The organism is Flavitalea plasmicola (assembly GCF_030546645.1).
Lineage (GTDB): Bacteria > Bacteroidota > Bacteroidia > Chitinophagales > Chitinophagaceae > Puia.
The window spans coordinates 987672-1345006 of the sequence record NZ_JAUOTO010000001.1; the positions used below are offsets into that span (position 1 = coordinate 987672).

Annotated in this window: 302 protein-coding genes, 2 tRNA genes and 1 riboswitch (1 of these 305 only partly in view); of the genes, 190 read left to right on the top strand and 114 right to left on the bottom strand. The window is 50.9% G+C overall.

Annotated elements, in window-relative coordinates:
* The 3 genes from Q4E93_RS03945 to Q4E93_RS03955 form a co-directional block, all read left to right on the top strand.
* Positions 1–267, top strand: partial view of a SusC/RagA family TonB-linked outer membrane protein gene (locus Q4E93_RS03945; RefSeq protein ID WP_303582783.1) — the final stretch only. Its footprint begins 2865 nt before the window's first position; only the last 267 of its 3132 coding nucleotides appear in the window; its start codon lies off the left edge, out of view; it ends in the stop codon at positions 265–267.
* 39 nt (positions 268–306) lie between these two features.
* Positions 307–1758, top strand: coding sequence for a RagB/SusD family nutrient uptake outer membrane protein (locus tag Q4E93_RS03950; RefSeq protein WP_303582784.1), 1452 nt, complete (start codon positions 307–309; stop codon positions 1756–1758).
* Between the two features lie 101 nt (positions 1759–1859).
* A complete protein-coding gene (locus tag Q4E93_RS03955) occupies positions 1860–2174 on the top strand; it encodes a DUF3467 domain-containing protein (RefSeq protein ID WP_303582785.1) in 315 nt (104 codons plus the stop codon).
* Between the two features lie 17 nt (positions 2175–2191).
* Here Q4E93_RS03955 and radC read toward each other — a convergent pair whose 3' ends face one another.
* Positions 2192–2893 (bottom strand): RadC family protein, encoded by a 702-nt coding sequence (gene radC, locus Q4E93_RS03960; RefSeq protein ID WP_303582786.1) that lies wholly within the window; start codon positions 2891–2893, stop codon positions 2192–2194.
* A gap of 130 nt (positions 2894–3023) precedes the next feature.
* Here radC and Q4E93_RS03965 point away from each other — a divergent pair, with 130 nt between their 5' ends.
* The 7 genes from Q4E93_RS03965 (at position 3024) to Q4E93_RS03995 (ending at position 9025) form a co-directional block, all read left to right on the top strand.
* Positions 3024–3227 carry a hypothetical protein gene (locus Q4E93_RS03965; protein ID WP_303582787.1) on the top strand — a complete coding sequence of 68 codons (204 nt, stop codon included), beginning with the start codon at positions 3024–3026 and terminating at the stop codon, positions 3225–3227.
* 155 nt (positions 3228–3382) lie between these two features.
* Positions 3383–4333, top strand: a complete 951-nt coding sequence (locus Q4E93_RS03970) for a ribose-phosphate diphosphokinase (protein ID WP_303582788.1) — start codon at positions 3383–3385, stop codon at positions 4331–4333.
* Positions 4334–4358: 25 nt separating this feature from the next.
* Positions 4359–5000: a 50S ribosomal protein L25 gene (locus Q4E93_RS03975; RefSeq protein ID WP_303582789.1), complete on the top strand. Its 642-nt coding sequence runs from the start codon at positions 4359–4361 to the stop codon at positions 4998–5000.
* 80 nt (positions 5001–5080) lie between these two features.
* Positions 5081–5659, top strand: coding sequence for an aminoacyl-tRNA hydrolase (gene pth, locus Q4E93_RS03980; protein ID WP_303582790.1), 579 nt, complete (start codon positions 5081–5083; stop codon positions 5657–5659).
* Between the two features lie 155 nt (positions 5660–5814).
* Positions 5815–6426: a fumarylacetoacetate hydrolase family protein gene (locus Q4E93_RS03985; RefSeq protein WP_303582791.1), complete on the top strand. Its 612-nt coding sequence runs from the start codon at positions 5815–5817 to the stop codon at positions 6424–6426.
* 66 nt (positions 6427–6492) lie between these two features.
* Complete coding sequence (locus tag Q4E93_RS03990) at positions 6493–8559, top strand: alpha-ketoacid dehydrogenase subunit alpha/beta (RefSeq protein WP_303582792.1); 2067 nt, start codon at positions 6493–6495, stop codon at positions 8557–8559.
* A 295-nt stretch (positions 8560–8854) separates the two neighbouring features.
* Complete coding sequence (locus tag Q4E93_RS03995) at positions 8855–9025, top strand: hypothetical protein (protein WP_303582793.1); 171 nt, start codon at positions 8855–8857, stop codon at positions 9023–9025.
* A 12-nt stretch (positions 9026–9037) separates the two neighbouring features.
* Here Q4E93_RS03995 and moeB read toward each other — a convergent pair whose 3' ends face one another.
* From moeB to Q4E93_RS04010, 3 genes are read right to left on the bottom strand one after another with little or no spacing between them, the layout of a single operon-like run.
* A complete protein-coding gene (gene moeB / locus Q4E93_RS04000) occupies positions 9038–10465 on the bottom strand; it encodes a molybdopterin-synthase adenylyltransferase MoeB (RefSeq protein WP_303582794.1) in 1428 nt (475 codons plus the stop codon).
* A gap of 15 nt (positions 10466–10480) precedes the next feature.
* Entirely contained in the window at positions 10481–10909 is a 429-nt protein-coding gene (locus tag Q4E93_RS04005) for a M67 family metallopeptidase (RefSeq protein WP_303582795.1), read from the bottom strand.
* Position 10910: 1 nt separating this feature from the next.
* On the bottom strand, positions 10911–11849 hold the full coding sequence (locus Q4E93_RS04010; protein WP_303582796.1) for a PLP-dependent cysteine synthase family protein: 939 nt from the start codon (positions 11847–11849) through the stop codon (positions 10911–10913).
* Positions 11850–12093: 244 nt separating this feature from the next.
* Here Q4E93_RS04010 and rpiA point away from each other — a divergent pair, with 244 nt between their 5' ends.
* Positions 12094–12789: a ribose-5-phosphate isomerase RpiA gene (gene rpiA / locus Q4E93_RS04015; RefSeq protein ID WP_303582797.1), complete on the top strand. Its 696-nt coding sequence runs from the start codon at positions 12094–12096 to the stop codon at positions 12787–12789.
* Between the two features lie 149 nt (positions 12790–12938).
* Here rpiA and Q4E93_RS04020 read toward each other — a convergent pair whose 3' ends face one another.
* The gene (locus Q4E93_RS04020) at positions 12939–13493 is read right to left on the bottom strand and encodes a hypothetical protein (protein ID WP_303582798.1); all 555 of its coding nucleotides are present in this window, start codon (positions 13491–13493) and stop codon (positions 12939–12941) included.
* 86 nt (positions 13494–13579) lie between these two features.
* On the opposite strand from Q4E93_RS04020, the gene Q4E93_RS04025 reads away from it, so the two are divergent.
* Genes Q4E93_RS04025 through Q4E93_RS04040 form a run of 4 tightly spaced genes read left to right on the top strand, consistent with a single transcriptional unit; the run spans position 13580 to position 18403 of the window.
* A complete protein-coding gene (locus Q4E93_RS04025; protein WP_303582799.1) occupies positions 13580–14779 on the top strand; it encodes an exo-alpha-sialidase in 1200 nt (399 codons plus the stop codon).
* Positions 14776–16593 carry a glycoside hydrolase family 35 protein gene (locus tag Q4E93_RS04030; RefSeq protein ID WP_303582800.1) on the top strand — a complete coding sequence of 606 codons (1818 nt, stop codon included), beginning with the start codon at positions 14776–14778 and terminating at the stop codon, positions 16591–16593. Before Q4E93_RS04025 ends, Q4E93_RS04030 begins: the two co-directional genes overlap by 4 nt.
* Positions 16586–17383 carry a DUF3050 domain-containing protein gene (locus Q4E93_RS04035; RefSeq protein WP_303582801.1) on the top strand — a complete coding sequence of 266 codons (798 nt, stop codon included), beginning with the start codon at positions 16586–16588 and terminating at the stop codon, positions 17381–17383. The genes Q4E93_RS04030 and Q4E93_RS04035 overlap by 8 nt, the downstream gene beginning before the upstream one ends.
* A 9-nt stretch (positions 17384–17392) precedes the next feature.
* A complete protein-coding gene (locus Q4E93_RS04040; protein WP_303582802.1) occupies positions 17393–18403 on the top strand; it encodes a metal-dependent hydrolase in 1011 nt (336 codons plus the stop codon).
* 42 nt (positions 18404–18445) lie between these two features.
* Here Q4E93_RS04040 and Q4E93_RS04045 read toward each other — a convergent pair whose 3' ends face one another.
* Together Q4E93_RS04045 and Q4E93_RS04050 are read right to left on the bottom strand one after the other, a co-directional pair.
* Complete coding sequence (locus Q4E93_RS04045) at positions 18446–19642, bottom strand: phospholipase D-like domain-containing protein (protein WP_303582803.1); 1197 nt, start codon at positions 19640–19642, stop codon at positions 18446–18448.
* A gap of 31 nt (positions 19643–19673) precedes the next feature.
* A complete protein-coding gene (locus Q4E93_RS04050) occupies positions 19674–20258 on the bottom strand; it encodes a hypothetical protein (protein ID WP_303582804.1) in 585 nt (194 codons plus the stop codon).
* A 141-nt stretch (positions 20259–20399) separates the two neighbouring features.
* Here Q4E93_RS04050 and Q4E93_RS04055 point away from each other — a divergent pair, with 141 nt between their 5' ends.
* On the top strand, positions 20400–22769 hold the full coding sequence (locus tag Q4E93_RS04055; protein WP_303582805.1) for an ABC transporter permease: 2370 nt from the start codon (positions 20400–20402) through the stop codon (positions 22767–22769).
* A gap of 24 nt (positions 22770–22793) precedes the next feature.
* Here Q4E93_RS04055 and Q4E93_RS04060 read toward each other — a convergent pair whose 3' ends face one another.
* Entirely contained in the window at positions 22794–25094 is a 2301-nt protein-coding gene (locus tag Q4E93_RS04060; protein ID WP_303582806.1) for a helix-turn-helix domain-containing protein, read from the bottom strand.
* Between the two features lie 75 nt (positions 25095–25169).
* Positions 25170–25835 carry a ferredoxin reductase domain-containing protein gene (locus tag Q4E93_RS04065; RefSeq protein WP_303582807.1) on the bottom strand — a complete coding sequence of 222 codons (666 nt, stop codon included), beginning with the start codon at positions 25833–25835 and terminating at the stop codon, positions 25170–25172.
* Positions 25836–25910: 75 nt separating this feature from the next.
* Here Q4E93_RS04065 and nudK point away from each other — a divergent pair, with 75 nt between their 5' ends.
* Positions 25911–26489, top strand: coding sequence for a GDP-mannose pyrophosphatase NudK (nudK, locus tag Q4E93_RS04070; RefSeq protein ID WP_303582808.1), 579 nt, complete (start codon positions 25911–25913; stop codon positions 26487–26489).
* Between the two features lie 23 nt (positions 26490–26512).
* On the opposite strand, the gene Q4E93_RS04075 is transcribed toward nudK, so the two are convergent.
* The gene (locus tag Q4E93_RS04075) at positions 26513–26647 is read right to left on the bottom strand and encodes a hypothetical protein (RefSeq protein WP_303582809.1); all 135 of its coding nucleotides are present in this window, start codon (positions 26645–26647) and stop codon (positions 26513–26515) included.
* A gap of 8 nt (positions 26648–26655) precedes the next feature.
* Positions 26656–28056: a C45 family autoproteolytic acyltransferase/hydrolase gene (locus Q4E93_RS04080; protein ID WP_303582810.1), complete on the bottom strand. Its 1401-nt coding sequence runs from the start codon at positions 28054–28056 to the stop codon at positions 26656–26658.
* A 65-nt stretch (positions 28057–28121) separates the two neighbouring features.
* Between Q4E93_RS04080 and Q4E93_RS04085 the strand changes: the two genes are divergently transcribed.
* Positions 28122–30245, top strand: a complete 2124-nt coding sequence (locus Q4E93_RS04085; RefSeq protein WP_303582811.1) for a discoidin domain-containing protein — start codon at positions 28122–28124, stop codon at positions 30243–30245.
* Positions 30246–30273: 28 nt separating this feature from the next.
* On the top strand, positions 30274–30939 hold the full coding sequence (locus Q4E93_RS04090) for a DNA alkylation repair protein (RefSeq protein ID WP_303582812.1): 666 nt from the start codon (positions 30274–30276) through the stop codon (positions 30937–30939).
* A gap of 2 nt (positions 30940–30941) precedes the next feature.
* On the opposite strand, the gene Q4E93_RS04095 is transcribed toward Q4E93_RS04090, so the two are convergent.
* The 3 genes from Q4E93_RS04095 to Q4E93_RS04105 all read right to left on the bottom strand — a co-directional run bounded on the left by Q4E93_RS04095 (position 30942) and on the right by Q4E93_RS04105 (position 33104).
* Positions 30942–31364 (bottom strand): cupin domain-containing protein, encoded by a 423-nt coding sequence (locus Q4E93_RS04095; protein ID WP_303582813.1) that lies wholly within the window; start codon positions 31362–31364, stop codon positions 30942–30944.
* Positions 31365–31401: 37 nt separating this feature from the next.
* Positions 31402–32475: a 3-oxoacyl-ACP synthase III family protein gene (locus Q4E93_RS04100; protein WP_303582814.1), complete on the bottom strand. Its 1074-nt coding sequence runs from the start codon at positions 32473–32475 to the stop codon at positions 31402–31404.
* A gap of 71 nt (positions 32476–32546) precedes the next feature.
* Positions 32547–33104, bottom strand: a complete 558-nt coding sequence (locus Q4E93_RS04105; protein ID WP_303582815.1) for a helix-turn-helix domain-containing protein — start codon at positions 33102–33104, stop codon at positions 32547–32549.
* A gap of 195 nt (positions 33105–33299) precedes the next feature.
* On the opposite strand from Q4E93_RS04105, the gene Q4E93_RS04110 reads away from it, so the two are divergent.
* Together Q4E93_RS04110 and Q4E93_RS04115 are read left to right on the top strand one after the other, a co-directional pair.
* Complete coding sequence (locus tag Q4E93_RS04110) at positions 33300–36662, top strand: CheR family methyltransferase (protein WP_303582816.1); 3363 nt, start codon at positions 33300–33302, stop codon at positions 36660–36662.
* Positions 36663–36694: 32 nt separating this feature from the next.
* A complete protein-coding gene (locus Q4E93_RS04115) occupies positions 36695–37081 on the top strand; it encodes a response regulator (RefSeq protein ID WP_303582817.1) in 387 nt (128 codons plus the stop codon).
* 282 nt (positions 37082–37363) lie between these two features.
* Here Q4E93_RS04115 and Q4E93_RS04120 read toward each other — a convergent pair whose 3' ends face one another.
* Positions 37364–39973, bottom strand: a complete 2610-nt coding sequence (locus Q4E93_RS04120) for a non-ribosomal peptide synthetase (RefSeq protein ID WP_303582818.1) — start codon at positions 39971–39973, stop codon at positions 37364–37366.
* 147 nt (positions 39974–40120) lie between these two features.
* Between Q4E93_RS04120 and Q4E93_RS04125 the strand changes: the two genes are divergently transcribed.
* Complete coding sequence (locus tag Q4E93_RS04125; protein WP_303582819.1) at positions 40121–41245, top strand: YncE family protein; 1125 nt, start codon at positions 40121–40123, stop codon at positions 41243–41245.
* 14 nt (positions 41246–41259) lie between these two features.
* On the opposite strand, the gene Q4E93_RS04130 is transcribed toward Q4E93_RS04125, so the two are convergent.
* Positions 41260–42039 carry a hypothetical protein gene (locus Q4E93_RS04130; RefSeq protein WP_303582820.1) on the bottom strand — a complete coding sequence of 260 codons (780 nt, stop codon included), beginning with the start codon at positions 42037–42039 and terminating at the stop codon, positions 41260–41262.
* Between the two features lie 97 nt (positions 42040–42136).
* Between Q4E93_RS04130 and Q4E93_RS04135 the strand changes: the two genes are divergently transcribed.
* The gene (locus tag Q4E93_RS04135; RefSeq protein WP_303582821.1) at positions 42137–42373 is read left to right on the top strand and encodes a VF530 family protein; all 237 of its coding nucleotides are present in this window, start codon (positions 42137–42139) and stop codon (positions 42371–42373) included.
* Between the two features lie 3 nt (positions 42374–42376).
* On the opposite strand, the gene Q4E93_RS04140 is transcribed toward Q4E93_RS04135, so the two are convergent.
* A complete protein-coding gene (locus Q4E93_RS04140) occupies positions 42377–43708 on the bottom strand; it encodes a DEAD/DEAH box helicase (RefSeq protein WP_303582822.1) in 1332 nt (443 codons plus the stop codon).
* A gap of 36 nt (positions 43709–43744) precedes the next feature.
* On the bottom strand, positions 43745–44110 hold the full coding sequence (locus tag Q4E93_RS04145) for a VOC family protein (RefSeq protein WP_303582823.1): 366 nt from the start codon (positions 44108–44110) through the stop codon (positions 43745–43747).
* A gap of 87 nt (positions 44111–44197) precedes the next feature.
* Here Q4E93_RS04145 and Q4E93_RS04150 point away from each other — a divergent pair, with 87 nt between their 5' ends.
* From Q4E93_RS04150 to Q4E93_RS04220, 15 genes are all read left to right on the top strand, one after another.
* Positions 44198–44548 (top strand): NADH-quinone oxidoreductase subunit A, encoded by a 351-nt coding sequence (locus tag Q4E93_RS04150; RefSeq protein ID WP_303582824.1) that lies wholly within the window; start codon positions 44198–44200, stop codon positions 44546–44548.
* An 11-nt stretch (positions 44549–44559) separates the two neighbouring features.
* Positions 44560–45054 carry an NADH-quinone oxidoreductase subunit B gene (locus tag Q4E93_RS04155; protein WP_303582825.1) on the top strand — a complete coding sequence of 165 codons (495 nt, stop codon included), beginning with the start codon at positions 44560–44562 and terminating at the stop codon, positions 45052–45054.
* Positions 45051–45506, top strand: a complete 456-nt coding sequence (locus Q4E93_RS04160; RefSeq protein WP_303582826.1) for an NADH-quinone oxidoreductase subunit C — start codon at positions 45051–45053, stop codon at positions 45504–45506. The genes Q4E93_RS04155 and Q4E93_RS04160 overlap by 4 nt, the downstream gene beginning before the upstream one ends.
* A gap of 1 nt (position 45507) precedes the next feature.
* The gene (locus Q4E93_RS04165; RefSeq protein ID WP_303582827.1) at positions 45508–46623 is read left to right on the top strand and encodes an NADH-quinone oxidoreductase subunit D; all 1116 of its coding nucleotides are present in this window, start codon (positions 45508–45510) and stop codon (positions 46621–46623) included.
* Between the two features lie 68 nt (positions 46624–46691).
* Entirely contained in the window at positions 46692–47768 is a 1077-nt protein-coding gene (nuoH, locus tag Q4E93_RS04170) for an NADH-quinone oxidoreductase subunit NuoH (RefSeq protein ID WP_303582828.1), read from the top strand.
* A gap of 4 nt (positions 47769–47772) precedes the next feature.
* Positions 47773–48249, top strand: a complete 477-nt coding sequence (locus Q4E93_RS04175; RefSeq protein ID WP_303582829.1) for a 4Fe-4S binding protein — start codon at positions 47773–47775, stop codon at positions 48247–48249.
* Positions 48249–48767 carry an NADH-quinone oxidoreductase subunit J family protein gene (locus Q4E93_RS04180; RefSeq protein ID WP_303582830.1) on the top strand — a complete coding sequence of 173 codons (519 nt, stop codon included), beginning with the start codon at positions 48249–48251 and terminating at the stop codon, positions 48765–48767. Before Q4E93_RS04175 ends, Q4E93_RS04180 begins: the two co-directional genes overlap by 1 nt.
* Positions 48764–49078 (top strand): NADH-quinone oxidoreductase subunit NuoK, encoded by a 315-nt coding sequence (nuoK, locus tag Q4E93_RS04185; protein WP_303582831.1) that lies wholly within the window; start codon positions 48764–48766, stop codon positions 49076–49078. Before Q4E93_RS04180 ends, nuoK begins: the two co-directional genes overlap by 4 nt.
* 11 nt (positions 49079–49089) lie before the next feature.
* Positions 49090–51021, top strand: a complete 1932-nt coding sequence (gene nuoL, locus Q4E93_RS04190) for an NADH-quinone oxidoreductase subunit L (RefSeq protein ID WP_303582832.1) — start codon at positions 49090–49092, stop codon at positions 51019–51021.
* Positions 51018–52523, top strand: coding sequence for a complex I subunit 4 family protein (locus Q4E93_RS04195; RefSeq protein ID WP_303582833.1), 1506 nt, complete (start codon positions 51018–51020; stop codon positions 52521–52523). The genes nuoL and Q4E93_RS04195 overlap by 4 nt, the downstream gene beginning before the upstream one ends.
* A gap of 8 nt (positions 52524–52531) precedes the next feature.
* Positions 52532–53944, top strand: coding sequence for an NADH-quinone oxidoreductase subunit N (locus tag Q4E93_RS04200; RefSeq protein ID WP_303582834.1), 1413 nt, complete (start codon positions 52532–52534; stop codon positions 53942–53944).
* A gap of 3 nt (positions 53945–53947) precedes the next feature.
* Positions 53948–54343: a hypothetical protein gene (locus Q4E93_RS04205; protein ID WP_303582835.1), complete on the top strand. Its 396-nt coding sequence runs from the start codon at positions 53948–53950 to the stop codon at positions 54341–54343.
* A gap of 32 nt (positions 54344–54375) precedes the next feature.
* A complete protein-coding gene (locus tag Q4E93_RS04210; protein WP_303582836.1) occupies positions 54376–57465 on the top strand; it encodes a DUF5107 domain-containing protein in 3090 nt (1029 codons plus the stop codon).
* Positions 57466–57473: 8 nt separating this feature from the next.
* Positions 57474–57830, top strand: coding sequence for an MGMT family protein (locus Q4E93_RS04215; protein ID WP_303582837.1), 357 nt, complete (start codon positions 57474–57476; stop codon positions 57828–57830).
* Entirely contained in the window at positions 57830–58219 is a 390-nt protein-coding gene (locus tag Q4E93_RS04220) for an MGMT family protein (protein ID WP_303582838.1), read from the top strand. Before Q4E93_RS04215 ends, Q4E93_RS04220 begins: the two co-directional genes overlap by 1 nt.
* Here Q4E93_RS04220 and Q4E93_RS04225 read toward each other — a convergent pair.
* Entirely contained in the window at positions 58190–60472 is a 2283-nt protein-coding gene (locus Q4E93_RS04225) for a histidine kinase dimerization/phosphoacceptor domain -containing protein (protein WP_303582839.1), read from the bottom strand. The two genes, Q4E93_RS04220 and Q4E93_RS04225, sit on opposite strands and share 30 nt — an antisense overlap.
* A 172-nt stretch (positions 60473–60644) precedes the next feature.
* A complete protein-coding gene (locus tag Q4E93_RS04230) occupies positions 60645–61154 on the bottom strand; it encodes a hypothetical protein (protein WP_303582840.1) in 510 nt (169 codons plus the stop codon).
* A gap of 196 nt (positions 61155–61350) precedes the next feature.
* On the opposite strand from Q4E93_RS04230, the gene Q4E93_RS04235 reads away from it, so the two are divergent.
* The 3 genes from Q4E93_RS04235 to Q4E93_RS04245 are packed head-to-tail and all read left to right on the top strand — an operon-like array spanning position 61351 to position 63517.
* The gene (locus Q4E93_RS04235; RefSeq protein ID WP_303582841.1) at positions 61351–62061 is read left to right on the top strand and encodes a twin-arginine translocation signal domain-containing protein; all 711 of its coding nucleotides are present in this window, start codon (positions 61351–61353) and stop codon (positions 62059–62061) included.
* Between the two features lie 14 nt (positions 62062–62075).
* A complete protein-coding gene (locus Q4E93_RS04240) occupies positions 62076–63071 on the top strand; it encodes a c-type cytochrome (protein ID WP_303582842.1) in 996 nt (331 codons plus the stop codon).
* Between the two features lie 32 nt (positions 63072–63103).
* Complete coding sequence (locus tag Q4E93_RS04245; protein ID WP_303582843.1) at positions 63104–63517, top strand: DsrE family protein; 414 nt, start codon at positions 63104–63106, stop codon at positions 63515–63517.
* Between the two features lie 40 nt (positions 63518–63557).
* Here Q4E93_RS04245 and Q4E93_RS04250 read toward each other — a convergent pair whose 3' ends face one another.
* The 3 genes from Q4E93_RS04250 to Q4E93_RS04260 form a co-directional block, all read right to left on the bottom strand.
* Complete coding sequence (locus tag Q4E93_RS04250) at positions 63558–64445, bottom strand: SDR family oxidoreductase (RefSeq protein WP_303582844.1); 888 nt, start codon at positions 64443–64445, stop codon at positions 63558–63560.
* 75 nt (positions 64446–64520) lie between these two features.
* Complete coding sequence (locus tag Q4E93_RS04255; protein WP_303582845.1) at positions 64521–65099, bottom strand: Crp/Fnr family transcriptional regulator; 579 nt, start codon at positions 65097–65099, stop codon at positions 64521–64523.
* 37 nt (positions 65100–65136) lie between these two features.
* On the bottom strand, positions 65137–67602 hold the full coding sequence (locus Q4E93_RS04260) for an ABC transporter permease (RefSeq protein ID WP_303582846.1): 2466 nt from the start codon (positions 67600–67602) through the stop codon (positions 65137–65139).
* Between the two features lie 178 nt (positions 67603–67780).
* Between Q4E93_RS04260 and Q4E93_RS04265 the strand changes: the two genes are divergently transcribed.
* Together Q4E93_RS04265 and Q4E93_RS04270 are read left to right on the top strand one after the other, a co-directional pair.
* Entirely contained in the window at positions 67781–68356 is a 576-nt protein-coding gene (locus Q4E93_RS04265; protein ID WP_303582847.1) for a hypothetical protein, read from the top strand.
* 11 nt (positions 68357–68367) lie between these two features.
* A complete protein-coding gene (locus Q4E93_RS04270) occupies positions 68368–69489 on the top strand; it encodes a TlpA family protein disulfide reductase (RefSeq protein WP_303582848.1) in 1122 nt (373 codons plus the stop codon).
* Here the strand turns inward: Q4E93_RS04270 and Q4E93_RS04275 are convergent.
* The 7 genes from Q4E93_RS04275 to Q4E93_RS04305 form a co-directional block, all read right to left on the bottom strand.
* Positions 69486–69971 (bottom strand): hypothetical protein, encoded by a 486-nt coding sequence (locus Q4E93_RS04275; RefSeq protein ID WP_303582849.1) that lies wholly within the window; start codon positions 69969–69971, stop codon positions 69486–69488. The genes Q4E93_RS04270 and Q4E93_RS04275 overlap by 4 nt on opposite strands.
* Before the next feature lie 18 nt (positions 69972–69989).
* Entirely contained in the window at positions 69990–70499 is a 510-nt protein-coding gene (locus Q4E93_RS04280; protein WP_303582850.1) for a hypothetical protein, read from the bottom strand.
* A gap of 3 nt (positions 70500–70502) precedes the next feature.
* Positions 70503–71075 carry a DUF4265 domain-containing protein gene (locus Q4E93_RS04285; protein ID WP_303582851.1) on the bottom strand — a complete coding sequence of 191 codons (573 nt, stop codon included), beginning with the start codon at positions 71073–71075 and terminating at the stop codon, positions 70503–70505.
* Between the two features lie 16 nt (positions 71076–71091).
* Positions 71092–71165 (bottom strand) — tRNA-Met (locus tag Q4E93_RS04290).
* 626 nt (positions 71166–71791) lie between these two features.
* Entirely contained in the window at positions 71792–72985 is a 1194-nt protein-coding gene (locus Q4E93_RS04295; RefSeq protein ID WP_303582852.1) for a pyridoxal phosphate-dependent aminotransferase, read from the bottom strand.
* Positions 72986–73057: 72 nt separating this feature from the next.
* Positions 73058–73486 (bottom strand): DUF1573 domain-containing protein, encoded by a 429-nt coding sequence (locus Q4E93_RS04300; RefSeq protein WP_303582853.1) that lies wholly within the window; start codon positions 73484–73486, stop codon positions 73058–73060.
* Positions 73487–73491: 5 nt separating this feature from the next.
* Positions 73492–73950 (bottom strand): DUF1573 domain-containing protein, encoded by a 459-nt coding sequence (locus Q4E93_RS04305; protein WP_303582854.1) that lies wholly within the window; start codon positions 73948–73950, stop codon positions 73492–73494.
* A gap of 162 nt (positions 73951–74112) precedes the next feature.
* Here Q4E93_RS04305 and Q4E93_RS04310 point away from each other — a divergent pair, with 162 nt between their 5' ends.
* Positions 74113–76506 carry an alpha-ketoacid dehydrogenase subunit alpha/beta gene (locus Q4E93_RS04310; protein WP_303582855.1) on the top strand — a complete coding sequence of 798 codons (2394 nt, stop codon included), beginning with the start codon at positions 74113–74115 and terminating at the stop codon, positions 76504–76506.
* 86 nt (positions 76507–76592) lie between these two features.
* Here Q4E93_RS04310 and Q4E93_RS04315 read toward each other — a convergent pair whose 3' ends face one another.
* The 3 genes from Q4E93_RS04315 to Q4E93_RS04325 form a co-directional block, all read right to left on the bottom strand.
* A complete protein-coding gene (locus Q4E93_RS04315; protein WP_368501857.1) occupies positions 76593–77006 on the bottom strand; it encodes a thiol-disulfide oxidoreductase DCC family protein in 414 nt (137 codons plus the stop codon).
* On the bottom strand, positions 77003–77725 hold the full coding sequence (locus tag Q4E93_RS04320) for a YebC/PmpR family DNA-binding transcriptional regulator (protein ID WP_303582856.1): 723 nt from the start codon (positions 77723–77725) through the stop codon (positions 77003–77005). The genes Q4E93_RS04315 and Q4E93_RS04320 overlap by 4 nt, the downstream gene beginning before the upstream one ends.
* Positions 77726–77914: 189 nt before the next feature.
* Positions 77915–79399 carry an amino acid permease gene (locus tag Q4E93_RS04325; RefSeq protein ID WP_303582858.1) on the bottom strand — a complete coding sequence of 495 codons (1485 nt, stop codon included), beginning with the start codon at positions 79397–79399 and terminating at the stop codon, positions 77915–77917.
* Between the two features lie 209 nt (positions 79400–79608).
* Here Q4E93_RS04325 and Q4E93_RS04330 point away from each other — a divergent pair, with 209 nt between their 5' ends.
* From Q4E93_RS04330 to Q4E93_RS04345, 4 genes are read left to right on the top strand one after another with little or no spacing between them, the layout of a single operon-like run.
* The gene (locus Q4E93_RS04330; RefSeq protein ID WP_303582860.1) at positions 79609–80856 is read left to right on the top strand and encodes a dicarboxylate/amino acid:cation symporter; all 1248 of its coding nucleotides are present in this window, start codon (positions 79609–79611) and stop codon (positions 80854–80856) included.
* Between the two features lie 23 nt (positions 80857–80879).
* Complete coding sequence (locus Q4E93_RS04335; protein ID WP_303582862.1) at positions 80880–81566, top strand: DedA family protein; 687 nt, start codon at positions 80880–80882, stop codon at positions 81564–81566.
* Between the two features lie 27 nt (positions 81567–81593).
* Positions 81594–82838 carry an MFS transporter gene (locus Q4E93_RS04340; protein ID WP_303582863.1) on the top strand — a complete coding sequence of 415 codons (1245 nt, stop codon included), beginning with the start codon at positions 81594–81596 and terminating at the stop codon, positions 82836–82838.
* A 9-nt stretch (positions 82839–82847) separates the two neighbouring features.
* Positions 82848–83834 carry a glycosyltransferase family 9 protein gene (locus Q4E93_RS04345; RefSeq protein ID WP_303582864.1) on the top strand — a complete coding sequence of 329 codons (987 nt, stop codon included), beginning with the start codon at positions 82848–82850 and terminating at the stop codon, positions 83832–83834.
* 57 nt (positions 83835–83891) lie between these two features.
* On the opposite strand, the gene mdh is transcribed toward Q4E93_RS04345, so the two are convergent.
* On the bottom strand, positions 83892–84824 hold the full coding sequence (gene mdh, locus Q4E93_RS04350; protein ID WP_303582865.1) for a malate dehydrogenase: 933 nt from the start codon (positions 84822–84824) through the stop codon (positions 83892–83894).
* 65 nt (positions 84825–84889) lie between these two features.
* Complete coding sequence (locus Q4E93_RS04355; RefSeq protein WP_303582867.1) at positions 84890–85438, bottom strand: TlpA family protein disulfide reductase; 549 nt, start codon at positions 85436–85438, stop codon at positions 84890–84892.
* Between the two features lie 155 nt (positions 85439–85593).
* Here Q4E93_RS04355 and Q4E93_RS04360 point away from each other — a divergent pair, with 155 nt between their 5' ends.
* From Q4E93_RS04360 to accC, 5 genes are all read left to right on the top strand, one after another.
* Positions 85594–85989: a BlaI/MecI/CopY family transcriptional regulator gene (locus tag Q4E93_RS04360; protein ID WP_303582869.1), complete on the top strand. Its 396-nt coding sequence runs from the start codon at positions 85594–85596 to the stop codon at positions 85987–85989.
* A 37-nt stretch (positions 85990–86026) separates the two neighbouring features.
* The gene (locus Q4E93_RS04365) at positions 86027–87562 is read left to right on the top strand and encodes a M56 family metallopeptidase (protein WP_303582871.1); all 1536 of its coding nucleotides are present in this window, start codon (positions 86027–86029) and stop codon (positions 87560–87562) included.
* Positions 87563–87716: 154 nt separating this feature from the next.
* Positions 87717–88280 carry an elongation factor P gene (efp, locus tag Q4E93_RS04370; protein ID WP_303582873.1) on the top strand — a complete coding sequence of 188 codons (564 nt, stop codon included), beginning with the start codon at positions 87717–87719 and terminating at the stop codon, positions 88278–88280.
* A gap of 102 nt (positions 88281–88382) precedes the next feature.
* On the top strand, positions 88383–88877 hold the full coding sequence (gene accB / locus Q4E93_RS04375) for an acetyl-CoA carboxylase biotin carboxyl carrier protein (RefSeq protein WP_303582875.1): 495 nt from the start codon (positions 88383–88385) through the stop codon (positions 88875–88877).
* Between the two features lie 19 nt (positions 88878–88896).
* Positions 88897–90234, top strand: coding sequence for an acetyl-CoA carboxylase biotin carboxylase subunit (accC, locus tag Q4E93_RS04380; protein WP_303582877.1), 1338 nt, complete (start codon positions 88897–88899; stop codon positions 90232–90234).
* A gap of 77 nt (positions 90235–90311) precedes the next feature.
* Here the strand turns inward: accC and Q4E93_RS04385 are convergent, their stop codons facing one another.
* Positions 90312–91526, bottom strand: a complete 1215-nt coding sequence (locus tag Q4E93_RS04385) for a 4-hydroxy-3-methylbut-2-enyl diphosphate reductase (RefSeq protein WP_303582879.1) — start codon at positions 91524–91526, stop codon at positions 90312–90314.
* A gap of 87 nt (positions 91527–91613) precedes the next feature.
* Between Q4E93_RS04385 and Q4E93_RS04390 the strand changes: the two genes are divergently transcribed.
* Positions 91614–92894 (top strand): alpha-amylase family glycosyl hydrolase, encoded by a 1281-nt coding sequence (locus Q4E93_RS04390; protein WP_303582881.1) that lies wholly within the window; start codon positions 91614–91616, stop codon positions 92892–92894.
* A gap of 61 nt (positions 92895–92955) precedes the next feature.
* On the opposite strand, the gene Q4E93_RS04395 is transcribed toward Q4E93_RS04390, so the two are convergent.
* A complete protein-coding gene (locus tag Q4E93_RS04395; RefSeq protein WP_303582883.1) occupies positions 92956–94461 on the bottom strand; it encodes a trypsin-like peptidase domain-containing protein in 1506 nt (501 codons plus the stop codon).
* A gap of 443 nt (positions 94462–94904) precedes the next feature.
* Positions 94905–95903, bottom strand: a complete 999-nt coding sequence (locus Q4E93_RS04400; RefSeq protein ID WP_303582885.1) for an acyl-CoA reductase — start codon at positions 95901–95903, stop codon at positions 94905–94907.
* Between the two features lie 66 nt (positions 95904–95969).
* Here Q4E93_RS04400 and Q4E93_RS04405 point away from each other — a divergent pair, with 66 nt between their 5' ends.
* The 4 genes from Q4E93_RS04405 to Q4E93_RS04420 all read left to right on the top strand — a co-directional run bounded on the left by Q4E93_RS04405 (position 95970) and on the right by Q4E93_RS04420 (position 98833).
* Positions 95970–96317, top strand: a complete 348-nt coding sequence (locus Q4E93_RS04405; RefSeq protein ID WP_303582886.1) for a 4Fe-4S dicluster domain-containing protein — start codon at positions 95970–95972, stop codon at positions 96315–96317.
* Between the two features lie 259 nt (positions 96318–96576).
* On the top strand, positions 96577–97575 hold the full coding sequence (locus Q4E93_RS04410) for a D-alanine--D-alanine ligase (protein WP_303582887.1): 999 nt from the start codon (positions 96577–96579) through the stop codon (positions 97573–97575).
* 43 nt (positions 97576–97618) lie between these two features.
* Positions 97619–98428, top strand: coding sequence for a PASTA domain-containing protein (locus tag Q4E93_RS04415; RefSeq protein ID WP_303582889.1), 810 nt, complete (start codon positions 97619–97621; stop codon positions 98426–98428).
* Between the two features lie 96 nt (positions 98429–98524).
* Entirely contained in the window at positions 98525–98833 is a 309-nt protein-coding gene (locus Q4E93_RS04420; RefSeq protein WP_303582890.1) for a rhodanese-like domain-containing protein, read from the top strand.
* 21 nt (positions 98834–98854) lie between these two features.
* Here Q4E93_RS04420 and Q4E93_RS04425 read toward each other — a convergent pair whose 3' ends face one another.
* Both Q4E93_RS04425 and Q4E93_RS04430 read right to left on the bottom strand, forming a co-directional pair.
* Positions 98855–100870, bottom strand: a complete 2016-nt coding sequence (locus Q4E93_RS04425) for a S9 family peptidase (RefSeq protein WP_303582891.1) — start codon at positions 100868–100870, stop codon at positions 98855–98857.
* 45 nt (positions 100871–100915) lie between these two features.
* Positions 100916–103378, bottom strand: coding sequence for a TonB-dependent receptor (locus Q4E93_RS04430; RefSeq protein ID WP_303582892.1), 2463 nt, complete (start codon positions 103376–103378; stop codon positions 100916–100918).
* Positions 103379–103434: 56 nt separating this feature from the next.
* Positions 103435–103539, bottom strand: a riboswitch (TPP riboswitch).
* Positions 103540–103665: 126 nt separating this feature from the next.
* Here Q4E93_RS04430 and Q4E93_RS04435 point away from each other — a divergent pair.
* From Q4E93_RS04435 to der, 6 genes are all read left to right on the top strand, one after another.
* Positions 103666–104376: a head GIN domain-containing protein gene (locus tag Q4E93_RS04435; RefSeq protein WP_303582893.1), complete on the top strand. Its 711-nt coding sequence runs from the start codon at positions 103666–103668 to the stop codon at positions 104374–104376.
* Between the two features lie 30 nt (positions 104377–104406).
* Positions 104407–105123 (top strand): head GIN domain-containing protein, encoded by a 717-nt coding sequence (locus tag Q4E93_RS04440; RefSeq protein WP_303582894.1) that lies wholly within the window; start codon positions 104407–104409, stop codon positions 105121–105123.
* Between the two features lie 9 nt (positions 105124–105132).
* A complete protein-coding gene (locus Q4E93_RS04445; RefSeq protein WP_303582895.1) occupies positions 105133–105855 on the top strand; it encodes a head GIN domain-containing protein in 723 nt (240 codons plus the stop codon).
* Positions 105856–106010: 155 nt separating this feature from the next.
* Positions 106011–106082, top strand: a tRNA-Met gene (locus tag Q4E93_RS04450).
* Positions 106083–106280: 198 nt separating this feature from the next.
* The gene (gene era / locus Q4E93_RS04455) at positions 106281–107147 is read left to right on the top strand and encodes a GTPase Era (protein ID WP_303582896.1); all 867 of its coding nucleotides are present in this window, start codon (positions 106281–106283) and stop codon (positions 107145–107147) included.
* A gap of 26 nt (positions 107148–107173) precedes the next feature.
* Positions 107174–108481, top strand: coding sequence for a ribosome biogenesis GTPase Der (gene der / locus Q4E93_RS04460; RefSeq protein WP_303582898.1), 1308 nt, complete (start codon positions 107174–107176; stop codon positions 108479–108481).
* A gap of 11 nt (positions 108482–108492) precedes the next feature.
* On the opposite strand, the gene Q4E93_RS04465 is transcribed toward der, so the two are convergent.
* From Q4E93_RS04465 to mgtE, 5 genes are all read right to left on the bottom strand, one after another.
* A complete protein-coding gene (locus Q4E93_RS04465; RefSeq protein ID WP_303582900.1) occupies positions 108493–110706 on the bottom strand; it encodes a DUF4954 family protein in 2214 nt (737 codons plus the stop codon).
* Between the two features lie 11 nt (positions 110707–110717).
* Complete coding sequence (glmS, locus tag Q4E93_RS04470; protein ID WP_303582902.1) at positions 110718–112553, bottom strand: glutamine--fructose-6-phosphate transaminase (isomerizing); 1836 nt, start codon at positions 112551–112553, stop codon at positions 110718–110720.
* 90 nt (positions 112554–112643) lie between these two features.
* Positions 112644–113339, bottom strand: coding sequence for a hypothetical protein (locus Q4E93_RS04475; protein WP_303582904.1), 696 nt, complete (start codon positions 113337–113339; stop codon positions 112644–112646).
* A gap of 96 nt (positions 113340–113435) precedes the next feature.
* Positions 113436–115979, bottom strand: coding sequence for a S9 family peptidase (locus Q4E93_RS04480; protein ID WP_303582906.1), 2544 nt, complete (start codon positions 115977–115979; stop codon positions 113436–113438).
* 18 nt (positions 115980–115997) lie between these two features.
* On the bottom strand, positions 115998–117374 hold the full coding sequence (gene mgtE / locus Q4E93_RS04485; protein WP_303582908.1) for a magnesium transporter: 1377 nt from the start codon (positions 117372–117374) through the stop codon (positions 115998–116000).
* A 194-nt stretch (positions 117375–117568) separates the two neighbouring features.
* Here mgtE and Q4E93_RS04490 point away from each other — a divergent pair, with 194 nt between their 5' ends.
* Positions 117569–117955, top strand: a complete 387-nt coding sequence (locus tag Q4E93_RS04490) for an SET domain-containing protein (protein WP_303582910.1) — start codon at positions 117569–117571, stop codon at positions 117953–117955.
* Between the two features lie 26 nt (positions 117956–117981).
* Here Q4E93_RS04490 and Q4E93_RS04495 read toward each other — a convergent pair whose 3' ends face one another.
* The 4 genes from Q4E93_RS04495 to Q4E93_RS04510 form a co-directional block, all read right to left on the bottom strand.
* Positions 117982–119661: a porin family protein gene (locus Q4E93_RS04495; protein ID WP_303582912.1), complete on the bottom strand. Its 1680-nt coding sequence runs from the start codon at positions 119659–119661 to the stop codon at positions 117982–117984.
* On the bottom strand, positions 119642–120205 hold the full coding sequence (locus Q4E93_RS04500) for an RNA polymerase sigma factor (RefSeq protein WP_303582913.1): 564 nt from the start codon (positions 120203–120205) through the stop codon (positions 119642–119644). Before Q4E93_RS04500 ends, Q4E93_RS04495 begins: the two co-directional genes overlap by 20 nt.
* Positions 120206–120431: 226 nt before the next feature.
* Positions 120432–121853 (bottom strand): DUF4403 family protein, encoded by a 1422-nt coding sequence (locus Q4E93_RS04505; RefSeq protein WP_303582914.1) that lies wholly within the window; start codon positions 121851–121853, stop codon positions 120432–120434.
* Positions 121823–122998: a glycoside hydrolase family 18 protein gene (locus tag Q4E93_RS04510; protein ID WP_303582915.1), complete on the bottom strand. Its 1176-nt coding sequence runs from the start codon at positions 122996–122998 to the stop codon at positions 121823–121825. The genes Q4E93_RS04505 and Q4E93_RS04510 overlap by 31 nt, the downstream gene beginning before the upstream one ends.
* A gap of 162 nt (positions 122999–123160) precedes the next feature.
* Here Q4E93_RS04510 and Q4E93_RS04515 point away from each other — a divergent pair, with 162 nt between their 5' ends.
* Positions 123161–123748, top strand: coding sequence for a DUF6252 domain-containing protein (locus Q4E93_RS04515; RefSeq protein ID WP_303582916.1), 588 nt, complete (start codon positions 123161–123163; stop codon positions 123746–123748).
* Here the strand turns inward: Q4E93_RS04515 and Q4E93_RS04520 are convergent.
* A complete protein-coding gene (locus tag Q4E93_RS04520) occupies positions 123745–124404 on the bottom strand; it encodes an ATP-binding cassette domain-containing protein (RefSeq protein WP_303582918.1) in 660 nt (219 codons plus the stop codon). The two genes, Q4E93_RS04515 and Q4E93_RS04520, sit on opposite strands and share 4 nt — an antisense overlap.
* A gap of 378 nt (positions 124405–124782) precedes the next feature.
* Here Q4E93_RS04520 and Q4E93_RS04525 point away from each other — a divergent pair, with 378 nt between their 5' ends.
* Positions 124783–125745, top strand: a complete 963-nt coding sequence (locus Q4E93_RS04525) for a Nif3-like dinuclear metal center hexameric protein (RefSeq protein WP_303582920.1) — start codon at positions 124783–124785, stop codon at positions 125743–125745.
* A 42-nt stretch (positions 125746–125787) separates the two neighbouring features.
* Here the strand turns inward: Q4E93_RS04525 and Q4E93_RS04530 are convergent, their stop codons facing one another.
* On the bottom strand, positions 125788–128052 hold the full coding sequence (locus Q4E93_RS04530; protein ID WP_303582921.1) for an aconitate hydratase: 2265 nt from the start codon (positions 128050–128052) through the stop codon (positions 125788–125790).
* A gap of 184 nt (positions 128053–128236) precedes the next feature.
* On the opposite strand from Q4E93_RS04530, the gene Q4E93_RS04535 reads away from it, so the two are divergent.
* Both Q4E93_RS04535 and Q4E93_RS04540 read left to right on the top strand, forming a co-directional pair.
* Positions 128237–128458, top strand: coding sequence for a PspC domain-containing protein (locus tag Q4E93_RS04535; protein ID WP_303582922.1), 222 nt, complete (start codon positions 128237–128239; stop codon positions 128456–128458).
* 135 nt (positions 128459–128593) lie between these two features.
* The gene (locus Q4E93_RS04540) at positions 128594–129586 is read left to right on the top strand and encodes a helix-turn-helix domain-containing protein (RefSeq protein WP_303582924.1); all 993 of its coding nucleotides are present in this window, start codon (positions 128594–128596) and stop codon (positions 129584–129586) included.
* Between the two features lie 244 nt (positions 129587–129830).
* On the opposite strand, the gene kdsA is transcribed toward Q4E93_RS04540, so the two are convergent.
* The gene (kdsA, locus tag Q4E93_RS04545) at positions 129831–130655 is read right to left on the bottom strand and encodes a 3-deoxy-8-phosphooctulonate synthase (RefSeq protein ID WP_303582925.1); all 825 of its coding nucleotides are present in this window, start codon (positions 130653–130655) and stop codon (positions 129831–129833) included.
* 120 nt (positions 130656–130775) lie between these two features.
* Here kdsA and Q4E93_RS04550 point away from each other — a divergent pair, with 120 nt between their 5' ends.
* The 16 genes from Q4E93_RS04550 (at position 130776) to Q4E93_RS04625 (ending at position 151340) form a co-directional block, all read left to right on the top strand.
* Positions 130776–133199 (top strand): alpha-amylase domain-containing protein, encoded by a 2424-nt coding sequence (locus Q4E93_RS04550; protein WP_303582926.1) that lies wholly within the window; start codon positions 130776–130778, stop codon positions 133197–133199.
* A gap of 94 nt (positions 133200–133293) precedes the next feature.
* A complete protein-coding gene (locus Q4E93_RS04555) occupies positions 133294–134235 on the top strand; it encodes an NAD-dependent epimerase/dehydratase family protein (RefSeq protein WP_303582927.1) in 942 nt (313 codons plus the stop codon).
* Positions 134236–134353: 118 nt separating this feature from the next.
* Positions 134354–135598, top strand: a complete 1245-nt coding sequence (locus Q4E93_RS04560) for a peroxiredoxin family protein (RefSeq protein WP_303582928.1) — start codon at positions 134354–134356, stop codon at positions 135596–135598.
* A 149-nt stretch (positions 135599–135747) separates the two neighbouring features.
* Positions 135748–136542, top strand: coding sequence for a thymidylate synthase (locus Q4E93_RS04565; RefSeq protein WP_303582929.1), 795 nt, complete (start codon positions 135748–135750; stop codon positions 136540–136542).
* A gap of 10 nt (positions 136543–136552) precedes the next feature.
* A complete protein-coding gene (locus Q4E93_RS04570) occupies positions 136553–137062 on the top strand; it encodes a dihydrofolate reductase (RefSeq protein ID WP_303582930.1) in 510 nt (169 codons plus the stop codon).
* Entirely contained in the window at positions 137062–137925 is an 864-nt protein-coding gene (locus tag Q4E93_RS04575; RefSeq protein WP_303582931.1) for an O-methyltransferase, read from the top strand. Before Q4E93_RS04570 ends, Q4E93_RS04575 begins: the two co-directional genes overlap by 1 nt.
* 50 nt (positions 137926–137975) lie before the next feature.
* A complete protein-coding gene (locus tag Q4E93_RS04580) occupies positions 137976–139097 on the top strand; it encodes an NAD(P) transhydrogenase subunit alpha (RefSeq protein ID WP_303582932.1) in 1122 nt (373 codons plus the stop codon).
* A gap of 60 nt (positions 139098–139157) precedes the next feature.
* Complete coding sequence (locus Q4E93_RS04585; RefSeq protein WP_303582933.1) at positions 139158–139466, top strand: NAD(P) transhydrogenase subunit alpha part 2; 309 nt, start codon at positions 139158–139160, stop codon at positions 139464–139466.
* A 10-nt stretch (positions 139467–139476) separates the two neighbouring features.
* Positions 139477–141015 (top strand): NAD(P)(+) transhydrogenase (Re/Si-specific) subunit beta, encoded by a 1539-nt coding sequence (locus Q4E93_RS04590; RefSeq protein WP_303582934.1) that lies wholly within the window; start codon positions 139477–139479, stop codon positions 141013–141015.
* A gap of 15 nt (positions 141016–141030) precedes the next feature.
* Positions 141031–141525, top strand: coding sequence for a hypothetical protein (locus tag Q4E93_RS04595; RefSeq protein ID WP_303582935.1), 495 nt, complete (start codon positions 141031–141033; stop codon positions 141523–141525).
* 60 nt (positions 141526–141585) lie between these two features.
* A complete protein-coding gene (locus tag Q4E93_RS04600; protein WP_303582936.1) occupies positions 141586–142995 on the top strand; it encodes a methyltransferase RsmF C-terminal domain-like protein in 1410 nt (469 codons plus the stop codon).
* A 94-nt stretch (positions 142996–143089) separates the two neighbouring features.
* Positions 143090–144196: a LysM peptidoglycan-binding domain-containing protein gene (locus Q4E93_RS04605; RefSeq protein ID WP_303582937.1), complete on the top strand. Its 1107-nt coding sequence runs from the start codon at positions 143090–143092 to the stop codon at positions 144194–144196.
* 88 nt (positions 144197–144284) lie between these two features.
* Positions 144285–144884 (top strand): RNA polymerase sigma factor, encoded by a 600-nt coding sequence (locus tag Q4E93_RS04610; RefSeq protein ID WP_303582938.1) that lies wholly within the window; start codon positions 144285–144287, stop codon positions 144882–144884.
* A gap of 70 nt (positions 144885–144954) precedes the next feature.
* Positions 144955–146184, top strand: a complete 1230-nt coding sequence (locus Q4E93_RS04615) for a FecR family protein (protein WP_303582939.1) — start codon at positions 144955–144957, stop codon at positions 146182–146184.
* Positions 146185–146409: 225 nt separating this feature from the next.
* Positions 146410–149697, top strand: a complete 3288-nt coding sequence (locus Q4E93_RS04620; protein ID WP_303582940.1) for a SusC/RagA family TonB-linked outer membrane protein — start codon at positions 146410–146412, stop codon at positions 149695–149697.
* A gap of 11 nt (positions 149698–149708) precedes the next feature.
* On the top strand, positions 149709–151340 hold the full coding sequence (locus tag Q4E93_RS04625) for a SusD/RagB family nutrient-binding outer membrane lipoprotein (protein WP_303582941.1): 1632 nt from the start codon (positions 149709–149711) through the stop codon (positions 151338–151340).
* 32 nt (positions 151341–151372) lie between these two features.
* Here Q4E93_RS04625 and fmt read toward each other — a convergent pair whose 3' ends face one another.
* Positions 151373–152287, bottom strand: coding sequence for a methionyl-tRNA formyltransferase (gene fmt / locus Q4E93_RS04630; RefSeq protein WP_303582942.1), 915 nt, complete (start codon positions 152285–152287; stop codon positions 151373–151375).
* A 73-nt stretch (positions 152288–152360) separates the two neighbouring features.
* Between fmt and Q4E93_RS04635 the strand changes: the two genes are divergently transcribed.
* Positions 152361–152819: an FKBP-type peptidyl-prolyl cis-trans isomerase gene (locus tag Q4E93_RS04635; RefSeq protein ID WP_303582944.1), complete on the top strand. Its 459-nt coding sequence runs from the start codon at positions 152361–152363 to the stop codon at positions 152817–152819.
* On the opposite strand, the gene Q4E93_RS04640 is transcribed toward Q4E93_RS04635, so the two are convergent.
* Entirely contained in the window at positions 152809–153711 is a 903-nt protein-coding gene (locus Q4E93_RS04640; protein WP_303582946.1) for a CPBP family intramembrane glutamic endopeptidase, read from the bottom strand. The genes Q4E93_RS04635 and Q4E93_RS04640 overlap by 11 nt on opposite strands.
* A 31-nt stretch (positions 153712–153742) precedes the next feature.
* On the opposite strand from Q4E93_RS04640, the gene pepT reads away from it, so the two are divergent.
* A complete protein-coding gene (gene pepT / locus Q4E93_RS04645) occupies positions 153743–154990 on the top strand; it encodes a peptidase T (protein ID WP_303582947.1) in 1248 nt (415 codons plus the stop codon).
* 276 nt (positions 154991–155266) lie between these two features.
* Here the strand turns inward: pepT and Q4E93_RS04650 are convergent, their stop codons facing one another.
* Positions 155267–156238 carry a YpdA family putative bacillithiol disulfide reductase gene (locus Q4E93_RS04650; protein ID WP_303582948.1) on the bottom strand — a complete coding sequence of 324 codons (972 nt, stop codon included), beginning with the start codon at positions 156236–156238 and terminating at the stop codon, positions 155267–155269.
* A gap of 78 nt (positions 156239–156316) precedes the next feature.
* Between Q4E93_RS04650 and Q4E93_RS04655 the strand changes: the two genes are divergently transcribed.
* The 8 genes from Q4E93_RS04655 (at position 156317) to Q4E93_RS04690 (ending at position 166266) form a co-directional block, all read left to right on the top strand.
* A complete protein-coding gene (locus Q4E93_RS04655; protein ID WP_303582950.1) occupies positions 156317–157240 on the top strand; it encodes an SPFH domain-containing protein in 924 nt (307 codons plus the stop codon).
* Positions 157241–157433: 193 nt separating this feature from the next.
* On the top strand, positions 157434–158138 hold the full coding sequence (locus Q4E93_RS04660) for a MotA/TolQ/ExbB proton channel family protein (RefSeq protein WP_303582952.1): 705 nt from the start codon (positions 157434–157436) through the stop codon (positions 158136–158138).
* Between the two features lie 4 nt (positions 158139–158142).
* Complete coding sequence (locus Q4E93_RS04665; RefSeq protein ID WP_303582954.1) at positions 158143–158547, top strand: ExbD/TolR family protein; 405 nt, start codon at positions 158143–158145, stop codon at positions 158545–158547.
* On the top strand, positions 158544–159131 hold the full coding sequence (locus Q4E93_RS04670) for an RNA polymerase sigma-70 factor (protein WP_303582956.1): 588 nt from the start codon (positions 158544–158546) through the stop codon (positions 159129–159131). The genes Q4E93_RS04665 and Q4E93_RS04670 overlap by 4 nt, the downstream gene beginning before the upstream one ends.
* A gap of 37 nt (positions 159132–159168) precedes the next feature.
* The gene (locus tag Q4E93_RS04675) at positions 159169–160209 is read left to right on the top strand and encodes a FecR family protein (protein WP_303582958.1); all 1041 of its coding nucleotides are present in this window, start codon (positions 159169–159171) and stop codon (positions 160207–160209) included.
* Positions 160210–160285: 76 nt separating this feature from the next.
* A complete protein-coding gene (locus tag Q4E93_RS04680) occupies positions 160286–162979 on the top strand; it encodes a carboxypeptidase-like regulatory domain-containing protein (protein ID WP_303582959.1) in 2694 nt (897 codons plus the stop codon).
* A 118-nt stretch (positions 162980–163097) separates the two neighbouring features.
* Positions 163098–163901 (top strand): DUF4382 domain-containing protein, encoded by an 804-nt coding sequence (locus Q4E93_RS04685; RefSeq protein ID WP_303582961.1) that lies wholly within the window; start codon positions 163098–163100, stop codon positions 163899–163901.
* A 109-nt stretch (positions 163902–164010) separates the two neighbouring features.
* Complete coding sequence (locus Q4E93_RS04690; protein ID WP_303582963.1) at positions 164011–166266, top strand: hypothetical protein; 2256 nt, start codon at positions 164011–164013, stop codon at positions 166264–166266.
* 88 nt (positions 166267–166354) lie between these two features.
* On the opposite strand, the gene Q4E93_RS04695 is transcribed toward Q4E93_RS04690, so the two are convergent.
* Positions 166355–167701: a carbohydrate porin gene (locus tag Q4E93_RS04695; RefSeq protein WP_303582965.1), complete on the bottom strand. Its 1347-nt coding sequence runs from the start codon at positions 167699–167701 to the stop codon at positions 166355–166357.
* A 64-nt stretch (positions 167702–167765) separates the two neighbouring features.
* Positions 167766–168626, bottom strand: a complete 861-nt coding sequence (gene prmC / locus Q4E93_RS04700; protein ID WP_303582967.1) for a peptide chain release factor N(5)-glutamine methyltransferase — start codon at positions 168624–168626, stop codon at positions 167766–167768.
* Positions 168627–168651: 25 nt separating this feature from the next.
* Between prmC and ribD the strand changes: the two genes are divergently transcribed.
* From ribD to Q4E93_RS04720, 4 genes are all read left to right on the top strand, one after another.
* Positions 168652–169692, top strand: a complete 1041-nt coding sequence (gene ribD, locus Q4E93_RS04705; protein ID WP_303582969.1) for a bifunctional diaminohydroxyphosphoribosylaminopyrimidine deaminase/5-amino-6-(5-phosphoribosylamino)uracil reductase RibD — start codon at positions 168652–168654, stop codon at positions 169690–169692.
* Entirely contained in the window at positions 169689–170306 is a 618-nt protein-coding gene (locus tag Q4E93_RS04710; protein ID WP_303582971.1) for an IMPACT family protein, read from the top strand. The genes ribD and Q4E93_RS04710 overlap by 4 nt, the downstream gene beginning before the upstream one ends.
* 129 nt (positions 170307–170435) lie before the next feature.
* Positions 170436–172217 (top strand): carboxypeptidase-like regulatory domain-containing protein, encoded by a 1782-nt coding sequence (locus Q4E93_RS04715; protein WP_303582973.1) that lies wholly within the window; start codon positions 170436–170438, stop codon positions 172215–172217.
* Between the two features lie 136 nt (positions 172218–172353).
* Positions 172354–174105, top strand: coding sequence for a carboxypeptidase-like regulatory domain-containing protein (locus tag Q4E93_RS04720; protein ID WP_303582975.1), 1752 nt, complete (start codon positions 172354–172356; stop codon positions 174103–174105).
* Positions 174106–174110: 5 nt separating this feature from the next.
* On the opposite strand, the gene Q4E93_RS04725 is transcribed toward Q4E93_RS04720, so the two are convergent.
* Complete coding sequence (locus tag Q4E93_RS04725; protein WP_303582976.1) at positions 174111–175004, bottom strand: 3-hydroxyacyl-CoA dehydrogenase family protein; 894 nt, start codon at positions 175002–175004, stop codon at positions 174111–174113.
* Positions 175005–175050: 46 nt separating this feature from the next.
* On the bottom strand, positions 175051–175686 hold the full coding sequence (locus Q4E93_RS04730) for a carboxypeptidase-like regulatory domain-containing protein (RefSeq protein ID WP_303582977.1): 636 nt from the start codon (positions 175684–175686) through the stop codon (positions 175051–175053).
* Positions 175687–175845: 159 nt separating this feature from the next.
* On the opposite strand from Q4E93_RS04730, the gene Q4E93_RS04735 reads away from it, so the two are divergent.
* From Q4E93_RS04735 to Q4E93_RS04750, 4 genes are all read left to right on the top strand, one after another.
* Complete coding sequence (locus Q4E93_RS04735) at positions 175846–176952, top strand: Mrp/NBP35 family ATP-binding protein (RefSeq protein ID WP_303582979.1); 1107 nt, start codon at positions 175846–175848, stop codon at positions 176950–176952.
* A gap of 29 nt (positions 176953–176981) precedes the next feature.
* Positions 176982–177602, top strand: coding sequence for an FMN-binding negative transcriptional regulator (locus Q4E93_RS04740; protein ID WP_303582980.1), 621 nt, complete (start codon positions 176982–176984; stop codon positions 177600–177602).
* Complete coding sequence (pyrF, locus tag Q4E93_RS04745) at positions 177602–178402, top strand: orotidine-5'-phosphate decarboxylase (protein WP_303582981.1); 801 nt, start codon at positions 177602–177604, stop codon at positions 178400–178402. Before Q4E93_RS04740 ends, pyrF begins: the two co-directional genes overlap by 1 nt.
* A gap of 82 nt (positions 178403–178484) precedes the next feature.
* Positions 178485–178805, top strand: coding sequence for a hypothetical protein (locus tag Q4E93_RS04750; RefSeq protein WP_303582983.1), 321 nt, complete (start codon positions 178485–178487; stop codon positions 178803–178805).
* On the opposite strand, the gene Q4E93_RS04755 is transcribed toward Q4E93_RS04750, so the two are convergent.
* The 5 genes from Q4E93_RS04755 to Q4E93_RS04775 form a co-directional block, all read right to left on the bottom strand.
* Positions 178788–180011 (bottom strand): cation:dicarboxylate symporter family transporter, encoded by a 1224-nt coding sequence (locus Q4E93_RS04755; RefSeq protein WP_303582985.1) that lies wholly within the window; start codon positions 180009–180011, stop codon positions 178788–178790. The genes Q4E93_RS04750 and Q4E93_RS04755 overlap by 18 nt on opposite strands.
* Positions 180008–181354 carry a kynureninase gene (gene kynU, locus Q4E93_RS04760; RefSeq protein ID WP_303582987.1) on the bottom strand — a complete coding sequence of 449 codons (1347 nt, stop codon included), beginning with the start codon at positions 181352–181354 and terminating at the stop codon, positions 180008–180010. Before kynU ends, Q4E93_RS04755 begins: the two co-directional genes overlap by 4 nt.
* A gap of 65 nt (positions 181355–181419) precedes the next feature.
* Positions 181420–182460, bottom strand: coding sequence for a DUF4097 family beta strand repeat-containing protein (locus Q4E93_RS04765; protein WP_303582989.1), 1041 nt, complete (start codon positions 182458–182460; stop codon positions 181420–181422).
* The gene (locus Q4E93_RS04770) at positions 182435–183145 is read right to left on the bottom strand and encodes a hypothetical protein (RefSeq protein ID WP_303582991.1); all 711 of its coding nucleotides are present in this window, start codon (positions 183143–183145) and stop codon (positions 182435–182437) included. Before Q4E93_RS04770 ends, Q4E93_RS04765 begins: the two co-directional genes overlap by 26 nt.
* On the bottom strand, positions 183142–183720 hold the full coding sequence (locus tag Q4E93_RS04775) for an RNA polymerase sigma factor (RefSeq protein ID WP_303582992.1): 579 nt from the start codon (positions 183718–183720) through the stop codon (positions 183142–183144). The genes Q4E93_RS04770 and Q4E93_RS04775 overlap by 4 nt, the downstream gene beginning before the upstream one ends.
* Positions 183721–183853: 133 nt before the next feature.
* On the opposite strand from Q4E93_RS04775, the gene Q4E93_RS04780 reads away from it, so the two are divergent.
* The 3 genes from Q4E93_RS04780 to Q4E93_RS04790 are packed head-to-tail and all read left to right on the top strand — an operon-like array spanning position 183854 to position 185932.
* Positions 183854–185038 (top strand): acyl-CoA dehydrogenase family protein, encoded by a 1185-nt coding sequence (locus Q4E93_RS04780; protein WP_303582994.1) that lies wholly within the window; start codon positions 183854–183856, stop codon positions 185036–185038.
* The gene (locus tag Q4E93_RS04785; RefSeq protein ID WP_303582996.1) at positions 185038–185547 is read left to right on the top strand and encodes a shikimate kinase; all 510 of its coding nucleotides are present in this window, start codon (positions 185038–185040) and stop codon (positions 185545–185547) included. Before Q4E93_RS04780 ends, Q4E93_RS04785 begins: the two co-directional genes overlap by 1 nt.
* Positions 185540–185932, top strand: a complete 393-nt coding sequence (locus Q4E93_RS04790; RefSeq protein WP_303582998.1) for a DUF423 domain-containing protein — start codon at positions 185540–185542, stop codon at positions 185930–185932. The genes Q4E93_RS04785 and Q4E93_RS04790 overlap by 8 nt, the downstream gene beginning before the upstream one ends.
* Before the next feature lie 14 nt (positions 185933–185946).
* Here Q4E93_RS04790 and Q4E93_RS04795 read toward each other — a convergent pair whose 3' ends face one another.
* Entirely contained in the window at positions 185947–187848 is a 1902-nt protein-coding gene (locus Q4E93_RS04795; RefSeq protein ID WP_303582999.1) for a sensor histidine kinase, read from the bottom strand.
* Positions 187849–187972: 124 nt separating this feature from the next.
* Between Q4E93_RS04795 and Q4E93_RS04800 the strand changes: the two genes are divergently transcribed.
* Positions 187973–190558, top strand: a complete 2586-nt coding sequence (locus tag Q4E93_RS04800; RefSeq protein WP_303583001.1) for an FtsK/SpoIIIE family DNA translocase — start codon at positions 187973–187975, stop codon at positions 190556–190558.
* A gap of 92 nt (positions 190559–190650) precedes the next feature.
* Positions 190651–191328, top strand: a complete 678-nt coding sequence (gene lolA1 / locus Q4E93_RS04805; protein ID WP_303583003.1) for an outer membrane lipoprotein periplasmic chaperone LolA1 — start codon at positions 190651–190653, stop codon at positions 191326–191328.
* Between the two features lie 73 nt (positions 191329–191401).
* On the opposite strand, the gene Q4E93_RS04810 is transcribed toward lolA1, so the two are convergent.
* The gene (locus Q4E93_RS04810) at positions 191402–191959 is read right to left on the bottom strand and encodes a UbiX family flavin prenyltransferase (protein ID WP_303583004.1); all 558 of its coding nucleotides are present in this window, start codon (positions 191957–191959) and stop codon (positions 191402–191404) included.
* Positions 191960–192015: 56 nt separating this feature from the next.
* On the opposite strand from Q4E93_RS04810, the gene Q4E93_RS04815 reads away from it, so the two are divergent.
* Positions 192016–192627 carry a thioredoxin family protein gene (locus Q4E93_RS04815; RefSeq protein WP_303583006.1) on the top strand — a complete coding sequence of 204 codons (612 nt, stop codon included), beginning with the start codon at positions 192016–192018 and terminating at the stop codon, positions 192625–192627.
* Between the two features lie 385 nt (positions 192628–193012).
* On the opposite strand, the gene Q4E93_RS04820 is transcribed toward Q4E93_RS04815, so the two are convergent.
* Positions 193013–194269 (bottom strand): aminotransferase class I/II-fold pyridoxal phosphate-dependent enzyme, encoded by a 1257-nt coding sequence (locus Q4E93_RS04820; RefSeq protein ID WP_303583007.1) that lies wholly within the window; start codon positions 194267–194269, stop codon positions 193013–193015.
* 168 nt (positions 194270–194437) lie between these two features.
* On the opposite strand from Q4E93_RS04820, the gene pafA reads away from it, so the two are divergent.
* From pafA to Q4E93_RS04915, 19 genes are all read left to right on the top strand, one after another.
* Entirely contained in the window at positions 194438–196078 is a 1641-nt protein-coding gene (pafA, locus tag Q4E93_RS04825) for an alkaline phosphatase PafA (protein WP_303583008.1), read from the top strand.
* Between the two features lie 141 nt (positions 196079–196219).
* Positions 196220–196546 (top strand): HesB/IscA family protein, encoded by a 327-nt coding sequence (locus Q4E93_RS04830; RefSeq protein WP_303583010.1) that lies wholly within the window; start codon positions 196220–196222, stop codon positions 196544–196546.
* Between the two features lie 100 nt (positions 196547–196646).
* Positions 196647–198092, top strand: a complete 1446-nt coding sequence (sufB, locus tag Q4E93_RS04835; protein WP_303583012.1) for a Fe-S cluster assembly protein SufB — start codon at positions 196647–196649, stop codon at positions 198090–198092.
* A 109-nt stretch (positions 198093–198201) separates the two neighbouring features.
* A complete protein-coding gene (gene sufC, locus Q4E93_RS04840) occupies positions 198202–198969 on the top strand; it encodes a Fe-S cluster assembly ATPase SufC (RefSeq protein ID WP_303583013.1) in 768 nt (255 codons plus the stop codon).
* A gap of 12 nt (positions 198970–198981) precedes the next feature.
* On the top strand, positions 198982–200322 hold the full coding sequence (sufD, locus tag Q4E93_RS04845) for a Fe-S cluster assembly protein SufD (RefSeq protein WP_303583014.1): 1341 nt from the start codon (positions 198982–198984) through the stop codon (positions 200320–200322).
* Positions 200315–201562: an aminotransferase class V-fold PLP-dependent enzyme gene (locus Q4E93_RS04850; RefSeq protein WP_303583016.1), complete on the top strand. Its 1248-nt coding sequence runs from the start codon at positions 200315–200317 to the stop codon at positions 201560–201562. The genes sufD and Q4E93_RS04850 overlap by 8 nt, the downstream gene beginning before the upstream one ends.
* An 81-nt stretch (positions 201563–201643) precedes the next feature.
* Positions 201644–202072, top strand: coding sequence for a SufE family protein (locus Q4E93_RS04855; RefSeq protein WP_303583018.1), 429 nt, complete (start codon positions 201644–201646; stop codon positions 202070–202072).
* A complete protein-coding gene (locus Q4E93_RS04860; RefSeq protein ID WP_303583020.1) occupies positions 202069–202386 on the top strand; it encodes a DUF59 domain-containing protein in 318 nt (105 codons plus the stop codon). Before Q4E93_RS04855 ends, Q4E93_RS04860 begins: the two co-directional genes overlap by 4 nt.
* A gap of 401 nt (positions 202387–202787) precedes the next feature.
* The gene (gene fucP, locus Q4E93_RS04865; RefSeq protein ID WP_303583022.1) at positions 202788–204104 is read left to right on the top strand and encodes an L-fucose:H+ symporter permease; all 1317 of its coding nucleotides are present in this window, start codon (positions 202788–202790) and stop codon (positions 204102–204104) included.
* Positions 204101–204439 carry an L-rhamnose mutarotase gene (locus tag Q4E93_RS04870; protein WP_303583024.1) on the top strand — a complete coding sequence of 113 codons (339 nt, stop codon included), beginning with the start codon at positions 204101–204103 and terminating at the stop codon, positions 204437–204439. Before fucP ends, Q4E93_RS04870 begins: the two co-directional genes overlap by 4 nt.
* 6 nt (positions 204440–204445) lie before the next feature.
* Positions 204446–205210 (top strand): SDR family NAD(P)-dependent oxidoreductase, encoded by a 765-nt coding sequence (locus tag Q4E93_RS04875; protein WP_303583026.1) that lies wholly within the window; start codon positions 204446–204448, stop codon positions 205208–205210.
* 9 nt (positions 205211–205219) lie between these two features.
* Positions 205220–206083 (top strand): fumarylacetoacetate hydrolase family protein, encoded by an 864-nt coding sequence (locus tag Q4E93_RS04880; RefSeq protein ID WP_303583028.1) that lies wholly within the window; start codon positions 205220–205222, stop codon positions 206081–206083.
* Positions 206064–206912, top strand: a complete 849-nt coding sequence (locus tag Q4E93_RS04885) for an amidohydrolase family protein (RefSeq protein ID WP_303583030.1) — start codon at positions 206064–206066, stop codon at positions 206910–206912. The genes Q4E93_RS04880 and Q4E93_RS04885 overlap by 20 nt, the downstream gene beginning before the upstream one ends.
* Positions 206913–206923: 11 nt before the next feature.
* Entirely contained in the window at positions 206924–207712 is a 789-nt protein-coding gene (locus Q4E93_RS04890; protein ID WP_303583032.1) for an SDR family oxidoreductase, read from the top strand.
* A gap of 111 nt (positions 207713–207823) precedes the next feature.
* Positions 207824–208837: a zinc-binding alcohol dehydrogenase family protein gene (locus Q4E93_RS04895; protein ID WP_303583033.1), complete on the top strand. Its 1014-nt coding sequence runs from the start codon at positions 207824–207826 to the stop codon at positions 208835–208837.
* A gap of 85 nt (positions 208838–208922) precedes the next feature.
* Positions 208923–209939 carry a sugar kinase gene (locus tag Q4E93_RS04900; protein WP_303583034.1) on the top strand — a complete coding sequence of 339 codons (1017 nt, stop codon included), beginning with the start codon at positions 208923–208925 and terminating at the stop codon, positions 209937–209939.
* Positions 209929–210600: a bifunctional 4-hydroxy-2-oxoglutarate aldolase/2-dehydro-3-deoxy-phosphogluconate aldolase gene (locus tag Q4E93_RS04905; protein WP_303583035.1), complete on the top strand. Its 672-nt coding sequence runs from the start codon at positions 209929–209931 to the stop codon at positions 210598–210600. Before Q4E93_RS04900 ends, Q4E93_RS04905 begins: the two co-directional genes overlap by 11 nt.
* Before the next feature lie 2 nt (positions 210601–210602).
* Positions 210603–212078, top strand: coding sequence for a tagaturonate reductase (locus tag Q4E93_RS04910; RefSeq protein ID WP_303583036.1), 1476 nt, complete (start codon positions 210603–210605; stop codon positions 212076–212078).
* Positions 212075–213733: a UxaA family hydrolase gene (locus Q4E93_RS04915; RefSeq protein ID WP_303583038.1), complete on the top strand. Its 1659-nt coding sequence runs from the start codon at positions 212075–212077 to the stop codon at positions 213731–213733. Before Q4E93_RS04910 ends, Q4E93_RS04915 begins: the two co-directional genes overlap by 4 nt.
* Here the strand turns inward: Q4E93_RS04915 and Q4E93_RS04920 are convergent, their stop codons facing one another.
* The 16 genes from Q4E93_RS04920 to Q4E93_RS04995 all read right to left on the bottom strand — a co-directional run bounded on the left by Q4E93_RS04920 (position 213734) and on the right by Q4E93_RS04995 (position 235077).
* Complete coding sequence (locus tag Q4E93_RS04920) at positions 213734–214840, bottom strand: DUF4998 domain-containing protein (RefSeq protein WP_303583040.1); 1107 nt, start codon at positions 214838–214840, stop codon at positions 213734–213736.
* A 5-nt stretch (positions 214841–214845) separates the two neighbouring features.
* A complete protein-coding gene (locus tag Q4E93_RS04925; protein ID WP_303583042.1) occupies positions 214846–216051 on the bottom strand; it encodes a DUF5000 domain-containing lipoprotein in 1206 nt (401 codons plus the stop codon).
* 18 nt (positions 216052–216069) lie between these two features.
* The gene (locus Q4E93_RS04930) at positions 216070–217956 is read right to left on the bottom strand and encodes a RagB/SusD family nutrient uptake outer membrane protein (RefSeq protein WP_303583044.1); all 1887 of its coding nucleotides are present in this window, start codon (positions 217954–217956) and stop codon (positions 216070–216072) included.
* 19 nt (positions 217957–217975) lie between these two features.
* Complete coding sequence (locus Q4E93_RS04935; protein ID WP_303583045.1) at positions 217976–221371, bottom strand: TonB-dependent receptor; 3396 nt, start codon at positions 221369–221371, stop codon at positions 217976–217978.
* Positions 221372–221542: 171 nt separating this feature from the next.
* A complete protein-coding gene (locus tag Q4E93_RS04940) occupies positions 221543–222763 on the bottom strand; it encodes a FecR family protein (protein WP_303583047.1) in 1221 nt (406 codons plus the stop codon).
* Positions 222764–222774: 11 nt separating this feature from the next.
* A complete protein-coding gene (locus tag Q4E93_RS04945) occupies positions 222775–223404 on the bottom strand; it encodes an RNA polymerase sigma factor (RefSeq protein WP_303583049.1) in 630 nt (209 codons plus the stop codon).
* A 205-nt stretch (positions 223405–223609) separates the two neighbouring features.
* Positions 223610–223963: a hypothetical protein gene (locus tag Q4E93_RS04950; protein WP_303583051.1), complete on the bottom strand. Its 354-nt coding sequence runs from the start codon at positions 223961–223963 to the stop codon at positions 223610–223612.
* Positions 223964–224028: 65 nt separating this feature from the next.
* The gene (locus Q4E93_RS04955) at positions 224029–225153 is read right to left on the bottom strand and encodes an ABC transporter permease (RefSeq protein WP_303583052.1); all 1125 of its coding nucleotides are present in this window, start codon (positions 225151–225153) and stop codon (positions 224029–224031) included.
* The gene (locus Q4E93_RS04960; RefSeq protein ID WP_303583053.1) at positions 225153–226256 is read right to left on the bottom strand and encodes an ABC transporter permease; all 1104 of its coding nucleotides are present in this window, start codon (positions 226254–226256) and stop codon (positions 225153–225155) included. Before Q4E93_RS04960 ends, Q4E93_RS04955 begins: the two co-directional genes overlap by 1 nt.
* Position 226257: 1 nt before the next feature.
* A complete protein-coding gene (locus Q4E93_RS04965; RefSeq protein ID WP_303583054.1) occupies positions 226258–227013 on the bottom strand; it encodes an ABC transporter ATP-binding protein in 756 nt (251 codons plus the stop codon).
* A gap of 7 nt (positions 227014–227020) precedes the next feature.
* Positions 227021–227920 (bottom strand): ABC transporter ATP-binding protein, encoded by a 900-nt coding sequence (locus Q4E93_RS04970; RefSeq protein WP_303583055.1) that lies wholly within the window; start codon positions 227918–227920, stop codon positions 227021–227023.
* A 3-nt stretch (positions 227921–227923) separates the two neighbouring features.
* A complete protein-coding gene (locus Q4E93_RS04975; RefSeq protein ID WP_303583056.1) occupies positions 227924–228859 on the bottom strand; it encodes an HlyD family secretion protein in 936 nt (311 codons plus the stop codon).
* A gap of 32 nt (positions 228860–228891) precedes the next feature.
* Positions 228892–230172 (bottom strand): TolC family protein, encoded by a 1281-nt coding sequence (locus Q4E93_RS04980; protein ID WP_303583057.1) that lies wholly within the window; start codon positions 230170–230172, stop codon positions 228892–228894.
* Positions 230173–230278: 106 nt separating this feature from the next.
* Entirely contained in the window at positions 230279–231010 is a 732-nt protein-coding gene (locus Q4E93_RS04985) for a TetR/AcrR family transcriptional regulator (RefSeq protein WP_303583058.1), read from the bottom strand.
* A gap of 187 nt (positions 231011–231197) precedes the next feature.
* Complete coding sequence (locus tag Q4E93_RS04990; RefSeq protein WP_303583060.1) at positions 231198–232877, bottom strand: ATP-binding protein; 1680 nt, start codon at positions 232875–232877, stop codon at positions 231198–231200.
* 67 nt (positions 232878–232944) lie between these two features.
* The gene (locus Q4E93_RS04995; RefSeq protein ID WP_303583062.1) at positions 232945–235077 is read right to left on the bottom strand and encodes a S9 family peptidase; all 2133 of its coding nucleotides are present in this window, start codon (positions 235075–235077) and stop codon (positions 232945–232947) included.
* Positions 235078–235193: 116 nt separating this feature from the next.
* On the opposite strand from Q4E93_RS04995, the gene Q4E93_RS05000 reads away from it, so the two are divergent.
* Together Q4E93_RS05000 and Q4E93_RS05005 are read left to right on the top strand one after the other, a co-directional pair.
* Positions 235194–237935, top strand: a complete 2742-nt coding sequence (locus Q4E93_RS05000) for an outer membrane beta-barrel protein (protein WP_303583064.1) — start codon at positions 235194–235196, stop codon at positions 237933–237935.
* 125 nt (positions 237936–238060) lie between these two features.
* Positions 238061–241240 carry a glycosyl hydrolase gene (locus tag Q4E93_RS05005; RefSeq protein WP_303583066.1) on the top strand — a complete coding sequence of 1060 codons (3180 nt, stop codon included), beginning with the start codon at positions 238061–238063 and terminating at the stop codon, positions 241238–241240.
* Here Q4E93_RS05005 and Q4E93_RS05010 read toward each other — a convergent pair.
* Positions 241227–242615, bottom strand: coding sequence for a S41 family peptidase (locus Q4E93_RS05010; protein ID WP_303583068.1), 1389 nt, complete (start codon positions 242613–242615; stop codon positions 241227–241229). The genes Q4E93_RS05005 and Q4E93_RS05010 overlap by 14 nt on opposite strands.
* Before the next feature lie 71 nt (positions 242616–242686).
* On the opposite strand from Q4E93_RS05010, the gene Q4E93_RS05015 reads away from it, so the two are divergent.
* The 6 genes from Q4E93_RS05015 (at position 242687) to Q4E93_RS05040 (ending at position 251903) form a co-directional block, all read left to right on the top strand.
* Entirely contained in the window at positions 242687–243565 is an 879-nt protein-coding gene (locus Q4E93_RS05015) for a hypothetical protein (protein ID WP_303583069.1), read from the top strand.
* A 62-nt stretch (positions 243566–243627) separates the two neighbouring features.
* Positions 243628–244227: an RNA polymerase sigma factor gene (locus tag Q4E93_RS05020; protein ID WP_303583070.1), complete on the top strand. Its 600-nt coding sequence runs from the start codon at positions 243628–243630 to the stop codon at positions 244225–244227.
* 54 nt (positions 244228–244281) lie between these two features.
* Positions 244282–245406, top strand: coding sequence for a FecR family protein (locus Q4E93_RS05025; protein ID WP_303583072.1), 1125 nt, complete (start codon positions 244282–244284; stop codon positions 245404–245406).
* Between the two features lie 151 nt (positions 245407–245557).
* A complete protein-coding gene (locus Q4E93_RS05030; RefSeq protein ID WP_303583074.1) occupies positions 245558–248884 on the top strand; it encodes a TonB-dependent receptor in 3327 nt (1108 codons plus the stop codon).
* A 19-nt stretch (positions 248885–248903) separates the two neighbouring features.
* Positions 248904–250700, top strand: a complete 1797-nt coding sequence (locus Q4E93_RS05035; RefSeq protein ID WP_303583076.1) for a RagB/SusD family nutrient uptake outer membrane protein — start codon at positions 248904–248906, stop codon at positions 250698–250700.
* A 12-nt stretch (positions 250701–250712) separates the two neighbouring features.
* The gene (locus Q4E93_RS05040; RefSeq protein ID WP_303583078.1) at positions 250713–251903 is read left to right on the top strand and encodes a glycosyltransferase WbsX family protein; all 1191 of its coding nucleotides are present in this window, start codon (positions 250713–250715) and stop codon (positions 251901–251903) included.
* A 31-nt stretch (positions 251904–251934) separates the two neighbouring features.
* Here the strand turns inward: Q4E93_RS05040 and Q4E93_RS05045 are convergent, their stop codons facing one another.
* From Q4E93_RS05045 to Q4E93_RS05055, 3 genes are all read right to left on the bottom strand, one after another.
* A complete protein-coding gene (locus Q4E93_RS05045) occupies positions 251935–253878 on the bottom strand; it encodes a DUF5005 domain-containing protein (RefSeq protein WP_303583080.1) in 1944 nt (647 codons plus the stop codon).
* Entirely contained in the window at positions 253875–255341 is a 1467-nt protein-coding gene (gene lnt / locus Q4E93_RS05050) for an apolipoprotein N-acyltransferase (protein WP_303583082.1), read from the bottom strand. The genes Q4E93_RS05045 and lnt overlap by 4 nt, the downstream gene beginning before the upstream one ends.
* A gap of 99 nt (positions 255342–255440) precedes the next feature.
* On the bottom strand, positions 255441–256196 hold the full coding sequence (locus tag Q4E93_RS05055; protein WP_303583084.1) for a prolipoprotein diacylglyceryl transferase: 756 nt from the start codon (positions 256194–256196) through the stop codon (positions 255441–255443).
* 316 nt (positions 256197–256512) lie between these two features.
* Between Q4E93_RS05055 and Q4E93_RS05060 the strand changes: the two genes are divergently transcribed.
* The 10 genes from Q4E93_RS05060 (at position 256513) to Q4E93_RS05105 (ending at position 277642) form a co-directional block, all read left to right on the top strand.
* Positions 256513–258258 carry a RagB/SusD family nutrient uptake outer membrane protein gene (locus Q4E93_RS05060; RefSeq protein ID WP_303583086.1) on the top strand — a complete coding sequence of 582 codons (1746 nt, stop codon included), beginning with the start codon at positions 256513–256515 and terminating at the stop codon, positions 258256–258258.
* A gap of 13 nt (positions 258259–258271) precedes the next feature.
* On the top strand, positions 258272–258694 hold the full coding sequence (locus Q4E93_RS05065) for a DUF5004 domain-containing protein (protein WP_303583089.1): 423 nt from the start codon (positions 258272–258274) through the stop codon (positions 258692–258694).
* Positions 258694–259698 (top strand): DUF4961 domain-containing protein, encoded by a 1005-nt coding sequence (locus Q4E93_RS05070; RefSeq protein ID WP_303583091.1) that lies wholly within the window; start codon positions 258694–258696, stop codon positions 259696–259698. The genes Q4E93_RS05065 and Q4E93_RS05070 overlap by 1 nt, the downstream gene beginning before the upstream one ends.
* Positions 259699–260063: 365 nt before the next feature.
* Entirely contained in the window at positions 260064–262856 is a 2793-nt protein-coding gene (locus tag Q4E93_RS05075; RefSeq protein ID WP_489670937.1) for a SusC/RagA family TonB-linked outer membrane protein, read from the top strand.
* A 5-nt stretch (positions 262857–262861) separates the two neighbouring features.
* On the top strand, positions 262862–264607 hold the full coding sequence (locus Q4E93_RS05080; RefSeq protein ID WP_303583094.1) for a RagB/SusD family nutrient uptake outer membrane protein: 1746 nt from the start codon (positions 262862–262864) through the stop codon (positions 264605–264607).
* 27 nt (positions 264608–264634) lie between these two features.
* The gene (locus Q4E93_RS05085; RefSeq protein ID WP_303583095.1) at positions 264635–267715 is read left to right on the top strand and encodes a SusC/RagA family TonB-linked outer membrane protein; all 3081 of its coding nucleotides are present in this window, start codon (positions 264635–264637) and stop codon (positions 267713–267715) included.
* Positions 267716–267728: 13 nt separating this feature from the next.
* Positions 267729–272309: a GH92 family glycosyl hydrolase gene (locus tag Q4E93_RS05090; RefSeq protein ID WP_303583096.1), complete on the top strand. Its 4581-nt coding sequence runs from the start codon at positions 267729–267731 to the stop codon at positions 272307–272309.
* Between the two features lie 24 nt (positions 272310–272333).
* Entirely contained in the window at positions 272334–273818 is a 1485-nt protein-coding gene (locus Q4E93_RS05095) for a sialate O-acetylesterase (protein ID WP_303583097.1), read from the top strand.
* A 1-nt stretch (position 273819) separates the two neighbouring features.
* Positions 273820–276237: a glycoside hydrolase family 38 N-terminal domain-containing protein gene (locus Q4E93_RS05100; RefSeq protein WP_303583099.1), complete on the top strand. Its 2418-nt coding sequence runs from the start codon at positions 273820–273822 to the stop codon at positions 276235–276237.
* On the top strand, positions 276230–277642 hold the full coding sequence (locus tag Q4E93_RS05105; RefSeq protein WP_303583101.1) for an SGNH/GDSL hydrolase family protein: 1413 nt from the start codon (positions 276230–276232) through the stop codon (positions 277640–277642). Before Q4E93_RS05100 ends, Q4E93_RS05105 begins: the two co-directional genes overlap by 8 nt.
* Here the strand turns inward: Q4E93_RS05105 and Q4E93_RS05110 are convergent.
* Positions 277639–278520 (bottom strand): helix-turn-helix domain-containing protein, encoded by an 882-nt coding sequence (locus tag Q4E93_RS05110; protein WP_303583103.1) that lies wholly within the window; start codon positions 278518–278520, stop codon positions 277639–277641. The two genes, Q4E93_RS05105 and Q4E93_RS05110, sit on opposite strands and share 4 nt — an antisense overlap.
* Before the next feature lie 23 nt (positions 278521–278543).
* Here Q4E93_RS05110 and Q4E93_RS05115 point away from each other — a divergent pair, with 23 nt between their 5' ends.
* Entirely contained in the window at positions 278544–280874 is a 2331-nt protein-coding gene (locus Q4E93_RS05115) for an alpha-L-rhamnosidase-related protein (protein ID WP_303583105.1), read from the top strand.
* A 100-nt stretch (positions 280875–280974) separates the two neighbouring features.
* Entirely contained in the window at positions 280975–284049 is a 3075-nt protein-coding gene (locus Q4E93_RS05120; protein WP_303583107.1) for a sensor histidine kinase, read from the top strand.
* On the opposite strand, the gene Q4E93_RS05125 is transcribed toward Q4E93_RS05120, so the two are convergent.
* The gene (locus tag Q4E93_RS05125; RefSeq protein ID WP_303583109.1) at positions 284039–284689 is read right to left on the bottom strand and encodes a response regulator; all 651 of its coding nucleotides are present in this window, start codon (positions 284687–284689) and stop codon (positions 284039–284041) included. The two genes, Q4E93_RS05120 and Q4E93_RS05125, sit on opposite strands and share 11 nt — an antisense overlap.
* Positions 284690–284998: 309 nt before the next feature.
* On the opposite strand from Q4E93_RS05125, the gene Q4E93_RS05130 reads away from it, so the two are divergent.
* Both Q4E93_RS05130 and Q4E93_RS05135 read left to right on the top strand, forming a co-directional pair.
* The gene (locus tag Q4E93_RS05130; protein ID WP_303583111.1) at positions 284999–285433 is read left to right on the top strand and encodes a histidine kinase; all 435 of its coding nucleotides are present in this window, start codon (positions 284999–285001) and stop codon (positions 285431–285433) included.
* A 142-nt stretch (positions 285434–285575) separates the two neighbouring features.
* Positions 285576–288032 (top strand): ABC transporter permease, encoded by a 2457-nt coding sequence (locus Q4E93_RS05135; protein ID WP_303583113.1) that lies wholly within the window; start codon positions 285576–285578, stop codon positions 288030–288032.
* A 29-nt stretch (positions 288033–288061) separates the two neighbouring features.
* On the opposite strand, the gene Q4E93_RS05140 is transcribed toward Q4E93_RS05135, so the two are convergent.
* The 8 genes from Q4E93_RS05140 to Q4E93_RS05175 all read right to left on the bottom strand — a co-directional run bounded on the left by Q4E93_RS05140 (position 288062) and on the right by Q4E93_RS05175 (position 297702).
* On the bottom strand, positions 288062–291181 hold the full coding sequence (locus Q4E93_RS05140) for an efflux RND transporter permease subunit (protein ID WP_303583115.1): 3120 nt from the start codon (positions 291179–291181) through the stop codon (positions 288062–288064).
* Between the two features lie 28 nt (positions 291182–291209).
* Positions 291210–292304 (bottom strand): efflux RND transporter periplasmic adaptor subunit, encoded by a 1095-nt coding sequence (locus Q4E93_RS05145; protein WP_303583117.1) that lies wholly within the window; start codon positions 292302–292304, stop codon positions 291210–291212.
* Positions 292305–292361: 57 nt separating this feature from the next.
* Complete coding sequence (locus Q4E93_RS05150; protein ID WP_303583119.1) at positions 292362–293645, bottom strand: TolC family protein; 1284 nt, start codon at positions 293643–293645, stop codon at positions 292362–292364.
* A 47-nt stretch (positions 293646–293692) separates the two neighbouring features.
* Positions 293693–294064 (bottom strand): hypothetical protein, encoded by a 372-nt coding sequence (locus Q4E93_RS05155; RefSeq protein WP_303583121.1) that lies wholly within the window; start codon positions 294062–294064, stop codon positions 293693–293695.
* Between the two features lie 69 nt (positions 294065–294133).
* Entirely contained in the window at positions 294134–295156 is a 1023-nt protein-coding gene (locus Q4E93_RS05160) for an Atu2307/SP_0267 family LLM class monooxygenase (RefSeq protein WP_303583123.1), read from the bottom strand.
* A gap of 89 nt (positions 295157–295245) precedes the next feature.
* A complete protein-coding gene (locus Q4E93_RS05165) occupies positions 295246–296100 on the bottom strand; it encodes a pirin family protein (RefSeq protein ID WP_303583125.1) in 855 nt (284 codons plus the stop codon).
* Positions 296101–296104: 4 nt separating this feature from the next.
* The gene (locus Q4E93_RS05170) at positions 296105–296983 is read right to left on the bottom strand and encodes an NmrA/HSCARG family protein (protein WP_303583126.1); all 879 of its coding nucleotides are present in this window, start codon (positions 296981–296983) and stop codon (positions 296105–296107) included.
* A gap of 134 nt (positions 296984–297117) precedes the next feature.
* The gene (locus Q4E93_RS05175) at positions 297118–297702 is read right to left on the bottom strand and encodes a Crp/Fnr family transcriptional regulator (RefSeq protein ID WP_303583127.1); all 585 of its coding nucleotides are present in this window, start codon (positions 297700–297702) and stop codon (positions 297118–297120) included.
* 165 nt (positions 297703–297867) lie between these two features.
* Here Q4E93_RS05175 and Q4E93_RS05180 point away from each other — a divergent pair, with 165 nt between their 5' ends.
* The 17 genes from Q4E93_RS05180 (at position 297868) to Q4E93_RS05260 (ending at position 316013) form a co-directional block, all read left to right on the top strand.
* Positions 297868–298284 carry an HYC_CC_PP family protein gene (locus tag Q4E93_RS05180; RefSeq protein ID WP_303583129.1) on the top strand — a complete coding sequence of 139 codons (417 nt, stop codon included), beginning with the start codon at positions 297868–297870 and terminating at the stop codon, positions 298282–298284.
* Between the two features lie 107 nt (positions 298285–298391).
* Positions 298392–298733 carry a heavy metal-binding domain-containing protein gene (locus Q4E93_RS05185; RefSeq protein WP_303583131.1) on the top strand — a complete coding sequence of 114 codons (342 nt, stop codon included), beginning with the start codon at positions 298392–298394 and terminating at the stop codon, positions 298731–298733.
* Between the two features lie 4 nt (positions 298734–298737).
* On the top strand, positions 298738–300018 hold the full coding sequence (locus tag Q4E93_RS05190) for an efflux RND transporter permease subunit (RefSeq protein ID WP_303583133.1): 1281 nt from the start codon (positions 298738–298740) through the stop codon (positions 300016–300018).
* Between the two features lie 7 nt (positions 300019–300025).
* Positions 300026–301963 (top strand): efflux RND transporter permease subunit, encoded by a 1938-nt coding sequence (locus tag Q4E93_RS05195; RefSeq protein WP_303583135.1) that lies wholly within the window; start codon positions 300026–300028, stop codon positions 301961–301963.
* Between the two features lie 4 nt (positions 301964–301967).
* Positions 301968–303215 (top strand): TolC family protein, encoded by a 1248-nt coding sequence (locus tag Q4E93_RS05200; protein ID WP_303583137.1) that lies wholly within the window; start codon positions 301968–301970, stop codon positions 303213–303215.
* A gap of 7 nt (positions 303216–303222) precedes the next feature.
* A complete protein-coding gene (locus Q4E93_RS05205; protein WP_303583139.1) occupies positions 303223–304479 on the top strand; it encodes a heavy metal-binding domain-containing protein in 1257 nt (418 codons plus the stop codon).
* The gene (locus Q4E93_RS05210; RefSeq protein WP_303583142.1) at positions 304479–305702 is read left to right on the top strand and encodes an efflux RND transporter periplasmic adaptor subunit; all 1224 of its coding nucleotides are present in this window, start codon (positions 304479–304481) and stop codon (positions 305700–305702) included. Before Q4E93_RS05205 ends, Q4E93_RS05210 begins: the two co-directional genes overlap by 1 nt.
* A gap of 147 nt (positions 305703–305849) precedes the next feature.
* On the top strand, positions 305850–307430 hold the full coding sequence (locus Q4E93_RS05215; RefSeq protein WP_303583143.1) for a hypothetical protein: 1581 nt from the start codon (positions 305850–305852) through the stop codon (positions 307428–307430).
* A gap of 201 nt (positions 307431–307631) precedes the next feature.
* Complete coding sequence (gene flxY / locus Q4E93_RS05220) at positions 307632–308927, top strand: flexirubin biosynthesis putative acyl-CoA ligase FlxY (RefSeq protein WP_303583144.1); 1296 nt, start codon at positions 307632–307634, stop codon at positions 308925–308927.
* An 18-nt stretch (positions 308928–308945) separates the two neighbouring features.
* Positions 308946–310514 carry a flexirubin biosynthesis tyrosine ammonia-lyase FlxA gene (flxA, locus tag Q4E93_RS05225; protein ID WP_303583146.1) on the top strand — a complete coding sequence of 523 codons (1569 nt, stop codon included), beginning with the start codon at positions 308946–308948 and terminating at the stop codon, positions 310512–310514.
* Entirely contained in the window at positions 310507–311235 is a 729-nt protein-coding gene (gene flxB / locus Q4E93_RS05230; protein ID WP_303583148.1) for a flexirubin biosynthesis SDR family reductase FlxB, read from the top strand. The genes flxA and flxB overlap by 8 nt, the downstream gene beginning before the upstream one ends.
* 28 nt (positions 311236–311263) lie before the next feature.
* Positions 311264–311680: a hotdog family protein gene (locus Q4E93_RS05235; protein WP_303583150.1), complete on the top strand. Its 417-nt coding sequence runs from the start codon at positions 311264–311266 to the stop codon at positions 311678–311680.
* Between the two features lie 4 nt (positions 311681–311684).
* Positions 311685–312848 carry a beta-ketoacyl-[acyl-carrier-protein] synthase family protein gene (locus Q4E93_RS05240; RefSeq protein ID WP_303583151.1) on the top strand — a complete coding sequence of 388 codons (1164 nt, stop codon included), beginning with the start codon at positions 311685–311687 and terminating at the stop codon, positions 312846–312848.
* Complete coding sequence (locus Q4E93_RS05245) at positions 312845–313516, top strand: hypothetical protein (protein ID WP_303583152.1); 672 nt, start codon at positions 312845–312847, stop codon at positions 313514–313516. The genes Q4E93_RS05240 and Q4E93_RS05245 overlap by 4 nt, the downstream gene beginning before the upstream one ends.
* Positions 313497–314777: a beta-ketoacyl-[acyl-carrier-protein] synthase family protein gene (locus Q4E93_RS05250; RefSeq protein WP_303583153.1), complete on the top strand. Its 1281-nt coding sequence runs from the start codon at positions 313497–313499 to the stop codon at positions 314775–314777. Before Q4E93_RS05245 ends, Q4E93_RS05250 begins: the two co-directional genes overlap by 20 nt.
* 1 nt (position 314778) lies before the next feature.
* Positions 314779–315648 (top strand): beta-ketoacyl synthase chain length factor, encoded by an 870-nt coding sequence (locus tag Q4E93_RS05255; protein ID WP_303583154.1) that lies wholly within the window; start codon positions 314779–314781, stop codon positions 315646–315648.
* On the top strand, positions 315642–316013 hold the full coding sequence (locus tag Q4E93_RS05260) for an ApeI family dehydratase (protein WP_303583155.1): 372 nt from the start codon (positions 315642–315644) through the stop codon (positions 316011–316013). Before Q4E93_RS05255 ends, Q4E93_RS05260 begins: the two co-directional genes overlap by 7 nt.
* On the opposite strand, the gene Q4E93_RS05265 is transcribed toward Q4E93_RS05260, so the two are convergent.
* Genes Q4E93_RS05265 through Q4E93_RS05310 form a run of 10 tightly spaced genes read right to left on the bottom strand, consistent with a single transcriptional unit; the run spans position 315985 to position 324411 of the window.
* Positions 315985–316962, bottom strand: a complete 978-nt coding sequence (locus Q4E93_RS05265; protein WP_303583157.1) for a beta-ketoacyl-[acyl-carrier-protein] synthase family protein — start codon at positions 316960–316962, stop codon at positions 315985–315987. The two genes, Q4E93_RS05260 and Q4E93_RS05265, sit on opposite strands and share 29 nt — an antisense overlap.
* 2 nt (positions 316963–316964) lie before the next feature.
* The gene (locus Q4E93_RS05270) at positions 316965–318152 is read right to left on the bottom strand and encodes a beta-ketoacyl-[acyl-carrier-protein] synthase family protein (RefSeq protein ID WP_303583159.1); all 1188 of its coding nucleotides are present in this window, start codon (positions 318150–318152) and stop codon (positions 316965–316967) included.
* 11 nt (positions 318153–318163) lie between these two features.
* Positions 318164–318427: a phosphopantetheine-binding protein gene (locus Q4E93_RS05275; protein ID WP_303583161.1), complete on the bottom strand. Its 264-nt coding sequence runs from the start codon at positions 318425–318427 to the stop codon at positions 318164–318166.
* Positions 318428–318442: 15 nt separating this feature from the next.
* Positions 318443–319711 carry an ABC transporter permease gene (locus tag Q4E93_RS05280; protein ID WP_303583162.1) on the bottom strand — a complete coding sequence of 423 codons (1269 nt, stop codon included), beginning with the start codon at positions 319709–319711 and terminating at the stop codon, positions 318443–318445.
* Between the two features lie 5 nt (positions 319712–319716).
* Positions 319717–320469, bottom strand: coding sequence for an ABC transporter ATP-binding protein (locus Q4E93_RS05285; protein ID WP_303583164.1), 753 nt, complete (start codon positions 320467–320469; stop codon positions 319717–319719).
* Positions 320470–321492, bottom strand: coding sequence for a BtrH-related acyltransferase DarH (gene darH / locus Q4E93_RS05290; RefSeq protein WP_303583165.1), 1023 nt, complete (start codon positions 321490–321492; stop codon positions 320470–320472). It abuts the gene before it with no gap.
* Positions 321479–321883, bottom strand: a complete 405-nt coding sequence (gene DarG, locus Q4E93_RS05295; RefSeq protein WP_303583167.1) for a flexirubin biosynthesis protein DarG — start codon at positions 321881–321883, stop codon at positions 321479–321481. The genes darH and DarG overlap by 14 nt, the downstream gene beginning before the upstream one ends.
* A gap of 11 nt (positions 321884–321894) precedes the next feature.
* A complete protein-coding gene (gene darB / locus Q4E93_RS05300; protein ID WP_303583169.1) occupies positions 321895–323043 on the bottom strand; it encodes a dialkylresorcinol biosynthesis protein DarB in 1149 nt (382 codons plus the stop codon).
* A 15-nt stretch (positions 323044–323058) separates the two neighbouring features.
* A complete protein-coding gene (locus Q4E93_RS05305) occupies positions 323059–323958 on the bottom strand; it encodes a hypothetical protein (protein WP_303583170.1) in 900 nt (299 codons plus the stop codon).
* Between the two features lie 12 nt (positions 323959–323970).
* A complete protein-coding gene (locus Q4E93_RS05310) occupies positions 323971–324411 on the bottom strand; it encodes a hypothetical protein (RefSeq protein WP_303583171.1) in 441 nt (146 codons plus the stop codon).
* Between the two features lie 143 nt (positions 324412–324554).
* Between Q4E93_RS05310 and Q4E93_RS05315 the strand changes: the two genes are divergently transcribed.
* Genes Q4E93_RS05315 through Q4E93_RS05335 form a run of 5 tightly spaced genes read left to right on the top strand, consistent with a single transcriptional unit; the run spans position 324555 to position 328017 of the window.
* A complete protein-coding gene (locus Q4E93_RS05315; RefSeq protein ID WP_303583172.1) occupies positions 324555–325343 on the top strand; it encodes an SDR family oxidoreductase in 789 nt (262 codons plus the stop codon).
* A gap of 40 nt (positions 325344–325383) precedes the next feature.
* Positions 325384–325848, top strand: a complete 465-nt coding sequence (locus Q4E93_RS05320) for a 3-hydroxyacyl-ACP dehydratase FabZ family protein (RefSeq protein WP_303583174.1) — start codon at positions 325384–325386, stop codon at positions 325846–325848.
* 2 nt (positions 325849–325850) lie between these two features.
* A complete protein-coding gene (locus Q4E93_RS05325) occupies positions 325851–327119 on the top strand; it encodes a beta-ketoacyl-[acyl-carrier-protein] synthase family protein (protein WP_303583176.1) in 1269 nt (422 codons plus the stop codon).
* A 2-nt stretch (positions 327120–327121) separates the two neighbouring features.
* Positions 327122–327379 carry an acyl carrier protein gene (locus Q4E93_RS05330; RefSeq protein WP_303583178.1) on the top strand — a complete coding sequence of 86 codons (258 nt, stop codon included), beginning with the start codon at positions 327122–327124 and terminating at the stop codon, positions 327377–327379.
* Positions 327376–328017, top strand: a complete 642-nt coding sequence (locus Q4E93_RS05335; protein ID WP_303583180.1) for a 4'-phosphopantetheinyl transferase family protein — start codon at positions 327376–327378, stop codon at positions 328015–328017. Before Q4E93_RS05330 ends, Q4E93_RS05335 begins: the two co-directional genes overlap by 4 nt.
* A 436-nt stretch (positions 328018–328453) precedes the next feature.
* On the opposite strand, the gene Q4E93_RS05340 is transcribed toward Q4E93_RS05335, so the two are convergent.
* A complete protein-coding gene (locus Q4E93_RS05340) occupies positions 328454–328651 on the bottom strand; it encodes a hypothetical protein (RefSeq protein ID WP_303583182.1) in 198 nt (65 codons plus the stop codon).
* Positions 328652–328665: 14 nt separating this feature from the next.
* Here Q4E93_RS05340 and Q4E93_RS05345 point away from each other — a divergent pair, with 14 nt between their 5' ends.
* From Q4E93_RS05345 to Q4E93_RS05405, 12 genes are all read left to right on the top strand, one after another.
* Entirely contained in the window at positions 328666–329172 is a 507-nt protein-coding gene (locus Q4E93_RS05345) for a cupin domain-containing protein (RefSeq protein WP_303583184.1), read from the top strand.
* 6 nt (positions 329173–329178) lie between these two features.
* Positions 329179–330021, top strand: a complete 843-nt coding sequence (locus tag Q4E93_RS05350) for an SDR family oxidoreductase (RefSeq protein ID WP_303583186.1) — start codon at positions 329179–329181, stop codon at positions 330019–330021.
* Between the two features lie 172 nt (positions 330022–330193).
* Positions 330194–331168 (top strand): helix-turn-helix transcriptional regulator, encoded by a 975-nt coding sequence (locus Q4E93_RS05355; RefSeq protein ID WP_303583188.1) that lies wholly within the window; start codon positions 330194–330196, stop codon positions 331166–331168.
* Positions 331169–331191: 23 nt separating this feature from the next.
* The gene (locus Q4E93_RS05360; RefSeq protein WP_303583239.1) at positions 331192–331389 is read left to right on the top strand and encodes a hypothetical protein; all 198 of its coding nucleotides are present in this window, start codon (positions 331192–331194) and stop codon (positions 331387–331389) included.
* A 522-nt stretch (positions 331390–331911) separates the two neighbouring features.
* Positions 331912–332478: an RNA polymerase sigma factor gene (locus Q4E93_RS05370; RefSeq protein WP_303583191.1), complete on the top strand. Its 567-nt coding sequence runs from the start codon at positions 331912–331914 to the stop codon at positions 332476–332478.
* Positions 332479–332568: 90 nt separating this feature from the next.
* Positions 332569–333786, top strand: coding sequence for a FecR family protein (locus Q4E93_RS05375; protein WP_303583192.1), 1218 nt, complete (start codon positions 332569–332571; stop codon positions 333784–333786).
* A 204-nt stretch (positions 333787–333990) separates the two neighbouring features.
* Positions 333991–337542 (top strand): SusC/RagA family TonB-linked outer membrane protein, encoded by a 3552-nt coding sequence (locus Q4E93_RS05380; protein ID WP_303583194.1) that lies wholly within the window; start codon positions 333991–333993, stop codon positions 337540–337542.
* A gap of 19 nt (positions 337543–337561) precedes the next feature.
* Positions 337562–339022 carry a RagB/SusD family nutrient uptake outer membrane protein gene (locus Q4E93_RS05385; RefSeq protein ID WP_303583196.1) on the top strand — a complete coding sequence of 487 codons (1461 nt, stop codon included), beginning with the start codon at positions 337562–337564 and terminating at the stop codon, positions 339020–339022.
* 34 nt (positions 339023–339056) lie between these two features.
* Positions 339057–340343 (top strand): TlpA family protein disulfide reductase, encoded by a 1287-nt coding sequence (locus Q4E93_RS05390; protein ID WP_303583197.1) that lies wholly within the window; start codon positions 339057–339059, stop codon positions 340341–340343.
* 6 nt (positions 340344–340349) lie between these two features.
* Complete coding sequence (locus Q4E93_RS05395; protein ID WP_303583200.1) at positions 340350–341276, top strand: TlpA family protein disulfide reductase; 927 nt, start codon at positions 340350–340352, stop codon at positions 341274–341276.
* Between the two features lie 6 nt (positions 341277–341282).
* Positions 341283–342431, top strand: a complete 1149-nt coding sequence (locus tag Q4E93_RS05400; protein WP_303583202.1) for a TlpA disulfide reductase family protein — start codon at positions 341283–341285, stop codon at positions 342429–342431.
* A 71-nt stretch (positions 342432–342502) separates the two neighbouring features.
* Entirely contained in the window at positions 342503–342877 is a 375-nt protein-coding gene (locus tag Q4E93_RS05405) for a LytR/AlgR family response regulator transcription factor (RefSeq protein ID WP_303583204.1), read from the top strand.
* Between the two features lie 470 nt (positions 342878–343347).
* Here Q4E93_RS05405 and Q4E93_RS05410 read toward each other — a convergent pair whose 3' ends face one another.
* Together Q4E93_RS05410 and Q4E93_RS05415 are read right to left on the bottom strand one after the other, a co-directional pair.
* On the bottom strand, positions 343348–344250 hold the full coding sequence (locus Q4E93_RS05410; RefSeq protein ID WP_303583206.1) for a nucleotidyl transferase AbiEii/AbiGii toxin family protein: 903 nt from the start codon (positions 344248–344250) through the stop codon (positions 343348–343350).
* The gene (locus Q4E93_RS05415; protein ID WP_303583207.1) at positions 344234–345013 is read right to left on the bottom strand and encodes a type IV toxin-antitoxin system AbiEi family antitoxin; all 780 of its coding nucleotides are present in this window, start codon (positions 345011–345013) and stop codon (positions 344234–344236) included. Before Q4E93_RS05415 ends, Q4E93_RS05410 begins: the two co-directional genes overlap by 17 nt.
* A gap of 326 nt (positions 345014–345339) precedes the next feature.
* On the opposite strand from Q4E93_RS05415, the gene Q4E93_RS05420 reads away from it, so the two are divergent.
* From Q4E93_RS05420 to Q4E93_RS05440, 5 genes are all read left to right on the top strand, one after another.
* Positions 345340–346011 carry an SgcJ/EcaC family oxidoreductase gene (locus Q4E93_RS05420; RefSeq protein WP_303583209.1) on the top strand — a complete coding sequence of 224 codons (672 nt, stop codon included), beginning with the start codon at positions 345340–345342 and terminating at the stop codon, positions 346009–346011.
* Between the two features lie 419 nt (positions 346012–346430).
* Positions 346431–347570 (top strand): ATP-binding protein, encoded by a 1140-nt coding sequence (locus Q4E93_RS05425; RefSeq protein ID WP_303583211.1) that lies wholly within the window; start codon positions 346431–346433, stop codon positions 347568–347570.
* A 186-nt stretch (positions 347571–347756) separates the two neighbouring features.
* A complete protein-coding gene (locus Q4E93_RS05430) occupies positions 347757–348461 on the top strand; it encodes an alpha/beta fold hydrolase (protein WP_303583213.1) in 705 nt (234 codons plus the stop codon).
* Positions 348462–348607: 146 nt separating this feature from the next.
* The gene (locus Q4E93_RS05435; RefSeq protein ID WP_303583215.1) at positions 348608–349990 is read left to right on the top strand and encodes a sigma-54-dependent transcriptional regulator; all 1383 of its coding nucleotides are present in this window, start codon (positions 348608–348610) and stop codon (positions 349988–349990) included.
* A 2-nt stretch (positions 349991–349992) separates the two neighbouring features.
* Positions 349993–350928 (top strand): alpha/beta hydrolase, encoded by a 936-nt coding sequence (locus Q4E93_RS05440; protein WP_303583216.1) that lies wholly within the window; start codon positions 349993–349995, stop codon positions 350926–350928.
* Here Q4E93_RS05440 and Q4E93_RS05445 read toward each other — a convergent pair.
* Positions 350920–353493 carry a tetratricopeptide repeat-containing sensor histidine kinase gene (locus tag Q4E93_RS05445; protein WP_303583217.1) on the bottom strand — a complete coding sequence of 858 codons (2574 nt, stop codon included), beginning with the start codon at positions 353491–353493 and terminating at the stop codon, positions 350920–350922. The genes Q4E93_RS05440 and Q4E93_RS05445 overlap by 9 nt on opposite strands.
* A gap of 173 nt (positions 353494–353666) precedes the next feature.
* On the opposite strand from Q4E93_RS05445, the gene Q4E93_RS05450 reads away from it, so the two are divergent.
* A complete protein-coding gene (locus tag Q4E93_RS05450; RefSeq protein WP_303583218.1) occupies positions 353667–354608 on the top strand; it encodes a LysR family transcriptional regulator in 942 nt (313 codons plus the stop codon).
* Here the strand turns inward: Q4E93_RS05450 and Q4E93_RS05455 are convergent.
* From Q4E93_RS05455 to Q4E93_RS05465, 3 genes are all read right to left on the bottom strand, one after another.
* Positions 354594–355532 (bottom strand): sigma-54 interaction domain-containing protein, encoded by a 939-nt coding sequence (locus tag Q4E93_RS05455; protein WP_303583220.1) that lies wholly within the window; start codon positions 355530–355532, stop codon positions 354594–354596. The two genes, Q4E93_RS05450 and Q4E93_RS05455, sit on opposite strands and share 15 nt — an antisense overlap.
* Positions 355533–355699: 167 nt before the next feature.
* Complete coding sequence (locus tag Q4E93_RS05460) at positions 355700–356455, bottom strand: alpha/beta fold hydrolase (protein ID WP_303583222.1); 756 nt, start codon at positions 356453–356455, stop codon at positions 355700–355702.
* A gap of 6 nt (positions 356456–356461) precedes the next feature.
* Positions 356462–356818: a type 1 glutamine amidotransferase family protein gene (locus Q4E93_RS05465; protein ID WP_303583224.1), complete on the bottom strand. Its 357-nt coding sequence runs from the start codon at positions 356816–356818 to the stop codon at positions 356462–356464.
* Between the last annotated feature and the right edge of the window lie 517 nt (positions 356819–357335).

Consider the following 357335-nt stretch of genomic DNA (forward strand, 5'->3'; position numbering starts at 1 on the left):
ATTTCCGAGAATGCACAGAAGGGTGATTTCATAAAACTGCGGAATGTCAGCCTTGGTTATGCCTTGCCTGCTAAAATGCTGGGGCGCATAGGTATCAACAACGCCAGGGTATATGTCAGTGGTCAGAACCTGTTGGTGATCACCAAGTATAAAGGACCCGATCCCGAAACATCCACGAATGGCAACGATACGCAAGGTCAGGGTGTAGACAGGAACTCTGTCGCCAATGGCCGGGTATTTACGGTGGGATTGAATGTAGGATTCTAATGCCTGTGGTTAACCATGTTTAATTTTAAAAAGCACACAATGAAAAAATACATATATCAACTTGTAATTTTATCCGGTCTGGCTTTGGCGGCAGGTTCCTGCAGTAAAGCCAAGCTAAATCCCTCATCGTCCACCGGCTTGTCGGACGCTAGTGTATTTCAGACAAAAGGGCGTATTGCCAATCAGGTAAATGGTCTGTATGCGGCCGTCAGGTCCGGGCAATTCATGGGTGGAAGGGTGCCGATCTATAATGACATCCGGGGAGAGAATTTCATCAATGAAACGGGTAACGGGGTCACCGGGCTGTTGATCTGGAACTTTACCGTGGGTGGCGGAGACACGTATATCAACAATACCTGGAATGCCGCCTACCTCTGTATCAACCAGTGCAATCTTTTCCTGGATGGAATGGAGGCCACAGGCAATAAGGTAGTAGGTGATGACCTGGCGAAGAAATATAATGCGGAAGCCAAATTCGTCAGGGCCCTTGCTTATTATAATCTCCTTCAACTGTATGCTACGCCCTATACCAAGGACAATGGCGCGTCTCCGGGCCTCCCCCTGCGACTGAAGGGTATTAAGGGCTCCGGCTTTAGCAACCTGGCCAGAAGCACTGTGGCGGAAGTATATAACCAGATCATCTCTGACCTGAATGACGCTGAATCCGGGTTGCCTGCCGATTATGGTGACGATGCGACAAATGTTGTGCATGCGCATGTCAACACGGCGATCGCCTTGAAGACAAGGGTTTATCTCAGCATGGGTAATTATGACAATGTGATCACGGAAGCCAGTAAGATCGTACCCGCTGCCGCCCCGTTCAAGGCGCCTTCCGGTGTAGCCAATGCCCTTGTAAGCGACCTCGGCACGGTGTTCACTTCCTATATGACGGCCGAGTCCATCTTCTCCCTGCCATACACGGGAGCCGCGGAAGCGCCTGCAGGCCAGAGTCAACTGGGAAGCTATTATCTTCCCCCGAAGGATTATTCTTCTCAGGGCTCGGGCGAGTATTCGCTGAATGCTGCTACAGGGGTCATCACGGACGCCAACTGGAAAGCTACGGACGTGCGCAGAAATTATATTTTCACTGACACCAAGGGAAAGAAATGGTGGACCAAATTCTCGTCCCCTTCACCTTATCTTGATTGGGTACCCATCCTTCGTTATTCGGAAGTAATGTTGAGTCTGGCTGAAGCCCGTACCAGGAAAGCGAATGCGGTAGATGCGCAGGCCGTAGCATTGTTGAATGCGGTACGTCAACGCAGCGACGCAACCACGACTTTTGCGCCAGCTTCTGCTACAGAGTTGATCAATGACATATTGCAGGAAAGAAATATCGAATTCCTGGGAGAAGGGCTACGGAGTATAGATATCATCCGTCTTCAACAGACCTTCCCGGCAAAAGGCGCCGCGGTGGCAGTTGCGCCTACCAGCCAAAACTATATGTTCCCTGCTCCTAGCAGCGAAACAGCAGTCAATACACTGTGGTAACACGGGTAGAGGTTTAAAACTGAGAGAGGCCGCTCCTTCCAGGGCGGCTTCTCTATTATAAGATGAAATGTGGTATCTTGTGGTGCACAATAACATCAATTATGTCCGAGAATCAGCAGCCCAATAGCCAGCTTAATATAGAGATCAGCGAGGAAATGGCAGAAGGTCAATATGCCAATCTTGCCATCATTACGCATTCTCATGCCGAGTTTGTCATCGACTTTGTAAATGTGATGCCGGGTACACCCAAAAGCAAGGTGAAGAGCCGTATCATACTTACTCCGCAACATGCCAAGCGTTTTATGAAGGCGCTCACGGAGAACCTGGCCCGTTTTGAAACAGCCAACGGGAAGATACAGGACCTGGAGGAGGTGCAGCTGCCTTTGAATTTCGGAGGACCGACGGCGCAGGCGTAGGGGAGCCTGTGACGCAACTATAACATTCCGCTGTCTGCAAAACTAAAATACCCCTGCTCACTCACGATGATGTGATCCAGCAATTTGATGTCGAGGTATCTGGCGCCCTCCTTTATTTTATGGGTGAGCTCTTCATCGGCTTTGCTGGGACGGAGATTCCCTGATGGATGGTTGTGACCCAGGATAATGTTGACGGCATTTTCTTCCAACGCTTTCTTCAGGATGATGCGGGGATCGGCCACCGTGCCGGTGAGGCCACCCTGGCTCAGGGGCTCCCACTTCAGGACCTTACATGCGTTGTTGAGATAGATGGCTACAAATACTTCGTGTTTGAAGTGTTGCAGCTCGCCCTGCAGGTAGGCAGCTGCTTCCCGGCCATGTTTCAGAATGATCTTTTCATTCAGGAGGCTGGCGTCCCTCCTTCTTCCCAGTTCCATAGCAGCGGAGATAATAGCGGCCTTAGCCCGTCCCATCCCTTTGACCTGCCTGATCTGAGTCGCGGACAGCTGGCCAAGGGTAATGAGGTTGTTGTCGCCTAATTTGAGCACCTCTCTTGCTGTGTCGATGGCGTTGCGGTCCGGAGTGCCCGTCCCAATGAGGACGGCCAGCAGCTCGGTATTACTAAGGGCCCTGGGACCTTTACTTAGTAATTTTTCGCGGGGCTGCTCGTCTTTTGCCCAGTTTTTTATGCGGTATTTCCTGGTCTTTTCAGCTTGCATAAATCAATTTAATGTATTATTTTGTACTTTATAAAGAAGAGTTAAAATAAGGATCCGACTCTTTCGTTATTAGCACAGACAGACAGTTTCATAGTATCCGTAATCTTTTGAAAACTTAATCTAAAATCCAATGAAACGCACAACTTTCAACGCAATCGGCGGCTGGCAACCATTTCTCTTCTGTATCGGCATGTATGTTGTCGCCCTTTTCTTCTCCATCTTTGTTTGTTCCTCTATTTTTTATGTGCTGAACTCAAAATCGACCAGAGACACTGAAAAAACAGCAGTTGTCACACCTGCTGCTAAGACGCAATTGGCTTCTGTAAATCATTAAATCGAATACACCTTTTTGAAAGAGGCTGCCTTCAAGGTCCCGTGCCCTGGAGGTTACCTCTTTTTTTGTATTTCCCCCTGCCGTAATATATTTTTTTAAAGTGTCTTGGACCTAACCTCTTTTCGGTTATATCTTCGCCCCACATTTACCTACTTATGCAGCATCTAGCCAAGATTTTTTCCGGCACGGGGTCACAATACCTGGCTGAGAAAATTGCTCAGCAATTCGGTACCCCTACAGGGAAGGTTAATATTCAACGTTTTAGCGATGGGGAAATACAAACGACCTTTAATGAGAGCATCCGGGGAGACATGGTTTTCCTCGTACAAAGCACGTTTGCTCCTGCGGAGAACCTGCTGGAGCTGTTGCTTATGATCGATGCGGCCCGCCGGGCATCCGCCTATAAGGTGGTGGCTGTAATACCTTATTATGGGTATGCACGCCAGGATCGGAAGGACAAACCCCGCGTGGCGATAGGTAGTAAATTGATTGCCAATATGTTAGTGGCGGCTGGTGCGGACCGGGTCATTACAATGGACTTACATGCCCCCCAGATCCAGGGATATTTTGACATTCCGGTGGATCACCTGGACAGCTCGGCCATTTTTATCCCTTACATTGAGCAACTTAAGGTTGAAAACCTTACCTTTGCGGCCCCTGACGTGGGTAGCGCCAATCGTATCCGGGAGATCGCCAGTTATTTCAATGCGGAAATGGTGATCTGTGACAAGCATAGAAAACGTGCGAATGAGATAGCCAGTATGGTGGTGATCGGAGATGTAACGAATAAGGACATTGTGCTGATAGATGACATCTGTGATACGGGAGGAACGCTGGCAAAATCCGCCGGTCTCTTAAAGGAGAAGGGCGCCAGGAGCGTGAGAGCGTTGTGTACGCACCCGGTATTGAGCGGCAAGGCGTTTGAGAACATCGAGAACAGTGTGCTGGAAGAGCTGGTGGTATGTGATACTATACCGCTGAAGCATCCCAGCCCGAAGATCAAGGTGTTGAGCGTAGCAGAGCTGTTTGCAGTGGCAATACGCAATGCGCATGAGAACAGGAGCATTACGGGGCTGTTCATTCACTCGCAGCTGAGGAATAAGTAGGGTAATTATTAAATAAACATAAACAATGAGAACGATTACAATCGAAGGACAACTCAGGACCGAAATGGGCAAACAAGCCACCCGCCAACTTCGCTCTGAGGAAAAAGTGCCCGGTGTAATTTACGGGGGTGCAAAGGAGGTGAACTTCTCAGCTCTTGCGACATCTTTTAAATCACTGGTCTACACACCTGATTTCCAGTTAGCCGAGATCAAGGTGGATGGTGCGTCTTACAGGTGCATTTTGAAGGACCTGCAATTTGACAAGGTAACGGATCAGCTGATCCATGCTGACTTCCTGGAGCTGGTGGAAGACAAAAAAGTGGTAGCCACCATCCCTATTAAATTCACCGGCGCTGCAAAAGGCGTGAAAGATGGCGGTAAGCTGATCACCAAGATGAAGGCTTTAAAAGTGAAGACCCTTCCCAAATTTCTGAAAGAGAATATTGAAGTGGATCTGACCGAGCTGGAATTGAACGGCAATGTGCGGGTGGAGGATGTAAAAGCGGAAAACTATGAGATCCTGAACTCTCCGCGTATTCCTATCGCTTCTATCGTGCTGACGCGTCAATTGAAACAGGAAGAAGCTGCTGCTGCTCCGGCTGCCGGCGCTGCTCCTGCAGCTGGCGCTCCTGCTGCGGCTAAGCCAGCGGCGGGCGGTAAGAAATAAAGTAATTTATTAGTTGGAACCCGGTTATAATTTTAACCGGGTTTTTGTTATTTTTAATCCCCCTTGTCTGACCTTCGTTTATGGCAAAGTTTCTCATCGTGGGATTGGGTAATATTGGGTCCGAATATACGGGTACCCGGCACAATATTGGTTTTGATGTAGCAGATGAACTGGTAAAGAAGCATGGGGGCGTTTTCGGACTGGATCGCTTAGCCGAAGTCGCAGAGATCAGGTGGAAAGGGAAGATATTGGTTTGTATTAAGCCCACTACCTTTATGAATCTAAGCGGCAAGGCGGTGAAATACTGGATGGACAAGGAAAAGATCAGCCTGGAAAATGTACTTGTCGTCCTTGATGAACTGGCCCTGCCTCTGTCAAAGTTCAGGCTTCGTCCCGGGGGAAGCGCAGCTGGGCACAATGGGCTGCGGAGCATCGAGGAGGTGCTAGGAACCAATGGTTACCCCAGATTACGATTTGGCATAGGTAATAATTTCCCTAAGGGAAAACAGGTCGATTATGTATTGGGAAAGTGGAAAGAAAATGAATTACCACTGGTAAGGTTGAAAGTAGAGAAGTCTGTGGAATTGATCGAAAGCTTTGCCACCAGCGGAATAGAAAGGACTATGAACCAATACAATAATTTGGATTTTACGCTATGATTTATAAAGGGGAATCTTTATTTTCGCATAAATATTGTATTCATCCCTAAGAGTAGATATTTTAATATTCAATATTCCTGTGTTGTGCCCAGGGTCTTTTCAGGCCAAATGAAAACTGGTTTAAAGAATTTTCTATTTAAAAACCCTGATTGAATATGAAAATATTCTGTGTTGGCCGTAACTATGTTGCTCATGCCAAGGAATTGAATAATGAGATCCCGGATGAGCCTATCATTTTTATGAAGCCTAAGAGCGCATTGCTGCAAGCACATACGCCATTTTATTACCCGGAGTTTACCAATGAGTTGCACTATGAATGCGAGTTGGTGCTGCGCATATCCAAGAACGGTAAATATATCCAGGACCGCTTTGCCAGCAAATACTATGATGCGGTGACGGTAGGCATTGATTTCACCGCCAGGGACATCCAGAATGAGCTAAAGGAGAAAGGGCTTCCATGGGAAAAAGCGAAGGCCTGGGACAATTCTGCAGCCATCGGCAAATGGATACCTCTTCAGAACGTAAAGAACAAGAAGGATCTTAACTTCTGCCTTTACAAGAACAAGGAGCTGGTGCAGCAAGGCAATTCAAGCCTGATGATCAATAGCTTTGATAAGGTCGTTGCTTATATTTCCAATTATTTCTCCGTCAACATCGGCGATCTTGTATTCACGGGCACACCGGCGGGTGTAGGTGAATGTGTGGTAGGAGATGAGCTGGAGGCATTTATTGAAGACGATAGCTTACTGACCATAGAAATAAAATAATTCAATCGTCGTTAGATCAATGCCATTCTGTATTTCGCAGGATGGCATTTTTTTTATAAAACCTACATGATAACTGTTGAAATATTGTTGCGCGCCTATCGCCTTATGTGCATCGCCCGCGAGATGGCCGCCACCTATGAAAATAACCGCTCTATCTGCAAATATGTCCACTCCACTTCAAGGGGGCATGAGGCCATTCAGCTGGCTGCCGCCTTTCATCTTCAACCCTATGATTGGGTGAGCCCTTACTATCGGGACGAGAGCATCCTGCTGGGACTGGGGTTCGAGCCTTACGAGCTCATGCTGCAATTGCTGGCAAAGGGAAATGATCCGTTCACGGGCGGACGCGAATATTATGGTCATCCCAATCATCGGGAAAAAGATAAACCAGGGATCATTCATCAGAGCAGCGCTACGGGTATGCAGGTTATTCCTACAACGGGGATAGCGCAGGGGCTTCGTTACCTGGAGCGTATTGACTCCCCTTTATTCAAAAAGGGGGCGGAGGGCGAGGCGCCCGTGGTTATTTGCAGCCTGGGAGATGCCAGTGTGACGGAGGGAGAGGTCAGCGAGGCTTTCCAGTTTGCCGTATTAAAGGAGCTGCCGATCATCTACCTGGTGCAGGACAACGATTGGGGCATCAGTGTCCGCAGCGAAGAGTCCCGGGCGATGGACGCTTATGAATATGCTGCCGGTTTTAAAGGAATGGGGCGCATACGTATCGATGGCAGCGACTTCCAGGAGAGCTTTGAGGCAATGGACCGGGTGATCCGGGATGTTCGGCAGGGCAGGCGCCCCTATCTGGTGCAGGCGAAAGTACCCTTGCTGGGCCATCATACCAGCGGCGTACGCAAAGAGTTTTACCGGAGTGCGGAAGACCTGGAAGAGCATGCCAGGCAGGATCCCTTTTACAAACTCAGGGCACGCATGCTGGGTTTAGGAATGGAAGAAACTCAGCTATCCGACATGGAAAAAGCTGCCGCCGACTTTGTTGCCAGGCAATTCCAGTCCGCAGTGGCCGCCCCCGATCCGGACCCGGCCACGGTGGAAAACTTTGTTTTTGTTCCTTCGCCTGTGACGGAAGAGAAGGGGCAGCGCAGCCCGGCTGATGGAGAAAAGGTGATTATGGTGGACGCTGCCTTATTTGCCATCCGCGAGATCATGGAGGATCATCCGGAGGCATTGCTATATGGACAGGATGTGGGCAGGCGCCTGGGGGGAGTCTTCAGGGAAGCAGCGACCCTGGCCGAGCAATTCGGGGATCACCGGGTTTTCAATACGGCCATCCAGGAAGCTTATATCATCGGGTCCACGGTGGGAATGAGCGCAGTGGGTGCCAAGCCTATCGTGGAAGTACAATTTGCCGACTATATTTACCCGGGATTCAATCAGCTGGTGACTGAGATCTCCAAGTCCTGTTATCTGAGCGCAGGAAAATTCCCCATACAAACGCTGATCCGTGTGCCTGTAGGCGCCTATGGAGGAGGCGGGCCTTACCACAGCGGCAGCATTGAATCCACACTTTTATCCATCAAGGGTATCAAGGTTGTCTATCCCTCCAATGCGGCCGATATGAAAGGATTGATGAAGGCTGCTTTTATGGACCCCAACCCCGTGGTGATGCTGGAGCACAAGGGCCTGTACTGGAGCAAGGTGCCGGGTACGGAGGACGCGAAATGCGTCGAGCCTTCCAGGGACTATATCCTTCCATTGGGAAAGGCGGGCATCGTGCTGAACGCGGATGAAAGCGCTACCCGCAAGGGAGAGACCTGCTGTGTCATTACGTATGGCATGGGAGTGTACTGGGCAAAGGCCGCCGCCAAATATTTTCCCGGCTGCGTGGAGATACTGGACCTGCGTACCCTTTATCCCCTGGACGAAGAGCAGATATTTGCCACCGTACGCCGGCACGGCAAATGCCTGGTACTGACGGAAGAACAACAAAACAATTCTTTTGCCGAAGCATTGGCCTGGAGGATCTCCGGTAATTGCTACGCTTACCTGGACGCCCCGGTGGAAGTAAAAGGCGCTCTCAACCTGCCTGCTGTACCCATGAACATGGCGCTGGAGAATGCCATGCTCCCCAATGCTTTCAAAGTCAGTGAAATAATCGAAAAGTTACTGGATTATTAGGCGTTGCTTTTCGCCCGCCTGCGACGCTGTAGATCAGCAGGAACGGAGAGGTGGAAATTTATTTTTAAAGTCTACAAAATTAGTGGACTATTTATTTGGAGTTCCGGAGGGGTGGTGCTATCTTTATTTGGTGAAAATGAGGATAGAGAAAATTTCCTGATACCCTGGTTAGCAGGCTTGATTAGACGAGACGGCAGGTGGTTGCTTAGTCCTGTACGGTCAGCGGTTGCCAGGGCATCAGGAACTGAGTGGTCAAGCTGTTGGAGAATTTTTCGCTTATTATAAAATCAAGTATATGCAACGGTTAGCAATTCTTTCATTTGTCGGGGTGCTGCTCCTGCTTTTCGCCTTTACGGCGCGGGAAACAAAAAAGCCGGCTCCCGTGTGTAAGGTTGCCGGCCAATCGATTGCATTCACCATGCCTGCCGGACATTGTGCCGGGGCATCGGGCGCTCCGCAGCGATAACAATTCGCCGTTCTAGTATTTTGTCAGTTCGGGTTGTACCTCGTCAATATAGGAGAGGATGCCCCCTTTAAGATTATAAAGGTTAGTGAATCCGAATTTTTCTTCCAGCTCACGAATGGCTTTTGCGCTTCTGCCGCCCATTTTGCAATGAATGACAACATGCTGCTGTGTATCGATCCTGCCTGCGTTGTCGGCTACCGTAGCCAGGGGGATCAGCTCGCCTCCGATGTTGACGATATCGAATTCATGGGGTTCCCGCACGTCGATAAGCTGGAATTTTTCTCCTCTCACCTGCCAGTCGTATAGTTCCTTCGCCGTGATCTCTTTCAGGGGTTTTTCTTCGACGGCTCGCATGCCGCAGAACTGCTCATAATCGATGAGAGCTGTGATCGTCGGATTTTTTCCGTTGATGGGATTGTCTTCCCTTCTTTTGATATTAAAGGTCCTGCTTTCAAAATTCAGGGCATCGAAGATATAGAAGCGACCGGAAAGGGTTTCACCCACGCCTGTAATGACCTTGATTACTTCCAGTGCCTGGAGGCTGCCGATGATGCCTGGCAATACGCCCAGGACGCCGCCTTCCGCACAGCTGGGGACCAGTCCGGGAGGAGGGGGGGTGGGATAGAGGTCACGGTAGTTGGGCCCGGTGTTGCCGCTGGCATCCGTATAATTGAACACGGACACCTGTCCTTCGAACTGGAAGATCGACGCGTAAATGTTGGGCTTGCCCAGCAGCACCGCTGCGTCATTGACCAGGTAACGGGTGGGGAAATTATCCGTCCCGTCCGCAATGACATCATAGTCTTTTACGATGTCCAGCGCGTTCTGGGAGTTGATATGGGTGTTGTAAATATTCAACTTTATATGGGGGTTCAGGGCCGCCAGTCTTCTCCTTGCAGCTTCTACCTTGGGTTTGCCGATCTCATCGATGCCGAAGAGCACCTGCCTTTGCAGGTTGCTGTCGTCCACCACGTCGAAGTCGACGATGCCGAGCGTGCCCACGCCGGCAGCCGCCAGGTATAACAACACAGGGCTGCCCAGCCCGCCGGAGCCGATGACCAGGACCTTTGCTTTCTTCAGCTTCTCCTGGGCTTCCATTCCGAATCCGGGGATGATGATATGCCTGTTGTAGCGCGCCAGCTCTTCTTTTGTGAAAAGCTGGTCCGGGGCGCCGCCGGCGATGGCGGGAACGATGCTGATGACAGTGTCTTCTTTAACTGCGGTATGCTCCTGCTGGAGGTCGCGAATATCGTTGTTGCCGACGAAAATGTTGACATAAGAACGGATGCTTCCGCCTTCGTCCAGGAGATGCTTTTTCAGGTCCGGAAAGTTCTGGGTCAGCTCGTTGACCGTGTCCTGTATCGTGCCAGCCCTGACTTCCAGCCGGGCCGTGTTATTGGTGAATTTCCTCAGGGGAGTGGGAATGATCACTGTTGCCATTTTATTTATATTTTATTATGTGAATTGATAATCGATGATCTTTTCTTCTTCAAATTGCTGGTCATCATTCAGCAGCCAGGAACGCAGGGTGATGATCTCGTTGTTTAGTACGGAAATGATCAGGTAGGAGAAAAAGGGCTGCGCGGCCACCCGGTCATGCTCTGAAGGAATGGCCGGATGATTGGGATGGGAGTGGTATACTCCCAGCAAGGTCCAATCGTGATCCAGCGCATGCTGCTCAGCCGTCATGTAATCCTGCGGAGAGATAGCAAAGCGTCTGCGTTTGTCCCCTTCCTTTGAGTTGTCCACTACCAATACGTCGAGGATAAGGCGTGTGCCGTCTGTTTCTTCCCGGCCGAACATGAAGCCGCAACATTCATCGGGGAATGTGCTGACTGCATCTTCTATCATTAATTGCCGGACACGGGGTTCGATGATGATCATGTTATAGAATTTTTTTTATGACTTCACTGTATTTATCCGCGTTATCGGGTAGCACGGTGACAACCGTCCCTTCTTCAAGGCCTTCGGCGATGCGGATCGCACCGGCCAGGTTGGCTGCCGAGGACGGGCTCAGCAGGAGCCCTTCATGTTTGTAGGCCGCCCTGATCAGCTCATGGGCTTCTTCGGTGCTGACCTCGTAGTTGGCATCGGCTACTGTAGGGTCATAGATTCCCGGGACGACGGCTGTTTCCATGTGCTTCCAGCCTTCCAATCCGTGCAAAGCGAAATCAGGCTGCAAAGAGATCAGGCGGATGGATGGCTTCAACTCCCGCAGACGACGGCCTGTGCCGATAAACGTGCCGGTGGTGCCCAGCCCTGCTACAAAGTGTGTGATGCCGGGGAGCTCTCCATAGATCTCAAGCGCAGTGGAATGATAATGTGCTTTCCAGTTATATTGATTCTTGTATTGATCGGCATAGTAGTAGCCGGCGGGAGCGGATGCGGCAAGCTCTTTTGCTACCTGCTGGGCGCCGTCCGTGCCTTCAAAGCGGGAGGTGAGGATCAACCTTACGCCCAGCGATTCCAGGATATCCTTTCGCTCCTTAGATGCATTTTCCGGCAGGCATAGCGCAACAGGAATGCCCAGTTCACTGGCAATATGCGCATAGGCTATACCGGTATTACCGCTGGTGGCGTCCAGCAAGGTTCTTTCCCTGGTGAGGGCGCCGCTTTCAATGGCTTTTCGGATGATGTTGTATGCGGCACGGGCTTTCACGCTGCCTGACAGCTGCATCCATTCTTTTTTTGCATAGATCCGCACATTGTTTTTATTGAACAGGCGGGTAATAGGCTGCAGAGGGGTATTCCCGATCTTTTTCTCCAGCCCCCGGACGGAGGTGAGCAGGTTGCTGTCGATGGTGAGGTCCGTTGTTGTTGACATAATCATCATAAATAAAAAAAGCTCCACTGGTGGTGGAGCTTTTATATGTTGTTTATAACAGTTTTTACTAAGCTTATGAGAGGTCATCCTCCACCCAAATAACCGATATTTGCTTACAACAGCAACAACAACAAGTTATATTTGCAAACGTTTGATTCATGTGGGAGAATGATGACCTAAAAGTAGGGAAATTTACTTTCCCCACCAAAAAAGTAGAGTAAACATATATAAACTATTGATAATCATGGAGAATCCTGCCATCAAAGGAAAAAAGCTAGCAGCCGGGAAAGCAATTGAATACATTCGCGCGGGCATGACCCTGGGTCTGGGGACGGGATCCACCGCCTATTGGGCCATCCAGGGCATCGGGGATATGGTGAAAGAGGGCTTGTCTATAAAGGCCGTGGCTACCTCTTTGCAATCCGAGGCATTAGCCAGGGAGCTCAATATTCCCATTATCCCTTTTTCGGCCGTGGATCATCTGGATATTACCATTGACGGAGCGGATGAGGTGGATAAGGAGCTCAACCTGATCAAGGGTGGGGGCGGGGCGCTGCTAAGGGAGAAGATCGTAGCCGCCGTGACAAAATTTTATATCATCATTGTGGACGAAAGCAAGCTGGTGGATAAACTGGGTAAGTTCCCTCTGCCTGTGGAGGTAGCGCCTTTCGCCTGGGAGCTGACGGAGCGTAAGCTGGCGGCACTGGGGTGCACGCCCAAAATGAGGATGGCCGGAGACCAGCCTTACCTGACGGATAATAATCACTATATACTGGATTGTTCTTTTGGAACGATCCATGACCCGGCGCTCTTACACCGGCAGGTGAGCGACATTACGGGGGTGATGGAGGACGGTTTTTTTATTGGGATGGCCGATGTGATCATTTCCGGGGCTCCAGGGGGAGAGGTCAAGGTGATTTCGAAAAATGGAAAGGTTTAATGTATTGATAATTAGTAAATTGTGTTAAAATGGGGGGGCTTGGAAGGACAAGGGAAAAGTTGTAATTTTGGGAAAATTAGTTGAGTTATGGCAAAACCACGTGTAAGCCCAAAGCCTAATACTCCCCAGATCAGCATCCGGACTGGCAGTTAATTATAGATAGCCCTTACTATTATAAATATAGCCATGGCTACCAGCAGGAGGGAGATCTTCAAGGTTGTTCTGTATTGAGCGAACCTTTTTCTATTCGACTTTATCATTCTCTCGATCTTGTCCTGGATCCTTTCTATTTCGTTGTATAGTACATTTTTCAACCCTTCCTGTTCCGATAAACCGTCAAACACCTCTTTGTAGAAGATCTCTTTTGGAGGGCTGCCTTTGTAGAAGACATCTTTAGGATATATCAATTGGAATAAAAGCGTGAATGCGTATATAGATAAGATTGCAATGAAGATGGAAAAGCAGATGAGCCAGCCATTCCCATGGATAATTTTTGATTTCTCGGAAAAGGCATAGCCCAGTATGCCAGACAGCGCTGCTATATAGGAGAGGAGGATGGACATGCCTCTTTTGGTGATTATCTGGGATTCCTCAATGACCTCGTTCAGCTGTTCTTTGGCCTGCTCGATAACGAACTTGTAGGCGTCGACTGAGACCTTCTCCCAGTCTGTGACATCGGATTCCCATAGCAGTGTTTGCCCCATAAATAAGGTTAAGAGCGCTGAAATTACTAAAAAAATTGAGGAGTACGGGAGAACTTTGCCTCGGTGATCCTGCGTATATTAGCGCCATGAATTCCCGAAGCCGGATCGTTCAAGGCTGTCTTTCGCTGATGCTCCTTTTCGGGAGGCTGGCGGTTATCGGGCAGGGGGGCGGAACAGAGATCGTTGTAAGGCAGCCGGGCATTTTGCCGGGGCTGCGGATCGAGCGGGCTATGATCTACACGCCGCAATCATCGTGGCTGTACAATCATCATCCTTCCATCACAAAATTCAGGAAAAAATATATTGCCGTCTGGTCCGACGGGATGAAGGACGAGGACGCTCCCGGTCAGCGGGTGGTGTATGCCGTATCGGATGATTTCTTTCATTGGAGTGTTGCCCGGGTGCTGGCAAGCCCTTCCCTTTATCGTGGGGATACGGCGAATGTGCTTACTGCGGCAGGTTTCCACCTGTTTGGCGATTCTTTAGTGGCTTATTACGGCGAATACTCACCTCATCGGCAGCATACGCATCTATGGGCAAAAGTAAGCGGTGACGGACTGCATTGGAGCGCTCCGCGGGATATGGGCGTACCCGTGAATCCCAATCATGGCCCTCAGCGGGCAGGGGGCGGAAGGCTGATCATCAGCGGTAACTTTACTTTTCCATATACGGATGACCCGCGTGGGCTTTCGGGCTGGAAGATGAGCAGCTTCTACCCTGATTCTTTATACGAGGAAGATAATCCGGCGACCTTTTATGCACCTGCTGCAAAGATGGGGTTGCCGCCTTTGTGTGAGGGTTCATTCTTTATGACAGGAGGGAATGCCCGGCAGGGCGACAGCGTCTTGCATATGTTGCTGCGTGTGACGGGAAAGGGCTGGAAGGGGCGTTTATGGGTGACCGAAAGCCGGGACAATGGCGGGCTTTGGTCTTTCCCGAAAGAGACTGCGTTCACGGATAATGACAGCAAATTCCATTTTGGGCAACTGCCGGACGGCCGCTGGTATTATGTGGGGATCCCGGACTCTGTGCATCACTATGCCCGTACCCCATTGGTGCTGGCCGTTTCGGAAGACGGGCATACTTTCGATGAGTGCAGGCTCATCGCCGACGAGCCTTATACCCTGAAGGCGGAGGGGTTGTGGAAGGGGGGACAATACGGATATCCCCATTCCATGATCGATGGAGGGTATATGTATGTCATCATTTCACGTCAGAAAGAGTCTATCGAAGTACTTAGGTTTTCGCTTGCCCAGCTGAATAAAATAAAAAAAGACAAGCTATGAAGGTTATTGGGATCGTTTTAATGGCATTGCTTTTGAGGCAGGAAATGTCAGCCCAGGAGAAGCATGTATTCTCTTTTGACAATAGTGCGTTCCTGCTGGATGGGAAGCCTTTCCGGATCATCAGCGGAGAAATGCACCCTGCCCGTATCCCAAGGGAGTACTGGAGACACCGGATCCGTATGGCCAGGGCCATGGGTTGCAATACCATTGCGGTATACCTGTTCTGGAACTATCATGAGTCTGCGCCGGGTGTGTGGGATTTTAAGACTGGCAATCATGACATAGCGGCTTTTATCCGCATCTGCCGGGAGGAGAAGATGTGGGTGCTGCTGCGGCCTGGACCATATGTATGTGCAGAGTGGGATTGGGGCGGGCTTCCTTTCTACCTGTTGAAGATCCCCGACATAAAGATCCGCTGCATGGACCCCCGGTATATGAATGCGGTGAAGCGGTATATTGCGCGCGTGGCTGTAGAGATGCTCCCGCTGCAGTGTGATCATGGAGGCCCCATTTTAATGACACAGATAGAAAATGAATATGGCAGCTATGGCAATGACCGGACATACCTGGAGAACCTGAGGCAACTGTGGAGGGCTGCGGGGATCACGGTACCTTTCTATACGGCGGATGGACCGACGGATTTCATGCTGGAGGCCGGCTCCTTACCGGGCTGTGCTATTGGTCTTGACAGCGGCGGCAGCGATGAGGATTTTGGGCAGGCACAAAAAAAGGACCCTCATGTGCCGGCCTTCAGCAGCGAGACTTATCCGGGTTGGCTGACACATTGGAAAGAGAAATGGCAGCGTCCGGACACGGCGGGTATCCTAAGGGAAGTGCGCTACCTGCTATCGCGTCAACGTTCGTTCAATTTATACGTAGTTCATGGCGGGACCAATTTCGGATACACTGCCGGCGCGAATGCATTTACGCCTGTTCAGTTCCAGCCGGATGTTACCAGCTATGATTATGATGCGCCTATTGACGAGCAGGGAAACGCCACTCCCAAATACTATGCATTACGGAAGTTGATCGGAGAATATTCCAGAGCTGCGTTGCCGGAGGTGCCGGCGGCAGTCCCATCAATGGAGGTGGCTCCTTTTACGTTGGCGCCTTTTACGTCGGTATGGGATCATTTGCCTGCGGCGATCCATTCGCCACAACCCCGACCCATGGAGGATTATGATCAGCATGGCGGTCTTATTCTCTATAGGACAAAGCTCGTAGGGCATAAAAGCGGGACGCTGACCATTACGGAGCCGCATGACTATGCGCTGGTGTTCCTGGATGGTAAGCTCATCGATACGGTATTCAGGGATGGCGGTAACTGGTCGGTGAAATTGCCGAAAACGGACGTAAAGGACCCTGTACTGGAGATCCTCGTGGAGGGGATGGGGCATATCAATTTTGCACAGTATATGATCGACAGGAAAGGGATAACAGACCGTGTGTCGCTGAATGGCATGACGTTGATGAACTGGGAGATCTTCCCGCTGCCATTGAATGAGGGGACGGTGGAAAAGCTGCGGGCTGCGGGGGACGAGCTTCGGGAAGGGAAGAAAGAAGGGGTCTTTTTTAAGGGAAATTTTGAGTTGACGGCAACAGCTGATACCTATTTCGATATGAGCGGGTATAAGAAGGGGATGGTGTGGGTAAACGGCCATAACCTGGGCAGATACTGGTATGTAGGACCTCAGCAGCGACTGTACTGTCCTGCTTCCTGGCTGAAGAAAGGACAAAATATCATGATCGTGCTGGACCTGCATCAACAGGAAGCTGCAAGTGTAAAAGGAAGAAGAACATTAGATAATGAGTAAACAAATCGCTGCGCTGAAAGAGGCGCTTGCCCCCACGCGCGATCGCCTGATCGCTCATCCCGTATACCAGCGCATACAAAGCCCGGAAGCGCTTCGGCTGTTCATGCAGCACCATGTGTTTGCCGTATGGGACTTCATGTCTTTGCTGAAAGCGCTGCAAGGGGCGTTGACGGGGGTATCTGTTCCCTGGGTACCGGTGGGCAGTGCGAATACCCGGTATCTCATTAATGAGATCGTTGTGGGAGAGGAGTCCGATGTGGATGAGGAGGGAAGATGTACCAGTCATTTCGAACTTTACCTGCGGGCCATGCGGGAGGCGGGCGCTGCCACCGATGGGATAGAACGGATGGTGCGGGAGGTGCATGGCGGTATGCCCATCGGGGACGCCATCCAGGGCGTGAAAGAGGATGCAATAAAGGAGTTCCTGGAATTTACTTTTGACACGATCACAAACGGAGAGGTGCATAGCATAGCGGCTGTTTTCACGTTTGGCCGGGAGGATCTCATTCCTGACATGTTCCTTCGGATCATTGCCGACCTTTCTAATGAAATGCCGGGGGCACTGCATATTTTCAAATATTACCTGGAGCGTCATATCGAGGTGGATGGGGATCATCATAGTAACCTTGCCATGGCCATGGTGAAGGAGCTATGCGGTGAGGATGAAGATAAGTGGGCTTCGGCTACACGATATGCTATCTCTGCCATCAAGGCGCGTATCCGCCTATGGGACGCGGTGGCAGCAGCTATCGATAAAACGCTGGCAAAGGATGGTCTGAGGATTGCGTAAACAGACAATATGGATTCAATCACACACATAGCATTAGGCGCCGTTATCGGAGATGCAATGTTCGGACGAAGGCTGGGGAAGAAGGCCATGGTGCTGGGTGCAGTGGCTCAGAGCCTGCCGGATGTCGACTTCCTGGCCAGCTTCTGGCTGGATACGGCCCATGACGTGACGGCGCACAGGGGTATTACTCATTCTCTTTTATTTGTGGCGGCAGTAGGCCTGTTGCTGGCCTTTGTGGGGCGGCGGCTATGGCGAGGGGCAGGGATGTCCTTGTCCAGGTGGCTGCTGTTTGCTTTCCTGGAGCTTTTTATCCATATTTTCCTGGATGCTTTCAACGCATATGGGACGGGGTGGTTCGAGCCTTTCAGTCATTACCGGGTGTCGTTCAACGTGTTGTTCGTGGCAGATCCGTTCTTTTCCATATGGCTTGGTATTTCTTTCCTGGCCCTGCTGATCCTCAGGAGCGGGAGCCGTCGGCGTGGTTTCTGGATAAGATTTGGATTGATTTTAAGCTGCTGCTATCTATATTATTGTCTGCTGGATAAATACCGCATAGACAAGTGGGCAAAGGAGGCTTTGCAGCGGCAGCAGATCCACTATACACGATATTTCACAACACCAACGCCCTTGAATAACTGGCTATGGTATATCGTGGCCGAGGATTCGGCGGGCTATCATACTGGTTATTTATCTTTATTAGGGCGGAGCAGGCAGGTGTCATTCAATTATTTTCCCCGTAATGACTCTCTTTTAGGTGTTTTGCGGGCACGGGAGGACGTCCGGGCGCTCATGCGGTTTTGCCAGGGGTATTATACGGCCGAACAATGGGGGGACACGCTGGTGTTCAATGATCTGAGGTTTGGACAAATAAGGGGATGGGAGAACGGACAGGCGCGATTCGTGTTTCATTATTACTTACAGCGGCCGGGCGATAATGCCGTGATCCTGCAAAGGGGGCGTTTTGCGGGATGGAATAAAGAGACCTTTCGGACTTTTATCAGGAAAATAAAGGGGGATTAGTCAGCTCTGAGCTGCGAGCTACAAGCTGCAAGCCAGGAAAGATCAAGGAACGGACGAAGTGCCTTTTTCCTGGCGAAAATAAAATGTGAACAGGAAGAAGAGGAACCGTATGATCTGAAAAGCCGACCATTGCAGGAACTGCCTGTAGACCGAGTGATTGAAGTTCTCCTCGGTGATCCGGATGCAATGTTCCCTGATGATCTCATCCAGCTCCTGTTCCACTTTTGTCGCAAACGCGGCATTGCGGACGTCCATGTTCAATTCCACACTGGCATAGGCGCTGATCTTATTTACATTATAGGAACCATTGGTCATCCACTGTCCGTCATAGACGGCCATCTTGCCGTGGAGGACGGTGTCCTGGTACTCGTATACTTCGATATGGTTGCGAAAGAGCCAACGGTACATGTATTGTTCTGCGAGCCGGGAGATTTTCACGTCGGAGATACCGCCAACGATTATCCTGATCTTTACACCACGGCGGGAGGCCAGGGCCATGTGCCGGCGGAAGAAGGTGCCGGGCAGGAAATAGCTGGACAAGATGGTAACACGGGAATGGGCATTCCGGAGCATTTCCAGGTAGCTTTTCGAGATCTGGCTTTTTCCCTGCACCCAATCGTTGCGCCGCACTCTCACCTGGCATTCTTCCGCGGGGGTGGTGCCGGGCAGCCATGGAAAATTTTCTTTACGGCCTTCATCCTTTTTCCAGTACGCTTTAGTCCACATGTCACGGCAGATGATATGGAGCTTCAAGGCAGCCTCTCCTTCGACGAAGAGCGCCCGGTCCAGCCAGGCTTTCTGGCCTCCGATGTCGTTGTACCTGTCACTGATGTTGACCCCGCCTGCCAGTCCGCGGGCTCCGTCTGCGACCGCTACTTTATGGTGCATGCGCCGCCCCAGGTAGAAATTCCGGCTTTTGAGCAGAGGCCAGAACCAGCGGAAACGGATGCCGGCCTCTTTCCACTCTTTGATGAATTGTTTGGGGAGGTCCTGGGAGGCATACCCGTCCAGTAAAATAAAGACCTGTACGTTACGGCGGGCGGCGCGTATCAGGGCATCGCTTACCATGCGTCCTGTCTCATCGCCCTCGTAAATATAGGTTTGCAGATGGATCAGGGATTGCGCCTGATCGATCATCTGAACTAGGGTCGTGAAATAGTCCTTTCCGCCATGGACCAGCCTGACCCTATTGTGTTGCGTATAGCCTGCCAGTAACTTAGGAGTTCTTTTCTTAGACATGGATGCTTTCGATCAGCCTGGCAAAGATCGGCTATTTTCCCACTGTACGTCCTTTCAGGGTGCGTGATTTGCGCTCGACCTTGTCCAGGATACTTTTGCGGACCAGCAGGGTGACGGAGGCTACGTCCTGGCAGGTACCGCAGCGGGCCCTGAACTTATTGGAATCGTAGGTCACCGCGGTGGTGCCGTTCCGCCATTCTGTCCCATATAATGAATATTCATTAAATGTATAGCCGCTGCCCGGCCCAAAAGGAAGGTTGTTATTACCTTTTTCAAAGCTGATCATCAGCTTGTCGCCTTCAGCGCTCTCACAAACGCCGGGGGTAAAGGCGGGGACGATGACCTGGTTGATATATTTCCCGTTCTCCAGCTTAACGATGCCGGATGTCACCTGTATTTTCTGGTCTCCTAGGTTGCGGTCCAGGATAAGCTTCTGGTCAACATAGAATTGCACCTGCTTCAGGTCGATGTTCTCTTTTTCCAGTTTTTGCCTCAGGTCTTTTGTAAAAGGTACAAGGTTGGCCCTGGATACCTTCGAGCTGCTGCAGCCCGTCATGGTCATACTTAAACAAAACATGCAACCGAGCGTAACCATTACACCATAGATTCGTCTCATAATATAGTTGTTATGGGGGATTAGACTATTTTTCAGGGAGATGGTTTAGTTGCCGGAAGATTTTTTTTAAGCTGATATGCAACAAATATAGGATCCGGGCGCCTTTATCCGGCAGGAAAATAGATATTAAAAAAGGGGCATATGATAAAGAATTTCTTCAAGATCGCAGTGCGCAATCTCCGGAAGCACAAGGGGTATAGTTTTCTGAACATTTTCGGACTGGCAATGGGCATGACTTGCAGCCTGCTGATCCTGCTGTGGATCAGGGACGAACAAAGCGTGGACGGCTTTCATGCGATGGGCGACAGGATCTATCGGGTGTATGAGCGGCAGTATTATGACGGGAAGGTCGAGGCGGGCTATTACACGCCGGGAGTCCTGGCTGCGGAGATGAAGAAGGTGCTGCCGGAGGTGGAAATGGCTTCGGGGTTTACCTGGGAGGACAATAGTACTTTCCAGGTGGGGGATAAGATCCTGAAAGAAAAAGGCAGCGCTGCCGGAGGAGATTATTTTCAGATGTTCAGCTATCCTTTGTTGCAGGGCAGCCCGGCCTCGGCCCTGGCCGGCCCGTCCAGCATTGCCATTTCCCGGAAGATGGCTGTCGACTTTTTCGGCAGCCCCCGGGAGGCCATCGGCAAGCCCATCCGTTACCAGAACAACAAGAATTTCACAGTGGCGGCAGTATTTGAGGACCTGCCGGAGAATGTTTCGACTAAATTTGACTACCTCCTGAACTGGGATGCTTTCCTGGAGGATAACAGCTGGGCAAAAGAGTGGGGGAACAACGGACCTTCGACCTTCTTGCTCTTGCGCAAGGACGCCAATCCCGCCCTGGTGACGAAAAAGATCGCCCGGTTCCTGGATAATTACAATAAAGAGCAGGGCAAAGGGTTCCACATCGAGCTGGGCATGCAGCGTGCTGCGGATGTTTATTTGCATGCCAGCTTCAAGGATGGTGCGATAGCAGGCGGCCGCATCGAATACGTCAGACTATTCAGCATCGTAGCCATTTTTATCCTGCTGATCGCCTGTATCAATTTTATGAACCTAACGACGGCGCGTTCGGTGAACAGGGCCAAGGAGATCGGCATCCGTAAAGTAGTTGGCGCGGTACGTCCGGCCCTGATCCGGCAGTTCATCAGCGAGGCCGTGCTTTTATCTTTTTTTTCGATGATCTTTGCGCTGGCGATGGTGATCCTGCTGTTGCCGGCCTTTAACCAATTGACCGGCAAGCATATCCATTTTCCTTATGGCTCCACTTCCTTCTGGTTGTGGATGGCGGCGCTGACGCTGATGACGGGCGCCATTGCGGGTTCTTACCCTGCCTTGGTCCTTTCTTCCTTCCAACCTATCAGGGTATTGAAAGGATCCCTGAAATTTACCGCGGGAGCTGCCTTATTCAGAAAAGGTCTGGTGGTCTTTCAGTTTGTCTTATCCATCGTGCTGATCATCGGAACGATCGTGGTAGCGGGCCAGATCAACTATGTCCGGACGATCAACCTGGGATTTGACCGGGAAGACCTTTTATATATACCGTTGGAAGGAGATCTAACGGCCAAGTATAAACTTTTCAAGGAGCAGGCCGCTCGACTGCCGGGTGTCAGTGACGTCACACGGATCAGCCAGGTCCCTACCAGTATCGAGAACTCCACGTTTGGCGTGGATTGGGATGGCAAGGACCCGAACACCAAGCCCATGTTCACGCAGGTGTCCGTAGGTTATGACCTGGCCAGGACGCTGCACCTTCAGCTTGCAGCCGGCAGGGACTTCTCAAAGGATTTTCCCACGGACTCTGTGGGATACATCCTCAACGAAGCAGCCTTGAAGAAAGTCGGATATAAGGACCCCATCGGGCGGCGGCTGACCTTTTGGGATAAGAAGGGGCAGATCGTGGGTGTGCTCAGGGATTTTCATTTTAATTCGCTGCATTCCCCCATTTTGCCCCTGATCATCCGGCTGAGAGAGGAGGAGGGGTGGGGCGAAGCGATGGTCCGGACAAAGGCGGGCCAGGCTAAACAGGCCCTGGCGGGGCTTGAGCGGCTATGTAAACAACTGAACCCTAAATTCCCCTTCAGCTACCGTTTTGCAGACGAGGAATACCAGAAATTGTATAAGAGCGAATCGATCGTCCAGCGTCTTTCGAATTGTTTTGCGAGCCTGGCGATCTGTATCTCCTGCCTGGGTTTGCTGGGGCTGGCCATGTTCACGGCTGAGCAGCGGACGAAGGAATTCGGCATCCGGAAAGTGCTGGGCGCCAAGGTCGGTACTTTATTCGGGCTTTTGTCGCGGGAGTTCCTGCTGCTGGTGCTGGTCGCCTTTCTCCTGGCGTCTCCCCTGGCCTGGTGGGCTATGCACACCTGGCTGCAGAACTTTGCATATCACATTGCCGTGCAATGGTGGGTATTCTTACTGGCGGGCGGGGCGGCCCTGCTGATAGCGCTGCTGACGGTGAGCTTCCAGGCGATGAAGGTGGCGGTGGCTAACCCTGTGAAGAGCCTTAGGGCCGAATGATTGCTGCCCGCATTGCTGGCGCTTCTAATATTGGCCGCTATCGCGTCCTCCGGGCCGAATGGCCTGCGGGGGGGAGGGCTGTGCATGTTGGTCATTGTGACGAATATACTGCAGGACGGCCCGTATTTCCCCGAAGCTGTAGTCCGTACCCAGTTTGGCTTTAAGAGCATTCAGGGTGGTGTTGCCCAACTCCTTGAAAGTACTATGGATGGTTTCTATTTTGTTTTCGGGGACCAGCTCCTTTATGTCGATCTCTCCGGTGGGGATGAAGGAAGCCAGGTGCCCTTCTACGGTAGTGGTTGCCATGTTACGCCGGGCGGCGATCTCTGCAATGGAGATGCCGGCCTTATAGAGATGAAGGCTGATGCGATGGGTCTCGCCCTTGGGCGTTTTGCTTTTCGCTGTAGCAGTGGGCGGTTCCGGGGCGGTGTCCTCTACGGAAGGAGTTTCCCGGCTTTTTCTGGCGTCCTGCAGGCCAGTGAGGAGCTGGGTCGTATCGACACCTTTTTGCAGACCTTCCACCATTTGCAGGGCATCTTCCAACTGCTGTTTTTTGCGGAAGAGGATGGACTTCAATTCTTTTAATTCCGTGAGATACTTCTTGATCTTCTTCTGAATTTTTACTTCTTCCATGTGCCGCTGCAAAGGTTGCAGCTGCTCTTCTTCCAGGGAGCGTATGAAGTAGGTTGCTGCTGCATATATGCGCTGGTGCAACTGTGCGTAGCCGTCGTTTTGTGCGGAGGAGAGCAGGTGGTCCAGCTGCCGGGAGAATTTGATAGCTGTCTCGTGCTGATGCACGGCTTTCTCCAGCCAGGATACCGACAGGCTAATGGCCTTTATTTTGTTCGGCACTTGCCGGTGATCATACCCTGCGTGGTGATCGCGCAAGGCCTCGGTGATACGGGACCATTCGAAGGTTTTTTGCAACGAGCCATGAATATAGGCGTGCTGTTCCTGCTGCAGATGGGCCCTGGCCTCGTGGTCCGACATCCTGCTGTCCGTGTAGTCAATGACCCTGGGGTCCGTGCTGATGGAAGAAGGGAGGATGCGGGACTGCAGCACCAATCCGTCGATGGACCGGAGCCGGCTGAGCGCAACGTATACCTGTCCCGGTGCAAAGGACGCGCCTGCATCTATAACGGCTTTGTCGAACGTGAGCCCCTGACTTTTGTGGATGGTGATGGCCCACGCAAGCCGGATAGGGTATTGAGAGAAGGTGCCTAATTCTTCTTCTTCTATCTTGTCCTTTTCCCTGTCATATTGATAGCGGATGTTTCTCCAGATCTCCTTTTCCAGGACCAGGTCCTCCGGCTCATTGGGAAATTGGATGGTGATCTTTTCTCCTATCTTTTTGATGACGCCGATCTTGCCATTGAAATAGCGCCGGGTCTCCCCTTTGTCATTTTTGATCAGCATGATCTGGGCGCCTTCCTTGAGCTGCAAGGTTTTTTCGGCCGGGAAGGCCTTGTCGTTGAACTCGCCGGTAACGGTGGCTTCGAATGCGTGCAGCTTGCCTTGCAGCCGGCCCAGCTCGGCCTGGTTAATGTGCTCGGCGCGGGCATTATGGGAAGTAAGAGTGATGTAGTTGCTGTTTTTCGGTGGGGTAAAGTCGGGTTCATAGTGATCGTGCAGCTTTTCAAGGTCATAGGGCGTTGCGCGATTGTTACGGATGTTGTTGAGGATGTCGATGAAAGCCGTCTCCTGCTGACGATAGATCTTTTTTAATTCGAGGTAGACGGGCGGCTGTTCCCGGATGACCTTTGCGTCAAAGAAGAAGGGGCTGTTGTAATATTCCTTCAGCAGGCGCCATTCTTCCTGGGATACGACGGGAGGCAATTGGAACAGGTCTCCGATATAGAGGACCTGTACGCCTCCGAAAGGGACCAGGGATTGCTGGCGGAAATGGCGGAGGATGGTGTCTACGGCATCCAGCATGTCTGCCCGGACCATACTGATCTCATCGATGATCAGTAGCTCCAGCTCCTGCAGCAGCTCACGCTTATTGGCAGTCAGACGGATGTTGGAAAAGAGGCTGTTGGGGTCAGAGACATTAGACCGGTCGAGATTCCATCCATATTGAGGTGTGGGAATGAAGGGCCCGAAAGGCAGCTGGAAGAATGAGTGCATGGTGGTGCCGCCTGCATTGATGGCTGCTACGCCGGTGGGCGCCACGACGGCCAGCTTTTTGAAAGCATTATCCCTGATGAATTGCAGGAAGGTCGTTTTGCCTGTGCCGGCCTTGCCGGTGAGGAATACAGACCTGCCGGTCTGGTTGACAAACCGGGCCGCCAGCTGAAAATCGGGATTGTTATGATCGGGCTGCATAAGGGGATGCAAGTTAAAAAAAAGCCGGATGGTATTTTTTTAAAGTATTGCACAGCGGGTGTGGGCAAGGTGGGGCTATTTTTCGAAGACGATGCTTTCGGGGTTGGCGCCCAGCTCCGTGAGGACCTGACCAATATCAGCCACCATTTTGTCGGGTCCGCAGATATAGAAAGGTTTGCTGAAGTCTTTTATTTCGCGCAGGAGAAATTCCTTATTGATGGGGCCTTTCGCGTAGGCGGGATTATCTTCCCGTGTCACGATGTAATGGGCATTGGGTCCCAGGATGGTGTCGAATTCCTCTTTGAGGATGATGTCCATGCTGGTCTTATTGGAGAAATAGAGCTGATTGTCTTTTATATTGCCTTCTTTGTGCAATTGCCGGAGAATGGCAATAAAGGGGGTGATGCCTGCTCCCCCGGCGATGAAGCAGCCCTGGCCTTTATAGGAAATGGCCCCCCAAACGTCACGGAGGATCAGCTCGTCTCCTGCCTTTAGTTTGCTCAGCTCATTAGTGACGCCTTCGTGGTCGTGGTAGGATTTGATGGTGAATTCCAGGAAAGGCCATTCGTTGAGGCTGGTGAAAGTGAACGGGCGTCGCTCGTCCTTCCATTTGTCTTTGTTGATGGAGACCTCCGTTGCCTGGCCCGGCTCAAACTTATAGTCATCGGGCTTTTCGATCTGGTAAGACCTTACGTCATGTGTCACATCCCGGATGGACAGTATTTTAACGATTTTTTCCATGATACAATTTACGAAGATTGGTGTGGAACTTTCACCGGGAGGGGAAGTGGCGGCGGAAAAACTTACATTTGAAGCATGAAAAATGCAAATGTGCGCATTATTAAGACAGAAGTTCTTTCCGACAATTGGTACACGTTGCGCAAGGTGACGTATCAAATGGAGAAGAAGGACGGCTCCTGGCAGACGCAGAGCAGGGAAGCATATGACAGGGGCAATGGGGCGGCGATCCTGCTGTATCATGTAAAGGAAAGAAAGGTGATCCTCACACGTCAGTTTCGTCTGCCGACCTTTGTAAATGGAAATGCTTCAGGGATGTTGATCGAAGCTTGTGCAGGGTTGTTGGACAAGGACAACCCCGAGGATGCCATCCGGCGCGAAACGGAAGAGGAGACGGGATATAAAGTAGCTCATGTGCGTAAAGTCTTTGAAGCTTATATGTCGCCGGGCTCCGTGACGGAAATATTGTATTTTTTTGTGGCGGAGTATGAGCGCAGCATGAAGGTGCATGAAGGAGGTGGTGTCGATGAAGGGGAAGACATTGAGGTGCTGGAGCTGGATGCAGACAAGGCGATCGGGATGATGGAGAGCGGGGAGATCCGGGACGGTAAGACGATCCTGCTCCTGCAGTATGCGAAGCTGCAGGGATTAATATAGGAAACGACCCCGGCAAGCGCTTTTTATTCCGAACGAAGGCTGTCCACGGGATTGACCACGGCGGCCTTCAGGGATTGCATCAATGTGGTGGCCAGTGCGACAAGGAGCACGTTCCGCCTCAGTTGACGAAATGCAAGTTTAGCGTGGGTGCTGAGCATGGTCCGTATTATTTTTGAGCTTCGAATAAAGTCCAGGGATAGGCTTTCAGCGTGGCGAGGTATTTCGCCTGCCAGCCGTATTCGGGATGCAGTTTGTAAAATGGTGCGGCCACGAAGTCCTGCCCGCAGGGGTGTCCCATATGTGCCCATATTTTGAGGTCTTTTGCCAGATCGGCCGTCGTCAACTTGCTTTGTACGGTACCTCCGGGATAGAAGGGGGCCCAATCCCATTCCATGCAGCCTGATCTATCTTCATCGACGTGTCCGCAGACCACACATTTGTTATTGGCTTTCGTACGATGGATGGCGTCGTAATGGTCCGATTCAATCAACTTGCCCTGGTCTAAGTCAATTTTACCTTTGAGGTCGGTGACCAGTTGCTCCATTCTCCTTTTGCGGGCATTGGGTGAGGTAGTTGTATCGGATATCGAAAAGGTGGTCTCTTCCGCGATCAGCTTCGGGTCGCTGGCAAAATTGGATCCGATGATCGCCGTGTCCTTTGACCGCCATACTTTGTGGTCTTTCAAGCCTAATTCCAGCTTGGCCACTTCATTTGTCTTTATATCGCCGATGAGCCAGTCGTTGGCATAGCCGCCATTGTTCCCTGTAACGAAGAGCCTGATGACATCGTCGATGCTATTCGAATATTGGGCTGATTTTCTTGCCCTGACGAATTCCGGAATTTGGGTGGAGTCGAAGCCTTTGAACTGGGTAATGGTCGTTTCGGTGATCAATATCCCATTGCCGGTGATGACAAAGTCGTCGCCGCTGTGGATGAAGCCCGGCATACAATCCATCAGCATCCGGCTTCCTTTTTCCGGGACGATGTCGGCAATTACATTCCAGTGCTGGCCTACGAGGTAGGAGGTCCAGTTGTTATGGCCGATCACTATTTTACCGTCCTTTGTATAGCTGCCTGTGGCGATGAATGCGCTGCAATTGCCCGGGGTTTTGTTGTCACCGCTGCCGGGCTTTTGCTTATCCATCAGTTGGGGAATGTAATAATATGCCAGCTCTTCCATCGCATTGAGCGCGGTGATGTCGAGACTGTCGTAATCCTTATGCCGCGCTTTCAGCCCTGCCACGATGCCGTTGATCTCGTCTTTATATTCACGATCGACCTTATCCCATAGGAAATTGGCGGCGCATTGCCGGTAAAACTGCCAATCCTTTTTTGTCTCGTGCTCCAGAAAGTAAGCCATAGACCGGATATTGGTGTCGATCTCCGGAGCGAGCAGGTATCCGTGCTGATAGCCGATGGAAGCAGGCGTACCTTCCAGGTGGACATAGATCCACCCGTTATTGTCGTGCCTGGATGCTTCGGAGAGGAGATCTTCCTTCTTAGCCGTCTGGCAGGCGAAGGCAAACAGGGAGATGAATAGCAGGCATTTTGGCGTGTAGTAGTGCATGTTTAAAGTTAATGAAAATGTCTCTGTATATATGTACTTTAGGGCCCTGAAAAATAAAGCATTTCATGAAGCGATTTTTTTTGCTGTCCGTGTTGGTCAGCGGGATGGGTTATGCCCAGGAGCCTCCCAAACCTTACGGTGTATTGCCTTCGAAGGCCCAGCTCAACTGGAATGAGACGGAAATGTACTGCATCGTTCATTTCGGCGTAGATACGTATACGGATAAGGAATGGGGGTTCGGAGACGAGGACCCCGCGTTGGTGAACCCGGCGCATTTTGATGCCTTGCAGATCGTCGGCGCCGCCAGGGCGGGGGGATTCAAGGGAGTGGTGATCGTTGCCAAGCATCACGATGGCCTTTGTCTCTGGCCGACAAAGACGACGGAGCACAATATCAGCAAAAGTCCCTGGAAGGAGGGGAAGGGGGATATGATAAAGGAATACCAGCTGGCCTGCAACAAGCTGGGTATGCGGCTGGGGCTGTATTGCTCACCCTGGGACCGGAACAATCCGCAGTATGGTTCGTCTGCTTATGTACAGACTTACCGGGCGCAGCTGAAGGAGCTATGCACGCAGTATGGTCCGCTGTTCATGTCCTGGCATGATGGGGCTAATGGAGGCGATGGTTACTATGGGGGCGCCAGGGAAATAAGAAAAATTGACCGCACGGTCTATTATGGATGGGATACGACCTGGGGCATTGTGCGGACGCTGCAGCCCATGGCGGCGATCTTTGGAGACGTAGGTCCTGATGTGCGATGGGTGGGCAATGAAGAGGGGCATGCCGGCCTTACCTGCTGGGCCACCTATACACCACTGGCTCCTGACACGGGCAACAAGCCTTCCAATGGTTATAGTAAATACTGGGAGGCTACGGAGGGTACAAGAAATGGCGAATATTGGATGCCCGCGGAGTGCGATGTGCCTTTGCGTCCGGGTTGGTTCTATCATGCTTCGCAGGACGATCAGGTGAAAACGCCCTATCAATTGCTGGATCTCTATTACCAGAGCGTGGGTAGGGGAGGCAGCCTCGATCTGGGTATTTCGCCGGACAGGGAAGGCAGGCTGCATCCGCAAGATGTGACCTCGCTGGAGGCGTTTGGTTCGTTGCTGCAACAGATCTTTGCCGTCAACCTGGCGAAGGGGGCAAGATTCACTGCCAGTAATACCAGGGGCAATAATCCGAAAAAATACGGTCCTGGGTTTTTGACAGACAATGACCGTTATAGCTACTGGGCTTCCGATGACGCCGTCATTACGCCGCAGCTGGTGGTAGATCTGGGTAAGCCGAAGACCTTCAATGTCATCCGGCTGCGGGAGAATATCAAGCTGGGCCAGCGTATCAGCTCTTTTACGATAGAGGTATTGAAGGGTGGAACCTGGCGGCAGATAGGAGCTGGCACCAGTATTGGCGCCAATCGTTTGATCCGCCTGCAGCAGAACGTGACGGCCAGCCAGGTACGGCTGCGGATCACGGGTTCCGGTGCTTGTATTGCGTTGAGCGACTTTGGCTTGTATAAGGAGCCCCCGCACTTGGTGCAGCCTTCCATCGGCAGGGACAAGACAGGCATCGTAAGCATTCGTACGGCAGCGCCCGTGGCCAGCATTCACTATACGCTGGATGGCAGGGAGCCGGGGCTTGCATCGCCTGTCTATACGGGACCTTTCCCATTCGTGGATGGAGGTGTGGTCAAGGCGCGCAGCTTTGAAGAGGGCCAAAAGGCCAGTGAGGTTGTCACACGGGAACTGGGGCTGTCAAAGTCGGGATGGCGGGTGATGGGGGAGGTTGCCACCGGTGACGGCCAGGGAAGGCGGGAGAGCGCTATCGATGAAGACGAAGGGGCGGTGTGGAGTACCCTGTCAAAGGATACTGCGGCCGGGGTGAAATTTCCGCAGGACATCAGCATAGATATGGGCAAGGTGCAGAGCATCAGGGCTTTTACTTATTTACCCCGGCAGGATAAACAGACGGAAGGCATTGCCGACCGTTATATTTTTTATACAAGCGAGGATGGTGCGAGCTGGCAAAAGGCAGCTGAAGGAGAATTTGCCAATATCAGGTCCAACCCGCTGGAGCAGGTAGTGCGGCCGGATCACCCGGTGTCCGCCCGCTATTTCAAATTCTCCATCCTGCACGTCGTTGCGGGCAACGGGGTGACGGTGGCGGAAGTGGGTGTACGCATACATTAGGGTGGGGGGAACCATTTATTATTACAAAATGCCTACAGTCGAAGATATTCTCTCTCAACTTCGGGAACACGGCACGCCGGCAGGCAGGAGCGGGATGCAACGCTTTGGCATCGACATTACCCATGCCTTAGGTGTGTCCATTCCTGTGTTGCGGGGAATAGCGAAAAAAATGAAAAAGGACCATGCGCTTGCGCTGACGTTGTGGGCCACCGGGATCCATGAGGCCCGGATACTGGCGTCCATGATCGACGATCCTGCGCAGGTGACGGCGGGGCAGATCAATTCCTGGGTAAAGGATTTCAATTCATGGGACCTTTGCGACCAGGTCTGCGGGAATCTTTTTGACAGAACGCCGTTTGCGGTGACGAAGGCGAAAGAGTTCAGTAAGCATAAACAGGAATTTATCAAGCGGGCGGGGTTTGTGCTGATGGCGGAGTACGCTGTACATGATAAAATAGCGGAAGATAAGGTGTTCCTTTCTTTTCTGCCCCTGATCGAGAAAGAAGCTGATGACGGGCGCAACTTTGTAAAGAAAGCGGTGAACTGGGCCTTGCGCCAGATCGGAAAAAGGAATCCGCGTTTATGCGATGAAGCGATTCGCACGGCAGATCGCATATTGAAGCAGGATAATAAGGCTGCCCGCTGGATAGCGCAAAATGCATTGCAGGAGCTGAAGGCCCGGAAGTGGAAGTAACGTTATTTTACCGGACGTTCTTTGTCGTCCAGCAGGATGATGAATTCTTTCTCTTTGTCCATCAGATAGTTCAGAATAAATTTTGCAGGCATGTCGCCGGATGCATTGTCAAAATGGGAGATGACTGCGCCTTCCGGCTCATAGAAGGGATCGCCGGCTTTCAGGATGATGGCCGAATCGCCTTTGACCTGGAAAAGTATTGAGCCTGAAACAATGTAACCTACGACGGGACAAGGGTGTTTGTGCAGCGGGCCTTTCTGTCCGGGCGCCAGGTTGATCTCGCGTATATCTACTTTGGACACCGGCCGGCTATTAAATTCTGCCAGCTTCAGCTGCTTTCTGACGATCGGGCCTTGTGCATGGCCATGAGTTGATTGGATCAGCAGAAGCACGGCTAAAAATGGAATGAGGTGTTGGCGAATCATCACATGTAAGTTTTGGGTAAAAGTACTGATCTTCAAACTAATTTGGGAGCTTGTAAATGACGGCATTGATATTCATGCCGGCGCCTACGGAGGCAAAGAGGACGATATCACCGGGACATAAAGTATGGCCGGGCAAGCGGCCTTTTCTCACCATATCGAACAAGGTGGGGATGGTGGCTACGGAACTATTGCCCAGCTCCCGGATGTTCATGGGTAAAATGTCATCGGGTATCTGCTGTTTGCCATATAGCTGGTAGAAAGCTTTTATAATAGCGACATCCATTTTTTCGTTGGCCTGGTGGAGGAAGATCTTTCTTATCTCGTTTATTTCAATCCCATTTTTGTCCAGGCAGGCTTTCATGGCGGCGGGAACGGTCCTAAGGGCAAATTCATAGACTTTACGTCCCTGCATTTTGAGATATTGCCTATTGGAAGCAGAGGGTCTATAGGAGGGCCCCATGGAGATATATTGGCTTTCTCCGTACGTATGGGATTGACTGACAGCGCCAAGGATGCCGTTGGTGGCGGCAGGGGCCGTTTGGGCTTCGAGGACCACCGCGCCGGCGCCATCGCTGTAGATCATGCTGTCGCGGTCATAGGGGTCGATGACGCGGCTGAGGGTCTCCGTGCCAATGACAAGACATTTCCTGGCCAGTCCCACCCGGATATAGGCGTCCGCCTGGATCAATCCCTGGAGCCAGCCGGGACATCCGAACAGCAGATCATAGGCTACGCAGTCGGGGTTCCTGATACGCAGGGCGCCTTTCACCCGCGATGCGAGGCTGGGGACTGCCTCGGACTGGCATGCATGCTGGTGGGTGTCGCCAAAGTTATGGGCGACAATCATCTGGTCGATGGTTTCGGGATCAACAGCCGCATCCCGGATGGCTGCGATGGCCGCCTGAGTGGCCATATCGGACGCGTTCAGATCATCCGTTGCATACCGCCTTGCGGCAATGCCTGTGATCTGCTGAAATTTTTCTATGATCTCGGCAGTGTGGACCTTGATACGCTCCTTTTGTTCATTGTAAAATTCAGTGGTGGCAAAATCCTGGTTTGACCTGATCCCGGCCGGAATAAAGCTACCTGTTCCAGATATAAAGGCTCGCATGAGAGATGCTACTTTGGAAAGATCCTAAAGATACCGAAAGCCTCGCTTTGAAGTTTTACATGATTTACAGGTCAGAAGCTCCACATGGCATATTTTTTCTCCTGCAGCTGTTTGAAGCGGGAGGGCGTCAGGCTGGTGACTTTTTTGAATTGATTGGAGAGGTGGGCTACGCTGCTATAGTGCATCTTGTAGGCGATGGCGGTAAGTGTAAGCCCGTCCTCGATGAGCAGCTCTTTTACTCTTTCGATCTTGCGGACAATATAGAATTTTTCAATGGTGGTACCCAGTTTTTCCGAGAAAAGATTGGACATGTAAGTATAATCGTGGCCGAGCAGGGAACTCAGGTGTACGCTTAGGTTGTACACCAGGGGCTCGTCGGAGCAGCGGACGACATCGCGGATGGTATTGATTATTTTTTGGACGAGGATGCTTTTTTTGTCATCCAGCAGCTCAAGGCCTGTCTTACGCAGGGCCGATCGGACCAGCTGTTGCTGTGCGACCGAAAGCGTCTCCTCAATATCAGCTACACCCAGGTCCACATATCTCAGGTGAAAGCCAAGTCTAACCAGCTCAGACTCCACCACCCTCTGGCAGCAGGGGCAGACCATATTTTTTATATAGAGTTCCAATCAGTGCATTTTATGGGAACGATCAACCCATTTTGTTGGTAAAAGCTGTAACCGCCTGATGGTAATTTACTGAAATTTTCCGAAAATAACTTCAATTTGAGGGCAGGGGATCTTTAATGAAGGTACTGCAGGAAATAGACCGTATATGTGTACCTTAGTCGGCGACATTTTGTCCATCAAATCGAGCATTGAATAATGGCTAATTCTAAAAAAGAAGATGTTAGCCTGCCGTTTTTGCCGGGTCTTTTCCCTGTGGTGGGGGTAGGAGCATCCGCGGGCGGGCTGGATGCCTTCAGGAGAATGCTAAGGGCTATCCCTGAGCACCCGGCGATGGCTTTTATCCTGGTACAGCACCTGGAGCCGACACATGAAAGCCTGTTGCCCGACATTCTCCAAAGAGTAACTTCCACACCGATACTGGAGATCACGGACAATGTGCTGATGGAGCCCGGTCGTATTTATATCATTCCATCCAACAAATTGTTGACGGTCAGCGAAGGCAGGCTGCAGTTAAGCCCGCGGTTATCTGACAATGCCAGGAACAGGCCTATAGATCTCTTTTTTACTTCCCTGGCAGAGGTATACCAGGGGCAGGCCATCGGCATCGTGTTGTCGGGCACGGGGACGGATGGCACGCTTGGATTGAAGGCGATCAAGGAGCATGGCGGCTTCACTTTTGCGCAACAGCCATTATCCACTGCTTCACCGGGGATGCCTCAGAGCGCGATCGATGCCGAGGTGGTGGATTTTGTGCTTGCACCTGAAGAGATCCCTTTGCAGCTGGTACGGCTGGCGGAAACCTCTAGGAATGGCCTTGCAGAAGGCATCCAGGAGGTGCCGCACACCAGGGAGAATGCCTTTCGCGAGCTGTTGTATATTTTGCGTGCCAGAAAAGGGACGGATTTTGCTTACTATAAGCAAACTACGGTCCGCAGACGGATCATCCGGAGGATGGGCCTGAATAAGATACAGGATGTGGAGGCTTACCTTGCCTTTTTCAAAGAGAATACGTCGGAGCAGGAACTTTTATACCAGGACCTGCTGATCCCGGTGACGAGCTTTTTCCGGGATCCGAAGGTCTATAGCTTCTTGTGTGAATCGATTTTTCCGCAATTGTTGAAAGAGAAGGATATGGCCAATCCTTTGCGGATCTGGATTGCAGGTTGTTCAACGGGAGAGGAACCCTATTCCATGGCGATCTGCCTGTGTGAGTATTTGGGCGCCCGGACGGCAGACGTCAAGATACAGATTTTTGCTACGGACATTTCCGAGCGGTCTATAGCAAAAGCCAGGAGCGGGCTATATTCCCGCCGGGACGTCGAAGGGCTCTCTCCAGCCAGGCTACAGCAATATTTTACCAAGGTGAACGGAAGTTTTCAGATCAACAAATCCATCCGGGACATGTGCGTGTTCGCGTGTCACAATTTTTTGAAGGATCCGCCATTTGCCAGAATGGATCTCATCAGCTGCCGGAATGTGCTGATCTATATGGATCCTATTTTGCAGAAGAGGGCGTTGAAGACGTTTCATTACGCTTTGAAAGCGAACGGGTATCTTCTGCTGGGAAATTCTGAGACCATAGCTCCTACCGCCGATCTGTTCACAGTGATAGGGAAGCACGAGAAATTATATATTCGCAAGGCGGTGGCGGGGCGAACGATGCCTTTGACTGCCGAACGCGCCACAAATGCGCCTGGTAATATGGCCAATATGATAAGAAAAGAACCGTCCCGTGACGATTTTCAGAAAAGCGCCGATGAGGCGATACTTACGAAGTACGCCCCTCCGGGTGTCGTTGTGAATGAGCACTTTGATATCGTTCAGTTCCGGGGGTCTACGGGCACCTGGCTGGAGCCGTCTCCGGGCAAACCCAGCCATAATGTCCTGAAAATGGCAAGGGAGGGGCTCGCTTTTGAGCTGAGGAATGCCCTGCACAAAGCAAAAACTAATAATAAGGCAGAGGTTAAGGGGCATATACCTTTCCTGTTCATGGGGAAAAAGCAATCGGTGACGATAGAGATAGCTCCCCTGTCAAATACAGTGGAACCTTATTACCTGATCCTTTTCCGGGAGGAGATGGTTTTACAGGGCAGCAGCGGCCATCCGCAGACAGGGGTGGAAGCAGACCCTGCGATGCAGCAGCACAGTGTGGAGGGGCTGCGTATCGAACAGCTGGAAAGGGAGCTGGCCCAGCTTCGGGAAGATATGAGGAGCATAACGGAAGACCAGGAGGCGGTGAATGAGGAATTGCAAAGCGCTAATGAAGAGCTGCTGTCCGGAAGCGAGGAGCTCCAAAGCCTGAACGAAGAGCTGGAAACTTCGAAAGAGGAGATACAGAGCACTAACGAAGAGCTCACGACCCTGAACCAGGAGCTGGTGGACAGGAACGAACAGTTGATCTTAGCCCGTCAGTATGCAGAGTCCATTGTGGCTACTATTCGCGAGCCGTTGGTCGTACTGGATAAGCAGATGAGGGTAAAGACGGCGAACCGGGCCTACTATGATAAATTCAACACTTCGGAAGAGGATACAGAGGGGAAATCTTTTTTTTCGCTGGGTAAGGGACAATGGGACCTGCCAGGTCTGCATGCAATGCTGGACGGGATACTCACGGTCAAGGGAAGGATCACGGACTTCGAGGTCAGACATCGCTTCGACGGAGCCGGAGATAGCATCCTGTATCTGAATGCCAGCCGTATCTTTCAGAATGATACGGCCGAGCCGATGATCTTACTGGCGCTGGAGGATGTTACACAGGTCAGGCGGAGGGAGGACGAATTGGAAAGAAAAGTAAAGGAACGTACGAGCTCCCTTATGGATGCCAATATCTCCCTTACGCATTCCAATAACAGCCTTGAGCAATATGCGACCATTGCTTCCCATGACCTGCAGGAACCATTGAGGAAAATAAGGACTTTTGCGGCTATTTTGAATAAGCAGCATAGCCGGGAGGTAGGGGATGAAGCCAGGCTGTTGCTGCAAAAGATTAACGCGTCGGCCGAACGGATGTCGGCGCTGATCCAGGACGTGCTCAATTTTGCAAAGGTCCTGGATTCGAGCATATTTGAAAACGTCGACCTGAACCTGGTCCTTGAAAATGTTATTAATGATTTTGACTTGCTGATCGAACAGAAAGAGGCGTTGGTTCATCACGATCCCCTGCCCGTCATCCAGGCGGTGCCCCTTCAGATGAATCAGTTGTTCTATAACCTCCTGAGCAATGCACTTAAATTCGCGAAAGCGGAAGTACCGCCGCTGATCAATATTTCTTCAAGGATTCTGACGGAAGAAGAGACCGGGAAGCATGCCGGGTTAAAAGGAAAGAAACCTTACCTTGAGATCGTTTTCCGGGATAATGGCATTGGATTTGAGCCACATTTCAGGAAGCAGATATTTGAGATATTTCAGCGATTGAATGCAATTTCACATTTTGAAGGAACTGGTATTGGTCTGGCCTTGTGTCAGCGGATTGTGTCCAATCATCGCGGTGAGATCACCGCGGAATCCAGACCGGGAGAAGGTGCAAGCTTCCAGATCATCCTGCCTATGGAACAATGAATGCACTTTTCATTGTACGAAAAGAATAAGCTATGATCATTATGCTGGTGGATGACGATGAGGATGACAGGAAATTATTCCTGGAAGCCACAAAGGAGGTGGATGATACGATCTCCTGTATTACCACCGGCAATGCCCCGGAAGCCTTGCTATATTTAAGGAATACCGACAATCCATTGCCGGATTATATCTTTCTGGACCTCCGGATGCCAGGCCTGAGCGGAAAGGATTGCCTTGTTGAGTTAAAGAAGGACGCACGGCTTATGCCTATTCCTGTTATCGTCTATACGACCTCCCGGGATGTAAAGGAATCAATAGAATTAAAAAGATTGGGCGCTACGCATTTTATGACCAAGCCGGTCTTCCCGGATGACGTGTATTATATGGTATCTTTTGTGCTGGGGGAGAAATGGGAGTAATCAGTCAGAGAATGAGCGGCCAGGAATGACCGCTCGTGATGGTCTTCGAAAAATTAAACCGACTTTCCCGGCTTGACGGGATTGCTAATCAGCGCTAACACTAAAACAGTTAAAGGCAAAATTAGAAGGGAAGAAATCTACAATTGTTATATGTTTCCAGGCAAATCTTACATAATTCACATATTTCGACGGCATGAGTGACCGGCTGCCGCGCAGAGATCACGGAATTCAGTAAATTGTTGAGGAATGGTTATTTAAGTCGTCAGTAACACCGGGAGTAGGTCATTTGGCGATGTGCTCATCCATAGTGCGCTGCAGGATGGCGGCGAATGCCTGATCGTTTGGCGATAGAAGAAAGGTGCTGTGATCACCCGGTACTTCATGAATAGTGATCTCCTTGCTAACAAAAGGTCTCCATCCCATATATTCCAGGTCATCGAGGAAATAGAGGCGGATCTTTACCCTGAAGAGATCGATGCTGCCATCATAGAGGCGCATGCGATAATTTTCATACGCTTTGACATACTGGTCATCTATCCTTTCTTCAGGCGTACTCGGGCCGCGGGAGGAGCGAAAAAGGTCGAGGAAGGCCCTGATCTTGCGGGTAAAGAAATCACGCTGGTATGCGATGGTTGGCTTTGGGTATTTGCGCAGATTCTTCAGCACAAACCTGAATTTGGGAAACTGCCGGAAGACCTTTCGTAGTAAGGCGGCTGCCCATCCCCGTTCGTTTTTCATGTTATTGGTATAGGTATCGATGATTGCAAGCATGCCGATCTGTTTGCCCCTGGCCACCAATTGCTGCGCCATCTCAAATGCCACCACCCCTCCATAGGAGTATCCCGCGAGGTAATAAGGGCCGTCGGGGTTTACCCGGAGGATCGCCTCTACATATTCCATGGCAATGGCTTCAATGGTGCCATGGGGCTCATCGATGCCATTGAGGCCTTTTGGCTGAAAGCCATAGACTGGCTGATCAGGATGCATGTACCGCGCAATATTATTAAACCCAATGACATTCATGCCATATCCCTGCAGGATGTAGAGAGGAGGTCTCTCCACTCCAGGTCGTATAAGCACCAGCGGTTCCCATGATATGGAAGGCTTATCGGCATCCAGCAAGGCAGAGAGTTTTTCTACGGTGGGGGCCCGGAAGAGCGTGGACAGCGGTAGTCTTTTACCGGTGTTTTTTTCCAGGAAGGTCATGATCTGCAGGCCGGAAACCGAGCTGCCGCCCAGATCGAAATAATCGTCGTGGAGGCCTATCTGGTCCTGGGAAAGATAGGTGGACCAGGCATGGGCCACTAATTTTTCGGTCGCCGTCCGGGGAGGGGCATAAGTCGTATCCCTGGCCACCTCGGGCGAAGGGTCCGGTAAGGCATTTCTGTCGATCTTGCCATTGGACGTCAGGGGAAATTTGTCCAGGATGATCACATACTGCGGTATCATATGCTCCGGCAACAGCTCTTTCAGCATTTGTCGAAGGTCACGCGACAGCGATGAAGCGATCATCGGGATTTCGGATGCAGGCTGTTGCAAAATGACGTAAGCGATCAACTGATCGTCTTTGCCTTTTATCACGGCCTCTTTGACAGCCGGATAGGAGACCAGCGCGGCTTCAATTTCTCCCGGCTCTATCCGAAACCCTCTTATTTTGATCTGGGCATCGACCCTTCCGTGGAGCAGGATCTGCCCATTGGGAAGCCAGGTACCCAGGTCGCCCGTGCGATACATTTTAGAGCTGTTGTCTTTTGAAAAGGGATTGATGACAAATCTTTCGGTATTTAGTTCGGGCCGGCGGAGGTATCCTCGCGCCACTCCTTCACCTGCTATATAAATCTCTCCGGCCATTCCTTCGGCCACCGGAAGGAGGTTTTCATCAAGGATATAGATCTGTGTATTGGCAATGGGCCATCCAATGGAGATGACCTTGTCCGAAGGCTTTATTTCTTTGATGGCCGACCAAATAGTGGTTTCGGTGGGGCCATACAGGTTCCATACCTTTTGTCCCAGGGTAGTCAGTCTTTCGGCCAGGGGTTTTGTCATGGCCTCGCCGCCGCACAATATCTTCAGCGGAAGCGGTGTATCCCAGCCTGCGTCCAGCATCAATTTCCAGGTGGAAGGGGTGGCCTGCATGATACTGATTTTTTCAGCCCGGATCATATCCAGCAGGAGCCGGGCGTCTTTTGCCGTCGTCCTGTCCGCCAGGACCAGCGCTGCGCCGGCAACCAGGGGCAGGTAAAGCTCGAGGCCCGAGATATCAAAGCAGACGGTGGTGACGGCGAGGAGGCGGTCGCCGGGCCTGATCCCCAGTAGCTGCTGCATGCTGACCAGGAAATTAAGCAGGCTATGATGCTCTATCTGAACACCCTTGGGGCGGCCCGTAGAGCCGGAGGTATAAAGAGTATAGGCCAGGCTATGGCCTTCAATGACAGTATTAGGATCTTCATCGGAATAGTCCTGCAGCTTGTTCCTGCAGTCCTCCATATATAGCTCTTTTGTGCTGCTATGGAAGCGGTTAGCGTATTTGCGGGAAGTAAACACGAGACTGGCGGAGGAATCTTCCAGCATGAATCTTATGAAGCTTTCAGGGTATTCAGGATCGATGGGCAGATAGGATGCGCCAGTGCGCATGATGGCCAGCATGGCTATCAGCATATCGGGCGACCGGTCCATGATCAGCGCTACGATGTCCTCCGGCTGGAGGTTCCGGGCAAGCAATAATCCGGCTAATTGATTGGCCTGGCCGATCAGCTGTCGATAGGTAAAGGCCTGGCCATTGAATTCGAGGGCGGTTTTATTGGGATATTGCCGGGCTGTGCGGCTGATGAGTCCCTGACAGGAATACGGCCACGTATTGGAGGATATGGCGATGTCGTTTGTTAAAGTCATTAGACTAGATAAGGCAGGTATGTAAAAGGGTAGATCAGTTCAGCCTTCTATTAAAATTAGGAAAAATCGTAATAGAAATAGGGAGAAATGAAGCCTTTTTTTGGGTATATTTAGAACCATCCTTTCACCTGATCCAGAACGAAGACTATGAAATTGACTATACCAGGATCTATATTCTATCGCAGGCTGACCATATTCTTTCTTCTCATTGGCGCCTGTCGGCTGGTGAAGGCACAAAGCCCGGCTGCAGCAGAGAAACAGTATCTGTATGTGGCAACACCCGGTATTCGTGATTACCTGGGATACGGCGGGCATGGCGTTCTTGTTTTTGACATGCGCGATCACCATCGCTTTATAAAAAGGATCAGGACCGGGGGGCTTCATCCGGACGGCAAGCCTTCCAATGTGAAGGGGATCGCTGTGAGCATCCCCCTCAACAGCATCTATATAAGCACGCTCGAAGGGCTTCAGCGCATTGATCTGACGACTGATGAGATCTTATGGGAGAGAAAATTCGAAGGGGGCTGCGATCGGATGGCTATCTCACCGGATGGACTTACCATGTACCTGCCATCCCTGGAGAATACTTTCTGGAATGTGGTGGATTGCCGGACGGGCGACGTCCTTAAAAAGATCACTGTGTATAAAAGGGCGCACAATACCATTTACGGACGGATGGGGAACGTGTACCTGGATGATATTGGCAGTCGCTGGCTATACATTGCGGACGCAAATAAACATGTATTGACTGGAAAGGTGGGGCCTTTTGAAAACAATGTCCGGCCCTTCACCATCAATGGCAAAGAAACCCTGGTCTATGCCACGGTGGATAGTCTGCTGGGTTTTGAGGTCGGTGATCTGAAAAGTGGTACAAAGGTCGCCCATGTGGTGGTGGAGGGATGGGAGCCGGGGCCGGTGAGGAGACACGGCAATCCCAGCCATGGCATCGGTCTTACGCCGGATGAAAAGGAATTATGGGTCTGCGATGGGCATAATATGCGATTGCACGTATTTAGTGCCATACCGCCTTATCAGCAGCTGACCACGATCCCTCTACAGGATATGCCCGGATGGATCACCTTTAGTATAGATGGCAGGTATGCATACCCATCCAGCGGCGAGGTAATAGATGTAAAAACGCGTAAAATCCTTTTGACGTTGAAGGATGAGTTCAACAATAATGTGGCCAGCGAAAAAATGGTGGAAGTCCGGTTCAATAAAAATAAGGCGGTGCGTGCGGGGAACCAGTTTGGCGTTGGAGATGTACGTTAGCCCGATTGCCTTCATCAAGTCCAACTGTAACCATATCCATCAGAGATCTTAATAACTTTCCACACAGACGCGTCTTCGTTGGCCAAATAGAAATGATAGCCGGGTGCGATTCTGTTGACGGTGAAATGCTGATCCTGGTGCGGAGTCTTATCCATTTTGATAGTACCCCTCTTCAAGCCATTCACAATGTCAATAATTTTCCTGTTGAGGTGACTATCGGGTATGTAAGGATACTGGGCTGCCCTCGCCTTGGCATTAAAATCGGTCCCCGGTTGAAAGGCCGGCATCGATGGATTTCCGCCGGGCGGCATGATCGGTCCAAAGAATCTCTTCGGTGCAGTATCTACAGGTCTTACAGCAGGAGACGACTCCACCGGGAATTCCTGAACAGGGCCGAATATCCCTTCGTCGTCGACCTCTTTTCCTCCTACTTCCTTCTCCCTGTCCTCAGTTTTCGCCTTTTTGGGCGTGTCGGCTTCCTCGTCCGACCGGTCCCGCTTTTTTTTGGCAGGTAAGTCCTTCTTGAAATAGAGCTCGCTTTTATTTACTTTTTTTTCATTCTTGCCCTTCCTCTTCACATAGTAATAATCCGGGTCCGACTTGGACTGCCTCTTAATCTTATACTTATGCCTGTTCAGCATATACACGGTCGTCCCTTTTTCCACCCCTCGAGGGATCATCATCTGTATGACGGGAGCAGCCCGCCGTTGCATGAGCGCCCGTGATCCTGTATTTTCCGCATTGGAAATGCTACGGCCTGGGCTTGTAAAGCGTTCCAAGGATTTTTCGCGCATATGACGAGGATAAGGTAACTAAAAATGTAATAGATTCAATGTTTTTCCGATGCTCTCTAAATTTACAATTTTATATTTGTAATTCAAACAGATGAATATGCAGCAACAAAAGCCCTCGAATGATCCTTTACATGGATTGACCCTGGAAAAGATCATCAACCACCTGGTGGAAAGCTATGGCTGGGAGGCATTGGGCATGCAGATCCGGATCAGGTGTTTTACGGATAATCCATCGGTGCAATCCAGCTTGAAATTCCTGCGCAAGACGCCCTGGGCCAGGACAAAGGTGGAGGATTTTTATAAATATTCGCTCCGGAAGAATAAACTGAAGTAGGGGCTATTTCTTTTTCGCGCCTCTTGTCTTAGGCTTGCCATATTTCTTTTGCATGCGGTCGGCATGGCGCACGACGACATTGACCTTTTTATTCTTTTCCAGCTTTTCATGGAATGCTCCGCCTGCAAATTCAGGTTTGGGGATATTTAAGGGGATGGCCTTGGTATACTGCTTTGGCTTTTCGTCTTCGGTCAGGATGTCGGAGATCTCCAGTGCATCCGGCAAGGGAATGACAGGAATTTTAAAGTTCATCAGGTGCTCTATCCCGGCGCGGATCTCTTTATCTCTTTCCGTAATAAGGCTGATGGCGATTCCTTTCCGATCGGCTCTTCCCGTCCTTCCGATCCGATGAATATAGTCTTCGGGAACATCAGGCATATCGAAGTTAATGACATGGGACACCTCGGTTACGTCGAGGCCTCTTGCTATAATGTCGGTGGCGATCACCGTATTAAATTCTCCGGTCTTGAATTTATTGACCGTATTAAACCGGTGATTCTGATCTTTATTGGAGTGGATAACGCCTGTTTTGCCGGGAAATTTTCCAGACAGTTGTTCATAGAGCTGATCCGCCAATTGTTTCGTCGAGACGAAGACCAGGACCTTGTTCATGGCAGGATCCTTGTTAAGGAGGAGTTCCAGGAGGTTGATCTTGGTGTTGAAGTTGGGGACTTCATATGCTTTTTGATCGATATTTTCCACCGGGGTGCCGGTGGGCGCCGCTTCGATCCGCTGCGGGTTGTTGAAATAATCATCCATCAGCCTGTCCACTTCATCTGTAATGGTGGCAGAGAACAGCAGGTTTTGCCTTTTGGCTGGCAGCAGATCCAGGATATTGCGTAATTGGGTACGGAATCCCAGATTAAGCATTTCGTCCACTTCGTCGATCACCAGCTTTTTTACCGTATTCAGTCGTAAAGAGCCGCTGAGGACCAGATCGTATAATCTGCCAGGGGTAGCCACCAGTATATCAAGTCCCTTTTCTACTTCCGTTCTTTGTGTATTGGTATTCACTCCTCCATAGATCCCCACCGTCTGAAGGGTCATATAGGAGGTCAGCGCCTTTATTGTTGTTACGACCTGTAAGACCAGTTCGCGGGTGGGGACAATGATCAGGAACTGCGGGGTCCTGCTCTTTGAAAAAGTCAATTGCCGGAGGCAGGGCAGTAAATAGGCGATCGTCTTGCCCGTCCCTGTTTGGGCTATGCCGCATACATCCCGTCCGGACATGATCACGGAGAAGGTCTTTTGCTGAATAGAGGTAGGGTACTGATAACCCTGCTCTTCTAATGCTTTCAGTAAAGGTTTGGTCAGATTAAGATCGCTAAAGGTCATTACCATTGATATTGAGAGACAAAGGTAGGGTATACTTTAGTCAAAAAACTCGCCAAAGTGCCAGAGGATCCCCGATGGGTCGTGCATAAAACATTCTCTGCCCCAATCATATTCCCGGATGGGGGTTAGTTTTACGCCTTTGTATTTAGCTGTCAGATCCAAAGCCAATAGTTCTTTCCAGTAACGGCCTACATCTTCCACTTCCAAAAAGATCATTGAATTATCTATCCAATCCCGGACGTAAGCATCCTGTAAGTAGAATCCTATACCCTCTGTGGTGAATAAGGACATATTATGGCCCAAAATACTTTCCTGGAAGCCCAGGTCCCTGTAAAAGCTGCGGGACAGTTCGAAATCTTTGGCTCCGATGAATGGTCGGATCGATCTGGCTTTATGTTCCATTGGTTGCTATTTCGAAGTTATTTGATTTTTTTCGATTTAACCAGGTAAATATCGGTATATTAGTACAGGGCAAATAAACCTTTACCCATGGGAAGCGCTTCATTAATTGTCCTTTTTTTCGCGGGGGTTGCCTTTGCAGCCGGGGGAATTGCTGTTGCCCGGTTTTTCGTAAAAGGGACAAAAAATCTGCAGAAAGGCCAGGCCTATGAGTGTGGCATCCCAACCACGGGCACTCCCTGGAACCAGTTCAATATCGGATATTATCTGTATGCGCTCATCTTCCTCATTTTCGATGTGGAGCTTGTCTTTATGTATCCCTGGGCGGTGGCGGTGAAAAAAGTAGGAATGGCGGCGCTGGGAGAGATCGTGATATTCCTGTTCATCCTGTTTATGGGATTCTTGTATGCGCATAAAAAGGGAGCGTTGAAATGGATGTAGTTCCTCAAAATATGGCGGATAAACCTTTTCCCGGAGAAGTGCACCCGACGGCGGGGGGAGGCATCCTCGTAACCAAATTGGATGAAGTGATCAACTGGGCGCGATCGAATTCGCTCTGGCCGCTTGTATTTGGCACCTCTTGCTGTGCAATTGAAATGATGTCTACGGCTGCGGCGAAATACGACTGGTCGCGCTTTGGATTTGAAGTGGCGAGAGCTACACCCAGGCAGGCGGACGTGATCATCATCGCCGGGACGATTGTAAACAAAATGGCGCCTGTTCTGAAAAGACTCTACGACCAGATGGCCGATCCGAAATATGTGATAGCCATGGGCGCCTGTGCCACGAGCGGAGGGCCATTCTTCTACAACACTTATTCCGTAGTAAAGGGCGCGGATCATGTGATACCGGTAGACGTCTATGTCGCGGGATGTCCGCCCCGTCCGGAAGCTTTGCTGCATGCATTGATCGCTTTACAGAAAAAAATAAGGGAAGGCGTTTCATGAACAAGGAAGAACTAAAAGTCAGATTGGAAGCGCTGCTGCTTCCCCCAACCTTCGAAGAAGGCGCGGAATGGACGACGGCAGTCGTCGACCCGGCCGGGTGGGAAGGGTTCGCACGACATCTCCGGTCGGACGCGGGGTTGGAATTTGACTTTTTGTTTTGTGTGACGGCGGTTGATTGGCGGACACATTTCACGATGGTCTACCATCTGACATCGACTCTCCATCGTCATACGATGGTGGTGAAGGTGAAGCTCGACCACGATCATCCATCGCTTCCGACGGTATCCGACATCTGGCGTACTGCTGAATTTCATGAACGGGAGGCATTCGACCTTTTCGGTGTGGTGTTCACGGGCCATCCCGACCTCCGGAGGTTGTTCATGACGGATGAATGGAATGGATGGCCGTTGCGGAAGGACTACGAGGACCCGGTCAATATGATTAAACTATAAAATGATCCAGGAAGTAGGCACGACCGAGCAAGGGGAACTGGTGATCAACCTGGGCCCGCAACATCCATCTACACATGGCGTGCTGCATCTTGTCATTACGCTCAGCGGAGAGACGATCAAAAAGGTCGAACCTCACCTCGGGTATATTCATCGCAGTATCGAGAAGATGTGTGAAAGCCTGTCTTACCGGCAATTTATTTATGTCACCAGCCGTATGGATTACCTTTCTTCACATATCAACAATCACGGCTGTGCCTTGTGTGTGGAAAAAGGAATGCAGATCGAAGTGCCTCCCCGGGCTAAAGTGATCCGCGTTCTGATGGATGAATTGACCCGGCTGGCTTCCCATCAGCTATGGTGGGGGGCAATGGCCATGGATGTAGGCGCCCTCACACCTTTTTTTCATGCTTTCCGGGAGCGGGAGGCCATCAACGATATCATGGAGGAGACCTGCGGGGCCAGGTTGACCATGAATTATATGGTACCCGGCGGGGTAATGGCCGATCTGCACCCTGATTTTCAGAAAAAAGTGAAGGAATTCATCCGCTTTTTCCGTACCAAGATAGACGAGTATGATGAGCTGGTGACGGGAAATGTTATCTTTAAGAGCAGAATGGAGGGCATCGGCTACCTGTCTGCAGAGAGTGCTGTCTCCTACGGCTGCACGGGGCCTACCGCCAGGGGCAGTGGCGTGAGCTGTGATATACGGAAATTATATCCCTATGAAGTGTATGGGCAGTTGCAATTTGAAGAGGTGACTGCGACGGGGGGAGATTGTTTCGCCCGTTATATGGTCCGCATGCAGGAAATGCGCCAGTCGCTGTCCATAATAGAACAGCTGATCGATAATATCCCCGAAGGGGAATTCCAGGCAAAGACGAAAGCAGTGCTGAAATTGCCCAAGGGAGAATTTTATTCAAGGGTGGAGACGGCAAGGGGTGAATTCGGCGTATACATCATCAGCGAAGGTGGAACGACGCCTTACCGGATCAAATTCCGAAGTCCCGGGTTTTCCAATCTCTCCGCACTGGACCACATGGCGAGGGGATATAAGATAGGGGACCTGGTAGCGATCATGGGGACGTTGGATCTGGTGATACCGGACATAGACAGATAGTTTTGAGCTGCAAGCTGCAAGCCTCAAGCTGCAAGCCTCAAGCTGCAAGGAGAGAGAATATTAACGATATGCTTAGCATAGAAAATATAACCCATTCCATTGATGCCTGGCTAAACAGCATGTTCCATCCGACAGTTGTCCTGCTGGTGGAGTCCCTGATCGTGGGGATTTGTGCGATCAGCCTGTTTGCGGTGCTGGGCCTGGTCCTGGTGCTGATGGAGAGAAAGGTCTCTGCCTATATGCAGATCCGGCTCGGACCCAACCGGGTTGGACCGGGCGGAACCCTGCAAACGGTGGCGGATACGCTGAAGCTGGCGATGAAGGAAGGACTGACTCCCGACGGGGCGGACAAGTTCCTGTTCAACCTGGCGCCCTTCGTGGTCATTATCGTAGCGATGTTGATACTGGCCCCGGTGGCCTTTGCCAAGGGAACGCAGATCTGGGACCTCAATATCGGGGTGTTATATATTTCCGCCGTTTCCTCTCTTTCCGTGATCGGCATACTCATGGCCGGCTGGGCCAGCAATAATAAATATTCGCTGTTGGGCGCCATGCGCAGCGGCGCCCAGATCGTCAGCTATGAATTGTCCGCGGGGATCTCGGTGATCTCTATCGTGGTGCTGACAGGAAGCCTGCGTATCCAGGATATCATCGCGTCCCAGCAGGATGGCTGGTGGCTGTTCAAAGGTCATATCCCTGCCCTTCTATCGTTTGTGATTTTCATCATCGCTGTCACGGCGGAGACTAACCGTGCGCCTTTCGACCTGGCCGAGGCGGAATCGGAGCTCACCGCCGGGTTTCATACGGAATATTCCGGGATGAAATTCGCGCTGTTCTTCCTGGCCGAGTATGTGAACATCTTTATCGTGTGCGCGATAGCCGCCACTTTGTACCTGGGGGGCTGGATGCCCCTGCACATTGGTCATTGGACGGGGTTCAACCAGGTGATGGATTATATCCCATCCTCCCTATGGTTTATGGGCAAGACCTTTTTCCTGATCTTCGTGATCATGTGGTTTCGCTGGACTTTTCCCCGGCTGCGGATCGACCAGCTGCTGAACCTGGAGTGGAAGTATCTGTTGCCGATCAGCATGGTCAACCTGCTGTTGATGACTTTGATCGCCATCGAAGGATGGCATTTTTAATAAAATGTTCTTAAAGAAATATATATCGGATGTGTTTGGCGCGGTGCGTTCCCTATTAAAAGGGATGCGGCTGACAGGCTACTATTTCACCCATCGCAAGGAGATCATTACGCAGCAGTACCCGGATAACAAGGAGGAAATGAAGCTGCCGGAGCGGTTTCGCGGGGAAGTGGTCATGCTGCATGACGAGAAGAATGAGCATGCCTGCACGGGCTGTACGGCTTGTGAGCTGGCCTGCCCCAACGGGACCATCAAGATCATCACTAAATTCGATATGACGCCGGAAGGGAAAAAGAAAAAGGCGCTCGATACTTTTATTTACCACCTGGAGCTTTGCACGATGTGTAACCTATGTATCGAGGCTTGTCCCACCGACGCCATCAAGATGGCGCAGAATTTTGAGCATAGTGTGTATGACCGCAGCGAGCTGACTAAAAAATTAAATAAACCGGGTTCTAAAATCAGAGAGGGCGTTGAATAATGAGTGCGTCTGCTGTCGTTTTTTATATACTTTCCTTTTTTATCCTGGCAGCAGGCCTGTTGGCCGTGGCCTCCAGGAAAATATTCCGTTCGGCTATCTGGCTGTTGTTCTCCCTTACGGGCATTGCCGGATTGTATTTCTGGCTGCAGATGGAATTTATTGCGGCCGTCCAGATCGTGGTCTACGTCGGCGGAATCGTCGTGCTGATCATCTTTTCCATCTTTCTCACACAACAATCGGGGAAGGACTTGCCGGCGCCGGTGCGTAGCAGGGCTATATTCTCCGTCCTGGCAGCCGGCGCGGGTTTTATGCTGACCTGGCTTATGATACGGCGATATGGTTTTCACCCTGTCGGGCAAGGGACCATCGATGCAAGTGTGGGGAATATCGGGGCGCAAATGCTCAGCACTTCTGAGCATGGCTACGTATTGCCATTCGAGGTGATCAGCATCCTGTTGCTGGCAGCCATGATCGGCTGCATCGTCATTGCAATTAAAACAAAACCGGAAGACAAATGAACCAGGTGCCATTGAGCCATATCCTGTTTGTAAGCACTGCGCTCTTCTTCATCGGCATGTACGGCCTGTTTACGAGACGAAATATGATCACGATGCTGATGTCAGTGGAATTGATCCTGAACAGCGTGAATATCAACTTTATCGCTTTTAATAAATACCTGTACCCGGAGAAACTGGAAGGTGTTTTTTTTTCCTTGTTTATCATCGCCATTGCCGCTGCTGAAGCGGCGGTGGCTATTGCGATCATTATCAATCTATACAGGAACCTTCGGTCCATCGATGTGGAGGATGCCAATGAAATGAAATTCTGAATGTTGCGAATATGCCAAACGATGCTTATATAGCCTTGATCCCTTTGTTGCCGCTGGCCGCCTTTGTTGTTCTGGGGCTGTTCGGTAGGAAGTCTCTCCTGCGCCTTTCCGGCATAATCGGAACAGGCGCGGTGCTGATCTCCACCGGCTTGTCGCTGTGGACGGCTTACCGGTACTTCGCTGCATGCCTGTCAGATGGGGCCTGCCGGCTCATCACTCCGCTGAAGGTGACCTGGCTGACTTTTTCCCCGGGGCTTTCTATCGACCTGAGCGTTATCCTCGACCCTATTTCGGTGATGATGATCGTGGTGGTCAGCTTCGTTTCGCTGATGGTGCATGTATTTAGCCTGGGGTATATGAAAGGGGAGACGAGATTCGGCACTTACTATGCTTTTCTCGGTCTCTTCACTTTTTCCATGCTGGGGCTGGTGCTGTCAGGGAATATCTTCGAGATCTATATTTTCTGGGAACTGGTGGGTTGCTCATCCTTCCTGCTGATTGGGTATTATTTCGACCGGCCATCGGCTGTCGCCGCGGCTAAAAAGGCCTTTATCGTCACCCGTTTTGCCGACCTGGGTTTTCTTGTCGGGATATTGATCCTGTCTTTCCACGCGGAGACGCTGGATTTTCATACGTTGATCCAGCGGCTCACCGGTCCTTCCCCGCAGCTGGCAAGTATTACCAGGGCGTCTTTCCTGGGCATTTCCCTGCTGTCCTGGGGGCTGGTGCTTGTATTTATCGGAGGGGCGGGCAAGTCGGCGCTCTTCCCCCTGCATATCTGGCTGCCGGATGCGATGGAAGGACCTACGCCTGTTTCAGCCCTGATCCATGCCGCAACGATGGTAGTGGCCGGCGTATATCTTGTGGCGCGGCTGTACCCGGTGTATATGTTCGCTGATCCCGCAGTGTTACGGGTCGTCCTTTATGTGGGAGCCTTCTCTGCGTTGTTTGCGGCCATCGTCGCCTGCGTGCAGACGGACATCAAGCGGGTGCTTGCTTATTCGACGATGTCGCAGATAGGGTATATGATGTTTGCATTGGGTACTTTTCAGGCTGCCGGAGAAGAGAACACATTGGGATATACGGCTTCCATGTTCCATCTTTTTACCCATGCTTTTTTCAAAGCCTTGCTTTTCCTCTGCGCGGGTGTGATCATCCATAGGGTCCATAGCAATGAAATGAAGGATATGGGAGGATTGAGGAAGCTTCTCCCGCTGACGCATGGCTGCTTTTTGATCGCCTGCCTGGCGATTGCCGGCATTCCGCCTTTCTCGGGGTTCTTTAGTAAGGAAGAGATCCTGCTGGCGGCCTTTCATGCCAATAAATTCGTGTTTGCCGTCGGATTGTTTACTTCGGGGCTGACGGCTTTTTACATGTTCAGGCTTTACTTTTCCGTTTTTTGGCGCCGGCAGTCACAAGATGTTGGCAGTCATCATGGGGAAGCGCCTCTTACGATGAAGATCCCGCTGGTGATACTTGCTGCGGGTGCGATATTCGCCGGATTCGTCCCATTCTCCCGATGGGTGACCTATGATGGCGCGCCGGGGAAAGGCCAGGGAATTGGTGGTTTTGCGATCGCCCCGGTAATGCTTGCATTACTGGGTATGCTGCTGGCCGGCTTTTTCTACCAGAAAGAGAGCGCCCGGCCTGCAAAGGCGGCAGCCGCGCTTGGCGGTCTGTATAAATTTGCTTACCATAAATTTTATATCGACGAAGTATATTCCTTTATTACGAAAAAAATTATTTTCAATTTCATCGGCAGGCCTGCGGCGTGGATCGACAGGAATATCGTGGACGGGTTTATGAATCTCCTTGCAGGGGTGACTGCAAGGATCTCTGCCCGGATAAAGGGATTTCAATCGGGGAGGGTACAGGACTATGCCTTGTACTTTTTTGCCGGAGTAGCGGCATTAGCGGTTTTATTTATTTATATATACACATGAACTTATCATTGCTGGTCCTGGCGCCATTGATCACGGCGGTAGCCGTACTGTTTTGCAGGGGTCTCAACCGGGTGCGTTGGGTATCCCTTGCCGGAGCTTCGGTGCAATTGGTGCTGTCCTTCGGGTTATTGGCCTTATACTGGAAAGAACGCGCTGCCGGCAACGATGCTGCTATGCTGTTCGAGTATCGGCATGCCTGGTACCTGCCGTTGAATATCTGGTATCACATCGGCGTGGATGGGATCTCCGTTGCTATGATCCTGCTGACGGCCATAGTCATGGAGGCGGCGATATTAGTATCCTGGAGCATTAAAACGATGAGCAAGGAATTTTTTACTTTACTGCTCTTTCTAAGTGCAGGCGCTTATGGCTTTTTTCTTTCGCTCGACCTTTTTACGCTTTTCTTTTTCCTGGAGGTTTCGGTGATCCCGAAATTTTTGCTGATAGGCGTGTGGGGCAGCGGCAAAAAGGAGTATAGCGCCATGAAGCTGGCGTTGATGCTGACGAGTGGATCGGCACTGGTGTTCATCGGGTTGCTGGGGTTGTACTATCACACAGGTGGCGCAGGCGGGCCGCATACTTTTGATTGGGTAACCATCTCGCAAATGCAGTTTCCGGCGGAAGTGCAACGGGTCTTCTTTCCCTTCTTATTTGCCGGCTTCGGCATTTTTACGGCTTTGTTCCCCTTTCATACCTGGGTGCCTGACGGTCACTCGTCCGCGCCGACGGCCGCGTCGATGTTCCTGGCGGGTATTTCGATGAAGCTGGGAGGTTACGGTTGTCTGCGGGTGGCGGTGTTCCTTATGCCAGACGCTGCGCGGGAATATTCACCCCTCATCATCCTGCTGGCGACGATAGCAATCGTGTATGGCGCCTTTGCGACCATGATGCAGAAAGACCTGAAATATATCAACGCGTATTCGTCCATCAGCCATTGCGGCTTTATCCTGCTGGGGATTGGCATGCTGACGAGGACGGCAATCGCAGGCGCTGTTATGCAGATGATCTCTCACGGGCTGATGACGGCGCTTTTCTTTGCCGCCATTGGGATGATCTATGACCGGACGCATACGAGGCTGGTCGGTCGGTTGGGCGGCCTGCTGAAAATAATGCCCTTCATTTCCACCATATTCGTGATCGCAGGTCTATGTTCACTGGGATTGCCCGGCCTCAGCGGTTTTGTGGCCGAGATCACTGTTTTCATGGGATCCTGGCAGCATGCCGGCGAAATGTATCGCCTGGCGACGATATTGGCCTGCGCTTCCATAGTGATCACGGCGGTGTATATCCTTCGGGCGACAGGGCAAGTGATCATGGGGCCCGTGAGAGAACCGCAATATAACGGACTTGCCGACGCGACATGGAATGAGAAACTGGCGGGCATCTTGTTGGGTGCGGGCATTATTGCCATCGGCGTTGCGCCTTTCTGGCTGAACGACCTGCTGGCATCCGGCGTTGGATCGATCATGGATCATGCCGAAAAAACATCCATCATTAAATGAACTAATCTATGTGGGCTGGCTTTATTTTCTCGTTGCGGCAGGAATTGATCGTCACCGGCATCATCTTCCTTCTGTTATTCATAAAAGTAGGGGCGACGGAGTATAAGACCGCCGTCATTCTCAACCTCGTTAACGGGCTGCTGTTGGCGAATTTTATCCTGGGGTTCATTGGCTGTCAGGACTCCATTTTGTTCAGTGGCATGTTCCATACAAATAAGCTGCTGGTCCTGGAAAAGAATATACTCAACCTGGGAACGCTTATCATCTCGCTTCAGGCATATGACTGGCTGAAGGGCCACCGGCAGGTGCTGGAATTCTATCTGTTATTGCTGGCTACCCTGGTAGGGTTTTTCTTCATGATCTCGGCGGGCAACCTGCTGATGTTCTATCTTGGACTTGAGCTATCCACCATCCCCCTGGCTGCCCTCTCCAGCTTCGATCTGGAAAAAAGGCAATCTTCGGAAGCCGCAATGAAATTTATTATGTCCTCTGCCTTTTCCTCCGCCCTGCTTTTATTTGGCATTTCCCTGCTTTATGGCGCCACAGGGACCCTGGACTTTGATACCATCGGCCAACGCCTCGATGGCAGCGCCTTCCAGCTCTTTGCCTTTATTCTTCTCTTATCAGGCTTTGCTTTTAAGATCTCCGTCGTCCCCTTCCATTTATGGACGGCCGATGTCTATGAAGGTTCTCCCGTTACGGTCTCCGCCTACTTATCCGTCATCTCCAAGGGCGCGGTGTTCTTCGTATTTATCCAGGTGCTGTATACCGTCTTTAAGCCATTGGCCGCCAACTGGTACAGGATATTGGTCCTTTTATCGATACTGACCATGGTGACAGGCAACCTGTTCGCCCTGCGCCAAGACAAGCTCAAGCGGCTGCTGGCCTTTTCTTCCATTGCACAGTCAGGGTTTATACTTGCCGGCATCACCGGCAGTTCCCGGACAGGAGATGCGTCCGTGATCTATTTTATCCTTGTCTATATTTTTTCCAACCTGGGCGCTTTTGGCGTCGTATCGCTCATCAGCGCGCAGACGGGGAAGGAAGGCATCGACGACTACAAAGGACTATACGCCACCAACCCTTTGCTATCCTGGGTAATGGCGATCTCATTGTTCTCCCTGGCGGGCATTCCCCCTACGGCGGGTTTTTTTGGTAAATTCTTTTTGTTGATGGCAGGGGTGGGGAAAGGCAATTATGTGTTTATCGGCATTGCCGCGCTGAATATGGTCATTTCACTGTATTACTATTTGCGGGTGATAAAAGCTATCTTCATGGAAAGCCAGCCGGAGCCGATCGGAAAACTAACAATCCCTTTTTTGCCCAATCTAGCCTTCCTGATTTGTGTGGCGGGGATCATCATGACAGGACTGATGGGATGGGTCTACGACTACATTTATTCATTGAGCATAGGATTATAGGATATGGCTATCAATCAAAATCATTTATTCGAGGAGCTGAACGGGGTCAAATGCGCCATCGTGGAGAAGAATGTTCCCCCGGAGAGGGTGGATTTCCTGCGGCGCATCCTGGAGTACAACAGGTATACGGTGATCGTGGTAGTGAGCCCTCCCCCCAAGGGAGCTGTGGCGGCAGCTGTGCCAGGAGAGGTGGCTGCTCCGGTGGAGGGGGCTGCTCCGGCGGCTGCGTCCCCGCCAGCGACTTTTACTGTCGGTGTGACGGACGTGATGTTCAACCCGGTGAATGCCATCTTCGGAAGATTGTTGAAGACGCCGGAAGGGCATACTGTGACGCTGGCCTACTGGCAGCAGAAGGAAAAGGAGGCGGATGATGAGAAGCCATATTTCGAGGGGAGGTAAGCGCCGGTCGGTCGGCGAAAAATATTAAAAAAATGAAAAGACTGACTGCTCTGATAATTTTGTTATTCCGTGCGGGTTTGGCTTTTTCCCAGCAGGAGGCAAGCGTGAGGGAGTATATGAAAATGTTCACCACATATCCCTACTCGGATCCCAATCCGGTGGCATTGCTTTCTCCAGTTTACCCTTATTTTAGATTTGACGGGTTTACGAATAAGCCTGTTCAGAAGCAATGGAAGGTGGTGGAGCTGCGTAATGATCTAATTACGGTGTTGATATTGCCGGAAGTAGGCGGAAAGATCTGGGCGGCCATCGAAAATAAGACTGGCAGGTCATTTATCTATTATAATGGTGCAGTGAAATTCAGGGATGTGGCAATGCGCGGTCCCTGGACGAGCGGGGGGCTGGAGGCGAATTATGGCATCATCGGACACGCGCCCAGCTGCGCGGCGCCGGTGGATTATGCCACGTATAAGAACAATGATGGCAGCGTCAGCTGCGTCATAGGTACGCTGGATCTGCTGACGCGCAGCGAGTGGAGAATTGAAATAAACCTGCCTAAGGATAAGGCATTTTTTACCACCCGGTCATTTTGGTACAACCATACTCCTTTGTCGCAGCCTTACTACCATTGGATGAACCTTGGCATGAAGTCAAAAGGGGGGCTTGAATTCATTTTTCCCGGAACGCATTACATCGGTCATGAGGGCGAATATGCGGACTGGCCCATAAACAAAGACAATGGTAAAAAAATTAATTTTTATGAGCAGAATGATTTCGGCGGCTATAAGTCCTATCACGTGTTGGGGAAGCTTACGCACTTTTTCGGGGCCTACTATCATGACGAGGATGATGGGATGGTGAGATATGGTACTTATGATGACAAGGCGGGGAAAAAAATATGGATATGGGGATTGTCGCAGCAGGGAATGATCTGGGAGAAAATGCTTACGGATACAAATGGGCAATATGTGGAAATGCAGTCCGGGCGGCTGTTTAACCAGAATGCGCCTGGAAGCAGTTTTACACCGTTCAAGCATATCGGCTTTGCCCCTTTTGCGACAGATACCTGGACGGAGTATTGGTATCCTGTATCCGGCATTAAAGGGATGGTAGAAGCGAATGCTTATGGGGCTTTGAATATAAAAAATGAAAATGGCTGGCTGAAGGTCTATCTTTCTGCAGCGCAAAAGATTGACGATTCCCTGCAGGTGAGCGTGGGGGACAAGCTGGTTTATAGCAGCAAGGTCCGGTTAGAGCCGTTGCAGACATTTGGAGATTCCGTCAGGTTTGAGGGCGGTGTTTTCCGTGCGACGTTGGGTGGTAACAGGATGGTCTATGACGCAGATCCTTCGGCGGGGGTATTACGCCGTCCCTTGGAGACACCTAAGGATTTTAATTGGAACGATGCGTACGGGGAATATATACGGGGAAGGGAACTGATGGATCAGAAGTTGTATGCGGAGGCAGGACAGCATTTGCAGAAAGCGCTGGAAAAGGATGGGAATTTCTTGCCCGCTTTGGTGGAAATGGCGGTGCTCCGGTACAGGAAAATGCAATACGAGGATGCATTGGCGACAATAAGGCGGGCGTTGCAGGTAGATGGAGTTTCCGGGGAAGCTAATTATTATTATGGGGTGATCAACGATCAGCTGAACCATACAGCTGATGCAAAAGACGGGTACAGCATCGCCGCACTGACGCAGGAATACAGGAGCGCGGCATATACGGGCCTGGCCAAATTGACCGGGAAGGAAAAACTGTACGAACAATCGATCCGGTATGCTCAAAAAGCAACCGATTTTAACCGTTTTAATATGGATGCGTTGATGCTGGAAGCGGTGGCTTACAGGTATCTGGGGGATACTTTAAATGCATCGGAGCGCTTGCGTATTATCCTTGGGTGCGATCCACTGAATCATTTTGCGAGGTTTGAAGGGTACCTGGGAGGGCGAACGGAAGCCGGCAAAGCGCAGTTCAGGTCTTTAATTAGAAGTGAGCTTCCCCACGAAACTTACACGGAACTGGCCGTATGGTACTATAATGCGGGCTATATACGGGAGGCGGAAGAATTATTTGCTATGGACACAGGCTCGACTGAAGCTGCGTACTGGTTGGGCTTTTTACGGGGGCAGAAGGTGGATTGCTCCCGGATCGATCCTGCGCTTGCATTCCCTTTCCGGAGCGAGACGGGGGCTGTATTGGAAGCCCTCCTGAAAAGCCAGGACGACTGGTGGTTGAAATATCAATTGGCGTTGATTTACAAAGACAGGAACAGGGTGGATGAATGCAGGCATCTGTTGATGGCTTGTGGGAGCTCGCCGGACTACGCTCCTTTCTATGCTGTACGGGCTGCGATCTTTAAACAGGATAGTGCCCAGTGCCTCCAGGATCTTCAGCGTGCGTTGTCATTGGACAAGGAACAATGGAGGTATCATAAATTGCTGGCTGAATATCATATGGACCACGGCCAGCCTGCGGAGGCGTTGGCAATTACCAGGGCATTCTATAGGGGGCACCGGGATCAATATATAATGGGTATGGTATATGCCAAAACCCTTTTACTGAATAAAAGGTACAGGGATGCGGATGGGGTACTTTCAAAGTTGGAGATCATTCCTTTCGAGGGCGCAACGGAAGGCCGGACATTATACCGTGAAACCAAACTGATGCAGGCGGTAGAGGCGCTTGGCAGTAATGATCATAAAAAAGCGGCGGAGTACATAAAAGCGGCGAGGTTGTGGCCTGAAAATTTGGGTGTGGGGAAGCCATATGACGATGAGATTGACAGTCGCCTGGAAGACTGGATGGAATATATTTCCGGCGGAAGGAAGTCCGGGGAACTATTGCGCAGGATCCTCGTCTTCGTGCCGCGGGTGGATAATACCGTCAGAAATTTTATCCCTTCGAATGCATTGGTAACTGCCTGGGCGATGGAGAGGATACAAGGCAGGGATAAAGCGATCGCCTGGCTGGACGAACAGATTGCTGCATATCCTGCTTTTGGAAAAGTGCTGCAATGGTGTAAAGATAGATTTGTGGGCAGGCATGAGGTCCAACTTGCCGGCGGGGAAAAAGATGCGAATGTAGAGGTGCTGGAAGCTTTGACTGAGAAACCTGCTTAAATTTGGATATGCTGAAGCGTGTAAAACCCTCCGGTAAGGAGGATGACTCTTTCTTCGACCTCGTCCATGATCTTGTACGACAGATACCTAAGGGCAGAGTATCGACCTATGGCGCTATTGCTGCAGCCTTGGGCACAAGGCTGTCTGCCCGGATGGTGGGGTGGGCTATGTTGTCAGGCGCCAATGCCCCGGATCCGGTGCCTACTTACCGGGTGGTGAACAGGCAGGGGCTGTTGTCCGGCCGGCATCATTATAACCCTCCGGAGAAAATGCAGCAGATGCTGGAAAAGGAAGGAGTAGTGGTAAAGGACAACCAAGTGGTGGATTTTAAACAATTGTTTTGGGATCCGTTAAAGGAATTGTAATGAAAAAAATAGCAAAGGACAAGCCGGTGTCTAAAAAGGCAAGGTTGGTTGCTGTAAAACCATCCGGGGAAAAAGAAGCAGCCGGATCCATGATCGATCTCATTCATGATCTCGTAAGGCAGATACCAAAAGGAAGGGTTACTTCATATGGGGCGATCTCCAAGGCACTGAACCTTCCGAATCCCAGGATGGTGGGAAGGGCCATGGGGCTCCCGGTCAAAGGAGGGAAAACGATACCCTATCAACGGGTGGTTAACAGTACCGGACATTTATCTGGCGGGCATCAAAGTTTCCGCCGGCAGCTGCTGATAAAGGAGGGTGTCGAGGTGGTTGGAGACAAGGTTGTCGGGTTTAGAGATCTATTCTGGGATCCGGTGCGGGAGCTGTGAAGGGGACGTCGCGGCTACACTGGAATATTCGGTCATTGACATGGTATCAAATGGATCTGCCGGGAATTTGAACGTTATCCTGGTGCCCTGGTCGGTCTCAAAACGGACATGACCTTTCAGGTCCCTGGCCAATCCCATTATCAGCTTGATCCCCAGTGATTCGGTATTGGTATGGACAGGATCATGGCTGAGGCCGATGCCATTGTCTGCCACCATCAATTGTACCAGGGGCCCCGTTTGTGAAAGTTCGATCGTGATGGTTCCGTGCATGTCGAAAGGGAAAGCGTATTTAAAGGCGTTGGTCACCGTTTCGTTGATGATAAGACCGATCGGGACGGCCTGCGCGACATCCAGTGTCAACGGTTGTATATGCGTCCGGATTCGAACATTGGCGGGAGGTCCGAAGCTATCGGATAAATATTGTATCAGGTCAGAGAGATAGTGGGAGATCTCAATGGTTTTGATGTCATCGGATTGATATAGTCTTTGATGGATCATTGACATGGCATAGATGCGATGCTGGCTGTTCTCGATGGCTTTTAGTGCGTCGTTCTTCAGATAGGCCGCCTGGGACCTCAAAAGGCTGATGACGGTGTGGAGATTGTTCTTGACCCGGTGGTGCACTTCTTTCAGAAGCCATTCCTTTTCCGTCACCAGGTGTTCAAGCAATTCGTTCTTATGGAGTATGATCCGGTTGTTCTTTTGCTTCAGCCTGTTTTGCCGGAACAGCAGACCTGCAATGACCAGCGTCAGCAGGATCCCGCATAAGGTAAAATCTTTCACGAGGTTGGCCTGCTTTACATGGGCTTTCTCAAGCATCGCTTCTTTATTGAGCAGGGCGATCTGGTCTTCTTTTTTCTTCGTATCGAACTCGACCTGTAATTCTTTGATTGCGCGATCTTTAGCCTGCGTATATATGGTTCCATACAACGCGTCGTACTGCAGCATATGGTCTACGGCGGACTTATAGTCACGTCGTGATGTGTCGTAGGAAAACCAAAGTTTATGAAGCCTGGCCAGATTTCTGGGATTTCCGTAAGCTTTTGCCACGACCTCATCCTTTTCTAAATAGGGCAGCATACGGATGTATTGTCCTGAAGCCAAAAGATAATCCAGGATGTCTACATAGAAATCGCTGAGGTTGTTTTTGGGAAATTGATCTTCATTCTTTATGCCGGCCAGTTGACGATAGTAAGGTTCGGCGCGCTGGAATTGTTTCGATAAAGTGTATACTTTTAGAGCGTCGCTGACAAACTGGTAGTAGGTGATGACGGATCCTTTATCCGGTGGGCCGTATCTTTCCTGAATATGCTGGAGGAGGTCCCTGGCAGGAAGGGGCTGCTGCAGGTTGAAATAGATACTGGCTATATTATGCGTCAGCAGGTAGATGGTTTGCTTGTCGTCGAACCTTTCTGCTATTCGAAGGGCCTCCGTAAAATATTTGATGGCATTGACTGAATCGCGGTGAAGCTCATAAATGATGGCGATGTGATTGTTGATCGTGCACAATTGCATCGAGGAGTCCCCAACTGTTTCGGCCGTTTTCAAAGCTTTCAATCCCCATTTCAAGGCTTCCGGAAAATTACCATTGAATATATAGAGTGAGGCAAACAGGTCATATACCCCCTGCAGCTGGGTGTAATGGATGGAATTATAAAGCGACAGCGACTGGTTGAGCGCCTGCTCTGTCCCCTCAACAGACGAATCTGTCTCAGCCAGCATCTTATATGCGTAGGCTTCCTCCATGATGTAGCCTCCATCTTTGAAAGCTGCGATAGCCTGCTTGAATGCACGCATTCTGTCGGGGACCTCCAGTGAGTTGTTGATGTCAAAATAGCCGGCCAGGGCAGAATAGGCTTTTCCCCGCAGAAAATGGTTATTCCCTTTATCCAATATCCGGATAGCCTCTTCCAGCAGCTGCCTTCCTTTTGCCCGGTCTTTATATTCATTTGCCAGATAAGATTGTTCCAGGATAATATATCCGTCGTCTTCCGGGGACTTTACAACGGCATTCAGCGCCCTGGCCTGGCGGATAAACCCGTCAGCGCTGTCCAGGTCAGCCTTGCGCTCACCGGGCTTGAACATTTCGAATTCTGCCAGCCGTAATAACAGGCGGATATGGGCAGTGTCCTCACCCGCCGTTCTCAGTGCATGCAACATCGAGTCGGCGTCGCGCCGGCTCAGGTCCTGGGCGGTGGCTGAAAAGACGATCAGGTTAAATAAGAAGATGTAAAAAAAAAGTTTGTTCCTCATTGACTCGGATTGATAGATGGCAGGGTGCTGATTAATGAGATAGTTTCCTTAGCAGTAGTGGATTGAAGGATCGATGGGAGGTATAACAAAGATAGGCGGAAATGAAGGCATCAAAAGCGATTTCACCGTTTTCACATTTCGTCCATAGCATTATGTCATTAGGAGGGTGACTTTAGTTTAGGGGCATGGCAGCCTGCCCGTCTACCTTTTGTTGATCTACGGTCTTTTTAAGATGAATAAGAGCGCGAACTGCCACCTTGTTCAGTTGCCTCAATTCCTTTATCATTTGGGATTGCTGTTCCACCAGTGAATCCATCCGTACTGCCTCGGCTTGCATGTCCATTTGCTTTTGTGCCAGCGCCTGGTAACTGGTGAAGGCAACACTGGCTGCGTGTGAAGCTTCCTCGTTCCGGTCGAGGGACACCCGTAGGCTGTGTGAAAACTGGAAGGAATGCCAAACCAGGAGAACGATCATGATGGTTCCCAGGCCGGCAATGAAAAGGGTAGCAGTCAATAACCTAAGTGATGTTCTGGAACGCTTTCGGGATAATATGCTGGAATTGATGGTTTCCAGCTGTTCACTCATCTTTCCTGCCCATTCTTCGGCATGCAGAAGCGTATTCTTAGAATTTTGCGTATTACGATTTATCTCTTCGAGGTGGTTGTATAATTTTTGGAACATGGTTGCGTTTAGCGAACATATGAAAAAATCATACCATGGGACAGAGGGCGTAGCAGGGGCATATAATTCTTTTTTATTATTAATATTTTTCGTAATTTAATAATTCTTCAGGTGCTTTTCTCTTAGACCTCAATTCCCCGGCTTGTCGCTGGAATCCGCCCCACTAATCTATTTCAAACCTCAAAAATGCACTCTTATGAGCACAATCCATCAAAACAGGTTGGCAAACAGGCGTGATTTCCTGGGAAAGCTGGCCGGCACTGCTGCGCTTATTGGGATAAGTAATCTACCGCTAGCGGCAGCCCCTGGGGTTCTTAACGAAAACGACTCTCCGGGTATGGGTTTATCGGACCCGGATGAGTGGTTCAAGAACAACATCAAGGGGAAGCATAGGATCGTCTTCGATGCTACGGAGCCGAAAGAGATGTTGACCTTTGCATGGCCGAAAGTATATCTGCTGACGAATAAAGGCACCGGGACGGACGAAAAGGACTGCAGCGTCGTCGTTGTATTACGTCACGACACCGTACCCTACGCCCTTGGAGATAGCTTATGGTCAAAGTACAAACTGGGGGAGATGTTCAAGATCAATGATCCGCGCACTTCTGCGCCCGCCACCCGAAACCCCTTTTGGGAGACAAAGCCGGACGATTTCAAAGTGCCGGGTCTAGGTGCTGTACAGATCGGTATTCGGGATCTGCAAGCCAGCGGGGTATTATTTTGTGTCTGTGACGTAGCCCTCACGGTCTATAGCGCTGTTGCCGGAACGAAATTCAACCAGGATGGCGCTGCTGTCAAGAGTGAATGGGTTGCCGGCATACTTCCGTCCATTCAACCTATGCCTTCGGGCGTCTGGGCAGTAGGTAGGGCGCAGGAGCATGGCTGTACGTACTGCTTTGCTGGCTGATGAAAAACAGTACAATGGCTGCCGCAGTCTCCATTATGCTGGCAACATTGGTAGGCGGGGAGCTGGTGGTCAGGAGAAATGATGCCCAAATCAGGAAAATGCAGGAGACGACACCGGTGAACGTTCCTGCAAATGCCGATGCTCCTAAGCTCTGGCGGGGGCCGGATAGTGCTATGATGCCGGCAGGACCCAGTGGTGAATTGATTCGCTATGGGATGGCCCTCATCACCCGGACGTCGTGGTATTTCGGACCTGTCGGCAGCATCAGCCGGAAACAGAACGGGATGAATTGCCAGAACTGCCATTTGAAAGCCGGCAGGGAACCTTGGGCCAATAATTTTGGGGGTGTTGCGTCCTCTTATCCCAAATTCAAGGAGCGGCGTGGCGCCGTGGAAAGCATCTCGCAACGCATCTCGGATTGTTTTCAACGCAGCCTTAACGGGGAAGCTCCCGACAGCGGGTCGAAAGAAGTACGTGCCATGATCGCCTACATACAATGGTTGGGAGCAGGTGTACCCAAAGGGCAAAAGCCGGCAGGCAGCGGCATTGCCGCCCTTCCCTACCTGGAACGTGCCGCCGAGCCGGCCAGGGGCAAACTAATATACGCCGTGAAATGTCAGCGCTGTCATGGTCCGGAAGGGCAGGGCCTGAAGGATAAGGACGGGAGAAACTATATTTATCCGCCACTCTGGGGTAACCATAGCTACAATACAGGTGCAAGTTTTTTTCGGCTGTCCCGCCTTGCAGGATTTATACGCAATACCATGCCGTGGGGGGTGGATTACCGGAGGACGGAACTACAGGATGATGAGGCCTGGGACCTGTCGGCTTTCATCAATTCGCAGCCCAGGCCTGTCGGGCATTTCAGGCAGGATTGGCCGGACATTTCCCTGAAACCGGTGGATCATCCCTTTGGTCCCTTCGCAGATGGCTTTCCTTCCCGGCAACATAAATTTGGCCCCTTCCTCCCGATGGTGCAGGCACGGACTGCCCGTTTGCAGCATCATTGAGGGATAGGGTTTAACCATAAAAATTGCTTTATATGCAAAAGTATCGTTTAATGCTGTTTTTGTTGCTGGGCTCACTTTCACTGGCGGCCCAGCGTTCCGATTACAAGGTGGTCTTTGACCTCACCAGCCGGGATACCGTCGATCAGAAAAACCTGGTCCGATGGCTGACGGAGATCAGTAACGCCAATCCCAATGCGAAATTGGAAGTGGTCATGTATTCCAAAGGGCTGGAATTGGTGGTGAAGGATAAGTCCTATGTGGCCGAAGAGATCGGACGGCTAAGCGCCAATAAAAATATTGCCTTTAAGGTTTGCGCAATTGCCATGACAAACAATAAGATCAGCCAGGACCAACTCCTTACAGGCGTCGAGATCGTCCCGGACGGGATCTACGAGATCATAAGCCGACAAAAAGAGGGGTGGGGGTATATTAAGGCGGCGAGGTGATGTCGCATTCATCAACCCCCGGGGAGCCTGGTTTCGAGGATTAGAAATAAATTCCTGACGCCAGGTCTTCCAGCAAAGCGGCCTGTCCCGGCTGCCAGTCCAACGTCTTCTGGCTTTTTGCGCCAGACGCCGGGCAGTCAAGGGAAGCAAAATGTGTAAACCATTTGAAATGAGCTTCCGCATCTTTGCCGGCCTTACCCACTACAGGTAAATGCAACCCCTGGCCAATAGCACCTGCAATATCCCGGAACGCGATGCCTTCCTCAGCAACGGCATTGTACACCTTTTGCGAAGGCCTCCGCTCTGCGATCAGGCGATACATTACCGCTGCGTCCAGCCGGTGAACAGCCGGCCAACGGTTGCTCCCCTCTCCGATATATGCAGATTCACCATTCTGCTTCGCCATGTTGATGATCATCGGCACAAACCCGTGGTCACCCTCGCCGTGTACAGTCGGCGGCAGCCGCACTATATATACTTTGGCGCCATTGGCGGCTGCGGCTGTTGCTGCTTCTTCCGAAGCGGCACGGGGGATAACGTCAGAACCTGCAGGAACATCATCTTCTGTAACAACACGCCCGTAGTTCAGCAGGCCAATGCCGGAGGTGATGATCAGCGGGCGGTCTGAACCTGCCAAAGCCGTCCCCAGCGCTTCAATCACCCGGCGGTCAGCTTCGCAGTTTACTTTAAATTGAGAAAAATCATGGTTGAAAGCCGTATGGATGACAGCTTCGCATTGGGCTGCGCCTTGCTGAAGACTTGCCAGGTCGTCAAGGTCCCCACGATGCGCCTGGCCACCAGCCTTCATTATCCGTTCGGCAGAACTGTCCGAGCGGGCCAGCCCGAGCACCTGGTGACCAGCCCCAATTAATTCATTGACAACGGCGGAGCCTACGAACCCCGAGGCACCTGTAACAAATACACGCATAGACGATTGATTTTGTATCAAACAAAATTGGGTGGAAATCTCCCCGGAAAAAAGGTCATTTGACCATATTTTCGGTCAACGCCGCAATTGTGCCTGCCGGATGCGCGTCAGCGTTTTTATGGAAATGCCGAGATAGGAGGCGATCATGTGCAGCGGCAGCCGGGCCAGCAAACCAGGGAAAGATTGGACAAACTCGTGGTATTTCTCTTCCGGTGTCGCGCTCAGCGCGGTCAATAAACGCCGCCGGCCGCTGTAAATATTACGCGAGATGAGTTGTTCGGCTAAAGATTTTAGCTCCGGGATGTCCGCCAGCAAGCCGTCAAAATCCGCTTTCGACCAAAGCAGGACCTCACTGTTCTCTATTGCTGCAATGTTATAACTGGAAGGCTGCTGGTGGTCGTAGCTCTCTGCATCCAAAGTCCAGCTGTGTTCGGGCGAAAACTGCAGGATATGCTCGTTGCCGTCAGCTGTTTTACCAAAAGTCCGCAGCAGCCCATTCATCACGAAAGTCTTGTGACGGCATATGTCGCCCTCGCGCAGCAAAAATTCATTGCGGCGCACGGCTTTCGGTACCGCCAGCGCCCAGATACGATCCAAGTCTCCGCCGTTGAGATTGATATAAGCACGAAGATATATTTCAAATTCATGCATCATGGTAATTCAAAGATAAATAATGAATGGCTTATTCTGATCACTCCGTTCTCAAGCTCTTGGCCGGACTTGCTATTGCCGCTCTTATCGACTGATAACTTACTGTCAGTAATGCTATCGTTACGGATAAAAAGCCTGTCAGTGCAAACACCCACCATTCAATACCAACCCGGTAAGTATAACTTTCCAGCCATTTATGCATGCCCCACCATGCCAATGGTGCTGCTATTATAAAGGAAATAATAACCAGTTTTATAAAGTCTTTTGACAATAATGTAGTAATACTGGTGACAGATGCACCTAATATTTTTCGTACACCAATTTCTTTAATCCTGTTTTCCGCCATATAGGTGGCGAGGCCAAATAAGCCAAGACAGGAAATAAAGATGGTGAGGCCGGCAAATAGGCTGGCGAATATGCCCTGGCGATCTTCGTCCTCAAATTTCCTGGCATATTCTTCATCCACAAACCTTGCATCAAACGGATATTCAGGGTTGTATTTTTTGAAAATAGCTTCTGCCTTTTTCAGATTGCCTGCAGTAGAATTATCCCCATTTAATTTTATCTGCACGACGTTGAAACTCATGAAGCGACTCTTCGCGCCGCAGATCAAGATCGGCCTTGTGGGTTCATATGGACTTGTGAGGATAAAATCTTTGATGACTCCTACAATATGCCAGTCAATGCCAAGATCACTTACTTTCTTTCCAATCGGGTCCTTGAACTTCATTACTTTCAGCGACGATTCATTTATGATCAGCCCTGTTGAATCGGTGGGGAATTCCTTCAGGTCGAAATCACGACCTTGTGTGAATTGTAATCCTGCAGTAGCACCCAGCCCTTCGTCAGATAAATACCGATCGAATGTTGTTTTATCATTCGGATCCTTTCCTTCCCAATCCTGCCCCCATCCGTCGCTCCATCTTTGAGTGAGGGGGGAATTTGTCCTGGTAACTGATCTCGCAACGCCGGATGCCAACAATTCGTTCTTTATCAATGCGTAGTTCCTGGAGATATCACCCGTCATGAAATGGTAAACGAGATTGTCTTTGTTATACCCTGCTGATCGGTGACGGGCAAAGTCTATCTGCTGTTTTACGATAATAGTGCAGATGATAAGCACGGTGGCAAATGTGAACTGCAGGACAACCAGGACTTTTCTGGGCGTTACCAATGCATTTGCTTTTTTAAAAGTGCCCTTTAGTACTTTCACAGGCTGGAAAGATGAAAGAAAGAATGCGGGATAACTGCCGGCTAACAAGCCCGTCAACAGGATGAACCCGGTGAATGCCATCCATGTATAGATATTGCCAAAGTCTATGAATAAGTTTTTCTCAGTAAGCTGGTTGAAGCCGGGCAGGCTTATCTGAACAATAAGGAGGGCCAAAATACCCGCCAGAAGGGCGAGACAAACGGATTCCCCGATGAACTGGGTGATAAGGGAGCTTTTCTGAGCACCCGCAACTTTTCGTATTCCCACTTCCTTCGCCCTTTTTTCACTTCGTGCGGTACTCAGGTTCATAAAATTGATGCATGCGATCAATAATATAAACCCTGCGATGATGGCCAGGAGGCTTACGAATGTGCTACGGCCTCCGCCGTCTTCTACACCATTGGTGAAGCTTGAATATAAGCGCCAGCGGTTGAGCGGGTAAAGAAAGAGCTCCCATTTCATTTTTTTTGCTTCATCAGCGTATTTCTGTTTTAATCCTTTTATTTTAGGAGCTATGGCAGCGTAGCTTGCATTTGGTTTCAGCAATACATAGGTAGGGGTGCTGTTGTCGTTCCACCCCAGATCCTGTCCCTCCCCGTATTTTACATTTGACCAGGGCAACAGGTACTCAAAATTGAATCTTGTATTGTTAGGCAGATCTTTTAGCACACCCGTGACGGTAAAATTCTCTTTATTCTCAATCTTTATGATTTTTCCCATCGCCTCTTCATCGCCGAATAAACTCTTAGCAGTTTTTTCGGTAAGTACCACCGAATGCATATCGTTCAGCGCCGTGGAAGGGTTGCCTTTCAGCATCGGGAAGCTGAACATTTGCAGAAAACCAGTATCAACCATACATCCCGACCTCATCATTTTCTTATCACCCACTGAAAAGAGAAAAGTACTATTCCAATTTACTCTTACTGCACGCTCTACTTCAGACAAATCTTTTTCCAGTGTGCGGGCCAGTGGTGCGGATACAGTATTCCAGCACGAGACCTGGCCATCTTTTGGAACGCGATTCCATACCTGGTAGATCCTGTCCTTGTTCTTATGGAACTCGTCGAAGCTGCGTTCGTTCTGGATCCAGAGAAAAATAAGCATCGCAGCGGCCATGCCGATGGCCAGTCCTGTAATATTGATAGCTGAATAGGTTTTGCCTCTCATAAGGGTGCGCCAGGCGATGGTGAAATAGTTCTTAAGCATGGACATTTCCTTTAAAATATGTTGAATGTAAAGTGTTTTCTTTATCCATATCGTGGGGGACGATACTTTGAACCAAGAAGGTGCCATTCCTGTATTGGTTTAATATTCAATTAATTGTAGTGTGGTCGGGGTGCCAACTGTTCGTTATTGATACACGAGGTGTTTGTTTTTGTCGCCTTTTGGCGAAATTGCTGGTGGCAAGGCAGTAAATAGTATATTGTTAAGCGGATCCCGTTGGGAAAACCTAAACCCAAAGATCAGGAACATGAAAGGCATATACATATGTTTATTATTCCCAATTGTATGGGCTGCTTGCGATTTCAGAAGCAAATATCATAAGGCTGCTGATGAAATGGCGGCCAAATTGCCCGAATCCACCAATATGAATGTCGGTAAGCAAAATTATAGCCTTTACATTCCAAAAGGTTGGACAACTGAACATCGAAGTGCCTATGGGATCGACTATTATTATTTATTGGCGCCCAAAACTGAGGAAGACCGTAATACAAGCATCAACGTGATTACTGAATTCATGCAAAACCTAAGTTTGGAAGTCTTCAAAACAAAAGCAATTGAATCTGTGAAAAGGGGCATCCCAAGTGCGTCAAATTTTGAAGAGGGGGGATTGACCGCAAATGGTTTACAGGGCGCCTGGTACAGTTATACAATGGAACCACAAGGAATAAAGGCCGCGTTGGTTAGTTATATTTTCCCAAAGGATGGCATTGCTTATACAATCACTGCGGGAACGGAAGTCAAAGATCCATCACGGTACAGGAGTCTCTTCGATTCAATAGCCAGGTCTTTAAAATTTACCGAGTTGGTGCCAGTTAAAAAATAAAATGCGTTTTCATGCCAATATATATTCGATTATTACTACTGTTAGGCAGTATAACAATTCACGCCCGGGCGCAAAATGCGGGATCTATTTTGCTGAACATCGGAGATCCCGCCCCGCCGCTGCGGTTGCGTGGCTGGGTTAAAGGCGAGCCTTTTGAAAAATTCGAAAGAGGGAGAGTGTATGTCTTGGAGTTTTGGGCCACCTGGTGCAGGGCTTGTAATGCGGCAATGCCCCATCTATCCGAATTAGCCAGGGAATACGAGGATAAGGTAAGCGTTTTAGTTATTGATGTCTATGAAGAGAAGTCTTCCCTGGAGAAAATAAAGACTTTTGTAGACAGCATGGGGCATCGGATGGATCTACAGGTGGCGGCGGAAGATAGCAATTTTATGGCAACTGGGTGGCTCGGGGCTTCCGGTGAGCAGGATGATCATATTCCCAGGTCTTTTGTAGTTAATGCAGACGGAAGGCTTGCCTGGATGGGATATCCTACACAGCTTGATGAAGTATTACCCAAGATCCTGAATAATACATGGGATATGAAGGAGGCGCTGGCAAAAAGAAATGAGAACAGGAGGCTGGCGGCGCTGGATGATTCATTAAGTTTTGAATTGATGGTATACAGAGGGAATTCTTCTAAGCCAGGTGATCGCGGAAAGCCGGAATCGGCTCTTTTGCTGATCGATGAAATCATAAAGAAGGAACCGAAGTTGAAATATGCCCCCAAGATTTCTTCTCATACATTTGCTGCGTTGCTCAAAACAAACCCACATAAGGCTTATGAGTATGGTAAGATGGCGATAGTGACACCGACTTATGAGGAACCGAACTTTCATCTTATTTATGGTGCTATCGAGTTTGATTCAGGCAGATCAGATCTTCCGGCAAAAATTTACCAGTTAGGCGCTGAAGCCTATCAGGCGGAAATTGATCATAGGCCCTATCCGGATATGGCTGACATTGCAGCGCTTTATCACAAAATGGCGGCGTTTTATTGGCGGGCAAACGATAGGCCCAAAGCCATTGATGCCGAACAAAAAGCAATAGACACATTGAAAAGCGGGTCGGGTTTTTCCAAAAAGGACCTGGCAGTATTTGAATCCCAGCTTTTGAAATACAAGAATTGTGACTAAAAAGTTGTTCCACTAAAACTAGTTTCTCCTCGGTCAGGGAATTCCTGTGACGTAGTCAAAGCTGGTGGTTTCCGAATAATTTGTTCATATCCGCTCGCTTTGAAATAAATGTTACCATTGCCCAATTCGATCTGCCATTTCCAGTAGGTACCCCCATTGGGGTAGGTTAATTCCTCCAGACGATAAATGTCCCGTATTTCAAAATCAAAAGTGTAGGGTGGTTCATGATTGATCTCCAGGTTCAGATCGGCTACGTGCTTGAATATGAGCGTAGCCGGAGCGATCCAGAAGGAAAAATGGTTGTCAGGTGGGATTGGAGTGATCCATTGGAAAATATAGTCCAGGTCGAATAGTAACTGATTAGACAATGCAGACGCATCGCTTAGGAAAGTCATTCCGTATACCGGTGCATCATGCCAGCCCATTATAGGGAAGTCCGATTCTGTCCATATTTTTTTCTCTAAATGGTAGGGCTGGGACATAATCGAATATAATTAGATTTACTGTTCGGCTTTAGTGTCGGTTTCTATTTTTAAACTCCAGGCGTTTCCTAAATAATAGGTGTTGATCCCCATATATTTGATTTTTCCTGTAGCATTTTTTATGATCCATTTTGTTACAGATAGATAAAACTTTTCGAAATCTTCGACATTATAAAGGAGGGTATCCGATAAAAAAAATTTACTCCAATATATACGCCCATTCACTACGTGATTAGGAATGGTCTTAGAAAATTCGATCAATGGTGCATTACGGGTGTTACTGAGGTAATAATACTGTCGATCGACAGTATTTATTAGTTCAAATGCAGGTGTCCAAGGAAATGCCTTATTCCAAATGAAGATCTGGGAGCTGAAGGGATGGCTTGTTTCTGTAAATGATTCAATAATTAACTTTTCCGCAGTGGGAGCGGAGGGTTGGAAGAAAACGCAATCGAAATTTTGTTTCAGGAAACCTTCAAATACGAGGTTATCGTCGTCAGTAGTACATATTTGGATCTGTCTGCCCATAAGTCAAAGATTTGATGCATGAACTTTGCTTCGACAATCTCTGAAATCAATATTTTCAATTGAATGTTCAGTAAGTAAAAAGGACAGAATCGGTTGATACAATAGTTGTGATGGAACACTTATAACGAGATAGTTGTCTGCCACGTTGGTATTAACGCCGCACCCCAGGTCGTCTAGTGTAGATATAATTCGATACTTAGATTCCTGTTTCCATATGACAATTTGAACGACGCTGAATCCTGATTCTTCTATTAATTCATCAAAGTGAAACTCTCCGTCGTCAACTTCTACCTTCACAATATCTCCATAGGCAATATTGGGAGCGAAAGCAGGGACTTGGACCAATTTATAGTATTCACCGACCCTTTCGGCTTTCACTTTTTCTGTGAAAATATCTGTGTCATCAGGATCGTGCTTATACGTTAATACTAACTCTATTTTGTCGGGATAATTCATTTGGGGCAAATGTCTTATAAAAATAAGGCTGTATTGAACTCCAACAGCATTAGGCAGGGTGCCGACAAGATTTATTTGACGAAATTGAAATAAAAAGCCCCATAATAAATTGAAGATCAAAATATTATGGGGTTTGTAGCGCGATCGGGATTTGAACCCGAGACCTCAGGGTTATGAATCCTGTGCTCTAACCAACTGAGCTATCGCGCCTGATTCGTCTGGTAGTCTTTGAGGAGGCTTCCAAACGGGTTGCAAATGTATAGAAAAGCCGGGAAAAATTCGAGGAAAATCTGGGAGAAAAGGGAGAAGGGTGGAAGTGCGTGTCACGAGCCGAAGGCAGGGGCGGAGATTGCCAGGCATGGAGCGGAAGAGAACGGCCAGGCACGGACGGGGTAAAAGCAGAAACCGGGGCAAAAGGCAGGACAAAAAAAGGCCCTCTGTGGAAACAGAAGGCCGTCTAACGATTGCTTGCCATATGAAAAGAGATAATGATCTTGTTGTGTGCCCCGCAAAGCTACTGGGTAAATCTTCCGGAACAAAGAGCTTAACATTATCAAATAGTTAAAATAAATATCTAAGCTGCTAAATCCTTTTTCTATCCTCGCTTTTTGCTTCTAACTGCTTGTTCAATCGAATCTGTATGCAATTTAGGGAGAATTTCAGGAACACGCAAATTAGTTTGCCAATTTTTTCAAAAAAAATGGAAAAAAGTTGGTTAGCATACACATGTAGTTATTTAGTATATGTTTTTTTGCCTTAAAAAGGGGTAAAAAGCCCTTTTTTGAGCGAAAATTCAAAAATGAACTATATATGTTATTTATTTTAATATAAATTAATTAAATCTTTCCGGGATATTCCTCCAGCGCCTTTTGCAAACAGTCCATTGCCTTATGTAAGGCAGCGGTATTGAGAACATACGCCAAACGTATCTCTTTTTTCCCCAATCCAGGCGTGCCGTAAAAGCCGCCGGCGGGAGCCAGCATCACCGTTTGGTTCTCGTATGAAAAGGATTCTAATATCCATTGGCAGAATTTATCCGTGTCATCCACGGGTAGGCTGGCCATGGCATAGAACGCGCCTCCGGGATTAGGACAATAAACGCCTGGGATGGCATTCAGGCGGCTGACGAGGACGTCCCTTCTCTTCAAATATTCTGCCCTGGTAGCGTCAAAATAATCGGCAGGAAGGTCACAGGCGGCTTCGCCGAGGATCTGGGCGAAGGACGGGGGGCTAAGCCGGGCCTGGGCGAACTTCAGCACAGTGTCCAGGATGTCCTGGTTACGGGTGATGAGGGCGCCGATCCTTCCTCCACAGGCGCTGTATCGTTTGGAGATGGTATCGATCATGATAACACGGTCTTCCACGCCTTGCAGGTTCAGGGAATGGATATGCTGGCCGGTGTAGCAAAAATCGCGGTAGGCTTCATCGGCGAAAAGGTACAGGTCGTGCTTTAGGATCAGCTGCCGGAGCGTTTCCATCTCCTCAGAGCTGTATAAATAACCAGTAGGGTTATTCGGATTGCAGATCATGATGCCCCGGGTGCGCGGGCCGATGAGCTTTTCGAATTCCGCCACGGGAGGCAGGGCGAATCCAGACCCTATATAAGAGGTAAGGGGTTTGACCAGGATGTCCGCGGCTACGGCGAAGCCATTGTAATTGGCGTAAAACGGCTCGGGTATGATGACCTCGTCACCTGCGTCCAGGCAGCTCATGAAGGCAAAAAGGATGGCTTCCGAGCCTCCGGTGGTGACGATGATCTGCTGGTAATCAATGTCCATCCCCGAACGCTTGTAATAGGCGGAGAGCTTTCTCCTGTAGCTTTCGTTGCCCGCGCTGTGGCTATATTCCAGCACTTTAAAGTCGAAATGCCTTACTGCGTCCAGCGCCATTTGGGGCGTTTCGATATCCGGCTGCCCGATGTTGAGATGGTATACTTTTACGCCTCTTTTTTTGGCAGCCTCGGCATAGGGCACGAGTTTCCGGATCGGCGAAGCCGGCATTTGCTGTCCGCGGTGACTGATTGTTAACATCCGGCAAAAATACAAAGAGGCCCCAAGCTTTTGCCTGGGGCCTCTTTAATTTATTTAATTGTGCAGGAGTGACTATCTTCCGCCGACCTTACTGGTGGTCTTGCTGGCGTCGGCTGCCAGGACTTCACCGGTGATCTTCAGCTGCAGCGGCAGATCGATACCTGCTACTTTCACAGTGATGCTTTTATTAAAAGGGCCCACTGCGGCGGCATTGAACCCCGCAGTGATCTTGTTGTCTTTCCCTTTAGGAATGGCTCCTTCGGGCTTAACCGGCGTTGTGCAGCCGCAGGAAGGCGTGGCTGATTCGATGATCACGGGCGCGTCGCTGATGTTGGTAAATGCAAAATCATGCGTAACGGGAACACCCTGCTTGATCTTACCGAAGTCGTAAGACAATTCTTTGAACTTGACGACGTCTTCTGCCTTTTTCTGGGCTGCCTGCTGAGCAAACATGGTCGTCGAGAGCACTATGGCACTTGCAAAAAGGAACAATTTTTTCATTGTTATCAGTTTATTTGTTTTAATAATTGTATTGACGGATTTTCTGGTGCGGAGGTCGTCGGAGTCTTATAAACTTCCCCGGAGATCGTGATGGTCTTTGTCATGCTCGTATTGTATACGACGGTCACCGTCTTGGTAAAGGGCCCTTCGGCATAAGCGTTGTAACCTACCTTGATTTTGGCCGTACCGCCGCCTTCGATGGCGTCCCTGCTCCATTCAGGGGTGGTGCACCCGCAGGAGGCCTGGACATTGTCCAGCTTGACGGGCGTATTACCCAGGTTGGTGATCTCAAAGACGTATACGGCGGGCCGTCCCTGGGGGATCTTCCCGAAATTATGGCTATTCTCCTTCAGCTCCAGCATGTTGGCGGGCCTTGGCAAGGCCTCCCCCTTAACGGCAGTCACCTGCGCATAGCTGGAAAGAATGGTGAAAAATAGGCCGGCGACAATTGCTATTTTTTTCATAGTTTGCCCGATATAAAAACGTCTATAAAATTAAGTTTTTAACGCCAGCTTTGCCAATAAATTATAGGATCATCCTATTTTTTTAATAATCAAGTGGATACCCTGGCGCATGGTGTGTTAGAGAATGTTAATTTTGCCTTTTGGCCCTTCAAATTTACTCTAATGGAGAACCTTTCTACTAACGAACTCATTGACCAGGAAAAACTATCTTTCGATAAATTCCGGGAGGAAGTATTGAAGGATTACCGGGTGGCCTGTGAAAGCCGTGAAGCCAGCCTGCTGGGGAGAAAAGAGGTGCTGACCGGCAAGGCTAAATTCGGCATATTCGGGGACGGAAAGGAAGTTCCACAGGTGGCCATGGCGAAATTCTTCAGACCGGGGGACTTTTATGCCGGCTATTACCGGGACCAGACCTTTGCTTTTGCCACGGGCGCGGCCACCATTGAAGAATTTTTCTCCCAGCTGTACGCCGATCCTGATGTACACAATGATCCTCATAGTGCCGGCCGGCAAATGAACTCCCATTTCGCCACACCATTTGTTGGTCCGGACGGTGAAACGCTGGACCTGATCAATCGTAAGAACCTGACGGCTGGGCTGGCTCCTACGGCTGCCCAGATGCCGAGAGCCCTGGGACTAGCCTATGCTTCCAAGGTTTTTCGGGAAGTAGAGCAGCTCAAGTCTTTTACGGATCTGTCCAGCAATGGTAACGAAGTTTGCTTCTGCACGATCGGAGATGCTTCCACCAGCGAGGGGCATTTTTTTGAGACCGTGAATGCTGCGGGGGTCCTGCAGGTGCCCCTGGCCATATTTGTCTGGGACGACGGCTATGGCATTTCGGTGCCCCGGAAATACCAGACCACCAAAGGTTCCATTTCAGAAGCCCTGAAAGGATTCCAGAAGGAGGAGGGCACCAATGGCGTAGAGATATTCCGGGTAAAAGCCTGGGATTATGCTGGTATGTGCGAGGCCTTCGAAGCAGGTATCCGTGCCATACGGCTCACCCACACCCCCGTGATCTTCCATGTGGAAGAAGTGACTCAGCCGCAGGGGCATTCTACTTCGGGCAGCCATGAGCGATATAAATCCCCGGAGCGCCTGGAATGGGAGCGGGAATGGGACGGGATCAAAAAAATGAAGGAATGGATCATCGATAACGAGCTGGCCGGCGAAGAGGAGCTGGACGATATCGAAACTGCCTGCAAGGAGCTGATCCGGCATCACCGGAATGCTGCCTGGGAAAAATACCAGGAGCCGCTGAAACGCCAGGTATCGCGTTCTGTGGAGCTCATCCGCAACCTGGTGGACTATTTCCCCTATCGTGGCGAGATGCTGGAAAAGACCGCCGCAGACCTGGCGGCCAATCGGGAGCCGGGCCGCAAAGAAGTGCTCAGGGCCCTGCATCAGGCATTGGACCTTGCGGGCGATGACCCGGTGGGAAACTCCCTTAAGGAGTATTACCTGGACCTGAAAAAAGAAAATGCGGCATTGTATAACACGCACCTTTATCATGAAGGCGCCCGGAATATTTTACATATAGCTGAAGTGCCGGCGGAATATGAGGACGATGCGCCCCTGATCAACGGGTATGAGATCCTCAATCATTATTTCGACGAGCTATTCTCCCATAATCCGAAAGTACTGGCTTTTGGAGAAGACCTGGGTAAGATCGGGGATGTCAACCAGGGATTTGCTGGCTTACAGGCCAGGCATGGCGCCAGCAGGATCTTCGACACCGGGATACGCGAACTGACCATCATGGGCCAGGGTATCGGATTGGCTTTCCGTGGCCTGCGCCCCATCGCCGAAATTCAATACCTGGATTATCTTTTATACGGTCTTCAGCCATTGAGCGATGACCTGGCTTCCCTGCAATACCGGACCGCGGGTCAGCAAACAGCGCCCCTGATCGTGCGCACCAGGGGCCATCGCCTGGAAGGCATCTGGCACAGCGGATCTCCCATGGGGATGGCCATCCATGCGTTGAGGGGCATGCATATCTGCGTTCCCCGTAATATGACGCAGGCCGCCGGTATGTACAATACCTTGCTGGAAGGCGCAGACCCCGCCCTCGTGATCGAGTGCCTGAACGGCTACCGGCTGAAAGAGAAGCTTCCTTCCAACCTCCTGGCGTTTCGGGTACCGCTGGGGGTTCCCGAGGTCGTCAGGGAAGGCGAGGACATCACGCTCGTGTCCTACGGCGCCACGCTGCGCATCGTCCAGGAAGCTGCCGCCACACTGCAGGAGCTGGGCATCAGCTGCGAGGTGGTCGACGTGCAAACTTTGCTGCCTTTCGATATTCATCATAAGATCCTGGACTCCCTGAAGAAGACCAGTCGCATCGTTATCATAGACGAGGATGTACCGGGCGGCGCCGCAGGTTATATCTTTAATAAGGTAATGGAGGAACAGGGGGGCTACCGGTGGCTGGACACGGCTCCGAGGACGATCACGGCCCAGGCGCACCGGCCGGCCTATGCCAGCGACGGCGACTATTTCAGCAAACCGAATGCAGAGCAGATCATCGATGTCGTCAAGGAAATGATGGCGGAATAAGCTAATAGCTACAAGCTACTAGCTGCAAGCTGCAAGTGATAAGATTTAATAAGACTTGCTTGTAGCTTGAAGCTTGCCGCTCACAGCTATTCGAGGAACCTCGACTTCCACTCAGGCGAAGGCAGCCAGCAGCTGTCGTTCTTGCCGAACCAACGGTAGCGCCGTCGCGCTATCCAATTATAGACAGCATCTCTTAGTGGCCGGGGAATGATCCGGAAGAAAGACAAAAGGGGCCATGCGCCATCCAGTTTCCGGCAAACGCGCAGCGCGCCCGCAGAACGGGTGTATACCTTATTGTTTTCCACCAGCACGAAAGAATCCAGCTGATCTGCCGGCAATCCGGAATGTCTCAGCAGGGATTGTCCTACTTCGCTTTGCAGGGACGCAAAGCGGAAAATGCCCCTCCGGTCTCTTTTTAAAATGAATTGAACGCTGCTGCTACAAAGATGGCAGACACCGTCGAATAAAATGATAGGAGAGGCGCCTGGCGTATGGGTTATTTTAGATTGTAAAAGACTTTCTGGACGTCCTCATCCTGTTCCAGCTTGTCTACCAGCTTCAGCACGTCCTGTGCCTGGTCGTCCGGCAGCTCGACGGTAGTGCCGGGGATCCATTCGATCTCGGCGCTGATGGGAGTGATGCCTTTTTCTTCAAGGGCCTTCTGCATGCTGCCGAATTCACTGAAAGGAGCGCGGAGCACCAGCACCGGCACGTCATTTTCGCCCACGCCTTCGCCCATTTCCTCCAGGCCGTGGTCGATCAGCTCCAGTTCCAGGTCGTCTGCGTTCAGGCCTTCGGGCTTTAGTTTAAAAACACCCATTTTCTTGAACTGGAAGCTTACACTACCGCTGTTGCCCAGGGTGCCGCCGCCTTTGTTGAAATGAGATTTTACGTTGGCCACTGTCCGGACATGGTTGTCGGTAGCGGTTTCCACCAGTATGGCGACGCCATGGGGACCGTAGCCTTCATAGAGGATCTCTTCATAGTTCTCCATCTCTTTACCCTGCGCCCGTTTGATAGCGGCCTCCACCCTGTCTTTGGGCATGTTGACGCTCTTGGCGTTCTGAAAGCAACGACGGAGGGCGGGGTTGGTGGCGGGATCGGGGCCCCCGGCCTTTACGGCTATGGCTATTTCTTTACCGATGCGGGTGAATTGCTTGGCCATCCGGTCCCAGCGGGCGAACATGGCATGCTTACGTACTTCGAATATGCGACCCATAAGAACTATTTATGCTTGATTGGGGTGCAAATTTATGACAATGTCCGGAAAATGGGCCTTTTAAAAATATAGCCCATTTTCCGGAAAAATCTAATATCTGTCCTTCGGAGAACGAACCTTTGGTTCGTTATTGAAAAGAGGGCAGCCCGGAAGAAAAAATGGGCTGCCCTCACATAAATTAAGCTTTTATCAGGCTTTCAGCTTGCTATTGTTCTTGCTGTAGCTAAAATATACCACCAGCCCTATGATCATCCAGAAAAAGGCGGTCAGCAGGGTGGTGGAATCCAGGGAAACGATCATGGCAGTACAGACCAGCATCCCTAATATGGGTACCAATGGCACCAGGGGAGTCTTAAAAGGACGGGCCCGGCCCGGGTCATTTTTCCGCAGGATCATTACACCCACACAAACCAGCACAAAAGCAAAGAGGGTCCCGATGCTTGTCAGATCCCCGGCAACACTACCCGGGACGAATGCCGCAAACAGGCCTACAAATACGAACAGGATGAGATTAGACTTGTACGGTGTGCGGAACTTCGGGTGAAGCGCACAGAATACCTTCGGCAGCAGGCCATCAGTAGCCATGGTATAAAATACACGGCTTTGGCCCAGGAGCATTACCAGGATGACCGAGGAAAAACCTGCCAGGATACCGATGGTTACCAGGGAGGCCAACCAGCCATAGCCATGCATGTAGGTATCGATGGCATAAGCCACAGACGCTTCCTTACCTGCTTTTACGAAATCCGTATAAGGCGCTACGCCGGTAAGCACGTAGGAAAAGAGGATATACAGGACGGTGCAGATGACCAGCGACCCCAGGATGCCGATGGGCATGTCCTTACTGGGGTTCTTGGCTTCCTGGGCTGCCGTGGAGACCGCATCAAAACCGATGAAAGCAAAAAATACGATAGCCGCCCCGGTCAATACGCCTCCCCAGCCATGTCGGAAGAAGCCCGTATAACTATAGAAGGTGCCATCCCGGAGCTGCGCGGGCGGGGCATCTGCGGGTATCAGGTAGGGATGGTGATTGGAGGGGTTGATGAACTGCCAGCCTACAGCGATGAATACCAGAACAATAGCTACTTTAACGAACACGATGATCGCGTTGACGGTGGCAGATTCCTGGGTACCTTTTATCAATAGAAGGGACAGGAGCAAAAGGATGAGAAGAGCGGGCGCATTGATGATCCCATGATGCATGACACCGCTGGCGTCCAGGGCCCGTTCGAAAGGCGAATGAGACCACTCAAAAGGGATGGCTCCTCCTACCAGCTTGTTCAGGAACTCGCTCCAGGCAATGGAAACAGTGGCAGCTCCCAGGGCATATTCGAGGATCAGGGCCCAGCCTATGATCCAGGCTATCAGCTCTCCCATCGTAGCATAAGCATAAGTATAGGCGCTGCCTGCAATGGGGATCATGGAAGCAAACTCTGCATAGCAAAGTCCGGCAAAAGCGCAACCGATGGCGGCGACGATGAAGGAAATGGTGACGGCAGAGCCCGCATGTTCGCCCGCCGCCGCCGCGGTCCTTACAAACAGACCGGCGCCGATAATGGCGCCGATTCCCAGGGCGATCAGGCTTCCCGCCCCCAAGGTTCGTTTAAGTCCCTTTTCGGAGTCTCCCGCCTGGGACATGAGGACATCTAAAGACTTCTTTCGAAATAAACTCATATTAAAGCTGTTTTGATCAGTTAAGCGGACCTGCGGCCCGCATGGGGTGAACAATAAGGTGAATCATGTATGTGTGACAATTCAGGGTCGTAAAATAAACAAATATTTAATAATGAGGCTCCAATTCTTACCAGCGGGTCGTTTTTATGGATTAAAGTTTTGCCAAGTCAGGATTTTTCGATTTTTTGCACCTTAAAGAAAGGCCAACTATGCGGAAGATCAGTCTTACGAGCTGGATTATGATTGCGATGGTGCTGGGGGTGGTCGTGGGACTCTGGGTACATTACACCGGATCTGCACAAACGATCGATAGTTTTTCCGGAGGTATTTCGGTTTTAACTGATATATTCCTTCGCCTGATCAAAATGATCATTGCGCCGCTTGTATTTAGCACCTTGGTGGTGGGGATCGCTAAGCTGGGGGATGTGAAGTCGGTGGGACGCATCGGGGGAAAGACATTGCTGTGGTTCATGGGCGCATCGCTGATGTCCCTGTTGCTGGGTATGGTGATCATGAATAGCCTGGAATTAGGGAATGAGCTGGCGCTGCCTTTGCCGGCCGCCAATGCCGCAACGGGTATTGAGCAAACCTCCCTTTCCTTCAAAACTTTTATCACGCATGTTTTCCCCCGCAGCATCTTCGAGGCGATGGCGGGTAATGAGATATTGCAAATCGTTGTATTTGCCGTGTTCTTTGGGATCGCCACGGCAAGCATTGGCGAACAGGGCAAGATCGTCATCAAAGGACTGGATGCCGTGGCGCATGTGATCCTCCGGGTGACGGGATATGTCATGTACTTTGCACCCGTCGCTGCCATGGCGGCCATCGCTTCTGTCCTGGCGGTGAAGGGACCGGAACTGCTGGTGACCTATGGGAAATTTATCATCAGCTTCTACCTGAGCATTCTCGGGCTTTGGCTGATCCTCCTGCTGATAGCTTCCATCTTCGTTGGAAAGCGGGTGATCTACCTGGCCATTGCCGTAAAAGATATGATCCTGCTGGCTTTCAGCACGGCCAGCTCGGAGGCTGCTTTTCCCCGGCTGATCCAGGAACTGGAGGCATTCGGGTGTCCTCCAAAGATCGTCAGCTTTGTCCTGCCCCTGGGATATTCCTTCAATCTGGACGGGAGCATGCTGTATATGACGTTTGCTTCTCTTTTCATTGCACAGGCCTATGGCATTCCTTTGACCATCGGGCAGGAGATCTCGATGCTGCTGGTGCTAATGCTCACCAGTAAGGGGATCGCGGGTGTTCCGAGGGCGTCCCTGGTGGTGATCGCGGGAACCTTGTCATTATATAATATTCCGCAGCAGGGATTGTTGTTACTTTTGGGGATCGACCAGATCTTGGACATGGCGCGGAGCGCAACAAATGTTTTGGGAAACAGCATTGCAGCAGTGGTGGTGAGCAAGTGGGAAGGTGAACTGGGAGAAACCGCTGTGAATACCTATAAATAGCACCTTTAAATGGCACCTTTTTTATGATCGAACTTTTGGTTTTTACCTGGAAAGATCTCCTTAATCCTGACTTTTATATCAATAATGGCGGCTTATGGGTTCTGTTATTCATCGTCTTCGCTGAGACCGGTCTGATGGTCGGCTTTTTTCTCCCGGGCGACAGTCTTCTTTTCGTGGCAGGTATTTACAGCGGCAAGCTGATCGCCAGTCTTTTGCCGGGAGGGACGGGGAGTGATTTTCTCGACCTGGCGATCCTGCTGATATTGGTGTCGGCGGCGGGCATCATTGGGAATGCACTCGGGTATTGGTTTGGCCGGAAAAGCGGTCCTTTCCTTTTCCACCGGAAGGACAGCTTTTTTTTCAAGCAACGGTATTTATTCCAGGCAAAGGAGTTCTATGACAAGCATGGAGGACAGGCGATCGTCTTCGCCCGCTTTCTACCGATCGTCCGGACCTTTGCGCCCATCATCGCCGGCATCGTATCGATGGACAGGAGAAAGTTCATGCTTTATAATATCATCGGTTGTATCGCCTGGGTTTTTGCCATGCTTTTCGCGGGACACTATCTTCAAAAGTTTGTCATGACCAGGTATGGATTTGACCTGACGAAACACCTGGAGGTCATCGTCATCGGCATCGTGGTGATCACCACCTTTCCTGTTCTGTACAAGCTGTTCTTCGGGAACAAAAAATCGGCTGCAGGGAAATAAATATCCTTTTAAAAACGTATTGCTTACATGGAACAAAAAAAACTTCCTCTTTTTAACCTGGCTGTCATCGTCGGGGCATTGGGCTATTTTGTAGATATCTATGATCTCCTGCTTTTCAGTATTATCCGGGTACCCTCTTTAAGGTCTTTGGGGCTGAATGCGGACAGTATCGCAAAAGACGGTCTGCGGATCATCAATATCCAGATGCTGGGACTTCTCGTAGGAGGCATTATCTGGGGTGTATTGGGAGACAAAAAAGGCCGGCTGAAAGTATTATACGCATCCATTATTCTCTACTCCCTGGGAAATATTGCCAATGGTTTTGTGCAGAATGTGACGCAATATGAGATCGTTCGTTTTATTACGGGACTTGGGCTGGCGGGCGAGCTCGGTGCGGGTATTACTTTGGTGAGCGAGCTGATGCCAAAGGAGCGGCGCGGTCTGGCTACTTCCCTAGTAGCGGGGATCGGGCTCAGCGGAGCGGTATTTGCCTATTTTATACGGGTATGGTTGGTTGGACCCAACGGCGAGGGTTGGCGCACCTGTTATTTCATCGGGGGTGGGCTGGGCTTCCTCCTGCTATTCCTTCGGGTGGGGGTGCTGGAATCCGGGATGTTCAAGAGCATCGAAACGAGCGAAAAGGTACGAAAGGGGGATTTCCTGATGCTGTTCACCAATGGCAAGCGGCTGAAAAAATATCTCACGGCCATCCTGATAGCCCTGCCGAACTGGTTTGTCATTGGTATCCTGATCTCTTTCTCCGATAAGTTTGCCGCCAAACTGAATATCAAGGGCGCGGTGGACCCCGGAAAAGCGGTGATGGTGGCCTATGCAGCTATTTCCATTGGAGACGTTCTCATCGGTTTTGTGAGCCAGTGGCTGAGAAGCCGTAAGAAGTCATTGTATATCTTTAATATTATTACAGTGCTGTCCATTTTCTGGTTCTTCAGTCTCGACGGACAGTCATCCACGACGATGTATGTGGTTTGCGCCTGCCTGGGTTTTGGCACAGGTTTCTGGGCGATGTTCGTCACCATGGCTGCCGAGCAATTCGGTACAAATATCCGGGCTACCGTGGCGACCACAGCGCCTAATATGGCCAGGGGGTCGCTGAACCTGGTGTCCCTGCTGTTCGTCAGCCTGCAAGGAAACTTTGACTACCTGAAAAGCGCCTGGATCACGGGCATCATCGTATTCACCATCTCTTTCATTTCTTTGATCCTTACGGAAGAAACTTTTGGAAAAGACCTGGACTATATCGAGCCGGCATAAATTTGTGAAATGAAGTTTCTCATCATTCGCTTTAGCTCCATCGGGGATATCGTGCTCACCACACCCGTGGTGAGGTGTCTGAAGCGTCAGGTAGTCACAGCTGAAGTGCATTTTCTGACGAAGGCTGCTTTCCGGCCTGTGCTGGAGGCCAATCCTTATATCGACAAGCTTCATTTACTGGGGGATGACTGGGAGGGGATGATGAAGGACCTGCGGGCGGAGGATTTCGATTATATCATCGACCTCCATCATAATGTCCGGACGCTGAAAGTGAAGAAAGCGCTGGGCAAAAAAGCTTTCTCCTTCAACAAGCTGAACATAGAGAAATGGCTGTACACGAATTTTAAATGGAACCGGATGCCGGACGAACATATCGTGGACCGGTATCTGGATACGCTACGTTCCTTTGGAGTGCGCAATGACGGGGCGGGACTGGACTATTTTATACCGAAGGCCGATGAGCTGAAGCCGGAAGATATTCCCACTGCCCACCAGGCGGGGTATATTGGGGTGGTCATCGGCGCGGCATTGGCAACCAAGCAGCTGCCACTGCATAAACTAAAAGAAGTTTGTGCCGCTATGGCGCATCCGTTGATCCTGCTGGGCGGCCCTGAGGACGCGGCGCTGGGAGATCAGCTGGCGGCCATGGACCCTATCCGGATCTACAATGCCTGTGGGAAGTTCAACCTGAATGAATCGGCGGGACTGGTGCGGCTGGCAAAGTCGGTGGTGACACACGATACGGGCCTTATGCATATTGCGGCTGCCTTCGGGCGTCCCATTGTTTCTGTCTGGGGCAATACAGTACCTGAGTTTGGTATGTCTCCTTATTACGGGACCAAGGGCCAGCCCCATGAGGTGATGGAGGTCAGGCCGCTGTCCTGTCGTCCCTGTTCAAAGATCGGGTATAAGAAGTGTCCGAAGGGACACTTCAAATGCATGGAGCAGCAGTCTGCCGATAAGATCGCAAAGGCCGCGATGAAGCTGCGCCACTAAAAAACCCCCGGCGATCAGGTGATGCCAGGGGTTGGTATTATATCTTCAGCCTGAAGGTTACAGTGTCTTCAGTACATCATTCATGCTGCGAACTGCCTCGGCGCTCTTATTAAAGAGGGCCTGCTCTTCTGCGTTCAGGCCGAAATCGAGGATCTTTTCCCATCCATTGCGCCCTATGACGACGGGAACGCCCAGACAGATGTCCTTTTGCCCGTATTCCCCATTGAGAGAAACACAGCAGGTGAATAATTTCTTTTCATCCCGCAGGATGCTTTCCACCAGCGCTGCTCCTGCCGCTCCGGGCGCATACCATGCAGAGGTTCCGATGAGCTTGGTGAGGGTGGCGCCGCCTACCATGGTATCGGCGACGATCTGCTTCTGCTGCTCTTCGGAAAGGAATTTGGTCACTGGAGCGCTGTTCCAGGTAGCCAGGCGGATGAGGGGGATCATCGTAGTGTCTCCGTGACCGCCGACGACCACCGCATTCAGGTCTGCAGGGCTACATCCCAGATGTTGACTCAGCTGATATTTGAAACGGGCGCTATCGAGGGTGCCGCCCATACCGATGATACGTTGTTTTGGAAGACCTGTGGCGGTGAGAGCCAGGTAGGTCATCGTATCCATGGGGTTGCTGATGATGATAATGATCGCGTCGGGCGAATGTTTGAGGATGTTTTCCGCCACGCCTTTTACGATGCCGGCGTTGGTGCCGATCAGCTCTTCACGGGTCATTCCGGGCTTGCGGGGCAGGCCTGAGGTGATGACCACCACGTCGCTGCCGGCAGTTTTGGAATAATCATTGGTGCTGCCGGTGATGCGGGTGTCGAAACCCAGCAGAGCGGCGGTTTGCATCATATCCTGGGCCTTTCCTTCGGCTAATCCTTCCTTGATGTCCAACAGCACCAGTTCCTGGGCTAATGCTGCACGGGCGATATTATCAGCGCAGGTTGCGCCTACGGCACCTGCACCTACAACCGTAACTTTCATCATTCTATATTTTATAAGTGACAAAATTATTTGCGGAGCAAAGGTAGGGGTATTGAGCTAGTCAATGACTAATCTTCACTTGCTTTTTGCTGAAAGGCTTTCACGATGGTGTCGACTTTCTGCGTGCCTTCGAAAGTGGTGATCAGGTTGCCCTTTTTGTCGTAAAGCGCCAGGTAGGGCAGGTTGCGTATTTTATAGAAGGGAGCTAAGAAGAATTTTTCGTCCCGGCCTATTTTGATGTTGGGGTGCTCGAAGAGACGGTAATGGGTATTGAACTCTTTCATCTCCGAAAAGGGCTGATAGGTGGCCATAATGATCTCTATGTCCTTAAAATCGGCAAAGTCGGCCAGGATGGATTCCGTCTGGTGTTTGCAATGGTCGCAATCCGGGCTGAAGAACATGACCAGTGTCCGGTGATGTTTTTTCAGGTCGTCTTTTGTCAGATAGGTGGTGCTGTCCAATTTCAGCAGGTGAAAGGGGGGGACAGTGGGATATTTGAGATAGGGTGCCTGGTCCTGGGCGACGGTGGCCGTGGTCTGGGCAGGCTGTTGCGGTTGCTGGGCAAAAAGGAAATGAGAACCGGCGAATGCGAGTACGATCAGGAATGCTTTTTTCATCTTGCTATTTTCTGTTTAATTGAATGCACCCAGGGTGCGGTCCAGCCAATTTCGAACTTTAGATCGAAGTGTAAAATTAAAAGTTTAACGAAAACCGGAACTTTTTATTTGTTTATTACGAAAAACTCGTAGCTTTACGAAAACTTCGTAATTATATGGAAAAACTTACCATGCAGGAAGAAGAGGCTATGCAGGCCGTATGGAAGGTGGGAGAGGGAAATGTAAAGGCATTTCTGGAAAATATGGAGGCGCCGAAGCCCCCTTATACGACCCTGGCTTCCACGATCAAGAACCTTGAAAAGAAGGGTTTTCTGACGAGCCGTCTTATCGGGAATGCGTACCTGTACAAGGCGGCTATCACCGAAGACGAGTATAAGAAGAAATTCATGAATGGGTTTGTAAAGGATTATTTCGCCGACAGCTATAAAGAACTGGTGAACTTTTTTGTAGAGGAAAAGAAGCTGAGTGCGCGGGAGCTGAAGGAGATCATTGACCTGATAGAGCGGTCGGGCACCGGGGCAGGCCAGCATCCGGGGGGCAAAGGGGAATAGGAGCGGGATTATCTTTTTATACAGTTAACTGATACATATGCCTTCGATTGTTTTATACCTGCTGAAATGTTCGATCTCACTGGCCATTATCTGGTGTCTCTACCAGCTGCTGCTGCGCAGGCTGACCTTTTATACGATGAACAGATGGTATCTGCTGGGGTATGCGATCCTGTCCTTTTTACTTCCGCTGATCCATATTGTACTGCCTGCTGAGGAGGCGATCTCGGGTAAGGTCAGGGTGATCAGCTATATCCCTGCTATTACGGCGGTGCAGACCGCGACGGCGGCACCCGTCTTCACTGGTTGGAATTTACTGCTGTATTTGGTGGCGCTGGGATCATTGGTACTGACCGGTCGGCTGCTCATGAGATGGATGTCGCTCCGCAGCATTCGGAAAGAGGCTACCCTGGTACGGGACGCGGCGGTAGCGGTTTACCAGGTGGATAAGCCCATCATTCCCTTTTCTTTCGGGAATGCGATTTATGTAAATGCGCGACTGCATACGGAAAAAGAGTGGGATGAGATCATCCTGCATGAGTATGTGCATGTCCGGCAAAAGCATACGGTGGACATCATACTGGCGGAATTGTTGTGCATTGCATGCTGGTTCAATCCTTTCAGCTGGCTTATCCGTCATGCCATCCGGCAGAACCTGGAGTTCATTGCGGATCAGCAGGTCCTGGCCAGCGGCCTGGACAGGAAAAGCTATCAGTACCATTTGCTGAAAGTCATCGGCGCACCCTGCTATCGCCTGGCCAATAATTTTAATTTTTCTTCTCTTAAAAAACGCATTATTATGATGAACAGATCTAAAAGCACCCATCTTCATCTGCTGAAGTTCCTTTTTATAGTGCCCATGCTGGGCGTATTGCTCCTGGCATTCCGGGACAAAGTAGCTATGCATGTGCATCGGCAGGCTACTGTTAGTAAGCTGGATACGACCCCGGTGAAAAATTATCTGAGCAAGATTACCCTCCAGCAGAAAGACACCAAGCCTATGATCGTCATTGACGAGGTGGAGGCGGAAGAAGGTTTGTCGAAAGTGAACCAGGCTGATATTGCTTCCGTCAATGTCCTGAAAGCTGCTGGGGCGTTTGGGCCAAGGGGAAAGAATGGCGTTGTGCTGGTGTATACAAAGAACTATGTGAAGAAAGGTGAGGTCCGGCTGAAAGACGGCAAGCGGGTGCCTGTCCAGATGGAAGCTGGCGCAGACGGCGGTCGTGCAAAGACCAGGGATACTTTGCAGCTCGTCACGGTGGAAAGCAGATCCGTGGACAGTATATTCGCACAATGCCTGATCTTTGTCGATGGAGTGGAGACTTCCTATGAAGAGATGAGGAAGCTGGACCAGAACAGCATCGCATCGATCGAGGTGCTGAAGGGGGAGTCGGGAAGGGCATTACATGGGGAAAAGGGGCGAAATGGGGTGGTGAACATCAAGACCAAATCCGAAGGCTACAAGGGGGCAGTTTCTATGGTCATCGTTGGAATGAAAGATACGATGATCTTTACTGCGGATAGTGTCCATTACAAGTTTCCTGCCGCCGGAAAACCTGAGGATCATCGTCATTGAGATCGACGTATCTTTATATCAGGAACCCCCGTAAGGGGGTTTTTCTGTCGGCGCCGGGGGGAATCGTTCCTTTCGGTCTTGGCCGGGTGTTGTTTTTGCCGTAGATTTGCCCCCCGCCTCGTGGAAACCGGGGAGGTAAAATATTACTGGATATATGGCAAATACAGCAGACATCAGTCGTGGTATGATCATCAAATTGGACGGCAGTCTATACACCGTCGTTGAGTTCGGCGAGAACAAGACAGCCCGGGCCGCAGCAAAAGTTTGGGCCAAGCTGAAGGGGGTGGATAATTCCCGCTCTATCGAGAAGACCTGGAACAGCGGCGATACCATATACCCGGTGCGCGTGGAAAGAAAGGCCTTTCAATACCTGTATAAGGATGACACGGGCTATAACTTCATGGATAATGAAACGTTCGAGCAGATTGCCCTGCAAGAACATCTGATCGATGCTCCCCAATTCTTAAAAGAAGCACAGGAAGTTTCCGTATTGATCAATACCGAGACGGAACAACCCATGAGCGTTGAATTACCTGATAAGATCGTTGTTTTAGTGACCTATTCCGAGCCGGGCATGAAAGGGGATACGGCTACCCGTACGTTGAAACCTGCGACTATTGAGACGGGCGCCACGGTGAATGTACCGTTGTTTGTGAATGAAGGCGAGCTCATCCGTGTCAACACCAAGACGGGTGAGTATGTGGAAAGGGTGAAATAGTACTGATTGTCAGACCGTTGAATTTTTAAATTTCACCGGTGTTTTTGGGTATTTTTAGCTTTAATCCCTAATTTGCCGCCCAAACACTGTAAATTCATCCATATGGATTTTAAACAGATTCAGGAACTGATCAAGATGATCAATAAGTCAAATATTGGAGAAGTTAGCATAGAGGAGAAAGGATTTAAATTGACGATCAAGCAAAAAGAAGAACCCGTTCAGCAACTGATCGCTGCCCCCATGCAGGCGCAGCCCATGGCAGCCATGGCTGCTGGTTCGGCCCCAGTCGCTCAGCAGCCTGCGGCAGTCTCTGCATCTGAAAAACCTGCCAAAGCCGCTGAAGCGCCCGCCGGTAATACCGTCACTATAAAGAGCCCGATGATCGGAACTTTCTACCGCAGTCCATCCCCGGACAAGCCTTCGTTTGTGAACGTGGGTGACGAGATCGAGCCGGGAAAAGTAGTTTGCATCATAGAGGCCATGAAGCTTTTCAATGAGATAGAAAGCGAAGTAAAAGGCAGGATCGTAAAAGTGCTTGCAGAGGATGCCTCGCCAGTGGAATATGACCAACCTTTGTTCCTGGTAGAACCTGCTTAGTTACCACAAAATAGTCAGAATGTTTAAAAAGATACTGATTGCCAACAGAGGAGAGATCGCCCTCCGGGTCATCCGTACCTGTCGTGAGATGGGTATCAAGACCGTTGCGGTCTACTCTACTGCAGATAAAGACAGCCTGCATGTCAGGTTTGCCGATGAAGCGGTATGTATAGGCAAGCCGGCCAGCTTTGATTCTTACCTGAATATCCCTCATATTATGGCTGCCGCCGAGATCACCAATGCCGATGCGATCCATCCGGGATATGGATTCCTGGCTGAGAATGCGCGTTTTGCGGAGATCTGTGGCGAGCACGGCATTAAGTTTATCGGTCCCACTCCTGCCATGATCAATTCCATGGGGGATAAGATCACGGCCAAGGAGACCATGATCGCGGCCGGCGTGCCGGTGGTTCCCGGTGGCGAAGGGCTGCTGGAAAGCCTGGACCAGGCGAAAGGGCTGGCCAGGGAAGTAGGGTATCCCATCATCCTCAAGGCTACGGCCGGCGGTGGTGGCAAGGGGATGCGCGTCGTTTGGGCGGAGGAAGAGATGGAGCGGGCTTATAATACCGCCAAGGCCGAAGCGGGCGCCTCATTCAAGAATGACGGCATTTACATGGAGAAATTCGTGGAAGAGCCGCGTCATATCGAGATCCAGGTCGCAGGTGACCAATATGGGAAGGTCTGCCATCTCAGCGAAAGGGACTGTTCTATCCAACGGCGTCATCAGAAGCTGGTGGAGGAATCTCCTTCGCCTTTTATGACCCCGGAATTGCGCAAGCGCATGGGGGATGCAGCTATCAAGGCGGCTTCAGCCATCAATTATGAGAGCGTGGGCACCATCGAGTTCCTCGTGGACAAACATCGCAACTTCTATTTCATGGAGATGAACACGCGTATCCAGGTGGAACATTGCGTGACGGAAGAGGTGGTGAATTTCGACCTGATCAAAGAACAGATCAAAATAGCGGCGGGCGAACCCATCAGCGGCCTCAATTACGAGCCGCAGGGACACGCCATCGAATGCCGTATCAATGCTGAAGACCCGTATAATGATTTCAGGCCTTCCCCGGGCCGGATCACTGTACTTCACCAGCCCGGCGGACATGGGATCCGGGTGGATTCGCATGCTTATGCGGGGTATACCATTCCTCCTTATTACGACAGCATGATCGCCAAGATCATTGCGGTAGCCCGTACCCGGGAGGAAGCGATCAATACCATGCATCGCGCCCTGAGCGAATATGTGATCGAGGGTATCAAGACCACGATCCCTTTCCATCTGCAGCTGATGAAGGACGAACGTTTCCGCAGCGGCGACTTCAATACTAAATTCCTGGAAGGTTTTAAAATGCAGTAGCTATGAGCGAGAAGCCGCGAGCTGCGAGTCAGGGACTAATAAGACCTGCTCATAGCTCGAAGCTGGTAGCTCGCAGCTTATTTAAGAGTTTGGAGTTTGTCGGAGGCATTGTAGTACCCGGCCAGTTTGCTGATGACGGATTCTACCAGTGCGTCAGGGCAGGAAGCTCCGCTGCTGATGAGGATACGTGCGGGCTTTTGCTCAGGCAGCCAATCTTTCGTTGTTATTTCCTGCTTATTATGAAAGTTGTAGTGTAAGATCTCGGTAGGGGACAGGATCTTTTCTTCCGAGCTGATGAAGTAGGTCGGCAGTTTCTCTTCACATAGCTCCACCAGGTGTGAAGTATTGGAGGAATTATATCCGCCCACGACGATGGCGAGGTCGGCAGGGGTATCCAACAGGCCAATGACGGCGGACTGGTTGTCCAGGGTGGCATAACAAAGGGTGTCGCGGGTGTCGGCGAAACGTTCCCCGATGGTGCTTTCGTCCAGCCCGTGGGTGTCCATCATCGTCGCCTTCAGATAATCCGCAATGGCCTGCGTATCGCTGGCCAGCATGGTGGTCTGATTGACCACGCCAATGCGGCGGAGGTCTTTCTCCACGGCAAACCCTTCGCTGTATTGTCCTTTGAAAGCGTGATAGAACTCACTGGCTGGCCTTGACCCCCTGATATATTCCGCCAGTACTTTTGTTTCCTCCATGTCTTTCACCACCACGGTAGGCGTGTCTGCCGCAGCGTGGGAAAAGGTGGCTCTTGTCTCTTCATGTCCCGGTTTGCCATGGACGATGATCGTATAGTCTTTTTTCGCAATCTGAGAAGACCTGTTCCAGACTTTTTCCACGAAAGGGCAGGTAGTGTTGTATTGTTCCGTATGAATGCCGATGGAATGCAGCTTGTTTTCGATCTCCAGGGTAGTGCCGAAGGCGGGGATAATTACAATATCATCTGCATTCAGCTCCTCGAATGGAATGAGCTGTTTTCCGTAGGTGTCCTGCAGGAAGCGTACCCCACGGGATTGAAGGTCTGCATTTACCTGTGGGTTGTGGATCATTTCGCTGAGCAGGAAGATGCGACGGCCGGGGTTCTCTTCAATGGTCCGGAAAGATATTTCGATGGCGTTCTCTACCCCGTAGCAAAAGCCGAAATGGCGGGCCAGGTAAATATGCAAGTTGCCCAGCTCCAGCAGGGTGGGTGCAAAATCCTTCTTCATTTTATCCTGCTGTTTACGCCGCTGTTTTATGGCGCTGATCAGCGGGCTACGGTAGATGATGGGAACGTTGAAGGTTTTCATTACTTGTGATTGTCAAAGGTACAAACTTGTGTGTTGCGAAAGAGAATATATATTAACTTCCCGCCCGAAGCAAAAGATCGAAGCAACATGACTGTCCCTTTTCAACGTGCCGGATGGACCTACGGTTCCAATATTTATGAAGTTAATCTGCGACAATATACTCCCGAGGGGTCTTTTAATGCTTTTGCCCGCGAGCTGCCCCGGCTCAAAGACATGGGGATCGACATTCTTTGGTTTATGCCTGTTACTCCCATTAGCCTGGAAAAGCGCAAGGGAACCCTGGGCAGTTATTATGCCTGCAGCGACTATGTGTCTGTGAATCCGGAGTACGGCGTTTTGGACGATTTTAAAAGTCTGGTAAAGGCCGCTCATGAACTGGGCATGCGGGTCATCATCGACTGGGTGGCCAATCATACTGGCTGGGACCACAGGTGGACCAGGGAGCACCCCGAGTATTACCGTAAGAACCAGGACGGTCAGTTCTATGAAGCGCATGGCTGGGACGATGTGATCGACCTGAACTATGACAATAAGGATCTGTGGCGGGAGATGATCGAGGCAATGTCATTCTGGCTGCGGGAATGCGATCTCGACGGGTTTCGCTGCGATATGGCGATGCTGGTGCCGCTGGAATTCTGGAAAGCGGCCAGGACGGAGCTGGACAAGGTAAAGAAAGACCTGTTCTGGTTGGCAGAATGCGAGGAGATCGCTTACCATGAGGTCTTCGACGCCACCTATACCTGGAAGTTCCTTCATAAGATGGAGTCCGTATGGAGAAAGGAGTCGGGCCTGGACGGGCTGGATGAGGTACTGATGTATTACACCTCTATGTTCCCGCCCGGTGCAATACGCGTTTACTTTACTTCCAACCACGATGAGAATTCCCACAGCGGCAGTGAATACGAAAGAATGGGGAATGCTGCCAGGCCTTTTGCCGTATTGTGCGCTACCTGGGACGGCATGCCCATGATCTACAGCGGCCAGGAACTGCCAAACCACAAGCGGCTGCAATTTTTTGAAAAAGATCCCATTGCCTGGACGGGTCAGTGTGAGCTGCATGCTTTTTACAAGACGCTGCTGGAATGCAGGCGGCGGAACCCGGCCTTAAGAGGGGGCGATCCTGCCGTCATTACCCGTCGCATATCCACCGGCGAGAGCTGGCGTTGCTTTGGCTTCGTGCGCACCCTGGGCGATCATGAAGTGGTGGTGGCATTGAATATTTCGGGGGAATCGCTGACCATACCTACCGTCGATTGGCAGGTGACGGGCGTTTTCAGAGAGATATTTACGGGCACCGTGGTCGACATAGCCGGAACAGCGCAGGTAATGGTGGAACCATGGGGGTATGTCGTATTTGAAAAGCACTGATCTATAAAAGAAAAAGGGCTGACCTCCGGGTCAACCCTTCTTATGGGGAAGATCTTTTTATTTATTCTCCGCTGTTGAGTCGTAAAGGATAGGTATACACGCCTTCATAGCCTGCAAAAACGCCTTCCAGCTTAACCGTGCCGGATGCTTTCTGCAGTATGGCCTGGAGCTCTTCCACATTCTTTACTTCCTGTCCATTGGCTTTCAGGATGATGAATCCTTCCTGGATCCTGGATTTATCCATCAGTCCGTTTTCGGTGATGGATTTTACTACAACACCGCCTTTCACGTCCAGGGTAGCAGCATCTTTTTTGGAGAGGGTTTCCAGTGCGGCGCCCAACTTGTCCAACACAGAGGTCTTGACGACCGAAGTAGTGCCTGAGTTGTTGCGCAATACTACGGGAACCGTATACTCCTTGCCATCTCTCTTATAGGTGAGCTGGACCTTTTCGCCTGGGCTATAGGTGGCGATGAGTCCTACCATTTCCGCACCGGTGGCGATCTGGTTGCCATTCAGCTTCGTGATGAGGTCGCCTTTTTTTAAGCCTGCATGGAAGGCTGCACCATCGGGAGTAACGTCCATTACATAAACGCCTTCACCGTCCTTGATACCCTGTTCCTTTTTCTGGTCTTCGCTCATGTTGTCCCTTGGGTATTGGATGCCCAGGAATGCCCGCTGGGGGGTACCGAACTTCATGATGTCGCTGACGATCTTTTTCACGATGTTGACAGGGATCGTGAAGGAATAGCCCGCATAGGAACCCGTGGGGGAGGCGATGGCCGAGTTGATGCCGATCAGCTGTCCCTGGGTATTGATGAGGGGGCCTCCGCTGTTGCCTGGATTGACGGCAGCATCTGTCTGGATAAAGGATTCAACGGGGGTTTGGCTCTGACGTTTGTTGATGTCGAGGGTACGGCCCTTGGCACTGACGATACCGGCAGTGACCGTCGTTTCCAGCGTGAGCGGGTAACCTACTGCCAGCACCCATTGCCCCACCTTTACCTCGTCGGAATTTCCGTAGAGCAGGAAGGGTAAGCCCTGGGCATCTACCTTTACGACAGCGAGATCGCTGCTGGGGTCAGCGCCAATTACTTTTGCCTTGAATGATTTTCTGTTGCTGAGGGTCACCGTCACTTCGTCGGCTCCATCCACAACGTGGTTGTTGGTGACGATATAGCCATCGTTGCTGATGATGACGCCTGAGCCTGAAGCCATTTCCGGCATGGAGCGCATGCCATTGCCATTTCCGAAGAAGTCATCGGGATCGATGCCAAACAGGTCGGAAAAGGGGTTGCGCTTCGGGAGATTATTGCTCACTGTACGGACTGTCTTTGTCTTGATGTGCACCGTAGCCGGGATGGCGGCGCTGGCTGCATCGGAAAAGTCTCCGGGTCCCGAGCCTTTATCGCCATCGAAGAATTTCGCATAATTGGCCGGAACTTTCCCCGAGTCCTGGGAATAATAATAGGTTGTCTTACCACCTGCGACATGATTATAGCCCCACATGGTAGCAACGGCGGTCGAAGCACTGATCAGAATTACAGCTACTACTTGTTTTGCTTTCATAATTATTTATAAATTTTTTTCGTTTGAGACATTCATTTCCTCGATCGTATAGTATGACAGCAAAATAACGCCAAGGTTTTAATTATGGTCTTACCAACGGTCCGGTTTAACAAAAAATTTACTAAGGTCTTCGTAGATCGCTAGGGCCGGGCCATTGTTATAAGCTCAGTTTCAGCGAAGAACGAAAAGTCCTCCTATAAATTTACAAAAGAAATGCCGGGTATGAAAGGATTTCTTACCCGCGAAAAAATAGCAGTCGGGCTGCCATGTGTGCAGCTTGTCCGGAAAGAAAGGCAGGTCTTAAACAAGCTGTGAGCAGCGAGCTTTGAGCTGTGAGCCGGTCTTTTATAGGTCTTTGCTCGTAGCTCGTAGCTCATAGCTCATGGCTCGCAGCTGGTAACTCATGGCTCGCAGCTGGTAACTCATGGCTCGCAGCTGGTAACTCAGAGTCCAGTGAGGAACTGCATGGTGTCCACCCCGTCAGCGTAGTCGGCGAGACCCGGTCGCTGTGCCATGCCAAAATGGGTTTGCCCCTGGGCTACCACGCATTGGATATCCGGGTTGCCCAGGAGGCGGGGGGTGGGATCTTCACCAGGCGCGTAATATTCATAGTTCAATACGCTGATGGCACTGAAGGGGGAGGGGGCTTCCACCAGCAGAATAGACTCATTTGTCATGTAATATTTCTTATTCAGGAGAAGGATGGCGAGCTGATAGTCGTAATTATTCTTGTATTTGGCAAGGTCGGCGAGGTAGTTATACCTGCGAAACGCTTCCAGCAGGGATAGAAAATCATATTTTTCCGGTACGTACAGCTTGGTGACGTTGCGGCATCCCAGCCCGAAATACTGGTAGACGTCATCGGCCAGTCCGTCCAGGTCTTCGTAGGTTTCCAACCCGGTGAGCACCGCCACGGAGGTACGATTGCGGCGGATGATATGGGGGTATTTGGCGAAATAATAGTCAAAATAGCGGGCTGAATTATTGCTGCCGGTGGCAATATAGGCGTAGCAGCCGTTGAGGCGCTCGGCAAAGCTGACCAGGGAAGGGATCTCAGGATCGTATGTCTCCAGTTGCTGGAGCAGATGCCTGAAAAGGACGTTGTCGCGGGAAGAAGGCTTGATCAGCTGCCGGTGACCCGTCATAAAAATGCTGAGAAAGTCATGAAATCCTACCAGGGGGATGTTGCCGGCCATGGTTAGTCCGATGGTCTTGGGGGTAGGATTTTCCGTGGGAAGGTCATATTTGCGGGCCCATGCCGTCAGCTTGTCCTTTTGGAGAAATTCGTTTGCTATCTGCTTGATGGCCAGCTGAATGAATTCCGGGGTAAACCAGCCATTTTCGGCGTGGGCACGCTGCTGGGCGGCTAGCCATGCGGGATCTTCGGATATGCAATAATTCCCTAGCTTTGTCAATACATCGATCCGTTGTTCCAAGTTCATAGATACACTATATTTGTGTCTTCGAAACAGCAAAATTAACCTTAATCATCCCCTAATTTTCAAAATATGGCTATTAAAATAACAGAAGAATGTATCAATTGCGGGGCCTGCGAGCCGGAATGTCCGAATAATGCCATCTACGAAGGTGGTGTGGAATGGGCGATCACGGATGGCACCAGTGTAAAAGGAGCATTTACCCTGCTGGATGGCAATGTCATAGATGCCAACCTGCGGAATGCTCCTATAAGTGTGGATACATATTATATCGTTCCTAATAAATGCACCGAGTGTCAGGGTTTTCATGAAGAACCGCAGTGTGCGGCTGTCTGCCCGGTGGATTGCTGTGTGCCGGACGAGATGTACCAGGAGACGGTGGAGCAGCTGCTGGCGAAGAAAGAGAAGCTGCACCTGTAAAAAGTCCCCGTGTGGATAAATACATGAGGTATAATTTGGATTTGAATGTCCAAGATTAGTACCTTAAGGGTAGTTTAAAAGAGAGTCTTACGAATGTAGCCTGGCTACATGAAAATAGGCGGGTGATATTTCCCGTCATCAAGGGGTGAGAGGGATTAACTTTCACCCTATTTTTTTGCGCGCTCGCCGGACTGCTGAGCTGGCTGAGCACTAAACCCCATCGTTTTTTCGTTTATTTGCTGAAAATTTATCTCCATTCATGAAGCCTACAATAGCTTTTGTCACCGGCGGATATTCCGGGGAGTCTGTCATATCCTATAAAAGCGCTATCACCATTGAGAATAATATTGACAAAGATCGATATACTGTCTACAAAATAGACGTCACAAAAGAGGGCTGGTTTTATGTGAAAAAAGATGGTTCCAGGCTATCCGTGGACAAAAATGATTTTTCCCTGCTCCTGGATGGTAAGAAAATACACTTTGATGCGGTGCTGATCGGTATTCATGGGACTCCTGGGGAGGATGGGAAGCTGCAAGGGTATTTCGATCTGCTGAACCTTCCTTATACCAGCTGTGATGCGGCTACTTCGGCCATTACTTTTAACAAACGATTTACAGTGGGGGTGGCTGCTTTCAGCGGGATCAACGTGGCAAGGTCTGTGCATCTGGTAAAGGGGCGGTTTGACAATCCTGAAGAGATAGCACGGCATTTGCAGTTCCCTGTATTTGTCAAGCCGGCCAATGGAGGATCCAGCATCGGTATGTCCAAGGTCAATTCTGCTTCCGAGGAGTTGGGGGCGGCCATTGAAAAGGCCTTTAAGGAGGACAGCCAGGTATTGATAGAAGAATTTATCACCGGTCGCGAATTCACGGTGGGGGTGTTCCGCAGCAAGGGGGAGATCATCATCCTGCCGATCACCGAAGTGAAGAGCAAGAAGGAGTTTTTTGACTTTGAGGCCAAATATACTGCGGGGCTGAACGAGGAGACGACGCCGGCCCAGGTGGAGGAGGCCGTTGCGGAAAAGGTCCGGGCTGCGGCTAAGAAGATCTACCAGATATTTAACTGCCGCGGGGTCATCCGGATAGATTTCATTTATAATGAGGCGAAGGGTGAGCCATTTATGCTGGAGGTCAATACGGTGCCCGGGCAAAGCGAGGCGAGCATCGTCCCTCAGCAATTGAAGGTTTTCGGGTGGACGTTGAAGGAATTTTATTCCTCTCTTATCGAAGAGGCGCTGGCGAGTAAACAGGAATAGCGGCGCCAGGCAAAAATGTATTACTTTAAATAAACTATAAGGCGTGTTCAAATTTCTCACCTCCAGGCCTCTTTGGGTAAATATAGTAGCGGGTATCGTCCTATTATTATTATTGTTGTTGTTGTTCCTCGGATCGCTCGCCTTGCTGACCCAGCATGGCAAAACGATGAAGATCCCTTCTGTCACGGGACTGTCCTTTGCGGATGCGAAGAAAAGCCTCGAATCATCAGGGTTTAGCGTGCAGGTCCAGGATTCCGTCTATTCTGACACGATGCCGCCGCTGCGGGTGGTGAGACAATTTCCGGAAGCCGATAACCTGGTGAAGGTGAACCGTACTGTGTATCTAACGATCAATCGGAGCGAGGCTCCCTTTATCCAGATGCCGAACCTGGTGAGCATGAGCTTTCGCAATGCGGATATGATCCTGCGTCAATACGGCCTGCGATTGGAGGACACAGTCTTCAAGCCAAGCTTTGCAAAGAATTCTGTCCTTGAACAAATATATCAGGGTGAACCCATCAAGCCGGGTCAGCAGATCCACCAGGGAAGCTCTATCACCCTGGTATTGGGCAGTGGCATCGGAGGCATTGGTTTTGTTGTCCCTGACCTGTTCGGTCTGACATACCAGCAAGCAAAAAACCGGTTGGATTCCATGAGCCTTACTTTCGGAGCTGTCGTCCCGGACAATGATGTTCGGGATTCCGCGGAGGCCTTTATTTATAAGCAGGAACCTCAGCAGATTGGCGAGGGCGGCCGTGCAAACCGGATCTACCCCGGACAGGTGATCAATATCTGGCTGGGCACTCAAAGACCAGTGAGGAAGGTTGATTCTACGGCGACGGGGAATTATTGAGCCTGGGCCGTAAGCTACAAGCTACATGCTGCAAGCAGGAATGAGCAATGCTATTACATTATTCAATATATTCGCGGTCTTAAAACAGATGCAGGTATGCAAGCTATCACTGTAGAGGAATTAAAAGCCAGATTAGATGCCGGAGAAACCCTCCATTTGCTGGATGTCCGCGAGCCGTCGGAAAGAGCAGAATTCAACATCGGTGGGGTATTGTTGCCCCTGGGCAAGATCCAGACCATGCAGACGGATGATATCGACGACTGGAAGGACGAAGAAGTGATCGTTTACTGTCGCAGCGGTAACCGCAGCGGGCAGGCCAGCCTCATACTTGAAACAGCCGGCTTCTCCAATGTGAAGAATCTCACAGGCGGCATGCTGGCCTGGCAGGACCGGATCCTCAAATAGGCGGACTGTCGTACGGGGTGACTACTTCAGATATTTCCCATACCATGCCAGGTATCTTTCCAGCCTGTCCTTCTGATAGGAGGGCAAGGTGATGCCATGAAACTGTCCCGGGTAGATGATAAGTTCTGTCGTGACGCCGAGTGTACGCAAGGCCTGGTACATCTGTTCGCTTCCTGCCGAGGGCACGTTAAAATCCTTTTCACCACTGAGAAACAGCGTTGGCGTCCTGATCCTATCGGCCTTCAATAAAGGATAGGATATCTTCAGGTACTTGTCGATGCTTTTCCAGGGCGCCCCGATCTCATTATTATATTGGTTGACGTATCGATCCACTCCATAGAGGGAAAGGGTAAAACCTGTGCCTGCGCCACTGGTGGCGGCTTTAAACCGGGTGTCGGCTGCGATGAGATAATCGGTGAGGATACCGCCGTAGCTCCATCCGCCTACTCCCAGCTTGTCGGGATCGGCGATTCCCTGTTTTACCAGGTAGTCCACCGCACCATGCAAGTCTATCACTTCTTTGTTTCCCCAATCCGCGGAGATGATCTTGCAAAAGTCCAGGCCACGGCCATTGCTGCCTCTGTAATTGACGGCTGCGACGGCATAGCCGCCCGCGGCCAACACCTGCCGGGTGAGGTCAAAGCCATAGTCGTCCTGGCTCACCGGGCCGCCATGGATGAATAGGATCAGGGGAAGCTTTTGTCCCGGAGTGGCTGTTGCCGGACGGAAAAGGAGGCCGGATACCTGCGTCCCGTCGTTGCTCCTGGAATTGAATCCTTCCACGGTCGCCAGGGAAAGGGGCGTCAGGAATTCATCCATATGATGGGTGAGGCGACGGGGTTTCCCATTTTCCACCACAAAGAGCTCGGCAGGTAATTGCGGCTCGCTCAGGGTGGTAAGCCAGCTGTCATCGGAGATGGCGTCCGCGGGGCCGTAGCTGCGGGGACCATCTGCCAGCTTTGTCATTTTTCCATCGACGGGAGAAAAAGCGGCAAGATATTGCTGGCGGTCGTCGGTCACCTGGGCGATGATATTTTTGCCGTCCTTTGACCACCGGGGGTTCCTTACGGGGCGATCCAGGTTCCTGGTAAGTAATTTGGGTTCGCCGCCATCTTTGGAGATAAGGGCCAGGACGGGTTGGTCATACATGATATAATCCGCATCCGACGTGGAGCGGGTGTAAGCGATATATTGTCCGTCAGGGCTCCATCGGGGGGAATTATCGGCGCCTTTCCAGTTGGTGAGCTGGCGGGGTATGCTGCCCGGCCGGGCGGCAATGGTGTAAAGGTCCGTGTTCTCGTTCTTATCAGGGTCTTCCGTGCGATTGCTGACGAAGGCAATGGTGGCGCCGTCAGGGCTCCAGACGGCTGCGCCTTCATCATGGACGCCCCGGGTGAGGGTGTCTGTTTTTTTTGTGTCGATGGTGAAAAGATAGAGGTGGGTATAGAGCTTTTTGAACTGGTAGCCTTCCACATCCTCTTTGTATTTATAGCGATCTATTACATAAGGTTTGGTGGTCTTTACTTTACCCGTGTCTTCCGGCTCCTGGTCGGTGAGGGTAAGGAGGAGCTGCTGTCCATCGGGGCTCCAGGCGTAGTCGTTCACGCCGCCTTTGATCTCTGTCAGGCGCCGGCCTTCTCCACCCCGGCGATCCATCAGCCATACCTGGCTGCCTTTCGACTCATGGCGGGAAGAAAGGAAAGAAAGGTATTTGCCATCAGGGCTCCAGCGTGGCCTGGATTCCCCCTCGGGGCTATTGGTCATCCGGAGGTCCTGGCTGCCGTCCGTGCTTATCATCCATATTGCTGAAGTGCGTTTGTCTTTGATGGAGTCGATCGTTGTCAATGTGTAGGCTACCCATTTGCCGTCGGGTGATAATTGCTGATCGCTGACAGCCGGAAGACGATAAAGGTCTGCCGGTCTTAAAGGTCGTTTGGACGGCGAGGGGACGACGGTGTCGCCAGCTGGTCCGGAATATGCAGGCAGGCTATGGCCCATCGCGGCCAGGCCGAAGACTACGGTGAAGAGGATCCTCATATGCAGTGATTGTCTAAAAATATTATCGGATGATGTCCAGACAATTTACAATTTAATATTCACTGCAAACATAAAATTCGTCCCCGCCATGGGGAAATAGAAGTTTTCCGTAGTGACGCTGCCGCCGAAATAGGAGCTGTAGGTATAGCCATTGGGCTCATACTGCTTATTGAATACATTGTTTAGCTGGAAGATAAGTTCTATGGCTTTGAAAGGACGGGGCTTCAGCGTATACATCATGCGCAGGTCCTGCACATAGTAGCTGCGTAGGCTCCTGCCTTCTTTCTGCGAATTGTCCAGATATTGCCTGCTGACGTATTTGGCGGGCAGGCTGATGCTGTAACGGGGAAAAGGGAAAAATTCCAGCGAAGCGGCGCCTATGATGGCAGGAGAAAAAGCGATATCCGGATGTTTGTAGAAATAGCTCTTTTGACCTCCATTGTCATAGTCGTCCACATATTCCGTGTAGTTGTTGATCTTATTACGGCTGAGGGTCAGGTTGGCTGTCGCCGCCATAAAATTGCTTATACGGGCACTGCCTTGTAATTCCAGGCCCAGGCGATAGCTATCCCCGATGTTGGTGCGGGTGTAAGCGCCCACGTCGTTGATCTGTCCCGTGAGGACCAGTTGATCTTTGTAAACCATGTAATAGGCGGTAGCCCCATAGGAATAGCGGCTGGATTTTTTCTCATATCCCAGCTCGAAGTCATTGAGCGTTTCGGGACGTGGCTGCTGGCCCTGGCCGGCTTCGAAATCATCCCTGTTTGGTTCATGGCTTGCGCGGGACCAGGAAAGATAGGTCTGCCATTCATGACCTGCCCAGGTGAGGCCGGCTTTAGGGTTGAAAAAGTCGTAATGCTTGTTGATGAATAGGGTAGGATTGTTCTTGAAACCTTCCAGGTCATAGCTTACACGACGGTATTGCATGTCGGCGAAGAAGGAGAGATGTTCTGTCAATTGTTGCTGCCATTTGCCATAGATATTAAAATCTGTTTTGTGCGCGGGAAGGTTGTAGTATTGAAAATCCTTGCCGATGCCCCCGTTTTGCGCCCAGATGACATTGCCATAATGTTTGCCGTCATATTTATCCCATCCGCCTCCCAGCGCCAGCTGCCGGGGCCCGTCCTTATATTGGACGGAGAAAATACCACCGTAGAAATAATTGTCCAGCCATTGCTGCCGTACCAGGTCGGTGTTGTGAATGGTATCCAGGCCTATAACGGGATCGGTCAGGCCATAATCGCCGTAGGAAGCCTGCTGCTGATACTCTTCATAGTAGCCCCGGCCCCTGGTGAGAAAGCCGGCCACATTGAACGAGAGCTTTTCATCGAGCTGGTGGTTAAAGAAGAGCTGGTAATGATCCTGCTGGTAGTTATCCGTCTGGTTGTTGTAGGTGAAATAATTGTAGGTGCGCCTGTTGGAGTTGTAAAGGTTGAGGGAATCGGCCTGTGTGTAATACAGGTATCCCAGGTTGTTGTTATAATGCTGGTCCAATGCTGCTTTGTCCCCGAAAAGTTTTGATTCAGGGATTCCATTCCAGGCCTGATAAGTCTTTTCCTTGCCGGAGATGATGTTCAGCCGGAGCGAGGAGTTATGGTCCAGCCAGGCGGCGGAAAGATAAAATGAATGTAGATCGCTGGTGGCCCTGTCTATATAGCCACTGCTGCTGAGCCTGGAAAGACGTGCATCGAGGGTGAAATGTCCGTCGATGAGCCCGGAGCCGGCTTTCACGGTGTTTTTCCAGGTATTGAATGATCCATAGCTGTTGTTGGATTCGGCATAAGGCTTTTCATTGAACTCGTTCGTGGAAAAGTTGATGGTAGCGCCAAAGGCGCCGGCCCCGTTGGAAGAGGTGCCAACGCCTCTTTGGATCTGGATGCTGTTGACGGAGGATGCGAAGTCGGGCAGGTCGACAAAAAAGATGGCCTGCGATTCAGCATCATTATAGGGGATGCCGTTGAGGGTCATGTTAATGCGGGTGGCGTCGGTCCCACGGATGCGGATGCCGGTGTAGCCTACGCCGTTGCCTGCGTCCGAGTTGACGGTGACGGAAGGGGTTTGATTGAGCAGGAAGGGTAGGTCCTGTCCCAGGTTAGTGGCCTCTATCTGCTTTTGGGTGACGTTGGTCTTCGTAAAGGGGGCCCTTTCCCCCGCCCGGAGCGCACGGACCTCCACGGGCTGCATGAAGAGATTGATCCTGGAGAGGAATATTTTGAGTGGAGCGCCGCCTGGAACAGTGAGTGCTGTCTCATAGGGGAGGTAGCCCACGTTGGTCACTTTCAGGGTATAGGTTCCCGGACGGGTGAGGCGGAAGTCAAATTGGCCTTCTCCCGTTGTGATTGCATTGGAAAATGTCCCCAGTTCAATGCTGGCTCCGGCCAGGGGAGCGCCACTGAGGGTATCGACCACCTGCCCGGTGACATGGAAGGGAGTGGTAGCGTTCTGGGCGTGGCTGACCAGGAAGGAGGCACAAAACAGGATGAAAAGCGTTGAATAGATTTTTCTCATTCGTAACATATTGATAATAAGTTCTTAAAAGAGGGGAATGCACGAAGGAGAAAAGTGAGTTGTATGGTTACCTTCCCTGCGCAGGCATTACCCTGACCAGGTTCTACGGGTATCTTCTCAGCCACTCCGCCACCAGCGGAACAGCACCCCGAGGAATCTGAAAACGGATACAAAGATACTGGTAAATTTCGAGGATGGGTTTGTAACTTTTAGAAGGCCCCGGTCGTCCCAGGGAAGAGAATGCAACATTTATTACAGGGGGCCGTCTTTAAAAAAAATTGCTAATTATGAAGAATACGCTACTACTGGCAGCTCTTACGATGATGAGCCTGCTTGCTTTTTCACAGAACGATGTCATCAGCGATAAGAATGCGGAAAAAAGGAATGTTATGGGATTTCATGCCATTCGCATCTCGGCCGGGATCGACCTTTATTTCAGCCAGGGTGATGAGGCGGTGGCTGTCAGTGCTGCGAGCACATCGGACAGGGACAAGATCGTGACGGAAGTGGTGAATGGGGTGCTGAAGATATATATGGACGACCACAATTGGGGTGTCCGTGGCGACCGGAAATTAAAGGCATATGTATCCTGTAAAGTGCTGGACGCGCTGGAGGCTTCAGGCGGCAGCGACATTTTTATCAGGGATGCCGTCAAGGGTGATAAGCTGAACATGACGATCTCGGGCGGGAGTGATCTGAGAGGGAAGTTCATTGTAGGGCACCTGGCTATTACGCAAAGCGGCGGATCAGACAGCTATATCAGCGGAAGCGCAGCTCAGTTGTCGTTGATCGCCAGTGGCGGCAGCGATTTTCACGGGTATGACCTGCTTGCGGAAGAAGGAGATATCCAGGCCAGCGGCGGCAGCGACGTGCAGCTCACGGCCAATAAGGGATTGAGTGTCCAGGCCAGCGGCGGGAGCGATGTAAATTATAAGGGCGCAGCTGTTATCCGGGCAAAGCAATCCAGCGGCAGCAGCAGCATCAGTCACAAAGGGTAATTAACCATCATGCTTTAAAACCAATCTATCATGCAAAAGATGCTCCTTTTGCTGGCGGCGTACTTTACCATGTCGTCAGCCATTGCACAGAAAACCATCATCAAGGACCCGAATGCAACATTGCGGAAGGTGGGTGATTTTCATGCCATCCATGTATCTACGGGTATTCGTCTTTTCCTGACGCAGGGTACCGAGAAAGCTGTTGCGGTGAGCGCAGCCAATGAAGAATACCGGGACCGGATCGTGACGGAGGTAAAGAATGGGGTATTGCATATCTATTATGATACGCAAAAGTGGAAATGGCTAGACCTTCATGGAAAGGAGCTGCAGGTATATGTATCCTGCACTGCTTTGGATGGATTGGAGGCAAACTCAGGCGCCAAGGTGGAAGTGGATGGCACCCTGAAATCAGGTACATTTACAATGTCATTCACCAGCGGGGCGAAGTTCCAGGGGAAAGTAGAAGCTACTAACCTGAAGATCGAGCAGAACAGCGGCGCCCAGAGCTCTATTGCCGGGACCGCCGCTCACCTGAAAGTTTCTGCTACCAGCGGCAGTCATCTGCATGGGTTCGACCTGGTGGCAGGAGAATGTGATGTCAATGCCAACAGCGGCGGCAGCATCGATATATCCGTGGAAAAGGAAATGGAAGTATCCGCGCATAGCGGAGGAAGGATCCGTTACCAGGGTGCGGGCCTGATCAGGGAGGTGCATACCAGCAGCGGCGGATCCGTGAAGAGGGCTTAAATATCTGATATGAAGCGTTTAATTATCATAGCCATGTTGGGGCTGGGTTTGGTCCCGGCGATGGCCCAGCAGCCGACGGTGATCAATGATCCCAATGTGGAATTGCGACCTGTGAATGAATTTCATGGGGTGAGTGTTTCCGACGGTATCGATGTCTACCTCAGCCAGGGGAGCCAGGAGACGGTGGCTGCCAGTGCCGATGAGATCAGGTGGCGGGACCGTATACGGACGGAGGTCAAGGATGGGATATTGAAGATCTGGCTGGATCGGAAAGGTTTTACGTGGAGCATCGGGGGAAAGAAAATGAGGGTCTATATTGGCTTTACTTCGCTGGATAAGCTGAGCGCATCTGGCGCCAGCAATATGTATGTGGATGGGGTGATCGCAGCCAGCAGCCTGAATATTGACCTGTCGGGCGCCAGTGATTTCAAGGGGGCCATTAATGTAGGGGCGCTAAAGCTCGATCTCAGCGGCGCCTCGGATGCGCATATCACTGGTACGGTAATGGGCGCTACCAATGTAAGCTCCAGCGGCGCCAGCGATCTGAAAGGGTTTGACCTGGTGACGGAGACCTGCAATGCGCATGCTTCAGGAGCTTCCGATATCCGCATCACGGTCAATAAGGAATTGAATGTACATGCTTCCGGCGCCAGCGGCATTTACTATAAGGGGCCGGCGGTGATCAGGGAAATGCATTCCAGCGGAGCCAGCAGTGTGTCGAAGAAGAGCTGAGATCGCTATGGTTTGAGCTTCAATGAATTTGCACAATAAGAGGATATTTATTTGGTAGGGAAAGTAAATGGTAGTACTTTTGCTGCCCACATCGCGAAGTAGCGTATTGAGTGAGCGGGCGATTGTAAAGTAGATTAAAAGTATTAAAGATATATCGCGAAGTAGAGCAGCGGTAGCTCGTCGGGCTCATAACCCGAAGGTCGGTGGTTCGATCCCACCCTTCGCAACACAGGGACCTCGGCAGAGGTCTTTTTTGTTTGTAGAGGGTTTGGCCGAGGCCCCCATCGTTGGCCCCGCCAGGTGCCTTTGGCACCGGTACGAAGCAGCCATCTGGCTATCGCGCCGCCATCAGCCGCGAAAGGAACTCGCCCCGTAAGGCACTTGCTGTCAAAGGAACCAGCCCAAACAAATATATTTGTAAGGAAATGAAAGTCGGATTTGTAAGCATATTTGGTAAGCCGAATGCCGGAAAAAGCACCCTTCTCAACGCATTGATGGGGGAAAAGCTGGCTATTGTCTCACCGAAGGTGCAGACCACCCGCCACCGGATCAAGGGTATCCTGACGGAAAAGGACTTCCAGATCATATTTTCCGACACTCCGGGTATCATCGAACCCCGGTATAAGCTGCACGAGAAAATGATGCAGGTGGTGAAGAGCTCCCTGGAGGATGCGGATCTTGCCCTTCTCCTGGTGGATGTTAAAGATGACTGGGAGGAGAACCACCTGCTTTTCGAGTCCCTCAAGCTGGGCTCGCCGGCCATTGTCGTGCTGAATAAGGCGGATGAGGTCACTGCGGCAAAAATGCAGGAAGGTGTGGCATTCTTTTCGCCTAAGAGCTATTGCAAGCAGGTGGTGACAGTGTCGGCCCTGAAAAAGCAGCATCTTGCTTCACTGATGGAAGCTATTCTGCAACGATTGCCGGAGGGACAGCCTTTTTTCGAGGGAGATGATCTGACGGACCTGCCAGTGAAATTCTTTGTGGGAGAGATGATCCGGGAAAAAATATTTTACTGTTACGGAGATGAGATACCTTACCAGACCACTGTGCTGGTGCAGGAATTCAAGGAAAAAACTACGCTCACCAAGATTCGGGCGGATATTATTGTACAAAGAGAGTCTCAGAAAGGGATTATTTTAGGGGAAGGAGGAAAAATGATCCGGAAGGTGGGTACGGAAGCGCGGAAGGATATTGAAGCTTTCCTGGACCGGCAGGTTTTTTTGGAGCTGTTCGTAAAGGTGCGACCGAAATGGAGGGATAGCGATATTTTTCTGAAAGAGTATGGGTATTAAGTCCCGGGCGGAATAAAAGATCAAATATGAGTGGATTTACAGTGGCCATAGTTGGCCGGCCTAATGTTGGAAAAAGCACATTCTTCAACCGGCTGCTGGAGCAGCGGAAGGCGATCGTGGACGATGTAAGCGGCGTAACGCGCGACAGGCAATATGGCGTGGCGGATTGGGCCGGTAAGAACTTTAATCTCATCGATACGGGCGGCTTTGTGCCCGATAGCGAGGATGTCTTCGAAAGGGAGATCCGCAAGCAGGTGCTGATAGCCCTGGAAGAAGCCAATGCGCTTATCTTTATGGTGGATGCGGCTACAGGGATCACTAATCTGGACGAGGCAATGGCGGACGTGCTTCGCCGGAGCACCAAGCCTGTGTACCTTGCTGTGAACAAAGTAGATAATAGCGACCGCCTGCTGGAAGCGGCGGAATTTTATAGTTTGGGCTTCGACAATATCTTTTTTCTTTCTTCCATGACGGGCAGCGGCACGGGTGAATTGCTGGATGAGATCGTAGCCCTGATCAAGGATGAGGCAGATACAGACCCAACAGACCTGCCGAAATTTGCCATCATCGGGCAACCGAACGTGGGCAAATCGTCTTTATTGAATGCGTTGGTCGGGCAGGAACGGACCATCGTCAGCGATATCGCCGGCACTACCCGGGATACCATTCATACGCGTTACAACCTGTTCCAAAAAGATTTTGTCCTCATCGATACGGCTGGCATACGGCGCAAGACCAAGGTGCATGAAGACCTGGAGTTCTATTCCGTGATTCGGGCCATCAAAGCCATGGATGAGGCGGATGTATGTATGCTGCTGCTGGATGCATCCAAGGGCATCACTGCGCAGGACCTGAATATTTTTAGCCTGGCTGTGAAGAAAGGAAAGGGCATCGTCGTCCTGGTGAATAAGTGGGACCTGGTGCAAAAGGAAACCAACACCGCTAAGGACTATGAAAAGGAATTAAAAGAACGGCTGGCGCCTTTCACGGACCTGCCGGTCATATTCATTTCCGTCACCGAGAAAATGCGCATATTCAAGGCTATTGAAGCTGCCCTGGAGGTTTATGAAAACCGGCAGCGTAAAGTGCCTACGGCGGAGCTGAACGATGTCATGCTGAAAGCGGTGGAAGCCTATCACGCACCCGTAGTCAGGGGACATCCGCTGAAGATAAAATACATCACGCAGCTGCCCACGAAGGTGCCGTCCTTTGCCTTCTTCTGTAATTTCCCGGATGATGTGAAGCAGCCTTATAAGAATTATCTTGAAAACAAACTGAGGGAGAATTTCAATTTCAAAGGGGTACCCCTCCGATTGTTCTTCCGGAAGAAATAAGAGATCACCTGTTAGAGCCTGAATTTCTGAACGATGGCTTCTGTCTCTTTTTTGTATGCTCTCAACGCCGCCTTTTCCTGGCGGATGAAGCCATTGTCCTGTAATGAGCCGACCACCACATTCATTTCTTCCAGGGAGCTATAGACCATTTGACGGAAAGGGTTGGTATAGTCCTTGGCCCGGGAATTGTAAATGCCCCTGGTCATCCATTCTTTTGTCTCCACGCTCTTTTGCAGGACATCTTTCAGGGCTGTCTTGCCGGCCCGACGGAGATTGATGCCATGCACCTGTTTGAGAGCTGCCAGCGCATGATACAATTTATCCTTGCTGTAATTCCCGCCCTGGGCAATGTAGAACTGATGCACCTGCCGCCATTCCTTTATTTTGCCGTTCCTGATCTGCTGGATCAATTTCTGCAATTCGGACGCACGGATGAGCTGGCCTCCGGCATTCACCCATTGGGCGAGGGGAAAGCTGGCGGGAAGGCTTTCCTGCAAGGCTTCATAGCTGCCAATACTGTTGGCGCGGATATAGGCGGTCAATTGGCTGGCTGCGTACCAGGTGATGAGCTCTTTAAAGAGGTGGTAGGCCTGATGGACCTTTACGATACGGACTTTCCTGTCGCCATTTTCAAAGCCGTCCGCCAATATTTCCATTGGATCTACTTCGCCGGCGGGCCCCTCCAGCAGCTGACGGCCCAGGGACAGCAGCTCCTCGTCGGTATATTTTTTTGGTTTGGCTGCCAGGCGGGTGTATGCTTTTGCTGTGAAGCGCTGCAGGAGCGTAAGGGCATCCACGATCTCATTCACCGTATCAGGCGCCATGAAATCGAACTCCAGGAGCTGGGTCTTATCGATGCGCCGGTCCCTGTCCGGATATTTCCAGGAATTACGGGCCAGTGCGTACATATTATGAAGGAACCAATAAGCGGGCATTACCACCAGCTCGTCCTTGCTGGCGTCATTGCTGATGAGAGAAAAAGGCAGCGGAATGTCCAGCTCTGCGGGATAGTCGCCTTTTGCCAGGATTGAAAATGAGGCAAAGCGGGAATTGTGCTTCAGGCTGACACAAAGTCCAGGCCAGAAGCCGCGCCCTGCGATGATCTCCCCGTCGGGGCTCCGGGAGTTGTGGTTGGATCCGATGGTGGCGCCGGCTGCCATATTGCTTTGCCCCATCACCAGTGCCGCACATAAAAAGGAGTTGTTATGGTGCTGCTCGTGAGCCGGAAAGATCAGCGAGTTCAGCACTTCGCAGCAGGAGATCGTGGCATTATTCCCCAGGTAGGAATTGATGAGGCGGGCGCCGTATTTCAGCTGGGAATGGGAGGCCATGACAAAGCGCACGGCTTTTACGCCATAGAATATCCGGCAACCATAACCTACGATGCCATTCACCAGCTCACAGCCTTCCCCGATCTGGGATTTGGCTTTGGCAGAGGAATTGATGGTGACGTTCTTTATTTTGTTGGCGCCTTTCAAATAGGCGTCGCTGCCGATCCATACGTCCTTGATGATCTTACAATTCTTGATGACCGTGCGATCCCCGATTTGACCATAGTACCCCCTCCGGTGATCAAAGATCCTTTCGGTGAACTCTTTGAACCTGTCCTGCAGCGGCTGGTCGTCGCGAAAGCGGCTCCATAGCCAGGCGTCGCCGGGCAGCATGCCATTGAAGGGGATAATGCTGCGTCCGCCATTTTCATTACATACTTCCATCCAGATACGGACGGATTCGGACTCGCCTTCCTTGAGGATGCCATTGCCGAATTTAGCATAGTCGGTGGTGGCCAGCTCATTGGTATTGACGATCATGACATCGTTGCCGACGATGTAATGGGAAAGATAGTTGGTATTGTCGACACAGATGTTGTCGCCCAGGTCACAGCTGATGATAGTGCTGTTGTAGAGGCCGACAGGCCTGCGCAGGTTGTGGAATTCCAGGTAATAAGGGTCCAGCCTGCCGATGCGCACCAGTCCAAAGAACTTACAGTTCTGCACCAGCTCGGGGGTAAAGGCATCGGATACCAGTATGTCATTCCAGTTGGAAGAGGTATTGCGATTACGTACCAGCACTTCTATCTCGTAAGCCGTCAGCTGCCTGTAACGGGCATCTTTGCCTTTTTGCAGGAAGCGCAGGTAATACTCGTCCTTACCTTCGGGAAGGTAACGGCTATCGATAAAATCATACCCCAGGGAATCGATAGGGCTCTTTTTGATCTCATTCATTTTTCCGGATATTATTCCACAGTTACACTTTTGGCCAGGTTCCTGGGCTTGTCAACGTCATATCCTTTGGCAACGCCGATGTAGTATGCCAGCAGCTGCAAAGGGATAACGCTGAGCAGGGGGGCCACCAGCTCGTCGGCTTCGGGTACGATCATCGTGTCGTCGGACATTTTACTGATGACGTCATCGCCCTTGCTGATGACTGCGATGACCTTTCCTTTCCGGGCTTTGATCTCCTGGATATTGCTGACGATCTTCTCGTAATAGGAGTCACGGGTCGCAACGAAGACTACGGGCAGATGTTCGTCCACCAGTGCGATGGGGCCATGCTTCATTTCCGCCGCGGGATAGCCTTCTGCGTGAATGTAAGATATCTCTTTCAGCTTGAGGGCTCCTTCCAGGGCGATGGGGAAATTGTACCCGCGACCCAGGTAGAGGGCGTCTTTTGCATCCTTGTATTTGTCCGCGAGCCGTTTAATGGAGTCGCTCAGCTTAAGCACTTCTTTTACTTTTTCGGGAATGGCGTGCAATTCCTCCAGAAGGTGAATATAGCGGCTCTGATCGATGGTGCCTTTTTCCTTCGCTATCTTAAGCGCGATCATGGTCAGTACGGTCAGCTGCGCCGTAAAGGCCTTGGTGCTGGCTACGCCTATCTCGGGGCCTGCATGGGTATAAGCGCCTGCATGGGAGATACGGGCGATGGAAGAGCCTACCACGTTGACGACACCCATAATGAAGGCGCCATTCTCTTTTGCTTTTTCAATGGCGACGATGGTATCGGCCGTTTCGCCGCTTTGTGAGATGGCGATGATGACATCTCCCGGGTGGATGACCGGGTTGCGGTAACGAAATTCCGAAGCGTATTCCACTTCCACGGGAATGCGGCATAGCTCTTCAAAGACATATTCGGCCAGTAAGGCTGCGTGCCAGCTGGTGCCGCAGGCGATCATGATGATGCGGTTGGCCTTTGTCAGCTTGTCTATGTTGTTCTGAATGCCGGCCATGGTGATCGTGCCCTTCGTCACGTCCAGGCGGCCACGCAGGCAGTCGAAGATGGTGTCGGGCTGTTCGAAGATCTCTTTGATCATGAAGTGGTCGTAGCCCCCCTTTTCAATAGCGGCCAGCTCCAGGTCCAGCTTTTGGATATAGGGGGTCAGCTTTTCGTTGCCCAGGTTCTTGAGGATCAGCTCATCCGCCTTGAGGATGGCCAGCTCATAATCGTTGACGTACACCACTTCTTTTGTGTATTCAATGATAGGCGAAGCATCTGAAGCAAGGAAATGTTCTCCTTTACCGATGCCGATGACCAGAGGACTGCCTTTCCGGGCGGCGATGACGGTGTCGGGCTGATCTCTATCCAGCAATACGATGACATAGGCCCCTACCACTCTTTTGAGCGCAATGCGAACGGCCTCTTCCGTGCCGCAGTTGTTGTTCTTCTGTATATCTTCTATAAAGTTGAGCAGCACTTCCGTGTCGGTGTCGCTTTTGAAAGTATATCCTTTTCTGGTCAGCTCGGCTTTCAGTTGGGTGTAGTTCTCGATGATGCCGTTGTGGATCATTGCCAGCCGGCCGCTGGCAGAGCTGTGGGGATGGGCATTACGGTCGCTGGGTTCGCCATGGGTCGCCCAACGGGTATGACCGATGCCGGCATGTGCGTGTACGTCTTTGCCCACCAGGCTGTCTTCCAGTTCGGCCACTTTCCCTTTTTTCTTAAAAACCTGGAGGTTTTTATTAAGCAGGGCAACGCCTGAGCTGTCATATCCGCGATATTCCAGTCTCTTGAGTCCTTTCAGTATAATGGGATAGGCTTCCCTCGGGCCTATGTAAGCAACGATTCCGCACATAGTTTTGATTTGTACGATCAATAAACGGGCAAACATAGGAAATATTATTAGAAAAATGAGCCCCGCACTATTGTGCGGGGCTCAGCCTGATTATTTCCAGTAGCCGTCTATCCAGATCCAGCCGTCGCCGGTGTGCTTCCAGTGCGCCTTTATCCAGACCTTATTTTTGGTGGAATAAGCGCGGGAAGAAGACGATAGGTTGGTGCCGGGCTTATACGTCAGCGAGTCGGGATTGACAGGCCGGCTGTCATCGATATTTTCCTGGGGCGCTGGCGTCCCCTGGTTCCGGCTGCGGGATGGGTTGTTGTTGCTGTTGTCCTCGCGGTAAGGATCCGAGGGCGTATTTTGATCCTGCGCGGGATCATCGTCATAGTAGTCATCGTTACGCTGCTGAACGATGACGGGTGGCTGCGCATATACGGGTGGGTAGGCATAATAGGGCGAATAATAGGGGTAGCCATACCCGTAGGGGTAACCGAAGCCGCCATAGTAGCCGCCGAATCCCAGGCCCAGACCGAAACCGAGGCTCAGGCCGCCCCAACCACGATAGCCGCCCCAGCCGCCATAGTAACGTCCGCTGCCATAATAGCCACCGCCATAGCCTCGATAGCCGCCAGAGTAGTGGGCTCCTCCGTAGCCTCCTCCATAGGATCGATAGCCGCCGCCATAGCCGCCGTGTGGAAGATGGCCTCCACCACTGTAACCTACGCCGCGGTGCTGGGCGGATGCGGACATTGCCGCCAGGATGAATATGAAGAGGGGGATGAATAGTTTTTTAGGGCTCATAAAACTGCATTTAGTCCCTATTAGACCAGGCCTGGCCGGACGGGTTTAATAGACCATTGGTCATTAACAAATTGAATTTTTTAATAATTTATTAGCCTATTTCAGCCAGGTCTCGAACAGGCGAAAGATCCTTTTGTATTCATCCGTCCAACTGCTGGGTTCTAAGAATCCATGGTCTTCCACAGGGTAGACTGCCAGCTCCCAATTATCCTTATGCAGCTCGATCAGTCGCTGTGTCAGCCGTACAATGTCCTGAAAATGCACATTTTCGTCCACCATGCCGTGGCACATCAGGAGATGGCCCTTCAGCCCGTCCGCAAAATAGAGGGGGGAGCTCCGATGGTAGGCCAGGCTGTCGGAAAAGGGTTCGTTCAGGATGTTAGCGGTATAGCCATGATTATAGTGGGCCCAGTCCGTTACGGACCGGAGTCCGGCGCCGGCTGTGAACACGTCCGGCTCCGTAAACAAAGCCATCAGGGTGATAAAGCCGCCATAAGAGCCGCCATAAATGCCGATGCGTTTAGGGTCGACGCCTTCACGCTCTACCAGGTATCTGACGCCATCCACCTGGTCGCTGAGATCTTTGCCGCCCATATGCCGGTAAATTCCTGTGCGCCAATCCCTGCCATAACCGGCGCTGCCCCTGTAATCGATGTCCAGGACGGTGTAGCCGTTGTCGGCGAGGAGGTTGTTGAACATATACTCCCGGAAATAGCTGCTCCACCATTTGTGGGCATTTTGAAGATAGCCGGCGCCATGGACGAAAATGACGGCGGGTCGGAGGGCTGGGAGCTGTGAGCTTTGAGCTGTGAGCTGCGAGCTGCGAGCTCCGGGCGAAGAGCTGTAAGCTGCGAGATGAGGGGAGTCGGGATGTGGGCGGTAGATCCTTGCATAGACGGTGGCGCCATCGCTGGCCTGGAAGGTGATGAGGTCGGGGTCGCGCCAGGGATAGGCCCTGAATGTGTCGCTCATGGCCAGATTCGTCACCTGGTGCGGCTGGCTGCCGGGCATATTGTCCTGGAGGTAGAGTTCCCAGGGTTTGTTGGTATAGGAATACAGGATGGCCAGCTGTTTTTCATCGGGTGACAGGGTGACCAGGTTGGCGCCCGTCAGGGTGGTGATGCGTTGCGCTTTCCCGCCTGTGACAGGCAGTTGGTAGAACTGTTGCTCACCGGGCCGGACCTCATTGGTCGAGATATAGAAGCGCTTTTTATCCTGGGATAAGGCTGCCTGCAGTATTTCGAAGCGGCCGCCGGTCAGGCGGGTCTTTGCGCCTGTGCTTACGTCAGCCTTATAAATATGGGAGTAGCCGGTGGCTTCACTCTGGAACCAGCAGGTGTTCTCATCTATCCATCCGAGATTCGGGCGACCGATGCCGGGGCCGCCGATCCAGGCTTCGTCCCTTTGCCTGTCGAGCGGGCTAAGTTTGCCGGTGGCTGCGTCCAGGATCATCAGCCAGCGATCCTTGTTGTCCTGGGAACGGATGTCCACGACCGCGTGCATACCCTGTTCGGACCACCAGGGGCCGTTGATGGTGACGGGGCGGGATGCGGGGGAAGCTGCAAGCTGCAAGCTACCAGCTACAAGTGAAGGAGCAGGGAAAGATGCGAGCTTCGAGCTGCGAGCTCTGAGTTCGTGAGATGAGGAGGTGTCGGGATAGTCTTTTACATAATCGGGTTGATCGGCGATGCCGGGGAGCTGGTCTGTCGCGATGGTGAGGACGGTGTCTTTTTCCGCATCGAATACGTAGAAGGTGGATAGAGATGGTGCAACTCCTACCTTGGTTCTGCCGGGGATGTCCCGGGTAAAACCTGTTTCCGTGACATAACTGGGTACGATGGTCGTTTTGGCATCGGTGGGTCTTTTGGTCAGACGGTAGGTGATAAACCTGCCGGTGGGGCTGATGACGAGGTTTGTCAGTTCCTTGTCGTCGATGTAGATATTCTTAAGGGGCTTGGGTTCACGGGCCTTATTGATGGCGTCTGCGATATCTTTTTTTCTCTTGCGGCTCTTCAGTATGTCGAATTGCTGCAGCTGGTCGTTCTGCAGCCATTTTTCCTGCCGGGAAAGGTTGTCTTTTTTCTCGTCGGGCGGAGCAGGAGTGTGTTGAAAATTGGTCAGCTGCTCCGTGGCGCCGGAGGCGATGTCCCACGAATACAGATTGCCACCGCGCGTATAGACGACACGGCTGTCATGGAAGGAAAAGAGCGGACTGCTTTCTTTGTCGGCTGTGCGGGTGATCCTTTTTTCTTGATGGGTCTTTAGCTCCGTATAAAAGATATCTCCTTCCCTGGCATAGGTGCACGCAGAGCGTGCAACATTATAGCTAAGGCTTTCCTTAGGGACTGCGGACTGCTGCAGGGCATAGGAAGCTTTTTGGGGATGAAGGTTCTCTTTTGTGATGTAATAAAGGGAGTCATCCAGCTGCCTGTCCGGGTTCCATTTGAAAAAAAGGTATTTCCCGTCGCCACTCCAATAGGGATCGGAAGGACTGGTACCGATCCATTTCGGGTCCTGCATGATCTTTTCGACGGTGAGCTTCTCGTTGGGAGTCTGGCCGTGGCTTGCATTGGACAAAGACAATAACAGGAAGCCGAGGAAGCAGGCGGACACTTCCTTTTTGAGGGTGGAGGTTGGCATACCTTGGCGTATAGATGTTTATAATAAAATTAAAAAAGCGACTGAGAAATAAATGACAAGACCGGTGACGTCCACAAGCGTAGCAACGAAGGGAGCGGAAGATGTCGCGGGGTCAGCTCCAAACCTTTTCAGGACGATGGGCAGCATGCTGCCGGCAATCGTACCCCAGAGGACCACTCCTACCAGGGACAAGCCGATGGTACTGGCTATCAGCAAAGAGTTATTGCCATAAGTATGGAATATCTGGTTCCACAGCATCACGCGGGTAAAGCCGATGACGCCCAGGACGGTGCCCAGCAGCAGGCCGGAAATGACCTCTCTCTGTATGACCCGCCACCATTCGGCGATGGTGATCTCACCCAGGGCCATGGCCTGGATGATGAGAGTAGAAGCCTGGGAGCCGCTGTTGCCTCCGCTGGAGATGATCAGGGGAATAAAGAGGGCCAGGACAGTGGCCTTTGCTATTTCATCCTCGAAGTAGCCCATGGCTGTGGCGGTCAGCATTTCGCTGAGGAAAAGAACTACCAGCCAAACAATCCGTTTTTTAAACAGCTTCAGGAGGGGGATCTCCAGGTAGGGTTCGTCCAGCGCTTCGGTACCCCCTATTTTTTGGATATCTTCCGTAAATTCTTCCTGTGCCACCCATAGTACGTCATCGATAGTGACGATACCCAGCAATATATTGTTGTTATCCAGGACGGGCAGCGCCACACGGTTGTTCATTTTAAAAGCTTCGCTTGCTTTTTCCTGGTCGTCGTCCACGTAGAGTGCTATATACCGATTGTCTATTACGTCCTCGATCTTTTTTTCCGGATTGGCCAGGATGATCTCCCGGATACGAATGTCATCGATGAAGACGCCCTTATCGTCCACTACATAGATCACGTCGATGGTTTCGCTGTCCTTTCCTACCTCACGGATATGCTCGATGACCTCTTTTATGGTCCAGTCTTTTTCCACGGCTATATAGTCGGGGGTCATCAGCCTGCCCACGCTGCTTTCGGGATAGCCCAGCAGGGAGAGGGTGATCTTTCTTTCCTCCGGGTCCAGTGTCTTGATGAGCTCCTTCACTACCTCGCTGGGCAATTCCTCCAGGAAGGCAGTACGGTCATCCGCGGAAAGGTCATTCAGCAGCTCGGCCGTCTTGAAGGCGGGTAATTCCTGTATGATCCTTTTCTGGGTGGAGAAGTCCAGGATCTTGAAGGTACTGGCTGCCCGATGGGTGCTCATATTGCCGATGATCTGCACTTCATAATCGGGGAATTCATAGATCAGTTCGGCGACGTCACTGATATTCTGATTGTTTAGAAATTCCCTGATCAGCAATACGTCTTCCGACTGGATGATTTCCAGGAATTGCTCCTGCGGCGTAGCATTTTCTTGCTCTAAGGACATGGGTTCAAACCTACGTTCAAAAACCGAAATGGACAAACAACTGTTGGTTGGCCATGAAAAATGTTCAGGGATGGGGGGCGGCTAGCTTCATCTTCACCATTGGTAATGCCATTATGACCGAAGATGGAGGCACACCCAAAAAGTCAAATGAACAAAAAGCGGTAACTTGTCGCGCCTAAAACAGTCATTTACGGATGATATTACCGTCGCTTGTTATAGCGCCCACTGGCGAGAAGGGCAGAGGGGTATTTACCACTGAGGACATCGGGAAAGGGACTATTGTTGAGGTGTCCCCTGTCATTGTCATGAGCCGGGAAGATCGCATGCTGCTGGACCAGACCTTATTGCATGATTATATATTTGAATGGGGCGTCGATCCAAAAGGGTGCTGCATGGCTTTGGGCTATATACCCATCTACAATCATTCATATCGCAGTAATTGCGAATATGAAATGGACTACGGATCGGCGTTGATATCCGTCAGGGCGGTACGTTTTATACAAGCCGGGGAGGAGCTGTCCATCAACTACAACGGGGATTGGAACAATGAAACCCCCGTTTGGTTTGACGTACGGCCGTAGGCGGCGGGCGGGCTGCCTCTGCCGGATCAACGCTTTCTTTTCCGGCTGAGGACCGGAGAATAGCGAAGACCGACGTTAATACCCACGCTGCTCATCCTGACCCTTCCGAAGCCCAGATCGCTCAGGGGGAGCTTCATATACGGAGCCACCATGATGGAGAAGTCATTGCTAATGCCTGTCTCCACGCCCAGGGACAGGTTGGCGGAGGATAAGATACCTTGTTTGTTGGTATACTGAAACTCCCTGCACACCTCTCTTCCAAAGAAATCAAAATAGTACTTGTTACGTTCGCTACCGAACAGGTAAGTAGAAACGCCGCCGCTGGCGAAGAAGACGGTGTTGCCTGTTACGCTGAAATCGTAACGGAGATTGAGAGGGATCTCCAGCATATTCATTTTGCCTTTTATAAAATCTACATCTTTAAGACCGACGGACCTGTAATAGTCAGGGGGTGCTTTGAAGTCTGTCGCCCTGGCGGTATAGTTCTTTCTGGAAAAAAGGAGGCCTGTTCCCAGGTGCCATCTGTCCAGGACCTGATAGTCAACGGTGACGCCGATGCTGCTACCGGGCTTATCGCCTGCGAGGGCATTGACGGAGGCGAAATCGGGCGCCACCTGCAGGCCGAAGGTAATTGGCCGGCTGATCCGGAGAGAGGGGCCGTTTTTCTTACCCGGGTTGGTGGGCGTCTGGGCGGTGTATGCTCTCAGCGCGGAATCACTGATGGTAGGGCGGCTATGCGGGAACTGCGGACGCCGGATAAATGATCGGGAAAGGCCGGCAGGCGCTGACAGGCCGGATATATTATTGGATGCTGTGTTGCCGCTGGGCGTTGTGTTTCCGTCGGTCGTAGTTTTCGATATGTCTTTATTTGATTTGTCCATATTGTTTGACTGCCTGCCGTTGGCGCCGGGGTGGTCATGCGGATGGCGGCTACGGAAGCCGGTGGTGGCTGCAAGGTGGTTGCCGGCGGTGATAGGAGATGCAACGGAAAGGCTGCCGGCGGAAGGGTCTTTGGAGAGACCTTTGGCTGCGCTTTCGGATTTTCCAGCGGCTCTGCCGGAAGTCCCCGGAGATATCCCGGAATGGCCGGATGGTGTCCGGGTGGACCCGGAGGAGGGGGCAAATGCATTGGATACACCGCCGGAAGCACCGGGTGTACTGACGGGGGTATTGGGTGCTCTGACGGAACCATTGGATGCGCTGCCCGGGGTATTAGCTATTTTGGCGGCGCCGGCCGGGACGTTACGGGATGCCCCGGACACGTCCGTAGGTGCGGGTTCCGCCGAAGCAAGGCTGGAATCGATGTTCTGACTTTGATCCTGGTGGTAAGGTGTGGAAGTAGATTTATCTCTATAATCAGGGTTTTGAGTGGATGAATCGGAGGCCAGGGTCCCGGGCTGTTGCTGCGGGGCCTTGACGACTGTCAGGGGCGGACTGCCTGAGTTTTCGGCCTTCCGTCCTTTGGCTTGCTTTACGAAATAGTAGGAGACCCCCACGATCAGAAGGATCACCGGGGCATATTGAAAGGGGAGACGCCGGAAGCCGCGCAAACCGCGGGAGATATCCGGGCCGGCCCTGCCCAATTCCTTGTCCAGGCGGACTTCCAGTCTTTCCCATGCCTGGGGACCCGTAAGGTCTCCAGGGTCATGCTGACTGGCAGCTTCCCGGCTAAGGCGGTCCAATTCATTATCGGATAGGTTCAACATATGCTTTATGATCGGTTTTTTTTGTTAGGATCTTTCTTAGGTTCTCCCTTGCTTTGGAGAGATTGGATTTGGAGGACCCGACGGAAATACCCAGCTGGCTGGCAATTTCTTCATGGGTCAGTCCTTCTATGACAAATAAGTTAAAAACGGTGCGGTAGGCTGGGGATAGCAGCCGGATGGCTTCGATGATCTCCTTGTACGACAATACGTCGAGGCCCGTTTCCTGTTTGTCTGCTATGTTCTCTGTGTCTTCGGACAGCATTTGTCCATTGATGTAGGATGCGTTCTTCCGATAGTGGTCGATGCAGGTGTTGACAAGGATGCGCTTAAACCAGCCTTTAAGGGAGGCTGTGACATCGGTGTGTCGTGCTTCCTCGAATTGGCCGATGTTCCTGAACAGCTTGATAAAGCCTTCGTTCATGATCTCTTCTACTTGTTCAAGGTTGTTTTGGTAGCGATAGCATATTTTCATAGCATAGTCCTTGAGCATACTGTATAGCTCTTTCTGGCTAGCCCGGTCGTTGGCCCTGCAGCCTTCTATCAAAGCGAGTATTTGCGTGTTTGCCGCGATCAAATTATGTGTAGCGTTAAATGGTGAGCGCCGATATTGTTAAAACGCGCAAACTACTTTTAGCCATTAAGAAATTACGATAATGATATGTTAATGGTTGCTTGCCGGGTAGAATTTCCTGGCTACAAGCTGCAAGCCCCAAGCTTCAAGTTGAGGATAAATAGACGCTTGTAGCTTGCAGCCATCGGCTTGAGGCTGATTACAAGCCCGTGCTTGTCACGGATAGGTCGGCTTTGACAAAGAGCTGTGCCTGGAGGGACTTATCTCCGGCCAGGAGGCCGATCATCTTTAACTCCTTGATATTCCCTCTTGTATAGAGGTTTGGAGCCAGGGTTCTGTTCAGCTGGGCGTCAAGGAGGGGCATATTTGCCTTTAGCATGGCTGCCAGATCATAAAAGGAACTGCCCTGGATATTCTTGCGGATCTTCTTTTTGAAAAAGGTGCGGGCGATGACGATCATCATATCCCCGTCGAGGGTGTACTTAAGATCGGGAATGGTTAGCGCCTGTTTTAAAGGGTCCAGCACGGGCGTGCCCCAAAGACGGACCTGGCCTCTGCGGCTGCCTCCAAAGTCGACTGTCAGCTCCACCTGGTGATGACCTATGCCCTTGACATTGAGGTCTTTGATGGTGATGGTCTGGCCTTTTACCAGGAAGGACCTGCCTTTCAGGGTGTCATTCAGCAATTTACTGATGAATCCATAGTCGTAATTGGTGCCCAGGTATAACGAAATGCCGTTATCCCTTACATTGCTGGTGAGGGGCGGAAGGGGTGGGATCACGGAAGATACGTCCGATTCTGACGTCAGCTGCGGCCGGCAGGTCAGGCCGATATTGATGCGAAACGTGTCCTGGATGTAGTTCAGTGGCCCTACCCGCAAGGCCAGGGGATTGGTGACCAGGTAGCCATAGGGACCCAGGGGCATGCGTTGCCAGGCCCTGATGGCTGAATGATGGAGATAGCCGGTGAAATCCAGGCCGGCGAGGGTTTGGTCGAGGATCGAACAAAAGCTGGTGATCGAGCTGCGGATGCTATCCACGATCATCTGGGTCATATCCATGGAAAAGACGGACATCACGCATTTATCCTGTGTTTTCAACTGATCCAGCCGGGTGATGGTCCTGACCTTATAATTTGGCAGCAAGGTGAGCTGGGAACTGAGGTTGATGTCTACTTTCCGCATGGTTTCGGTGCCGAACCCGCAGTTGCCGGAGATCCAGGGGGAGACGGGCTTACCCATGGCGCAGAGGCACCGCCCGCCCGCTACCTGGTAGCTTCCGCCCATTTGAAGGAAGATCTTATTATTGGTGCAGCTGAGATTGAAGCCGGTGCGAACGAAGCGGTATTTATACCGCAATTCGCAGGAGGTTTGCAGATAGGACGGCCATCCTTCGGAAGTGAATTCCTTTGGTACGATGGTGTCCGCTATCTGGATCAGGGGGCGTCCGGCGACCTTCAGGGGCAGGTCGATCTCGGAAGCCGGCAGGGGAGGAAGGCTATCCGGCACCAGGGCTGAAATGGCGGACCTGGCGCTGATTTTTTTTGATGAGGAACACGAGCAGATGCAGGCAGCCAAAAGCAACAGCCAGATCAGTGATCTTTTGCGGAGGTTGTCAACCATTCTTTTTTAGTATTATCGATGACGTCCAATAATCCATCTGTGAACTTATCCTCCGGCAGCTGCCAGAACATGATGCCCCCCAGGTGCTGGTCCATGGCATACCGGGTCTTGAGCCGGACGGACAAAGTGTCGTCGTAGGTAACAAAGAGTTTTTGCCGGGCATTGTACATATAAGGCGCTTGCGCCACCGGGTCCCAATGAAAGACGAACCCACTGTCTTTGGAGAGGACGGTGGCCTGGTCGCGATAGGACACGCCGCGTTTGAAGCGGCAGGGACGATAGAGCCCATTGTTGATGCTGTCGACACCTTCGAAGATACGGGCATAGAAGGCAACGCCGATGGCGAGCTTAGCCGCGGGAACGCCGATGGATTCCAGGTAGCGTACCGCATTGTCTGTCGACTCCCTCTGTTGAGCAGTGGAGTACAGTGGCGTATGGTGTCCTGAGATGGTGTCATAGCCGCTGACCAGGTCATAGGTCATGAGGTTGATATAATTCACCCGGGGGGTAACTTTTTTCCAGTCGATGGAGGTAGTGAGATACTTGGTAAATCCGCCGGCGGCAAAGCTGATCTCATTGGTCTTGTCCAGCTTTTTACGCAGTCGTTTGATCAGGAGGGTGAAGTGATCCTTGTCTTCCGGGGAGTATGGATACCCGGGGACGTTGGTGAGCGCCGGGTATTCCCAATCCAGGTCGATGCCATCGGTGTGGAAATAATCTGTCAGCTCCTTTACCGAGCGCACGAATTCGTTGCGACCTTTGCGGGTAGCGAATACCAGGGGGCATGTTTTGCAGCCGCCCCATCCGCCCAGGGAAAGGATCACTTTCAGCCGGGGGGTCCTGCGCTTCAATTCAACCATGTGCAGGATGGTAGCGGTGTCCCTGGCGTTGCTGACGGAAAGGCGATTGCCTTGCAGGTGGCAGAAGCTAAAAAGGATATGGGTGAGCTTTTCGGTAGCAAAGCTGTCCAGGGCGGTGCTTCTGCCGGCGTAATAGCCGATGACGGCGGGCTGTGGGGAAGTGTCGAGCGATGAACTGTGCGCTTCGAGAGAGGAAGGGGCCTGGGAATGGACTGTACTGGTGAACAAGGTAGTCAGGGCGGATAGCATTGTGAAAATGAAATGTCTGCGAAAATGATTGGTCATAAATAATTGCTTGGTTGAAAATGATGGGCAAGCATCGCCGGAGAGCCGGTTGTCTGATCCTGTGCCGAAAATAAGCCGGTTGTAATGGACAGCCAAAAGGAAAATGGTTAATGGTCCGGGACAGGTGGCAACGGGGCGGAGCAATCATGCGTACCGTAGTATATGAGTAAAGCAAACAAGATCTGGCTCCCGGGGCTCGTGCTGCTGTGTTTGGTGTGCGGGCTCCTGTCTTGCCGGAAAGAAAACCTGAACGGCATCCATTCGGCGGCTGATTCCACGGCCGTTTTTTCCGCTACGGTAGATGGGGCGGACTGGTCTACTGATTCCGTCTCAGCCTTTTTGGTGGGGGACGATCGCGGCAAGGCCAGGATCATGACCATCACGGGTTATACGTCTGAACGCGTGATCTCCATCAGCCTGAGGGATACTTCCACAGGCCCCAACGACAGTTCGATGTCCGTGCAGCAATATCCGTTGGAAAGGTGGGGGAATGCGTCAGCATTTGCCTATGGCAATAACAGGATCAATTTTGGCCCGAATGTCACCTGGCAGGAGCAGGGGGAGGCCATCAGCGGCGAAGCCAATGTAACAGCCTGTGATGGGGAGAATAAAAGGATCTCGGGGTCCTTCAGCTTTACCGCCAGGGTGCTGGTGATCGGCACTGCCGGATCGGGCCTATCCACGGATTCGGTGCATGTGACGAATGGCGTATTTAAAAATATACCTTATAGCTATTTAAAGCACCCTTAGCGCCTGGGGAGGTAGCCGGATGATTCGAGGTCTTCGGTTCCTTTTGCCAGCTGGGTGCGGCCATCGAGGAGCATATACAGCTTATCTGAAATCTCAAGAATATCCTGGTAGAGATGGTCTGTTATGAGGATGCCCTTATTTTGTCGTTCTACCGTCAATAAGGCCTTTACTTTTTCGATCTGCAGAGGGCTGAGGTGGGAAAAGGGTTCGTCTAGCAGTACAAATTGCGACGGACTGCGGGTGATGACATAAATATTTATCAACCTCCTTTCTCCCCCGGAAAGGTCTCTTATCCGGGATGCGCAGGATGGCCGGAATTCGGGGAATATGTCTCCCAATTCGCGGAGCTCCAGGTTGAAATCGTTGAAGACCCTTTTCAATGTCAGTGATCCTGGGATGAAATTGAACTGGGGCAGGTATCTTACCAGGTCCGGCCTGGTATAGGGCTGGAGAACGGCTGTATCATCAAATCTTACGGACCGGCTGCTGCAGGCCAGGTCGCCATAGATGGCCCGCATCAGGCATGTTTTGCCCTGACCATTACGGCCCAGCAAGCCTGTGATCCTGCCTGTCCGGCATTGAATATAAATATCAGATAGGATGGGACGAAGGCCGAATTCCAGCTGGATGCTGTCTGCTGTCAATGTGTGGGTCATGGTCGTATCCAGTATGTCAGGATGAGGAAAATAATGTAAAGGCAGCCATCGAAGCCAAGCGTGAGTCCCCATAGGACCGGGTCGCGGATGCCCAGGTTCCTGTAGTAATAAAATTCCTTTTGTCGGTACTCCCGAATGAAATAGAAGGTCAGGAACAGGGTGGCTATTTTGAGCCATAAAAGAACCTTGAGGATAGGAGGGCCGTATTCCCAATATAAAAATGCACAGGTCAGCGTTATGAGGAAGCTGAAGACAAAAAAGTTTTTGTAAAATGTTACCAGAAGTCGTATGACAGCCTTGAATTTCACTATTGCAATATATTTTATTCACCGGTGAATAGAGATATAGGTTATTTTTATGACAGTTAAATAATAGCCAATGTCGTCACGCGATACGAACCAGGAATTTTCCCGGGGTGGTTGGAATAGAAGGGATTTTGTCTCCAATGCGCTGACTGTGCTGGCCGGAGCTTCGTTGTTGAAGCCCTTGGGAGCCCGTGCGGAAAGGGATGTACGTGATGGAGCCGGACAATTGGCGGGGAAAGGTCCGAAAGAAATGACCATCCGCCAGGCCATCGACCGGATAGTGGCAGACATTCCCGGAGCGCCATTCTCCTCCACGGTGGATACGGTGAAGTCGGGGGATCCTACGCAGCTGTTGAAAGGGATCGTCACTACTATGTTTGCCACGGATGCAGTGATCGAAAAGACGATCCGCCAGGGCGCCAATTTCATCATCGCCCATGAGCCCACTTTTTACAATCACCAGGATGAGACAGCATGGCTGGAAGGAGATAAGGTCTATGCTTTTAAAAAGGAACTGCTGGAAAAACAAAATATCGTGGTATGGAGATTTCATGATTACTGGCATACTTTCCGGCCTGATGGCATTTTAATGGGTATGCTGGTGGCAATGGGGTGGGATAAATATTATAATGCGGGTGAACCGGAGATCATCACGGTCCCTGCCGTTTCATTAAAGGACATCGTGCGCTCCGCGAAGAAAGCGTTGGGGATCGATAAAATGAAGGTCATCGGGGACCTGTCGGGAATGTGTCAGCGCATCGTGCTGTCACCCGGGGCTGCGGGGGGGCGGCGGCAGATTGAGATGTTGCGCAAGTATGAGCCCGACCTGCTCATCTGCGGGGAGCTGAATGAATGGGAGACGAGTGAATATGTCAGGGATGCGCGGTACCAGGGACGGCAGGTGTCATTGGTGGTATTGGGACACGCCGTCAGTGAGGAGCCGGGGATGCAGGCGTTGGTGCCCTGGCTGGAGGCAAGGCTGCCGGGGGTGCCGGTGAAGCATTTTGCTTCGGGAGATCCGTTTACATGGGTGTAAGTATATAATGAAAAAGGCCCGGCTGAAAGCCGGGCCTTTGTATTATTTGGCGAATTCCGCTCGTATGACATTCAGGGCGCCTCCGGCCTTGAACCATTCGATCTGCGGCTGATTGTACGTGTGATTCAGCGTGACTTCGTCCTTGCTGCCGTCCTTATGGTTGAGCACCATCGTAAGGGGCTTGCCTGGCGTGAAGCTGGTCAGCCCTTTGATATCGATGGTGTCGTCTTCCTGTACCTTGTCGTAGTCTTCCTTATTGGCGAAGGTGAGGGCGAGCATTCCCTGTTTTTTCAGGTTGGTCTCGTGGATACGGGCGAAGCTCCTGACCACGATGGCGCGGACGCCCAGGTGACGGGGTTCCATAGCCGCATGTTCCCGGGAAGAGCCTTCTCCGTAATTCTCGTCCCCTATGACGACGGAGCCCATGGCGGCTGCTTTGTAGGCCCGGGCGGTTGCAGGAACAGGACCATATTCCCCGGTGAGCGCATTTTTAACGGAATCCGTCTTTTCATTGAAGAAGTTGACGGCGCCGATGAGCATATTATTAGAGATATTGTCCAGGTGGCCGCGGAACTTCAACCAGGGTCCTGCCATGGAAATGTGGTCGGTGGTACATTTGCCTTTTGCTTTAATCAGGAGCTTCAGCCCTTTCAGGTCCGTGCCTTCCCAGGCGGCGAAGGGGGCCAATAGCTGAAGGCGCTGAGAGTCCTCCTTTACTACGACCTGTACGCTCTTGCCGTCACTGGCAGGGGCCTGGTAGCCGGCATTTTCCACGGAAAATCCATTGGGGGGCAGCTCTACGCCCGTGGGCTCATCCAGCATCACTTCTTCGCCCTTCTCATTCTTCAGCTTGTCTTTCAGGGGATTGAAGGTCAGGCTACCGGCAATGGCAAAGGCGGTGACGATCTCTGGCGAGGCGACAAAAGCATGGGTGCTGGCCAGTCCGTCATTGCGCTTCGCAAAGTTCCGGTTGAAGGAAGTGATGATGGAGTTCTTGCGATTGGGATCATCGATGTGGCGGGCCCATTGTCCGATGCAGGGGCCGCAGGCATTGGCGAGCACAACGCCCCCGATCTTATCGAAGGTCCGGAGGAACCCATCCTTCTCGATGGTGTACCGGACTTGTTCGGAACCTGGGGTTATAGTGAATTCTGCTTTGGTTTTCAAGTTCTTATCAATAGCCTGCTGGGCGAGGGAGGCGCTGCGGCTGATGTCCTCGTAAGAAGAGTTGGTGCAGGACCCGATGAGGGCGACCTCCAGCCGCTCGGGCCAGTTGTTGGCTTTGACGGCCGCTGCAAACTCGCTGATGGGCGTGGCAAGGTCGGGTGTAAAGGGACCGTTGACATAGGGCTCCAATTCGTTGAGGTTGAGCTCGATGACCTGGTCGTAATATTTTTCGGGATTGCTGTATACTTCCTTGTCGGGGCGGAGGTAGTCCCTGATACCGTCTGCCAGGGCAGCTACTTCTGTCCGTCCGGTGGCTTTCAGATAGTCGGCCATTTTGGAATCGTAAGCAAACAGGGAGCAGGTGGCACCGATCTCGGCGCCCATGTTACAAATGGTGCCTTTACCGGTGGCGCTCAGGCTGTCGGCGCCTTCTCCAAAATATTCCACGATGGCGCCTGTGCCTCCTTTTACCGTGAGCTTACCGGCCACCCAGAGGATGATGTCTTTTGCGCTTGTCCAGCCGCTCATTTTCCCGGTGAGCTTAACGCCGATGAGCTTGGGCATTTTCAGCTCCCAGGGAAGGCCGGCCATTACGTCCACTGCGTCGGCGCCGCCAACGCCGATGGCCACCATGCCCAGACCCCCTGCATTCGGCGTATGGGAGTCGGTGCCGATCATCATGCCGCCGGGGAATGCATAATTTTCCAGGACAACCTGGTGAATGATGCCGGCACCGGGCTTCCAGAAACCGATACCATACTTATTGGAAATGGAAGCGAGGAAATCGTATACTTCTTTATTTACGTCCTTTGCCGTGGCCAGGTCGCTGACAGCGCCTGTCTTAGCTTGTATAAGGTGGTCGCAATGTACGGTGGAGGGGACGGCTACCTTGTCACGGCCGCAGGTCATGAATTGCAAAAGGGCCATCTGTGCGGTGGCGTCCTGCATAGCTACGCGATCGGGTGCAAAATCTACATAGTCTTTACCTCTTTCATAGGCGCGGGTGGGGGTTTCGAACAGATGTGCGTACAAAATTTTCTCAGCGAGGGTGAGGGGAGAGCCTACCAGCTTACGGGCAGCGTCTACCTTTGCCGGCATGTTCCCGTATAACTTTTTGATTAGATCCAGGTCGAAAACCATGATAAATTGTTTTTATATGTTAAGCCTTAAGTGCTTAGTTACTAACGTAATGCTTGCCGCGGTTAGTCGGGCGCCAGCGCTGTGCGCTGGCAGGGCGCTGGCAGGGGCTGCAATTTACCTAAAAAATAGGTTATTGTGTCAATTACATGCTAGGGGGTTTGTCGTTTTTTTTTAATTTAGTGGTATGAACAGACTGAAGCATTTCATCGAATGGCAGGTATTCGGCGTGTGCTCTGCCATCGGGGAAAGAATGGGTATCGCCACTTCCCGGATCCGGACATGGTTTATCTATATTTCATTTCTGACCATGGGTTCACCGCTGATCATTTATTTTATCCTGGCATTCTGGATGAACATCAAGCGATATATTTTTTCTGCGCGCAGAAATCCCGTGAAATATCTTTAACGGCGGCCTCATTGCCTGCCGTTTTTTCGTATCTTACTGTGGTGCCCATATCCCAGTCCGTTGTTAAATGACGATTCACTACTGAGAGCCTGGCCTGATCAGTGGCTAATTATTGTACAGATAAAACAACTGCCTTTGTTCCAGTTTGATTTTTCGTATACGGATTATGAGCTGTTGCAGAATGATCTGGCTCAACGGCTGAATGTACGGGTGATAAACCATAAGCTGGTGTTTCCGGAGGCTATTGCAACCGGCAGCCTGACCTTTGTCCGTCTGCCGAACGGGATTAATGTCAATGTCATCAATTGCAGGTTTAACCAGGACTGGTTCCTCCTTCGCAGGAAGATAAAAGAGGAATACTATACCCTCCGTTTCCACGAGCTGACCATTCCAGATACTCTGGAGATACGCATCGGGAAGGAGCGGCTGAAGGAATCCAACACCACGCGGTCTATCGCCTATCTTACCAATACGCTTTCCGAATGGGCCTACCTGGGAGCCCAGGGGACTGTTTATAAAGGGATCGATGTCCTCTTCGATGCAAAATGGCTGGCGGATTACCTGGGAGTGAGCAATATCGATGATGTCCTCACCACGTATTTGTCCTTGCAGCTGGAAAACGTGCATACGGAACCGCTGGATAGCGAGTACCGGCGGCTTATACAGGAGATCATGGAGGTGGAGGATGATAATCCCATGCGGCTGGCCATTATTCAGAACAGGGTTATGTTCCTGATCGAGCGATTTTTCACGCGGGTGTATGAAAGACGTAAGAATTCTCATTTCGATATTCCTTTGTCCAAGACGGATATCGACCGGATGATGCAGGTGGAGTCCGCATTGACCAGGGATATTTTTGAGCCGGCGCCTACCATTAGCCAGCTGGCGAAAATGGTATCCATCAGTGAATCGAAGCTAAAGAAGGATTTTAAGCTCATATATGGACTTCCGGTATATGAATATTTTCAAAAGATAAGAATGCAGGCCGCCAAAGACAAGCTGTTGTCGGGCGATCACTCTGTAAAGGAGGTGGCCATGGAGCTGGGATACTCCAATCTCAGTAATTTTACGATCGCTTTTAAGAAAGAGTTCGGGCTCCTGCCCAGCAAGCTGTTGAGTGCTTATTGATCACAAGCGGCTGATTTCAAGATTCCTGCAATCCCCTGCAGGAGTATTTTAATCTCAGAAAACATTTCCAGCTATTTTTATCACCTTTTCGGGTGTTGAATGGTAGGATTCGGGAGTACCTTTGCATAGAGTTTGTACACAACGCTGCGCAATTGCTTATTTGAAAGCAAGTTTGAATGTCCCGTTTTTAATTCCTCGTTTCCAGAAAGACCAGCCTCTATTCAGTACCCTTTTGAAAGTCGTTTTAAAACTCCGAAACAACTTTGCGGATCTTTACCAATTGTTCCAGAAGACCCTGAAGAAGATCCAATCTGAGCATATTCGCTCCGTCGCTTTTGGCAATGGAAGGATTGGGGTGTGTCTCTATGAACAGGCCCTCGGCACCGGTGGCGATCGCAGCTTTTGCAATTGTGGCGATCAGTTGGGGATTGCCGCCGGTGATACCGCTTGTCTGGTTGGGTTGTTGGAGCGCATGGGTGCAATCCATCACTACGGGAGCCTTGTGCTCCTGCATCCAGGGTATGTTGCGGTAGTCCACTACCAGGTCCTGGTAACCAAAGGTGGTGCCTCTTTCAGTGAGGATGATCTTTTCATTTCCCGCCCGGCGTATCTTTTCCACGGCGAACTTCATGGCTGGTCCACTAAGGAACTGGCCTTTTTTTACGTTGACCACTTTTCCTGTTTCGGCGGCTGCCAGGAGCAGGTCGGTCTGCCGGCAGAGGAAGGCGGGTATTTGCAATATGTCGATATATTCAGCTGCCACCGCGGCTTCCTCATGGGCATGTATGTCGGAGGTTGTAGGGACCTTATAGGTTGCCCCTGCCTTCCGGATAAGGGACATGCCATTGTCGTCCCCGATACCCGTGAAGGAGCCGGCGCTGGTACGGTTAGCTTTCCGGTAGGAGGCTTTGAAGATATAAGGTATACCCAGGTTGCGGCAGATGGTGGAAACCTTGTCGGCTACCTCCATCACCAGCTCTTCGCTTTCCACTACACAGGGGCCGGCGATGAGGAAGAAGTTTTTCTTGTCGTACGATTGATGCTGAAATAGTTGATGTAAGAATTGCATGGGGGCAAAATTAGGGCAATTGGCCGGTATAGATATTTTCTTTAGACGGAGGGTTTTGCTGGCTGAAATGTATTGTGTATATTGTACACATTAAGTACGTAACCATTAAACCATTGCTATATGAAAAGATCACTACGCTTCGGCCGGACCGGCCTATTCCTTATCAGCTTTTTTCTTATTGTATGCAGACCGCTGAATGCCCAGAACCCATGGAACGGCAAGGTCGTGCTGGAAGGATTCTGGTGGGATTATACCAACAACAATTATCCCAACGGGTGGAGCAATTACCTGACGGAACTGGGGCCGCGTCTCCGGTCGACCGGGGTCGACGCCGTCTGGGTGCCGCCTTGCATCAAGAATGCCGGTACTAACAGTGTGGGTTATGCTCCTTTTGATCAATATGACCTGGGAGATAAATACCAGAAAGGGAGTTTGAAGACCCGCATGGGCACCAAGGACGAGCTCCTGCGGATGGTAGCGGTGATGCATGCAAACGGTGTCGACGTGATACAGGACGCCGTATTGAATCATATGAGCGATGCGGGCTCGGTGACGGGCGCGGGCGGTCAGGATGGGAACAGCTATTCCCTCATGACGAACAGCGGGTACAAGAATTTCCGCTATGTGTGCTATGCAAGGCCTGCGGGCGACGAGACTTCCACGGATTATCTTGGCCGGACCGGTCGATGGCCCAAGAACTGGGAGAATTTCTATCCCAATGCATCCAACAATCATTACAACACCAATGACTGGGATGCTATTATGTTCGGCCCGGACATCAGCTATGAGTCCACGGCATATGGGACGAGCTCCAATGCCACGTATAATCCTGCGCAATCTTCGGACTATATGCGTGCGGGCGCGCGTAACTGGCTTATCTGGTTCAAGAAGCAGACGGGATCGGATGGCTTCCGGCTGGATGCGGCAAAGAATTATCCCTATTGGGCGGCGCAGGACTTTTTATGGAATGTGAAATATAATGCCAGCTGGGCAAATGGCGGGGCGAATATGTTTGCGGTGGGTGAGGTAGTGGGCAGCACGGCGGATGAGGACACCTGGATCAATAATGTGAAAACCAGCAATGGCGGTACGGAGGACCTGGTAGGGACATTCGATTTCGGATTCCGGAGTGAATTGAAGAATATGATCAGCGCCGGCGGGTCGTATGATCTGGGCAGTCTTCCCGGTAAGCAGCAGAGCAACCGGTACCGCACGGTGCCATTTGTAAATAACCACGATACTTACCGGCCCATCAAGGATGCAAATGGGTACATAACGGGATGGGACAGTGGTAATGAGCTGGGAGGAGGCCATATCGATCCTAACGATGGACGGATAGCCGTGGCTTATGCGGCGGCTTTTGCTGTAGATGGCTCGCCACAGGTGTTCTTCGAGGATCTGTTCGACCTGGAGAATACGGGCAAGCGGTATACGCATTTACCTACCAGTGCTACCGATCTGCCGGTGCGGGACGCCATTGCGAATATCATCTGGTGCCACCAGAAACTGAACTTTAAAAAGGGTGCGTATAAGGTACGCTGGCAGGCGCAGGACCTGCTGATCATCGAGCGGGGGTATAATGCGGGCCCGGAGAACAGCTATGCCATCATTGGAATAAATGACAACTGGAATACCTGGCAGCATGCCACCATACAAACGGATTTTGGGGCGAATGTCCAGCTGCATGACTATTCGGGCGCCAACAGCAGTGATATCTGGACGGATGGCACCGGGAAGGCTACCATCTATGTGCCGCCCTGCGACGGCAGCAATACCCGCCGGGGCTATTGCATTTGGGGGCCAGCTGGTATTACGGGCAGCTTTTCTCCTTCCCAGCGGAGCACTACGCAGGAATGGGAGATGGCCGATGACCTGGGAGACGCACATGACAGCAGTCTGAAGCAGGGCGGAGCACTGCCGGCCAGCTCTACCGCCTGGCGGGTCGCAGGCGAGGTCTTTGACCAGGGCGGGAAGACGATCACGGTCAATCTTTATCCTGCCAACACGAGTCCCAACCTGACAGTGAGCATTTACAACCACGCCGGCACTTCGGTGGCCACTACCAATGGGACGGGCAACCTAACCCTCTCCTATACGCCTGCGTCAGATGGCTTTTATACGGTGAAGGTGAAGAACACCAACAGCACCAATCCCGGACAAACGGCATATGTGAAAGTGACCTATACGGCGCCCATGACGGTGAGCACGTCCGCTTATCCTGCCGTTGCGGAACGGACGGCGGCTGAACGGACACCGTCGGACCTTGGCGGCGCTCCTCGACTACAATTGACGCTGTCTGTCTATCCGGATCCATCACCGGGCACATCGCAGGTGGTATTCGAGCTGCCGGTTGCTTCCAGGATCGAGCTGAGCATCCTGGATCTGGCCGGACGACGCATCAGGAAACTGGCGGATGGAGCGATGCCGGCTGGGCGGCAGGTAGTAACTTTCAATGGCGCGGCGTTGCCTGCGGGCGTATATATTATTCATCTTAATACGTCTGCAGGAACGGAGACGAAGAAGATCGTGATCGCCAGGAAGTAGTTCGGACAGTACAGGGGCGCGTTTGTCAAAAAAAGCCGTCCGTCTGCTTGCCGCTTGCAGGCCGAAGTGTAGATTTGCGCCCTAAATCACTGTAATGACGAAAGAAAAAGTCCTGGTCATCGGCGCCAGCGGTCAAATAGGGGTGGAGCTTACCCTGGCCTTGCGTAAGATATATGGCAATGCTAACGTAGTAGCTTCCGACCTCCGGGAGGAGAACGAGCTGCTGAAAGGCAGCGGGCCCTATGTATCCCTGGATGTTATGAACAAGGAAATGCTGCATGTGCAGGTGATCCGGCAGAATATTACGCAGATTTACCTGCTGGCGGCCATTCTTTCCGCCACAGGGGAGAAGAATCCCAACCTGGCCTGGCACCTGAATATGCAGGGTTTGCTGAATGTGCTGGACATTGCCCGTGAGGAAAAATTGCATAAGGTGTATTGGCCCAGCAGCATTGCCGTATTCGGGCCTACTTCGCCAAAGAAGAACTGCCCCCAGCGTACCATTATCGAACCCAGCACTGTGTATGGTATCAGCAAGTATGCCGGGGAATTCTGGTGTAATTACTTTTTCGGACGGTATGGCGTCGATGTACGGAGCATCCGCTATCCCGGTCTGATCAGCTATAAATCTGCGCCGGGCGGCGGCACTACGGACTATGCCGTGGAGATCTTCCACGATGCGCTGGAGGATGGGAAATACAGCTGCTTTCTGCAGGAGGATACCTACCTGCCCATGATGTATATGCCGGATGCCATCCGTGCCACGATCGAGCTGATGGAAGCGCCATCAGACCGGCTGACTGTGCGCACTTCCTATAATGTGGCGGGTATGAGCTTTTCTCCAAAGGAGATCGCTGCGGAGATCACGCAGCATATTCCCGGGTTTACCATCGACTATAAGCCGGATTACCGGCAGAACATTGCCAACAGCTGGCCGGAGAGCATCGATGACAGCGTGGCCGGGGCCGATTGGGGTTGGAAGCCGGAATATGATCTGGCGCGGATGACGAAGGACATGCTGACCAATTTACGGTAGATATGCCTGTTGTCACGGGAATGTTAAAAATAGGCGCTATAACCTACTAAAGAGGTAGACTTTTTGCCCCGAACCGTAATTTATATTAAATTGCTGTCTACTCAATTTCAGCATTATTATGGTACGTGTTTACCTGGGCCTCATCCTCCTTTTATTTTCATGCTCAACGGAAAAAACTTTTGCAGGCCGTCCCGGACTTCCCAACGGTCAATGGCGTGCCGTATTGCAGCGTAAGGATGGACATTCCATTGTGTTTAATTTCGAATCAAAAGACAGCGCAGGGAAGAAGGTGCTCTACATCCGCAATGCGGCCGAACGTTTGCTGGTGGACAACATTGGCTACCAGGGCGATTCCGTGCTGATCCGCTTGCCCTTCTTCGAGTCGCAATTGCGGGCGGTGGTCACGCCCGAGGGCAATCTGAGGGGCGTATGGCTAAAACGGGGTGCCGACAATTACCAGGTGATGCCTTTTGAGGCTGCGTATAACAATGCACAGCGATTTGCTGCTGGAAGCGGCGTTCCAAAGGGGGTGGCCGGGCGGTGGCGCGCGGTGTTCCGCAGCGCTCGCAACGAAGATAGTTCGCTGCGGGTGGGAGAGTTTCAGCAGGAAGGGGACCGGGTGACCGGTACATTCCTGGACCCTACGGGTGATTTCCGCTACCTGGAAGGCGTGATGGATGGTGATTCCCTACGGCTGTCCTGTTTTGACGGCGGGCATGCTTTCTATTTCACGGCCCGGCTGGAGGAAGATGGGAAACTATCCGGGGGGCAGTATTTTTCCGGTGCGGCAGGTTATGAGACCTGGACGGCCGTGAAGGATGCATCGGCAGCGCTGCCGGATGAATTTACGCTGACGAAATGGAATAAGGACGCAGGGCCATTGGCTTTTACCTTTAAAGATATCGGGGGGCGTATGGTATCGTTGTCTGAAAAGCGATTTTCGGGCAAGGTAGTGCTGATACAAATAATGGGTTCCTGGTGTCCTAATTGCATGGATGAGACCAGGTTCCTCAGCGCCTTCTATAACGAGTATCATCCAAAAGGCGTAGAGATCATTGGGCTCGCGTATGAACGTACCACGGATTTTGCCCGCAGCCAGGCCAGTCTCCGGAGCTTCCAGCAACGTTTTCAGGTGAAATATCCCATGCTGATCACCGGCGTGGCGGTGGGCGATCCCAGGCGGGCAGAAAAGACTTTGCCGCAGCTGCAGGAGATCGTCGGTTTTCCAACTACCATCTTTTTGGACAAGACGGGAAAGATATCCAGGATCCATACGGGGTTCAGCGGCCCTGGGACGGGGAACCATTATGAGGAACAGCAGCAGGAGATCCGCCAGACGGTGGATGAATTGCTGAAGAACTAGGCGTGTTTGCCTCTGCCGCCCTCGGTGCCCCCCATCATCATAATATCCCTGTCGAAAAGATAGAGGCCGCTCTTATCGTCTCCTATCAGCTAATGAACATATGGATAAATAATGAGGTTTCTATAATGAGACTTCTGTAAATTGCAGCCATGCAACAATATCTCGATCTATTGCAGCATATTTTGGATACGGGCGCCGCCAAGGCGGACAGGACGGGCACCGGGACGCTGAGCTGCTTTGGCTATCAGATGCGTTTCCAACTGTCAAAGGGTTTCCCGCTCGTGACGACGAAAAAATTACATCTGAAAAGCATTATTTATGAGTTGCTATGGTTCTTGCGGGGGGATACCAATACAGCCTACCTGAAAGAGCATGGCGTCAGCATCTGGGACGAATGGGCGGACGCCAATGGCGACCTGGGGCCTGTATATGGCAAACAATGGCGTAGCTGGGAAGGTGCGGATGGGCAGGTGGTGGATCAGATCAGCCAGCTGATCCAGCAGATCAGGAAAACACCGGATAGCCGCCGGCTTATCGTGAGCGCCTGGAATGTCGCCGACCTGCCCAGGATGGCGCTGATGCCTTGTCACACTATCTTTCAATTCTATGTGGCGGATGGCAAGCTTAGCTGTCAACTGTACCAGCGCAGCGCGGACTCCTTTCTCGGGGTGCCGTTCAATATTGCATCTTATGCCTTACTGACCCTCATGGTGGCGCAGGTATGCGACCTGGAGCCAGGCGAATTCATACATACTTTCGGAGATGTGCATCTTTATAACAATCACATGGAACAGGCAAAGCTGCAATTGAGCAGGAAGCCTTATCCCTCGCCGGTGATGAAGCTCAACCCGGCTGTAAAGGACATCTTCGGGTTCCGCTTTGAGGATTTTACCCTGGAAAATTACCAGAGCCATCCTGCGATCAAAGCGCCAGTGGCGGTGTAAACACCTTCTTATGATCATAAGCTTAATCGTTGCAGCCAGCACTAATAACGTTATTGGAAAAGATAATAAGCTGCTCTGGCATTTACCGAATGACATGAAGTACTTCCGGAATACCACCTGGGGCATGCCTGTGATCATGGGCAGGAAAACGTATGATGCGCTGGCGGGCGAACCCTTACCGGGCCGATTCAATTTTGTTATCACCCGTAATAGGGAATGGGACCCGCACAATGAGAAAGTGAAAGTAGTGGACAACCTGGCGGCCGCAGTAACGGCCGCCGGCGATACGGATGCAAAGGAGGTGTTTGTCATCGGCGGTGGTGAAATATATCATCAGTCCATGTCTATTGCGGATAAGATCTATATGACCCGGGTGCATACTGAAGTGGAGGGAGATACGTATTTTCCCGTCATCGATGAAGGGAAATGGCGACTGACGAACAACCTGGATTTTCCTGTCGACGAAAAGCACGCATATGCCTACAGCTTCCAGGTATGGGAGCGGAAAAAAACTATTTGATGTATTCCCGCCTGCAGCTTGTCCGGAAATATATCCGGTATTATCTCACAGCCAGTAACGGCAAAGGCCATGGCATTCATTCCCCTTTTGTATACGACTTTATCAGGAACGTATTGAATGACGATCGCGTTTATGATGCTTATGTCCCGATCGGCACGCTGCGGGCAGGATTATTAAAAGATAAGACCTTGCTGGAGGTGGAAGATATGGGAGCGGGGTCTGCGGTAGGCGGAGGGCGGCAGCGCAGCGTGGGTGACATCGCCCGGAATGCGGCAAAGCCTGAGAAGTTAGGGAGATTGTTGTACAGGATCGCGAGATATTATAAATGCACTGCGGTGGTGGAACTGGGGACTTCCCTGGGGTTGTCTACGGCCTATCTGGCTTTTGGGGCCTCAGGCTGCAAGCTACAAGCTACAAGCAATGAGCTGCAAGCTGCGAGCGAGGAAAAGAATGTCGACAAGCGCCCATGGGTATGGACGATTGAGGGGGCCGGCGCCGTGGCCGCGGTGGCTGCAAAAAATTTCCACGAGCTGGGATTGGAAAATATAACATTGATCGTGGGGAATTTCGATGAAAAGCTGGGAGGCGTTCTGAAGCAAGCGGACAATATCGATCTCGCTTTCGTGGATGGCAATCACCGTCTGGAGCCTACATTACGGTATTTTCATTTATTGATGAGCCGGTGCGCTCCTTCGTCGATCCTCATCTTTGACGATATTCACTGGAGTGCGGAAATGGAAGAGGCGTGGGCAAGGATCCAGGACGATCCGAGAGTGTATATGACCATTGATCTTTTTTTCATAGGGTTGGTTGTCCTGCGGAACGAGTTCAAGGTAAAGCAACATTTTGTCATACGGGTTTGACGGTCGGGTAATTTTGTGTAATTTGATAGAAATTCCATTAACCCATCTCTATGATCGTTGGCGTACTGAAGGAACCGGCATTCGAATCAAGAGTTTCGCTACTGGCAGAAAGTGTGACAGCGCTGGTAAAGAAGAAGATCGAGGTTTGGATAGAAGCGGGCGCCGGGGTAAAGGCCTATTGCGGGGACGACGATTACATCAAGGCGGGGGCTGTCCTCCGGAGCCGGGAGGAATTGCTCGCTGGAGCGGATATACTGCTCAGTATACATTACAACGATATTCCCGCCACGTTCGGGCATAAGATCCTCATCGGCGTTTATCAGCCATTATTCAATCACGCACACCTGCCTGTATGGGCCAAACAGCATATCACCAGCTTCAGCCTGGACATGTTGCCGCGTACCACCCGTGCACAAAGCATGGATGTGCTGAGCTCACAGGCCAATATCGCGGGATACAAGGCCATCCTCCTGGCTGCCGAAAAGTCTCCCCGTTATTTTCCCATGTTGATGACGGCCGCAGGCAGCATCGCTCCTGCGAAAGTCCTGATATTAGGGGCGGGCGTGGCAGGCTTGCAGGCCATCGCCACGGCAAGGCGGCTGGGGGCTGTCGTGGAAGTATTCGATACACGTCCGGCCGTAAAAGAGGAAGTAATGAGCCTGGGCGGGAAATTCATCGAAGTACCAGGCGCGGCGGATGCTTCGAAAGCAGGGGGCTATGCGGTGGAGCAGTCTGCTGATTTTCAATTACGGCAACAGGAAAAGATCGCCGAAAGCATTGCCAGGGCTGACGTCGTCATCACTACCGCGCAGATTCCGGGCAAACGGGCGCCTGTGCTGGTAACTTCTTCCATGATCGGAGCAATGCGAAAAGGATCTGTCATCATTGATCTGGCTGCTGCCACCGGTGGTAATACGGATGTGACGAAGAACAATGAGACGGTGGTTTATCATGGTGTGACCATCGTCGGAGATTCCTCCCTGCCATCCTCCATGCCATATGACGCCAGCAAACTATATGGGAAGAACGTCCTGAATTTTTTGCAATTGATCACTGGCAAAGAAGGTCAGCTGAACCTGGATTTTTCTGATGACCTGGTGAAAGGATGTTGTATTACATATAATGGGGAGGTGGTGCATGAGAAGCTGCGGGCGGTGAGCGACAAGCCGTGAGCGACGAGTTGCAAGCTACAAGTTATAAGCTGCAAGTAAGGAATAATTAAATGCTGATGTATGGAAAATATATTGAGCTGGATAAGCGCGCATCATGAGATGATCTATATCGTGATCCTTATGATCTTTCTCGGTATCGAGGTCATCGGCCGCGTGCCGGCCGTGCTGCATACGCCATTGATGAGCGGGGCCAATGCGATCCATGGCGTGGTGATCATCGGGGCCATCATCGTCATGGGCAAGGCGGAGAGTGATAATTATGTAGCCCTTGGGCTGGGATTCCTGGCTGTAGTGCTGGGAACCCTGAATGTGGTGGGCGGCTTTGTGGTGACGGACAGGATGTTGGAAATGTTTAAGAAGAAGCGTTAAAATCATTACTATGGGTATTAGCCTGCTCACCGTCTGTTACCTTGTAGCTTCCGTAACGTTCATTCTCGGACTGAAGATGCTGTCCGACCCGGCAACGGCACGGAGAGGCAATCTGATTGCTGCGGGTGGGATGATCCTGGCTATTGTGGGCACCATCTTCCTTTACGAGGCCAATGGGGAGCGATTGCATAATTACGGTTGGATCTTTGGCGGTATTTTTATTGGCGGCATTGCGGGAGCTTTAGCCGCGCGTAAGGTACAGATGACGGCAATGCCGGAGATGGTGAGTCTTTTCAATGGGACCGGGGGCGCTTGTGCGGCATTGATATCGATCGCGGAGTTTAGGAGGCTGAGGCGGTGGCCAGATATTGATATAGAAGCATTGAAATCTTATCTTCCAAAGCTGGGGGAGTTCGTGCAAGATCAATTTAAGATTCAACTTGGACCGTCCGGCGGAGAGCTGCTGATCATTTTATTGGGCCTGATCATCGGGTCTGTTTCTTTTGCAGGCAGTATCATTGCCTGGGGCAAGCTGAACGGCCGGATAAAAGATGTGACGTTCAGGGGACAACATATTTTCAACTTACTGTTGCTCTCGGTAGTCCTGTTACTGGCAGGGTATATACTTTTTTCAATGGACAGAGGTGGTGGTAACATTGATATTTCAGATCTGACGGTATCTATGAACAAGCCGGTGCCGGCGCATGTCCATGTCCTGTTCTACATTGTTTTATTACTTTCGGTCTTATACGGCGTGTGCTTCGTCCTCCCTATCGGCGGAGCCGATATGCCTGTCGTCATTTCTTTATTGAATTCGTTCACTGGCGTGGCGGCTGCATGCGGGGGCTTCCTGTACAATAATAAAGCAATGCTCACGGGCGGTATCCTGGTCGGCGCGGCAGGGACACTATTGACGATCCTCATGTGCAAGGCCATGAACCGCAGCCTGAAGAATGTGCTGATCAGGTCTTTTGGAAGCATGGCAGCAGCAGCCGGCAGTGAGGCTAAAGAGCAGGGAGCATACAAGGAGATCTCGCTCAGTGATGCCGCTGTGATCCTCAGCTATGCCCATAAGGTGATGATCGTGCCTGGCTATGGTCTGGCGGTGGCGCAGGCGCAGCACGCCTGTCATGAGCTGGAAAAGCTGCTGACGGAGAAAGGGGTGGAAGTAAAATATGCTATTCATCCCGTGGCGGGACGTATGCCGGGACATATGAATGTATTGCTGGCGGAGGCGGATGTGAGCTATGACAACCTGCTGGAAATGGAGCAGGCCAATGAGCAGTTTCCCACGACGGATGTGGTCATTGTCCTGGGGGCAAACGATGTGGTCAATCCTGCCGCCAAGAGCGACCCAGCCTCCCCCATCTACGGAATGCCCATCCTCGAAGTGGAGCTGGCCAGGACCTGCATCGTCAACAAACGTAGTATGAAGCCGGGCTATGCCGGCATAGACAACGAGCTTTTCTTCCGCCCTAAAACCTCGATGTTGTTTGGCGATGCGAAAAAAGTGCTGCAGGACCTGCTCTCGGAAATCAAAAGTATTTGAATTAGTTTTACTTTCATGCTGCATAGGAAATTCACGGCTCCTTTTTGGTTTATGCTGGTCCTTGGGACCGTCGCTACCTGCCTGTCGATCTATGGATTACGTATGATCAGCGTTTATGCGCCCAGTTATGCGATGAGCGCGCTGAGCAAGATAGCCCTCTTCTTTTTGCCTGCCATTATTTTCATCGAGGCCATCATGTATTGGATGGTAAGAAAAAGAAATGTGTACAGGAGAGCGACATGGACCCATGTGATCTTATTCGCCATCGCTTATTTCACGCCATTTATAAAGGAGTTTTTGTTTATGTCCTATGCTGTATATGCCGGGGTCCGGGATGTGCGATCTTTTATGAGATCTGTCACCCTGGGACAGATCTGCCTTTTTTGGGGGCTGACGGTTATGGCGCACATCTATTTTGCCCGGACGCTTATCAGGATCTTTTCCAAACAGCCGGCCAGTGAGGATGAGGCTGCTCAGCCTGAGAATATGCTGGATGATGTGCTGGGTTAATAGAGGCAATGTTTGATAAAATTATCAACTACCTTTGCGGATCGAAAAAGTTATAAGGAAGTGCCTGATCTACCAAAGTTATTAATGGATTCTTTACAGGGGGCCGCGGGTTTTGACGCGGCGGCATTCGAAGCCGTCCATGCATCGGGTGCGCAGGTGACGTCTGTGCGGCTGAACCCTGCAAAATGGCCGGGAGACGGAGAGACGCATGAGTGGAGCAGCGATGTGGGGATGGAAAAAATTCCCTGGTCGACCTGGGGGTATTACCTGAGCAAGCGGCCATCCTTTACTTTCGATCCATTGTTTCATGCCGGCGCTTATTATGTGCAGGAAGCTTCCAGCATGTTCCTTGAACAGGTGCTGCGGCAATCGGCGGACCTCTCGCGCCCGTTGCGGGTATTGGACCTCTGTGCCGCCCCTGGTGGAAAATCCACATTGATACGAAGCCTGCTGCCGGAAGATAGTCTGCTGGTGAGCAACGAGGTGATCCGTAGCCGGGCAGGGATACTGCAGGAAAATATGATCAAATGGGGCGCCGCGGGGGTGGTGGTCACGAACAATGATCCCCGTGACCTGGGGCGGCTGGAAAATTATTTCGATGTCATTGTGGTGGATGCGCCTTGCAGCGGCAGCGGTCTTTTCCGCCGCGAACCGGAGGCTATCGATGAGTGGAGCCTGGATAATGTGCAGCTGTGTCATCAGCGCCAGCAAAGGATCCTGGCCGACATATGGCCCGCCTTGCGCAGCGACGGCCTGCTGATCTATTCCACCTGCTCGTATTCAAAGGAGGAGGATGAGGAGATACTGGATTGGATGATGGAAGAGCTGCAAGCTACCAGCTGCAGGCTGCAAGTGGGGGCCGACTGGAATATTGTTGAGACACAGGGCGATAAGGGCGGGTATGGTTATCGCTTTTACCCGGACAAGGTGAAAGGGGAAGGATTTTTTATAGCCGCCGTACGAAAGAATGAAGGCAATACGTTCAGTTACCCCAGGAGCAAAAAACAGGGATTCGAAAAATTACCCAGGAAAGAGGCGGACGCATTGGGGCCTTGGATAACAGAGCGCTCGCCGCTGTTATTATTCCGGCATGAGGAAATGGTACGGGCCTTACCGGCCTCCATGGCGGAGGACCTGAATTACCTGCAATCTTATTGCTACCTGAAAAAGGCAGGTGTATTATTGGGGCAGCCGTCTGTGAAGGATTTCATACCGGACCATGAACTGGCCCTGAGTGATTTGATCCATGAGCAGTTGCCTGCTATCGAGCTATCCAGAGAGGAGGCTATCAACTATCTGCGCAAAGAGGAGCTGCAAGCTGCAAGTGGCAGGCTGCAAGCCGTAAGAGAAGAAAGAAGGGGTTGGTCACTGGTACGCTATCAGGGACAGAACCTGGGCTGGGTAAAGGTCTTGCCCAATCGCGTGAATAATTATTATCCGAAGGAATGGAGGATCCTCAAGAGACCCTGAAAAGTGTATATTTGCCTTTACCACGAACCCTATTTTAAAAAAATACGCTATGCGATCAAAGGTTGTTGTAGTTTCTCTGATTAGCCTGCTTTTTATGAAGACGGTCCATGCCCAATCTGATGAACTCAATGTGCAAGGTCAGACGGGCAATCTCTACTTACAACATGCTGTGGTAGCGAAGGAAACCTGGTACAGCATCGGCAGGCTATATAATCTTCCCCCCGCAACGCTTGCGACCTATAATAAGCTTGCGATGACACAGCCGCTGTCGATCGGGCAGCAATTGCAGATCCCTCTCACTGCCGTCAATTTTTCCCAAAATGGGCTGAAGGCGGCAGGGGAGTCGTTGGTGCCCTTATATTATATCATCCAGGAAAAAGAATGGATGTACCGGATAAGTGTAAACCACAATAAAGTGCCCATTACCAGCCTGGAGAAATGGAATAATATCAACAAGGACCAGGTGCGCCCCGGTATGCATATTATTGTAGGCTATCTGAAAGTGAAGACGGCGCTATCGGCCCTGGCTACAAAAGCAGGAGGTGCGCCGGTGGCGGCAGGGACAGGGACGCTGGCAAAGCCGGCGGATAAGACGGAAAAGCCGGCGGAAAGTGCGGCGAAACAAGCGGAGAAAACGACAGATAAAACAACCGATAAGACCGTTCAGAGAGTGGACAAGCCGGCTGAGAAGATGGCGGAAAAGGCGGCAGACAAAATGGACAAAGCGGCTGAGAAGACTGCAGATAAAATGGACAAGACCGCGGACAAGCAGGTGGAAAAGACAGAGAAGCCGGGCGGTACAACTATTGCACCACCAGCCACAACGAATGTTGCACCTGCCATTACCAAGCCTGCTGCTACCACTACACCACCTGTATCCTCCAGCGGTAAGTCCTTCAACGGAGGATTTTTCAAATCGGACTTTTCCGACGGAGGTAAGTCCGCGGAAGGAGCTGCGGGGACCTTCAAAAGTTCCAGCGGCTGGCAGGACGGAAAATATTACGCTTTAATGAATAATGTACCTGTAGGCGCCATCGTACGGGTAACCGTTAGTTCATCCGGCAAGATCGTGTATGCCAAAGTGCTGGGACAATTGCCGGATATGAAGGAGAGCGTAGGGCTCACCATTCGCATCAGCAACGCGGCTGCCAGCGAGTTGGGAGAGGGGGATGGGAAATTCAACGTAACGGTGAGATATTGAGGTCTTTGCAGGTGATGTTGCAATTCACGGGAGAATTGTACTATCTTAGGGATGAAATTACCAATTCAAAACTAACTGCTGTCTGCTCGTGCACACTTATCCTTCATATGATGAAAAAGCCCTGCTATCTCAGGTAGCGCAGGGCGACGAAGCAGCGTTCCGTATAATATTCCACTCCTACCACCATAAGCTGGGTGCTTATATCCTGAAACTTACGGAGTCCTTTCCCTTAACAGAAGAGATAGTGCAGGATGTTTTCCTTGCCATCTGGCAGAACCGTGCAGGACTGGGTGCCATCAACCGGTTTGAATCCTATCTTTTCGTCATTGCACGCAACCGGGCTTTTAATTGTCTTAAACAAATAGCCCGGGAAAGGATGCGCAAGCAGGAGTGGGCCAACAACAGACGGGACGAACCGGAGGAACATGGCCCGCATATCGCCGTTGGCTACGATGGGCTGATCGAAAAGGCAGTGGACAGGCTTCCTCCTCAACAAAAAAAAGTATATCTTCTACATAATCAGCAAGGTATGGAATATGCGTCCATTGCGGTCCAAATGGGCCTATCGGCGACCACTGTAAAAAAGCATATGAGCCTTGCCCTTCGAAGCATCCGGGAATATGTCCATTCCCATATGGACCCGGTGAGCATTCTTTTCGTGATTGTATTACGTTTTTTCCTTCTCTGATAAAAAAAAATGCTGCGGGTATTACTCTCTCCGGGGGATCGTGTTGTCATTGAACAGGGAGACTACACATATGTCAGAACAAAGACTGCGCTTTCTATTCCATCGCTATTTCGATAAGACCGCTTCCGCGGAGGAACGTGCCGAACTGATGGCCTTGTTGGGAGATCCGCGGCATGATGAAGAGACCGGTGCTTTATTGGAGGAGGCCTGGCAGCGAATGGAAAACGGGGAGATTGTTTTCAGCGGGGCGCAGAGTGAAGCGATGCTTCGCCATGTGTTGGATGCAAGGCCTGCGACCGGTGAGGCGGCTGTGATATATAATAAGGATGCCAGGCGGCCTGTCATCACCTTGCGGAGAGTCATGGCGGCAGCGGTTGTGCTGCTGGTAGCCGGCATCGGCACTTATTTTCAGTTCTTTCGACATGCTGGCATACGGCAGTCTGCCGCACCGGTGGCTATAAGCAATAAGGAAGAGATCGATGTGCCGGCTCCCTGCGGGAACAATGCTGTACTTACCCTGGCGGATGGATCAACGGTAGTATTGGACAGTGCCAGGAACGGAACCCTTACGCAACAGGGGGATGCGCAGGTGTCAAAAGCCAATGCGGGTAGGTTGGAATATAATGTCCTGAGCCGGCAGCCGGCTGCAATTGTTTACAATACTGTTTCTACGCGGAAGGGTGGGCAATACCAGATAGTATTGCCGGATGGCAGTAAGGCATGGCTGAATACGATGTCGTCGCTGAGGTTTCCTACGGCGTTCGCTGGCACTGAGCGCGTGGTGGAACTGACGGGCGAAGCCTATTTTGAAGTGGAGAAGCAGCATAACATGCCTTTCCGGGTGCATGTCAACGTTCCGGGGGATAAAGGCATGGATGTGCGCGTGCTGGGAACGCATTTCAATGTAATGGCATATGATAATGAAGCGGAAATAAAAACGACTTTACTGGAAGGGGCTGTGAAAGTAGTCGAGGGGGATAAAAGCTCCATACTGGCGCCTGGTCAACAGGTGAAACTGGATAAGCATGGGGGATTCAAGCTGGACGAAAATGCGGATGTCGACCTGGCCATGGCCTGGAAAAATGGTTTTACTTCTTTTAAAAGCGCGGATATAAAGAGCGTTTTGCGGCAAGTGGAAAGATGGTATGATATTGACGTGATGTATGAGGGGGATATCCCTGAACGAAAATTCAGCGGCGGCATATCCAGGGACGCCAATCTTTCGGATGTAATAAGATTACTGGAAGTCAGTAAAATTCATTTTAAGATAAAAGGAAGAAAATTGACCGTTACACCGTAACAGGAAATAGCACATAGTGTAATATGGTTTCCCAAAAGAAAGCCGGAAGTGTTCGCACCACTCCCGGCCGGGTGTTTGGGCAAACTTTTAAATACAATCATCGGGACTGTACAATTGTTTAACCTAAACTAAAGCGAAGTTATGTTTTTGAAAGCTCTTTTCAAACTCCTGCCGACCAGGCGGGAGAGCCCGTTTTACGGACATTTAACCAAAACGCTGTTGATAATGAGACTAACAGCCATCTTTCTACTAGCGGCCTGTCTCCAGGCAAATGCAAGAAGCTATGGGCAGGCTATCACCCTTAGCGAGACGAATACCTCCCTCGAAAAGGTGTTTAAGCAGATCAAAAAACAGAGCGGTTATGAATTCTGGTATGAGGACAAGCTCATGCAAAAAGCGAAGCTGGTGAGCATCCATGTGGAGAATGCCCCCTTGGAACAGGTGCTGGGTATGTTGTTCAAAGACCAGGCTTTGAGCTATGAGATCATCGGCAAAACGGTGGCCATCCGGGAGAAGGAGGTCGTCGTACGTGATCGGCCGCTGCCGCCGCCCCCGCTGGATATACACGGGCGGGTGCTTAATGAGAAAGGGGAGCCTGTGGCCGGCGCTACCATTACGGTGAAGGGAACGAAAAAAGCAGTGGTCTCCAATGACAATGGAGAGTTTACCATCCAGGCGGATAAGGGACAGGTGCTGGTGATCTCCTCTATTGGTTATGGTGCGCGGGAGGTGCCGGTCAGAGATAATAATGACCGTCTCTCCATCAGTCTTATCATTGCCAACCAGGTGATCAATGAGGTGGTGGTCACTGCCCTCGGGATCAAAAAGGAAAGGAAGGCGGTTGGATATTCCGTCACGGAAGTGAAAGGCGAAGAGCTGACGAAGGCCAGGGAGGTAAATGTCATGAATGCCCTGGAAGGAAAGGTCGCCGGTCTCAACGTGAATACGGTCGCAGGCGGCCCGGGCGCTTCCAGCAACGTGATCATCAGGGGGGTATCCAGTCTTTCGCAGACCAATCAGCCCTTATATGTCGTCAATGGCGTACCGATGGATAGCAAGCCCAATGGTAATATGGGCACGCAGTATGACAATGCTCCGGACCTGGGTGATGCCATCGGCAATCTCAACCCGGACGATATCGAGAGCGTGTCTGTTTTAAAAGGCGCTGCGGCTACTGCATTATATGGTTATCGCGGCAAGGCAGGTGTCATTCTCATCACGACCAAGAGCGCGAAGAACAATAACATCGAGTTCAATTCCAATTATGTAGCAGAACGGATTATGAACCCCACAGACTGGCAATATGTATATGGACAGGGATCCAATACGCATAAGCCCGACAGTGGAAAAGTGGCCTTTGACAACGGTCAATACAGCTATGGGGCCAAGCTGGATGGCCAGCCCGTGGCGCAATTCGACGGGGTTGCCCGTCCCTATGTTGCGCAAAAGGATAATCTTGGCAGGTTCTATCGTACAGGGGGAACCTTCACCAATACGGTGGCTTTCAACAGGTTGTTCGAAGGAGGTGCCATCCGTTTTTCCGCCAGCGATCTGACGAATAAGTCCATAGTACCCAACTCCGGATTGAACCGTCAATCTTTCAACCTGGCCGTCAATTTCAGTCCTTATAAGAATCTGACAGTGGATGCAAGGGCGAATTATATCCTGGAGCAGGCGAAAAACCGGCCCTTCCTGTCCGACGGTCCGGGAAACTCCAACTTCAATGTCATGTTCCTGCCTACCAGCGTGGATGTAAATACGCTGAAAAAGGCGACCAATCCTGACGGCTCTGAATTCGGATATTCCAACAATGCCTATGCCACCAATCCCTGGTTTGCAGCTGAAAAGTTCATCAACAATACGGATCGCGACCGTCTGATCACTTCGGTGAATGCTCGCTATACTTTTGACAACGGGCTTTTCCTGCAGGGGCGGGTAGGCCGGGATGCCTATACGGATACCTATACGGGAGTCGTGCCTAACGGAACTGCCTACCGTGTGAATGGCTCGATCACAACGCAGAGCACTACGTTCACGGATATGAATGTGGACGGGCTGGCCGGGATCACGCTCAAAACGGGGGATCTCTCCATCACTCCAACGCTTGGCGGCAGCTATAGAAGGACCCGGTCGTCGATGACCACTAACAACGGATCTACTTTTGCGGTGCCCTACGTGTATAACATCGGCAATGCGATTGACAAGTCTGTCGGGCTTACCCCTTATGACCTGGAGGTTCAATCCCTTTATGGCAACCTGGAACTGGCTTACAGAGGGCTGCTTTACCTGAATGGCTCGACGCGGAACGATTGGTTCTCTTCGCTGGCCACACCTGGCAAATCCAATAGCCTGAACATCCTTTATCCTTCCGTCAGCGGCTCGTTTGTGTTCTCACAGGTGTGGCATCCGGGCTGGCTGAACTTTGGAAAGCTGAGGGCGGGCTATGCGGTGGTTGGTCAGGCAACGGACCCTTACCAGACATTGCTGAGCTATTCGTTGTATAGCCCGACGTTGAATGGCCGTCCTTTGGGGTCCATATCGAACACCAGCGTTCCGAACAGCAGTCTGATCGGTTCGAAAGCATCGGAGGTAGAAGTGGGGACTGAAATGAAGCTCTTCAACAATATGGTGTCTGTCGATATCAGTGCGTATATCAAAAAATCCAGCAATGAGATCGTATCGGCTCCGGCCTCTATTTCATCGGGCTACCTGGGTGCAGTGCTGAATATCGGGCAATTGCAGAACAAAGGCATCGAAGCCCTGGTTTCCATCACGCCTGTCAAAGGCCAAAATTTTAGCTGGACCAGTTCGGTGAATGGCTCGATCAACGCCAATAAGGTGGTGGCCCTGGCCGGGGGGCAGTCGTCCCTGTCTGTAGGGACCTCCCGTACGGGAAATGGCTTTACCCAAAATATTGTCGGGCTTGCCGCGGGCCAGATCGTGGCATTCGATTATAAATACGATGCTGCGGGGAAGATCGTGGTCGATGGTAGTGGCATACCGGTGTCAGGCGATCTGAAGCCTTATGGCTCAGGTTATGCCAAATGGGTGGCCGGCTGGAACAATGAGTTTACTTTCGGGAGGGTAAACCTGTCTTTCCTCATCGATGGCAAATTCGGCGGGAAGATATTTTCTGCCACGGACTACTATGGCTACCTGTTCGGCCTGCACAAGGCTACACTCGTGAACAGGGAGGGGAAATTTGGCAACGACCTGAATGCGCAGACTTACTACGCAGGGCTCGCCAACAATATATCAAAACTGTTCGTACAGGATGCCAGCTTTATCAAGTTCAGGCAACTGGTGATCGGGTATTCTTTCCCTGGTAAATTATTCGGCAATGTGGTGAAAGGCGCGACGCTGAGCCTGGTGGCGCGCAACCTGTTCACGCTGATGAAGAAGACGGATAATATCGATCCTGAAGCGAATTATGCCGCGGCCGCTCAGGGTCTTGAACTGGGTGGTGTGCCTCCCAGCAGGACGTTCGGCGCCAACCTGAGCTTTAAATTGTAAAACTATTATTAATGACAATCTTCCTACAGATGAAAAAAATATTTACCGGCGCCGGCCTGAGCCTGTTGATCCTGACGCTTATGCCAGGCTGCACTAAAAATTTCGACTCCATCAATACCAATCCGGTGGCATACAGCAAAACCAATTTTCAACCGAATTATATCCTGACCACCGTCCAGCAGGCGTATACGGGCAGCACGGATTTCAGTTATGAGACATGGCGGGGCAATCTCATCTATTGCAGCACGATGATGCAGGGGTTCTCCTCCGTGGTTGGCTATTGGGTGGGAGATAAGTATATTCTCAATCCCAACTATACGGCTGCTTACTGGGGCTTTGGCGCGACGCAGGGGCCCCCTTTGGGTAATGGCGGTGATGGGGCCTATCCCGAGCAGGTGAAGCCAGTGGTCGATCTTATCCAATTCACCAGAGATGACCCGAAATATAAGAACCTCTACCAGATTGCACGGATCATGCGCGCCCTGGTAATGGAGCGTATCACCGATCTATATGGCGACTGTCCTTATTCCCAGGCGGGGATGGGTTATTATGATAAGGCCTTTTTTCCAAAGTATGATAAGCAGCAGGATATTTATACGGATCTGTTGAAAGAACTGGAGGATGCTACAGCCAAATTGGATCCGGCCGCCGATGCGCCTACAGGGGATGTATTTTACAACGGCAATATCCCTCAATGGCAGCGCTTTGGGAATACCCTGATGCTGCGGGTGGCCATGCGGCTGGTAAAAGTGGATGCAGCTACGGCGCAATCCTATGCCCAGAAAGCGGTGGGACATACAATGACGGGGAATGGGGACAATGCTTTTGTAAAGGCGGATGCTACAGGTGGCAGGACGACGATCAACCGGAACAGCCAGATACTAACGGGAGACGGAGGGCCAGAGAACGTCTATACCAAATGGTCCAAGACTTTCATCGATATGCTTAAGGCCGTGGACGACCCCCGGCTGGCCAAGATTGCTATTACGCATCCAACCTGGGACGCCAAGCACAACCCCACCGGTGGAAATGCCGATCCTGCCGTTCAAAAAGGAATGCCCAATGGAAAGGACCTGAGCGGTATTCCTGCCCAGGATATCTCCAAAGATCCTACTTACACTACGATCGAGGATTATTCCTCTCCCAGCCAATACCTGACCAAACGGGATGGGCTTACGTTCATATTGACCTATGCCGAGTCGGAGTTGCTGCTGGCTGAAGCCGCAGAAAGGTGGGGCATCGGCGGATCTGCCGCCCAGCATTATCATGACGGCGTGAAAGCGGCCATTACCTATCTCGGTCAGTATGATGCGGATGCGGCCATCGGCGACGGGGATGCAGAGACCTTTGTGACGGCCCATCCGTACAATGCAGCCAATGGATTGGAGATGATCAATACGCAATACTGGATCCATACCAATACGATGCTGGATTTTTACGAATCCTGGTCGAACTGGAGGCGTAGCGGGTTCCCTGTGCTCGTTCCTGTCGTGTATCCGAACAATAATACGAATGGGACTATTCCGCGTCGTTTCCCATATCCGGTGGACGAGGCGAATACCAACCCGGTGAATTACAAGCCGGCGCATGATGCGGTGCCCGGGGGCGACAACCTGACGGGAAGGGTATGGTGGGATAAATAATATTTCAGGATAGAGGGTAGCATAGCTGCCCTCTATTTATATCCTCTCAGAAAATCTTCTACAGGCATTTTCTTTTTCCCCTCCAACTGGATCTCTTTTACATGGATATAGCCATCGGCGGCGGCAAAACGGAGGTAGGTCTTTTTGTCGGTGTCGGATTCGCCAGGCGTGTGGGTCGGAATGGTGATCTCTTTTTCTGCACGATAGATCTTCAGTAATTTACCGTCCAGCTGCGTGAAGGCAGTAGGGAAGGGGGATAGTCCCCGGATGAGGTTGTATATTCCATCCACCGGCCTGTTCCAATCAATACGGCACGTGTCAGTAAAGATCTTGGGCGCATGTTGCAGCGTGCCGTCGGAAGGTTGCGGCTTTTCTTCTAGCGTTCCGGCGACGAGACCTTCGATGGTCTTTACCACCAACCGGGCGCCTATTTCTTTCATTCTGTCATGTACTTCACCGGCTGTTTCCTGTTCCCCGATGGGGAAGCTTTCCTGCAGGAGAATATTGCCGGTGTCGATGTCGTGCTGTAATTTAAAAGTGGTAACACCCGTTTGTTTTTCCCCATTGATCACCGCCCAGTTGATAGGCGCGGCGCCGCGGTACTGGGGCAGGAGGGATCCGTGCAGGTTGACAGTACCCATGGGAGGCATATTCCATACCAGCTCGGGCAGCATACGGAAGGCTACGACGATCTGCAGGTCTGCGTGAAGGGATTGCAGTTCTTCCAGGAACTGCGGGTTCTTCAATTTTTCCGGCTGGAGGATATTTAACCCTTTTTCCAGGGCATATTTTTTTACGGCGCTGACGCTGAGCTGCATGCCTCGTCCGGCGGGTTTGTCCGGCGCCGTAATGACGGCCACGATGGGATATCCTGCCTGCAGGATAGCGTCCAGGGATGCGACAGCAAATTCGGGTGTTCCCATAAATACAATGCGTGGCCTCTGCATATGCGTTTTTTTAATTTAAAATCCTACCTTGCGGGTGTCCGCATTTCAGCGGAAGCGTAAAATTAACGGAAATATGCAGCAAGTTAAAGCGGGTGATACTGTAAAGGTGCACTATCATGGTCGTCTCACGAATGGAGAGACCTTCGACTCTTCTGAAGGCCGCGCACCCCTGGAGTTTGAAGTAGGTAGTGGAATGGTGATCAGGGGATTTGACGATGGAGTGATGGGAATGACGATCGGTCAGAAAAAGACTATCGAGATACCTGTAGATGACGCTTATGGCCCTAAAGACCCGGAAGCAATTATAGAGTTCCCCATTGCCAACTTTCCTCCCGGAATGACGCCAGCGGTGGGTATGCAGCTTGCCATGTCGGATCAGTCAGGCAGGCAGATACCTGTAACGATTGTGGACGTTAAGCCGGATATTGTCGTCCTGGACGCCAATCATCAACTGGCAGGTCAGGATCTGATATTCGACCTGGAACTGGTGGAGATCGTCGGTGGCGCCGGCAACCGGATCATTATGCCGTAACACGGGCGTTATATTTTCTTTCAAATGCCATGGCCAGTATCAGAATGGCGATGAGGGAGAGGGCTGTATTCAGTACGGAGCCCTCCAGCCCGAATTCTCCTCCGGTGATCAGCCAATCGCCTTTCATCTCTGTCTGTAACAGGGTAGGCATGCTGAGGCCACTGACATGTGAGCCCAATAAAGGCCCCTGAAAAAAGTTCCAGCCAAGGTGCAGGAAAATGGAGAACCACAGGTTGCGGGTATAGATATAGTTTATTCCCAGTAATACACCGGCCAGGAATAGATTGGCGAATGCCAGGGCATTGATGCCGGGGCCGCCGAAATGAAAGATGGCAAAGCAAAGCGCCGAGAGTAGCAGGGCTATCCATTTGTTATTAAAGGATTCCAGCAAGTTATTCAGTATATAACCCCGGAATACCAACTCTTCGCTGAATGCGATGAGCACTACCATGCCTAAGGAAATGAAAAGGGTATTGGCGTCGGGAGTGATGTCCACCCATCGCAGGTGGCCGGTAACCATCAATAAGAGGGAAAGGAGACCCAGCAGCGCTGGTCCCACGAAGAAGCCAATCACGGACTCCTGTCCATACCCATCCGGCTTTAGTCCCAGACTGGCCAGGCTGCTGCGGTCGATGAATATGCGAAACACCCACACGGTGACGAGCGAGACGACAAATTCCAGCAGGACCATCATCCAAAGGTTCGTCCCCTGCAAGAGCCCGGAGAGGAATTGCAGGGGATTGGACTTCAACTGATCCATATTGCCCGCGACTAAACCTATCAGGGCAGAAAAAAAGATGAGCAGGGTGACGACAATATAGGCCAGCCCGAAAAGGATCACCCTCAGCCAGCCTTGTTTTATCCTCGGATTTTTTATAGTTTGATCGGTCATAGTCATTACATTCGTTTTGTAATTTACAAACATGTTTGAACACCACCTATTCACTGTAGCGGAAAGATTTATCCGCTATGCACAGATCGATACGCAAAGCGACCCCCAATCCAAGAGCCATCCTTCGACAGAAAAACAGAAAGACCTGGGCAGGTTGCTGGTGCAGGAGCTCCAGGCGATGGGCCTTATGGACGCCTTCCTGGATGAGTACGGCTATGTATATGCTACCATCCCCGCCAATACTACCAAACAGGTGCCTGTAATCTGTTTTTGCGCGCATATGGACACCGCTCCGGATTGCAGCGGGAAAGGCGTCAAGCCGCTGCGGCACAAAGGGTATGACGGTGGCGACATCATACTGCCGGATGACCCGTCTGTAGTCATTTCCCCCCGGGATCATCCCTACCTGCTGGAAAAAAAGGGCGAGGATCTCATTACGGCATCGGGCACCACTTTATTGGGCGCAGACGATAAGGCGGGAGTAGCTGTCATCATGGATATGGCGCAATACCTGCTGCAGCACCCGGAGTTTAAGCATGGTAAGATCCGGCTGTTGTTCACTCCGGACGAAGAGATCGGGCGGGGCGTTGATAAAGTGGACCTGCAGCGGCTGGGCGCCGACTTTGGCTATACGCTGGATGCGGGGGAAAGAGGGACATTCGAGGATGAGACCTTCTCGGCCGACGGGGTCAAGATCACTTTTTATGGTGTGAGCGCCCATCCTGGCTATGCGCGGGGGAAAATGATCAATGCGCTGAAGCTGGCCGCTCATTTCTTGGATTCCCTGCCAAAGGACGAATGGTCGCCGGAGACAACGGAGGGACGTTATGGTTTTGTTCACCCGGTGAGGATGGAAGGGCTGGCGGAAAAGGCCGTGGTGGAGTTTATTGTCCGTGATTTTGTTACGGCGAAGTTGGGTGCTTATGAAGAGCATTTACGCGGGCTTGTGGAAGACGCTGTGCGGGCTTTTCCGGGTGCGCGCGCGGATTTTGAGATATACGAGCAGTATAGGAATATGAAGGAGGTGCTGGATCTGCACCCGCAGGTGTCGGAATATGCGATGGAGGCCATCGGCCGGGCAGGAATTGATGCACGGCAGAGCAGCGCAAGGGGCGGTACGGATGGGTCAAGGCTTTCGTTCATGGGGTTGCCCTGTCCGAATATCTTTACGGGAGAGATGGCTTTTCATGGGAAGCAGGAATATGTGAGTGTGCAGGACATGGAGAAGGCGGTGCAGGCGATTGTGCATTTGGCTGGGATTTGGGAAGAGAGGAGTTAGGTGTTTGTTGTTTGTTTAGGTGCTTTAAGATTTTGCTTCTACCCATCGCCGGCAGTTATAACCGAGCGAAGCGAAGGTTACGAAGGAGTTGGAGCGTGTCGAAGCAGCTCCGACGAAGTTCCTTCCGTCGCTGTACATTCGGTACCACTGAACATTTGTTGGTTATTGAGCGGCGTAGGCAACTGGCCGAGCCGCCAGGGCGACTTGCATTACAGCGGCGGAAGGGTTAGGGCCGCCGAAAGCAGAAGAGAAAAACCTAAACAAACCTAAAACTTTCTAGCGCCTCCGCGAAACGATATCCCGCACGATCATTTCCGCATGAATACGCGAATTCTCGATGAACCACACATGCGTATTCATACCACCGCAAACCACTCCCGCAAGATAAACCCCCTTGACATTCGTTTCCATGGTAGCAGGATCATAAAAAGGCAACAGGTTCTCATCTTCGGAGAGGCGGATCCCGGCCTGGCGGAGAAATTCAAAATTCGGCTGATAGCCGGTTAAGGCGATGACATAGTCATTGGGAACGGTCTCGACGCCATCGGGGGTAAGGATGTCTACTTCATCCGCGCGTATCGCCTGGAGCGTGGAATGAGTGTAGGCTTTGATGCTCCCTTCCTTTATCCGGTTCTCGATATCGGGCTTGACCCAATACTTGACCCGGCGACCGATGCCTTCCCCGCGGATGACCATGGTCACTTCCGCACCTTTGCGCCAGGTCTCCAGGGCCGCATCCACGGCGGAATTGCTGGCGCCTACCACGATGACTTTCTGCATGGCATAGAAATGGGGATCCTTATAGTAGTGGACTACCTTGGGGAGGTCTTCGCCGGGTATATTCAGAAGGACCGGCAGGTCATAGAAGCCGGTGGCGATGATGATATGGCTGGCGGAATAGGCCCGGCGGGAGCTGGTGATCTCGAATTTCCTGTTGATGGGGCGGATGGACAATACCTTTTCCTGGAGGTGAAGGTTCAGCCGATGGGATACGGCCACACGGCGATAGTATTCCAGGGCTTCGGCACGGACGGGCTTGACGTTGTTGCTTACGAAGGGGATACCTCCTATCTCTATGCGCTCCGACGTGGAAAAAAAGGTCATATTGGCCGGGTAATTGTACAGGGAGTTGACCAGGCAGCCTTTTTCCAGGATGAGATAGGACAGGCCGGCGCGTTGGGCCTCCAGGCCGCAGGCGATGCCGATGGGACCTCCACCGACGATGATGATGTCATAGTTTGTGCTCATGGTTGTTTTCCGCGGCGTAAAGGTAAGACTTTGCCGGAGAGGATGATTTATGTACATTCACTGCCAAAAACCTCCCGTATGGACGCCCTTTACCACTATTGGTGGATCATTATTGTCATAGCATTTGTCTTCAGCGGCCTGGTCACCGTCAACCAGGGCTATATTAATGTACTTACCATGTTCGGTAAATACCAGCGGATATTGAAGCCGGGATTGAATTTTAAGATACCGTTCCTGGAACAGATCTATAAACGCATCTCTATTCAAAACCGGAGCGTGGAACTGGAGTTCCAGGCCGTTACGGCGGATCAGGCAAATGTCTACTTCAAGAGCATGCTGCTATATGCGGTGCAGAATGCGGATGAGGAGACCATCAAAAGAGTAGCGTTCAAATTCATCAGTGACCGGGATCTTATGCAGGCGCTTACCCGTACCATCGAAGGCAGTATCCGGTCTTTTGTGGCGACCAAACGGCAGGCGGAGATCCTGGGATTGCGCAAGGAGATCGTCGAGTTCGTCAAGGACCAGATCGACCATTCGCTGGAAGAGTGGGGCTATCACCTGCTGGACCTTCAGATCAATGATATCACATTCGACCAGGCCATCATCGACAGTATGAGCAAAGTGGTGGCCAGTAATAACCTGAAGGCGGCTGCCGAGAATGAGGGACAGGCCTTGCTCATCACCAAGACCAAAGCCGCGGAGGCGGAAGGGAATGCGATCAAGATATCGGCTGAAGCGGAAAAAGAAGCCGCCCGTCTGCGCGGACAGGGAGTGGCATTGTTCCGCCAGGAAGTGGCGCATGGTATGAGCGAGGCAGCCGAGGAGATGAAACGGGCTAATCTGGATACCAATGTGATCCTTTTCAGTATGTGGACGGAGGCTATCAAGAATTTTGCAGAGGTGGGAAAGGGCAATATCATTTTCCTGGATGGCAGCAGTGAAGGTATGCAGAATACCATGCGGCAGATACAGGCGCTCATGGTGAAGCAGGGCACTTAGGGCTGCAAGCGGCAAGCTACAAGCTGCAAGCTAGGTGTGAGCTAAAAGCTGTTAGCTGGGGCCTTACTCGTCGCTTGTCGCTTGCAGCTTGTAGCTATAATTGGCCTAACTTTAGCATTTTGTTAAAAAATAGGACAGAGCTAGTAGCGTTATAGGGGTGAAATCTCATATTTTTACCAAAATCATATAGTTGATGAACATATTTTTTCTACAGGTTTTGATAGATTCCGCAAAGATCAAGGACAGTCTGGCCAGGGCCGCGGCAATGTTAACTCCTCAGAAAGAGAATTTATGGGATACGCTCAGCAAAGGGGGCATATTGATGATTCCGCTTGCCCTGCTGCTGGTAATTGCCATTTTCGTCTTTATCGAACGGTACATTGCCATCAAAAAGGCGTCCAGGGTGGACGATAACTTCATGAGCATTATCCGGGACCATATTATCACTGGCAACCTGACGGCGGCCAGGAGCCTGGCGAAAAATACACCGACGGCGGTGGCAAGGCTCATCGACAAAGGTCTGCAGCGGGTGGGCAAGGAAATAGCAGCCATCGAGCGCAGCATGGAGAACGTGGCCAAACTGGAGCTCTATAAGATGGAAAAGAATGTATCCATCCTTTCGGTGGTGGGATATATTGCCCCTTTATTCGGCTTCCTCGGAACGATCTTCGGGATGTTCCAGCTGTTCTATAGCATCGCGTCCACGGGGGAGTATAGCATTTCCAATATTGCCGGAGGTATCTACGTAAAGATGATCTCCTCGGCCTCCGGACTGATCATCGGTATCATAGCCTATATCGGCTATCGCTATCTGAACTCACAGATCGATAAGACCACCCACAAGATGGAGGCTGCGGCTAACGAGTTCATCGATGTTTTACAGGAACCGACAAGATAAGTAAATGAATTTAAGAAGAAGATATAAGGAAGATGCGGAAGTGCACACGGGGCCATTGAATGATATTTTGTTCATCCTGCTGCTGTTCTTTCTCATTGTGTCTACGCTGGCGAATCCCAACGTGGTGAAGCTCTCCCAGCCTAAATCCAAGAGCGATACGAAGGCGAAACAAACGGTGGTAGTCTCCATCGATGCGAATAAGCAATTTTATGTAGGCACCACCAAGGTTACCATCGATGAACTAAAGCTGAAGCTACAGCCTTTCCTGGCGAAGGAAACGGAGCAGCCGTCCATCGTGATCAACGCGGATAAGACGGTGCCTATTGAAGATATCGTAGCCGTCATGCGGGTGGCACGTGACCTGGGGGCGCGCACTGTGCTGGCGGTGGATAAGAATGGAGTGAAATGAGTCCAATCGAAGAAAAAATATGGAGGTCCATACAAAAAAGGGACGGTCAGGCATTTGAACATTACTACAAGGAACATTACAGAACTTTTCTCCTCGCAGCTTGCAACTATCTCAAAGATCCCGGCCTGGCGCAGGAAGTCGTCAACGATGTGTTCCTCAGGCTTTGGGAGGATGCGGGCAGCATCACCATCCAGTCTTCCCTGAAAGCCTATATCTACCGTGCCGTCGTTAACAGGAGCCTCAATGAGCTGGATAAGCACAAAAGAGAACGTGCGCATCAGGCTGAATTGAGGCACAGGCCGGAAGAGACTTTTGAGTTAAAGGAAATGGAAGAAAATGAGCTGAAGATCAGGCTTTACAAGGCGATCGATCAGTTACCGGAACAATGTCTTAGGGTCTTCAGGATGAGCCGGTTTGAAGAATTAAAGCAGCAGGAGATCGCCGACAGGCTGGGCATTTCCATCAAAACCGTCAAAAATCATATCACCCATGCATTGAAACAGCTCAACCGCGTCCTGAGCGACTGGAACTCCCTACCGGTGTGGCTGCTGATGATAAAATATTTTTTTTGGCATTTTAACTAGGTCCCTTTGCACTTTTTTTTGTCTTATAACTGAAACTATGGATCCGCAGTCTACAAATAATGATATTCCCTGGGAGCTGATCGTCTCGGCCTTGCAGGGGGACCTGTCTCCGGAGGAGGACCTCCGGTTCCGGGAATGGCTGGCTTCTTCCCGGAGCAACCAGGAAAAATACGATCAGCTGCTGCGGCTCTGGAAGGATGGAATGGCTGATTATGCCGTTTACCGGGAAGCAGACGAAGGCAAGGCCTGGGAAGACCTGCAAGGAAAAATGGGGGAGAAGGGAAGAACGGAGGATCAGGATAGATTGGGAGAAGAGAGAAAGAATGGGAACGGGGTAATACCGATCAAACGGTGGATGGCTGCGGCGGCTGCGGCGGTACTTTTATTGGTATCCGGGGCCGGCTGGTGGTATATGTCCGGAAGGAGTCGCGCCATTCAATATGAGACGGCCAATGAACAGAAGAAGATATCCTTGCCGGATGGTTCGACAGTGGTCCTGCAGCCGCAAACCCATATACAGCTTGCCCGAAACTACAACACCAGCGCCAGGACAGTGATATTGATCAGCGGGAAGGCGCATTTTGACGTATCCCACCAGGCAAAGCGGCCTTTTATGGTAGACATGGATGCCGCCAGCGTCAAGGACATAGGGACAAGCTTTATCGTGGAAAAAACGATGGACAGCATTAAGGTCACGGTATCCGAGGGTAAGATCGCCTTTATTAAGAAAGATCATGGGGAATCCCGGGAAATAGCGGCAGGCGGCGCCATCTGTCTGTACACCGGCGCCTATCGCAGCGGAGAAATAAGGGCTACGTATCCGTCCGGCAGCAACACGGATTCCCTCCGATTTGACAACGCGCCTTTGTCGGAGGTGATCGCTGCGCTGCAAAAAATATCCGGCAAAAATATCCGGCTGAGCGATACGCTGATCGGGCATAAAAGGCTGACTGTCCATTTGGCCGGGGAATCCTTTGACGATGCCTTAAAGATCATTTGCGCTTCACTAAACCTTGCATACACCGGTGGGAACGGGGAGTATATTTTAAAGAACAGGGACACCACTACCCATAATTAGGGAATATACTCATATATAATAACTTCTCTCTTATTTGCGTTTACGTAGCTTTGCCCATGTAAACTACCCGTTTGGAATGAACCGGATAACTGCATATCCCTATAGATGGCCGCGCCTGGTTCCGGTGATCCTTTTCATCCTTTCTTTTTTTATCCTTACACCATCCGCCGCACAGGAAAAAAGCCTGGCGGAAATCCTTGTTACAGTCGATGTAAGAGACAGGCCATTCCAGGAAGCATTAACGATCATTGAAGCCAGGATTCCTTTTAAATTCGCCTATAGCACGGAATTGGCTTCCCGGCAGAAAAATATATCGGTAAAAGCCGATGGCCTGCCCTTACCCGATCTTTTAACGACCATATTCAGGGGGACTTCGCTGACCTACCATGTCATTGGCCACCAGATCGTCGTGCAGGAAATGGTCTCGCCGTCCAGGGTCACTCTTAGCGGCTATATAAAGGACTCCCGGACAGGGGAATTACTGATTGGCGCCAGCATCTATGTCCCTGCGACCGGAACAGGTATTTTGTCCAACAATTATGGATTTTACTCCATCACCGTTCCCGCCGCCGACACGATGGAACTGGAGATCTCCTATGTAGGCTATAAAAGCCTGCTCAGCCGGGTAAATGCAAATGAAAGCCAGACGCTTTCTTTTGGGCTGGAAGTCAAATATGACCAGGAGGACAGCAATAAATTGATCATCGTCAATGATAGGAGAGAGGATAATGTAAAGAAGAACCAGACAGCGCTGGTCGACATGTCGGGCGATATGATCATTGCCGCCCCTTCCGTGAATGGCAGCGGGGACCTGATCGGCTCCCTGGAGATGCTGCCGGGCGTCCAGACGGGGATAGATGGAACACCGGGCTACTTTGTCAGAGGCGGAAATGCGGGACAGAACCTGATCCTGCTGGACGACGCCACTTTGTATAATCCCAGCCACATATTCGGGCTGGTAAGCGTTTTTAACCCGCCGGCTATCAAGCATGCCAGCCTGATGAAAGGAGGCTTTCCCGCGTCGTTCGGCGATCACATCAGCTCGGTGCTTGATGTTGCCATGAAGGACGGAAGCAATCTCCAGTCCGGCGGGAGCGTTCAAATGGGAAGCATTTCATCCGGCGTTTCCCTTTATGGTCCCCTTCAACCCGGTAAATCGTCCTTTCTTATCTCAGGGCGCAGAAGCACAACCGACCTATTGCTCCAGCCATTCCTTCATAAGAATTATTTCAGCAATTATTATTTCTATGATGTGAATGCCAAGCTGAACTTTCAGCTCTCGCCGAAGGATCGTCTTTTCCTGAGTTTTTACAATGGCAGGGACAACAACAACTATTCCAGGGATTCCTCGGATGTCGCGGGGATCGAATATTCCATGCATTTCGGTAATACGGCCTTCACGTTGCGATGGAACCATCAGTATTCAGGAAAACTATTTTCCAATACTTCCCTGGAATACAACCGGTATCATCAGTGGCTATCCGCCACACAGGAAGGCTATTTCGCACAGTTGTATTCCGGTATCAGGGATATTCATGGAAAAACAAACCTCACCTGGTATCTCTCCGCTGCCCACAAGATCAACATGGGCGCCGACTATTTGTATCAGACGCTGTATCCTGCATCGTTGTCAGGAAAAATTGCGTCCCCGGATTCTTCCGGCGCGATCGTTCCTTCGGGGATACCTCCGAAATCGGCCACCCGGCTGGCCGTCTATGGCAGCGACGATATAAAGATAGGTAGTCGGGTACAGGCATACATCGGGTTGAGGGCTCCTTACTATTTTAAGCCGGGCGTGCAATACTTTACACTTGAACCCCGGCTGTCCCTGCTGTATATGATCGATCGGTCCACCAGCGTGAAGGTCGCTTATGCCAGCATGCACCAGTATATTCACCTGGTGCAAAGCTACAATGCCGCGTTCCCGGCGGAAATATGGATCGGCAGCAGCAATGTTGTCCGGCCGCAGGCATCCCAGGATATCTCGGCGGGACTGTATAAGAATTTTTCGGAGAATATTTTTCAGACCAGCGTGGAGTTCTATTACCGGCGCATGAAAGATCAATTGTTGTTTGGAGCAGGAGGGGACAGCGCCGCCATTGACAATACGATCGAGAAGCAATTGATATTCGGAAAAGCATGGAGCTATGGCGCCGAGCTTTTTATCCGGAAGAACAAGGGCAGATGGACAGGATGGCTGGCTTATTCGTTTGCTTATGCTTATCAACAGTTTGATTCGCTGAACGAGAGCCAGACATTTCCTTTTGCATACGACAGAAGGCATATGCTGAATATTTCCACAGCCTACGCCTTGAACAGGCACTGGAAGATCGCCGCCAATTTTCTGATCGCCAGCGGTCGGGCATTTTCATTGAGCCCCGATTCGACCTATATCCCCGCACTGGGCGGCAATCCCCTGTTCACCAATCCCGGCAGGGGGCTGGGGAGAGGGCGGGGAAGAGGCCAGGGGCAGGGTCAGGGCCAGGGACAGGGCCAGGGGCAGGAAAAGGGCTCATGGGACATCGTGGCCAATAATTACCGGCTGAGCCCTTACAACCGGCTGGACCTGAGCATACACTATATAAAAAGCAGGAATACGGGCCGCAGGATCCTGGAGACGGAATGGATCTTTTCCGTATATAACATTTACGCTCGCCAAAATAATTCGTTCGTTTACAGGACCATCGATCCCTCCACCGGGCGGGTAGTGGCAAAAGAGTTGCCATTTATTCCTGTCATACCGAGTATTACGTATAGTCTTAAATTTTAATTTGAATATTTAAAAAAACTGCCCACCTATAGGACCAAGGGGCGTTTTTTCTGTCTTCTATGTGAAGCCCGGGAACTTATGACGTATAATGTGCGTCTCCCGAAAAAAATCAATACTCATGAAAAAATCAATCGCAAGACGATCTTCATTGTTTTTAGTAGCCCTGGCGGCAGGGGTCTTTATTTTCCTCTCCTGTAATAAAAGCAGCAGCGGCACCGGTCACCTGGAAGTAAGACTGACGGACGACCCTTCGGCATATGATGCGGTCTACATCGATGTCCAGAAAGTAGAAGTCAATGTCTCCTCGGACGCGGAAGCGAGCTCAGGATGGCAGACAGTACCTTTGCTCAAGCCCGGGATCTACAACCTGCTGGATTTCAGAAATGGCATTGACACGGTGCTGGCTGCGGCGGATCTTCCCGCGGGTAAGCTGTCCCAGATGCGCCTGGTCCTTGGCGACAATAACTCCGTAGTGATAAATGGCCAATCTTATCACCTCTCCACTCCTTCCTCACAACAATCCGGATTAAAGTTCAATATTCATACGACACTGACAAGCGGCATCGTGTATCGTCTCTGGATAGACTTTGACGCCGGTCGCTCCATTGTGTCATCGGGCAACGGCGGATACTCGTTGAAGCCTGTGATCAGAACCTATACAGAAGCCATTGGGGGAAGTATCAAGGGATATGTTCTTCCTGCGGGGATCAAACCACAGGTTTGGGCCGTACAGGGCACTGATTCCCTGTTGGCATTACCGGATTCGGCCACCGGTTATTATTTCATCGGGGGCGTGAATGCCGGCGCCTGGAGCTTATCGTTCCACGCGCAGGATCTCACTTATACGGACACTGCTTTCGCAGTGACGGTGAATACAGGTGTAGTGACTGATGCCGGAATGGTGACCCTGCAAAAGAAGTAGGTCCGTTTTTAGATCCGACTGGTCCGGGCGCGAATGTTTTCATTCGGCGCCCGGACCTATCCTGTGAAAAGTAAATGATGTGCTGAAAGATCTAATTAAATCCGTGGCTATGAAATACATTTCTACCCTCTTCCTGCTTGCGATGAGCTCGCTCATTTCGCCGGCTTTTGCCCAATTGAACAATGGCGGTCTCAACGCCGGTTTCGGCGTTGACGCTGATACGCGTGCCAACTACATGAAATATGGTATGACGACGGGAGCCGTCATCAGTGATGACTGGTTTTCCCCCTCCCTTTCCGGTAATAACGTGATCGATACGTCGAACGCGGCTTATTATCTGTCGTTACTGCAGGGAGGCGCCAATATGGGCTTTTCCAAAAGGATGTCCGCGCTCCTTTATGCGAGGGTGAGCGGGAGGCTGTGGCTGGATGCTGTATATGGCAGGGATTACGTCGCAACCAACCCTTTGACGGATTCGACTGCCTTTACTATTGCCAGCAAGAATGGGGACAACCCCGGCGTTTGGGCGGGAGGGAGCACCAATTTTCCGGACAAGAACGATCTCGTGGATGCTTTTGCCCATATGCGCAGGAACGGCACCAGCGTTTATGATTCACTATGGCTTTTCACCGGCGTGTCCACCGTCGGCGTTTCCGGATCGAGATATTTTGATATAGAGCTGTACAAAAAGAATTTCAGCTACAACGGGACCACCGGCGCTTTTTCCAGCGCGGGAACTGAAGCCGGCCATACGCAATGGCTATTCGATGCCAGCGGGAATATTACGCAAACGGGGGACCTGATCCTTGCCGTCAACTATTCTCCCGGAGCGCCACCCGTGGTGGATGTACGCATTTGGGTAAGCAGCACGACCTTTACGACGGTTGTTCCCGCCTACTTTAATTTTGGGGCGAGCTTCGACGGCGCCAGTGCGTCTCCTGCCTATGGGTATGCTTCTATCTTATCCAAGACGGGCGCCACGAACTTTGGTTCCGGCATTGCAAATTATTCGGCCACGGCCGCACAGGACACGACCTATGCCACGCCCTGGGGGACGGAGCTCTCGACCAAGAACTGGGGGACGCAATACCAAACCTTACAGCTGATTGAAATGGGCTTAAACCTGACCAGGATCGGGGTGGATCCGGCATTGTATACCGCATCCGGATTAAGCCCCTGTCAACCCTTATTTTCCGATATTTTTTTCAAATCCCGGTCATCCAATTCCTTTACATCCAATATGCAGGATTTCATCGTACCCCTGGTGTTCGTACAGAACCCTGTGATGGATTATTCTTTAAAACCTGACACCTTGCGGTGCAATCACACGGCGGGCAGCATTCAGATCACCAATAACAGCACGGCCGGGTATTATACCTGGCAGACGGCCAATGGAGCTATTTCCGGCGCGAACACGGACAGCTCGCAGATCAATGTCACCAAGCCAGGCACCTATATCGTATCGGCTTCTCCTGCATTGGGATGTCCTGCCACCCGGAAAGACACCGTGGTCATACCGATCGATACTTTTCCACCAGTGGCTTCTATTGCTGTTGCGCCCGGTAGCAGCTTGTCTTACCTGCAATTCTATGGGGGAAATACCAGCGCCAGCAACTATTCCACTCCTTTTGGCGGCAGCAATGGATTGCTGTGGAATTGGAGCGGTCCGCAGAGCTTCGCATCTACCATCCAGAATCCCCGCACGGTGGATACCGCCGGCGTTTGGGGCACTTACCAGCTGATCGTGACGGAAAAGAGAAACGGATGTAAGGATACTGCCATTAAAACCATCTCTATGTACGATTTTATTGTTCTGTCCACAGATGATCTGAAAGTTAAGGGCGTCTACAGCGATCATTCGATCGTCGTGACCTGGGAGGACCATAGCCAGGACGGGGCCGGCGCTTACGAGATAGAAAGGTATACGGGGAATGATGGATATAAGGCGATCGGCACTGTATTGAATGGTGGCGGAAATGCGGGACAATTTTCATTCACGGACAATGATCCTTTGCAAGGCAATAACAGGTACAGGATCAAGGCTACCGGCAAAAATGGACAGATCTACTATTCAGGTGTGGTGACTGTGGCCGCAGGAAGGTCCGGATTGCAAAGCATTTACCTGGCAGGCAGCGCACCCGGCAAGGGTGTGATGACGTTGATCGTTAATGCGGATGCGGACTCCCGGGCCGAGATCCTCCTGTATAATCTTTCGGGTCAGCGTCTGTGGGATAAACCTGTTCAGTTTGGCAAGGGAATGAATACTTTCGGCCTATCTACGGCAGGGGCCCAGGTGGGAAGCGTACAGGTAATTTTCATACTTGTCGAAGGCCGCGTGGCTTATTCGCAGAAGATAATGTTTTGATCCCGGCAGTAAATAGCTACAAGCTGCAAGCGGTAAGCTTCAAGTCATGCTTAAATAACGCTGATAGCTTGCAGCTTGGGGCTTGCAGCTAAAATTCGATATGCGCCCGTGCGGAAAATACATGCACGGGACCTCTGTCCTGGTTGTAAGCGGGATGATCGACGAACTGATAATCCAGGGTAGCATAGAGATTGTAGAACAGCTTGCATTGATAGAACACTTCCGCAATATTCTCCCGGCTGTAATGGGGCAGCTGGCCATCGCCGATCATGAAGCCGTATCCTCCAATGGCGAGAAAGGCACGATGCTCTTCGGAAATTCCATTGGACAACAGGGCGATGCCGATATTGTCTGCCGATCTTTTCCAGCTTTTACCGTAGATACGGATACCTCCGCTGATGGTGTTGTCGATCTCCGCGAATGCCCAGGAGGCATTCTTTCCATCATTCCAGCCCAGCCGGAAGAAGGCGTTGATGTTATTGCCCAGCTCCTGCTCGGCGTTGACGCCCAAGCCATATTTCTTTCCATCATATGCTTTGCCGTAGATGACATCGAGGGTGGTGTCGGAGCCGTTCTCTTTGGCGGAGATGGCATTCTTATACCGGGGACTTTTATTGACGTTGTAGAAGGCCAGCAGCCGGAGAACGCCTTTGCGCTGATGCAGTGCATACCTTTTCTCCCATTCCAGGTTTTCGCTGCTGGTATGCGTATAATGCCAGTCCAGTTCGGGGCCATTGGCGTATTTAGGTTCCAATGCCGTACCCAGCCGCAGCGTCCAGCCTGGCTTGACGTATTCGGCCACAAAACCGCAGGTATAGCCGCGGGTATTGGCGGCATAGTCGTAGGCGCCATTGTTCATTAAAGCCCAGTTCATGAAGTCGGAACGGGGGTCGTGGCTGACATTGCTGTTGTCGAAGAAGTCGCCCAGTGAAAATTTGCCGGCTGTGAGGGTGATCCTGGACGTGGATACCCGTTCCTTCACCTGGTTGGCCTCATCGGAGATATCCTCATAATGATCTTTATCCAGGGTGATGTGCTGGCGAAGGAAGACACGCGCCACATATACGGTCGGCTCCGGATTGCCTATGCGGAACGTCTCGCCATTGGGGAAGCCTGCAATACCGAGGGTGCTGCCGAAGCCTTTGCCGCCGGCCATCTCGGGGTTGAAATAGATGGCCGCTCCCTGCCAGAGGCGTCGTCCCAGATAGGCGGTGGTGGTGACGGAATAGGCGCGTTCATGCGCAGGCGTCAGGCTGTTCTGCCCGCTGTAGGGGGCGTGGAAGGTAGGGTGTCCCTGCAGGATGCCGGTAAACTGGAGGTGATAGGTCCAGCCGGAATCCTCCAACAGGGGATCTCCGTTCTGCGCCGACGTTTGCAGGATCAGCAGGGAAAATGTTACGATCAGCAGGAATGATGAATAAAGTCTTTTGAGCATGGCCGGTTGAATAAACACGGCGCAAAACTAAAGGGGATGGAGTAAGCGATAAAATAATTTAATGCTACCGTGTTGCTTTTACCATCCTGTTCTTACCCTGCATGTCTTTTCTGACCGTGACCGTCTGGTAGCCGGCCCCTTTGAAGATGCTTTCCACGAGACCGGCCAGATCTTCATGGATCTCTGCATATATGGCCCCTTGCATGGAGAGCCTTTCCTGTCCCAGCCGGGCTATTGCCTGGTAGAAGACGACGGGGTTTTCGTCTTTGACGAAAAGCGCCAGGTGCGGCTCGTGGTTGACCACATGGGGGGACATCGTAGATTTGTCTTTCAGGGGAATATAGGGCGGGTTGCTGACGATGAGATCGAGGGGGGGCAGCTGTTCCCGCTGACTGCTGTCCAGGATATCCAGCAACAGGAAGTCGACTTCGGCTCCCAGGGTAGTGGCATTGCGGCGGGCGACTGCCAGGGCTTCGGGACTGATATCACAGGCATGTACAAGAGCGTCGGGGAGTCGTTTTTTCAGGGAGATGGCGATGCATCCGCTGCCCGTGCCTATGTCCAGGATCACGGGGGAGGTCGGGACCGGCGTCGCGGCGGTCGTTGTTGTTACCCATTCCACCAACTCTTCCGTCTCGGGCCGGGGGATCAGGACATGTTCGTCCACATAAAATTTCATCCCGCAGAACCAGCTTTCCTGCAGTACATATTGCACGGGCTGGAGCTTTGAAAGGCCGAAGATATACTGGTGAAAGATATCCGTCTGAACGGGGCTCAGCAGCACGTCCTTGTTCAGGAGACGGTCTATTTTTCTTTTGCCTGTAATATTCTCCAAAACGAGGTCGCCGATCTGGGCGGCTTCCCTTTCACCATAGAGGGGTGTTAATCGGGAGAGTAATTCCCTTTGGGCCTGTGTGATATCCATACCTAAAAATAAGTAAATTTGCGGCTTGAATCCCCCTGAATTATACGTACATCGTTGTTTGGAGCTGGCCCGGCTGGGAGCCGGCCATGTTGCCCCCAATCCCATGGTAGGGGCTGTGCTGGTATTTGAGGACAGGATCATAGGAGAAGGCTATCACATGAAGTATGGCCAGGCGCATGCGGAGGTCAACTGTATTGCGGCTGTAAAAGACGAGGACAAGGGACTCATCCCGCAATCCACCATCTATGTATCGCTGGAGCCCTGCGCTCATTTTGGTAAGACGCCCCCATGTGCCGACCTGATCATCCGGCAGCGGATACCAAGGGTAGTGGTGGGTTGCCGTGACCCTTTTCCCCTGGTGGATGGGAAAGGCATCGAGAAAATGAGGGCGGCGGGTATTTCCGTCGAGGTCGGGGTATTGGAGAAGGAATGCAAAGGTTTGAACAGGCGCTTTTTCACTTTTAATACGCAGCACCGTCCTTACATCGTGCTGAAATGGGCGCAGAGCATGGACGGAAAAATGGGGGCCGGGAGCGGGAAACGGGTCCTTATCTCCAATGAATATACGAACCGGCTGGTGCACAAATGGCGGTCTGAAGAGGCGGCCATCCTGGTGGGAACGAATACGGCTTTGCTGGATGATCCGGCATTGACGGTGAGATTATGGAAAGGGCCGGATCCTGTCCGGCTGGTGATCGATAAAGACCTGAGCCTGCCTGTATCCCTCCGGCTTTTTGACGGAAAGGTGAGGACGGTGGTATTTAACCTGCAAAAGCATGAGGAACAGGGGAACCTGCAATATTATCAACTGGCGGAGGATAGCAGCCTGGTACATCAACTGGTGGTGGCCTTGCACCAGCTGAAGATACAGAGCGTGCTGGTAGAAGGTGGGGCTGCCTTGCTTCAATCTTTCATTGATGAGGGATATTGGGACGAGGCGCGCATCATAACCAACGAGACCTTACAGATCCCAGGCGGGCTGGCTTCGCCGGTATTACCAGGGGGAAGCCTGGTTTTCCAGGAAAAGCTCTTTTCGGACGTAATCAGCCATTACCAAAAGACATGACGGAACAAGATTTTTACTATACGATCGAGAAGGAAGCGACGGCAGAGTTCAAAGACAGGGGCAGCAAGTTCATCGGCTATGCGTTCCCGGTAAACAGCGTGGAAAGCTTTAAGGAAAAGCTGAATGAAGTGAAGAAGCTGCATCCAAAGGCCACGCATCATTGCTTTGCTTACCGTCTGGGGTTGGATGGCAATACTTATCGTGTCAGCGATGACGGCGAACCATCCGGATCGGCAGGGAGGCCCATATTGGGCCAGATCGACAGCAAGGAGCTGGTGAATGTACTGGTGGTAGTGGTCCGTTATTTCGGCGGAACGTTGCTGGGTGTGCCGGGCCTCATCAATGCATATAAGTCGGCGGCCGCCCTGGCATTGCAGACGACTCCCCTGGTGCAGCGACAGGTGGAGCAGGAGCTGATCGTGCAATTCGACTACACGCAGCTGAATGAGATCATGCGGGTCGTAAAGCAATACAACGGACGCGTCATCAGCCAGGAAATGCAGCTATTCTGCAGTATGAAGCTGGCTGTTCCCAGGAATCGTTGTACTGAAATCAACTACATATTAAAGGAATTGCGCAATGTGGAAGTGTCGCTGGTAAAGGCCGCGGGATGACGGGTCTGGGATTAGGATAAAGTTTAATGAAAGCTTTGGTAAAGGACTTTTCTTGTGGAAAATGTATGCAGCCATGGCTTTTTTTCGTTTATTACGGTGACTATTATCCGAAATCTAAAGAAAACCCTTATGCGCAAATTACTCCTACTCCTGACCTTTCCCATTATTTTACTGACTGTATTTATCGCCTGCAATAAATACAAGGACTCGCTGCCACCTCCCTCCTCCGGCAATGAATTGCCGGAAGAGAAAACCGTCACCGCCAGCCTGCAAGGTAAAGTGGTGGATGAAAACGGCCAGGCAGTGGCCGATGCCACTGTCACCAGCGGTGATGCCAGCACTTCTACGGATGATCATGGTATTTTTAATTTCACCAACATCAAATTATCCAGCCGCTTCGGCTACGTCAAGGTAGTCAAGACCGGTTATTTTGCCGGATCGCGGAGCATCCTGGCAACCCCGGGCAGTGAGAACTTTGTCTCTATCAAGCTGCTGCCCAGGACCTCCAAAGGCAGCTTTTCCGCGTCGGGCGGCGGTGTTGTCACCGTGCAGGCGGGTACTACGGTGACCTTTGAAGGGGCTTCGGTTGTGATTGCCGCTACGAATGCCGCCTACGGTGGTACCGTCCATGTATATGCGTCGTACCTGGACCAGACGACCGCGGATGTTGCGGTCCGTATGCCGGGTGATCTGCGTGGCATCGGCAGTGATGGTAAAGAAACATTGCTGCAGTCCTTCGGGATGATGGTGGTGGAGCTTGAAGGCGACGGAGGCGAGAAGCTGCAGATCGCCGGCGGTAAGAAAGCTACATTATCGATGAAGATACCAGATGCGGAAAAGGCCAGCGCTCCTGCCACCATTCCTTTGTGGTATTTCAATGACACCACGGGAAGATGGATCGAGCAGGGCGTGGCTACCCGTAAAGGTGACCTGTATGTGGGAGAGACGACACACTTCAGCTGGTGGAATTGTGATGCGCCTGTAGGGACGGTGACCTTCCATGTACGGCTGAAAGATGCGCACGGCACTCCCCTGTCATATACTTATCTGCGGTTCACTTCCCCTACGCTGGGCACACGGGGCGGTTTTACAGATGCCGATGGTTATGCGTCGGGGCTGATACCCAAAGGTGAGGTATTAAAGATGGAGGCGATGAATAGTTGCGGTTCTGCTTATTTCGGGGTGAACATCGGACCTGCATTGGGCGACCAGGAACTGGGTACGTTGACGGTGACGGATGACAGGGCGACCCTCGCCCTGACGGGTACGGTGGTCAATTGTAACGGCGGCGCCGTAGACAGCGGTTATGTAGAAGCCAGGGTGGATGGGTTGTCCTACCGGATAAAAGTAGTAAAAGGAGCTTTTTCCCTGGCGATACCCCGGTGCGGTGATGTGCCTGCGAACGCGGCGTTGGTAGTGGGGGATTATAAGACGCAACAGCAAAGCAATTCTATTTCCGTACCCGTGACTTCGGGCAGCGTCGATGCAGGAAAGCTGAGCGCCTGTGGCAGCGAAATCAACCAGTATTTCAATATCACTTTCAAAGGGCAGACCTACAATATAACGGTGCCCCCGGACTTAATTTGCTATTCCGAGCAACCTGCCGATACCAGCAGGTGGTACCTCTTTTCGGTGGATCAAGACTATAACAACTATGGCTTAACCTATATCTGGTGGATCCAAGGGAAAGAGTTCAAAGGCGTCGGGACCTATCGGACATCCGGCTATATGACGATCAACGACGTCTATTACATACACCCGCAAGCCGATGACACTAGTCCGAAGTGTACCATCAAAACATTTGGAGCTGTGAATGAATTTATTACGGGGTCCATCAGCGGACAATATAAGGATTCGACGGATACCTGGTTCCCGCTGACCTGCGATTTCAAGGTGAAGAGGAGGCGCTAGGTATCACAGGATATAAATAGCAATTTAGGTGTATATATAAAAGGGGAATGCCGTCGAAATAACCAGTTTTCGCCATTCCCCTATACTTTTGGGCAGGGTTTGATCGTTGTAAACTCCTATATCAAATCAATATCCCTTGAGAAGCTACCGCCTACCCCTGATCTTTGCTGTATTGTCCTCATTTACAATTTTTTATGCCTGTAATAAGTATAAGGACACCCCTCTTCCCTCCAATGAATTGCCTGAAGAAAAGACCGTGACTGCCAGCGTGCAGGGCAGAGTGCTGGATGAGAATGGCCTCCCGGTGCAGGGCGCTGCGGTTACCAGCGGTACGGCCAGCACGACGACGGACGTGAATGGCGTGTTCAGTTTTACTGATATTTCGTTGTCTTCCCGGTTTGGCTTTGTAAAGGTCGTCAAGCAGGGATATTTTATAGGATCCCGCAGCATACTGACCAGTGCGGGAAGCTCCAATTATGTTTCTATCACGTTGATACCACGTACTTCCAAAGGAAGTTTTTCCGCGTCCGGCGGCGGGAGTGTTGTGGTGGAGACCGGAGATACCGTGGCTTTTGACGGGTCCTCCTTTGTGAATGCCGCCACCAACGCTGCCTATTCCGGGACGGTACATGTATATGCGGCTTACCTGGATCCTTTGTCGCTGAACGCAGCCGGGCAAATGCCCGGCGACCTGCGGGGTATTGGCGCCGATGGGAAGGAGACGATGTTACGATCTTTTGGGATGATGGTGGTCGAACTGGAAGGAGACGGCGGCGAGAAATTGCAGCTGGCGTCGGGAAAGCTGGCGAACATCACGATGAAGATCCCGGATGCATTGAAGGCGACCGCAGCAGCAACTATTCCCTTATGGTATTTCAACGACACCACCGGCAGATGGATCCAGCAAGGTTCGGGTGTCCGTAAGGGTGACTCCTATTGCGGTCAGACGGCGCATTTCACCTGGTGGAACTATGATGCGCCAATGGGCGCTGTCAATCTCAAATTGCAGCTGAAGGATCAGCATGGCGTTCCCCTGACCTATACGCGCGTGGATATGACTTCTCCGACTCTAGGCACAAAATCAGGCTATACGGATGTCACTGGCTATATCTCCGGACTTATTCCAAAGGGAGAGACCCTGCAGCTGAAGGTGATGAGCTCCTGCGGAACTTTATTGGCAGGAGCCAATGTCGGCCCCACGCTGGCCGACCAGGATCTGGGAACGCTGACGGTGAATAGTGAGATCGCATCCCTTACACTTTCAGGTACGGTGGTGAATTGCAATGGTGGCATCGTCGACAGCGGATATGTCAATGTAGTAGTGGAAGGGTTGAACTACCGGAGCGCCGTATCGAAAGGTGCTTTTACCGTGAATGTGACCAGGTGCGCTACTGCGACTACATCAGTCTCGCTATTGGCGGGTGATTATAAGACGCTGGAGCAGGGGAGCAGTATTTCATTGTCTGCCGACACGGGGAAAAATGATGCGGGGCAACTGACAGCCTGCGGCACTGCTATCGAACAGTACGTCAGCGTTACGGTGGATGGCAAGACTTATACGGTCAACTACCCGGTGGATAGCATCGGCTATTGGGTGCAAAATAACACGAGCAATTTCCAGTCACTGCCTGTAACCGGCAGTGCGGGATATTCGTTGGGATGGCAGACGCAAGCGCTCTCGGGAACGGGAACTTTTCCGGCCAACTATTTTTATCTGAATACCACTGTCCGTGGATTTTACCAAAGCGGAGCCATTCAGTGCACGATCTCCCAGTTTGGCAACATTAATGAATATATCGTGGGCGGCTTCAGCGGAAATCTGAAGGATTCCGTGAGCCAGGTGATTTACCCAATGACGGGGAATTTCAAGGTAAGGAGGGATGAGTAGGCCGGCTATGCATCAAATCTGCTGCTGACCACCAGGTCCTTGCTTCCGGCGGTATATGTATAAAATCCTTCGCCGGATTTAACACCGAGGTATCCTGCCGTCACCATATTGGTCAGGAGGGGACATGGGGCATATTTCGGGTTGCCGAAGCCGTCATGCAGCACTTTCAGTATGGAATGGCAGACATCCAGCCCGATGAAGTCGGCCAGTTGCAAGGGCCCCATCGGATGGGCCATCCCTAATTTCATTACCGTGTCGATCTCCTGCACGCCAGCGACGCCCTCGTAGAGGCTGAAGATAGCTTCATTGATCATGGGCATCAGGATACGGTTGGCTATAAAACCGGGATAATCATTCACCACGCAGGGGATCTTTCCCAATTGTCCGGCGATGTCCACCATTTGGCGGGTGACGGCTTTGTCCGTTGCATAGCCGTTGATGATCTCTATGAGCTTCATGACGGGAACGGGGTTCATAAAGTGCAGGCCGATGACGGATGCGGGTCGCCGGGTTACGGAAGCGATCTTTGTAATGGAAATGGAGGACGTATTGGAAGCGAGCAGGCATCCTTCGGGACAAAGCTGGTCCAGCTGCCGGAAAATGGAAAGCTTCACTTCCAGGTTCTCGGTGGCTGCCTCTACGACCAATTGAACGTCTTTTACACCCGTTTCCAACCCCGTATGGGTAGTAATAGCCTGAAGGGTAGCGCTTTTACCTTCTTCGGTCAGGAGATTCTTAGCCACTTGCCTGTCCAGGTTGCGCGAAATGGTCTGCAGGGCTTTGTCGAGCTGGGGGCTACTGGTGTCTATAAGATTGACAATGAATCCATTCTGAGCAAAAACGTGCGCGATGCCATTACCCATGGTGCCGGCGCCGACGACTGCTATTCTTTTTATCATATGGTTAGTTAGCTTGACTGAAGGCCAGACAACTGGAAAAAGGGGATCAATTGTTATTTCTGAAATCACCCCGTTTCCAGGCCTGGATGAAATCGGCCCAGGCGACAGGGTTGAAGATATTTTGTGGCGGCGCCTGCCCCTGGTAATAATACCGGGTAGCCTGTTGCGATAAATAGCGGCTGGCGGCTTCGCCTGCGCTGGCCGGGAGGGTACGGGCCAATATTCGCCGTTTGGCTGCATCGGTGTTCTGGCGGGCGATCTCGATATTGTCGTCCGGGACAGGCGTATTGACGAAATCCCGTTCAAACTGCTCCCTGGTGGGCCTTGGCTTGATGATGGTGGCCGGCAGGTACTGGGCGTCATTGACCATGAACTGGATGATACTGTATTGATTACCATGGAAGGTATCCGGAATGTTCAGGAGGACGGGCTTATAGCCTATGCTGGTGAACTCGATCTGATCTCCTTTGAGCACTACGATGGAGAATACCCCCTGATCGTTGGAATAAGTGCCCTGGTTGCGCCCTTTTACGACAATACTTACGGCGGGAATGCCTTTCAGGCTATCACCCGTCACGACGATGCCGTAGAACTGGACCACGGAATCCTTGAGTTTATCGAACTGGGCATGCACTGCAAAAGGTGCGGAAAGGAATAAGAAGTATAGTAAAAATTTTTTCATTCAGCGATCTTTTGACTTCAGTACATGCTTTTGGCTTCAGTACATGCCCTTGTGACACAAGGATTTCAAAATTAAACTTTAAACCTTAAATCGTAAACAAAGTAAGGCCGTCATTGGTTAATTTTGTCTCAAATTAGAGTTTTTAACAAAATCTTGCGCATGACCCAGGAAAAAGTTTTAGCGGCTTTAAGCAACGTACAAGAACCTGATCTTGGGAAAGACATTGTTACGTTGAACATGGTGAAAGACGTGGAGATCGACGGGAATTATGTTTCATTTACAGTAGTGCTGACTACGCCTGCCTGTCCCATGAAGGATCATATTAAAAATGCATGTATCAATGCAGTACGGCTGCTGGTGAATAAAGAAGCTACGGTGAACGTAAAGTTCACCGCCAATACGAGCACGAACCGGAAGGATATACAATCTCAGTCCCCGTTGCCCAAAGTGAAGAATGTGATCGCCGTTGTCAGCGGCAAAGGCGGGGTTGGAAAAAGCACAGTGGCTGCCAATTTTGCATTGGCCCTGGCCAGGGGAGGCGCTTCTGTGGGCCTGATGGATGCGGACATCTATGGTCCCAGCGTACCGATCATGTTCGGTGTGAGAGGAGAGCGGCCTATGATGACGGGTGGCAACGACGGCGGCAAGGGGATGATCGTGCCGCTGGAAAAATACGGCATCAGGCTGATGAGCATCGGGCTGTTGGTGGATGAAAAGAATGCTGTAGTATGGCGGGGGCCGATGGCCAGCAGCGCCATACGTCAGTTCATCACCGATGTGGCCTGGGAAGAGTTGGATTACCTGGTGATCGATATGCCGCCGGGCACGGGGGATATTCATCTGACGCTGCTGCAGACCGCGCCGGTGACGGGTGTGATCGTTGTTACGACGCCCCAGGATGTGGCGTTGGCCGATGCCAAAAAGGGGATTGCCATGTTTGGTCAGGCGCAATTGAAGATCCCTATCATCGGGCTGGTGGAGAACATGAGCTATTTCACGCCGGCGGAATTACCGGAGAACAAATATTATATTTTCGGCAAGGATGGTGGAAAAAGGCTGGCAGAAGAATATGATATTCCTTTTTTGGGACAGATCCCGCTTGTACAGAGCATACGCGAAGGTGGCGACTCGGGTGTACCTATCATGATGAGCGACGATGCGGTGACCAAAAAGGCGTTTTTCGACTTTGCCGGCAATGCGGCCCGCAGCATCGCCATGCTGAATGCCAACATGCGGTCTGAGCGTGTGGCGGAGGTGGTGGCGTAATTTTCTGCCGAATGTAGTAATTTGCCGCCATGTACATCCCACGGCGATACGAAGAAAAAGACAAGGAAAAGATCCATTCATTTATACAGGAAAACGCCTTCGGGCTCCTCATTAGTGTAAAGGAAGGCACCCCTGCCGGCACACATATTCCTCTCTTATTAGAAAAAGACGCTGAAGGTCGGGATATCCTCATGGGACATATCTCCAGGGGCAATGAACAGAAGTATGCCCTGCAGGATGGGGCGAAGGTGCTGGTGGTCTTTACAGGGCCGCATGCCTACATTTCTCCCCGATGGTATACGCAGATGACTGTTCCTACCTGGAATTATATTGCCGTGCATGTGTACGGGACGGTGAAGATCGTGGAAGGGGATGAATTGCATGCGGCACTTCGCAGGCTGGTGGATCATTTTGAACATCCGATGCCTCAGCCGGTGAAAGTAGAGGAGATCCCGGAAAAGCCATATAATGAAAATTTCCGGGGTATTATAGGTTTTAAGATATACATTGACGAAATGCAGGCTGCCTATAAGCTCAGCCAGAACAGGGATGAGGAAAGCTATCACCATGTGGTCCGGGAACTGGAAAAGGGGGATGATGTCGCCAGGGGTGTGGCGGAAGAAATGAAGAAAAAAACTAATTTTGAGTAATGACACGCCAGGAACTTATTCAGCAAATCAGGAAAAAGAGATCTTATTTATGTGTTGGCCTGGATACGGATCGTACAAAAATCCCGTCTCATTTACTTTCTTTGCCTGACCCCGTCTTTGAGTTCAACAGACAGATCATCGATGCTACAAAGGACCATTGCGTGGCGTATAAGATCAATACGGCCTTTTACGAAGCCGATGGGGTGAAAGGCTGGGCGGCGATGGAGCGGACGGTGAATTATATCTCCCAGGATCATTTTAAGATCGCAGATGCCAAGCGGGGGGACATCGGGAATACCTCTTCCCAGTATGCGAAGGCATTTTTTGAAACCCTTTCTTTCGACGCGATTACGGTGGCGCCTTATATGGGATCGGACAGCATACGGCCTTTCCTGGAATACAAGGACAAATGGACCATCCTGCTGGGGTTGACTTCCAATGCGGGGGCGGCGGATTTTGAGCTGCAGCCGGCGGGAGAAGGATTGTTATATGAGAAAGTTTTGCGGACGGCTAGTGGATGGGGGAACCCGGAGAACCTGATGTTTGTGGTGGGTGCTACGCAGCCGGAATGGTTTGAAAATATTCGCCTGCTGACGCCGGATCATTTTTATCTCGTGCCGGGTGTAGGAACGCAGGGAGGCTCTCTGCGGGAGATCTCTGTGAAAGCAATGAACAAGGAGGTGGGATTGCTGGTGAATGTAGGACGGGATATTATTTTTGCGGCGAAGGGAGCCGACTTTGCGGCGGCGGCGGGGACTAAGGCGCGGGAGTATGCGGAGGAGATGGGCAGGTATTTGTAACCTTTTATTAAAAGGTAGTTAAAAGGAGATACAAAATTGCACTAATTGCCGGTTGCGATATACCTTTCGCAAAACCCTACTTATGACACGTTTTCTCAAGACCCTTTTCTTCTTTCTTTTGACCCTGGCTCTATTTTCATCCTGTAAAAAGACGAATGCGCCGACAGACGGGCAGCTGGTGGCCGCCCGGATAAGAGCGCTATTGGGTGATCCGGCAGGCAAACAAGTGTATATCTATAGTGTCAGCACGGGTCAGATGCTGGGTGCAGGCCCCATTGCGGAGCTCGGAGGGGATGGGCAGCTAATCTTGCAGGCAGGCTCTGGTGAAACACGTGTATTCAACCTGGAAACCTTGATATCCTATACTTTCGATAGTAACGGAAATTTAACCCTGTATTTCTAAAGTTTTTTCATTGAATTCTTTCTCAGACTTTGAGATCACCAGCGTCGCCACCCCATTCCCAATGATATTCGTGATAGCGCGTGCCTCGCTCATGAATTTGTCGACGGCCAGCAGAACGGCCAGGCCCTCCACGGGAATTTTTTGAATAGCGGTGAGGGTGGAGGCGAGTACGGTAAAACCGCTGCCGGTGACGCCTGCCGCCCCTTTTGAGGTGACCATGAGTATGCCGAGAATGGTAAGCATTTCTCCTGTCGTCAGCTGTACATTATATAATTGGGCCAGGAAAATGGCTGCCATGGAAAGGTAGATGGAAGTTCCGTCCAGGTTGAAGGAATAGCCGGTGGGAACGACGAGCCCTACTACGGACCTGCTGCAACCCATTTTTTCCAGCTTGTTCATCAGGGAAGGGAGGGCGGCCTCGGAGGAAGAGGTGCCGAGTACGATGAGGATCTCTTCCTTAATATTTTTCAGATAGGTGAAGATGCTGAGCTTGAAATAACGAAGGATCAGTCCCAGCACCACCACGATGAAGATGGCCATGGTGCCGTACATGGTCAGCATCAGCTTGCCGAGGGGCACCAGCGTCCTGATGCCGTATTTCCCGATGGTGGAGGCCATGCCTCCGAACGCACCCAGAGGGGCCAGCAGCATGACGATCTTTAAAAGCCAAAAGATCCATTGGGTAACAGGTTCCATATACGCCAGGATCTTCTCCCGCCTGCGGCTGAGACTTACGATAATGCCCACGATGATGGCCAGCACGAGGACCTGTAGCGTGAGGTTTGATAGAAAGAACTCTTTCCAATTAATATGCGCTGCGCCTTTGGTGTACTTTGATGCATCCTGGATGGGCAGGCCGCTCTTATCTATTTTGCCCGGCTGGATGAACAGCGCCAGCAGGATGCCGATGGCCAGGGAGATCGTGGTAATAACCTCAAAATATAAAAGGGATTTGATCCCGATGCGTCCTACTTTCTTCAGGTTGCTCATGCCGCTGATGCCGGGAACAATGGTGAAAAAGATGACAAAGGGTATGAAGACCTTGATAATGGCGATGAACCAGTCGCCCATCCATTTGGTCCCGATGGCCGTGGCGGGATAAAAATATCCCAACAGCACGGCGCCCACCAGGGCAACGGCTACCAGCAGGGTAAGATGAGCGGTGAAATTAAGCCGTGGAGGTTTCGGCAGGGTGGGTGTATTCATGCGACTTGCTGAAAATTGGCTAATATATGATAAAACCTGTGGACGTCCTCAAAGGAGTTATACAGGGGCGCCGGGGCTACCCTGATGACACCCGGTTCGCGATAATCTACGATGATGCCGGCTGCGATCATTTTATCATGAATGGCCTTGCCATGCTCCTTAAAATAAAGGGAGAGCTGGGCGCCTCTTTTTGCCGGATCGATGGGGGTGATGATGTCAAAGCTGATATTGGTTAGTTGTTGTAGCAAAAAGGACAGGTAAGCGGTTAGCTCCAGGCTTTTGGCTCTTAGCCGATCCATCCCCGCCTCATCGAAAAGCCGGAGGGAGGCTTTGAGGGCCACCATGTTGAAGACCTGTGAGGTGCTCATATTCCATCCGGAGGCATTGGGTTTGGGAACAAACCCTTTCTCCATTTTAAAACGGGTGGCTTCATCGTTTCCCCACCAGCCGCCCAGCCGGACGTAGTCCCTGTTATGGGCGTACCGTTCATGCACATAGGCGCCGCCGACGGCTCCCGGTCCCCCATTCAGGTATTTGTAGGAGCACCATACGGCGAAGTCGACGTCCCAGTCATGCAATTGCAGGGGAACATTGCCGACGACGTGTGCGAGGTCGAATCCTGCGATGGCTCCCACTTTGTGTGCGGCCGCCGTAATGCCACCGATATCGAACAGCTGGCCCGTGTAATAGTTGATGCCGCCGAATAACACGATGGCCAGGGTATCACGGTGCTGATGAATGGCGGCGAGGATATCTTCTTCCCTGATGAGCTTTTCGCCTTCGCGGGGACTGATCTCTATAATAGTCTTATCCGGATCAAGACCATGCCATTTTGCCTGTGTTTCCAGCGCATATTGATCGGAGGGGAAGGCGCCGGCTTCCATGATGATCTTATACCGTGCGGCATTGGGCCTGTAAAAAGAAAGGAGAAGCAGGTGCAGGTTGACGGTGAGGGCATTCATAACGGTGAGCTCCATTTCCCGTGCACCGGTCAGCTTTGACAGCGTGCCTTTAAAAGGTTCCTGGTAAGTCAGCCAGGGATTTTTTGCCTGTAGATAGCCTCCTACGCCCAGGTCCTGCCAGTCTTTCAGTTCCTGCTGAACAGCAGGAGCTACGTCCCTGGGCTGCAATCCCAGTGAGTTGCCGCAGAAATAGATGGCGTCTTCCTCAGCTGTCGGCAGCGAGCGGTCAGTTACAAGTGGTGAGCTTTGAGTTTCGAGCGGAGGGTTTCCGGCTACCATCGGTTTGCGGGGAAAATAAAACCGGGAGCGAAAGCTTTGCAGCTCATCCTCCCGGTCTTTTCGTTGTGCAAATTCCAACGTGGTATCGAATGGTTCCTGCATGTTATGACTTTCATGCAAGATAATGTAAAAGCTAATGTCTGTAGCCTTCGGTTCTGGTCAGCCGCTCAGGTGGTTTTCTCGTCGTCGTCCTTGTCCTCGTCTTTGTCTCCCTTGTCTTTGTCTTTTTTGTCTTTGTCCTTGCTGCCGGGTGCAGCGCCCGTGTAGCTGACCCTCACCGTGCCAAAGCTGCTCTTGATCTTGATCCTGGCCTTGCCATCGCCGGCCTGTCCACTGTAATCCTTGTCGAAATGAGGGCCGGAATCTTCGTTGTCCCTTTTTTCCTTTATGTTGAACTCGCTGTCATTGTGGAAGCTGCCGAAGCTGGTATGGACATCGAACTGGGCGGAAAGGCTTTTGGTGACTACCATCCTCACGGTGGAATAGGATTCGGATACGGCCAGGTCCTGGATATTGTCGGCCACGATGAATTGAACGTTGTGGGAGAATTCGCTGTTGATCCTCACATTGCCATTGACCTTGCCGATCCGGGATTCCTTACAGAACTTGAAGACCAGCTTCCCATTGGCGACTTCGGCGATATAGGCTTTTCCGAACTCGACGTCCACGACATCCACATTATCCAGCCGCCCTGTGTTCAGGCTTCCGAACTTGCTGGTGAGGGAGACCAGGCCTTTGAAATCGCCCATTTCCGTCTTACCGAAGCTGTTCTCAACGACCAGCCTGTTGGCTGCCGGCATGTGGACAATGTAATCGATGTAAAAGGATCTGTCATCGTCTTCCTTGCCATGGTGTTTGCCGTCATTATTGTGGATCTCGCCCACCTTTGTCTTGAAGGAGATGATATGACCACTCTGTACTTCTTTCACATCCAGCTCATCCATGATGTCCTTTGCCTTTTCTTCCGAAGAGGCGCGAACGCCGATCTCGATGTCGACGGTGATCTGATTTTGATCCCAGGTCGCGACCCGCACGTTGCCAAATTGGTTTTCGATCTCCAGTTTATCATCGGGGCCTACATTGTAGGACCTGTTGATCGTCTTCTTCTTCCTTACATCGTCGTCGCCATTTGCGGCCCTGGTTATTACAGGCTGAGATAAGACAAGAAAAAGGGATATAGAACTAAGCAGTTTTATATGCTTTTTCATACGCTGTTTTTTTAGAATGATTGATCTGTTTAATGATGTCTAGCTGATGATTCAGGAGCCCCATCTGCAGCTGAAGGTTCTGTAGCATCGCTTCTAATAGTTGTTCTTTATTCGGATTTTTAGGTAGCTGTTGTTGTAAGCCGTGATAGACGCTATCAAGCTTGTTGACATCAGAAGCAAATTGCCTGTAGAGCAGGGGCTCGTCCTTTTCGATGACCTTCAGCTCTTTGTGCTTCAGCTCCACCAGCCGGGCATAATGGACCATCTCTTCCTTTACGATGGACTCCTGTGTAGCCGGGGCGGCGTTCTTATCGCCACCTTTGTCATCCTTCGACTCCGTCGTCTTAGCTAGCTGTTCTTTTTCCTGCATGCTCTGCGGGGTATCCACGGACGGGTTAGTCCCGCTGGCGGAAGGCTGCTTACCGGCCGGGGGGGCCTGGACGACTTCCGGCGTTTGGCTGCCAGGAGTACGGTGACTGCTGAGGTACCAGATGCCGGCGGCTATGACCAACAGGACTGCTGCCGCAACGCTGAGGGAGGTCCTGGTAAGCCGGACGACGATGGACTTCTTTTCTTTGGGAGGATCCATCTCCAGCCGGATCTTATCCCAGAGCTTTTTCCCCGGCTCTTCGGAGTCGAATTCCTCGCGGTGATCGCTGACGAATTGTTCTAACCGGTGACTCATGATAATTCTCCTTGTTTTATATACAGTAATAACTTTTGTTTGGCTCTCATATACTGGGTCCTGACAGTGGCATGGGTCACCCCCAGGATCTCGGCTATCTCTTCCTGGTCGTAGCCTTCAAACAGGTAGAGTGTAAGCACCGTACGGTAGCCGTTGGGCAGTAGCCGGACTGCCTTTTTTATGTCTTCCACTTTCATCTGGACCTCTTTTTCATCCAGCGAATCTTCTTCGGGCAGGTGGCCGACATTGGTCTTTTCGATGTCGATCAGGTCCATTTTTCTCTTTCGCAGCTGGTTGATGGATTTGTTGATGACGATCCTTTTCAGCCAGGCCCCGAAAGTGGATTTATGATGAAAGTCTTCCAAAGATCTGAATGCATCCACGAACGCTTCCTGCAGGACGTCTTCAGCGTCCCCGGTGTGATTGACGATACGCAGGCTGGTGTTGTACATGGCTTTGCTGTATTTATTGTACAGTTCAGCGAAACCCCGGGAATCCCCGCGTTTGCACCTTTCCACCAGCTCATCATGTATTATTGGTTCTGTCAGTTCCAATCCAGCAGCTTTAGCGTTCATGATACTATAAGTACACGGCCTCAGGCCTCATGTTGCATAATTATGAAATATTTCGGGAAAAAATTCCGGAGGAATGAGTTTAGTCGTTCATAATCAGGCTTTTTCTTACTTTAGTAGCTTAAACCGCACATCCATGGCCGCAAAAACAGACGTCTTTCAAAGTCCGGATTATTACCTGCTGGATGATCTATTGACGGAAGAGCAAAAGCTGATCCGTGAGTCGGTGAGGGCTTATGTCAGGAAATCCATCTCTCCCATTATCGAAGATTATGCGCAAAAGGCGGAATTCCCGCAGCAAATCGTCCGTGAGCTGGGGGATTTGGGGTGTTTTGGGCCCACGATCCCTGTGGATTATGGTGGCGGCGGGCTGGATTATATCAGCTATGGGCTGATGATGCAGGAACTGGAGAGGGGAGACAGCGGGGTACGTTCCACGGCCTCGGTCCAGGGGTCGCTGGTCATGTTCCCGATCTATGAATATGGCAGCGAGGAGCAGCGTAGGAAATTCTTACCCAGGCTGGCCAGCGGGGAATGGCTGGGCTGTTTTGGCCTGACGGAGCCGGATCATGGCAGCGACCCCGGCGGTATGCTGAGTAATTTCAAAGATGCGGGAGACCATGTGATCCTCAACGGCAGTAAAATGTGGATCAGCAACGCGCCGTTTTCGCAGGTGGCGGTGGTATGGGCAAAGGATGAGCAAGGAGAAGTGAGGGGATTGATCGTAGAGCGGGGTATGGAGGGCTTCAGCACGCCCACGACACATGGTAAATGGAGCCTGCGGGCTTCGGCAACGGGTGAGCTGGTATTTGACCATGTGAAGGTGCCAAAATCGAATATCCTTCCGAATATAAAGGGGTTGAAAGGGCCGTTGAGCTGTCTGACGAAGGCCCGTTTTGGCATCGCCTGGGGAGTCGTTGGGGCTGCCATGGATTGTTACGACGCGGCATTACGGTATAGTAAGGAGCGGGTGCAATTCGACCGTCCCATCGGCGGATTCCAGCTGCAGCAGAAAAAACTGGCGGAGATGATCACGGAGATCACGAAGGCCCAACTGTTGAACTGGCGCCTGGGTTCGCTGATGAATGAGAAGCGGGCTACCCCCGCCCAGGTGTCCATGGCTAAGCGAAATGGATGCGAGATAGCGGCGCAGATCACCAGGGATGCCCGCCAGATGCTGGGTGGCATGGGTATCACGGGGGAATATCCCATTATGCGCCATATGATGAATATCGAAAGTGTTATCACCTACGAAGGCACGCATGACGTACATTTGCTGATCACCGGAATGGATGTCACCGGTCTGAATGCTTTTAAATAATGAAAATTTTTTTGATAGGATTTATGGGTTCCGGTAAGACGCACTGGGGTAAGCTCCTTTCAGCCAAGCTGCAGCTGCCTTTCCGTGACCTGGACACCCTCATCGTAGAGAAGGAGCAAAAGTCTATTGCGGATGTCTTCTCTGAAAAGGGGGAGGAATATTTCCGTTACCAGGAAAAACAGACGCTGGAGGAGCTGATCAACGAAGAGGAGAGCTTCGTCCTCTCCTGCGGTGGAGGGACGCCTTGCTTTTTCAACAATATCGAGCTCATGAAAAAAAGCGGGAAGGTGTTGTGGCTGAATACTTCGATAGATGTGCTGAAACAGCGTCTCATGAAGGAGCGGATGAGCCGTCCGCTCATACGGGACGTCAGCGAGGAGGAGCTGAGGAGATATATTATCCGTAAGCTGACGGAGCGAAAAATGTATTACGAGCAGGCGGATGCGATGGTGAATGAGGAGTCAATAACTTTGGAAGAGCTAATCAGATCATTATTACAAAATGAATAAGAGTTTTCTTTCCGTCGCTGCCCTGCTGGGTGCATTGTCCGTAGTTCTGGGAGCTTTTGCCGCGCACAAGCTGAAACAGATAGCGGCGGTCGAAACGGTAGCTGTTTTTGAAACAGGCGTTCGTTATCAATTTTACCATGTTTTTGCCCTGCTGATAGTGGCCTTGCTGTCGGAAAAGTTTTCCAATCGGTGGATGATCTGGGCGGGTAATTGTTTTATTACGGGGATCATCCTGTTCTCCGGCTCGTTGTACCTGCTGACGGCCCTCAAGATCGCGGAGAGTACCCATGGGCAGCTGGCGGGTGTCATCACGCCGGTGGGGGGATTGTTCTTTATTGCCGGGTGGATCTTTTTATGGCTGGGGGTGTCGCAGAAGAACAAGTAAAAATAGCATGCTAATCATAAAGTCAGGCCGAAGGTGGTCCGGGTACCCTGGTGATTGGCTATCTCAAACTCCCCGTCGATGGAGGTCATCCGTTTCTTCATATTGTGCAGCCCGTTGCCGAATTTGCGCAGCTTCTCCATATTGATACCGACGCCATCGTCCTGGATCTGGATGATGAGCTTGTCGCTCACGGTGACATTGATCTTTACTACAGAACTCTGTGAATGTTTCAGTACATTGTTCAGGGCCTCTTTTACGGAAAGGAACATATTCCTTCTTTTTTCTCCATTGATCTCCCGGTGGGGAATGGAAGCGGGCATGCTGAAATAACAGTCGATGCTGGTATTTTCGAAGAACTCCACGGCATAGGAGCGGATATAGGCCACCAGGTTCTCCACAGAGTCATTGGAGCTGGTCATGGTCCAGATGATGGTGTTCATTTTATTCAGCAGCTCGTTGGCGGAATGGGAGATCTTTTCTATTTCAGGTAAGACCTGGTCTTTCATCTTGCTTTTAACGATCTCGCTCATGAGGCGGATGGCTGTCACGCCGGAGCCCAGCTCATCGTGCATGTCGGCGGAGATACGGTTCCGTTCGTCCTGTTTGGCGGCAAGGACGGCAACTTGTTTTTCCAATTCTTTTCTTTCGGTCTCGAGCTTCAGCTTTTCTTCCTTTTGGATGCTCAGGATGATCTCCATCTTATTCTTATAGGTGAGGGCGAAAAGGAAGAACAGCAGCTCGATGGTGATGCCTACTTCGTAATAGAAAAGGGCCAGGTTCAGCACGGAAACGCTTTTCACCAGGTGAAAGTTGGTCGCGATGATGACCTGGGAGAGGATGGATAGGGCGAAAAGGCTGATATTTCCCATTACGATGTAGTTCATCAGCTGGTTGCGATAGCTGAGCCCCTTGACGATGAAAACAAGGGAAACGGTCATCAGAACGTACTTGGTGTAGTCCTCGATGGAATTCGCCACGGTGAAATCGGGGATGAGGAACCAGGTGACGATGTACAGGATCATCAGCAGGCCGATGGCGGCGGCGCCCCAGAACAGGTAGCGGTCCAGGCTTTTGTAATTCTTCCGGGTCTCCAGGAACATCCGGTGAAAAACGATATAGGAAATATGGCCCAGGCAAAAGATGATATTGTCGAGAAAGCCTTCGAAAAAGAAATTAAAGGAGGTGGTGGCATTGTGCAGGATAGACTTCAGGAACAGCAGGGTGCTGATGAAGAAGCAATAGCCCGCGTAGTAGAGGAATTCCGGTTTGGCCGTCTGCAGGTATTCACTCACCCCATAAAAGATCATCATCAGCATGATACCTGCGAAGAGGTTGGTCATGATGTCGATGCTGGTCTTGTTCTTATGATTGTAAAGAATGCCATGGGTGATGAGGTCCTCCCTGGTAAGGCTGGGGTTGATGGAATTGGTCGGACTTCGGATAAAGGTCAGCAGGGCGTAGTAGACGGCGGTATCATGGGGGGCGAGAGTGATCTTCCGATAGCCCAGGCTGTCCGGATCATCGGGGAAAATATCCGGCAAAGCTGTCACGGTGACTGTATGGGGAGCCTGACGAAAAAGCCGGATAGAATCGTAATAGAAGCCGGGACAAAAGAAGGAGCTTTGCTCCCGGGCGCTGCTGTTGGTGAGGGTGAATCTCAGCACGGCCTTGTAGTTCACCCGCTCGGGGGTAATAAAGTGCTCGTATTTTTTTGTTCCTTTGATAGGATAGTCAAGGTTGGGCAGCTGCTGCGGGGAAATCGTCTTCAAATGGGAAAAACAGAGCCAGGTGCTGGCGGAAATATCGTCGGATACGCCGTTCGTGGCCAGGTCGACAGGCTTTTCCAAAGCCGGTGTTGGTGAGAGACCAGGCTGGGCCAGCGTATGCTGCAGGCAGGTGAACAGCAGGATCAGCAAAATGATTGGTGTGACCCTTATATATGTGGATAAGTTAGAATAGGAACGCCCTGACATATATCCCGTAGGCAGTTTTTTTAAAGGTAAAGTAAATAAATATAATGTCTCACGTATCTTTACATTCATGGCAAACCGACTGAAGTCTAAGAAGAGCCAGGCGCCTGCTTCAGATAAGCTGAAACCTGAAAAGGACCCGCAGGTTACAGTCAAACAGATCGTAAAGGACGAACGTACCCATAAGATCACGGGGGCTGTCTTTCTGTTGCTCGCTGTCTTTCTTTTTATAGCGTTCACCTCCTATTTGTTCACCTGGAAAGAGGACCAGGATAAGGTGTTCCATGGAGCATCCATCCTTTTGCCTTCCTCAGAAGTAAAGGTAGCTAATCTGCTGGGCAATCTCGGCGCACTGATAGCCCACCAGTTTTTCTTCAAGGGTTTCGGGCTGGCTTCTTACCTGTTTTGTTCCTTCTTCTTTATCGTGGGGGTCAACCTGCTGTTTACCCGGAAGGTCTTTTCCATCGGACGGAACCTTCGCTATGTGCTGGCAGGCTTGCTGTTCTTTTCCGTTGCGCTGGCATTCGTCACCCGGGGCAATGGTTTCCCTTGGGGCGGCGCCGTGGGGGATATGATCAGTGACTGGCTGGTGAAGTTCCTGGGGTGGCTGGGGACGGCGGCATTGTTGCTGGTGGCGGGATTGGCCTACTTTATATGGCGATTCAACCCTGTCTTTAAGGTGCCCGCTCTGCCTGTCCGCGAGCGGAAGCCTGCCATTGCAGGAGTGGGTGAAGAAGAAATGGAGGAGCAGGAAGAAAAGAGCGTGCCGGTGAAGGGTGGGGCGCGGCTATTCGTGGACGAGGGCTTCAGCAGCATGAAAGGCAATATACTGAAAGAGGACGGCGGCGTAGTAGTGATTGCGCCGGAAGAGGAGGCGGAAGAAGTGGAAGGTCCCGAGCTGACACTGGTGGAAAAGGAAGAAGACGATGAACCTCCTTTTGAAATAACGCCTTCACGGAAAGAAGAACCGGAGGTGCTGTCAACCATTCCTCCCCTGACCATCCCTCCCGTGGTGACACCGCCGGCAGCGAAAAATAAATTTGCCGACGCCGAACTGGAGCTGGAGATCAAGGGCCAGCCGGATGGGGATGAAAAGCCTGAAGCGCCGGTGGAAGGAGAGGAGACTGCCGGGGAAGGCGCCAGCGGGCTGCCGCTGCCGGATTATGAGCCAACGCTGGATTTGCGGGACTATAAGTATCCTTCCCTGGATCTGCTGGAGGCGCACGGGAGTGAAAAGATCGTACAGGATGCCTCGGAGCTGGAAGCCAATAAGAACCAGATCATCAACACGCTGAAGAACTACGATATCGCAATTTCCAAGATCAGCGCCACGGTGGGGCCCACGGTGACCTTGTATGAGATCGTGCCGGCAGCGGGCGTGCGGATCTCCCGGATCAAGAACCTGGAGGATGACATTGCCCTTAGCCTTGCGGCGCTGGGCATACGTATCATCGCGCCGATACCCGGGAAAGGCACCATCGGTATCGAGGTGCCCAATGTTAAGAAAACGGTGGTCAGCATGCGGACGCTGCTGTCGTCCGATAAATTCCAGCATAGCAATTTTCATCTTCCTATCGCCATCGGCAAAAAGATCGACAACGAGAATTTTATCGTGGACCTGGCGGCTATGCCGCACCTGCTGATGGCCGGCGCGACCGGTCAGGGTAAATCTGTCGGTCTGAATGCTATCCTGGTGTCCTTATTGTATAAGAAGCATCCCTCTCAATTGAAGCTGGTGCTGGTGGATCCCAAAAAAGTGGAGCTGAGCATTTACCGGACGATAGAAAAGCATTTTCTTGCCAAGCTGCCGGGTGAAGAAGAGGCGATCATCACCGATACGAAGAAAGTGATCCATACGCTGAATGCCTTGTGTATCGAAATGGACAACAGGTATGACCTGCTGAAGGAGGCGAATGCCCGCAATATCAAGGAATACAATGACAAGTTCATCAAGCGCAGGCTGAATCCCCAAAAGGGGCATCAGTACCTGCCTTTCATCGTGCTGGTGGTGGATGAGTTTGCCGATCTGATCATGACGGCGGGCAAGGAGGTGGAAATGCCGATCGCCCGGTTGGCGCAGCTGGCCCGTGCGGTGGGGATCCATCTTATCATTGCCACGCAGCGCCCTTCGGTGAACATTATCACGGGCACCATAAAGGCGAACTTCCCCGCCCGCATCGGTTTCAAAGTGTCTTCCAAGATCGACAGCCGGACCATCCTGGATGCAGGCGGTGCAGATCAGCTGATCGGGAAGGGGGATATGCTTATCTCTTATAATGGAGAGATCACCCGGCTGCAGTGTGCATTTGTGGATACGCCGGAGGTGGAGCAGATCACCGAGTTCATCGGAAAGCAGCGGGGCTATCCCGAGGCATACAAATTGCCGGAGTATATAGATGAGAAAGATCCGGAGGCAAGGGAGCTTGAGCTGGGCGACAGGGACCCGTTGTTTGGGGAAGCTGCGCGGCTCATCGTACAAAACCAGCTGGGGTCTACGTCCCTGATCCAGCGAAGGATGAAGCTGGGTTACAACCGGGCAGGCCGGCTGATGGATCAGCTGGAAGCTGCGGGGGTAGTAGGGCCGGGAATGGGCAGCAAGCCGCGGGATGTCCTAATCAAAAGTGAAATGGAGCTGGATCAGTACCTGAATCCGTGATTTTCGAATATATTTGCGGCCGTTGAACCAACATTGGGTCTTTTAACACAGGAGGGCTTTAAACCTATGGAGCCTGACTAAATCAAAAAAACATGCGTTCGAATACTAAGAAGTTCATTGTATCAATATTACTCTCAGGCGTTTTTCTAATGGGGAAGGCCCAGAATAACTCCCTGGGAAAGAATGACCCTGAGGCCAAGAAAGTGCTGGATGGGTTGAGCGCAAAGCTGAAATCCTATAAGGCGGTGCAGTCCAACTTCACCCTGAAGGTGGAGGATGCCAAGGGTAAGCTGCAGGGCACCAAGAGCGGGATCGTATATGTGAAAGGCAGCCGGTACCACATCAGCATTACGGGCCAGGAGGTCTTCAGCGATGGAAAGGATGTGTGGACATACGATAAATCTTCCAATGAGGTGACGATCACCAAGAGCGATCCTTCCGTAGCGACCATCAGTCCGGAAAAGTTCTTCACTAATTTTTATGATAAGGATTTCCTCTACAAGCTGAATGGAGAGGCTAAAGTAGGCGGACGGGTTGTGCAGGAGATTGAGCTGACGCCCGTAGACAAGACCAAATCTTTTTACAAAGCGCTGCTGTACATTGACAAGGCGCAGCACTCGCTGGTAAGCGTCAAATGGTTTGACAAAGGTGGAAATCACTATACGCTGGATACCAGTAAGTTGAATGGGAATGCACCGCTTACGGACGCCCAGCTGGCTTTCAACAAGGCTAAGTACCCCGGGGTGGAGGAAGTGGACCTGAGGAACTAGCTGTGAGCCGGGAGAAGCTTTGAGCCGGCCTAATAAAACGCTCGCAGCTCGTGGCTGGAAGCTCGCAGCTGTTCTAGGCGCCCCACCGGAAGGTGGATATATCCAGTCCCGCCAGGTCGAGGACCCTGTCTACGACAGTGGCGGCCACCTCTTCGATGGTGGTTGGTTTGCTGTAGAAGGAGGGAGTAGCGGGACAGATGACACCACCTGCCAGGGTCAGGGTCTCCATGTTCCGGATATGGATCAGGTTATAAGGGGTATCTCTCACCACACAGATCAATTTTCTTCTTTCTTTAAGGATGACGTCGGCAGCCCTGGTAATAAGGTCCGAGGATACGCCTGTGGCGATGCGGCCCAGGGTGCCCATGGAGCAGGGGACGATGATCATAGTATTGTATTTTCCTGAGCCGGAGGCGAAGGGGGCCGAAAAGTCACGCTGGGAAAAAAAGGGAATGGCATAGCCGGTGTAATCTTCGTTGTCCAGCTCTGTCTTCCACACTTCTTTTGCATTCTCCGTCATTACGACTGCCAGGGATTGCCATTGATCTTTCAATGCGAGAAGCTTATTCAGCAGCAGCCGGGCATAGATAGAGCCGCTTGCGCCTGTCACAGCAACGACAATTTTGTGCATGTTAATTCGTTAGATTTAGAGTGATCCGGACCTGGATAATTTAAAACAAAAGTACTATGAACAGATTGAAAGGTAGCTTTTTATTAAGCGCGGTTGGATTGGTGCTGGTATGCGGGCTATCGGCATGGAAGAGCTTCAGGCTACAAGCTGATAGCTGCAAGCACCTCCCAATAGACTCGCTTGTGGCTTGTGGCTTGCCGCCTGCAGCTAACAACAGCTCGGAGCTGAATTGGATGAGCATCGAAGAGGCTGCAGGCAAGCTGAAACAGGAGCAGCGGCCTGTCCTGATCGATTTGTATACCACCTGGTGCGGCTGGTGCAAACAGATGGATAAAAAGACCTATTCCAATAAGCAGGTGGCGCAATACCTGAAGGAAAAGTTCTATCCTGTAAAGGTAGATGCGGAGACGCATGCCGCCATCCAATGGAACGGAAGGACCTACCAGTTCAATGCCAATTACCGGGCTAATGAATTTGCCCTCTATCTTGCCCATGGGCAGCTGGAGTTTCCCACCACCATTATTATCCCTCCCGGCGGAGAGCCCCAGGCGATACCAGGCTATATGGAGCCTAAAGAGCTTGAATTGCTGGTGAAGTACTTTGGCGAGGGGAAATATAGCAAGATGTCGTTCGATGAATTTCAGAAGAGTTTTAAAGCAACATGGTAGGGGATGAGCGATAAGGGATAGGACAATGGGCATAAGGGGTGCCATTTGATTTTTTAGACGGACATTTACTATAACGTTTTAGCTCCTGAAGGCGTGAGGAATACCTATAAAGGATCAAATGTCAAAAAAACGCTTGACGGAAATCAACTTAATGGTGTTTGGGTAAAAAAAAATTGCGTGTGGCAACCCCTATTTTGGCGCTAACGTCTTATATTTGTTTTTTCATAGGATAAGGTTTAATGGTTAATGGTATTTGATTAGTGCAGCCCCGCTTCGGCGGGGCTTTTTTTATGCTCTTTTTGCTAAGGGTTAACCCTGAAAAAAAGCCCCGGTAACTTGTATACCAGGGCTAGTTATATTGATGAGAGGAGGTAATTGGAAATATTTATGCCTCGGCCATGTCAGGGATTGCCTGTACCTTATAATCTCCGGCGTCCAGCTTCTTTTTGGTTTCGCGGAAGGCTTTGAGTGTGAGCTCTATATCTTCATCGGTGTGGACGGCGGTGGGCACCAGTCTGTAGATGATGTGCCCTTTAGGGATAACGGGATATACTACAATAGAACAGAAGATGTTATAGTGTTCCCGGAGGTCCATCACCATGGCGGTGGCTTCGGGAACATCGCCTTTCATATATACGGGGGTGACGGGCGAGTCGGTCTTACCGATGTCAAAGCCACTGTCTTTCAAACCTTTTTGCAGTTTGTTCACTACGCTCCACAGCTTTTTGCGCAATTCCGGCTGGGTCCTCAGCAGCTCCAGCCTTTTGAGGTTGCCGATGGTGATGGGCATGGGAAGGCTTTTGGCGAAGATCTGGCTGCGGGTGTTATAGCGGATGTAGTCGATGATAGCTCTGTCGCCCGCCATGAAGGCGCCGATGGAGGCCATTGATTTGGCGAAGGTCGAGAAATACAGGTCGATGTCATCCTGGACGCCTTGTTCCTCGCCAGCGCCGGCGCCTGTTTTTCCGAGGGTGCCGAAGCCATGCGCATCGTCTACGAGGAGGCGGAATTCATAGCTCTTTTTCAGGGCGGCGATCTCTTTGAGTTTACCCTGGTCGCCGGCCATGCCAAATACGCCTTCCGTGATGACGAGGATACCCCCGGCATTTTGTTTTTCTATAAGGGCCGTGGCGCGCTGCAGCTGTTTTTCACAGTCTTCGACGTCATTGTGTTTGAATACGTAGCGATGGCCGGGATGGAGGCGGAGACCGTCAATGATACAGGCATGGCTTTCGGCATCGTATACGATGACATCATGACGGCCGCAGATGGCGTCGATGGCGCTCATAATGCCTTGGTAACCATAATTAAATAGGGTGGCATCTTCTTTTCCCTCAAACGCAGCCAGCTCTCTTTCCAGCTGCTCGTGGTAGTTGCTGTTACCGCTCATCATACGGGCTCCCATGGGGGCGGCCATGCCAAACTGTGCGGCGGCCTGAGCATCGACCTTGCGGATCTCGGGGTGGTTGGCGAGGCCCAGGTAATTATTCAGGCTCCATACGATCTTTTCTTTTCCGCGGAAATTCATCCGGCTACCGATCTCTCCCTCCAGTTTGGGAAATGCGAAATATCCATGCGCTCTTTCTCTGTGCTGGCCGATGGGGCCATTGTGCTTCACTAACTTATCGAAGATATCTGCCATATTATGGATTTATTAAGTTTCGATGGTTTGCGGCAAATTTAACGCATTTGGGGAAATAGGCAACGGGGAGGGGGTATTGGTCTGCCTATATCGCTGCTCATTAACCAGCTTTTAATCCTAGAATGCTTTAATTCCAATATTTTTGCGCCCTCCATCAAAACTTATTTCATGCAAAGAAGGATACGATTGTCGGCAGCATGCTGTTTTTTCATGCTTTTCTCTTTTGGCCAGACGGGACCTGCGCGGCCCAAGCTGGTGGTGGGTATTGTAGTGGACCAGATGCGCTGGGACTACTTATACCGATACTATGACCGGTATGGTAAGGACGGCTTTCGTCGCCTGCTGGGAGAGGGATTCTCGTGTGAGAATACGCTGATCAACTATCTTCCTTCTTTCACGGCCGTAGGGCATACCTGTGTGTTCACGGGCAGCGTACCTGCACTGGACGGCATTTCAGGCAATGAATGGATCGAGCAGCTATCGGGGAAACTGGTGTATTGTACGGACGACAGCACGGTGCGCACGGTGGGCGCCAACAATGCTTCGGGAAAGATGTCGCCTCGTAACCTGTTGGTATCCACAGTGACGGATGAATTGCGGCTGGCCAGTAATTTCCAGTCAAAAGTAGTGGGTGTGTCGCTGAAGGACCGGGCCGCTATTCTGCCGGCGGGGCATGCGGCCAATGCCGCTTTCTGGATGGATGATTCGACGGGGAACTTTGTTTCCAGCACTTATTATATGCAGGAGCTGCCGGGTTGGGTGGATGCCTTTAACAGGAGCCGGCCCATTGAAAAGCTGATACAGAATGGCTGGACGACCCTGTATCCCATCGGGACCTACAAGAACAGCGACAGCGACGACCAGCCTTATGAGGGACGGTATCCCGGCGAGACGAGCACTACTTTTCCCCATCACATAGACGAAGCGTATAAAAAGAGCCATGGCACTTTCCGGCCAACCCCTTTCGGAAATACGCTGACCCTGGATTTTGCCCGCCAGGCAGTGGAAGGCTACCAGCTGGGCAGCGGACCCGCGACGGATTTTCTCACTGTCAATTGTGCCTCAACGGATTATGTAGGTCATATGTTCGGCCCAAACTCCATCGAGGTGGAGGATACCTATCTGCGACTGGACCAGGACCTGGGGAAGTTCTTTTCTTACCTGGATACGCGCCTGGGCAAGGGGCAGTATACCGTTTTCCTCACGGCGGACCATGGCGCTGCCCACGCGATCAATTTTATGCAGAAGCATGAGATACCAGCTGATTTCTGGAATGCCCGGCCCCTGGTGGATACTTTGAACAAGCTGCTGGCCGCGAAATTTGGAGTGGATAAGCTGATCCGCAGCGGCCTGAACTACCAGCTGAATTTCGACCTGGGGAAGATGGAGGCGCAGCATCTTGATTTTGACGCTATCAAGCGGTTGACAGTGGAATATGCTAAGCGCCAGCCAGGCATTTCCTATGCCGTGGATGTGGACAAGATCGGGGAAGCGCCCGTGCCGGAGCCATTGAAGTCAATGATTATCAATGGGTATAACTTTAGAAGGAGTGGGGCCGTGCAGATCGTGCTGGCCGCGGGCTGGTTTGACGCTTATGGGAAGACGGGGACCACGCATGGGACCTGGAACCCTTATGATACGCATATTCCATTGGTATTCATGGGTTGGGGCGTGAAGCAAGGTCATACCAATGCGCCGGTGTATATGACGGATATTGCACCGACCGTGGCGGCGCTGCTGCATATCCAGATGCCCAATGGGGCGGTGGGGAGGCCCATACGGGAGATTACGGAGAGTGGGGGACGATGAGATCGGAAGTCCCGATTTTTTTTCGGACCTTTGCATTTGGATTCAGAGGGAGGCGATTGCCTTTTTCCGGAAATCGAAAGCTGGCAGAGAACCCTCTGGACTGTAATTTGTTCTATTTTAAATAGACCTAATTTAAGCACTATGATCACAGTATCACCCCAGGCAAAGGAATATATCGTGAACCTTATGGCCGAGCAGCAAGCCGCCCCTGAGACTTTTGTACGTGTAGGCGTAAAAAGCGGCGGATGTTCCGGGCTGGAATACAAGCTGGATTTCGACACGGCCGAGAAAGACGGCGACCAGATATTCGAGGACAAAGGAGTAAAGGTCGTGGTGGATATGAAGAGCCTGCTTTACCTGTATGGCACCGAGCTGGATTATTCCGGCGGGTTGAATGGTAAAGGCTTGTTTTTCAATAATCCCAACGCCTCCAGGACCTGCAGCTGCGGAGAAAGCTTTGCGGTGTAGGGAAAATCGATTGCTCTATGCGGAAATTCAGTATTTCAGCCGGGAAAAACGCCTCTATTAAAGTACTTTTACAGCGGAATACTAATAACAACAGCGGAATATGCCAAACGACAATGAAATAATTGACAATATAGCGAATAAGGAATACGAGTTCGGCTTTGTCACGGATATTGAAATGGATATCCTGCCGGCCGGGCTTAACGAGAGCACGATCCGCTACATTTCAGAAAAAAAGAAGGAGCCTGAGTGGTTGCTGAACTGGCGACTGAAGGGGTACCAGTCTTTTCAAAAACAAAAGTTGCCTGAATGGCAGAATTTCGAGCTTCCGGCCATTGACTTTCAGAAAATATCTTATTACGCGGCGCCCCGGAACAAAAAGAAGTACAATAGCCTTGACGAAGTAGATCCGGAACTGCTGGCGACGTTTGCGAAGCTGGGTATTCCTCTTTCCGAGCAGAAGGCATTGACCGGAGTTGCCGTTGATGCCGTATTCGACAGTATTTCCATTGCAACGACCTATAAGGACAAGCTGAAAGAGCTGGGCATCATCTTTTGCTCTTTCGGAGAGGCGGTACAGGAGCATCCGGAGCTGGTGCAGAAGTATGTAGGTTCCGTGGTACCTCATTCCGACAATATTTTTGCTGCGCTGAATTCGGCTGTATTTTCGGATGGGTCATTTGTTTATATCCCCAAGGGGGTCCGTTGTCCGATGGAGCTGTCCACGTATTTCCGGATCAACACCGAGAACACGGGGCAATTCGAACGGACGCTGATCATCGCGGATGAAGGCAGCTATGTCAGTTACCTGGAAGGCTGTACGGCGCCTATGCGGGATGAGAACCAGCTGCATGCGGCTGTCGTGGAGCTGATAGCGCTGGAGAACGCAGAGATAAAATATTCCACCGTGCAGAACTGGTATCCCGGAGATAAGGATGGCAAGGGCGGTATCTATAATTTTGTTACGAAGCGGGGGATCTGTAAGGGCGCAAATGCAAAGATCTCCTGGACGCAGGTGGAGACGGGCTCTGCCATTACCTGGAAATATCCCAGCGTGATCCTGCAGGGCGACAATTCCACAGGTGAATTCTATTCCGTTGCAGTTACCCGTAACCGTCAGATCGCGGATACGGGCACCAAGATGCATCACATCGGACGTAACACCCGCAGCCGGATCATTTCCAAAGGGATCTCCGCCGGAGAGGGTAACAACAGTTACCGCGGACTGGTGCAGATAGGACCCAAGGCGGACCTGGCGAGGAATTTCACGCAATGCGACTCCCTGCTGATCGGCGATCGTTGTGGAGCGCATACTTTCCCCTACATCGAATCGAAGAACAATACGGCTACCGTGGAGCACGAAGCGACGACGTCCAAGATCGGGGAGGACCAGATCTTCTATCTCAATCAGCGGGGCATTGATTCCGAGAAGGCGGTGGCGTTGATCATCAACGGCTATGCCAAGGAAGTGCTGAACCAGCTGCCGATGGAATTCGCGGTAGAGGCGCAGAAGCTGCTGTCCATTACTTTAGAGGGCAGCGTGGGGTAGAGCTGCAAGCCACAAGCTACAAGCTGTGAGCTTAAGGGACTTGAATAAACTGACTTGCAGCTTGAAGCTCGTAGCTTGAGGCTGTTTTAAATGTACAATAAATAAGAACATGCTGACGATCAAAAATTTACATGCTGAGGTTGAGGAGAAGCAGATCCTGAAGGGTATTAACCTGACGGTGAATGCGGGAGAGGTCCATGCCATCATGGGGCCTAATGGTTCGGGGAAAAGCTCATTGGCTTCAGTGCTTGCTGGCCGGGAGAATTATCGCGTTACGCAGGGAGAGGTGATCTTTAAAGGAGAGAATCTGCTCGACATGAGCCCTGAGGTCCGGGCAAGAGAAGGAGTATTCCTGGCTTTTCAATATCCCATCGAGATACCCGGGGTCAGCAATATAAATTTCTTAAAGACGGCCTTGTCAGAGATAAGGGCACATAAGAACCTGCCGCCGCTGGACGCCAAGGAATTCCTCCGGATGTCCAGGGAAAAGCAGAAGCTGGTGGAGTTCGATGCACAGCTGGTGAACCGTAGCCTGAACGAAGGTTTTTCCGGTGGTGAGAAAAAGAGGAACGAGATCTTTCAGCTGGCCATGCTGGAGCCGGCCCTCTCCATTCTTGACGAGACGGATTCCGGATTGGACATCGATGCATTGCGCATCGTTTCCAAAGGAGTGAATAAGCTGCGCAGCGAGAACAACGCTTTTATCATCATCACGCACTATCAGCGTTTGCTGGAATATATCGTTCCCGACTTCGTGCACGTGCTATACGACGGCAGGATCGTCAAATCGGGTACCAAAGAGCTGGCCCTGGAGCTGGAAGAAAAAGGATATGACTGGCTGAAGGAAGAGTCCCGGGAAAAAGCAACTACTATTTAATCAATTAGCAGCATGACACAAGAACAGACCATACCCTTGTTCGAGGAGGTAGTGAACGGCTGGAATAAACTTTCGCTTTCCGGCGGTGTGAAGAAGGAGAGCAGTGACCTGCGGCGTGCGCGGCAGTCTGCTTTCGATAAATTCCGCGAACTGGGTTTTCCTTCCATCCGTAACGAGGAGTGGAAGTATACCAACCTGGCCCGATTCCTGAAGGATGAATTCACCATCGAGGGATGGGAAGTGCCGGGGAAGACTGTGGTCCCGGATGCGGCTCTGGTGAAGAAGGCCGGCATCACCTTGCTGGACTGCTACCAGATAGTCCTGGTGAATGGTTCCTGGGATGGCACGATAGGAGGAGGAACATTGCCGAAAGGTATTCAGCTGCTGAAAGTCGCCGAAGCCCGGCAGGACCCTGCATTGTCGGTGTATTTCGAGAAACAGGCGGCATGGGGTGATCAGCATTTTGCCAACCTGAATGCGGCCCTTTTTACAGACGGTCTTTTTATCAGAGTGGATGCAGGTGTGACGGTGGAGAAGCCTATCCATGTCATTCATGTCTATACGTCGGAAAGTAACCTGCTGGTACAGCCCCGTAATGTTTGGGTGGTCAATCGCAATGCGGAGCTTTCCGTCGTCGAGTCTGTTGTTTCCGGAGGAACGGCGAAGATCTGGGTGAATGGTCTGACGGAGATCCTGGTCCACCAGGATGCGCGGCTGCATCACACCATGATACAAACGGCAGGCGCAGGCGTTCGGCTTGTCCAGCAAACGACGGTGCACCAGCACCGGCAGAGCCTGTACAATAATTTTACAATCACACTGCCCGGCGCGGACCTGGTCAGGAACGATCTGCAGGCCCGGCTGGAAGAAGAGCATACCGAAAGCCATTTATATGGTCTTTACCTGGCGGCAGGCCATCAGCTGGTGGACAACCATACGCTGGTGGATCATCAAAAGCCAAACTGCCTCAGTAACGAACTGTATAAGGGCGTGCTGCTGGAACAGTCCACAGGTGTTTTCAATGGAAAGGTATATGTGCATAAGGATGCGCAAAAGACCAATGCGTTCCAGCAGAACAATAACCTGGTGATCAGCAAGAAGGCGACCATCGACTCCAAGCCGCAGCTGGAAATCTTCGCGGATGACGTGAAATGCAGCCACGGATCTACGGTAGGGCAGTTCAGCGAGGAAGCCCTGTTTTACCTTCGCGCCCGTGGCATAGGGGAAGAGTCTGCAAAGAGTCTTCTGATCAATGCATTCGCCTTTGATGTGACGGAGAAGATCCGCATCCCCGAGGTGGAGGCGCATGTTAACGAGCTAATCAGTCTACATATTCCTGTCAATCATGCATGACACTGTAACGATAAAGGATAATAGCGTGCTGGATGTAGAGAAGGTGCGGAAAGACTTTCCTATCCTGGATACCCTGGTATTCGGGCATCCGCTGGTGTACCTGGACAATGCGGCCACCACGCAGAAGCCCGAGGCTGTGCTGAAAGCCATGGAGGAATATTATCACACGATCAACAGCAATGTGCACCGGGGCGTGCATCATCTTAGCCAACAGGCTACAGATGCTTATGAGCTGGCCCGGAAGAAGATAGCTGAATACATCGGCGCAAAGCATGCGCATGAGATCATATTTACCAGGGGCACGACGGAATCCATCAACCTGGTGGCGTACACTTTCGGTAAGAAATTTTTGAGACCAGGAGACAGCATCCTCACCTCCGGATTGGAGCATCATTCAAATATCGTTCCCTGGCAGCTGGCCTGTGAGGACCGGGGAGCTACATTGAAGGTAATACCCATCGATGAAAATGGAGAGTTGATACTGGATGGACTGGAAAAGCTATTGGAAGGGGTGAAGCTGGTGTCAGTGAACTATGTGTCGAATGCCCTGGGAACGATCAATCCAGTGCGGGAGATCATTGCAGCGGCACACCGGCAGGGTACCCCTGTATTGCTGGACGCGGCGCAGGCCGTGCAGCATATGGAAGTGGATGTACAGGAGCTGGATGTGGATTTTCTTGCATTTTCCAGTCATAAGATATACGGCCCTACGGGCTTTGGCGTGCTGTATGGCAAAGAGCAGTGGCTGAATGAGCTGCCTCCTTACCAGGGCGGCGGCGAGATGATCAAAACCGTAAGCTTTGAAAAGACTACGTATAACGACCTTCCTTATAAGTTCGAGGCCGGCACGCCTGATATGGCCGGCGCCATCGGTCTGGGCGCTGCGCTGGATTATATCCAGAAACTGGGGTTGTCCACTATCCGGCAGACGGAGCATAACCTGATGGCCTATGCGCTGGAAGCGCTGCAGGAGATAAAGGGACTGCGTATGATCGGGAGATCCGCTCATCGTGCGGGCGTGCTGTCTTTCCTGGTGGGGGATATCCATCCTTTCGACCTCGGAGAGATCCTGGATAAGCAGGGGATCGCCGTGCGTACGGGCCATCACTGTGCGCAGCCTATCATGGACCAGTATTGTATACCGGGCACTGTGCGGGCTTCGCTGGCTTTTTATAATACGCCGGCAGAGATAGACAAGCTGGTCGCGGGAATACGCAAGGCGGCGACCTTGTTGGGTTGAGCTGCAAGCTTCAAGCCACAAGCTACAAGGGGCTTATTGAAACTGCTTGCAGCTTGTAGCTTGCAGCTAAAAGCTTTAAAAATGACTATCAAGGAGAAACAGGACGAGATCATTGCGGACTTCGAATTTTTCAGCAACTGGGATGATAAATACGAGTACATCATTCAAATGGGGAAAGAGCTGCCGCCGATGGATCCGCAATATAAGGTCGATGAAAACCTGATCCGGGGGTGTCAGTCCAGGGTATGGATGCATCCGGATTATAAGGACGGCGTGATCACGTTCACGGCAGACAGTGATGCGATTATTACGAAAGGGCTGGTCAGCCTGGTGATTGACGTACTGGCCGGACATACTCCCAAAGAGATCGTGGATGCGGAACTCTATTTCATTAATGCCATTGGCCTCAGCAGTCATCTTTCTCCCACCCGGTCCAACGGGCTGCTGTCCATGGTGAAGCAGATCAAATTGTACGCACTGGCCTACCAGGCGAAAGAATTGCAATCATGAGCGAAACGACCATCACATTACGCGACCAGATAGAAGGCGTCCTACGCACCGTGTACGACCCTGAGATACCTGTGAACATATTCGATCTTGGATTGGTGTACGAAATAAAGATCGGCGACAGGGGAGAGGTGAAGATCACGATGACCCTGACGGCGCCGGCCTGTCCTGCCGCGGGGGAGATCATACACGATGTGCAGCAGAAAGTGGAAGGAGTGGAAGGGGTCGTCGACTGCCATGTACAGCTGACCTTTGATCCACCCTGGACAAAGGATATGATGAGCGAAGAGGCTAAGCTCGAACTGGGATTCCTCTAGTTGAACTCCTGCTGCTGTCTACGACCCCTCTATGGGGTCTTGTTATTTCTACTCATTGGTACTGTATCTATTGCGCAAAACAAATTGCCTGAAAACGCGGGCTCCCGGGCCATGTCCAGGGGACGGGGAAGCAGCCTTCCGATGGGCAGCCGGTGGGGCCGGAAAAGGTCCCGGATTTCGAGGATTATGGGCTGGGGTGCTCCCTCCTGGTTGGGAGTGAGGTTTACCAGCTGATTAGCGAAAAATATTCACCAGATTAGCCAATATGAGTATTTTTAGGTTAAAATAACTTATTAAACAGATAACATTATTAGTGATTTCTCCGGATGAATGCGTTTTCTTTGAACCTCCGAAAGCTTTGAGGAGGAAATTATTAACTAACGTTGCTTAACTATCCGGAAATGTCGAAAAACAAGATCTTAGTTCCATTCATCCTGGTGACATCCCTGTTCTTTTTGTGGGCCTTTTTGCACAATCTGAACCCGATTCTGATACCCCATTTGAAAAAAGCCTGCCAACTGAATGATAAACAGTCTTCTCTGGTGGATTTTCCCATTTACCTGGCCTATTGTCTGACCGCCATTCCGGCGGGCCTTTTCATGCATAAATATGGATATAAAAAAGGTATCATATTTGGGCTGATCATGTTTGCCTTTGGGGCTATATTGTTCACTTTCGCCGCTTCGGAGCGCAATTTCCTCTTTTTCCTTTTTGCGCTGTTCGTCCAGGGCAGCGGCGCTGCATTCCTGGAGACGGTGGCCAATCCCTATATGGCCAACCTGGGTGATCCGGCCCATTCAGAGCAGCGGTTGAATTTTGCCCAATCCTTCAACGGGCTGGGGGCCATGGTCGCGCCATTGGTTGGATCCCATTTCATTTTATCCGGTATCGAGCACACAAAGCCGGAGTTGGATGCGATGGCGGCAAATGGAACTTTGCAGGCCTATTTGCAGTCCGAAGCAAATACCGTGAGGCCGTCTTATTTTGTTATTGCGGGGGTGGTATTGTTGGTGACGTTGTTGTTTGTGTTCACCAAGATACCGGAGATCAAGGAGCCGGAACCTGGATCGTATGACCCCAAGCTCTCGATCGATGATGATGGCAAGGCAGCAGCAAGCGCTCATGGACATGCTCCGGGGACTGAATTTTCTTTTAGGGTATTCCGGATCAGCCATCTTAAATGGGCCATATTCGGCATCTTTTTTTATGTGGGATCGCAGGTAGGGGTGGGAAGCTTCTTTATTAAATACTCGCGGTATGTGGCCGATATTCCGGAAAAGACAGCCGGAACGTTATTCTTTGGAGCTATGGCGGGCTTTATGGCGGGCCGGTTCCTGGGAACTTTTTTCATGAGATATATAAAGCCCGCGAAGCTGCTGTCGCTGTATGCGACCATTAACATCCTGCTGTTGACGGTGGGCATTCTTGCCAAGGGACATGTGGCAGTGTATGCGGTGATGGCGACGCCTTTCTTTATGTCCATTATGTTCCCCACCATATTCGCTCTGGGGATCAAGGACCTGGGAGAAGAGACGAAGATGGCATCTTCCTTCCTTATAATGGCCATCATCGGTGGCGCTGTTGCGCCGCTGGCCATGGGGGCCATTTCGGATGCGACGGGCTCCATCCAGATAGCCTATATCGTGCCGCTGATCTGTTTTGCTTATATATTGTTCTTCGGTCTCAAAGGATATAAGATAAAACCTGTCAAGTCATGAGATATTGTCTTGCATTAGACCTTAATAATGATCCGATGCTGATAGCGGAATATGAGCAATGGCACCGGGATGTCTGGCCGGAGATCAGATCGAGCATCCGGGATGCGGGGATCACGGATATGGAGATCTACCGGCTGGAGGACCGCCTGTTCATGATCATGGAGACGTCGGCGGATTTCAGTGGTGAACGGAAGGCGGCGATGGATGCGGCCAATCCCGTGGTACAGAAATGGGAGGAGCTCATGTGGAAGTATCAATCTCCCATACCGGGCGGGCAGCCAGGGGAGAAGTGGCGATTGATGAAGAGGATATTTTCATTGAATCAATCAATATAATTCAGCATGTTCAGCTTGAAAGAAAAAAATGCCGTCATCACCGGGGCGGGCAGCGGGATCGGCAAGGCGGTGGCTCTGCTCCTGGCGAAGCAGGGGGCAAGGGTGTTTGCGGTGGACCTTAATGAAGAACAGTCGTTGGCGACGGTGAAAGAGATCGAGGCGGCAGGCGGTAAAGCTTCGGCGCATGCCGTGGATGTATCCCATCAGGCAGCAGTGCAGCAGGTGTTTGCGGTGGTGCCGAAGGTGGATATCGTGGTAAACAGCGCCGGGGTGAGTCATGTAGGTACGGTGGAGACCACGCAGGAGACGGATTTCGACCGGCTGTACAATGTCAATGTGAAAGGTGTTTACAACAGTCTTTTTGCCGCCATTCCATTGATGAAGAAAAGCGGCGGCGGTGTCATCGTCAACATGTCCTCTATTGCGGCGCTGGTAGGCATCCCGGACAGGTTTGCCTATTCCATGACCAAAGGTGCTGTGATGGCCATGACCTTGTCGGTGGCAAAGGATTATATCCAACATGGCATTCGCTGCAACTGTATCTCGCCGGCGCGGGTGCATACACCTTTTGTCGACGGGTTCCTGAAGAAGAACTATCCGGGAAAGGAGCAGGAGATGTTCGATAAATTATCGAAGACCCAGCCCATCGGCCGTATGGCGAAGCCAGAGGAGATCGCGGGATTGATCCTGTATCTCTGTAGCGACGAGGCAAGCTTTATTACTGGTTGCGACTATCCCATCGACGGCGGATTTGTTAAACTAAATAATTAAATACACTATATGAAGCTGATACGACATGGCGAATTGAATAAGGAGAAGACAGGTATTGTTCTATTCGATAAGTACTATGATACTTCTTCTTTTGGTGAAGATTATAACGAACAGTTCTTTGAGTCGGGTGGTCTGGCCAGACTGAAGGCGTACGTGGAGCAGAACAAGGGCTCGCTGGCTGAATTGCCCGCAGGCGTCCGGCTGGGTTCGCCGATCGCGCGTCCTTCGAAGATCGTCTGCATCGGACTGAATTACGCGGACCATGCGCGGGAGACAGGCGCCACTCCTCCTCCGGAGCCTGTGATCTTTATGAAGTCGACCTCGGCCCTCGTGGGACCTTATGACGATATTGTCATTCCGAAGAATTCCGTGAAAACGGATTGGGAAGTGGAACTGGCAGTGGTCATTGGAAAGAAGGCAAGCTATGTCTCAGAGGCTGACGCATTGAACTATGTGGCGGGCTATTGCCTCCACAATGATGTTTCCGAGCGGGAGTTCCAGATCGAGCGGAGCGGCACCTGGGATAAGGGCAAGGGCTGTGATACTTTTGCGCCGCTGGGGCCTGTGCTGGTGACTTCCGATGAGGCCGGCGACATCGACAATATGCGCTTATGGCTTACGGTAAATGGGAAGAAGATGCAGGATGGTACGACAGCTAATTTTATATTCCGGATACCTTTCCTTGTATCCTATGTCAGCCAGTTCATGACCCTGCTGCCGGGTGATGTCATCTCCACAGGCACGCCCGCGGGTGTGGGCATGGGATTCAATCCGCAGACATATCTGAAGCCGGGCGATGTGGTTGAGTTGGGGATCGATGGATTAGGCACTTCGAGGCAAAAAGTAAAAGCATATGGCGCCGCTGAATCTTAAGATTGATGCACACCAGCATTTCTGGAAGTTCGATGCTTTCAGCCATTCCTGGATTAATGATGAGATGAAGGTCATACGGAGGGATTTTATGCCGGACGACCTGGAGCCTGTCCTGCAAGCTGCCGGCATCGATGGTTGCGTGCTGGTACAGGTGGACCAGACGGAGGACGAGAATGACTTTCAGCTGGAGAATGCGCGTAAGCATGACTTTATCAAGGGAGTGGTGGGATGGACAGACCTGCAGTCTCCCGATGTAGCGGAGAAACTGGCCTATTACAAGCGTTATCCCAAGATGAAGGGCTTCCGGCATATCCTGCAGGGAGAGAAGGACCGGGCGCTGATGCTGAAGCCTGCGTTCCAGCGGGGCATCGGTGCGCTCCGTGAATTTGGATACACGTATGACATCCTCATTTATCCCGATCAGCTGGGTTATGCCCGGGATTTTACGGCGGCCTTTCCGGACCAGCCTTTTGTGATCGACCATGTCGCCAAGCCTTATATCAAAGAAAAGAAACTGACAGCTGAGTGGCAGGCGGCTATCAGGGCCGTTGCCGCGCAGCAAAATGTCTATTGCAAGATCTCGGGCATGGTGACGGAAGCAGATTTTAATCATTGGAGACCCGAGGATATAATGCATCCCTATATTGACACGGTGGTGGAGGCATTCGGCACCGGGCGCATCATGTTTGGTTCAGACTGGCCTGTTTGCCTGGTGGCGGCAAGCTATGAGCAATGGTATGGTCTGGTGAAAGAATATTTCTCCCGTTTTTCAGCTGCGGAACAATCAGCTTTTTTTGGCGGCAACGCAATCCAATTTTATAATCTTTAAAGACGATCAGTATGGATCTACAGTTGAAAGATAAAGTGATCATCGTATCCGGCGGCGCTAAGGGCATTGGAGAGGGTATTTCCAAGGTGCTGGCTGGAGAAGGGGCCATTCCTTTTATCATCGGCCGGAACGAGCAGGACAATAAGGCGACGGTAGCGGAGATTGCGGCGGCAGGCGGCAAAGCTTACCAGTTCGCTGCGGAGCTGACGGAGCCATCTGCATGTGAAGTGGCAGTCAAGACGGTGCTGGATAAAATGGGAAGGATCGACGGACTGGTGAACAACGCGGGTGTCAATGATGGTGTGGGGCTGGCTTCCGGCAACTATGAGGCATTTATCGCCTCGCTGCATAAGAATGTGGTGCATTATTACTTATTAGCGCATCATGCACTGCCTGCGTTGCGGCAGTCCAAAGGGCCTATCGTGAACATCAGCTCCAAGACGGCGGAGACGGGACAGGGGAATACGTCGGGTTATGCCGCCGCCAATGGAGGACGTAACGCCCTCACCCGGGAATGGGCGGTGGAGCTGCTGCAGGACGGCATTCGTGTGAATGCTATCATTGTGGCGGAGTGCTGGACGCCATTGTACGAGAAATGGATCAGGACGCTGGAAAACCCTGAGGAAAAATTGAAGTCCATCGTGGCGAAGATACCATTGGAGAACAGGATGACGACGGCGGAAGAGATCGCGAATATGACGGCTTTCCTCTTGTCGCCGAAGTCCAGTCATACGACGGGCCAGCTGATCCATGTGGATGGAGGCTACGTTCACTTGGATAGAGCACTTGTGCGGCAGTGAGCTGCAAGCTGTGAGCTGCAAGCTACAAGCTGCAAGTAGGTTCTATTAAGTCCTTGGCTTGTAGCTTGAGACTTGTAGCTGAAAATAGTGTTGTCAAGAATAAATAAAGAAATGAAAGTACTAGTTTGTATAAGGCCGGGCGAGTTTGAATATCAAGAAATGGATGCGCCGCTGGCGAAGCCGGGACAATCCATTATCAGGATCCGGCGGATCGGCATTTGCGGGACGGACCTGCATGCATTTGAGGGAACACAGCCTTACTTCGAGTATCCCCGCATTTTAGGTCATGAGCTGGCGGGTGACCTGGTGGACATGGACCAGGCGGATGGATTTGTGATCGGCGATGCCGTGACGATCATACCCTACTTCAACTGCGGACATTGTATCGCCTGCCGGAATGGGAAGCCCAACTGTTGCGTGGCTATCAAGGTTTGCGGGGTGCATGTGGATGGCGGCATGGTAGAATACCTCTCTGTCCCTTCGTCCTCTCTGGTACACAACCAGGGATTAGGATATGACCAGCTGGCGTTGGTAGAACCACTGGCTATCGGCGCGCATGCCGTGAGAAGGGCTGCCGTGCAGCCGGATGAGTTTGTGCTGGTGGTGGGGGCAGGCCCCATCGGCCTGGGAGTGATGGAGTCGGCGCGCATCGCAGGGGGGCAGGTGATCGCTATGGATATCAACGAGGGACGGCTGGATTTCTGCCGTGACAGGCTGCACCTGTTGCATACGGTGAATGCCGGTGGGGAGGATGTCATGGAAAGACTGCGTCACATTACCCGGGGAGATATGCCGACGGTGGTGATCGATGCCACCGGCAGCCTGAAAGCGATCAACAACGCATTTCAATATATGGCCCATGGGGCGCGGTATGTCCTGGTGGGTTTGCAGAAAGGAGATATCCAGTTCAGCCACCCGGAATTCCACAAAAGAGAGGCGACCCTGATGAGCAGCCGGAATGCTACCCGGGAGGATTTTGGCCGGGTGATGGATTCGATGAAGCAGGGGTTGATCGACCCTACTACCTATATTACGCATCGCGTGGGTTTTTCAGCAGTGAAGAAGGAATTTGCGGGATGGCTTGATCCGGCTAAGGGCGTGATCAAGGCGATGGTTGAGCTGTGAGCTACGAGCTGCAAGCTGTGAACTACGGGCTGTGAGCGATGAGCTTCGAGCTATGAGAGAAGGTTTATTTAAATGTCAATAGGTTATGGTTTTGTCTTTTGGAGAATTATTGCTGCGGATCTGTCCCGATGGGGATGGTGAATGGCTGGAGGAGAATGCCCTGTCCTGCTATGTAGGCGGGGCGGAGGCCAATGTGGCTACGGCGCTGGCGCTGTGGAATATCCCTTCGGCTTATTTCACCGTGCTGCCGGACAATATGATGTCCCATCAATTGACAGACTATCTTGGCCGGCGGGGGATCGACACTTCCCGGGTGATCTACCAGGGCTCCCGGCTGGGGCTGTATTTTTTGCCCAAGGGTAAGGACCTGAAGAATGCCGGTGTCATCTATGACCGGGACCATTCCTCTTTTTCAGACCTTCGTCCCGGGACCATCGACTGGGATAAGGTTTTTCAGGGAGTGAGGTGGCTGCATTTCAGCGCCATCTCTCCTGCGTTGAATGCCAGGGTGGCGGCTGTATGTGAGGAAGGGTTGGCGGCGGCCGTTGCGAAAAAGATCGCTGTTTCCGTCGACCTTAACTACCGGGCCAAGCTCTGGCAATATGGCGCGGCGCCTGTGGACATCATGCCCCGACTGGTGCAATATTGCGACCTGGTGATGGGGAATTTATGGGCTGCGGAAAAAATGCTGGGCGTTCCTGTGGACGCATCCCTGTCGGAGAACAGTACGAAAGAAGAATACCTGGCGCATGCGGAGAAGACGAGCCAGGAGATACTGCGTACGTTTCCCCGGGCGAAAATGGTGGCCAATACCTTCCGGTTCGACAAGGAAGGTGCGGGTATCCGGTATTATACGACTTTGTATACAGGCAGGAAGCTGTATCACTCGAAGGAATATCTTGCCGACAGGATCGTCGACAAGGTAGGCAGCGGGGATTGCTTCATGGCCGGATTGATTTACGGGCAATACAGCGGGAAGGATTACCAGGAGACGCTGGCGTTTGCCACGGCGGCTGCATTCCAAAAACTTTTCATCTCCAACGACGCGACCAATCAACGGGTGGAGGAAATAGAGCAAAGTATTTCAGCATATGAGCGATAAAAAAATAATTCTTCAGAGCATTTTGAATCAGGGAATGCTTCCCCTGTTCTACTGGGACAGCCCTGCCGTAAGCGTGGAAGTGACCCGGACCTTATACAAGGCGGGGGTGCGTGCATTGGAATATACGAACAGGGGGAAGGCCGCATTGGAAAACTTCCGGACGATGAAAAAGACCTTTGCAGTGGAAGCGCCGGACCTGTACCTGGGGATCGGCACCATAAAAACACCGGAAGAAGCAACTGCTTTCATAGAGGCAGGCGCGGATTTTATCATTGCGCCTATCGTCAATCCGGCGGTGGCTGCCGTTGCGGAGAAGGCGGAAATGCTGTGGATCCCGGGTTGTATGACTCCTACGGAGATCTTCCAGGCACAGCAGCTGAAGGCGCCGGTGATCAAGATATTCCCCGCGAATATCCTGGGACATGAATTCATCAGCTCTATAAGGGAGTTGTTCCAGGGGCAATTGTTTATTCCTACGGGCGGAGTGGAGCTGAACAAGGATAATATCCGGGCCTGGTTCAAGGCTGGAGTGTGTGCGGTGGGTATGGGCAGCAAGCTGATCAGCAAGGATATCCTTAAGAACGAGCAATACGAGATCTTATATAAGAACACGGTGACTGCCCTGCAGCTGGTGCGGGATGTCATCAATGAAAATGACTAGTTATGCATCTGTCTAAAACCAATGTAGAAGCCATCAAGTCGCCGGGGATCGTTAAGCCTGATAAAAAGATATTCGACTTGCCAGAGAAAGTCCTGCAATTCGGTACGGGTGTCCTGCTGAGAGGGCTGCCGGATTATTTCATCGACAAAGCCAACCGCCAGGGTGTGTTCAATGGACGGGTGGTGGTGGTCAAGTCTACGGACGGTGGCGATGCTGCCGCTTTCGATCGCCAGGATGGACTTTATACTTTATGTATCCGGGGTATCGAGGATGGGAGGCAGATCAGAGAGAATGTCATCTCCAGCGCCATCAGCCGGGTGCTGTCGGCAAAGGAACAGTGGGCGGAGATCCTGCAATGTGCGCACAACCCGGAAATGCGGGTGATCATTTCGAATACGACCGAGGTGGGGATCCGCCTGGTGGAGGAGGATATTCACCAACAGCCCCCGGCTTCGTTTCCCGGCAAGCTGCTGGCTTTTTTACTGGAGCGGTATAAGGCCTGTAAAGGTAGTGAAGAGGGGGGGATGGTGATCGTGCCTACAGAGCTGATAGTGGATAATGGTAAGAAGCTGGCAGCCATCGTGCATCAGCTGGCGCAATTCAACAGGCTGGATGCGGCTTTTACGTCATGGCTTTCGAAGTCCTGCCGTTGGTGCAGCAGCCTGGTAGACCGGATCGTGCCGGGCAAGCCGGATGCGGTCACGTTGCAACAATTGCAAGAGGAACTGGGTTATACAGATGAGCTCTTGTCCATTTCGGAAGTTTACCGGCTTTGGGCTATCGAGGGTGATGAATGGGTGCGGTCTGTTCTGTCCTTTGCCGAGGCTGATGCAGGCGTTATTATCCGGCCGGATATCGAGATCTACCGGGAGCTGAAGCTGCGCCTGCTGAACGGCACCCATACCCTCAGCTGCGGGCTGGGTTTCCTTGCGGGGTTTGCAACGGTGAAAGAAGCAATGGGCGATGCCGGTTTCTCAGCCTTTGTATCGGACCTGATGTTGAAGGAGATCGCTCCTGCCATTCCATATACCATTCCGGCGGAACAGTCCAGGGAATTTGGGCTCCAGGTGCTGGACCGGTTCCGCAACCCGCATTTGCAGCATCAATGGATCAGCATCACCATGCAGTATACGTCGAAGATGAAGATGCGCAATATTCCGGTGCTGCTGCAACATTACAAACAGCATGATGCTCCTCCGCCCTTGTTCGCCCTGGGTTTTGCCGCTTATCTGCTATTTATGCGGGGCGGGGACTATAAGGTGAACGACGACAAGGCAGCGCTGTTTGCCGGGCTATGGAAAGAGCACGCACCTGCTGAGCTGGTCGTCAAGGTGCTGAGCGATGTTTCGCTCTGGGACACCGACCTGTCCAGGCTGCCCGGACTGGCCGAGGCCATTCGCGGGAACCTGGATATATTGATCAAAGAAGGGGCGCGGACGGCACTGGCCCAATTAGGAAAAATAAAAAGTGACTTATGAATACGCAACAAATTGTCCTGAAAGTCCATCCTGCCGACAATGTGCTGGTGGCCTTGACAAATCTTCTTAAAGACGAGAAAGTCGTTTTTGAGGGAGTGGAATATACGATGGAAGAAACGGTAAAAGCCAAGCATAAATTCGCCACCACCGATCTGGCCGTGGGGGATTCGATCATCATGTACGGGGTATTAGTGGGCAAGGCGCAGCAACCCATCAAAAAGGGAGGGCTTATCAGCACTTCCAATGTCAGGCATGCCGCGAACGACTTCACCGTGGGCGAGCGGCATACGCAGTGGATAATCCCGGATACCCGTGCATTTGCGGAGCGGACGTTCAAGGGGTATCACCGGGCGGACGGCAGTGTGGGCACTGCGAATTATTGGGTGGTGATCCCCATGGTGTTCTGTGAGAACAGGAACCTGGACGTGCTGCAGCAGGCTTTGGTCAACGACCTGGGCTATGGCAGGAACAGAAGCTACCAGGTGCAATCACAGCAATTGATCGAATTATATAAGACGGGCAGAAGTGTGGAAGAGATCCTGCAGACCGACCTGCATGCTGATTATGAGAAGCACCCTTCTCAGCGCCTGTTCCCGAATGTAGACGGTATAAAATTCCTCACGCATGACGGCGGATGCGGCGGTACGCGGCAGGATGCACAGGCGTTATGCGGGCTGCTGGCGGGGTACATCACTCACCCTAACGTGGCAGGAGCTACCGTCCTCAGTCTAGGTTGCCAGAATGCGCAGGTCAGCATGCTGGAGGAAGAGATAAAGAAACGCAGTCCCCAATTTTCCAAACCGCTATATATTTTAGAGCAGCAAAAGATCGGGAAGGAATCCGCCTTGTTGTCGGAAGCCATCAAACAAACTTTTGCGGGAGTGATACTGGCCAATCAGCAGGAGAGGAAGCCGGCCCCGCTGAGCAAGATCTGCATCGGGCTGGAATGCGGCGGGTCGGATGGTTTCTCCGGTATTTCCGCCAATCCGGCAATTGGCTATACATCGGATCTGCTGGTGGCGATGGGCGGGAGCGTCATCCTCTCGGAGTTTCCCGAGCTATGTGGTGTGGAGCAGAACCTGAGCGACCGGTGTGTGGATGTGCCGACGGCGGAAAGGTTCTCCCATCTTATGCGGACCTATAATGAAAGGGCCAAAGCAGTAGGCTCTGGTTTTGATATGAACCCTTCCCCGGGCAATATCCGTGACGGATTGATCACGGATGCGATCAAGTCAGCCGGTGCTGCCAAGAAAGGAGGAACCTCTCCCGTGACGGCCGTGCTGGATTATCCCGAGAAAGTGACAAAACCGGGGTTGAACCTCCTGTGCACGCCGGGAAACGACGTGGAGTCCACCACGGCGGAAGTGGCTTCAGGCGCAAACATAGTGCTGTTCACCACCGGTCTGGGCACGCCTACGGGCAATCCCATCGCGCCTGTGGTAAAGATCGCAACCAATACACCCCTGTTCGAGCGGATGCGCGATATCATCGATATCAATACGGGTACGATCATCGAGGGCAAGGAGACGATCGAGCAGGCAGGCGCGCGGATATTGGAGTATGTCATCGGTGTTGCCAGCGGTGAGATCGAGGTGGCGGCGGTCCATCATGTCCAGGATGATTTTATTCCCTGGAAGAGAGGCGTGTCGCTGTGATCAAAAGCCATATGCGCTGATCTCTCCTATAACCATATAAGATTGGGGTCCTGAAACGCCTACGAACTTAAAATACCTGGCCTGCGGCTGGGACGTCATCATATAGGTCTGTTCTCCGTTGAGCATCCTGTTGAAGCTGTAAATACCCTGGTCAGCCCAGGTTACGTTGTCTGTACTGGTAAGGAATTGTATCTGGTCGGGCCCGCGGTCATCTCCTCCGTTCTCGAAGGTGGTCCGCCAAACACCGAATTTTGTGATCGTCCTTTTGACCCCCATATCGATGGTCGCAAAATGAGGATAACTCGAACATCCTGCACAGGTGTGCCAGCGGGTGGCATCCGTACCGTCAATAAAATTAGTGACAGCGTTGTCTCCGGCAGAATGCTGGGTGGAATAGTCAATGATGCTCCAGTCCTTTTTATCCAAAGAAATTTCTCCCAGTTCGGATGAGGCAGTGTAAAATTCATCGATGCTCAGGGAATCCGGCTCAAAGACAGTCCGGTACTGCAAGGAAGTTCCCGGTTTGGCATCCGTCAATACAGAGGACGATTCCGTCACCGGGAAGCGAATTGTCCTGGCCATTCCGGTGAGATCGGTGTATGCCAGTTCCGTGAATGTGGCGCCATTGGATATGTCCGCATTACCCCATTTAATGGTGAGCTTATCGTTCTTGTCAAGTAATACTGAATTCACCGGCCTGGTTAGTAATTGCGATTGATACCTGTCGCCATAAGCGCCCGATAGCAGTTCCACCGGAATGGAAGGCACTCCGTTTTTATCATAGGTCTTGATCTCGAAAGAGTAATCTTTTTCGGGCAAATTGTCGATGATGACGCTGATCGTATCGGCGTCATCCTTGATATTCACTTCGACGGAATCCGTATAATTGTCCCAAAAGATCCTGGCTTTTACCACATTGGGATCCGAACCTCTTAGCCATGTGATCTTTACCCTGTTGTGTCCGGCGTATGCTTTCGGAGATTTCGCTTTACCGGTGTAGGGTATCCCCCCCACCACGATATATTGCTTGTAGGTACTATCCATCTTTTTACATGCGGAGAAAAGCATGACGAGCAGTAGGACTGGAAGGAAATATATTGATCTCATAAAATTTAGTGTTTTATCTGACCCCAAAAAGTTAATTCTGAAATGACGATTTGCCCGGCGCTGCTGTAAGATTCCAGGGCGTTCAGCCGGATATAACGGACGGCGGGAACGACATTTTCAAATTCAAAGTCTTCCCCGTTGACACAGGCATAGTTATAGTCATCCTGATTGGTCTGCCCCATTGGCAACCCGGAAGGTTTAAAGGAATGGAACGTCCCCATCAAAGTCCAGCTGGCGTCAAAGCTGCCATCCGGGTTGGGATTATTCGAGCCCCATATCTCAAAAGTTTTCAGGGCGGAGGCGATGTAAAAGTGATCGGTGTTGACCTGGAATTCCTTAAACCTGCTCAGCACCACCTGTTGCCCGAGGTCCAGGGTAAACCATTGCGGGATAACAGAGTTGTTGGCGGAGGCCCATATCCCGTTCCAAAAGGTCCCTCCATTAAAGACATTTGCCAGTCCATATTGCGGCTCCGCAGGTTTGTAGACATCCGTTGGCAGCTGCAGGATGGAAAATTTATTTTTAGGGATCAGTTCTTCATATAAGGGAGTAAGCGTTCGGACCATAGTATCTGATTTGTTGTTCCAGCGATCCCACAGCACCACAGCGAACTTTTTTTGTACGGAATCCAGGCCTCTGGTGGAAAAGGATCCTTCCAGGGCGCCGGTGTAGAACGTGTTCAATGTCGTCCAGGCGCCGGCGCCGGTGCTGTCCATCAATAGCTCGATGGCCAGGTTGGCCTGGGATGGATTTTTAAAACCGATCCTTACTCCCCCGAATGCGGCGGTGAGGGTCAGGTCCTTATATACTGTCCTCACGGGTGGCGACAGGGGAACAATGCTGACGGTGACAGGTTCGGATGCTTTTTCATTTTTACCGACACTGTAGATCCTCACCTGGTGGCTCAATGTATCGCCATAGCCCACGAGGGCAAGGGTATCATTATAGTAGGAACATTTCGCTTCCCGGTATACCCCGGGCCGAATTTCATATACGGCCTTGGCATAGAAAAAGTTGGGGTCTTTGGGGATTTTGTAATTGATCATAGCTCCTCCGGGCGTGGCGGCAATCTTTATATTGCTGACCTGTGCCGGCGCGGGGGAATTGGGATCGATGTGATCAAGTCTGTCTTCTTTTTTGCATCCTGCACCCAGGACGAAGGTCAGATATAACAGGAGGAAATATATTTTATTTGCAGTGGTATTTTTCATTTCGATTTTCATTTACAATTACCAGCCAATATTTTGTACGAGATTACTGTTAACGGTGATATTGTAGTCTTTGATCGGCCAGAAATAATCTTTTACCCCGAAGGTTTGGTTGAAAATTTTCTTAGGTACATAGTAAGCGGCAGCGCTCGTCTGATTGACGTCCCAGCCCATTACCGTAGCGTTCAATTCCTTTGCCGCCTCTTTCCAACGGCGCAGATCCCAGAACCGCTGTGCTTCAAAAGCCAGTTCGATCAGTCTTTCCTGGTGAATGATCTCGCGCATGCCGTTCTGGGTGGCGAACTTTCCGGGGTTATTGGAGAATTGCGTCCAGGAGTCTTTTACAGATGGCAGCCCGGCTCTTTTCCGGATGAGGTCCAGGTAGGTATGCACCTCGTCCGTAGGGCCTGCCGATTCGTTCAACGCCTCTGCATAGAGGAGGTACAGGTCTGCAAGACGCAACGTCGGCCAGGGATAGGCTGAGACGGAATAACCTGTTTGTGTGATCACGTTCTGATAGTGCACTAATTTCTTGACATAGTAGCCTGTTACCGTGGCATAACCGGGCTTACCTACGCCCTGGGGCTCTTTGAATTTCGCCGCCAGGGCGAAAAGGGACTGGTCCTGGCTGTCATCATAATTCCCTTGTCCATACCATATGCCTGTATCGAATCCCATGTCGGCATAAAACCGGGGTTCCCGGTCGAAATTCAATCCTGCGGTCGTGGCGCCATTGCGTATATATATTTTGTAATCATCCGCTGCCTTCCGTAAAGCATACCTGGCGCCGTAATTCCACGTCTTATCTTCCGATATAGGCACGCCATTGCTGGAGTAATACATTTCCGCAATTTTCAAAGTCGGAGAATACAATCCTTTTGTCACGGTCTCATCCAGGTAACGTGCATCCAGGAAGGGCGTAAGCAGCTCCTGCAAATGGGTGGTATTCATCATGGTATTGCCCCAGATGATCTCGCTGTTCCATTTTTCAGTAACAGCATTCCGGATATTCAGTTGCGTCATGATGGTATCCGAAAGATTGAATTGCTGGAAGGCAGGCTGATAATAATAGAGCTTCATACCCAGGCTACTGGCCATGTCGATGGCGCGTTTGCAGGCAGCTGCCGCGGAATCCCATTTGGCTTTTGACACTGTTTGATTGAAGAGCTGCGTACCGTCGTGGTTTTTCAAGGTCTGTTGATCGGTGTTCCCATTAAATAAGGGGCTGGCGGCCGTCACCAGTATTTTGGCCTTAAAAGTAAGCGCGATCAGCTGCGTTATGCGTCCCATTTCCTTGGTGGGGTTGTCGATGGTCAACGGGAGCCCGGGGATAGCCTCGTCCAACAGGCTCGTGATGTAATTAAAGCAGGAATCCACCGGTGCACGAAAGACTTTCACCTGGTTGACATCCGCATTTACGGGTAAGTTTTCCTTGATCAGAGGAATGGGGCCATACTTCCTCAACAAGTAGAAATGTTGATAGGCCTTGAGGAATTTCACTTCAGCGATCCAGCGGTTCCTTTCCGTCGGCTTAAGATCAGGTACCTTACCGACGTTCTCCAGGAAAATATTACAATCCCTCAATGCCCTGTAAATGTAGTCCATGTTCTCTGCGTAGGGATTGACCACATTCTGTAGTCCTTTGGCAATGTTCTTATAGATGCCGCCGTTGTCATCGTTCTCCCAGAGCTCATCGCCTCCCAGCATTGCCGGGTCCTGCTCGGGGTCTCCGTCCCTTTGTATATAGGAATAGCAGGTGAACAGGTATTTCTCCGCCTGGCTGCGCATGGTAAAAGCGTTGTCGATGGTGGCCACATTGTCAGGCACCACATCCAGGTATTTCCTGCAGGAGGTGAGACCTGAGAGCAGGATCAATAGTATTATTAAAGTGAGCTTATATGCTTGCATGTTCTTTTATTAATGGTCATTAATTGAAACTAACATTCAGGCCTATGTTGAATACACGTTGTACCGGATATCCCAGGCCATTGCTTCCCATTTCCACATCCCACAATTTGAATTTGCTAAAATTCAACAGGTTGCTGGCATTGACATACAACCTGAGGTTAGAGGTATGCAGCCTGGCCAGGGTCTTTCTGGGGAGGGTATATCCCAGCTCCACCTGTTTCAACCTCAAAAAGGACCCATCGCGCATGAACCAGGTACTGGTCTGGGCGTCATTGGCATTGACCTGCGGACTTAAGCGTGGCCAGAGGGCATAAACATTCCGGTGATCTTCGGACCAGTAGCTGTCGGCATATGCTTTTAAAACCTGGTTTTGTAATTTTCCTCCGATGTTCTCTCCGGGATAAACGTAGGAAGCAAAAGGAGAGGTGGCATTCACGTCTATCCAAAACGACTCGTTAGCGAGGCCCTGAAAGAAAGCCGACACGTCAAATCCCTTATAACCTGCGGAAAAGCCAAAGCCAAATACGATCTCGGGGGTGGTGGGGTTACCGATGGGGACCATATCCGCTTCCGTGATCTGACCATCCCTGTTGACATCCGTATATTTGATATCACCGCCACCATAGACGCCAAAGTTTTGCCTGGGAGAATTTGCCGCTTCTTCATCATCGACAAACAAACGTTCGGCGATGTAGCCATAGTTCTGATTGAGCGAATTGCCGATGCGGCTGCGATATCTTTCCTTATACTGGGGCTCTTCGTAAACCTTGAATTTGCTGCTGGCATACGTAAAATTTCCCCTGGCGGAGAGCCAAAGCCCACCGCTGAAATTTTGGGTAAAGTCGATGGAAATATCCGTTCCCTTGCTGCTGGCTTCTCCCACATTGGCCTTGATAGGCGCCGAAAATCCGCTGGTCATTGGCACCGAGGCCCTGTCCATCAGAATATGGGTACGGTCCTGGGTATAAAATTCCGCGATGATATTGATCTTGTTGAACATTCCCAGCTCCAGCGCCAGGTTCTTTTGTTTGGACGTTTCCCAGGTGATGGCAGGATTGGAATACCGGGTGATGGAAACGCCGTTCAATCCCTGGCCCCCTGAAAAATCACGGCCAAAATAGGCAGCTCTGGAGCCCTCGTTCATGTTGACATTGGAAAGATAAAAGAAGCGGTCTTCCGGGCTGCCGATGGCATCGTTGCCGACCAGACCGTAGGTAGCCCTCAATCTAAGATTGGATATGTAGTTGGGAAGATCTTTGAAGAACTTCTCATTGGAGATGGTCCAGGCCAGGCCGGCAGATGGAAAAAATCCCCAACGCTTGTCTTTATAAAAACGTTCGGATCCGTTGTAGCCAAAGTTAAATTCCGCAAAAAACCGATTGTCATACGCGTAGGTCGTCCGGCCGGACAGGCCCAGGTTCCTGAAAGGCAGGGACAGCTGGAGGCTGCCGGCATTCGCAGTGAGGTTATCCCTCATGATGTAGACGAGCAATCCGCTTAATTGATGCTTCTTGCCAAACGTATTTTTGTAGTTCACCATCGATTCCATGTAGAAAGTGGAAGACACGTTCTTGGGGCCCTCCTGGTATCCCAGGTATTCTGTTCCGCCATCGGGATTTATATTAGTGATGGAATAGTTCGTTTTTGTTGGATCATAACCGGCTAACTTATACCAGAAAGGGTTGTAAAACCTGCTGACATCAAAATTGGCAGAACGGTTGGTGTTGACCATGGTACGAAAAGACAATCCTTTCGTCAGGAAGGAAAGGTCCTGCTTGATCTCCACCTGGGCCAGCATCAGAGAACTGGAATAATCTCTATAACCTTTGGTCATTTCGGCGTAAGGATTGATATACTGGCCGGCATCGTAATTGCCGAACATAATGTGCTTGACAAATTGATGCTCTTCATCAATTGGATAGTAGGCCGGAAATAATACAGGATTGGAGCGCATGACCTTTGTGTACATGGCCGCTCCGCCGTCGATGGGACCGGTGTAAGCGTCGAAATTACCGCTGAGGCGAACGATCATTTCCGTCGTTTTGGTAACATCGATGGTCACATTGCTTCTCAGCGTATAACTTTTCAGGCTGATATTATTATTGAAATTATTCCGTTTGTCTACCTTCATGATCCCGTTGTCCTTGTTGTAGGACCCGGATACAAAATACTTTGCGATCCCGCCGCCGCCGCTGATATTCAGGTTCAGGCGTTGATTCTGCGTATTGTCCCTGAACATGATCTTTTTCCAGTCATTGGCAGGATATATATTGGGGTTGGCGCCGGCCTTCGTGTTGGCGATCTTGTCGTCGGAATAAAAAACATCACCACCGCCTACTACCTCGCCCAGGGGCGTCCGGGTCAATACGGCCTCATTGGACATTTTCATATAGGTGACAGGATCTGCCAGCTCTACATTCTTCGTGGGGGCTGAAATGGAATTCTCAATTCTGAGTGAGAGATTGGCCCTTCCTACCTTCCCCTGTTTGGTGGTGACCAGGATCACGCCATTTGCGCCCCTTGCGCCGTATAAGGCGGTGGCAGTTGCATCCTTCATGATGGAAAAGCTGGAAATATCGTCCGGCTGCAAACGTGCAAGGTCTTTCGCCGTCAGCTCAATGCCGTCGATGAGTATCAACGGCGAGGTCTTATAGCCGAAAGTAGTAACGCCCCTCACGAAGAAATCGGCATTATCCTGTCCCGGTTCACCGCTGCGTTGATAGGAAATGATACCCGCAGCCCTTCCGGCCAGGGCAGTGGTGAGGTTGCTGGACGGAACTTTCAGGTCGGATGTTTTTATGCTGGTGACAGAACCCACCATGTCTGTCTTTTTCTGCACCCCGAAGGCCACCAGGACGACTTCATCCATTCCTTTGGCATCCCGCAGCATCAGGATATTAAATACAGTCCTTCCCTTAACAGGCGCTTCCTGCGTTGCGTAGCCGACAAAGGAAAAGACAAGGACCGCATTATCATCAGGCACATCGATGACAAACTTTCCATTCTGATCGCTTTTTGTTCCTGTAGTGGAACCCTTTATCACAACGCTTACACCGCTGAGGATCCCGGTGGAATCCCTTATGGTTCCGGTGACCGTTATCTTCAGGGACTCCGGGTCGGCCTCCCTGACAGGACTGGGGACGGGCTTGTTCTTCACTATGATGGTCTGCTTTTCGATGACATAGGTCACCGGTTGTCCCTCGAAGCATTTCTGCAGGGCGACCTCCAGCGATACATTGCGCATCTCCAGGCTGACAGGCCTGGCTTCTTTCAATAAAATAGGGTTGTACAGGATGTTGTAACCGGACTGTTTCTTAATTTCTTTCAGCACATTTTCGAGGGTTGTCTCCTTTACCGAAAGGCTGATCTTTTGCCCGTATCCTGTCGCTCTCACCTGCAGAAGGATGGCAGTCATAAAAATAATGGTTAGCCTCATTATCCGTGTGATTTTAAGCAGTAGGGGTCTGTCTATGCCGAAACTACATTCCGAGTAGGTTGTCTGCATTAAGGTTTTTAATAAAGACGGTTGATCAATACGAAAAGGGGGGATGTCCTGAAATAATTATATAGAATAATTATTGCGGCGTCAGGACACAATGATCTTCCGGCCTTTGATCGTAAAGGAAACAGTTTCGGTCAGTTGAAGCATTTTCAGGACCTCATTTAAGCTTTCATATTTCGATATGGTGCCGGAGAAAACTTTCCCTTTCATATTGCCATCATAATCGACCTCGACATCGTACCATCGTGCGATCTTACGCATGACAACCCGGATATCTTCATGCTCGAATTGAAATTTTCCATTCTTCCATGCCAGGGCGGCTTCGATGTTCCCCTCCGAGATCTTAATTTCCTCGCCGGATAATTCGGATTGCTGACCTGGCAGGAGCGTCCTGGGGGAAATAAGCTGGCCGGGGGAATTGCCGGCGATGGCGCTTACCCTGACTGCGCCATTCAGTAAGGTAGTTTTGACAGCGGCTTCTTCAACATAGGCGTTTATATTGAACATCGTTCCTAATACCTCGATCCTTTGGTGGTTGCTTATCACGATGAAAGGCTGCCGTGGAATGCCGGCGATCTCGAAATACCCTTCCCCTGTCAATTCCACCAATCGCTCGCTGGAATTGAATTGAGTAGGATACTTAAGAGAGGAAGCTGCGTTCAGCCAAACCTTCGAACCATCGGGAAGCACCACCTGGTATTGCCCGCCTTTGGGAATGGTGACTGTGTTGAATTCGGGGAGGGCACTTTTGCCTTGCTGGGGTTTCGTATCCTTATCGTATACCAGGACGCCGCCGGCCAGCTTTTTGACGACCGTATTGGACTGTGTGGCGATGTCGCCGGGGGAGGTCTCATCCAGGTCGATCTTGCGTCCATCATTCAAGGTTAGGATCGCCTTGTTACTTCCCGCTATGATGGGTTGCGTCACCGGCTTTGCTACCACTGCCGGGGAAGGTGCGGGTTTACGGACCAGCAGCCAGGTAGCCACCGAGAGCGATAAAAGTACGGCTGCTGCCGCATAGCGCGCTCTTCTGTTCCAGGTGCGTGCCGGAATGGTTTTTTGCGCGGGAGCAGCCGCACGAAGGATCTGCTCCAGCCTGAGGTCAAGCTTATTTTTCAGGCGTTCATTTGCCTGATCGTCAGCATTATCCGGCAGGGGTCTTTTGAGCTCATGTTTTATTAATGCCTGGAGCAGTCCTTCATTGGATCCATCGGCCAGTACCTCCACTATTCTTTCCGCCTCTTCTTCCGAGCACTGATTTTTTACCAGCTTTTCAAACAATTCAGACAGTTCCTGATGGTTCATCAATAAATACTTTAACTAAAGACGTACGTCCGATCAATATGGGGGGATAAGGCGCTATATGAAAAAAAAGCAAGAAAAGCTATCTTTTCAATGTTTGCCGACATAAAGGCTGTCACCAGCTGCCGCGCCTTACAAAGATATTCTTTCACCGTATGCGTAGATATGCCAAGCCGGGCTGCGGTCTCCTTGTAGCTGCAGCCTTCGATCTTACACAGCTGATAGACATGACGTTGCTGAGGGGAAAGGCCGGCCAGCGCCTGCTCCAGCAACTGCTTGCTCTCCTTGAAAAAGATCTGTTCCTCGATATGGGAGTAATGTTCGGTGATGGTGGATTTGAAATGAGCCATCATTCTTCTGTCACTTTTCAGCTTCCTGTAAAAATCACAAACAAGATTAGAGCCGGCCCGGTATAAATAGGAGGCGAAATCGGACTCATAGGTGATCGTTTCCCGTTGCTGCCATATCCTGGAAAACAAGACCTGGACCATTTCTTCTACCGCCTGCTCATCCTTTACCATTTTGAACATATTTATGTACATCTTCATGCTGTACTTATTGTAAAGGCTGGTAAAGGCGGCCACATTGCCAGTCTTCAGCAAGGCGACAAGTTCCGCATCTGATCTTTTATCGGAGGGGTTCATTCGTTAGCAGTTGTAGTTGGCTGAAAGTTTGGTCCTTAGGTGAAAGAAGTGATAGGAGTATACAAAGTAGGGTATGCGCTGAACATGGCAAGTAGTTTTTGGTGTATGTCAATCGTTGGTCGGATGAAGATATTCCGTTATTTGTTTAGCGGAATTGTCTTTTTTGACATTTCGCTTATACTATATGACATTTTTTGGGGATATATTAATAGATGCTGGCGGTTGAAGTACCTGTGATATTTACGTTATTAAATGTAACAGACCCGGAACTCGTGGTCTGGGCGTAGCCGCCGGTGAACTGGTAAAGGTGTGAACCCGGCGCTCCGCAGGTGATGGTCACGGTAGCGGGACCTGTGGTAACCTGACCGGCGTATTGGTAACTGGTAGGGCTATAAGTGAAATTGATCGCACCGCCTACCTTCAGCGTGCCGTAAAAGGCGGTGCCATTGGCGGTGTAGACGGATACGAGGGTCTGCCTGGCCACGTGGCGTACAGGATGAGCGGACATTGTCAGGCAGGCGATCGCAATGGCAAGCGAATAGTGGATGAAACTTTTCATGGTAAGTGTTTGAATAAAGTTAGCCTTATTCCTTACTGAAAAGAATAGAGGTAAACACCTAGCTGTCAGGCTGTCTTCCGGTAGTTCAGGATCGCCCAGCCATTCAGCACCAGACCGATGAGCGCCATCGCTCCCAGATCATACAGGATATCGCTTAATCCGCTGCCTTTGAGCACCACCATGCGCATGATGCGGATGAAATGACTGGGCGGGAAGGTCTGGACGATGGCACGGGCCCAGCCGGGCATGCTGTCAACAGCGGTGAAGGCGCCGCTCATCATGTTGAAGATGTTGATGAAAAAGAACGAGAGCGACATGGCCTGCATCTGTGTAGTGGAATAGGTGGCCAGTAGCAGGCCCAGTCCCAGCATGGCAAAAAGGTAGTCGACCAGTGAAATGTATAAGACCCAGAAGCTGCCGACGGGGACGATGCCATAGAATAGCCAGCCGACGAGGAGGCCAAGGGTGAAGAGGATGATGCCCAGGACCAGGAAGGGTACCAGCTTCCCTATGATGAAAATATGTTTCTTAAGCGGCGTAACGTTTATCTGCTCGATGGTGCCGCTTTCCTTTTCCTGTACGATATTGAAGGCCGTCTGCATGGCCGCCAGAGTGGTGACCAGGGTGACGAGGATGGCGGGCACGATGTAGAGATGGAAGTCCATATAGGGGTTGTACCAATTGGAGGCCGCGACGGTGATCTGGGGCGCATCGCTGGTTGTGGCGGTCCCTGTGGTATGCCAGTCCACACGCAGCTGGTCGTTGAAGTCTGTGATGATACTGCTCAGATAGGCTCCGCCCAGGTTGGCTTTTGTTCCTTCGATGGCATTGATGGCCACATAGAGCTTCTGGCTGTTCTCGCGGACGAGGTCCTTTTCGAAGTGGGCCGGGATCTGGAGGGCGAGGTCGGCTTTCTCCTGTTCCACCATGGAGAGGGCTGCCGTGTAAGAGCCGGTGTAGCCTGTGAGCTTGAAATAGCCGGAGGAGGTGATCTTGCCGATGAGGCGCTGCGAGGCGGTGGAGTGGTCATTGTCCACCACGGCGATGCTGATATTCTTTACGGAATAGTCGGCGGCCAGGGGTAACAGGATCAACTGGATCACCGGCGCGATGATCAGCAGCCTGACGATGCCTTTATTGCGCATGATCTGTCGAAATTCTTTTTCCAGCAGGAAGAATAAAGTTCGCATTATAATCTGATTTTAAATCTTCTGAGACTAATAGTAAACAGGAACAGGCACATGCCAGTAAGGATGAGGGTTTCTTTCCAGACGGCGGTGATGCCCAATCCTTTCAACATTACCTTCTTCACGATGATGAAATACCACCTGGAGGGCACCAGGTTGGACAGGACCTGCAGGGGCAGGGGCATGTTCTCTATCGGGAAGAGGAAGCCTGTCAACAGCATGGTGGGCAGCATCATGCCCATCATGGAGCCCATCATGGCGGCTTGTTGTGTTTTCGCGTTGATGGACAGCAGCAGGCCAATGGACAGCGACGTAAGGATGAAGAGGATGCTGTCGAACGTCAGCAGCAGGATACTGCCTTTTACATGCAGGTCCAGGAAGACAGCGCTTAGCATCAATATGATGAACAGATTGACCACCGAGATGAGCAGGTTGGGCGTCAGCTTGGAAATGATGATATAGATGGGTTTGAAGGGCGAGACCAGCAGGATCTCCATAGTGCCCAGCTCTTTTTCCTTTACAATGGCTACGGAGGTCATCATGGTGCAGACGAGCATCAGAACCAGGGCCATGACGCCCGGGACAAAGTTGGGGGCGCCTCTCAGTTCGGGGTTATAAAGGAACTGCATTTCGGGGAGGATCTGCAGGGGTCTGCCGGCAGTGAGGGCCGTCTGGGTGTTGAAGTCGCCCACGAGGCGGGTGATATAGTTGGTGATGGTGGTGGCCAGGTTGGGGTCGGAGGCGTCAGCGATCACCTGGATCGTTGCTTTTCCTGTGTGCACCAGGTCATTGGCAAAATCAGCGGGAAAGATGATGGCCATACGGATATCCCCTTTTTTAAAAGCCGCCTCCAGTTGGGTGGCGCTTTGCACAGTGCGTTGGATATCGAAGTAATTACTGGAAGCTATTTTGCTGATGAGTTGTTCCGTGACGGCGTCTTTGGAATAGTCGGTGATGGCGATCCTGGAGTTCTTTATCTCGTTGGAGAGGGCGAAGCCGAACAGGACGATCTGCGCGATGGGCAGACCGAAGAGCATCAGCAGGGTCTTCCTGTCGCGGAAGACGTGCAGGAATTCTTTTCGTATGAATGTGATGAGTTGGCGCATATTAATCGGCTTTTCTTTTGGCGTTCCGGGCCAGTTCATAAAAGACGTCTTCCATATTGTCGAGACCAAATTGTTGTTTGAGGCGGGTGGGGCTGTCGAGGGCGGCGATGACGCCGTCCACCATGATGGATACGCGATTGCAGTATTCGGCCTCGTCCATGTAATGGGTGGTGACGAAAATGGTGACGCCGCGGTCGGCTGCGTGGTAGATGAGGTCCCAGAATTGCCGGCGGGTGACCGGGTCGACGCCGCCGGTGGGCTCATCGAGGAAGACGATGTCGGGGTTGTGGACGATGGAGACGGAGAAGGCCAGCTTCTGCTTCCAGCCAAGGGGGAGGTCGCTCACCAGTGTCTTCGCTTCCTTCTCCAGCTGCAGCTCCTCCAGGAGCTCCGCTGTTTTGGTCCTGATGGCAGCGGTGTTCATGCCGTAGATACCCCCATAGAACCGGATGTTTTCCGAGACGGTGAGGTTGTCATAGAGCGAAAATTTCTGGCTCATATAGCCGATGCGCCGTTTGATCTTTTCCGTCTGGGTGTAGACGTCAAAGCCCGCAATGGTGGCCTTGCCGGAGCTGGGTTTCAGCAGGCCGCAGAGCATGCGCATGGCCGTGGTCTTTCCGGCGCCGTTAGCGCCCAGGAAACCGAAGATCTCGCCTTTGGCGACCTGGAACGTCAGTTCGCTGGCGGCCACGAAATGGCCAAAGCGTTTGGTGAGCTTGTCGGTGGTGATAACGGGCGGCGTGGCGGAGGATGGCATGGTCTGGTTATTTTAATAAGTGAATGAAACAGTCTTCGATGGTGGGCTGGATCTTTTCGATGGTGGCATCGGCATGACCTTTTGTATGCAGGTATTCCAGGAGGGGCTGGGAGCCTGCATTTTTGAAAGTCACATGCAATGCATCGCCAAAGGCAAAGCAGGTGCTTGTACCCTGATAGTTCCTGACGTCCTGCAACAGCCGATGGGTCCCCGCCGCGCGAACCGCGTAAAGCTCTCCCGGGAAAGAGCTTACGATCGCTGCCGGCTTATCGATGGAGAGAATATCTCCTTTCTGGACCAGGGCGATGCGATCGCATAGGTTTGCTTCGTCCATATACGGCGTGGAGACCAGGATGGTGATGCCTTCCTGTTTCAGCTTTTTCAGCATGGCCCAGAACTCTTTCCGGGAAACCACGTCGACACCCGTGGTCGGCTCGTCTAAAAAGAGGACAGAGGGCTTATGTATCAGCGCACAGGATAATGCCAGCTTTTGTTTCATGCCTCCCGATAGTTTCCCTGCCCTTCTGTCCTTGAAAGGTTCAATCTGTTGGTAGATATCTTTTATAAGATCGTAGTTCTCTTTGATAGTGGTGTCAAAGACGGTGGCGAAGAAATTCAGGTTCTCCTCGACCGTGAGGTCCTGGTAGAGGCTGAACCGGCCGGGCATGTAACCGACCCGGTTGCGGATGTGCCGGTAGTCTTTGATGACATCGTACCCGTCCACGCTGGCCTGGCCTGCATCGGGCAGCAGCAGGGTGGTCAGGATCCGGAACAGGGAGGTTTTGCCTGCGCCGTCGGGGCCGATGAGGCCGAAGAGCTCACCCTTTTCCACTGAAAAGGAAATGTCGTTGAGGGCCTGCACGGCGCCTTTGTTATAGGTTTTCTTAATATTGCTGAGGGTGATCATTCCTTAAAATTTTACTTCACCGTACATACCTATTCTGAGATAGCCGTCATTCTTCACTCTTATCTTGACTGCGTATACAAGATTGGCTCTTTCGTCCTTGGTCTGGATGGTCTTGGGGGTAAACTCCGATTTGTCGGAGATCCAGTAGATCTGACCGGGGTATTCCTTGTAATTTTTTGCTCCCTGGTCCGTGTATACTTTCACGGGCTGACCCAGGCGGACAGAGGTCAGCTGGGCGCCTGTAGCGTAGGCACGAAGGGTTAGGGTATCCAGGTTGGCGATCTTATAGAGCGCTTTGCCTGTGGTGGCCATTTCACCTTCCAGGGCATATTTGGTAAGCACGGTGCCTGTAATAGGATTGATCACCTGTCCTTTATTGATCTGGTCCTGGATGGTGGCGACGTTTTTTTCGAGGGGGTCTTTTTCGCTGAAGACGGTCCTGTTCTGGGTGGCGATATTGGAGTTGAAAAGTACGATCTGCTGACGGGATGCGTCTATTTGTTTTTGCAGCTGGTCTATCATGGAATTGATGTCATCCAGCTGTTTTTGCGTAGCTGCATCGGCCTTCAGGAGGTTTTCGGTACGGGCTTTTTCCCTTTGCTGCTGGGCCAGCTGCGATTGCTGGACGGCCAGCTGACGTTTGACGTATTCCAGCTGCGGGCGAGGGTCCGTGGTCTTTTGCCGGAGGGCCTGTATACTTGCTTCGACCTGCTGTTTTTGCAGGATGACATTATTGATATCTATCGATCCGGCGAGGGCGCCTTTACGCAGGGTGTCTCCTTCTTTGATAGGGAAGGAAAGGAGCTTCCCGGTCTGCTCGGCCGACACGATCACTTCGTCGGATTCGAATACGCCCGAGGCGTCTGTTTCGGGCCGGTTGTCATGGCAGGATGCCGCCATGAGGGTGAAAAGGAGGATCGGGAGGGATAACTTTCTCATTGAAACTTTATTTTAAGGATTTGAATGATGTATTAATTGCCAGCGGTAGTCTTGTGATTATACTGAGACAACAGGAGCTGCACTTCATGCAGGTTGCGATCCTGCCTTGCCTGGGCTTCCGCATTGATGTCGAGCAAATAGTCATTGGCTGTGATGACACCGTTCTGCAGCTGGACAGCGGAGGTCTGCTTGATGGAGTCGCGGAGACTGACGATCTCATCATCGGACTGGATCAGCTGCTGATACCTTACCATATCCGCATTCTGCTGCCGGAGGGTCATCGATGTATTGAAAAGGAAGGTATTGCGCTGGGCCTGTACCATCTCCTGGTTGTTCTTGTTGATCAGCTTGTCCTTATGATAAGTGTACAGTCCTCCGAAGTTCCAGGTCAGGCGAAGGCCAGTCAGATAATAGCCGGAAAGCTGGGAGGAAAGGAAGTTGACAGGATTAGGTTTACCCAGGCCGCCCTGAAAGAAGGCGTTGAGCTGGGGATAATTGTTGATACGGGTGAGGCGTTGCTGCTCGATGTATTGGCGAGTCTGCAGGTCGAATGCTTTCAGCTCGGGCCTGTTGATGCTGTCGGTCGTGGCGGCAGGAGGCGCGGGCGTGATGAATGGGGTGTTTTCATCTATAGCGGAATTGAGGAAGAGGCCGAGCATATCGGTGTATGCTTTGCGGGTGGCCTTCAGGTCGATGGTGCGCTGACCGTTGACCAGGAGCTCGGCTTTCAGCTTATTGAGGCTGCTTTTGAAATCCGTCCCATTGTCGATGGCCGCCTGGATCTTGGCAATGCCTGTCTTTATATCGGCTGCGGAGAGGGCATTCTGGCGGAGCTGGCCGTCGACGAGCAATATCCCGAAGAACAGCTGGTTAACCCTGTCCTTTAATTTATAGAGCTCTGTATTGAGATTTTCTTCCTGGACCTGGGCGTCGGTGGCGCTGATGGTCCTTTTCTGCTTATTGATGCCGAAGTCGGTGAGGGTCTGGGAGACTTCGCCGTAGAGCTTATATTGATCTTTGGATACGGCAGGTATGCTGAAGTTAAGGCCCGGCGGCAGGGAGATCTTCGTCACATCCGACTGATAAGTGGCGGTGCCGCTGACGGCAAACTGGGGATAGATGCCCTTGCGGATATTATCCAGGGTATATTCCTTTGTTTTTTCGATGAGGGCCCGCTGGCGGGTGAGGGGGTAGTTGGCCTCTGCCAGCTGATAACATTGTTCCAGGGTGAGGCCCTGCGGCGGTTGGGCAAGGCTTTTCCCCCGGGGAAGGAAGAGAAGGCATAGGCCCGTGAGTTTCAAAACCTTAATCATCTTTTTAATTGTTTTGTTTTAATCATTTGATTAATATGTACGCAGAAAAATACGCTCTTTCAGGAGGACGGTTGAGCCGAAAGAATATTTTAGGTCAGCGCATATTTTATTTTTTAGAATGCATAATAGCGTTGATCCATATGGGCACGAGATTTTTCCTTTCTTCCATAAAGGCGCGGAACTGTTGGTCATTGACGCCTGTGACCCGTTGCAGGATGGGGCGTCCGATGAAGGGGAATACGGTGAGTCCTATCAGATTGGCCATGAAATGGAAAGGGTCGATGGGGGTGATCTCTCCCTGGCGGCCGGCTTCCTGTAACTGGCGGAACATATGGGCCCGTATGGGGGCTACTTCTTCCTGGATCTGTTGGGCGACCTTGGACGTATTGCCTCTTATCTCATTGATGATGAATATGGGGAGGTCGGGATTATTATTAAGGAAGTCGATATAGGCAGTGACGATGCGCTGGATCTTTTCCTGGACGGAAGTAGCGTCGTCGAGGAGTTGAAAAGAAATGCCCCTGATGAACTGGCGGAAGTTTTCGGTCATGACAATGTCGAAAAGTTTCTCCTTGCTGCGGAAATAGTAATTGAGGAGGGCCAGGTTGATGCCGGCCTCTTTTGCGATGTCCCGGGTACGGGTGGCGGCAAAGCCATTCTGGGTGAAGAGCTTTTTTGCTGCCTGCATGATCTTTTCTTCCGTGGAGAGGTCCGCTGCGGCCGAGGGTGCTTTTCCGGTGGCGCGGCGTTTTTGGGGCGTCGGGCGTTTACGGGGAGCCGGCCGTTTTTTGGGCACTGAAGGACGTGATCCGCGGGATGGTCTGTTTGCTTTTGCCACTGGTTCGATGTTTGTTCCGGCAGCAAAGTTAGCGACGTTTTTGATTTAAACAAGTTTTTTAATCAAATGATTAAATTTAATGAATACTAGCTCCGGCGGCCTTCCGACCGCCGGAACCTGGTGTCCTAAAGTCGGAGGGCGTCACGCCCGGCGTTTACCGGGAGCTCTGCCGGGTATCCTGCGGCCATCAGGCACTGCCATAATTCAGCAGGCTATTGATCCTTTTATACAAGTCGGCGAACTCGAAGGGTTTAGTCATGTATTCATTCATGCCGGACTGGAGGCATTGCAGCTGTTCGCCTTTCATCGCAGTGGCTGTCATGGCGATGATGGGGATATGCATATGAAGGTCTTTCCTTATATATTGGGTGGTGGCATAGCCGTCCATTTCCGGCATTTGGAGGTCCATGATGATGAGGTCGAAGTCCTGGTCATCCCGCAGGAAATCGATGGCCTGGACGCCATTGTTTGCCAGCCGTACGGTGCCTCCGGCCTTGGTCAGCACATAATCGATCAATCGCTGGTTGATCTCATTGTCTTCCGCCACCAGAAAGCGGCGGCCCGCCAACAGGTTGCTGTAATCGTTCAGGGGGACTGCGACAGGCTGGTCGGAGACGGGTTTGTCAGTATATCCGTAGGGCAGGTGAAAATGGAATGTCGAGCCCTGCCCGGGTGTGCTGGCGGCGGTAATCTCTCCTCCCTGCAAATGCAGCAGCTGTTTACAGATGGTGAGTCCCAGTCCCGTCCCGCCATAACGATGGTCTTTGCCTTCACCTGCCTGGGAAAAGCTGTCGAAGATATGGGGCAGGCTTGCGGTGGAGATACCGATGCCTGTGTCTGTAATGTCAAAAGCCAGGACCAGGTCCTGGTCCGATCTTTTTACCACTGCTGCCCGGATCTGTATTTGTCCCTGTTCCGTGAATTTTATAGCATTGCCCAGGAGATTGATCAGCACCTGGTTGAGGCGATAGGGATCGCCGATCAGCCGGCCTGGTATTTCAGCGTCTATGTCGATGTGCAGGTGCAATCCTTTTTTCTTCAGGCGATGTTCAAAAATGGAAGCCGTGCTATGGAGGATATCCCGCAGGCTGAACTCAATTTTTTCGATGTTGAGCTTGCCTGCCTGTATCTTGGAAAAGTCCAGTATGTCATTAATGATGACCAGCAGGTTGCCGGCGGAACTTTTGATGGTCCCTGCCAGTTCATGCTGCTTGGGGGAGAGAGGGGTATCCAGCAGCAGTTCGGTCATGCCTTTGATGCCATTCATGGGGGTGCGGATCTCATGGCTCATGTTGGCCAGGAACTGCTCCTGCATTTGTTTGGCTTGCCGGGCTTCACTGATGGCTCTCTCCAGGTGTTCCTGGATCTGCTTGCGGCGGGTGATGTCTTTATTCAGCAGGAAGAGGACGATGGCGACAAAGACAAAGGCGCCAGCCCGCCCGATGAGCAGGCCGTAGGCGGTCCTTCTATTGACCTGCCCGCTCATGCTGATGCGGGCGTCCAGCAGTTTTTTTTCGGTTTGCATCATGGAGAACAGGAGGGCATGGAGGGTGGTGTCGAGGGAGGCTGTTCGGGGTTGTTGGAGGTATTGCCGGAGCTGGGACATCTGAGGACGCTGGTCATTGGTCCTGGCGGCAAGCTGTTGGAGGGAGTCCATATACGGCCGGTATGCTGAATAGGTTTGGCCGGATCCCGCTACCGAAAAGGTTAGCTCACGGATCATCCCTATTATTTCATGGGTTTGATTGATTCGGGTGTTCGTCTTCTCCAGTTTGCCCTCGCTTACACAGATCAGCCAGCTCGCCATGATGAGAGAGAAGATGGAAAATAACAGCAGCCAGGTGATCTTTCGATGTATGACGATCATTTTCAGTAAAGTAGGGGGTCTGGGATAATGAACGCAAAAAAGATGATTTGATTATGTGCGGGCGGGATTATTTATATATAATAGTCTTATTTTCATTGTTTAGGAATTTCCTCGCAAAGAATTCCGCCGCAGCCTCATACACTTCAACCGCATTGTCGAAATTCATCCAGTGATGGGTGTCATCCACGATCATCAGGCTTTCATAAGGCACGCCTTTGCTTTCCAGCCGCCGGATGAGGTCCACGCTTTGACTGAAACGAACATTCCTGTCATCATCTCCCTGGATGATCAGCACGGGTGACTTCCAGGTATGAATGGACGAGACAGGAGAAGATTGCCATGCGACCTTTACTGCCTGGTCAAAGTCGGGTGCTTTTTCAAAGTTATCTTTTACTCCTGCAAATGCCGAAGTTTGGGCGAGCCAGTTATGTACGCCATGGAAGTCGACGCCGGCGGAGAACAATTTTGAATCGCGTGCCAACGCCAGGGCGGTGAGGTAGCCTCCATAAGATCCGCCGTAAATTCCTATTTTACCCGTGTCGACAAAGCCTTGCCGTCGGAGCCAGCCACCAGCGGCTTTTATATCCTTATACTCCGCAGCGCCTGCAGGGCCGCCTTGTTTAGGTTTGTGAAATTCGTAGCCATATCCAATGCCGAGTCGATAGTTGACGGCCAGGACCACGAATCCAAGGCTGGCCAGGTATTGATTGGAGGCGTAGGCATTGGAATAATAGTCTGAATAGTGCCAACCCAGCAGCATTTGTCTTTGGGGACCGCCATGCACGTATACGATGGCGGGCTTTTTTGCGGCGCCGCCCGGCGGCAGGAACAGGGTGGCATGAACGGTGATGCCATCAGCTGCCGTGAAGGTGACCGAAGTAGGAGTCACCATCCGGGTGGATGGAAAGTCCGCTGGGATCTTGTCGGCGCCGAGCAGGCGTATGTTCTTATCGTGGTTGTTCTTTAAAGGCAGAACAGCGGGTAGGGGAGGGCGTTGAGCCGTTGCACTTATGAAAGCCAGGGCTTCGCCGTCTCCTGTAAATACGGGCGCCCATTCCAGGCCCTGGCCCGGGGTCATCACCTGCATATTGGGGCTGTCGACGCTGACCATGGCTGCATGTCTTCTCTCCAGGTCGTCGCGGTCCGGACCGGTGTTGGCGCTGAAGAGCAGGTGCTTTCCATCGGCGCTGAGCCTGATATGCTCACACATGTAATTGCCGGGTGTGAGCAGTACCTCTTTGCCTCCCTCCGCGTTAATGGAATAGAGATGCGGCCATCCATCCTGGTAGGATAGAAATACGATCCTGTTATTGTCCGCCCAATGCAGATTGGCTCCTCCATCGGTCGATGGGAAAGAGCCGCGTAAGGTTGCCGGGGATCTCCACAATTGCCTGGCTGTGCCGGTGGCGGTATCTGCCACGTAAATGCTCCATGGGTCGGGGCGGTTGACGAGCATGGAGTCCGGAGCGCCGCCGGCGCCGGGTCTTCTTACAAAAACGATCCTGCTGCCGTCGGCGGACCATTGAGGGGAGGCGTCCCTGCCGAAGGAAGGAGCTATCCATTTCAGGGTAGGAACACCTTTGGTAAATATGCCAATGACGGCATGATCGGTCCTGTTGGCTACGAATAGCAGGCGTCTGCCATCGGGGGACCATTGCAATGCGCCGACCTTTCCCCGGGTGGTGAACAAGACCTTGGGAGGTGTGGCGCCATCCACCGGCGAAGACCATGCCTGCCCGTTCCTGATAAACGCTATTTCCTTGCTGTCGGGCGAAATGACGGGGTCATCACCTTCGGAGAGATATTTCACTTGTCCGCCAGCGATAGGTACGGTGGCCACCTGCACTTTAAAAGGCTGGGTTTCAAAAGCGGGATTGACGGGCTGGTCATCATCCCAGTTAGCGCCGTGGTCGCCTCCCCGTACGAACATGACCCATGCGCCGTCATCGGAAATGGAAATGCTGGTGATCTCCTGTCCGTCATCTTTTGAAAAATCGGTAAGCTTTTGCGGGATGAATGCCGGGGCGTTTGCCACATAAATATTGCGCCTGCCTTCTTCATTCATTGTCCAGGCGATAGCAGCACCGTGTGGGGATGCTGCCAGGCCCGAGGTAAAAGGATATTTTTTGAATGGACGGAAGGATCCGGACTGGGCGATCAATTGCAACGGCAAAAAAAAGAGGACCAGAAATTTTCTCATGCAGTGAATTATCAATTTGGGATACTTTTCGCGCCAAACATTGTTTTTGCGCGAATTTAACTTGTTCAAATTACTGTTTTTTTGGGGAAATGGTTTGGTTGAAATACCTTCATCCGATGCATTTCGGGACGTCTTTCCGGTGGGTTTCGATCACCATACTTATCCTATCGTCTCTGGCCCTGCGGGCGCAGACCCGTGTGGCCACCCATTATATTCGGGGGAGCGTCCGGGATAGCATTTCAGGGACCATACTGGAAGAGGCCACCGTCTCGTGCTGGCCGCTCAGGGGCGAACATCCCATTCAGACGATGCGCAGCAACAGGAATGGCGGTTTTATCCTGCGGGTTTCCCAGCCTGGTCATTACCGTGTGATCGCCACTTACCTGGGATATATCCCGGATACCCTGTCCGTTGCCGTGAAAGACACTGACACATCGGCCATCGTTGTCAGCCTGCAGATGCAGCGCTCTTCTAAGCCACTGATGGAGGTTATCGTCAAAGCGAATATCCCACCTGTCATCGTCAAGTCGGATACCATCGGTTTCAATGCGGGTGCCTTTCCCACCCGGCCTTATGCCAGTGTCGAAGACCTGCTGCGTAAATTGCCGGGTATTGCGGTAGATAAGGATGGTAATGTCACTATGCAGGGCAAAAAGATCGACAAGATACTTGTCGACGGGAAGGAGTTCTTTCTCGGGGATATCAAGACGGCAACGCAAAACCTGCCTGCCGAGATCGTCGCGCAAATAGAGGCCTTTGATACCCAGACCGAGCAGGGTAAGCTCACCGGCATCCGTGACAACACGGGCGGTAAAACGCTTAATATTAAATTGAAAAAGGACAGGAAGACAGGCTACTTCGGTAAATTATACGCCGGCGGGGGAAATGGAGACAGCTATGCTGCCGGGGGGACGGCTGCCAGTCTGGGCACCTCCCGTAATTTCTTTTTCAATGGGGAAACGAATAATATCAACAACCAGTTTAACGGCACCGAGAATAACATCGGCCCTACTTCCAGCGGCATCATGACCATTTCGAACGCCAATTTCAATTACAGGGACAAGCTTGGGAAAAAAATAACGGCGATCATCAACGGTGGCTTTTATCACAGCAACAGTACACAGGTGTCGTCGTCGGGCCGCCAGACATTTCTGGGGGACTCTTCGTTGCTGGAGGATCGTTTCAGCAAGTCGTCCAATTCCAATAGATCGGGCCGCATCGACGCAAGGATCGAATTCCCGATCGACAGTTTGCGCACGCTTAACCTGCAATCGAACTGGAGTCCCCAATCCGGCGCCAACAATGCTGCCGACACGGTGGGGATCAACACACAAAAGGGCCAGGGAGATCTTTCCAGGATCTGGCGTAGCAGCCTTGGGCAGACCGTCAATATCAACAGCAACAACGGATATAGCTATTCCAATAACCTGGATTACCGTCAACTTTTCAAAAGAAAAGGCCGTACTTTTTACATCGGGCTGAGCCAATCCCGCCAGCGACAGGATCAGGATGCGGGCCTTTATTCCCTTGTCAATGGTTTTGACAGTCTTGGAAATCTTACGCAGCATACTTTAAGGGACCAGCGCTCCAGCCAGACATCCGACGGCGAAAATTATACAGCCAGGCTGTCCTATACGGAGCCGATCAGTGCCCGGCGTATACTGGATTTTGGATACCACATTTTTACAAACACCAGCCACTCCGACAAGCAAAGCCTTGACTACGACAGTGCCACCGGCAAATATGATATTCCCGATACGCTTACTTCCAACAGGTTCTTCAATCGCAGCACTACGCAGGATTTTCATGCCGGCTTTAATTCCGATGGTACCAAATTCCGCTACCAGCTTGGCCTGGCGGTTCAGCTGACCGACCTGGATAACCAGAATTATTCATTGCATGCTCATCTCCGCCAGCATTTTACCAATTGGTTCCCCCGGGCGAACCTCATCTGGACATTGACCCAGAGCCGATCGCTGCGATTCGGGTATACGGGTAGCAGCAGCGCTCCTTCCATCGAGCAGCTGCAGCCTTTGCCCGACCTGACCAATCCATTCCTGGTGCGCATAGGCAATCCCGACCTTCAGCAGTCCTTCCAGCATAGCATGGACATGGAGTTCAACAGCTTCAACATAAAAAGCCTTCAGAACTGGCAGGTAAATCTTCAGGGCAGCTTTGTTCAGCGCGCTATCACGGAAGCGACTACACTGCTTGCCGGCGGTGTCCAGCAACTGCAGTATGTCAATATCGATGGCAATTACAACCTGTCTTCCAACCTGACGTATGGATTTCCCTTCTGGACCCGTAAGGGGAATGGGAGCATCAATTTACATGGGCAATACAACCACCAGAACGGCTTTCTCAACGGGCAGCGGAACAACACCGACGGCAGCGCTGCCGGAACTGCGCTGAAACTAAATTACCATCCCTCGGAGAAGGTGTTCCTGGACGTCAATGCGGCATTGGACTTTAGCGCCAACGCTTACTCGCTCAATCCTGCCCAGAATACCCAGACCTGGATGCAGAACTATACGGTGAACTTCTCTTATGAGCTGCCCTGGGCCCTCACCGTTTCTTCGTTCTATAACTGGCAGCAGACAGGTGCCCAGGGTGCGCTGCCGGCACGGGCCACCAGCTATTGGAACGGCGCTTTTTATAAAAGTGTCTTCCGCAACCACAGCGGCCAGATCCGTCTTTCCGTCTTTAATATCCTGAACGGATCGGGCAATACCTTTCAATCCGCCGGTCCCAATTATATAGAGACGCACCGCAACAATCTTCCCGGTCGTCTCTGGCTTTTAAGCCTTGTCTGGCATTTCCGTAAATTTCCGGGCGGCGATGCACTTCCGGGTTCCTGACAGGCATGATGGTACAGGATGAATGATACGGTAGAGAGGTTTAAATTGGACCTTTATCCATCTACTTATCTGTTATGCACCTGATCATAGCTAAACGATGCCTGCCTTGTATTATCATTATATGTATGTCGGTAACACCGGCGCGATCCCAGGAGCGTACGGTGCATTGGGCGAGGATAAGCGAGGGTTTTCAAATGCCGCCTGATTCTGTTCAAACCAGCATTTACTGGTACTGGATCTCGGGCAATATCTCTAAAGAGGGTGTGGTAAAAGACCTGGAGGCCATGAAGAAGGCCGGTATCGGCCGGGCCTTCATCGGGAATGTGGGCCTTGAAGAAATGCCGGATGGAAAGGTCCGCCTGCTTTCCCCGGAGTGGTGGGAGATCCTGCATACGGCGTTGAAGACGGCTTCACAATTACATATCGACATAGGGATGTTCAACAGTCCGGGATGGAGTGGCACGGGGGGACCCTGGGTTACGCCCGGGCATGCCATGCGCCGGCTGGTTGCTTCAGAGACGTACGTGAAGGGGGCTCAGCTTGTGCGGCTTGCATTGCCGATGCCGGCAGACAGTTGCGAGGATGTCCGGGTGATCGCTTATCCACGGCCACGGGAGTATAACAGTAATATATTTTCACTTCATCCTTCGCTTAGCGCCGAGCCTTCGGTGGATGGCTTGTCATTCCTGTTGGATGGCAGGGAGGACACGGAGTTCCGGCTGCCTGACGGTAATGAGCTTGCTGTCACGCTCCATACAGAAACCTCTTTTACGGCGCGCAGTCTTATTATCACGCCGGGCTTACGGCGCATGAAATTAGAAGGAGAGATACAAGTGGAAGAGAATGGCGTATTCAGAAAACTGTCTGATCTTAATATGGACAGGAGCAATGACGCGCTGAATACGGGCTTTGATCCTTATGGGCCGCTGGCAGTATCTTTTCCTGCTGCGGCGGGCCGTAGTTTCCGGATCATCTTCCGTCATTGGTCGAAGGATTGCGGCATACGTGAGCTGAAATTATCGGCAGACCCTGTGGTCGCCAATTATATCGAGAAGACATTGGCCAAGATGTACCCAACGCCTCTGCCTTATTGGAAAGAGTATCAGTGGCCGGTGCAGCCGGAGGTGACGGACCCTGGGCTGGTCATCGATGGGGGAAAAGTAATGGATATTTCATCATCCATGGATGTGAAAGGCTATTTGAGCTGGAATGCACCGCCCGGCGACTGGGTGGTTCTGCGTACGGGCATGACGCCAACGCGGGTGGTGAACAGTCCTGCGCAGCCGGAGGGCAGGGGGTTGCAGGGTGATAAGATGAGCAAGCAGCACGTCGCTGAAAATTTCGATGCTTTTCTGGGAGAGATACTCAGGCGTATCCCTGCAGCAGACCGGACATGTTTTAAAGTAGTGGTAGAAGACAGCTATGAAGTGGGGGGACAGAACTGGACAGACGGGATGATCGCGTCCTTCAAAGCCCGGTATGGGTATGATCCTCTTCCTTATATTCCTGCGATGCTGGGGAAGGTGGTGGGCAGCGAGGATCAGAGCGATCGCTTTCTGTGGGACCTGCGCCGGTTCATTGCGGATAAGGTGGCCTATGATTATGTGGGCGGATTGAGGGAAGTCAGCCACCGGCATGGATTGACGACATGGCTGGAGAATTACGGCCATTGGGGGTTCCCGGGCGAGTTCCTGCAATACGGCGGTCAGTCGGACGAGGTATCGGGCGAGTTCTGGAGCGAGGGCGAGCTGGGCAATATCGAGAACAGGGCCGCTTCTTCCAGCGCACATATTTATGGAAAGAACAAGGTGTCGGCCGAGTCATTCACTTCCGGCGGACGGCCTTATGTACGTTATCCTGCCATGCTGAAGCCCAGGGGAGACCGGTTCTTTACGGAAGGGATCAATAATACATTGCTGCACGTATTCATTTCGCAGCAGGATCAGCGGGTACCAGGAACCAATGCGTGGTTCGGTACGGAATTCAACCGGCACAATACCTGGTTCAGCCAGCTGGATGTCTTTATCTCCTACCTGAGGCGTTGTAACTTTATGTTACGGCAGGGACGGTATGTTGCTGACGTGGCTTATTTCATCGGCGAGGATGCGCCTAAGATGACCGGTGTGCGGGACCCGGAACTACCCGGAGGGTATTCCTACGATTATATAAATGCAGAGGTGATAGAACAACGGCTCTCTGTAAAGGATGGACGATGGACGCTGCCTGACGGTCTGTCCTATCGTATCCTGGTGCTGCCAAAGCTGGCAACTATGCGACCGGCCTTATTACAGCGAATATATGATCTCGTTAGTCAGGGCGGGGTATTGCTGGGACCCGCGCCGGAGCGTTCGCCCAGCCTGGAAGATTATGGCAATGCGGACCGCGCCGTGCGAAAGCTGGCGGGTTTATTGTGGGGTGACGGCGCCGCCAGAACCCATGCGGTAGGCAAAGGGCTGGTGATGAATGGTTTCACCATGGAGGAGGCTTTGGCCCTCTTGAAGCTGCCGCCGGACGTGGGGACAAAGCCTGCGGATAGCCTGCTGTTCCTGCATCGGACTACTTCATCGGGAGAAGATATTTATTTTGTCAGTAACCAGTCTGCGAAGCAGGTGTCGGCGGCGCCGGTTTTCAGGGTGCAGGGGAAGGTCCCCATGCTGTTTGATCCTTTGTTGGGCTCGGTGCGCGATCTCCCGGTGTATACGCAGGAGGGCGAGGTGACGAAGGTGCCGCTGGAACTGGAAAAGTACCAGAGTTTTTTTGTTGTTTTTCGCAAGGGCAGCGCCGGTAACCATGGCAAGGCTAATTTTCCGGCGCCTTTGAAGGCAACGGAGGTGCGGGGACCCTGGACGGTGTATTTTGATACGGCTTCACGCGGGCCCGCCGCACCAGTGGTATTCCCGCAACTGACGGACTGGGCTGTGGATCCACGGGATTCCATACGGTATTATTCCGGCAGGGCTATATACAGGAATAGCTTTTCATTGCCGACGTTGCTGCCGGGACGGACGCTGTACCTGGATCTGGGCATGGTGGTGGCGATGGCGAAGGTGAAGGTCAACGGCGTGTATGTTGGAGGCGCCTGGACGCCACCTTATAAGGTGGATATTACCCGCGCAGCGAAGGCGGGAACCAATACGCTGGAGATCGAAGTAGTGAATACCTGGGTGAACAGGATCATCGGAGACAGCCGGTCGCCTGTAAACGAGCGGAGGACATGGTCGAATGTGAATCCTTACACGCCGGAGAGCACCTGCTTTTCAGCGGGTTTGCTGGGACCGGTGAAAGTATTGATCATGGCGCAGTAGCGTGAGAACGCTGTTGCCGCAGGTACTCCAGGCCTCTTTCAAGAACAGGGTCTTTGTGGTCGATGAAATCCTTAACGGTGGGTCGTACGAAGATATCAGGCGCTACGCCATATCCGACGAATTCCTTTCCATCAGGGTAAGTGTCTTTTTTTGTGCAGATGCGGGCGCCCCCGCCACCGGGCAGGTCGAACAAAAAGGGCTGGCCGGTACTGCCGAAGGAGCGATCCCCTATGCGGACCATATGTTTCTGGTTGGCGGCGCTGATCAGGAAGTCTTCGGCGGCGGAGGCCGTATTATGGCCAATCAAAAGGACCGTGGGCACCACCAGTCTTTTTGCGCCAAGGTGTATAGTGTCGGGCGCGTAGTCGAATGTATAGAACATGGCATCGTGATTGTATAGCCAGGAGCGTCTGGCCCAGTCGTTGCCTATGGTGTCTTTAAGGTTTACAAACTTACCCCAGGCTTTAAAGGCGGGCATGTGCTGCCGGGTGAAGTAGCGGGAATGCTGCATGATCGAGTCCTGCGTGAGATATTGCAGGATGGCTGTCCCGGTGCCTGTGCTGCCTCCGCCATTGGCGCGGAGATCGATGATCAGGGCCCTGGCTTGGTAGAGCCCGGGCAACTTTTCCAGGAAAAGGGTGTCGATCTTTTCATCACCGAAGGAGTTGAGCGCCAGGTAGGCGATGTCTTTATCATACCATTTTAGCTCCAGCAGGGGAGTGTTGACAAGGGCGGGATAATAGCTCGTATCCTTCGATCGTTCGTGCGTCAGCTGGAGGGGAAGGATGGAGCCGTCGGGCCGCCGGATCTTCACCTTATAGGAGGCGCCGATAGGCCCGCTGAGCAAACCGCTGATGGCGTTGTCTTCCAGGACGTAGGCCGTGGAGCTGGAAATATAGGGCCTGACGCTGTCAGCGATGTATCTGTCTGTGGGCAGACCATTGACTTCAATGATCTCGCTGCCAATGGGGATCTCTTTTATTTTTGTTTTAAGCGTATGGGTGACGATGGCTTTGCCATCGATATTCTCCGTACCGAGCCAATATTCACCGAACATTTTCGTGAGAATGGAATTGTTGATGCCTGGCGGCATCCAGACATTGGTGTGTCCATCATGCAGCGTCGCACAGAACTTTTGCAGCAGGCGGTAATAGGTATAATCATCCGGGGTTTTTTGTACCTGGCCGATCAGCGCAATATACAGGCTATCCCATTTTTGCCGGTCGATCCTATCCAGGTAAACGAAATTATAATTCACTTCCTGCCAGAACCTGGAAAGGCCATAGACTTTTTCCGAAGGGGAAAGGGTAGCAGGCATCTGGGCAAAAAGGGATTGGCTGCTGATGATGAGGATAAGTAGGCTTAATTTTTGCATGGTAGGACCAATATAATAAAAATTGTTGAACGTGATAATCCGTATTTTCATAGTACCATTAAAATTATCATATGAACAAGAAACCTTCCCTCCTTCACGACGTCCTACCTGTCGTCATCTTGTTTTTTTCAGCGATAGCAGTTTTTAGCGGTTGTAAGAAAGGCGGTCCCGGTGGTGACGCCAGGCCGGCGAAAGGTTCGCTTCAGAATAGTAAAGGCGATTGTCTGCCCGGTACTGTCCATGGCGCCTGGTACAGTGGCGTACAGCCCGGCACTGATACCAACTATGTGGAGATCGGCGTCAATGTGTCCAGGACGGGCTATTACCGGATCGTCTCAGATGCCCAGAACGGTGTGACATTTGCAGACTCGGGCGTTTTCACGGCGATAGGGCAGCAGACGGTACGGCTTAAGGCAAGTGGGGTTTTCACGAATCCTTCTCTCACCGGGTTTACGATTACTTTCGATCATAGCGTCTGCGGATTTTCCATCAGGGTGGATACTTTGCCGCTGGCTGATAATTCCTGGCGATTCACGGCGCAGGGCCATGTATATAGTGGAACCTGTAGTTACCATCCATGGTACATTCCGAATCACACCGGCACGCTGTGGGATTTCTCGGGCCAGGTACCTTCCGGCGATACGCTTCTGTTCATGGAGTTGAGCCTGCCGCCGGACACTTACCTGGTGACGCCCGGCGCCTTCCCGACCAATGTAAACAGCAGCTTTAATTTCTATATGCCAGGGGGACCTAATGTGCCGTACCATATTATTTTTTCTGCGGCTTCGGACAAGCCTGACAAAGTAGTCACCATTGTTATTACAGGTTATACATTCAAAACGCACGATGGCTTCATACAGTACCTGGGCACGTTTAGCGGAACTGCCAATGATTCGACGGGGGCACCCGTGACGATCACGAATGGTGTTTTTCGTGTGGGAGGCAGCTAAATATTTTATGAGGTTACGTTTTTTTGGCACACATTTGTAGCAGGAATATACTCTATTACGAAATGTTGGCCAGCCATTCCTTCACCGCTTATGACGAAGTAGCCGTACTTTTTGCCGTCTCTACGGGCGACCAAAAGGCCTTTGCAGCGCTTTTTTCCAGGTATAAGGACCGGGTGTACACCATCGCTTTAACTTATACTGAAAACAGTACGATCGCGGAAGAAATAGTGCAGGATGTATTCATGCGTGTTTGGAAGAATCGTCCCAAACTGAAGGAAATAAATAATTTTTCATCCTGGATCCACGTAATCACCCGCAACCGGGCTTTAACTGAATTGCAGAAGATAGCCCGGGAAGGCGAAAGAAAGGAAGAGTTGATCTCGTATTTGCCTACAGAGGTCAGCGACGCGGAAGATAAAGTGCAGGTAAATCACATGGAAGAGCTGCTGGAGAAAGCATTGACCCGGCTCAGCCCCCAGCAAAGAAAGGTGTTTGTCCTTACGCGATTGCAGGGACACACCAGGATGGAAGTTGCGGAAATGCTCAATCTTGCGCCTGCCACCGTCAGCGTACATCTTGCCATTGCCCTTAGGTCCATCCGGGCATTTTTGACTAATCAGCTGGAATTGACAGCTTTGCTATTCTTTTTCCTATTCTTTTAAAATATTTTCCGGACTGCCTAATAATCCCGGCCTCTTCCGGAGGTCTATTCAGGTATGGATGAGCAACGGTTGGAAATCTTATTCCAAAAATATCTCAACAAAACAGCGACTGATGCCGAAAAGCGGGAATTCTTTGAATTCGTCCGTCAACCGGGGTCAGGCGAGATCTTACGAACCTTAAGCGAAAAATATCCGGTGGCGGAAGATCCGGTGGTCCAATTGCCTGATGAAGCATCTCATCAGATCTTGACGGCTGTGCTGGCTTCGGACAAGCCGGACACCGTAAAAATTCCCGCTCAACATGCTATCAGGCGGCGCTGGATGTCCTACGCTGCCGCAGTTTTATTATTGGTAATAGCGGGCGCTTCCTATGTCTTCTTTCGCCGGGATACTACGGAAAAAGTGGTGGTTGCCGGCAACCAGGTCATCAAGGATGCGCTGCCCGGTCACAACGGAGCCGTTCTCACTTTGTCTAATGGCAGGTCTGTTGTGCTGGATACGGCGAAGAACGGTAAGCTGATGGACGGCTTTACAAAATCAGGAGATAAGATCACGGTGGAAGACGGCAAGGTTGAATACGCCACGCTGGTTACGCCTATGGGTAGGCAGCAACAGGTGACGCTTTCCGATGGAACAAAGGTCTGGCTCAATGCCGGTTCGTCCATGCGGTTCCCCACCCGCTTTTCAGAAAACCAGCGTAAGGTGGAGATCACCGGCGAGGTCTATTTCGAGGTGGCGCAGAATGCAACAAGACCTTTTATGGTCAGCGCCGGAAAGGAGGTGATAAAAGTGTTGGGAACGCATTTTAATGTGAATGCTTATGCGGATGAACAAATGGTCAAAACCACGTTACTGGAAGGCAGCGTAAAGATCAATGACAAAGCGATCCTGCAGCCGGGCGAACAGTACGGCGGCGGCATTATTTCAAAAGTAGATGCTGACGCCTCGGTGGCCTGGGTATATGGATATTTCCAGTTTGAGCATGCAGATATAAGAACTGTCATGCGGCAGCTTTCCAGGTGGTATGATGTAGAGGTCCGGTATGAAGGGAGAATAACATCGGAGCTCTTTGGTGGTGAACTGCAAAGGAACCTGAAGTTATCAGAAGTGCTGGAGCTGCTGTCGGGAACAGGAATTCATTATACGTTGAATGGTAAAATGCTAACTATCAGACCCTAAATAAAAAACCGGATTCCGACTGCGAATCGGACCCCGGTACCTATTTGAATTAAAATCAGGAAAGTCCGCTAAGACTATTGTTTAACCCAAACACTGCAAATGTATGCATTTAACGATTGTGTTTCGAACGCAAAGGCAAATTTTAATGTCTATGAAGTTCACCGCCATTCTACTGCTTGTATTCGGGCTGGGAGCAACTGCGAAAGTAAACTCACAGACCATTACGTACTCCGCCAGAAATATCCCTTTTGAAAAGATTATGTCCGTCATTAAGAAACAAAGCGGATATGTTTTTTTCTACACCTATTCGTCCCTGCAAGTGGCGAAACCTATTACCATCCATGTTAAAAATGCAAGCTTGGAGGAAGTGCTGGACATCTGTTTCCATGATCAGCCATTAACCTATCGCATCCGGGGGAAAACAATTGTTGTAGAGCTAAGAGGAGTGGAAAAACGCGATAACCCTCTGCCGGATATAAGGACATTGCATACAAATATTGACGTGTCTGGAAAAATAACAGACGGAGCTACGGGTAGCCCGCTTGCGGGAGCTACTGTAAAGGTGAAAGGTTCCCACCAGTCGACTACGACGGATGAAAATGGAAATTTCGCCATGCAGGTTCCTGATTCAGCCACTACATTGGTGATCTCCTACGTGGGGTATGAAACGAGAGAGGCTCCGATATCCGGGGCTGGGCCATTAAAGCTGACCTTAAAACAGAAAGAAGCTAAGGCGGAAGAGGTGATCGTGATCGGGTACGGCACCCAAAAGAGAGGAAACCTTACAGGATCCGTATCTTCTGTCAAATCGGAAGACATTACGGGCGCCCCTGTCGCAAGCACTGCCAACACGCTGGCAGGACGCCTTCCCGGCCTGATCTCCTTACAGTCAGGGGGTCAGCCGGGTAGCGATCAGGCAGGATTAAGCATCAGGGGGTTTGGCCAGGCCCTGTGGATTGTCGACGGCGTGGAGTCTGACTTTAACAACATCGACCCCAACCAGATCGAATCGGTGAGTATTTTAAAAGATGGTTCTGCATCCATTTATGGATCACGCGCCGGAAATGGCGTAATCCTGGTAACGACTAAGCGCGGCAAAGATCAGAAGCCTGTCGTTGCGCTTAACTCCTCCTACACATTGCAGGGAATTACGTCTATGACCAAGCCCGCCAGTTCAGGCCAGTATGCTGAAATGCAAAATGAAAAGTTTATAAACCAGGGGCTGACCGCCCCCTATACGGCTGATCAGGTCAAAAAGTATTACGATGGTACGGATCCCCAGTATCCCAACACAAACTGGTTCAAAGAAACGATCAGGGATTGGAGTCCCCAACAACAGCATAATTTCTCGGTAAGGGGAGGCAACGATAGGATCAAATATTACGGATTCATCGGCTACCTTGACCAGGAGTCCGTGTGGAAATCAAATGGAGGTAAATATGCACGGTATAATCTTCAGTCGAACATCGATGCAAAGATCACGGACAACCTTTCCGTCCAGTTGAATATATCCTCCGTGATCGAAACCCGGAAATTTCCCTGGCGTACCCAATCCGCCGGCGCGAATTCTTTATGGCAGGATCTGTGGAATTCCTTGCCGATCTACCCGGCCACACTGCCGGACCCTACGAAACATTCCTACGCCAACGGGCAAGGGGTGGGAAGCATCAAGCTGATCTCCGATTACAATATTGCAGGGTATGATAAGAACAATAATAACAACGCGAAAGCTACCTTTATCGCGAATTACAGGATCCACTCCATCCGGGGCCTCAGCGCCAAAGCCTTTATTAATTACGAGCAAAATTACCGGGACGATAAGAACTTCACGAAGCCGTATGATTTTTACACCTATGACGCTTCCAGTCAAAAGTACGCGCTGTCAGGCGCGTTAGGCACACAGGCGAGGGATATTATGCAAAATAATGAATACAGGAATATTACTGGTCAGCTTTCCCTGAACTATGACCGGACTTTTGGGGGCGATCATCATCTCACCGCCCTGGCCCTGTATGAAGTGATCGATTACAGTACCAATTATATTCTGGCAGGAAGGGATAATTTTCTCACTCCCTCCGTGGAGCAATTGTTTGCAGGCGCAGTTCAAACAAGCCAGGCCACGGGCTACGCTACTGAAATGGGCCGGGCAAGCTATGTTGGCCGGATAAATTATTCCTATAAAGATAAATACCTGCTTGAAACCACGCTAAGGGCCGATGCTTCGGCGAAATTCCCATCCCATAAAAGATGGGGTTATTTTCCAGGCGTTTCTCTTGGGTGGAGAATAAACCAGGAAAGTTTTATGAAGAGCGTTGCCGCCGTGGATGAACTGAAGATCAGGGCAAGCTATGGCAGCTCCGGATTGGACAGCGTAGGTAATTTCCAATATTTATCAGGTTATCAGTTTAATGGCCAATGGCTGATCGGTGCGAATACACAGGTGGGTTTAGCGTCTGCGGGTCTTGCCAATCCCAACCTGACATGGGAGACCATAAAGATCTACAACCTGGGAACTGATTTCTCCTTATGGAGAAGAAAGCTATTTGGCGGAGTTGATGTGTTTTACAGAGAACTCTCCGGCATTCCCGCCACGCGCATCCTTAGTTTGCCCAGTACCTTCGGAGCAAGTTTGCCACAGGAGAACCTGAATAGTCAAAATAATCGTGGATTTGAATTAACGCTTGGCACGAGCGGGGCCATCCAGGACCTGAAGTATGAGATCAGCGCTAACATATCATGGTCAAGAGCGAAGTGGGATCATTACGAGGAGCAAAAGTATACGGATCCCGACCAGATCCGGATCTCGCAATTATCCGGGAAATGGGTTGATGTGCAATATGGTTACAGATCCGCCGGCTTATTCACCAGCCAGGATGAGATCTCAAAGCTGAAATTCACCTTTCCCGCGGGGAACGGCACCCTGCGTCCAGGTGATATCAAATATGTTGATGTCAACAACGATGGGCTGCTGGATTGGAAAGACCAGGTTGCTATTGGGAAAGGGACTATTCCCCATTGGATGGTGGGTACAACTATGAATCTGAAATACCACCAGTTTGACTTTTCCGCATTATTCCAGGGAGCATTTGGCTATTACAATTATATCCAGCTCGATCACGGCAATATAAATTATACGGAGACGCAGTATGACCTCCGGTGGTCGGAAAAAAACAATTCCGCCACTGCCTTTTTCCCGAGATTAGGGGGATCCGCCACCAATGGGTTTATTTCGGATCATTTTTATAAAAAGGCGGGATACGTGAGGCTTAAAGCACTGTCCATCGGCTACAATTTACCCAAGGACATCATTCAGAAGTGCAACCTGCAGGGATTGCGCATCTATTTCGCAGGCACAAATCTGTTGACATTTAATAAACTAAAAGACTTCCAGGTTGACCCGGAATCTCCATCGGGTAATGCTGCCTATTATTATCCACAGCTAAGAACGATTACCCTGGGCGTCAATGTCTCATTTTAAGTGCTTTAAAAAAATAATCATGAAAAAATATAAATTAATATCATCATTATTGCTCTTTTCCCTGCTTGTGTCCTGCAACAGGCAGGTGTTAGACAAGCAGCCCCTTGACATCATTTCAGATGACAACGTCTGGGGTGATAAGTCGCTGGTGAACGCCTACCTGACACATATATATTATGAAATGTCATTTCTGGCGAATGAATCCACCGGGAATGGATGGAATGGAGATGGTTTTTATGCAGTGTTTGAGAACAACGAAATTGCTGACGAATGTTTCCCTCAATGGAGAGATTGGAATCCGAGCACAGCGTTCCGATATAAATACGGGAACCTCACCATCAGCGGCGGTTTATTGGAGTACTGGGGATATAATACCATTCGTTCGATCAATCAATTCATCGAGCGTGTACCCGGTTCACCTTTTTCAGCCAGTGAGATCAAGGCAAAGATTGCTGAAGCGCGCTTTTTAAGGGCCTTCTGTTATTTTGCTATGGTGAAGAGATATGGCGGGGTACCTATAATTACAAAAGTGCAAAGCCTGTCTGACCCCCAGTCCGAACTTTATCCTCCCAGGGATAAGGAAGCTGCCGTATATGATTTTATACTTTCCGAGACGGATGCCGCCGCCAACGATCTTCCTGAAGTGGTCACCGGCGATGACCTGGGGCGGCCCTCGAAATATGCGGCTTTGGCCTTAAAAAGCCGGGCAGCCCTATATGCAGGAAGTATTGCCGCATTCGGCGCCGTTGAATTAGATGGAGTAGTGGGTATACCCTCTGACAAAGCCAATACCTACTATCAGGCCAGTTATGACGCATCGAATGCAATCATCACCAGCGGAAAGTATAAGCTATATAATATTGATGCAGATAAGGCGATGAATTTCAGGAATATATTCCTGGTAAAAAATAATAGCGAAGCCATTTTTGTCAAGCGTCACGACAACGTGAATAATTTCACCGGCGGAAATGGCTGGAGCATCGACTTTTTTAACTGCCCCCGCCCGCAGGCATGGACGCGTGGCCTTTACGATCAGGCATACCTGGAATTGGCCGAATCATTCGAACATGTGGACGGTACTCCCGGAACATTGGACAGAACTGCCATCCAACAGGGATTGTGGACAACCGAAGACCTATGGGCCAACAAGGACCCCCGTTTTTTTGGTACCTTCTATACGCAAAACACGATGTGGAAAGGAAATAAACTTGATTTTCATAGGGGTATCCGTTTACCCGATGGTACCATCCAGACGGACGGGTCCGCCAATGGCATATTGGCCAATGGGGATCAGGATTATGAGGGGACGGGAATTGGCATCATAAAATACCTGGATGAAAGCCATGATAACATGGCCGGGGCAAACAGCGGATGGCCGACATCATCCCAGGACTGGCAGATCTTCCGATATGCCGAGACTTTGTTGAACTATGCGGAGGCCGCTTTTGAGCTGGGTAAAACTACCGATGCATTAGGTGCTGTCAACCAGATCAGGGATCGTGCGGGGATCGCCCCCCTGGCAGCAGTCACCCGGGATAATATCCGCCACGAACGCAGGATTGAGCTTGCTTTTGAAGGACATCGTTACTGGGATCTGAGAAGATGGAGGACTGCCGTTGCTGATCTGTCAAAACCATTGTCCGGCATCCGGTACATTCTGGATGTTCAGACCGGCAAATACCAGTTGAAGGTGGTTGATAATGTAGATGGTTCATCCAATGTACCACAATTCCGGCAGGAGAATTATTACTTTCCAATCACCATTCAGAGAACCAGCAATAATCCTAAATTGGTCGAGAACCCGGGTTATCACTAATCATCTATTATTATGAAAAAGGAACGCATATGCTCATTCGGCATAATTTTTATTACCCTGACGCTTGCGCTTAATGTTCGGGGACAGCAAGTGAAACGTACTGATAAATATGATGTGGCGGCGTTTTATTGGCCGGCTTATCACCCGGATCCCAGATTTAAGGACATAGGCGTATTTCCTGATGGAAAAGGGGAGTGGGAGGCGATTTATAAAGCTAAGCCAAAATTTGCGGGGCACGAGGTGCCTAAAGTGCCGCTCTGGGGGTATGAAGACGAGACGGACCCGGCAGTCATGGGGAAAAAGATAGAAACCGCTGTTTCACATGGCGTAAACATCATGATCTTCGACTGGTATTGGTATGATGACAAGCCCTTTCTGGAGGACGCTTTGAATAAGGGTTTTCTAAAGGCCAGGAACTGCAGGGACATGCGATTCTCCCTGATGTGGGCAAACCACGATCACAACTCCTACCTGGACCCGGCTAATCCGGATAAAAGCAAGATCTACTGGTATGGGGGAGTTACCCGGAGCATTTTCGAAGGAATGGTGGATCATATCATCAGGGATTATTTTAAACAGCCCAATTATTACAGGATCAATGGAGAGCCCGTGTTCAGCATTTACGAACTGTCTACTTTCATAAAGGGCATCGGGGGCTCCGAAAAAGCAAAGGAAGCATTGGATTACTTCCGTAAGAAGACTAAGGAGGCTGGTTTCCCGGGACTGCACTTGCAGGCCATCCTTTGGGGAAATATCCCTTCCACGCTGAAAGATGTGCCCGGGGATCATATCGAAACACAGAACTCCACGTTGGCATATTTCGGGTTTAAAAGCATGACGAATTACCAGTGGTGCCATTTCGTTGAACCCAGCGGGGACTATATGCCCTGGGGAGAGAAGGCGATGAAAAAATGGGCGGAGTGGGATACGAGCTTCAAAATTCCCTATTGCCCCCATGTTTCCATAGGGTGGGATTGTAATCCCAGATTCCCTGTAGAGCGGAAAGAGCTGGTTGTGAATAACAACCCTGAATATTTTAAATCATTTCTGCAGAAAGCCAGGGAGTATGTGGATCGACATCCCAACCAACCGAGGCTTATTACAATCAATGCCTGGAACGAATGGGCTGAGGGCAGCTACCTGGAGCCGGATGTTGCACATGGAATGACCTACCTGGAGGCGGTGAAGGAGGTTTTTAAATAATGCCCTTCAATAATGCTGAAGGGCATTATTCCTATTCCAATACTATTTTGTCCCACCGGACGGAGCGTTCGCCCTGGGCGAGGAGAAAGTAAAGGCCTCTGCCGAGGCCGGGCGGGAGGTAAACATTTTTCGTCATATAAGTTCCGGTTACGGGGATCTGGTTACGGTAAACGGCCTTGCCCGACAGGCTCAGGAGCGTAAGATTGAGCGTATGTTCGCTGCAGCCTTCAATGGCCACGGTGAAAGCCGCGTGTGCGGGATTGGGATAGGCGGCCATCTTCCATCGGTTCCCGAAAGGAGATGGATGGGAAACCTGGACTGGCTCGGGAATACGGGTAATGCCGGAGTCGATCAGGGCCAAAGGCACCCGGAGACCGCGGGGGCGATAGTAGTCGGGGTTGTACCCGTTGTTGATGCAGGCGGGTTCGCAATTGCTATATCCATTGATGTCATAGGTTATGAGGAGCTCGTTCTTCGAGTTGATATATTCCGGGTGGATAGCCGGTGCGTAAAAAAAAGGCGAATGGCCCAGCACGTTATCAGGGATCGTATAGAGCACTTTGCGGTTGGTGAAAGGCCCGGTGATGCTGTCGCTGGTGGCGACATAGATGCGGGTGCCGGCATCACAGGATACGCTGAATTCAGTACTCAGAAGCACATATTTGTTCCGGACCTTGGCGCAATACACTCCATTGGAGGCACCGGTGGTGATAGGAGCGATATGTGAAACTGCGGTGTCCCAGGCCGTGCCGTTCCAAAATGACCAGTGAGCGCGGGGATTGCTCCTGGGAAAGCGGGCAACAACGATGTCGCTGGTAATAAATGCGCCTTTCAATCCCCAGGTATAGATATAATTCCCCGGTTCGTCGGTGTCAAATCCAACGCCGAATGTCATATTCGGCATACTCTGGAGCGAGTCGAATCCGGCGACCGCAAGACCCGGCATCACCATCTTCCCGAGGAAATCATTGCCACCGCTGGTAAAACCAAGGCCACCGCTGGAATTCATGATATTGCTGCAATATACATAGACAGTGTCTCCCTGCTGGTAACCGCCCGTCGGCCAGAGGAGATAGTTATCATTGCTATTGTTCTTAAAAAGGCTGGGTATGCCGGGACCACTGCCGATGCGGGTGGAGGTGGATGTCCATGTCCAGTTGTTCAGCGGCTGGACCAGGCCGGCATTCCTAACCTGGAAGAGACAGCCAGTTGTACCGGCAAGCGTATCGTAGTTGTTGATATAGCTGTCGTTCATCGCCCAAAAATCCCGTCCGTCGGAGAGGGGGATGGATAAGGCGCCGTCGCTGGCGATCCATCCGCTATCCCTGTCGAAAAAGCCTGTTACCAGGGAATCCTTATAGATGCCGGCATTGCCGGTGATCGGCACGTTCGGCCGGTACATCATATCCGGCACCGGGGAGACATAGGTCATTGCATCCTGGGTTCCCGTGAAGAGCATGCGAAATTGATAGAGGGAATCCGTCGACAGGGAGAGGGTTGGTTTTATGCACCATTCATATTCCTTTCTTGCGCCTGCGTGCAGCGTATCGGTAAACTGCCAGGTGCTGACGAGGACCCTGCCACCCGCGAAAGTTCCGGCGCCGTCGTCCCGGATGAGGGAAGTGGTGGGCTGCCCATCCGTAACATAGGGACTGGAGCCTGCCATGACAAAATCGTTACCGGCGCTGTTGGAGACAGTGATCCATGCGCCCGCGCTGCCTCGCTGGTATTGAAGACTTGCGGTGCCTTTTTCGTCGTTGACCAGGGAATTGTAAACCTCGACCCGGAGGCGTAGCGGCACTCCCGAAATGAAGGGGAGGGTAGAAGGAAAGTCTTGCGGAGCATGCCAGGCTGCCTTCGTTTCAGTGCCGTTGTCCTTCCTCCAGCGCCAGTGTGCCTGGCTGAAATTGGCAAAAAGCTGCGTGCCCGAGAGGAGCAACAGTGTGCACAGCAGGAAGAGGTCTTTTGAGTTCATTGCAATGTAGTTTTGTTTATGATGAGTATGATGAGACTGACTAAGCCGCAGAGATAGATAGGCCAGTTCGGGTATTGAACGGCAGTCGTCAACAGGCGATTGGGATGAATCGTAACGAGGTCCGAGCCATCGATCCGCCCGGAAGCGCTGACCAATCCCGAGATCCCGTTGTTGCTGTTGATGGCGATGTCTTTCCGTGTTTCCACGGCGCGGAGTCTCGCATTCGAGAAATGCAGGCGAACGAGATAATTATCCCGGAACCATCCGTCATTGCTTAAGTTGAAAAGCCATTGCGCGCCCCGTGAGACGGTGGCTGCAGCGGCATCGGGCAATGTGGATTCATTGCAGATCAATATACCGGCATTGCCATAAGGCGTCTTCAGCGGCACGTCGCTTATACCCGGCGCGACTGAATAACCGTCTGCGGAAACGAACGGGATCAGCCAGCTGTGCCAGGGCTGCTCGATGAGCAGGAGAGGCGTTTTTTTGTCATAACGGCCTGCCAGTTGGCCGCCGGGAAGAATACAGTAAGCGGAGTTGCCCACCACGGCGGTCCTTACCGCGGTGTTCATGCCCAGTATATGCGTGATGTTTGCGGGGTCAGAATGGCGCAGCAGCTCGCGGACGAGGTCGTCATCGGGAGACCAGGTCCAGGGTATGGCAGATTCCGGCCACAGGATCATCGCCGGTCTCGCGGCTATAGCTGTGCGCTCTGCCTCCAGGAGCTGACTGACGAGCTGGCGTCCGTTGCTTTGATCCCATTGCGTCTCAGGGGGGATATTTTCGTTGAGGATGGAGACGGAAAAGCTTCCTTGCGGTTCTGTCCTTTCAAAAGACCACAGCAGCAGCCAGCCGGCGGTCATATAAGAGGCAAACAGGATTATGGGCAGGAAGATCTTTTTCCAGTGACGAAGAGCGATTGCCCGGGCAACGAGAAAGTTGACGCAGGCGACTATCCAGGAAACTCCATATACGCCGGTGACGGACACTGGCTGAATGGCATAGAGGTTGTCCGCGAGGCCATTGCCCAGGTGAAAAAGAAACCAGGGCATGCCCCTGGCCGCCCACTGCAGCAGCGCTTCGGCCAATACCCAGACACTTGCGGCAAAAAATGCATCGGACATCGTGCTGACAGCGCCCGATGCTGTCCGGGTGCAGACCCATAACAGGGAGGCAAGACCGAAGGCGAAGATGAGCACGCAAACGCCGAAGACGGCAATGCCGTAAACGAGAGGGCCGCCGGTGAAGCTATGGGCGCCAGGGATCATCCAGCTAAATGCGCCAACGCTGAAAGTGAAGGCAGCCAGGAAGAACAGGGCATAAGAACGGCGGACGGTACGATGGGCGGCGACGACCACCGGGACCAATGCCACCCAGGAAAGAATGAACACCGTGTGTAGAACGGCGAAGTACAGGCACAGGCCGGAAAGAATAGCTCCGAAAAAGGCAAAATATCGGTTCATACGCAGGCAATCGGAACTAAAGTAAATGCTAAAAATCGATTTAGCTAATATTTTGAATACTTTTTTATCATGACTAATTTATTGGATGGTAAAATAGTATTAGTTCTTGGGGGCTGGATTTCTTAGGGTAAAGGCCAGTGTGAGCAGGCCGGTCAGGATCCAGCCGGCTGCAAGAATTTGGGCCTGGCTTAGATTCCAGCTGCCCAGGGAGATGCGGGGAGTGACGCGGATAAATTCAATGAGAAAACGTTCGGAGCCGTTGAGGATGGCAAAAAATGCAAAGAGAAGGCCGGGTTTTTTTAAGGTCCGGCGCAGGGACCAGAGTACCAGGAAAAGAAGAAAACAGATAGCTGCCTCATAAATGGATGTGGGATAGACGGGGGCGCTGGTATGAGAGTAGCGGTAAGCCCATGCCCAGTCCGGAAGCCAGCTAAACCAACCGGGGCGTGGTCTTTCATTGACAATGCCCCAATCCCCGTCGGCGGCAACATGACATCCGACCCTGCCGATGGCATAAGCCAGCATCATTCCCGGGCTGCCGATGTCTAATGCTATCAGGGGCTGGATACCACAGCGCTTGTTGATGTATAAATAGGTCAGGGTGCCGGCGATCAATGCCCCGTAGTAGTTCAGCCCATTAAATCGAAAAAGGTAATAGAGGGTCGGCTTTTCAAATTTTGCGAAGACGATGGCGCCGGCGAAGCCCAGGATCCCGCACCAAAGCAAAAGCGTATCCATCAGTTGAGGGGGACACCTGATCAACCCTTCCACCTCCTTTCTCCGGTATTCGGATCGAAAGACGAAATAAGCGCCGGTGAAAGCAAGCAGCAGGAAAAGACCGAAGCTGGATATCATGATACTATTTTGACATTGCCTATTTCAATACGGATAAAAAAATATGTAAAAAATTTCGGAAAACTGTTTTTCTTTCTACTTTCATACAGGCAAAAATGTTGAATGGCGCCCATTTCCTCACTCTAATTGCTTGTATATGAGATTAAAACGGCTAATCCCTCTCGTAGGACGACCTAGCTCTACGTGTTTTTACTTAAGCAAATTTTTTAGGTCACATGCCGGTAGTATGGTCAGAACAACCACCTCCATTTCTACCTTCTCCCACTTTTTTTTCGAAAAAATACGGGCTAAAGCCTGTACAATTTTACCATATCCTTTGAAAAGAATCTCATTTCATACGCTATTGTTTCTTGTACTGGCGTCAATGGTCCTTTCCTGCAAAAAATCAGGTTTTCTCGACCAGACAGTGACCACCAGCCTGGATGAGATGACGACTTTCTCGGATAGTTCCAATGCCATGCAGTTCCTGAATGGCATATATACAAACATCGGACTGGCCCAGGATCCGCGCCGGTTCGCTAACGGCGGCTATGCGGCGGGGCTGGAAGCAGGATGCGACGAGGCCGAAGGGCCTAACTCGTCCAGCACCAACGGTTTTATCCAGTTTGCCACCGGATCGGTGAACCCGACCGTGGTTCCCAACGATATATGGGCTACCGGGTATTCGAATATCCGGGCGGTCAACCAGTTCCTGAAACACCTGCCCGTCATTCCCTGGAACAGCGCGCTCAAACAACAGGCGGCTGCGGAAGCCCGGTTCCTGCGGGCCTGGTACTATGCCATGCTGATGCAACATTACGGTGGCGTCCCGCTGATCGGCGATACCATCTTTGCCAGCGCCGACCATATCAATATCAGCCGTAGCGCTTACAGGTCCTGTATCAATTATGTTCTTTCCGAATGCGACGCAGCAGCGGCCGTTCTGCCGGTAGCCTGGTCCGGCGCACAGTATGGCCGGATAAGCAAGGCCGCCTGCCTGGCGCTGAAGTCGCGGCTGCTGCTTTATGCGGCGAGCCCGTTGTTCAACAACGGCGGATTGGCCCAGGGAAGCCCGGGACTGGATTCTGTGGTCGCCTATCCCGACGCGGACCCCAACCGCTGGCAGCTGGCGGCTGATGCAGCAAAGGCTGTCATTTTATTGAACGCCTATTCGCTGTTCGTCGACTCTACCTCCAAACCGGGCGAGCTGGGGTACGGCTTCCAGGAGTTGTTCACCAGGCGGTACAACAATGAGTATATTCTCAATCACATGATGGGAGAGAATAAATACCTGGAGAGCCTTTGGGATGTCCCTTCGCGCGGTGGTTCGGGCGGCTCCTTCCCTTACCAGGAGATAGTGGACGCCTTTCCGATGAGCAACGGCCTGGACATCACTGATCCTGCTTCCGGCTATGATCCCAATCATCCTTATCAGGACCGTGACCCCCGTCTGAACTATTCCATCATTCACGACTCAACGCTGCGGGTGACCTTTGGGACCAATCAGCCTTCGCCCGTGCAGCTTTATATCAATACCAGCGTCAGCCCGCCGGTGGCCGCCAGTGGTGACGCCGTCTATAAAGGGACCCCTACGGGCCTGTATATCTACAAGATGATGGATCCGTCAGTCATCAACAACAGCCTTAGCACCGCCTCGAGGGTGCTGCCACTGATCCGCTATGCGGAGATCCTCCTGAACTTTGCCGAGGCCACCAATGAAGCTACGGGCCCATCGGTCGAAGTCTACCAGGCGGTGGAGGCCATACGCCAGCGGGCCGGGTTGAGGCCCTTCGCACTGCCTTCCGGATTGGATCAGGCACAGATGCGCGCCGTCATTCAGAAGGAGAGGAGGCTCGAGCTGGCCTTTGAGGGCCATCGCTTCTTCGACGTTCGTCGCTGGATGATCGCCGGGCAGACCGACAATCTGATGATGCATGGTATGGAGGTCGACCGCGGCCCCGGCATCACCTATAAAACCTTCAACGTCCGTAAGCACAATTTTACCAAAGCAATGTACCTGTGGCCCATACCCCTGTCGGAGATCGCCAAATCCCCCGGGCTGCTGCAGAACCCATTGTACTAACTACTATGTCTATATGAATAAATTACTCATCATCCTAACGATCTGCGCTGCAGGCTTGTTTGCCTGTAAGCCCGAACATTTGATCCTCCCCGGAGAGCCCGTGAAGCAACTCTCCGGAAACTGGCAGATCATCAAAGCCACCCGCAATGGGACAGACCTCACGGCAAGATTTGATTTTTCACATTTCCGGATCCATTTTGCAGACAGCAGCTATACCATCGACAGCCTGGTGCCTTTCATCGTCAGCAAGAATGGCAAATGGGCCTTTGACAATCCTGCCTATCCGTTCAGCATCAGCTTCCAGCCGGCCGACAGTACTGCAAAGCGTTCGCCGCTGCTCTATCCCGTCACTAACGGACAGCGCAATGTGATCATCACCTTTAGCCCCGGCTGCAGTCAAAATACCTATCAGTATACCCTCCAAAAAGCGAATTAATGGAAAGCAAAAATATAAAACAGGGAAGAGGCAGGATGTTCCGCAGGATTGCGGGCGTAGCCTGGAAGGTCGCCGGTGCATTGCTGCTGCTGGTAATTGCCGGATGCAGCATGACGATCGACAGTGTTACTCAGCCTTCCGCCATCAACGCCGGCGATGTACTGCCGGTGACGTTGAACGTGACGATCACGACAAATACGGCGCAAACCCAGAACTTTATGGTGGCGGTCCTGGTACCCAAAGTATGGAAAGCAGCGCAAAATGCCACCATCACTTTTACCAGCGATATCACTTCAGGCGATCAGGGGATGACTGTGATCCCTGCCGGAACGGCTGCGCCCAACGGCGGCGGCCTGGATTGGCCTACTTACCTGGCGGGTAAGATTGGAAATGGGGGCAACCTGCTTCCCGACTATGAATGGGTGGCTTTCTATTCGAACACGAGCTATTCGGTAGCGGGTAACGCCACCATCCATGCAACGGTGAGCATCAAGATCAAAACGAGCCCGGATAATCTTTTATTCAAACTCGGGTATTGTGTGGCCAACAGCGTCGACGGTCTAAGCTCTTCCGACCGCTATGGTTCCAAATTCACCAACTGCTTCCAGTCCATCGGCACAGGCGACCTGATCGATTTTTGTAATCCCCAGCTGGCAAATATAGATCCTCGCACTTCGCTGGATAACGACATCATATCGCTCACTTTTGACGGGGGCGTTCAGTCCACCCCACTTGACAACGCTTCGCAGGTTTATCTCTGTATATCCGGCATCACCGATGGTGGAGACAGCCTGAGCGTCTGCACACAGACCGATCAGACGAAGATGACCGCGCTGGGATTGAACAAATGGAGTAAGGACATATGGCCGAGAAAGCTGTTCAGTCTGACAGACAATCAGCATCTCACCGGGCTGCGGTATTGGTTCACCGATGCCTCGGGCGGTAACAAGGTGGGCTATGCCGGAACCCAGGATCCCTTTATCTACACTTTCAAATGCCAATAATGAATCGAATAATTGCCATACTACTCTGTACAGCCATTTCCCGGATAAGCCTGGCCCAGGCATCCATCAAAGTGACGGTGCTGGATGATTTCGGGATTCCCTTACAGGGAGTCCAGGTACATATAAAAGGACAAACAACGGGTCCCGTTTCGGGCAGGGACGGCGGTTTCGAGATTGCCGGCGGCGCCGGGACCGTCCTGGTCTTCGAGCACAGCGGCTTTTATACGACGGAGGTCAGGGTCGGGTCCGTCACCCCTCTGTTTGTGCGGATGCCGGTGCGCTATCTCCGGCAAACAACCGCGCCCGATCCTGTCGCCAGGCCTTCCGGCGACACGATCTACATTCCCTACGGTGCCGTTGATCCCATGAATGTGTTGTACGGAAAGATCAACCGGCAGTCTTTTTTGGGTTCTATCTCGACGATAGGCGCCGGCGAGCTCGGCAGTACCCCGGCCTCATCCTATACCTATGCTTTACCAGGACGATTGGCGGGACTGAATGTCCTGCAGACCAGTGGTTTCTATACGCCGCTGACCAATGGCCTCACCAGCCGGGATATCTTTGTAGGGAATATTCCTAACAACACCAGCGGTACGGGCCCTACGGACAACACCGAATTCAATATCCAGCTGAGGGGTCACAGCGGCAGCGCCGGGCAATCTCCCATCGCCCTCATCGATGGTGTGCAGCGTGAATTTTATTCGCTCGATCCGGAAAGTATCGAGTCTGTCAGCATACTGAAAGACCCGCTTTCGACGATACTCTTAGGTCAGAACAGTTCCCGCGGAGCGCTGGTCGTTACGACAAAACAACCCATAGCCGGGCCGCCACGTGTCGCGTTCACGGCGGAGACGGGCATCCAGTCAGCGATAAAATTACCTTCGCCTTTGCCGGCTTACCAATACGCTTATTTGCTGAACGAGGCCCTGCTGAATGACGGCAAATCTCCTGCCTATACCGCCGCCGACTTCGTGGCTTACCGTGACCACAGCGACCCCACCGGTCACCCTGATGTCAACTGGTACAAGACCATATTACGCGATAACGCCCGGCTAAACCGGTATAGTCTCAACGTCACAGGAGGCGGAAACACGGCCCGGTATGTCATCAACCTGAACTATATGGATCAGCAGGGGCTTTTCGTAAGTTCGAACGCCAATTCTTACAACACCAACGCAGAACTGAAAAGGTATGTGGTCAATTCGAAGATCGATGTCGATGTCAACAAAGAATTCAACGTCAGTCTGCAGATCTTCGGGCGTCTCCAGGATGGCACACAGCCCGGCGCCACGACCTCGGCGATACTACAGAACCTCCTGACCACGCCGAACAATGCCTACCCGGTTTACAATCCGGATAAGTCTTACGGCGGAACGACTAACTATACCCAGAATCTTCTGGCGCAAACCATCAGTTCCGGATACCTGACCGATCACGTCCATGACCTGATGGCCAATCTGGACCTGAACTACAAGTTCGACAAATGGGTGAAAGGCTGGTGGGGCAAAGCAAAAGGAAATGTGTCCGTGCAGGAGGCCACGAACCAGGATCGAAGCAAGCAGGTTCCCGTCTTTTCACAGTCCATTTCTTCATCGGGAGACACCAGCTATCACCGTTATGGGGTCACTGTAAACCAGAACAACGGCTTTACGAACACTTCCTGGGCCAGGTATCGTTTTGTTCAGTTGTCGACGGGCTATGACCGTCAGTTCGGATCTCATGCAGTGAGCGCGATGGTGATGTTCGATCAAAAAAGCGTATTGCTCAACTACGATATCCCTTCGGCATTGACGAACTATGGCGCCAAGGCCTCTTATAATTACGACGAAAAATATTTTGCGGAAGGCGGCCTCGCCTACAGCGGCTACGACAGGTACGCACCTGGTTCCCGGTTTGGCCTGTTCTATGCCGGAGGGATTGGATGGAATATGGCCAGGGAGAACTGGCTCAAATCCCAGTCCAACTGGCTGGACCAATTGAAGCTGAGGGTTACTTACGGAAGGACGGGCAATGCAAATGTAGACAACTATGGCTATTTCATCTGGCGCCAGCATTTCAGCGGAGTGGCAGGTTTTTATCCCATCGGCAGCAATTATCCCAATGGCGGCGGCCTTTCAGAGCAGGGTACTCCGGGAAACCAGGTACTGGCAAATGTCAATGCCACCTGGGAACGCGCCGACAAACTGGACGCTGGCGTCGACGTCGCGGTCCTTCATCATCGCCTGCAATTCACAGCTGATTATTATCACGAGCGGTATTTCGACGTGATGCAGGCCCGGGGTAGAAGCATTGCGCTCATTGGTTCCGGATACCCTGCAGAAAACATCGGTATCAATCTCTATGAGGGCGAGGAACTGACACTGACCTGGCAGGACCACGCAGGCGACCTGAACTATTTTGTTACAGCCAACGGCTCCTTGCAGAAGTCCAAAGTAATATTCATGGACGAGCAGTACCAGAAATACGCGTGGAATGTACATACGGGACATCCTGTTGGACAGCGTTACGGACTCATTGCCGACGGGCTGTTCCAGTCAGGGGCGGACGCAGCTGCCGCGCCGACCTTCGCGGGATATACACCTCATGCAGGCGATATTAAGTACAAAGACCTCAACCATGATGGTATCATCGATCAGTTTGATGTGGCCCCCATCGGGAAGGAAAGACCGATGATCTATTATGGACTGACAGCGGGAGTCAGCTATAAAGGGATCGAGCTGAGCGTGTTGTTCCAGGGGGCCGCCAACCGCGACGAATATGCGGCGAACGGTTATACCGACGCCGGCTTCCAGGGACAGAACAACGGCTATTCCCAGTCCTATATGCAGGCGACGGGGAGATGGATACCCGAGAACGCCAACACGGCCGTCTATCCGAGACTAACGGCCGGGGGGAATGGCTACAACTATGCACCCTTGTTCCAATCGAATTCCTTCTTCCTCCGCAACGGCAATTATATCCGGATAAAGAATGTGGACCTGGGCTACAATCTTCCCTATACGTGGATGAGGAGACTGAAACTAAGAGGTATCCGGGTTTTCGCCAATGCGCAAAACCTGTTCACGCATGCGGCTTACAAAGGCATTGATCCCGAGGTCAATTTTCCCAGCTATCCGATGCAAAAAGTCATTAACACCGGAGTCACCGTCAAACTCTAAACAACATGAAACATCTTATTTATATAGCTATCGCCACCACCCTGCTGTGCGGACTTTTCTCCTCCTGCCAGAAGTCATATGAGAGCGTCCCCCTGGGGCAGCAGGTGACGCTGGACCTGGCCTTTGATCCACGGGATTCGCTGGGCAAGCAAGCGATGGCTTATCTGCTCACCACCTATCAGCAGGCGCTTTTTAGCGGGCACAACCGGATAGGCGGCAACTATCTCGACGCAGCTTCCGATGATGCTATTTCCTCTGCCTCCGGCATTCCTGCAGTGCAGGCCCTGTCGACAGGAGCATATTCCGCCGCTCAGACCAATGGCGACGATATGTGGGCGCGGAATTACACGGCCATCCGGAATGCCACGGTCTTTATCGTCTATATCAACCGGGTCCCGATGCTGGAGAAGCTGCCCAACGGCTTTCCCGCCAGGTCGGCCTATCGCAGTGAAGCCCGTTGGCTCCGCGCCTGGCTTTACTGGCAGCTGGTGAAACGTTATGGCGGCGTTCCGTTGCTGGGAGACGCCATCCGCCAGATCACCGACGACGTGCAGCTGCCGAGAAACAGCTTTGGGGACTGTGTAAATTATATCGTGTCTGAATGCGACGATATTAAAGATAGCCTCCGGACTGCTGCGATGGTCAACTCGACTACCTATGGCCGTATCACCCAGGGCGCTGCCATGGCTTTGAAGGCGGAAGTGCTGCTCTATGCGGCGAGCCCCCTTTTCAATGGGGGCAATATCGATCCGGCCAATCCGTTGACGGGATACACCAGCTATGACGCCAATCGCTGGAAGCTGGCTGCCGATGCAGCAAAGGCGGTGATCGACCTCAATGCCTACCAGCTGATGCCCAAATTCAACGATGTGTTCACCACCCAGGCATCCCCGGTGGGGAGCAATACCGAAATCATCTGCTGGTTCCAGAGCGGCAGTAACACCAGCGTGGAGAATTCAAATGCTCCTGTAGGCTTCAGCTCGGTCGGTGGCAACGGTGCTACCAGCCCCACGCAGAACCTGGTAGATGCTTTCCCCACCGATTCGGGTGTCGCTATCACGGACCCTAATGCGCACTATAATTCGAATCAGCCTTATGACCACCGTGATCCGCGCCTCGACCTGACGGTGTTTCACAACGGATCGCTCTGGCTGAACAGGGCTGTCCAGACTTATGACGGAGGCGCCGATAAACCTGGTGGCACCGTACAGCAGACGAAGACGTCCTACTATATGCGCAAATTCATGGGCAGCTTCGAGAGCGTATCCGCCAATCCGCCGTCTTACTCGGCAACCTATCATGACTGGGTCTATTTCCGTCTCGCCGGGATGCTATTGAACTATGCGGAAGCCACCAATGAGTTTGCGGGGCCTACGGCCGACGTATACAACGTGCTGTACGCGCTGCGCAAGCGGGCGGGTATATTGACGGCCGCTGACAATACTTATGGCGTTCCGCAGGGGATGAACCAGGATGACATGCGGAATTTTATCCGGAACGAGCGGCGTTTGGAAATGGCATTCGAGGAACAGCGTTATTGGGATATCCGGCGCTGGAAGATAGCCGGACAAGTGTACAACAGCGCTCCCCTCCGGGGAATTGATCTGCAACAGTCCAGCAGCGGTCAGCTCTTTTACAATCCTGCACCGGTCCTGACCACTGTCTTCAAAGATCCGCAGATGTACTTATATCCCATACCGTACAGTGAGATGATCAAGAACGGCCAGATGAAACAAAACCCTCAATGGTAAATCTTAACAATCTAATTTTTTATTCAAATGAATAAGCTCATATTCTTTTCACTGGTGGCCCTGTTGCCCGCCCTGGCCTTTGCCCAGAACCGGGTCGTTACCGGTACGGTCAAGGACGCCAACGGTCCCCTGGCCGGGGCTACTGTTGTCGAAAAGCTGCAGCCCCAAAATACAGTTGCCGCAGATGATCATGGCCGGTTTCGCATCGTGCTCCATGGCAATTCCAAGGTCATCGTGGTCACCTATCTTAACTTCCAGCGCCAGGAAGTCATTGTACAAAAGGAAAGGGATGTACAGGTGGTGATGCAGCGTTCTTCGCAGGGACTGGAAGAGTCCATTGTAGTAGGCTTCGGCCGCAAGAAACGGATAACGAATACGGGCGCCGTGACTACCATCAACGCTGATGAGATCCGTGACGTTCCTACGTCAAGTATTCAGAATACGTTGGCCGGCAAGCTGCCCGGTTTCTTTACGCAACAACGCTCGGGCCAGCCGGGTCACGACGCTTCCGACTATTTTATCAGGGGTGTCAGCTCGCTGAATCCCGACGGCAACCGGCCCCTGATCGTCGTCGACGATATAGAGTACACTTACGAACAATTGGCCCAGATCAACGTAAACGAGATCGAAAGCATTTCTATCCTGAAGGACGCCAGCAACACCGCGATCTATGGCATCAAGGGCGCGAATGGCGTACTTATCGTTACTACCCGCAGGGGCGCTGCCGGTAAGCCGAAGTTCAACGTACGGCTCGAGGGTGGGGGGCAGGCGCCGGTGCGGACACCCAAATTCCTGGACGCCTATCATACGGCCGTACTGGTGAATGAAGCCTATGCCAATGACGGCATCGCACCTCAGTTCAGCCAGGCCGATCTGGATGCGTTTAAAAGCGGCAACGACCCCTATGGCCATCCCAATGTCAACTGGTATAAGGAGATCAACCGGCCCTATTCCCTGCAGGCCAACGCCAACCTGGACATCTCCGGCGGCACCTCCCATGTAAAGTATTTCATTTCCGGCGGCGCCTTCACGCAGAACGGCAGCGTCAGGAATTTCTCCACCAATTCCGACGGTGTCAACAGCAATTATTTTTACAAACGCTACAATGTCCGGTCCAATCTTGACATACAGGCAACAAAGAACCTTAGCCTGCGACTCGACGCGACGGTCCGGCTGGGTGACATCAATCAGCCCTATGCAATGAATGTGATCAGCAATATTTACGATTTTTCCAAGGTCCACCCTTATTCAGCGCCCTTTATCAACCCCAACGGCACCTATGCCTTTGCCTACGATACAAGGGATCAGCTGCCGACCATCAATGCCCAGCTGGCGACACAAGGGTACAACCGCAATCGACGTACCGACTACAACGTTTTGCTGGGTTTCACCGAAAAGCTGGACGATATCACGCGCGGGCTGTCGCTCATCGGGCGGGTGGCCTATGCCAGCGTCGAGCAGAATACCCTGACCTTGTTCAGACCCTATCCGCCCACCTATCACTATGACCCCAGAGACCAGAGCTACCACCTGAACACCGGTGTAAGTTCCGGAGGTTATACCTATAACACTTACCGGACGCTGGGCAATACGGATCTGGACAACCAGCGGACCAACGTACAGATCTATCTCAACTATGAGCGGATGTTCGGGACGGATCATCACGTTACTTCGTTGCTCCTCTGGAACCAGGAAAGCTATCGCGTGGACGTGGATAATACAGGCATTTTTCCGGTCACCGGCCAGGTCCCGCAGAAATTTCGTGGGTATTCTCTCAAACTGGGCTATGACTATAAACAGAAATACCTCATCGATTTCAACGGCGCCATCAATGGTTCCGACCGTTTTAAGGCCAGCAGAAGGAATGGATTTTTCCCGGCCATCGGCGCCGGCTGGAATATTTCAAAGGAAAACTTCTTCAGTAAGTCATTGCCCTTTGTCAATCTGATGAAACTCCGGGCGACCTATGGCGTCGTCGGTTCCGACGTGGCGCGGGGCAATCAGTATTTATACAACCAGGTCTATGGACAGGGGTCGTCCTATAGCTTCGGGCAGACCAACCAGGGCGGCGGCACCATTTACGAGGGAGCGCTGGGCAACAAGAACGTTACCTGGGAGAAGTCGAAGAAGTTCGACGCGGGCCTGGACCTCAATTTGTTCAATGACAAGTTCACGCTGTCCGCGGACTATTTCCACGAATATCGCTGGGACCAGCTGGTGACGCCCGGCAATATCCCGTTGATCCTGGGTGTGGGCGTTTCCCCGACGAATGTCGGCATCACGGTGAATAGGGGCTGGGAAGGAACCTTTACCTACCAGGACAAGATCGGACAAATACAGTATAGCGTGGGTCTGGTATGGTCGTTTGCAAAGAACAAGATCCTCTACATGGCCGAGGCATCGCCGAGGTACCCCTGGCTGGCTGCCACGGGCCATTCGATCGATCAGCCTTTTGGCTACATATTCCAGGGTTTTTACAGCGCCGCGGACGTAGCCGATCCCAAAGTGGCCAAGCCGGTGGGTGCTGTTGCGATACAGCCCGGCGACCTGAAATATAGAGACATCAACGGGGACGGCTTTATCGACCAGAATGATCTTACTACCATTGGTAAGCCTAATCTTCCCAATACCACCATCGGCTTGCCGATCAAGGTCGGTTACAAGGGATTTGATGCAAGCGTGCTTTTCCAGGGCGCCTTTGGCTATAGCCTGGGGCTGGTGGGATCAGGGATTGAACCCTTCAAAGGCCAGTTCCAACATATACATGAGCTGAGGTGGACCCCGGCGACTGCCAACAGCGCTGAGTTCCCCCGGTTGACCAGCAACCCGACGACCATCAATAGCCCGGGCGCTTACTATTCTGATTTCTGGCTGATTAATGCGCATTATATCCGGCTGAAAACGGTGGAGCTAAGCTATATCCTGCCTCATAAGTGGCTGCCCCTGAAGATCAACAACGGACGAATTTATCTGAGCGCTTACAACCTGCTTACCTGGAGCAATGTCGGTAAAAAATACCAGGCCGATCCTGAAGCTGCCAGCAATACGGCAGGCGATGCCTATCTCGCACAGCGCGTGATCAATTTTGGGCTGCAGGTAGGTTTATAGAAACCGGTTTTTTATGATGAACAAAAAGAGAATATTTTACGCGATGTCGATCTGTCCTCTATTGTTAGCTGGTTTGTCCGGCGCCGCCCAGCAGGCCCGGACGCCGGCAGACTATGTAAACCCCTTCATCGGAGCCAGCACCAGTATTGCCAAGGCCGGGGCCAATCACGGGCTGGGGAAGACCTTCCCGGGCGCGACCACGCCTTTCGGGATGACGCAGCTTAGCCCCAATACGATCACCGGCGGTGACAACGGATCGGGCTACAGCTATGAGCACCATTCGATCGAAGGCTTTGCCTTTACGCAGATGAGCGGCATCGGTTGGTATGGAGACCTGGGCAATTTCCTGGTGATGCCGGCCACGGGTCCGCTGAAGACCTCGGCAGGACGGCGGGACCATGAAGAGGAAGGCTACCGGTCCTCGTTTCAGAAAAGATCCGAATCCGCCAGCCCTGGCTATTATAAGGTGACCTTATCCAGGTATGACATTAAGGCCGAGATGACGGCGGCCCCTCACAGCGGTATCATGCGATTCACGTATCCATCCAGCGACCACAGCAGGATCCAGATCGACCTGGCCCGCCGGGTGGGCGGAACCTCCACCGCACAGTATGTCACGATGGTGGATGATCATACCATCATGGGCTGGATGAAATGCACGCCCGACGGCGGCGGCTGGGGAAATGGAGAAGGACACGCCGACTATACCGTCTATTTCTATGCGCAGTTCAGCAAGCCACTGGACAAGTACGGTGTCTGGAGCGCAGAGATCCCCGGTGATTGGCCCCGGAAAAGAGAGGACATCGAAAGCGTCCGTTACCAGCAGCGGGTGGCGGCAGCCCCTGTAGCCATGCAGCCTTCCGAACTTCACGGCAGACACCTGGGTTTTTTCACGGAGTTTGCGACCAGGGCCGGTGAACAGGTGCTCATGAAAGCGGGCATTTCCTTTACGGACATGGCCCATGCAAAAATGAACCTGGAGCAGGAGATCAGCGGATGGGATTTTGACGGCGTGGAGGCGAAGGCGAAAGAGCTGTGGAACCAGGCGCTTGGAAAGATAAAGATCGAAGGAGGGACCGAGGACGAAAAGACCGTTTTTTACAGCGCCCTCTATCATACGATGATCGATCCCAGGATCCTCTCCGACGTCGATGGAAGCTATCCCGGCGGAGACGGTAAAACACATAAGGGAAACAGCAGCCGCAGGACGATCTTCAGCGGCTGGGACGTATTCCGGAGCCAGATGCCTTTGCAGACCATCATTAACCCTGGAATGGTGAACGACCTTTTGTCCTCGCTGACCGATCTTGCCGGGGAATCCGGTAAACGCTATTTCGAGCGCTGGGAGCTGATGAATGCCTATACGGGTTGTATGATCGGCAATCCGGCAGTGGCTGTGCTTGCCGATGCCTATGCCAAGGGCATCAGGGGCTATGACATGAAAAAGGCCTATGAATATGCGCTGAACACCTGCGAGCGATTCGGCAATGGCGACAAAGGCTGGACCTATATTTGCGAGCCCGAGGATCACCGCCGCAACTCCTACGGCAATTCTCCCTTTTCGATCTCCAATACGCTGGAAAATGCCTATTCAGAATGGTGCTTGTCCAGACTGGCGGCGATGCTGGGGAAAAAGGACGACGAATCGAAGTATGCACGGCGGGCGCTGAGCTACCAGAATATATTCGATACTTCCAGGGGTTGGTTCCGTCCGCGGAAGGAAGATGGATCCTGGGAAGACTGGCCGATGGAAGGGCGGCTGCGACAGTTCTACGGGACGGTGGAAAGCAATCCCTACCAGCAGGGCTGGTTCGTACCCCATGATATACCGGGTATGGTCAGGCTGATGGGTGGAAGGGACAGCGTCATCGCCGATCTGCTGCGTTTCTTTCACGGCACGCCGGACAATATGTTGTGGAATGACTATTACAATCACGCCAACGAACCTGTGCACCATGTTCCCTTTTTATTCAACCGGCTGGGTGCGCCCTGGCTGACACAGGAATGGAGCCGCAAGATCTGTGCGCGCGCTTACCACAATGGCGTGGAAGGACTGGTGGGGAACGAGGATGTCGGCCAGATGTCGGCCTGGTATGTACTGGCGGCTTCGGGCATTCATCCTGTATGCCCGGGCGATACCCGCTATGAGATCACCAGCCCCGTGTTTTCAAGGATAGAATTGCAGCTGGACCCTCGTTATGCAAAGGGAGGGACATTTGCCATCGTGGCGAAGAACAATGCACCTTCCAATATTTATATCCAGCGAGCCTGGCTGAATGGCCGGGAGTATAACAGATGCTGGCTTGACCACGCAGACATAGCCGCCGGCGGCATATTGGAGCTGGAAATGGGACCCAAACCCAATGTGAAATGGGGCGTCGAAGCAACCGATGATCTCGTGAGATACGCCAATACGCTGCAGGGCACCGATTCGGACTTTGGCCTAAGCAATGGCAATACCTATCCGACAACTGCACTGCCCTTTGCGATGAATGCCTGGTCTGCGCAAACGGGTAAGAATGGAGAGGGGTGGAAATATCAGTATAGTGCCAATAAGATACGGGGATTTGGGCAGGCCCACCAGTGCAGCCCGTGGGTCGGTGATTATGCCGTTTTTACCCTGATGCCGGAGACCGGCAAGCTGGTGGTGGGTGAGGACCAGCGGGCGGCGTCATTTCACCATGAACAGGAGACCGGTAGGCCCGACTACTATAGTGTCAGCTTTGACAATGGCGTCAGGACGGAAATTACGCCCGTGGAAAGAGGGGCCCATATGAGATTCAGCTTCCCCGATACCGGCGCCGGCTACCTGGTCCTGGATGGCTATATCCGGCTCAGCGGTGTAAGGATACTCCCCTGGCAGCACAGGATCACGGGCTGGGTAAATAACGCCCGATGGGCGCCCGCGAATTTCAGAAATTATTTTGTGCTGGATTTTGACCAGCCCTTTGTCAGCTGGGGCACTTGGGAGAATGTCGGGAATACGACCCTGAAAGACAGCGTGGAAAAGGAAGGCAAGGGGGCCGGAGCGTGGCTGCAGTTCGCGAAAGGGGCGGTGGTGCAGGTGAAGATCGCCTCTTCTTATATCAGTCCTGAACAGGCGCAGGTGACGCTGGACCGCGAACTGGGCGAATACGGGAATTTCGATGAGACGAGACGGGCGGCAATGAAAACCTGGAATGATCTTTTTCATCGCGTGCTGGTGGAAGGCGGTACGGAAGCGCAGAAGGCGACCTTTTATTCCTGCCTGTTCCGGGCGAACCTGTTCTCACATCAGTTCTTCGAATATGATAAAAGTGGAAAACCATATTATTATTCCCCCTATGACGGAGCGATACACGAAGGATATATGTATACCGACAACGGTTTTTGGGATACATTCCGGAGCCAGTTCCCCCTGAATACTATCCTGCATCCCGGGATGGAAGGCCGGTATATGCAAGCCTTGCTGGCGGCGCAGCAGCAGTGCGGATGGCTGCCTGCCTGGTCATTCCCATCGGAGACGGGCGGGATGCTGGGAAACCACGCGATATCGCTGCTGACAGATGCCTGGGTAAAAGGCATTCGCAGCTTCAGTCCTGACTCGGCATTGAAGGCCTATTATCACGAAGCCACTAATAAAGGGCCCTGGGGCGGCGCCAATGGCAGGCAGGGCTGGAAGGACTACTTTCAGATGGGTTATGTATCTTATCCTGCATCGCAGGGTTCCACCGCGCAGACACTGGAATATGCCTATGACGACTTCTGCGGCTACCAACTGGCAACGGTGACGGGCAAACCTTTTTATGCATCCGCCTTTTCCCGGCAGATGTATAATTATAAGAATGTGTTTGATAGCACCAGGGGCTTCATGCGGGGCCGGACAACTGACGGGAGCTGGGTTGACAATTTCGATCCGCTGGAATGGGGCGGACCTTATACGGAAGGCAATGCCTGGCACTATACCTGGTCTGTCTTTCACGATGTGCAGGGTTTGATCGACCTGATGGGCGGCGAAAAGAAATTCACGGACAAAATAGACTCGGTTTTTACCCTCCCCAACACAGTGAGATACGGCACTTACGGAACGATGATCCATGAGATGAAGGAGATGCAGGTGGCGGGCATGGGCCAGTATGCGCACGGGAACCAGCCAATACAGCATATGATCTACCTGTATAACTATGCGCGGCAGCCGTGGAAGGCGCAGACCCGGGTGCGGGAAGTGATGGACAAGCTTTATAACGCTACTGAAAAAGGATTTCCCGGTGATGAAGACCAGGGGGGTATGTCCTCATGGTATGTTTTGAGTGCGCTGGGTATTTATTCGGTGTGTCCCGGAACGGATCAATACGTGCTGGGAAGTCCTTTGTTCCCGAAAGTGACGCTCACGCTGGAGAACGGAAAGAAATTCGTCATCGAGGCGAAGGGCAACGATACCAGGAACGTCTATATTCACTCCGCAACGTTGAACGGGAAAAAATATACTCATAACTGGATCTCTCATTCCGCCATTGTCGAAGGCGGCGTGCTGCATTTCGAGATGAGCGATAAACCCACCTATGAGCGCGGTATTTTGGACGCCGATAAACCTTTCTCTTTGACAACAAAATAATGACGATACATTTGGAGAATAGTTATGAAAAAAATCATTTTACTGTGGATGGGGCTGGGCCTGGTTGCGAATATTTGCTATGCCGACGGCTTACAGCTGGGCAGCGGGTTGCAGGATAATATGGTGGTCCAGCAGAACAGGCCACTCACTGTTTGGGGTCGGGCCGGGGCCGGCGTTACGGTGCAGATCCGGCCTGATTGGATGCCAGATGGCGTGACGGTGAGGGCTGACGGGTCCGGCAGCTTTGCAGGGATCGTTGAAGTGCCGGCCATCCGGGCCGGAGACTACCGGCCACATAATATCGAGGTCACCAGCGGAGCTTCACAGGAAGTGCTCCATAATATCCTGATCGGCGAGGTCTGGCTTTGCAGCGGACAATCGAATATGCAGTTCAGCATGAAGGAAGTGACGGATTCCACCAGGGAGGTGTCCGCTGCCGCACACCCGCATCTCCGGCTGTTGAATGTGGGGCTTAATTTCAGCGCAAGCCCCATCGATTCCTTTGCGGGGAAATGGGTGGAATGCAACCCTGCGACGGCCAGGGATTTTTCCGCCGTGGGTTATTATTTCGGAAAGGAATTGCTGGAGACACTGAACGTGCCAGTAGGGGTCATCTTCTCCGGCATCGGCGCCAGCGCTGCGCAGGCCTATGTGCCGCAGCCCAAATTGATGGCGGACACACAGCTCAACCATATATATCTGCAGCCCTATCTCAACAGCCCAAGGTCGAAAGAGGCCATCAACGGGGGCTTCAGCTTTGAAAAGGTCACCCGGCCCTTCCTTTTGTACAATGCCATCATCTACCCGTTGAGGCATATTTCCCTTCGGGGGATCTGCTGGTACCAGGGAGAGGCTAACAGGAAGGAAAGGAAAAGCTATACCCGGCTGACCCAGACCTTGATACAGAGCTGGCGGGACCTGTTCGGAGATTATGACCTGCCTTTTTATTATGTGCAGGTCGCGCCTTTCTTCCTGGACAAGGAAGATCCCGTACTGGCGGACTATGCCTTTTTCAGGGAGGCGCAGGAAAAAGTGTCGGCGCTGAACAATACGGCCATGATCACGACCATCGACGTGGGGGAAGCGAAAAATCTGCATCCCCACAACAAGAAGCCTATTGGCATCCGGCTGGCCAGGACAGCGCTTAACAGGACCTATGGCCGGCTGGATACGGTCTGGCGAGGCCCGCAGTACCAGCATATGGAGGTGGAAGGGGAAAAGATCAGGCTATTCTTCGAACCCGGTACGACCAGCGGCGGTCTGGCCGCCGACGATGGCGGAAATCCTACTCACTTTATGATAGCAGGCGCGGACCAGCAGTTCTATCCGGCGGAGGCCAGGATCGAAGGCGACCAGATCCTGGCCTGGTCCGAAAAGGTCAGGCGGCCCGTGGCGGTCAGATATGCCTTTACGAACTATCCAGTTACGACCCTACATAACGGTGCAGGCTGGCCGGTGATCCCCTTCCGGACGGACAACTGGACCGAGCCTGCACCGAAAACTAATTAAGATGAAGAGACTGGCAACTGCGATCCTTTGTTTTACCTTGCTCCGGACCTCGGCGCAGAAAGCGTTTTTCATTGACGGCTATCACGGCGGTATCTACGGGCACCTTCCTTCCTGGCAGACGCGGTTCATGGTGGACAAGCTGGCTGAGCATCCTGACTGGAAGATCAACCTGGAGCTGGAGCCTGAATCGTGGGACAGCGTCGCCCTTTCGGACCCTGCTGCTTATGCTGCTTTCCGCGGGCTGCTGGCCGACCAGTCCTCCCAGGGACGCATAGAATATGTGAACCCTGCCTACGGCCAAAGCTATATGTACAATATATCCGGGGAAAGCATTATCCGCCAGTTCCATTACGGGATACAAAAGCTTCGTCAGCACTTCCCCGGGATGATCTTTTCCACTTATTCTTCGGAGGAGCCCTGTTTCACCAGCGCCTTGCCGCAGCTGTTGAAGTCGTATGGGTTCAAATATGCTTCGTTAAAGAACCCGAACACCTGCTGGGGTGGCTATACCCGGGCCTTTGGGGGAGAGTTGATCGATTGGGTCGGACCCGATGGGTCATCGATCCTCGCTGTACCCAGATATGGCATCGAGGCGCTGAAGCCCCGGAGTATCTGGGAGACCATTGCATCGGGTAATGATTCAGGTTATATTATGAGCGCATTGCATGCGGGTATCCTGCACCCCGCCGGCATGTGTTTGCAGGATGCGGGTTGGGACTTTGGTCCCTGGCTGAAAGGCGGTGGCTATCGGCCGACGGTGTATGAGACGTGGAGAGGGTACATCGAAAACAGAACGAACGCCAGGGCGGACCGGCGCTGGAATTTCTCGCAGGAGGATGTGCAGGTAGGATTGATGTGGGGGGCGCAAGTCTTGCAGCGAATTGCCAGGGAGGTCAGATCGTCGGAAAACGAAGTGATCATGACGGAAAAGATAGCCGCGCTGGCCGGGGCCTGGAAGGATGTCGCCTGGCCGGAAGACCCGTTCGCTGCCGCGTGGAGGACTTTATTGCTATCGCAGCATCACGATTGCTGGATCGTTCCCTACAATGGCAAGCCGGGTGATACCTGGGCGGATAAGGTTGTCCGGTGGACGGACTATACCAACGCTGTTTGCGACAGCATCGCGAAGCGCGATCTGCAAATATTGTCGGGTGGAGCAGGAGACTACGTAAGGGTATATAATACAACGGCAACCCCCAGAAATGAATATGTACGTTATGGAGACAGGCGGTTTTTGGCAAACGTTCCGCCGATGGGATATGCAAGTTACAGGCTGAATACAATAAAAACCCTCAGGTCCGGCGCGTCGCTGCGGCGGCTGGGCAATGGCGACTATAGCATCGAGACTGATCTTTACAGGATAAGGATCGATCCGGCAAGAGGTGGACTCATCACCAGCTGGGTCGCAAAGCAATTGGGCAACAAAGAGTTCGTCGAAGGGGGGAAAGGATTGAACGAGCTAAGGGGTAATTTTTACAACGACGGCGGAATGCGGTCGAGCGCCGAGGCGGCGGCGGAGGTTCGCATCCTGGAAGAAAGGCCCGAAGAAATAAGTGTCGATATCCGGGGCCTGATCGCCGGCCATCCCTTCAGCCAGGTGCTGACGGTCCGGCAAGGACAACGCCGGGTCGACCTGCATTTGAAGATCGACTGGAAAGGCAATACGGCCATCGGAGAATATTTCGAGGTTCCGAAAAACGAAGAAGTCAGAAAAGCCTATTACGACGACCGCTACAAGCTGCTGGCTTTGTTCCCGCTGAACCTCTCTTCGCAAAAAGTATTTAAGAACGCGCCTTTTGATGTCTGCGAAAGCAGGCTCGGCAATACATTTTACAATCGATGGGACAGCATCAAGAACAACGTACTATTGAACTGGGTTGACGTAACCGACGGGGCAGGCGAATACGGGATGGCCCTGCTTTGCGACCATACGACGAGCTATGCCCATGGCCAGGACTTCCCGCTGGGGCTGACCATACAATATTCCGGCAACGGCATCTTTTACAGGGACTACCAGATCAGCGGCGCTTCAGAGCTGAACTATGCCTTGATACCGCACGCGGGCAAGTGGGACCGGGCGGGCATCTGGACGGAAGGAACAAAATGGAATGAACCGCTGCTGGTGACTCCGGCCCGGACTGGCGGAGACCGATCTTTGCTGCAGACCGTGGAAGGAGTGGAGTTTTCCTCCCTAACTACGTCTGGCAAAGATCTCACCGTACGGGTGTTCAATGCGGAGTCGAAAAGCCCTATACTGCCTGTTTACCTTGGATTTGAAGCGAAGCGCGCGATAGAAGTGGAGCTTGACGGCCATCGTATCAGGGAGCTGCAGATCCATATAGACAAGAAAGGACGCCGCTGGATAGCGATCACCGTCCCAAGATTCGGCATCAGAACGATAAAATTCGAACATGTATAGAAAATTGCTTTTTGTTGTGGCGTTGTTCGCCGGAGAGCATTCAGCCTTTGCGCAGACCATGGTGTCATCAGACGCCTTAATGCCGATGAAGCCTTTCGAGACCGGCGAAAGGGTTGCTTTCGTGGGCAACAGCATCACGGAGGCGGGTTATTATGAGTCCTACGTATGGCTCTATTATATGCTTCATTACCCGGGCCGGCGCATCACGGTCTACAACTGCGGCATCGGCGGCGACCGGGCAAAGAATATGCTCTATCGCCTGGACGACGATGTTCTTGCGAAGAAGCCGACGACCATCTGTCTGACCTTCGGCATGAACGACTCCGGATATTATGAGTTCTTGTCTTCCAACGCCGACTCAACTGCGAAGGAGAGGGTCAGGGAAAGCCGGCTGTTCTTTGATACGATCGAACAAAAGCTGAAGGCTTACACACCAGCAAAAAAGGTACTGATCACCTCTTCCCTTTACGATGAGACGGTGAAGAACCCAAAGAACTATTTCCCAAAAAAGAGCCTGGCGATGGATGAGATCAGCGCTTTCCAGCAAAGTGCTGCCAGGGCCAACCACTGGGGAATGGTGGATTTCTTTCATCCGATGACCGCAATTACCCTGCGCGAACAGAAAAGGGATTCGACATTTACGCTCACCGGCCCCGACCGGATCCATCCCGGTAATGCGGGGCATTTCGTAATGGCCTATCTTTTCTTAAAAGCACAGGGACTGGCGGGTAAGCCGGTGGCGGAAATAGTGATCGATGCTGCGGGAAAGAAGATAGGGAAGGCGGTGAATTGTCAGCTGTCCGGCCTGACCGTTGTGCCCGGAGAGGTGAAGGTGGACTACCTGGCCGGATCTCTGCCTTTTCCCCAGGATAGCATCCCCAGACTTCGGGATAATCCGCAGCGACAGACAGGAGCGCTGGATGTCGTACCCTTCAACGAAGAGATGAACCGGGAGATGCTGACTGTCGGGGGACTGGCTGCCGGCGAATATACATTGACGATCGACCAGGTGCAGGTGGGGAAATGGACGGGAGATCAACTTTCGGGAGGGATCAACCTGGCCCTGGTGAAAAACACCCCGGAATATGAGCAGGCGATGGCGGTGCTGTGGCTGAATGAGGAAAGGATGGAACTGGAATCCAAATTAAGGGCTTATTATTGGCTGCAGTTTAACTTTTTCCGGGACAACGGCCTGTATTTTTCCGACAATGGGGCTGCTATGGATTCCCTCAATGTGACTGCTGAGAAAAACTGGTTTGTAGCCTCGAAGAAGGATAATTATCGTGCTGCGCGTTATGCTGCGGTGCGACGGAGCTGGCAAAAGGAAATGGATGTACTGGTGAACGAGATCTACCTGGTCAACCAGCCGCGCAAGCATACGATCCGGATCAAAAAAGTCAGTTAGAAGAAAACCCTTTCACCAACATTACCGTGTTTGGCACGAAAGTCTTTAGGGGTAAGGCCTTTCTCCCGTTTGAACGTGCGATTGAAATTGGAGATATTCGTGAAGCCGCACGAGACGGCAATATTCGTGATGGGATCCTTGGTGTCGATGAGGAGCCGGGAGGCATGACCGAGGCGTATGTCGTTCAGGAAGTCAACGAAATTTACGCCCGTCTTTGCCTTGAAGAAGCGGCTGAAAGCCGTCTCGGCCATATTGACGAGGTCCGCTGCCTCCGCCAGGCGGATGGGTCGGCTGAAATGGGCATTCATAAATTCAATGAGCTTTTCCATGCGTAGGCTGTCCATATAGATGTAATCCGCGTTGTAGATCTTTTCGCCGGATAGGCAGCGAGAGCCCGTGGACAGCGACAGCTCGTTGAGAATGGACATGAGTTCGATGACGGAGTCGAAACCGGTCTTGTGCTCCAGTTCTTTAAGCCGTGGAGCGAGATGCCGGATGGTTTCTTTCGAAAAAAGGATCCCTTTAAGCGACTGCTCGAAGAGGTTTCTCACGGAACTAAGCTGTGTTCTTTTGAGAAAGACCTCATGAAAAAGGTCGCGATGGAATTGGATGGTTATTTCAAAGATCTCTGTCTTGCATTTATGGGTAAACCAGGCATGGGGGATATTTGGGCCGATGAGCACCAGCTCCAGGTCCTCGATCTCTTCCACGCTGTCTCCCACGATCCGTTTGACACCCTTGGCATTTTCGATGAAATTCAGTTCATATTCTTCATGGTAATGCACAGGAAAGTCAAACTCTGTTTTATACCTGGCAAACAGAGAGAAACAATCTGACTTCGTTAATGGCGGCGCCTCTTTGAGGATCGATCTTGACATAACAACCTAAAATTAACATAATAATGAATACTTTTTTTGGTTTCCTACTAGGGCTTTTTGGTTTTTTGCCAGCTCAAACCAGGCCATGGAGCGCCAATTGGATTGCCGCGCCGAATGACCCCGGAAATGAGTATGGGGTCTATTATTTCCGGAAAAATATCGACCTGGCCGCCAGGCCTGCCAGTTTTATCATTCATGTATCGGCTGACAACCGGTATAAATTGTATATCAACGGCACGTTGGTGTCCCTGGGGCCGGCGCGGGGAGATACCTATTACTGGAACTATGAAACAGTGGACCTCGCACCCTACCTTGTCGCAGGAAAGAACATCGTGGCGGCGCTGGTATATAACGAAGCTGAAAGCCGTCCGGAGGCACAGATCACGGTGAGGACCGCGTTCATCGTACAAGGGAACTCTTCCCGTGAGGAGATCCTGAACACCAATGACACCTGGAAATGCATCCGGGATAAGGGATATCAGCCTATTACGGGTTTTTTTGCTGCCAGTACAGGGGAATTGGTGGATATGAACCAATCCGTTAAAGGCTGGACGGCTGTTGATCTTGATGACAGCAGCTGGCCTTTTGCGGCTAATTTATTCCAGGGCCGTGCCAAGGGTTCAGGTGACGGATTTGGCTGGATGTTGGTGCCTTCGTCGCTGCCCCAGATGGAACTGACGTATCAGCGAATACCTGTGGTGCGTAAAGCGATGGGAATATCGCTTCCTTCCGCATTTCCGGCATCGAAAACACCCGTTACTATCCCTGCCAACGCTACCGTCTCTTTCCTCCTGGATCAAACCTACCTGACCAGCGCGTATATAAACTTACATTTCAGCAAAGGCAAGGATGCCGGTGTTTCAATGCGATATGCTGAATCGCTCTTTGACGATGTAAAGAAGTACGGCGACCGTAAAGGCAACCGGAATGATGTGGAAGGCAAAGACTTCAACGGGCGAAAGGACAGCCTGATCTCCGACGGGAGCGCGGGCCAATCTTTTACGACCCTTTACTGGAGAAGCTTTCGTTATATCCTTGTAACGGTGCATACCCAAAATGAGCCGCTGGTGCTGGATGACCTGTATGGCATTTTCACAGGCTATCCTTTTAAATTTAACGCGGCGTTCAACACCGACAATAGGGAGATCAGGAAGATCCTGGAAATAGGGTGGAGGACTGCCCGGCTATGCGCCATGGAAACCTATTTCGATTGTCCTTATTATGAGCAATTGCAGTACATCGGTGATACGCGCATCCAGGCAATGGTCAGCTACTACAACAGCGGGGACGACCGGTTGGCGCGCAATGCCATTGACCTGATGGACCATTCACGCATTCCGGAGGGAGCTACGCAAAGCAGGTGGCCTACCCATAGCACGCAGATCATATCCACCTTTTCTTTATGGTACATCGGTGTGCTGCACGATTACTGGATGTATAGGGCTGACAGTAATTTTATCAGGGAAAAGCTGGCCGGGCAGCGCGCTGTATTGGACTTCTTCACTAAATACCAGGGGGCGGACGGTTCGTTGATAGGCACTCCCTATTGGACTTTTATCGACTGGGTGGGTGGCAAAGGATGGGATTTCGCGCAGCCTCCAAAAGGCAGCGATGGCAGTTCTGCCATTCTTGATCTGCAGCTGCTGATGGCCTACCAGTGGGCAGCCGAACTGGAATCCAATATGGGCATGGCCGGATATACTGCCCTGTACCGGGAAAAAGCGGCGCAGCTGAAACAAACCATCCAGGCCAAATACTGGAATACGGCCAGGAAATTGTATGCGGACACGAAGGAAAGAGACGTCTATTCGCAGCATGCCAATGCGCTGGCGATATTGGCGGGATTAGTGAGCAAGGCGGACATGCCCGGGGTATGCAGAGGGCTTTTGACAGATAGCACCCTGACCCAATGCACCATCTACTTTAAGTACTACCTGCACCAGGCGCTGGTGGCGGGCGGCTTTGGAGACGATTACCTCAAATGGCTCGATGTCTGGAGGGATAATATCAAAATGGGATTAACCACCTGGGCTGAAATATCCGATCTGCCAAACAGCCGTAGCGACTGCCACGCCTGGGGCGCCAGTCCCAATATTGAATTCTTCCGGATAGTGCTGGGCATCGACAGCGATGCGCCAGGTTTCCGTAAAATAAAAATTGAGCCGCATTTGGGAGAGTTGGCCAATGTAAGCGGCGAGATACCCCATCCGAATGGAAAGGTTGCCGTTGCATATGGCCTGGATAAAGGAAAATGGACGATAAAGATAGATTTGCCTGAAAAGACGACTGGTGTCTTTTTATGGAAGGGGAAGAGATACCAGCTGAGGGCAGGGGAGAACCGGTGGGTAATGTAATATATTGATTATTAATCGTATAAATATATGCGGGTTTTCTCTATACTAAGAGTATTATTGCAAATTTGTAGTAAATTTACTACAGTTTGCCATCCAGCTTATGAGGAGAAAATTCTTGTTACTATTCTGTTTTATCGGAATAGGTGTCGAATGGGCGCAGGCTCAGAACAGCGGGAGCGATCTCTCTTCTGCGGATAGGAACAATTATGATGTCAAACAATACAACAGCGAGAATGGTCTGCCTCAAAACAGCGCCACCGGCCTGTTGTTGGACAAAAATAATTTCCTATGGATAACCACGCAGAATGGCCTGGTGAGATTTGACGGCCGTCGCTTCAGAATATACGATAAGTCCAATACGCCTGCTATAAGATCCAACCGGTTCTCCGTCATCGCCGAATCGGCGCAAAGGGAAGTACTGCTGGGTTCATCCTTCGATCCGTCTGAAATTTATAAAGTGGGGCAGGATTATAACGTGGTTGTCGATACCGCAAGAACACGTATCCCCCATAAGTTTCTCCATATTAATTCAAAGGGCATTTTTGATTGCACGCCTCTGTTCAACTATTATGCAAGGTCCAGGAACGGTATTGACACCGTATTCCTGAATGTTTTATGTGCATCTGAGACATTCGCGGTCCTGAACGACCATGAAATAGTTGTTCGTGACAGATTGAACGAATGGTATTACCTCAACAATGTATCCGCCGAAGTGAACAAATTACCAGTGAGTTTTAAGGATGGCAACGTTCATTTCTTCTTCCTCAACGGAATATTTTGTGTTTTCTCGGATAAAGGGGAACGGCGCTTTTTTAAACATGGCAGGGAGACCACCTTACAGGTGGACAGGACATTATCCACCCTGCTAAAGAATGTTTTTTCCATGCCCGGGCTCGATCTTAGGATCGGCCCCGGCGGGGACCAGGTGATAATAAGGCAACAGAATGATATTTATGAATTAAGCCTCCACAATGACGTCGTGAGAGCAGAACTTATTTTTCAGGACCTGAAGGTCCTGGACAAACTGATCCCTACCTCTTTCCTGTTCGACAGGAAAAACAGGCGGCTTTTTATTGCCACCGTCACTACGGGATTTATTGTGGTTACCAGAAAATTATTCACGACAGTAACCTTTAACTCCTCCGATCGTCTCGATAATGCTTTTAAGGCCTTCCTTTTGCTTCCCGGAAAGAAGATCCTTACGCAGAACGGGATCCTGGATAAAAGCAATGGGAACAACCATCTTTTATTTAAAGGGGATCTGCGGCCCGACGGTAATTGTTTTTATAAGGCGAGCGATAGATCGATCTGGTTAAGCAGGGGAAAGCGATTGCATATTTATGACAGTAGTTTTTCCCGGGAGTTATCCGTGGATAGCCTTCCCCTGGACTCCTATATTGGCTGCATTATTGAAGATGGCAGGCATACTGTCTGGGTTAGCACGCTTACTTCCCTGTTAAAAATAGAAGGTGGCAAGCTGCAATATGTTTTTAAGCGATATCCTCCGTTTGTCACTCATAATATTGAATCGATTGCGGAAGTATCACCAGGGACATTATGGATCACCTCCCGGGATGGCATTTACGCTTATGATATTGGTAAGGATAGCATCTGGGAAAAGCCTGTTCTTCCCCATATATATGCCCGGAATATTTACAGGGCCAGGGACAGTAGCATCTGGGTATCCACCTACGGGAATGGATATTATAAGTATCTAAAGGGCCAGTTCATTGCGCTGCCTATGGATCCGCAGAATTACCTGTCTACCGCCCATACTTTCCTGGAGGACGACAGTGGTTTTTTCTGGATCAATACTAACCATGGATTGTTCAGGGCCAGGAAAAAGGATCTGGATGACTTTACGATCGGCAGGAATAACAGCTTGTTTTATTACTATTTCGATAAATCATACGGGTTTAATACCAACGAGTTCAACGGAGGATGTAATCCTGCGTCACAGGTGGACGATGAAGGGAATTTTTACTTTCCCTCCCTCGACGGGATCGTTTATTTTAATCCCCGCATGGTGCATCCGGATATGCCAGACAGTGAGATCTTTGTGGATGATTTCTTCGTCGATTCGCTGAAACTCGATCACAGGAAGCACCTTAGCTTAAAGCCTGATTTCCAGCGGATCGTTATAGATATCACTACTCCATTCTATGGGCTGGAAGAGAACCTGAAACTTGAATATAAGCTTGAATCCAAGGGAGGAAAATGGTTCCCAGTCAACAGGGATGGCAGGATCACGATCAACAGGCTGCCTTATGGGAAGTATGAGCTTTCGGTGAGAAAGAATTATGGTACCATGGGAGATCAGTTCACTAATATGGCTATAATTTTCGAAGTGCTGCCCCATTGGTATAATACCTGGATCTTCTATTCGTTGCTGGCGCTGGCGGCCTGCAGTCTGCTGTTCCTTTTGTATAAACTAAGGACCAGGATACTTCTGCAACAGAATAGGCGGCTGCAGATGAAAGTAGACGAAAGAACTTCCGAACTGGAGCAAAGTACGCTGATAAAAGAAAGGCTGCTTTCTGTTATCATGCATGACATGCGGTCCCCCATGTTTTCACAGGCCCTTATGATCGACCATTTGCAAAGGAATTATCACAAGTTCAGCGGTCAGGAGTTAAGCGAACTGTTTTTTTTGTTGAAGGATTCCAGCAACAGGATCTGCCAGTTCAGCACTGATTTTCTCATCTGGTACGATAGTCAGAAGCAGGGGTTTTCGATCAGGAAAGAAAATATTATGTTGCTTGATTTTATAAAAGAGACTACTGTACTTTACAGGGACATCGCCCTTAGAAAGGGGTTAGACTTCAAATGCGATATTCCGCCCGGACTGGTGTTGATTTCAGACAAGAATATACTTGCTATCGTTGTCCGGAACCTGGTTGATAATGCCATTAAATACACCGGATCCGGAAGCATTTGCATCAGCGCCAGTCAAAAGGATGGACATATGCATATACAAGTGAAAGATACGGGGCAGGGGATGACTGCTTCAAGAATATCGGAGATAAAATCTTTCGGTGAAAAAGAAATAAACGGGACGGCCACTACATTTGGATACCGGTTTATTATGGAACTTGTACGAAAATTAAATGGAGAAGTGGAGATAGATTCAGCACCTGCAGGCGGCACGACGGTGGTAGTGAGCCTCAAAGTTTAGAAATTTCCAATTGATACATCCTGGCCAGTTCATCCAGCTCACGAAGCGTCTTTATTTTCAGCTTTTCGAATATTCTAGTCTTATATGTTCCGACTGTGGAGGAATGGATATTCAGTATCTTTTTAATTTCCAGGAGCGAATAACCGTGCAGTAAGTATTTGACAGTCTGGATCTCTCTGTCCGAGAGCCTTTCAAAAGGGTTGTCCGCACCTTTTTTCGAGAGCATATCCTCGCTGAGGTCTTTTCTGACTTTCTTGCTGATGTAAATATCTCCCTTTAATACACAAGTGATGGCTCTTCTTATCTCTTCGGCCCTGGATTCCTTATTCAGATATCCAAGGACGCCCAATTTGATAAATCTTTTCGCATATAATTCTTCCGAATTCATGCTGTAAATAAGGATCCTTGAATGCTCTCTGTAGGCAAGCAGGTTAGTAACCAGGGTGATAGAATCCGTATCGGGCATATTGATATCCAGAACGATCAGTTCATAATCGTTTTTTTTAACACAAGAAATTACTTCGTCTCCATTGGAGGCCTCATCAATAACCGTCGATGGAAGAAGGTCTTGAATGATTAGTTTTATGCCGGATCTGACGATCGTATGATCGTCAGCTATTAACACCCTGTTTGTTCCCATATCTATATTTTGACGCTTTTCAGGCGGATACGGTATTTAAAATTACTTATTTTTTCAATATCTTATAATTTAATGATTTTCAACTATTTAAGATTATGTGGGTAGGTGCACTTGTAGAAAGAACACGACAAAAAATAATGAAATTCCGTTGTTGCTTTACATCATGAAAAGCGGTAGTCGATGGCTGTGTCGTTAATTTGCTACAATAGTTGATTTAAAATATTTCTAGCTTACTTCTGAATGAAAAGCCAACCTGATCCGTACCCTATTAAGCTTGTATCAGTTTTTTTTACGCTATAAATTCTTTTTATGACTGAGAAAAGGGTGCCGGAGCAAGCCATTCCATGCGCGAAAATATCGCTGCACAACCTTGTCTCCGAGTTGGTGCAAAGCTTCTTGCCATTGACGGTAAAGCGTCATAATCTTGTTCTGAACGAAGTTCCCCGCGATCTGTTCGTCGGCGCAGACGAGAACATGCTGGCGTATGTGCTCTGGAATCTGATGAATGGAGCCATTCACAGTACGCAAAACGAGTGTATTCACATAGAAGCCATCGCTATGGGTGACCGTATGATGATCCGGATCAAGGATGTGGGCACTTATTTTCATCATGCTATTTCCAGGGAGTACAGGCAGGTGCAGCATGTGGCCGAAAAGCTGGGCGGCAGGATCAGTATCGAAAATGGTAAGGATTATGGAACAAATGCAGCTTTCTGCATCTCCAGCAATCTGCTGGCTGCCTGAGGACTTGTAATCGACTAATTGTAAACTATTAGGCAAAATGGATGTTCGCTCCGGCGAACGAGTCAGCCCTCGTTGAAACCAAACAGAAAAGCCCTCCTGACTTTGTCAGGGGGGCTTTAGTTTTGTATCTTGTCCTTACAATATGGTAAGAAATTTCCTGCGAATCGCCTTCCGCAACCTGTCCCACCGCCGGGGTTACAGTCTGCTGAACATCCTGGGGCTAACGGCAGGTATCACATGCTGCCTCCTTATCTTTGAATATGTGGCTTTTGAAAGGAGCTATGATACCTTTCATGAAAAGGTCGACAGGATCTTCCGCGTACAGGATGTGGAGTATGAGAACGGAAAGCTGGTGGTCCCATGTGCTGCGGCGATGCCTGCCGTAGCGCCCACTATGAAACGCGACTTCCCGGAAGTGGAGAATGCCTGCCGGATCTACAAGACTGATTTTTTACTGACCAATGACGTCCGAAATATAAAGCTGCGGGAGCCGGCGGTTTATTTTGCGGATGCTGCCATACTGGACATGTTCCACCTGCCTCTTCAGGAAGGGGATCCGGGGACGGCGCTTACGGGGCTGGGAAAGATCATTCTCTCGGAGGGGGAGGCGCGGAAATATTTCGGGAAGGAAGACCCTTTGGGAAAAGTATTAAACAGCCATTATGGCGGCCGCATCCGGCCGCTGGAAGTGACAGGGGTCTTCCGGGACTTTCCGGCCAATTCCCATCTGAAGCTCAGCGTGATCATATCATATCCAACGCTTAGCCAGTATAGGGGTACCTATGGCAAGACGGACGATCCTGTGGAGACCAGCTGGAGCTGGCCGTATTTCTATACCTATGTGCTGCTACGGAAGGGGACAGACCCACAGCGTCTCGCGGCCAAACTCCCGGCTTTTATCGACAAATACTACAATGACCTACCGGAGAACAAAAGCCATAACGATCGGTTCTCCCTGAGTTTAATGCCCCTGCGGGATATCCACCTGTATTCCCACTATGCACAGGAAGCAGAGCAGAATGGTGACGGGCAATCCGTGTCTTATTTATTGCTCATCGCCTTTTTTATCATCGGGATCGCCTGGATCAATTTCGTCAATCTTGCTACCGCGCGCTCGCTGGAGCGGGCCCGGGAAGTAGGGGTGCGCAAGGTCCTGGGGGCCATGCGGCGTGAGCTGATCCGGCAGTTCCTGCTGGAAAGCCTGTTGCTGAACCTGATGGCCCTGGCGACGGCTTTGGTCGTCACGCTGGCATTGAACCCTTTCTTCGGCCGATTTATAGGGCGGCCCCTGGACCTCCTGTTTTCACTGCCTGCAGTTTACTGGGGAAGTTTTGCTGCGCTGTTCCTCACAGGCACCTTCCTGTCTGGCATCTACCCGGCGCTCGTGCTGTCCCGTTACCTGCCGGTGAATGTGCTGAAAGGTTCGTTCAGGAATGCAGCCGGGGGAAAATGGTTGCGGAAAAGCCTGATCGTGGGCCAGTTTGCGGCTTCCATCATCCTTATCGCAGGGACGATGATTGTTTACAAGCAAGTGAACTATATGCGCAGCCAGAAGCTTGGAGCCGATATAGATCAGACCCTCGTGGTGAAAGGCGCCAGTGCAGGATTGACGGACTCGGCGTACCAGGACTTCTTCCAGTCATTCAAGGGTGAGGTCTTGCAGGTGAAGGGCGTAAGGAGCATCACCGCTTCTTCCAATGTAATGGGCCAGGAGATACTGTGGTCTACAGACTGGAACAGGATGAGCGGCGCCGACCGGCATGTGTTCACGCTTTTCATGGTAGGGGTAGATGACGATTTTATCAGGTCCTACGGTCTTAAGCTCGTGGCCGGACGAAATTTCTCCCGGTCTTTTGTCAGCGACCGCAGGTCCGTGGTCCTGAATGAATCAGCCGCACGCGAATTGGGTTTTCCTTCACCGCAAGCGGCCATCGGGCAATTAGTGGAAGGAGGCCAGGTCGACATGGACTCCCTGTATATCATCGGGGTGATCGCGGACTACCATAGCGAAAGCCTGCAGAAAGCGATCCAGCCCCTGGTGCTGTTGCCATATCGTGACCGGCGCGGCTATTATTCCATCAAAGTGCAGGCAGCAGAACCGGCTGCCACCATCAAAGCCATTAAAAACATCTGGGACCGGCATTTTCCGGATGATCCTTATACCTATTTCTTTCTGGATGAATTCTTCAGCCGCCAGTATACCGAGAACCAGCATTTCGGAGCCGTGTTCGCACTATTCGCCTTATTGGCTATAGCGATCGCCTGTTTTGGGCTGCTAGGGCTTTCGGCTTATAATGTTTTACAGCGGACCAAGGAGATAGGCATCCGCAAGGCGCTGGGTGCATCGGCTCACAGCCTGCTGTTCCTTTTAACGAAAGATTTCCTCATCCTGGTAGTGATCGCAATGGTCATCTCCATCCCGGTGACCTGGATGGCGATGGAAAGGTGGTTGCAGGGGTTTGCATACCGCATCGGCATCGGTTGGTGGGTGTTTGGTCTGTCGGGCTTGCTCGCGGTGGTCATTGCCTTTGTCACGGTGGGGGGCCAGTCGTTGAAGGCGGCGATGAAGAATCCGGTGGATAGTTTGCGTACCGAATGAGGGCCTTCTCCCAGGAAAAGGCGACGCCATTAGCCGGCGGCGGCCGTCAGCGTATTCCTTCCATGCACCCGCCTGTACAACAGCTCGACAATGATGGGAAAGATCAGCAGCGTCAATATAGTCGAGCTGACCAAACCTCCGATTACAACCCTGGCCAGCGGTTTCTGCGTTTCACTGCCGATGCCCGTGGAGACGGCAGCGGGCAGCAGCCCTATCGCCGCCATCAAAGCCGTCATAACAACGGGTCGTATCCTTGACTCGACACCCTGGAAGATGGCTTGTGACAACGAGATCTTATGATGGAGATTTTGCTTAAAGACCGAAATGAGTATCACGCCGTTTTGAATACAGATGCCAAATAAGGCGATAAAACCTATACCGGCCGAGATGCTGAATTCGGTGTTGGTGACATGCAGCGCAAGAATGCCGCCTATCAGCGCAAAAGGCACATTTATCAACACTAACCCCGCATCCAGGGCATTGCCAAAACTGATGAAGAGGAGGATGAAGATGAGTATCAGCACCACCGGCACCACTTGCGCCAGCTTCGCCTGCGCCCTCACCTGGTTTTCGAATTCACCGGCCCAATCGATGCTGAATCCCTTGCCCAGTCTTATCCTGCTGTTTACTTTATCCTGTGCTTCGGCGATCGTGCTGCCCATATCCCTGTTCCGGATGGTGAATTTCACGGCAATAAAGCGGGTATTCTTATCTCTGTACACAAAGGCCGGCCCGGTGATGGTCTTGATCTCGGCAATTTCCTTCAGCGGGATCTTCGAGCCATGCAGGGTAGGGAGGCGAAGGTTGCCGATGGCTTCTTCGTTGTTCCGGTACGGTTCAGGATAGCGGATGCGTATGCTGAATTTCCTTTCCTGTTGGTAAAAGGTCGATGCGCTTTTACCTCCGATGGCCATTTCAATAACGGAATTGGCGTCAGCGGTGGTAATGCCGTACTTACCCATTTTTTGCTCATCCAGCACGATGCTTAATTCGGGCTGTCCCAGGTTGCGCATGACGCCAAGGTCTTCTATGCCTTTTACAGTTTGGAGGATGCCGTAGATGCTATCGGCCAGCTTGTCCAGCTTTTCCAGGTCATTGCCGAAGATCTTAACGGCCAGGTCGGCATTTATCCCTGCCACCGCCTCGTGGACATTATCGATGATGGGCTGGGAATAATTATAGACGACACCCGGGTACTGCCGGAGCTGTTTATCCATTTCATCCACCAGCTCCTCCGTGCTTATTTTTCTCTTCCACTCTTTCTTGGATTTGAGATTCACCTGGCATTGGACATAATAAAAGCCGGACGGGTCCGTGCCGTCATTGCTGCGACCTGTCTGGGATAATACGCCGTTGACCTCGTCGAAGCTGTTCAATATCTTCCTGAACTGGCTTACGAAACCTACCGTTTCAGTGAGCGAGCTGCTCATGGGAAGTTTTGCTTCGACCCACAAAGCGCCTTCGTTTAGCTCGGGCAGGAACTCGCTGCCTAAGTATTTAAAGGAGAACAAAGCCAGCCCCATGATTGAAAAAGCCAGCAGCAAGGCTGTCTTTTTATGGGACATGGTGGTTCTCAACCCATTTATGACGATGCGGTTAAAGAAATTGACAATGGGGTTATTTCTCTCCCTGGCATCCTTCCTCAGCAGGATGCTTGTCAGGACAGGCACCAGCGTAAGCGTAAACAGCAGGGCTCCCAGGAGAGCGAAGCTGAGCGTCCAGGCCAGTGGAGAGAACATTTTTCCTTCAACTTTTTCAAAGGCGAAGATCGGGATCAGGCAGGTGATGATAATGACCTTTGCGAAAAAGATGGCTTTGGCCAGGCTAAAACCCGTTTTGCGGATAATGCTCAATTTTGCCATCTTATTATATCTCTCCATTCCTACCTCATGCGCTTTATGGGCCAGCACCACAAAGAGGCCTTCCACCATTACGACGGCGCCATCTATGATAATACCAAAGTCGATCGCGCCCATCGAGAGCAGGTTAGCAGTCATGCCCTTTAGCTTTAAACAGATAAAGGCAAAGAGCAGGGATAAGGGGATGATGATGGAGACGATCACCGTCGTGCGCCAGTCGAACATAAAGATGAACACGATCAGGGTCACCAGCAAGATGCCTTCGATGAGGTTGTGGCTGATGGTCTCTGTGCAAAAATCCATCAGGTTGTCGCGGTCATAGAAGGTCACCATCCTGATGTCGGCGGGTAATATCTTTTCGTTCAGCTCTTCGACCTTTGCTTTTACCCGTTTCAATACTTCTCTTGGGTTCTCACCCTTCCTCATCACGACGATGCCTTCCACTACATCGTCATTCTCGTCGAGCCCGGCTTGTCCTACGCGGGGAACGTGACTGGGAGTCACTGTAGCGAGGTTTTTTACCAGGATCGGCGTGCCGTTGATATTGTCTACGATGATATTCTCGATGTCCTTGATGTTATCCAGCAGACCGATGCCTCTTACCACATAAGCCTGGCCGTTCTTTTCGATGACATCGCCTCCTACATTGATATTGCTCTTGGACACGGCTGTATATACTTCCAGGGGGGTGATATCGTATTTAGCCAGCATGATAGGGTCGACTGTAATTTCATAAGTACGGTCGGCGCCTCCGAATGCCACCAGGTCGGCTACTCCGGGAATGCTGCGAAGCTGTCGGTCGATGACCCATGTCTGTTCGGTGAGCAGATCCACGGAACTCTTGTTCTTCCCCTGTACTGTATAACGGAAGATCTCGCCGGTGGGCCCATATGGAGGCTGGACTTCGGGCTCTACGTTTTCGGGCAGACTGATATTCTGGAGGAGATTGTTCACCTGCTGCCTTGCGAAGAAATCTTCCACGTCATCGTCGAAAATTATCTTGGTGACAGACAGGCCGAACATGGAGATGGACCGGAGCGTGGATTTTTTTTGCACGGAATTCATGGCGACCTCGATGGGGACGGTGACGAACCGTTCCACTTCCTCCGCACTGCGGCCATTCCATTGCGTTACGATAATGATCTGCGTATTGGTGACGTCGGGGAATGCTTCCAACGGGGTTTTGACATAGCTCCAGATACCCCCGACAATGACCAGCAGCGTCATGAAAAATATAAAGAACCTGTTCTTCAGCGAAAATGTGACTATCCCGGAAATAAACTTGTTCATAAGCTGGGCTTAAATAAGGATGAATGGATTAATTGTTCATGGCGTCGAAGATCAATAACTGGTATTTGGCGACGATCTTTTCGCCTTCCACTAACCCGCTCTTGATATAAGTAGTGTTACCCATCGTCTCGTATACTTCTATCTCACGGGTTTCAATATTGCATTTATCCTTGTATACCATTACAAAGTTCCTGTTCTTGTTGAAAATGATGGCCTCCGACGGGATGGCGGGTAGATGATTTTTTCTGTCGTTATAGAGTATATTTATCTGCGCGAACATTTCCGGCTTTAGAAGATTTTCCTTATTGGATATCTTGATCCGGACCTTCATTACCCGGCTTTGAGGATCGAGGATCGAAAAGATCCTGTCGACCTTGCCTGTGAATGTCTTATCCTTATAGGCGATGACATTTATTTCCGCGTCGTAGCCAACCTTGATCTTTGCAATATCCGTTTCGAACACGTCGGCCATGACCCACACTTCATCCAGGTTTGCAATTATAAAAAAGGGCTGGGTAGCGTCCGCTCTGTAATGCATCTGATCTGTTACGTTTTTTTCCACGACGTAACCCGACACCGGGGCGGTGATCGTTTGTGTGGCGTTGTCCCTGGAGCCGTAGATGGCGTTGGTCTGTTCCATCCGCTTTAAGTCGGCTTTTGCCTTTTCGAGATCTGTTTCGGCCGTCACCAGCTCTTTTTCCGTCGCTAAATTGGACTTGAACATTTCCCTGGCCGAGGCGACGTTTTTTTCGGCGATGCGTACGGTGGACTGGGCGCTGGTGAGCTGGCTTTGATAGTCGGCTATTTCGCTGCTCCTGATAACGGCCAGTGTCTGGCCCTTTTTGACATAGTCACCCAATTGCACTTTCATTTCTTGCACAACACCTCCAACCACGGGAAAGACCTTTACCCATTTATCTTCATTGGCTTCTATCTTTCCGGACAGCGTAATGGCATTATTTACGGCCATTAACCTTACTGAGTCGATCACTACTTTTTTCGCCAACGTATCCGTAAGGCAGAATGTCGTTTTACCTCCTGCGTCAGCCGCTTTTTCTTTACACGAGCAGGTTGAGAGAAGGGCGCATATAATGATAAGAATATTCAATTTACTTCCGGTCATATTTGTCCTTTTAAGGAGGTCGTGTATCTTCGATATCATGGTCGTTTTTTGGGAGTATTAGTTAGGGAAGATGGTTTTTCCAATGGAAAATTGAAGGGCCTCGATGGCCTGCATCCTTTCGTTTTCAATTTGATTGAACTGGAGGATATTGTTCTTATAGGATTCGTAAAAGTCAGTGAATTCGATGAGGCTGATATTCTTCTTCTGGAAATTGTCTGTAATGCCCTCCAACAGCCGCTCGTACTGGTTCTTAAACCTGGTGTCGACGTATCGCAGCATGTTATCGCTGGTGAGCGCCTTTGCATAGGCGCGTCGCACGTCATTTTCGACGATGCCCATTTGTTGCTTATAAAGGGTCTGACTTTGGTCGATGGAGATCCTGGCGGCCTTTATATTACCCTGGTTACGATGGAAGAATGGAAGGTCCATCGCTACCTGCAGGAAGGTGGCGTTATCTACAAAGCTTCCTCTTTTGTCGAATTGAGCCCCTAATGTGATATCCGGCGTGGCCAGAGCCCTTTGCAGGGCATAGTTTTGTTTACTGTACAGCAGGCTGTTAGTGGCAAGCTGCAGGTCATGCCTGTTGGCATAGGCGGTGTCGATCAGCGCAGGGAGGTCGAGTTTCTTCAGGGCGGCGGATAGGGTATCGGTCCCGTCCGCAAATACGGGGATAAAGGTAGCCGCATTGTTTTGTAACAACAGTCTTAGTTCGGCTTGCAGATCGTTTAGTTGGTTCAGCAGGATGGCCTGCTCGCCTTTTAGCGAGTATAACAGGGATTTGATACGGAGGGCGTCTTTTAGCGTTACGAGTCCTTTTCCCTGGAGGTCTTCGTAGGCCGTATGCAGTTTCTCCAGGGTGTTCAATTGACTTTGATAGGCATTTACGGAGTTCAGCGTATAATGAATGTTGAAGAAATTGCTTCTGAGAGAGAATCTCAGTGTCCGCAACAAGTCAAAAAACCGGTCTTCGCTAAGCCGGGTATTGGTGACTGCCAGGTTGATCTCTTTATTGCGTTTGCCGGCCAGGCGGACCAGCTGCTGGACCTGGATGATGTATTCTCCTGTCCGATTGCTGACATCGAACGGTTTTTTCTCCTGGGGGTTGTAGATATTGCCCGTAAGGGATAGGTTGGGATTGTTGTATAGTGATGCCTGGATAACACTCGCCTTTGCAATGTCTATGTTATACTTCTCCGCCAGCAGCACCAGGTTCTTGTCCAGAAATTGTTGTTCGGCTTCCTGTAAGGTGATACGTATCGTGTCCTGTGAATGCGCCTGAACACTGATAAATAGCACGATCATTGCCGAAAAGCCATTTAGCTTAATGGATCTTCGTTTCATCTCGACTCGAGTGATTATAGGTTGATAGTTGGGAGTTATTGGAGCAGCTAAGAAATGTCGCGAACTTCCGGCGGGGGCGTCAGTGTTTCGATGGAGATGAGCTTTATTTCATCGGATCTGTATTCTGCAAAATGGGTTGTATTGCATTGCAGGGTATTTTCTACCCGGACGATTGAAACAGGTTGGAATAAAAGATAATTAGGCACTTTGGCGATGTGGAAAGCCTGGCCTGTATCGTCGTCTTCATCGTCAGCGGTGGTGTCGTAACCAAGTACAACCCCGACATATTCCACCACGCTATTTATATCATCCAACTTCCTGCCCAAGGCATCGAATGCATCCACCTCCGGCAGTTGCGGCAGGAACATAGAGGTATTCATGTGTGACAGTAAGACCAGGAAAGCCAGGACTTTTTTCATATCCAGGCCAAATATACAGTAATATACCGGAAAACCCGGGCGGGCTGATTATGTGTTATTGGCTGACTATCAGCCATTTTGTTTTACCAGAGGAATAACTTTCCTGCCGATCAGTTCTATCGAAGACATTAATTGCTGGTGACTAAGACCCGCATTATCCATCTGAAAGGTAAACCTGTCCACTCCGCCTAAAGCTTCACTATGCCGAAGTAATTTTTCAGCCACTTGATCAGGTCCACCCACGACCAATACACCTTTGGGGGCGATCAGCCTGTTGAACTGTGATTGGGTCACCGGCGGCCAGCCGCGTTCCTTTCCCAATCTGGTCCAAAGCGCTGAATACCCCGGATAATAATCCGCAATGGCTTCCTCATTGGTGGCCGCGACATAACCTGGCGAATGTATGCCCACCTTCAACTGCTCCGGCGTAAAGCCCGCCCTGCGCCCCGCTTCACGGTACAGGTCAACCAAGGGGCGAAAACGTTCCGTTTCGCCGCCGATGATCGCCACCATCAACGGCAGGCCCAGCGTTCCCGCGCGTACGAATGATTCCGGTGTGCCACCTACCCCCAACCAAATGGGCAACTTTTCCTGAAAAGGCCTTGGGTACACGGGTTGATCATTCAAGGCAGGTCTGAACTTACCAGACCAGGAAACAAACTCTTTGTCCCGCAGCATGAGCAATAATTCCAGTTTTTCTTTGAATAAGGCGTCATAATCTTTCAGGTCAAACCCGAACAATGGGTAGGCCTCTATGGCTGATCCCCGACCTACGACAATTTCTGCGCGGCCCCTGGAGATCAGGTCGAGTGTGGCAAAATGCTGGAATACCCGTACGGGGTCAGACGTGCTAAGCACCGTCACGGCGCTGGAAAGGCGGATGCTTTTTGTCCGGGCAGCCGCAGCAGCGAGAATGACGGCCGGCGCAGAATCCAGAAACTCCTTCTTATGGTGCTCGCCGATGCCGAAAGTATCCAGTCCGGCCTGGTCTGCTGATGTGATCCTGTCAAGCAACTGTTCCATCGCATCTACACTGCTTAGGGCTTTGCTGCCATACATGGCCGAAGCGAAACTATCAATTCCTATTTCCATTATCTATCTATTTAATATCAAGCATAATATGTTTACTATCCATTCAAAGTTAACGATAGGGCGCCGGTTTGAACGATGATAAATGGTAGTTAGATCCGCCCATATTTCCCTGCATAAAAATCCCGGTAGGCAGCTGCAATTTCTGCCTGGGAGCTCATTACAAATGGCCCTTCGGCTATCACAGGTTCTGCATATTCTTCGCCGCCAAATAATAGGATATCAATAGTTGTCAGGGAGGTGTTTTTTATTTCAATTTCTCCGGCAACTTTATCAAACGCTATAAATTCACCTGCTTGAAACACCGTATTGTTCAGCATCACATTTTGTGTGGGTAAAAATGCGGCAACCTCTGTTTTATTTTCCATTTCCAACGAAAACTGCTGGCCTGCATTTAATTGAATATGATACAAAAATTGCTTGGAATAATCCGGAATTTTCGAACTCAATTCTTCATAGTTACCAACTATTACTTTTAACCAGCCACTTTCATTTGGCAATGTTTTTTTGGGGACTTCATTGGCCTGAACAGCCATATGGGCAGGCTTTTCGGCTTTGTTTTTTGCAGGTAGATTTATCCAAAATTGAAAGCCCTGAATAAATTTGCTCTCTGTTTGGGAGTCGTAATTTAAATTTTCATCATGGATTATTCCATTTCCGGCTTTCATCCACTGTACACCTCCTGAATATATTTTGCCCTTATTACCCGCACTGTCGGAATGTTCTACTTCACCCTGGAGGATATAGGTTAACGTTGCAATGCCCCGGTGTGGATGTGCCCCTATACCGTTTTTGGTTATTATTTCTTTAATGGCGGGGGCAACATAATCGAGAAATACAAACGGACCAACTTTATTGGCATACCGATTAGGTAACATTCGTTGGATGGACAGAGGGCCTACCTCGGCTCTATTGCCTTTTGTCGAAAAACTTGTTTGTTTTTTCATTTTCCTAACTGTTTTGACTTAGCCATTCCCGAAGGGTTACAAATTTATTGGTGGCAATCTCTTTTGCTAATTCAATCTGTGACGCTGAACCCGGCCCCATGTAAGTGTATTTTTCAAAATACCCGAACATTTCAGCTAATTCCTTTGCTCCTTCAAAAAAGGTTGAGAACATTTCGGCTGGCACTTGTGAAAAACTGTGCTCTTTGCCATTTTGTTTATATGCTTCAATAATATCATTAAAACTATTCAACTCTGTTGCCATTGAAAGGTAATTCCCATTTCCAGCTTTTTCAGGTTGCGAAAATGCCCCCGCAACTACTTTGCCTAGATCATCAATGTCTGACATGTGAATCGCCTTTTTTGTTGGGTCAATCGGCAGCGTCCAGCCCGTGGTGCCATCTTGTTTTGGCTGTGGCCCAAGCATTCCAATAAGATTTTGATAATAAAAAGGGGGTTGAACGAATGTTGTATATTTAAAGCCTGCACTTTTTACCAGTTCATCCACTTTAGATTTGCCAGTGAAATGAGGTACTTCAAATGCTGCATTACTAATGAATTCAACATCTGGAAGCGTTGACCAGATAAAATGTTGCATTCCCGTTGCTTTTGCCGCTTCAATGGCGTTTTTACCCTGGGCAATTTCGTCTGCACCTTCCCAAAAGTTGGTTACCACAAATACGCCATAAGCGTTTTTAAAAGCATCTTTTAATGATTGCAAATCGTTTAAATCCGCAAAAACGGCTTCATGCGCCTTGCCTGAATATTTTGCGGGATTACGGGTTATTGCCCTTACGTTAAAAGAGCCTTCATTTACAAGGGCATTTACAATACCCTTTCCTTGTGAGCCTGTTGCTCCAACTACTACTATTAATTTCTTTTTCATTTTATTTCCTGTTTGATTTACTACGTAAAATTGCATCGAAAGCCAGCCTCACAACGATGATAAATGACGAAAAAGAACGTAGACAAATATCTATGGAAGGGAAAAATGGAAAGATTAATTAATAAAAGGACGGCTTATTTTTTTAATGCCTGTTTTCGCACACGGCTTAACGTGTCTTTTGTAATACCCAGGTAGGAGGCAATGATATGTTGAGGAAAACGTTGAACAAATTGAGGGTGGTTGTCGGCAAACTCCTGATAGCGTTTTTCCGCCGTGTTACTAATGGCGGAATTCAATCTCCGCTGGGAAGCGATAAAGCTTCTTTCGTCCATTAATCTTGTCATTTGTCCAAATGAAGGTATTTTTGCCATCAGATCCAGCATATCTGCCGTTGTGGCAATGAGCAGGTCTGTATCTTCCCAGGCATCAATATTGTATTTCGATGGAGTAAGCATAACGGCACTTTCACGGTCGCTTGCCCACCAATTTTCAATGAAAAGTTGTACAATATGCTCTACACCTTTGTCGTCAATGCTGTATTGTCGCATAGCGCCTTTTACAATAAAACCAACGTATTTACACACATTACCTTCCTGTAAAAAGTATTGTTTTTTCCTTAGTTTTTTAGGTTGGAAAGCCGCTATGATCAGAGCTTCCTCATCATTTGTAAGTGTTGAATTAGTACGTTTGGTGATATAGTCTAAAAGGTTTTTGTGCATCACGGAGATGGTTAGTTTTACCAGGGTAAAGATATAATAAAACGTACCAAATAAAAAGGCAGTGTAAATCAAATGTTTACAAGTGAAAAGCAAGGCCTGGCATTGTCCGGCGGGCGGCTTTTTTCAGAATCTGGAAATTAGCGCTACTTTTGTACCAGGTTTTCCATGAAAAAGGCCTTCGCCATCATATTAGCCGTCGTTTACCTGTCTACCTCCATGGGGGCAACGGTGCATATGCACTATTGCATGGGCAAGCTTTTCTCCTGGGGACTGGTAAACCAGGAGAGCCAGAATTGCGGTCTTTGCGGCATGCCTAAAAGCAATAAGGGCGGCCATTGCATGACGATGAAAGATGGCTGCTGCAAGGACAAGCAGACCCAGATTAAGCTCGATAAGGATCAAAAAAACTCAGAACCTGCCTACGAGGTTTTCAGCCTTCCTTATGAAACAATAACTACCAGTCTTCCTGTCCTGGCCGATATTTATGCGGTCTCCCATATCGTCGGCCATCCTACCGCCAATGCCCCGCCCAACCCGGGCAAAGTGCCTGTATTTCTCCGCAACTGCAGCTTTCGTATTTGATTGATTCCTCCCCATTCATTGCCTGACGTTCCGTTGGGCTGTAAGTGCTTGTTCTATCTAAGCAAGAAGCCATAATCAATTTCTCATTCATCATTAAATCAACAATCATGAAGAAGCTACTCATTCTCATTCTCCTGCTGACAGGTACGCTGGTCAGCTTTGCACAAAAAGCTAAGGACACGATGCCAAAGGGCAAAATGGACACAGCAAAGACGGTGTACACCTGTCCCATGCATCTGGATGTCACCAGTAACAGACCCGGCAAATGTTCTAAATGCGGTATGACGCTCGTTGCCAAAAAGGTCGACAAAAAAGCCAGATCGAATAAGCCGTATTACACTTGCACCATGCACCCGGAAGTCATCAGCGATAAGCCGGGTAAATGCCCGAAGTGTGGTATGGTCCTGGTCAAGAAAGAGCCGGTGAATCACGACAAAATGAAAATGTAGCCCCATGGTTCAGCAACTCATCGGATTATCCCTCCGCAACAGGTACGTGGTGCTGGTAGCAGCACTGGGCCTGTTCGCCTGGGGCGTCTTTGCCGTCAGGCAAAACCCCATCGATGCCATACCCGACCTGTCGGAAAATCAGGTCATCGTATTCACAGAATGGATGGGGCGGAGCCCGCAGATCATGGAGGACCAGGTGACTTTTCCATTGGTGTCCAATCTGCAAGGCATTCCCAAAGTGAAGAATATCCGGGGCGCCTCCATGTTCGGGATGAGCTTTGTCTATATCATTTTTGATGACAACACCGACGTATACTGGGCGCGTACCCGGGTATTGGAAAGATTGAGCTATGCCCAGCGTCTATTGCCGCAAAACGTTACACCTACGATTGGCCCCGATGGCACGGGGGTCGGACACGTGCTGTGGTATACCCTGGATGCCCCGGGAATAGACCTGGGAGAGCAACGGGCCCTGCAGGACTGGTACATCAAATTCGGGCTGCAGACGGTGCCCGGGGTCGCTGAAATAGCTTCTTTTGGCGGCTTTGAAAAGCAGTATCAGCTGGTGGTTGACCCCATCAGGCTGCAATTCTACAATATCTCCCTGATGGATGTGATGAATAAGGTCAAAGCCAATAACAATGACGTAGGAGGTAGAAAATTCGAGATGAGCGATATGGCCTATATCATCAGGGGCCTTGGCTATATTAAAAATAAAGAGGACCTGGAAGGTATCGCCCTTGCTAATTACAAAGGGATCCCTGTCCGGGTAAAGGATATTGGTACGGTCCAGATGGGCGGTGATCTCCGGTTGGGCATCTTCGATCGGAATGGAGAAGGCGAAGTCGTCGGCGGCATCGTCGTCATGCGATATGGGGAAAATGCAGACAAGGTGATCACGTCGGTAAAAGAAAAAATGAAAGAAGTGGAAAAGGGCCTGCCGGAAGGCGTCCATTTCAGGATCGTCTATGATCGTAGCAGCCTGATCGAAGCGGCCATTGCCAATATCAAAGGCAAACTGGGAGAAGAAATGCTCGCCGTATCGCTCATTGTCATTCTCTTCCTGTTCCATTGGCGCAGCGCCCTGAGCATCATCATCCAGATACCTATTACCATTACGATCAGCTTCATCCTGCTAAATGCTTTTGGTTTATCATCCAATATCATGTCTTTGACCGGGATTGCCCTGGCCATTGGCGTGATCGTGGACAACGGCATTATCATGGCGGAAAACTCTTACAGGAACCTGGCGGAGTGGCAGGCAAAGCACTCACCGAATAAATAACAGCTGTATGGCATTTAGAAATCGCCCACTTAAAAGCAAAGACTACTACCGCATCCCGTTCGCGGAGCGCCTGGCCATCATTGAAAGGTCTTGTAAGCAGGTGTCCCGGGGCGTCTTTTTCTCTACCATTATCATCATCACCTCCTTTCTGCCGGTGTTCCTGCTGACAGGACAGGAAGGACGGCTGTTCCATCCGCTGGCCTATACAAAGACCTTTATCATGCTGGTGGACGCCTTTCTGGTAGTGACCCTGGCGCCTGTGCTGATCTCCTTCTTTATGACCGGACGTTTCCGGGGCGAGCGGGCCAATCCGGTTAACCGCCTTTTGGAGAGAATATATGAGCCATTGATCAGGCTGTGCATCAGATGGAGAAGAACGACTATCGGCATCAATATCATTGCCCTGGTCATCAGCATCCCGCTGATCCTAAGTCTGGGAAGAGAATTTATGCCTCCCCTGGACGAAGGCTCGATCCTTTTTATGCCGGTGACGTTGCCCGATGTTTCGAATTCCGAGGTGAAAAGAATTCTGCAGGTGCAGGACAAGATCATCAAATCCGTCCCTGAGGTGATGAATGTCCTGGGTAAGGCCGGCCGGGCGAACTCCGCCACGGATAACTCACCTATCAGCATGGTGGAAACGATCATCCTGCTAAAACCCAAAGCCCAATGGCGGTCCGGGATTGCCAAAGAGGACATCATCAACGAGCTGAACAATAAGTTGCAGATCCCTGGGGTCACCAACGGCTGGACACAGCCCATCATCAACCGGATCAATATGCTGTCCACCGGCATCCGCACGGACGTTGGCGTAAAGGTATATGGGCAGAACCTGGACACGATCTATGCCTTTGCGCAGAAAGTAAAGACGGAATTGCAGGGCGTCGCAGGTGTGAAGGATCTGTATGTGGAACCTATTACGGGGGGGAAATACATCGACATAACGATCAAACGGAATGAGATCGCCCGGTACGGCCTCAGCATCGATGATGTGAACGCCGTCATTGAGATCGCCCTGGGAGGCATGAAATTGACGACTACCGTTGAAGGGCGCCGGCGTTTTTCCGTCAACGCCCGGTATGCGCAGGATTTTAGGGATAATATTGAATCGTTAAAACGACTGTCCGTACAGACCATGCAGTTCGGGCCCATTCCTTTAAGCGCCGTCGCTGATGTGCAGTTGACGGAAGGGCCCCCCATGATCAATTCGGAAAATGCCTTGCTGCGGGGCACCGTCCTGTTCAACGTACGCGACCGGGACCTGGCCGGCACGGTGCAGGAGTCACAGGACAGGCTGAATAAAATGCTGACCCGGCTGCCCAAAGGGTATTTCCTGGAATGGAGCGGTCAGTACGAGAACCTCATCCGGGGCGAGAAGACTTTAAAGCTGATATTACCGGTTGTGCTGGTGGTGATCTTTATCTTTATGTATTTCGCCTTCCATTCCGCCCGGGAAGCCCTGCTGAGCCTGATCACCATACCTTTCGCCCTGATTGGAGGGGCTTATATGGTCTATTTCTGGGGGGTGAACCTCTCGGTGGCGGTAGCTGTCGGGTTCATCGCGCTTTTTGGACTGGCCGTGGAGACAGGTATTGTCATGGTGATCTACCTCAACGATGCCATGCAGCAGCTGGTAGAGGCAAAGGGCAATTCCAGGGAGAGCATAACGCCTTCCGATCTCCGCGAATACGTAGTGGCCGGGGCCGCAAAACGCCTGCGGCCCAAACTAATGACAGTGTGCGTTGCCCTGTTCGGGCTTATCCCCATTCTATGGAGCTCGGGGGTCGGTAGCGACGTGATGAAGCCCATCGTCCTGCCTATGATCGGTGGCGTATTCACCTCTTCCATCCATATTTTGCTGGTCACGCCCATCATTTTCTTAATGAGCAAGGAATACGAATTAAGAAAGCACGGAAAGATCGACGTGCTGGAAGTAAAACATTAATGCTATGCAAAGACTATTTATCATATTGATCATTTCCATCTTATCCACGCGCGGGCTGGCACAGCCCTTGATGAAACTGGATGACATCATGTCGGCTATCCAGACCAGCCATCCCTTGGTGAAGATGTATGACGCGGATATCCGATCTATGGACGAAACGGCCAAAGGCGCCAGAAGCTGGGAGCCTCCCGAACTCAGCACAGGTGTCTGGATGGCGCCCTACAACCCTTCCTTATGGAGGAAAAATGCCGATGGCACCCCGGGTATGGGCCAGTACATGATCTCCGTACAGCAGATGCTTCCCAATAAGAAAGAACAGGAGGCGAATGCCCAATATATGCAAGCCATGTCGGCTGCCAGCAAGGAAAGCAAACAGGCCAACCTGAACGAGCTATATGCCCTCGCGAAGAAAAGCTATTACGACTGGCTGATCGTTGAAAAAAAGATACGGGTGCTGGATGAAGACAGCGTGCTGCTGGATTTTATGATACGAAGCGCAGAGATCCGGTATAAGAACAACCTGGGCAAGCTCAATGCCTACTATAAAGCAAAGGCTGCTTTGACGGGGATCGAGAATCAACGAATCATGCTGCAAAACGAGGTTCGACAGCAGCAAATCATCCTGAATACATTAATGAACAGGAACAAAGACGTACCATTTGCTATCGATACTGTCTATGCGATCAAAGAGTATCCGCCAGCCGATAGTAGCTATTTTCTCCAGGCACGCAGCGACCTGAAGGCTATCGATAAAAACATCCAGCTTGCTCACCTTCAGCAAAACCTGGAACGTACTAAACTGAAACCCCAATTCGGCCTCCGGTATGACCATATGTTCGGCTTCGGAGGATTACCCATGCAATACAGCCTGATGGCAATGGTAAAGCTGCCGATAGCATCCTGGTCGTCTAAAAGCTATAAAGCGAATATCGAAAGCCTGGGATGGAAAGCCGAATCTCTCAAAGAGCAGAAACTAATGGTGCTGAACGAGGCCGCCGGGCAGGCGTCGGGCATCCTGGCAGGCATAGAAAATAAAAAGAAGCAGGTGACCTTATACCAGCAAAAGCTCATCCCCACGCTGCAGAAGAACTACCAGATAATGCAGCTGAGCTATGAGCAGAATACAGGTGAGCTGTACGAATTGCTGGATGCCTGGGAAACACTGAACATGACGCAACTGGAATACCTGGACCAATTGCGGGAATTATTGAACATGCAGGTAGAAATGGGCAAAGTGCTGGAACAAAATTAATTATAGTATGAACAAGTTGTATATAGGGCTAATTGCCCTTGTTTTCGCCGCTGCCTTGCTGATCCCGGGCTGCAAGGGCCATCCGGCAAAGCCGCCTGTGGCAGCGGTCAGGGACGCGATCTATACCTGCCCCATGCATCCCCAGGTCATCGCCCATCAGCCGGGCAAATGCCCTATCTGCGGAATGGACCTGGTGAAAAAAGAATTCACAACGGCCGAAACAGGCAATGAAACGGCAGACCTCGGCACTTTGCTAAAACCCACCAATACATTTGTTTTTTCCAGCGTGCCGGTGACTACGATCCGGACAGGCAAGCAGGCGATTGACAGGGATGTTTTAGGCAGAGTGGACTATGACACCCGGCGGATCCATACTATTTCCGCGCGGGTTTCCGGGAGGATCGAAAAACTATATGTAAAATATCGTTTCCAGCATGTACACCAGGGCGCGAAGATCATGGATATCTATAGCCCGGAGCTGGTGACTGCGCAGCAGGATCTTTTGTTCCTTCTCCGCCGCGATCCGGACAATCCTTCGCTGCTAAATGCAGCCAGGGAGAAATTGCTGTTGCTGGGGATGACCAGGCAGCAGGTGGAGCAGGTAACGCGGACGGGAAAAGCTTCCTATACGGTGTCGCTGTACAGTGATTATAGTGGGCATATCCATGGCGCCGGGGCTATGAATGAAGTGGCCGTCAATACCGGGCAACCAATGGATGTTGCGAAGGGCACGGAGGAATTGCCTGTAAAGGAAGGTATGTATGTCACGAAAGGACAAACCATTTTCCAACTATTCAATACGGATAATAGCTGGGTCCTACTTAATATTTTCCCGGATGATGTGCCATTGATAAAGCCAGGCATGCCTGTCACGATCTTTCCGGAGACCACGAGGGATTCCTTTGATGCCCGGATCGATTTTGTAGAACCGGTTTTCAGGGACAATAGTAAGACGCTCACAGCGCGGGTCTATTTTGACAATTCGACCCGTCAAATACCTATTGGCAGCCAGGTAAAGGCGATTGTCCACCACAGCAGTCCACAGATGAAGTGGCTTCCCCGCACATCGGTGCTGAACCTCGGGCTAAGCCACGTCGTGTTAAAGAAGATACAAGGCGGATTCTCCGTGCAGGCCGTCCAAACAGGCATGCTGGCCGATGGTCTTATCCAGGTGATGGGTGGCCTGGATGGGCAGGACAGCGTGGCTACCGACGCGCAATTCTTAATGGACAGCGAAAGCTTTATAAAAGTAAAACAACAGTAATGAACAGGTTACAGCTTTTCATCGTAATGGGGATGCTTGTTCTGCTCTTTGCCTGCAGGCAAAAAAAAGAGCAGGCAACAACATCAGACCCGGATATATATTACACCTGCAGCATGGACCCACAGGTAGTGGAATCCAAGCCTGGTAAATGTCCCATCTGTCATATGGAACTGACCGCCGTGCATAAAAGCCAGCAGCAAAATAGTGACCAGCTGAAACTGAGCCCCGGACAAATGCACCTGGGCAATATCACCACGGATACGATTCGTCCGGGTTATACGGGAAGCCAGCTGGTGCTGACAGCCACCCTGAATACTGACCAGTCCAAAACAAACGCCGTCAGCGCCCGCATCGGTGGTAGGATCGATCATCTCTATTTCAAAAATATCGGCGACTACATTCCCAAAGGAGCTAAACTATTCGACCTGTACAGCGAGGAATTGAACAACGCCAAACAGGAATACCTGCTAGTCTTACAAAAACAAAAGGCCCTGGGCAATTCCATCGTAGATTACCATCCACTGATCGAGGCAGCCAGGAACAAATTACTATTATGGGGCATGAGCGACGCCCAGGTGACTGAACTGGTGAAAAATGGTACGGCCGGCATGACAACGACTTTTTACAGTCCGGCGGGGGGAACAATCGTTGAGCAGGCAGTAAAAGAAGGCGATTATGTCACCGAAGGCGGCACTGTTGTGCGTATGGCCGACCTGTCCACTTTATGGGCCGAAGCCCAGGTGTACACATCACAATTGGCGCAGTTCGACCGAAAGGCTGCGGCGATCGTACATTTCCCCGACCTGCCGGAAAAACCACCTGTTCAAGGCGCTATTGACTTTGTAAATCCGGAGGTTGACCCTGACAACCGGATCAATTTGATCCGGATCACCCTTTCCAATAAAGATCGCCTGCTAAAACCAGGAATGTCCGCCTATGTGACGATCAGGGATCCTCAACGAAAAATACTGTCCCTGCCCATCGACGCCGTGCTCCGCAACGGGAAAATGGCGGTGGTATGGGTTGAGACGGCGCAAAATACCTTCAAAAGCAGGATGGTTGATACGGGCCAGGAAGGCGATGGTCTTATCGAGATCCGGTCTGGCTTGCAGCCGGGAGACATCGTGGTGATAACCGGTGCCTATTTGCTGCAAAGCGAGTATATTTTCCGGAAAGGGTCTTCTCCCATGGGAGGGATGGATATGAGTAATATGAAAATGTAGGCATCCGCCGACCTGGACGGGTATACGGATCCCGCTGCCGGATTTCGGAAATCGTACATCTGGCATGCCGTCGCAACTTGCGGAGAAAATAATAATTAGCCATTAACGTTAAGCAGTACATGTATAAAAAATAAAAACCAATAATCCATGAAAAGAACGACATCCTTATTTATACTTATTTTTTTTACGTGTTTTCATCTAATGGCGCAGAAAGCGCTGATCGATTGGAGCGAAGTGGATAAGCGATCGGTATGGGGTCCTTACCTGTCCAACATAACAAAAGGTCATGGAAATGAGATCATCACCCTCCAGGTCAAAGGATCAGGGCTGCTGGGTGGAAAGCAAACTCCCACCTTTACACGCTATGACCGTCATTGGAACCCTGTACTGGAAAAAGATCCGTTTAACGGAAGCTCAAAAATGGGTATCTACAACCTGGTGCAATTCAATGACGACCTGTTCCTCCTTGCCAAAGCCTGGGGATCGAACGCCGAGGCCTATACTTTACAGGCTTTTCCGATAGACCCCGTCACTCTGGAAGCCGGTGCCGCCCGGGACCTGGTGAGCTTTGATAGCCGTCACAAAAAGATCGCCGCCTCCATTACCACCGGCATGTCGAACGACAAATCCCTGGTGCTCCTGTTTGCCACCGAACCCTACGACCTGAACGAAGACAGAAAATATTACATGGGGGTATGGGATAACAAATTTAACAAACAATGGGAGCGGATGACCTACCTGCCCTATTCCGCAAAATTCATCATCCTCAAAGGTCAACGGGTATCCGCCCAGGGAGACGTATACCTGGCCTGCAGGCAATATGAGAAAGAGGTGATCAATAATCCATTGCAAGGGACCATCGACAATATGTCTCCGTATAAATACAAGCTGTTTGTTTATTCAAAGAACGACAGCTTGCCGCGGGAATATACGGTCGATCTGAAGGGGAAGTTCGTACATGATGCCGTTCTGCATTTTGACGACAATGGCAATCTGATCATCGCCGGATTGTACAAGAACAATTTTGCGGGCAGGGTCAGCGGCAGTTTTACAGCCATGCTCGACAAAACCGCTCAACAGATAACCATCAGGAAAATGGAAGCTCTTCCCGCCGGAAACCTGCTCGCACAGGTGGCAGCTGATGGTTGCGGCAGCGCTGACGCGAACGACCCCGGCTTGGACCCTGCATTCAAATTGGTGGGCGATAACAAACGGGATGACGGCACCATCGACCTTCTGGCCGAGTACAATACAGTATCGCATCACTCGAGCGTAAGCCTGGCCACGAGTTCCATGATGGACCAAACGACGTACAAAGCATACGACGTGGTGGTGGTCAGCTTTAAGCCGGATGGAAGGATCCTCTATAGTCATTTGCCTAAAAAACAGGAAGAGAGCCCATTCTGGACCCATATTTCGATCAGGTACATGAATCATGGGAACGACCTCATCTTGTTCTACAATGACAACAAGAAGAATGTAGCCGGCCAACTATCACAAAACCCACAAGCCGCCGACAGCCTCGGCAATTCGGTCTTTGTTATGGCCACGATCAGCACCAACGGAGAGGTGCGGCGGCAGGCGCCCTTCAGCAATGATGATCCGGAAATGATGGCCGATCTCATCCACTGCCATCCAATGGGGGCCGACGCCATGAGCTTGTATGTTTATAAAACGCGAAAATTTGCCCGGTCACAATACCAGCTCGGCCTGCTGACGCTGCAGTAGGGCAAAACTGGCCACTCTGGAAGAGATTGGCTCCGCCGACCTCTTTCGGGTGCTCTTACGCATTTGTGCGGGGGTGAGATTTGCAACTAGCTGAAATACAATATCTTATATTACCTTTGTCATACGACTCGAATGTATTGTATTTTAGCGGCCTGAAATTCAATTTAAAACAAAAACAAAAGTCAGTATAGAGAAATAACCATGAGCATTCAGGATATCGCATACCGGCCTGCCGGCGAACTCAGAGCCATGCAGGAGGAAAAGCTGCAGGCATTGCTGAGTTTTCTAAACCAATATTCCCCTTTTTATCGCCGTGTTTTCAAGAACATAGACATCCAAATGGTCCGGAAACTGGAGGACCTGGCTGCCATTCCTGTTACGACCAAGGAGGATCTGCAAAAATTCAACTGGGATTTTCTCTGTGTGGACAAAAACAGGATCGCAGAGTATACGTCTACTTCCGGTACGCTGGGCGACCCGGTCACCATTGCCCTGACCGAAAACGATCTGGACCGGCTGGCATATAATGAATTTATGTCCTTTTCCACGGCCGGCGGGTCTCCCGAAGATATCTATCAGCTGATGCTGACCCTGGACAGACAGTTCATGGCCGGCATCGCCTATTATTCAGGAGCACGTAAAATGGGCGCAGGTGTCATCCGCCTTGGCCCCGGTGCCCCCTCTCTGCAGTGGGAGACTATTCAGCGCCTGCAGCCTACAACCATCGTAGCCGTTCCCTCTTTTATCTGCAAGCTGATCGACTATGCCCAGGAAAAAGGCATTGATTTCAACCAATCGAGCGTTAAAAAGGCGATCTGCATCGGAGAAGGCATCCGCAATCCTGATTTTTCCTTTAATGTACTGGGTAAAAAGATCAAAGAATCCTGGAATATCCACTTATTCTCTACTTATGCTTCTACAGAAATGCAGACCGCTTTCACCGAATGCCGGGAAGGAAAAGGCGGCCATCTCCGGCCTGAATTATTAATTGTCGAATTATTGGACGACCTGGACCAACCCGTTCCTCCGGGTACTCCGGGAGAAGTGACCATTACCACGCTCGCAGTAGAAGGAATGCCGCTGTTGCGCTACAAAACCGGGGATATATGCACTTTTGATGACCGTCCCTGCGCCTGTGGAAGGCACAGCCTGCGCCTGTCTCCCTTATTGGGGCGCAAAAAGCAGATGATCAAATTCAAGGGTACGACCCTTTATCCTTCCGTGCTGTTCGATCTGCTCAACGGCATGAGTGAGATCCGGGACTATATAGTGGAAGTTTCTACCAATAAATTGGGACTGGATGAAGTCTTATTATATTTGCTTCCTGTTGCCCTGACGGAAGATACCGATCATAAGGTCAGGGCCTGGCTGCAGGCAAGATTGAGGGTCACGCCATTCATTAAATACGTGGGCCACGAAGAGCTGCAGCGAATGCAGGTATCAGAAACAAACAGGAAACCGATTAAATTTATCGATAAAAGGGGTGATGCCCTGTAGGCTCTAATCACTTTGCCCATGGTTGCAATTGGACAAAACGCGCTTTCCCTGGAAGACTTCTCGGATGTCTTACTCAACAAAGGCTTCGTTAATCTGCGAAAAGAGGACCTGGAAAAGGTCGACGCCAACTTTCGTTTTCTGAAGGAATTCTCTTCCGACAAGCTGATCTATGGTTTGAACACGGGCTTTGGCCCAATGGCCCAGTATAAGGTCAGTGAAGAAAATCTTATCCGGCTTCAATACAATCTCATCCGCAGCCATAGTTCCGGCAGCGGTCAGCTGTTACCCGTACATTTGATCAAAGCCACTATGATCGCCAGGCTGAACAGTCTCATGCGGGCTTACTCTGGCGTACATACAGATACCGTGGAAATGCTGAGAGATATGATCAATAAGGACGTATATCCCTGCATCTATCAGCATGGCGGAGTGGGGGCCAGCGGGGACCTGGTACAGCTGGCGCACCTTGGATTGGCAATGATCGGTGAAGGAGAGGTTGTTTACGAGGGCGCCATCCATCCCGCTATGGATATTTTTAACAGGCTACAGATCAAGCCTCTCTCCATTTCTGGCAGGGAAGGACTGGCTATTCTGAACGGAACCTCCGCTATGACCGGCATCGGCATGGTGAACATCATGCAGGCATGGCAGCTGTTGGAGTGGTCCGTCCTTTTGTCCTCCATGGTCAATGAGGTAGTAGAGGCTTATGACGACCATTATTCGTATGAATTGAATATTGTAAAACTTCACCGGGGCCAGAATGTCATTGCCCGCCTGATGCGGGATATCCTGAAAGAGAGCGGGATGGTCCGGCGGCGGTCGGATCATTTATACGATCCCGGAAATATTGAACAGGAAGTATTCGAAGATAAGGTGCAGGAATATTATTCCCTGCGCTGTGTAACCCAGGTGCTGGGTCCGATATATGATACGATCCGCCAGGCCGAAAAAACCGTTACTGATGAGCTGAACTCAGTCAATGATAATCCTGTCATCGACCACATCAACCATAATATTTTTCATGGCGGCAACTTCCACGGCGATTATGTCTCCCTGGAGATGGACAAGCTGAAGATCGCCATCACAAAATTGTCGATGCTGGCCGAAAGACAGCTCAATTATTTGTTGAACGACAAATTGAACCAAAAATTTCCCCCATTCCTGAACCTGGGGGTGCTGGGATTTAATTTTGGCATGCAGGGAATGCAATTCACCGCCACCTCCACCGTCGCGGAGAATCAAACCCTGTCTTTCCCCATGTATGTCCATAGTATTCCCAATAACAACGACAACCAGGACATCGTCAGTATGGGCAGCAACAGCGCCCTGATGACGGAAAGGGTCATCGACAATTCGTTTACCGTACTGAGCATCCAGCTGATGAGTGTGCTACAGGCAGTCGATTACCTGAAATGTACCGATAAACTTTCTTCTGTCACCCTGGGGGTATACCGCCGGATAAGGGCTATTTTCCCTTCCTTTGTAGAAGATGCACCGAAGTATGCCGATCTAAGGACCGTAAGGGATTATTTACGAAATTGCGAAACAATCATTCCTATTCGGGAAAAGAGTGAGTACCATGACTAAATATGCACTGGTTACAGGCGGTTCGAGGGGAATTGGAAGGGCTGTTTGTCAGAAAATGGCGGCCATGGGCTACCATGTGCTGGTCAATTTTAAAGCCAATGAAGCCGAAGCCCTGAAGACCGTCGCCTTGATAAAACAGGGGAATGGCAGGGCTGAGCTGCTGCCTTTTGACATTTCCGATAAACAGCAGATACAACAGGTGCTGGGCGGATGGATCGACGCCAATCCGGATAAACAGATAGATGTTCTGGTCAACAATGCCGGTGTCCGGGAAGACGCACTGATGGTGTGGATGCAGGACGAACAATGGGACAAGGTCATCCGCACCAACCTGGACAGTTTTTTTCATGTTACCCGGCTCGTGCTAAACGGAATGATAGGACAGAAATATGGCCGCATCATCAACATCGTTTCTCTTTCAGGGCTGAAAGGCCTGCCGGGACAGACCAATTATTCGGCGGCTAAAGCAGGCCTTATTGGCGCCACCAAAGCGCTTGCCCTGGAAGTGGCGCGGCAGAATATCACCGTCAACGCAGTGGCGCCCGGGTTCATAAAAACAGATATGCTGGAAGGCATAGAAGAAAAAGAAGTGCAGAAACTGGTGCCAGCCAGACGTTGGGGAACACCGGAAGAAGTGGCCCACACGGTTGGTTTCCTGGCTTCACCCGAAGCAGCCTATATAACGGCGCAGGTTCTGTCGGTCAATGGAGGCTTGTATTAAAACCGGGCCTGTATTAAATGATCGATCCATGGTCGAAAATATTTTTAATTTAATACCGCATCGTCCGCCGTTCGTCATGATCGGCAAGCTGCTGTTTGCCGATGGACTATCCACCCGAACCAGCTACCGGGTAAGCCCGGATAACCTTTTTGTGGCAAATGGAATATGGAATGAGGCCGGACTCCTGGAAAATATAGCCCAGACAGTGGCCGCCGGCGCAGGGTACATAGCAAAAGAAAGGAACGAAGCCGTCCAGGTGGGATTTATCGGAGCCGTCAAAAATTTTATGGTCATGGCGCTGCCCCGCGTAGGGGACGAACTGATCACCGAAACCACCATCACCGGTGCGGTGTTCAATATGGTCCTGGTAACAGGTGATATCCGGCATAACAATACATTGATCGCCAGTTGTGAAATGAATATCTTTATCGGACCGCAATCTTAACTCAATGACTGACGTATTTGTCGTTTCAGATAATATTCTTTCTCCGCTTGGATGGACAACCGCTGAAAACTTTACCCGGTTGAAGGAAGCCGTCCCGGGTATCCGGTTGCACGGTGAGGCCACATTTTCCACCGGGCCGTTTTACGCAGCATTGTTCAATCAAGAGCTGGATCAGTATCTGAGCCGGCTACTGCCCGATGCGGGAGATCTGACAAGGTTTGAACAGCTCCTCGTTGCGTCCATCCGGCAGGCCCTGGCAGGAAGCGGGGTCGCGGCGTCCGATCCGGAAACTATCCTGATCATCTCTTCTACAAAGGGCAACATCCCTTTGCTTGAAGCCCCGGAGCCAATTCCGGACCTAAAAAACAGGATATCGCTATTTAGTTCGGCCCAACGGGTAGCCAGCTACCTCCATTTCGCCCACCGGCCTTTGGTCGTTTCCAATGCCTGTATCTCAGGGCTGCTGGGCATTATCACCGGCAGCCGCCTAATCCAATCGGGACGATACAAAAATGCCGTCGTCGCGGGGGCCGATCTGATCTCAAAATTTGTCTTGTCCGGGTTCCAGTCCTTTCAGGCAGTTAGCCCTGAGCCCTGCCGCCCTTTCGACAAAGACAGGACAGGCATCACGCTCGGCGAAGCCTCCGCCACCATGATCCTCACCTGCAAAAAGGATCATCTTTCCCATCCCATAATAAAAGTACTGGGCGGCCGGACAGGTAATGACGCTAACCATATTTCCGGACCTTCCCGATCGGGCAATGAATTGAGCTATATCATCCAAAAAGTCCTGCGGGACGCCTCGGTCAGCGCACAGGACATTGACTTTATCTCAGCGCATGGTACAGCTACACTGTACAACGATGAAATGGAAGCCAAAGCTATTTCCCTGGCGGGTATGGATGCTGTTCCCGTCAACAGCCTGAAAGGATATTACGGCCACACCCTGGGAGCAGCCGGCCTGGTTGAATCGATCATCACCATCGCATCGATGAAAGAAGACCTGGTTCTTCCGACCATGGGCTTCAGGGAACATGGCGTGACAAAACCTATCCATGTCAACCGGTCTTTGCTGCACACACCGTTGGAATACTGCCTTAAAACCGCCTCCGGTTTCGGTGGTTGCAACGCAGCCGTATTATATAGCAAAACCCAACAAAGACCTTGAGTGCCTTAAATCATATTATTTCCTCCTGCACCGTCGGCCATAATACCGTCTGTAAGGATGGCGCCCGCCTGTTTACACCTAGCCCGGGGCATCCCGACGAGATCTCCTCCCAATCTCTCAACGACTTTCTAATGTCGATTTACCGGTCTTTACAGCTGGACTATCCTAAGTTCTATAAGATGGATCAACTGAGCAAACTAGGCTGGCTCGCTTCAGAGTTAGTGCTAAGGGATTTCAGACTCCCCGAAGAATGGCAGCCCGAAGACATCGGTATCGTACTTACTAATGCCAATTCAAGCCTGGATACCGACATAAAATATCTCGATACGGTGAAGGATATTCCCAGCCCAGCCGTGTTCGTATATACATTGCCAAATATTATGATCGGAGAGATCAGTATACGGAATAAATTTAAAGGAGAGAACGCTTTTTTTATCTTCGACCGGTTTGATGCAGCCTTCCTGGAACAATATGTTGGCCAGTTGCTGGATACAGGGTTGCTAAAAGCTTGTATTTGCGGCTGGGTCGATGTGCTCGGAGAAGAGTATCGGGCTGCCGTATTCCTGGTGACACACGATCACCCCGGTGACACGGCTTCTCCCACTTTATTTACAAAAGAGAACCTGGACAAAATTTTTATGGAGGAAAATGGCAATGTCAGCAAATAACAAATCGGTCTATATCGCCAATAAGCCTATCTACATCGCCGGCCTGGGGCTTATCTCCGCCATCGGCAACGATGTAGCCAAAAACCTTCATGCGCTGGAGAATGGGCAAGCCGGCATGCAGGCCCTGCAACACCTCGATACAGTGCATCGTTCGGCCTTCCCGGTGGCAGAGGTAAAAGCCAGTAACGAAGAGCTCGCCACATTGACAGGTCTCACCGACGACGATGGAAGGCCACCGGTGAATATCAGCCGTACCGCCTTGCTGAGCCTTGTCGCTGCAAAAGAAGCATTGGAGTCTTCGGGTTTGCAAATCCGGGGCGGGACCTCACGGAGCCAGCGACGCCAACTCCGTCTTGGCCTGGTATCAGCCAATACGGTGGGGGGTATGGACAAAACTGAACATTTCTTCCGGCATTTTTTAAATGACCCCCAAAAGGGCCGGCTTAGCGAGGTGATACATCACGAGTGCGGAAGCATTACCGAATGGGTAGCCGATCAGCTGGGCATCCATGAATATATCACGACCATCAATACGGCCTGCTCCTCTTCGGCCAATGCCCTGGCTTTTGCGGCCAGGCTGATCCGGCACGGGTACCTGGATGCGGTAGTCGCCGGTGGTACAGATTCGCTGACCAAGTTTACCCTCAACGGATTCAATACCCTGATGATCCTCGACAGGGAATATTGTACCCCCTTTGATGAAGACCGTAAAGGACTCAACCTTGGAGAAGGAGCGGGCTATGTAGTGCTGGTGTCCGAACAGATAGCAGCCACCCTGCAGTCGACGCCCTTTTGCAGGCTGTCCGGATACTGTAACAGAAATGATGCCTACCACCAGACAGCCTCCTCCCCCGATGGAAGAGGTTCTTACCTGGCCATGTTGGGCGCCCTTGAAAGCAGTGGGTTACAGCCCTCCGATATCGACTATATCAACTTGCACGGCACCGGCACGACAAACAACGATCTGGCCGAGGGTCTGGCCATCCAACGATTGTTTGACCCGAAATATCCTCCCCTCAGCTCTACAAAATCTTTCACCGGCCATACGCTCGGCGCCAGCGGCGGAATAGAAGCTGTTTTTTCGGCCCTCTCCGTTCAAAAAGATATCATCTATCCAAATCTTCGTTTTCAAACCCCCATGAAAGAGCTGTCCTTTACTCCCGAAACAAGCCTGGTAAAAGACAAGCCGGTAAAGCACGTCTTATCGAATTCATTTGGGTTTGGCGGCAATTGTTCTTCATTAATCTTTTCAAAACCTTAAGATGAAGATATATATCCGCAGTATAGGTAATATTTCACCTGATCCGACAATGCCGCCCACCGGCAACCGGTTGACGGCCGCCGAACCCGATTATACCGCCTTCATCGACCCGAAGTCCATTCGCAGGATGAGCCGGATCGTCAAAATGGGTGTAGCCGCCGCTTATCAATGCCTCCGGGCCGCCAACCTGTCGCAACCCGATGCCATCGTTACAGGAACAGCTTATGGTTGCCTGGAAGATACCGGCATTTTTCTGAGCCAGCTGATCCGGCAGCAGGAGGATATGCTTTCTCCCACCTCCTTCATCCAGTCGACACATAATACCGTAGGCGCGCAGATCGCCCTGATGCTTCAATGCACCGGCTATAATAACACTTTTGTTCATCGTGGCTTCTCTTTTGAAAGCGCCCTGCTCGACGGTATGATGTTACTGCGGGAAGGTGCCGCACAAAGCGTACTGGTGGGGGGCTTGGATGAGATAACAGCGGACAGTCACACCATCCTGGAAAGGTTTGGTTTATACAAACACGGTGCCATCGCTGGCGAAGGCGCGACATTCTTTCTTTTAACCAGCGAACCTTCCGGGAAAGACTACGCAGTACTCGATGATCTCGCCACGTTTTACAAACCTGCGACAACGACCGATATGGCAGCGAACATCCGCAGTTTTTTGTCCGGCCACTCGCTGAAAATGGAAGACATAGACCTTGTCCTTGCCGGCGCCGCATTCAAACATCTCTGCGGCGAGTATCCCACGGCATCCGCCTTTGCATTGGCGATGGCAGCCGGAATGACCGGCCCCAAAAGAATACTCATTCACAACAGCTACCTGGATATCCACCACTCCCTGATGCTCGTTACAAAATGCTAAAAGATAGTTTCTATACCATACTCGAAATGACCAGCGAAGCGTCTTCGCTGAAGGCCAGCCTTCAACTGCACGAAGACCATCAAATCTACCAGGGACATTTTCCCGGTCAGCCTGTAGTTCCCGGCGTTTGTCTGATGGAGATGGTAAAGGAATTAACCGCGCTCGCGATGAAAAAAACGCTGGAGCTCCAAAAAGCGGATAACATAAAATTCCTGCAGCCGATCGATCCGCATGACACGCCGATCCTGCAGGCAGAAATAAGCTATCGCTTCCCCGATGTCGGTGTCATCAGGGTCTCGGGCATATTTTTGAAAGATACTACCCCTTGTTTCAAATTCAGCGGGATATTCCGGTCAGTAGAATAAAACTATGCTGACGACCTTTATAGGTATTATAGATCAGGTAGTTTTGAATGAGATCATTTTTTTCCTGTGATAATCGGTGATAGGTAAGCCATAGCGCAAAAGAGGTAGCCGTGGGATATTCCCCGCAGTAACGCTTGAAATGGAGTAGGGGCGCCTTGCTGTTTATCATCTCCTCACAGGCTTCATAATAATGGCGCAGCCGCGCATCTCCGTTCTCCCCGGTGATCAGCACAGTGATGTCCTCCCCCAAAGGCAGGTGGGTGCTTAGGAAATTTTTCAGCCGTCCACTGACCACCTCAACATCACTACTATGCAGCGTCGCCACCGCCCTCACACCCACGATTGCATCTTGTGGATGCCCCGACACCAGGAATGCGGCCGCTCCTTCCCCTGCAATCGTTCCGGGGGGATACCATCCTTCCATGTCATCCAGCGCGAAGTTCGAAGCCGATAGCTCATCCACGCCGGTGAGCAAATAATAAGCGGCCTCATCTTCTGCTGACAGCAACATCGCATCCTGCAGCGCCATTTCAAACGCCAGCCCCCGGTGCACGTGCGTCATATTATAGCCCCTGTTCCTGTCCATCTGGCTTAGCTGGGAAGCTATGACATTGGACGTGCTTTGTGAAAAACTTCCCGGCGTGAGCATCTCTTCGCCATATTCGTTGATCTGCTCCAGGAATTTGTAACTGTCTTCCGTGCCGCCATTCCCCGTCCCGACTATAAACCCGGAGACTGGCCGGGGCGCCAACCGGAGGACAGGTACGCTGGCGCCAGTGCCCATCCGTACCGCTTTCCCCATTCTCCGTAAAAGATTCCGGGGAATTCCTTCATAGGAAGGCTCCCTCACCACCAGCTTATTCCCTACGGGTGGATGAACCCGGGTGGCATCAAAAGAATGAAAAGTATCTTGCGGAGAGATGCAAACGGCCTGATGGATATACAACATACTCAGGATTTAGAGAAGATTAAAGACACGCAATTCCCTCCAAATCCAAAGGAATTGGACATAACATGACGAAGGGGACACCGGCGGTAGCTTGTCACTGGATGAAGGTCCAGACCGGGAATGCCTTGGCTAAAATGCAGGCTTGGATATATTTCCTGGTGCGCCAGGCTCAACAGGCTGTATACCGCTTCCACGGCAGCCGCCGCACCAAGCGTATGACCAGTATTCGATTTTGTGGAGATAAAGGGCGGAGGCTCGCCGAAGACCCGGATCATTGCCTTGCTTTCCGACTCATCGTTATTTTCAGTCGCTGTACCATGCGCATTGATGAAATCTACCTCACTGGCGTTTAAACCCGCAGCGTTCAAAGCTCCCTGCATGGCCAGATGGGGCCCTTCACCATCGGCCGACAGCGAGGTCGGATGGAAGGCGTCACTTGAATTGAAATAGCCTTTTACTTCGGCATATACTTTTTTATGGGTAGGGATCTCTTCTTCTCCTTCCAGGACCAGGAACGCAGCTCCTTCTCCTAAATTTAGTCCCTGCCGGTGCCTGTCGAAAGGCCTGCAGATCTCCGGGGATAGTATATGCAGGGCCTTGAAGCCGCTGATGGTAAACTTCGACAGGCTATCGGCTCCTCCTACGATGGCCCGTTTCGCCAACCCGCTCCGGATAAGCCTTGTTCCGTACCCGATGGCATTGGCGGCAGAAGAGCATGCGGTATTAATAGTATCGACGATCCCTTCCATCCGGTGAGACTCCTGCAGGAACATGAATACGGAAGAACAGTCGTAGGAGGAAAGAAATGGCGAATCCGTATACCGTTGCGAGACGTCCCTGTATAATTCATCCGCCTGGGACATCCCTCCGACGGTGGTTCCCCCGATAAGGGCTGTTCTGTCACTGTTGAGTTCTTCGGCCGTAAGCCCGGCATCCTGCACTGCCTCGCGAAATGCATGAAGAGCGAGTAATGTCGTCCGGGTGACAGCAGGATCATGCACCTGTAATTTTTTCCGTAAAAGCTCATTGTCCAGGGATACTGCTGCAAGAGGAACATGAATAGATCCCGCAACGGGATCAGCAGTCGTCGTTATTCCGCAGACGCCATTTTTAAGCGCGGAATGGTTTTCTGTCACCGTATTGCCGATAGCGCTAATGACTCCCATACCGGTAATAAAAACCCTTTTCACTCGCCAAAAATTTACTTTGTTCTGTGCTGTTCGATATAATCGGCCATGGTTTCGATGTCCACCAAAACCTTGCGGCCTTCCTTGGGGTCTTTAATAGTAATTCCATATGACCGGTTGAGCAATACGATCAACTCAAGGGAATCTATAGAATCCAGACCCAGTCCCTCTCCGAAAAATGGCTCGTCATCGGCAATGTCCGCAGGGGTCAGCGATGTCAGGTTCAGGAACTGGATGACTTGTTCTTTTAGTTGTTGTTTTAATTCGGTCTTGTCCATTATTTGAAGTTCAGGTCAGATTAAGTTTTTTCTTTTAAGAATCGCGACAATTGTCAATTGTATAACGACGGTAATAACGAATAAAGGTAACACATTTATCAAAATGTCTTTCAGTTTTCCCCCTTCGAGAAAGAGCCCATAATAGGATTGCAGGGCCCAATGAAGGGGAGAGAGCTGCATGGCCGTCTGGAAAGTGCCTGGCATAATAAATGATGGGATCATCAATCCACCTATGATGGAAAGGATGACAACCGACACGGCGCCGAAGCCATTTGCCTGTTCCTGTGTCCGGGCGACAGTCCCTACCAGGATAGCATAACTTACTGCACACCAGCCACAGAGCAGGGTCACCAGGACCAGGCCCGCTCCATCACGGGGAAGGCTCAAAGCGGGTAGACCTATATAAGGGAATAACCATACCCCCATTGCAAAGAGAATAAAGGCCTGTAGAAAAGTAACCCCGAGGTAGGTAATTTGCTTGGACAATAAAGCAATCATATAATTTGTCGGCAAGGTCTTCAGCCGGATGAAACTTCCATTTAATTTCTCCCGGACTACGCCGCTTCCCAGCGACATGACCACGAAGAACATCGCGAAGATCGTCCATGCCGGTACATTATGTTGTGTGGCGTTCAGCGGGATGACAGGCCCCCCCCTGGTAACAGGGACCTCCTGGAGGTTCATTCGGCTGCTGAGCATCTGCGAAGCCAGCGAATCAGGCAAGGGCTTCTCATTGATACTGAAGTATATGGTCCTTATTATTTGCCTGCTTTCCACCATTTGTATGGCGCCGTTCAATGCGCCGGCTATGGATAGCTTTAAGGAGGACTCTATGCCCGGGTTGTACAGCAGTTCCGGTGCATGTCCCTCGTTCGTGACCGGCTTACCCGAATCACCTTCCAGTCCGAAAGAATGCAAAGCCTTACCCGCCTTTTCTTTTGCGGCGGCGGCTACCTGCCTGGAAAAGTCAGCGGGAATAACTACGGTCAGTAGTCCGTCTTTTTTCCGCATTTGGCGCAGGATGTCCTCCCGGCTGTTGTTTGCGCCGATATATTCCAGCCGGAATAGCCCTATCTGATCGATGGCCCGGATCAACTCCTGGCTGAACCGGCCTGTATCCTTATTATTCACAAAAAGAAGGAGCTTATTTTTGGAAAAAGGTTGAAATGCGTTGTTCTGAATGCTGGTGACGATCAGCACGAGCAGAATAGGCATGCCAAACATCAGCGCAAGGCCGATCCTGTCTCTCAGTAGGATGCGCAGATCTTTTTTTATCGTGGCCAACAATTTCATTTCGTCGGGTGGGGGAAACCAGTTCCGGTCAAGTTTAAAAATAATGCCTCCAGGTCCTGCTGCCCATATTTGGCCAATAATACCCCGGTGTCGTCACAGGCGATGATCTTTCCTTTGTCCATCAACGCTATCCGCTGGCATAATTCTTCCGCTTCATCCAGCTGGTGCGATGTGTAGACAAGCGTAGTCCCCTTGCTGTTCAATTCGATAAGATAACGGATAAGATCATGCCTGGTGTTTACGTCCACACCTACAGTTGGCTCATCGAGGAACAAAATGCGTGGCTGATGGATCACTCCGATGGCCAGGTTTACCTTTCGTTTCATACCCCCGGAAAATTGGCCGACTGCCTTATTCCTCACTTCCCAAAGGTTCATTACCTCCAATAATTCCTTTGCCCTTCGCCGGGTCTCCCGGGAAGAAAGACCGGACCACGCTCCAAAAAATTCGAGGTTTTCAACGGGCGTCAGCTCCTCGTAAAAGGAATAGTCCTGCGGAACAAGTCCGAACAGGCTGTTCAGGGATTTGTTCTTCCTTTTTACCCGGTGGCCAAATAATTCAATACTTCCCCGTTCATAGGACAGGATCCCCGTCATCAGGTGCATGAGACTGGTCTTGCCTGCACCATTGGGGCCGAACAGGCCAAAGCGTATTCCGTCCGCTATTTCAAGCCCCAGACCGGCAAACAACGCGGGTTGGGATGGATAAGAGAAGCCAAGATTGGTGATCGAGACCGCCGGCTGACCCATTTAATGCCATTTGATTTTAGACAATGCTGTAAACGCCTTTTTTTCCATTTCCGAAATTTCCAGTAAATAGTCCCCCATCGCATCGAAATCATGTTGGCTGCCCAGCCTGCCTTTATAGATCCCAGCGGCCTGTATAGCCGCATCCCGCCAACAATCACCCGCCCGGGTGAATTGCCCCGAAATAGCCAGCAACTCTTCGATACGGTGAAAATCATAGGCCTCTTGTAAGAATGCAGCATAAATATAGCGGAAGCCTCCGCCGCCCGTACCGATCTCTTCCTGCATCCGGACCAGCTGCGCGAGATACAGGCCGGCCTTGGTGAGCCCCAGTCTGTCCCGCCATTTTTTGATCTTCCGGCCAGTAAAAGCGATGCCCTTTACGCCTGCTATCGGACCAGGAATATGCAGCATATTGAATACATTTTTCCTGATGCCAGACCGGATGGCCTGCTTTATTTTCTCGTCATCGATGGTCTGGCCCTGCAAACTGGGATAATACAGCTGCCCGCGGGGTGCAAGGGCGCCTTTGGCAAATCTCACCCTTTCCAGCTCGTATTCAGACAAAGACGCCACCGTCTCCATAATAGGATCACTTACCAGGTAATGATCTTTTTCCTTCTTATAGACGATCAGGTTGTGGGCATTGAAATGGAAACGGTACTCCCGGGGAAAATAAGGGAGATAATATACGCCGACCTGACAACCCACCGCCAGATCTTCGGAAAGGCACTGATCCAGGAACAGTCGGGCCGCCTCCTTTGAGCTGAATTTTTTCCGGGTTACCGGGATACCTAAAGACTGGCAGGTTTGCTTGAAAATAATACCCGGAAATGACCGGAAGGCAATAGCAGGGCCACCGTTGATCTTTAGAAATGGGACGTAAACGAAGAACAGGCCAGCCCCAATGCCAAAGGCCAGTGGTTCTGTCATTTTATCGATCCCTGCATTCCTCAGCAAACTGTTTGTAACCCCGCTTTCACAATGTGCTGCCTGAATATGTTTGAAGGGGCTATGCATGTACATTCATACTTTTTAGCTCCTCTACGGTGCTGTTGAAAACTTCCGCGTACTTCTGGAGGACCTTATCGGATAACCTGCTGAAAACCCCCGGTTTTAAATGACCCCGGACCCGCCACTTCCAAAATCCGGTATAATCAGCAAGGATAGCGATATCCATAACATTTTTTTCCATCAGGTAAAGCAGGGGGCTCACTTCTCCTTTCGCCATTCTTTCCTGCGCTTCCTTTACCCGCTTCTCCACGTTCTCCCAGGTGACGTCCAACGCTCCGATCTTGACATCCCAACCCCGGCTTGGCTGTGTGGTATATTTTCCCGCCTCATCCGTTGCATAACAGATCTCGGTGGTTATTTTACCGAGTGAGCTTAGGTCTTGTGGAACGTCTTCCTTTTTCATAATAGATTTTGTTAAACCACCGTTAGCATCGCATACATATAAGAGAAACGAGCGCTTTCCGGGACCAATATCAGCATCTTCTCTCCTTTTTTCAGCCGGCCGCTATGAAACAATTCATGTACCATAAAATATGCCGAAGCTGCACCCACATTGCCCAGGCGGGTCAGATTGACAAACCACCGTTCATACGGCACATGACTTCCCAATACTGCCATAACTTCAAAAATCTTGCTCTTAAAGAATTCGCTGGACATATGGGGCAGGAAATAGGTGATGTCATCCACGCCGAACCCTCTGCGGTCTGCAATCTCTTTTATTTTCCTTCCTCCCAGCGGGACGATGTTATTGCTCAATACCGAAATATCCTGCTTAATGCTCAACAGCGATTTGTGCATGATCTCTTCCGGAGTGAAATCCAGGTAACTTTTCAGCGTACCATCGGGCTGCTTTTCACAGGCCATATACATACAGGTTTCCATCTCGTTGGCATAGGAAACGCCTTCGATCCAGTCGACACGCAAGCTAAGCCCACCCGCATTCGGAGTATTGCTCACGGTAAAGGCAGAGGCGCCATCGGACAGCATCCAGCGAAGGAATTCTTTGTCAAAGCTGATGAACGGATTCTCATTCAGCGCTTTTAGCTTTTGGGCCTCTTCTTCAAAGACATTGGCTACCAGTGAGGCTGAAAACCGCTCGGATCCGGTGGCTACCGCCTTTCTTACATCACCGGCCTTTACGGCCAGGTAGGCGTATTTTAAGGCATGCATCCCCGCACAACATACTCCGGAAGGAGACACGACCTCAATAGGGCCCACTTCTGGCAGCCAGCCGTGAACCATCACCCCATGCGAGGGCATCATCTGGTCGGGGGAGGATGTTCCACAGGATAGAAGCTCTATCTCCCTTAATTTTTCCGGATCGTTATTGTACAGGTCCCGCACGGCCATTGCGGTCATCTGGGCATTCGTATGGGTAGGCTTTCCTCCCTTCGTCAGGGCATAATAGCGGGTCTGTATGCCATTGTTGCGTAAAACGATCTTTTTCGATTTCGATGGCTTATCATTTATATACCCAAGGTATTCTTCCATGTCGTCGTTAGCGACCGGCTCGTTCGGAAGAAAAAGGGATGTGTTCGTTATGTAGACCTCTTGTACGGACATAATAGTTATAGCTTATTAATTCAAACGCAAAAGGGATTCTTTTTTTGCCTTTATATGTTTTGACAGGAATAGTTTGAAAAATACCCGATCGATCACATAAACGATGGGTGCAAACAGGAACAATGCAAGTAATAGATAATATTTGAATGCAACAAGCCACACCTGCCTTTTTTTCCGGGAACAAATCCACTTCGCCCAGAGTTGGAACATAACGGCTGCTTTTGATTCCATAAACATCAGGTGGTATTTCAACGCGACTCCTTTTTGTGCAAGGAGAGCCGCCTGCATCCCGTCCCATTGGGCGGATTCCATGTGCCGGACTACGGTGGCTCCCAGCGCCTTGGCGTTGGCAATATCCGGATCGGACACCCCTGGCCTGGGAAATATGCCCAGCCAGCGATCTTTCTTTCCACCCAGCATCCAGTGAAAAATAGTGAAAATGCTCACCAGGTTCAAATGCCGGTCTATCATCGCGATCGTGCCTACATGGTGCGCGCCCGTCTCGCTTAATAATTTTTTTACCTTCCCAAAGGCATTCACCCACATATTCCTGGCGCCAGTGACGGTGATCACCGGCGTATGCTTCAGAATAGCTCTTATCTCCGGGTGGTGCATGAGCGAGTTGAACGGTATGCTCGGTGAAAGGAACCAGGCCTGATAGGCTAAAATAATAAGATCATACCGGGTTTCTTTCAAAGTGAACGGAGCCAGTTCCGCCGTCTTACCCAGGACGCAGTCAGGCATTACTTCGAAAAACCCTTTGGAGGTCCAGGGAAAAGGATAGTCATTTTGCAGCCGGATCTGCAATCTTTCCACCGTATAGCCGGTCTCTTCAAAAGGAAGACAAAGATTACCAACAATATCCCGCAACTGACCAGACTGTGAATAATAAATGGCTAGCACTTTTTTCCCCATGTGTAGGTAAAGTTAAAATTCAAAATCGGCCGCATGTAATACGGCGGAGGTTTTACTATAGTCCCTGACTACCCGTTGCACTACCCCCGGTAATTCCTTATAATGTTGCCGGACATATTCACTGTCTTCTTTCAGTTGATCATGATATTTGGTGATCTTAGGAGCATGTTCCTGAATGATCAGTCGCAGAAATCGGTATTCTGTATTTTGGCTATCGAGATGGATAACGGTCTCCAGGTCGATCCGACCTTTTTTAAATTGATCCAGCTTATCTTTAGCCTTATGGAGAAGACCAGCCTTTTTCATCAATAAAGCACCCCTGAACGCTTCTTTTCCGGGCGACCGCAGCCCCTCCAGGTCAGATAACTCCCTGTCAGCCTCGGCTAATCCTCCGTTTTTTAATACCTTATAATAAGTGGCCCGATCAAAATCTTGATGGGTGATGACGGTCAAGGGGAAGGAATTCCCAATTCTTACTATTATCGTTAGAAAAAGGAATAGAAATAACCTTATTTTCATAATCCAGTGCACTAAATACAAAGATAAACTACTTTTGCGATTCAAATATATTAGATAATTACCTGAAAAACATCAAGTTGGAAGTCTATATCAAACAATTTGCCGAATCATGGGCGATCATTTTGGGAGGGTCCAGCGGGTTTGGCCTTGCCGCAGCCAGAAAACTGGCGGCGCATGGCATGAATATCGCTTTGCTCTACAGGGAAATGGCATCGGCAGAAAAGGCTGTGAAACAGGAATTGGATCACTTGGAAAGAGAATTTGATACCACCATTCTTCCCTTTAATCTGAATGCCCTGAATGAGGAAGGACAGCAGGCGTTTATCCAGGAATTCCACCGGATGGTTGGTACGCGCAAGTGTGTTCGTCTGCTCCTGCATTCTATAGCCAGAGGCAATCTCAGGTCACTGGAGGAGCTTTCCGCCCAGGACATCCACGATACGACGCATGCCATGGGTACCAGTATGCTGGGTTGGGCAAAATTGCTGTTAAAGGAAGACCTCTTCCAGCCTGATGCCAGGATCATCGGCCTCACCAGTGAAGGGGCCCATAAGTACTGGGAAGGGTATGCGGCTGTTTCGGTTGCCAAAGCTTCCCTGGAGAGCCTGTCTTCCTATATGGCCGTTGATCTGGCCCCTTATGGTATCAGAACCAATATAATACAGGCAGGCGTTACCAACACACCTTCCCTGAAAAAAATACCGGGAAGCGAGGAGCTGCTTAACCATACGGTAAAGCGCAATCCATTTGGTCGAACGACCAGTCCGGCAGACGTCGCCAATGTCATTTACCTTCTGTGCACGGATGAGGCATCCTGGGTAAACGGCGCCCTTATCCATGTTGACGGTGGAGAGCATTGCCGATAAATCGCCTGGCTCCCAATGAATCTTCCCAATGAATATTGACATGTACCAGCATATTTTAGATAAATTACCCTATAAATCTTCCTTTCGCTTTGTCGATGCGATTCTTTCATTAGACGAAACAGGAGTAACAGGAGAATATACCCTGCGCAAGGATGCCTTTTTTTATGAAGATCATTTCGTTGGGAATCCAGTGACACCAGGAGTTATCGTTACGGAAATAATGGCCCAGATCGGGGTAGTGGCTTTAGGTATTTATTATATACTAAATTCGCCGGAATATGCCGAAGTGAGAGGGGGAAATCTCTTTCCTCTCCTGACCTCGACAGAAGTATCTTTTTACAAAATGGTATTTCCGGGGCAGAAGCTGACGGTAATTTCGAAGCAGCAGTATTTTCGTTTTGGCAAGCTGAAATGTTATATTGAAGCGCTCGATGAACATAAGGAATTGGTTGCCAGAGGTATGTTTGCAGGAGTAATTAAAAAAACCGACAAAAAGGACAATTAATAATGAGTCGCCGTGTTGTTATTACAGGTATGGGCGTGGTCTCCCCGAATGGAGTAGGCATCCCGGATTTTCTACACGCTATGCAACATGGCATTTCGGGTTTAAGATTTGTACCCCGCTATGAAGAGTTGAATTTCAACTGCCATGTGGCAGGTATGCCGGATTTCAACTGGGAGCAGCTGCGGGATTATCTTCCGGAGGTCACGTTTTACGGCCTGAAGGGCAGCACGATAGGATATGCCATCAAAGCTGCCGCAGATGCCTGGCTGGATGCGGGTTATTCCCTCGGAGGAGAAGAAACGCACTGGGATACCGGCTGTGTCTTCGGAAATAGCGTGGCGGATACGGAGGCGATGAAAAGAGTCATTTCCTTTGTGGATTCCAAACAGGCCCGTAAATTGGGCTCCCGGGTGATCGAGCAGTCGATGAACAGCGGAGCTACGGCTTATGTTTCAGGGCTTTTAGGGCTGGGTGGCCGGATAATCACCAATTCTGCTGCCTGTGCGACGGGGTCCCAGGCCGTTCTGCTTGGATATGAATATATCAAGCATGGCTTGGAAAAAAGAATGGTTGTCGGAAGCAATGAATATATCGATCCTTATATATTTGGAGCTTTTGATTCGATGCGCATCCTTTCCAGGAAATTCAATCGAACCCCCGAACAGTCCTCCCGGCCGATGAGCGCTTCGGCCAATGGTTTTGTCCCGGGTTCAGGAGCGGCGGCCCTCGTGTTGGAAGACCTGGAGTCAGCGCTCTCTCGAAAGGCAACCATTTATGCGGAGATCCTGGGCGGGGTCACCAACTCGGGAGGGCAAAGAGGCGGCGGTTCCATGACAGCGCCCAATCCGCAAGGCATTGTCAGGTGTATTCGCGGGGCAATGGACGATGCAGGGGTGCAAGGATCAGACGTCGACCTGATCGCGGGCCATCTGACGGCTACGGTGGCCGATAAACTGGAGATTGGCTGCTGGGCCACCGCCCTGGATAGGAAAAAGGGGGCGTTTCCCCTCGTCAACTCGCTAAAGTCAATGATCGGCCATTGTCTCAGTGCGGCAGGTTCCATTGAGATCGTGGCGGCTGTTTTGCAGATATGGCATCAATTTGTCCACCCGAACATCAATCTGGAGGACCCTCATCCGGAGATCGTCGATATGATCGGAGCGGAATCCATGCCTGTAAAACGTATCGATAAGGAGATAAATATTGTAGCTAAAGCAAACTTTGGCTTTGGAGATGTGAATAGCTGTTTAATTTTTGCAAAACACAAATAAAAATGGATAGACAAGAAATTTTGGCTGAACTGAAAAAAGTATTAACTCCTTACACGGCTAACAAAGAAGCGCTCAATTCTCTGAATGAACAAACAGACCTTATAAAAGATCTAAAGATCAATTCGGCCAATCTGGTGGATATTTTTATCGACGCGGAATCAAAATACGACATCGAGATCGATATGGATTCTGCGGAAAAGATCCACGACGTCGGCAGTTGCATCGACGTTATTCTTGAAAAGATGAAACAACGCAATTGATAAGCAATGTAGATGATATAAGTATCGGGAACGATATAGTTGCAATGGACGCCATTGATGCGGGCCGTACAATGCTGCCCGTATTTTATTCGAGGATCCTTTCACCGGACGAGCTCGAGCTGTATTCCAAAAAAGACTTTCCTGCCCTTCCTTTTGAACAGTTTGTCTGGTTATTGTGGTCGATCAAAGAATCAGTGTATAAATGTGTAAAAAGGCAGAACGCCCATCTTAACTTTTCTCCCCAAAAGATAATTGTAAAACAACTGAAACAATCAGCGGACCCATCGGCCTCTTATCACAGCTTTGTCCGTTTCAATTCTACGCTCATTTACGCCCGGTCCCGCGTGTCGGATAAATGCATATACACCCTGGCCACGAATGATCCGGCGAGGTTCGACAATATTTGCTGGGATGTCCAACAGATCGAACAGACCGATCATATACATCAATCGAAAAGCGTAAGATCGTTTGTCATAGAGCGTCTTCAGCATTACTTTCCCGGGGACAACCTCCTGATCGAAAAGGCCGAGGCGGGATACCCCATTCTGGTAAGAAATTCCACAGTAACCAATCTGCCTATTTCCTTTTCTCATCATCATAACCTCATTTTCTATTCTTTTCTCCTTATAAACGCTTAATTCATTTCCTCTTAAATTTATGCATGTAATCGTATTGTTAGTACTACCATATGATTAAATTCAAACTACTTAATCCAAAAACATTTAAACAAAATAATTCCACTAACGGATATGCCTTTTTCGCGTGCAATCTTAATAAGCGTGGGTATAAAGGTTATCTGACTGTTCATTGCGGGAAAGGCCAATTACCTGGTGACCGGAATTAATTAATCCTAAAGTTTAGTTGCGATTATTTCATCAGGCGAATTTTCTTTTACGCCGGCGTTGTTGATCAGTACATTCAATTGTTTATGGCTTTGCAAAAATTTATCTGCAAACTCCTTGACATCGTTAAGATCGCTCTAATCAAGTTTCGAGATTTCCAGCGTGCCCTTTCCGTTAAGCGCTTAAAGTTTCTTTAATCCGAAGGCAAGCAATGCAATAACCATGCGGGATGTTAAAAGAATCCATTATCTTTAAAATCAATCTTTAACTGTCCTTCTAAAATCGGTGGCATTAATAATTGGCTTGCTTTAAAAAAGCGGGCAATTGATGAGGCTCCCTGTATTGAACGCCATACCAGTCCGATTGGACTATTTAATAGTCCAATCGGAATATTTTTTTCAATCGAAAACCACCGATCTTCGTCTTGCATCTAAAAATACAAGTATGGAAAACCCAAAAAAGAGTCCTATAACCATAGGGGCAAAGGGAGGCAAAATCTTCTCTGTTGTCGGGGATACTTACCGTATCCTGGTCGGTGGCGCTGAAACCAATGGCGCATTTGCGGCAATAGATATGCTGATACCGCCCAACGGCGGTCCAGGTCCTCATGAACATGCACAAATCGAGGAATCATTTTACGTTATCGAGGGCGAAATTGAAGTCAAATCAGAGTTTGGCGAATACATTGCCACGAAAGGTTCATTTGTGAATATCCCAAAAGGCGGTGTTGTTCATGGTTTTAAAAATAAAACCGATAAAATAGCCCATCTCCTTTGTGTTGTTGTCCCGTCAGGCCTGGATACTTTTTTTGAAGAAATTGGCAAGCCGGTTGGTTATGGGGAGTTTCTTCCCCCTCCGCCGATGGATCCTGAATCGGCAAAACAATTGATGGCTATAGCTGAAAAACACGGACAAAAAGTGTTTCCCCCGGACTACCTCGATAAAGTTTAAACTATCATGAAATTACTGATGATCGGTGCCACCGGGAGATTTGCCGGATTGGTTTTGCCGCAATTAAAAAAACAAGGCCATCATATCACCGCATTGGTACAGGACGGCAACAAAGGAAAACAAGCCATCGCCAGCGGCGCAGACCAGTTTGCTATAGGCGATCTCTATGATCCTGTTACGCTTAAAAGTGCAGCCGCAGGGATAGATGGCGTATTCCACATCATCCCTGCATTTAACCGGGAGGTCGAAGCAGGTTTGAACATGGTTAAGGCGGCGGAGGGAACTGGCGTTAAAAAATTTGTATTCTCTAGTGTCTATCACACTTCTTTGTCGTTAGCCAACCATGCTGAGAAGCGGCCGACAGAAGAGGCGCTTTATCACTCCGGCATGGATTATACCATTTTGCAGCCTGCCATGTATATGCAAATGTTGCAGCAGAGCTGGCAGGCAGCCAAACAAAGCGGCGAAATTGTTATGCCCTATTCAAAAGATTCGAAAATGGCATATGTGGATTACAGGGATGTCGCCGAAGCCGTGGCTTTAGCTATGACCGACAGGCGTTTGTCCTACGGGACGTTTGAGCTGGCATCACCAGGCATGTTTAGCCGGGTTGATTTGGCGGAGTTGATGAGTAAAAAGTTGGGCAAAAGGATCATAGCGAAAGATCTGCCCGTAGATGAATGGGCTAAACAAGTAAATATTCCACCTGGAGAACTGCGTGAAGGGCTCATTTCGATGAATAAAGAATATGACAAATACGGGTTCTCCGGCGGAAACGCCTTGGTACTCGAGACTATACTTGGCCACCCGGCGCGTACCGTGCCACAGTTTATTGAAGAATTGAAGTAAATTGATGAGCTATTATAATGGAAAATATATCATTGACGCCGTACAACAGGTACGGGTTACAGCTTAAGAACCACTTAGTGATGGCGCCGATGACAAGAAGCAGGGCCATCGACGACATACCGAACGCCCGGATGTCTATTACTGCAGATTTTGACGGTACTAAGAAAACATAATGGCGGTTACTTTTGAATTTGTTATTGAAAAAGGGTTCCATTTTGCCGAAGTATTTGGCAAAAGGTTTGGAATGCCTGTTGCCGAAAACCGGGTTTATTTACCCAAATCGTTGGGTGATGGCTATATACAGGAAATGCAATTGAGGGAGGGCCTGAGCCTGTGCATGCATCGATACATACTTAAACAGGAGTTTTCGTTAAAACGCCTGGAATTAGCCGGACCGTCCAAAATGTTGACGCTTAAGTTCGACTGCAGAAAGGTTGCGTTGGAAAGCGGGCAGCAGGAAACCCATCTGTTTGCCCCCGGGTGCGAAGCCGAATTGGGCACGGGCAATTTTTTCACCGAGATATTCTTTCCCGCAAAGCAAGAGATTTACTTTTTGGTCATCAACGTGGCCCGTGAGCTTTTGGTGGAATTGCTTCATTTGTCCGGTGAAGAGGCTGCATTGCGCAACCAGCTTTTAACCAACCCATCGTTTGTCGCCAATGTATCAATGTCAGTTGAAATGGAAAGCGCACTGAAAGATCTCAGTAACACAACCTTAGGTGCGCCATTTTATTTATTGCGTTGCCAGGCGAAAGCGCTTGAATTAATTTATCTATTGTTCGCTAAGATAACAGAAAGAGTCAATGACACGGAGGTTGCTGTCAACAGGGCCGACGCAGACAAGTTATACGAGGTCAGATCAATGATCCTTAAGGATTTGTCGGTAGCACCGCGGTTGAATGATTTGTCAAAGAAAGTCAACATGAGCCCGACGAAAATGAAAACGCTTTTCCGACAGATATTCGGAGATTCTATTTACAATTATTTTCAGCATGCGAGGATGAATGAAGCCGCCAGGCTGCTCAGGGACCATTCCGTAACAGAAACGGGTTATCGACTCGGCTTTACCAATATGAGCCACTTTTCCCGTTTGTTTGAGAAGTATTTTAAGACGAAACCCAAGAAATTCAAGGGGGGTAATTTATAAAAGAAATTTTTAAAAGGACGGTCATGGCCTTATCAAAAGAAGTTTTAGACAGCATAGCATTCTCAAAACAAAATGGATTCGACAAATTAAACCTTGCGCCCCCGGAGGAAACGAGGAAAGCGATGGCGAAGGCCGCGCAGGACCCCGGCCCCACTGCTGTGGCAGATGTGATCACTCACTGCGGAAATTATGAAATGGTTTTGGGGCGATTATCTGAGTGATCCTGCTTTGTTCGAAGAAGCATCGATGCTCCGGGCTGCCGATTTTACGGGCTTACCTCCAGCCATGATTTTCACCTGCAACTACGATCCGTAGAGAGATGAGGGAAAAGCCTATGCAGATAAATTGCAGAAGGCCGGCGTCACCACGATCTTTCAGAATTATGAAAATATACATGGATTTTTCGGGATCGGTTCGATGGGAGAGAAGGCGATGCAGGAAGCGTGCGCCTTTTTAAAAGATAAATTGAACAGTTAACTAATTTATGAACGTTGTGACGGATATATTTTCACCTCGTTTTTGAGCATAAACCAGGCTGCGCCTGTTTGGGCTATTGCGCTGTAATGGCATACTAAAGACGCAGATAGTAGTTGACTGGTTCATTTAAACAAAAGTTTATAAACCCAAGAACAAAATCCGGGCAGTCCGAATATTTGTGTTGATTATCGGGTTTTCATTATTTTTACCCACCGGTTAAAGCTTAGTACAATTTGCCCCCTGATTCGATCCATAATGAAAGGAATTTGCTTCTGCAGATCGCGGAGGGCAGTGAAATAGCTTTTCGAGAGTTATTCGAGCACTACCAGCGGCGACTGTTCACCTATGTATATAAGGTCACGCGTTCAAGAGATCTGGCCGACGATGCCGTGCAGGATATCTTCCTGAAGATCTGGTCCATGAGGCAAAAGCTGCCGGAAATAGAGAACATTGAGGCCTATCTTCGTCGAATGGCACACAACCAGGCGCTTAAAGGTTTTCAGGCGGTGGCAAGGGAAGGGTTGGTGGAAGACGAGTTGGCACGTCGGCGATCGGCCCATGGAAGTGCGGATGACGGCCTGCTCTCCAAGGAAATACAGCTTTATATCAATCGCCTTATCGATCAGCTTACACCGTCCCAGCGCAGGGTATTCCTGTTAAGCCGGGAAGAAGGCCTCAGGCAGCAGGAAATCGCCGACCGCCTGGGATTGAACCTCGTCACTGTCAAACGACACATGGTGGATGCGCTGAAAGCCATCCGGGACGGCCTTGCTCAAAACTATGGCACACAGGCTGTTGTGCTTTATATAATCTTTCGGTTAAGCGATTATTAAAAATATATCATTTTTTTCTTCGCCTTCTCCTTCATTAAGGGATCATACCGAGGTAGCCTTTCCTGATTTCAAATTTACACGCATGTAGCTATGTCAGAACGATTCACCTATTTAATGGCCCGTTGGCTCGACGGCAGCAGTTCCAAAGAGGAGCAGAGGGAGCTTTGGGGATTATCGCTGGAAGCGGCCAACCAGGAGCTGCTGAAGGCTGAGCTGGAGCGCACCTGGAGCGGTGTGACTGATGAGCAAAGCATGTCTGCCGGGAAGATCGAGGCGTTATTTGAAAAGGTCGGCAGTGACGCTGCCGAAAGGATGGATGCCGAGCCTCCCGCGGAAGCACTCATCGGGCGGAAGTGGCTATTTGGGCGATGGATCTTAGGAAGCACGGCTGCGGCGGCGGTCGTCATGCTTGTTATCGGGACACTGATATGGCGGACGAGATCATCTGTTGAGCAGCCTGTACCGTCGGTAGTCCAAAATATGACGCATGAGATCCTGCCCGGAGGGAATAAGGCGGTGCTAACGCTATCGGATGGCAAGAAGATCGTTCTTGACAGCGCCGCAGACGGCACGCTGACAAAACAGGGCAGCGTCCATATCATCAAGCTGGGGGACGGGCGTCTGGCATACGAGGGTAAGGATAATGTCAACGCTCTTAATACATTAAGCACGCCCTATGGCGGCATGTATCGCCTGAGATTGCCGGATGGCACAGAGGTATGGCTTAACGCCGCCTCCTCTATTACCTATCCTACAGCCTTTGCCGGGCCCAAAAGGGAAGTGCATGTTAAAGGAGAAGCCTATTTCGAAGTGGCGAAAGATGCATCGAAACCCTTTTTCGTCGAGGTTGACGGCCATTCAACTATTGAGGTGATGGGAACAGACTTCAATGTGAACGCCTATGAAAATGAAGATGTGATCAGCACCACCTTATTACAAGGCGTGGTGAAGGTCACTGCCGGCGGCACGGGCGACAAGGGCCACCAGGTCACTCTTAAACCAGGACAGCAAACGCTGATAGACACTGACGCGCGGAGAATCAGATCGGTGAACTATGTAGACACCGAAAGGATCGTAGCATGGAAGAACGGGGCTTTCAATTTCGAAGGGATACCGCTGGAGAGGGCTATGCGGCAACTGGCAAGATGGTATGATCTGCAGATCACCTATGAACAACCTGTCCGGGCAATTCAGTTCGGCGGCACGCTGAAAAGGAACCTGCCGCTTTCCGACGTATTGCATTTTCTGGAGGGGGCCGGCCTTCATTACAAACTGGAGGAGAACCACAGGTTAGTGATTTTAAAGTAAAATAAAAGCCGAAGATGCGGGAACATCTCCGGCAGGAATTTGATCAACGAATAAGAACATTTTTTGAATCGAAGACAGCTGCTTATTAATTAACCAAACTTAGGTGAAGTTATGGAATTTTCTGCTCTAAACCAGCCGAATGGGATCGGTATGTCCCCCAACGAACAATCCGGGCCCCGGCTACTAACCAAAACACTGTTAGCTATGAAACTAACAATCGTTCTTCTGACTGCGGTCATTTTCAGCGCACATGCGTCCGGTGTAGCCCAGTCGGTTACGCTGACCGCACAAAAAATGCCACTGCAAAATGTGTTCAAAGTCATTGAAAAACAAACTGGCTATAGCATTTTTTACAATGATGAATATATCAGGAACGCCGGCCTGGTGACGGTTAACGTGCATGAAATGCCCTTAAGGGATTTCCTGGGGCTCATTCTGAAACAGGACAACCTGTCATACGAGATCTCCAGAGACAATATCCTCATCAAAAGAGCAACACCGATGCCTGCCTTATCCGATCCTGCAAAACCCGTCAAAGTTTCGGGCACCGTAACAGGGGACAATAATCAGCCGCTGTCCGGCGCTACAGTCCAGGTAAAAGGGCAGGTGGCCAGCACCGTTACCGACGCCAAAGGAAATTTTCAGATCACGGTGGATCAGGGCGCGACGATCGTGATAAGCTATGTCGGATATCAACCGAAGGAAATAAAGATCAACAACAGTCAGACTATAAACATAACCCTGGATGCTACGGAGCAAATGCTCGGGAATGCGGATGTGGTTACAACAGGTTACCAGGTGTTATCAAAAGAACGCAGCGCCGGGGCCTTTTCCAAACCGGATATGCTTACGATTGCCACCCGGTCCAGCAGCCCTAATATTTTGCAAAGGCTGGACGGGCTGGTACCCGGCCTGGTGATCAACAATGCGCCAAATGGTCAACCGCTGCTGATCCGGGGGCTGACCTCCGTCAACTCCACCAAATCTCCTTTGATCATAGTAGATGGAGTTGAGTTACCCGGCAACAACACCAGTCCTGATGCTTTGACCAATGTGCTGAACAGCGCCAACCCGATAGCAAATATCAATCCGCAGGATATTGCGGACATCACTGTGCTCAAGGACGCTTCTGCTGCCTCGATCTGGGGCGCAAAGGCGGCAAACGGTGTGATCGTCATCACCACGAAAAAAGGCAGGGCCGGGGAGAACCTAAAAGTCGAATATGACGGGTACTATATTTTTCAGGGCCGCCCGGACCGGGGCTATATTCCCAAATTAAACAGCCAGCAATATATAACTGCCGCCAGGGAAATATTTCCGGAATATGCTCCTTTCAATACATGGGGCTCCGTGCAATCCGTTGCCCCGGTGCCTCCACATCTGCAGGTCCAATATGACCGGTACCGGGGGCTGATCACGCAGGCACAGGCCGATAAATCGCTGGATAGCCTTGCGGGCATCTCCAACAGCGGGGATGTATCCGATATTTTTTACCGCAGGGCTGCTACGACGAATCACACCGTATCGATCTCGGGAGGGACCCGGGCCTATACCTACTACGGGTCACTGAGCTACACCGGGATACAGAACAATGTACCCGGACAAAAGAACAATAGCTATAAGATCAATCTCAGGCAGGATGTCAATGTGAACACAAGGGTGCAGATCTCCTTCATAACGGACCTCACGAATACGGCTACGAGCGGGAATGCCATCGGCATCGATAGCGGTATCGCCGTCCCCGATGTGGCGCTGGTACCCTATCAGCGTTTCCGGAACGCCAATGGCAATCCATTGGCCGTGAACTTTATGGGTAAATACAGCGATTCTCTCCGGCAGGATTACCAGGCGAGAAGCCGGATCAATCTTGATTATGTACCGGTGAACGAGATCAATGCCGGCTATTTCAAAGGAAATGTGTTATCAGGCAGGATTGTGGGAGGTGCCAAAGTAACGCTGTTGAAGAGCCTCCGCTTTGAAGGCACCTATGGCTATTCCACCATGTCCTCCAACACAAGGACGGTACTGAGCCAGGGAAGCTATGGCGTAAGGAACGAGCTGCTGAATTTCACGCAGGCGCCTACCGTAGGCAGCGTCCCGCAGTACTGGCTGCCTGCCACGGGCGGCAGGCTGACGGAAAATAACGCCACGCAAAAGAACTGGACCGTCAGAGATCAATTAATTTTCGACCAAAGCTGGAACGAACATCAATTGACCGTACTGGCAGGCCAGGAAGCCACCAGCATTACTCCCGTGACGACACAGGTGATCTATCGGGGCTGGGACGACCAGCTCCAGCTTTCCCGTCCGGTGAACTACGATACACTGGCCAAAGGCATAGACGGGACAGTCACCGGTCAGCCAGGTATATTGCCCAATAATCTAAGCGGCGGTGAAGGGATCATAACGAGGACAACATCCTATTATTCCAGCCTTAGCTATGCCTATCTAAGCAAATATGTGCTGAATGGCAGCTGGAGAATAGACAAGAGTAATTTGTTCGGATTCGATCAGTCTGCGCAAAACCGCCCTGTGTGGAGCGTCGGAGGTAAATGGATGCTGGCCCGTGAAAAATTTATGACATCGCTGACCTGGCTGGACAGGCTGGATCTGCGGTTGACCTATGGTATCACCGGAAACGCGCCGACGCCGGGTACCGCAGCCTCTTTCGACATCCTGCTTGCCCAATCGAATGTGAACTATGTCAATCAAACGGGATATGTCATCTCTACACCAGCCAATAGTAAGCTCACCTGGGAGGGGACTTCGGTTTATAACACCGGGCTTGATTTTTCGCTCATGGGCGGCCGTTTAGCCGGGTCCATCGACGGATATTTGAAAAAGACGCATGATCTCATTGGACCGCTGAAAACAGCGCCCCTGACGGGTTATGCCACAGTCACGGGAAATTTCGGCGACCTCGAGAACAAAGGCATCGAGCTTCTTTTAAATTCGCTGAACGTCGTGTCAAAGAATTTCTTCTGGCGGACCACCCTGATCTTTGGTTACAACAGGAATAAGATCACAGAGCTGGCAGCCAGCACACCGATCACCACCGGAGTAGGTATGATCGCAACGAACGGCTCGGCACCCTTTTTTGTCGGCCGGCCGGCGTATACCGTGTTTGCCTATAACTATGCCGGGCTAAATTCGGTCGGAGATCCACAGATCAGGCAGGCCGACGGAAAAGTTACGGCTGCCGCTACGGCCTCTACTGCCCAGGATGTATTGTATATGGGAAGCTCTCAGCCGTCGTGGACCGGCGGGCTGTTCAATACCCTTCTTTACAAAAGATTCCAGCTGAGCATCAATATTACCTATAATATGGGGCATGTCCTGTTCCGCGATGCCAATACGTTCTGGAGCGGACCTATGTATGACAACTCCATGAGCAGCGAATTTGCGGACCGATGGAAAGCTGCCGGAGATGAAGCAAAGACCAATATTCCCAGGTATGCAGGTTCCAACGACATTGCCAACAATCGTAACACGGACTATTACAGCCACGCAAATTCCAACGTATTCAATGCATCTTATGCAAAGATCCGGGAGATCACCCTATCGTATAACCTTGGGCCGGACATCGTCCGCCGTCTTCGGGCCGAAGGCATCAATTTCCGGGTCCAGGTGTCCAACCTGATGCTCTGGAAGGCCAATCACCTGGGGATCGATCCCGAATTTCAAAGTGTGACGGGTGCACGATCCATGCGCACCGGTCAGGGGGCAATCACCATCGGGGCTCATATTACGCTTTAATCAAACAACAATTACAGTTATGAAAGTTCTACATAAATACCTGTTGGTTCCCGCACTGTCCGTATTGGTCCTGTCACAAGTGTCCTGTAAAAAGGATTTTTTGGAGATTCAGCCGAAAGGATATACGATAGCAAAGACCACCTCCGACTATGAGCAGCTGCTGAATGCGACTTACCTGTCGACTACTTTCACGGCATCCGGATACCTGGCCGATGATATGGCTGCACAGCAGGATTATTTCGATGGCGCACTTCTTCGTGCGCAACGGCTCTTTAGGTTCTCAGATTCCGTTTACCTGCCGGATGAATTACCGACGGAACTAGCCGATCCCCTGTCCTATATTCAGCGGTTATATATTTTCAACAAGGTGATCAACGAGGTCATGCAATCCCAAAACGGCACCGATCAGCAAAAACTAGCCTTGCAGGCGGAAGCAAAAGTCGGCAGGGCTGTCTGCCTGTTGTCATTTTTGAATGATTTTTCCAAACCCTATAATGCTGCTACCGCCGAAAAGGACCTGGGCGTTCCTATCATAACAAAGGCTGATGTAACTCAAACCCAATTTGTCCGGGCGACCATCAAGGAAGGATATGACTTTATGATCAAGGATCTGACGGACGCCTTGCCGTATCTGGGGCAGGTCGTCAATCGCCGCAAATTCTCGAAGGCGGCAGCGGAATTCTATTTGGGCCGCATTTATCTATACATGGCGGATTTCGCTAATGCGCGGACACACATAGACGGCGCGTTCGCTGCGATCGCAGGTTCTACCATTCCATTGGCCCTGTATGATTATAATGACGTGCTGGACCCCAACTCAGCTGACAGCTGGTATCCGTATGCGCTTTTCAGGTTCGCCAACATCCCCCTCTCCGCCAACAACTCCCAGATCATCTATAACATTACAGCCAGCACTTTCTTCTTCAACTCTGTCAATACTTTTGTAACCAGTCCGCAAACGGCGGCCCTCTATGACCCGTCGGACAAACGCCTGGACCTTTTTTCCAACACGGAATTGTTCGGGACATTTGTTTTCCCCAAAGGCATGCGCCGGTACGCTGCCGATTTCAACCTGGATATTGGTCCATCTCTGCCGGATCTGTACCTCATGCGTGCCGAGCTAAAGGCCCGGGCAGGTGATCTGGCCGGCGCCACAACGGACGTCGGGTATCTCAGAAGTAACAGAATGCCGGCCAATGTAGCCACCGTGCCAACGAATATCGCGTCCGATCAGCCATCCCTCGTGAAATTTATCCTGGAAGAGCGCATCAGGGAATTTGCAAGCAGCGGTCTGCGCTGGTTCGATGAGCGCAGACTATCCGTAGACCCCCTGTATAGCAATACGGTCAGGTATACCCATGAGATATATGACGCAGACGGCAACGTGGTAGCGTCCTATACACTCAGGCCGGAGAGATTTGCCTTAAAGTTCGGGCAACGTATGCTCAATGAGAACAAAGGCCTCATAGAAAATCCATAAGATCAGCACTTAACACACGCTTAATATGATGAAAATGAAAAAAATAATCCTGCTGCTGCTGATCTCCAGTCCTGTTTTCGCACAGCAATCGAAAACCATGCAAGAGAAATTCCTGGCTTTTACAATGATCGGGAACGTGGAAGACCAGGAAAAGCAATATGATGAAATGGTGAAAGCAAGTCCCATCGACGCTGCCAAACCATCCATGTACGAGGAATATCGCGCCCAGCTGGCCACCGGATGGCTTACCAAAGGCAATTTTGAGCGTTACTGGTACTATAAGAACACCCATCCGAAATTCAATCCGCTTCAGTTCCTCTATCTCAGCTATGCCCTGGACCATCTTCTCGATGAAGACAAAAACATGTCGGAGTTGGAAAAAGTATCAAAAGGGATACTGGATGATCTTCAAAACGGGGTATTGAGCGATGGCATGGGCAGGACACAACCTATAATGGAGGTCAATGCGGCGGCCAACGCCAAACTGGGACATACGGAAGCTGCGCTGGAAATGATAGCGAAATCCTCGCAGGTCAAGGATAATATGCGCGACATGCGTTACTTCAAGGATCAAAAAGCCAGCTACCTCAACCGTTACGGAATAGTGATGCTTGCCGCCGGCAAGTACGAGGCAGCGTTCGACACCCTGAGTAAGGCTTTCAAAGACGCCGAGTCGAATCCCGCGATGGTCAGGACCTTCAGGCTGGCGTATAAAAAATGGAAGGGGACGGAAAAAGGTTTCGAACAATGCCTCAAATCCCTACAGGAAGAAGCATACCGCGAATGTTATGCAGAAGTAGAAAAAATGTATATCGCGGCTCCCACAACGACGCTGGAAGGGACATTTCCAAAGCGCAAACCGGAAGACGAACCAATGACGCTTTTCCGCGCCAAACAGCCAGTAAAAGAGATCTCGATGGTCGACCTGAATGGCAGGACCGTGAATCTTGACGATTATAAGGGCAAGGTGCTGGCGTTGGATTTCTGGTCAACGGGATGTACTCCCTGTGTTGCCGCATTCGCCGGATTTGACCGTGCCGTTGCTGACTATAAAAAAGATATATTTCAATTGTTTGTCGTCGATCTCTTTGAGGACGAAGAGACTGTGAGATCTTTTGTATCAAAAAAGGGGATCAGGCTCGACGTTCTGCGGGATGAGGAAAATAAGGCTTATGACGTTCAGGGAACGCCAATGAAAATTATTTTTGATCCGTTGGGCAATATCAGGTTCTACAGCTCCGGGTATGCCGGTTCAACAGACAGGGAATATTACAAATTGAAATCTATGGTGGAGATCACCAAAGCAAGGTATAAAGGATAATGATGTATGAAAGTAATAATCTATCTGGCATTCATGAGCCTTACAGCTGCCGCGGGGCGCGCGCAGGACAACCAGCCCGTCTCCTGGAAGTTCTCCAGTGAGGCGACGGCGCCGCTGACCTACAAGATAAATTTCGTGGCGTCTATCAAAGAGCCCTTTCATATTTATCCCCAATCATTCAGCGGTGGCATAGGGATGCCTACTACTATTTCGATCGAAGAAAATGCCAACGTTGAATTGATAGGAGAGATCGGGGAAAAGGGTGTCGAGCCATCCAACGGAGAAACACCGGCTTTTTATGCAAAGGGCGTTGCGTTCTCGCAGACGATCCGTCTGAGATCGGATGAAAAGACAACACTCGGTTTCCGGATCAGGTTCATGGCCTGCAACGACCAAATGTGCCTGCCTCCGTCATCCAGGCAGTATACATTGGTCTTAAACGATAAAAATGCCGGCTCCGCCGGGGCAGAAGACGAAAAGGCCGGGACTGTACCAGGAAAGAGGGATACCGTATTGAAATATGAAGATTTTGAAATGCCCGATCCGGAAGGGAAAAAAATTTCCACGGCAACCATCACAGCCGGCAATAGGTATACGTTTATCGATTTCTGGGCCAGCTGGTGCGGGCCTTGCAGGGCCCAGGGAAGAGCACTTATGCCGCTGTATAAAAAGTACCGTGATCAGGGCTTTGGCGTCATCGGCATTTCGCTGGATACCGATGCTGCACCATGGAGAAAGGCAATCGCGGCCGATGGTTACACTTGGTGCAACCTCAGCGATCTGAAAGGCTTTGATTCTCCTATCATAAAAAAATTTGGCATCAACGCTATCCCCAGGAACATCGTGGTCAATGACAAGGGGGTGATTGTGGCAATGGACCTCCACGGGAAGGAATTGGAAACAAAATTGGCGGAACTATTTAAATTTAAATAAATAAGGATGAAAAAATTAATCATAGCAGGCTTATCGATGATACAGCTGACTGCGTTTGGTCAGACGAGCAATAAGTTTGTCGTCACCGGCAGGTATGGCAACTTTCATACACCCGCAAAGGCATACCTCGAGTACCAAATGAATGGCAGATCAATTCTGGATTCTGCCGTATTGGTCGGAGGGCGTTTTAAATTCACGGGAAAAGCGTCGTCCACTCCGGTGCCGGCCGAACTGATCTTCGATACGACAGGCGTCGACCGGACGAAGAGCCTGGAACAAAGAACCGTCTATCTCGAACCGGGCATCATCACCTTCAGGATGACCGGCGCCACCGTTCTGGATGCGCAGATCACCGGCACCCCTACCAACAATGACTACACAGACTACAACAATGTCGTAAATGCCGCATACGAAGACTTCTCCGGCGAAGATAAAATGATCCTGAATGGAAAAATGCCGCCAGAGTCCACACCCGGTTATGAGGCCAAGATGGAGAAGTTCCGCAAAAGATACAGCGATGCGACGCTGCATGCAAACATCAAGTTCGTAAAATCCCATCCCGCATCAGCGTTGAGCTTGCAATTGTTCCGAGAAATAGCTTATGAGCAGCCTTATGATCTGGTAATGCCTATATTTCAAGGGTTATCCCCGAAAATCAAAGACAGCAAGGAAGGGAAAAATATGGCTGAGAAGCTCGAAAAATTGAGAGTGACGGCCCTCGGGCAGCCTGCACCTGACTTCAGGATCCCGGATACTGCGGGTAAAATAGTTAACCTTTCCTCTTTCCGGGGCAAGTATGTACTGCTTGACTTTTGGGCTTCCTGGTGCGGTCCCTGCCGGGCGGAGAACCCCCATCTTGTCAAAACATATAACAAATACAAAGATCAGAATTTCACCATTGTCGGTGTATCACTCGACAAAGCCAACAGCAGAGCGCTCTGGCTGGGGGCCATTAAAAGTGACGGACTTCCCTGGCTGCAGCTTTCCGATCTAAAGTTCTGGGATGGTATAGCTGTAAAAACTTATGGTGTCCAGGCAATTCCCCAGAACTTCCTGATCGATCCGAATGGGATCATTATCGGCAGGACTTTAATGGGTAAAGCCTTAGATGCCAGGTTAAGCGAGATTTTCGATGCCGCGGGTAAAGTCAATTAAGACGGCCATAATCTGCGTGGCGAAGCATTGCGCTCCAAATTAGCCGAATTATTGAAATAAGAGGTGTTAATATGAAACCTTTTTTCTTTATCCGTTATGCCGGCCGATATCAGAAGGTCAGCTTTGCCGATATTCTCTATATCGAAGCCTGTAAGAACTATTGCCGGATCGTCATGCATAACAGAGTCTATATGATTCTTATTGCACTGAAAAAACTGGAAGCGCTTCTGCCTGCAAAGGAGTTTTGCAGGGTGCATCGTTCTTACGTTATATCTATGGATAATTTGATGGCCTTTGATCACGAACGAGCAGAATTACCTGGCCATACAATTCCGATAGGCGAACAGTTCCGGCAGGCCCTGCCTGGACGCGTACTGATACTGCAACGGGAAATGACATGCTCCGAAGCCCACGAAGCAAGTTTTTTGGAGGCGGAAACTTTTTAATACTTTTCGGCAACCCATCGATGGAAGGTATATCCGTTCCTATATAAAATGGCGATTCCCTACAGGCGAAAAAGCGTAAATAAGCGGGAAAAATAAGGCATATAGAAGTAAAGGGCTCTGTACCCAAACCCTTTATTCCGCTGCCAAACTAAAACGCCTTCCGGACTTCGTCCGGAAGGCATTTGTGCGCGGGATGAGATTCGAATTTCTCCCGGCAGAAGAACGATGTTCATTCTCATTGAATATTACTTAGTTATAGTTTTCGTTTCTTTTTAATACGGTCACTAAATTAGTCACTCTTTTAGTCACTGAAATTGTGCATTATAGTTGCAACAGGCTCTCAATTCCCAAATGATTATGATATTTTGGGTTTGTAAACCTAAATTATTATGGTTTCCATGGGATAAGTCCTAATCATCTTACAATTCCTTGAGTTCAGTGATGATAACAAAGATTGCCAATATGCATACTTATAAGCCGTTCAGCTTCTTTTTAAGAATTTCATATTGCTCACGATGCTTATCTGGATTTTTATCTCTCAAATTTTGAAGGTTCTGCAATTTCCAGTTAATTGCCGGGAAACGCTGAAAATCATAGATACTCCAATCTGGTGCAATGTTTTTGACGCTTAATAAAAACTCCTTATCGCTATCGGTCAAATTCTCGCGAATAGTTGCTACAAGTTTTTCCCGAATGCTTTCGTATTCCTCGTAACTAAATGTTTCGTCTGTCATGCCTGAAAACTGATTAGCAAGCGCCGAGCGCTGATCCTGAAAATTCGGGATAATCAATTCGTTGATCGGCCTGTCACTACAAAGCAGGAATAGTAAAAAACCTTCTTTTATCTCCTGTGTGAAACCTTCCATACCCAACAAATATTTTACATCGAACAAATCGCGCGGGTGCTGGCGATCAAGTGCTGCGATTATTTTTCCACCAAATAGTTGTCCGACCGGAACAACAGGGATTGCACAAAAGGCTTCAAATGTAGTTTGTGCTCTCTCGCATAACGGCACTTCTTTCGGTTCTGCTATAGTGCCTCGATTAACCAGGTTAACTTCAACTTTTACATCAACCTTGTTGGCTGAAATCAGCAATTTTCCGGCGTTCAGGCGCGGCGTAAATCGAACGCCTGGAATGACTTTGGCAATATTTGCCTTTATTCTTTCCAGCGCTTCAGCAATATGGTTTAGGGAAGTTTCTCTATCCTCAATCGGAAGATAAGTAAGGTCAATATCTACAGACAAACGCGGCATATCACGAATAAAAAGATTGATCGCTGTACCACCGTGTAGGGCGAAGCATTTTTCTTTAGCAACTTCCGGCAATACGCTCAATAATAACGATACTTGTTGCCTATATATCTTTTCCATTTTCTTCTAATTCTTTTGGAACTGTTATTCCGTATTTATCTATAAACACACCGTTTTTAACAACGCTACGCTTACCTTTCCCTAAATCTATACTTTTAGAATCAAGATGTTTGAACCAATTATGATCGGCTTTCTCCGCCATATAAAGGAACAATCGTTTTACTTTCACCGACTGGCAGTTCTCTAGCAATGTTTGAACGTCCTTTGGGACGAGATTATTCAACCCCTCCATAAGTTCAAAACATTCCATGAGTTCTTGTTCTTGAGGAGCAAGATGCAGACATTCCATTATAGCACGAGCAGCTCCTGAAACCTTAATTGAGAAATTTCTTAATTCAACTTTCGTCAACCCTAAGTCCGGCGGCAGAAAAGATGTTTCATGATAATCGGCTTTCACACCCCAATCATGATTTTTAAACCATGTCGGAAGTTTTTCGCCTCTGCTGCCGAATAGAACAACCCGGACAGCCGATAATTCCAAGTAATGAGCTTTCCCCAAAAGAGAAAGGGCCGTCCGGCCTCCCGGATGTATTGTGAGGCCGTTTTGCTCTTGGAGGGCGTATATAGCCCCTTCATAACCCACCTTATCATTGCTTCGGATGTACGCTCCCGTACCAACAGATTTCAACCAGTTGCTTTTTTTATATCGTTGTTGCAAGTCGTGGCTGTATCCCTGCTCTTTCATCCAGGATGATAGAAGCACTATCCCCGGGGGGTGGGAATTTAGGAGATGGTTTAGTTTGCTTCCTGTATCCGTACTCATAGTACGAATATACAGTTATTTTTAAACAAGGTCAAGGAACGGTTTATGTTTGTGCATATAATAGTACTTTTAGTACTACTATGTAATTAAATTTAAACTGAATTTCCCTGAAAATAGGTAGATATTGCTGAAATGACCGCAAAACCACCAGGAACAAGCAGCTTGCAAGCATTGCTTTAGTGTGGTGACCGCTCACTAGATTGCGGTATTTGTAAACTGGATTCCGCCACCGGCAAAATACCGCAGTAAGTTATCTCAGGCTTTGTAAATTAGGGATGATTCCAGGAAGGATATTAATTACGACTAATATTCAACCACAAGACTCAATGAGAACTAGCAGGAAAAATTTTATAACGGTCAACAAGAGCCAGAAAACATTCTTATATAATGAAGCCGCAAACCCCTTCATTACAACGACAAAAAATCAATTGATGAACCTGGTAAACACGCAATTTTTGATGACAAAGCTCAGAACAACGCTTTTTATCGCGTTAATGCTTAAGGGCCTATTTTGTTGTGCCCAAAATGGTGAAAAATCGTCTGGCAATCCGAGTGATGAAAGATTGATTGGAGGTCAAATTGATCGTATGGTTTCTGACTGGAATACCAGGGAATTCAAAAATATGGATCTATACGCAACCAGCGATGTTGAATGGGTAAACATTGTAGGTATGTGGTGGAAAGGAAGAGACACTGTGAAAAAAGCGCACCAAGTCACTTTTGATCATTTCTTCAAAGGCGTGCCGTTCACAAAAACAGGTTTGAAGATACGGTTTTTGACGGATGATGTCGCCATTGCTCATTTGAATTGTCATGTTGGCTCCCTTTTTCCACCTGACGGTATCGATCGTGTGACTAACAGAACGCCCGAAACCGATAATATATTAATTCTGATTTACGTGAGAAAGAATGGAACCTGGCTACTTTCTGCCGGACAGAATACTGTAGTAGACCCAAAAGCCGCTAAAAGCAATCTAATATCCGAAAAGGTTAATTGACAAATAGGCAACTTTTTAAGCGATAGATTACAATCAGATGCCTAGGATCAAGAAACGCTACAAGGTTAATCTCAACGTCGCGTGAATTTCAAGCAGTTTATGAAAGCAAGCTTTCACCGCTACCAAACTAAAATGCCCCCCGGACTTCGACCGGAAGGCATTTGTGCGCGGGATGAGATTCGAATTGCTCTCGGTACTTGAATGATTGCCTTATTCATTGATATTTAGGTTATTGCGATTTTAGCTTATACTTGATTTGGTCAGCTTTTTAGTCACTGTTTCGGTCACTGTTTTGCACTTGAAAGGTAGATTTTTTCTTCTTGCGGTAGAAAAATAGTCTTCCAATTCCGGAGTAATTATGATATTATTGGTTTATAAACCGAAAATATTATAATTTTATTGGAGTTAAAACCGAAAATATGATAGCTCGAATATTGCAAACTACTCTGCAAAAGAGGCTTTTTAAGGGTAAGGCTATTCTACTTTTTGGGCCGCGCCAATGTGGGAAATCTACCCTCATTGAAACAATGTTGGGAAGTACGGATCATTATTATATGAACGGGGATGAAGCTGATGTGAGGGAAACACTTTCTAATACAACATCCACGAAGTTAAAAGCCATTATTGGAAATAAAAAGGTAGTATTTATTGATGAGGCTCAACGTATTCCAAATGTAGGCTTGACACTGAAACTTTTCACGGACCAATTAAAGGACGTTCAGGTGATTGCGACAGGTTCTTCGGCTTTCGAATTGTCTAGCCAGGTCAATGAACCATTAACGGGGCGCAAATATGAATACATGCTTTTCCCGTTGAGTTTCGGTGAGATGGTTCAGCATCACGGCTTGCTGACTGAAAAAAGATTGATAGAGCATCGTCTGTTATATGGCTATTATCCTGAGATCGTCACAAAACAGGGAGAAGAAAAAGAGCTGCTAAAGCTCTTGGCGGAAAGCTATTTGTATAAAGACTTGCTGATATTGGAACAAATTAAGAGACCGGCTTTGCTTGAAAAACTGCTAAAAGCCCTAGCGCTACAAGTCGGCAGTGAAGTAAGTTATCATGAATTAGCGCAAACAGTTGGGACGGACGATAAAACAGTTGATCGTTATATTGATCTGCTGGAAAAGGCCTTTGTTGTGTTTCGCTTGCCAGCTTTGAACCGGAATGTCCGCAATGAAATAAAAAAAGGAAAGAAAGTTTATTTCTATGATTGTGGCATTCGCAATGCCATCATTAATAATTTCAAGCCGTTGTCGACCAGGACTGATGTAGGAGGTCTGTGGGAGAATTTTGTCATTGCCGAACGGATGAAATCTTTACGTTATCAAGGCAAAGATGCCAAACAGTATTTTTGGCGCACAACACAGCAACAGGAAATTGATTTGATTGAAGAATGCGAGGATGACATGACTGCCTATGAAATAAAATGGAATCCCAAAAAACGTGTCCGGTTTTCGAAAACCTTTACTGAGAATTATCCTACTGCGAAGACAACTACTATCTCGCCCGGTAATCTCGAAGAATTTCTAATGAATAATGAATCGGGGCAGGAGTAAACGGGCAATAAAAAAAGCCTTGCAATTGGTTGATTTTTTTCTCATCCGTCATGTGACACCAATCCAATCATGCACAACAGCAGGAACAAAACATTAAGCATCATAATTCTTTGAAGAGTTATAATTCAAGCTATTTTCTCACTTGCCGGCGCTTTTCCACCTTTGTTCTATAGCAAAAACACAAATATGGAAAACGGAAAGAAAAAACCAAGCATCGTATTCTGTCATGGGATTTGGGCGGACGGCTCTTGTTGGAGCAAATTAATCCCTACACTTCAGGAAGAAGGTTACGAGGTCATTGCATGTCAATATACACTCCAGACCGTTGCTGAAGACGTGGACATTGTAGAAGGCTCGCTGGGTAGGGTCAGCAGCCCCGCGATCCTCGTAGGGCACTCTTATGGGGGGAGCGTGATCACGGCAGCAGGCGCAGACGACCGCGTCGCAGGTCTGGTTTATATTGCTGCCCTGTGGCCGGACTCAGACGAGACATCCCAGAGTCAGCAGGACAAATATCCCAGGACGAATATCTGGGCGAATGTGGAGATTGCAGACGGACGGGCCTGGATGAAACACTCCGGTACCGAATTTTTTTGCGGCGATCTTTCGGCCGAAGAGCAGAGGCTTGTTTGGGCGACTCATTTTGCACCCAATGTGAATCTGTTCAACACGACGGCGCATGGAACGGCCTGGAAGACAAAACCAAGCTGGTATATCGTAGCCACCAATGACAAAACAGTTCACCCGCAATTGCAACGCGATGGAGCGAAGAAAATGGGCGCCAATACGTTTGAAGTTGCTTCCAGCCATGTCCCCATGTTGTCGAAACCTGAGTTTGTATTGGATGTGATCCGCAAAGCCACCGCAGCGGTGGAAAGTTCTCAAAAGTAGTAAGAAGACCCTCTTCCACGGGAAGGGGGTTATTTATAAAGCAACTACGAAATCTCATATAATTTGCGAAATGCTGACTAAAAAGCGATCGGTGCCAGACTTGTGCTAATATTCAGTATTTTGCGTTAGGCGCCGCCAGACACAGCATGAAAAAAAAGATACTCATTGTCGAGGATGGGATCGTAGAAGCGAATAATCTCCGTATTATCATGGAGAGCGCAGGATATGTGGTGTCCGGATTGGTGGACTCCTATGAGCGAGCCATTGCAAACCTTGATAAAGAAAGGCCCGACCTTGTTCTACTCGATATTTTTCTGGCCGGACCGAAAACAGGAATAGATCTTGCGCGGGTGTTGAAGGAAAGAAATATCGCTTTTATCTATTTGTCGGCCAACTCGAATAAAGACACGCTGGAATTGGCCAAGGTTACGGGACCGTATGGTTTTCTCGTGAAGCCTTTCCGAAAGAAAGATATTCTTATCGCTCTTGAGATCGCTAATTATCTCCATGAGCAAAAACAAACGATACGCGACCGGGAGACTTTCCTGGCCACTTTCGAAAAGCCGTCCACATTCCCTGGGATTATCGGAAACTCGCCCGAACTGCTGAAAATATTCCACCTCGTTAAGGTCGTTGCCCCCACAGATACCTCCGTATTGATCCTGGGAGAAAGCGGTACGGGAAAAGAAGGGATCGCCGAAAATATTCATGCTGCATCATCCAGGAAGTCGAAGCCTCTTATAAAGGTCAATTGCGCCGCCCTGCCGGCAAGTCTTATCGAAAGCGAATTATTCGGGCATGAAAAAGCTGCGTTTACGGGTGCATATGACCAACGGATCGGGAAATTCGAACAGGCCAACAAGGGCACCGTTTTCCTGGACGAAATAGGCGACATGCCGATCGATCTCCAGGTCAAGCTACTTCGGGTGTTGCAGGAAAAGGAAATTGACCGCATCGGCGGAAAAGGTAGTATCAAAGTGGATATCCGCATTATTGCCGCGACAAATCGTGACTTGGAAAAAGAGGTCATGGAGGGCCGGTTCCGAATGGATCTCTACTACAGGCTCAATGTTTTCCCGATCCTCATGCCGCCGCTAAGAGATAGAAAGACGGATATTCCGGCACTTGCCGGATATTTCATAGAGCGATTTTGCAAACATAATAATCTGGGTGTTAAAACAGTTTCCAGGGAGGCCATGGATAGTCTTTTATCCTATCCCTGGCCCGGCAATATCAGAGAATTGCAATATCTGATGGAAAGAACCGTGTTATTGACGCCTGGCGATACCATTCACGAATTCACCTTGCCCAATACCGCTGCCGTTGCCGTTGCGGCGAAGGCTACGACGACACCTGGCGTAAAGACCATCAGGGAAATGGAGATCGACCATATCAAAGCGGTATTGGACCTTTGTAAAGGTAAGATCTATGGCCCCGGGGGGGCAGCGGAGATGCTGAAAATACCTTATAGCACGTTAATCTCCCGGATCAAGAAATTGGGTATAAAAATCGAAAAAAGCTATCGCTAGTCATGAATCATTTCCTACACTCGCCGCTGCCTGACGATCCCGCTGCCAAGGTGAAACTTTCAAGGGCTGTAAAGGAATTCCTGGAACTTATGAATCAACGGGGGACATTTACAGAAAGCCAGTCCGTCGAGGAGGTTCGTAAGGCTTTTACTGCGGCTCAGGACCCGCTTGCAGTAGATCTTTCCGGCGTCGCCGAGACACAAAGATCGATTAGCATGGATGGCCTGGACATCGTATTGAATATTGTAAAACCTGCAGGCACCTCCGGATCTCTGCCTGTTTTCCTGTTCATTTACGGAGGCGGCTGGGTCATGGGGGACTACCCGACACATAAAAGGATGGTACGCGACCTCGTCCTGCTTACCGGCTTTGCCGGCGTGATCATCAGCTATACTCCTTCCCCCGAAGCAAAATATCCGCAGGCGCTGCATGAAATTCATACTGCCGCCAAATGGCTATTGGAACATGGAGAAGAGATCCAGGTGAATGTCGATAAGATGGGTATAGTAGGCAACGATGTAGGCGCAACGATGTCGGCAGCTCTTTCGCTTATGGCGAAGGCAGACGGCGGACCGGAATTCAAGGTGCAGATACTTATGGGGCCGGCGATGAATGCGACAAGGATGAAATGGATGTGGGACCAGTATACGATGGATGAGGCGCAGCGGAAGGAAATCTATGCTTCTCCTTTGCTGGCGACCCCTCAACAGCTCAAGGGGCTTCCACCTACGTTGATCCAGGTAGCGGAGAATGACATTTTCCGGGACGAAGGGGAGGCCTTTGGCCGGGCGCTCGACGACGCGGGTGTGGAAACGACAACGGTTGTCTACAATGGCGTGATCCACGACTTCGCCGTTTTCAACGGCCTGTCGGAGCTTCCACAAACAAAAAGCTGTTTGTTGCAGGCCGCCGCAGAATTGAAAAGATATCTAGGATAAAGAAGTGGCTGCCTCGACGAAAACAGGTGCAGGCGCGAATTCGACTCTGACCGAGACCCCTTCGGCGCTACTATGGATGGCGAAGCTGCCGGCTAATTTTTGGCCAATGCTTTTCATGAGCGTCAATCCAAGGGATGGTTCACGGCTTGCCGAAGCGGCAGGCATCCCAATCCCATCATCCGCAATTTGAACCAATAACAACCCATTCGGTAGTTTTCGCATGGTGACTTCGACATGGCCGGTCCTTAGCGCGCTGCCATCGGTGTTGTCGGGAAAAGCATGTTTGATCGCGTTGGTGATAGCTTCGTTCAGAAGCAGCCCTATCGGCAAACCGACCGATATGTCTAGTTCAATCGGCTCGACGGAGTGGGTTATCAGGATCCGCCGCTCACGCGCCCCCAGCGAACCGTCGAGAAAAGCGCATAATTCAGCGGTATAGGGCGCCATTTCAAGGGTCGTGACATTCGTGGACCAGTAAAGTTTTTGATGCAAGAGCGAGATGGTTTGTATCCGGTTCTGACTGTCCAGCAAGGCACTGCGGGCCGCAGGATCATTGAGGTATGCTGTTTGCGATTCCAAAAGGCTCATTACGGTGTGCAGGTTATTCTTTACACGATGGTGCACCTCCTGCAGCAACAGGCTTTTTTCCGTTAGCAATTCGTTCTTTTCCTCAAGAAGCCTTTCCAGCGCCAGGTTCTTATCATTTATCTCGGTTTGCTGTTCAAGGAGCCGTTGGACATTCCGGCGTTTGGACCGGTAGGCGTAATATATCCAGGAAGTTACTGCCAGCAGTACGATAATGCCACCCAATTCGATGTCCCGTACAAGAGATGCCTTATCAAATAGGGCGCGTTGACGTTCGCCTTCGCTTTTAAGCAGCTGGATGGATTGTTCCCTTTCTTTGGTCTGATACTGTACCTGTAAGGTCTGCAATTGCCGAACCTTCTGAGCATTCAGCAGGGAGTCCTTGATCACGGTATAAAGCAGATAATGATCGATGGCGGATCGCAGGTTGCCGGTGGCGGAATCCGTTTTATACAACAGCAGCTGGAGCTCGCCTCCATCGGTAAAGCCTTTGTAGGGCAGGGTAGTAAGCAAGGCCCGTTCCAAGAAAGGCCTGGCCCGCTGGTACTGACCCCAATGCACGTAAAACCGGCCCGTGTAGACATGCACCAGCCAGGGATCCACCCCAAACCTGCCATAGATGGTCGAGTCTCTTTCACGCATTCCCGCCGTGTCAAGGTCGGCCAGCCGTTGGAACCAGGGCGCTGCTTTCGGGTAATCGCCAAGCGCGTCATAGATAAGGCCATAATTATAGGCAATAGCGCCCTTCTGCGCCAAAGAAACCGGCGGATCCGCGGCATTGAATTGCTGTAAGTAGACCAACGCCTTTCCCGGGTTGCCTTCCCTGATGAGGCCTTCGACGACAAAGCAGGTATAATAGTGCCGGTCGGGGTCTTGAAAGCGCACTCCTTCCTCGACCAGCAGTCGGCCATAATTCAATTCTTCGGCATAAATACCCGTCAATTGATAAATAACGGCCATCGCCACGTGGATCCTCTTTTTTAAATCACCATTCCGTCCCACGCCCTGGAGCGCCTGGAACATATAGTCCAGTCCCCTGGCGGGATTGCCTCCTTCCGCGTAGACAAGGCCGACCCGAAAATTAGTGTAGGCGGAGGGGGTAATGCCCAATTTTTCGGATTCCCGGAGAAATAGCAGGAACTCTTTTTCGGCTGAATCGTGCTGAGCAACATACCGATGCCTGTTTGCAAGACTTCGGAGTGCATAAAGGGCGTTGATCTGATCCCCGGCCTCTGTGTAGGCGCGGATCGCCTCGCGGCACGCAAAAAAATGATACCGTGTGGCATTGTTGCTATAAGGCATAATTGAATCCATCTGGAGCCAGTAATGCCCTACGCCTTTTTTGTCTCCAAGGCTATCACAGCTGTTGATGATAGCCAGTATAGCATTCCTGCCCTTTTCCACGTCGCCATGTTGAAAAAAATACTTGGCCTGCTCCATCAGATATTCATGCCGCCATCGGGTGCTTCCCAGGGCATCGGTAAGGCGCTTCGCCCTGGCGAGATAAGGCGACACTTTTTCAACAGCGCTGATCTCGACGGGCCTGCCAGACAGGATCCCGTCCGCGATGGTCAGCAGCAGACGGACACGTTCAACGCCTTCGGTCATCGGCAATAACGCCTCGGCAGACGGGATCTGTCCCTTCAATACAAAAAGCAGGCATCGCCGGGCGAGCGCTTCATGGATGCCAGCAGTGTCGCGCATCGCACTGCTGAGGGCAAAGGCCTCCTGGACATACCCCAGGCTGGTGTCCAGGTTCCTGCTCCGGCCCTGCTCCAAATAGATCTGCGCCACTGCCAGCAACTGCCGGGCTTTTGAGATGCTGCCAGGAAGCGCCTCTGTCCGGCGAATGATCTCCTCCATCGGCACAGAATCAGGGAAGGAGGGGAGGTTAATGGATGGGTCGGTAAACTGACCACGGGCAGACAAAACGCCTGTCGTCAGGAGCAGACCGATGAATATTGAGTTTAGCGACTGCATGCTCTCTTTGATGGCCTATAAAGTTACGATTATCGTTTTTCAATTACAGGATTTCGCAAATGAGCGGCATTCAACGGCGATCTCCAGTTTGCATAATGCTCAAGTAGTTGACTGTAAACTTCTTACCTGTTGGCACAAAATTAGGATTATCAAATGTCATTAATCACAGCTATATGTTGAATCTGGAATGGTTTAGAACATTCAAGGCAATCTACGAGACCGGCAACCTGTCCAACGCGGCCAATAAGCTATTCATGTCCCAGCCCGGCGCCAGCCTTCACCTGAGCTCGCTGGAAGAGTATATCGGCCATCGATTGTTTGAACGGGGTACAAGAAAAATGATAGCCACAGAGCAGGCAAGCGTCCTGTATAATTATATCGTCGATTCCATGAACACGCTCGTCGAGGCCGAGAATGCGTTTTGCCGGAATTCCATCGAGGTCAGGCCTACCCTTGTCCTTGGATTGGGCATCGAGACTTTCGAGCATAGCATAACCGAACACATTGCACAGCTGCCTTTCAATCTTACCGTAAGATTTGGCGAGGAGCGCGAGCTATTGCACGACCTGGACGCCGGAACGGTCGACCTGGTGCTGACATCCCAGGTGGCGCCACAGCCCAATCTCGAGTACACTTCATTCGCGAAACAGCGGATCATCCTGGTCTGCGGTGGTCTTACCGATACGGAGGAATTGGATCAGCTGATAGCCGCCGACCAGCGGGCAGCCATCCGCGGATGGCTGAAAAGGCAAAACTGGTATACAACAGCCGCGGACACAGGGTATCTAAAAAATTTCTGGCTGACAAATTTCAATTGCCTCCCCGACATCCGCCCCAACTACATCCTACCCTACTTCGGCGCGATCCTTCGTTGTATCGACAACGGTAAAGGTTTTGCCATCATGCCGGATATCTTTTGCCGGACGGAATTGCAGCTCGGAACAGTCCGCCTGGTGTGGGGAGGTGATCCCTATGTCGAAAATATCCTTCATTTCGGCAAGCGCAAAAAGACCCGGCGTGAAGCCGAGATCCGGAAACTGCAGGAGATACTCACAAAAGGCTGGCACCGCCGGGGATCCGATTGCCTTACCGAATACAATCTATTCAATGGCTAATCTGCTGGTGATACCCAGCTTTTTCATTTTCGAGTTCAGCGTCGAAGCCGGAATGTCCAACAGCTCTGCCGCACCACCTTTCCCTGCTATTTTACCGCGGCATCTACGAATGATCTCAAGGATGTGCTGCTTCTCAACTTCGACAAGCGTTGTTGCAGCCGGCGCCTTTCGATCGGGCAGGTATACCTTGTTTAAAACTCCGCCACCTGACAGAAGCGCACTGCGCTCGATCATATTCTCCAACTCACGCACGTTGCCGGGCCAGTCATACATGGTAAGCTGCCGCATCGTATTTGCCGAAATGCCGGTGATATTACGTGAATGGGCCTTGTTATAGCGGGCCAGGAAATAATGCGCCAGCTGTGGGATATCTTCCCACCGTTCGCGAAGAGGCGGCAATAGGATAGGAAAGACATTTAGCCTGTGAAATAAATCCGATCGAAACCGCCCGGCGCCTACTTCCGATAAAAGATCACGGTTAGTGGCAGCAATGATCCGCACATCCACCTTGATGGTAATCTTTCCACCCAGTCTTTCGAATTCACGTTCCTGGATCACCCGTAACAGCTTTACCTGCAGCTCAAGGGGAAGCTCGCCGATCTCATCCAAAAAGATGATGCCCTTATCGGCAAGCTCGAATTTGCCAGCTCTTCGCTCCAACGCCCCCGTAAAAGCGCCCCGCTCATACCCGAAAAGCTCCGACTCGATGAGATGGGAAGGAAGGGCAGCGCAGTTGACCTTGACCATCGTCTTCCCTCTTCGCGCCGAGGTTTCATGAATGCCCCTGGCGATCAGCTCTTTCCCCGTACCCGTTTCCCCGCCGATCAGTACTGTGGCATTGGATGGAGCTACCAGTGACATCAGCTCGTACACTTTTTGCATGGGTTTGCTTGAGCCAATGATATTGCAAATGGGATCTTTCATTCTGATCAATCCCAGACAAACGGCATGCCTGAATATATCCGATTAATAATAAGGTAAATAGCCAATCCCGGGCCGGGACTTTAGATGAAATTTCATCTACTCCTTCGTGAATTGAATTAAATTTCGAAGGTCGTCTTGCGGCGCCGGGATGCCATGAACCGGCGGCATCAGTACTTATGGGTAGCCGCTTCTTCGATCACTTTAAGGACTTCCATCGGATGCGACAGCATCATGACATGAGCGGAAGCGATCTCGAGAGTCTTGGCATTCATCCTTTTGGCCATAAAACGCTCCAGGTCGGGATGGATCGTCTTATCGTTCTTCGCTACTATGAACCAACTAGGCTTGGTCTTCCATGCGGGCTCGCCGCCTTTATCGTCAAACACAGTGTGCGCAGCCGGTACCTGCGTTGCATATAACAATGCCTGCTTTTGAGGGCTCTGATCGTCCGCAAACACCTTTTTTACCCCTTCTTCTGACATGAAAACAGATCCGCCCGATGGTACCAGGTACTTGGACAGTTCGGTCTGGGGCGCATTTGCCGATACGGTCAGCACTGACTCCCCTTTTTCAGGACCATAGGCGGCCAGGTAGACCAGGCCAACCACTTTAGGATCATTGCCCGCCTGCGTAATCACCATGCCTCCCCAGGAATGACCGACAAGTATTACCTTACCTTTGACCAGATCGATGGCCTTTTGTGTCTCGGCTACATCATCCGCCAGACCGGTTACCCCGTTTTGAACAGACATTACATGATAGCCTTTTGCCTGAAGTTGTTCTATCTGATGGGAAAAGCATGAGCCGTCGGCCCATATGCCATGTACAAAAATGATCGTTGGCTTTTCTCCATCGCCCGATTGTCCCGAAGCTTCGATGGCAAACATAGAACTTAAAAGCAAGAGTGTGTGTACTGTTTTCATGATTTTTTATTTTATAATGGGGGTTGTTAAAAACACTTCGCGTTCGTTGAGCAGGGGAATGATCCCGCCGGCTGCAATTACAAATACAGCATCGTATTTATCTGTCGTCACTTCTTCAATTCTGCCGCTGCTCTTAAACTTTCCCGGCCCATCACCTTTTAGAAAAGCTTGATTGACCGAATCTTCCGGCTCAACCATTTCTATAGGAGGCTCGCCGCCTTTGACGCTATAGACATCGATCTCATATCCCTCTTTTTTAAAAACTTCGAAGGGGTGGGCCACCTCAGGCAGCAGATTTCCAGTGCGACGGTTTTTAGGCCCGATTACACTGGTGCTGGAGACAACGAATAAGATCTTTTTCATAATTTGACAAATTGATTAGTGATGTATTAAAATTAGAACCCTCAACGATCATTCGGAAATCACTCTATTAATAGATGGCATTAGAATACTGATAGGTATCTATCGGCGATATTGCGGTTGTGCTTGGCGACGTTCCGGTTGTAACTCGTCCCCGAACACCAGCATGGGGCAATACTGCCCGATCAGGAAAAAAAGGACGACAATAAAAGGCATGGTATATAAAACTAACTGTGCAGACGAGCTTGAAAAGTATTTTCAATTAAAAATTTCGGCCTACAAAGTAATAGGTTTCCACCAACGTACTTGGTCGTCGCGTGGTTCATTCTCGTTCATTTTGAGTCCCGATCTATTCGCCATTTGTCCGCCAAAACAGGCGGGAAAAACCTGGCAAAAAAGCGAGCAAAGAACTAATAAAAAAAGCCTTGCAATCTATTGATTACAAGGCCTTGTGCGCGGGATGAGATTAGCTGCGCTGATCTCAGAAGGGCTCTGTACCCAAAGGCCCCCGCGCCTTCGG

Excerpts from the sequence above, each read along its gene's own strand:
- Q4E93_RS03950 (WP_303582784.1), top strand. The coding sequence starts at position 307 with ATGAAAAAATACATATATCAACTTGTAATTTTATCCGGTCTGGCTTTG.
- Q4E93_RS03955 (WP_303582785.1), top strand. The coding sequence starts at position 1,860 with ATGTCCGAGAATCAGCAGCCCAATAGCCAGCTTAATATAGAGATCAGC.
- radC (WP_303582786.1), bottom strand. The coding sequence starts at position 2,893 with ATGCAAGCTGAAAAGACCAGGAAATACCGCATAAAAAACTGGGCAAAA.
- Q4E93_RS03965 (WP_303582787.1), top strand. The coding sequence starts at position 3,024 with ATGAAACGCACAACTTTCAACGCAATCGGCGGCTGGCAACCATTTCTC.
- Q4E93_RS03970 (WP_303582788.1), top strand. The coding sequence starts at position 3,383 with ATGCAGCATCTAGCCAAGATTTTTTCCGGCACGGGGTCACAATACCTG.
- Q4E93_RS03975 (WP_303582789.1), top strand. The coding sequence starts at position 4,359 with ATGAGAACGATTACAATCGAAGGACAACTCAGGACCGAAATGGGCAAA.
- pth (WP_303582790.1), top strand. The coding sequence starts at position 5,081 with ATGGCAAAGTTTCTCATCGTGGGATTGGGTAATATTGGGTCCGAATAT.
- Q4E93_RS03985 (WP_303582791.1), top strand. The coding sequence starts at position 5,815 with ATGAAAATATTCTGTGTTGGCCGTAACTATGTTGCTCATGCCAAGGAA.
- Q4E93_RS03990 (WP_303582792.1), top strand. The coding sequence starts at position 6,493 with ATGATAACTGTTGAAATATTGTTGCGCGCCTATCGCCTTATGTGCATC.
- Q4E93_RS03995 (WP_303582793.1), top strand. The coding sequence starts at position 8,855 with ATGCAACGGTTAGCAATTCTTTCATTTGTCGGGGTGCTGCTCCTGCTT.
- moeB (WP_303582794.1), bottom strand. The coding sequence starts at position 10,465 with ATGGCAACAGTGATCATTCCCACTCCCCTGAGGAAATTCACCAATAAC.
- Q4E93_RS04005 (WP_303582795.1), bottom strand. The coding sequence starts at position 10,909 with ATGATCATCATCGAACCCCGTGTCCGGCAATTAATGATAGAAGATGCA.
- Q4E93_RS04010 (WP_303582796.1), bottom strand. The coding sequence starts at position 11,849 with ATGTCAACAACAACGGACCTCACCATCGACAGCAACCTGCTCACCTCC.
- rpiA (WP_303582797.1), top strand. The coding sequence starts at position 12,094 with ATGGAGAATCCTGCCATCAAAGGAAAAAAGCTAGCAGCCGGGAAAGCA.
- Q4E93_RS04020 (WP_303582798.1), bottom strand. The coding sequence starts at position 13,493 with ATGGGGCAAACACTGCTATGGGAATCCGATGTCACAGACTGGGAGAAG.
- Q4E93_RS04025 (WP_303582799.1), top strand. The coding sequence starts at position 13,580 with ATGAATTCCCGAAGCCGGATCGTTCAAGGCTGTCTTTCGCTGATGCTC.
- Q4E93_RS04030 (WP_303582800.1), top strand. The coding sequence starts at position 14,776 with ATGAAGGTTATTGGGATCGTTTTAATGGCATTGCTTTTGAGGCAGGAA.
- Q4E93_RS04035 (WP_303582801.1), top strand. The coding sequence starts at position 16,586 with ATGAGTAAACAAATCGCTGCGCTGAAAGAGGCGCTTGCCCCCACGCGC.
- Q4E93_RS04040 (WP_303582802.1), top strand. The coding sequence starts at position 17,393 with ATGGATTCAATCACACACATAGCATTAGGCGCCGTTATCGGAGATGCA.
- Q4E93_RS04045 (WP_303582803.1), bottom strand. The coding sequence starts at position 19,642 with ATGTCTAAGAAAAGAACTCCTAAGTTACTGGCAGGCTATACGCAACAC.
- Q4E93_RS04050 (WP_303582804.1), bottom strand. The coding sequence starts at position 20,258 with ATGAGACGAATCTATGGTGTAATGGTTACGCTCGGTTGCATGTTTTGT.
- Q4E93_RS04055 (WP_303582805.1), top strand. The coding sequence starts at position 20,400 with ATGATAAAGAATTTCTTCAAGATCGCAGTGCGCAATCTCCGGAAGCAC.
- Q4E93_RS04060 (WP_303582806.1), bottom strand. The coding sequence starts at position 25,094 with ATGCAGCCCGATCATAACAATCCCGATTTTCAGCTGGCGGCCCGGTTT.
- Q4E93_RS04065 (WP_303582807.1), bottom strand. The coding sequence starts at position 25,835 with ATGGAAAAAATCGTTAAAATACTGTCCATCCGGGATGTGACACATGAC.
- nudK (WP_303582808.1), top strand. The coding sequence starts at position 25,911 with ATGAAAAATGCAAATGTGCGCATTATTAAGACAGAAGTTCTTTCCGAC.
- Q4E93_RS04075 (WP_303582809.1), bottom strand. The coding sequence starts at position 26,647 with ATGCTCAGCACCCACGCTAAACTTGCATTTCGTCAACTGAGGCGGAAC.
- Q4E93_RS04080 (WP_303582810.1), bottom strand. The coding sequence starts at position 28,056 with ATGCACTACTACACGCCAAAATGCCTGCTATTCATCTCCCTGTTTGCC.
- Q4E93_RS04085 (WP_303582811.1), top strand. The coding sequence starts at position 28,122 with ATGAAGCGATTTTTTTTGCTGTCCGTGTTGGTCAGCGGGATGGGTTAT.
- Q4E93_RS04090 (WP_303582812.1), top strand. The coding sequence starts at position 30,274 with ATGCCTACAGTCGAAGATATTCTCTCTCAACTTCGGGAACACGGCACG.
- Q4E93_RS04095 (WP_303582813.1), bottom strand. The coding sequence starts at position 31,364 with ATGATTCGCCAACACCTCATTCCATTTTTAGCCGTGCTTCTGCTGATC.
- Q4E93_RS04100 (WP_303582814.1), bottom strand. The coding sequence starts at position 32,475 with ATGCGAGCCTTTATATCTGGAACAGGTAGCTTTATTCCGGCCGGGATC.
- Q4E93_RS04110 (WP_303582816.1), top strand. The coding sequence starts at position 33,300 with ATGGCTAATTCTAAAAAAGAAGATGTTAGCCTGCCGTTTTTGCCGGGT.
- Q4E93_RS04115 (WP_303582817.1), top strand. The coding sequence starts at position 36,695 with ATGATCATTATGCTGGTGGATGACGATGAGGATGACAGGAAATTATTC.
- Q4E93_RS04120 (WP_303582818.1), bottom strand. The coding sequence starts at position 39,973 with ATGACTTTAACAAACGACATCGCCATATCCTCCAATACGTGGCCGTAT.
- Q4E93_RS04125 (WP_303582819.1), top strand. The coding sequence starts at position 40,121 with ATGAAATTGACTATACCAGGATCTATATTCTATCGCAGGCTGACCATA.
- Q4E93_RS04130 (WP_303582820.1), bottom strand. The coding sequence starts at position 42,039 with ATGCGCGAAAAATCCTTGGAACGCTTTACAAGCCCAGGCCGTAGCATT.
- Q4E93_RS04135 (WP_303582821.1), top strand. The coding sequence starts at position 42,137 with ATGCAGCAACAAAAGCCCTCGAATGATCCTTTACATGGATTGACCCTG.
- Q4E93_RS04140 (WP_303582822.1), bottom strand. The coding sequence starts at position 43,708 with ATGACCTTTAGCGATCTTAATCTGACCAAACCTTTACTGAAAGCATTA.
- Q4E93_RS04145 (WP_303582823.1), bottom strand. The coding sequence starts at position 44,110 with ATGGAACATAAAGCCAGATCGATCCGACCATTCATCGGAGCCAAAGAT.
- Q4E93_RS04150 (WP_303582824.1), top strand. The coding sequence starts at position 44,198 with ATGGGAAGCGCTTCATTAATTGTCCTTTTTTTCGCGGGGGTTGCCTTT.
- Q4E93_RS04155 (WP_303582825.1), top strand. The coding sequence starts at position 44,560 with ATGGCGGATAAACCTTTTCCCGGAGAAGTGCACCCGACGGCGGGGGGA.
- Q4E93_RS04160 (WP_303582826.1), top strand. The coding sequence starts at position 45,051 with ATGAACAAGGAAGAACTAAAAGTCAGATTGGAAGCGCTGCTGCTTCCC.
- Q4E93_RS04165 (WP_303582827.1), top strand. The coding sequence starts at position 45,508 with ATGATCCAGGAAGTAGGCACGACCGAGCAAGGGGAACTGGTGATCAAC.
- nuoH (WP_303582828.1), top strand. The coding sequence starts at position 46,692 with ATGCTTAGCATAGAAAATATAACCCATTCCATTGATGCCTGGCTAAAC.
- Q4E93_RS04175 (WP_303582829.1), top strand. The coding sequence starts at position 47,773 with ATGTTCTTAAAGAAATATATATCGGATGTGTTTGGCGCGGTGCGTTCC.
- Q4E93_RS04180 (WP_303582830.1), top strand. The coding sequence starts at position 48,249 with ATGAGTGCGTCTGCTGTCGTTTTTTATATACTTTCCTTTTTTATCCTG.
- nuoK (WP_303582831.1), top strand. The coding sequence starts at position 48,764 with ATGAACCAGGTGCCATTGAGCCATATCCTGTTTGTAAGCACTGCGCTC.
- nuoL (WP_303582832.1), top strand. The coding sequence starts at position 49,090 with ATGCCAAACGATGCTTATATAGCCTTGATCCCTTTGTTGCCGCTGGCC.
- Q4E93_RS04195 (WP_303582833.1), top strand. The coding sequence starts at position 51,018 with ATGAACTTATCATTGCTGGTCCTGGCGCCATTGATCACGGCGGTAGCC.
- Q4E93_RS04200 (WP_303582834.1), top strand. The coding sequence starts at position 52,532 with ATGTGGGCTGGCTTTATTTTCTCGTTGCGGCAGGAATTGATCGTCACC.
- Q4E93_RS04205 (WP_303582835.1), top strand. The coding sequence starts at position 53,948 with ATGGCTATCAATCAAAATCATTTATTCGAGGAGCTGAACGGGGTCAAA.
- Q4E93_RS04210 (WP_303582836.1), top strand. The coding sequence starts at position 54,376 with ATGAAAAGACTGACTGCTCTGATAATTTTGTTATTCCGTGCGGGTTTG.
- Q4E93_RS04215 (WP_303582837.1), top strand. The coding sequence starts at position 57,474 with ATGCTGAAGCGTGTAAAACCCTCCGGTAAGGAGGATGACTCTTTCTTC.
- Q4E93_RS04220 (WP_303582838.1), top strand. The coding sequence starts at position 57,830 with ATGAAAAAAATAGCAAAGGACAAGCCGGTGTCTAAAAAGGCAAGGTTG.
- Q4E93_RS04225 (WP_303582839.1), bottom strand. The coding sequence starts at position 60,472 with ATGAGGAACAAACTTTTTTTTTACATCTTCTTATTTAACCTGATCGTC.
- Q4E93_RS04230 (WP_303582840.1), bottom strand. The coding sequence starts at position 61,154 with ATGTTCCAAAAATTATACAACCACCTCGAAGAGATAAATCGTAATACG.
- Q4E93_RS04235 (WP_303582841.1), top strand. The coding sequence starts at position 61,351 with ATGAGCACAATCCATCAAAACAGGTTGGCAAACAGGCGTGATTTCCTG.
- Q4E93_RS04240 (WP_303582842.1), top strand. The coding sequence starts at position 62,076 with ATGGCTGCCGCAGTCTCCATTATGCTGGCAACATTGGTAGGCGGGGAG.
- Q4E93_RS04245 (WP_303582843.1), top strand. The coding sequence starts at position 63,104 with ATGCAAAAGTATCGTTTAATGCTGTTTTTGTTGCTGGGCTCACTTTCA.
- Q4E93_RS04250 (WP_303582844.1), bottom strand. The coding sequence starts at position 64,445 with ATGCGTGTATTTGTTACAGGTGCCTCGGGGTTCGTAGGCTCCGCCGTT.
- Q4E93_RS04255 (WP_303582845.1), bottom strand. The coding sequence starts at position 65,099 with ATGATGCATGAATTTGAAATATATCTTCGTGCTTATATCAATCTCAAC.
- Q4E93_RS04260 (WP_303582846.1), bottom strand. The coding sequence starts at position 67,602 with ATGGCACCTTCTTGGTTCAAAGTATCGTCCCCCACGATATGGATAAAG.
- Q4E93_RS04265 (WP_303582847.1), top strand. The coding sequence starts at position 67,781 with ATGAAAGGCATATACATATGTTTATTATTCCCAATTGTATGGGCTGCT.
- Q4E93_RS04270 (WP_303582848.1), top strand. The coding sequence starts at position 68,368 with ATGCCAATATATATTCGATTATTACTACTGTTAGGCAGTATAACAATT.
- Q4E93_RS04275 (WP_303582849.1), bottom strand. The coding sequence starts at position 69,971 with ATGTCCCAGCCCTACCATTTAGAGAAAAAAATATGGACAGAATCGGAC.
- Q4E93_RS04280 (WP_303582850.1), bottom strand. The coding sequence starts at position 70,499 with ATGGGCAGACAGATCCAAATATGTACTACTGACGACGATAACCTCGTA.
- Q4E93_RS04295 (WP_303582852.1), bottom strand. The coding sequence starts at position 72,985 with ATGTTAACAATCAGTCACCGCGGACAGCAAATGCCGGCTTCGCCGATC.
- Q4E93_RS04300 (WP_303582853.1), bottom strand. The coding sequence starts at position 73,486 with ATGAAAAAATTGTTCCTTTTTGCAAGTGCCATAGTGCTCTCGACGACC.
- Q4E93_RS04305 (WP_303582854.1), bottom strand. The coding sequence starts at position 73,950 with ATGAAAAAAATAGCAATTGTCGCCGGCCTATTTTTCACCATTCTTTCC.
- Q4E93_RS04310 (WP_303582855.1), top strand. The coding sequence starts at position 74,113 with ATGGAGAACCTTTCTACTAACGAACTCATTGACCAGGAAAAACTATCT.
- Q4E93_RS04320 (WP_303582856.1), bottom strand. The coding sequence starts at position 77,725 with ATGGGTCGCATATTCGAAGTACGTAAGCATGCCATGTTCGCCCGCTGG.
- Q4E93_RS04325 (WP_303582858.1), bottom strand. The coding sequence starts at position 79,399 with ATGAGTTTATTTCGAAAGAAGTCTTTAGATGTCCTCATGTCCCAGGCG.
- Q4E93_RS04330 (WP_303582860.1), top strand. The coding sequence starts at position 79,609 with ATGCGGAAGATCAGTCTTACGAGCTGGATTATGATTGCGATGGTGCTG.
- Q4E93_RS04335 (WP_303582862.1), top strand. The coding sequence starts at position 80,880 with ATGATCGAACTTTTGGTTTTTACCTGGAAAGATCTCCTTAATCCTGAC.
- Q4E93_RS04340 (WP_303582863.1), top strand. The coding sequence starts at position 81,594 with ATGGAACAAAAAAAACTTCCTCTTTTTAACCTGGCTGTCATCGTCGGG.
- Q4E93_RS04345 (WP_303582864.1), top strand. The coding sequence starts at position 82,848 with ATGAAGTTTCTCATCATTCGCTTTAGCTCCATCGGGGATATCGTGCTC.
- mdh (WP_303582865.1), bottom strand. The coding sequence starts at position 84,824 with ATGATGAAAGTTACGGTTGTAGGTGCAGGTGCCGTAGGCGCAACCTGC.
- Q4E93_RS04355 (WP_303582867.1), bottom strand. The coding sequence starts at position 85,438 with ATGAAAAAAGCATTCCTGATCGTACTCGCATTCGCCGGTTCTCATTTC.
- Q4E93_RS04360 (WP_303582869.1), top strand. The coding sequence starts at position 85,594 with ATGGAAAAACTTACCATGCAGGAAGAAGAGGCTATGCAGGCCGTATGG.
- Q4E93_RS04365 (WP_303582871.1), top strand. The coding sequence starts at position 86,027 with ATGCCTTCGATTGTTTTATACCTGCTGAAATGTTCGATCTCACTGGCC.
- efp (WP_303582873.1), top strand. The coding sequence starts at position 87,717 with ATGGCAAATACAGCAGACATCAGTCGTGGTATGATCATCAAATTGGAC.
- accB (WP_303582875.1), top strand. The coding sequence starts at position 88,383 with ATGGATTTTAAACAGATTCAGGAACTGATCAAGATGATCAATAAGTCA.
- accC (WP_303582877.1), top strand. The coding sequence starts at position 88,897 with ATGTTTAAAAAGATACTGATTGCCAACAGAGGAGAGATCGCCCTCCGG.
- Q4E93_RS04385 (WP_303582879.1), bottom strand. The coding sequence starts at position 91,526 with ATGAAAACCTTCAACGTTCCCATCATCTACCGTAGCCCGCTGATCAGC.
- Q4E93_RS04390 (WP_303582881.1), top strand. The coding sequence starts at position 91,614 with ATGACTGTCCCTTTTCAACGTGCCGGATGGACCTACGGTTCCAATATT.
- Q4E93_RS04395 (WP_303582883.1), bottom strand. The coding sequence starts at position 94,461 with ATGAAAGCAAAACAAGTAGTAGCTGTAATTCTGATCAGTGCTTCGACC.
- Q4E93_RS04400 (WP_303582885.1), bottom strand. The coding sequence starts at position 95,903 with ATGAACTTGGAACAACGGATCGATGTATTGACAAAGCTAGGGAATTAT.
- Q4E93_RS04405 (WP_303582886.1), top strand. The coding sequence starts at position 95,970 with ATGGCTATTAAAATAACAGAAGAATGTATCAATTGCGGGGCCTGCGAG.
- Q4E93_RS04410 (WP_303582887.1), top strand. The coding sequence starts at position 96,577 with ATGAAGCCTACAATAGCTTTTGTCACCGGCGGATATTCCGGGGAGTCT.
- Q4E93_RS04420 (WP_303582890.1), top strand. The coding sequence starts at position 98,525 with ATGCAAGCTATCACTGTAGAGGAATTAAAAGCCAGATTAGATGCCGGA.
- Q4E93_RS04425 (WP_303582891.1), bottom strand. The coding sequence starts at position 100,870 with ATGAGGATCCTCTTCACCGTAGTCTTCGGCCTGGCCGCGATGGGCCAT.
- Q4E93_RS04430 (WP_303582892.1), bottom strand. The coding sequence starts at position 103,378 with ATGAGAAAAATCTATTCAACGCTTTTCATCCTGTTTTGTGCCTCCTTC.
- Q4E93_RS04435 (WP_303582893.1), top strand. The coding sequence starts at position 103,666 with ATGAAGAATACGCTACTACTGGCAGCTCTTACGATGATGAGCCTGCTT.
- Q4E93_RS04440 (WP_303582894.1), top strand. The coding sequence starts at position 104,407 with ATGCAAAAGATGCTCCTTTTGCTGGCGGCGTACTTTACCATGTCGTCA.
- Q4E93_RS04445 (WP_303582895.1), top strand. The coding sequence starts at position 105,133 with ATGAAGCGTTTAATTATCATAGCCATGTTGGGGCTGGGTTTGGTCCCG.
- era (WP_303582896.1), top strand. The coding sequence starts at position 106,281 with ATGAAAGTCGGATTTGTAAGCATATTTGGTAAGCCGAATGCCGGAAAA.
- der (WP_303582898.1), top strand. The coding sequence starts at position 107,174 with ATGAGTGGATTTACAGTGGCCATAGTTGGCCGGCCTAATGTTGGAAAA.
- Q4E93_RS04465 (WP_303582900.1), bottom strand. The coding sequence starts at position 110,706 with ATGAATGAGATCAAAAAGAGCCCTATCGATTCCCTGGGGTATGATTTT.
- glmS (WP_303582902.1), bottom strand. The coding sequence starts at position 112,553 with ATGTGCGGAATCGTTGCTTACATAGGCCCGAGGGAAGCCTATCCCATT.
- Q4E93_RS04475 (WP_303582904.1), bottom strand. The coding sequence starts at position 113,339 with ATGAGCCCTAAAAAACTATTCATCCCCCTCTTCATATTCATCCTGGCG.
- Q4E93_RS04480 (WP_303582906.1), bottom strand. The coding sequence starts at position 115,979 with ATGCCAACCTCCACCCTCAAAAAGGAAGTGTCCGCCTGCTTCCTCGGC.
- mgtE (WP_303582908.1), bottom strand. The coding sequence starts at position 117,374 with ATGTCCTTAGAGCAAGAAAATGCTACGCCGCAGGAGCAATTCCTGGAA.
- Q4E93_RS04490 (WP_303582910.1), top strand. The coding sequence starts at position 117,569 with ATGATATTACCGTCGCTTGTTATAGCGCCCACTGGCGAGAAGGGCAGA.
- Q4E93_RS04495 (WP_303582912.1), bottom strand. The coding sequence starts at position 119,661 with ATGTTGAACCTATCCGATAATGAATTGGACCGCCTTAGCCGGGAAGCT.
- Q4E93_RS04505 (WP_303582914.1), bottom strand. The coding sequence starts at position 121,853 with ATGGTTGACAACCTCCGCAAAAGATCACTGATCTGGCTGTTGCTTTTG.
- Q4E93_RS04510 (WP_303582915.1), bottom strand. The coding sequence starts at position 122,998 with ATGACCAATCATTTTCGCAGACATTTCATTTTCACAATGCTATCCGCC.
- Q4E93_RS04515 (WP_303582916.1), top strand. The coding sequence starts at position 123,161 with ATGAGTAAAGCAAACAAGATCTGGCTCCCGGGGCTCGTGCTGCTGTGT.
- Q4E93_RS04520 (WP_303582918.1), bottom strand. The coding sequence starts at position 124,404 with ATGACCCACACATTGACAGCAGACAGCATCCAGCTGGAATTCGGCCTT.
- Q4E93_RS04525 (WP_303582920.1), top strand. The coding sequence starts at position 124,783 with ATGTCGTCACGCGATACGAACCAGGAATTTTCCCGGGGTGGTTGGAAT.
- Q4E93_RS04530 (WP_303582921.1), bottom strand. The coding sequence starts at position 128,052 with ATGGTTTTCGACCTGGATCTAATCAAAAAGTTATACGGGAACATGCCG.
- Q4E93_RS04535 (WP_303582922.1), top strand. The coding sequence starts at position 128,237 with ATGAACAGACTGAAGCATTTCATCGAATGGCAGGTATTCGGCGTGTGC.
- kdsA (WP_303582925.1), bottom strand. The coding sequence starts at position 130,655 with ATGCAATTCTTACATCAACTATTTCAGCATCAATCGTACGACAAGAAA.
- Q4E93_RS04550 (WP_303582926.1), top strand. The coding sequence starts at position 130,776 with ATGAAAAGATCACTACGCTTCGGCCGGACCGGCCTATTCCTTATCAGC.
- Q4E93_RS04555 (WP_303582927.1), top strand. The coding sequence starts at position 133,294 with ATGACGAAAGAAAAAGTCCTGGTCATCGGCGCCAGCGGTCAAATAGGG.
- Q4E93_RS04560 (WP_303582928.1), top strand. The coding sequence starts at position 134,354 with ATGGTACGTGTTTACCTGGGCCTCATCCTCCTTTTATTTTCATGCTCA.
- Q4E93_RS04565 (WP_303582929.1), top strand. The coding sequence starts at position 135,748 with ATGCAACAATATCTCGATCTATTGCAGCATATTTTGGATACGGGCGCC.
- Q4E93_RS04570 (WP_303582930.1), top strand. The coding sequence starts at position 136,553 with ATGATCATAAGCTTAATCGTTGCAGCCAGCACTAATAACGTTATTGGA.
- Q4E93_RS04575 (WP_303582931.1), top strand. The coding sequence starts at position 137,062 with ATGTATTCCCGCCTGCAGCTTGTCCGGAAATATATCCGGTATTATCTC.
- Q4E93_RS04580 (WP_303582932.1), top strand. The coding sequence starts at position 137,976 with ATGATCGTTGGCGTACTGAAGGAACCGGCATTCGAATCAAGAGTTTCG.
- Q4E93_RS04585 (WP_303582933.1), top strand. The coding sequence starts at position 139,158 with ATGGAAAATATATTGAGCTGGATAAGCGCGCATCATGAGATGATCTAT.
- Q4E93_RS04590 (WP_303582934.1), top strand. The coding sequence starts at position 139,477 with ATGGGTATTAGCCTGCTCACCGTCTGTTACCTTGTAGCTTCCGTAACG.
- Q4E93_RS04595 (WP_303582935.1), top strand. The coding sequence starts at position 141,031 with ATGCTGCATAGGAAATTCACGGCTCCTTTTTGGTTTATGCTGGTCCTT.
- Q4E93_RS04605 (WP_303582937.1), top strand. The coding sequence starts at position 143,090 with ATGAAGACGGTCCATGCCCAATCTGATGAACTCAATGTGCAAGGTCAG.
- Q4E93_RS04615 (WP_303582939.1), top strand. The coding sequence starts at position 144,955 with ATGTCAGAACAAAGACTGCGCTTTCTATTCCATCGCTATTTCGATAAG.
- Q4E93_RS04620 (WP_303582940.1), top strand. The coding sequence starts at position 146,410 with ATGAGACTAACAGCCATCTTTCTACTAGCGGCCTGTCTCCAGGCAAAT.
- Q4E93_RS04625 (WP_303582941.1), top strand. The coding sequence starts at position 149,709 with ATGACAATCTTCCTACAGATGAAAAAAATATTTACCGGCGCCGGCCTG.
- fmt (WP_303582942.1), bottom strand. The coding sequence starts at position 152,287 with ATGCAGAGGCCACGCATTGTATTTATGGGAACACCCGAATTTGCTGTC.
- Q4E93_RS04635 (WP_303582944.1), top strand. The coding sequence starts at position 152,361 with ATGCAGCAAGTTAAAGCGGGTGATACTGTAAAGGTGCACTATCATGGT.
- Q4E93_RS04640 (WP_303582946.1), bottom strand. The coding sequence starts at position 153,711 with ATGACCGATCAAACTATAAAAAATCCGAGGATAAAACAAGGCTGGCTG.
- pepT (WP_303582947.1), top strand. The coding sequence starts at position 153,743 with ATGTTTGAACACCACCTATTCACTGTAGCGGAAAGATTTATCCGCTAT.
- Q4E93_RS04650 (WP_303582948.1), bottom strand. The coding sequence starts at position 156,238 with ATGAGCACAAACTATGACATCATCATCGTCGGTGGAGGTCCCATCGGC.
- Q4E93_RS04655 (WP_303582950.1), top strand. The coding sequence starts at position 156,317 with ATGGACGCCCTTTACCACTATTGGTGGATCATTATTGTCATAGCATTT.
- Q4E93_RS04660 (WP_303582952.1), top strand. The coding sequence starts at position 157,434 with ATGAACATATTTTTTCTACAGGTTTTGATAGATTCCGCAAAGATCAAG.
- Q4E93_RS04665 (WP_303582954.1), top strand. The coding sequence starts at position 158,143 with ATGAATTTAAGAAGAAGATATAAGGAAGATGCGGAAGTGCACACGGGG.
- Q4E93_RS04670 (WP_303582956.1), top strand. The coding sequence starts at position 158,544 with ATGAGTCCAATCGAAGAAAAAATATGGAGGTCCATACAAAAAAGGGAC.
- Q4E93_RS04675 (WP_303582958.1), top strand. The coding sequence starts at position 159,169 with ATGGATCCGCAGTCTACAAATAATGATATTCCCTGGGAGCTGATCGTC.
- Q4E93_RS04680 (WP_303582959.1), top strand. The coding sequence starts at position 160,286 with ATGAACCGGATAACTGCATATCCCTATAGATGGCCGCGCCTGGTTCCG.
- Q4E93_RS04685 (WP_303582961.1), top strand. The coding sequence starts at position 163,098 with ATGAAAAAATCAATCGCAAGACGATCTTCATTGTTTTTAGTAGCCCTG.
- Q4E93_RS04690 (WP_303582963.1), top strand. The coding sequence starts at position 164,011 with ATGAAATACATTTCTACCCTCTTCCTGCTTGCGATGAGCTCGCTCATT.
- Q4E93_RS04695 (WP_303582965.1), bottom strand. The coding sequence starts at position 167,701 with ATGCTCAAAAGACTTTATTCATCATTCCTGCTGATCGTAACATTTTCC.
- prmC (WP_303582967.1), bottom strand. The coding sequence starts at position 168,626 with ATGGATATCACACAGGCCCAAAGGGAATTACTCTCCCGATTAACACCC.
- Q4E93_RS04710 (WP_303582971.1), top strand. The coding sequence starts at position 169,689 with ATGACGGAACAAGATTTTTACTATACGATCGAGAAGGAAGCGACGGCA.
- Q4E93_RS04715 (WP_303582973.1), top strand. The coding sequence starts at position 170,436 with ATGCGCAAATTACTCCTACTCCTGACCTTTCCCATTATTTTACTGACT.
- Q4E93_RS04725 (WP_303582976.1), bottom strand. The coding sequence starts at position 175,004 with ATGATAAAAAGAATAGCAGTCGTCGGCGCCGGCACCATGGGTAATGGC.
- Q4E93_RS04730 (WP_303582977.1), bottom strand. The coding sequence starts at position 175,686 with ATGAAAAAATTTTTACTATACTTCTTATTCCTTTCCGCACCTTTTGCA.
- Q4E93_RS04735 (WP_303582979.1), top strand. The coding sequence starts at position 175,846 with ATGACCCAGGAAAAAGTTTTAGCGGCTTTAAGCAACGTACAAGAACCT.
- Q4E93_RS04740 (WP_303582980.1), top strand. The coding sequence starts at position 176,982 with ATGTACATCCCACGGCGATACGAAGAAAAAGACAAGGAAAAGATCCAT.
- pyrF (WP_303582981.1), top strand. The coding sequence starts at position 177,602 with ATGACACGCCAGGAACTTATTCAGCAAATCAGGAAAAAGAGATCTTAT.
- Q4E93_RS04750 (WP_303582983.1), top strand. The coding sequence starts at position 178,485 with ATGACACGTTTTCTCAAGACCCTTTTCTTCTTTCTTTTGACCCTGGCT.
- Q4E93_RS04755 (WP_303582985.1), bottom strand. The coding sequence starts at position 180,011 with ATGAATACACCCACCCTGCCGAAACCTCCACGGCTTAATTTCACCGCT.
- kynU (WP_303582987.1), bottom strand. The coding sequence starts at position 181,354 with ATGCAGGAACCATTCGATACCACGTTGGAATTTGCACAACGAAAAGAC.
- Q4E93_RS04765 (WP_303582989.1), bottom strand. The coding sequence starts at position 182,460 with ATGAAAAAGCATATAAAACTGCTTAGTTCTATATCCCTTTTTCTTGTC.
- Q4E93_RS04770 (WP_303582991.1), bottom strand. The coding sequence starts at position 183,145 with ATGAGTCACCGGTTAGAACAATTCGTCAGCGATCACCGCGAGGAATTC.
- Q4E93_RS04775 (WP_303582992.1), bottom strand. The coding sequence starts at position 183,720 with ATGAACGCTAAAGCTGCTGGATTGGAACTGACAGAACCAATAATACAT.
- Q4E93_RS04780 (WP_303582994.1), top strand. The coding sequence starts at position 183,854 with ATGGCCGCAAAAACAGACGTCTTTCAAAGTCCGGATTATTACCTGCTG.
- Q4E93_RS04785 (WP_303582996.1), top strand. The coding sequence starts at position 185,038 with ATGAAAATTTTTTTGATAGGATTTATGGGTTCCGGTAAGACGCACTGG.
- Q4E93_RS04790 (WP_303582998.1), top strand. The coding sequence starts at position 185,540 with ATGAATAAGAGTTTTCTTTCCGTCGCTGCCCTGCTGGGTGCATTGTCC.
- Q4E93_RS04800 (WP_303583001.1), top strand. The coding sequence starts at position 187,973 with ATGGCAAACCGACTGAAGTCTAAGAAGAGCCAGGCGCCTGCTTCAGAT.
- lolA1 (WP_303583003.1), top strand. The coding sequence starts at position 190,651 with ATGCGTTCGAATACTAAGAAGTTCATTGTATCAATATTACTCTCAGGC.
- Q4E93_RS04810 (WP_303583004.1), bottom strand. The coding sequence starts at position 191,959 with ATGCACAAAATTGTCGTTGCTGTGACAGGCGCAAGCGGCTCTATCTAT.
- Q4E93_RS04815 (WP_303583006.1), top strand. The coding sequence starts at position 192,016 with ATGAACAGATTGAAAGGTAGCTTTTTATTAAGCGCGGTTGGATTGGTG.
- Q4E93_RS04820 (WP_303583007.1), bottom strand. The coding sequence starts at position 194,269 with ATGGCAGATATCTTCGATAAGTTAGTGAAGCACAATGGCCCCATCGGC.
- pafA (WP_303583008.1), top strand. The coding sequence starts at position 194,438 with ATGCAAAGAAGGATACGATTGTCGGCAGCATGCTGTTTTTTCATGCTT.
- Q4E93_RS04830 (WP_303583010.1), top strand. The coding sequence starts at position 196,220 with ATGATCACAGTATCACCCCAGGCAAAGGAATATATCGTGAACCTTATG.
- sufB (WP_303583012.1), top strand. The coding sequence starts at position 196,647 with ATGCCAAACGACAATGAAATAATTGACAATATAGCGAATAAGGAATAC.
- sufC (WP_303583013.1), top strand. The coding sequence starts at position 198,202 with ATGCTGACGATCAAAAATTTACATGCTGAGGTTGAGGAGAAGCAGATC.
- sufD (WP_303583014.1), top strand. The coding sequence starts at position 198,982 with ATGACACAAGAACAGACCATACCCTTGTTCGAGGAGGTAGTGAACGGC.
- Q4E93_RS04850 (WP_303583016.1), top strand. The coding sequence starts at position 200,315 with ATGCATGACACTGTAACGATAAAGGATAATAGCGTGCTGGATGTAGAG.
- Q4E93_RS04855 (WP_303583018.1), top strand. The coding sequence starts at position 201,644 with ATGACTATCAAGGAGAAACAGGACGAGATCATTGCGGACTTCGAATTT.
- Q4E93_RS04860 (WP_303583020.1), top strand. The coding sequence starts at position 202,069 with ATGAGCGAAACGACCATCACATTACGCGACCAGATAGAAGGCGTCCTA.
- fucP (WP_303583022.1), top strand. The coding sequence starts at position 202,788 with ATGTCGAAAAACAAGATCTTAGTTCCATTCATCCTGGTGACATCCCTG.
- Q4E93_RS04870 (WP_303583024.1), top strand. The coding sequence starts at position 204,101 with ATGAGATATTGTCTTGCATTAGACCTTAATAATGATCCGATGCTGATA.
- Q4E93_RS04875 (WP_303583026.1), top strand. The coding sequence starts at position 204,446 with ATGTTCAGCTTGAAAGAAAAAAATGCCGTCATCACCGGGGCGGGCAGC.
- Q4E93_RS04880 (WP_303583028.1), top strand. The coding sequence starts at position 205,220 with ATGAAGCTGATACGACATGGCGAATTGAATAAGGAGAAGACAGGTATT.
- Q4E93_RS04885 (WP_303583030.1), top strand. The coding sequence starts at position 206,064 with ATGGCGCCGCTGAATCTTAAGATTGATGCACACCAGCATTTCTGGAAG.
- Q4E93_RS04890 (WP_303583032.1), top strand. The coding sequence starts at position 206,924 with ATGGATCTACAGTTGAAAGATAAAGTGATCATCGTATCCGGCGGCGCT.
- Q4E93_RS04895 (WP_303583033.1), top strand. The coding sequence starts at position 207,824 with ATGAAAGTACTAGTTTGTATAAGGCCGGGCGAGTTTGAATATCAAGAA.
- Q4E93_RS04900 (WP_303583034.1), top strand. The coding sequence starts at position 208,923 with ATGGTTTTGTCTTTTGGAGAATTATTGCTGCGGATCTGTCCCGATGGG.
- Q4E93_RS04905 (WP_303583035.1), top strand. The coding sequence starts at position 209,929 with ATGAGCGATAAAAAAATAATTCTTCAGAGCATTTTGAATCAGGGAATG.
- Q4E93_RS04910 (WP_303583036.1), top strand. The coding sequence starts at position 210,603 with ATGCATCTGTCTAAAACCAATGTAGAAGCCATCAAGTCGCCGGGGATC.
- Q4E93_RS04915 (WP_303583038.1), top strand. The coding sequence starts at position 212,075 with ATGAATACGCAACAAATTGTCCTGAAAGTCCATCCTGCCGACAATGTG.
- Q4E93_RS04920 (WP_303583040.1), bottom strand. The coding sequence starts at position 214,840 with ATGAGATCAATATATTTCCTTCCAGTCCTACTGCTCGTCATGCTTTTC.
- Q4E93_RS04925 (WP_303583042.1), bottom strand. The coding sequence starts at position 216,051 with ATGAAAAATACCACTGCAAATAAAATATATTTCCTCCTGTTATATCTG.
- Q4E93_RS04930 (WP_303583044.1), bottom strand. The coding sequence starts at position 217,956 with ATGCAAGCATATAAGCTCACTTTAATAATACTATTGATCCTGCTCTCA.
- Q4E93_RS04935 (WP_303583045.1), bottom strand. The coding sequence starts at position 221,371 with ATGACTGCCATCCTTCTGCAGGTGAGAGCGACAGGATACGGGCAAAAG.
- Q4E93_RS04940 (WP_303583047.1), bottom strand. The coding sequence starts at position 222,763 with ATGAACCATCAGGAACTGTCTGAATTGTTTGAAAAGCTGGTAAAAAAT.
- Q4E93_RS04945 (WP_303583049.1), bottom strand. The coding sequence starts at position 223,404 with ATGAACCCCTCCGATAAAAGATCAGATGCGGAACTTGTCGCCTTGCTG.
- Q4E93_RS04950 (WP_303583051.1), bottom strand. The coding sequence starts at position 223,963 with ATGAAAAGTTTCATCCACTATTCGCTTGCCATTGCGATCGCCTGCCTG.
- Q4E93_RS04955 (WP_303583052.1), bottom strand. The coding sequence starts at position 225,153 with ATGCGAACTTTATTCTTCCTGCTGGAAAAAGAATTTCGACAGATCATG.
- Q4E93_RS04960 (WP_303583053.1), bottom strand. The coding sequence starts at position 226,256 with ATGCGCCAACTCATCACATTCATACGAAAAGAATTCCTGCACGTCTTC.
- Q4E93_RS04965 (WP_303583054.1), bottom strand. The coding sequence starts at position 227,013 with ATGCCATCCTCCGCCACGCCGCCCGTTATCACCACCGACAAGCTCACC.
- Q4E93_RS04970 (WP_303583055.1), bottom strand. The coding sequence starts at position 227,920 with ATGATCACCCTCAGCAATATTAAGAAAACCTATAACAAAGGCGCCGTG.
- Q4E93_RS04975 (WP_303583056.1), bottom strand. The coding sequence starts at position 228,859 with ATGAGAAAGTTATCCCTCCCGATCCTCCTTTTCACCCTCATGGCGGCA.
- Q4E93_RS04980 (WP_303583057.1), bottom strand. The coding sequence starts at position 230,172 with ATGATTAAGGTTTTGAAACTCACGGGCCTATGCCTTCTCTTCCTTCCC.
- Q4E93_RS04990 (WP_303583060.1), bottom strand. The coding sequence starts at position 232,877 with ATGATCGTCATACATCGAAAGATCACCTGGCTGCTGTTATTTTCCATC.
- Q4E93_RS04995 (WP_303583062.1), bottom strand. The coding sequence starts at position 235,077 with ATGAGAAAATTTCTGGTCCTCTTTTTTTTGCCGTTGCAATTGATCGCC.
- Q4E93_RS05000 (WP_303583064.1), top strand. The coding sequence starts at position 235,194 with ATGCATTTCGGGACGTCTTTCCGGTGGGTTTCGATCACCATACTTATC.
- Q4E93_RS05005 (WP_303583066.1), top strand. The coding sequence starts at position 238,061 with ATGTCGGTAACACCGGCGCGATCCCAGGAGCGTACGGTGCATTGGGCG.
- Q4E93_RS05010 (WP_303583068.1), bottom strand. The coding sequence starts at position 242,615 with ATGCAAAAATTAAGCCTACTTATCCTCATCATCAGCAGCCAATCCCTT.
- Q4E93_RS05015 (WP_303583069.1), top strand. The coding sequence starts at position 242,687 with ATGAACAAGAAACCTTCCCTCCTTCACGACGTCCTACCTGTCGTCATC.
- Q4E93_RS05020 (WP_303583070.1), top strand. The coding sequence starts at position 243,628 with ATGTTGGCCAGCCATTCCTTCACCGCTTATGACGAAGTAGCCGTACTT.
- Q4E93_RS05025 (WP_303583072.1), top strand. The coding sequence starts at position 244,282 with ATGGATGAGCAACGGTTGGAAATCTTATTCCAAAAATATCTCAACAAA.
- Q4E93_RS05030 (WP_303583074.1), top strand. The coding sequence starts at position 245,558 with ATGAAGTTCACCGCCATTCTACTGCTTGTATTCGGGCTGGGAGCAACT.
- Q4E93_RS05035 (WP_303583076.1), top strand. The coding sequence starts at position 248,904 with ATGAAAAAATATAAATTAATATCATCATTATTGCTCTTTTCCCTGCTT.
- Q4E93_RS05040 (WP_303583078.1), top strand. The coding sequence starts at position 250,713 with ATGAAAAAGGAACGCATATGCTCATTCGGCATAATTTTTATTACCCTG.
- Q4E93_RS05045 (WP_303583080.1), bottom strand. The coding sequence starts at position 253,878 with ATGAACTCAAAAGACCTCTTCCTGCTGTGCACACTGTTGCTCCTCTCG.
- lnt (WP_303583082.1), bottom strand. The coding sequence starts at position 255,341 with ATGAACCGATATTTTGCCTTTTTCGGAGCTATTCTTTCCGGCCTGTGC.
- Q4E93_RS05055 (WP_303583084.1), bottom strand. The coding sequence starts at position 256,196 with ATGATATCCAGCTTCGGTCTTTTCCTGCTGCTTGCTTTCACCGGCGCT.
- Q4E93_RS05065 (WP_303583089.1), top strand. The coding sequence starts at position 258,272 with ATGAATAAATTACTCATCATCCTAACGATCTGCGCTGCAGGCTTGTTT.
- Q4E93_RS05070 (WP_303583091.1), top strand. The coding sequence starts at position 258,694 with ATGGAAAGCAAAAATATAAAACAGGGAAGAGGCAGGATGTTCCGCAGG.
- Q4E93_RS05075 (WP_489670937.1), top strand. The coding sequence starts at position 260,064 with ATGAATGTGTTGTACGGAAAGATCAACCGGCAGTCTTTTTTGGGTTCT.
- Q4E93_RS05080 (WP_303583094.1), top strand. The coding sequence starts at position 262,862 with ATGAAACATCTTATTTATATAGCTATCGCCACCACCCTGCTGTGCGGA.
- Q4E93_RS05085 (WP_303583095.1), top strand. The coding sequence starts at position 264,635 with ATGAATAAGCTCATATTCTTTTCACTGGTGGCCCTGTTGCCCGCCCTG.
- Q4E93_RS05090 (WP_303583096.1), top strand. The coding sequence starts at position 267,729 with ATGATGAACAAAAAGAGAATATTTTACGCGATGTCGATCTGTCCTCTA.
- Q4E93_RS05095 (WP_303583097.1), top strand. The coding sequence starts at position 272,334 with ATGAAAAAAATCATTTTACTGTGGATGGGGCTGGGCCTGGTTGCGAAT.
- Q4E93_RS05100 (WP_303583099.1), top strand. The coding sequence starts at position 273,820 with ATGAAGAGACTGGCAACTGCGATCCTTTGTTTTACCTTGCTCCGGACC.
- Q4E93_RS05105 (WP_303583101.1), top strand. The coding sequence starts at position 276,230 with ATGTATAGAAAATTGCTTTTTGTTGTGGCGTTGTTCGCCGGAGAGCAT.
- Q4E93_RS05110 (WP_303583103.1), bottom strand. The coding sequence starts at position 278,520 with ATGTCAAGATCGATCCTCAAAGAGGCGCCGCCATTAACGAAGTCAGAT.
- Q4E93_RS05115 (WP_303583105.1), top strand. The coding sequence starts at position 278,544 with ATGAATACTTTTTTTGGTTTCCTACTAGGGCTTTTTGGTTTTTTGCCA.
- Q4E93_RS05120 (WP_303583107.1), top strand. The coding sequence starts at position 280,975 with ATGAGGAGAAAATTCTTGTTACTATTCTGTTTTATCGGAATAGGTGTC.
- Q4E93_RS05125 (WP_303583109.1), bottom strand. The coding sequence starts at position 284,689 with ATGGGAACAAACAGGGTGTTAATAGCTGACGATCATACGATCGTCAGA.
- Q4E93_RS05130 (WP_303583111.1), top strand. The coding sequence starts at position 284,999 with ATGACTGAGAAAAGGGTGCCGGAGCAAGCCATTCCATGCGCGAAAATA.
- Q4E93_RS05135 (WP_303583113.1), top strand. The coding sequence starts at position 285,576 with ATGGTAAGAAATTTCCTGCGAATCGCCTTCCGCAACCTGTCCCACCGC.
- Q4E93_RS05140 (WP_303583115.1), bottom strand. The coding sequence starts at position 291,181 with ATGAACAAGTTTATTTCCGGGATAGTCACATTTTCGCTGAAGAACAGG.
- Q4E93_RS05145 (WP_303583117.1), bottom strand. The coding sequence starts at position 292,304 with ATGACCGGAAGTAAATTGAATATTCTTATCATTATATGCGCCCTTCTC.
- Q4E93_RS05150 (WP_303583119.1), bottom strand. The coding sequence starts at position 293,645 with ATGAAACGAAGATCCATTAAGCTAAATGGCTTTTCGGCAATGATCGTG.
- Q4E93_RS05155 (WP_303583121.1), bottom strand. The coding sequence starts at position 294,064 with ATGAAAAAAGTCCTGGCTTTCCTGGTCTTACTGTCACACATGAATACC.
- Q4E93_RS05160 (WP_303583123.1), bottom strand. The coding sequence starts at position 295,156 with ATGGAAATAGGAATTGATAGTTTCGCTTCGGCCATGTATGGCAGCAAA.
- Q4E93_RS05165 (WP_303583125.1), bottom strand. The coding sequence starts at position 296,100 with ATGAAAAAACAAACAAGTTTTTCGACAAAAGGCAATAGAGCCGAGGTA.
- Q4E93_RS05170 (WP_303583126.1), bottom strand. The coding sequence starts at position 296,983 with ATGAAAAAGAAATTAATAGTAGTAGTTGGAGCAACAGGCTCACAAGGA.
- Q4E93_RS05175 (WP_303583127.1), bottom strand. The coding sequence starts at position 297,702 with ATGCACAAAAACCTTTTAGACTATATCACCAAACGTACTAATTCAACA.
- Q4E93_RS05180 (WP_303583129.1), top strand. The coding sequence starts at position 297,868 with ATGAAAAAGGCCTTCGCCATCATATTAGCCGTCGTTTACCTGTCTACC.
- Q4E93_RS05185 (WP_303583131.1), top strand. The coding sequence starts at position 298,392 with ATGAAGAAGCTACTCATTCTCATTCTCCTGCTGACAGGTACGCTGGTC.
- Q4E93_RS05190 (WP_303583133.1), top strand. The coding sequence starts at position 298,738 with ATGGTTCAGCAACTCATCGGATTATCCCTCCGCAACAGGTACGTGGTG.
- Q4E93_RS05195 (WP_303583135.1), top strand. The coding sequence starts at position 300,026 with ATGGCATTTAGAAATCGCCCACTTAAAAGCAAAGACTACTACCGCATC.
- Q4E93_RS05200 (WP_303583137.1), top strand. The coding sequence starts at position 301,968 with ATGCAAAGACTATTTATCATATTGATCATTTCCATCTTATCCACGCGC.
- Q4E93_RS05205 (WP_303583139.1), top strand. The coding sequence starts at position 303,223 with ATGAACAAGTTGTATATAGGGCTAATTGCCCTTGTTTTCGCCGCTGCC.
- Q4E93_RS05210 (WP_303583142.1), top strand. The coding sequence starts at position 304,479 with ATGAACAGGTTACAGCTTTTCATCGTAATGGGGATGCTTGTTCTGCTC.
- Q4E93_RS05215 (WP_303583143.1), top strand. The coding sequence starts at position 305,850 with ATGAAAAGAACGACATCCTTATTTATACTTATTTTTTTTACGTGTTTT.
- flxY (WP_303583144.1), top strand. The coding sequence starts at position 307,632 with ATGAGCATTCAGGATATCGCATACCGGCCTGCCGGCGAACTCAGAGCC.
- flxA (WP_303583146.1), top strand. The coding sequence starts at position 308,946 with ATGGTTGCAATTGGACAAAACGCGCTTTCCCTGGAAGACTTCTCGGAT.
- flxB (WP_303583148.1), top strand. The coding sequence starts at position 310,507 with ATGACTAAATATGCACTGGTTACAGGCGGTTCGAGGGGAATTGGAAGG.
- Q4E93_RS05235 (WP_303583150.1), top strand. The coding sequence starts at position 311,264 with ATGGTCGAAAATATTTTTAATTTAATACCGCATCGTCCGCCGTTCGTC.
- Q4E93_RS05240 (WP_303583151.1), top strand. The coding sequence starts at position 311,685 with ATGACTGACGTATTTGTCGTTTCAGATAATATTCTTTCTCCGCTTGGA.
- Q4E93_RS05250 (WP_303583153.1), top strand. The coding sequence starts at position 313,497 with ATGGCAATGTCAGCAAATAACAAATCGGTCTATATCGCCAATAAGCCT.
- Q4E93_RS05255 (WP_303583154.1), top strand. The coding sequence starts at position 314,779 with ATGAAGATATATATCCGCAGTATAGGTAATATTTCACCTGATCCGACA.
- Q4E93_RS05260 (WP_303583155.1), top strand. The coding sequence starts at position 315,642 with ATGCTAAAAGATAGTTTCTATACCATACTCGAAATGACCAGCGAAGCG.
- Q4E93_RS05265 (WP_303583157.1), bottom strand. The coding sequence starts at position 316,962 with ATGTTGTATATCCATCAGGCCGTTTGCATCTCTCCGCAAGATACTTTT.
- Q4E93_RS05275 (WP_303583161.1), bottom strand. The coding sequence starts at position 318,427 with ATGGACAAGACCGAATTAAAACAACAACTAAAAGAACAAGTCATCCAG.
- Q4E93_RS05285 (WP_303583164.1), bottom strand. The coding sequence starts at position 320,469 with ATGGGTCAGCCGGCGGTCTCGATCACCAATCTTGGCTTCTCTTATCCA.
- darH (WP_303583165.1), bottom strand. The coding sequence starts at position 321,492 with ATGTACATGCATAGCCCCTTCAAACATATTCAGGCAGCACATTGTGAA.
- DarG (WP_303583167.1), bottom strand. The coding sequence starts at position 321,883 with ATGAAAAAGGAAGACGTTCCACAAGACCTAAGCTCACTCGGTAAAATA.
- darB (WP_303583169.1), bottom strand. The coding sequence starts at position 323,043 with ATGTCCGTACAAGAGGTCTACATAACGAACACATCCCTTTTTCTTCCG.
- Q4E93_RS05305 (WP_303583170.1), bottom strand. The coding sequence starts at position 323,958 with ATGGGGAAAAAAGTGCTAGCCATTTATTATTCACAGTCTGGTCAGTTG.
- Q4E93_RS05320 (WP_303583174.1), top strand. The coding sequence starts at position 325,384 with ATGTACCAGCATATTTTAGATAAATTACCCTATAAATCTTCCTTTCGC.
- Q4E93_RS05325 (WP_303583176.1), top strand. The coding sequence starts at position 325,851 with ATGAGTCGCCGTGTTGTTATTACAGGTATGGGCGTGGTCTCCCCGAAT.
- Q4E93_RS05330 (WP_303583178.1), top strand. The coding sequence starts at position 327,122 with ATGGATAGACAAGAAATTTTGGCTGAACTGAAAAAAGTATTAACTCCT.
- Q4E93_RS05340 (WP_303583182.1), bottom strand. The coding sequence starts at position 328,651 with ATGCAAGACGAAGATCGGTGGTTTTCGATTGAAAAAAATATTCCGATT.
- Q4E93_RS05345 (WP_303583184.1), top strand. The coding sequence starts at position 328,666 with ATGGAAAACCCAAAAAAGAGTCCTATAACCATAGGGGCAAAGGGAGGC.
- Q4E93_RS05350 (WP_303583186.1), top strand. The coding sequence starts at position 329,179 with ATGAAATTACTGATGATCGGTGCCACCGGGAGATTTGCCGGATTGGTT.
- Q4E93_RS05355 (WP_303583188.1), top strand. The coding sequence starts at position 330,194 with ATGGCGGTTACTTTTGAATTTGTTATTGAAAAAGGGTTCCATTTTGCC.
- Q4E93_RS05360 (WP_303583239.1), top strand. The coding sequence starts at position 331,192 with ATGGCCTTATCAAAAGAAGTTTTAGACAGCATAGCATTCTCAAAACAA.
- Q4E93_RS05375 (WP_303583192.1), top strand. The coding sequence starts at position 332,569 with ATGTCAGAACGATTCACCTATTTAATGGCCCGTTGGCTCGACGGCAGC.
- Q4E93_RS05380 (WP_303583194.1), top strand. The coding sequence starts at position 333,991 with ATGAAACTAACAATCGTTCTTCTGACTGCGGTCATTTTCAGCGCACAT.
- Q4E93_RS05385 (WP_303583196.1), top strand. The coding sequence starts at position 337,562 with ATGAAAGTTCTACATAAATACCTGTTGGTTCCCGCACTGTCCGTATTG.
- Q4E93_RS05390 (WP_303583197.1), top strand. The coding sequence starts at position 339,057 with ATGAAAAAAATAATCCTGCTGCTGCTGATCTCCAGTCCTGTTTTCGCA.
- Q4E93_RS05395 (WP_303583200.1), top strand. The coding sequence starts at position 340,350 with ATGAAAGTAATAATCTATCTGGCATTCATGAGCCTTACAGCTGCCGCG.
- Q4E93_RS05400 (WP_303583202.1), top strand. The coding sequence starts at position 341,283 with ATGAAAAAATTAATCATAGCAGGCTTATCGATGATACAGCTGACTGCG.
- Q4E93_RS05405 (WP_303583204.1), top strand. The coding sequence starts at position 342,503 with ATGAAACCTTTTTTCTTTATCCGTTATGCCGGCCGATATCAGAAGGTC.
- Q4E93_RS05410 (WP_303583206.1), bottom strand. The coding sequence starts at position 344,250 with ATGGAAAAGATATATAGGCAACAAGTATCGTTATTATTGAGCGTATTG.
- Q4E93_RS05415 (WP_303583207.1), bottom strand. The coding sequence starts at position 345,013 with ATGAGTACGGATACAGGAAGCAAACTAAACCATCTCCTAAATTCCCAC.
- Q4E93_RS05420 (WP_303583209.1), top strand. The coding sequence starts at position 345,340 with ATGAGAACTAGCAGGAAAAATTTTATAACGGTCAACAAGAGCCAGAAA.
- Q4E93_RS05425 (WP_303583211.1), top strand. The coding sequence starts at position 346,431 with ATGATAGCTCGAATATTGCAAACTACTCTGCAAAAGAGGCTTTTTAAG.
- Q4E93_RS05430 (WP_303583213.1), top strand. The coding sequence starts at position 347,757 with ATGGAAAACGGAAAGAAAAAACCAAGCATCGTATTCTGTCATGGGATT.
- Q4E93_RS05435 (WP_303583215.1), top strand. The coding sequence starts at position 348,608 with ATGAAAAAAAAGATACTCATTGTCGAGGATGGGATCGTAGAAGCGAAT.
- Q4E93_RS05440 (WP_303583216.1), top strand. The coding sequence starts at position 349,993 with ATGAATCATTTCCTACACTCGCCGCTGCCTGACGATCCCGCTGCCAAG.
- Q4E93_RS05445 (WP_303583217.1), bottom strand. The coding sequence starts at position 353,493 with ATGCAGTCGCTAAACTCAATATTCATCGGTCTGCTCCTGACGACAGGC.
- Q4E93_RS05450 (WP_303583218.1), top strand. The coding sequence starts at position 353,667 with ATGTTGAATCTGGAATGGTTTAGAACATTCAAGGCAATCTACGAGACC.
- Q4E93_RS05455 (WP_303583220.1), bottom strand. The coding sequence starts at position 355,532 with ATGAAAGATCCCATTTGCAATATCATTGGCTCAAGCAAACCCATGCAA.
- Q4E93_RS05460 (WP_303583222.1), bottom strand. The coding sequence starts at position 356,455 with ATGAAAACAGTACACACACTCTTGCTTTTAAGTTCTATGTTTGCCATC.
- Q4E93_RS05465 (WP_303583224.1), bottom strand. The coding sequence starts at position 356,818 with ATGAAAAAGATCTTATTCGTTGTCTCCAGCACCAGTGTAATCGGGCCT.